Source organism: Spiroplasma endosymbiont of Villa modesta (assembly GCF_964030925.1).
Taxonomy (GTDB): Bacteria; Bacillota_I; Bacilli_A; order Mycoplasmatales; family VBWQ01; genus Spiroplasma_E.
Map to the genome: position 1 here is coordinate 1 of NZ_OZ034992.1, position 461,373 is coordinate 461,373.

At 22.8% G+C, this 461,373-nt stretch carries 582 protein-coding genes, 1 tRNA gene, 1 other RNA gene and 1 pseudogene (1 of these 585 only partly in view); 330 read left to right on the plus strand and 255 right to left on the minus strand.

What is annotated here, in order from left to right:
* Window positions 1-1,559 precede the first annotated feature (1,559 nt).
* The 35 genes from dnaN (at window position 1,560) to rlmB (ending at window position 38,564) form a co-directional block, all read left to right on the plus strand.
* The gene (dnaN, locus tag AAHM89_RS00010) at window positions 1,560-2,747 is read left to right on the plus strand and encodes a DNA polymerase III subunit beta (protein ID WP_252319050.1); all 1,188 of its coding nucleotides are present in this window, start codon (window positions 1,560-1,562) and stop codon (window positions 2,745-2,747) included.
* 57 nt (window positions 2,748-2,804) lie between these two features.
* Window positions 2,805-3,662: an SGNH/GDSL hydrolase family protein gene (locus AAHM89_RS00015; protein WP_342266550.1), complete on the plus strand. Its 858-nt coding sequence runs from the start codon at window positions 2,805-2,807 to the stop codon at window positions 3,660-3,662.
* Between the two features lies 1 nt (window position 3,663).
* Window positions 3,664-3,828: a hypothetical protein gene (locus AAHM89_RS00020; protein ID WP_342266551.1), complete on the plus strand. Its 165-nt coding sequence runs from the start codon at window positions 3,664-3,666 to the stop codon at window positions 3,826-3,828.
* Between the two features lie 240 nt (window positions 3,829-4,068).
* Window positions 4,069-5,991 (plus strand): DNA topoisomerase (ATP-hydrolyzing) subunit B, encoded by a 1,923-nt coding sequence (gyrB, locus tag AAHM89_RS00025; protein WP_422397960.1) that lies wholly within the window; start codon window positions 4,069-4,071, stop codon window positions 5,989-5,991.
* 31 nt (window positions 5,992-6,022) lie between these two features.
* Window positions 6,023-8,512, plus strand: a complete 2,490-nt coding sequence (gyrA, locus tag AAHM89_RS00030) for a DNA gyrase subunit A (protein ID WP_342266552.1) — start codon at window positions 6,023-6,025, stop codon at window positions 8,510-8,512.
* 16 nt (window positions 8,513-8,528) lie between these two features.
* Complete coding sequence (gene serS, locus AAHM89_RS00035; protein ID WP_342266553.1) at window positions 8,529-9,794, plus strand: serine--tRNA ligase; 1,266 nt, start codon at window positions 8,529-8,531, stop codon at window positions 9,792-9,794.
* A gap of 70 nt (window positions 9,795-9,864) precedes the next feature.
* An RNA gene (gene ffs / locus AAHM89_RS00040) (signal recognition particle sRNA small type) lies at window positions 9,865-9,959 on the plus strand.
* A gap of 24 nt (window positions 9,960-9,983) precedes the next feature.
* Complete coding sequence (locus AAHM89_RS00045; protein ID WP_342266554.1) at window positions 9,984-10,436, plus strand: nucleoside deaminase; 453 nt, start codon at window positions 9,984-9,986, stop codon at window positions 10,434-10,436.
* 58 nt (window positions 10,437-10,494) lie between these two features.
* Window positions 10,495-12,261 (plus strand): DNA polymerase III subunit gamma/tau, encoded by a 1,767-nt coding sequence (dnaX, locus tag AAHM89_RS00050; RefSeq protein ID WP_342266555.1) that lies wholly within the window; start codon window positions 10,495-10,497, stop codon window positions 12,259-12,261.
* Between the two features lie 18 nt (window positions 12,262-12,279).
* Entirely contained in the window at window positions 12,280-12,549 is a 270-nt protein-coding gene (locus AAHM89_RS00055) for a YbaB/EbfC family nucleoid-associated protein (RefSeq protein WP_210368440.1), read from the plus strand.
* 38 nt (window positions 12,550-12,587) lie between these two features.
* Window positions 12,588-13,262 (plus strand): dTMP kinase, encoded by a 675-nt coding sequence (gene tmk, locus AAHM89_RS00060; RefSeq protein WP_338961563.1) that lies wholly within the window; start codon window positions 12,588-12,590, stop codon window positions 13,260-13,262.
* The gene (locus AAHM89_RS00065) at window positions 13,249-14,214 is read left to right on the plus strand and encodes a hypothetical protein (protein ID WP_342266556.1); all 966 of its coding nucleotides are present in this window, start codon (window positions 13,249-13,251) and stop codon (window positions 14,212-14,214) included. The genes tmk and AAHM89_RS00065 overlap by 14 nt, the downstream gene beginning before the upstream one ends.
* A gap of 3 nt (window positions 14,215-14,217) precedes the next feature.
* Complete coding sequence (locus AAHM89_RS00070; protein ID WP_342266557.1) at window positions 14,218-14,946, plus strand: tRNA1(Val) (adenine(37)-N6)-methyltransferase; 729 nt, start codon at window positions 14,218-14,220, stop codon at window positions 14,944-14,946.
* A 33-nt stretch (window positions 14,947-14,979) separates the two neighbouring features.
* Window positions 14,980-16,269, plus strand: a complete 1,290-nt coding sequence (tilS, locus tag AAHM89_RS00075) for a tRNA lysidine(34) synthetase TilS (RefSeq protein WP_252319076.1) — start codon at window positions 14,980-14,982, stop codon at window positions 16,267-16,269.
* A 37-nt stretch (window positions 16,270-16,306) separates the two neighbouring features.
* Window positions 16,307-18,328: an ATP-dependent zinc metalloprotease FtsH gene (gene ftsH, locus AAHM89_RS00080; protein ID WP_338987941.1), complete on the plus strand. Its 2,022-nt coding sequence runs from the start codon at window positions 16,307-16,309 to the stop codon at window positions 18,326-18,328.
* 122 nt (window positions 18,329-18,450) lie between these two features.
* A complete protein-coding gene (hpt, locus tag AAHM89_RS00085) occupies window positions 18,451-19,029 on the plus strand; it encodes a hypoxanthine phosphoribosyltransferase (RefSeq protein WP_338958485.1) in 579 nt (192 codons plus the stop codon).
* A 137-nt stretch (window positions 19,030-19,166) separates the two neighbouring features.
* Complete coding sequence (locus AAHM89_RS00090; protein ID WP_342266558.1) at window positions 19,167-22,400, plus strand: ABC transporter permease; 3,234 nt, start codon at window positions 19,167-19,169, stop codon at window positions 22,398-22,400.
* A gap of 96 nt (window positions 22,401-22,496) precedes the next feature.
* Complete coding sequence (locus tag AAHM89_RS00095; RefSeq protein WP_342266559.1) at window positions 22,497-23,516, plus strand: ABC transporter ATP-binding protein; 1,020 nt, start codon at window positions 22,497-22,499, stop codon at window positions 23,514-23,516.
* A gap of 65 nt (window positions 23,517-23,581) precedes the next feature.
* Complete coding sequence (locus AAHM89_RS00100; protein WP_342266560.1) at window positions 23,582-23,920, plus strand: GNAT family N-acetyltransferase; 339 nt, start codon at window positions 23,582-23,584, stop codon at window positions 23,918-23,920.
* Window positions 23,838-24,110 carry a GNAT family N-acetyltransferase gene (locus tag AAHM89_RS12750; RefSeq protein WP_425289654.1) on the plus strand — a complete coding sequence of 91 codons (273 nt, stop codon included), beginning with the start codon at window positions 23,838-23,840 and terminating at the stop codon, window positions 24,108-24,110. Before AAHM89_RS00100 ends, AAHM89_RS12750 begins: the two co-directional genes overlap by 83 nt.
* Window positions 24,111-24,350: 240 nt before the next feature.
* Window positions 24,351-25,970, plus strand: coding sequence for a lysine--tRNA ligase (locus tag AAHM89_RS00105; protein ID WP_339039223.1), 1,620 nt, complete (start codon window positions 24,351-24,353; stop codon window positions 25,968-25,970).
* 222 nt (window positions 25,971-26,192) lie between these two features.
* Window positions 26,193-28,427 carry a hypothetical protein gene (locus AAHM89_RS00110; protein WP_342266561.1) on the plus strand — a complete coding sequence of 745 codons (2,235 nt, stop codon included), beginning with the start codon at window positions 26,193-26,195 and terminating at the stop codon, window positions 28,425-28,427.
* A gap of 235 nt (window positions 28,428-28,662) precedes the next feature.
* Window positions 28,663-28,926, plus strand: a complete 264-nt coding sequence (locus AAHM89_RS00115) for a hypothetical protein (protein ID WP_342266373.1) — start codon at window positions 28,663-28,665, stop codon at window positions 28,924-28,926.
* Complete coding sequence (locus AAHM89_RS00120; RefSeq protein WP_342266562.1) at window positions 28,887-29,099, plus strand: hypothetical protein; 213 nt, start codon at window positions 28,887-28,889, stop codon at window positions 29,097-29,099. The genes AAHM89_RS00115 and AAHM89_RS00120 overlap by 40 nt, the downstream gene beginning before the upstream one ends.
* Before the next feature lie 7 nt (window positions 29,100-29,106).
* The gene (locus AAHM89_RS00125; RefSeq protein ID WP_342266563.1) at window positions 29,107-29,514 is read left to right on the plus strand and encodes a transposase family protein; all 408 of its coding nucleotides are present in this window, start codon (window positions 29,107-29,109) and stop codon (window positions 29,512-29,514) included.
* A gap of 196 nt (window positions 29,515-29,710) precedes the next feature.
* Window positions 29,711-29,866 (plus strand): ankyrin repeat domain-containing protein, encoded by a 156-nt coding sequence (locus tag AAHM89_RS00130; RefSeq protein WP_342266564.1) that lies wholly within the window; start codon window positions 29,711-29,713, stop codon window positions 29,864-29,866.
* A gap of 450 nt (window positions 29,867-30,316) precedes the next feature.
* Complete coding sequence (locus AAHM89_RS00135; protein WP_342266565.1) at window positions 30,317-31,129, plus strand: hypothetical protein; 813 nt, start codon at window positions 30,317-30,319, stop codon at window positions 31,127-31,129.
* Window positions 31,129-31,602, plus strand: a complete 474-nt coding sequence (locus AAHM89_RS00140) for a 23S rRNA (pseudouridine(1915)-N(3))-methyltransferase RlmH (RefSeq protein WP_342266566.1) — start codon at window positions 31,129-31,131, stop codon at window positions 31,600-31,602. Before AAHM89_RS00135 ends, AAHM89_RS00140 begins: the two co-directional genes overlap by 1 nt.
* Before the next feature lie 12 nt (window positions 31,603-31,614).
* On the plus strand, window positions 31,615-32,286 hold the full coding sequence (locus AAHM89_RS00145) for a uracil-DNA glycosylase (protein WP_174481457.1): 672 nt from the start codon (window positions 31,615-31,617) through the stop codon (window positions 32,284-32,286).
* A 110-nt stretch (window positions 32,287-32,396) separates the two neighbouring features.
* Entirely contained in the window at window positions 32,397-33,344 is a 948-nt protein-coding gene (locus AAHM89_RS00150) for a hypothetical protein (protein ID WP_338958573.1), read from the plus strand.
* A gap of 18 nt (window positions 33,345-33,362) precedes the next feature.
* A complete protein-coding gene (locus tag AAHM89_RS00155; RefSeq protein ID WP_342266567.1) occupies window positions 33,363-34,487 on the plus strand; it encodes a bifunctional folylpolyglutamate synthase/dihydrofolate synthase in 1,125 nt (374 codons plus the stop codon).
* A gap of 15 nt (window positions 34,488-34,502) precedes the next feature.
* Window positions 34,503-35,198 carry a hypothetical protein gene (locus AAHM89_RS00160; protein WP_342266568.1) on the plus strand — a complete coding sequence of 232 codons (696 nt, stop codon included), beginning with the start codon at window positions 34,503-34,505 and terminating at the stop codon, window positions 35,196-35,198.
* Window positions 35,199-35,416: 218 nt separating this feature from the next.
* Complete coding sequence (locus AAHM89_RS00165; RefSeq protein ID WP_342266569.1) at window positions 35,417-36,295, plus strand: hypothetical protein; 879 nt, start codon at window positions 35,417-35,419, stop codon at window positions 36,293-36,295.
* Window positions 36,296-36,479: 184 nt separating this feature from the next.
* Window positions 36,480-37,811 carry a cysteine--tRNA ligase gene (gene cysS / locus AAHM89_RS00170; protein WP_338958584.1) on the plus strand — a complete coding sequence of 444 codons (1,332 nt, stop codon included), beginning with the start codon at window positions 36,480-36,482 and terminating at the stop codon, window positions 37,809-37,811.
* A gap of 12 nt (window positions 37,812-37,823) precedes the next feature.
* Window positions 37,824-38,564, plus strand: a complete 741-nt coding sequence (rlmB, locus tag AAHM89_RS00175) for a 23S rRNA (guanosine(2251)-2'-O)-methyltransferase RlmB (RefSeq protein ID WP_342266570.1) — start codon at window positions 37,824-37,826, stop codon at window positions 38,562-38,564.
* Window positions 38,565-38,885: 321 nt separating this feature from the next.
* Here rlmB and AAHM89_RS00180 read toward each other — a convergent pair whose 3' ends face one another.
* Window positions 38,886-39,191 (minus strand): hypothetical protein, encoded by a 306-nt coding sequence (locus AAHM89_RS00180; protein ID WP_342266571.1) that lies wholly within the window; start codon window positions 39,189-39,191, stop codon window positions 38,886-38,888.
* A 248-nt stretch (window positions 39,192-39,439) separates the two neighbouring features.
* Between AAHM89_RS00180 and AAHM89_RS00185 the strand changes: the two genes are divergently transcribed.
* The 7 genes from AAHM89_RS00185 (at window position 39,440) to AAHM89_RS00215 (ending at window position 45,633) form a co-directional block, all read left to right on the plus strand.
* Window positions 39,440-40,540 carry an ankyrin repeat domain-containing protein gene (locus AAHM89_RS00185; protein ID WP_342266572.1) on the plus strand — a complete coding sequence of 367 codons (1,101 nt, stop codon included), beginning with the start codon at window positions 39,440-39,442 and terminating at the stop codon, window positions 40,538-40,540.
* An 87-nt stretch (window positions 40,541-40,627) separates the two neighbouring features.
* Entirely contained in the window at window positions 40,628-41,050 is a 423-nt protein-coding gene (locus AAHM89_RS00190; protein ID WP_339045912.1) for a transposase family protein, read from the plus strand.
* Between the two features lie 19 nt (window positions 41,051-41,069).
* The gene (locus AAHM89_RS00195; RefSeq protein ID WP_342266573.1) at window positions 41,070-41,480 is read left to right on the plus strand and encodes a transposase family protein; all 411 of its coding nucleotides are present in this window, start codon (window positions 41,070-41,072) and stop codon (window positions 41,478-41,480) included.
* 392 nt (window positions 41,481-41,872) lie between these two features.
* Window positions 41,873-42,661 carry an exonuclease domain-containing protein gene (locus AAHM89_RS00200; protein ID WP_342266574.1) on the plus strand — a complete coding sequence of 263 codons (789 nt, stop codon included), beginning with the start codon at window positions 41,873-41,875 and terminating at the stop codon, window positions 42,659-42,661.
* Window positions 42,662-43,235: 574 nt separating this feature from the next.
* A complete protein-coding gene (gene mnmG / locus AAHM89_RS00205) occupies window positions 43,236-45,119 on the plus strand; it encodes a tRNA uridine-5-carboxymethylaminomethyl(34) synthesis enzyme MnmG (protein WP_342266575.1) in 1,884 nt (627 codons plus the stop codon).
* A 165-nt stretch (window positions 45,120-45,284) separates the two neighbouring features.
* Window positions 45,285-45,467 carry a hypothetical protein gene (locus AAHM89_RS00210; RefSeq protein WP_342266576.1) on the plus strand — a complete coding sequence of 61 codons (183 nt, stop codon included), beginning with the start codon at window positions 45,285-45,287 and terminating at the stop codon, window positions 45,465-45,467.
* Entirely contained in the window at window positions 45,403-45,633 is a 231-nt protein-coding gene (locus tag AAHM89_RS00215; RefSeq protein ID WP_342266577.1) for a hypothetical protein, read from the plus strand. The genes AAHM89_RS00210 and AAHM89_RS00215 overlap by 65 nt, the downstream gene beginning before the upstream one ends.
* 12 nt (window positions 45,634-45,645) lie before the next feature.
* On the opposite strand, the gene AAHM89_RS00220 is transcribed toward AAHM89_RS00215, so the two are convergent.
* The gene (locus AAHM89_RS00220) at window positions 45,646-46,560 is read right to left on the minus strand and encodes an ABC transporter ATP-binding protein (RefSeq protein WP_252319855.1); all 915 of its coding nucleotides are present in this window, start codon (window positions 46,558-46,560) and stop codon (window positions 45,646-45,648) included.
* Between the two features lie 19 nt (window positions 46,561-46,579).
* Window positions 46,580-47,695: a hypothetical protein gene (locus AAHM89_RS00225; protein WP_342266578.1), complete on the minus strand. Its 1,116-nt coding sequence runs from the start codon at window positions 47,693-47,695 to the stop codon at window positions 46,580-46,582.
* A 1,105-nt stretch (window positions 47,696-48,800) separates the two neighbouring features.
* Between AAHM89_RS00225 and AAHM89_RS00230 the strand changes: the two genes are divergently transcribed.
* Window positions 48,801-50,405, plus strand: a complete 1,605-nt coding sequence (locus tag AAHM89_RS00230; protein WP_342266579.1) for a lipoprotein — start codon at window positions 48,801-48,803, stop codon at window positions 50,403-50,405.
* Between the two features lie 397 nt (window positions 50,406-50,802).
* Window positions 50,803-51,474: a hypothetical protein gene (locus tag AAHM89_RS00235; protein ID WP_342266580.1), complete on the plus strand. Its 672-nt coding sequence runs from the start codon at window positions 50,803-50,805 to the stop codon at window positions 51,472-51,474.
* A 44-nt stretch (window positions 51,475-51,518) separates the two neighbouring features.
* On the opposite strand, the gene AAHM89_RS00240 is transcribed toward AAHM89_RS00235, so the two are convergent.
* From AAHM89_RS00240 to AAHM89_RS00250, 3 genes are all read right to left on the minus strand, one after another.
* Window positions 51,519-52,787 (minus strand): hypothetical protein, encoded by a 1,269-nt coding sequence (locus AAHM89_RS00240; RefSeq protein WP_342266581.1) that lies wholly within the window; start codon window positions 52,785-52,787, stop codon window positions 51,519-51,521.
* A gap of 204 nt (window positions 52,788-52,991) precedes the next feature.
* Window positions 52,992-53,204 carry a hypothetical protein gene (locus tag AAHM89_RS00245; protein ID WP_342266582.1) on the minus strand — a complete coding sequence of 71 codons (213 nt, stop codon included), beginning with the start codon at window positions 53,202-53,204 and terminating at the stop codon, window positions 52,992-52,994.
* A gap of 415 nt (window positions 53,205-53,619) precedes the next feature.
* Entirely contained in the window at window positions 53,620-54,597 is a 978-nt protein-coding gene (locus AAHM89_RS00250; RefSeq protein WP_342265776.1) for an IS3 family transposase, read from the minus strand.
* 111 nt (window positions 54,598-54,708) lie between these two features.
* On the opposite strand from AAHM89_RS00250, the gene AAHM89_RS00255 reads away from it, so the two are divergent.
* From AAHM89_RS00255 to AAHM89_RS00380, 26 genes are all read left to right on the plus strand, one after another.
* Window positions 54,709-55,569, plus strand: coding sequence for an ABC transporter permease subunit (locus AAHM89_RS00255; RefSeq protein ID WP_342266583.1), 861 nt, complete (start codon window positions 54,709-54,711; stop codon window positions 55,567-55,569).
* A gap of 199 nt (window positions 55,570-55,768) precedes the next feature.
* The gene (locus AAHM89_RS00260; RefSeq protein ID WP_339045912.1) at window positions 55,769-56,191 is read left to right on the plus strand and encodes a transposase family protein; all 423 of its coding nucleotides are present in this window, start codon (window positions 55,769-55,771) and stop codon (window positions 56,189-56,191) included.
* A 23-nt stretch (window positions 56,192-56,214) separates the two neighbouring features.
* Entirely contained in the window at window positions 56,215-56,622 is a 408-nt protein-coding gene (locus AAHM89_RS00265) for a transposase family protein (RefSeq protein WP_339045908.1), read from the plus strand.
* 1,726 nt (window positions 56,623-58,348) lie between these two features.
* Complete coding sequence (locus AAHM89_RS00270; RefSeq protein ID WP_342266584.1) at window positions 58,349-58,699, plus strand: hypothetical protein; 351 nt, start codon at window positions 58,349-58,351, stop codon at window positions 58,697-58,699.
* A gap of 2 nt (window positions 58,700-58,701) precedes the next feature.
* Window positions 58,702-59,166, plus strand: a complete 465-nt coding sequence (locus tag AAHM89_RS00275; RefSeq protein ID WP_342266585.1) for a hypothetical protein — start codon at window positions 58,702-58,704, stop codon at window positions 59,164-59,166.
* A 2-nt stretch (window positions 59,167-59,168) separates the two neighbouring features.
* On the plus strand, window positions 59,169-59,462 hold the full coding sequence (locus tag AAHM89_RS00280; RefSeq protein WP_342266586.1) for a hypothetical protein: 294 nt from the start codon (window positions 59,169-59,171) through the stop codon (window positions 59,460-59,462).
* A 3-nt stretch (window positions 59,463-59,465) separates the two neighbouring features.
* Complete coding sequence (locus AAHM89_RS00285; RefSeq protein WP_342266587.1) at window positions 59,466-59,627, plus strand: hypothetical protein; 162 nt, start codon at window positions 59,466-59,468, stop codon at window positions 59,625-59,627.
* On the plus strand, window positions 59,627-59,848 hold the full coding sequence (locus AAHM89_RS00290) for a hypothetical protein (protein WP_342266588.1): 222 nt from the start codon (window positions 59,627-59,629) through the stop codon (window positions 59,846-59,848). The genes AAHM89_RS00285 and AAHM89_RS00290 overlap by 1 nt, the downstream gene beginning before the upstream one ends.
* Window positions 59,848-59,973, plus strand: a complete 126-nt coding sequence (locus AAHM89_RS00295; RefSeq protein WP_338973528.1) for a hypothetical protein — start codon at window positions 59,848-59,850, stop codon at window positions 59,971-59,973. Before AAHM89_RS00290 ends, AAHM89_RS00295 begins: the two co-directional genes overlap by 1 nt.
* Window positions 59,966-60,106 (plus strand): hypothetical protein, encoded by a 141-nt coding sequence (locus AAHM89_RS00300; protein ID WP_342266087.1) that lies wholly within the window; start codon window positions 59,966-59,968, stop codon window positions 60,104-60,106. Before AAHM89_RS00295 ends, AAHM89_RS00300 begins: the two co-directional genes overlap by 8 nt.
* On the plus strand, window positions 60,106-60,342 hold the full coding sequence (locus AAHM89_RS00305; RefSeq protein WP_281748585.1) for a hypothetical protein: 237 nt from the start codon (window positions 60,106-60,108) through the stop codon (window positions 60,340-60,342). The genes AAHM89_RS00300 and AAHM89_RS00305 overlap by 1 nt, the downstream gene beginning before the upstream one ends.
* A gap of 11 nt (window positions 60,343-60,353) precedes the next feature.
* Complete coding sequence (locus tag AAHM89_RS00310; RefSeq protein WP_342266589.1) at window positions 60,354-60,536, plus strand: hypothetical protein; 183 nt, start codon at window positions 60,354-60,356, stop codon at window positions 60,534-60,536.
* 2 nt (window positions 60,537-60,538) lie between these two features.
* Complete coding sequence (locus AAHM89_RS00315) at window positions 60,539-60,736, plus strand: hypothetical protein (protein WP_338979823.1); 198 nt, start codon at window positions 60,539-60,541, stop codon at window positions 60,734-60,736.
* A gap of 3 nt (window positions 60,737-60,739) precedes the next feature.
* A complete protein-coding gene (locus AAHM89_RS00320) occupies window positions 60,740-60,925 on the plus strand; it encodes a hypothetical protein (RefSeq protein ID WP_338987820.1) in 186 nt (61 codons plus the stop codon).
* The gene (locus AAHM89_RS00325; protein WP_342266590.1) at window positions 60,925-61,749 is read left to right on the plus strand and encodes a hypothetical protein; all 825 of its coding nucleotides are present in this window, start codon (window positions 60,925-60,927) and stop codon (window positions 61,747-61,749) included. The genes AAHM89_RS00320 and AAHM89_RS00325 overlap by 1 nt, the downstream gene beginning before the upstream one ends.
* Before the next feature lie 16 nt (window positions 61,750-61,765).
* Window positions 61,766-61,924, plus strand: a complete 159-nt coding sequence (locus AAHM89_RS00330; protein ID WP_342266591.1) for a hypothetical protein — start codon at window positions 61,766-61,768, stop codon at window positions 61,922-61,924.
* Window positions 61,917-62,138 (plus strand): hypothetical protein, encoded by a 222-nt coding sequence (locus AAHM89_RS00335; RefSeq protein ID WP_342266592.1) that lies wholly within the window; start codon window positions 61,917-61,919, stop codon window positions 62,136-62,138. The genes AAHM89_RS00330 and AAHM89_RS00335 overlap by 8 nt, the downstream gene beginning before the upstream one ends.
* A 23-nt stretch (window positions 62,139-62,161) precedes the next feature.
* The gene (locus AAHM89_RS00340) at window positions 62,162-62,350 is read left to right on the plus strand and encodes a hypothetical protein (RefSeq protein WP_174481134.1); all 189 of its coding nucleotides are present in this window, start codon (window positions 62,162-62,164) and stop codon (window positions 62,348-62,350) included.
* A gap of 1 nt (window position 62,351) precedes the next feature.
* Window positions 62,352-62,537: a hypothetical protein gene (locus AAHM89_RS00345; protein ID WP_281748210.1), complete on the plus strand. Its 186-nt coding sequence runs from the start codon at window positions 62,352-62,354 to the stop codon at window positions 62,535-62,537.
* 17 nt (window positions 62,538-62,554) lie between these two features.
* Window positions 62,555-62,929, plus strand: coding sequence for a hypothetical protein (locus tag AAHM89_RS00350; protein ID WP_342266593.1), 375 nt, complete (start codon window positions 62,555-62,557; stop codon window positions 62,927-62,929).
* 18 nt (window positions 62,930-62,947) lie between these two features.
* The gene (locus AAHM89_RS00355) at window positions 62,948-64,132 is read left to right on the plus strand and encodes a hypothetical protein (protein WP_342266594.1); all 1,185 of its coding nucleotides are present in this window, start codon (window positions 62,948-62,950) and stop codon (window positions 64,130-64,132) included.
* A gap of 14 nt (window positions 64,133-64,146) precedes the next feature.
* The gene (locus tag AAHM89_RS00360; RefSeq protein ID WP_342266595.1) at window positions 64,147-65,865 is read left to right on the plus strand and encodes a hypothetical protein; all 1,719 of its coding nucleotides are present in this window, start codon (window positions 64,147-64,149) and stop codon (window positions 65,863-65,865) included.
* Between the two features lie 3 nt (window positions 65,866-65,868).
* Window positions 65,869-68,382, plus strand: coding sequence for a hypothetical protein (locus AAHM89_RS00365; RefSeq protein ID WP_342266596.1), 2,514 nt, complete (start codon window positions 65,869-65,871; stop codon window positions 68,380-68,382).
* A 4-nt stretch (window positions 68,383-68,386) separates the two neighbouring features.
* A complete protein-coding gene (locus AAHM89_RS00370; RefSeq protein WP_255495889.1) occupies window positions 68,387-68,509 on the plus strand; it encodes a hypothetical protein in 123 nt (40 codons plus the stop codon).
* A gap of 17 nt (window positions 68,510-68,526) precedes the next feature.
* Complete coding sequence (locus AAHM89_RS00375; protein WP_342266597.1) at window positions 68,527-69,768, plus strand: hypothetical protein; 1,242 nt, start codon at window positions 68,527-68,529, stop codon at window positions 69,766-69,768.
* Window positions 69,719-71,743 (plus strand): hypothetical protein, encoded by a 2,025-nt coding sequence (locus AAHM89_RS00380; protein WP_342266598.1) that lies wholly within the window; start codon window positions 69,719-69,721, stop codon window positions 71,741-71,743. Before AAHM89_RS00375 ends, AAHM89_RS00380 begins: the two co-directional genes overlap by 50 nt.
* Here AAHM89_RS00380 and AAHM89_RS00385 read toward each other — a convergent pair.
* A complete protein-coding gene (locus tag AAHM89_RS00385; RefSeq protein ID WP_342266599.1) occupies window positions 71,740-72,090 on the minus strand; it encodes a hypothetical protein in 351 nt (116 codons plus the stop codon). The two genes, AAHM89_RS00380 and AAHM89_RS00385, sit on opposite strands and share 4 nt — an antisense overlap.
* 296 nt (window positions 72,091-72,386) lie before the next feature.
* Here AAHM89_RS00385 and AAHM89_RS00390 point away from each other — a divergent pair, with 296 nt between their 5' ends.
* A complete protein-coding gene (locus AAHM89_RS00390; protein WP_342266600.1) occupies window positions 72,387-73,505 on the plus strand; it encodes an Mbov_0401 family ICE element transposase-like protein in 1,119 nt (372 codons plus the stop codon).
* A 233-nt stretch (window positions 73,506-73,738) separates the two neighbouring features.
* Here AAHM89_RS00390 and AAHM89_RS00395 read toward each other — a convergent pair whose 3' ends face one another.
* Window positions 73,739-74,230, minus strand: coding sequence for a hypothetical protein (locus AAHM89_RS00395; RefSeq protein ID WP_342266601.1), 492 nt, complete (start codon window positions 74,228-74,230; stop codon window positions 73,739-73,741).
* A gap of 256 nt (window positions 74,231-74,486) precedes the next feature.
* Complete coding sequence (locus AAHM89_RS00400; protein ID WP_342266602.1) at window positions 74,487-75,215, minus strand: hypothetical protein; 729 nt, start codon at window positions 75,213-75,215, stop codon at window positions 74,487-74,489.
* Between the two features lie 357 nt (window positions 75,216-75,572).
* Between AAHM89_RS00400 and rsmG the strand changes: the two genes are divergently transcribed.
* The 3 genes from rsmG to AAHM89_RS00415 all read left to right on the plus strand — a co-directional run bounded on the left by rsmG (window position 75,573) and on the right by AAHM89_RS00415 (window position 77,991).
* Complete coding sequence (gene rsmG, locus AAHM89_RS00405) at window positions 75,573-76,268, plus strand: 16S rRNA (guanine(527)-N(7))-methyltransferase RsmG (protein WP_342266603.1); 696 nt, start codon at window positions 75,573-75,575, stop codon at window positions 76,266-76,268.
* A gap of 78 nt (window positions 76,269-76,346) precedes the next feature.
* Window positions 76,347-77,111, plus strand: a complete 765-nt coding sequence (locus AAHM89_RS00410) for a ParA family protein (protein ID WP_174480209.1) — start codon at window positions 76,347-76,349, stop codon at window positions 77,109-77,111.
* On the plus strand, window positions 77,104-77,991 hold the full coding sequence (locus AAHM89_RS00415) for a ParB/RepB/Spo0J family partition protein (protein ID WP_174480208.1): 888 nt from the start codon (window positions 77,104-77,106) through the stop codon (window positions 77,989-77,991). The genes AAHM89_RS00410 and AAHM89_RS00415 overlap by 8 nt, the downstream gene beginning before the upstream one ends.
* Window positions 77,992-77,998: 7 nt before the next feature.
* Here AAHM89_RS00415 and AAHM89_RS00420 read toward each other — a convergent pair whose 3' ends face one another.
* Window positions 77,999-78,166 carry a hypothetical protein gene (locus AAHM89_RS00420; protein ID WP_252319837.1) on the minus strand — a complete coding sequence of 56 codons (168 nt, stop codon included), beginning with the start codon at window positions 78,164-78,166 and terminating at the stop codon, window positions 77,999-78,001.
* A 299-nt stretch (window positions 78,167-78,465) separates the two neighbouring features.
* Between AAHM89_RS00420 and AAHM89_RS00425 the strand changes: the two genes are divergently transcribed.
* Genes AAHM89_RS00425 through AAHM89_RS00435 form a run of 3 tightly spaced genes read left to right on the plus strand, consistent with a single transcriptional unit; the run spans window position 78,466 to window position 79,318 of the window.
* Entirely contained in the window at window positions 78,466-78,615 is a 150-nt protein-coding gene (locus AAHM89_RS00425) for a hypothetical protein (RefSeq protein ID WP_339047194.1), read from the plus strand.
* 11 nt (window positions 78,616-78,626) lie between these two features.
* On the plus strand, window positions 78,627-78,887 hold the full coding sequence (locus AAHM89_RS00430) for a hypothetical protein (RefSeq protein ID WP_339047158.1): 261 nt from the start codon (window positions 78,627-78,629) through the stop codon (window positions 78,885-78,887).
* A gap of 23 nt (window positions 78,888-78,910) precedes the next feature.
* Window positions 78,911-79,318, plus strand: coding sequence for a transposase family protein (locus AAHM89_RS00435; RefSeq protein WP_339045908.1), 408 nt, complete (start codon window positions 78,911-78,913; stop codon window positions 79,316-79,318).
* A 173-nt stretch (window positions 79,319-79,491) separates the two neighbouring features.
* Here AAHM89_RS00435 and AAHM89_RS00440 read toward each other — a convergent pair whose 3' ends face one another.
* The 14 genes and pseudogenes from AAHM89_RS00440 to AAHM89_RS00500 form a co-directional block, all read right to left on the minus strand.
* Window positions 79,492-79,716, minus strand: a complete 225-nt coding sequence (locus AAHM89_RS00440) for a hypothetical protein (protein ID WP_342266604.1) — start codon at window positions 79,714-79,716, stop codon at window positions 79,492-79,494.
* A 350-nt stretch (window positions 79,717-80,066) separates the two neighbouring features.
* Complete coding sequence (locus tag AAHM89_RS00445) at window positions 80,067-80,702, minus strand: hypothetical protein (protein WP_342266605.1); 636 nt, start codon at window positions 80,700-80,702, stop codon at window positions 80,067-80,069.
* Window positions 80,703-80,719: 17 nt separating this feature from the next.
* Window positions 80,720-80,929, minus strand: a complete 210-nt coding sequence (locus AAHM89_RS00450; protein WP_342266606.1) for a hypothetical protein — start codon at window positions 80,927-80,929, stop codon at window positions 80,720-80,722.
* Window positions 80,929-81,180 carry a hypothetical protein gene (locus AAHM89_RS00455; protein WP_342266607.1) on the minus strand — a complete coding sequence of 84 codons (252 nt, stop codon included), beginning with the start codon at window positions 81,178-81,180 and terminating at the stop codon, window positions 80,929-80,931. Before AAHM89_RS00455 ends, AAHM89_RS00450 begins: the two co-directional genes overlap by 1 nt.
* A 223-nt stretch (window positions 81,181-81,403) precedes the next feature.
* Window positions 81,404-82,027: a DDE-type integrase/transposase/recombinase gene (locus tag AAHM89_RS00460; protein ID WP_342265927.1), complete on the minus strand. Its 624-nt coding sequence runs from the start codon at window positions 82,025-82,027 to the stop codon at window positions 81,404-81,406.
* A 166-nt stretch (window positions 82,028-82,193) separates the two neighbouring features.
* The gene (locus AAHM89_RS00465; protein WP_342265776.1) at window positions 82,194-83,171 is read right to left on the minus strand and encodes an IS3 family transposase; all 978 of its coding nucleotides are present in this window, start codon (window positions 83,169-83,171) and stop codon (window positions 82,194-82,196) included.
* Window positions 83,172-83,245: 74 nt separating this feature from the next.
* On the minus strand, window positions 83,246-83,683 hold the full coding sequence (locus AAHM89_RS00470; protein ID WP_342266608.1) for a hypothetical protein: 438 nt from the start codon (window positions 83,681-83,683) through the stop codon (window positions 83,246-83,248).
* A gap of 604 nt (window positions 83,684-84,287) precedes the next feature.
* On the minus strand, window positions 84,288-84,809 hold the full coding sequence (locus AAHM89_RS00475; RefSeq protein ID WP_338958691.1) for a hypothetical protein: 522 nt from the start codon (window positions 84,807-84,809) through the stop codon (window positions 84,288-84,290).
* 20 nt (window positions 84,810-84,829) lie between these two features.
* A complete protein-coding gene (locus tag AAHM89_RS00480; protein WP_342266609.1) occupies window positions 84,830-87,493 on the minus strand; it encodes a cation-translocating P-type ATPase in 2,664 nt (887 codons plus the stop codon).
* Window positions 87,494-87,517: 24 nt separating this feature from the next.
* Window positions 87,518-87,793: an aldo/keto reductase gene (locus AAHM89_RS00485; protein WP_338980144.1), complete on the minus strand. Its 276-nt coding sequence runs from the start codon at window positions 87,791-87,793 to the stop codon at window positions 87,518-87,520.
* Window positions 87,794-87,910: 117 nt separating this feature from the next.
* Entirely contained in the window at window positions 87,911-88,393 is a 483-nt protein-coding gene (locus tag AAHM89_RS00490) for an aldo/keto reductase (protein ID WP_342266610.1), read from the minus strand.
* 27 nt (window positions 88,394-88,420) lie between these two features.
* Window positions 88,421-88,789 (minus strand): hypothetical protein, encoded by a 369-nt coding sequence (locus AAHM89_RS00495; RefSeq protein ID WP_342266611.1) that lies wholly within the window; start codon window positions 88,787-88,789, stop codon window positions 88,421-88,423.
* Window positions 88,790-88,897: pseudogene (locus AAHM89_RS12755) on the minus strand (hypothetical protein); the annotation flags it as partial. It lies immediately after the preceding gene.
* Entirely contained in the window at window positions 88,864-89,070 is a 207-nt protein-coding gene (locus AAHM89_RS00500) for a hypothetical protein (protein WP_342266612.1), read from the minus strand. The pseudogene AAHM89_RS12755 and the gene AAHM89_RS00500, both read right to left, overlap by 34 nt.
* 454 nt (window positions 89,071-89,524) lie before the next feature.
* On the opposite strand from AAHM89_RS00500, the gene AAHM89_RS00505 reads away from it, so the two are divergent.
* The 3 genes from AAHM89_RS00505 (at window position 89,525) to AAHM89_RS00515 (ending at window position 91,273) form a co-directional block, all read left to right on the plus strand.
* Window positions 89,525-90,502 (plus strand): IS3 family transposase, encoded by a 978-nt coding sequence (locus AAHM89_RS00505; RefSeq protein ID WP_342265776.1) that lies wholly within the window; start codon window positions 89,525-89,527, stop codon window positions 90,500-90,502.
* 130 nt (window positions 90,503-90,632) lie between these two features.
* Window positions 90,633-90,869 carry a hypothetical protein gene (locus AAHM89_RS00510; protein WP_342266613.1) on the plus strand — a complete coding sequence of 79 codons (237 nt, stop codon included), beginning with the start codon at window positions 90,633-90,635 and terminating at the stop codon, window positions 90,867-90,869.
* Window positions 90,870-91,054: 185 nt separating this feature from the next.
* Window positions 91,055-91,273 carry a hypothetical protein gene (locus AAHM89_RS00515; RefSeq protein ID WP_342266614.1) on the plus strand — a complete coding sequence of 73 codons (219 nt, stop codon included), beginning with the start codon at window positions 91,055-91,057 and terminating at the stop codon, window positions 91,271-91,273.
* A gap of 55 nt (window positions 91,274-91,328) precedes the next feature.
* Here AAHM89_RS00515 and AAHM89_RS00520 read toward each other — a convergent pair whose 3' ends face one another.
* The 7 genes from AAHM89_RS00520 to AAHM89_RS00550 form a co-directional block, all read right to left on the minus strand.
* Window positions 91,329-92,216: a hypothetical protein gene (locus AAHM89_RS00520; protein WP_342266615.1), complete on the minus strand. Its 888-nt coding sequence runs from the start codon at window positions 92,214-92,216 to the stop codon at window positions 91,329-91,331.
* The gene (locus AAHM89_RS00525; protein WP_252320126.1) at window positions 92,149-92,796 is read right to left on the minus strand and encodes a nitroreductase family protein; all 648 of its coding nucleotides are present in this window, start codon (window positions 92,794-92,796) and stop codon (window positions 92,149-92,151) included. Before AAHM89_RS00525 ends, AAHM89_RS00520 begins: the two co-directional genes overlap by 68 nt.
* Window positions 92,797-92,898: 102 nt before the next feature.
* Window positions 92,899-94,155 (minus strand): elongation factor Tu, encoded by a 1,257-nt coding sequence (tuf, locus tag AAHM89_RS00530; protein WP_342266616.1) that lies wholly within the window; start codon window positions 94,153-94,155, stop codon window positions 92,899-92,901.
* Window positions 94,156-94,258: 103 nt separating this feature from the next.
* A complete protein-coding gene (gene fusA, locus AAHM89_RS00535) occupies window positions 94,259-96,361 on the minus strand; it encodes an elongation factor G (RefSeq protein ID WP_342266617.1) in 2,103 nt (700 codons plus the stop codon).
* A gap of 15 nt (window positions 96,362-96,376) precedes the next feature.
* Window positions 96,377-96,844 carry a 30S ribosomal protein S7 gene (rpsG, locus tag AAHM89_RS00540; RefSeq protein ID WP_174481359.1) on the minus strand — a complete coding sequence of 156 codons (468 nt, stop codon included), beginning with the start codon at window positions 96,842-96,844 and terminating at the stop codon, window positions 96,377-96,379.
* A 14-nt stretch (window positions 96,845-96,858) separates the two neighbouring features.
* On the minus strand, window positions 96,859-97,278 hold the full coding sequence (gene rpsL, locus AAHM89_RS00545; protein ID WP_342266618.1) for a 30S ribosomal protein S12: 420 nt from the start codon (window positions 97,276-97,278) through the stop codon (window positions 96,859-96,861).
* Window positions 97,279-97,464: 186 nt separating this feature from the next.
* Entirely contained in the window at window positions 97,465-99,246 is a 1,782-nt protein-coding gene (locus tag AAHM89_RS00550) for a spiralin repeat-containing protein (protein ID WP_342266619.1), read from the minus strand.
* A gap of 249 nt (window positions 99,247-99,495) precedes the next feature.
* Here AAHM89_RS00550 and AAHM89_RS00555 point away from each other — a divergent pair, with 249 nt between their 5' ends.
* Window positions 99,496-99,777: an HU family DNA-binding protein gene (locus tag AAHM89_RS00555; protein WP_174481356.1), complete on the plus strand. Its 282-nt coding sequence runs from the start codon at window positions 99,496-99,498 to the stop codon at window positions 99,775-99,777.
* A gap of 181 nt (window positions 99,778-99,958) precedes the next feature.
* Here the strand turns inward: AAHM89_RS00555 and AAHM89_RS00560 are convergent, their stop codons facing one another.
* The 13 genes from AAHM89_RS00560 to AAHM89_RS00620 form a co-directional block, all read right to left on the minus strand.
* Complete coding sequence (locus tag AAHM89_RS00560) at window positions 99,959-101,572, minus strand: MATE family efflux transporter (protein ID WP_342266620.1); 1,614 nt, start codon at window positions 101,570-101,572, stop codon at window positions 99,959-99,961.
* Window positions 101,573-101,791: 219 nt separating this feature from the next.
* Window positions 101,792-102,124: a hypothetical protein gene (locus AAHM89_RS00565; RefSeq protein ID WP_342266621.1), complete on the minus strand. Its 333-nt coding sequence runs from the start codon at window positions 102,122-102,124 to the stop codon at window positions 101,792-101,794.
* 140 nt (window positions 102,125-102,264) lie between these two features.
* Entirely contained in the window at window positions 102,265-102,810 is a 546-nt protein-coding gene (locus AAHM89_RS00570) for a hypothetical protein (RefSeq protein ID WP_342266622.1), read from the minus strand.
* 150 nt (window positions 102,811-102,960) lie between these two features.
* Window positions 102,961-104,100 carry a hypothetical protein gene (locus AAHM89_RS00575; RefSeq protein ID WP_342266623.1) on the minus strand — a complete coding sequence of 380 codons (1,140 nt, stop codon included), beginning with the start codon at window positions 104,098-104,100 and terminating at the stop codon, window positions 102,961-102,963.
* On the minus strand, window positions 104,100-105,095 hold the full coding sequence (locus AAHM89_RS00580) for an alkaline phosphatase (protein WP_342266624.1): 996 nt from the start codon (window positions 105,093-105,095) through the stop codon (window positions 104,100-104,102). The genes AAHM89_RS00575 and AAHM89_RS00580 overlap by 1 nt, the downstream gene beginning before the upstream one ends.
* A 139-nt stretch (window positions 105,096-105,234) precedes the next feature.
* Window positions 105,235-105,600: a hypothetical protein gene (locus tag AAHM89_RS00585; protein WP_342266625.1), complete on the minus strand. Its 366-nt coding sequence runs from the start codon at window positions 105,598-105,600 to the stop codon at window positions 105,235-105,237.
* A gap of 19 nt (window positions 105,601-105,619) precedes the next feature.
* On the minus strand, window positions 105,620-106,000 hold the full coding sequence (locus AAHM89_RS00590; protein WP_174481436.1) for a hypothetical protein: 381 nt from the start codon (window positions 105,998-106,000) through the stop codon (window positions 105,620-105,622).
* A 178-nt stretch (window positions 106,001-106,178) separates the two neighbouring features.
* Window positions 106,179-106,859, minus strand: a complete 681-nt coding sequence (gene rplA / locus AAHM89_RS00595; protein ID WP_338958648.1) for a 50S ribosomal protein L1 — start codon at window positions 106,857-106,859, stop codon at window positions 106,179-106,181.
* 1 nt (window position 106,860) lies between these two features.
* Window positions 106,861-107,307 carry a 50S ribosomal protein L11 gene (gene rplK, locus AAHM89_RS00600; RefSeq protein WP_174481438.1) on the minus strand — a complete coding sequence of 149 codons (447 nt, stop codon included), beginning with the start codon at window positions 107,305-107,307 and terminating at the stop codon, window positions 106,861-106,863.
* A gap of 178 nt (window positions 107,308-107,485) precedes the next feature.
* On the minus strand, window positions 107,486-108,118 hold the full coding sequence (gene nusG / locus AAHM89_RS00605) for a transcription termination/antitermination protein NusG (protein WP_342266626.1): 633 nt from the start codon (window positions 108,116-108,118) through the stop codon (window positions 107,486-107,488).
* Window positions 108,119-108,137: 19 nt separating this feature from the next.
* Window positions 108,138-108,569: a preprotein translocase subunit SecE gene (secE, locus tag AAHM89_RS00610; protein ID WP_342266627.1), complete on the minus strand. Its 432-nt coding sequence runs from the start codon at window positions 108,567-108,569 to the stop codon at window positions 108,138-108,140.
* A gap of 11 nt (window positions 108,570-108,580) precedes the next feature.
* The gene (rpmG, locus tag AAHM89_RS00615; RefSeq protein ID WP_174481441.1) at window positions 108,581-108,730 is read right to left on the minus strand and encodes a 50S ribosomal protein L33; all 150 of its coding nucleotides are present in this window, start codon (window positions 108,728-108,730) and stop codon (window positions 108,581-108,583) included.
* 177 nt (window positions 108,731-108,907) lie between these two features.
* Window positions 108,908-109,282 carry a hypothetical protein gene (locus tag AAHM89_RS00620; RefSeq protein WP_342266628.1) on the minus strand — a complete coding sequence of 125 codons (375 nt, stop codon included), beginning with the start codon at window positions 109,280-109,282 and terminating at the stop codon, window positions 108,908-108,910.
* A 23-nt stretch (window positions 109,283-109,305) separates the two neighbouring features.
* Between AAHM89_RS00620 and AAHM89_RS00625 the strand changes: the two genes are divergently transcribed.
* From AAHM89_RS00625 to AAHM89_RS00650, 6 genes are all read left to right on the plus strand, one after another.
* Window positions 109,306-109,677, plus strand: coding sequence for a hypothetical protein (locus AAHM89_RS00625; RefSeq protein ID WP_342266629.1), 372 nt, complete (start codon window positions 109,306-109,308; stop codon window positions 109,675-109,677).
* Window positions 109,678-110,196: a hypothetical protein gene (locus tag AAHM89_RS00630; protein ID WP_342266630.1), complete on the plus strand. Its 519-nt coding sequence runs from the start codon at window positions 109,678-109,680 to the stop codon at window positions 110,194-110,196.
* A 3-nt stretch (window positions 110,197-110,199) separates the two neighbouring features.
* Complete coding sequence (locus tag AAHM89_RS00635; RefSeq protein ID WP_342266631.1) at window positions 110,200-110,349, plus strand: hypothetical protein; 150 nt, start codon at window positions 110,200-110,202, stop codon at window positions 110,347-110,349.
* 209 nt (window positions 110,350-110,558) lie between these two features.
* Entirely contained in the window at window positions 110,559-111,611 is a 1,053-nt protein-coding gene (locus tag AAHM89_RS00640; RefSeq protein WP_342266632.1) for a hypothetical protein, read from the plus strand.
* Between the two features lie 765 nt (window positions 111,612-112,376).
* Complete coding sequence (locus tag AAHM89_RS00645; protein WP_342266633.1) at window positions 112,377-112,811, plus strand: hypothetical protein; 435 nt, start codon at window positions 112,377-112,379, stop codon at window positions 112,809-112,811.
* A 123-nt stretch (window positions 112,812-112,934) separates the two neighbouring features.
* Complete coding sequence (locus tag AAHM89_RS00650; protein WP_342266634.1) at window positions 112,935-113,585, plus strand: hypothetical protein; 651 nt, start codon at window positions 112,935-112,937, stop codon at window positions 113,583-113,585.
* A 275-nt stretch (window positions 113,586-113,860) separates the two neighbouring features.
* Here AAHM89_RS00650 and AAHM89_RS00655 read toward each other — a convergent pair whose 3' ends face one another.
* From AAHM89_RS00655 to AAHM89_RS00665, 3 genes are all read right to left on the minus strand, one after another.
* Window positions 113,861-114,175 carry a transposase family protein gene (locus tag AAHM89_RS00655; RefSeq protein WP_342266635.1) on the minus strand — a complete coding sequence of 105 codons (315 nt, stop codon included), beginning with the start codon at window positions 114,173-114,175 and terminating at the stop codon, window positions 113,861-113,863.
* 23 nt (window positions 114,176-114,198) lie between these two features.
* Complete coding sequence (locus AAHM89_RS00660; RefSeq protein ID WP_342266636.1) at window positions 114,199-114,621, minus strand: transposase family protein; 423 nt, start codon at window positions 114,619-114,621, stop codon at window positions 114,199-114,201.
* A 298-nt stretch (window positions 114,622-114,919) separates the two neighbouring features.
* A complete protein-coding gene (locus AAHM89_RS00665) occupies window positions 114,920-116,095 on the minus strand; it encodes an Mbov_0401 family ICE element transposase-like protein (RefSeq protein ID WP_342266637.1) in 1,176 nt (391 codons plus the stop codon).
* 294 nt (window positions 116,096-116,389) lie between these two features.
* On the opposite strand from AAHM89_RS00665, the gene AAHM89_RS00670 reads away from it, so the two are divergent.
* Complete coding sequence (locus AAHM89_RS00670) at window positions 116,390-117,367, plus strand: IS3 family transposase (protein ID WP_342266638.1); 978 nt, start codon at window positions 116,390-116,392, stop codon at window positions 117,365-117,367.
* Window positions 117,368-117,792: 425 nt separating this feature from the next.
* Here AAHM89_RS00670 and AAHM89_RS00675 read toward each other — a convergent pair whose 3' ends face one another.
* The 12 genes from AAHM89_RS00675 to AAHM89_RS00730 all read right to left on the minus strand — a co-directional run bounded on the left by AAHM89_RS00675 (window position 117,793) and on the right by AAHM89_RS00730 (window position 124,197).
* Window positions 117,793-118,716 carry a hypothetical protein gene (locus tag AAHM89_RS00675; protein WP_342266639.1) on the minus strand — a complete coding sequence of 308 codons (924 nt, stop codon included), beginning with the start codon at window positions 118,714-118,716 and terminating at the stop codon, window positions 117,793-117,795.
* An 11-nt stretch (window positions 118,717-118,727) separates the two neighbouring features.
* Window positions 118,728-119,786, minus strand: coding sequence for a hypothetical protein (locus AAHM89_RS00680; protein ID WP_342266640.1), 1,059 nt, complete (start codon window positions 119,784-119,786; stop codon window positions 118,728-118,730).
* Between the two features lie 2 nt (window positions 119,787-119,788).
* Window positions 119,789-119,980, minus strand: coding sequence for a hypothetical protein (locus AAHM89_RS00685; RefSeq protein ID WP_174479934.1), 192 nt, complete (start codon window positions 119,978-119,980; stop codon window positions 119,789-119,791).
* 209 nt (window positions 119,981-120,189) lie between these two features.
* Window positions 120,190-120,477 carry a hypothetical protein gene (locus tag AAHM89_RS00690; RefSeq protein WP_338974704.1) on the minus strand — a complete coding sequence of 96 codons (288 nt, stop codon included), beginning with the start codon at window positions 120,475-120,477 and terminating at the stop codon, window positions 120,190-120,192.
* An 11-nt stretch (window positions 120,478-120,488) separates the two neighbouring features.
* Window positions 120,489-120,743 (minus strand): hypothetical protein, encoded by a 255-nt coding sequence (locus AAHM89_RS00695; RefSeq protein ID WP_174480864.1) that lies wholly within the window; start codon window positions 120,741-120,743, stop codon window positions 120,489-120,491.
* 21 nt (window positions 120,744-120,764) lie between these two features.
* Window positions 120,765-120,971 carry a hypothetical protein gene (locus tag AAHM89_RS00700; protein ID WP_174480363.1) on the minus strand — a complete coding sequence of 69 codons (207 nt, stop codon included), beginning with the start codon at window positions 120,969-120,971 and terminating at the stop codon, window positions 120,765-120,767.
* Between the two features lies 1 nt (window position 120,972).
* Complete coding sequence (locus tag AAHM89_RS00705; protein ID WP_342266641.1) at window positions 120,973-121,206, minus strand: hypothetical protein; 234 nt, start codon at window positions 121,204-121,206, stop codon at window positions 120,973-120,975.
* A 248-nt stretch (window positions 121,207-121,454) separates the two neighbouring features.
* Window positions 121,455-122,318, minus strand: coding sequence for a hypothetical protein (locus AAHM89_RS00710; protein WP_342266642.1), 864 nt, complete (start codon window positions 122,316-122,318; stop codon window positions 121,455-121,457).
* Between the two features lie 107 nt (window positions 122,319-122,425).
* Window positions 122,426-122,620 carry a hypothetical protein gene (locus AAHM89_RS00715; RefSeq protein ID WP_342266643.1) on the minus strand — a complete coding sequence of 65 codons (195 nt, stop codon included), beginning with the start codon at window positions 122,618-122,620 and terminating at the stop codon, window positions 122,426-122,428.
* Window positions 122,607-122,762: a hypothetical protein gene (locus AAHM89_RS00720; RefSeq protein WP_342266644.1), complete on the minus strand. Its 156-nt coding sequence runs from the start codon at window positions 122,760-122,762 to the stop codon at window positions 122,607-122,609. The genes AAHM89_RS00715 and AAHM89_RS00720 overlap by 14 nt, the downstream gene beginning before the upstream one ends.
* Window positions 122,762-123,055, minus strand: a complete 294-nt coding sequence (locus tag AAHM89_RS00725) for a hypothetical protein (RefSeq protein ID WP_342266645.1) — start codon at window positions 123,053-123,055, stop codon at window positions 122,762-122,764. Before AAHM89_RS00725 ends, AAHM89_RS00720 begins: the two co-directional genes overlap by 1 nt.
* A gap of 206 nt (window positions 123,056-123,261) precedes the next feature.
* Window positions 123,262-124,197 (minus strand): rolling circle replication-associated protein, encoded by a 936-nt coding sequence (locus AAHM89_RS00730; RefSeq protein WP_342266646.1) that lies wholly within the window; start codon window positions 124,195-124,197, stop codon window positions 123,262-123,264.
* A gap of 214 nt (window positions 124,198-124,411) precedes the next feature.
* On the opposite strand from AAHM89_RS00730, the gene AAHM89_RS00735 reads away from it, so the two are divergent.
* Window positions 124,412-124,681: a terminase small subunit gene (locus tag AAHM89_RS00735; protein ID WP_342266647.1), complete on the plus strand. Its 270-nt coding sequence runs from the start codon at window positions 124,412-124,414 to the stop codon at window positions 124,679-124,681.
* A 173-nt stretch (window positions 124,682-124,854) separates the two neighbouring features.
* Here the strand turns inward: AAHM89_RS00735 and AAHM89_RS00740 are convergent, their stop codons facing one another.
* From AAHM89_RS00740 to AAHM89_RS00750, 3 genes are read right to left on the minus strand one after another with little or no spacing between them, the layout of a single operon-like run.
* Entirely contained in the window at window positions 124,855-125,265 is a 411-nt protein-coding gene (locus AAHM89_RS00740) for a transposase family protein (RefSeq protein ID WP_342266573.1), read from the minus strand.
* Window positions 125,266-125,284: 19 nt separating this feature from the next.
* On the minus strand, window positions 125,285-125,500 hold the full coding sequence (locus tag AAHM89_RS00745) for a hypothetical protein (RefSeq protein ID WP_339047170.1): 216 nt from the start codon (window positions 125,498-125,500) through the stop codon (window positions 125,285-125,287).
* Window positions 125,443-125,706: a hypothetical protein gene (locus AAHM89_RS00750; RefSeq protein WP_342265907.1), complete on the minus strand. Its 264-nt coding sequence runs from the start codon at window positions 125,704-125,706 to the stop codon at window positions 125,443-125,445. Before AAHM89_RS00750 ends, AAHM89_RS00745 begins: the two co-directional genes overlap by 58 nt.
* A 252-nt stretch (window positions 125,707-125,958) precedes the next feature.
* Here AAHM89_RS00750 and AAHM89_RS00755 point away from each other — a divergent pair, with 252 nt between their 5' ends.
* The 3 genes from AAHM89_RS00755 to AAHM89_RS00765 are packed head-to-tail and all read left to right on the plus strand — an operon-like array spanning window position 125,959 to window position 131,209.
* Complete coding sequence (locus tag AAHM89_RS00755; RefSeq protein WP_342266648.1) at window positions 125,959-127,311, plus strand: phage terminase large subunit; 1,353 nt, start codon at window positions 125,959-125,961, stop codon at window positions 127,309-127,311.
* A 3-nt stretch (window positions 127,312-127,314) separates the two neighbouring features.
* Complete coding sequence (locus AAHM89_RS00760) at window positions 127,315-128,622, plus strand: hypothetical protein (RefSeq protein ID WP_342266649.1); 1,308 nt, start codon at window positions 127,315-127,317, stop codon at window positions 128,620-128,622.
* Entirely contained in the window at window positions 128,591-131,209 is a 2,619-nt protein-coding gene (locus tag AAHM89_RS00765; protein WP_342266650.1) for a hypothetical protein, read from the plus strand. Before AAHM89_RS00760 ends, AAHM89_RS00765 begins: the two co-directional genes overlap by 32 nt.
* 200 nt (window positions 131,210-131,409) lie before the next feature.
* On the opposite strand, the gene AAHM89_RS00770 is transcribed toward AAHM89_RS00765, so the two are convergent.
* On the minus strand, window positions 131,410-131,817 hold the full coding sequence (locus AAHM89_RS00770) for a transposase family protein (protein ID WP_342266651.1): 408 nt from the start codon (window positions 131,815-131,817) through the stop codon (window positions 131,410-131,412).
* A 23-nt stretch (window positions 131,818-131,840) separates the two neighbouring features.
* Window positions 131,841-132,263, minus strand: coding sequence for a transposase family protein (locus tag AAHM89_RS00775; RefSeq protein ID WP_339045912.1), 423 nt, complete (start codon window positions 132,261-132,263; stop codon window positions 131,841-131,843).
* A 227-nt stretch (window positions 132,264-132,490) separates the two neighbouring features.
* Here AAHM89_RS00775 and AAHM89_RS00780 point away from each other — a divergent pair, with 227 nt between their 5' ends.
* The 4 genes from AAHM89_RS00780 to AAHM89_RS00795 all read left to right on the plus strand — a co-directional run bounded on the left by AAHM89_RS00780 (window position 132,491) and on the right by AAHM89_RS00795 (window position 134,567).
* The gene (locus tag AAHM89_RS00780; protein WP_342266652.1) at window positions 132,491-133,429 is read left to right on the plus strand and encodes a hypothetical protein; all 939 of its coding nucleotides are present in this window, start codon (window positions 132,491-132,493) and stop codon (window positions 133,427-133,429) included.
* Between the two features lie 286 nt (window positions 133,430-133,715).
* Complete coding sequence (locus AAHM89_RS00785) at window positions 133,716-133,865, plus strand: hypothetical protein (protein ID WP_339047194.1); 150 nt, start codon at window positions 133,716-133,718, stop codon at window positions 133,863-133,865.
* Between the two features lie 11 nt (window positions 133,866-133,876).
* Complete coding sequence (locus AAHM89_RS00790; protein ID WP_342266653.1) at window positions 133,877-134,152, plus strand: hypothetical protein; 276 nt, start codon at window positions 133,877-133,879, stop codon at window positions 134,150-134,152.
* Between the two features lie 7 nt (window positions 134,153-134,159).
* Window positions 134,160-134,567 (plus strand): transposase family protein, encoded by a 408-nt coding sequence (locus tag AAHM89_RS00795; RefSeq protein ID WP_339045908.1) that lies wholly within the window; start codon window positions 134,160-134,162, stop codon window positions 134,565-134,567.
* Window positions 134,568-134,781: 214 nt separating this feature from the next.
* Here the strand turns inward: AAHM89_RS00795 and AAHM89_RS00800 are convergent, their stop codons facing one another.
* From AAHM89_RS00800 to AAHM89_RS00810, 3 genes are all read right to left on the minus strand, one after another.
* Window positions 134,782-135,759 carry an IS3 family transposase gene (locus AAHM89_RS00800; protein WP_342266654.1) on the minus strand — a complete coding sequence of 326 codons (978 nt, stop codon included), beginning with the start codon at window positions 135,757-135,759 and terminating at the stop codon, window positions 134,782-134,784.
* A gap of 281 nt (window positions 135,760-136,040) precedes the next feature.
* Window positions 136,041-136,610 (minus strand): GNAT family protein, encoded by a 570-nt coding sequence (locus tag AAHM89_RS00805; RefSeq protein ID WP_342266655.1) that lies wholly within the window; start codon window positions 136,608-136,610, stop codon window positions 136,041-136,043.
* A gap of 21 nt (window positions 136,611-136,631) precedes the next feature.
* A complete protein-coding gene (locus AAHM89_RS00810) occupies window positions 136,632-137,255 on the minus strand; it encodes a fructose-bisphosphatase class II (protein WP_342266656.1) in 624 nt (207 codons plus the stop codon).
* A 96-nt stretch (window positions 137,256-137,351) separates the two neighbouring features.
* On the opposite strand from AAHM89_RS00810, the gene AAHM89_RS00815 reads away from it, so the two are divergent.
* Complete coding sequence (locus AAHM89_RS00815) at window positions 137,352-137,771, plus strand: transposase family protein (protein WP_342266657.1); 420 nt, start codon at window positions 137,352-137,354, stop codon at window positions 137,769-137,771.
* A gap of 87 nt (window positions 137,772-137,858) precedes the next feature.
* Window positions 137,859-138,836: an IS3 family transposase gene (locus AAHM89_RS00820; protein WP_342265776.1), complete on the plus strand. Its 978-nt coding sequence runs from the start codon at window positions 137,859-137,861 to the stop codon at window positions 138,834-138,836.
* Window positions 138,837-139,158: 322 nt separating this feature from the next.
* Here the strand turns inward: AAHM89_RS00820 and AAHM89_RS00825 are convergent, their stop codons facing one another.
* The 3 genes from AAHM89_RS00825 to AAHM89_RS00835 all read right to left on the minus strand — a co-directional run bounded on the left by AAHM89_RS00825 (window position 139,159) and on the right by AAHM89_RS00835 (window position 142,447).
* Window positions 139,159-141,282 carry a hypothetical protein gene (locus AAHM89_RS00825; RefSeq protein ID WP_342266658.1) on the minus strand — a complete coding sequence of 708 codons (2,124 nt, stop codon included), beginning with the start codon at window positions 141,280-141,282 and terminating at the stop codon, window positions 139,159-139,161.
* 311 nt (window positions 141,283-141,593) lie between these two features.
* Complete coding sequence (locus tag AAHM89_RS00830; protein ID WP_339045908.1) at window positions 141,594-142,001, minus strand: transposase family protein; 408 nt, start codon at window positions 141,999-142,001, stop codon at window positions 141,594-141,596.
* A gap of 23 nt (window positions 142,002-142,024) precedes the next feature.
* Window positions 142,025-142,447, minus strand: a complete 423-nt coding sequence (locus tag AAHM89_RS00835; protein WP_339045912.1) for a transposase family protein — start codon at window positions 142,445-142,447, stop codon at window positions 142,025-142,027.
* A gap of 312 nt (window positions 142,448-142,759) precedes the next feature.
* On the opposite strand from AAHM89_RS00835, the gene AAHM89_RS00840 reads away from it, so the two are divergent.
* The 4 genes from AAHM89_RS00840 (at window position 142,760) to AAHM89_RS00855 (ending at window position 147,353) form a co-directional block, all read left to right on the plus strand.
* Window positions 142,760-143,071 carry an HU family DNA-binding protein gene (locus AAHM89_RS00840; RefSeq protein ID WP_174480240.1) on the plus strand — a complete coding sequence of 104 codons (312 nt, stop codon included), beginning with the start codon at window positions 142,760-142,762 and terminating at the stop codon, window positions 143,069-143,071.
* A 30-nt stretch (window positions 143,072-143,101) separates the two neighbouring features.
* Window positions 143,102-144,115 (plus strand): alpha/beta hydrolase, encoded by a 1,014-nt coding sequence (locus AAHM89_RS00845; RefSeq protein WP_342266659.1) that lies wholly within the window; start codon window positions 143,102-143,104, stop codon window positions 144,113-144,115.
* A gap of 70 nt (window positions 144,116-144,185) precedes the next feature.
* Window positions 144,186-145,634, plus strand: a complete 1,449-nt coding sequence (locus AAHM89_RS00850; RefSeq protein ID WP_342266660.1) for an FAD-dependent oxidoreductase — start codon at window positions 144,186-144,188, stop codon at window positions 145,632-145,634.
* 33 nt (window positions 145,635-145,667) lie between these two features.
* Window positions 145,668-147,353: a dicarboxylate/amino acid:cation symporter gene (locus AAHM89_RS00855; protein WP_342266661.1), complete on the plus strand. Its 1,686-nt coding sequence runs from the start codon at window positions 145,668-145,670 to the stop codon at window positions 147,351-147,353.
* Window positions 147,354-147,586: 233 nt separating this feature from the next.
* On the opposite strand, the gene AAHM89_RS00860 is transcribed toward AAHM89_RS00855, so the two are convergent.
* Entirely contained in the window at window positions 147,587-147,721 is a 135-nt protein-coding gene (locus AAHM89_RS00860) for a hypothetical protein (RefSeq protein ID WP_338958697.1), read from the minus strand.
* A gap of 311 nt (window positions 147,722-148,032) precedes the next feature.
* On the opposite strand from AAHM89_RS00860, the gene AAHM89_RS00865 reads away from it, so the two are divergent.
* From AAHM89_RS00865 to AAHM89_RS00905, 9 genes are all read left to right on the plus strand, one after another.
* Window positions 148,033-148,968 (plus strand): rolling circle replication-associated protein, encoded by a 936-nt coding sequence (locus tag AAHM89_RS00865; RefSeq protein ID WP_342266662.1) that lies wholly within the window; start codon window positions 148,033-148,035, stop codon window positions 148,966-148,968.
* Window positions 148,969-149,168: 200 nt separating this feature from the next.
* Window positions 149,169-149,462 carry a hypothetical protein gene (locus AAHM89_RS00870; protein WP_342266645.1) on the plus strand — a complete coding sequence of 98 codons (294 nt, stop codon included), beginning with the start codon at window positions 149,169-149,171 and terminating at the stop codon, window positions 149,460-149,462.
* A gap of 139 nt (window positions 149,463-149,601) precedes the next feature.
* On the plus strand, window positions 149,602-149,796 hold the full coding sequence (locus tag AAHM89_RS00875) for a hypothetical protein (RefSeq protein WP_342266643.1): 195 nt from the start codon (window positions 149,602-149,604) through the stop codon (window positions 149,794-149,796).
* Between the two features lie 107 nt (window positions 149,797-149,903).
* Window positions 149,904-150,767, plus strand: a complete 864-nt coding sequence (locus tag AAHM89_RS00880) for a hypothetical protein (RefSeq protein WP_342266663.1) — start codon at window positions 149,904-149,906, stop codon at window positions 150,765-150,767.
* 1 nt (window position 150,768) lies between these two features.
* Window positions 150,769-151,017: a hypothetical protein gene (locus tag AAHM89_RS00885; RefSeq protein WP_342266664.1), complete on the plus strand. Its 249-nt coding sequence runs from the start codon at window positions 150,769-150,771 to the stop codon at window positions 151,015-151,017.
* Window positions 151,017-151,250 carry a hypothetical protein gene (locus tag AAHM89_RS00890; RefSeq protein ID WP_342266641.1) on the plus strand — a complete coding sequence of 78 codons (234 nt, stop codon included), beginning with the start codon at window positions 151,017-151,019 and terminating at the stop codon, window positions 151,248-151,250. Before AAHM89_RS00885 ends, AAHM89_RS00890 begins: the two co-directional genes overlap by 1 nt.
* A 1-nt stretch (window position 151,251) precedes the next feature.
* Complete coding sequence (locus AAHM89_RS00895) at window positions 151,252-151,458, plus strand: hypothetical protein (RefSeq protein WP_174480862.1); 207 nt, start codon at window positions 151,252-151,254, stop codon at window positions 151,456-151,458.
* A gap of 22 nt (window positions 151,459-151,480) precedes the next feature.
* Window positions 151,481-151,735 carry a hypothetical protein gene (locus tag AAHM89_RS00900; RefSeq protein WP_174480864.1) on the plus strand — a complete coding sequence of 85 codons (255 nt, stop codon included), beginning with the start codon at window positions 151,481-151,483 and terminating at the stop codon, window positions 151,733-151,735.
* Between the two features lie 11 nt (window positions 151,736-151,746).
* Window positions 151,747-152,082 (plus strand): hypothetical protein, encoded by a 336-nt coding sequence (locus tag AAHM89_RS00905; protein WP_342266665.1) that lies wholly within the window; start codon window positions 151,747-151,749, stop codon window positions 152,080-152,082.
* Here AAHM89_RS00905 and AAHM89_RS00910 read toward each other — a convergent pair.
* A complete protein-coding gene (locus AAHM89_RS00910) occupies window positions 152,079-153,056 on the minus strand; it encodes an IS3 family transposase (RefSeq protein WP_342265776.1) in 978 nt (325 codons plus the stop codon). The genes AAHM89_RS00905 and AAHM89_RS00910 overlap by 4 nt on opposite strands.
* A 377-nt stretch (window positions 153,057-153,433) precedes the next feature.
* On the opposite strand from AAHM89_RS00910, the gene AAHM89_RS00915 reads away from it, so the two are divergent.
* The 3 genes from AAHM89_RS00915 to AAHM89_RS00925 are packed head-to-tail and all read left to right on the plus strand — an operon-like array spanning window position 153,434 to window position 155,627.
* The gene (locus AAHM89_RS00915; RefSeq protein WP_342217917.1) at window positions 153,434-153,625 is read left to right on the plus strand and encodes a hypothetical protein; all 192 of its coding nucleotides are present in this window, start codon (window positions 153,434-153,436) and stop codon (window positions 153,623-153,625) included.
* 2 nt (window positions 153,626-153,627) lie between these two features.
* Window positions 153,628-154,686 (plus strand): hypothetical protein, encoded by a 1,059-nt coding sequence (locus tag AAHM89_RS00920; RefSeq protein WP_281748366.1) that lies wholly within the window; start codon window positions 153,628-153,630, stop codon window positions 154,684-154,686.
* A gap of 11 nt (window positions 154,687-154,697) precedes the next feature.
* Complete coding sequence (locus tag AAHM89_RS00925) at window positions 154,698-155,627, plus strand: hypothetical protein (protein WP_342266666.1); 930 nt, start codon at window positions 154,698-154,700, stop codon at window positions 155,625-155,627.
* Between the two features lie 112 nt (window positions 155,628-155,739).
* On the opposite strand, the gene AAHM89_RS00930 is transcribed toward AAHM89_RS00925, so the two are convergent.
* Both AAHM89_RS00930 and AAHM89_RS00935 read right to left on the minus strand, forming a co-directional pair.
* A complete protein-coding gene (locus AAHM89_RS00930; protein WP_342266667.1) occupies window positions 155,740-156,150 on the minus strand; it encodes a hypothetical protein in 411 nt (136 codons plus the stop codon).
* Between the two features lies 1 nt (window position 156,151).
* Entirely contained in the window at window positions 156,152-156,490 is a 339-nt protein-coding gene (locus AAHM89_RS00935) for a hypothetical protein (RefSeq protein ID WP_342266668.1), read from the minus strand.
* Between the two features lie 97 nt (window positions 156,491-156,587).
* Between AAHM89_RS00935 and AAHM89_RS00940 the strand changes: the two genes are divergently transcribed.
* Window positions 156,588-156,737, plus strand: coding sequence for a hypothetical protein (locus tag AAHM89_RS00940; protein WP_342266669.1), 150 nt, complete (start codon window positions 156,588-156,590; stop codon window positions 156,735-156,737).
* A 238-nt stretch (window positions 156,738-156,975) separates the two neighbouring features.
* Here the strand turns inward: AAHM89_RS00940 and AAHM89_RS00945 are convergent, their stop codons facing one another.
* The 19 genes from AAHM89_RS00945 to AAHM89_RS01035 all read right to left on the minus strand — a co-directional run bounded on the left by AAHM89_RS00945 (window position 156,976) and on the right by AAHM89_RS01035 (window position 167,743).
* The gene (locus AAHM89_RS00945) at window positions 156,976-157,719 is read right to left on the minus strand and encodes a DDE-type integrase/transposase/recombinase (protein ID WP_342266670.1); all 744 of its coding nucleotides are present in this window, start codon (window positions 157,717-157,719) and stop codon (window positions 156,976-156,978) included.
* 74 nt (window positions 157,720-157,793) lie between these two features.
* On the minus strand, window positions 157,794-158,381 hold the full coding sequence (locus AAHM89_RS00950) for a hypothetical protein (RefSeq protein WP_342266671.1): 588 nt from the start codon (window positions 158,379-158,381) through the stop codon (window positions 157,794-157,796).
* A 276-nt stretch (window positions 158,382-158,657) separates the two neighbouring features.
* A complete protein-coding gene (locus AAHM89_RS00955) occupies window positions 158,658-158,891 on the minus strand; it encodes a hypothetical protein (RefSeq protein WP_342266672.1) in 234 nt (77 codons plus the stop codon).
* Window positions 158,892-158,944: 53 nt separating this feature from the next.
* Entirely contained in the window at window positions 158,945-159,799 is an 855-nt protein-coding gene (locus tag AAHM89_RS00960; protein WP_342266673.1) for a rolling circle replication-associated protein, read from the minus strand.
* Window positions 159,800-159,981: 182 nt separating this feature from the next.
* Window positions 159,982-160,884 (minus strand): hypothetical protein, encoded by a 903-nt coding sequence (locus AAHM89_RS00965; protein ID WP_342266674.1) that lies wholly within the window; start codon window positions 160,882-160,884, stop codon window positions 159,982-159,984.
* An 11-nt stretch (window positions 160,885-160,895) separates the two neighbouring features.
* Window positions 160,896-161,954 (minus strand): hypothetical protein, encoded by a 1,059-nt coding sequence (locus tag AAHM89_RS00970; RefSeq protein ID WP_342266675.1) that lies wholly within the window; start codon window positions 161,952-161,954, stop codon window positions 160,896-160,898.
* Window positions 161,955-161,956: 2 nt separating this feature from the next.
* Window positions 161,957-162,148, minus strand: coding sequence for a hypothetical protein (locus AAHM89_RS00975; RefSeq protein ID WP_342217917.1), 192 nt, complete (start codon window positions 162,146-162,148; stop codon window positions 161,957-161,959).
* Window positions 162,149-162,357: 209 nt separating this feature from the next.
* Window positions 162,358-162,696: a hypothetical protein gene (locus AAHM89_RS00980; RefSeq protein WP_342266676.1), complete on the minus strand. Its 339-nt coding sequence runs from the start codon at window positions 162,694-162,696 to the stop codon at window positions 162,358-162,360.
* Window positions 162,697-162,707: 11 nt separating this feature from the next.
* Complete coding sequence (locus AAHM89_RS00985; RefSeq protein WP_174480864.1) at window positions 162,708-162,962, minus strand: hypothetical protein; 255 nt, start codon at window positions 162,960-162,962, stop codon at window positions 162,708-162,710.
* Between the two features lie 21 nt (window positions 162,963-162,983).
* Window positions 162,984-163,190 (minus strand): hypothetical protein, encoded by a 207-nt coding sequence (locus AAHM89_RS00990; protein WP_174480862.1) that lies wholly within the window; start codon window positions 163,188-163,190, stop codon window positions 162,984-162,986.
* Between the two features lies 1 nt (window position 163,191).
* Window positions 163,192-163,425 (minus strand): hypothetical protein, encoded by a 234-nt coding sequence (locus AAHM89_RS00995; protein WP_174479931.1) that lies wholly within the window; start codon window positions 163,423-163,425, stop codon window positions 163,192-163,194.
* A complete protein-coding gene (locus AAHM89_RS01000; protein ID WP_338962672.1) occupies window positions 163,425-163,673 on the minus strand; it encodes a hypothetical protein in 249 nt (82 codons plus the stop codon). Before AAHM89_RS01000 ends, AAHM89_RS00995 begins: the two co-directional genes overlap by 1 nt.
* Window positions 163,674-163,675: 2 nt before the next feature.
* On the minus strand, window positions 163,676-164,542 hold the full coding sequence (locus AAHM89_RS01005; protein ID WP_342266677.1) for a hypothetical protein: 867 nt from the start codon (window positions 164,540-164,542) through the stop codon (window positions 163,676-163,678).
* Window positions 164,543-164,643: 101 nt separating this feature from the next.
* On the minus strand, window positions 164,644-164,838 hold the full coding sequence (locus tag AAHM89_RS01010; protein WP_281749008.1) for a hypothetical protein: 195 nt from the start codon (window positions 164,836-164,838) through the stop codon (window positions 164,644-164,646).
* A gap of 49 nt (window positions 164,839-164,887) precedes the next feature.
* Complete coding sequence (locus tag AAHM89_RS01015) at window positions 164,888-165,175, minus strand: hypothetical protein (protein WP_339048937.1); 288 nt, start codon at window positions 165,173-165,175, stop codon at window positions 164,888-164,890.
* A gap of 242 nt (window positions 165,176-165,417) precedes the next feature.
* Window positions 165,418-165,885, minus strand: coding sequence for a hypothetical protein (locus AAHM89_RS01020; protein WP_342266678.1), 468 nt, complete (start codon window positions 165,883-165,885; stop codon window positions 165,418-165,420).
* Window positions 165,886-165,949: 64 nt separating this feature from the next.
* Window positions 165,950-166,798 (minus strand): rolling circle replication-associated protein, encoded by an 849-nt coding sequence (locus tag AAHM89_RS01025; RefSeq protein WP_342266679.1) that lies wholly within the window; start codon window positions 166,796-166,798, stop codon window positions 165,950-165,952.
* A 425-nt stretch (window positions 166,799-167,223) separates the two neighbouring features.
* Window positions 167,224-167,508: an HNH endonuclease signature motif containing protein gene (locus AAHM89_RS01030; RefSeq protein ID WP_252319983.1), complete on the minus strand. Its 285-nt coding sequence runs from the start codon at window positions 167,506-167,508 to the stop codon at window positions 167,224-167,226.
* A gap of 88 nt (window positions 167,509-167,596) precedes the next feature.
* On the minus strand, window positions 167,597-167,743 hold the full coding sequence (locus tag AAHM89_RS01035; protein WP_342266680.1) for a hypothetical protein: 147 nt from the start codon (window positions 167,741-167,743) through the stop codon (window positions 167,597-167,599).
* Between the two features lie 240 nt (window positions 167,744-167,983).
* On the opposite strand from AAHM89_RS01035, the gene AAHM89_RS01040 reads away from it, so the two are divergent.
* From AAHM89_RS01040 to AAHM89_RS01085, 10 genes are all read left to right on the plus strand, one after another.
* Entirely contained in the window at window positions 167,984-168,406 is a 423-nt protein-coding gene (locus tag AAHM89_RS01040) for a transposase family protein (RefSeq protein ID WP_339045912.1), read from the plus strand.
* A 19-nt stretch (window positions 168,407-168,425) separates the two neighbouring features.
* Entirely contained in the window at window positions 168,426-168,836 is a 411-nt protein-coding gene (locus AAHM89_RS01045; protein ID WP_342266681.1) for a transposase family protein, read from the plus strand.
* Window positions 168,837-169,032: 196 nt separating this feature from the next.
* Complete coding sequence (locus tag AAHM89_RS01050) at window positions 169,033-169,182, plus strand: hypothetical protein (protein WP_342266682.1); 150 nt, start codon at window positions 169,033-169,035, stop codon at window positions 169,180-169,182.
* Between the two features lie 34 nt (window positions 169,183-169,216).
* Window positions 169,217-169,477, plus strand: a complete 261-nt coding sequence (locus AAHM89_RS01055; RefSeq protein WP_338956747.1) for a hypothetical protein — start codon at window positions 169,217-169,219, stop codon at window positions 169,475-169,477.
* Window positions 169,478-169,489: 12 nt separating this feature from the next.
* Window positions 169,490-169,858: a hypothetical protein gene (locus tag AAHM89_RS01060; RefSeq protein ID WP_342266683.1), complete on the plus strand. Its 369-nt coding sequence runs from the start codon at window positions 169,490-169,492 to the stop codon at window positions 169,856-169,858.
* Window positions 169,859-170,067: 209 nt separating this feature from the next.
* Window positions 170,068-170,238 carry a hypothetical protein gene (locus AAHM89_RS01065; RefSeq protein ID WP_342266684.1) on the plus strand — a complete coding sequence of 57 codons (171 nt, stop codon included), beginning with the start codon at window positions 170,068-170,070 and terminating at the stop codon, window positions 170,236-170,238.
* Between the two features lie 22 nt (window positions 170,239-170,260).
* A complete protein-coding gene (locus AAHM89_RS01070) occupies window positions 170,261-171,025 on the plus strand; it encodes a hypothetical protein (RefSeq protein ID WP_342266685.1) in 765 nt (254 codons plus the stop codon).
* A gap of 5 nt (window positions 171,026-171,030) precedes the next feature.
* Window positions 171,031-171,312: a hypothetical protein gene (locus AAHM89_RS01075; protein ID WP_342266686.1), complete on the plus strand. Its 282-nt coding sequence runs from the start codon at window positions 171,031-171,033 to the stop codon at window positions 171,310-171,312.
* Window positions 171,313-171,552: 240 nt separating this feature from the next.
* Entirely contained in the window at window positions 171,553-172,413 is an 861-nt protein-coding gene (locus AAHM89_RS01080) for a hypothetical protein (protein WP_342266687.1), read from the plus strand.
* Window positions 172,414-172,771: 358 nt separating this feature from the next.
* Window positions 172,772-174,016: a hypothetical protein gene (locus AAHM89_RS01085; RefSeq protein WP_342266688.1), complete on the plus strand. Its 1,245-nt coding sequence runs from the start codon at window positions 172,772-172,774 to the stop codon at window positions 174,014-174,016.
* Window positions 174,017-174,203: 187 nt separating this feature from the next.
* Here AAHM89_RS01085 and AAHM89_RS01090 read toward each other — a convergent pair whose 3' ends face one another.
* The 3 genes from AAHM89_RS01090 to AAHM89_RS01100 all read right to left on the minus strand — a co-directional run bounded on the left by AAHM89_RS01090 (window position 174,204) and on the right by AAHM89_RS01100 (window position 175,057).
* Window positions 174,204-174,611, minus strand: coding sequence for a transposase family protein (locus AAHM89_RS01090; protein WP_339045908.1), 408 nt, complete (start codon window positions 174,609-174,611; stop codon window positions 174,204-174,206).
* Window positions 174,612-174,702: 91 nt separating this feature from the next.
* Window positions 174,703-174,894, minus strand: a complete 192-nt coding sequence (locus AAHM89_RS01095; protein ID WP_342266689.1) for a hypothetical protein — start codon at window positions 174,892-174,894, stop codon at window positions 174,703-174,705.
* Between the two features lie 22 nt (window positions 174,895-174,916).
* Window positions 174,917-175,057: a hypothetical protein gene (locus AAHM89_RS01100; protein ID WP_342266386.1), complete on the minus strand. Its 141-nt coding sequence runs from the start codon at window positions 175,055-175,057 to the stop codon at window positions 174,917-174,919.
* A gap of 95 nt (window positions 175,058-175,152) precedes the next feature.
* On the opposite strand from AAHM89_RS01100, the gene AAHM89_RS01105 reads away from it, so the two are divergent.
* The 13 genes from AAHM89_RS01105 to fba all read left to right on the plus strand — a co-directional run bounded on the left by AAHM89_RS01105 (window position 175,153) and on the right by fba (window position 189,890).
* Window positions 175,153-177,276, plus strand: a complete 2,124-nt coding sequence (locus AAHM89_RS01105) for a hypothetical protein (RefSeq protein WP_342266690.1) — start codon at window positions 175,153-175,155, stop codon at window positions 177,274-177,276.
* Between the two features lie 153 nt (window positions 177,277-177,429).
* A complete protein-coding gene (locus tag AAHM89_RS01110) occupies window positions 177,430-177,825 on the plus strand; it encodes a hypothetical protein (protein ID WP_338958809.1) in 396 nt (131 codons plus the stop codon).
* 82 nt (window positions 177,826-177,907) lie between these two features.
* Window positions 177,908-179,005: a redox-regulated ATPase YchF gene (ychF, locus tag AAHM89_RS01115; RefSeq protein WP_342266691.1), complete on the plus strand. Its 1,098-nt coding sequence runs from the start codon at window positions 177,908-177,910 to the stop codon at window positions 179,003-179,005.
* Between the two features lie 85 nt (window positions 179,006-179,090).
* Window positions 179,091-179,594, plus strand: a complete 504-nt coding sequence (locus tag AAHM89_RS01120; protein WP_342266692.1) for a hypothetical protein — start codon at window positions 179,091-179,093, stop codon at window positions 179,592-179,594.
* Window positions 179,595-179,608: 14 nt separating this feature from the next.
* Window positions 179,609-180,268, plus strand: coding sequence for a hypothetical protein (locus AAHM89_RS01125; RefSeq protein ID WP_342266693.1), 660 nt, complete (start codon window positions 179,609-179,611; stop codon window positions 180,266-180,268).
* 14 nt (window positions 180,269-180,282) lie between these two features.
* Window positions 180,283-181,086 carry a hypothetical protein gene (locus tag AAHM89_RS01130; protein ID WP_342266694.1) on the plus strand — a complete coding sequence of 268 codons (804 nt, stop codon included), beginning with the start codon at window positions 180,283-180,285 and terminating at the stop codon, window positions 181,084-181,086.
* A 22-nt stretch (window positions 181,087-181,108) separates the two neighbouring features.
* Window positions 181,109-182,554, plus strand: a complete 1,446-nt coding sequence (gene gltX / locus AAHM89_RS01135; RefSeq protein WP_342266695.1) for a glutamate--tRNA ligase — start codon at window positions 181,109-181,111, stop codon at window positions 182,552-182,554.
* Window positions 182,555-182,745: 191 nt separating this feature from the next.
* On the plus strand, window positions 182,746-183,939 hold the full coding sequence (locus tag AAHM89_RS01140; RefSeq protein WP_342266696.1) for an HD domain-containing protein: 1,194 nt from the start codon (window positions 182,746-182,748) through the stop codon (window positions 183,937-183,939).
* Between the two features lie 31 nt (window positions 183,940-183,970).
* The gene (locus tag AAHM89_RS01145) at window positions 183,971-184,858 is read left to right on the plus strand and encodes a hypothetical protein (RefSeq protein ID WP_342266697.1); all 888 of its coding nucleotides are present in this window, start codon (window positions 183,971-183,973) and stop codon (window positions 184,856-184,858) included.
* Window positions 184,859-185,144: 286 nt separating this feature from the next.
* On the plus strand, window positions 185,145-186,785 hold the full coding sequence (gene argS, locus AAHM89_RS01150) for an arginine--tRNA ligase (RefSeq protein ID WP_338988087.1): 1,641 nt from the start codon (window positions 185,145-185,147) through the stop codon (window positions 186,783-186,785).
* 51 nt (window positions 186,786-186,836) lie between these two features.
* Window positions 186,837-187,244 (plus strand): DNA-directed RNA polymerase subunit delta, encoded by a 408-nt coding sequence (gene rpoE / locus AAHM89_RS01155; protein WP_342266698.1) that lies wholly within the window; start codon window positions 186,837-186,839, stop codon window positions 187,242-187,244.
* Window positions 187,245-187,278: 34 nt separating this feature from the next.
* Window positions 187,279-188,883, plus strand: a complete 1,605-nt coding sequence (locus AAHM89_RS01160; protein WP_342266699.1) for a CTP synthase — start codon at window positions 187,279-187,281, stop codon at window positions 188,881-188,883.
* Window positions 188,884-189,020: 137 nt separating this feature from the next.
* A complete protein-coding gene (fba, locus tag AAHM89_RS01165) occupies window positions 189,021-189,890 on the plus strand; it encodes a class II fructose-1,6-bisphosphate aldolase (RefSeq protein ID WP_342266700.1) in 870 nt (289 codons plus the stop codon).
* A 53-nt stretch (window positions 189,891-189,943) separates the two neighbouring features.
* Here the strand turns inward: fba and AAHM89_RS01170 are convergent, their stop codons facing one another.
* The 4 genes from AAHM89_RS01170 to AAHM89_RS01185 all read right to left on the minus strand — a co-directional run bounded on the left by AAHM89_RS01170 (window position 189,944) and on the right by AAHM89_RS01185 (window position 192,914).
* Complete coding sequence (locus AAHM89_RS01170) at window positions 189,944-190,381, minus strand: PPC domain-containing DNA-binding protein (RefSeq protein ID WP_338977998.1); 438 nt, start codon at window positions 190,379-190,381, stop codon at window positions 189,944-189,946.
* A 425-nt stretch (window positions 190,382-190,806) separates the two neighbouring features.
* Complete coding sequence (locus AAHM89_RS01175) at window positions 190,807-190,995, minus strand: transposase (protein ID WP_342266701.1); 189 nt, start codon at window positions 190,993-190,995, stop codon at window positions 190,807-190,809.
* Window positions 190,996-191,018: 23 nt separating this feature from the next.
* Window positions 191,019-191,441 carry a transposase family protein gene (locus tag AAHM89_RS01180; RefSeq protein WP_342266702.1) on the minus strand — a complete coding sequence of 141 codons (423 nt, stop codon included), beginning with the start codon at window positions 191,439-191,441 and terminating at the stop codon, window positions 191,019-191,021.
* Window positions 191,442-191,738: 297 nt separating this feature from the next.
* Window positions 191,739-192,914: an Mbov_0401 family ICE element transposase-like protein gene (locus AAHM89_RS01185; RefSeq protein ID WP_342266703.1), complete on the minus strand. Its 1,176-nt coding sequence runs from the start codon at window positions 192,912-192,914 to the stop codon at window positions 191,739-191,741.
* Window positions 192,915-193,133: 219 nt separating this feature from the next.
* On the opposite strand from AAHM89_RS01185, the gene AAHM89_RS01190 reads away from it, so the two are divergent.
* The 12 genes from AAHM89_RS01190 to AAHM89_RS01245 all read left to right on the plus strand — a co-directional run bounded on the left by AAHM89_RS01190 (window position 193,134) and on the right by AAHM89_RS01245 (window position 204,162).
* On the plus strand, window positions 193,134-193,403 hold the full coding sequence (locus AAHM89_RS01190; RefSeq protein ID WP_342266704.1) for a hypothetical protein: 270 nt from the start codon (window positions 193,134-193,136) through the stop codon (window positions 193,401-193,403).
* 166 nt (window positions 193,404-193,569) lie between these two features.
* Window positions 193,570-193,965, plus strand: coding sequence for a terminase small subunit (locus AAHM89_RS01195; protein WP_342266705.1), 396 nt, complete (start codon window positions 193,570-193,572; stop codon window positions 193,963-193,965).
* The gene (locus AAHM89_RS01200) at window positions 193,959-195,311 is read left to right on the plus strand and encodes a phage terminase large subunit (RefSeq protein WP_342266094.1); all 1,353 of its coding nucleotides are present in this window, start codon (window positions 193,959-193,961) and stop codon (window positions 195,309-195,311) included. Before AAHM89_RS01195 ends, AAHM89_RS01200 begins: the two co-directional genes overlap by 7 nt.
* A gap of 3 nt (window positions 195,312-195,314) precedes the next feature.
* Complete coding sequence (locus AAHM89_RS01205; RefSeq protein ID WP_342266706.1) at window positions 195,315-196,622, plus strand: hypothetical protein; 1,308 nt, start codon at window positions 195,315-195,317, stop codon at window positions 196,620-196,622.
* On the plus strand, window positions 196,591-199,380 hold the full coding sequence (locus AAHM89_RS01210; RefSeq protein WP_342266707.1) for a hypothetical protein: 2,790 nt from the start codon (window positions 196,591-196,593) through the stop codon (window positions 199,378-199,380). Before AAHM89_RS01205 ends, AAHM89_RS01210 begins: the two co-directional genes overlap by 32 nt.
* A gap of 23 nt (window positions 199,381-199,403) precedes the next feature.
* A complete protein-coding gene (locus tag AAHM89_RS01215) occupies window positions 199,404-199,898 on the plus strand; it encodes a hypothetical protein (RefSeq protein ID WP_342266708.1) in 495 nt (164 codons plus the stop codon).
* 2 nt (window positions 199,899-199,900) lie between these two features.
* Window positions 199,901-200,107: a hypothetical protein gene (locus AAHM89_RS01220; RefSeq protein ID WP_342265899.1), complete on the plus strand. Its 207-nt coding sequence runs from the start codon at window positions 199,901-199,903 to the stop codon at window positions 200,105-200,107.
* Between the two features lie 2 nt (window positions 200,108-200,109).
* Window positions 200,110-201,300 (plus strand): hypothetical protein, encoded by a 1,191-nt coding sequence (locus tag AAHM89_RS01225; RefSeq protein WP_342265898.1) that lies wholly within the window; start codon window positions 200,110-200,112, stop codon window positions 201,298-201,300.
* 5 nt (window positions 201,301-201,305) lie between these two features.
* Window positions 201,306-202,085: a hypothetical protein gene (locus AAHM89_RS01230; protein ID WP_342266469.1), complete on the plus strand. Its 780-nt coding sequence runs from the start codon at window positions 201,306-201,308 to the stop codon at window positions 202,083-202,085.
* Window positions 202,069-203,811 (plus strand): hypothetical protein, encoded by a 1,743-nt coding sequence (locus AAHM89_RS01235; RefSeq protein ID WP_342266470.1) that lies wholly within the window; start codon window positions 202,069-202,071, stop codon window positions 203,809-203,811. Before AAHM89_RS01230 ends, AAHM89_RS01235 begins: the two co-directional genes overlap by 17 nt.
* Window positions 203,812-203,815: 4 nt before the next feature.
* A complete protein-coding gene (locus AAHM89_RS01240; protein WP_255495924.1) occupies window positions 203,816-203,938 on the plus strand; it encodes a hypothetical protein in 123 nt (40 codons plus the stop codon).
* Window positions 203,939-203,955: 17 nt separating this feature from the next.
* Window positions 203,956-204,162: a hypothetical protein gene (locus AAHM89_RS01245; RefSeq protein WP_342265895.1), complete on the plus strand. Its 207-nt coding sequence runs from the start codon at window positions 203,956-203,958 to the stop codon at window positions 204,160-204,162.
* A 37-nt stretch (window positions 204,163-204,199) separates the two neighbouring features.
* Here AAHM89_RS01245 and AAHM89_RS01250 read toward each other — a convergent pair whose 3' ends face one another.
* From AAHM89_RS01250 to AAHM89_RS01310, 13 genes are all read right to left on the minus strand, one after another.
* Window positions 204,200-205,027 carry a hypothetical protein gene (locus AAHM89_RS01250; RefSeq protein WP_342266090.1) on the minus strand — a complete coding sequence of 276 codons (828 nt, stop codon included), beginning with the start codon at window positions 205,025-205,027 and terminating at the stop codon, window positions 204,200-204,202.
* A gap of 4 nt (window positions 205,028-205,031) precedes the next feature.
* On the minus strand, window positions 205,032-205,289 hold the full coding sequence (locus AAHM89_RS01255) for a hypothetical protein (RefSeq protein WP_342266089.1): 258 nt from the start codon (window positions 205,287-205,289) through the stop codon (window positions 205,032-205,034).
* 14 nt (window positions 205,290-205,303) lie between these two features.
* Window positions 205,304-205,459, minus strand: coding sequence for a hypothetical protein (locus AAHM89_RS01260; RefSeq protein WP_342266088.1), 156 nt, complete (start codon window positions 205,457-205,459; stop codon window positions 205,304-205,306).
* A 70-nt stretch (window positions 205,460-205,529) separates the two neighbouring features.
* Window positions 205,530-205,670 carry a hypothetical protein gene (locus AAHM89_RS01265; RefSeq protein WP_342266087.1) on the minus strand — a complete coding sequence of 47 codons (141 nt, stop codon included), beginning with the start codon at window positions 205,668-205,670 and terminating at the stop codon, window positions 205,530-205,532.
* Window positions 205,671-205,891: 221 nt separating this feature from the next.
* Window positions 205,892-206,869 carry an IS3 family transposase gene (locus AAHM89_RS01270; protein WP_342265776.1) on the minus strand — a complete coding sequence of 326 codons (978 nt, stop codon included), beginning with the start codon at window positions 206,867-206,869 and terminating at the stop codon, window positions 205,892-205,894.
* Between the two features lie 202 nt (window positions 206,870-207,071).
* Window positions 207,072-207,896, minus strand: a complete 825-nt coding sequence (locus tag AAHM89_RS01275; protein WP_342265891.1) for a RecT family recombinase — start codon at window positions 207,894-207,896, stop codon at window positions 207,072-207,074.
* Window positions 207,889-208,032 carry a hypothetical protein gene (locus AAHM89_RS01280; protein WP_342265890.1) on the minus strand — a complete coding sequence of 48 codons (144 nt, stop codon included), beginning with the start codon at window positions 208,030-208,032 and terminating at the stop codon, window positions 207,889-207,891. Before AAHM89_RS01280 ends, AAHM89_RS01275 begins: the two co-directional genes overlap by 8 nt.
* A 9-nt stretch (window positions 208,033-208,041) precedes the next feature.
* Window positions 208,042-208,233 (minus strand): hypothetical protein, encoded by a 192-nt coding sequence (locus AAHM89_RS01285; RefSeq protein ID WP_338977522.1) that lies wholly within the window; start codon window positions 208,231-208,233, stop codon window positions 208,042-208,044.
* Window positions 208,226-208,450: a hypothetical protein gene (locus AAHM89_RS01290; RefSeq protein ID WP_174480767.1), complete on the minus strand. Its 225-nt coding sequence runs from the start codon at window positions 208,448-208,450 to the stop codon at window positions 208,226-208,228. The genes AAHM89_RS01285 and AAHM89_RS01290 overlap by 8 nt, the downstream gene beginning before the upstream one ends.
* Window positions 208,440-209,093 (minus strand): PD-(D/E)XK nuclease family protein, encoded by a 654-nt coding sequence (locus tag AAHM89_RS01295; RefSeq protein WP_342265889.1) that lies wholly within the window; start codon window positions 209,091-209,093, stop codon window positions 208,440-208,442. The genes AAHM89_RS01290 and AAHM89_RS01295 overlap by 11 nt, the downstream gene beginning before the upstream one ends.
* A complete protein-coding gene (locus AAHM89_RS01300) occupies window positions 209,086-209,313 on the minus strand; it encodes a hypothetical protein (RefSeq protein WP_342265888.1) in 228 nt (75 codons plus the stop codon). The genes AAHM89_RS01295 and AAHM89_RS01300 overlap by 8 nt, the downstream gene beginning before the upstream one ends.
* Window positions 209,303-209,437: a hypothetical protein gene (locus AAHM89_RS01305; protein WP_342265887.1), complete on the minus strand. Its 135-nt coding sequence runs from the start codon at window positions 209,435-209,437 to the stop codon at window positions 209,303-209,305. The genes AAHM89_RS01300 and AAHM89_RS01305 overlap by 11 nt, the downstream gene beginning before the upstream one ends.
* Window positions 209,438-209,455: 18 nt before the next feature.
* Window positions 209,456-209,668, minus strand: a complete 213-nt coding sequence (locus AAHM89_RS01310) for a hypothetical protein (RefSeq protein ID WP_174480025.1) — start codon at window positions 209,666-209,668, stop codon at window positions 209,456-209,458.
* 573 nt (window positions 209,669-210,241) lie between these two features.
* On the opposite strand from AAHM89_RS01310, the gene rpiB reads away from it, so the two are divergent.
* Both rpiB and glyA read left to right on the plus strand, forming a co-directional pair.
* Window positions 210,242-210,670 (plus strand): ribose 5-phosphate isomerase B, encoded by a 429-nt coding sequence (gene rpiB / locus AAHM89_RS01315; protein ID WP_425289694.1) that lies wholly within the window; start codon window positions 210,242-210,244, stop codon window positions 210,668-210,670.
* Between the two features lie 37 nt (window positions 210,671-210,707).
* Window positions 210,708-212,009, plus strand: coding sequence for a serine hydroxymethyltransferase (gene glyA, locus AAHM89_RS01320; protein WP_342266710.1), 1,302 nt, complete (start codon window positions 210,708-210,710; stop codon window positions 212,007-212,009).
* Window positions 212,010-212,022: 13 nt separating this feature from the next.
* Here the strand turns inward: glyA and AAHM89_RS01325 are convergent, their stop codons facing one another.
* Entirely contained in the window at window positions 212,023-212,733 is a 711-nt protein-coding gene (locus AAHM89_RS01325) for an FtsK/SpoIIIE domain-containing protein (protein WP_342266711.1), read from the minus strand.
* Window positions 212,734-212,851: 118 nt separating this feature from the next.
* On the opposite strand from AAHM89_RS01325, the gene AAHM89_RS01330 reads away from it, so the two are divergent.
* A complete protein-coding gene (locus tag AAHM89_RS01330; RefSeq protein ID WP_342265776.1) occupies window positions 212,852-213,829 on the plus strand; it encodes an IS3 family transposase in 978 nt (325 codons plus the stop codon).
* A 147-nt stretch (window positions 213,830-213,976) separates the two neighbouring features.
* Here the strand turns inward: AAHM89_RS01330 and AAHM89_RS01335 are convergent, their stop codons facing one another.
* Both AAHM89_RS01335 and AAHM89_RS01340 read right to left on the minus strand, forming a co-directional pair.
* On the minus strand, window positions 213,977-214,948 hold the full coding sequence (locus AAHM89_RS01335; protein WP_342266712.1) for a TMF family protein: 972 nt from the start codon (window positions 214,946-214,948) through the stop codon (window positions 213,977-213,979).
* Window positions 214,903-215,118 carry a hypothetical protein gene (locus AAHM89_RS01340; RefSeq protein ID WP_342266713.1) on the minus strand — a complete coding sequence of 72 codons (216 nt, stop codon included), beginning with the start codon at window positions 215,116-215,118 and terminating at the stop codon, window positions 214,903-214,905. The genes AAHM89_RS01335 and AAHM89_RS01340 overlap by 46 nt, the downstream gene beginning before the upstream one ends.
* A 269-nt stretch (window positions 215,119-215,387) precedes the next feature.
* Between AAHM89_RS01340 and AAHM89_RS01345 the strand changes: the two genes are divergently transcribed.
* The 3 genes from AAHM89_RS01345 (at window position 215,388) to AAHM89_RS01355 (ending at window position 217,387) form a co-directional block, all read left to right on the plus strand.
* Entirely contained in the window at window positions 215,388-215,810 is a 423-nt protein-coding gene (locus AAHM89_RS01345; RefSeq protein ID WP_339045912.1) for a transposase family protein, read from the plus strand.
* Between the two features lie 23 nt (window positions 215,811-215,833).
* Window positions 215,834-216,241: a transposase family protein gene (locus AAHM89_RS01350; protein WP_342266358.1), complete on the plus strand. Its 408-nt coding sequence runs from the start codon at window positions 215,834-215,836 to the stop codon at window positions 216,239-216,241.
* A 408-nt stretch (window positions 216,242-216,649) separates the two neighbouring features.
* A complete protein-coding gene (locus AAHM89_RS01355; RefSeq protein WP_342266714.1) occupies window positions 216,650-217,387 on the plus strand; it encodes a hypothetical protein in 738 nt (245 codons plus the stop codon).
* A 685-nt stretch (window positions 217,388-218,072) separates the two neighbouring features.
* On the opposite strand, the gene AAHM89_RS01360 is transcribed toward AAHM89_RS01355, so the two are convergent.
* Window positions 218,073-219,602 carry a sodium-dependent transporter gene (locus tag AAHM89_RS01360; protein WP_342266715.1) on the minus strand — a complete coding sequence of 510 codons (1,530 nt, stop codon included), beginning with the start codon at window positions 219,600-219,602 and terminating at the stop codon, window positions 218,073-218,075.
* 245 nt (window positions 219,603-219,847) lie between these two features.
* Between AAHM89_RS01360 and AAHM89_RS01365 the strand changes: the two genes are divergently transcribed.
* A complete protein-coding gene (locus AAHM89_RS01365) occupies window positions 219,848-220,165 on the plus strand; it encodes a PTS sugar transporter subunit IIB (RefSeq protein WP_342266716.1) in 318 nt (105 codons plus the stop codon).
* A gap of 4 nt (window positions 220,166-220,169) precedes the next feature.
* Complete coding sequence (locus AAHM89_RS01370) at window positions 220,170-220,517, plus strand: PTS lactose/cellobiose transporter subunit IIA (RefSeq protein WP_342266717.1); 348 nt, start codon at window positions 220,170-220,172, stop codon at window positions 220,515-220,517.
* A 37-nt stretch (window positions 220,518-220,554) separates the two neighbouring features.
* Here AAHM89_RS01370 and AAHM89_RS01375 read toward each other — a convergent pair whose 3' ends face one another.
* Window positions 220,555-220,764, minus strand: a complete 210-nt coding sequence (locus AAHM89_RS01375; RefSeq protein WP_342266718.1) for a hypothetical protein — start codon at window positions 220,762-220,764, stop codon at window positions 220,555-220,557.
* Window positions 220,740-221,519, minus strand: a complete 780-nt coding sequence (locus AAHM89_RS01380) for a hypothetical protein (protein WP_342266719.1) — start codon at window positions 221,517-221,519, stop codon at window positions 220,740-220,742. Before AAHM89_RS01380 ends, AAHM89_RS01375 begins: the two co-directional genes overlap by 25 nt.
* 312 nt (window positions 221,520-221,831) lie before the next feature.
* On the opposite strand from AAHM89_RS01380, the gene uvrB reads away from it, so the two are divergent.
* From uvrB to AAHM89_RS01395, 3 genes are all read left to right on the plus strand, one after another.
* Window positions 221,832-223,817: an excinuclease ABC subunit UvrB gene (uvrB, locus tag AAHM89_RS01385; protein WP_342266720.1), complete on the plus strand. Its 1,986-nt coding sequence runs from the start codon at window positions 221,832-221,834 to the stop codon at window positions 223,815-223,817.
* Between the two features lie 214 nt (window positions 223,818-224,031).
* Entirely contained in the window at window positions 224,032-224,544 is a 513-nt protein-coding gene (locus tag AAHM89_RS01390; RefSeq protein ID WP_342266721.1) for a CatB-related O-acetyltransferase, read from the plus strand.
* Window positions 224,545-224,552: 8 nt separating this feature from the next.
* Window positions 224,553-225,008, plus strand: coding sequence for a methylated-DNA--[protein]-cysteine S-methyltransferase (locus AAHM89_RS01395; RefSeq protein ID WP_174481403.1), 456 nt, complete (start codon window positions 224,553-224,555; stop codon window positions 225,006-225,008).
* Between the two features lie 17 nt (window positions 225,009-225,025).
* Here the strand turns inward: AAHM89_RS01395 and AAHM89_RS01400 are convergent, their stop codons facing one another.
* Together AAHM89_RS01400 and AAHM89_RS01405 are read right to left on the minus strand one after the other, a co-directional pair.
* Entirely contained in the window at window positions 225,026-226,438 is a 1,413-nt protein-coding gene (locus tag AAHM89_RS01400) for an APC family permease (RefSeq protein ID WP_342266722.1), read from the minus strand.
* 15 nt (window positions 226,439-226,453) lie between these two features.
* Complete coding sequence (locus tag AAHM89_RS01405; protein WP_342266723.1) at window positions 226,454-227,515, minus strand: alpha/beta hydrolase; 1,062 nt, start codon at window positions 227,513-227,515, stop codon at window positions 226,454-226,456.
* 331 nt (window positions 227,516-227,846) lie between these two features.
* On the opposite strand from AAHM89_RS01405, the gene AAHM89_RS01410 reads away from it, so the two are divergent.
* Complete coding sequence (locus tag AAHM89_RS01410) at window positions 227,847-228,368, plus strand: hypothetical protein (RefSeq protein ID WP_342266724.1); 522 nt, start codon at window positions 227,847-227,849, stop codon at window positions 228,366-228,368.
* A gap of 27 nt (window positions 228,369-228,395) precedes the next feature.
* Here AAHM89_RS01410 and AAHM89_RS01415 read toward each other — a convergent pair whose 3' ends face one another.
* Entirely contained in the window at window positions 228,396-229,373 is a 978-nt protein-coding gene (locus AAHM89_RS01415) for an IS3 family transposase (protein ID WP_342265776.1), read from the minus strand.
* A gap of 104 nt (window positions 229,374-229,477) precedes the next feature.
* On the opposite strand from AAHM89_RS01415, the gene AAHM89_RS01420 reads away from it, so the two are divergent.
* From AAHM89_RS01420 to AAHM89_RS01460, 9 genes are all read left to right on the plus strand, one after another.
* Complete coding sequence (locus tag AAHM89_RS01420) at window positions 229,478-229,801, plus strand: hypothetical protein (RefSeq protein ID WP_342266725.1); 324 nt, start codon at window positions 229,478-229,480, stop codon at window positions 229,799-229,801.
* Window positions 229,802-230,198: 397 nt separating this feature from the next.
* Window positions 230,199-233,069 carry an excinuclease ABC subunit UvrA gene (gene uvrA, locus AAHM89_RS01425; protein ID WP_342266726.1) on the plus strand — a complete coding sequence of 957 codons (2,871 nt, stop codon included), beginning with the start codon at window positions 230,199-230,201 and terminating at the stop codon, window positions 233,067-233,069.
* Between the two features lie 55 nt (window positions 233,070-233,124).
* A complete protein-coding gene (locus AAHM89_RS01430; protein ID WP_342266727.1) occupies window positions 233,125-233,952 on the plus strand; it encodes a hypothetical protein in 828 nt (275 codons plus the stop codon).
* 87 nt (window positions 233,953-234,039) lie between these two features.
* The gene (locus AAHM89_RS01435; RefSeq protein ID WP_339045912.1) at window positions 234,040-234,462 is read left to right on the plus strand and encodes a transposase family protein; all 423 of its coding nucleotides are present in this window, start codon (window positions 234,040-234,042) and stop codon (window positions 234,460-234,462) included.
* Between the two features lie 23 nt (window positions 234,463-234,485).
* Complete coding sequence (locus AAHM89_RS01440) at window positions 234,486-234,893, plus strand: transposase family protein (protein ID WP_339045908.1); 408 nt, start codon at window positions 234,486-234,488, stop codon at window positions 234,891-234,893.
* Between the two features lie 351 nt (window positions 234,894-235,244).
* Window positions 235,245-235,769, plus strand: a complete 525-nt coding sequence (locus AAHM89_RS01445) for a hypothetical protein (RefSeq protein ID WP_342266728.1) — start codon at window positions 235,245-235,247, stop codon at window positions 235,767-235,769.
* 106 nt (window positions 235,770-235,875) lie between these two features.
* Window positions 235,876-236,832: an SGNH/GDSL hydrolase family protein gene (locus AAHM89_RS01450; RefSeq protein ID WP_342266729.1), complete on the plus strand. Its 957-nt coding sequence runs from the start codon at window positions 235,876-235,878 to the stop codon at window positions 236,830-236,832.
* 55 nt (window positions 236,833-236,887) lie between these two features.
* Window positions 236,888-237,151 carry a hypothetical protein gene (locus tag AAHM89_RS01455; RefSeq protein ID WP_342266730.1) on the plus strand — a complete coding sequence of 88 codons (264 nt, stop codon included), beginning with the start codon at window positions 236,888-236,890 and terminating at the stop codon, window positions 237,149-237,151.
* Between the two features lie 93 nt (window positions 237,152-237,244).
* A complete protein-coding gene (locus AAHM89_RS01460; protein ID WP_342266731.1) occupies window positions 237,245-238,057 on the plus strand; it encodes a hypothetical protein in 813 nt (270 codons plus the stop codon).
* A gap of 10 nt (window positions 238,058-238,067) precedes the next feature.
* On the opposite strand, the gene AAHM89_RS01465 is transcribed toward AAHM89_RS01460, so the two are convergent.
* Window positions 238,068-238,298, minus strand: a complete 231-nt coding sequence (locus AAHM89_RS01465; protein WP_252321044.1) for a hypothetical protein — start codon at window positions 238,296-238,298, stop codon at window positions 238,068-238,070.
* A 248-nt stretch (window positions 238,299-238,546) separates the two neighbouring features.
* On the opposite strand from AAHM89_RS01465, the gene hprK reads away from it, so the two are divergent.
* The 8 genes from hprK to AAHM89_RS01505 all read left to right on the plus strand — a co-directional run bounded on the left by hprK (window position 238,547) and on the right by AAHM89_RS01505 (window position 245,853).
* On the plus strand, window positions 238,547-239,494 hold the full coding sequence (hprK, locus tag AAHM89_RS01470) for an HPr(Ser) kinase/phosphatase (protein ID WP_342266732.1): 948 nt from the start codon (window positions 238,547-238,549) through the stop codon (window positions 239,492-239,494).
* 32 nt (window positions 239,495-239,526) lie between these two features.
* A complete protein-coding gene (locus tag AAHM89_RS01475) occupies window positions 239,527-240,729 on the plus strand; it encodes a prolipoprotein diacylglyceryl transferase (protein WP_342266733.1) in 1,203 nt (400 codons plus the stop codon).
* Window positions 240,713-241,678, plus strand: a complete 966-nt coding sequence (gene trxB / locus AAHM89_RS01480) for a thioredoxin-disulfide reductase (RefSeq protein WP_342266734.1) — start codon at window positions 240,713-240,715, stop codon at window positions 241,676-241,678. The genes AAHM89_RS01475 and trxB overlap by 17 nt, the downstream gene beginning before the upstream one ends.
* A gap of 23 nt (window positions 241,679-241,701) precedes the next feature.
* Entirely contained in the window at window positions 241,702-242,649 is a 948-nt protein-coding gene (gene whiA / locus AAHM89_RS01485; RefSeq protein WP_342266735.1) for a DNA-binding protein WhiA, read from the plus strand.
* 34 nt (window positions 242,650-242,683) lie between these two features.
* Window positions 242,684-242,980, plus strand: coding sequence for a helix-turn-helix transcriptional regulator (locus tag AAHM89_RS01490; RefSeq protein ID WP_342266736.1), 297 nt, complete (start codon window positions 242,684-242,686; stop codon window positions 242,978-242,980).
* A 236-nt stretch (window positions 242,981-243,216) separates the two neighbouring features.
* On the plus strand, window positions 243,217-243,675 hold the full coding sequence (locus tag AAHM89_RS01495; RefSeq protein ID WP_338958961.1) for a hypothetical protein: 459 nt from the start codon (window positions 243,217-243,219) through the stop codon (window positions 243,673-243,675).
* Between the two features lie 8 nt (window positions 243,676-243,683).
* Window positions 243,684-245,300 carry a tyrosine--tRNA ligase gene (gene tyrS, locus AAHM89_RS01500; RefSeq protein ID WP_342266737.1) on the plus strand — a complete coding sequence of 539 codons (1,617 nt, stop codon included), beginning with the start codon at window positions 243,684-243,686 and terminating at the stop codon, window positions 245,298-245,300.
* Window positions 245,301-245,316: 16 nt separating this feature from the next.
* The gene (locus AAHM89_RS01505; RefSeq protein ID WP_342266738.1) at window positions 245,317-245,853 is read left to right on the plus strand and encodes a hypothetical protein; all 537 of its coding nucleotides are present in this window, start codon (window positions 245,317-245,319) and stop codon (window positions 245,851-245,853) included.
* A 173-nt stretch (window positions 245,854-246,026) separates the two neighbouring features.
* Here the strand turns inward: AAHM89_RS01505 and AAHM89_RS01510 are convergent, their stop codons facing one another.
* Together AAHM89_RS01510 and AAHM89_RS01515 are read right to left on the minus strand one after the other, a co-directional pair.
* Window positions 246,027-246,437, minus strand: coding sequence for a transposase family protein (locus tag AAHM89_RS01510; protein ID WP_342266739.1), 411 nt, complete (start codon window positions 246,435-246,437; stop codon window positions 246,027-246,029).
* Window positions 246,438-246,456: 19 nt separating this feature from the next.
* Window positions 246,457-246,879: a transposase family protein gene (locus AAHM89_RS01515; protein WP_339045912.1), complete on the minus strand. Its 423-nt coding sequence runs from the start codon at window positions 246,877-246,879 to the stop codon at window positions 246,457-246,459.
* A gap of 275 nt (window positions 246,880-247,154) precedes the next feature.
* On the opposite strand from AAHM89_RS01515, the gene AAHM89_RS01520 reads away from it, so the two are divergent.
* The 13 genes from AAHM89_RS01520 (at window position 247,155) to AAHM89_RS01580 (ending at window position 254,550) form a co-directional block, all read left to right on the plus strand.
* Entirely contained in the window at window positions 247,155-247,538 is a 384-nt protein-coding gene (locus AAHM89_RS01520; RefSeq protein ID WP_342266740.1) for a hypothetical protein, read from the plus strand.
* A 270-nt stretch (window positions 247,539-247,808) separates the two neighbouring features.
* On the plus strand, window positions 247,809-248,654 hold the full coding sequence (locus AAHM89_RS01525; protein ID WP_342266741.1) for a rolling circle replication-associated protein: 846 nt from the start codon (window positions 247,809-247,811) through the stop codon (window positions 248,652-248,654).
* A 50-nt stretch (window positions 248,655-248,704) separates the two neighbouring features.
* Entirely contained in the window at window positions 248,705-249,316 is a 612-nt protein-coding gene (locus AAHM89_RS01530) for a hypothetical protein (protein ID WP_342266742.1), read from the plus strand.
* A 207-nt stretch (window positions 249,317-249,523) separates the two neighbouring features.
* Window positions 249,524-249,811: a hypothetical protein gene (locus AAHM89_RS01535; RefSeq protein ID WP_339048937.1), complete on the plus strand. Its 288-nt coding sequence runs from the start codon at window positions 249,524-249,526 to the stop codon at window positions 249,809-249,811.
* A 97-nt stretch (window positions 249,812-249,908) separates the two neighbouring features.
* A complete protein-coding gene (locus AAHM89_RS01540; protein WP_342266743.1) occupies window positions 249,909-250,055 on the plus strand; it encodes a hypothetical protein in 147 nt (48 codons plus the stop codon).
* 100 nt (window positions 250,056-250,155) lie between these two features.
* Window positions 250,156-251,019 (plus strand): hypothetical protein, encoded by an 864-nt coding sequence (locus AAHM89_RS01545; RefSeq protein ID WP_342266744.1) that lies wholly within the window; start codon window positions 250,156-250,158, stop codon window positions 251,017-251,019.
* 1 nt (window position 251,020) lies between these two features.
* Window positions 251,021-251,254: a hypothetical protein gene (locus AAHM89_RS01550; protein WP_174479931.1), complete on the plus strand. Its 234-nt coding sequence runs from the start codon at window positions 251,021-251,023 to the stop codon at window positions 251,252-251,254.
* Window position 251,255: 1 nt separating this feature from the next.
* Window positions 251,256-251,462, plus strand: a complete 207-nt coding sequence (locus AAHM89_RS01555; RefSeq protein WP_174480862.1) for a hypothetical protein — start codon at window positions 251,256-251,258, stop codon at window positions 251,460-251,462.
* 287 nt (window positions 251,463-251,749) lie between these two features.
* Window positions 251,750-252,037 carry a hypothetical protein gene (locus AAHM89_RS01560; RefSeq protein WP_342266745.1) on the plus strand — a complete coding sequence of 96 codons (288 nt, stop codon included), beginning with the start codon at window positions 251,750-251,752 and terminating at the stop codon, window positions 252,035-252,037.
* A gap of 209 nt (window positions 252,038-252,246) precedes the next feature.
* Window positions 252,247-252,438, plus strand: a complete 192-nt coding sequence (locus tag AAHM89_RS01565) for a hypothetical protein (protein ID WP_338958204.1) — start codon at window positions 252,247-252,249, stop codon at window positions 252,436-252,438.
* 2 nt (window positions 252,439-252,440) lie between these two features.
* Window positions 252,441-253,499, plus strand: coding sequence for a hypothetical protein (locus AAHM89_RS01570; RefSeq protein WP_342266746.1), 1,059 nt, complete (start codon window positions 252,441-252,443; stop codon window positions 253,497-253,499).
* Between the two features lie 11 nt (window positions 253,500-253,510).
* Window positions 253,511-253,813, plus strand: coding sequence for a hypothetical protein (locus AAHM89_RS01575; protein ID WP_342266747.1), 303 nt, complete (start codon window positions 253,511-253,513; stop codon window positions 253,811-253,813).
* A gap of 326 nt (window positions 253,814-254,139) precedes the next feature.
* Window positions 254,140-254,550 (plus strand): hypothetical protein, encoded by a 411-nt coding sequence (locus AAHM89_RS01580; protein WP_342266748.1) that lies wholly within the window; start codon window positions 254,140-254,142, stop codon window positions 254,548-254,550.
* Window positions 254,551-254,911: 361 nt separating this feature from the next.
* Here the strand turns inward: AAHM89_RS01580 and AAHM89_RS01585 are convergent, their stop codons facing one another.
* The 4 genes from AAHM89_RS01585 to AAHM89_RS01600 form a co-directional block, all read right to left on the minus strand.
* Window positions 254,912-255,058, minus strand: a complete 147-nt coding sequence (locus tag AAHM89_RS01585) for a hypothetical protein (protein ID WP_342266749.1) — start codon at window positions 255,056-255,058, stop codon at window positions 254,912-254,914.
* A gap of 234 nt (window positions 255,059-255,292) precedes the next feature.
* On the minus strand, window positions 255,293-255,904 hold the full coding sequence (gene rpsD / locus AAHM89_RS01590; protein WP_342266750.1) for a 30S ribosomal protein S4: 612 nt from the start codon (window positions 255,902-255,904) through the stop codon (window positions 255,293-255,295).
* Between the two features lie 442 nt (window positions 255,905-256,346).
* Entirely contained in the window at window positions 256,347-256,886 is a 540-nt protein-coding gene (locus tag AAHM89_RS01595) for a BspA family leucine-rich repeat surface protein (RefSeq protein ID WP_342266751.1), read from the minus strand.
* Between the two features lie 254 nt (window positions 256,887-257,140).
* Complete coding sequence (locus tag AAHM89_RS01600) at window positions 257,141-258,301, minus strand: Mbov_0401 family ICE element transposase-like protein (protein WP_342266752.1); 1,161 nt, start codon at window positions 258,299-258,301, stop codon at window positions 257,141-257,143.
* A gap of 122 nt (window positions 258,302-258,423) precedes the next feature.
* Between AAHM89_RS01600 and AAHM89_RS01605 the strand changes: the two genes are divergently transcribed.
* The 38 genes from AAHM89_RS01605 (at window position 258,424) to AAHM89_RS01790 (ending at window position 279,019) form a co-directional block, all read left to right on the plus strand.
* Window positions 258,424-258,804 carry a hypothetical protein gene (locus AAHM89_RS01605; RefSeq protein ID WP_342266046.1) on the plus strand — a complete coding sequence of 127 codons (381 nt, stop codon included), beginning with the start codon at window positions 258,424-258,426 and terminating at the stop codon, window positions 258,802-258,804.
* Between the two features lie 147 nt (window positions 258,805-258,951).
* On the plus strand, window positions 258,952-259,485 hold the full coding sequence (locus AAHM89_RS01610) for a hypothetical protein (protein WP_342266753.1): 534 nt from the start codon (window positions 258,952-258,954) through the stop codon (window positions 259,483-259,485).
* A 14-nt stretch (window positions 259,486-259,499) separates the two neighbouring features.
* Window positions 259,500-260,534, plus strand: coding sequence for a hypothetical protein (locus AAHM89_RS01615; RefSeq protein ID WP_342266754.1), 1,035 nt, complete (start codon window positions 259,500-259,502; stop codon window positions 260,532-260,534).
* Window positions 260,535-260,641: 107 nt separating this feature from the next.
* Window positions 260,642-260,815 (plus strand): hypothetical protein, encoded by a 174-nt coding sequence (locus AAHM89_RS01620; RefSeq protein WP_342266755.1) that lies wholly within the window; start codon window positions 260,642-260,644, stop codon window positions 260,813-260,815.
* A 2-nt stretch (window positions 260,816-260,817) separates the two neighbouring features.
* Complete coding sequence (locus tag AAHM89_RS01625; RefSeq protein ID WP_342266756.1) at window positions 260,818-261,111, plus strand: hypothetical protein; 294 nt, start codon at window positions 260,818-260,820, stop codon at window positions 261,109-261,111.
* Complete coding sequence (locus tag AAHM89_RS01630) at window positions 261,074-261,910, plus strand: hypothetical protein (protein WP_342266757.1); 837 nt, start codon at window positions 261,074-261,076, stop codon at window positions 261,908-261,910. Before AAHM89_RS01625 ends, AAHM89_RS01630 begins: the two co-directional genes overlap by 38 nt.
* Entirely contained in the window at window positions 261,910-262,821 is a 912-nt protein-coding gene (locus AAHM89_RS01635; RefSeq protein WP_342266758.1) for a hypothetical protein, read from the plus strand. The genes AAHM89_RS01630 and AAHM89_RS01635 overlap by 1 nt, the downstream gene beginning before the upstream one ends.
* 8 nt (window positions 262,822-262,829) lie before the next feature.
* Window positions 262,830-263,309, plus strand: a complete 480-nt coding sequence (locus AAHM89_RS01640) for a hypothetical protein (protein WP_342266759.1) — start codon at window positions 262,830-262,832, stop codon at window positions 263,307-263,309.
* A 3-nt stretch (window positions 263,310-263,312) separates the two neighbouring features.
* Window positions 263,313-263,645, plus strand: a complete 333-nt coding sequence (locus AAHM89_RS01645) for a hypothetical protein (RefSeq protein WP_342266760.1) — start codon at window positions 263,313-263,315, stop codon at window positions 263,643-263,645.
* Between the two features lie 60 nt (window positions 263,646-263,705).
* Window positions 263,706-264,155 (plus strand): hypothetical protein, encoded by a 450-nt coding sequence (locus tag AAHM89_RS01650; RefSeq protein ID WP_342266761.1) that lies wholly within the window; start codon window positions 263,706-263,708, stop codon window positions 264,153-264,155.
* Window positions 264,133-265,383, plus strand: coding sequence for a hypothetical protein (locus AAHM89_RS01655; RefSeq protein WP_342266762.1), 1,251 nt, complete (start codon window positions 264,133-264,135; stop codon window positions 265,381-265,383). The genes AAHM89_RS01650 and AAHM89_RS01655 overlap by 23 nt, the downstream gene beginning before the upstream one ends.
* Window positions 265,384-265,387: 4 nt before the next feature.
* On the plus strand, window positions 265,388-265,792 hold the full coding sequence (locus AAHM89_RS01660) for a hypothetical protein (protein ID WP_342266763.1): 405 nt from the start codon (window positions 265,388-265,390) through the stop codon (window positions 265,790-265,792).
* Window positions 265,729-266,145, plus strand: a complete 417-nt coding sequence (locus AAHM89_RS01665) for a hypothetical protein (protein WP_342266764.1) — start codon at window positions 265,729-265,731, stop codon at window positions 266,143-266,145. The genes AAHM89_RS01660 and AAHM89_RS01665 overlap by 64 nt, the downstream gene beginning before the upstream one ends.
* Before the next feature lie 87 nt (window positions 266,146-266,232).
* Window positions 266,233-266,697, plus strand: coding sequence for a hypothetical protein (locus AAHM89_RS01670; RefSeq protein ID WP_342266765.1), 465 nt, complete (start codon window positions 266,233-266,235; stop codon window positions 266,695-266,697).
* Entirely contained in the window at window positions 266,685-267,209 is a 525-nt protein-coding gene (locus tag AAHM89_RS01675) for a DDE-type integrase/transposase/recombinase (protein WP_342266766.1), read from the plus strand. Before AAHM89_RS01670 ends, AAHM89_RS01675 begins: the two co-directional genes overlap by 13 nt.
* 475 nt (window positions 267,210-267,684) lie before the next feature.
* On the plus strand, window positions 267,685-267,927 hold the full coding sequence (locus tag AAHM89_RS01680; protein ID WP_342266767.1) for a hypothetical protein: 243 nt from the start codon (window positions 267,685-267,687) through the stop codon (window positions 267,925-267,927).
* Window positions 267,928-267,966: 39 nt separating this feature from the next.
* Entirely contained in the window at window positions 267,967-268,197 is a 231-nt protein-coding gene (locus tag AAHM89_RS01685) for a hypothetical protein (RefSeq protein ID WP_342266768.1), read from the plus strand.
* Window positions 268,198-269,121: 924 nt separating this feature from the next.
* Window positions 269,122-269,373: a hypothetical protein gene (locus AAHM89_RS01690; RefSeq protein WP_342266495.1), complete on the plus strand. Its 252-nt coding sequence runs from the start codon at window positions 269,122-269,124 to the stop codon at window positions 269,371-269,373.
* A 168-nt stretch (window positions 269,374-269,541) separates the two neighbouring features.
* Window positions 269,542-269,670: a hypothetical protein gene (locus AAHM89_RS01695; protein ID WP_342265855.1), complete on the plus strand. Its 129-nt coding sequence runs from the start codon at window positions 269,542-269,544 to the stop codon at window positions 269,668-269,670.
* Window positions 269,670-270,134, plus strand: a complete 465-nt coding sequence (locus AAHM89_RS01700) for a hypothetical protein (RefSeq protein WP_338978835.1) — start codon at window positions 269,670-269,672, stop codon at window positions 270,132-270,134. Before AAHM89_RS01695 ends, AAHM89_RS01700 begins: the two co-directional genes overlap by 1 nt.
* Window positions 270,135-270,136: 2 nt before the next feature.
* Window positions 270,137-270,430 (plus strand): hypothetical protein, encoded by a 294-nt coding sequence (locus AAHM89_RS01705; protein ID WP_342265856.1) that lies wholly within the window; start codon window positions 270,137-270,139, stop codon window positions 270,428-270,430.
* A 3-nt stretch (window positions 270,431-270,433) separates the two neighbouring features.
* A complete protein-coding gene (locus AAHM89_RS01710) occupies window positions 270,434-270,595 on the plus strand; it encodes a hypothetical protein (protein ID WP_338978831.1) in 162 nt (53 codons plus the stop codon).
* The gene (locus AAHM89_RS01715; RefSeq protein WP_339041654.1) at window positions 270,595-270,831 is read left to right on the plus strand and encodes a hypothetical protein; all 237 of its coding nucleotides are present in this window, start codon (window positions 270,595-270,597) and stop codon (window positions 270,829-270,831) included. Before AAHM89_RS01710 ends, AAHM89_RS01715 begins: the two co-directional genes overlap by 1 nt.
* Before the next feature lie 11 nt (window positions 270,832-270,842).
* Window positions 270,843-271,667 (plus strand): hypothetical protein, encoded by an 825-nt coding sequence (locus tag AAHM89_RS01720; RefSeq protein WP_342266769.1) that lies wholly within the window; start codon window positions 270,843-270,845, stop codon window positions 271,665-271,667.
* Between the two features lie 16 nt (window positions 271,668-271,683).
* Window positions 271,684-271,842: a hypothetical protein gene (locus tag AAHM89_RS01725; RefSeq protein WP_342266539.1), complete on the plus strand. Its 159-nt coding sequence runs from the start codon at window positions 271,684-271,686 to the stop codon at window positions 271,840-271,842.
* 34 nt (window positions 271,843-271,876) lie between these two features.
* Window positions 271,877-272,065 (plus strand): hypothetical protein, encoded by a 189-nt coding sequence (locus tag AAHM89_RS01730; RefSeq protein ID WP_174481134.1) that lies wholly within the window; start codon window positions 271,877-271,879, stop codon window positions 272,063-272,065.
* 1 nt (window position 272,066) lies between these two features.
* The gene (locus AAHM89_RS01735) at window positions 272,067-272,252 is read left to right on the plus strand and encodes a hypothetical protein (RefSeq protein ID WP_281748210.1); all 186 of its coding nucleotides are present in this window, start codon (window positions 272,067-272,069) and stop codon (window positions 272,250-272,252) included.
* Between the two features lie 17 nt (window positions 272,253-272,269).
* Entirely contained in the window at window positions 272,270-272,644 is a 375-nt protein-coding gene (locus tag AAHM89_RS01740; RefSeq protein WP_342266492.1) for a hypothetical protein, read from the plus strand.
* An 18-nt stretch (window positions 272,645-272,662) separates the two neighbouring features.
* Entirely contained in the window at window positions 272,663-273,847 is a 1,185-nt protein-coding gene (locus AAHM89_RS01745; RefSeq protein WP_342266770.1) for a hypothetical protein, read from the plus strand.
* A gap of 15 nt (window positions 273,848-273,862) precedes the next feature.
* Window positions 273,863-275,581, plus strand: coding sequence for a hypothetical protein (locus AAHM89_RS01750; RefSeq protein ID WP_342266771.1), 1,719 nt, complete (start codon window positions 273,863-273,865; stop codon window positions 275,579-275,581).
* Window positions 275,582-275,584: 3 nt separating this feature from the next.
* Complete coding sequence (locus AAHM89_RS01755; protein WP_342266772.1) at window positions 275,585-276,331, plus strand: hypothetical protein; 747 nt, start codon at window positions 275,585-275,587, stop codon at window positions 276,329-276,331.
* Between the two features lie 632 nt (window positions 276,332-276,963).
* Window positions 276,964-277,215 carry a hypothetical protein gene (locus tag AAHM89_RS01760; protein ID WP_342266495.1) on the plus strand — a complete coding sequence of 84 codons (252 nt, stop codon included), beginning with the start codon at window positions 276,964-276,966 and terminating at the stop codon, window positions 277,213-277,215.
* Between the two features lie 168 nt (window positions 277,216-277,383).
* Window positions 277,384-277,662 carry a hypothetical protein gene (locus AAHM89_RS01765; RefSeq protein WP_342265862.1) on the plus strand — a complete coding sequence of 93 codons (279 nt, stop codon included), beginning with the start codon at window positions 277,384-277,386 and terminating at the stop codon, window positions 277,660-277,662.
* Window positions 277,655-277,855 carry a hypothetical protein gene (locus tag AAHM89_RS01770; protein ID WP_342266773.1) on the plus strand — a complete coding sequence of 67 codons (201 nt, stop codon included), beginning with the start codon at window positions 277,655-277,657 and terminating at the stop codon, window positions 277,853-277,855. Before AAHM89_RS01765 ends, AAHM89_RS01770 begins: the two co-directional genes overlap by 8 nt.
* Window positions 277,856-277,857: 2 nt before the next feature.
* A complete protein-coding gene (locus tag AAHM89_RS01775; protein ID WP_342266774.1) occupies window positions 277,858-278,322 on the plus strand; it encodes a hypothetical protein in 465 nt (154 codons plus the stop codon).
* A gap of 2 nt (window positions 278,323-278,324) precedes the next feature.
* Window positions 278,325-278,618, plus strand: a complete 294-nt coding sequence (locus AAHM89_RS01780) for a hypothetical protein (protein WP_342265856.1) — start codon at window positions 278,325-278,327, stop codon at window positions 278,616-278,618.
* A gap of 3 nt (window positions 278,619-278,621) precedes the next feature.
* Window positions 278,622-278,783, plus strand: coding sequence for a hypothetical protein (locus AAHM89_RS01785; protein WP_338978831.1), 162 nt, complete (start codon window positions 278,622-278,624; stop codon window positions 278,781-278,783).
* Window positions 278,783-279,019 carry a hypothetical protein gene (locus tag AAHM89_RS01790; RefSeq protein WP_174480108.1) on the plus strand — a complete coding sequence of 79 codons (237 nt, stop codon included), beginning with the start codon at window positions 278,783-278,785 and terminating at the stop codon, window positions 279,017-279,019. Before AAHM89_RS01785 ends, AAHM89_RS01790 begins: the two co-directional genes overlap by 1 nt.
* Window positions 279,020-279,174: 155 nt before the next feature.
* On the opposite strand, the gene AAHM89_RS01795 is transcribed toward AAHM89_RS01790, so the two are convergent.
* A complete protein-coding gene (locus AAHM89_RS01795; RefSeq protein ID WP_342265776.1) occupies window positions 279,175-280,152 on the minus strand; it encodes an IS3 family transposase in 978 nt (325 codons plus the stop codon).
* Between the two features lie 104 nt (window positions 280,153-280,256).
* On the opposite strand from AAHM89_RS01795, the gene AAHM89_RS01800 reads away from it, so the two are divergent.
* Genes AAHM89_RS01800 through AAHM89_RS01850 form a run of 11 tightly spaced genes read left to right on the plus strand, consistent with a single transcriptional unit; the run spans window position 280,257 to window position 290,685 of the window.
* The gene (locus AAHM89_RS01800) at window positions 280,257-280,988 is read left to right on the plus strand and encodes a hypothetical protein (RefSeq protein ID WP_342266775.1); all 732 of its coding nucleotides are present in this window, start codon (window positions 280,257-280,259) and stop codon (window positions 280,986-280,988) included.
* A gap of 16 nt (window positions 280,989-281,004) precedes the next feature.
* Window positions 281,005-281,163: a hypothetical protein gene (locus tag AAHM89_RS01805; RefSeq protein ID WP_174480221.1), complete on the plus strand. Its 159-nt coding sequence runs from the start codon at window positions 281,005-281,007 to the stop codon at window positions 281,161-281,163.
* A gap of 35 nt (window positions 281,164-281,198) precedes the next feature.
* Window positions 281,199-281,387, plus strand: coding sequence for a hypothetical protein (locus AAHM89_RS01810; protein WP_174481134.1), 189 nt, complete (start codon window positions 281,199-281,201; stop codon window positions 281,385-281,387).
* A gap of 1 nt (window position 281,388) precedes the next feature.
* Window positions 281,389-281,574, plus strand: coding sequence for a hypothetical protein (locus AAHM89_RS01815; RefSeq protein ID WP_281748210.1), 186 nt, complete (start codon window positions 281,389-281,391; stop codon window positions 281,572-281,574).
* A gap of 17 nt (window positions 281,575-281,591) precedes the next feature.
* Entirely contained in the window at window positions 281,592-281,966 is a 375-nt protein-coding gene (locus AAHM89_RS01820) for a hypothetical protein (protein WP_342266776.1), read from the plus strand.
* Between the two features lie 18 nt (window positions 281,967-281,984).
* Window positions 281,985-283,169, plus strand: a complete 1,185-nt coding sequence (locus tag AAHM89_RS01825) for a hypothetical protein (protein ID WP_342266770.1) — start codon at window positions 281,985-281,987, stop codon at window positions 283,167-283,169.
* 15 nt (window positions 283,170-283,184) lie between these two features.
* On the plus strand, window positions 283,185-284,903 hold the full coding sequence (locus tag AAHM89_RS01830) for a hypothetical protein (protein ID WP_342266777.1): 1,719 nt from the start codon (window positions 283,185-283,187) through the stop codon (window positions 284,901-284,903).
* A gap of 3 nt (window positions 284,904-284,906) precedes the next feature.
* Complete coding sequence (locus tag AAHM89_RS01835) at window positions 284,907-287,312, plus strand: hypothetical protein (protein WP_342266778.1); 2,406 nt, start codon at window positions 284,907-284,909, stop codon at window positions 287,310-287,312.
* Window positions 287,313-287,316: 4 nt separating this feature from the next.
* The gene (locus AAHM89_RS01840) at window positions 287,317-287,439 is read left to right on the plus strand and encodes a hypothetical protein (protein ID WP_255495889.1); all 123 of its coding nucleotides are present in this window, start codon (window positions 287,317-287,319) and stop codon (window positions 287,437-287,439) included.
* 17 nt (window positions 287,440-287,456) lie between these two features.
* Window positions 287,457-288,698 (plus strand): hypothetical protein, encoded by a 1,242-nt coding sequence (locus tag AAHM89_RS01845; RefSeq protein WP_342266488.1) that lies wholly within the window; start codon window positions 287,457-287,459, stop codon window positions 288,696-288,698.
* The gene (locus AAHM89_RS01850) at window positions 288,649-290,685 is read left to right on the plus strand and encodes a hypothetical protein (protein ID WP_342266779.1); all 2,037 of its coding nucleotides are present in this window, start codon (window positions 288,649-288,651) and stop codon (window positions 290,683-290,685) included. Before AAHM89_RS01845 ends, AAHM89_RS01850 begins: the two co-directional genes overlap by 50 nt.
* Here AAHM89_RS01850 and AAHM89_RS01855 read toward each other — a convergent pair whose 3' ends face one another.
* From AAHM89_RS01855 to AAHM89_RS01865, 3 genes are read right to left on the minus strand one after another with little or no spacing between them, the layout of a single operon-like run.
* On the minus strand, window positions 290,686-290,868 hold the full coding sequence (locus tag AAHM89_RS01855) for a hypothetical protein (protein ID WP_342266262.1): 183 nt from the start codon (window positions 290,866-290,868) through the stop codon (window positions 290,686-290,688).
* A 20-nt stretch (window positions 290,869-290,888) separates the two neighbouring features.
* A complete protein-coding gene (locus AAHM89_RS01860; RefSeq protein ID WP_342266780.1) occupies window positions 290,889-291,023 on the minus strand; it encodes a hypothetical protein in 135 nt (44 codons plus the stop codon).
* A gap of 17 nt (window positions 291,024-291,040) precedes the next feature.
* Window positions 291,041-291,940 carry an NUDIX hydrolase gene (locus AAHM89_RS01865; protein WP_342266781.1) on the minus strand — a complete coding sequence of 300 codons (900 nt, stop codon included), beginning with the start codon at window positions 291,938-291,940 and terminating at the stop codon, window positions 291,041-291,043.
* Window positions 291,941-292,237: 297 nt separating this feature from the next.
* Here AAHM89_RS01865 and AAHM89_RS01870 point away from each other — a divergent pair, with 297 nt between their 5' ends.
* The 5 genes from AAHM89_RS01870 (at window position 292,238) to AAHM89_RS01890 (ending at window position 298,904) form a co-directional block, all read left to right on the plus strand.
* The gene (locus AAHM89_RS01870) at window positions 292,238-293,356 is read left to right on the plus strand and encodes an Mbov_0401 family ICE element transposase-like protein (RefSeq protein WP_342266782.1); all 1,119 of its coding nucleotides are present in this window, start codon (window positions 292,238-292,240) and stop codon (window positions 293,354-293,356) included.
* A 180-nt stretch (window positions 293,357-293,536) separates the two neighbouring features.
* Window positions 293,537-295,531 carry a hypothetical protein gene (locus tag AAHM89_RS01875; RefSeq protein WP_342266783.1) on the plus strand — a complete coding sequence of 665 codons (1,995 nt, stop codon included), beginning with the start codon at window positions 293,537-293,539 and terminating at the stop codon, window positions 295,529-295,531.
* Window positions 295,532-295,535: 4 nt separating this feature from the next.
* On the plus strand, window positions 295,536-295,658 hold the full coding sequence (locus AAHM89_RS01880; RefSeq protein WP_255495889.1) for a hypothetical protein: 123 nt from the start codon (window positions 295,536-295,538) through the stop codon (window positions 295,656-295,658).
* A gap of 17 nt (window positions 295,659-295,675) precedes the next feature.
* Complete coding sequence (locus AAHM89_RS01885) at window positions 295,676-296,917, plus strand: hypothetical protein (protein WP_342266488.1); 1,242 nt, start codon at window positions 295,676-295,678, stop codon at window positions 296,915-296,917.
* Window positions 296,868-298,904, plus strand: a complete 2,037-nt coding sequence (locus AAHM89_RS01890) for a hypothetical protein (protein ID WP_342266779.1) — start codon at window positions 296,868-296,870, stop codon at window positions 298,902-298,904. Before AAHM89_RS01885 ends, AAHM89_RS01890 begins: the two co-directional genes overlap by 50 nt.
* Here the strand turns inward: AAHM89_RS01890 and AAHM89_RS01895 are convergent, their stop codons facing one another.
* Both AAHM89_RS01895 and AAHM89_RS01900 read right to left on the minus strand, forming a co-directional pair.
* Window positions 298,905-299,243, minus strand: coding sequence for a hypothetical protein (locus AAHM89_RS01895; protein WP_342266784.1), 339 nt, complete (start codon window positions 299,241-299,243; stop codon window positions 298,905-298,907). It lies immediately after the preceding gene.
* A gap of 17 nt (window positions 299,244-299,260) precedes the next feature.
* On the minus strand, window positions 299,261-300,160 hold the full coding sequence (locus tag AAHM89_RS01900; RefSeq protein WP_342266781.1) for an NUDIX hydrolase: 900 nt from the start codon (window positions 300,158-300,160) through the stop codon (window positions 299,261-299,263).
* 297 nt (window positions 300,161-300,457) lie between these two features.
* Between AAHM89_RS01900 and AAHM89_RS01905 the strand changes: the two genes are divergently transcribed.
* The 7 genes from AAHM89_RS01905 to AAHM89_RS01935 all read left to right on the plus strand — a co-directional run bounded on the left by AAHM89_RS01905 (window position 300,458) and on the right by AAHM89_RS01935 (window position 307,116).
* On the plus strand, window positions 300,458-301,576 hold the full coding sequence (locus tag AAHM89_RS01905; protein WP_342266782.1) for an Mbov_0401 family ICE element transposase-like protein: 1,119 nt from the start codon (window positions 300,458-300,460) through the stop codon (window positions 301,574-301,576).
* Window positions 301,577-301,756: 180 nt separating this feature from the next.
* Complete coding sequence (locus AAHM89_RS01910; protein ID WP_342266783.1) at window positions 301,757-303,751, plus strand: hypothetical protein; 1,995 nt, start codon at window positions 301,757-301,759, stop codon at window positions 303,749-303,751.
* A gap of 4 nt (window positions 303,752-303,755) precedes the next feature.
* Window positions 303,756-303,878 (plus strand): hypothetical protein, encoded by a 123-nt coding sequence (locus tag AAHM89_RS01915; protein WP_255495889.1) that lies wholly within the window; start codon window positions 303,756-303,758, stop codon window positions 303,876-303,878.
* 17 nt (window positions 303,879-303,895) lie between these two features.
* Window positions 303,896-304,813: a hypothetical protein gene (locus AAHM89_RS01920; protein WP_342266785.1), complete on the plus strand. Its 918-nt coding sequence runs from the start codon at window positions 303,896-303,898 to the stop codon at window positions 304,811-304,813.
* On the plus strand, window positions 304,800-305,138 hold the full coding sequence (locus tag AAHM89_RS01925; RefSeq protein ID WP_342266786.1) for a hypothetical protein: 339 nt from the start codon (window positions 304,800-304,802) through the stop codon (window positions 305,136-305,138). Before AAHM89_RS01920 ends, AAHM89_RS01925 begins: the two co-directional genes overlap by 14 nt.
* Window positions 305,089-306,489, plus strand: a complete 1,401-nt coding sequence (locus AAHM89_RS01930; protein ID WP_342266787.1) for a hypothetical protein — start codon at window positions 305,089-305,091, stop codon at window positions 306,487-306,489. The genes AAHM89_RS01925 and AAHM89_RS01930 overlap by 50 nt, the downstream gene beginning before the upstream one ends.
* A 36-nt stretch (window positions 306,490-306,525) precedes the next feature.
* Entirely contained in the window at window positions 306,526-307,116 is a 591-nt protein-coding gene (locus tag AAHM89_RS01935; RefSeq protein WP_342266788.1) for a hypothetical protein, read from the plus strand.
* Here the strand turns inward: AAHM89_RS01935 and AAHM89_RS01940 are convergent.
* Both AAHM89_RS01940 and AAHM89_RS01945 read right to left on the minus strand, forming a co-directional pair.
* On the minus strand, window positions 307,113-307,406 hold the full coding sequence (locus AAHM89_RS01940) for a hypothetical protein (RefSeq protein ID WP_342266789.1): 294 nt from the start codon (window positions 307,404-307,406) through the stop codon (window positions 307,113-307,115). The two genes, AAHM89_RS01935 and AAHM89_RS01940, sit on opposite strands and share 4 nt — an antisense overlap.
* A gap of 18 nt (window positions 307,407-307,424) precedes the next feature.
* Window positions 307,425-307,724 carry a hypothetical protein gene (locus tag AAHM89_RS01945; protein ID WP_342218296.1) on the minus strand — a complete coding sequence of 100 codons (300 nt, stop codon included), beginning with the start codon at window positions 307,722-307,724 and terminating at the stop codon, window positions 307,425-307,427.
* A gap of 349 nt (window positions 307,725-308,073) precedes the next feature.
* Here AAHM89_RS01945 and AAHM89_RS01950 point away from each other — a divergent pair, with 349 nt between their 5' ends.
* The 3 genes from AAHM89_RS01950 to AAHM89_RS01960 all read left to right on the plus strand — a co-directional run bounded on the left by AAHM89_RS01950 (window position 308,074) and on the right by AAHM89_RS01960 (window position 310,297).
* Complete coding sequence (locus AAHM89_RS01950) at window positions 308,074-308,496, plus strand: transposase family protein (protein WP_339045912.1); 423 nt, start codon at window positions 308,074-308,076, stop codon at window positions 308,494-308,496.
* A gap of 23 nt (window positions 308,497-308,519) precedes the next feature.
* Window positions 308,520-308,927 (plus strand): transposase family protein, encoded by a 408-nt coding sequence (locus tag AAHM89_RS01955; protein WP_339045908.1) that lies wholly within the window; start codon window positions 308,520-308,522, stop codon window positions 308,925-308,927.
* Window positions 308,928-309,178: 251 nt separating this feature from the next.
* Window positions 309,179-310,297: an Mbov_0401 family ICE element transposase-like protein gene (locus tag AAHM89_RS01960; RefSeq protein ID WP_342266790.1), complete on the plus strand. Its 1,119-nt coding sequence runs from the start codon at window positions 309,179-309,181 to the stop codon at window positions 310,295-310,297.
* A gap of 403 nt (window positions 310,298-310,700) precedes the next feature.
* On the opposite strand, the gene AAHM89_RS01965 is transcribed toward AAHM89_RS01960, so the two are convergent.
* From AAHM89_RS01965 to AAHM89_RS02065, 21 genes are all read right to left on the minus strand, one after another.
* On the minus strand, window positions 310,701-310,967 hold the full coding sequence (locus AAHM89_RS01965; RefSeq protein WP_342266791.1) for a hypothetical protein: 267 nt from the start codon (window positions 310,965-310,967) through the stop codon (window positions 310,701-310,703).
* Window positions 310,968-310,970: 3 nt separating this feature from the next.
* On the minus strand, window positions 310,971-311,255 hold the full coding sequence (locus tag AAHM89_RS01970) for a hypothetical protein (protein ID WP_342266792.1): 285 nt from the start codon (window positions 311,253-311,255) through the stop codon (window positions 310,971-310,973).
* 125 nt (window positions 311,256-311,380) lie between these two features.
* Window positions 311,381-311,506: a hypothetical protein gene (locus AAHM89_RS01975; RefSeq protein WP_342266793.1), complete on the minus strand. Its 126-nt coding sequence runs from the start codon at window positions 311,504-311,506 to the stop codon at window positions 311,381-311,383.
* The gene (locus AAHM89_RS01980) at window positions 311,484-311,678 is read right to left on the minus strand and encodes a hypothetical protein (RefSeq protein ID WP_342266794.1); all 195 of its coding nucleotides are present in this window, start codon (window positions 311,676-311,678) and stop codon (window positions 311,484-311,486) included. Before AAHM89_RS01980 ends, AAHM89_RS01975 begins: the two co-directional genes overlap by 23 nt.
* Window positions 311,678-311,848, minus strand: coding sequence for a hypothetical protein (locus AAHM89_RS01985; RefSeq protein WP_342266795.1), 171 nt, complete (start codon window positions 311,846-311,848; stop codon window positions 311,678-311,680). The genes AAHM89_RS01980 and AAHM89_RS01985 overlap by 1 nt, the downstream gene beginning before the upstream one ends.
* A complete protein-coding gene (locus tag AAHM89_RS01990) occupies window positions 311,848-312,075 on the minus strand; it encodes a hypothetical protein (protein ID WP_342266796.1) in 228 nt (75 codons plus the stop codon). Before AAHM89_RS01990 ends, AAHM89_RS01985 begins: the two co-directional genes overlap by 1 nt.
* Window positions 312,076-312,086: 11 nt before the next feature.
* Window positions 312,087-312,425 (minus strand): hypothetical protein, encoded by a 339-nt coding sequence (locus tag AAHM89_RS01995; protein WP_342266797.1) that lies wholly within the window; start codon window positions 312,423-312,425, stop codon window positions 312,087-312,089.
* Window positions 312,418-312,609, minus strand: a complete 192-nt coding sequence (locus tag AAHM89_RS02000) for a hypothetical protein (protein WP_342266798.1) — start codon at window positions 312,607-312,609, stop codon at window positions 312,418-312,420. Before AAHM89_RS02000 ends, AAHM89_RS01995 begins: the two co-directional genes overlap by 8 nt.
* Window positions 312,602-312,757 carry a hypothetical protein gene (locus AAHM89_RS02005; RefSeq protein WP_342266799.1) on the minus strand — a complete coding sequence of 52 codons (156 nt, stop codon included), beginning with the start codon at window positions 312,755-312,757 and terminating at the stop codon, window positions 312,602-312,604. The genes AAHM89_RS02000 and AAHM89_RS02005 overlap by 8 nt, the downstream gene beginning before the upstream one ends.
* A 102-nt stretch (window positions 312,758-312,859) precedes the next feature.
* Window positions 312,860-313,063 carry a hypothetical protein gene (locus AAHM89_RS02010; protein WP_342266800.1) on the minus strand — a complete coding sequence of 68 codons (204 nt, stop codon included), beginning with the start codon at window positions 313,061-313,063 and terminating at the stop codon, window positions 312,860-312,862.
* Between the two features lie 36 nt (window positions 313,064-313,099).
* Window positions 313,100-313,828, minus strand: coding sequence for an ERF family protein (locus AAHM89_RS02015; RefSeq protein ID WP_342266801.1), 729 nt, complete (start codon window positions 313,826-313,828; stop codon window positions 313,100-313,102).
* The gene (locus AAHM89_RS02020; RefSeq protein WP_342266802.1) at window positions 313,828-314,007 is read right to left on the minus strand and encodes a hypothetical protein; all 180 of its coding nucleotides are present in this window, start codon (window positions 314,005-314,007) and stop codon (window positions 313,828-313,830) included. The genes AAHM89_RS02015 and AAHM89_RS02020 overlap by 1 nt, the downstream gene beginning before the upstream one ends.
* A gap of 2 nt (window positions 314,008-314,009) precedes the next feature.
* Complete coding sequence (locus AAHM89_RS02025; protein WP_342266462.1) at window positions 314,010-314,132, minus strand: hypothetical protein; 123 nt, start codon at window positions 314,130-314,132, stop codon at window positions 314,010-314,012.
* A gap of 4 nt (window positions 314,133-314,136) precedes the next feature.
* On the minus strand, window positions 314,137-314,319 hold the full coding sequence (locus AAHM89_RS02030; RefSeq protein ID WP_342254238.1) for a hypothetical protein: 183 nt from the start codon (window positions 314,317-314,319) through the stop codon (window positions 314,137-314,139).
* On the minus strand, window positions 314,309-314,467 hold the full coding sequence (locus AAHM89_RS02035) for a hypothetical protein (RefSeq protein WP_342266803.1): 159 nt from the start codon (window positions 314,465-314,467) through the stop codon (window positions 314,309-314,311). Before AAHM89_RS02035 ends, AAHM89_RS02030 begins: the two co-directional genes overlap by 11 nt.
* Before the next feature lie 134 nt (window positions 314,468-314,601).
* Window positions 314,602-315,093 carry a hypothetical protein gene (locus AAHM89_RS02040; RefSeq protein WP_342265952.1) on the minus strand — a complete coding sequence of 164 codons (492 nt, stop codon included), beginning with the start codon at window positions 315,091-315,093 and terminating at the stop codon, window positions 314,602-314,604.
* Between the two features lie 435 nt (window positions 315,094-315,528).
* Entirely contained in the window at window positions 315,529-315,687 is a 159-nt protein-coding gene (locus AAHM89_RS02045) for a hypothetical protein (protein ID WP_342266804.1), read from the minus strand.
* Window positions 315,688-316,012: 325 nt separating this feature from the next.
* Window positions 316,013-316,708, minus strand: a complete 696-nt coding sequence (locus AAHM89_RS02050; RefSeq protein ID WP_342266805.1) for a hypothetical protein — start codon at window positions 316,706-316,708, stop codon at window positions 316,013-316,015.
* A 218-nt stretch (window positions 316,709-316,926) separates the two neighbouring features.
* Window positions 316,927-317,334, minus strand: coding sequence for a transposase family protein (locus AAHM89_RS02055; protein WP_339045908.1), 408 nt, complete (start codon window positions 317,332-317,334; stop codon window positions 316,927-316,929).
* 91 nt (window positions 317,335-317,425) lie between these two features.
* Window positions 317,426-317,617 (minus strand): hypothetical protein, encoded by a 192-nt coding sequence (locus tag AAHM89_RS02060; RefSeq protein WP_342266689.1) that lies wholly within the window; start codon window positions 317,615-317,617, stop codon window positions 317,426-317,428.
* Window positions 317,618-317,639: 22 nt separating this feature from the next.
* A complete protein-coding gene (locus AAHM89_RS02065) occupies window positions 317,640-317,780 on the minus strand; it encodes a hypothetical protein (protein WP_342266386.1) in 141 nt (46 codons plus the stop codon).
* 339 nt (window positions 317,781-318,119) lie between these two features.
* On the opposite strand from AAHM89_RS02065, the gene rplM reads away from it, so the two are divergent.
* From rplM to AAHM89_RS02080, 3 genes are all read left to right on the plus strand, one after another.
* Window positions 318,120-318,560: a 50S ribosomal protein L13 gene (gene rplM, locus AAHM89_RS02070; protein WP_252319876.1), complete on the plus strand. Its 441-nt coding sequence runs from the start codon at window positions 318,120-318,122 to the stop codon at window positions 318,558-318,560.
* Window positions 318,561-318,566: 6 nt separating this feature from the next.
* Entirely contained in the window at window positions 318,567-318,974 is a 408-nt protein-coding gene (gene rpsI / locus AAHM89_RS02075; RefSeq protein WP_252319874.1) for a 30S ribosomal protein S9, read from the plus strand.
* Window positions 318,975-319,165: 191 nt separating this feature from the next.
* Window positions 319,166-319,924, plus strand: coding sequence for a hypothetical protein (locus AAHM89_RS02080; RefSeq protein WP_342266806.1), 759 nt, complete (start codon window positions 319,166-319,168; stop codon window positions 319,922-319,924).
* 4 nt (window positions 319,925-319,928) lie between these two features.
* Here AAHM89_RS02080 and AAHM89_RS02085 read toward each other — a convergent pair whose 3' ends face one another.
* Window positions 319,929-320,906 (minus strand): IS3 family transposase, encoded by a 978-nt coding sequence (locus AAHM89_RS02085; protein ID WP_342265776.1) that lies wholly within the window; start codon window positions 320,904-320,906, stop codon window positions 319,929-319,931.
* Between the two features lie 310 nt (window positions 320,907-321,216).
* On the minus strand, window positions 321,217-322,383 hold the full coding sequence (locus AAHM89_RS02090) for an Mbov_0401 family ICE element transposase-like protein (protein WP_425289696.1): 1,167 nt from the start codon (window positions 322,381-322,383) through the stop codon (window positions 321,217-321,219).
* Between the two features lie 57 nt (window positions 322,384-322,440).
* Here AAHM89_RS02090 and AAHM89_RS02095 point away from each other — a divergent pair, with 57 nt between their 5' ends.
* Both AAHM89_RS02095 and AAHM89_RS02100 read left to right on the plus strand, forming a co-directional pair.
* Window positions 322,441-324,147, plus strand: coding sequence for a hypothetical protein (locus tag AAHM89_RS02095; protein WP_342266808.1), 1,707 nt, complete (start codon window positions 322,441-322,443; stop codon window positions 324,145-324,147).
* 236 nt (window positions 324,148-324,383) lie between these two features.
* Window positions 324,384-324,590, plus strand: a complete 207-nt coding sequence (locus tag AAHM89_RS02100; RefSeq protein ID WP_342266809.1) for a hypothetical protein — start codon at window positions 324,384-324,386, stop codon at window positions 324,588-324,590.
* Here AAHM89_RS02100 and AAHM89_RS02105 read toward each other — a convergent pair.
* The 4 genes from AAHM89_RS02105 to AAHM89_RS02120 form a co-directional block, all read right to left on the minus strand.
* Window positions 324,587-326,614 (minus strand): hypothetical protein, encoded by a 2,028-nt coding sequence (locus tag AAHM89_RS02105; RefSeq protein WP_342266810.1) that lies wholly within the window; start codon window positions 326,612-326,614, stop codon window positions 324,587-324,589. The two genes, AAHM89_RS02100 and AAHM89_RS02105, sit on opposite strands and share 4 nt — an antisense overlap.
* Window positions 326,565-327,806, minus strand: a complete 1,242-nt coding sequence (locus AAHM89_RS02110) for a hypothetical protein (RefSeq protein WP_342266811.1) — start codon at window positions 327,804-327,806, stop codon at window positions 326,565-326,567. Before AAHM89_RS02110 ends, AAHM89_RS02105 begins: the two co-directional genes overlap by 50 nt.
* 17 nt (window positions 327,807-327,823) lie before the next feature.
* Window positions 327,824-327,946 carry a hypothetical protein gene (locus AAHM89_RS02115; RefSeq protein ID WP_255495924.1) on the minus strand — a complete coding sequence of 41 codons (123 nt, stop codon included), beginning with the start codon at window positions 327,944-327,946 and terminating at the stop codon, window positions 327,824-327,826.
* A 531-nt stretch (window positions 327,947-328,477) separates the two neighbouring features.
* Window positions 328,478-329,596 (minus strand): Mbov_0401 family ICE element transposase-like protein, encoded by a 1,119-nt coding sequence (locus AAHM89_RS02120; RefSeq protein ID WP_342266812.1) that lies wholly within the window; start codon window positions 329,594-329,596, stop codon window positions 328,478-328,480.
* A 297-nt stretch (window positions 329,597-329,893) separates the two neighbouring features.
* On the opposite strand from AAHM89_RS02120, the gene AAHM89_RS02125 reads away from it, so the two are divergent.
* Window positions 329,894-330,229 carry a hypothetical protein gene (locus AAHM89_RS02125; protein WP_342266813.1) on the plus strand — a complete coding sequence of 112 codons (336 nt, stop codon included), beginning with the start codon at window positions 329,894-329,896 and terminating at the stop codon, window positions 330,227-330,229.
* On the opposite strand, the gene AAHM89_RS02130 is transcribed toward AAHM89_RS02125, so the two are convergent.
* The 4 genes from AAHM89_RS02130 to AAHM89_RS02145 are packed head-to-tail and all read right to left on the minus strand — an operon-like array spanning window position 330,230 to window position 334,973.
* A complete protein-coding gene (locus tag AAHM89_RS02130) occupies window positions 330,230-332,257 on the minus strand; it encodes a hypothetical protein (protein ID WP_342266814.1) in 2,028 nt (675 codons plus the stop codon).
* Window positions 332,208-333,449, minus strand: a complete 1,242-nt coding sequence (locus AAHM89_RS02135; RefSeq protein ID WP_342266815.1) for a hypothetical protein — start codon at window positions 333,447-333,449, stop codon at window positions 332,208-332,210. The genes AAHM89_RS02130 and AAHM89_RS02135 overlap by 50 nt, the downstream gene beginning before the upstream one ends.
* Before the next feature lie 20 nt (window positions 333,450-333,469).
* The gene (locus AAHM89_RS02140; RefSeq protein ID WP_255495924.1) at window positions 333,470-333,592 is read right to left on the minus strand and encodes a hypothetical protein; all 123 of its coding nucleotides are present in this window, start codon (window positions 333,590-333,592) and stop codon (window positions 333,470-333,472) included.
* A 4-nt stretch (window positions 333,593-333,596) separates the two neighbouring features.
* Window positions 333,597-334,973, minus strand: coding sequence for a hypothetical protein (locus tag AAHM89_RS02145; protein ID WP_342266816.1), 1,377 nt, complete (start codon window positions 334,971-334,973; stop codon window positions 333,597-333,599).
* Between the two features lie 28 nt (window positions 334,974-335,001).
* Here AAHM89_RS02145 and AAHM89_RS02150 point away from each other — a divergent pair, with 28 nt between their 5' ends.
* Together AAHM89_RS02150 and AAHM89_RS02155 are read left to right on the plus strand one after the other, a co-directional pair.
* On the plus strand, window positions 335,002-335,220 hold the full coding sequence (locus AAHM89_RS02150) for a hypothetical protein (protein WP_342266817.1): 219 nt from the start codon (window positions 335,002-335,004) through the stop codon (window positions 335,218-335,220).
* Window positions 335,221-335,379: 159 nt separating this feature from the next.
* Window positions 335,380-336,357, plus strand: coding sequence for an IS3 family transposase (locus tag AAHM89_RS02155; protein ID WP_342265776.1), 978 nt, complete (start codon window positions 335,380-335,382; stop codon window positions 336,355-336,357).
* Here AAHM89_RS02155 and AAHM89_RS02160 read toward each other — a convergent pair.
* The 29 genes from AAHM89_RS02160 to AAHM89_RS02300 form a co-directional block, all read right to left on the minus strand.
* On the minus strand, window positions 336,354-337,091 hold the full coding sequence (locus AAHM89_RS02160) for a hypothetical protein (protein WP_342266818.1): 738 nt from the start codon (window positions 337,089-337,091) through the stop codon (window positions 336,354-336,356). The two genes, AAHM89_RS02155 and AAHM89_RS02160, sit on opposite strands and share 4 nt — an antisense overlap.
* A 3-nt stretch (window positions 337,092-337,094) precedes the next feature.
* Window positions 337,095-338,813 (minus strand): hypothetical protein, encoded by a 1,719-nt coding sequence (locus AAHM89_RS02165; protein ID WP_342266777.1) that lies wholly within the window; start codon window positions 338,811-338,813, stop codon window positions 337,095-337,097.
* 15 nt (window positions 338,814-338,828) lie between these two features.
* Entirely contained in the window at window positions 338,829-340,013 is a 1,185-nt protein-coding gene (locus AAHM89_RS02170) for a hypothetical protein (protein WP_342266770.1), read from the minus strand.
* Between the two features lie 18 nt (window positions 340,014-340,031).
* The gene (locus AAHM89_RS02175) at window positions 340,032-340,406 is read right to left on the minus strand and encodes a hypothetical protein (protein ID WP_342266776.1); all 375 of its coding nucleotides are present in this window, start codon (window positions 340,404-340,406) and stop codon (window positions 340,032-340,034) included.
* Between the two features lie 17 nt (window positions 340,407-340,423).
* Window positions 340,424-340,609 carry a hypothetical protein gene (locus AAHM89_RS02180; RefSeq protein ID WP_281748210.1) on the minus strand — a complete coding sequence of 62 codons (186 nt, stop codon included), beginning with the start codon at window positions 340,607-340,609 and terminating at the stop codon, window positions 340,424-340,426.
* A gap of 1 nt (window position 340,610) precedes the next feature.
* On the minus strand, window positions 340,611-340,799 hold the full coding sequence (locus tag AAHM89_RS02185; protein WP_174481134.1) for a hypothetical protein: 189 nt from the start codon (window positions 340,797-340,799) through the stop codon (window positions 340,611-340,613).
* A 35-nt stretch (window positions 340,800-340,834) separates the two neighbouring features.
* On the minus strand, window positions 340,835-340,993 hold the full coding sequence (locus AAHM89_RS02190) for a hypothetical protein (protein WP_174480221.1): 159 nt from the start codon (window positions 340,991-340,993) through the stop codon (window positions 340,835-340,837).
* A gap of 16 nt (window positions 340,994-341,009) precedes the next feature.
* Window positions 341,010-341,834, minus strand: a complete 825-nt coding sequence (locus AAHM89_RS02195; protein ID WP_342266819.1) for a hypothetical protein — start codon at window positions 341,832-341,834, stop codon at window positions 341,010-341,012.
* Window positions 341,835-341,845: 11 nt separating this feature from the next.
* Window positions 341,846-342,082: a hypothetical protein gene (locus tag AAHM89_RS02200; RefSeq protein WP_174480108.1), complete on the minus strand. Its 237-nt coding sequence runs from the start codon at window positions 342,080-342,082 to the stop codon at window positions 341,846-341,848.
* Window positions 342,082-342,243, minus strand: coding sequence for a hypothetical protein (locus AAHM89_RS02205; protein ID WP_338978831.1), 162 nt, complete (start codon window positions 342,241-342,243; stop codon window positions 342,082-342,084). Before AAHM89_RS02205 ends, AAHM89_RS02200 begins: the two co-directional genes overlap by 1 nt.
* Window positions 342,244-342,246: 3 nt before the next feature.
* A complete protein-coding gene (locus tag AAHM89_RS02210) occupies window positions 342,247-342,540 on the minus strand; it encodes a hypothetical protein (protein WP_342265856.1) in 294 nt (97 codons plus the stop codon).
* 2 nt (window positions 342,541-342,542) lie between these two features.
* On the minus strand, window positions 342,543-343,007 hold the full coding sequence (locus AAHM89_RS02215) for a hypothetical protein (RefSeq protein WP_342266774.1): 465 nt from the start codon (window positions 343,005-343,007) through the stop codon (window positions 342,543-342,545).
* A 2-nt stretch (window positions 343,008-343,009) separates the two neighbouring features.
* Window positions 343,010-343,210 (minus strand): hypothetical protein, encoded by a 201-nt coding sequence (locus AAHM89_RS02220; protein ID WP_342266773.1) that lies wholly within the window; start codon window positions 343,208-343,210, stop codon window positions 343,010-343,012.
* On the minus strand, window positions 343,203-343,481 hold the full coding sequence (locus tag AAHM89_RS02225) for a hypothetical protein (protein WP_342265862.1): 279 nt from the start codon (window positions 343,479-343,481) through the stop codon (window positions 343,203-343,205). Before AAHM89_RS02225 ends, AAHM89_RS02220 begins: the two co-directional genes overlap by 8 nt.
* Before the next feature lie 168 nt (window positions 343,482-343,649).
* The gene (locus AAHM89_RS02230; protein WP_342266495.1) at window positions 343,650-343,901 is read right to left on the minus strand and encodes a hypothetical protein; all 252 of its coding nucleotides are present in this window, start codon (window positions 343,899-343,901) and stop codon (window positions 343,650-343,652) included.
* Between the two features lie 753 nt (window positions 343,902-344,654).
* The gene (locus AAHM89_RS02235; RefSeq protein ID WP_342266820.1) at window positions 344,655-346,775 is read right to left on the minus strand and encodes a hypothetical protein; all 2,121 of its coding nucleotides are present in this window, start codon (window positions 346,773-346,775) and stop codon (window positions 344,655-344,657) included.
* Between the two features lie 3 nt (window positions 346,776-346,778).
* Window positions 346,779-348,497 carry a hypothetical protein gene (locus AAHM89_RS02240; protein ID WP_342266821.1) on the minus strand — a complete coding sequence of 573 codons (1,719 nt, stop codon included), beginning with the start codon at window positions 348,495-348,497 and terminating at the stop codon, window positions 346,779-346,781.
* A 15-nt stretch (window positions 348,498-348,512) separates the two neighbouring features.
* Window positions 348,513-349,697 (minus strand): hypothetical protein, encoded by a 1,185-nt coding sequence (locus AAHM89_RS02245; RefSeq protein WP_342266822.1) that lies wholly within the window; start codon window positions 349,695-349,697, stop codon window positions 348,513-348,515.
* Window positions 349,698-349,715: 18 nt separating this feature from the next.
* Window positions 349,716-350,090: a hypothetical protein gene (locus AAHM89_RS02250; RefSeq protein WP_342266492.1), complete on the minus strand. Its 375-nt coding sequence runs from the start codon at window positions 350,088-350,090 to the stop codon at window positions 349,716-349,718.
* 17 nt (window positions 350,091-350,107) lie between these two features.
* On the minus strand, window positions 350,108-350,293 hold the full coding sequence (locus tag AAHM89_RS02255) for a hypothetical protein (protein ID WP_281748210.1): 186 nt from the start codon (window positions 350,291-350,293) through the stop codon (window positions 350,108-350,110).
* 1 nt (window position 350,294) lies between these two features.
* On the minus strand, window positions 350,295-350,483 hold the full coding sequence (locus tag AAHM89_RS02260) for a hypothetical protein (RefSeq protein WP_174481134.1): 189 nt from the start codon (window positions 350,481-350,483) through the stop codon (window positions 350,295-350,297).
* A gap of 35 nt (window positions 350,484-350,518) precedes the next feature.
* Window positions 350,519-350,677, minus strand: a complete 159-nt coding sequence (locus AAHM89_RS02265) for a hypothetical protein (RefSeq protein ID WP_174480221.1) — start codon at window positions 350,675-350,677, stop codon at window positions 350,519-350,521.
* Between the two features lie 16 nt (window positions 350,678-350,693).
* Entirely contained in the window at window positions 350,694-351,518 is an 825-nt protein-coding gene (locus tag AAHM89_RS02270) for a hypothetical protein (RefSeq protein WP_342266823.1), read from the minus strand.
* Window positions 351,519-351,529: 11 nt separating this feature from the next.
* On the minus strand, window positions 351,530-351,766 hold the full coding sequence (locus AAHM89_RS02275; RefSeq protein ID WP_174480108.1) for a hypothetical protein: 237 nt from the start codon (window positions 351,764-351,766) through the stop codon (window positions 351,530-351,532).
* On the minus strand, window positions 351,766-351,927 hold the full coding sequence (locus AAHM89_RS02280) for a hypothetical protein (protein WP_342266824.1): 162 nt from the start codon (window positions 351,925-351,927) through the stop codon (window positions 351,766-351,768). Before AAHM89_RS02280 ends, AAHM89_RS02275 begins: the two co-directional genes overlap by 1 nt.
* Window positions 351,928-351,930: 3 nt before the next feature.
* A complete protein-coding gene (locus AAHM89_RS02285; protein ID WP_342265856.1) occupies window positions 351,931-352,224 on the minus strand; it encodes a hypothetical protein in 294 nt (97 codons plus the stop codon).
* A 2-nt stretch (window positions 352,225-352,226) separates the two neighbouring features.
* Window positions 352,227-352,691: a hypothetical protein gene (locus AAHM89_RS02290; RefSeq protein WP_338978835.1), complete on the minus strand. Its 465-nt coding sequence runs from the start codon at window positions 352,689-352,691 to the stop codon at window positions 352,227-352,229.
* Window positions 352,691-352,816 (minus strand): hypothetical protein, encoded by a 126-nt coding sequence (locus AAHM89_RS02295; RefSeq protein ID WP_342266825.1) that lies wholly within the window; start codon window positions 352,814-352,816, stop codon window positions 352,691-352,693. The genes AAHM89_RS02290 and AAHM89_RS02295 overlap by 1 nt, the downstream gene beginning before the upstream one ends.
* 168 nt (window positions 352,817-352,984) lie before the next feature.
* Complete coding sequence (locus AAHM89_RS02300) at window positions 352,985-353,236, minus strand: hypothetical protein (protein ID WP_342266826.1); 252 nt, start codon at window positions 353,234-353,236, stop codon at window positions 352,985-352,987.
* Window positions 353,237-353,904: 668 nt separating this feature from the next.
* Here AAHM89_RS02300 and AAHM89_RS02305 point away from each other — a divergent pair.
* Entirely contained in the window at window positions 353,905-354,372 is a 468-nt protein-coding gene (locus tag AAHM89_RS02305) for a hypothetical protein (protein ID WP_342266827.1), read from the plus strand.
* A gap of 711 nt (window positions 354,373-355,083) precedes the next feature.
* Here the strand turns inward: AAHM89_RS02305 and AAHM89_RS02310 are convergent.
* Window positions 355,084-355,341 carry a hypothetical protein gene (locus AAHM89_RS02310; RefSeq protein WP_281748997.1) on the minus strand — a complete coding sequence of 86 codons (258 nt, stop codon included), beginning with the start codon at window positions 355,339-355,341 and terminating at the stop codon, window positions 355,084-355,086.
* Between the two features lie 123 nt (window positions 355,342-355,464).
* Window positions 355,465-355,626: a hypothetical protein gene (locus AAHM89_RS02315; protein ID WP_252319474.1), complete on the minus strand. Its 162-nt coding sequence runs from the start codon at window positions 355,624-355,626 to the stop codon at window positions 355,465-355,467.
* Between the two features lie 176 nt (window positions 355,627-355,802).
* On the opposite strand from AAHM89_RS02315, the gene AAHM89_RS02320 reads away from it, so the two are divergent.
* From AAHM89_RS02320 to AAHM89_RS02335, 4 genes are all read left to right on the plus strand, one after another.
* Window positions 355,803-355,879, plus strand: a tRNA-Ile gene (locus AAHM89_RS02320).
* Between the two features lie 338 nt (window positions 355,880-356,217).
* Window positions 356,218-356,655 carry a transposase family protein gene (locus AAHM89_RS02325; protein ID WP_339046404.1) on the plus strand — a complete coding sequence of 146 codons (438 nt, stop codon included), beginning with the start codon at window positions 356,218-356,220 and terminating at the stop codon, window positions 356,653-356,655.
* Between the two features lie 7 nt (window positions 356,656-356,662).
* Window positions 356,663-357,070, plus strand: a complete 408-nt coding sequence (locus tag AAHM89_RS02330; RefSeq protein ID WP_342266828.1) for a transposase family protein — start codon at window positions 356,663-356,665, stop codon at window positions 357,068-357,070.
* A 203-nt stretch (window positions 357,071-357,273) separates the two neighbouring features.
* Window positions 357,274-357,510 (plus strand): hypothetical protein, encoded by a 237-nt coding sequence (locus AAHM89_RS02335; protein WP_342266829.1) that lies wholly within the window; start codon window positions 357,274-357,276, stop codon window positions 357,508-357,510.
* Window positions 357,511-357,537: 27 nt separating this feature from the next.
* Here the strand turns inward: AAHM89_RS02335 and AAHM89_RS02340 are convergent, their stop codons facing one another.
* Window positions 357,538-358,515 carry an IS3 family transposase gene (locus AAHM89_RS02340; protein ID WP_342265776.1) on the minus strand — a complete coding sequence of 326 codons (978 nt, stop codon included), beginning with the start codon at window positions 358,513-358,515 and terminating at the stop codon, window positions 357,538-357,540.
* Between the two features lie 133 nt (window positions 358,516-358,648).
* Between AAHM89_RS02340 and AAHM89_RS02345 the strand changes: the two genes are divergently transcribed.
* The 4 genes from AAHM89_RS02345 (at window position 358,649) to AAHM89_RS02360 (ending at window position 362,754) form a co-directional block, all read left to right on the plus strand.
* A complete protein-coding gene (locus AAHM89_RS02345; protein WP_342266830.1) occupies window positions 358,649-359,413 on the plus strand; it encodes an ABC transporter ATP-binding protein in 765 nt (254 codons plus the stop codon).
* Window positions 359,413-360,825 (plus strand): ABC transporter permease, encoded by a 1,413-nt coding sequence (locus tag AAHM89_RS02350; RefSeq protein WP_342266831.1) that lies wholly within the window; start codon window positions 359,413-359,415, stop codon window positions 360,823-360,825. Before AAHM89_RS02345 ends, AAHM89_RS02350 begins: the two co-directional genes overlap by 1 nt.
* A gap of 457 nt (window positions 360,826-361,282) precedes the next feature.
* On the plus strand, window positions 361,283-362,419 hold the full coding sequence (locus tag AAHM89_RS02355; RefSeq protein WP_342266832.1) for an MATE family efflux transporter: 1,137 nt from the start codon (window positions 361,283-361,285) through the stop codon (window positions 362,417-362,419).
* Window positions 362,398-362,754 (plus strand): hypothetical protein, encoded by a 357-nt coding sequence (locus AAHM89_RS02360; RefSeq protein ID WP_342266833.1) that lies wholly within the window; start codon window positions 362,398-362,400, stop codon window positions 362,752-362,754. Before AAHM89_RS02355 ends, AAHM89_RS02360 begins: the two co-directional genes overlap by 22 nt.
* A 32-nt stretch (window positions 362,755-362,786) precedes the next feature.
* On the opposite strand, the gene AAHM89_RS02365 is transcribed toward AAHM89_RS02360, so the two are convergent.
* Entirely contained in the window at window positions 362,787-363,695 is a 909-nt protein-coding gene (locus AAHM89_RS02365; protein WP_342266834.1) for a hypothetical protein, read from the minus strand.
* 457 nt (window positions 363,696-364,152) lie between these two features.
* Between AAHM89_RS02365 and AAHM89_RS02370 the strand changes: the two genes are divergently transcribed.
* The 9 genes from AAHM89_RS02370 (at window position 364,153) to AAHM89_RS02435 (ending at window position 375,049) form a co-directional block, all read left to right on the plus strand.
* Window positions 364,153-364,575 carry a transposase family protein gene (locus AAHM89_RS02370; protein ID WP_339045912.1) on the plus strand — a complete coding sequence of 141 codons (423 nt, stop codon included), beginning with the start codon at window positions 364,153-364,155 and terminating at the stop codon, window positions 364,573-364,575.
* 44 nt (window positions 364,576-364,619) lie between these two features.
* On the plus strand, window positions 364,620-365,006 hold the full coding sequence (locus tag AAHM89_RS02375) for a transposase family protein (protein ID WP_342267295.1): 387 nt from the start codon (window positions 364,620-364,622) through the stop codon (window positions 365,004-365,006).
* Window positions 365,007-365,423: 417 nt separating this feature from the next.
* On the plus strand, window positions 365,424-365,768 hold the full coding sequence (locus AAHM89_RS02380) for a hypothetical protein (RefSeq protein WP_342266835.1): 345 nt from the start codon (window positions 365,424-365,426) through the stop codon (window positions 365,766-365,768).
* Between the two features lie 174 nt (window positions 365,769-365,942).
* On the plus strand, window positions 365,943-366,137 hold the full coding sequence (locus tag AAHM89_RS02385) for a hypothetical protein (RefSeq protein WP_342266836.1): 195 nt from the start codon (window positions 365,943-365,945) through the stop codon (window positions 366,135-366,137).
* A gap of 3,733 nt (window positions 366,138-369,870) precedes the next feature.
* Complete coding sequence (locus AAHM89_RS02415; protein ID WP_174481144.1) at window positions 369,871-370,164, plus strand: hypothetical protein; 294 nt, start codon at window positions 369,871-369,873, stop codon at window positions 370,162-370,164.
* Between the two features lie 23 nt (window positions 370,165-370,187).
* Entirely contained in the window at window positions 370,188-371,846 is a 1,659-nt protein-coding gene (locus tag AAHM89_RS02420; RefSeq protein ID WP_342266837.1) for a DAK2 domain-containing protein, read from the plus strand.
* A gap of 53 nt (window positions 371,847-371,899) precedes the next feature.
* Window positions 371,900-372,715, plus strand: a complete 816-nt coding sequence (locus tag AAHM89_RS02425; RefSeq protein ID WP_342266838.1) for a hypothetical protein — start codon at window positions 371,900-371,902, stop codon at window positions 372,713-372,715.
* Window positions 372,716-373,515: 800 nt separating this feature from the next.
* Window positions 373,516-374,520, plus strand: coding sequence for an ornithine carbamoyltransferase (gene argF / locus AAHM89_RS02430; protein WP_339039716.1), 1,005 nt, complete (start codon window positions 373,516-373,518; stop codon window positions 374,518-374,520).
* Window positions 374,521-374,725: 205 nt separating this feature from the next.
* Window positions 374,726-375,049, plus strand: coding sequence for a hypothetical protein (locus tag AAHM89_RS02435; protein WP_342266839.1), 324 nt, complete (start codon window positions 374,726-374,728; stop codon window positions 375,047-375,049).
* Window positions 375,050-375,053: 4 nt separating this feature from the next.
* Here AAHM89_RS02435 and AAHM89_RS02440 read toward each other — a convergent pair whose 3' ends face one another.
* Both AAHM89_RS02440 and AAHM89_RS02445 read right to left on the minus strand, forming a co-directional pair.
* A complete protein-coding gene (locus AAHM89_RS02440; RefSeq protein WP_342265927.1) occupies window positions 375,054-375,677 on the minus strand; it encodes a DDE-type integrase/transposase/recombinase in 624 nt (207 codons plus the stop codon).
* Window positions 375,678-375,849: 172 nt separating this feature from the next.
* Window positions 375,850-376,827: an IS3 family transposase gene (locus AAHM89_RS02445; protein WP_342265776.1), complete on the minus strand. Its 978-nt coding sequence runs from the start codon at window positions 376,825-376,827 to the stop codon at window positions 375,850-375,852.
* A 111-nt stretch (window positions 376,828-376,938) separates the two neighbouring features.
* Here AAHM89_RS02445 and AAHM89_RS02450 point away from each other — a divergent pair, with 111 nt between their 5' ends.
* Window positions 376,939-377,307: a hypothetical protein gene (locus tag AAHM89_RS02450; protein ID WP_342266840.1), complete on the plus strand. Its 369-nt coding sequence runs from the start codon at window positions 376,939-376,941 to the stop codon at window positions 377,305-377,307.
* 342 nt (window positions 377,308-377,649) lie between these two features.
* Here the strand turns inward: AAHM89_RS02450 and AAHM89_RS02455 are convergent, their stop codons facing one another.
* Complete coding sequence (locus tag AAHM89_RS02455; RefSeq protein WP_342266841.1) at window positions 377,650-377,874, minus strand: hypothetical protein; 225 nt, start codon at window positions 377,872-377,874, stop codon at window positions 377,650-377,652.
* A gap of 356 nt (window positions 377,875-378,230) precedes the next feature.
* Here AAHM89_RS02455 and AAHM89_RS02460 point away from each other — a divergent pair, with 356 nt between their 5' ends.
* Window positions 378,231-378,683 carry a hypothetical protein gene (locus AAHM89_RS02460; protein WP_342266842.1) on the plus strand — a complete coding sequence of 151 codons (453 nt, stop codon included), beginning with the start codon at window positions 378,231-378,233 and terminating at the stop codon, window positions 378,681-378,683.
* Window positions 378,684-378,685: 2 nt separating this feature from the next.
* On the opposite strand, the gene AAHM89_RS02465 is transcribed toward AAHM89_RS02460, so the two are convergent.
* Window positions 378,686-379,807, minus strand: coding sequence for an Mbov_0401 family ICE element transposase-like protein (locus AAHM89_RS02465; protein ID WP_342266843.1), 1,122 nt, complete (start codon window positions 379,805-379,807; stop codon window positions 378,686-378,688).
* Between the two features lie 474 nt (window positions 379,808-380,281).
* Here AAHM89_RS02465 and AAHM89_RS02470 point away from each other — a divergent pair, with 474 nt between their 5' ends.
* Window positions 380,282-380,635: a hypothetical protein gene (locus tag AAHM89_RS02470; protein WP_342266844.1), complete on the plus strand. Its 354-nt coding sequence runs from the start codon at window positions 380,282-380,284 to the stop codon at window positions 380,633-380,635.
* Here AAHM89_RS02470 and AAHM89_RS02475 read toward each other — a convergent pair.
* Complete coding sequence (locus AAHM89_RS02475) at window positions 380,632-382,656, minus strand: hypothetical protein (RefSeq protein ID WP_342266845.1); 2,025 nt, start codon at window positions 382,654-382,656, stop codon at window positions 380,632-380,634. The genes AAHM89_RS02470 and AAHM89_RS02475 overlap by 4 nt on opposite strands.
* Complete coding sequence (locus AAHM89_RS02480) at window positions 382,607-383,203, minus strand: hypothetical protein (protein ID WP_342266846.1); 597 nt, start codon at window positions 383,201-383,203, stop codon at window positions 382,607-382,609. The genes AAHM89_RS02475 and AAHM89_RS02480 overlap by 50 nt, the downstream gene beginning before the upstream one ends.
* A gap of 104 nt (window positions 383,204-383,307) precedes the next feature.
* On the opposite strand from AAHM89_RS02480, the gene AAHM89_RS02485 reads away from it, so the two are divergent.
* The gene (locus AAHM89_RS02485) at window positions 383,308-384,285 is read left to right on the plus strand and encodes an IS3 family transposase (protein WP_342265776.1); all 978 of its coding nucleotides are present in this window, start codon (window positions 383,308-383,310) and stop codon (window positions 384,283-384,285) included.
* 27 nt (window positions 384,286-384,312) lie between these two features.
* Here the strand turns inward: AAHM89_RS02485 and AAHM89_RS02490 are convergent, their stop codons facing one another.
* From AAHM89_RS02490 to AAHM89_RS02500, 3 genes are read right to left on the minus strand one after another with little or no spacing between them, the layout of a single operon-like run.
* Complete coding sequence (locus tag AAHM89_RS02490) at window positions 384,313-384,981, minus strand: hypothetical protein (protein WP_342266847.1); 669 nt, start codon at window positions 384,979-384,981, stop codon at window positions 384,313-384,315.
* Window positions 384,982-384,997: 16 nt separating this feature from the next.
* On the minus strand, window positions 384,998-385,120 hold the full coding sequence (locus AAHM89_RS02495) for a hypothetical protein (protein WP_342266153.1): 123 nt from the start codon (window positions 385,118-385,120) through the stop codon (window positions 384,998-385,000).
* 4 nt (window positions 385,121-385,124) lie between these two features.
* Entirely contained in the window at window positions 385,125-386,066 is a 942-nt protein-coding gene (locus tag AAHM89_RS02500; RefSeq protein WP_342266848.1) for a hypothetical protein, read from the minus strand.
* 58 nt (window positions 386,067-386,124) lie between these two features.
* Between AAHM89_RS02500 and AAHM89_RS02505 the strand changes: the two genes are divergently transcribed.
* On the plus strand, window positions 386,125-386,367 hold the full coding sequence (locus AAHM89_RS02505; RefSeq protein WP_342266849.1) for a hypothetical protein: 243 nt from the start codon (window positions 386,125-386,127) through the stop codon (window positions 386,365-386,367).
* A 76-nt stretch (window positions 386,368-386,443) separates the two neighbouring features.
* Here the strand turns inward: AAHM89_RS02505 and AAHM89_RS02510 are convergent, their stop codons facing one another.
* The 14 genes from AAHM89_RS02510 to AAHM89_RS02575 all read right to left on the minus strand — a co-directional run bounded on the left by AAHM89_RS02510 (window position 386,444) and on the right by AAHM89_RS02575 (window position 394,717).
* Entirely contained in the window at window positions 386,444-387,649 is a 1,206-nt protein-coding gene (locus AAHM89_RS02510; RefSeq protein ID WP_342266850.1) for a hypothetical protein, read from the minus strand.
* 3 nt (window positions 387,650-387,652) lie between these two features.
* Window positions 387,653-389,371 (minus strand): hypothetical protein, encoded by a 1,719-nt coding sequence (locus tag AAHM89_RS02515; protein ID WP_342266851.1) that lies wholly within the window; start codon window positions 389,369-389,371, stop codon window positions 387,653-387,655.
* Between the two features lie 14 nt (window positions 389,372-389,385).
* Complete coding sequence (locus AAHM89_RS02520; RefSeq protein ID WP_342266852.1) at window positions 389,386-390,570, minus strand: hypothetical protein; 1,185 nt, start codon at window positions 390,568-390,570, stop codon at window positions 389,386-389,388.
* 18 nt (window positions 390,571-390,588) lie between these two features.
* A complete protein-coding gene (locus AAHM89_RS02525) occupies window positions 390,589-391,083 on the minus strand; it encodes a hypothetical protein (protein ID WP_342266853.1) in 495 nt (164 codons plus the stop codon).
* A 17-nt stretch (window positions 391,084-391,100) separates the two neighbouring features.
* Entirely contained in the window at window positions 391,101-391,286 is a 186-nt protein-coding gene (locus tag AAHM89_RS02530) for a hypothetical protein (protein ID WP_281748210.1), read from the minus strand.
* Between the two features lie 39 nt (window positions 391,287-391,325).
* On the minus strand, window positions 391,326-391,475 hold the full coding sequence (locus tag AAHM89_RS02535; RefSeq protein WP_342266854.1) for a hypothetical protein: 150 nt from the start codon (window positions 391,473-391,475) through the stop codon (window positions 391,326-391,328).
* Between the two features lie 35 nt (window positions 391,476-391,510).
* Window positions 391,511-391,669: a hypothetical protein gene (locus AAHM89_RS02540; protein WP_174480221.1), complete on the minus strand. Its 159-nt coding sequence runs from the start codon at window positions 391,667-391,669 to the stop codon at window positions 391,511-391,513.
* A gap of 16 nt (window positions 391,670-391,685) precedes the next feature.
* Window positions 391,686-392,510, minus strand: a complete 825-nt coding sequence (locus AAHM89_RS02545) for a hypothetical protein (protein WP_342266855.1) — start codon at window positions 392,508-392,510, stop codon at window positions 391,686-391,688.
* An 11-nt stretch (window positions 392,511-392,521) separates the two neighbouring features.
* Window positions 392,522-392,758 carry a hypothetical protein gene (locus AAHM89_RS02550; protein WP_174480108.1) on the minus strand — a complete coding sequence of 79 codons (237 nt, stop codon included), beginning with the start codon at window positions 392,756-392,758 and terminating at the stop codon, window positions 392,522-392,524.
* Window positions 392,759-392,894: 136 nt separating this feature from the next.
* Window positions 392,895-393,215: a hypothetical protein gene (locus AAHM89_RS02555; RefSeq protein ID WP_342266856.1), complete on the minus strand. Its 321-nt coding sequence runs from the start codon at window positions 393,213-393,215 to the stop codon at window positions 392,895-392,897.
* A 2-nt stretch (window positions 393,216-393,217) separates the two neighbouring features.
* Entirely contained in the window at window positions 393,218-393,682 is a 465-nt protein-coding gene (locus AAHM89_RS02560; RefSeq protein WP_338978835.1) for a hypothetical protein, read from the minus strand.
* Entirely contained in the window at window positions 393,682-393,807 is a 126-nt protein-coding gene (locus AAHM89_RS02565) for a hypothetical protein (protein ID WP_342266857.1), read from the minus strand. The genes AAHM89_RS02560 and AAHM89_RS02565 overlap by 1 nt, the downstream gene beginning before the upstream one ends.
* 134 nt (window positions 393,808-393,941) lie before the next feature.
* A complete protein-coding gene (locus AAHM89_RS02570) occupies window positions 393,942-394,460 on the minus strand; it encodes a hypothetical protein (protein ID WP_342266858.1) in 519 nt (172 codons plus the stop codon).
* A 2-nt stretch (window positions 394,461-394,462) separates the two neighbouring features.
* A complete protein-coding gene (locus tag AAHM89_RS02575; protein ID WP_342266859.1) occupies window positions 394,463-394,717 on the minus strand; it encodes a hypothetical protein in 255 nt (84 codons plus the stop codon).
* A 431-nt stretch (window positions 394,718-395,148) separates the two neighbouring features.
* Here AAHM89_RS02575 and AAHM89_RS02580 point away from each other — a divergent pair, with 431 nt between their 5' ends.
* Together AAHM89_RS02580 and AAHM89_RS02585 are read left to right on the plus strand one after the other, a co-directional pair.
* Window positions 395,149-395,571 carry a transposase family protein gene (locus AAHM89_RS02580; protein ID WP_339045912.1) on the plus strand — a complete coding sequence of 141 codons (423 nt, stop codon included), beginning with the start codon at window positions 395,149-395,151 and terminating at the stop codon, window positions 395,569-395,571.
* Between the two features lie 44 nt (window positions 395,572-395,615).
* The gene (locus tag AAHM89_RS02585) at window positions 395,616-396,002 is read left to right on the plus strand and encodes a transposase family protein (protein WP_342267295.1); all 387 of its coding nucleotides are present in this window, start codon (window positions 395,616-395,618) and stop codon (window positions 396,000-396,002) included.
* Between the two features lie 713 nt (window positions 396,003-396,715).
* Here the strand turns inward: AAHM89_RS02585 and AAHM89_RS02590 are convergent.
* The 5 genes from AAHM89_RS02590 to gap all read right to left on the minus strand — a co-directional run bounded on the left by AAHM89_RS02590 (window position 396,716) and on the right by gap (window position 401,239).
* Entirely contained in the window at window positions 396,716-396,841 is a 126-nt protein-coding gene (locus tag AAHM89_RS02590) for a hypothetical protein (protein WP_342266860.1), read from the minus strand.
* 160 nt (window positions 396,842-397,001) lie between these two features.
* Window positions 397,002-397,886 (minus strand): hypothetical protein, encoded by an 885-nt coding sequence (locus AAHM89_RS02595; RefSeq protein WP_342266861.1) that lies wholly within the window; start codon window positions 397,884-397,886, stop codon window positions 397,002-397,004.
* 362 nt (window positions 397,887-398,248) lie between these two features.
* Window positions 398,249-398,905, minus strand: coding sequence for a hypothetical protein (locus AAHM89_RS02600; RefSeq protein ID WP_342266862.1), 657 nt, complete (start codon window positions 398,903-398,905; stop codon window positions 398,249-398,251).
* A gap of 9 nt (window positions 398,906-398,914) precedes the next feature.
* The gene (locus tag AAHM89_RS02605) at window positions 398,915-400,105 is read right to left on the minus strand and encodes a phosphoglycerate kinase (RefSeq protein ID WP_342266863.1); all 1,191 of its coding nucleotides are present in this window, start codon (window positions 400,103-400,105) and stop codon (window positions 398,915-398,917) included.
* Between the two features lie 126 nt (window positions 400,106-400,231).
* The gene (gap, locus tag AAHM89_RS02610) at window positions 400,232-401,239 is read right to left on the minus strand and encodes a type I glyceraldehyde-3-phosphate dehydrogenase (RefSeq protein ID WP_342266864.1); all 1,008 of its coding nucleotides are present in this window, start codon (window positions 401,237-401,239) and stop codon (window positions 400,232-400,234) included.
* A 978-nt stretch (window positions 401,240-402,217) separates the two neighbouring features.
* Here gap and AAHM89_RS02615 point away from each other — a divergent pair.
* The 20 genes from AAHM89_RS02615 to AAHM89_RS02710 all read left to right on the plus strand — a co-directional run bounded on the left by AAHM89_RS02615 (window position 402,218) and on the right by AAHM89_RS02710 (window position 415,957).
* The gene (locus AAHM89_RS02615; protein ID WP_342266865.1) at window positions 402,218-402,469 is read left to right on the plus strand and encodes a hypothetical protein; all 252 of its coding nucleotides are present in this window, start codon (window positions 402,218-402,220) and stop codon (window positions 402,467-402,469) included.
* Window positions 402,470-402,471: 2 nt separating this feature from the next.
* On the plus strand, window positions 402,472-402,990 hold the full coding sequence (locus AAHM89_RS02620) for a hypothetical protein (RefSeq protein ID WP_342266866.1): 519 nt from the start codon (window positions 402,472-402,474) through the stop codon (window positions 402,988-402,990).
* A 134-nt stretch (window positions 402,991-403,124) separates the two neighbouring features.
* Window positions 403,125-403,250, plus strand: coding sequence for a hypothetical protein (locus tag AAHM89_RS02625; RefSeq protein WP_342266857.1), 126 nt, complete (start codon window positions 403,125-403,127; stop codon window positions 403,248-403,250).
* Window positions 403,250-403,714, plus strand: a complete 465-nt coding sequence (locus AAHM89_RS02630; protein WP_338978835.1) for a hypothetical protein — start codon at window positions 403,250-403,252, stop codon at window positions 403,712-403,714. The genes AAHM89_RS02625 and AAHM89_RS02630 overlap by 1 nt, the downstream gene beginning before the upstream one ends.
* Before the next feature lie 2 nt (window positions 403,715-403,716).
* The gene (locus AAHM89_RS02635) at window positions 403,717-404,010 is read left to right on the plus strand and encodes a hypothetical protein (protein ID WP_342265856.1); all 294 of its coding nucleotides are present in this window, start codon (window positions 403,717-403,719) and stop codon (window positions 404,008-404,010) included.
* A gap of 3 nt (window positions 404,011-404,013) precedes the next feature.
* Window positions 404,014-404,175 carry a hypothetical protein gene (locus AAHM89_RS02640; RefSeq protein ID WP_342266867.1) on the plus strand — a complete coding sequence of 54 codons (162 nt, stop codon included), beginning with the start codon at window positions 404,014-404,016 and terminating at the stop codon, window positions 404,173-404,175.
* Window positions 404,175-404,411: a hypothetical protein gene (locus AAHM89_RS02645; protein ID WP_174480108.1), complete on the plus strand. Its 237-nt coding sequence runs from the start codon at window positions 404,175-404,177 to the stop codon at window positions 404,409-404,411. The genes AAHM89_RS02640 and AAHM89_RS02645 overlap by 1 nt, the downstream gene beginning before the upstream one ends.
* A gap of 11 nt (window positions 404,412-404,422) precedes the next feature.
* Window positions 404,423-405,247: a hypothetical protein gene (locus AAHM89_RS02650; protein WP_342266868.1), complete on the plus strand. Its 825-nt coding sequence runs from the start codon at window positions 404,423-404,425 to the stop codon at window positions 405,245-405,247.
* A gap of 179 nt (window positions 405,248-405,426) precedes the next feature.
* Complete coding sequence (locus tag AAHM89_RS02655; protein ID WP_174481134.1) at window positions 405,427-405,615, plus strand: hypothetical protein; 189 nt, start codon at window positions 405,427-405,429, stop codon at window positions 405,613-405,615.
* A 1-nt stretch (window position 405,616) separates the two neighbouring features.
* A complete protein-coding gene (locus AAHM89_RS02660; protein ID WP_342266869.1) occupies window positions 405,617-405,802 on the plus strand; it encodes a hypothetical protein in 186 nt (61 codons plus the stop codon).
* 17 nt (window positions 405,803-405,819) lie between these two features.
* Window positions 405,820-406,194, plus strand: coding sequence for a hypothetical protein (locus tag AAHM89_RS02665; protein ID WP_338978797.1), 375 nt, complete (start codon window positions 405,820-405,822; stop codon window positions 406,192-406,194).
* 18 nt (window positions 406,195-406,212) lie between these two features.
* Window positions 406,213-407,121, plus strand: a complete 909-nt coding sequence (locus tag AAHM89_RS02670; RefSeq protein WP_342266870.1) for a hypothetical protein — start codon at window positions 406,213-406,215, stop codon at window positions 407,119-407,121.
* A 289-nt stretch (window positions 407,122-407,410) separates the two neighbouring features.
* Window positions 407,411-409,129: a hypothetical protein gene (locus AAHM89_RS02675; RefSeq protein WP_342266871.1), complete on the plus strand. Its 1,719-nt coding sequence runs from the start codon at window positions 407,411-407,413 to the stop codon at window positions 409,127-409,129.
* A gap of 3 nt (window positions 409,130-409,132) precedes the next feature.
* Window positions 409,133-411,445 carry a hypothetical protein gene (locus tag AAHM89_RS02680; RefSeq protein ID WP_342266872.1) on the plus strand — a complete coding sequence of 771 codons (2,313 nt, stop codon included), beginning with the start codon at window positions 409,133-409,135 and terminating at the stop codon, window positions 411,443-411,445.
* 4 nt (window positions 411,446-411,449) lie between these two features.
* Entirely contained in the window at window positions 411,450-411,572 is a 123-nt protein-coding gene (locus AAHM89_RS02685) for a hypothetical protein (RefSeq protein WP_255495924.1), read from the plus strand.
* A 19-nt stretch (window positions 411,573-411,591) separates the two neighbouring features.
* A complete protein-coding gene (locus AAHM89_RS02690) occupies window positions 411,592-412,824 on the plus strand; it encodes a hypothetical protein (protein WP_342266873.1) in 1,233 nt (410 codons plus the stop codon).
* Entirely contained in the window at window positions 412,775-414,421 is a 1,647-nt protein-coding gene (locus AAHM89_RS02695; RefSeq protein WP_342266874.1) for a hypothetical protein, read from the plus strand. Before AAHM89_RS02690 ends, AAHM89_RS02695 begins: the two co-directional genes overlap by 50 nt.
* Window positions 414,422-414,461: 40 nt before the next feature.
* The gene (locus tag AAHM89_RS02700; protein WP_342266875.1) at window positions 414,462-414,884 is read left to right on the plus strand and encodes a transposase family protein; all 423 of its coding nucleotides are present in this window, start codon (window positions 414,462-414,464) and stop codon (window positions 414,882-414,884) included.
* Between the two features lie 23 nt (window positions 414,885-414,907).
* Window positions 414,908-415,315 (plus strand): transposase family protein, encoded by a 408-nt coding sequence (locus AAHM89_RS02705; protein ID WP_339045908.1) that lies wholly within the window; start codon window positions 414,908-414,910, stop codon window positions 415,313-415,315.
* A gap of 468 nt (window positions 415,316-415,783) precedes the next feature.
* Window positions 415,784-415,957, plus strand: coding sequence for a hypothetical protein (locus AAHM89_RS02710; RefSeq protein ID WP_342266876.1), 174 nt, complete (start codon window positions 415,784-415,786; stop codon window positions 415,955-415,957).
* Between the two features lie 3 nt (window positions 415,958-415,960).
* Here AAHM89_RS02710 and AAHM89_RS02715 read toward each other — a convergent pair whose 3' ends face one another.
* Both AAHM89_RS02715 and AAHM89_RS02720 read right to left on the minus strand, forming a co-directional pair.
* The gene (locus AAHM89_RS02715; RefSeq protein WP_342266877.1) at window positions 415,961-416,299 is read right to left on the minus strand and encodes a hypothetical protein; all 339 of its coding nucleotides are present in this window, start codon (window positions 416,297-416,299) and stop codon (window positions 415,961-415,963) included.
* A gap of 1 nt (window position 416,300) precedes the next feature.
* The gene (locus AAHM89_RS02720; protein ID WP_342266878.1) at window positions 416,301-416,453 is read right to left on the minus strand and encodes a hypothetical protein; all 153 of its coding nucleotides are present in this window, start codon (window positions 416,451-416,453) and stop codon (window positions 416,301-416,303) included.
* A gap of 347 nt (window positions 416,454-416,800) precedes the next feature.
* Between AAHM89_RS02720 and AAHM89_RS02725 the strand changes: the two genes are divergently transcribed.
* Entirely contained in the window at window positions 416,801-417,922 is a 1,122-nt protein-coding gene (locus AAHM89_RS02725; protein WP_342266879.1) for an Mbov_0401 family ICE element transposase-like protein, read from the plus strand.
* A 367-nt stretch (window positions 417,923-418,289) separates the two neighbouring features.
* Window positions 418,290-418,751: a hypothetical protein gene (locus AAHM89_RS02730; protein ID WP_342266880.1), complete on the plus strand. Its 462-nt coding sequence runs from the start codon at window positions 418,290-418,292 to the stop codon at window positions 418,749-418,751.
* Window position 418,752: 1 nt separating this feature from the next.
* Here AAHM89_RS02730 and AAHM89_RS02735 read toward each other — a convergent pair whose 3' ends face one another.
* Entirely contained in the window at window positions 418,753-419,874 is a 1,122-nt protein-coding gene (locus AAHM89_RS02735; RefSeq protein ID WP_342266881.1) for an Mbov_0401 family ICE element transposase-like protein, read from the minus strand.
* Between the two features lie 318 nt (window positions 419,875-420,192).
* On the opposite strand from AAHM89_RS02735, the gene AAHM89_RS02740 reads away from it, so the two are divergent.
* From AAHM89_RS02740 to AAHM89_RS02755, 4 genes are all read left to right on the plus strand, one after another.
* A complete protein-coding gene (locus tag AAHM89_RS02740; protein WP_342266882.1) occupies window positions 420,193-420,492 on the plus strand; it encodes a hypothetical protein in 300 nt (99 codons plus the stop codon).
* 21 nt (window positions 420,493-420,513) lie between these two features.
* Complete coding sequence (locus AAHM89_RS02745; protein ID WP_342266883.1) at window positions 420,514-420,705, plus strand: hypothetical protein; 192 nt, start codon at window positions 420,514-420,516, stop codon at window positions 420,703-420,705.
* A gap of 23 nt (window positions 420,706-420,728) precedes the next feature.
* On the plus strand, window positions 420,729-420,983 hold the full coding sequence (locus AAHM89_RS02750) for a hypothetical protein (protein WP_342266884.1): 255 nt from the start codon (window positions 420,729-420,731) through the stop codon (window positions 420,981-420,983).
* Between the two features lie 117 nt (window positions 420,984-421,100).
* Entirely contained in the window at window positions 421,101-421,301 is a 201-nt protein-coding gene (locus AAHM89_RS02755) for a hypothetical protein (RefSeq protein WP_286642668.1), read from the plus strand.
* Here the strand turns inward: AAHM89_RS02755 and AAHM89_RS02760 are convergent.
* From AAHM89_RS02760 to AAHM89_RS02785, 6 genes are read right to left on the minus strand one after another with little or no spacing between them, the layout of a single operon-like run.
* Window positions 421,298-423,163 (minus strand): hypothetical protein, encoded by a 1,866-nt coding sequence (locus tag AAHM89_RS02760; protein WP_342266885.1) that lies wholly within the window; start codon window positions 423,161-423,163, stop codon window positions 421,298-421,300. The two genes, AAHM89_RS02755 and AAHM89_RS02760, sit on opposite strands and share 4 nt — an antisense overlap.
* The gene (locus tag AAHM89_RS02765; RefSeq protein WP_342266886.1) at window positions 423,108-423,317 is read right to left on the minus strand and encodes a hypothetical protein; all 210 of its coding nucleotides are present in this window, start codon (window positions 423,315-423,317) and stop codon (window positions 423,108-423,110) included. Before AAHM89_RS02765 ends, AAHM89_RS02760 begins: the two co-directional genes overlap by 56 nt.
* Window positions 423,268-424,509 (minus strand): hypothetical protein, encoded by a 1,242-nt coding sequence (locus AAHM89_RS02770; RefSeq protein WP_342266887.1) that lies wholly within the window; start codon window positions 424,507-424,509, stop codon window positions 423,268-423,270. Before AAHM89_RS02770 ends, AAHM89_RS02765 begins: the two co-directional genes overlap by 50 nt.
* Before the next feature lie 16 nt (window positions 424,510-424,525).
* Window positions 424,526-424,648, minus strand: coding sequence for a hypothetical protein (locus tag AAHM89_RS02775; protein WP_255495889.1), 123 nt, complete (start codon window positions 424,646-424,648; stop codon window positions 424,526-424,528).
* A gap of 4 nt (window positions 424,649-424,652) precedes the next feature.
* Window positions 424,653-427,133 carry a hypothetical protein gene (locus AAHM89_RS02780; RefSeq protein ID WP_342266888.1) on the minus strand — a complete coding sequence of 827 codons (2,481 nt, stop codon included), beginning with the start codon at window positions 427,131-427,133 and terminating at the stop codon, window positions 424,653-424,655.
* Between the two features lie 3 nt (window positions 427,134-427,136).
* Complete coding sequence (locus tag AAHM89_RS02785) at window positions 427,137-427,331, minus strand: hypothetical protein (RefSeq protein WP_342266889.1); 195 nt, start codon at window positions 427,329-427,331, stop codon at window positions 427,137-427,139.
* A 118-nt stretch (window positions 427,332-427,449) separates the two neighbouring features.
* Between AAHM89_RS02785 and AAHM89_RS02790 the strand changes: the two genes are divergently transcribed.
* Window positions 427,450-428,427 carry an IS3 family transposase gene (locus tag AAHM89_RS02790; protein WP_342265776.1) on the plus strand — a complete coding sequence of 326 codons (978 nt, stop codon included), beginning with the start codon at window positions 427,450-427,452 and terminating at the stop codon, window positions 428,425-428,427.
* Between the two features lie 149 nt (window positions 428,428-428,576).
* Here AAHM89_RS02790 and AAHM89_RS02795 read toward each other — a convergent pair whose 3' ends face one another.
* The 10 genes from AAHM89_RS02795 to AAHM89_RS02840 all read right to left on the minus strand — a co-directional run bounded on the left by AAHM89_RS02795 (window position 428,577) and on the right by AAHM89_RS02840 (window position 439,756).
* Window positions 428,577-429,041, minus strand: coding sequence for a hypothetical protein (locus AAHM89_RS02795; RefSeq protein WP_342266890.1), 465 nt, complete (start codon window positions 429,039-429,041; stop codon window positions 428,577-428,579).
* A gap of 8 nt (window positions 429,042-429,049) precedes the next feature.
* A complete protein-coding gene (locus AAHM89_RS02800; RefSeq protein ID WP_342266891.1) occupies window positions 429,050-429,253 on the minus strand; it encodes a hypothetical protein in 204 nt (67 codons plus the stop codon).
* Window positions 429,254-429,421: 168 nt separating this feature from the next.
* Window positions 429,422-429,673: a hypothetical protein gene (locus AAHM89_RS02805; protein ID WP_342266892.1), complete on the minus strand. Its 252-nt coding sequence runs from the start codon at window positions 429,671-429,673 to the stop codon at window positions 429,422-429,424.
* A gap of 759 nt (window positions 429,674-430,432) precedes the next feature.
* A complete protein-coding gene (locus AAHM89_RS02810) occupies window positions 430,433-430,744 on the minus strand; it encodes a hypothetical protein (protein WP_342266893.1) in 312 nt (103 codons plus the stop codon).
* 210 nt (window positions 430,745-430,954) lie between these two features.
* A complete protein-coding gene (locus AAHM89_RS02815) occupies window positions 430,955-431,887 on the minus strand; it encodes an ATP-binding protein (RefSeq protein ID WP_342266894.1) in 933 nt (310 codons plus the stop codon).
* 45 nt (window positions 431,888-431,932) lie between these two features.
* Window positions 431,933-433,057, minus strand: coding sequence for a DnaD domain protein (locus tag AAHM89_RS02820; RefSeq protein WP_342266895.1), 1,125 nt, complete (start codon window positions 433,055-433,057; stop codon window positions 431,933-431,935).
* A 166-nt stretch (window positions 433,058-433,223) separates the two neighbouring features.
* Complete coding sequence (gene mutM / locus AAHM89_RS02825) at window positions 433,224-434,054, minus strand: DNA-formamidopyrimidine glycosylase (protein WP_342266896.1); 831 nt, start codon at window positions 434,052-434,054, stop codon at window positions 433,224-433,226.
* A gap of 67 nt (window positions 434,055-434,121) precedes the next feature.
* Entirely contained in the window at window positions 434,122-436,746 is a 2,625-nt protein-coding gene (gene polA / locus AAHM89_RS02830; RefSeq protein ID WP_342266897.1) for a DNA polymerase I, read from the minus strand.
* 1,055 nt (window positions 436,747-437,801) lie between these two features.
* Window positions 437,802-438,425 (minus strand): DDE-type integrase/transposase/recombinase, encoded by a 624-nt coding sequence (locus tag AAHM89_RS02835; RefSeq protein WP_342265927.1) that lies wholly within the window; start codon window positions 438,423-438,425, stop codon window positions 437,802-437,804.
* Window positions 438,426-438,778: 353 nt separating this feature from the next.
* Entirely contained in the window at window positions 438,779-439,756 is a 978-nt protein-coding gene (locus AAHM89_RS02840) for an IS3 family transposase (RefSeq protein WP_342265776.1), read from the minus strand.
* Between the two features lie 104 nt (window positions 439,757-439,860).
* On the opposite strand from AAHM89_RS02840, the gene AAHM89_RS02845 reads away from it, so the two are divergent.
* From AAHM89_RS02845 to AAHM89_RS02865, 5 genes are all read left to right on the plus strand, one after another.
* A complete protein-coding gene (locus tag AAHM89_RS02845; RefSeq protein ID WP_342266898.1) occupies window positions 439,861-440,004 on the plus strand; it encodes a hypothetical protein in 144 nt (47 codons plus the stop codon).
* Window positions 440,005-440,133: 129 nt separating this feature from the next.
* Window positions 440,134-440,412 carry a hypothetical protein gene (locus tag AAHM89_RS02850; RefSeq protein WP_342266899.1) on the plus strand — a complete coding sequence of 93 codons (279 nt, stop codon included), beginning with the start codon at window positions 440,134-440,136 and terminating at the stop codon, window positions 440,410-440,412.
* A gap of 100 nt (window positions 440,413-440,512) precedes the next feature.
* Complete coding sequence (locus AAHM89_RS02855; protein ID WP_342266900.1) at window positions 440,513-440,971, plus strand: transposase family protein; 459 nt, start codon at window positions 440,513-440,515, stop codon at window positions 440,969-440,971.
* 23 nt (window positions 440,972-440,994) lie between these two features.
* On the plus strand, window positions 440,995-441,402 hold the full coding sequence (locus AAHM89_RS02860) for a transposase family protein (protein WP_339045908.1): 408 nt from the start codon (window positions 440,995-440,997) through the stop codon (window positions 441,400-441,402).
* A gap of 401 nt (window positions 441,403-441,803) precedes the next feature.
* Window positions 441,804-443,339: an ABC-F family ATP-binding cassette domain-containing protein gene (locus tag AAHM89_RS02865; RefSeq protein ID WP_342266901.1), complete on the plus strand. Its 1,536-nt coding sequence runs from the start codon at window positions 441,804-441,806 to the stop codon at window positions 443,337-443,339.
* A 100-nt stretch (window positions 443,340-443,439) separates the two neighbouring features.
* Here AAHM89_RS02865 and AAHM89_RS02870 read toward each other — a convergent pair whose 3' ends face one another.
* Complete coding sequence (locus AAHM89_RS02870; protein ID WP_174480642.1) at window positions 443,440-443,712, minus strand: hypothetical protein; 273 nt, start codon at window positions 443,710-443,712, stop codon at window positions 443,440-443,442.
* 210 nt (window positions 443,713-443,922) lie between these two features.
* On the minus strand, window positions 443,923-446,076 hold the full coding sequence (locus AAHM89_RS02875; protein WP_342266902.1) for a hypothetical protein: 2,154 nt from the start codon (window positions 446,074-446,076) through the stop codon (window positions 443,923-443,925).
* A gap of 304 nt (window positions 446,077-446,380) precedes the next feature.
* On the opposite strand from AAHM89_RS02875, the gene AAHM89_RS02880 reads away from it, so the two are divergent.
* Together AAHM89_RS02880 and AAHM89_RS02885 are read left to right on the plus strand one after the other, a co-directional pair.
* A complete protein-coding gene (locus AAHM89_RS02880; RefSeq protein ID WP_342266903.1) occupies window positions 446,381-451,108 on the plus strand; it encodes an ABC transporter permease in 4,728 nt (1,575 codons plus the stop codon).
* 162 nt (window positions 451,109-451,270) lie between these two features.
* Entirely contained in the window at window positions 451,271-452,248 is a 978-nt protein-coding gene (locus AAHM89_RS02885) for an ankyrin repeat domain-containing protein (RefSeq protein ID WP_342266904.1), read from the plus strand.
* A 305-nt stretch (window positions 452,249-452,553) separates the two neighbouring features.
* Here the strand turns inward: AAHM89_RS02885 and AAHM89_RS02890 are convergent, their stop codons facing one another.
* From AAHM89_RS02890 to AAHM89_RS02900, 3 genes are read right to left on the minus strand one after another with little or no spacing between them, the layout of a single operon-like run.
* On the minus strand, window positions 452,554-452,961 hold the full coding sequence (locus AAHM89_RS02890) for a transposase family protein (protein ID WP_342266905.1): 408 nt from the start codon (window positions 452,959-452,961) through the stop codon (window positions 452,554-452,556).
* Between the two features lie 23 nt (window positions 452,962-452,984).
* Entirely contained in the window at window positions 452,985-453,200 is a 216-nt protein-coding gene (locus AAHM89_RS02895) for a hypothetical protein (RefSeq protein ID WP_339047170.1), read from the minus strand.
* Window positions 453,143-453,406, minus strand: coding sequence for a hypothetical protein (locus AAHM89_RS02900; RefSeq protein WP_342265907.1), 264 nt, complete (start codon window positions 453,404-453,406; stop codon window positions 453,143-453,145). Before AAHM89_RS02900 ends, AAHM89_RS02895 begins: the two co-directional genes overlap by 58 nt.
* 222 nt (window positions 453,407-453,628) lie before the next feature.
* Between AAHM89_RS02900 and ftsY the strand changes: the two genes are divergently transcribed.
* The 6 genes from ftsY (at window position 453,629) to AAHM89_RS02930 (ending at window position 458,656) form a co-directional block, all read left to right on the plus strand.
* Entirely contained in the window at window positions 453,629-454,612 is a 984-nt protein-coding gene (ftsY, locus tag AAHM89_RS02905) for a signal recognition particle-docking protein FtsY (protein ID WP_252319004.1), read from the plus strand.
* Complete coding sequence (ylxM, locus tag AAHM89_RS02910) at window positions 454,599-454,919, plus strand: YlxM family DNA-binding protein (protein ID WP_233214991.1); 321 nt, start codon at window positions 454,599-454,601, stop codon at window positions 454,917-454,919. The genes ftsY and ylxM overlap by 14 nt, the downstream gene beginning before the upstream one ends.
* A gap of 15 nt (window positions 454,920-454,934) precedes the next feature.
* A complete protein-coding gene (locus tag AAHM89_RS02915; protein WP_174480992.1) occupies window positions 454,935-455,762 on the plus strand; it encodes a TIGR00282 family metallophosphoesterase in 828 nt (275 codons plus the stop codon).
* A 135-nt stretch (window positions 455,763-455,897) separates the two neighbouring features.
* Window positions 455,898-456,779, plus strand: coding sequence for an alpha/beta fold hydrolase (locus AAHM89_RS02920; RefSeq protein WP_342266906.1), 882 nt, complete (start codon window positions 455,898-455,900; stop codon window positions 456,777-456,779).
* A gap of 11 nt (window positions 456,780-456,790) precedes the next feature.
* The gene (gene metK, locus AAHM89_RS02925; RefSeq protein ID WP_425289697.1) at window positions 456,791-457,966 is read left to right on the plus strand and encodes a methionine adenosyltransferase; all 1,176 of its coding nucleotides are present in this window, start codon (window positions 456,791-456,793) and stop codon (window positions 457,964-457,966) included.
* An 18-nt stretch (window positions 457,967-457,984) separates the two neighbouring features.
* Window positions 457,985-458,656, plus strand: coding sequence for a copper homeostasis protein CutC (locus tag AAHM89_RS02930; RefSeq protein ID WP_342266908.1), 672 nt, complete (start codon window positions 457,985-457,987; stop codon window positions 458,654-458,656).
* A gap of 56 nt (window positions 458,657-458,712) precedes the next feature.
* Here AAHM89_RS02930 and AAHM89_RS02935 read toward each other — a convergent pair whose 3' ends face one another.
* Window positions 458,713-459,462: an ankyrin repeat domain-containing protein gene (locus tag AAHM89_RS02935; protein ID WP_342266909.1), complete on the minus strand. Its 750-nt coding sequence runs from the start codon at window positions 459,460-459,462 to the stop codon at window positions 458,713-458,715.
* A 316-nt stretch (window positions 459,463-459,778) separates the two neighbouring features.
* Here AAHM89_RS02935 and AAHM89_RS02940 point away from each other — a divergent pair, with 316 nt between their 5' ends.
* A complete protein-coding gene (locus AAHM89_RS02940; RefSeq protein WP_342266910.1) occupies window positions 459,779-460,819 on the plus strand; it encodes a hypothetical protein in 1,041 nt (346 codons plus the stop codon).
* A 60-nt stretch (window positions 460,820-460,879) separates the two neighbouring features.
* On the opposite strand, the gene AAHM89_RS02945 is transcribed toward AAHM89_RS02940, so the two are convergent.
* Window positions 460,880-461,373, minus strand: partial view of a 3'-5' exoribonuclease YhaM family protein gene (locus AAHM89_RS02945; RefSeq protein ID WP_338957759.1) — the 3' portion only. It continues 478 nt past the right edge of the window; the window shows 494 of its 972 coding nt (coding positions 479-972); the start codon falls outside the window, past its right edge; its stop codon occupies window positions 460,880-460,882.

Below are 461,373 nucleotides of genomic sequence, written 5' to 3' on the forward strand. Positions count from 1 at the left end.
TGAATGACACTGATAATAAACGAGAAAACTTTCAAAATATTTGAAATAAAGTTAGAAATTTTCTTCAATATGATGAAATGATTGATCCAAGTGTTTTTAATAACTATATTAAAAACACTTATATTTATGATATTTTTGAAAATAAATGTTTAATTATTGTTGATTCACTATTTGCAAAAGAAATTTTAACTAAAAATATAACATTTAAAGTTAAAGAAATTTTGGAAAGAATTATTCAACAAAATCTTCAAATTGAATTTTTAGAACTTAATGAAGCAAAGAAGCAAAAAATATATGTAGAAAAAGATTTTGTTGAATTTAATAAATTGCAACAAATTAAAAAACAATTTCAATTTAATAACTTTGTTAAAGGTGAATCAAATAACGATGCTTATCAAGCAGCATTTTCAATTACCATAGAACTTGGTAGGTATTGAAATCCCTTATTTATCTATGGTAATTCTGGATTAGGAAAAACACATTTACTTCATGCTATTGAAAATGAAATACTAACAAAATATAATAATCAAAAAAAAGTACTTTACTTATCTTCTGAAGAATTTGGTCGTATGGTACCAGAAATTATTAAACAAAATGTTAATGATATTGAAAAATTTAAAGATTCATTTAATCAATACGATGTTCTTCTCGTTGATGATATTCAATTTTTAGCTAATCGTAGTAAAACAAATGAAATATTTTTTCATATATTTAATAGTTTTGTTAACAAACAAAAACAAATTGTTATTACATCAGATAAACATCCTGATGATTTATATGGTTTTGAAGAAAGAAATGTTTCAAGATTTCAAAGTGGTTTAAGTGTTGGTATTGATTCACCAGATTTTGAAACTTCATTAATTATTTTAAAAGAAAAAATTAAGTCTTTAAATTATGATCCAAGCATTTTTACTGAAGAATCTTTAAGTTTTATTGCTTTAAATTTTAATAGTGATGTTAGAAAATTAGAAGGAGCATTAAATAGATTAATTTTTTACAGCATTTTATATATAAAGCCTAATCATTTAATAGTGCTTGAAGACGTTATGAAAGCTTTTAAAACATCAAATACTTCATTAAAAGAAAAACTAACTATTAAAAAAATTAAAACAATTGTATCTGAATATTATAATATTCCAATCAAATTATTGATTAGTACTTCTAGAGTTAAAACGATAACAATAGCACGCCATGTAGCAATGTATTTAATAAAAACACTTTTAAATGAATCATATACAAAAATTGGTTCTGAATTTGGAGGTAAAGATCATACAACAGTAATGAATGCTTATAACAAAATTAAAAAAAATATTGAAACTAATTATGAATTTAAAAAAAATATTGAAAGATTATCACGTGAATGTTTAAAACACAATTAATCCACTATTTTAATCATAAATTATTAACTTATAAAATCCTGATTTTTTACTGATTTTATAAGTTAAAACTAGTTATTCACATTAATCCACATTGTAATATTATTAATAATTAAATAAATAATAGTAATTAATATATATAATATATAATTAATTATTAATGTTTAAAAATGGGAGATATTTATGAAAATCGAAATCAAAAGTTCTATATTATTCAAAATAATAAAAAAAATAATAAAAATAACAATTTCTAATAACAATTATGAAGAATTATCTTGTTTTTTATTAGAAGTTGAAAAAGAAAAAATAATTTTAACCGCATCTAATGGTAATTTATCATTAAAATATGAACTAAATAATAATGAAAAATATTTAAAAATATTAAATATTGGTTCAGTATTAATTAATACTAAAATTATTTATGATATTTTTAGTAAATTAGAAGATGAATGAATTTTATTTGAACTTAAAATTAATAACTTAATCATTAGTAATTTTAAAAATGATAATAATGATTTTATCTTCAAACTAAGTACGTTGACAATTGAAAAATTTCCAAAAATTAACTTTAATAAAAATATTAAAAATAAAGTATCTTTTAATAAAAGTTTGTTACAAAATATAAATGAACAAATTGCTTTTGCAACAAATACAAACAATAATAAACCAGCATTAAGTGGAATTAATTTTAAATTTAATGATCAAAAGTTATTTGTTACAGCAACTGATGGATATTGTTTAGCAAAAAAGTGATTTTCTTTTGAAGAAAAATTAGAATTTAGTAATAAAGAGTTTAATATTCCAGTTCATTTATTAAATGAAATTGATAAAATTACTAGTGATTTAAATTCAAATATAAATTTTTATTTTGAAAATGATTATAATTTAATTATTGAAATTGAAAATTTTTTATTTCAAACACGAATGATTGAAGGTACTTATCCAAATACGGATGATATTATTAAAAATATTATTGAAAAAGAAAAAAATATTATTGAAATTAATAACGTTAGAGAATTTTTAAAAATTATTGAATTATCAATAATTTTAGCAAAAAAAGATACTTCACCTATGATTCAATTTTGAATCAATGTGGAAAAAAATGATTTTAAAATTAATTGTTTATCTAATAATGATAGTATAGGTGAAGTAATTGAACAATTTAAAAAATTTCATATTGTGAAATCGAAAAGTTTAAAAGAAGAAATAAAAGTAGTTTTTAATTCAAAATTAATTATTAATGCTTTAAAATCTTTTAATAAATGTAAAAAAGTAAATTTGAAAATTTCTTGACCAAAAAATTATACAATTATTGATAGTGAAGAAGAAACTGGGTTATTACAACTAGTTTTACCAATTGGAGAAAAATAATATGATATAACTAAAATAGTTATTTTTAATTAATAAGCTAAGAAAAGGTAAAAAATAATGAAGAAGAAATTACAATTGTTAAGTATGTTTACTATTTTAATTTTTACTAATTTAAATATAATTGCTTGTAAAAATAAACAAGATAGTATTAGTGAATTTTATGTTTTAGGGGATAGTTTATCAGATACTGGTGCAGGAACATTTGCACAAAATCAATATTTAGAAAATAGTAATAGTAAATTTAAACATTTTCAATTAGATAAATCTTATTATAATAATTGTTGAAGTAATAATAAAGTAGCTTCACAATTAATTGCTGAAAAATTAAATATTAATTTTAAACCTGGGTGATTATTTAACATCAATGGTAAAACATTTCAAAGTTTGGGTAATAATTATGCTTATGGAGGAGAAGTTGCTGATAGCAGTGATAATAATTTAGATATTATTAAAACTTTTGATTTGTCTCATCAAACACAAATGTTGTTATTACAACATTCTTTACAAAAAAAAAAAAAAAAAGATGTTATTTGAATAGAAATGGGAGCTAATGATATTGGTAATTTAATGAATAAAACAGATCCTATTATTATTAACAGTAAGATTAATAATGTAATAAATGAAGAAAAAAAAGCAATAAAATTATTAATTAAAAATGGTGCAAATAAAATTATTATTAGTGATGTTCCTGACTTAACATTAACACCAAAAATTAAAAAGATATTACATAATAATCAACAAAAAATACAAATAGCACGTAAAACATGTATTGAATATCAAAAACAATGAAAAAAAATGATATTAGAAATAAAAATAATTTATAAAAATATTATTACACCTTTTTTTCTTTCAAGAGAATTAGCAACTGATATGAATAATTTTAAAAATAAAATTCCAGAGTGCTACAATTTGTAAAATGATGTCTAAAGAAACAAAATATTCTTATAAACCAGTTTTTAATTCTGGAGTTAATGAAAGTAATTTAAATAAATATTTTTATTTTGATGAGTTTCATCCAGGTATGTGATTTCATCAACAAATGGCAAATAGTATTATTAATTTAATAGAAAATTTTAAATAGTTTTTTTGTTAAATATTTTTAAAAAAGTAATTTATTATTTTTGAATAAAGATTTTTAAATTTTTCTTTTAAAAAAATTATGTTGTTTTAAATCAAAAAAAATGTATAATTTATACATAAAATGTAAAATAATATGCTTATTTTAAAGAATAAAAAGTCTTTTTTTTGAATTTATTTTTGAAATTTTAAATATTTTCATTATTAAATTAATGAAAATATTTAATGATGAAAGAGAGTGAAAATAGTGAGCACAAGGACTCCAAATGATTATAATGCTAACTCAATTCAAGTTTTAGAAGGACTAGAAGCAGTTAGAAAACGACCTGGAATGTATATTGGTTCCACTGCAGAAAGAGGATTACATCACTTAGTTTGAGAAATAGTTGATAATGCTGTTGATGAAGTTATTGCCGGTTTTTGTACAAAAATTTCTGTAACTATTACTAAAAATAATGAAATATTAGTAAAAGATAATGGTCGAGGTATTCCTACTGATATACATCCAAAGACTAATATTTCAACAGTAGAAACGGTTTTTACTACATTACATGCTGGTGGAAAATTTGATAATGGTTCTTATAAAGTATCAGGTGGTTTGCATGGTGTTGGTGCTTCAGTAGTAAATGCTTTAAGTAAGTATTTGGAAGTTACTATTTACCGTGATGGTAATATTTTTTTTCAAAAATATATTGAAGGTGGTAAACCAGAATTACCATTGGCAGTTATTGGACAAAGTGATAAAAAAGGAACAACTGTTTTATTTAAACCTGATGAAAGTATTTTTACTGAAACTGTAAATTTTAGTTTTATAATAATTAAAACAAGGTTAAGACAACTTGCTTTTTTAAATAAAGGTTTAACTATTCAAGTTATTGATGAACGTGAAAATAAAGAAGAAACTTTTTGTTATGAAGGGGGCATTAAAGAATATGTTGCCTTTTTAAATAATAAATTTGAACCTTTAAAACATGAAATTATTTATGGAGAGTTTGAAATAAATGGTATAAACACAGAAATAGCTTTTCAATATAATGAAAGTGAAGAATCTCAAATATTTTCATTTTGTAATAATATTAATACACCTGAAGGTGGAACACATGAAGATGGTTTTCGTTTAGCATTAACAAGAGAATTGAATTCTTATGCGAAAAAAAATAATCTTTTAAAAAATAATGATGAAACATTTACTGGTGATGATGTTAAAGAAGGAATTTTAGCAATTATTTCAGTTCAACATCCTAATCCACAATATGAAGGGCAAACTAAAACAAAACTTGGTAATTCTGAAGTTAGAAAAATTGTTTCTAATGTAACTGGAAAAATAATTAATAAATTTTTATTGGAAAACCCTGCTGAAGCAAAAATTATTATTAACAAAGTTATTTTATCAGTAAGTGCACGTTTAGCATCTAAAAAAGCACGTGAGAATATTATGACTTCGAGAAAAAATCCTTTACAATTTTCTAATTTACCTGGTAAATTAGCAGATTGTTCTTCTAAAGATCCAACTAAAACAGAAGTTTTTCTTGTCGAAGGTGAGTCAGCTGGTGGAACTGCAAAGTTGGGAAGAAGTAGAGAAATTCAAGCAATTTTACCATTAAGAGGGAAAATAATTAATGTTGAAAAAGCACGACTTTTAAAAGTTTTTTCTGATGAAGAAATAAATAATCTTATTATTTCCTTTGGCTGTGGTGTTGGTAAAGAATTTAATATTACTAAATTACGTTATCATAAAATTATTATTATGACTGATGCTGATGTTGACGGTTCACATATTAAAACATTATTATTAACATTTTTTTATCGTTACATGCGTCCCTTAATTGATGCTGGTTATATATATATAGCTCAGCCTCCTTTATATAAATTTTATAGTGGTAAATTTGTTAAATATGCATATAATGATCAAGAATTGCAAGAAATTAAAGATAATTTTAATGGAACTAATTTTAACATTCAACGTTATAAAGGTTTAGGAGAAATGAATGCCACACAATTATGAGAAACAACTATGGATCCACAACATAGAATTTTATTACAAGTAAGTATTGATGATGCTTCAGAAGCAGATGAAACTTTTTCAATATTGATGGGGAAAGATGTATTTCCACGAAAAGAATTTATTCAAGAAAATGCTAAATATGTAAAAAACATTGATGCTTAAAAGTTAATAAAATAAAATTAGGAGTTTATATATGAGCGAAATAACTAAAAAAAATGAAACATTTATTTCTAATAAATATGTTCGTAATATATCTGATGAAATGAGAACTAGTTTTTTAGAATATTCAATGTCAGTTATTGTTTCAAGAGCTTTACCAGATGCAAGAGATGGATTGAAACCAGTACATCGTCGAATTTTATATTCTTTAGCAATTTTAGGTATGACATATGATAAACCTTATAAAAAAGCAGCACGTATTGTTGGAGAATGTATTGGAAAATTTCATCCTCATGGTGATATTGCAGTTTATGAAACAATGGTAAGAATGGCACAAGAATTTAATTATCGTTATCCTTTAGCTGATGGCCAAGGTAATTTTGGTTCAATTGATGGTGATAGTGCTGCTGCTATGAGATATACTGAAGTTAGAATGAGTAAAATGGCAGGAGAGTTGGTTAAAGATTTAAATAAAAATACAGTTGCTTTTGTTGAAAATTATGATGGTGCTGAAAAAGAGCCTAGTGTTTTACCAGCTTATTTTCCTAATTTATTAGTTAATGGAACAACAGGTATTGCTGTTGGAATGGCAACAAGTATTCCACCACATAACTTAAGAGAAATAGTTGATGCAATTATTTTTGTAGCTCACAATCCTGATTGTGATATTATGGAAATATTAGATATTGTTAAAGGACCTGACTTTCCTACAGGTGCAATGATTTTAGGCGTAAATTCATTTAAAAATGCTTATTTAAACGGAAGATCAACAATAACAGTTCGTAGTAAAACTAAAGTTGAAAAATTATCAAATGGTAAACCTGCAATTATTGTTGAAGAAATACCTTATCAAACTAATAAAACTAATTTAATAAATAATATAGTTAAAGCAGTTCAAGAAAAAAAAGTAAATTATATAACTGATTTGCGAGATGAATCTAATCGTGAAGGAATAAGATTAGTATTAGAAATTAAAAATATTGATTATGCTGAACTTATTTTAAATCAACTATATAAATTTACTTCATTACAAACAACATTCACAATAAATTTATTAGCATTACATAATAAACAACCTAAAGTAATGAATTTAAAAGAAATGATTGAAATTTATATTGAACATCAAATTGAAATTATTCTTAATAAGTCTAATTTTGAATTAAAAAAATATGAACATCAATATCATATTATTTTTGGTCTTGTTAAAGCATTACAAAATATTGATGAAATTATTAAAATAATTAAGGAATCAAAGAAAACAGAAGAAGCATTAACTAATTTACAGAATAAATTTGAATTTTCTGAAAAACAAGCTAAAGCTATTTTAGAAATGAAACTGCAACGTTTAACAGATTTAGAACAAGAAAAATTAAATAATGAATTATCATTTATTAATGAAGAAATTATTCGATTAAGAACTTTAATTAATGAATCTTCTAAGCAAATAGAATTAATGATTTCTCAGTTAACAACAATTAAAGAAAATTATGGTGATGATAGAAGAACTGAAATTATTGAAAATTATGAAGGTGAAATTATTGATGAAGCTTTAATTAAAGAAGAACAGGTGGTTATAACGCTTTCAAAAAGTGGTTATATTAAACGTTTACCTTTAGATACATATAGAACTCAACATCGTGGTGGTGTTGGTGTTAAAGGTGCTGGTGGCACTGATATTAATACTGATGATATTGATAAAGTTTTAATTACTTCAACCCATTCTGATTTGTTAATATTTAGTAATAAAGGAAAAGTTTATCGAATTCGTGCTCATAAGGTACCAAATTATTCAAGAACAGCTAAAGGAACACCAATTGTTAATTTAATAGCAACAGAAAAAAATGAGACTATTAAAACAATAATTGCTATATCAGAAGATTATGATATAAATGCTAATTTATTTTTTGTTACTAAAAAAGGAATTATTAAACGTTCAACTTTAGATCAATTTAAATCTATTTACCAAAATGGTAAGATAGCTATTAAATTGCGTTCAAATGATCAATTAGTAGATGTTCTGAAAACTACAGGTAATAATGAAATAATTATTGCTGTGGCTAATGGACGAGCAGTTAGAATCAATGAAAATCAAGTTAGAGTAATGTCAAGAATAGCCAGCGGAGTAAAAGGAATAGATACAAAAGGTACTCATGTAATTGGAATGTGTTCTAATCAAGATGGTGATTTAGTTGTCTCTATTAGTGACAAAGGTTATGGAAAAATATCACGATTTGAAGAATATCGTTTAGCAAATCGTGGTGGTAAGGGTGTAATTTCAATGAAATTAGCTCAAAAAACAGGACAATTAATTGGTATAAATTCAATAAATAACACTAATAATAGTAATGATTTATTAATTATGACTTTAAAAGGTACAGTTATTAGATTTTCTTTAGAAGATATAAGAACTACAAGTAGAAATACTATAGGTGTTAAATTAATTAGATTTAAAACAGAAGATGATGCAATTTCTTCAATTGTAACAATCCCAATCACTAAAGAAAAAACTATTTTTATTGATTAATTTAAGAGGTGCTAAAATGATTGATATAGAAAAAATACGTAATAATTTGGAAAAAACTATTAATAAAATAGAAACAAGGGGCCAAAGTTATAAAAATGAAATAAATAAAATTTTTAATTTAGATTTAGAAATAAGAACTTTAAAAACAAAAAATCAAAAATTAGAAGAAACAAGAAATAAGCAATCTAAACAAATTGGTGAATTATTAAAAAATAAAAAAAATGATCAAATAAAAAAAATTAAAGATGATATGATTATTTTAAAAGAAAAAATTATAAAAAATAATTTAAAAATTGTAGATTTAGAAGATAAAATATATGAATTACAGTTAGTAATTCCTAATATACCACATTTTTCAGTTCCACAAGGAAACGATGAAACTAATAATCAAGAAGTTAGAAAATGAGGGAAAATTATTAAAAAAAATAGTAAACCACACTGAGAAATTGCTGAAAAGTTAAATATAATTGATTTTTCAAAAGCAACTAAATTAAGTGGTACTAGATTTATTATGTATAAAAATAAAGGTGCTTTATTAGTTAGAGCATTAATGAATTTTATGATTGATTCTCATTTAAAAAATGGTTATTCTGAATTTTTACCACCATTAATTATTAATAAAGAAAACTTATTTGGTACAGGGCAACTTCCTAAATTTAAAGATGATTTATTTCAATTAAATAATGAACAGTATTTAATTCCAACAGCAGAAGTTCCTTTAACAAATATTTATCGTAATGAAATTATTAATTTTTCTGAATTACCAATAAAAATGTGTGCTTATACACCATGTTTTCGTTCAGAAGTGGGTTCTGCTGGTAGAGATACAAGAGGAATAATTAGATTACATCAATTTAATAAAGTAGAATTAGTTCAAATTGTTGATCCTGAAAAATCTTATGATGCCCTTGAAAAGTTAACTAAAAATGCTGAATTAATTTTACAAAAATTAGATATTCCTTATAGAGTTATTAATTTATGTAGTGGTGATATTGGTTTTAGTGCTGCTAAAACTTATGATTTAGAATTATGATTACCTTCTCAAATGTGTTATCGTGAGGTTTCTTCATGTAGTAATTGTGAAGATTTTCAAGCAAGAAGAATGGAAACTAGAGTTAGTCAAGATAATAAGAAAGTAGTTCCACATACACTAAATGGATCGGGATTAGCTATTGATCGAGTTGTTGCAGCAATTTTAGAAAATTTTTATGTTGAAGAAGATAATGTTGTAAATATACCTATTGTTTTACAACCTTATATGAATAATTTAAAAACTATTTAATTTATAATGTTTCACGTGAAACATTATAAATTAAAAAAAATGTATTTTTTTATAAAAAAATTGTTATAATTAATAATGCCACTGCAACAATTACATTCGAACCGGGTCAGGACCGAAAGGTAGCAGCCATAAGGATTAGGATTGTGTGCGGTGGTTTTATTTTGAAAAATAAAAAAGAGGTTTCTTTAAATGAAAAAACAAAATTATATGGAAATTGCCTTAAAGCTTGCTAAAAAAGCTGCTATTAATGGTGATGTTCCAATTGGTGCAATTATTGTTGATGAAAATGATAATATTATTGGTAGAGGATTTAACAAAAAGGAAAAAGACAAAGATCCAACTCAACATGCGGAAATTATTGCAATAAAAAAAGCATGTAAAAAAAATAATAATTGACGTTTATTAAATTGTACTATTTATACAACATTAGAACCATGTTTAATGTGTGTAGGGGCTTTGTTACAAACAAGAATAAAACATATTGTTTTTGCTTTAAAAGATAGTAAATTTGGATGCGTTGAATCACTCTATAATTTAACATTAGATAAAAGATTTAATCATCGTAGTGAATATACTTATTGTTTAAACTTAGATAGTAAAGAAATGTTACAAAGTTTTTTTGGAGAAATTCGTAATTTATAATAATTGTTTTTATAACACATTTTATAAAAAATTGTTAGGATAAATATAGGTGATTTAAATGAAACATAAATCTTTTTATAGAAAGTATCGACCAAATTCTTTTTCAGAAATAATTAGTCAGGATAATATTGTAAGAATATTAAAAAATTCTATTTTAAATAATAGTTTTAATCATGCTTATTTATTTTCAGGCTCAAAAGGTACAGGAAAAACATCAACGGCTAAAATATTTGCTAAAGCAATTAACTGTCAAAATAACATTGATGGAGATGCATGTAATACTTGTGAAAATTGTATAAACATTAGTTCAAATAATTGTATTGATATTTTAGAAATTGATGGTGCTTCCAATAATGGTGTTGATGAAATAAGAAGTATTAGAGATAATATTAACTTATTACCGATGAATTTTAAATATAAAGTTTATATTATTGATGAAGTTCATATGTTAACAACTTCTGCTTTTAACGCATTATTAAAAACCTTAGAAGAACCACCACAACATATTATTTTTATTTTAGCAACAACAGAACCATATAAAGTAATTCCAACTATAATTTCTCGTTGTTTATGATTTGAATTTAAAAAAATTAATGTAAATGAAACTAAAAAACATTTTATTGATGTTTTAACAAAAGAAAAAATTAATTTTGAGGTTGAAGCAGTAGAGGAATTAGCAATATTGAGCGAAGGTTCTTTACGTGATGGTTTAAATTATTTAGAAAAAACATTTAATTATGGTAATAATATAACACTTAAAAATGTTGAAAAAATATTTTCTGTTTTATCAACAAAAAATAAAATATTATTTTTAATTAATATATTTAATTGTAATATTGAGCAAATAATAAAACAATTAACATTATTTGATGAATATACTATTCAATATAAAAAAAATATTATTGATTTTATTTACATTCTTGAAGAAATATTAATTTATGCTATTACTAAAAAAACAGAATTACTTAAAATGATAAATATTCAACAAGTAAATATTTTTTCTGAAGTAGTAAAATCTGATTTACTTTTAATTTTGAATTCATTTAATGACATTTTAATTCAAGAAGATGTTGATGATTTAAAACCAACATTAATACTAAAAATATTAAATTTAATTAAAAATTTTGAGAATAAATATTCATTAAATTATTTAGAAAAAACAAAAATATCTATTATGAATATAGAAAATAAAAGTATAAATTTAAATAGTAAAGATGAAATAACAAAAATTTTAAAAAAAAGCGAAATAGATAAAAATAATGAAGAATTAACTTCAATTTTAGTAAAAGAAGAAAATACTAGTATTAAAGAAAAAGAAATTTTTGATGTACTAACTGTGAAAAATTTAAAAAATGATGAGATAATTGATAAAGCCATTAATTTAATTTTACAAGCTGATAAAAATATTAGAAAAGAAGTTAGTGAAAAGTGAAAAAATATTTCTAAATTTATTAATGATAATAAATTTAGAAACATAACTAAAGTTTATATAAATACTATTATTGCGGCAGCATCTACTAATGGCATTATTATTATTACCAAAAATATTATTCAATCTGATTTAATAAATCAAAGTTTTTTAAGTAAAGAACATAGAGAATTTTTAAATATTTTATTAGAAAATGAATACATGATTTATGCCCTTGATAAAAATCAATGACAGGAAACAAGAAAAAAATATCAAGAGTTACTAACAAAAAAAATATTACCAAAACCAATAGATATTGTAATATCAAAACCTGTAATTGAGTCATTTACCAATGTAGATAGAGATCCGACTTTAAATTTTATAAAAAAAATATTTACTGAAATTGAAGAAATATAAAAATATGAGGTGAAAAATATGGATATGAAAAGAATGTTAGCACAAGCACAAGCAATTCAAGGAAAGTTAACAAAATTTAAAAAAGAAGAATTTACTTTTTCTGATATTGATGGTTTAGTTAAAATTATTATAACAGGTGGACGTAAACTAGTTTCAATTAATATTGAAGGATTATTAAAAGAAGCAGAAAATGATTATTCAAGTATTAATGATATGTTACAAACAGAACTAAATAAAGCATTAAAACAAATAGATGAAAAAGAAAAAAATATTGCTGGCAAGTTTTAGAAAAGTTTAGTAATTTTAGCATAGAAAGAGGTAGAAAAATGTTATTTATTACCTTTGAAGGGCCAGAAGGTGCAGGTAAAACTACAGTTTTAAAAATGATTAAAGAACAATTAAAACAAGATGGTTTTGATGTTATTATTACGAGAGAACCAGGTGGTAGCGAAATTTCTGAACAAATAAGACAAGTTATTTTAAATAAAGAAAATACATTAATGGATCCATGAACAGAAGTTTTGCTTTATATTGCAGCTAGAAGACAACATTTAATTGAAAAAATTCTGCCAAATAAAAACAGTAATAAAATCATTATTTCTGATCGTTTTTCTGACTCAACTTTAGCATATCAGGGTTATGCTAGAAATTTAGATATTGATAAAATAAATCTTATTCAAAAACTTATTTTTGAAGATTATCAACCTGATTTGACAGTTTTATTTGATATTAAACCAGAAACAGGTTTACAACGAATTTTATTAAGAAAAGGTGAAAAATTGAATAGATTAGATGAAGAAACATTAGAATTTCATCAAAAAGTATATAATGGTTATAAAAAAATTGCTATTAGTAATCCAAATCGTGTTCATACAATAAATGCTAATTTATCAGAAAAAAAAGTTTTTAATAGTGTTTATGAACTAATCATAAATTTAGTTGAAGAAAAAGGTTTTAAAGAAAAAAAAATTAAAATTAGAGGATCTAATGAAGGAAAATAATGTAATTTTATTTGAAAATGAAGAATCAGAAAATTTTTCTATTTTTGCAATGGAAAATATTCCACAGGTAATTTTATTGTATTCGAAAAATAAAATATTAAATATAAATGTTAGTAATAAGTTAATAAAAAAAATTGTTTGTAAAAATAATAATCAATTAAAAAAATGTACTGAAGAAAATATATGTCAAAATTGTTTTAAAATTAAAACTAATAGTTATTTTGATTTTAAAAAATTTGATTTTAGTAAAAATAATATTATGAATAAAAATATTGTTTTAGAAATTATTAATGATTTTTCTAAAACTAATTTAGAAAAAGATGCTAATAAAATTTATTTAATAAATCAAATTGAATTTTCTTCAACTTCAGCTTCAAATGTTATGCTTAAAACTTTAGAAGAATTATCTAAAAATATTTATGTAATTTTTACTACCACTAATATTAATCAAATACTCCCTACTATTAAATCTCGTTGTCAATTGATAAATTGTTCAAAAGAAAATGATATATTTGTTAGTAACGATTATGATGATGAACAATTATTAATTTTAAAAATATTTTCAAATACTACTTTTTTGACAGATGAAAGCAGTAAACTTAAATTAAAAAAATATATTGAAATTATTAAACAATTTATTATTAATGATAATGATAAAAAAGTTAACAATCAACTTTTGAATAAAAAAATAATTAGTTTAAAAGAAGAAATTATTTACTTTTTTAGATTTTTTAATTTAGTAGTTTTTAATAAATTAACTTTTCTTTTATTTAAAAAGTATGATTTTAATAATTTTTTTATTGAAAGTTTAGTTAATTTATGAAAAAATAGTAATTTAAAAAACATAGCCTATATTTTAGAACAAATTTCATTTACAATTACTAAATTAAAATTTAATGTTAACTTAAATTTATTAATAAATTCTTTTCTTATTAAGGTAAGTGATAATTAAACTATGGAAAGTACAAAAAAAATTTTAATTTTAAATCAAGATGATAAAAAAATTAAACTTATTCAAAGAAAAGATATGTTTTGTGTTTCTTTGGATACTATTTTATTAAGTAATTTTATTAAAATAAAACCCAGTACTAAAACAATAATTGATTTTGGAACTAATAATGCTGTTATTCCAATAATTTTAGCGGCAAAATTTCAAGGAAAAGTAATTGGTATTGAAATTCAAGAACCAGCTGTTGAACTTGCTTTAGAAAATATAAAACTTAATAATTTAGAAAAAAGAATTGTCATTGTTCATGAAGACATAAAAATTTATGCTCAAAGAGAAAAAGAAAAAGTTGATTTAATTGTATGTAATCCACCTTTTTTTCCTTTATGAGATAAAAGCAAAGTAAAAGCACAACCTTTAAAAATTCCAGCAAGACATGAAGTATATATTAATTTAGAGGAGATTATTGCTAGCGCAAGTAAATTATTAAAAGACAAAGGGCGATTGGTTATGATAAATAGTGTAGAAAGAATAAATGAAACACTGCTTTTATTAAAAAAATATCAAATTACACCTAAAAAATTACAAATAGTTTATCCTAAAATTAATCAGGCTGCCAATGTTTTTTTAATTGAAGCAGGATTTTTAGCGAAAGAAGGAATGATTGTTTTTCCACCATTGATTTGTCATAATGAAAATAATACTTATATTGATGAAATAGCAAAGTGATATAAATAATCTTAATATAAGTGGTAAGGTTAGGTGTTTAAAATGAATATTAATTGATTAAATAAACTTAATAAAAAAATAACTTACTTATTAGCTGTATCAGGTGGTCCAGATAGTATGTTTTTATTAGATAATTTAGTACGTAATGAGTTTAAAATTATTGTTTGTCATGTTAATTATCATAAACGTTGAAGTAGTAATGTTGATGAGCAAATTGTTCGAGAATATTGTACAAATAATAAAATAACTTTAGAAGTAAAAAATATTAAAGAAGAGGAATACAATAAAAAACAAAATTTTCAAAGTCAAGCACGTGTACTTAGATATGATTTTTTTAATGAAATTGCTCAAAAATATCAAGTTTATAATCTTGTTGTAGCACATCATATTTACGATTTACTTGAAACATATATTATTCAAAAACAACGCAAGGCAATAGTTTCTTATTATGGATTAAAATTTAAAACAACATATAAATCTTTATCGGTTTATCGTCCAATGTTAGAATTAAAAAAAGAAGATATTATTGACTATTTAACTTTGTATCATATTAAATATGGATTTGATGAAACAAATGAATTAATTATTTATGAAAGAAATCGAATTAGACAACAACAAATTAATAAACTTACTGATTTTGATATTAATTTAATGTTAAGTGAAATTAAAGAATTAAATAGTGAACAAGAGTTACTGAAAGATGAACTTGAAGTAATTTATAATACCATTATTAATGATGATGTGCTTGCTATTAATGAATTTAAAAAATATGAATTTAAATTACAACAAATGATTATCTATGAATTTTTAAGCCAATATGATGAAGAATTAGTTTTATCTTTAAAAAAGGCTAAAATTAAAGAAATAGTTAGAGTTTTAACTAAATCTAGTAAACCAAATATTACTATTTGTATTTCTGAAAATACTTGAGTTATTAAAGAATATAATTTTGCATATATTAGTGAAAAAAATGAACCAAAACAATTTAGTTATAAAATTTCTAAAATAAATAATTATAATTTTAAGGAAATTACTATTTCTAAAACTGAACCAACAGGTGGTGAATTTCAAGCTTTATATATTAATAAATCAGATTTTCCATTAACAATTAGAACTAATAATGGTGAAGAAGAAATTGAAACACCATTTGGTACAAAAAAAATTAATCGTTTATTTATTGATAATAAAATTCCATATCGTGAACGTCTTATATGACCAGTAATCATAAATTCAAGCGGAAAAGTAGTGGCAATTCCAAAATTATCAGTAAATAAAAACAATATTAGTGAGAAACCTAATTTGTATGTGCTAAAATATTATGGTATTATTTAAAAAAATAAATTAGAAATTAAACGTAGGTGAAAAAATAATGCAAACGCGAATTAAAATTAATTGAATGATTGTTGCACTATTCGTTGCTTTTTTAGTATTTGTTGGAATTTTATTGTGATATTTTTTAAGAGGTAATGCTTTAACTTTAGATCAATTTCAATTAGAAACATTACTTAGAGATGGTAAACTCCCTGGCAATAGTAGTGACACTGTTAGTAAAATTGATGGAGTACAAGTTCAATTTTTTGATCATACTACTTATATTACAGGTTTTTTAGGAATTAATGGTAAGGTAAAACGATTTGAAGCGACAGTTTCTGGAACTGCTACAGGTGGTTTTTATCATGATGTTATTGAAAAATTATTCAGAAAAGATAAAGAGGGTAAAGGCTTTGATATTAACCCCACAATTATTAGTGAATTAGTTCCGTTTTGAAAAACATTTTTAATTAGTATGTTTCCAATATTAGTATTAGTTGGTGGTTCATTTTGATTATTTTCTAAAATGAATAAAATGGGTGCCGGTGGTGGCATGAGTCCTTTTTCAATGGGAAAAAGTCGTGCTAAGATTAGAACATCAGATACTAGATTTACTGATGTTGCTGGTATTAAAGAAGAAAAATTGGAATTAGAAGAAGTTGTTCATTTTTTAAAGTTTCCACAAAAATATGCACAAATGGGTGCAAGAGTGCCAAAAGGAGTTCTTCTTGTAGGACCACCTGGTACTGGTAAGACTTTATTAGCAAAAGCAGTTGCTGGTGAAGCAGGTGTTCCTTTCTTTTCAATTTCTGGTTCTGAATTTGAAGAAGTTTTTGTTGGAGTTGGAGCTTCAAGAATTAGAGAAATGTTTACTACTGCTAAAAAAAGTGCTCCTTGTATTATTTTTATTGATGAAATTGATGCAGTAGGAAGAAAACGTGCCTCAGCTTCAACTGCAACTAATGAACAAACTTTAAACCAATTATTAGTTGAAATGGATGGATTTGAAACTAACTTGGGAGTTATTATTATGGCTGCCACTAACCGTGCTGATGTACTTGATGAAGCGTTATTGCGTCCAGGTAGATTTGATCGTCAAATTTCTTTAAGTTGACCTGATATTAAAGAACGTGAAGCAATTTTACGATTACATGCTCGTAATAAAAATATTTCGCCAAAAGTTAATTTTCAAAGAATAGCAGAGAGAACGCCAGGATTTAGTGGTGCACAATTAGAAAATGTATTAAATGAAGCAACGTTGTTAGCTGTTCGTCATAATAAAACAGTTATTGGTTTAGTAGAAATTGATGAAGCTATTGATAGAGTTGTTGGTGGACCTGCTAAAACTTCAAGAGTAATTACTGATATGGATAAAAAAATAGTATCATATCACGAAGCTGGACATGCTCTTATTGGTTTAAAACTAGAATATGCTTCTAAAGTTCAAAAAGTTACAATAATACCACGTGGACAAGCAGGTGGATATACTATTATGACTCCTAAAGAAGATACTATGTTTTATTCAAAAGTACATTTAAGAGCAACTATTACTGGTTATTTAGGTGGTCGCGCTTCAGAAGAAATTATGTTTGGTAATGCAAATATTACTACTGGTGCTCATGATGATTTAGAAAAAGCAACAAATATTGCCAGAAAAATGATAACTGAATATGGAATGTCATCTGAATTAGGATTAGTTCAATTTGAAAGTCCACGTAATGAGTATTCACCTTTTGCAGCAAATAAGTTTTCTGATGATATTGCATCTAAAATTGATGGAGAAATTAAAAAATTATTAGATGTTTGTTATATTGAAGCAGTAGCAACAATTAAAAAACATAAAGATACATTAGAATTAATTGCTAAATCATTAATGACTTTAGAAACAATTACTGCTGAACAAATAGAATATATTGATAAATATAATAAATTACCAATTGAAGTAATAGAAATGCAAAAAGAAATGCAAAAAAATAGTAAAAATCCTTCCAAAGAGGATAATGAATCAAATGATAAAAAGGAAGATAATAATTCAGGGACTGATGATGATACAATATCAGTTGTTCCTAAGAAGAAATAATTAAATTATTATAATAAAAAACAAAACTTACTATTTTAATATTTTCAATAATGTGTAAGTTTTGTTTTATTTTCTTTTTTTATTTGGTAAATATAATATAAAAAGTAATAAGGAGAAAAACAATGTTAGAAAAACATGAATTAGTAGAAAAAATATTATTAAGTACTGATGTAATTAATAATAAAATTATTGAACTTGCAAAATCAGTTAATAGTTATTATAAAGATAATAAAGAGCCCATTATTTTAGTAGGGATATTAAGAGGATGTTTACCTTTTTTATCACAATTTATGTTAAATCTTAAAATTGATTGTTTGGTTGATTTTATGTATGTAGAGTCATATTTAGGGCAAACAAAGGCGGTAAATAAACCAAAAATAAGAATGGATGTTATTAATAATGTTAAGGGTCGTGATTTATTAATTGTTGAAGATATTATTGATTCAGGTAATTCGTTATTTAAAATTCGTGATCATTTGCAAGAACTTGGAGCAAAATCGGTAAAAATAATTACTCTATTAGATAAGAAATCTAAAAGAATTGCTAAAATTGAAGCTGATTGATATGGTTTTGAAGTTCCTGATCATTTTTTAGTGGGATATGGTCTTGATTACGATGAAAAATTGAGAAACTTACCTTATGTTGGTATTGCTGACCTTAATAAAATTGCAATTTTAGAAAAATGTAAAAAAAGTAGTTAAGTAAATAAGTTTAGAAGTTAATAATAATATTAAAATTTTTATTTTTTAATATAGTTCAAATATAATTAGCATTATTTTATTATGATAAAATTATACTATTAGCATTTTTTAAGTTGTATAAGAATATTGGAGTTATAATGAGCAATCTTTTTGTTAATGTTTTAAGAGGAATCAAGAAAAGATTATTACAATATTTAGGTATTATAATACTATTAGTTATTGTAATTTCTACTCTTTCTGCGCTTTATAGTACAGCATCAAGAGCTGAATCAGGTTTTTATACAGTATTAAACAATAGTGGTAAATATGACTATCGTATTAATTTACAATTATTAAATAATTATAAAGATACTGCTACTGCAACATCAAGAATCCAAGCAATTATCAAAAAACAATTTAAAGATTATGATTATCAACAAAAAGCAGAAATTTATAAACAGATAGATGAAATTAAAGAAAATAATCTTAGAAATAATAGTTTTCCTACCCTTCCTGCAGGAGTAGATATTAATAAAGATTTTGAAAATTATTTGTTAAACTGAGGATTAAGTTATCAAGGAATATTATTTAATGATATTTTAGAAAACGAAGTTAAAAATGATGAAATTTATAATTTGCAACATTATGAACTTGCTAAATCATTTTTTAAAACTTTTGATTATGAAAACGTTATTTCTCTTAAAAAAATTTATTATTCATTAGAAAATGGATTTTATACTTCAGAAAAAAGTGAAACTTTTGATTTTGCTCCAAAAAGAAATAATATTAATGAAGTTTATATTTCCGAAGGTATTAAACCTATTAATCCATTAGAAGTAGTGATCAATCCTGAATTTGCACGTATTAATAATATTAAAATAAATGATTATATAACAGTTATTGATAAAGTTGAAAAGTTAAAAGTTGTTGGTTTTGGCTATGCTTATTGGGGAATTACTGGTAGTCGTACTGCAACAAATCCTAATCCGACATCTGAAAATACAAGTCCTGTTTATATGTCAAATCAATGGTTTAATAATTTAATAAAAGATTCTATATTTAGAACTAATTTAAATAATATATTTTTATTAAAAGTTAACAATAACGATAGTTATTTTGTTAGTAAGTTAGAAGAACTTTTAATTAAAACTTTTAGTTTTAGTTTTGGTTCAAATATTAGCAGTGATAGTGAAGATATTCGTTCAGGGCAAATTTTAGAGAGTTTTAAAATGGAAAATATAATGTTTACAGCAATTACTCTTGTAGTATTATTAGTTATTATTTTTATCATTATGTCATATGTTAGAAAAGAAATTGATTTACAAAAACCACAGATAGGATTATTAAAAGCCCTTGGTTATAGTAATTTTCAAATTGCTATTAGTTTTGTAATTTTAATATTTTTGATAACATTCATTTCTAGTATTATTGGTTTAGGTATTGGTCTAGGATTACAAATATGATTTAATTCGTTAAATAACATTGGGTTTTTTATGCCATTACCAATACTATTTTTTAGTTGGATAGTATTTATTGTAAGTTTAATAATTATTCCTATTATTTTTATAGTAATTAGTTATATGCAATCGGAAACAAAATTACGCGTTAGTCCATTATTATTAATTTATGATAGACCAAGTAATTCAAGTTCTAAACTAATTTCAGTTTTAAAATACCCCTTTCGTTATTGACCATTTAAACAACGTTTAGCAATTGCTTTCACTCTAAAATCGGTTGGAAAACTATTTTTAGTATTTTTTACTTTTATTTTTGTTAGTTTTTTATTACTATTTCAAAGTTCAGCTACTGATTTATTTGATAATAAAATAAACAATTTATATGGATATTACAATAAAGATGTTAAATGAAATACATCAACTTCATCAATGTATACATATACTAATGATTCTAATTTAAGTATTGATAAGCAGGTTTTTGATTGAGTTTCAGAAAAAGATATTGGGAAAGATAAAGAAACCGGTACTAATAAATATCATCAATGAGTAGCTGATGATTTTCATATTGATAATGATAGTAAAGCTAAAAAAATTGAAAGTGTTATTATTAATAATAATTTTAAAGATTATTTTATGAATAGCGAAGAAATTAATATCCTTTATCAAAAAACTAAGACTAAATCTGATTGTGAAGATTTTATTAATCCAAAAAAGATACTACCTGAACCATTAATGGAAATTATTTGTCAAAATATTCATCAAATATTTAATTATATTTCAACAAATACAGGTATTAATCCAGAAATAAACCCGTTGCCTGGTATTAGTTTAGGTTTAAATATTTATAATAATAAGTATTATCCAACTATTGAAATAAATTTAAGACCTCCTAATGAATGAAAAGGACATAATCAAGGCCGCATGCTCGCAAAAAAAATTAAAGCAACAGGACTTTATAGTGATCCATATCAAGATTTAGTTTGAAAAAATTGATTTAACTTTAAAGAAGCAAAAAATCGTAATATTGATCCTATTTTTAATAATTCTCATAATTTACAAGCACAAAAAGTTACTTATACTGATAATCAAGGACAAAATATAACAACTACAGCTTATATTTTACCAGCAGTTATTTCAAAAACATTATCAATTTTAAATGATTATAAAATTGATGATCACTTTTTAATGTTAGCAAGTTGATATAATTATACAATTCCAGTAATTTATCAAGTTAAAGGAATTATTGAAAATAATTTAGACAATTCGAATGTTTATATTAATCTTGATGATTTACGAACATCTATTGGATTAATAAAACCTTCCCCGTCAGAAGATCCAAAACCAATATCAGATTCTTTTAATCATTGATTATCTAAAGAGAGCAATATTTTTCCATTAAATTATATAAATATTTTGCAACCATCTGCAGAATATACTAAAGAACAAATATTAGCAAAAAATTTAGAACCTATTAATAAAATACCTTTTATTAATGATTTAGTTAAAAGATTATTAGTTGAAATATTTGATGGAATTAGAACAATTATAAATATTACAAAAATTTTAACATTATTTGCTGTAGCTTTTGTATTGGTAATTATTGTTAATATAATTTTAGAAAATAATTTATTAATTATTGCAATGATGAAATCTTTGGGTTATCGTGTAAATGAAATTAACAGATTGATTATTGGCTCCTATATTATTGCTTTATTGGTTGCTCTTATTTTAGGTACTATTATTTCTTATGTTGTGTGAAATATTATTACTTTAATTATTGCAACTAAAGCAGGCGTTGTTTTTAATGTGGCTGCTAATCTAGTTACAATTTTATCTTGTTTTGGAATGGTATTTTTAATAATGGTTATTGGCTATGTTGTTGGGTTATATTTAATTAAATACAAACCAGTAACAGCTTTATTACAAGGAAGTTAAAATATTTTTTAAGCATTTCTATATAAATAAGATAAAGTAATTGATAAAATGAGTGTGTTATTTATAAAAGCATGGAATTAAAAAGGAGAAATGATTATGAAAAAAGATAATAAGGAAATTAAAAAAGATGATAAAGACATTGGAAGTAAACAAGTAACTAAAAATAAGTTAGAATCTAGTTTTACAAAGAAGTCAGTATCTAAAACCGAAGGTACAATACCACCAGTAACTCATAAATCTCATGATAAACCAGAATCAAAGGAAGAAATAGAAGCTAATAAAGCTAAATTGCAAGCTTTTAAAGATAATCAAAAAGCAATTAAAAAATTAACAAAAACTCATTCAAAAGAAATTTTAGCAGGTAAAATTATATCAATGACTAATAATACTCCTGATACTCAAACTAATGTTATTGAATTGTTTGATGTTAAAAAATCTTACTTAACTGGAGACTTAGAATATGAAGTATTAAAAGGAGTTAATTTAAAAATTAAATTAGGTGATTTTGTTGTTATCTTAGGACCATCGGGAAGTGGTAAGACAACATTATTAAATATTATTTCGGGATTGGATAAACCTAATACTGGTGATGTTTTTGTGGCCGGATACAATTTATCTTTATTAAAAGATAGTCATTTAACTAAATTTAGACGAGATAATGTTGGTTTTATTTTTCAACAATACAATTTATTAACTAACTTAACTGCTCGTGAAAATGCTGAAGTTGGTGAAAATCTTGCTAAAAATAAAAATAAAAATATGAGTATTGATGATATTTTTCAAGTTATTGAAATGGATGAACATATGAATAAGTTTCCAAGTCAATTATCAGGTGGACAACAACAAAGAGTATCGATTGGTAGAGCACTAGCAAAAAATCCGACAATTTTATTTTGTGATGAGCCAACAGGAGCACTTGATGAGGAAATGGGGCGTAAGGTGTTAGAGATTTTATTGGATGTTAATCGAAAATATAAAACATCAATTATTATGGTTACTCATAATCCTAACTTCCAATATGTTGCAAATACTGTTATTAACGTTAAAAATGGTAAAATTATTAGTGTAAAGAATAATGAAAAACCAATGAAACCAAGTGAAATAAATTGAAGTTAATATTATTAATTAAATAAACTAACAAATTGTTAATAGAAAAAATATCATAACAAAGGAGTAAAAATATGATATTTTTTGAAATCCCTAGATTAAAAATTAGACAGTGAAAAGATAGTGATTTAGATGAACTTGTTTTATTAAATTCTGATAAAGATGTCATGAAATATTTTCCTAGTACATTATCAAAAGATGATACAGAAAAATATTTTTCGAAAATTAAAAATAATTTAAATAATAATGGATTTGGTTTTTATGCTGTTGAATTTAAAAAAGACAATAAATTTATTGGTTTTATTGGCTTTAGCGAAGTTGATTTTATTGATGATTTTAGACCATGTATTGAAATTGGTTGGCGTTTTAAAAAAAAGTGTTTGAGGTCAAGGAATAGCAACAGAAACAGCTAAAGAATGTTTAAAATATGCAAAAAACAATTTAAAATTAACTGAAATTTATAGTTTTACTAGTATATTAAATATTAAATCAGAAAATGTAATGAAACGAATAGGTATGAAAAAAATAAAAGAATTTTATCATCCAAAAATAAATAAAAGTGATATTTTATCAAAACATGTTTTATACAAAATTAATATTTAGAAAGTAAAAAATGTTTAATAAATTATCTCTAATTTTTATAGATATCTATTAGTAGAAATATTTAAATTAAACTTTAATCCTTATTATAAATATAAGGGTTTTATTATAAAATTTAAAATTAATTGTTGACAGTAGAATTTGGTATTGAAAATTGATATCATTATGTATAAACCTAAACAATCTTATTTAATTTAATTTTTTTATTTTAAATACTTATTTTAAATACAAAGGATGAAAACAATGAAAGAAACTAAACTTGAAATTAATGGACGTATTTTGACAGAGCAAGAAGCATTAAGATATCAAAAAATACAAGATTTATATAAGCAAAATTATGATATTTATGGGCGTAATTGAGAAAGAAATTATAATTGTGAAACTTTAAATAGCGAATTTAGAAATAAAAATAAAGAAGAGTTAGCAAAATTTGTTGCTAATTTACCTAATGATCAAATTAAAATGGCAGGTAGATTAATGACAAAAAGAGAAATGGGAAAGGGTTCAATCTTTGCTCATTTGCAAGATCAAACAGGTAAATTTCAAATTTATTTAAAACCAGAATATGTTAATCAAAAAAAATTTGAATGATTTGCAGAATATGCAGATTTAGGCGATTTTTTTGGTATTAAAGGTAAGGTTATGAAAACCAATAAAGGAGAACTAACAGTTCAAGTCTATGATATTGTAATGTTATCAAAAGCACTTAGACCTTTACCAGATAAATTTCATGGTTTAACAGATATTGAAGAACGTTATCGACGAAGATATGTAGATTTAATTATGAATCAAGAAACTAAAAAAACATTTTTACAACGTACACAAATTATTAATGAATTAAGAAGTTTTTTAAATAATAAAGGTTATTTAGAAGTTGAAACACCTATTTTACAAGAAGTATATGGTGGTGCTGCCGCTAAACCTTTTATTACTCATCATAATACATTAAAAACCGATTTATATTTACGAATTGCTACTGAATTACATTTAAAAAGATTAATAGTTGGTGGTTTTGAAAAAGTTTATGAAATTGGTAGATTATTTCGTAATGAAGGTATGAGTAAAAAACATAATCCAGAATTTACAACTATTGAAATTTATGTTGCCTATCAAGATATGAAATATATGATGGATTTAACAGAGTCTTGTATAAAACATTTAATTAATATAGTGCATAATAAATTAACATTAGAATATGATGAAAATATATTAAATTTTGAAAAGTCATGAAAAAAAATTAGTATGATTGATTCAATTAAAAAAGCTATGATCAAAGATGAAGAGTTTACTAAAATTTTCCAAGAAATTAGTGATATGATTTTAAAATATCATAATATTGAAGATGATAATATTAGAAATATTGAAAAAAATAAAACATTTAAACTTATATTAAAACTTGCAAAAAATTATAAACTTCATATTCCAGATCATTATAATAGTACTGGTCATATTATTAATTTATTTTTTGAATCTTTTGTTGAAGAAACTTTAATTCAACCTACTTTTATTTTTGATTATCCAATTGAAATTTCACCACTTGCTAAATTAAATAAAAATAGTAAAGAGTTTACTGATCGTTTTGAATTATTTATTGCTGGTAGAGAATATGCAAATGCTTATTCGGAACTAAATGATTCTTTGCAACAATATAATCGTTTTGAAGAGCAAGTGAAAGAAAAAAATAGTGGTAATGATGAAGCAGCAACTATGGATTTAGACTTTGTTGAAGCATTAGAGTATGGTATGCCACCAACAGGTGGATTGGGCATTGGTATTGATCGTTTGGTTATGTTAATAACTGGTCAAAATAGTATTAAAGATGTATTATTATTTCCACATATGAAACCCAGAACTGAAAAATAATTTTTGTGATAAATTTTTATTATATAAACATATAATAGTAATTTATCTTTTTTTAAAAAAAGATAAATTAATTAGTTATAATCAAGATAGTTCTTTAGAATAAGGAGCGTTTTATTGTTATTAACACAAAAGATTGAAAAATATAAGTTTTCAAACCCATTGTTTTATTTAAAAACAATTGGTTTTTTTATTTTATAAATAAAATTTAGGAGAATAAGATTTATGCCTTGATTTAATGAATTAATAAAAAAATTTAGAAATTATCCTTTAACTGATGAAAATTTAGACGAAGTTGTTGAAACTTTTAAGAATTTTTTTAAAGAATACAATGAAAAAGATAATTTTTTTTCTAATTCAGAAGATACTGATTTTGAAAACCCAAGTACATCAGCACCATTAACTCAATTAAAAGAAAATAAAAAAACTGATTTAGATAAATTAATTAAAGAATTAAGAAATGATTTAAAATATAATTTCTTTTCTTATTTTTGAGAAAAAAAAGAAAATTTAAAATTAATTAGACAATTAGATTATTTTTTAATAGAACTTGATAGTAAAATTAAAGAACAAAATGAAAAATTATTATCCTTGGAGAAAAATAAAACATTAATTGAACAAAATAAAATTAATAAAGTTAGCCAAAATAGTACTGAGTTTACTGAAATCACAGATTATTTTAATCTTTTTAATTTTTTAAGTGAAACAATAAGTAATGATATTATTTTTTTAAAAACAATAAATTTAAACATTTTTGAAAATAAAAAAGAGTTTTTAAAAAAAACACGAGAATTAAAAATAAAAATTGATAAAGAAATTCGTAGGCTATATCAAAAAAATGAAGAATTAGAAAATAAAAAAGAGAAAATTTTTGAAAACCTTTTTAAAGAAGAAGTTATGACTCAATTAATTTTATCTTTTTGAGCATTTAGAATGAAAAGTGGAGATGAATATAAATTAATTTTAAATGAAGGTAAAGATTTAAAAAGTAAATTTGATAAAAATTTTGTATTTTTCTTTGAATTAATAGATGACATATTTAACCGATATATTAAAAAAATTATTAAAAATGAAGAAAGAATATACAATGATATATTTGAAAAATATAATGATCGAGAAAAAGAATTAATAAGTGAACAAGAAGAAATTATTAAAACTAAAGATAAAGTGAAAGAAAGTATAGAATTATTTAAAAATGAATTAGAAGAAAAAAAAGAACAAATTAGAATACATGAGAAAGATATAGCAGAAAAAAGAAAACAAATTGAAAATTTAGAAAAACGAAAGAAAAATATAAAAATTAAAAAAATTACTTACTTGCAAGATTTAGAAGAAAATAAAAATAATATTGAAAATCAAATATTTATTCCAAATATTTCAGATGATAAAAAAGGAAAAAAACAATATTTAAAAGAAATAGATGTAGTGATTAAAAAAAAGAATAGTGATATTAAGAAAAAGAATGATTATATTGCGGAGTTACAATATAATATTACAAGACATGATACTGAGTTAAGTATTAACGATAAAAAAATTAATAAAATTGAGGATAAAATTAATAAAATTGAGGATTTTTTTAAGCAAAATAAACATACGATGATGTTTGAACTTAAAAAAATAAAAGAAAAATGAATTAAAAATATTAGTAAAGATCAAAAAATATTTATTAATTTCTTAAAAGAAGTTAATAAATTAGAAAATATGGAATTTATTAAGATTATTGAAAATTATTGAGAACAAAATGCTGATAGTATTAAAAAAATTAATGAAAATTTTAACATTCAAAATAATTTAGAAAACATAAGAGAAGAAAATAAAAAAATAGAAAATGAATTTAAAAATGATTTCACAACTTTAGAAATTAATTTTAAATTAAAAGAAAAAGAAATAATAGAAAATGCAATTAGAGAAAAAAAGGAAAAAATTCAGGAGTATTTAAGAACAATTAATCAATCAAAATTAGTAAGTATTGAAATCCAAACCGAAATAAATGAAGAAAATGAGAAGCCTAGTTGACAAGATCAAAAAATTGAGGAACAAAATAAAACCATTGAAAAACTAGAATTTCAAATAAATGATTTAGAAAAAAAAATAATTTCAATAAAGGAATTACATGAAGATGAAGTAAAAGATTTATCTACAACATCGGAAAATATTAGAGATTTTTTTGCAGTGGAAATTAAAAAAACTACTGAAAATTGTGATAATTTAAAAAATAGTTTAAATAAAAAAAATTCAAAAAAAGAAGAACAAAAAATTAAAAATAAATTAAATGAAGAAGAAATAAAATTAACATCTTTAAATGAAGTATGAAAATTAATAAGTACTGAAATTCTAGAGTTACAGCAACCTTTATCAGAAGAATCAAAAAATGCAAACAAACAAAAATGAGAGAATATGGACTTAATAGAATCTCAATTACCTTTGGAAACAAAAGCAGAAATATTAAATACAATTTAAACTAATAAGATTAAATTTATTATTGTATCAAGTTTAATTTATAGAAAGAGAAAAAAAGTACATTAGAAAAAAAAGAATATTTATTAATAAGAAAAATGAAAAAATAATACAAGTCATTATGAATAATAACTTAAGACATATTCCATAATTAAATTTTTTAAAAGTCAATTAATAATTTTAAAATTTATTTTATAATTTTGTTATTAACAATAAATTTAGAAAAGTGTTGATAAAAATGATTTTTGAAAATTTAAAAAAATTAAAAAATGAAGAATTTTATAGATATTTTGGTATAAAACGTTTTCATTTTAATGAAATGTTAGAAAAATTAATTGAAATAGAAAAATTAGAAAAAAATAAAGGTCGAAAAAATAAACTTTCAGTAGAAGAAAGATTAATGATGACTTTATTATACTGAAAAGAATATTATACTTTTTTCAAATGAGTATTAAATCTAAAATGAGTCCATCAAGTTGTTTTCGAAATATTACTTGAGTAGAAAATAAACTTAGTAACCACAAAGATTACCAATTTTTAAAAGAAAGATATAAATTAAAAATTGATAAAAAACAAGAAAATTTAAATGAATTTCAATTTTATTTAATTGATTCAACTGAGATTGAAATTGAAAGACCAACTAAAAAAACTACAGTTAGAATATTTTTCTGGTAAAAGTTGAATGTATTCTATAAAATTTCAAATTGTATATGATTTTTTTAATAAAAAAATTGTTGATATTTTTGCTGATAATGGTAAAGTGCATGATTTTCAAATATTAAAAAATTCAAATCTTGAATTTTCAAAAAAAACAATAATTATTGATGATTTAGGATATCAAGGTATACAAAATATTTATAAAAATACAATAATACCAATTAAAAGAACTAAAAATAAAAAATTAACTAAACAAGAAAGAAAATACAATAAGATTGTATCTAAAATTAGAATTAAAGTTGAACATGTCTTTGCTTGATTGAAAAGATTCAAAATTTTAGTAAATAAATGTAGAAAATCTAAATTTAGACTTATGTACTTAAGATTTAACTTACTTTGTGAAATTTTTAATAAAATAAAACCATTAAAATAAAAAAAATATTAAAAATATTTTTTTAAAATTTAAATTGTTATCGAGTTAATATAAAAATATTATTAACAATTTTTTGTTTAAAATGTAAACTCATTTTTTAAACTATTTTTTCAAAAAATATTTATTTCTATATTCAATAACACTAAATAGTTTTAAAACAATTTTATTGACAATTAATTAAATTTAATTACGGAATATGTCCTTAGAAAAAGTTAAATTATTAGTTAGGAATGGTGTTAGTATAAATTATGTAATTAAAGATGGTTTCACTATTTTAATGTTAGCTATCAAAGATAATGATTTAGAGATGGTTAAGTATTTAATAGATAATAATGAAATCTTTATCAAGTAAATGAATATGGACATAATGCTTTAATGTTAGTCGTTTGAAATAATCATTTGGAAGTCTTTAATTTTTTTTAATGCAAAAACTAACGATATTTTAGATGAAGAAATTTTAGAACAAAATGAAGATAAATTATCAACATATGAAAGTATATTAAAAGAAAATAAAGACAAATTACCAACATATGAAGAAGCAATGAAATTTCAACAAAAAATTAATAAGTCTGATTATTTTAAAGATGAAATAGATTGGCAAAAGCAATTATCAACGATAAAAATTTAATTCCTTTTATGATAATAATAATTTTTATTAAAATATTAAAATAAACATTAATATTTTAATTTTAAAAAATGTATTTTTACCTATATGAATTTCCTTTTGCTTTTTATAAAAAAATAAGTTACAATTCTTAGTGAATATTTAATTATTATTTAGTTTAAGGAGAATAACAATCAAATGCGTAAATTAATCACTTTATTTTCAACACTTAGTTTACTTTCTTCTTCTGTGAGTACTATTGTGGCTTGTGGTACTGGAGATGGTTTAAAAATTCAAGCAAATTTTGAAAACGAGCCATCAAACAAAGAAGGTGATCCGTTAGTTGATTATGTTTATAATAAATACTATCAATATGATACTAAACTTTTATACAAACCACTTACTGCATTTATGCAACTAGCAGCAGACAAAATTAAAATTGATCGTAATGCATTAGAAGTTACAGATGCTGCTAGGGATTTTTATAATAGTGACCAATATAAATCAGGTAATTATGAGAGTATTAATTATAATATTAATAATGATCCAGATAAAGTAATGAATGAACCATTTAGTTGTAAAGATGCAAATGGAAGTCTTTTAGTTTTTGGTTTAACTGATAATGATATATCTAAACAGCAATATTATGGTTATTGATATGTTACATATGAAACAGCAACAGAAGCAGAAAACCCTTCAAAAGTTGCTAAAACTAGTATTGTTTCACCAAAAATTACTGACTTTAAAGATGATAAAAATAAAACCATTATTAAAAAAGGTTGAATTCATTTATTCTTTATAATGAAAGATTCAAAAATGAACAAGACTTTTAAAATTGATTTTAATATTCAAATTGATGTAATTTTTAGTTTATGAGTTGATAAAAATAAAAAAGAAATAGTTGTTATTAATCCAAATACTATTGATAAAGCTTTGGGTGATGTTGATTTTCGTAACCCAGATAAAGTGGTTCATGAAAGAATAAATAACATGGCTTTTTCAGAATTATAATGATAAATATTAAAATTGTTTGTATTGGCCAGTTGTCACAGACATATTGAAAATCAGCCGCCAAAGATTATTTAGAACGAATTAAAAAGTGAACTAATATTGAAACAAAAAATATTATCGAATCTAAATTAAATTCAATTCCTAATAATATTAAAATTGAAATCAATAAAATCACCGAATACATATCAAAGAATAATGATTATCAATGATTTTTATTAGATTTATCAGGACAATTAATAAGTAGTGAACAATTATCACAGATGATTAATAAAAATCAAATTTATCAACAAGGTAAAATTGGTTTTATTATTGGCGGTAGTAATGGTGTAGCACAAATATTAAAAGACAATATTAATTTAATTAAAATTTCCTTTGGTAAAATAACATTACCTCATCAATTATGTTATGTTGTTTTATTAGAACAAATATATCGTTCATTACAAATACTTAATAATCAAAGTTATCATAAGTAGTAGGTGAAAAAAATGTATAATAAAACTTTATTTGTTGATTCCTCATGATTAGAATTTTTTCAACAAGAATATAAAGAAGCATATTTTACTAAATTATTAGAAGATATTAAAAAGGAATATCAAACTTATCTTTGCTATCCTCAATGAGAAGAAATATTTCAAGCTTTTAAAATAACTCCTTTATCAAAGGTTAAAGTAATAATATTAGGTCAAGATCCTTATCATCAGCCAAATCAAGCTCATGGCTTAGCATTTAGTGTTCAAACAAATACTCCATTACCACCAAGTTTAAAAAACATTTTTCAAGAACTAAAAAATGATTTAAATATTGAAAAAGATAATGATGGTAATTTAACAACTTGAGCTAAACAGGGGGTTTTGCTTTTAAATACAACTTTAACTGTCAGACAAAGTCAACCTAATAGTCATTTACAATATCAATGAGTAACTTTTACTGATCATGTTTTATCATTTTTAAATTTAAACTGTACTAATCTTGTTTTTATTTTATGAGGTAAAAATGCAAGAAATAAAAAAATGCTAATTGATACAGAAAAACATTTTATTATTGAGAGTGCACATCCTTCACCTTTAAGTGCTTATAATGGTTTTTTTAATTCAAGACCATTTAGCAAAACTAATAATTGATTAATTTCAAAAAATAAAACTCCCATTAAGTGATAAAAATAAAAAAATACTAATTTTATTATATGTATTTAAGCAAACAATGTTATGATATATTTGTTAAAATTAATATAGTTTTAAAGAATATTTCGGGAATGGTGGTTATTTAAATGCCCAATAATTTAATATTTAATCACATATTTTCTCAACGATATGATTTAAATACCTTAAATTTATTTAGTAGATCTACAGCTATTTATTTAATTATTACTTTAAGTAGCATAATGTTAGCATATATTTTAATGAATAGTTTTTGAAAATGATTTCGTAAAGATAAATATAAAGGTGTTCGTTTTACTACTAAAAATATTGCTTATATAACAATGTTATCTTCAGTATCAGTTGTGGCAACTATTATTGTTTCTATTACGATACCCATTACAGTATTACCACCAATTAGAATTGCTTTTGAGGGTTTAATGATTAAAATAACCGGTTATATGTTTGGTCCAATTATAGGTATTATTTGTGCTGCAGTAACAGATATTTTAGTAATGTTATTTGTTCCTTCATATATTAGTGTTTATTATATGTTTTGTATTATTTTTACTGGTTTTTTGGCAGGAATTGCTGGAATATTTAAAGTAAAACTAAAAGATTATCCATGAGTTATTTTTGCTTTAATTAATTTTTTTATTATTTTCTTTGCTGGTGGCGGCATGTATATTGTTATTTCAGGTAAGCAATCATCATATTCTATGTCAGGAATTATTGTTAATAAATATGTTCTGGCTAGTATTATGGGTGGTGGTGGCATTATTGGCCTATTAAGTATTTATAGTGTTTTATTTTATTATTTATTGAAAAAAGAAATTTATAGAATTAAAGAAATTTTACCAATTATTTTATTAGCGGTAGTAGCTGAGTATGTAACAACAGTGCTTATAGCCTCCTATGCTGATATGACTTTATTTGATCCTAATGCCAAGGATTATGGAGTAACAGCAATTATGAGAATTGTGCAAGCACCTCTTAAAATTATAATTAATTCAATTATAATTTATGTGACTTGAAGAACCGTTAATCCTTTAATTAATATTGATAATAATAATTATTAAATAAAGGATTTTAAAAATATGAATGAAGAATTTTTTAAAAAAATATCTAAATATTCAAATAAAGATTGTTTAAAAAAATTAAAAATTATTAGTCCAAAATATTTAAACAATAATATTAAGTATATTCATGTAACTGGAACAAATGGTAAAGGTTCAGTATCACGTTTATTTTTTGCTATATTATCACAAACCTTAAAACAAAAAATTGGTTTGTTTACTTCTCCCCATATTGAGTTTGTTAATGAACGAATTATTGTTAATGATAGAATGATTAGTAATCAAGATTTAGTTCGTATTAGGGACTTGATTTTTGATGATATTGAATATTATCAATTAGGTTTTTTTGGTATTTTAACTTTAATTGCATTAATTTATTTTCAAGAACAAAATGTGCAATGAGCAATAATTGAAGTTGGGATTGGTGGAAAAATTGATCCTACAAATATCATTGATGCAACATATGCTATTATCACTTCAATTGGTAAAGATCATCAAGATAGACTTGGTAAAACTATATCTGAAATATTACATCAAAAATTAGGAATAGTAAAACCAACGACAAAAAATATTTTTATTTCAGGTAATTTAAATAATAAATTAAAAAAGCAAATTGATATGGAAGGTTATAAACCTATATATTCTCCAAGATTAATCAACCAACCATACTATCAAGAAAATAAAAAATTAGTTTTAACAGTAATTTCAAAAACATTTTTAGAAATTAATATTAAACAAGCTTTAAAAATCATTAATGATACTAATATTAGATTACGATTTGAGAAATATCAAATTAATGATAAAACTATTTATTTTGATGCTGCTCATAATATTGATGGTATTAAAGCATTAATTAAAACGCTAAAAATTAATAAAATTATTCCTCAACAAATTATATTTTCTTGTTTAAAAAATAAATATCCACAAAAATTAATTAGTTGTTTAAAAAAAGTCTCAGATAATATTATTATTTGTAGTAATAGTAATTTAAATAGTATTACTGGTGAATTTTTTGATTATCAAAAAATGATTGAATGTAGCCCTCATAAAATAATTTTAATTACGGGTTCTTGTTATTTTTTGGCAGATGTTTATAATTATTTAAGAACAAAGAAAATAATTATGATAAAAAAGGGTGGTAATTAAATGAATGTGTTGTTATTGAATATAATTAGTGGAGTGTTAATTTTAATTACTTTTTTATTGATCACAGTTTTTGATTATAAAGATAATAAAAAAAAGATAAAGCAAATAAAATTTATTTGCTTAAGTGGAATAATGTTAGCATTAGCTGTTTCTTTAAATACAACAGGTGCTTTAATGTTAAAAAGTTTACCATTTTCTAAATATTTTGAAATTAAATTGGGTAATTTTATATTAGTTTTAATAGGTTTCTTTTGTGGTGGAATATTAGGGTTTCTTAGTGGTATTGCCAGTGATTTTTTAGGTTTATTATTTAGTACTAGTGGTGCATCACCATGTTTATTTTTTACTTTTACTAGTATTTTATGATGTATATTACCTTACTATTTAGTATTAAATTTTAGTAAAATTTATTATAGTAAAAAGACATTTTATTGATATTTGCCAATTGCTTATGCTATTACTTCATTAATTATTACTGGTACTGATCCTATTGCATTAAAAATATTATTTCCTGGATTACCACCTTTATGATTAATGTATTTTCCATTAAGAGTTATAAAATATCCTATTGATTTAACGGTTAATGTTTTTTTAATTATTACTTGTTATTCTGCATTAAAGAAAACTTTAAATTTAGAAAATCAATTTAAAAAATATTATTTCGCTACAGATCCGCAATCTTTACAATATAATAGAGTACCTGAAGAATAAACCAAAAAATAATTATTTAATTAAAATTTCTGATTTTTTTGTAACATTTTTAAATTTATCTTTTTATTGAGAATATATTAAATTAAAAGTAATTTTTTAATATTACTATTTTAATTTTAATAGCAAGTGGCAAGTGGCGCATGTTTATTTTTATTGATATAGAAGAAATCATGTAAAATGATTGTATTAAAATATTAAAGATTAGGTGGTAAAGATATATGAAGAAATTACTAAGTAGTCTAGCAGTAGTAACTTTAATTGGAGTAACAAGTATAAGTGTCGTCACTTGTGGCGGAGAAAGACCTTCACCAGTAGAAAAAACTGATTTAAATACAGTTATTATTAAAAAGGAATTAGGTATTATTTACATTGGTCAATTGGACAAACCAAATAAATCTGAAATTTTAAAAGCTATTAAAGATAAAAATAAAGAAGCAATTGATCTAACTGAAGATGATTTTGATATTAAAAGTTTTATTGACACTACAAAAATTATTATTAATGGTAAAGGTACTTATAAAAACGAAGTTTCTTTAACTTGTACTATTACTAATTTTAAAAAAAATTCTAATTGAGAAGATAATAATGGTGCAGTTCATGCTCTAGTAAATATTAATGGTGTGCTTTATGTGGGAACATCAATTTTTGGTAAAGGAAATTTATATAAAAGTAATAGTGATGGCAAATTTGAATTAATGAATAATTGAAAACAAGACAATGGTGCAGTTTGGGGTTTAACAAATATTAATGGTGTGCTTTATGTGGGAACATCAATTGCTAATAAAAAGGGAAATTTATATAAAATAAATACTAATGATATTAATGCTAAGATTGAGCCAGTTTCTACTTGAAATAATACTAATGGTGAAGTTTCAAGTTTAACAAATGTTGATAGTACACTTTATGTAGGAATAACAAATAATAATGGTGAAGGAAAAATATATAAAAGTAAAGCTGATAAAAGTTTTGGATTGATGCTTGGTTGAGAGAGTACTAATTGCGCAGTTTGAAGTTTAACAAATATTAATGATACTATTTATATAGGAACAATAACTTCTGCTAATAAAGGAAATTTATATATAACTGAAAAAAAATAAAAACATAAAAATGATATCTATCAAAAATTATGAAATTTCAAATAATTAATACTTTTTTAATTATTAATTATTTTCTTTGTTAAAGAGAGTTTTAAATTTAAAAAATTATTTTGTTACAGATTGATATTCTTTACAGTATAATAGAGTATATGAAAACTAAACTTTATTAAGAAGGGTTAATTAAATGATTAAAATTTATGATAGTTTTTCACAAAGATTGCAGCTGCTTGCCCCTAATAAAAAGCAAGTTAATATGTATTTATGTGGTCCTACTGTTTATAACTATATTCATGTTGGCAATATTCGTGGTGTGCTTGTTTTTGATGTTTTACATCGTTTGTTAATTCATCAAAATTATAAAATAAATTATGTTCATAATATTACTGATATTGATGATAAAATTATTAAGAAAGCTGCGGATTTAAAAATAACAGAACAACAAGTTACTGAAAAATATACGTTAGCATATTATGAAGACTTAGAAAAATTAAATATTATTTTTCCTACAAAATTACCAAAAGTAAGTGAATATATTTCAAAGATTATTGAATTTATTAATAAATTAATTATTAAAGATTATGCATATGTTACGGCTGGTGATGTTTATTTTAAAGTTAATAAGTTAAAAGATTATGGAAGTTTGGCACATAAAAATATTGAAGATTTAATTCCAAATTTTAGAATTAAAAATTTAGTTACTAAAGAAAATAATCTAGATTTTGCTTTGTGAAAATCAACAACAATAGGTATTAGTTGAAATAGTCCGTGAGGAAAAGGAAGACCTGGTTGACATACTGAGTGTGCTTGTTTTGTTGAGGATTTATTTAATGGTCAAACTATTGATTTACATGGTGGTGGTGTTGATTTAAAATTTCCTCATCATGAAAATGAACGAGCTCAATTTGTTGCAGCTAATAATAAAAAAATGTCAAATATTTGATGACATAATGGTCATGTTAATATTGCTAATGAAAAAATGTCAAAATCTTTAAATAATTTTATTTTGGTTAAAGAATTCTGTCAGCAACATCACCCGAATGTATTGCGATATTTAATATTAAATCGTGATCATCAACAACCAATTGATTTCAATAAGGAAACAATTGAAAATGGATTAGTGTCAACAAAAAAATATGAAAATGTTTTAAAACAATGAACATATCAAATATTTATTAACAATATAATATGTAATAATAATCATCATTCAATTTATTATCAACAAATTATTAAAAATTTATCAAATAATATTGATACAACTAATACTATTACTTTAATTGAAAATATGATTAAAAAATTAAATGAAGCACTTATTAAAAAAAATTTTAATGAAGAATTTCAAGAAATTTTTTATACTTTTACCTTTGCTTTAAAAATATTAGGATTTGATTTTAAAGTTGGTAATTATTCTGAAAAGATTAAAAATAAAATTAAAATATGAGAACAACTAAAAAAGGAAAAACAATACCAAGAAGCTGATAAAATTCGTCAAGAATTAAAAGATTTGAATATTATTTAAAGGAGCAAAATTATGGCATTACAATATATTTATGGTTATCACCCTATTATTGCTGCATTATCAACATCATCATTAATAAAAATTAAAAAAGTTTTTTTAGTTCAAGATAAGTACCAAGAATTGAAAAAAGATTTAAAAAGTGTAAATATTCCTTATGAAATTATTAGTTTACAAGCGATGAATAATCTATTAGGTACTACTAAACATCAAAATATTGCTGCTAATGTTAAAGACTATCAATATTTTTCTTTTGATGAATTAATTAATATTGGTTCAACATCTAAATTTTTAAGAATTTTAATTTTAGATCGTATTTCTGATCCACATAATTTTGGTTCAATGTTAAGAATTGCAGCGGGTAATGACTTTGATGGTGTAATTGTTTTAAATCGTAATCAATCTGAAATAAACGGTGCAGTTGCAAAGGCTGCAGCCGGTGCTCTAAGTATTATTCCAATTTGTCAAGTTAATAACTTAACTTCCACAATTAATAATTTACAAGAAAAATATAAATTTTGAATTTTGGCTGCTGCTAAAACAGCAAAAGCAATTGATTATTTTACTATTGATTGTAGTAGCAACTTAGCATTAATTATTGGTAATGAAGGTGAAGGGATAAGTCCAAAGTTATTAAAACATACAGATTATATTGTTCAAATACCAATAAGTCCAAAAATAGAATCATTTAATGCTAGCGTTGCTTGTGGTATTATTGCAAACTATATTTACGTTGAAACGTTAAAATTATCGTAAATTTTAAGAACCTATATTTTTTGATAATATTTAAATTTATGAAAAAATAAAATATTTTTTTAAAAAAGATACTTTTATATTTTAGGTGTAAATGTTTTTTCTTTATTTATTGGATTTGGTTCTGAAAATTTTCATTTTTTTTCTTTTAAATTTTTGCATATATTTATTTGATCAATTAAATGGTTTTCTAATTCTTTACAATTGTTTTTAATATTTGTATAGTCAGAATTTATCTTATTTATTTTATTATTAATACATTTGTTTTTATCTTTAATTCAAAAAGTAAAAAATTTAATAAAAAAATTTTTATATTTATTTATTTTATTTTTTTTCTAATTGTTCTATTTTTATTGTTATTTTCTTTTCTAACATTTCTTCCAAAGTTCAAATTTTTGATCTTAGTTCTAAAATATTTGAAGAAAGTAATATTATTTTAGGAGTGTTATTATTTTCATTAGTTAATTTCTCTAATTCTTTATCTTTTTCTTCACTTATTTTTTTTAATTTTGATAACATTTTTTCTTCATTATAGAAGAAAAAAACGCTATTTTCAATATCTGTACTGTTATTACTTGGATAATGATTTTTTCTACGTTTAAATAAGTTTTTTAAAATATTTAAATACATCTGTCTCACGTTTTCCTCTCAAAAATAAAGAAACTCATTTACTTTTTATGAAAGTAATGAGTTAAAAACCTATTATTAAGTTTTATAAATATTATATATTATTATAAAATCTATTTGTTAAAGTAACTATTAACATAAAGTTGAAAATAACATAAGTAGTTTATTGTTCTTTAAATTAATCAAATATGTAATGTCAAAAAAATACAAAAGTAATTATTTTTTATTTTTGAAAGGAAAATGTGAATAGTATGCAACTAGTAAATGAACTGTTAATTGAAACAGTTGAAGTTGGTGATTTGGAAGCACTTAAAGTTTTATTGGAAAATGGTGCTGATGTTAATTATGAAGATCAAGATGGCAATACCTCTTTAATGTTAGCTGCTAGAAGAGGTTTTTTGGAGGTAGTTAAGGTTTTATTGGCAAGTGGTGCTGATGTTAATTATGAAAATAGATATTGTTATACATTTTTAATGTGAGTTGCTGAAATTGGTGATTGGGATATAGTTAAGATTTTATTGGAAAATGGTGCTGATGTTAATTATGAAAATAGATATGGTAATACGCCTTTAATGTTAGCTATTATAGGTGCTGATTTGGAGGTAGTTAAAGTTTTATTGGCAAGTGGTGCTGATGTTAATTATGAAGAAAATCAAAATGGCATTAGACCTTTAATATTAGCTACTAGAAGGGGTAATTTTCAGATAGTTAAGAATTTAATAGATAACGGTGCTGATGTTAATTATAAAAATCAAAATGGCATTAGACCTTTAATATTAGCTACTAGAAGGGGTAATTTTCAGATAGTTAAGAATTTAATAGATAACGGTGCTGATGTTAATTATAAAGATTGAGATGGTAATACGTCTTTAATGTTAGCTGTTCAATATGGTCATTTGGATATAGTTAAGATTTTATTGGAAAATGGTGCTGATGTTAATTATAAAGATTGAGATGGTAATACCTCTTTAATTTTAGCTGCTGAAAATGGAAGAATTGAAATTTTTAATATTTTATTATTATACAAAGCTCATGTTTATGATAAAAATCAAGGTGGTTTTACTGCTTTAACTTGCTCTATTAAAAATAAAGATTTAATAATAAAAACATTTAAAGAATTTCTAAAATTTAAAAATGAAATAATGATTTCTAAAGGAAATTGTTATGAAAAAATAATCTATATTATAAAGGGAGATGATGATAATTGATTAGAAAAAGAAGAATCAGTAATAGATTCATTAAAATATTTGCAAAATGAAATTAAAAAATTAAATGAAAAAAATAATTCAAATATTGAAATTTTTTGACAAAAAGAAGTTATTAATAGTTTAGTATTTAGACATATTCCGTAATTATTTTTTTGAAAAATCAAGTAATAATTTTAAAATTTATTTTATAATTTTGTTATTAACAATAAATTTAGAAAAGTGTTGATAAAAATGATTTTTGAAAATTTAAAAAAATTAAAAAATGAAGAATTTTACAGATATTTTGGTATAAAACGTTTTCATTTTAATGAAATGTTAGAAAAATTAATTGAAATAGAAAAATTAGAAAAAAATAAAGGTCGAAAAAATAAACTTTCAGTAGAAGAAAGATTAATGATGACTTTATTATACTGAAAAGAATATTATACTTTTTTTCAAATGAGTATTAAATCTAAAATGAGTCCATCAAGTTGTTTTCGAAATATTACTTGAGTAGAAAATAAACTTAGTAACCACAAAGATTACCAATTTTTAAAAGAAAGATATAAATTAAAAATTGATAAAAAACAAGAAAATTCAAATGAATTTCAATTTTATTTAATTGATTCAACTGAGATTGAAATTGAAAGACCAACTAAAAAAAACTACAGTTAGAATATTTTTCTGGTAAAAGTTGAATGTATTCTATAAAATTTCAAATTGTATATGTTTTTTTAATAAAAAAATTGTTGATATTTTTGCTGATAATGGTAAAGTGCATGATTTTCAAATATTAAAAAATTCAAATCTTGAATTTTCAGAAAAAACAATAATTATTGGTGATTTAGGATATCAAGGTATACAAAATATTTATAAAAATACAATAATACCAATTAAAAGAACTAAAAATAAAAAATTAACTAAACAAGAAAGAAAATACAATAAGATTGTATCTAAAATTAGAATTAAAGTTGAACATGTCTTTGCTTGATTGAAAAGATTCAAAATTTTAGTAAATAAATGTAGAAAATCTAAATTTAGACTTATGTACTTAAGATTTAACTTACTTTGTGAAATTTTTAATAAAATAAAACCATTAAAATAAAAAAAATATTAAAAATATTTTTTAAAAATTTAAATTTTTATCGAGTTAATATAAAAATATTATTAACAATTTTTTGTTTAAAATGTAAACTCATTTTTTAAACTATTTTTTCAAAAAATATTTATTTCTATATTCAATAACACTAAATAGTTTTAAAACAATTTTATTGACAATTAATTAAATTTAATTACGGAATATGTCCATAATATTATTTTTATAAATTATATTAAGTTAGTTGTTAAAGAATGATAATTAATAAATGAATTTTGTAAAAAATGAAGTTTTATAAGTAAAAATATAGTTACTCTAACTTATCAATGTTATAATTTATCAAAGGAATAACTAATATTAATTTATGAAAATTTAGATAGAAAGGTGCTATTGCCATTAATATGTTTTTTAAAAGTGTAAAATTCAAGAAGACAAATGATGATTTTGAAACAGATGATAATTCTGAATCAAAAGTTAATATAGAAGGAAAACAAGAAATAATTACACCTTTTAAACAGTATAAAAGTAAAGATAGTAAAAATCTTTTTGCTAAAAAAATGTTATTAAAAAGAAAGCAATTAAAATTAAATAGTAAGAAAAAATTTAGTGTTCATGATTGAGGGATTGATAATACTAATTATGTTTTTATTGATTTTGAAATTGCAAATTCGAATAAAACAAGTGCTTGTCAATTAATTATGATAAAAGTAACACAAGGTAAAATTGTCAAAACTTATAGTTCGTTAATTAAACCACATCCCGAAGAATTTACTTTTTCTCATGTTCATGGAATTACAAATGAAAGTGTATCTTTAATGTCAAATTTTAAAGAATTATGAGTAGACATTGTTACTTTTTTTACTGAAAATACTGTTGTTATTGCTCATCATGCTAACTTTAATATTAATATCTTAAGATCATTAATTAATCATTATGATTTAGAGTGCCCTAATTTTTTTTACATTTGTTCAGTTAAGTTATTTAGAAGAACATATGATTATCCTAATAACCGTTTAAGTGCTCTTGCTCATAGTAATCAAATTAAATTTGATCATCATGATCCATTGGCAGATGTTACCACTTTACATAAATTAATTAATATACATTTTAGTGAACATTACCATTTAAAAACTTTATGTAATAATCTTAATATTAAAATGGGGAGATTATTTGGTGATTCTTTATCTTAATTAATATAAAAAGTATTTTTATATATAAAAATACTTTTTAAGTTTAAAGGTATAGTAAATAAAAATTTGCAAATTTAAAAATTAACATTATAATTATACTTATGTAGGGATATTAAGATAAATTATTTAAGTCAAATTGTATACAAAAGAGGTTACAGTTATGGAAAAAGAAATAGATGTTGCATATGTTTTATCGCCATTGGATACAGTCACTAATGTTAATGACAAAAGTGTCTTTTCAATAAAAACACATCTTGTGCTAATAAATAAAATACTTAAAAGTAAGTAATTACTGGTTTTAAGTTAGTATTAATGATTACTAATTAAAACAGTTGCTATTTTTAAGTGCAGCACTAATTCTTTTAATAATATTTATATCTTGTATAAAATATAATGAATTATAATCGAGAAGATTATTAACTAAAATTCAATTTTTATTTAATAAAAGTCTAAAAAGTACATGAATATTTTGCTTGTTTATGATAACATTACTAAAGAAATTAAAAATAAAATTTCTTATTTTTGATGTTATTAATTTTGATATGTAATATTTTATGAAATGGAGGTGAAATCAATGAAATATGACTATGAAATTATTGTAATTGGTGCGGGTCATGCTGGTGTTGAAGCGGCATTATCTTCTGCACGAGCAGGTCATAAAACTGCTATTATTACTCTTGATAAAACTAAAATTGCATTAATGCCATGTAATCCTTCTATTGGTGGACCCGCCAAAGGAGTTGTGGTTCGTGAAATTGATGCACTTGGTGGTGAAATGGCTAAAGCAGCAGATGCTACTGCTTTGCAAATGAAACTATTAAATCATTCACGTGGTCCAGCAGTTTGAGCTATTCGTGCTCAATCTGATAAAATTGCTTATTCACAATATATGCAAAATGCAATAAATAAACAAGAAAATTTAACAATTTTAGAAGTTATGGTACAATCATTAATAATTGAAGAAAACACTGCTAAGGGTGTTATTTTAGAGAATGGCGAAAAAATTACAAGTGAAATTGTGATTTTAACTACTGGTACTTATATGACAGCTTTAACTTTACAAGGTCATAATAAGAAATCAGAAGGACCAGATGGTCAAAGAACAAGTAATGGTATTTCTGAACAATTAAAAATTGTAGGCTTTAATATGATACGTTTAAAAACAGGAACACCACCTCGTATTAAAAAAAATAGTATTGATTTTGACAAAACTAATATTGAACTAGGTAGTGATTTACCTTTAGCATTTTCACATGAAACTAAAAATTTTTTACCATTAGCAAAACAATTACCTTGTTATTTACTTTATACAAATGATAAAACTCATACCATTATTAATAAAAATTTAGATAAATCACCAATGTATAATGGTGAAGCACAAGGTACTGGACCACGTTATTGTCCAAGTATTGAGGATAAGGTAGTACGTTTTGCTGATAAGCCTCGTCATCAAATTTTCTTAGAGCCAGAATCACTTGCTTTGGATTCAATTTATGTCCAAGGTTTTTCAACATCATTGCCAATTGATGTGCAAGATAAAATGTTGAGAACGTTACCTGGTTTAGAAAATTGTGAAGTATTAAAATGAGCATATGCTATTGAATATGATGCTTTTGAACCAACACAATTATGACCAACATTGGAAACTAAATTAATTAAAAACTTATTTAGTGCTGGTCAAATTAATGGTACTAGTGGTTATGAAGAAGCAGCGTGTCAAGGTTTAATAGCCGGAATTAATGCCCATTTAAAAATAAAAAAAGAAAAACCATTAATTTTAAAGCGTGATGAAGCATATATCGGAGTTTTAATTGATGATTTAGTAACAAAAGGAACAGTTGAACCTTATCGTTTACTAACTTCTTTAGCTGAACATCGTTTATTATTACGAAATGATAATGCTCAAACAAGATTAATTAAGTATGGTTATCAAGTTGGCTTAGTTAGTGAACAACGTTGATCACAATTTAATATTCAACAAACATTAATGTCCAATATTGTTGAAAAATTAAAAACTATTAAAGTTAGTCCCAATTCAGAAGTTGCTAAGTATATTATTAATAATAATTTAGGTCCAATTCCCGATAATCATATTATTGCTTATGAATTATTAAAACGCCCAGGTGTCAAATTATCAATGTTTACTTCACAGTTACCTTTAATAAATGATTTACAATATCATGAATTAATGGAATTAGAAATTACAATTAAATATTCGGGGTATATTAATCAGCAACTAAAAATGGCGCAACAAACTAATAGTTTAGAAAAAAAACAAATTCCTAGTGATATTGATTATGATTTAGTAGAAAGTATTACTGGTGAAGCTAGAGAAAAATTAAAGCGCGTTAGACCATTAACAATTGGTCATGCTACAAGAATTTCTGGTGTTAGTCCTGCTGATATTCAAGTTTTATTATTTTTTTTAAAACGCAAATATCCAAATTTAAATATTTAATAAATTAGCGATCTTTTAATTAAGATCGCTAATTTTATATATTAAATATTTTACTTGCATTTTAAAGTTCAAAGAAGATTTTGATTTATGATGATCAAAAGAAATTAAACAGTAATAAAAATTGTAAATATGACACAAATTTAAGAGGTGATAAATTTATGAATAATGAAAAACAAAAAGAGTATAAGAAAAAGTGATATCAAAAAAATAAAAAAAATACAAGAATATCAACAAAGACCTGAAGTGAAAGCAAAAATGAAAGAATATGCTCAAAAGGCCAGAAGTGAAGGCAAGAAAGCAAAAATATGAGCAAAAATCCGAGGTAAAAGCAAAAAGGAAAATATATAATCAAAAATGATATCAAAAAACTAAAAAAACAAAACAAGAATTACAATTTAATAATAATTATCAAAAAGAAGTAATGGTAAATGCAATCAACAAATTAGCTGATGAATATCCTCCTGCTGCACATGTTTTAAGTGAAAATCAAAAAATTTGAAAATCTTATTTATAAAATAAAAATAAATTAAAAAAATGAATTGATAAAAAATAAATCTAATTCTTTTTCATGTAAATCATATATAACAATTTTCTTTTCACTTAAAATAAAATTAAGTTGTGATATATAATTTTTATCAATTAATTTAATTAAAATACTATCAGTATCTTTATTATATTTAAATTGAAAATTATATAAACTTAAAAGTGATGATGCTACAAGATTATTGCTTGTTTTTAAAACAAAAATTTTACCAACCCCAAATTTATCAATTGGTCCAGTATAAATTAATTTACCATATTCAATAATAGTACAATTATCAATAATATCTTTTGTTTCATCAATCATATGAGTTGTTAATAAAATAGTTTTTCCTTCTTTTTTTAAATCTTGTAAAACAGAAGTAAAAAATTTTCTTGATTCTGAATCTAAATTAGCTCCTGGTTCATCTAAAATAACTAGGTTTGGATCATGTGCTAGGGCAACAATTAACATAATTCTATTTTTCATTCCTGAAGAAAATGAATTTAAAGATTTATTACGTGATTCTCATAAACCAAAATTTTTTAATAATCTTTCTAAATTTATTAGTAATTTACTTTCTGAAATTATTGTTGTTTTACCTAAAAATTTCAAAAAATTATAAGCACTTAATCCTTGAGGAAAATTTTCTATATTCAAAGAATAACCTAAACTATTTTTTGAAAAAGTTGTTCCCGCTTTATAGCCATTAATGGTAATTAATCCTTCGTAATTACTTTTTGGAATAGCACCAATAATTGATTTTAACAGTACTGATTTACCACTTCCTGAACGGCCAACTAAAGCATGAATAGTTCCTTCAAATACAGTAAAGCTAATATTATTCATGTGAAATTTCTTAAATTTTTTACTATAGTTTTGAACATTAATTAAAATTTTATTTTTATCATTTGTTGACATAAATACTCTCCTAAATAACTTATCCAATATTCTTTTTTAAGAAAAAACAAAATGATAAGAAAAATAAAACAATACACAACACACCGTAAAATAAACTAACAATCAAATTATTTTGTATGCTTGTAGTATTATTAACATCAATTTTATATTCGCTATTTAAATGAAAAGTAAAATCAGGATAACTAAATAAAGTATTTTTTTGAACATTAAAATCAATACTTGATAAAGCTAATGGTTTAAATCAAAAATTACCATAACATCCCATATAATTTGTTCACATTTGGTTTCAGTGCTCAATAAAATTAAAATAGTTAATCAAAGTATATAAATTCATATTATTTTTAAATGCAATAAAATTTTCATCATTTAAAACTTTTTCTGATTTAACTTGATAATAAATTCATATTTGATTATAAATGTAATCTTCCACAGTTCTTAATAAAATATAAATTGGATTAAAAAAAAGATTATCATATTGGTTACGTAATGGACTGCTAAATTTAACATAATATCCACCATCTTTAAAAGCTCTTGTTCAATCATCACTAGTTAATGTTTTTTTATTACTGCCTTCCTCAACATAAGATTTAGCAAGATCATATTCTAACAAATCAGGTATTTTTGATTTTTGTAAATAACAAAAATTATTAATTTCAAATTCATTATTATAATCTTCATATAATTGTAATAAATCTTTTTGAGTATCATTATTAGATTCTTGAATCTTTTGTTTTAATTCTTTTAAATTAATAAAGTATTTATTAAAAACTAAAACTATTTTAACTGTTTTGCCATTAAAATCATTATGTCCATTTCAAACATCAATTTTACCTTCCATTTCACCACTATTAAATGAACTATTTAAAAGAAATCCTTCTTTTTTATAAAAATCTTGTCTTTTACTAATAACTTCTTTTTTATTAATATCTTGTAATTCATCAATTGTTAAACTATTATAAAAATCAGCAATATCTTTAGTTAAATTAGGATAACGAATTAATCCCATTTTATAATATTTATTAAATAACATTGCTTCTTTAATTTGTTTAACCAAATAAGGTCCAACACCTTCTTTAAAAGAAATTGGTAAATTTTCTGTTTTATTTAATATCAAAGAAGAAGGTAAACCACCCAAAAGGAATAAACTACAAAAAATAACAAATATTAAAAAAACCTTTTCTGATGAAAAAAACGCTAACATAGCTACCGATCCATTAGTTACTAAAATTGAGAAAAAAAGTAAAAAAAGAAATAATTTTAAAATAATTAAAATATAAAATTTAATATATATTATTTTTAGAATTACCCCTATGATGCCTCCAAAAACTAATAAAGTAATAATATTAGATACTATAAAAAATAATGAAGATAAAAATAACACGAAATATTGTGAAAGGATAATTACTTTTCTTGAATATGGCCTTGTTAGTATTAGAAGAAAAGAATTATCTTCAAATTGTGTACCAAATAACTTAATAGAATTCATTAAAGCAAAAATAAAAAGAAAAATGCTATACAAAATCATAATATAATATTGAAAAATAATGAAAAAAGTATTTGAACTTAATTTCAAAGTAAAAAAAACAATCGCTATTGTTAAAGATATAAATATTGATAAAATAAATAAAAAAACTGTAATAAAAGAATAATAAACCTTAATAAAAATAAACTCTAATAATTTACCTAAATTTGCTTTTTCAACCATACCTCTCTTAAATAACCTCTCAATGTATTAGTTTATAATATTTTTATTTAAAAAAACAATTTTATTAATTTAGAAACAACAATATATACTAGCAATTATATAATCAATATTAAGCATAATATGAAAAATTTCTTAGTAGAATTTTACTATGTTTTATATAATAAATCTTGTTTTAATAGTATTAAATACAGTAAATGTTAAATTTTAAAACTAGTTATTATTTTAAAAATAAAATAAGTAAAAACATAAAAAAACTTATAAAAAATCACTAAATATTATACTATTGGTGTTTATTATAAAACTTTAAAACATAATATAAAAAACAATTTTAGAATAATATAAAATGAAGTAAATATATTCAACAATTTAAATATGTCTTTAATTTATTAAATTAAAAACATATTTTATCCAAGTTTGATTTTAATAATATTATGTTTTAAAACAAAAAATAATCATTTTTTATTACTAATTTCAATAATAGTTGTATTGAATATATTTAAATATATAAAAAGATTTATTTAAGGGGGTATAAATTATGAAAAAATTATTAAGTATTTTGGGGGCAATAATTTTAAGTACTACTGCTACTACAAATATTATTGCTTGTGGTGGAAATAATGATGAACCAATACCAGAAGAGCATGGTAAAGAACAAAGTGATACTGATTTATTAAAAATAGCAGAAGAAAAAATTAATAGTTTATTTGGTGAACTAATAAAAGACAAAAAAAATATTTTAAGACCAGATAACTTTGGTAGTTCTGGACAAGAACTATTAACTGAAATTAATAAAATTCTTGATAACCAAGAAATTACTAATCAAGATTTATCTAAACATTTTTATGACATAATTAAAGAAAACATTAGTAATTTTGGTGCTGAACTACGTAAGGATTCTAACTTAAAGTCATTATTTTCTGGTATTAATATTAATGAAATTTTAAAGTTAAATACTGATAAATCAAAAATTACTAAAGCTGAATTTAATGAATGAAAAAATAATAATGCTTTTGGGATGGATGATTATAATAAAGAAAAGTATCACATTGAATCTTGAAATCTTTTAAAATCAAGTTTAAAATTTGATTTAAAATGAAAGGATTTTGATGGTAATACATTAGATCGTGAATTAAGTATAGATTTTTTTGATATAAACTTTATTAATCAAAATGCTAATACTGAAGGTGTAATTGAAAAAGTAGCAAGCAAAATTGAAGATAATTTAAAAGATTATACTGTCGAAACTACTTTAGATTTAAAATGAAATATTTCAAAATGATGAAATAGTAATGAGTTAAAAGAAAACATTTTAGAAAAGATAAAAACAAAATTGGGAGCTAAATTTATTGCTCGTGATCAAACGAAATTTCATAATTATCAATTGCCAAATAATAATAATAATTGAAGTGTTACTAAAGAAAAACAAAATGATTTTCAAAGTATGGCACAAAAAGTATTTTTAAATCAATCAGGTTCTGATGTTAAATCAATTTTTACTAATAAAGCTAATTCATATGCACAAACCTTTGAAAACAAATTTGAAAATTGAAAATATAGAAGCAAAATTACTTCAGATCTAGATAAAGTAAGTTTGTTCGGAGAATTTGAAATTAATAGTTGAACATATCATAATTTAACATTAAACCCTATTAAAATTCCTGTTGTCATCCGCGATACTATGTCAACACAAAATCGAATTAATAGTACTGCTGATAAATTATCCAAATTTTGTTCTAAAGATGGTATTTGAAACAATCGCCTTACTATCAGTAAGTTTGAAGGTAACTTTACAATGAAAATGAATAAAAATGATTTTAAAGCTTACGAAAATAATAATTTTAGTGATACTTTAAGATATTTACAAGATAAAACTACTGATTTAGCAAAAAAGAATGGTTTTTTTCAAAATAATGATTCACTAGAATTAATTAATTGTCATGAATTAGGGCAAAAAGGTCTTAGATGACAAAACACGCTATTAAAATCTAAATTAAAAAATAATAAATATATTATAGATAATTTGTCTTTAGGTACCGTTGATATTTGAATGTATTTTAATGGTTATGTTTTATCTTTAGCGTATTCTTTTGCTCCAACTTATGCGGTAATAGAAGGTGATGATAATAATGTTTGAAATTAATATATAATTTAAAAAAAATTATTAAACCTTAACGATAGATAATACAAAAATTAGTAGTTTTTTAATTGAAAAATTACTAATTTTATATATTAAATATTTTTTTAAAATGAAATCTTTTTTGATTTTAATTTTTAAAATTTAGAATAGATTGCATTTATGATGAACAAAAATAAAAATCGTAAATATGTTCAAATTTAAGGGATGATAAATTATCAATAATGAAAATCAAAAAAATTGAAAATCTTATTTATAAAATAAAAATTATATAAAAAGTATTAACTATATTAACTATAATTAATATGTTGGTAACACAACACATTTATTATTTTTTTAAATTTAAAAACAATTAATTATCAAATAAAATTGACTAAGTAAAATAAAAGGAGTAGTAAGATTTATGAATAATTCAACAGAACAATCAAGAAATGAACCAACACATTTATTAGAAGAAAATATGACAAGCACAAGTACAAGTTGTTGACAAAAAGAATTTGGTTGTTGTTGTATTACAATGTTATCATCATCATTACTTTCAACAATGGGCTTCGGTGTTGGTGCAATATATGGTTTATTAAAAAACAATGATGCTAGTAATGTCAATAGTGTCGGCATAGGACTTTTCTTATTAGGAGCTATAACAGGACTTAGATGTGGAGTTGCAATTAATGACTGGTTAATAAAAAGAAATAATAATGAGCATCAAAATAATTTCAACAGTGGTTATGATAATGAGGGATTTTTACAGGAAGTTACTATAATAGATAAAGATGCTAGGCCATTAATAATTTCTTCAAATACAACAAAGACTAGTAAACTAGATAATGGTTTAATAAAGATTGAACAAACACTTCAAGTAGAAATTGAAAAGGATAATGAACAACAATTTCAAGATGGAATCAATGAATATTGTACAAATGAAATGGCAAGAAAAATAAACGATAAAGATTGCTCTTTAAAAAATAATGTAGGTCAAAATCCTAATTTTACACAAATTAAAGCAGAAATTCATAGTATTCCAACTAATTTAAATGATCAGCCATCAACAAGTACGGGTATATATCATTTATAAGTATTAACTATTTTAAAAATAAAGAAATATATGAAATCTTAACCCTAAGCCATGCTATTGAAAAAACTACATTTGTTTATTTTAGTGTTAAAATATGAATCTCTACCAGCAGAATTATTTACAGAAACTTGTATATTTCAATAAATATTATGATCATCATGTCATATGTTAAAACTAAAATCAATATGTGTTCCTCAACCAGAACCATTTTTGGTATCAATAACTCCTGAAAAGAAACTATGGATGTTATTAGTAATATCAGTTGTGGCACCATTTAGTTTAGCAGTTGCTGATTGGCCAGTAGATATTGAAATTTTACAGTATGAATCTTTATCAAAAGCAAATGTTGGATAGATTTTAGTAAAGTTATCTCAATTATGAGCATAATTAGCTCAGTCTGTTAAAATATATGTGCTAGAAATATAATTATTAAGTGATAAAAATCCAGAATATGAATCAGAATATGAATAATTTATATTATTTTTATCAATATTAGTATTAGTTCATGTATTATAATAAATTTCAATTAAATTATTTTTATTATCAAAAATATAATTAATTGAATTATTTTTATCTGTTATTTTTATTGGAAGATTATATATGAAATTATAAATATTATTATTACTACTAATTAAATTAATAATTTTATTAGTTAAATCTTTATTAAAATTATCTTGGATACTTGTTTGACTCATAAAGTATGTTCCTAACTTGTCAGCTATTGTTTCATCAATTTGATTATTTTTTGTTGCTTTAGCAATATAGTATAGTCCTAATGTTTCACTTAAACTGTTATTATATTCTACTTTATTACCACCAGTTTGATTAGAAATACTAATATGATTAGGTAAACTACCTAATTGCACATATTGTCAATCGTTATTATCACCATCAAAATAAGTTTTATTATATTCACTTTTACTATATTCATTATCTGTATTTTTAATAGTAGTTATTTTTTTATGACTATTCATTTCTTGTTTTGTATTTTCAATATTTAATTTTTGATCACTAGGAATAGTAACATCAGGATTATAAACTAAATTACCTGCATTATCGACTAAAAATACATCTCTTGCATTAGCAAAAGTATAATCTTTTAATGCAGATGTATCATAGCTATAAAATTTATGATCAGTTGTTGATTGATTAGTTATTATGTCATTATCATTTAAGTAACCATATTTATTATTGAATAATGAAGTTGTATTATTTACGTTGTTTTTTAATGAGTTATTAATATCATTAATATTGTTATTTCCTGTTAAAACTAAGATTGTTAAACTGCTTAGGGCTATTAAAAATTGTTTCATAGATATCACCTATTTATATTAAAATGAATACTATTAGTAGTATTATAGTATAATAATAGCACTTATTAATATAAAACAAAATTAAATAAATATTAAGAAACAAAGTTGATTTTTATCTTATAATTTTTAAAAATAACATCCCTTTGGATATTATTTTTAAATTATTATTTATCTACGATCATTTAATCTTACTATATTTAATATTTACATTTTTGCTGATTTGCTACTAGAACTTTGATTTCCATTTGTTGTTGATTGATTTATTTTTGACTTATCTTTTTCAAGTTCAAGAGCATTAGCAACTTTTTCTCGTCTTTCACTTTCGTTTTTTTCTCCTCAAACTTTATTTGTTTCTTTTGCTTCTTTGTTATAGTTATCTTTATCAGCTTGACTTCATTCATTACATGATCTTCACATATTTATAATCTCCTTTATTTGTTCTTGAATATTTTTTATCATAAAAATATTCAATGGACATATTCCGTAATTAAATTTAATTAATTGTTAATAAAATTGTTTTAAAACTATTTAGTGTTATTGAATATAGAAATAAATATTTTTTGAAAAAATAGTTTAAAAAATGAGTTTACATTTTAAACAAAAAATTGTTAATAATATTTTTATATTAACTCGATAAAAATTTAAATTTTAAAAAAATATTTTTAATATTTTTTTTATTTTAATGGTTTTATTTTATTAAAAATTTCACAAAGTAAGTTAAATCTTAAGTACATAAGTCTAAATTTAGATTTTCTACATTTATTTACTAAAATTTTGAATCTTTTCAATGGTGGTTGGCCCTTAATTACTGGACCATTTTTGATATAAAATTCTAAATTTTAATTTGTAAAATTGGTGGTTTTAGAAATTTAGAATGTATTCTTTCATAATTATAAAACATAACATATTGATTTACATCATTTATAGCTTCATTGATGGATAAATATTGATTTGATCCTTTAGGTAGTCATTCTTGAGATAAATGAGAAAATCAGTTTTCAGATAATACATTACCACCAATATCATAAGGTTGTTTTTTGCTTAAAATTATTTGTTTATCCTCTGCTCATTTTGTGATATCCTGACAATAAAATTCGTTGGCGTTATCTGAATGTAAAATAACATTTTTTACTTGATTTCAAGAAAATTGTTTGTTGATTTTTTCAAGAGCAGGAAGAATTAAATCCTGATATGATTTATTAGGAGCAATATTATAACTAACAACATTATTTGAATAAAAATCAATAATTACAAAAAGATATAATCATCCTTCTTTAGTATTTATTTGTTTAGTGTCCATTGATCAAATTTGATTTGAAGAGGTTGTACTTTTATAATCTTTGTTTACTTTATCCATTGTAGGTATTCACTTATTTGGATTTTTTTTGTTTTTAGGATAGTTATTTTTAGTTTGTTTTAATCCTTGAATATTGTGTTCTTTCATAATTTTTCGCATTTGTTTTATTGATAATTCTATATTTAAAATGATATTTTTTTCTTGTTTTAATCACTCTTTAAAAGCTGAAAAAATTCTTAAATATCCATAAATTCTGCCTTTTCTTGTAGAATGAAATTCGATTAAAAGTTGGCATATTTTTTGATATTTATGATTGCATTTAATAATATGATTTTCTTCTTTTTTAATAGGTTTTTGTTTATTTTTTAAAAAGTAATATGTTGATCTGTTTAATTGAAGATATTGACATAGGTTTCTAATTGAATATTGATTTTTACAATCATCAATAATTTTAATTTTTTCTTTGATATTTAATTTGTTAATTACTAATGCTATTTGTTTAATTTTATCCATTAATAAAAATCCTTTCAGGTTAAAATTAGTGTTAATTATATAACACAATTGTTTTTAGAATACATTCAGGTTTTTTAAATTAATGGTCTAGTAAAAAGGGCTAAGTGGCAAGTGGCAAGTGGCTGTACAGGTGGAATTTTAAATACTAGAGCAGGAATTGTTAATTTTGGTTTTGATGGTATTATGTGTACTGGTGCTGCTACATATTGTATAATTGTTTCACAATTAAAAAATAATTTTGGTGGTGGTGTTGCAATTTTGGCATTTTTTATCACTATTATCATCGGAATTGTATTTGGTTTAATTCATAGTTTAGCAACCTTATTGTTTAGAACAAATCAATTTTTAGTATCAATGGTTATTAATTACTTTGGTTATGGATTAGCAGTAATTTTACCATTAACATTTACTGGAGAAATAAATTATTCATTAGCAAGTATTTATATTTATCAATTTTCTTGAATTGCAATTTTGGTAACCTTTTTAGCAATTTATATTTTTGCAGCTATTTTGTTTTTAACTAAGCTTGGATTATACATTAGAGGAATTGGTGAGAATCCAACTGCAGTGGCTTTAAATTATATTCATGTTCGTCGTTCTCGATTTTATATTTCGCTATTTTCTAGTTCTTTAGCTTGTTTTTCAGGTGCTTTATTTGTTTATGTACTTCCAAGTACTTTTATTTATAGTAATAATTTTGCTGGTATTGGATTTTTAGCAATTGCTTTATGAATGATGGCACATAGTAGATTTTTTTTAACTTCTATTATTTGTTTTATTTTTTCTTTTTTATATCAGTATATTAATGCTTCACAAACATTTATAGTTATTAGTAATAATATTCCAAGTTGATTATGAGGAATGTTTCCATATTTAATAGCATTAGTATCATTAATGATTTTTCGTCCTAATACAGAATTGGTAAAAAGTTGAGCGCAACCTTATGTTAAAGCAGGTAGAAAATGACAATAAAATTATATGCTAGCAATATTTTAAAACCTTTATCAAGTTTAATAAATATAATGTTTTAAATGTTTTTTAATAAATTCAGTTTTTATTTTTATTCTGTAGACATATTCCGTAATTAAATTTTTTAAAAGTCAATTAATAATTTTAAAATTTATTTTATAATTTTGTTATTAACAATAAATTTAGAAAAGTGTTGATAAAAATGATTTTTGAAAATTTAAAAAAATTAAAAAATGAAGAATTTTACAGATATTTTGGTATAAAACGTTTTCATTTTAATGAAATGTTAGAAAAATTAATTGAAATAGAAAAATTAGAAAAAAATAAAGGTCGAAAAAATAAACTTTCAGTAGAAGAAAGATTAATGATGACTTTATTATACTGAAAAGAATATTATACTTTTTTTCAAATGAGTATTAAATCTAAAATGAGCCCATCAAGTTGTTTTCGAAATATTACTTGAGTAGAAAATAAACTTAGTAACCACAAAGATTACCAATTTTTAAAAGAAAGATATAAATTAAAAATTGATAAAAAACAAGAAAATTCAAATGAATTTCAATTTTATTTAATTGATTCAACTGAGATTGAAATTGAAAGACCAACTAAAAAAAACTACAGTTAGAATATTTTTCTGGTAAAAGTTGAATGTATTCTATAAAATTTCAAATTGTATATGATTTTTTTAATAAAAAAATTGTTGATATTTTTGCTGATAATGGTAAAGTGCATGATTTTCAAATATTAAAAAATTCAAATCTTGAATTTTCAGAAAAAACAATAATTATTGGTGATTTAGGATATCAAGGTATACAAAATATTTATAAAAATACAATAATACCAATTAAAAGAACTAAAAATAAAAAATTAACTAAACAAGAAAGAAAATACAATAAGATTGTATCTAAAATTAGAATTAAAGTTGAACATGTCTTTGCTTGATTGAAAAGATTCAAAATTTTAGTAAATAAATGTAGAAAATCTAAATTTAGACTTATGTACTTAAGATTTAACTTACTTTGTGAAATTTTTAATAAAATAAAACCATTAAAATAAAAAAAATATTAAAAATATTTTTTTAAAATTTAAATTTTTATCGAGTTAATATAAAAATATTATTAACAATTTTTTGTTTAAAATGTAAACTCATTTTTTAAACTATTTTTTCAAAAAATATTTATTTCTATATTCAATAACACTAAATAGTTTTAAAACAATTTTATTGACAATTAATTAAATTTAATTACGGAATATGTCTTGTATAATAAATTTATTAAGCAATGAAAAAGGGGAATTTTAAATTATGGTAAAAAAATTAAATGACAGTTTTGAGAAATTGATTGAACAGAACAATGACAGTTTAGAAAAAATATTAAAAAAAAGAAAAACATTTAAAAATAATGAGAAAAAATAATTAATAAAATTTCTAATATTAACTATCAAAAAATTAATGATGATGAAGTAATAAGTTTTAAATCTAAAAAAATAAATGTATAGTAATGTAAATTAGATTAAAGCATTTATTTTTTAAGAAAATATTTTTTATAATTTGTATAATAATTTTTTAAAAAAGATTGTTAATTACTAGTATTTATTAATAAAATTATTAGTTGTTATATTAGGAACTTGGGTTTCATATTTTGTTATTTCTTCATGCAAAGATTTTGATCATTTAAGGTGTGAATTTAATGGTTTCACATTTTGTAATAATATAGATTCTTTATATTCTTGATTTCCACCACTAAGACTTTGTTTTTTTTGTGCTTCTTGTTGGTAAATTTTTTTGGGAGGTTCCCAAAAAAGTAGGAAGATGAATTACTAGATAAATAAATTCTTTTGAATATTACCATTTAAAAATGATGATAGACAAATTAAATTCTCTTTTACCCTTAAATTTAATATTCGACGTATTTTAAAAAATATACATTTAAAAAATTATTATCAAAGGAAAAAGACAAGAAATAATCTTGTCTTTTTTTGTAATTGTAAAATTTTAAAATTTTTATTATTAATACTCTTTAAATATCTACTACACGCAGTGACCAAGTAGGAGAAAGTTAATAATTAATAATCTTCTTTAACGCTATTATCAACAAGTGTTAGGGAACTAAAAAAGTGAACTACAACACAGTTGTTAAAAATAGTAGCTAGAACATGTGGACTTGCATGGATAAATAAAAAGTGGAGTGATACCTAATAAAATATACTAACCATTAATGGTAATTCTTGGGGTGGGAGCGAATTGGAAACTAGTATATATAGACCTGTTGTAGGGACCTATTGTATTAATTCTATTCTTTATTTAACCAACCTTGCCACTCCCCAGTGAGCAAGTGTTGGTTTTATTTTTTATTTTTTTGAAAAAATTTTTTGGGCGAAAAAATAAATTTCAAACTTGTAAAAAAAATTGAGCGGTGCCGGTTCAATTAAAATATTAATTTATTAAACATAAATTAAATAAATATTGAATCGAATGCCTCGATTTCTTTTTAAAATTTCACAATTTATTTTTGAGCCCAGAATTACTGGAATGAATAAAACGAATAGTATTAATAATCTAAAAATCAAAATATATGTTCTTTATGCTAGAAGCAACAGAATATATTAGAAAGAACTATTATGAAAAAGTATTTTTGTTGAACATGTAAACAACATAAATTAGATTATTTATTCTTTAATACTGATGATATAAAAACAAGAAAATATTTTTTAAGAGATAAAAATAGTAAAGCAATTTGTTATGACTGTATTTTAAATGTTAGGTTAAGTAGGAGGTATAAATATGAATAAACAAAAACTATTTTCTTATAAAGACCAAGAAATTATTAATGAATATAATAAAAAACGTAATCAAGAAATAACAAAAGAACATTTAAATAATATAGAAAAATTAAGAGAAGATTTTAAAAAAGAAATAATTAATGAATATAAAGAAAAATTAAGAAAAGATTTTAAAAAAGAAGTTATTAATGAATATAAGAAAAATTTAATTTGTTCATTAAATATATTTTTAGGTCATCATATAGAACAATACAAAAAAGAAAAAGAAACATTTTATCGAAATCAATTAAAAGGTTCAGTTAATACTATTGAATTATTAATTAATAAAATAAAATCCAAAGAATTTGATTAATAATGCAATATGACTTAATTATTAGTATTGACCCAGCAGGAATAGGTAGTAATGGAATGGTTATATATTCAAGTGAAACTAATAATATTGTTTTTAATGAAACATTTAATACATTAACTGTTTTATGAACTAAAAATATGTATAAAGAAAAAATGCAATTAATTAAAGAAAAATTTATTGATAAAAAAATATTAGTTATTGTAGAAAATTTCTTTTTAAGTTCAAAACAATTATTAACTAATCCATTAGCAACACCTAAAATTATTGGTGTATTAATGGTATTAGTACAAGATGTTTTCAACTGAGATTATCTAGAAAACCACCCAAAAAATAAAAATAAAATAACAAATTATAAAGGAAATATAAAATTAACAAAACATGAACAAGATGCTTATAAGCATATTCAATATTATTTAAAAAATCATAAAAAAATATTAATTTTTGATAATTATTTAAGGAAATTATAAAAATGAAAGATAAATCAAATTATGTCAAATTAACAGTAAAACTAAGTAACACTATTGAAGCAAAATATTACGAAAAAGGTAATAAAGAATTATATTATAGTGTTCGTGGTCAATGAAATGGATTAAATTATGTTACTTTAATTTTTAATAAACCAAAACTTTATAACCGATGTATTTTATTAAACAAAAACGATGAAATTATTGTAACTGGTCAAATTTTTAATACTTTAAATATTCCTAAAAATCGCGCATTTTGTTCAATCAATGTTAAATGATTTAAAAAATGAAAAGAGTAAAAAATGATATTATGAAAAATTTTATTAATAGTACCAATATTAATAACAAGCATAACACTAATAATATTTTTAATATTTATTATTAAAGAATTAAAAAATGAATATAAAGTATTAAAAATATTAAATGAAATTGCTAATCAAATTGAAAATAAGGAGAAAAAATAATGAATAAAGAAGAATTGGAACAATGAGTACATAATGAAATAGGTAAAATTTCCAGTATTAAAGAAGATAAACAAACACATAAAAATTGTATTAATAAAGAAAAATTAATTAATTCCATTAAAGAACAGATACAAGATGAATTAGATAAAGGTGATAATGGAATACCATATATTGAAGCTTTGGATTTAATTAAAGATTTAGAAAATGATGAATTTGACTAATGATTATAAAAATTAAAAAGAATAATAAATGTGGTTATGGTAGAGTTTTTGCTCATAAATGTAATAACTTATGTAAACAAAAACAAAATAAAAGAGTTAGAAAAGAAAGGTTAAATTATGAATAAAGAAAAATTACTTAAATATTTAAAAAATTTATTTATGGAAACTGATAATTGGGAAAAACAAATAATTATTTCAATGAATTTAATAATACGTCAAGAACTTATTAAAAAAATAGAAAATGGAGACTTTGATTAATGATAATATTACCTACTTTGTTTGAAAATAAAGATGAAATTGAAATATTATCACCATTTCCAAAAGCAATTCATACAAGTAATGATATTAGAGCAATTATTTTAAGACAATACCCAAATGTTAAATCCAAACACATAATTGTTTCTGACCCTGAAAGTAATGTTGCATTAATAGTTGGTGATAATGATGTTTATCAAGGTTGAATTAAAGTAACAGTTAAAAAATTAGAAAATTAAAGGAAAATAAAATGATTAATGATTATGAATGACTATGATATTGTGATAGTTATGGTTGTAAAAATAATAATAGTAATCAAGAAATATATATTTGCTCAATTAAAAAAGATACAAAATTAGGATTATGTAAAACTCATTTTAATAATTACAAAAATATAACAATTGATTATGTTATTGAAATTAAAGGAGAATAATTATGACTAAACGCGAATTTTTAATTAAATGAAATGTAGATGAAAAATTATTTTTTATTGATAATGTTGAATTTTTACATTCAGATACACATATAATTTTTAATTGAAATGATGATTATTGAAGCATTGATTATCATTCAAAAGAGATGAAAAAATTTATAGAACTATTAAATGATTTAAAACAAATTAAAGGAGAATAAATTATGTTAGATGAAATTTTAAAAGTAATTTTTGATAGAGCAGATAAAAAAGAATTAATTTATATAATAGAAAGATTAATTCTTGTTACTAACAATCACATAGAAACAAAAAAATGACTTATTAAAGAATTTGATAAAAATCATTATGTTTTAGAAAAATTATTGAATACGAACGGAGAAGTTAAATAATGCCAAATGAAAATACACAATCAAATTATACTTTAACTAAATTAATTAGAACTGGTATAAGTCCAATTTGTGCAATGATTGGTACAAGTGCTTATTATGGTCAAGTAATTGCAAATCCAGTATTAGGTTCAATTAATAGTTTATTATTTGGTAAAAAATTAGGTTTAGATATTTGAAATTTAAATCAAAGACCAAATACTAAAACTAAATTAATTAATAGTTCTAAAAAAATAGCATTAGGATTAGGAACAATTGGTTTAGCAAATTATAGTAAATGAACAGAAAATAATATTAATCCTATTATTCCAATAACACCAATTCCAATAACTACTACAACCACAACAGAAGGTCCGCCATGATTACTATTAAATAAACAAGAACATCAGTCATTAATGGATTGAGATACTTATATTTCATTAAATACTTATGGTATTTCAAATCTTATTAGTGGATTAACTGAGTTAATACCTAATAAATTTGAAGCAATAAGAAAAATTTGTAATATGGCAACTGGTGGATGTTTAATATCAAGTGGGGTTGCTATGGGTATTAATAATGATTTTATGAATGCTTATGCAGTACCTACCATAGTTGCTGGTGCAAGTGAAATAATCCATAATTTATTACCTATTGAAACTACAAATCATATTCAAGAAATGCAAGAAACACCATTTAATAATGAAACAAGAAGATTAATAAATGACAATAGATTTACTATTAATAGTGAAACAACTAGTCAATATGGTAGTGATAATATGAGTGAAGTACCATTAAATCATGATAATACTTCATTAAATTGAGATCATAATCACATGAGTTTATAAAGGAGGTGAATAATTTATGAATAAAGAAAAATTAATTGAATATTACAATGATAAATTAAAACAACATGAAAAAGATTTAGAAGACATACGATTGAATGAACGTTTAATTGCAAATCTTTTAATGGATGCAAAATGTATGATTGAAAGAATTAATAAAGGTGAATTTGATGAATAAAGATATGGAAAAAGATTTAAAAATTATAAAAGAAAAAGAAAAAACGCTTAAATTTGGTTATGAAAGATTAAATGAAGCATTAGATTTAAGAAATAAATTAGTTAATAGATATGAGGGTATTGCAACTCCAAAACAACATGAATTAAGTAATAAATTAAATAAAAAAATTGATAATATTATTGAATTTATTTTAAAAAATGAAATAGGAAAATAAATAGTTGAAAGGAAAATATTCAAATGAAAGAATTTTTACATGAATTAATAATTATTGGAACAAGTGTTGGAACATTAATTTGCAGAGAAATTATTGTTTTATTAAAAAGATTTATCACAACTCCAAAACATGTTAGAGCAAATAACAAAATTATAAAACATCAAAAAAAATTAGCAAAATTAAACGAAAAAATTAATAAAGGAGAAAAATAATATGACAAAAATTGAATTTAATGAAAAATATAGAAAACAAGATATCAGTATTGATAGAGATTTTGATTTACATATTGATAATTGTTTTAAATTTTCTGATATTGATACATTAGAAAACGCAGTTAATGATTATAAAAAATTAATAAGTGAAATGCCACAATTAGTTAAAGATTGATTATTGGGATAAGATTAGGAGAATGTTAAATGTTAGAAAATGAAAATAATGTTCAACAAACAACTGAACCTTTAAATGAAAATAATGCTCAACAAGAAATAGAAAATAAAGTTAATGAAGCAGAAAATAAGTTAAATAAACTTAATCAAGAAATTAAAGAAAAAGAAATGATTAATATATTTAAAAAATATCAAGTTAAAACTGAATTTTATGATTATTTAAAATTTAAAACAAATAATATAGAAAATTCAAAAATTGAAGAAACTATTAAAAAAATGATTAAAGAACAACCGGTATTTAAACAAACAATTAATACAGGTGGCAATAAACAAATAATTATTAATAATAAAACAAATGATAAAGAAAATTTTTTAATTAATTATAAAAAGAAAAATTATTTATAAACGAAAGGAAGAAATAAAATGTCAGTACCATTTAATCAAAATTTAGACAATACAGAGAGATTAGTAGAAGCACCAGAATTTATAGAGTTTTTTAAAATTTCAAATAGTCCATGGGCAAACTTTTTTCCTACTGAAATTGTTGACTCAGTAAATATTGAATTTATTGTTAAAAAACCAAAAAAACCGGAAGTAAAAATTATTGCTTGGGATGATAAAAGTAAAAGATATGAATTACCATATGTTGATACAGATAAAATTAGTAAAAAAATAAATAAAAAATATCTTGCAGGAGAAATTATTGCAGATGTAGATTTAAAAGCAAATAATGGACAAAATTTATTAGATAGTATGCAATATGAAGTTGCAAATGATTTAGCAGATAAATTAGCAATTGATGATACACAAGCAATTGCAAAATTTGCTACTAAAATCGATATTGAAGATACAACACCAGTAGGATATTTAAAATCAATGTTATCTGCTTGAAATACTTTGTTTCAATTTAGAAACATTGCAAATAGTAAATTTTTTATTACTAATGGTCTTTATGATAGTTTAGTTTATTTAGCAGATAATAAAGGTTTAATTACCGATAATCAGTTGGCACAACAATTACGTTTAAATGGAAATAATTTATATGTAAAAGGTGTATTATGTGAAATCGTTCTTGATGACTATATGATTTTTACTAATGATAAAAATGAACAACAATTAATGACCTTTATTTTAGCAACACCAAGAGCGATGAAAAGATACATGATAGAAAATACAGTTATTTATGTAGATTTTATTAAAGATGATAAAGCAGGAAGAGCATATAAAGTTGCTGGTGAAGTTGTTGGAGAAGCAATACCATATATTTCTAATAATGAAACAACATCAAGATGAATGTTATGTGGAGTTATTAAAACAGAAAAAATTGACTTAAAAACTAAAATTACAGTTTTAACAACAAATATTACTGCAAATGTTAATAACAATAACAATGAATTAAATACAGAAATAAAAAGTACTAATGAACTTAAATCATTAAATCCAAATTTAACAAATCCAACTATTAAATATTTTAGTGATGCACAAGGAAAAATTAATGTAAGTAATCAAAAACAAAAAGCAGGTGACTTATATATAACTATTACTGCAAATGTTAATGATTTAAATTATAAAGGTTTAACAAATCCAATTAAAATAACTCTTAAATAAAGGAAATTAATATCATGCCAATTGGTACAACTAGTACAGCAATACTTTTAAACATAAATAAACCAAAACATACTAGAACAAGTAACCAACAAGAAAATAAAAGTTTTTGATGAGAAATTTTAGAAATGATTGGTGTACAAGTTATAGCAGTAGCACTTGCTCCTTTTACTGGTGGATTAAGTGAAAGTATAGCACTTGGATTAGGTGCAAGTGATTTTATTGCAAGTACTATTAATTTTGGTATTTATGCTACAACTGATTTTACTATTAATCAAGTTTATGATTATTTAAAAGGAAATGTAACAAAATTAAATACTTTCTTAAATTTATTACCTGCATTTGCTGGACTTAATAAAATTAGTCGTGGTTATCGTACTACTAAATTTATTAAACTAGCACAAGAAACTAAAACATTAGAACAAGTTGGTATTAAAGAAGTCAAAAATTTACAAGAAGTTATTAGTCAAGTAAGTGGAAAAGAAATTTTAACAGATAAAATTATTGGTAATAAACGTTATTTAATGAATTATAGTTTTACTCCTAATCGTGAAACAGTATTACGAGATTTAGGTTATGTTGCTGAAAGACAATATAAAAATAATTTTCAAAAATTAGAAACACAAAAGTTAAAAGAACACTTATTATTACAAAATACATTAATAAAATTAAGTCCACAATTAACTCCTAAATTTAAAATTAAAGATATTGAAAAAGCAAATAACTTTTTAAAAAAATTTAATACTGATTTAAAAAAAGTACTATCTATGAACCAACATGATTGATTAAATTTAGTTCATACAATACATTCAGAAAATAGATATGGAAAAACTTTAATTTTAGATTTACAAAAAATTCGTGCTAATTCTATTAAATTTAATTTTAAAAATAATGTTATTCATCAACTTGTTTTAAAAGCAAATCAAAGTTTTAAATATTTTGATATTAGATTTTATTTAAAAAAAGGTTTAAATAAATTTTGAAAAGATACACCATATTTTGAAAAAATAAGAGAAAGTATATATAAATTACAAGAAAAATTTGAAAAGTTAGAAAAACAAGCATTTGAAAAAATTAATAAATTAAAAGAAAAAGTAACTGATTTATTTACTAGTGCAGAAAAAAGAGCAATTAAACATGCACAATTAATTCCATTAAATTCACCAGTATTTATGGGTTGTAAAATTCAACCTTTGTCATTAGATAAATGTGCAATTACCATTTATCATCGCAATCCTAAATATAAACCAATTACAGTTGTTGATAGTATTCTTAAAGCAAAAACTTTTGTTACTCAAATACATCCATTTCATTGATATCGTTGATATAGTGGTTGATACATTGGTTATGGAGTAAATCATAATAAATGATTAAAAGCAATAGCATTTGCTCCGCCAGTTGTTCAAGAAGTAATTAAAGATAGTTTTAAAGTATATAGAGAAATATTTAGAATAATAAGAACTTATCATAAAGTAGTAAATGTTATTAATAATCCTATTGAAAATATTAACAAATCATTTAAAAATGTTGGTTTAAAATTTTCAGTAAATACTTTATTTGGTACTGGATTATTACATCATTTAGAAAAGTTTGCATATAGTCAAGTTGTAGCAAAAAGTAAGAAAAAATTAAAAAAAGGCAAAAATAAAATACAAAAAGAAATTGAACATATAACACATAAAAAAACAAAAAAACATACTCATCATTATAAACAAGCATTTTTTAAGGAATGATAAATTATGATTAATAAACTTTGAACTGATGTCAGTCTTGAAAATTATAATAACTGATATCCATTAACTGGAAAAATTACAGAAACACCACAGCAATATATAAAAACATGACCAAATGTTAATGATTGATTTAAAACTTTTGCTATTCGCGCGCAAAATGATATTAATGCTTATCTTGATTTTATTTTATCTAAATTTCCTTTTGATAGTTTTAAAGATGAATTAATTAAAGAAACATTAAGAGATATGGTTTATGTTATGGTTGAACATTGAGTATTTAATCGTACACCAATTGAATTTAATGTTGATGCTACTATTCAATTTAATAATGGTACTCAATTTAGTGCAAATAGTACTCCTACGATTAATGTTTGAGATTTAGCACCTAGTAGAATGAAAATATGAGCAAGATTAACAGAATTAAAACAAATATTTTCAAGTTATAATGATGATGAAATAGATGTTGAAAAAATTGACTTAAAAGCATTTTATACTAGAAATCAAGTTGATGAATTAATTGAACAACAAAAAGAATTTACATTATTAAAACAAATTAAATTATATGATGATTTAGTTGATGATAATGAAAATGAAATATATAGAGGTCCTGTTAGTAAATTTGTTAATAAAGGTTATGTAGCAACTGATTATGATAAAGAAACTGAAACAATGATTTTAGATTGACCTGATGAAATTGGAACATTACCACCCGAAGCATTACAAAATAATCCACAAATTGGTGATTATACACATGCACCAACTTGTGATTTTTCTGCTAAACAACAAAAACGAATTACTACAAATGAAAATGAAATTACCAAATTAAATAATGAATTAATTAAAGCAAATGAAAATATTAATGATGTTAAAAATAATTGATTTAATATTGAAACTAGTCCTTTATGAAAGAAAGTTAAAAATGAAAATATTAAAACAGATACATGATATATCATTGATTGAACATATTATTTTATCGATAGTAAACAACTTATTATAAGTAATAATAAATTAACTAAATCTAATATCAGAATTACTAATGATCAAATAGAACAAAAGCAAATAATAATTGAAAATATTGATGTTAATATTGATAAAGTAACATTATTATATGATGTTGATTTAATAAAGTTTATTGCTACTAATAGCACAAAAAAATATACACCAATAATTCATAATATATATCAATATCAAGGAACTGGTACACCAATTGAATTTATAGCAGAAGATAGTATTGATAATGATTATTATACAAAGCAAGAAACTAATGACTTATTAAATAAAAAACAAGATAAATTAATTGCTGGTGAAAATATTAAAATTGAAAATAATGTTATTAGTACTACTAGTAGTGGTGGTGAATCATTATGAGAAGTTAATAAAGATAATCCTAATTTTATTAATTCAAAAGATGATAAAGGTATTAGTGCTAATAATAAAAGAATTATTGATGTTGGAACACCTACTTTTGAAACTGATGCAACTAACAAAGAATATGTTGATAATAAAATACCAGATTTAACTAATTATTATAAAAAATCTGTTTTTATGAAAGGATATTTTACATATAAAGATGATAGAGACCAATTATGAATAAATGATAGTTCAAATAGTTCTCTTGCTATCTCATTATTGCTTAATAATACTTATGGAAGATTAGAAACTAATAATAAAAATATTGTTAGTGCTATTAATGAAATAAATAAAAAACAAGTTAAAGAAAATTGAAAAGTAATAGGTAAAAGTATAAATAATCGTAAATATGGTGATTTTAATCTTGCTTTTAATACTCTTTATAGAGTAATTATTACATGGGAATCTCCACCATTTCATCAAGTAAATACAAGAATAACAGTAGAATTTAAAACAGGTAATTATTTAGGTGGAAATCATGGAATTAAAATATTTCTTACAAAAGGTTTAATTAATAATGAAGAATGTATTTTATATTTACAATTATTAGATATTAATAAATGACAATTAATTTTAGAAGGTGGAAATGAAAAATATGCAAATATTTTTTCATTAGAAGAATTACAAAATACAGTTAAAGTAGATATTATTCAACCTATAAAAATTACAAGTCATACTTTAAAAATAAATGAATTAAAAAATAATGAGATTAATATTGAATTACCAAATACTCCAACACCAAGTCCAAGTGGTTCAAATTGAAAGGAAGTAGGAATATTAACAAGTGATAAAAAACAAATTGGTTATGAACTAATTCCTAATAAATTATATAAGTTAACTTATAATAACACCGGCAATAAAGAACCTTATTATAGTTATGCACCAAAATTAGAAATTTTATTTAGACCGCAACCATTACCTTATCAATTACCTTTTTCACCCACAATATGTTATCTTTTTGGAACTATTAAATTTAATTATGGTATAACTGGGGTAATTACTTATCAACACGTTCCTAATGATACCAAATCAAGAAAAATTGTTGGTATTACTGCAAGTGATATATATAACACATCTGCTTTATATAAATTAGAAGAATTACAGGAATAATATTATGTTTTTTAAAATTATAAAAATTATTTTAGGTTTAATTGGAGTTTTATTATCTTCTGCAGTTGCTGGTTTAATTATATTTATTATAGTAAAAATTGTATTAAAAATTAATCAAATATTTTAAGAAAGGTGGTGAATATTATGTTAGGTAGATTTTTTAGAAAAGATAAAAGTAATATTAGTGATAATCAAAATGAAAAAGTAAAATTTTTAACTAATAAAAATAAAAGTACTCATGCTTCTATTTTAAATTATTTTGGTTTTAATGACTTTAACCATGAAACTTATTTCACTGATTTTGTAGCAGAAAATAATGCTAATTTATATAATGCTCCATTAGAAATTAATAATGAAACTATTAAAAAATATTTAATTCAAGAAGAATTTTATAGAAAAAATTGAAATTCAATTTTTAAGTTAAGTAAATTAGGAATTAGCGGTTATTTAATTTATATTGCTAATGATGATTTATATTTTCAAGTAGTTGATATACAACAAAGAGTTTATGATATTACTGGTAAATTAATTCAATGTACTATTTTTTATGATAATTATGAACAAAATGCACAAATGGTAAGATTATTTGAAATTTATACATTAAATAATGAACAAGTAACTATTAATCGTGCAATTTATAGTATTAGTGATAATAAAAAACAATTTCCATTAGATTTTAAATCATATATTAATAACGCTAATTTAGAACAAGAACAAACACTAAATATTAACTATATACCAATAGCAATTATGAGAAATAAAGCAAATGAACTAGCAGATTGTAATAAAGTAATGGATAAAATTAAAGCATTAGATGTTATTTATGAACAAATTGTTTTAGATACCATTTTAAATTCACCTAAATTTATATTTAGTCAAACTTATGGTAATGTTCAATCAACATTAGAAGAAGCAGTAAGAACATTAGTTACTAAAAATTACATATTTAAAAGTGGTGGAGATAATAATGAACAAAATGAAAATATCAATATGACAAATAGCAACTTTAAAGGTAAAAACTTAACTGATATATACGATTGAAATGTTAATGAAATATTTAAACGTTGTGGTATTCATATACCAAGTCAAAAGAAATCTGCACAACAATCAGTTCCCGAAAGTACAGCTGTAAATATTTCAACCATTAATTATATTGAACAAAAATTATGGCAATTTAATATTGATATTCTTAAATTTATTCAAATATTAGTACGTTTAGATAAAGATTTATTAAATAGTAAAACATTTAATATTAATGATGAACAAGAAATTAATAACTTAACAGTTAAATTAAAATTATTTAATCCCGAAAATAACCAATTAATAGGAGAGAACAATGGAAAACAACAACAAACCACAAACGAAGTTTCCACAGAAACAAACTAAACTTAATCAAGCAGAAGTAGAAAATGATTATTTAATTGATAATATTCCTTATGATTTTACAAATATGATGAGTGCTACTAGTGACCCAGATATTAATAGAGCATACGATGAATTTAAAAAAAGAACAATTTATATTTATGAAATTGAACGTTTATTTAAAAATAATGAAAATAATAGTTTAAGATTTTCAGCAAATACTATTAAAATTGGTTTTATTGATATTGATAAAGTATTAAAAACTACTGCTGTTGAAACATCTGATTTTACTATGCAATTAAATCAAAGAGCAAGTACTAATATTAATGATAATACAATTGAATATAGTATGACTGATATTAAAAATTTAATATTTCAAGAAATAAATTTACTAAATCAATTTAAATTATATGCAGTATCTATTAATGAACCATTAATTGAAAATAATATTGATAATTTATATATCATTAATAACTATTCACAACCTTATCAAAATCCAAAAACAAGAAGTACTAAAAGCATTACTATTATTAAAATTAAAGATTTTAAAACAAGAGATGGTTATCCCATTATTATTAAATTACAAAAACCATTAGACAAAGATACCAAAGTAACTGGTTTAAAAATTAAAGCCCCTAGAAGCATGATTTTTGGCAATATAAAGGTACTTGGTGAAGTTGACAATATGGAAGTATACCCAAAGTTATTTGTCAAGGATAAGATAGCATTTCCGCTGTTATCAATGCCTATTGAAACTCAACCAAAAGTTAGAATATTACAACAGTGATTTAGTGAACAAATATTACCTTGAAATTTAGCAAAACAATTTATTGGACAAGAAAAATCAGTTTTAGATTTAATTAAAATTAGTACTGGTACTGTAACAAGAAAAGAAGTTATTAATAATGCAAGAGTAACTGATACTTGACTAGGTTGAGAAATGGGTGCTGTTTGAGATGGTAATTGACCATTAAAACACGAAATACATTTAGAAGATAAAAAAGTTTTATCTTATAGTAATGAAGGATGATATGTTTATCTTGCAACTAATAATAGATTTAAAAGTATAGCAATTGAAATACAAGACGCACCAACTATTGATAGTTTACAACAACTTTTATTAGATATGCTAAGTTATACATATAACTATAATAGAAATTTTAATGGTGCTTTATACAATGACAAAGGAAAAGCAATAAATAAGATGGCAGAATTACGTGATACATTTTCAGGACAAAAACCCGATGAAATAATTACTAACTTATTTAAACAATGGGAGTTTGAATATCCAAATTATATAAAATTATTGCAAATTAAAGTATTTAAACAAGTATTTATTATGTTATCAAAATATATTTATTCATCATTATCAATTAATAAAGGATTAAACGATGATAATAAAATATTATTACCTTATTATTTCGAATTAAAATCAAGCCCAATAAAACCTACTAAAGATGATATTTGAAGATTTACAGATATAAAAGTAATATTAAAATCTGAATATTTTGATTTTACAGATATTAATAACATTAAATTAAAAAATAATGATATTAGCCAAAATCAATTATTAAAATTAGATGATAATCAATTTAATTGATTATCTATAACTAATGAACTTGAAAGTAATAATATTCCGTCATTAATTCCTGCTGATTGAACATTAGGTAATGGTGAGTATGGAAAGTATTTTACAAGAGCAATTATTAGTAACAATAAAATTGAAAATGCTTTAAATTTATACGGTTCAAATAAATCTCAATTATTTTCTAAATTAGAATTTTATAAAGAAATTTCACAAATTGATAATAATAATGAATTTGAATTACAAATTGAAAATCCAATTAATAACTTAAATCGAATTGAAATTAGTGGTATATTTGGTGCTGGTAAGTATGAATTAATTTTAATAACTGATAAACAAGAGATTAATTTAAAAAATATTAATTTATTTGATAAATATAACGAAAATATTTCTTATATAAATATAGAAATTTAATTATCAAAATATCCATCTGGATAAATGCCATCTCATTTTATGTCATAATCAAGAATTTGTTTAACACTAAAATATAAATGTATTTTATGTTCATCATTTGTTTCATGTGACCATATTGTTGTTCCAGCCCCCCCCCAGTAGACTGTATAGTCATGTCCTAAATATGATTTATAATTATAAGTTTTATAATATGACATTATACTTAATAAAAGTGCAGTTATAACAGCAGTTCATAATATTATTTTTTTATAATTTGTTTTAATTCATTTTTTAAAATTATTTATTTCTTTTCCTTTTTCTTCTTTTTTATTTTCTACATCTTTTATTAGTTCTTTGTTATCTTGCATTTTAATTCTCCTTATTTCTTAATTTTACTTTTAAATTGTACTATTTTTGATTATTTTTACAAGTATGCTTTTAAATGCAAAATAACGCCTAAATTAAAGGCATTTATTTTATGATACCTATACTATTAATTATATTGAAATTGTTTATTATATTTTAAATATGAAAGTGGTTTTTTAAATATTTTTTATTTTATTTAAAATTACACTTATATATTTATATAATAATTAAGTAAATTAATTTTTTAAATATATTTACAAAAAATTTAGATTTTTTTAAAATAGTTAGGAGAAAAAATATGAGTTTTAATTATTTATGAACTTTAAAAGAAGCAACAAAAAGAATGTATCAATCATTTAGAGATGATATAAAAAATCAATGAGAAAAAACAGATTGAAGAATATTAAAAGAAAGAGATAGAAAATATATTCCAGTTAAAATTAAAGAAAGAACTAGAAATACTATCAATGGTCTTGTTACTTATAAATGTCGTGATTATAAATATTATGATGAACAATTAAAAAAATGAGTAAGAGTTTGTTTATTAGATGAAGAATTAGAATTACCTAAATATAAAAGAACTTGTCAGGATATCAAAAATAATGTTATTGAACATTTTGCTGATGGAAAAAGATATGTTGATATTTTACATACTATGAAGCAAACAAAATTTAGTACAACAAGTATTAGTAGATTATTTCAAGAATATCAAGTTAATAAATTAGATGTTCCTAAAATAAAATTAGAACCAAATCAATTTATTTATATTAGTATTGATGATGGACATCGAAAATTTTGAAAATTTAAACGCAATTCTGGTAAATATTCAATGCGTTTAGTATTATTTTGTACAGATAATGTTAATCATAAATTAGTTAATAAAAGAGCAGATGTAATAATAAGACCAACAAAAACGGCAATTGGTGTTAAAAAAACTGCTGAATTTATCAAAGAACAAGGAAATAGATTTTTTGAAAATTTTGACCAAGCAAAAATTATTATTTGTGGAGATAGTGCAGGATGAATTAAAGAAGTTGCTGATTATTTAGGTGCAAGTTTTGTTTTAGATAAATTCCATTTAGTTAAAAAATTATATGTTGGAATAATCGCTGGAAATAAAGGAAAATATTGAGATGAATATAAGATTTGTAGAAATTTTATTGAAAATGGTCAATATGATGAGTTAATAAAATATATGAATGAAATATTAAAAAACCATAAAAAATTAAAAAAACAATATTTTAAAAATAATAAAGAAGGTATTAAAAATCAAGGTGCAAAGTGAAATATTGGTTGTTTTACAGAAGGTAATATTTGACATATTTTAAAAGAAATGCTTGGCAATAGAACTTATAACATAAATATTTATATTAAAATGGTTATTTTTAAATGTAATCAAATAAATTTAAAAACATAACTTAATTAATTTTTTTTATTAAAATTTTAAAAACTTATTAAATTAAAAGTTAATAAGAATTTTTGTTTTATATAAATATTAAATTTTATTAATGATTTTTTTAATATTTGTATTTTAATTGTAATTCATTTAATTTAGTAGTAAGATGTATTTACAATTGCATATAATTACAATTATTTCTTGTCTATAATTTAAAAGAAATGTTTAAAAAGTAATTATATCCTCCGTTTTTGTTACCGTCCCATTTTTTTTGTTAAATCTTTTTTAGATTTGGTTTTTTGTTCTTGATTTTGATATTTATTAATTAATAATTTTAATATTTTTCTTTTTTCTGGACTTAATGCTTCCATTTTTCTTGGACTTAATGCGGGTATTTGTTCTTTTGTGAGTGCTTCTATTTGTTGATTTGTAAGTCAACTAATTTGTTCTCTTGTCAATCCTTCTATTTGTTCTGGTGTGAGTGCTTGTATTTGTTCAATTGTAAATAAACTAATTTGTAAAATAGTCAATGAGGGTATTTGCTTTGGTGTTAGTGCTTGTATTTGTTGATTTGTAAATATTTGTATTTGTTCTTTGGTAAATGCTGGTATTTGTTCATAATCAATTCATTGAATTTGTTGTGTTGTGAAAGCTTGGATTTGTGAAACTTTGAATTTCTTAGTTCATTGTGATGTAAACATTCTAATTTTATTGTAGTTAAGTGAACTTATTTGTTTGGTTGTCAAAGCTTGTACTTGTGAGATTTTTAAATAATAAATTTGTGAATTTGTAAATCATTGGATTTATTGTGTTGTGAAAGCTTGGATTTGTCTTGATGTTAAGATAATAGTTTGTGAAGTTTTAAATGACGCTATTTGATTTTCTGTAAAAGATTGTATTTGCGAGACTGTAAATGCGGGTATTTGTTTTTCTGTTAATGCTTTAATTTGTTGTGGTATAAATGCTGGTATTTGTTCGATTGTGAGTGCTTGTATTTGTTCTTTAGTAAATATTTCAATTTGTTTGATTGTGAATGCGGGTATTTGTTTTAGTAAATCAAGTGATTTGTCAAACAGTAAGTGCTGCTGCTTGTTCGCTTGTGAGTGCTGGTATTTGTTTTTTGGTTAATGCTTTTATTTGTATTTCTGTAAATGATGCTATTTGTTTTTTTCTAAGTCAAGTAATTTGTAAGTTTGTGAATCATGATATTTGTTTTTTGGTGAATCAAGAAATTTGTAAAGTAGTAAATGATTCTATTTGTTTTTTTGTCAATGATTGAATTTGTAATTTTGTCAATATTTGGATTTGTTCAATGGTGAATCAAGTAATTTGTCATTCTGTAAATGCTTGTATTTGTCTTGGTGTTAAAATTACTATTTCTTCAGTTGTCAATCTTTGTACTTCTTTTTTTGTGAGTATTTCAATTTCATGTGTAGTTAATTTATTTATATTTTGTAGATTTATATCTTTTTTTTCTTCATTTATTTTAATAAATAGTACTTCTCTTTTCATTTTATTTATGAAATGTGGTTTATATGTATTTATTGATTTATTAAATAAAACCTTTGATAATTCTTGTGATTTTAGAAAATTTTGATATATTTCTTCAAGTTTGTTTTTATGTTCTTGGATAGGATTTGTTCAATTATTAATTTGTATACTGATTAGGTTTAATGAATTATTATTAATAGATTTTGTTAGTTCGTTTGAAAAATTAAGTAAAATTTTCATTTTTTTTATTTTTCCTTTCAATGATATAAATTAAAACATAAAAACTCATTTACTTTAAATTAAGCAATGAGTTAAAAAACTTTTATAATTTTTTAATACTTCTTATTATATGTGTTAATTATATTTGAGTTTAAAGAAAATACAACGAAAATGATATTTTAAAGGTTTTAAATTATTTTTAGTAATATTTAATTTTGAAGGATAGTAGTTATGTGATAAAATTTCAAACATATACTAAAAAAACATTATAATTAAATATAAAAATATAATTAAATATAATTTAATTATTTAAAGCATTATATTTATAGTCTATTTTAAATAAAGTATTTTATTAAATGATTGATTTAGGAGTAAGCAATGAATAAAAATTGAGCTATAGGTTTAACTAATTTAACTTTAACCCCAATAATGGAACAACAATTAAGTCAGTATTATAAAATTTTAATTGCTGAAAATAAAAAATATAACTTAACAACGATCATTGAAGAAATGGAAGTTTATTATAAACATTTCTATGATTCTCTTTTAATTAGTAATAATATCATTTTGGAGGATCAAAATATTTGTGATGTTGGTAGTGGTGCTGGTATACCAGGAATAATTTTAAAAATTTGTTTTCCCAATTTACAATTAACTATTATTGAATCAAATACAAAGAAATGTCAATTTCTAAAAACAGTAATTACTGAACTAAACTTAGAAAATGTTTATATAATTAATCAAAGAGCAGAAACATTTGCTCATCAATATCGTGAAACATTTGATATTGTAACAGCAAGAGCATTAGCACCGCTAAATATTTTAAGTGAATTATGTTTAGGATTAGTTAAAGTTGAAGGATTATTTATTGCTTATAAGGGTCTTAAAGTTGAAGAAGAACTTGCGTTGGCACAAAATAGTATTAACACAATGGGTGCAAAGTTAATTAATCAATTTACTGTTCAATTACCAAACAACTATGGTCAAAGAACAATCCTTCATTTTCAAAAATATAAATTATGTGCTTTAAAATATCCAAGACCTTATCAACAAATTAAAAGTAAACCTTTGTAAATAATATTAATTAAAATTAGTGTTAAACTTAATTAGTAGGATAAAATATTAGTCTATTAATTTAGAAAGGTAATTATTATGGGCAAAATTATTGCAATTGCTAATCAAAAAGGTGGAGTTGGAAAAACAACTACTGCTACTAATCTTGCTGCAGGTTTAGGTATAAAAAATAAAAAAGTGTTACTTATTGATTTGGATCCACAAGGTAGTGCTACTATTTCAATGGGTTTTGCTGCTGATAAAGTTGAACAAGATATATATGATGTTTTAGTACATGATGTTCCATTGGAAAAAGTAATTAAAACTGAAGTTTGTCAAGGAGTAGATTTATTACCATCAACCATTTCTTTGGCGGGAGCCGAAATATTTTTATTAGAGCAATCTCGTAATAAAAGAAATATTTTATTAGAAAAATTAGAACCCGTAAAGGAAGTATATGATTTTATTATTATTGACTGTCCACCTAGTTTAGGATTAGTTAATCGTAATGCTTTAGCTTCAGCTAATTCAGTTATTATTCCATTGCAAGCTGAGTTTTATGCATTAGGTGGTTTGGTACAATTATTATCTACTATTCGTTTAGTACAACAATTATTTAATCCCAATTTAGAAATTGAAGGGATTTTATTAACTATGGTTAATATTAGAACAACTTCTTCTGTTGAAGTTATCAAAGAAATTCAAAAAAATTTTAGAGAAAAAGTTTATAAAAATTATATTCCAAGAAATGTAACTCTAAGTGAAGCACCAAGTCATGGTAAAAATATTTTTAGTTATCGGCCACGTTGCAGTGGTGCTATTGCTTATCAAAGTTTAGTGAATGAGGTGTTAAATAATGTCTAATGATAAAAAAAATCGTATTTCTGCTAAAGGCTTAGCATCAATTTTTGGTGAAGGTTTAAATGATTTGATAACTAACATTGAAAGTTCACCAGAAATTGCTAAAACTTTTTCACAAACTATTTCTCTTGCTAAAATTATTCCTAATCCATATCAACCGCGTGTAGTATTTAATGAACAAGAAATTAAAGAACTAAGTGATTCAATTAAAATTCACGGTTTAATTCAACCAATTATTGTTAAAAAAACGATAACAGATGGTGTTTTTCAATTAGTTGCTGGTGAACGTAGAACTAAAGCTGCAAAATTAGCAGGTCTAACAGAGATCTCTGCAGTAACTATTGAAGTAACAGATCAACAATTAATGGAATTTGCTTTGATTGAAAATATTCAACGTGTTGATTTGAATGCTTTTGAAGAAGCACAGGCATATCAAACTTTAATTAGTAAAATGAAATGAACTCAAGAACAACTCTCACAAAAAGTTAATAAATCACGTAGTCACATTGCTAATACTTTACGAATTTTGCAATTGCCAGTAGAGATTTTACAAATGCTTCAACGCAATGAATTAACAATGGGTCATGTTAAACCATTATTAAGTTTAGGCACTAATCTTAATTTAATGGTAACTATTGCTAAAAGGGCATATAGTGAGCAATGGAGTGTTCGTAAGGTTGAAGATGTTATTAAGATGCAACAATTAAGTTTAAATCAAAAACAAAATGTTAATAAAAAGTCAGATCTTCATTTAGTAGCATTAGAAAATACTTTATCAAGAACTTTAGATACTAAAGTAAAAATCAATAAAAAACAACTAATCATCAATTATAGTAATCACAAAGAATTAAATCGAATTTTAGAATTTTTAAAATTAATATAAATTTATTTTATGATATTTCTCTAAAAGGAAATATTAATCCTGAATTAGTATAGATAATTAAGTTTGTAATAAAAACAAATAAGATAGACAAACCAATTGCAATTTTACTTATACCTAGTATGATTAATAACTTTTTTGATATATCATGAGGATAAGTTAAAAGTTTCTTTTCCATATTTTCCTCCTAAAAGTTATATTTATTTTTAAGCCTTACTTATTTATAATTATATACTATTGTAAAAGATTTTATCATTATATTTGATGTTATAATGTTATTTAAAATAATTTATTTTAACATTGAAAGGAAAATTAAATATGCCAGAAAAAGATAAGAATACGTTATTTAAACGTATTATTTTTAGAAAATATAAAAGACATATTCCGTAATTAAATTTTTTAAAAGTCAATTAATAATTTTAAAATTTATTTTATAATTTTGTTATTAACAATAAATTTAGAAAAGTGTTGATAAAAATGATTTTTGAAAATTTAAAAAAATTAAAAAATGAAGAATTTTACAGATATTTTGGTATAAAACGTTTTCATTTTAATGAAATGTTAGAAAAATTAATTGAAATAGAAAAATTAGAAAAAATAAAGGTCGAAAAAATAAACTTTCAGTAGAAGAAAGATTAATGATGACTTTATTATACTGAAAAGAATATTATACTTTTTTTCAAATGAGTATTAAATCTAAAATGAGCCCATCAAGTTGTTTTCGAAATATTACTTGAGTAGAAAATAAACTTAGTAACCACAAAGATTACCAATTTTTAAAAGAAAGATATAAATTAAAAATTGATAAAAAACAAGAAAATTCAAATGAATTTCAATTTTATTTAATTGATTCAACTGAGATTGAAATTGAAAGACCAACTAAAAAAAACTACAGTTAGAATATTTTTTTGGTAAAAGTTGAATGTATTCTATAAAATTTCAAATTGTATATGATTTTTTTAATAAAAAAATTGTTGATATTTTTGCTGATAATGGTAAAGTGCATGATTTTCAAATATTAAAAAATTCAAATCTTGAATTTTCAGAAAAAACAATAATTATTGGTGATTTAGGATATCAAGGTATACAAAATATTTATAAAAATACAATAATACCAATTAAAAGAACTAAAAATAAAAAATTAACTAAACAAGAAAGAAAATACAATAAGATTGTATCTAAAATTAGAATTAAAGTTGAACATGTCTTTGCTTGATTGAAAAGATTCAAAATTTTAGTAAATAAATGTAGAAAATCTAAATTTAGACTTATGTACTTAAGATTTAACTTACTTTGTGAAATTTTTAATAAAATAAAACCATTAAAATAAAAAAAATATTAAAAATATTTTTTTAAAATTTAAATTTTTATCGAGTTAATATAAAAATATTATTAACAATTTTTTGTTTAAAATGTAAACTCATTTTTTAAACTATTTTTTCAAAAAATATTTATTTCTATATTCAATAACACTAAATAGTTTTAAAACAATTTTATTGACAATTAATTAAATTTAATTACGGAATATGTCCTATGTAAGAGTAATATCGTAGTAACTGTTGTAGAACCAAATGCTAATAAATACAACGAAAATAATAAGATTCTTTTCTTCTTATTTTTTTTAACATTAATTGTATATATTGAATTAGATCCTGTTTTTATTTTTTTATGTTTATCCTGATTAATCATATCTTTACTCGGGCTATTACTATTTATTTTATATTTCATTTTAACAATCCTTTCCTAGCATTATTTTTAAAATAATCTAAAGTGAAAAATATAGCTTAACGCTTTAACTTGCTATTTTTAACTAAAATATTAAAATAGGAAAAAATATTAAAATAGTTTAAACCTTAGTTTTAATAAAATAAAACTAAGGTTTAAAGTAAACCAATTAAATTTAGTTTTTATATTTTAATATTAATAATTTTAATAATCATATAAACTTTGCTATACACCTATTAAAATTATAAGGAAAGAAATACTCTGTCCTCAAGTATATAGGGACTTCGTCCCTCGCCACTACGTGGCTCACCCAAATTATAGTCCCAGTAGGTTCACTGGGACTATAATCATTTTTATTTATCTTTATTTTTAAGTTTATCTTTTTTCTTTAAAATATTATCCAATTTATCCAAACCAGCAGACTTAATATCACTATAAGTCATATCAATACTACTTGCTTCTTTAAGGTATTTCTTAGGTGACAATTCACTTTTAAGTTCATGCACATAATGTAAAGCACGTGAATTATACCTTTTTAACCAATGTCTAGGAAAAAATAAAGTCATAGCCATTGCTTCACCACTATAACTTGGAGGCATAATACCTCTTTTAAACATTTTCTTTGTTCTACGACGTGAAAACACTACTTTATTATAATCCTCAATATTAGTATATAAATTAAGATTAAATATAACAATAAAACCCAAAAAACGCATACGTTTAACTTGAACAACATATTCTACTTTTTCTCTTGCTTGTACTGGTATTCTATTAGGGTGTTGTTCAATCAAATACATAGTACCATTAAACATGTGACCTATTAACTTACAAAATTGTCCTAAACTTTCTTGTTGATTTTTAAACTGTACTCCTAAATCATTAGAATTTATTTTTAATGCTAATTCATCTAAAATTATTAAATCTTGTTCCTCAAAAGCATAATTACTTGCTAACTGATTAAAAGTAAAAACATCGTTATAATTAACCAAATAAGAATAACCAGTCTTTAACTTAATAGGGAAAGGACTCTAACTACTCGTTTCTTATGAGTTTGTGCTAAACAACAAGCAAGGGCAGATTTGCCAGTTCTTGGAGGTGCTGAAATAATATAACTACCAACTCGTTTTAAAATTTTAACATTACGAATAGTTATACAAATTGGATAAATAATCATAATTAAACCTACAACTAATAATACATAACCATATCAAGGCATTATTTAACCACCTTATTTTTATTTTTAAACTTATTTTTAATTCAAAAACAAAATTTTATAAAATATGAACTTAAAATAAAAGGAAAAATAAAATCAAAAAAGAAAATTAAAAATTTTGAACCAAAACTAGCATTTTCAAAAAATAACTTTAATTTATCTACATCAAAATCAAAAAATAGAGCAGTAAATGATGATATTAAAAAACAAAAAATAACCCCACTACAAATTTCAAATAAATCTTTCTTTTTCATAATAAACTCCTAACCTATAATTAAACTAATTGCTCTAACAAATAATCATAAAGGTATAATATTTTCTATTCCACTAACAATATCAACATTTAAAGCAGTACTAATAGTATCTGAAAAAATATGTCGTAATAAACTATCTGTTGTAAAAAGAAATTGTCTTAATGGTTCAACTGGTAAAACGGTGGTTGGCCCTTAATTACTGGACCATTTTTGATATAAAATTCTAAATTTTAATTTGTAAAATTGGTGGTTTTAGAAATTTAGAATGTATTCTTTCATAATTATAAAACATAACATATTGATTTACATCATTTATAGCTTCATTGATGGATAAATATTGATTTGATCCTTTAGGTAGTCATTCTTGAGATAAATGAGAAAATCAGTTTTCAGATAATACATTACCACCAATATCATAAGGTTGTTTTTTGCTTAAAATTATTTGTTTATCCTCTGCTCATTTTGTGATATCCTGACAATAAAATTCGTTGGCGTTATCTGAATGTAAAATAACATTTTTTACTTGATTTCAAGAAAATTGTTTGTTGATTTTTTCAAGAGCAGGAAGAATTAAATCCTGATATGATTTATTAGGAGCAATATTATAACTAACAACATTATTTGAATAAAAATCAATAATTACAAAAAGATATAATCATCCTTCTTTAGTATTTATTTGTTTAGTGTCCATTGATCAAATTTGATTTGAAGAGGTTGTACTTTTATAATCTTTGTTTACTTTATCCATTGTAGGTATTCACTTATTTGGATTTTTTTTGTTTTTAGGATAGTTATTTTTAGTTTGTTTTAATCCTTGAATATTGTGTTCTTTCATAATTTTTCGCATTTGTTTTATTGATAATTCTATATTTAAAATGATATTTTTTTCTTGTTTTAATCACTCTTTAAAAGTTGAAAAAATTCTTAAATATCCATAAATTCTGCCTTTTCTTGTAGAATGAAATTCGATGGTGGTTGGCCCTTAATTACTGGACCATTTTTGATATAAAATTCTAAATTTTAATTTGTAAAATTGGTGGTTTTAGAAATTTAGAATGTATTCTTTCATAATTATAAAACATAACATATTGATTTACATCATTTATAGCTTCATTGATGGATAAATATTGATTTGATCCTTTAGGTAGTCATTCTTGAGATAAATGAGAAAATCAGTTTTCAGATAATACATTACCACCAATATCATAAGGTTGTTTTTTGCTTAAAATTATTTGTTTATCCTCTGCTCATTTTGTGATATCCTGACAATAAAATTCGTTGGCGTTATCTGAATGTAAAATAACATTTTTTACTTGATTTCAAGAAAATTGTTTGTTGATTTTTTCAAGAGCAGGAAGAATTAAATCCTGATATGATTTATTAGGAGCAATATTATAACTAACAACATTATTTGAATAAAAATCAATAATTACAAAAAGATATAATCATCCTTCTTTAGTATTTATTTGTTTAGTGTCCATTGATCAAATTTGATTTGAAGAGGTTGTACTTTTATAATCTTTGTTTACTTTATCCATTGTAGGTATTCACTTATTTGGATTTTTTTTGTTTTTAGGATAGTTATTTTTAGTTTGTTTTAATCCTTGAATATTGTGTTCTTTCATAATTTTTCGCATTTGTTTTATTGATAATTCTATATTTAAAATGATATTTTTTTCTTGTTTTAATCACTCTTTAAAAGCTGAAAAAATTCTTAAATATCCATAAATTCTGCCTTTTCTTGTAGAATGAAATTCGATTAAAAGTTGGCATATTTTTTGATATTTATGATTGCATTTAATAATATGATTTTCTTCTTTTTTAATAGGTTTTTGTTTATTTTTTAAAAAGTAATATGTTGATCTGTTTAATTGAAGATATTGACATAGGTTTCTAATTGAATATTGATTTTTACAATCATCAATAATTTTAATTTTTTCTTTGATATTTAATTTGTTAATTACTAATGCTATTTGTTTAATTTTATCCATTAATAAAAATCCTTTCAGGTTAAAATTAGTGTTAATTATATAACACAATTGTTTTTAGAATACATTCAGGTTTTTTAAATTAATGGTCTAGTAAAAAGGGCTAAGTGGCTAAGTGGCTGAACATCAAAAAATACTGTTAAATGTCTTAAATTTGGAACACGAATAGGCATAGTAACAAAATTATATAAATCTTGTTGATAAATATCATTATCCACTTTACCTTTAAAAACATATTTTGTATCACCAACATAATCTAAAAAACTAAAAGTAAAATTAGCAGTAAAAGTTTTAAAATATTCATATTCAAAATAAAACATAAAACCTTGAATATAAAAACTTAAAGGTTTATCAATTTCAAAATTTAACTGTGTTTGAAAATTTATAATACTTTTACCAGTATTAACAAAATTTAAATTATTAGTATTATTCTTTGCAACATAATTATGATTAAACATAATACGTGAAAATTCATCTAATTGTTTTCTATTAAAAGTATAAACGCCAGTTCCCATATCTATTTGCTATCCAATATATAATTTTAACCCACTACTTTTATGCTAAAGTAAGTGGGTTAATTGTTTAAAAAGGGTAATTAAAATAGAAGTAATTGAACAACATATTTAGTTTAATTTCAAAAATAAGAAACGGAATAAAAAGAAAAAATAAAAAATCAAATGATAAAACAACTAATTTAATAAGTAATATTTTTGAAATAATGAGATTTTAAATGAAAAAAAGAAAACAAAAAAACTTAAAGTAACCAAAAAGAAATCAGTAAATTAAGAAGCAATATTAAGCAAAAATCAGGAGAAGATTAAAGACTTAATTATTTTAAATGAGGAATATAAAAAAATAAAGATGAAAATAATGAAAAAGTTGTTAGTAAATTTAAAATTTTAGAAAACCAAAGGCAAAGAAAAAGAAATTTTTTTATTAATTCAATTTTTACTAATAAAATCAAATCTATTTCATATTTCTCTATTTTCAAAGAGAAATTTTTCAACATATTTATATACTTTATCTTTAATTTTATTTTTTCAAAAATAAAATCTCCGTTCTATTAAAGTAATTTATAATTAAATTATAAAATAAAATCAAAATTTTTTTCAAAAACTATTATGCTGTTAGTAAAAAATTATTTATTTTTTCAAAAACAACATTCATATTTAATTTCTTAGGTTTAAAAGAACCATTGTTATTAATTTTCATAAACATTTCTTTATATCACAAAGAAAGTTGTTCATAAAAATATTTATTTATTTTATCTTTGTTTTTAATTGTCATCATCATAATTTCATATCAATTTAAATTACATTTATATGGCTGAAAACCTTTTAAATCTCATTGTATGCAACATTCAATAATTAAAAAATCAGGAGTTGCAACAAATTCAAAATCATTGTATTTAGTATAACATTTAAATAATGAATTAACATAATGATTTCGTTTTTGCATTTCTAATTCTCATTTACATAAAAGTAAATTAAAGTAGTTGCGTTCCAAATCTAAAAATGGTTGCATTGCCATATTTGTAATTTTTTTATTTAAACAATGATCATACATTAGTAATTCCTTACGCAATGCAGTTAAACTCATATCTGGTGTATAACTAAATAATTCATACGGAATAATTCTCATTATTAATTTTCCATTCTATATTATTTAACTTTTACTTTATTTTGTTCTTTTTTAATTAATTTATTAACTAAAAGTCTAATTCCTTTATACACTTCTAATAATCACATTGGTATTGTTGATAAAGCAATACAAAGTAATCAATCAACTGCACGAAAACCAGCACCAATACCAAAAGCATTGCTAACAACAGGTGTAAAAATAATAAAAGTATTAATAGCAAAAGCACTAATCGCCGCAACTCAAATATATTTATTTTTTCAAGTAATCTTATTAAAAATACTTGTATTAGCACCTGAAACAAAAGAAAATGCATAAAAAACAGGAGCATTAGTCATTATAACAAAAACAAAAACAAAACCTTCACTATTATTTTCATGTAAAATTTGAGGTAAAAAATGAAAAGCTAATAGTAACAAGGTACTTAATATTATACTAACAATACCAATAAATCCTCAACTACCAGTAAGAATTCTATCATTCCGTTTCGTTGGTTTTCTAAGCATTAAATCAGGGTTATTAGGTCCCATTGACATTGGAATTGCAATAACAGATTCAACAATTAAATTAATTCATAAAATTTGAATTGGTTGCAATAATTCATTTCATCCAAAAATAGCACCAATAACAATTGAAAATACTTGGGCCATATTAGTAATTAAAATAAAAATAACAATTCTTTTAATTTTACTGTAAATATTACGCCCTTCTTCAATAGCATCAACAATAGTAGCAAAATTATCATCAGTTAATACTATTTGTGAAGATTCTTTAGCAACATCGGTTCCCGTAATACCCATCGCTACTCCAATATCTGCCGCTTTTAAACTAGGAGCATCATTAACACCATCACCAGTCATCGAAACAACCTTATTATGACTCTGTAATGCTTTAACAATCTTAACTTTATGTTCAGGAGAAACACGAGCAAAAACTCGATATTGATTAATATTAGCATTAAATGATTCTTCTGGAATATCATCAATTGTATTACCACTAAGTGCTTGTGTTTTATTTTCAATCAAACCTAATTCTTGACCAATAGCAACAGCAGTATTTAAATGATCACCAGTAATCATAATTGTATCAATACCTGCTTTTTTAGTTTTAACTAAAGAATCTTTAACTTCGTTTCTTGGCGGATCAATCATTCCAACTAATCCTAAAAAAGTTAAATTACTTTCAATTTCATTAATATTACTATAATCTTTCGTATTATTAACAGTTTTATAACTTGCTCCTAAAACACGTAATGCTGAATTTGACATTTCTTCCATACTTGCAATTATTTCTTTTTTAATTTGTGCAGTTAATACTACTCTTTCGTTATTAATAAGCGTATGAGTACAAATATTAATCATATTATCAACCGCGCCTTTAACAAAAACATAAGTTTCTTTATCGTATTCATTAATTGTTGACATTAATTTACGATTGGAATCAAAAGGTATTTCATGAACTCGAGTATGTTTATCACTAAGTGCCTTTGTTGGAAACTTTAATGTTTCTGATCAATTAATAAGTGCTGCTTCTGTTGGATCACCAATAGTTTTATTTTTACTAACTTCACTATTATTACATAATACTAAACAATCTAAAAATAATTGTTCTTGTTTAGTTTTCTTTTTAAAGTCATTACTATCATTAACTGATTTTGTTAAATAATATTTTTTAACAGTCATTTTATTTTGTGTTAAAGTTCCGGTTTTATCAGAACAAATAATATCAACTTGACCTAATGTTTCAACAGCAAGTAAATGTTTAACAATAGCATGTTTTTTTGCCATTCTTGAACTTCCCAGTGATAATGAAACGGTGACAATAACTTGCAAACCTTCAGGTATTACTGCTATTGTTAAAGCAATTCCAAAAATTAAAGCATTAATAGCAGGTACTTTAATTAAGAAAAATTGTAGTAAAAACATAGCTAAACCTAATAATAAAGCAAAAACTGAAATTATTCTAATTAAAAAAGACATTTGTCGCGTTAATGGTGATTTAGGTTCTTTTTCTTCTTGTAATAACTTAGTTATTTTTCCAATTTCAGAAGTTTTTGCTGTTGCATAAACTAAACCAAGACCACTACCTGTCGCAATAGAAGTAGACATAAAAGCAAGATTAGTTCTTTCACCAATTGATAATTTTTCTTCAGTTAATGCTTCAGTAGTTTTACTAATTAAGGTTGATTCACCAGTTAAAAGTGATTCATTAGTACGTAAATTATAAGACTGAATAATACGCAGATCAGCAGGTACAAACATTCCCGCATCTAAATAAACCAAATCACCTACCACTAAATCTTTAGCATCAATATCGTATTTATTACCATTACGAATTACTACTGCTTGTGAAGAAACTAATTTCTTTAAAGAGTCCAAAGAAGCTGCAGCTTTTACTTCTTGATAAGTAGCCAAAGTAGCATCAACAATTACAATTAAAAAAACAACTAATGCTTCTTGTCATTGACCAATAACAGTAGCAATAATTGCTAATGCAATTAATACTAAAACAAATGGTTCAATAAAATGTGCTAAAACTATTTTTCAAATTGGCTTTTTTTTCGTAACTGGTAATTGATTAGGTCCTGTTTCTATTAACAATTGAGCTGCTGCTTCTTCAGTTAAACCTGTAACAAAATTAGTATTTAGTTTTTTTGCTAATTCCTTAGTTGTATCATTTCAAATCACAATTATTTAACCCCCTTTTTAAATTTAATCCATCATAATTCCTTTTCAAAATTTTTTATCATTAGATTGTGGGCCTAAAGCAGTTTGTGGTAATTTTTGAATTTTTAACATTTCTTCTTCTGTTAGTTCAAAACCCCCAATATCGGGATTACTAATAATTCGCTCTGGATTAGTTGATTTAGGAATAACTACTTGACCCAATTGTCAAGCTCATCTTAAAGCAATGTGACTAGTAGTAACCTTGTATTTATTTGCTAATTCTTGTAATAATGGTATTTCATCTGCTCTACCACCTAGCATTGTTCTTCATGAAGTAACAGCAATATTATTCTCGTAACAAAAATCTATTGTGTTTTTTTGATTAAAACTAGGATGTGTTTCAATTTGATTAATTGCTGGTTTTATTTTTATTTTTTTTTAAAAATCTTTTAATTGTGAACTATTAAAATTTGAAACACCAATTGCCCTAACTTTACCATATTCATAAAATTCTTCTAAGGCTCTTCAACATTCAAAACTTTGTTTAGTTGGTCAATGAATTAAACATAAATCTAAATAATCTAGTTTTAAACGAGTCAGGATACCACGCAAAGCATCTTTAGTAAGTTCATATTCATGATTGTCATTTCAAATTTTAGAAGTAATAAATAAATCTTCCCTTTTAACTTCTGGATTTTCTGCTAAAAAATCTTTAATTGCATTACCAATTATCTCCTCGTTTTTATAATATTCTGCAGTATCAATATGACGATAACCATTTTGCAAAGCACAAATTACTGAATTATAAATAGATTTACTATCAACCATTAAATATGTACCTAATCCAAATTGAGGAATTTTGACACCATTATTTAGAGTTATCGTTTTTTGTAAAATTTGTTCTTTTGTAAGTTTTACCATTTGTCTAATATCCTTTCAAACAAAATATTAATTATAACCCGCTGTAAAACGTTTTTTAATAAATTTTTGTTCTTTAATCTCATTAATAATAGCAATTGCAGCATCACCATAACTAATCTCGCTTTTTCCTTCTTTATTAACAATTAAATGATTGTTACCAATTTTAAATTTACCTAAAGTTGGTAATTCTGGGTCATAGTATAAAGAAGCGCTAAAATATGTTCAATTAATGTCACTGCTACGATAAGTAGCTAATGCTTGAACTTGTTGTTGTGCATGTTCTTTTCATACTTCAGGAAATGCACTTGTTTCTACTAATATTTCATTCTTATCATCTAACAAACTACCAGCACCACCAACAATTAATAACCTTTTAATATTTTGACATTCATGCATGATAGTAATTAAGTTTTTAGCAACTTGCTGATGAATATTTTGGGGATTATCAATAGTAGGGCCGTAAGCACTAATTAAAATATCAACATCATTAACAACCGCTTTAATACTACTTTTATTAGTAAGATCAGCTTTTTAATGGTCAATCGATTATCATTATTAAGAATTGGCATTTTAATAGGATTTCTAGTAATGGCAACAACTTGATATCCCTGTTTTAAAGCTTCTTTAGTTAAAGCAAGTCCTGATTTTCCTGATGCTCTAATAATTCCAATTTTCATAGTTAATACTCCTTTTCAAACTTAATTTTAACGAAGAGTCAACAATATACTATAGTAATTATAACATAAGTACACCTTATATTAGGTATTAGTTTGGGCGTTAGTAAATCATAAAATTATGATTTTAATTTATAATATTGCTACTTTTACTCATAAATTTACAATTATATATAATAATTTAATTACAAAAATATTTTTAAAAAAGATAAAAAAATGATATTATTAATAATAATTTATTAAATGTTCATTACTAATATAGATATTTTTATCTATATTAGTTTTTTTAATTTTATTAAATTATTTTAAAAAAAATAAAGATAAATATTGAAATGCCACTTGCCACTTGCCACTTAGCCCTTTTTACTAGACCATTAATTTAAAAAACCTGAATGTATTCTAAAAACAATTGTGTTATATAATTAACACTAATTTTAACCTGAAAGGATTTTTATTAATGGATAAAATTAAACAAATAGCATTAGTAATTAACAAATTAAATATCAAAGAAAAAATTAAAATTATTGATGATTGTAAAAATCAATATTCAATTAGAAACCTATGTCAATATCTTCAATTAAACAGATCAACATATTACTTTTTAAAAAATAAACAAAAACCTATTAAAAAAGAAGAAAATCATATTATTAAATGCAATCATAAATATCAAAAAATATGCCAACTTTTAATCGAATTTCATTCTACAAGAAAAGGCAGAATTTATGGATATTTAAGAATTTTTTCAGCTTTTAAAGAGTGATTAAAACAAGAAAAAAATATCATTTTAAATATAGAATTATCAATAAAACAAATGCGAAAAATTATGAAAGAACACAATATTCAAGGATTAAAACAAACTAAAAATAACTATCCTAAAAACAAAAAAAATCCAAATAAGTGAATACCTACAATGGATAAAGTAAACAAAGATTATAAAAGTACAACCTCTTCAAATCAAATTTGATCAATGGACACTAAACAAATAAATACTAAAGAAGGATGATTATATCTTTTTGTAATTATTGATTTTTATTCAAATAATGTTGTTAGTTATAATATTGCTCCTAATAAATCATATCAGGATTTAATTCTTCCTGCTCTTGAAAAAATCAACAAACAATTTTCTTGAAATCAAGTAAAAAATGTTATTTTACATTCAGATAACGCCAACGAATTTTATTGTCAGGATATCACAAAATGAGCAGAGGATAAACAAATAATTTTAAGCAAAAAACAACCTTATGATATTGGTGGTAATGTATTATCTGAAAACTGATTTTCTCATTTATCTCAAGAATGACTACCTAAAGGATCAAATCAATATTTATCCATCAATGAAGCTATAAATGATGTAAATCAATATGTTATGTTTTATAATTATGAAAGAATACATTCTAAATTTCTAAAACCACCAATTTTACAAATTAAAATTTAGAATTTTATATCAAAAATGGTCCAGTAATTAAGGGCCAACCACCGGGCCAACCACCAATTTAAAATTTACCATATGTTTATTTTTAAAATAAAGTCTTTATTCAAAAAAACAAAAAGATGAAGGAGAAAATATGTTATTTAAAGAAAATACAGAAAATTCAAATGTTACATTTTGTATTAAAAACCCTACTGTAAAATATGAATTTCAATTACATCAAGATAATAATCCATTAGAAATTGAAACACTAGAAAAAGTAACAGTAACTTGTCATCGCGGTGATTATATTATTACAGGAGTTATTGGTGAACATTGAGTTGTTAACCAAAAAAATTTAAAACTACTTATATTCCAGTTATTAATAATATAAGTAAGGGGGAAGCTTGAGCAAATCCCGATTCTAAAATAAAAATAGTTAATCTTAATAAAGATAATAAAAGTGGAAAATTATCATTACCTTGGGGTCCAAATGGTACTAAAAAAGAAGTACAATATACTAAAGAAGATGTTTTAATTTGAGATGAAGATGGATATTGATATCCTTGCAAAAAATCAGTGTTTGAAAATACTTATTTAATTAGTCAATCTAAAACAGAACTTGAAGAACAATTTCAAAATTTACTTAAATTAACAAATAATGATGATAATTTAGAAACTCAAGATGTAAGCTCAAATAGTGAAACAAGATTGAATGTTAATGAAATTAATAATTTAATGCCTTTATCAACAAATACAACAATATATAATTCACAAACACCAAAAAATTTGAACTAAAAAAATAAAATGTAATAAAAAATATTAATTTAAATAATTAATATTTTTTATTTTCTTAATATTTATCACAAAAAGTATAAAGTAATGATAAGATTGCAGCGCCAATTAGAACATCATTTTGATTATGATTTGCTACTTGCATAGTAAAACTAGGTAATAAACAAATATTATTAAAAAAATATTGATCAATAATTCTTCCAATATTATTATTTGTTAATGAAAATTGTTCTTTTAATATTTTACAATAATCATTATTATTTTTAATTAGTATTGAAGTTTTTTTAGTAGCACCAACATCAAGATGTAAACCTTTTTTATATAAAGGTAAATTTAAAACTTGATCATTATTTCAAATGTCATATAAATCAAAAATTTTATGTTTTTGAAAAAAATAACTAACTTTATTTTTGAATTTACTTTCATCATTATGATAACTCAAATAGTTTTTTAGCATTAATATCTCAGTTCTAGCACCAAGTAAAATCAAAGATTTAATGTTATGTTTTAATAACTTATTAGTTAAAAATTTAAAAAACTGTTGCTGATGTTTAACAAGTTTTAAATCTTCACTTAAAATATTTGGTTGTGGAATAACAGTTTTAACGAACAAATGTAACTTTTTATTTTGTAAATTACTAACGCTTAAATCTTCTTTTTTATTAATAATTAATAATGCAATTGAAAAAATTTTTTCAAAATCATGAGCATACGAATTGTTCTTTTTTTTATGTAATAAATTACGAAAAGTCTCAAAATCAAAAATAAGAATTGGATATTCAATCTTATCTAAAAATTTACCAATAACATTAATATTTAATTCAATATCTAAGTTATTTATTTTTAATTTTTCCATTGCAATACCTTTTCTAATACATTTATTTGATAAGCGTACTGATTTCACTAACTTCGTTTTTAATAATTTTAGTTTTTGATGGATAACCATAACCAGCAGACACTAAAATTGTAACATGATACTTATTAGGTTCAATAATCTTATTTGATTCTAAGTAAGTTAATAATTGTTGTTCATTAAAACCACCTAATACAACATTATCAATTTCATGAGCAGTTAATAATAATAAAAGATTTTGTAATAAAATAAAAGTTTGACATTGTGCCCAATGATTTATTTGTGTTTTTTTGTCATGATCAAAGAAATTATTAAATGTTGATTTATAAATTTCGTATTGTGGTTTTGTTAAATTACGTCTTTTCATAACAGTATCAACAAATCATTGATTACTAGTATTGAAATTTTCACCACTATAACTTAATAAAATAAATAAATGTGAACAAGTACTAACTTGTTGTTGATTATTTATGATTGGTTGCAATTGTGCTTTAATTTTAGAATTACTAATAACTAAAATTTTTCATGGTTCTAAACCATATGAAGATGGGGTATGACGCACATAGTTAAGAATATCGTTAATTTTACTATCACTAATAATTTTACTAGGATCATAATTACGAATTGATTTACGATTTAAAATTAGACTTTCCAGCTCTTTAACATAAGGCATTGATTTGTCATCTCTTTTCTATAAATTAATTTTACTACTAAATTATTTTTAATTAAAAATCTTTATTCTCAAAAGAGAATAAAGATTTTTAATTAAATGTGATTATTTAATAACTTCAGTAACTTGTCCAGCACCAACAGTTCTTCCACCTTCACGGATTGAGAATTGAGTACCTTTCTCAAGGGCAACTGGGTGAATTAATTCAACAGTAATAGTAACGTTATCACCTGGCATAATTAATTCCGATTTTTCACCTTTATTAATAAAGTCTCCCATACTTCCTGTAACATCAGTTGTACGGAAATAAAATTGTGGTCGATATCCTGGATTAAATGAAGTATGACGTCCACCTTCTTCTTTAGTTAGAATATAAACTTCACCTTTAAATTTAGTATGTGGAGTAACTGATCCTGGTTTAGCAATAACTTGTCCACGTTGAATATCTTCACGTTTAACTCCGCGTAATAATACTCCAACGTTATCACCAGCTTGTGCTTCATCTAATAATTTTCTGAACATTTCAATACCAGTAACAACAACTTTTTTAAGACCTTTGTTAATACCAATAATATCAATTTCATCATTAACTTTTAAAGTTCCACGTTCAATTCTTCCAGTAGCTACTGTTCCACGTCCAGTAATAGTGAAAACATCTTCAACAGCTAATAATACTGGTTTATCAACTTCTCTTTTTGGTGTTGGAATTCATTCATCCATTGCTGTTAATAATTCTTTAATTTTTTCTTCTCATTCTTTTTTACCATCTAATGCTCCTCTTGCAGAACCACGAATAATTGGTGTATCATCACCTTCAAATTCATACTTAGTTAGTAATTCACGAATTTCCATTTCAACAAGTTCTAATACGTCATCGTCTACACTTTCCATATCACACTTATTTAAGAATACAACAATTTTTTTAACTCCAACTTGACGTGCCAATAGAATGTGTTCACGTGTTTGTGGCATTGGGCCATCAGTTGCAGAAACAACTAACACTGAACCATCCATTTGAGCTGCACCTGTAATCATATTTTTAATGTAGTCAGCGTGACCTGGACAGTCAACGTGTGCATAGTGACGAGTTGGTGTTTCATATTCAACGTGAGCTGTATTAATAGTAATACCACGTGCTTTTTCTTCTGGAGCAGCATCGATAGAGGCATAGTCCTTAAACATACCTTTATATCCATCTGCTTCATGTTTTGAACAATAACTAGTAATTGCAGCAGTTAATGTTGTTTTTCCATGGTCAACGTGACCAATTGTTCCAACATTAACGTGCGGTTTTGTACGTTCAAATTTTTGTTTTGGGCCTGTTGATACAGGCTTTGATTTTTTTACTTCTTTTTCTACCATTTTTGTTTCCTCCTTGGAAATAATTAATACTTATTTTTATTTAATTAAATTAAACACTAAGATAATTTTAAAGTAAAGTTATTATACTTTCAATTAAATTATTTTATTTTTTAGTAATTCTTCCTTTTTGATATTTACCAGCAACTGCTTCAGCAACTGATTTTGGTGCTTCTTCATAGTGTGAAAAAGACATTGTATATGTTCCACGTCCTTGGGTCATTGAACGTAATTCAGTAGCATAACCAAACATTTCAGATAAAGGCACTTTAGCTTTAACAACTTTACTGTTACCACGCATTTCATCTGCTTCAATAGTACCTCTTTTACCAGAAATTTTACCAACAATAGAACCATAATATTCATCTGGAATAATAACTTCAACATTCATAATTGGTTCTAATAATACTGGTTTTAATAAATCTTTATTATCTTGTAAAGATTTAGAAGCTGCAATATTAAAGGCACGTTCTGAAGAGTCAACAGGGTGGAATGAACCATCATATAATGTTGCTTTAACGTCAATAACTGGATATCCAGCAATTAAACCATTAGCTAATGATTCAATTAATCCTTCTTGTACTGGTTTAATGTATTCACGTGGCACTTTACCACCAACAATTTTATCAACAAACTCAAATCCTTTATCTGGATTTGGTTCAAATTTAATAATAACATGTCCATATTGGCCGCGACCACCTGATTGATGAATATATTTACCCTCAGCGCGCTCACAAACTGCTTTAATTGTTTCACGATAAGCAACTTGTGGATTTCCAATGTTAGTTGCTACTTTAAATTCACGTTTTAAACGATCAGTTAAGATGTCTAAATGCAGTTCTCCCATTCCTGAAATAATTGTCTGTCCTGTTTCTTTGTCTGATGAAACACGGAATGTTGGATCTTCTTCTGCAAGTTTTTGTAAACCTAAACTCATTTTTTCTTGATCAGCTTTTGTTTTTGGTTCAAGCGCTAATGAAATAACCGGTTCTGGAAACACCATTTTTTCTAAAATAACTTCATGTTTTTCATCACATAATGTATCACCAGTAGTTGTATCTTTTAAACCAACAATAGCAGCAATGTCACCAGCATAAACCTTTTTAATTTCGGCACGACTATTGGCATGCATTTGTAAAATTCGACCAACACGCTCTTTTTTTTCTTTAGTTGAGTTTAATACATAACTACCAGATTCTAATGTTCCCGAATATACTCTAAAAAAAGTTAATCTTCCAACAAAAGGGTCGGTCATAATTTTAAATGCCAACGCTGAGAAAGGTTCTTCATCACTAGAATGACGTTCTACTTCTTTTGATGAAACAGGTAATATTCCTTTAATTGCAGGTACATCTAATGGTGAAGGCAAGTAATCAATAACTGCATCTAACATTAATTTAACACCTTTATTTTTAAAGGCACTACCACATAATACTGGGAAAAACTCAGCAGCAATTGTTGCTTTACGAATTACTGTCTTAATTTCAACAACCGTTACTTCTCCTTCAGCATATTTCATAAAGAAATCATCATCAAAGTGAGAAAGTGCTTCTAATAATTCCTCACGTCTACTTGCAATAACATCTTTAAGTTCTTCAGGAATTGCAATTTCTTTATAATCCTCATTTGGTTTACCATCAAAATGGTATGCTTTCATCTCAATTATATCAATAATTCCATCAAAAGCATCTTCTGCACCAATTGGTCATTGAATTGCATGAGCATTAGCACCAAGACGATCTTTTAATGTTTGAATTGAATGAGCAAAGTCAGCCCCAATTTTATCCATTTTATTTGCAAAAACAATTCTTGGTACATTATACCTAGTTGCTTGATTTCAAACAGTTTCAGTTTGTGGTTCAACTCCAGTTTGCGCGTCTAATACAGCAACTGCTCCGTCTAAAACTCTTAATGAGCGTTCAACTTCAACAGTAAAATCAACGTGACCCGGAGTATCAATAATATTTATTCGATTATTTCTTCAAACAGCAGTTGTTGCAGCTGAAGTAATAGTAATACCACGTTCTTGTTCTTGTTCCATTCAGTCCATAGTTGCGGCACCTTCATGTACCTCACCAATTTTATGAATTTTACCAGTATGATATAAAACTCTTTCTGTTGTTGTAGTTTTACCAGCATCAATATGAGCCATAATTCCAATATTTCTAGTATTTGCTAGTGAATATTCTCGACCTGATTTTTCTGCCATTTTCTCTCTCCTTTATTATCATTTATAGTGAGCAAAGGCTTTATTAGCTTCAGCCATACGATGAATTTCATCACGTTTTTTAATTGATGAACCATTACCAGTAGCAGCATCCATAATCTCAGCTGCAAGTTTATCTTGCATACTATTACCATATCTTGCTTGTGAATAAGAAACTAATCAACGAATTGCTAAAGTTATCTTACGAGTAGCACTAACTTCAATAGGAACTTGATAGTTTGCGCCACCAATTCTTCGAGTTTTAATTTCTAATTGTGGTGTAATATTAGCAATTGCCTTTTCAAATACTTCTAATGGTACTTGTTGGGTTTTTTCTCCAACAATTTTAAAAGAATTATAAACAATTTTTTGAGCTACACTTTTTTTACCATCAATCATAATGGCGTTAATTAATTGAGTAACAATTTTTGAATCATAAATTGGATCAGCAACTAATTCTCTTTTAATAGCTTGATTTTTACGCATTTAGTTTTACCTCCTTATTTCTTATCTTTTGGTTTTTTAGTTCCGTATTTAGAACGACCTTGATTACGATTTACTACTCCGGCAGTATCAGAATACCCACGAATAACATGGTATCTAACTCCAGGTAAGTCTTTAACTCTCCCACCACGGATTCCAACAATAGCATGTTCTTGCAAATTATGACCTTCTCCAGAAATATAAGCAGTAACTTCCATACCGTTAGTTAAACGAGCACGAACAATTTTTCTTAAAGCTGAGTTAGGTTTTTTTGGTGTTCTTGTAGTAACTACAAGCGCTACACCTTTTTTTTGCGGACTGCTAATTGAAGAAGTTGTTTTTGTTAATGAATTATATGAAGCATTTAACGCTGGTGATTTAGATTTGTATTTTTTATCTGTACGTCCTTTACGTAATAGTTGGTTCATTGTTGGCATTAATCGTTAGCCTCCTTTATGATTTTAAAGAATTAATTATATACACAATTCCTAGTGTATCAAAATTTAGTCCAATAAGTATAATACCAGTTTTTAATAGTAATAGTCAAATAAATTTTGAAAAATAATTAGAAAAAAATGACACAATTTAAATTATGTCATTTTAAATTAATATATATTAATTATTTATTCAATAGTATCTGTAAATGTAAATGTTCCTGAAATTTTATCACCTTGTGCTGTAACTGTAAATTTAACTTCACCAGCAACTTGTTTATCTTCTTTTTTCTTATCATTAGTTAAAGTAAAATCAGTACCTACACTAACATCTAATTTAGTTGTTTTTTTAATCGCTGCTGCAACTGCATCAGTAATTTCTTTATTAGTATTTAAATCACCAAAAGTTTTTTCACTATCTACTGCTGTTTTAAGATCATCAACTTTAACATCTTTAATATCTTGCTTAGCAACAGTTAAAGTATCTGTAAATGTAAATGTTCCTGAAATTTTATCACCTTGTGCTGTAACTGTAAATTTAACTTCACCAGCAACTTGTTTATCTTCTTTTTTCTTATCATTAGTTAAAGTAAAATCAGTACCTACACTAACATCTAATTTAGTTGTTTTTTTAATCGCTGCTGCAACTGCATCAGTAATTTCTTTATTAGTATTTAAATCACCAAAAGTTTTTTCACTATCTACTGCTGTTTTAAGATCATCAACTTTAACATCTTTAATATCTTGCTTAGCAACAGTTAAAGTATCTGTAAATGTAAATGTTCCTGAAATTTTATCACCTTGTGCTGTAACTGTAAATTTAACTTCACCAGCAACTTGTTTATCTTCTTTTTTCTTATCATTAGTTAAAGTAAAATCAGTACCTACACTAACATCTAATTTAGTTGTTTTTTTAATCGCTGCTGCAACTGCATCAGTAATTTCTTTATTAGTATTTAAATCACCAAAAGTTTTTTCACTATCTACTGCTGTTTTAAGATCATCAACTTTAACATCTTTAATATCTTGCTTAGCAACAGTTAAAGTATCTGTAAATGTAAATGTTCCTGAAATTTTATCACCTTGTGCTGTAACTGTAAATTTAACTTCACCAGCAACTTGTTTATCTTCTTTTTTCTTATCATTAGTTAAAGTAAAATCAGTACCTACACTAACATCTAATTTAGTTGTTTTTTTAATCGCTGCTGCAACTGCATCAGTAATTTCTTTATTAGTATTTAAATCACCAAAAGTTTTTTCACTATCTACTGCTGTTTTAAGATCATCAACTTTAACATCTTTAATATCTTGCTTAGCAACAGTTAAAGTATCTGTAAATGTAAATGTTCCTGAAATTTTATCACCTTGTGCTGTAACTGTAAATTTAACTTCACCAGCAACTTGTTTATCTTCTTTTTTCTTATCATTAGTTAAAGTAAAATCAGTACCTACACTAACATCTAATTTAGTTGTTTTTTTAATCGCTGCTGCAACTGCATCAGTAATTTCTTTATTAGTATTTAAATCACCAAAAGTTTTTTCACTATCTACTGCTGTTTTAAGATCATCAACTTTAACATCTTTAATATCTTGCTTAGCAACAGTTAAAGTATCTGTAAATGTAAATGTTCCTGAAATTTTATCACCTTGTGCTGTAACTGTAAATTTAACTTCACAAGCAACTTGTTTATCTTCTTTTTTCTTATCATTAGTTAAAGTAAAATCAGTACCTACACTAACATCTAATTTAGTTGTTTTTTTAATCGCTGCTGCAACTGCATCAGTAATTTCTTTATTAGTATTTAAATCACCAAAAGTTTTTTCACTATCTACTGCTGTTTTAAGATCATCAACTTTAACATCTTTAATATCTTGCTTAGCAGTTTGATCACCACAAGCTACAACTGAAGTAGTAGCTACTGTTGTTAGGGCTAATGCACCCATAAGTCTTAATAAATTTTTCATTTGCATATCTTAGTACCTCCGAAATAGTTATTTACTTATTTTTTGAATTTTAACATACAAGAAAATTAATGTAAAGATTTTTTGCTTTGCACATGTTAATTAACATATAAATTTATATATTCAAATCTTATTTTTTTACTAGTCTTTGATTTTCATTAAATAAGGTTTTTTTAAAAAATGTTATATAATAATAAGTATCATTTAAGGCATGTTTTTATAGCATACTTATGGTAATAAGAAAGGGTTGAAAATTTTATGCAAAAAAGTCAGATAGCACGAGCTGTACAAAAAAAATTAGAATTATCAGAAAAAGAATACAAAGAAGTGTTAGAATTTATCTTAGATAAAATTGCTACTGCTTTAATTAAAGGAGAAAAAGTAACACTACGTAACTTTGGAACTTTTACTATTAAATACCGCAAAGCTCGACCGGGAGTAAATCCACAAAATTCAGAACCGATGGCTATTCCTAGAAAGCGAGTAGTTAAATTTAATTCTTGTAAAGCATTAAAAAAGAGAGTTAATGAAGGTAAATAAATATTTTATTTTAGGAATGACTTCAATCAAATATAGATTGTATATTCATTCCTTTTAATTTGTAAAATTAGCAACCTTTTTTAATCTTAAATAATTAAAAAAATACTCTGTTTTAAATGAGTATTTTTTATTTTCTTCATATATTAATATTAAGATATATTTTTATAAATTACTTAATCTATTATATTTTTATTAAGTACTTTTTTTCTGATAAATTAGATATTTGCATTTTTTTATCTTTAGTTGTATGAATAAATGGTTTAGATTTTAAAAATGTATAAATTAATAATGGTAATAATATAAAAGCAGCAAATAAATCAATAAAGCCAAGAAATAAATAAAAATAAAAACCATTATGAGAAACATGTGCAACATAATATCCTAAACTTAAACAAACAATTGGCATTATAATTGTTCGTTGTAAACTAGCAAATAATGACAATTTACCACGATTAATTGATTGATAGAAAATAACAGCAACATAATGTAGTGTAGCTAATGGATAAAAAGCAAACTGCATAATAATATAAACTTTAAAGAATCTTGCCATTTCTAAATCTACGCCAAAGAAATGCATCATATATTGCCCTACTATTACTACTAATAATACTGAACCAATTAGCAACAATAAAAGTAATAAAGTTAAACGTCACATCAATTGTCAAACACGACTAAAGTCCTTTGAACCATAAACATAACCAATTAATGCTCTTGCTCCCTGCGTAATTCCAATAATAGGTGCATTAATTAAAATTAACCAAGGCATAATACCACCATATAATTGAACAAAAACCGGAATACCAGTACTTCCTCCACCATGATAGTCTGGAGGTGGCAATGTATTTAAAATTTTAGTAGTAACCATTGCCAAAATACTTTGGGCAATATTTTGTAATAAAGAAGTTGCACCAATTAATAAAATGCCCGTTACTATTACTCATTTAAGTTTTAAGTGTGCTACTTTAAATCTTAAATTATCGGCACTATATCAAATAATACCTATTGAAAATAAATTAATGCTTGCTCAAGCAATAATAGTTGCATATGCAGTACCTTCCATTCCTAATTTACCAGGAATAACAAAAATAAAATCTAAAGATATATTTACTAAACAAGCTGCAACATTAATTAAAATTGTTCATAACATCATTCCTTCACTACGTAACAATGAAACTAAAAAATAAGCAAAAAAAAGTAATGGTGTAGCAAGAATTAAAATTTGTGAAAATCTAACTGCTTCTTTAATTATTATTTCCCTAATTACTGGATTACTTCCAGCATCACTTCCAGCTTGAAATTCAATAATACTCTGACAACTAAAATACATAATGATCATAAGAACAATAGAAACTAAAAAAGATAATAGAAACGCATTTCCTAAATATTCTGACATTTGTTCTCGTTTATTTTGACCATATGCAATTGAAAACTTAATACCTGTTCCAGTTGCAACCATTAAAGCAAAGGAAACCATCATTGAAGAAGGAACAGCAGCATAAGTAGTAGCAATATTAATAATTTTTAATGCTTGTTCAGCAGTTATCATTATTCCTGAATTTTGATAATTATTATAACGATCAATAATACTTTGTCCACCTCATTGTGTAGCAATTCATTTATCAAAAATTTGATAAGTAGAAAAAATAATTACAGCAATTAAAGGTGGTGTGACCATAATAAAGATTGCTTTTCATGGATTTGCCGTGCTAAAAATAGCTTGTCTTTTCAACTTGTTTATTGAATTTCTTTCTGTTCTTTTATTGAAAGTAACTTTAGCAATATTTTCTTTTTCCATAATATTATCCTTTCTAACAAAATTAATCTAATTAATATTATATTTTATAAAAACTCATAACTAAAATATCTATTGCTGTCACAAATAAAAAACATGTTTAGTATTTTAAAAAATGTTAGAAGAAAAAAATTAAAATATAAATTTTTATAAAAAATATAATTACATTATAACCTAATAATAAATAAATATTTAAAAATAATCTCTTTAATTTATTTTTATTTAAAAACTATCATTACTTTCAATTGAAAAAACAATTGGTATTTTATTAGTTTTTCACTTAGTTCCTGTATGAAAATCAGGAGTAATAATAACATAAACCATACCAACTTGTTGATAATAGTTATTAATTACATGTTTAGCAAATTTATCACTAAAATATTGAATTGTGAAATTACCAGTTAAAGGATCACTCTTTAATTGATTAGAAGTATTAATAACATTCTTATTAATTTGTTGATATGTTAAATTAGGATTAACAATAATTGGATCCATTCTTGATAAATCCTTAATTGTATTTAAATCAGAACGCTTATCTGTTAAAGTTACTTTCAAAATGGCTGTTGTTCCTGTTCAATAAGGATCATTAACATCTGCTGTAATTTTAACTCAAATATCACCAGCAACCTATTCTTCATCATCTGCTGCCACTTTTCCTTCTTCATCACTAAAATAATTAACAGTAAAACCAGCCGCTAACTTATTATTCTCAAATTGCTTAGCACTATTAAAACAGTTGAATCAATTTCTTGATATTTTTTAGTAGTATCAACTTTAATATTAGATAAATCAGTAAGATTAGTAATCTTATCTAAATTGGCCTTTTGAATTGTTATTCTCAAATATTTAGTTTGACCTTTTCAATAAGGATCATGGTGATCGGCAGTAATTATAACATAAACATCCCCTGGTTCTTGTCCAACGTTATTAATAGTATCTTTATCACCATCATTTTTATAATAATTAACTTGATAACCAGCAGCTAGTTGATGTTGTTTAAATACATCTGCTGTATTATAAATATCTTTATTAATTTCACCATAAGTTGCTCCTAGTGTAAGCGTAAGTTTGATATTGCTTTCTTTAGTTGTTCTAAATAATGATTTTAATATTATTTGTAAATTTTTATGATGATAATTAATCTTATTATCTAATTCACTAGTAACTGATAAATTAGTTGTTGTGATAATTGGTGTAATAACAGTTGTTAAACTTACTAATGTTGTTAATAATGCTTTCATAAATTAATCCTCCCTCTTTTTAACACTAATTTTAGTAAAATTTTATCATTTTTCAAATAAAGATGGTTGATTATAAAATGAGGGAAATGGTTAATAATTAAAAGATGATAATTATTTTTATTATAAGAGCAAAAGATTAATTATAATAATTTAATGAATAATTGCTTTCTTTTTTTCTATAGCAAATACTTTAAATTTAAATAGTTTTACATATTGTCTTGATAAAAAAGCACAAAAGAAAATTAAAATTAACATCTTAACAAATGAGTAAATTATAGTAACAAAAAAATTATTATTTACAAATTCTACTGCCCTTCTGGCAACATTTAATCCAAATATTAAACGCAATAATAAACCTGTCATAAATTCAACACTAATTATTTTATTAAAAACAATATGGAAAAATAAAATAAAAGTAGTACCATGAAATAAAAAGGCTAAAGTTTTATTATAATTAATATTTAACATAATAAAAGGAATAAATAAAAATAAAGCTTGCAAAATTTCCATAATATCTCAATAAATTAAAGGAAAATAAAATATCATTCGACAACTAATAATAACAATAAATAAAGAAAAACTAAGTAATGAATAAACCACATTATCTTTTATCTTTTCTCAATTTACTCATCACTGAAAATTAAGACCAACTAAAAAAGCTAATAACCCAGGTATCAGTTGTAAAAATCCACCCTCACGAAATGATACATAAAATAAATCTCAATTAAAGTTATCATATCAATATAACTTACTAGTAAGTTGCAAGTTAATACTAAATATTAAAACTATTATTAATAAAATACTAGTAATAACTAAAGTTATTATTTTAACAATATTTCAACTTTTATTACTTAAGGAAAAGTGGTTAGTAACAACTTTTACTAATGCGCTACCACCAATAATAATTCATATCATTCATTTACCATAATCAAAAAATAATAATTTAAATCATAATCCTATCATATAACCTGTTGTTACATATCCTTCTTTAAAAGCAAAAAAATCTAAATACATAAAACTTGTAACTAAAGATAAAATCATAATAGCTAGTATTAATTTACTATACTCTTTTCAACTAAAATTATTATTGGCACTTAAAAAACCAAATGATATCAATATAACAAATAACATTGGTGAACAAAAATAAGCATTAAAAGCATGTAAACTACCACCAATATTTAAAGTAACATTTTGTACATTATTTCAAACAATAAAAATAGTAGCAAGCACAATAAGTAATCTAATGCCATTATTTCGAAAATTAATTTGTTTAAAATTGATAATATCCATTACTTAAACTCCTCACTATGATCATACATATTTGTCATATCAAAAAAAGGTGTTAAAATTGGCTGACCATCTCAAATTATTGGTGGTGAATTAATATCTAATAATCAAGCAATAGTAGCTGGAATATCATAAATTTTAATTTTATCTGGAATAATTCCGTGTTTTGGAATACAATTTCCTGCAAAAAGCAAAGGAATTTTTTGTTCAGCATCAGAAGAATGACCATGATATTGTGAAACACCTCCATGATCAGAACTAATAATTAATAAGGTATCTTCTCACATTTCTAAATCTTTTAAATTTTCAATAATACCTCCAATATATTTATCAATCTGACTAATTGCTTGATAATATTCTTCACTATTTCATTCACGTGAATGACCTGCTAAATCAGGATTAACATAATAAAAAAATGAAAATAAAGGTTTATTACTTAATACGTTTTTGGTATTTTCAAAAGTTTGTTTATCATTTTCTGTTGCACAATAATTACCATTACTACTAATTAAAGTTTTTATATTTTCTTGGCCTTTGGGTTGAAAATTAGCAATCATTTCACCTTCACTAGCATAACCAAATAATTTTTTTGAAGGACCATACTTATCAATAATAGAACTAAAAATACTTACTTGATCAGCTTTTACTTCAGCATGAACAGTATGATGAACATTCCACAAATCTTGATCAACAACACCATGCTTAATAGGATCTGTAGCAAACATAACACTTGCTCAATTTGCAGCAGAAGAAGTTGGTAAAACATCACGTGCTTCCAGTGTATACGCACCATGATGCATTAAATAGTTCATATTTGGACTATAACCACTTTTTAATGCATAACTGGCCATACCATCAACACCCACCATAACTACATGTTTAGGTTTTTTTGCTTTGGGAACCAATTGATTAGTTGGTTCATTTGTTAAATAATCGTTACTATGTGGTACATAATTTAAAATTGGATCACGATAACTATCGTAACTAATAGTTATCATAATCCAAACTACTACTCACACAATATTTATTAGTAAAAAAACAATTATTTTTTTAGAATTAAACATCATAATACACCCTTTTTAATGAAATAATGATTATTAAATTTTACTATAAATAAATTTATGAAGTAACTATATATTAAATTCTTGACTTTCATCATCCTCTAACTAATAAACTAACTCCAAGAACAAAACATATTGGTACAATAATAATTAAAAAAATAATTGCAAAATAAACTTGTTCAAAAGAATGAGAAACATAAGTATTTTTAGCCGCTTCTATATCTAGTTGATCTCAATTATAAAACAAATTAATAATACCATAGTGTTTTAAACTTCAAAAACCGTTACCAAGAAAATTATTATAATGATCATTAAAAATAGCTGTTCCAAATAATATTAAACTAATTATTAGAAAAAACAAAGTTAAAATGCATAAGAATAATCCTAGTTTTTGCTTTCAATCCCAAGATGTAACTTTTTTATATTCTACATTTTTATCCATATTTAACACTTACTAAACACTAAGAATATAATCAACGTTTAAAATAACCAAATATTAAAGATAAAACACTAACACCAAGAAAGATAGCAGTTAAAATTACTGTAAATACAATTCCGACAACTACTTGCGCAAGAGGATAAGTTAAAAGCTTATCACTAGTAGCATCTGTTCACATTTGATCATAGCCAGCTTTGCTTAAAAAACTATCAAGTCCTCATATAGAAATAGCATGAAAGCCATTTCCAGCATATTGTGAACTTCCTCCACTTGGGGCTTTAAAATTGGCTGTTGCAATTAAAATTAGTCCTAATGCTAAACAAAGCAAACTAATTACCAGTGAGGCAAAGCCAATTTTTATTCCTCAATTTTGTTTCTTAAAAAGATTTATAAGATTTTTCATTAAGGTTTCTCCTTTACTACCTAATTATTTTATTGTTTTACCAAAATAATGGATTAATTGGTATTATCACAATAAATAAATTATAGCGTAAAATTTTTTTAAATAATAAAAAAATTATGAATAAAAACATAAAAAAATCATTAGTACTTTTACTAATGATTTTTTCTATATTATTATATTATTCTTCAATTAATACTTTAATACCAGGGCCCATTGCCGTAGTAATACTTATATTTTTAATATAAGCACCCTTAACTGCTGCAGGTTTAACTTTTCTTAAAGTGTTAAGAATTGCTAAATAATTATCTTTTAACCCTTCTTGTGCAAATGACACTTTACCAAGAATAACATGAATATTACCTTGTTTATCAACACGATATTCAACTTTACCTTTACGAATATCAGCTATTGCTTTTTGAACATCCATTGTTACTGTTCCTAGTTTTGCTGTAGGCATTAATCCTTTTGGTCCTAATACTCTACCAATTTTTCCTAATTCACCCATCATTTCGGGTGTTGCAATAATAACATCAAAATCAAATCAACCTTTTTGAATTTTTTCAATCATTTCCTTACCACCAACAAAATCAGCTTGACTTTCCATTGCCTCTTTTTGTTTAGTAGTAGTTATCACTAAAACACGTTGTGTTTTTCCAGTCCCTGCTGGTAAAACAATAGAACCACGTAACATTTGATCAGCATGTCTTGGATCAACATTTAAACGAAATGCTGCTTCAACTGTTGCATCAAATTTTAATGATGAAGTTTGTTTAGCTAATTCTAAAGCACGATCAATTGGATAAACTTTAGTGTTATCAACTAATTTTGCAACTGCAAGATATCTTTTACTTCTATTCATATTAAACACCTTGCTTTCCATCTTCAACAGTAATGCCCATATTCTTGGCTGTTCCTGCAACAATTTTAATTGCATCTTCTAAAGAATAAGCATTTAAATCAGGTAATTTAATTTGAGCAATTTCTGTAATTTGAGCAATAGTAAGTGTTCCTACTTTTGTTAATTTAGCATTTGATGAACCTTTTGCAAGTTTCAATGCTCTTTTTAAAAGAAATGTTGTTGGTGCAGTTTTTATTTTAAAGTCGAAAGTTTTATCTTTATATGCTGTAATAAAAACTGGAATTGGAACCGGATTAACATCATCTTTTTGATCTTTGGTTTTATCGTTAAATTCTCTACAAAAACGTGGCATATCAATACCGAATGATGCTAAACTAGCACCTGGTTTGGCACTACCAGCTGGTAATTGAATAATACCTTCACGATTAATATTTTTTTTATCTGCCATGAGCAACTCCTCCTAAATGGATTCTCACTGTGGTCCAAACGATTAAATCTTCCACAAGTTTAAACATAATTAAAGTCTATTTATATATATAAATAGTACTTTACAAATAATAACATCATTATAATTAGTAGTCAAATATATTTTAATTTTATTTTACATAAAAATTAAATAGTTTAAACTAAACTTTAATTTTTTTACAACTATCATATTCTACTTTAATTTCAGTTTGACGACCAAACATATCAACAGAAACTGTTGCAACACCCTTATCTTCATCTAATTTAATAACTTCTCCTTCTCGACCTTGTAAAGCACCAGAAGTAATATGAACAAAATCATTCAACTCAAAATCACGAATAATTTTTTTTATCTCTTTAACTTTAGGTTGTGATGAATTTTTAGAATTACGATATAACATTTCATTAACTTCTTTAGTAGAAAGTGGAGTTGGTGGTACACCCTTACCACTAGAACCAATAAATCCATTAATACCTGTTGTATTACGAATATCATATCAAGTATCTTCGGTTAAAATCATATGAACAAAAATATAACCCGGAAAAATATTTTTTTCAGTTATTTTTTTATCTTTATCTGGTATTGCTTCTTTAACAACTCTAACTTGAAAAATATTATCTTTTAAATTTAATTTTTTTTCAATTTTATTTTTCAAATCAGCAGCAACTTTATCTTCATGACCTTTGTTACAATTAACAATATATCATTGTGCTTGCTCAATTCGATGTTTATGTGTTTCTTCTAATGATGTAGTTTTCACTAAAGGGGTTTCTTTTTTTATTCTTTCGCTCATTTTTTGGCATCTCCATTTTTTACATTATTTTTAATAAAGGTAATACAAATAGTAATAACTGCTCAATTCCATAAAAGAATAGTGCTAAGACAGCAATAAATAATACTGTTGTAATAAATTTATTATTTAATTGTTTTCTTGGTGTTCAACGAGTTCTTCTAATTTCTCTTGATAAGTATAAGAAAAAATATTTATGATAAGTTCTCGCTTCTTTTTTATAATAAAAACGTTCTTCAGGCGTACGATTTTTACGTTCTTTTTCTCAAATTTCGCTAATATTAACCTTTTTATTTTTATCGGCTGTTCGTGGATCAAAACTTGGTTTTCCTTCAGAAGTTCTTTTTGTTCTTAAAGGTTTAATTTTACGTAAAATATTAAATTTACTTTTTAAAAGAGCCAATTTTTCAGAATTAATTTTTGGTTTTTCTTTTGATTTGTCTTCTGCACTCATGAAAATTTCTCCTAACGTGATTCCTTATGTAAAGTATGTTTTTGACAATGTTCACAATATTTTTTTAGTTCCATACGCTCTTTATATTTAATCTTATTTTTGTATGTATGATAATTACGATTTAAACATACAGTACAAATTAAAATTATTTTTTCGTTCATTAAATTCACCTAGAAAATTTAACCATTTTTAATTATATTATTATTTAAAATAAGTGTCAATTTTAAAATATTTTTATTTTAAAAACAAAGTTAAATTTTTAATCTTTCTTTAAAATTCATCATTTCTAAAATAATTGTACAAGAAAAAATAAAATAATAAATAAAAAATAATTTTAATTAACCATTAATACTTCCTAAAAGTGGTTGTCTTTCATTGGGTTCTATGATAACTTCTGGCATATCATTATTTGCATTTGTAACAAATTCCGGTTCAAACTCATAATCAGGAATTTTTAACTTTATTCTTTCTCGTTGACTACTATCTTCAATCTCCGTTACTAACTCCACCTTTTTATTTTCGGGAGTATAATTATCTATTCATTCTTTAAACTTTGTCAATGTTGGTCTTCAATCTTTTATTTTTCCGAGTTTAACAAAACTAGGAATTGTTTTATCTGAATGTCTCATTTCAAACTTATCTCAATTATTTTTTTCTAAATACTCATATATTTCCTTTAGATCTTTATTACTTAAAATACACTTATCCAACATTTCCACAAGAAATATGAATATTAATGACACAAGCAAAAGGTAAAAATGGTTCTGGTGCTGGAACTATATTTTGAAAATTTTGAAATAGAAAATGATTACCAAGTCAATTAAGAAAATATGTTAAAAGTGAATTAGCTAAAAAAGGTAAATATTATGGTTCACAAGATACTAGTGTAATTTATCCAAATAATATTAATGTTCAAAAAACTATGCATTTTATTAATAGATTAGAAAAAGGTTTTTTTAAATTAAAAGAATATAAAATTTTATCTAAAAATGAAATTGGAAGTACACAATGAAGATATGAAAGAAAACAATTATTAAAAAATTCTTTACATACAAGAAAATATATAAAAATTAAACAAAATTCTAATTTTTATAAAACATGAAAGTAGGTGGTAATTATAATTGAATTAGATAAACCAATTAAACCGATTGGTATATGAAATACTATTAATCCATTAAGTAAAGATAATAAAGAATATAAAAGATTAAATAAGATTTGATTTAATAAAAATAGTACTCATATTGATAAAATAAAAATTTTAATATCAAATATTTTAAAAATAACAAGTCATATTATAGGTATGTTTATAACATTATTTTTTACAATAACACCTTGATTAATACCTAAAATACCAATATCAATGGGAATAGGTAATTATACTAATCAATATAATTTTACTTGACCTGACCATTTAATATTAACGTTATTTCCTATGTTTGGTCATATTGGATTAAATATTATAACTAAATTAGGTAATTATGGAAAATTAATTAAATATGCATTGATAACAATACCAATTATTATTACAAGTCCATATTTAATATATCAATATAAAGAAATTAGAAAACATAAAAAAGAATGTCATTTATGTAAACAACATTCAAATAAAATACAATTGGAGGAATAAAAAATGAATTTATCTACAACAGTAATATCAGCAGTATTAAGTGGAGCAGTTGCTAGTGGAGTAATTGTTACTATTGTTTTATTATTTTTATCAAAATTTATTAAAAAATCAAAACAATCAAATTTAGCAAAAGAATTAAAAAGCAAATATTAAACAAATAAATTCTCAATTACAATTAGAAACTACTTCTACTGCAAAATTACTTGATAGTTTTAATGTAGAACAAGAACAAATAGATAATTTTGTAATAGCACAAAAATCTAAAAAGAAAGAATTATCTGAAAAAGATAAGAAAAAAGTAACTAAATTTAAAATTTAAAGGGTTTAAATACCCTTTATTTTACATTAAGGAGTAAATTATTATGGCTATTAAAGAACCATTAATGTTTATAACAATTGAAGAATTTAAAAATTGAAAAGGTTTTAATAAATTAGAATTTGATGATACTACAACACCAGATAATGAAATTTGATTTGCTATTTCAGTTGCAAGTAATAATATTGATTATTTAAGTGGACATTCTATTTCAAAAAAATGACCAGAAACTACATTAACAGAATTTACTGATGAAATACAAACTGCAACTGCATATTATGTTAGATTTTTATTAACAAAAGATAGTAATTATATTCGTGGTCAATCAAGTATTAGTCAAGGTGGTATGACTTATAGTGAAAATAATCCTAATGAACCTTATTATATTGTTCCAGAAGTATTTAATTGTTTAAGAAAAATTAAAGAATATCCAAATATTACTGGTTTTAATTTAGATGTTTTACCTAAAAGAAATGATTTTTTTAGTAATTTTTATAGTAATTATGGTGAAGATAGTCCTTTTACAAGATATTTAGAATTAATAAATTTAAAAACAAATGATACAAGAGTAAAAATATATCCTAAAAATCCTAAACATTTAATTGGAACTCAATTATGAATTGATACTACTGGTATTAAATCATTTGATAATTTAACAACAATTGAATTATTTACTAAATATTTTAGTAATGATACTATGAAATTAGTTGATGGTAAAGAAGGTCAAGAAAAGAAAGTTATTAGTGGAAATAGTGGTAATTCATTATGAGAAGTTGATAAAGATAATATTAATTTTGTTAAATTAAAAGATGATAAAGGTATTATTGCTAATAATAAAAGAATTATTGATGTTGGAACACCTACTTTTGAAACTGATGCAACTAACAAAGAATATGTTGATAATAAAATACCAGATTTAACTAATTATTATAAAAAATCTGTTTTTATGAAAGGATATTTTACATATAAAGATGATAGAGACCAATTATGAATAAATGATAGTTCAAATAGTTCTCTTGCTATCTCATTATTGCTTAATAATACTTATGGAAGATTAGAAACTAATAATAAAATATTGTTGGTGCTATTAATGAAATAAATAAAAAACAAGTTAAAGAAAATTGAAAAGTAATAGGTAAAAGTATAAATAATCGTAAATATGGTGATTTTAATCTTGCTTTTAATACTCTTTATAGAGTAATTATTACATGGGAATCTCCACCATTTCATCAAGTAAATACAAGAATAACAGTAGAATTTAAAACAGGTAATTATTTAGGTGGAATACATGGAAGTAAAATATTTCTTACAAAAGGTTTAATTAATAATGAAGAAGGTATTTTATATTTACAATTATTAGATATTAATAAATGACAATTAATTTTAGAAGGTGGAAATGAAAAATATGCAAATATTTTTTCATTAGAAGAATTACAAAATACAGTTAAAGTAGATATTATTCAACCTATAAAAATTACAAGTCATACTTTAAAAATAAATGAATTAAAAAATAATGAGATTAATATTGAATTACCAAATACTCCAACACCAACTCCAAATATTCCACAATGAAAAGAAGTAGGTACTAAACAAGATAATAAAACTATTAATTATAATTTTGTTAAAAATAAAAGATATCGTATTTATTATAATTATTCTCCTACAGATGAGGAAATAGAAGAATCTTGAATATGTAATGAATTTATATATGTTAATAAAACACAATATTTAAATAGTTTGATAACACAAGATAGTAATTATGTATGATTACAATTAAATCAAAATAGTATATTTCTGACAACAGCCCCATATCCTTTTAGTTTTGGCAAATTATTAAAATTAGAAGAATTACAGGAATAATATTATGAATAAAGAATTTACTTATTTACATGAAATTAGTTATTGATTATTAAATAAAAGTGATTTTACTCATAGTGAATATAATTTAAATGGAAGTCGTTATTCAAGTAAAACATATAGTATTGCAGAAGAATTAGCAATATTAATTGCTATTTCAATTAAAGTTAATAAATCAATTGCTATATATTGTTTTAGAAAATTAAATAAAGATATTAATGAATTAACAAAAGAAATTGATGAAGCATTAATTAATATTGGTTTTGATTATAAAGATTTTACTTTAAAATATCCAAATAAACAAGCAGATTTTCGTTTTAAAGGTAGTAAATCATTTATTAGAGTTATGGGTGTATATAGTAATAGTAATGATAGAATACCACTTAAAGGGCTTTCTAGAAGTGAAATAAAAGGTTTTGATTTAGCAATTGAATGATGTTAAGAAGCAAATGAATTTAGTCAAGCAGAATTTCAAGCAATTACTTTTGCATTAGGTAATGCTAAAAAAACTATTAAAATAAGAAGTTGTAATCCAGATAATATTTATCAATATTTTATTGAATATATGAATAAACGTGTACCTTTTAATTTAGATTTAATGAAAGAAAATAATGAACAAATTAAATCAATAGAAGAAAATCAAATGTTTAAATTATTTCATTATTCAAATTGAAAATTAAATGAACATAATTTAAAACAAGATAAAATTAATGATTTAGAAGAATTAAAAGAATTAGACCCTATTAAAGCACAAAGTTGATATTATGGTGTACCTAGTGTTTTAACTGGTTCTATATTTGCAAGATATTTAGATAAACTTAAAACTGAATTAGATTTTAATGTTAATGAAATAGTTGGTGGTTTAGATTTAGGTTTTGCTACAAGTTCACAAGCACATCCTACTGTTGCTGTTTTATGTTTTATTGGTGAAAATGAAAAAACTAGAAGAATACATCAAGAAAGTGAATTTTATCATAGTAATGTAATAATGCAATTTAAAAATACATATGAATTAGCAAATAATATTATTGATTATTATTTAGATGAAAGTATTAAATTTCAAGCAATGAAATTTGGATTTACTTGTTATGTTGATTATGGTAGTGGTGGATTAGCAGTTATTGATATTTTAAAAAAAGAAGTAGAAAAAAGAAAAATAAATTGATTACATTTTACTCCAGTAGATAAAACTACAATGGACATATTCCGTAATTAAATTTAATTAATTGTCAATAAAATTGTTTTAAAACTATTTAGTGTTATTGAATATAGAAATAAATATTTTTTGAAAAAATAGTTTAAAAAATGAGTTTACATTTTAAACAAAAAATTGTTAATAATATTTTTATATTAACTCGATAAAAATTTAAATTTTAAAAAAATATTTTTAATATTTTTTTTATTTTAATGGTTTTATTTTATTAAAAATTTCACAAAGTAAGTTAAATCTTAAGTACATAAGTCTAAATTTAGATTTTCTACATTTATTTACTAAAATTTTGAATCTTTTCAATCAAGCAAGACATGTTCAACTTTAATTCTAATTTTAGATACAATCTTATTGTATTTTCTTTCTTGTTTAGTTAATTTTTTATTTTTAGTTCTTTTAATTGGTATTATTGTATTTTTATAAATATTTTGTATACCTTGATATCCTAAATCACCAATAATTATTGTTTTTTCTGAAAATTCAAGATTTGAATTTTTTAATATTTGAAAATCATGCACTTTACCATTATCAGCAAAAATATCAACAATTTTTTTATTAAAAAAATCATATACAATTTGAAATTTTATAGAATACATTCAACTTTTACCAGAAAAATATTCTAACTGTAGTTTTTTTTAGTTGGTCTTTCAATTTCAATCTCAGTTGAATCAATTAAATAAAATTGAAATTCATTTGAATTTTCTTGTTTTTTATCAATTTTTAATTTATATCTTTCTTTTAAAAATTGGTAATCTTTGTGGTTACTAAGTTTATTTTCTACTCAAGTAATATTTCGAAAACAACTTGATGGGCTCATTTTAGATTTAATACTCATTTGAAAAAAAGTATAATATTCTTTTCAGTATAATAAAGTCATCATTAATCTTTCTTCTACTGAAAGTTTATTTTTTCGACCTTTATTTTTTTCTAATTTTTCTATTTCAATTATTTTTTCTAACATTTCATTAAAATGAAAACGTTTTATACCAAAATATCTGTAAAATTCTTCATTTTTTAATTTTTTTAAATTTTCAAAAATCATTTTTATCAACACTTTTCTAAATTTATTGTTAATAACAAAATTATAAAATAAATTTTAAAATTATTAATTGACTTTTAAAAAATTTAATTACGGAATATGTCTAATGTATTGGACGTATGAGATTAACCCTTAGAATTATGAGTAACATTAACAATATAACTGCAAATTCTATGATTTGTTAATTAAATTATACCATAAATTTTAAAAATATTAAAAAATATAATTACAAAATTACATTTAAATAAAACAAAAATCCTAATCTTAAAATTAGGTTTTAAAAATATAAAATTTTAACTTATTAAGTACTATTAAGATAACTTCTAGTGTTTAAATAATTTGCTTTTGCTATTAACATATTATTTAATGTTTGATAATTATATATTTTTGCTCCATTAGTTAAAGATTTTAAAAAATGATATACATCACTTTCAGCACTACAACCAATATTTCAAGAAGCATTTTGATTTACAATACCATGAGCATTATTTTTAAAATAATTATAAGTTTTAGTATTAACATTAAGTTTTAAAAAATCAAGTAATTTATTACAATTACCATTTGAAAAAGTAGTTGAAGAATCTAAAAATTTTTTTCAGTCATGAGATTCTTTTTTCTTACCACGAACTCCAACAAAAGACTTTCATAAATAACTAAATGCATGAAACTTATCTAAAATATAATAACATCCCAATCAACTTGCCATTGCTTTAATTCACAATGCACCATCACCAGCAACAACTAAATTATAATTATTATAATCTCATTGAACACCTAATATATTTAAATTAATATCATAATGATTAAGAATAGTTTGTGTTGTAAATTGATATAATTCATGTTGATTTAAACCATTACCAGTTTTAAATAACATAAATGAAGTTATTTTTTTATCTAATTTATTTCTATATGAATAAATTTCTTTTTTACCTAAATTAAAAGTTAAAAGTCTACAACAATATTGCTGTTTTATACCATTTTCATCTCAACAAGTAACAAAAGCATCATCTGCACATATATTTAATTTTTCATTATCTAATACTTTAAATTTTTCTTCTGGTATTCATTTTTCAATTTTTGCTTCTTTAAAAATCCTTGAAATAAGATTTTTAGAAAAAGAAGTATATTTAAATTCTGATTGAATATTAAAATAACCTTTTTTACTTATTAAATTTTCAATTAAATTATCTAATATATCAAAATATAAATCATTAGTAATTCTTGCTCTTTTTTTAATACCAAATTCTTCATAAATTGGATAATAAGTTTTTTTATTAATTTTATCTCAATAAACTCTTTGTCTAAAAGTATCCATTCCAATTGGAGTATTTACTGTTCTATTACATGTTCAAGCAACTTTATATTGATTTTTATCTCTATTTAGAAAAAAATATTCATCAAAATTATGGATTTTTTGAAAATATTTTGCTAAAATATTACTGATTTCAGATTTTAGAAATCCTTTAAAACTAAACATTTTTTAACACCTTTCTATTTATTTTTTAACTCAAAAATTGTATCAAATTTATTAAAATATTGTTGAAAAATGTTTGGTTTTAGAGTATAATATTAAAGAACGATAAAATAAACTGCAAATTCTATTTACGTTTAAAAGATAACTTTTATTAGTTATCTTTTCTTTTTTAATAAAATAATGTACAAGCCACTTAGCCCTTTTTACTAGACCATTAATTTAAAAAACCTGAATGTATTCTAAAAACAATTGTGTTATATAATTAACACTAATTTTAACCTGAAAGGATTTTTATTAATGGATAAAATTAAACAAATAGCATTAGTAATTAACAAATTAAATATCAAAGAAAAAATTAAAATTATTGATGATTGTAAAAATCAATATTCAATTAGAAACCTATGTCAATATCTTCAATTAAACAGATCAACATATTACTTTTTAAAAAATAAACAAAAACCTATTAAAAAAGAAGAAAATCATATTATTAAATGCAATCATAAATATCAAAAAATATGCCAACTTTTAATCGAATTTCATTCTACAAGAAAAGGCAGAATTTATGGATATTTAAGAATTTTTTCAGCTTTTAAAGAGTGATTAAAACAAGAAAAAAATATCATTTTAAATATAGAATTATCAATAAAACAAATGCGAAAAATTATGAAAGAACACAATATTCAAGGATTAAAACAAACTAAAAATAACTATCCTAAAAACAAAAAAAATCCAAATAAGTGAATACCTACAATGGATAAAGTAAACAAAGATTATAAAAGTACAACCTCTTCAAATCAAATTTGATCAATGGACACTAAACAAATAAATACTAAAGAAGGATGATTATATCTTTTTGTAATTATTGATTTTTATTCAAATAATGTTGTTAGTTATAATATTGCTCCTAATAAATCATATCAGGATTTAATTCTTCCTGCTCTTGAAAAAATCAACAAACAATTTTCTTGAAATCAAGTAAAAAATGTTATTTTACATTCAGATAACGCCAACGAATTTTATTGTCAGGATATCACAAAATGAGCAGAGGATAAACAAATAATTTTAAGCAAAAAACAACCTTATGATATTGGTGGTAATGTATTATCTGAAAACTGATTTTCTCATTTATCTCAAGAATGACTACCTAAAGGATCAAATCAATATTTATCCATCAATGAAGCTATGAATGATGTAAATCAATATGTTATGTTTTATAATTATGAAAGAATACATTCTAAATTTCTAAAACCACCAATTTTACAAATTAAAATTTAGAATTTTATATCAAAAATGGTCCAGTAATTAAGGGCCAACCACCTTTTTTTGATAACAATTCCATTGCCTATAGTAGGTACTTTTATTGGTTGTATGATTATATATAAATCACAACATCCCGAATATAAATTTTGAAAAAGTTTAGGAAATAAAATTAAGAAAATGTTTAAATTTAATTTTAAATTTAAAAAAAGAAATAAAAAAATAGCACTATAAATGCTATTTTTTGTTATAATTATATTATAAAAATTAAATAAAAATATATATGAAGTAATTAATAAAGTTAATAAGTTATTTACAAGGAAGTTCTAACTTAACAAGTATATAGGGGCGTTGCCCCTAGTTGCTTCGCAACTCACCCCAGTGGCGTAAACGCCACGGCCAACCAACCAAGGTTCTGGTTGGCTACGACCAATAATATAGGTTTACTCTATTTTAACATCTTTCTTATTTTTCTTAGAATATTTATTTCTATAATAACAAGTACGACATACAGTATTTTCAGTTTCTTTCTTTTCAGTTTGTAATATATTATCCAACTTATCTAATCCTACTGCTCTAATATCATCAACAGTAAAATCTAATGCTTGTGACTGTTCATAGTCTTTAACAGTACTTAATTCACTCTTTAAAGAATGAATATAATTTAAAGCACGACTATTGTACCTTTGTAAATAAGACCTAGGAAATCATAAACTAAAAGTCATAGTTTCACCACTATAACTAGGTGGTAATCCACCACGTTTAATTATTCGCTTTGTTTGTCTTTTAGATAATACAACTTTATTATAGTCATCAACATTAGTATAAATATTTAATTTAAACTTAACTAAAAATAACAAAATACGCATTCTTTTAACTTGCACAATATACTCTACTTTTTCACGTGCTTGTTTTGGTATTCTATCGGGGTGTTGTTCAATCATATACATAATTCCATTAAAATTATGACCTATTAATTTACAAAACATTCCTAAACTTTCTTGTATTTCTTTAAATTCGGGTGACAAATCATTACTATTAATTTTTAAACCTAATTCATCAAAAACAAGCATATCATTCTCTTTAAAAGCATAATTACTATTTAATTGATTAAATTTAAAAACATCATCATAAGAACAACGATAACTATATTCATTACGTACTTTAATAGGAATAGGACTTACTACCCTACCCTTATGTTTTTGGGTTAAACAACAAGCAAGCGCAGATTTACCAGTACGTGGTGGTGCTGAAATAATATAACTGCCTACACGTTGTAATATCTTTATATTTTTTCTAGTTATTAAAAACGGATACAGTATTATTAATAATAAAACTCCTAAAAGGACATAACCATATCAAGGCATTATTTCAACTCCTAACCAACTAAAAATCCAACTGCTTTTAAAAATACTCACAATGTTAAAACTTGTTCTAAACCACTAGTAAAATCAACATTTAAAACAGAACTAATAGTATCATCAAAAATACGCCTTAATAATCCATCAAGTTTAGTAAAAAATTCTCTTAATGGTTCCACGGGTAGAACCTTACCAACAACGCCATAAAGTACTCATCTAAAAGCATTACGCAAATGACCAAAAACATCATATCAACTAACTCGTTCATACTCAGGATTAAAGGGACTATTTGGCGGTACTGGTGTAACTTTCTCACTTGAAAAAATATTAATTTGACCAAAATTTAACTGTGGTGAAAAAGTTGGTTTAGTTGATTCACCATGAACATCAAAAAATACTGTTAAATGTCTTAAATTTGGAACACGAATAGGCATAGTAACAAAATTATATAAATCTTGCTGATAAATATCATTATCAACTTTACCTTTAAAAACATATTTTGTATCACCAACATTATCTAAAAAACTAAAAACAAAATTAGCAGTAAAAGTTTTAAAATATTCATATTCAAAATAAAACATAAAACCTTGAATATAAAAACTTAAAGGTTTATCAATTTCAAAATTTAACTGTGTTTGAAAATTTATAATCCTTTTACCAGTATTAACAAAATTTAAATTATTAGTATTATTCTTTGCAACATAATTATGATTAAACATGATACGTGAAAATTCATCTAATTGTTTTCTATTAAAAGTATAAACACCAGTTCCCATATCTATCATTTGTGACGGAACACCAACTGTATCACTATAATAATAGCATGTATAAATACCCTCACCATTTCCAATAAATTCACCACTAACTAATTTTAAATCCGGTTGGTCAACATCAAAATAAGCAGAATTTCAAGGAATAGTTGCTCAATCATCAAAATCATGATATTTAACATGTTTAACCATTTCTTTTGTAATATCATAATTAACAACATTAGGGTCATTTGAAGCAATTAAACTAGTCGGTGCTTGAACAGAAGTATTTACAACAAAAAATAATTTAGCAAACTTAAATCACATAATTATTTACCAAATAAACATTTTAAAATTCACCATGAACCATAAAATAAAACAAATCCAATAAAAAACTGTGTTCCATAAACTACTAAATTTCATAAAATAGTAGTAAAATCGTCAACTGGATTACCTATAAACATAGTTCAATAATCAACTATACATTGATGTATTTTATTGTAAATTTCTAAAACACTCATAACTAACACCTACCCAAATAATGACCTAAAAATAAATTTAATACTACGATAAATAAAATTAAAAAATACACCTAATACTAACCAAAAAGTCAAATTAAACAAAATATAAACTTCATCAGTAATATTAGTTTGATTTAAAAATATACTAATATCATTACTAGAAAATATAAAAATAAAATGCAATATACTAAGAACAAAATTAGACATAATTAATTACCTACATTTATTCCACTAACATCTTGTGTTTGCTTATGACCCTTAGCAATTGCTTTACCAACTGAAACAGAAGCCTTACCAATTTTCTTAACACCATAACCTAAACCTAATGTTGGTAACATTAGTTCGGGTAAAATAACCCTAAATGCAAATCTAAGCAAAATTAAAAATATCATTAACGTACCCAAATTAAAACCTAAATCACCAAGTGGAAAACTAAAAAACTTCATAAAAATTGAAGCAAATAATTGCATAACTGTTGTAATAAAAGGTATAAACATAATTTCACATCCTAATGTCTTGTAAATCTAAATAATCCTAAAATTAAATAAAATACAAAACTAACATTTATTAAAGCAAGAATAGGCAAAGGTAAAGTGTATAAACTATCATAAAAAAACGACTTAATAAAAAGTGTCACAGTATGTAATCCAGCAAAAGAACTTAAATACTGCATATAAATAGTTTGTACCAAAGTATTAACAACCGGTAAAAGTCTACCCAATAAAGGTAAAACAAAAACCAAACTAAAAAATAACTTTACCATTTACTTACTCCTTTCTAATTACTAATGTGTTCCATGAATAATATGTCCCACAAATTGTTTAATAAACACTAATACCATAAATACAATTGAAATTAACACCGGTCAATTTGTAAGTGTACCACCATCGCCAGTAGTAAATACTCAACCAAAAATATAAGTAAAAGCATTTAATAATTGTTGGCCAACACCACCAATCATATTTAATAATGCTGATAATCCAGCAGGCATATTAATCACCTCCTTTCTCTAAATCTTTTTGTTGTTTTTCCATTTCTAATTTACGTTTCTTTTTTTCAAAATCTTTACGACAAAAAATACAATCAGGCTCACTATCATTCTCCTTTACATGTTTTCTATGTTTATATTTTTCTATACCTTCACGTATTCAATTTCTACAAAATCAAAGAATTAAACAAAAACCACCAATATATAAGGCATATTTTATAATTTCTTTAAAATCCATTATTTATCACTTCCTTTTTTTCTTTTTTTTAAAAAATCAATTAAACTAAATAACTCATAAAAAATTACTAAAACAAAAAGTAAAATATTAATGCCTAAATCTAAACCAATAAAAAAATCAAAATTGCCATTTACAATATTATGTATTTCAAAAACAGTTCAAACCATAGAAAAAAAACCAAAAATAAAACAAAAAACATGAAACTTAGAAGTGTCATACCACTTTTTTTAATTTCTTTATTTTCCATTTTAAACACCACCTAATGTATAAGCATAAGAATAATCCCAATTTAAACTTGCCCTATCTAAATTAATCTCAGACATACTATCATCATTTAAATCAACATCAACCATACTATCATTTGTACTTTGATAATCACTAACACTAGCATTAATTAATCTTGCTCTTTCATCTGTAAAAACTTCTTGTAATTCTGTATTATTATATGTACTTCCCAAAGGTAACAATAAAGTATTAATAATCTCACTTGCACCGGCAATAATCGTAGGAATAGCAAAATAATTATTAAAATTATTATTAATACCCATAGCAACACCACTACTAATCAAACAACCACCAGTACCCATATTTGCTATTTTACGTATAGTTTCAAATCTATTAGGTATTAACTCAGTTAAACCACTAATAACATTCGCTATACCAAAACTATTTAAAGATATATAAGTATCTCAATCTACAAAAGGATTATCAACTATCGGTTTAACAGTTGTAAATGGTGGATACGTTGATTTAGGTGGTTCAGTTGGACAAGGTGGTCAAAAACAAGGTTCATCTCTTAATAAAGACACAGACTTATTTACATACTGAACAAACTTAGCATAATTAATTAAACCAATTGTTCCTAAACCTAAAAATATCTTTTTATAACTATTAATAACTTTATTTCTAGTAGTTGGTCTTTGATTAATATTCCATATATCAATTCCTAACTTTTTACTAAATAACAAAGAATTAATACTTCCCAAAATTGGGTTTTTTAAATATTGACCATAATAAGCACTAACTCCTACCATAGCACTTAATGGACTTAATCCAGTTCTTAATATTTTAGTTAAAGTATAATTACTAGTTTGTTCTAACTCATTATGCATAAATAAAACTCCTTACTTTTATATTAATAAGGAGCATATTTATACTAATTTGTATAACATGGGAGCAAAGTACACAAAAAAGTATAAATATGCTCCCTATTTAGTTTTTAATTTTCTTTTTGTTGTAATTGTTCTTTTTGTTTAACCAAAGCAATATCTAATATGCAATTTGGACAATAATATTTTCCAGTATATAAATTTTGTAAAACTCTTTTTGGACAAATAATTTGGTCACAAAGTTTGCATACATACATTGCTAAATGAAAATGTTGTTTACAAACACAATTATTAATTTTTGACATAATTATTTTTTCTTACTATAATTTTAAAATTGTTATTTAATTCTTCTTGTTTCTTTAAAAATTCATCAACTCTATTCATCATACATCTATCACACATATATTGAGTTAATCATAATCTCTTACTACAATACTTACATCTCATTACTTTTTCTTTTCTACAATAGAATTAATATCAACAATTTTACCTTCTCATGAAATTTCAACATCATAATAAAGACCAATTTCAATTGTCATTTTAGACAATTTTATTGATAAATCACTATTAGCAAGAACTCATTTATCTTTTGATTTCTCACCAGTTGCAACTTTTATACCTTTATCCGTTTCATAAAACGGCGAAAATGTAAGAACAGTATAATTATTATCCTTACCTTTATTGTCTTTAATAATTTTGTCAGTTTGTCAATCTGATAGTTGACATAAAAAATTCTGCATAAATGCTTAACCTCCCAAGATTTAAGTTACTAATATGTAACTAGATTAAGATAGCAAAAACTACCTTGATTATAAATATACATAAAATAAAAAAAATTGTCAATAAATATGACAAAATAGATATTAGTAAAAATCTTGGGTAATTACTAATATCCACTAACCATTATATATATATATATATATATATACAAGTGTTTTCTATAAAATTAATGTAAAATTCTTTTTTGTAAAAATACTTTTTCAATTTTACTTTTATCAAAAACTTTATCTAAAAAATTCAACAATTTTTCTTTTTTAAATGTCCATGGGTCAAACTGCTTAACCGCATTTCTACAACGTACACTATCAATTGAAATATAATTATTATAATCAGTAAAACTATCATTTTTAATAGTAGTATCAAAACTACCACCAAAAAGCATAGTACGACCAAAAGTATCAATCTTTTTCTTAAAAAACATTGAATTTATTGCTTTAATTGAAGCGTCAATTAAACGTTGATACAACATTACTTTTTGACCTTTAATAACCTTAGGTCAAGTACAATTACGAGAAAAAGCATATGCACGAACACCTAAATCAAACATATTTTGAGATTTCATATTATTTTGAACTTTAACAACATATTTTGCTAAATACTTAACTACATTTTCATTAGTACCTTTTTGAACAACTCTTACATCATTAATACCAAATGGTCATCATTGTGGCAACATACTTTTATGTATTTTTCTATTAAAAAGTATATGAAAATGAACTGCTCCACGTTTTTGATACTCATAAACATAAAGGTATTTTAATTCACCTAAATATTTTGCACGTTTAGGATTATTTCATCACTTTTTCAAACGCTTAAAAAATAAAGAAATATGATATTTTGCCAATTTAACATCTTTCATATTATCAGCATAAGTTAAAGTAACAAAACTTAAAACTTTACTATCATAAAAATTATGATAAGCACGATGAATAAGACTAGTTTTAGTACGAATAGTACTATTTCTCAATTTCTTATCATTAATTCCTAAATTTTTAATACCTTGACCATTACGTTTATTACTTAAAATTGCTTCCATAGGTAAAACTACATTTTTAACATAACAACCATAAAATGTTTTTTTAATATAAAAATTTTCTTCCATATATAAAACTCCCAAGATTTATTATTAATTTTACATATTATTATCAATTAATATATTATCACAAAAAAATAAAAATTATTTAAAAATAAAAACTCGGGGTGAATTGTGTTACTTAATTGAATTGTGTTACTTAATTGAATTGTGTTACTTAATAGATTATATTAATTATATCATAATTTTTTGTTTTTTAAAGCATATGAAAGGAGATTTTTATGTGCAAGAAGAAAAAATAAAAATAAGAACAATTTTTAATGATGCAAAAGCATTAAGAGAAAAATTAGAAGAATATTTTAAGGAATGTAAAAAAACTGAAGAAGTGCCGACTAAAGTTGGTATGTTAGTTTATTTAGATATTACAGAAAATACTCTTTATAGTTGAAAACAAAAAAAGAGAAATACTTTTTTACAACAAATTAATTGAGCATATTTACAAATACGCCATATTAATACACAAAGGACATATTCCGTAATTAAATTTAATTAATTGTCAATAAAATTGTTTTAAAACTATTTAGTGTTATTGAATATAGAAATAAATATTTTTTGAAAAAATAGTTTAAAAAATGAGTTTACATTTTAAACAAAAAATTGTTAATAATATTTTTATATTAACTCGATAAAAATTTAAATTTTTAAAAAATATTTTTAATATTTTTTTTATTTTAATGGTTTTATTTTATTAAAAATTTCACAAAGTAAGTTAAATCTTAAGTACATAAGTCTAAATTTAGATTTTCTACATTTATTTACTAAAATTTTGAATCTTTTCAATCAAGCAAAGACATGTTCAACTTTAATTCTAATTTTAGATACAATCTTATTGTATTTTCTTTCTTGTTTAGTTAATTTTTTATTTTTAGTTCTTTTAATTGGTATTATTGTATTTTTATAAATATTTTGTATACCTTGATATCCTAAATCACCAATAATTATTGTTTTTTCTGAAAATTCAAGATTTGAATTTTTTAATATTTGAAAATCATGCACTTTACCATTATCAGCAAAAATATCAACAATTTTTTTATTAAAAAAACATATACAATTTGAAATTTTATAGAATACATTCAACTTTTACCAGAAAAATATTCTAACTGTAGTTTTTTTTAGTTGGTCTTTCAATTTCAATCTCAGTTGAATCAATTAAATAAAATTGAAATTCATTTGAATTTTCTTGTTTTTTATCAATTTTTAATTTATATCTTTCTTTTAAAAATTGGTAATCTTTGTGGTTACTAAGTTTATTTTCTACTCAAGTAATATTTCGAAAACAACTTGATGGGCTCATTTTAGATTTAATACTCATTTGAAAAAAGTATAATATTCTTTTCAGTATAATAAAGTCATCATTAATCTTTCTTCTACTGAAAGTTTATTTTTTCGACCTTTATTTTTTTCTAATTTTTCTATTTCAATTAATTTTTCTAACATTTCATTAAAATGAAAACGTTTTATACCAAAATATCTGTAAAATTCTTCATTTTTTAATTTTTTTAAATTTTCAAAAATCATTTTTATCAACACTTTTCTAAATTTATTGTTAATAACAAAATTATAAAATAAATTTTAAAATTATAATTGACTTTTAAAAAATTTAATTACGGAATATGTCTAAAGATATTTAAAAGCAAATGCAAATAATACTGCATGATATTTAGAAAGAGCGTTTGTGAAAGAATATCATTTATCTACAAAAATTGATATAAAAAGTAGTGATAATACAGCCCCTATAGCAATTAGTTTAGAAAATAAAGGTAAGAATAAATGTTAAGTAATTTTGGTTATTTATTAGATATTGCTAAAAGAATGTATTTAAAACAATCTTTAAATATTAATAAAATTAAACAATTAGGTAGTCGTAAATCTGGTAAAACATTTAGTGATATTGAATTCTTAGGTATTTTATTAATGTTAGATAATATTAATATTCATGCTTATTTAATTCGTAATATGTCAAAACAATTAAATGATAGTTGACAAGAATTAAAACAAATTATTAGAGCAACTTATCCTAGTATTAATTTTATTATTAGTGAAACTAAAAAAACTATTGAATTTAATGGTAGTAAAATAACTTGTAAATATTTACATTCACAAGATAATAGTAATGTTAAATTAACTGGATTAGCAAGTAATTATTTATATGATTATGTAATTATATGAAGTGATGAAAGATATGAAATTACTGAAAATGATTATCAAGATTTAAAAGATGCTATTCGTGGTGCAAATCAATTATTAGAAATTGAAAGTTGTAATCCTTGAAGTATTTTAAATGAATTTATTAAAAAAACTATAAATGCTTGTCCACAAAATGAAAAACAAATTATTAATGAATATGAACAATTTACTATTATTGATAATACTATTTATCATTATCAAAATTGAAAATTAAATACTCATTTAAAAGATAGTGATAAACAACAATTATTAGAAATAGAAACTCTTGACCCAATATCTGCGAGAGTAAGAAGTCATGGTTTAGTAGGTTATGAATCTGGTGGGATATATTCACATCTTATTCATAAAATTAGTAGATTATTACAACCAAGTTATAGATTTAGTGCTGGATTAGATTATGGGTTTAAAGATGATGCTTTAGCATGTATATTAATAGGTTTTGATTATAATTTTAAATTTGTTAATGTTATTGATTGTTTAAAAATAGAAAATAAGTTAGTACGTTATGATAATAAACAATTAGCAAGATTAGTAGTTGAGTTTTATATTAAATTAGCAAAAGAAAATAATTTGTTATATGAATATGGTTTAACTGTATATTGTGATTTTAGTAATTATACATTTATTGAAATGTTAAATGATACAGCAATTAAATATCAAGTTAATTCATGATTATATTTTAAAGATTGTGTGAAATTAAGACTTGAATTTAGAATAGGTAAGAATGTGGCTTTAATGGCATCAGAACGCTTAAATATTAGTATGAATGCACAAGCATTATTAGATGAATTTAGATTGGCTGTATGAGACCCTAAAAGTATTAAACAAATACCATTAGCGGGTAATGACCATTTACGTGATGCATTTGATTATGCAATTGAGCCATATATTAGAAATTTAAGTGCAGATATAAATCCTTATTTTGAAAGGAAGTAACATATGAATAATCATAATACTGAAATATTAACTCCTAGTTGATGTATGATAAATCTTCAAGAAATTATAGCAAATCATGCAAGTAAATTATTATGGGGTAATGGTTATACTTTAACAAGTGAACATGAAGAATATAAAAGAGCAATTGAAAAATTAAAAGAATGAAATAATTTTGATAGTTTATTTTATCAAGATTGTCATATTAAGTCTGGTTATGGTTATAGTATTGTTCAAATTGATAAAAGTAAAACTGGTAGAATAGCATTAAATTTTGCTCAACCATATGCTCAATCAAGAGTTGCAAGAGTATTAGAAACTGAATATAGTGCATCAACATGGTCAAGATTACAATATGATGACCAAAGTATTTATGTTAAAACCACATATACTCCAAATCAAATAATTAGATATTTTACTAGTGATTATGTTACTTTAGATGGTTTACAAGAAAAGATAAGTAAAGATTTACAACTACCATTAATAGAAAATCATAATTTAGGTATTATTCCAGTTAAATTTATGCAAAATTTACCTAAAAAGAATTTCTTTGGTGGAGTTATTGGTGATTATTATCCAGATATGACTCCAATTAAAAAATTACAAAAATTATTAAATAAAACATTTGAATCAATTGAACATGAACTTGAATATAATGTTACTCGTGTATTTTTAGATATTACTGAACAAGAAATAAATCAATCTAAAACTGCTTTTGATTTAAAAAAATTAATAGGTAAATTTATTTTACAAGCAAATTTAAGAAGTTTAGGAAGTACTAGTGGAACACCACCAATTGCTATTTTACAAGGTAGTCCAATATTAGATAAATATGCAGAATTTATACAATTTATTATTGATAAAGCATTTGAGGGTAGTGGATATAGTCCAGTAAATGATACTACAAGTCAAAAAACTGAAGCAGAAGTATTAATTACTAATTCAAGAGATATGGAAACAACAAGAATTAAAAGAACTTTAAATCAAAGCGATTGAAATGAAATATTTCAAAGATGTTTTATATTAATGGGTCTTGATGGTGATAAATCTAAATGAACATTTGAAATTAAAGAAAATACTATTACAGATAGATTAAAATCACTTGAAATTGATGAAGCAGAATTAGCATTAGATTTAACTAACAGAAAACGTATTATTGTTAAAAGATATGGTGTTAGTGAAGAAGAAGCAATGAACATTCTTAAAGAAAATAGAAGAATGAGAAAAGAAGAAATTGATTTTGATAATAAGTTAGTAAAAGATATTGATGGAGAAATTAAAAATGATACCGAAAATAAATCATCAATTAATTAAAACAGTTTGAAAATCAACTGGTGAAATTGAAAAAGATTTTACACAAAATAAAGATTTACAATTTCGTGTATGTCCTTTTACTATTATTTTAGGCGCTATAAATTCCACAGAAACTGGTTATAAACCACCAACTTCAATACCTAATGATTATACTAGTTTTAGTAAAATCTTTACTGGTAGAGAAGCAATACAAGCAGTTTGAGACCATTCTTATTATCCTATTCAAAATAAAGATAATCCAGATGAAGCATATAAACAATTACAAATTGGTGATGTATTTTATGGAAATATTTTAAGTGACCAATTAGGTATTACTTATTCAGCAACTCCAGCAAATAATGCTTTTATTCAAGAACAAGCAATTAAAAATGTAGTTATTAATATTCCAAATGAAAAAAAGAATTTTAATTTTATTAATAATATTGTTTCAAATTTATATAAGTTATATATGATTCCAGAAATTAATAAAGTTATAAATATTGATAAATCAATTAAAGTTGATAGACAATGATATATTCTTGAAGTTGCTAGTAAAACTTATAATAATGAAAATAAAGAATTAGCATATATTCAATGTACTTTTAGTAGTTTAAATGATAAATTAGCCCATAGTGGGTTAGCCATTAATCAATATGTACAATTGGGTGCGCCCGGCGACCCAGTAGCATTACCAGCATTAGATGAAAATAATAATATTGTTTTAGATAGTAATTATTTAACACCATTACCAGTTACTCATTGTCAAATATCTTTTTATGGTTCAGTAAAACCTATTTCAATAGCATTATGGGGTAGAGATATTGATAATAATCCTATTAATACTAAAAAACATAAATATCGACAATATCCAAGTAAATTATTATTTCCATGACAATATCAATGTTCAACTTATGACCCAGTAAGTTTTCAAGCATTACCAGAAACAAATTATGTATTAACTGTTCAAGGACAGAGTGTTATGGATAGTTATCAAGATTGACAAAAAGTAATTTCTCCAAATTATGATGATGGAGCAACTAAACATTATGAAGGACATTTAAGAACTAATGTTGAAAAAACTAAAAATACTAATAAAGTTGATGCATCAAATAGATTAGTAAATTATTGAGATAATAATTTTTTAAATGGTGCTGAAATAGAAGATTATAATTATGCAACTGCTGGTAATCCATATTTTCAATATTATAATAAAAATAATAAAAAATTTATTGGTAATACTCATTATAATATGAATAATAATAAATTTAAGCAATTAAATACTATTAATGCATTACATTATTTTATTTATAATCCTATTAGTGAAATACCGTTAACAGTTAGAGAAACTATTAAAATTAATCTTAATACTATACCTATATTTGGTTCATTTATGAATGCTTTTGTTGGTGGATTAGATATTGGAGCAAAGTTAAGTAGTAACTTGTTAATTCCACAATTTAATTACATAAATGGTTTAATATCTGCTGAATTATATACTTTTTATACAACATTATTATATAGTTCACAAAGTACTAATCCAGCATTAATTCCATTAGATGTATTTAGAAATGAAACACCAGATACTATTCAATCTGTATTAGGTACAGCAAGTCATATGACATCATTTACATTTAATTTAACAGATAGGATTAATTTACAAAATTTTAACATTAATGATGGAAGTATTTCTTCACAAGGAATTTATGATAGTGTAAATTTAGGTCAATTAAATGGTGCTGGTGGCAAAGATACAATTTCGTTATTACCAAAAGAAAATAGTTTAATTCCATTATTAAATGAACCTAAATTTACTAATACTAATATATTAAAATGAGCAATTGATATGATTGATATTAAAGTTGTAGGAAAAAGTAATTTTAAAATAACATTTTATTCAATGCCAGATAATAGAAATGGTGCTGTTAATGATAATTTTAGTATTTGAAGTGGTACTTATCAAACAGTTGGTAAAGCAAGTAATAATAGTAGATTAATTCAAAATACATTTATTTTAGCAAATAATACTTTTAAATTTGACCAACCATTTAATTATCCTCAAGCAATACAACCACCACCATTAATAGAAAGAGCGCATTCTATATTTATTGATTTAAGTAATCAAAATCAATATGGGATTAAAAATAATATTAGTAGAACATTAAAAGCATCACTTAGTGATGTTTATCAAATGAGACCAAATTGAAGAGAAAATCAAGAAAGCGGTAAATTTTTAAACTATATACATATTAATGTTAAAGATTATGGATATGAGAATATTGATAAATTTAAAGATGATTATGAAAGTATGACATTTAATTTTACTATTAATATGAATGCTAATTGAAATTTTTCTCCAGATAATCCAAGTTATACTAATTCAAAAAGTTGATTTACACCTATTAAAATAAATTTAAGTGATATTGGTAATTTTACTGATGGTCAAGGTTTAAATGCAAGTTTTCAAGATAATGATACTATTTATAATAATAATTCTGGTAATCACATAGATATGAATAATAATTGAATATTTAATATCAAGAATAATACTAGTTTACCAATTAGTCAAACTGCTACTTTAATGAACACAGAAAGATTAAATAAAATATAGACATATTCCGTAATTAAATTTAATTAATTGTCAATAAAATTGTTTTAAAACTATTTAGTGTTATTGAATATAGAAATAAATATTTTTTGAAAAAATAGTTTAAAAAATGAGTTTACATTTTAAACAAAAAATTGTTAATAATATTTTTATATTAACTCGATAAAAATTTAAATTTTAAAAAAATATTTTTAATATTTTTTTTATTTTAATGGTTTTATTTTATTAAAAATTTCACAAAGTAAGTTAAATCTTAAGTACATAAGTCTAAATTTAGATTTTCTACATTTATTTACTAAAATTTTGAATCTTTTCAATCAAGCAAAGACATGTTCAACTTTAATTCTAATTTTAGATACAATCTTATTGTATTTTCTTTCTTGTTTAGTTAATTTTTTATTTTTAGTTCTTTTAATTGGTATTATTGTATTTTTATAAATATTTTGTATACCTTGATATCCTAAATCACCAATAATTATTGTTTTTTCTGAAAATTCAAGATTTGAATTTTTTAATATTTGAAAATCATGCACTTTACCATTATCAGCAAAAATATCAATAATTTTTTTATTAAAAAAATCATATACAATTTGAAATTTTATAGAATACATTCAACTTTTACCAGAAAAATATTCTAACTGTAGTTTTTTTTAGTTGGTCTTTCAATTTCAATCTCAGTTGAATCAATTAAATAAAATTGAAATTCATTTGAATTTTCTTGTTTTTTATCAATTTTTAATTTATATCTTTCTTTTAAAAATTGGTAATCTTTGTGGTTACTAAGTTTATTTTCTACTCAAGTAATATTTCGAAAACAACTTGATGGGCTCATTTTAGATTTAATACTCATTTGAAAAAAAGTATAATATTCTTTTCAGTATAATAAAGTCATCATTAATCTTTCTTCTACTGAAAGTTTATTTTTTCGACCTTTATTTTTTTCTAATTTTTCTATTTCAATTAATTTTTCTAACATTTCATTAAAATGAAAACGTTTTATACCAAAATATCTGTAAAATTCTTCATTTTTTAATTTTTTTAAATTTTCAAAAATCATTTTTATCAACACTTTTCTAAATTTATTGTTAATAACAAAATTATAAAATAAATTTTAAAATTATTAATTGACTTTTAAAAAATTTAATTACGGAATATGTCTATTGAAAAAAAATATAAAATTTGATAACCTTTAATCATAAACATATAAGTTTTAAAAAACCTATTACTTTATTTAAAAGTAAATAGGTTTTTTTATTTAGAAATATATTAAAGGAGAAAATAAAGATGTTAGATTTTGCTAAATATTTTGATTTACAAAGTGATGGTGAATATTTTGATTCAATCATGAAAAATATAATTAAAGAAAATAGAAAAAATGAAAATGTAACTAATATTTCAGAAGAGGAATTAATATTAAAAGAAACTAATGATTTCAAAGAATTTAAATCACTAATTGAAAAAGAAATTAAAATGTTTATTTTTAATGATGTAAAAAAAACTCTACAAGAATGAAAATTAAAAAATTTTAAAAAAATTTATGCTCTTGAAGAAAGAGGTATAAAATATAGTCGTCAAAATTATCCAGATGAAGTATTTCAAACTCACTATGCTATTTATCAAAGAATTAATCAATATTTTAACAATGATTATAATACTTTGGTAATTTCTGAAATTTTAAAAAATTTAAAAGAATTAGAAAAAATCTATAAAGAACTTAATAAATTTGATGATGTTTTTACTGATAATTGTTTTTTATTAGAAGAACTATTACCAGAATTTCAAGAAAGTATAAGCAAAAATAGTATGAATGAAATGCAAAACAGAAAAAGAAATATTAAACAATTGGTAAAAGAAAATGAGCAAGAAAATGAAGAATGAGATATAACAGAAGAAGATGAAATTAAAGAATTAAAAAGTAACAATACTAATAGAAAAATTGCTCTTTATGAATTATTAAATAAAAAACTTGATGAAAAAAAGAAATTTAAATTTAAACCTTGAAATAATACTAAATGTAAACAAATTGATCAAGAAATTACAAAAATTAAAAAAGAATTACAAACTATTGAAGAACATGAAGAAAATGAAAACAATAAAGTTATTGAACAAATAATTACCGAAGTTAACCAACTACAAGTTCAACCTTCAATTAATACAGATGATGATATGAATAATTATTATGATGAACAAACAACTGTTCAAAAACAATCTTTAACTTTATAAAAAGTATTATATTAAATGTAAATAAAAAATTATAATCTAGTAATAGATTATAATTTTTTATTTTTTATATTTTTTGATAATTGAAAAACATTAAAATTTTTGATTTTAATATGAAAAATATATACTAATTAATTTCTAACATTGAAAAATCAAAATCTTCAGATGAAAAAACTCTGTTATTTCTAGACATATTCCGTAATTAAATTTTTTAAAAGTCAATTAATAATTTTAAAATTTATTTTATAATTTTGTTATTAACAATAAATTTAGAAAAGTGTTGATAAAAATGATTTTTGAAAATTTAAAAAAATTAAAAAATGAAGAATTTTACAGATATTTTGGTATAAAACGTTTTCATTTTAATGAAATGTTAGAAAAATTAATTGAAATAGAAAAATTAGAAAAAATAAAGGTCGAAAAAATAAACTTTCAGTAGAAGAAAGATTAATGATGACTTTATTATACTGAAAAGAATATTATACTTTTTTTCAAATGAGTATTAAATCTAAAATGAGCCCATCAAGTTGTTTTCGAAATATTACTTGAGTAGAAAATAAACTTAGTAACCACAAAGATTACCAATTTTTAAAAGAAAGATATAAATTAAAAATTGATAAAAAACAAGAAAATTCAAATGAATTTCAATTTTATTTAATTGATTCAACTGAGATTGAAATTGAAAGACCAACTAAAAAAACTACAGTTAGAATATTTTTCTGGTAAAAGTTGAATGTATTCTATAAAATTTCAAATTGTATATGATTTTTTTAATAAAAAAATTGTTGATATTTTTGCTGATAATGGTAAAGTGCATGATTTTCAAATATTAAAAAATTCAAATCTTGAATTTTCAGAAAAAACAATAATTATTGGTGATTTAGGATATCAAGGTATACAAAATATTTATAAAAATACAATAATACCAATTAAAAGAACTAAAAATAAAAAATTAACTAAACAAGAAAGAAAATACAATAAGATTGTATCTAAAATTAGAATTAAAGTTGAACATGTCTTTGCTTGATTGAAAAGATTCAAAATTTTAGTAAATAAATGTAGAAAATCTAAATTTAGACTTATGTACTTAAGATTTAACTTACTTTGTGAAATTTTTAATAAAATAAAACCATTAAAATAAAAAAAATATTAAAAATATTTTTTTAAAATTTAAATTTTTATCGAGTTAATATAAAAATATTATTAACAATTTTTTGTTTAAAATGTAAACTCATTTTTTAAACTATTTTTTCAAAAAATATTTATTTCTATATTCAATAACACTAAATAGTTTTAAAACAATTTTATTGACGGTCGTTGGTCCTTAATTACTGGACCATTTTTGATATAAAATTCTAAATTTTAATTTGTAAAATTGGTGGTTTTAGAAATTTAGAATGTATTCTATCATAATTATAAAACATAACATATTGATTTACATCATTTATAGCTTCATTGATGGATAAATATTGATTTGATCCTTTAGGTAGTCATTCTTGAGATAAATGAGAAAATCAGTTTTCAGATAATACATTACCACCAATATCATAAGGTTGTTTTTTGCTTAAAATTATTTGTTTATCCTCTGCTCATTTTGTGATATCCTGACAATAAAATTCGTTGGCGTTATCTGAATGTAAAATAACATTTTTTACTTGATTTCAAGAAAATTGTTTGTTGATTTTTTCAAGAGCAGGAAGAATTAAATCCTGATATGATTTATTAGGAGCAATATTATAACTAACAACATTATTTGAATAAAAATCAATAATTACAAAAAGATATAATCATCCTTCTTTAGTATTTATTTGTTTAGTGTCCATTGATCAAATTTGATTTGAAGAGGTTGTACTTTTATAATCTTTGTTTACTTTATCCATTGTAGGTATTCACTTATTTGGATTTTTTTTGTTTTTAGGATAGTTATTTTTAGTTTGTTTTAATCCTTGAATATTGTGTTCTTTCATAATTTTTCGCATTTGTTTTATTGATAATTCTATATTTAAAATGATATTTTTTTCTTGTTTTAATCACTCTTTAAAAGCTGAAAAAATTCTTAAATATCCATAAATTCTGCCTTTTCTTGTAGAATGAAATTCGATTAAAAGTTGGCATATTTTTTGATATTTATGATTGCATTTAATAATATGATTTTCTTCTTTTTTAATAGGTTTTTGTTTATTTTTTAAAAAGTAATATGTTGATCTGTTTAATTGAAGATATTGACATAGGTTTCTAATTGAATATTGATTTTTACAATCATCAATAATTTTAATTTTTTCTTTGATATTTAATTTGTTAATTACTAATGCTATTTGTTTAATTTTATCCATTAATAAAAATCCTTTCAGGTTAAAATTAGTGTTAATTATATAACACAATTGTTTTTAGAATACATTCAGGTTTTTTAAATTAATGGTCTAGTAAAAAGGGCTAAGTGGCAAGTGGCAAGTGGCGTGTTAAGATTAAGATACAATTGCATATTGAAGTCAAAATTATTCTCGTCTAACTTTATAATTTTAAGACAAATTTGAATATTATTGACAACATCGGTATGCTCCCAAATAATTTTTAAAAAACTCTATAAAGCTACTCTTTAAATAATATTAAAATATTATTTAAAATACTCACTACGAATAATACTAAATATTTTACAATCACTAACTTTACCATCTTTAATAAAATTACTACGAGAAATTCCTTCAAACTTCATGCCAACACTTTCCATCGTTTTCGCTGAAGCAATATTCTCTTTAACACAACTACCTTCAATTCTAATACTATTAGTATTTTCAAATCCATACTTAATAGCAGTCAACAATGCCTCTTTGGCATAACCTTTACCCCACTCTTTTGGATTAAAAGCATAACCTATTTCCAAACATTTAGTATGAGCAAAATATCTAATAAAACCACAAGTACCAATCATCGTATTACTTTTATCATCTTTTAATTGCACTGCTCACATTAAAGAACTTAATTGTTTATATTCTTGTAATAAAGAATTAATAAAACCAATACTATCATTAATACTTTTATGAGCTTTTCACGGTACATATTTTGTCATATTTTCATTCTTCGCATAATTAAATGATGCTTGTGCATCATTTAAAGTAATAGGTCGTAGTTTTAAACGTTGACTTTCTAAAACTGGGATAGCAGGTAAACGATCAATATCATTCATAATTTTCTCCTTTAAATATTTTTAAACATACTTATTATATATTTTCATAATTTTTTCAACACTTGGCAATAGTTTATTAACCTGACTAACACTATAAGTAACTTCCATATTTCTAACAACACCATGTGAAACAAAAAAAGTATTTAAATAATATGTACCATAATAATATTTAATTGCTTTTAAACTTCCACCAGCTGTTAAACCTGTTGCAACAAAACGGACATTTTCATCTTTTACTAAATCTTTAGCAAAATAATATTTATTATATGATAATTTATATTTTTTAATAGCAATATCTTCAATATTAATACGAATTTTAGTATCTTCATCAGTGGGTCATATTGTTTGATAGGAAATTAGCTTAGTTTTAATATTGCCACCAGCACTTAATGCTAATGCTGCCATTAATGCTCCTTCAAGAGCACCACCAATACCATAAACAAAATCTGCTTCCTTATTAATAACATCAATAGCAGCAAGCACATCACCATCACCGATTAAACGAACAATAATACCTAAATCATGCAACTTTTCAATTATTTTTTGATGTCTTGGTTTATCTAAAATAATACCAATTAAATCATTATGTTTTTTCATCTTTTGCATAGTTTTAATATTAGTAATAAAATCATCTTCATTAGACATATTCCGTAATTAAATTTTTTAAAAGTCAATTAATAATTTTAAAATTTATTTTATAATTTTGTTATTAACAATAAATTTAGAAAAGTGTTGATAAAAATGATTTTTGAAAATTTAAAAAAATTAAAAAATGAAGAATTTTACAGATATTTTGGTATAAAACGTTTTCATTTTAATGAAATGTTAGAAAAATTAATTGAAATAGAAAAATTAGAAAAAAATAAAGGTCGAAAAAATAAACTTTCAGTAGAAGAAAGATTAATGATGACTTTATTATACTGAAAAGAATATTATACTTTTTTTCAAATGAGTATTAAATCTAAAATGAGCCCATCAAGTTGTTTTCGAAATATTACTTGAGTAGAAAATAAACTTAGTAACCACAAAGATTACCAATTTTTAAAAGAAAGATATAAATTAAAAATTGATAAAAAACAAGAAAATTCAAATGAATTTCAATTTTATTTAATTGATTCAACTGAGGCCACTTGCCACTTGCCACTTAGCCCTTTTTACTAGACCATTAATTTAAAAAACCTGAATGTATTCTAAAAACAATTGTGTTATATAATTAACACTAATTTTAACCTGAAAGGATTTTTATTAATGGATAAAATTAAACAAATAGCATTAGTAATTAACAAATTAAATATCAAAGAAAAAATTAAAATTATTGATGATTGTAAAAATCAATATTCAATTAGAAACCTATGTCAATATCTTCAATTAAACAGATCAACATATTACTTTTTAAAAAATAAACAAAAACCTATTAAAAAAGAAGAAAATCATATTATTAAATGCAATCATAAATATCAAAAAATATGCCAACTTTTAATCGAATTTCATTCTACAAGAAAAGGCAGAATTTATGGATATTTAAGAATTTTTTCAGCTTTTAAAGAGTGATTAAAACAAGAAAAAAATATCATTTTAAATATAGAATTATCAATAAAACAAATGCGAAAAATTATGAAAGAACACAATATTCAAGGATTAAAACAAACTAAAAATAACTATCCTAAAAACAAAAAAAATCCAAATAAGTGAATACCTACAATGGATAAAGTAAACAAAGATTATAAAAGTACAACCTCTTCAAATCAAATTTGATCAATGGACACTAAACAAATAAATACTAAAGAAGGATGATTATATCTTTTTGTAATTATTGATTTTTATTCAAATAATGTTGTTAGTTATAATATTGCTCCTAATAAATCATATCAGGATTTAATTCTTCCTGCTCTTGAAAAAATCAACAAACAATTTTCTTGAAATCAAGTAAAAAATGTTATTTTACATTCAGATAACGCCAACGAATTTTATTGTCAGGATATCACAAAATGAGCAGAGGATAAACAAATAATTTTAAGCAAAAAACAACCTTATGATATTGGTGGTAATGTATTATCTGAAAACTGATTTTCTCATTTATCTCAAGAATGACTACCTAAAGGATCAAATCAATATTTATCCATCAATGAAGCTATAAATGATGTAAATCAATATGTTATGTTTTATAATTATGAAAGAATACATTCTAAATTTCTAAAACCACCAATTTTACAAATTAAAATTTAGAATTTTATATCAAAAATGGTCCAGTAATTAAGGGCCAACCACCATTTAGTAGTGTAATTTTTTTCAAAATAGTTTATTTTTTTATAACTTTTTTTGGGAAATTTTTACTCGATATTGACACAATGTTAAAAATAGAAGTATTTCAAAATTTATATAAAAAACTTAATTATTAAACATCTTTCTTCATTAATTTTACAAAATTTGTAAATTATAAATTCAAATCATAAAATAAAAAATTACAAAATAAGTAAATAATATTTTAAATTCCAGATAATTTAATTATCTGGAAAATATGCATTATTTATAAGTTTAAAACTTTTGATTATATATTATTTGTAAATACTATCTTTTGTTCAGAAAGTACTAGACCAACTGATACTTCTTGATTTATTGATTCAACATCTGCTATTTGTAATACATTATTAGAATTTCCTATCAAACAATCTGAATTTATCGAATTTAATGTTATATCTAAAATATTAGATATTTCTTTTACCATTTTATATACAAAATCATTTTCTTTAAGAAATTCGCTAGTTTGTTGAGTTTCATAATCACTTATTTTTATACTTTGCTGTTTTTTATTTAAATCAAGAAATTCATTAAATTCAAAAAATAAATGTTGTAATTGTTGTAATTGATCTTTTTGTTGATAAATTTTTTCATATAATAAATCTAAATTTTTAATATAATTTTTAATATTATTGTTTTGTACTCTAAATTTTATAAACATAAATTTATAATCTTTTTTATTTTTTTGTTCAAAATTATTAACTATTTTTTTACATATTTTTTGATTTAAATTATATTTTTTTTGATAATCATACATTAATGGAATAAACTTTTTAGGAATTTTAATTAATGTTGTAAAATCAATTAAAAACAAAAGATTTTGAGAACTATCATTTTCACTAATACATAATAAAGCAAATTTTTTGTTTTCATTAAAAAGAAAATTCTTTTTATTATTTTTTGCTATTTTATTTTGTAATTTTTTAAAAATCATTTGTTCTTCTTCATTACAATCTTCAAATAATAGTAATGGATTAAAATAAAGGTTTTTTGCTATTTTTTGATTCTTCCCTTTATTTAAACTATCATCTTTAATAAAAATTAAATAAGAATATGGACCTTTATATTCTTGTAAAAAATTATAATAATTAAGAGTCATTTTTACTATTGATCCTGATTCTAATTTTAATTCTTCAAAATCAAATAATTTGCATTTACCATTATTTTCATTATTGATATCAATAGTGATATCACTAGAAGTTGATGGTTGTAATTCTTGTTGAGCATTACTTTCTTTATAGTTATTAAACTGTTTTATACTTTTTAAAAGTTCACCATATTTATTTTTTCCAAAAAAAGTAGTGAAATTCTTGATAATAATTTTAAGTGCAGCATCATAATCAGCAACTATTGATATAGAATTTTCAATTTTAGAGTTTTTAATAAAAAAATATTCACCTAAAAATTTATCTATTTGTTCTTTTATTGTAATGAAAAACTTAAAATCTTCTTTTATTTTTTCATTAAAATTTTTAAATTCATTAAATAAATTAATAATATCATTACTCTTTTTGGTTATATTCAATTTATTTTCAGTAAAACAACTATTCATTTTATTATTAATTTCACTTAATTTATCCCTTATTTCTTTTATATTTTTTTCAATTTTATCTTTAATTTTTTTTATATCAATTTCTAACTTTAATTGTTCTTTCGTTAGTAATATTATTTCTTTTTTTTGGTTTTTAATACTACTTTCATTTTCCAAAATTTGTTTTTTATAACTTGAAATTTTTGTTTCTAAAATTTGAATTCTTTCTTTTGCATTTTTAACTTTATTATTATAATCGATTCATAATGCATCTCAATGCTTTTGTATGTTTGCATCACTTGAATTAACTTCAATTAAGGTTGATACTACTTCAACATATTTTATTTTTGTTCTCATAGTAGCTTGGAAATCTTCAATATTTTTTTGAGTTTCTTGAAAAGTATCTTTATCTATCTTTGTGATTTTTTCTTTAAACTCTTCTTTATCTTTTTGCAAAGCTTTAATTTCTTTTCTTATTATTTTTAATTCTTTTTGATCTTTTGCTATTTTTTCATCCAATGTTTGATTTCTAAGTTGATTATTAGTGCTACTTTTTGTTAAATCTTCAATATGACTTTTTAAGTTTTTTAAATCATCTTCTTTATAAGCTAAATCCTTTTCATATTTACTATTTTCTAATTCTTCTTCTGATAAAATATCTTGATATCTTTGTTTATAATTACGTTGTTCCTCAACACTTTCATTTATGAAAAATGTGAATTCTTTTTTAAAAATTTCTAAATTTTCTTTAAATTTTCTAATCTTATTTTCAATATCACTTATTGAAACATTTGTTGTCGCTATCTCTAGAATAATTTTAAACCTCTCTTTCTTTTCTTTCAAAAATAAAAAACCACTTGCTTTAAAACTAAAGCAATGGCCAAACACTTTTATTTTTGTAATTACATTTTATAGAAATTATAATTATAGTTAAGGAATATACTTATTTATAGGACATATTCCGTAATTAAATTTAATTAATTGTCAATAAAATTGTTTTAAAACTATTTAGTGTTATTGAATATAGAAATAAATATTTTTTGAAAAAATAGTTTAAAAAATGAGTTTACATTTTAAACAAAAAATTGTTAATAATATTTTTATATTAACTCGATAAAAATTTAAATTTTAAAAAAATATTTTTAATATTTTTTTTATTTTAATGGTTTTATTTTATTAAAAATTTCACAAAGTAAGTTAAATCTTAAGTACATAAGTCTAAATTTAGATTTTCTACATTTATTTACTAAAATTTTGAATCTTTTCAATCAAGCAAAGACATGTTCAACTTTAATTCTAATTTTAGATACAATCTTATTGTATTTTCTTTCTTGTTTAGTTAATTTTTTATTTTTAGTTCTTTTAATTGGTATTATTGTATTTTTATAAATATTTTGTATACCTTGATATCCTAAATCACCAATAATTATTGTTTTTTCTGAAAATTCAAGATTTGAATTTTTTAATATTTGAAAATCATGCACTTTACCATTATCAGCAAAAATATCAACAATTTTTTTATTAAAAAAATCATATACAATTTGAAATTTTATAGAATACATTCAACTTTTACCAGAAAAATATTCTAACTGTAGTTTTTTTTAGTTGGTCTTTCAATTTCAATCTCAGTTGAATCAATTAAATAAAATTGAAATTCATTTGAATTTTCTTGTTTTTTATCAATTTTTAATTTATATCTTTCTTTTAAAAATTGGTAATCTTTGTGGTTACTAAGTTTATTTTCTACTCAAGTAATATTTCGAAAACAACTTGATGGGCTCATTTTAGATTTAATACTCATTTGAAAAAAAGTATAATATTCTTTTCAGTATAATAAAGTCATCATTAATCTTTCTTCTACTGAAAGTTTATTTTTTCGACCTTTATTTTTTTCTAATTTTTCTATTTCAATTAATTTTTCTAACATTTCATTAAAATGAAAACGTTTTATACCAAAATATCTGTAAAATTCTTCATTTTTTAATTTTTTTAAATTTTCAAAAATCATTTTTATCAACACTTTTCTAAATTTATTGTTAATAACAAAATTATAAAATAAATTTTAAAATTATTAATTAATTGACTTTTAAAAAATTTAATTATGGAATATGTCTATACTATTGAATATAATAAAGAAATTTTTATCTTTGATTCTTATTATTTTTAATGTTAAAATTATTCAAATTAAATATGTAAAATGCCTTTTATATATAAAATTATTAACAAGCAAAGTACGAAAAATTTATAGATTACATTTTATAAATAAAATAATATAAAATAATATTAGAAGGATATGGGCAAACAGATAGGGTTGATTTTTATGAACGCAAAAGAATTAATTGCAAGAGTATCAGATAAAACTAAATTTAACATTCAAGATATTGAAATAGTTTTTAATTGTGTAATTGAAGAAATTAAAAATATTAACCAACTAGGTAAAGTAATTACTATTCCTAATTTTGGTACTTTTAAAATCAAAAAAGTAAAACCCTGTTTACGACGAAATAGTAAAAATAATGGACAACACGTAGTTAGCAAATACAAATATATTAAATTTATACCTTATAAAAAATATAAAAAATATATTCGTTGTAAACCAAAACCAACAATACTAAATAATGTCGACTATTAAAATGTATGACCTAAAATGTGAGGAAAAACAATGAAACAAAGTAGTATTAATAGAATAAAATTAAGACAAAAAGTTAATATAAATTCAATTGAAATGTTTAAAGCATGCTTGCAATATAATTCACAATTTCAACCGAAAGTTAAAATTGAATTAGCAAAATGGCCAATGTATTTTGAATATTGAGAATACCTAGAAAAACATGAAAATATAATTCCTTTTTCAATTAAAACATCAATTGACAATTTAACATTATACGGTAATTTTTTAAAAAGTCCCCTTAAAAATGAAAATAATAATAAAACAATAATTCTATTACACGGAATAACTAATACAAGATTTTGAATATTTAAACAAGCTTTCATTTTTTTACGTGCTGGCTACAATGTTATTTGATATGATGCTCGTAACCATGGTGAAAGTGATGCATCACCAACAACTTTTGGTTTAAAAGAATCACAAGATTTACAAGACATTATTGAATACTGTTGTAAAACATATAAACAAAAAACTACTGCTTTAGGATTATATGGTTTTTCATTAGGTGGCGCAACAGTAGTAATGTGAAGCAATTTATATGCAAAACATAAAATTAATCAAAAAGTAAAATTCATTATTTCTGATTGTACATTTAGTCGCTTAGATCGTACCTATAGTGAAAAACTATACAACTATGCTTTCTTACCTACTAATTTAATGCTGAAATTAAGTCGTAAAAAAGCACAAAAAGCATTTGGTGTTGATGGTTTACAAGAAATACAACCAATTAAATATTTAAAACTAATACCTGATATGCCAATGTTATTTCTTCATGGTCAAAATGATCACTTTATTAACTACACTAATGCTAACGAATTATTTCAAGAAAAAATTCGCTATGAAATACCAAAAAAAAGTTCATTATACACTATCCTTGATGCTAACCACGGTCAAAGTTTTTTAATTGGTGATTTAGACCACACAGTTGTTAATGAATATAATTTAGTAACTGATAAGGGTATTAGTGACACTACTTTAGAATTTGTTCAAAAATGAATCAATACTTAAGATAAACACTATTAATTGATTTTTTTATTAAATATATATTATAATTAATGAGAGTGGAGCGATGATAAAAATGAAAATTAAAGTTATTATTATTGGTGCTGGTGCGACTGGGATGGGAGTTGCGAGTAAATTATTACGTAGTGAAAAAAATAGTGATAAAAACTTTGATATCCATGTTTATCAAGAAAAAAACTATATTTCACTTGGTGCTTGTGGTATTCCTTATTATATTGCTAATGAATTTAAAGATAAAAAACTTTTAAATGACCGTACAAAAAAAGATTTTTCAGAAAAAACTAATAATAAAAATAAAATTAAAATTCATTTAAATCAAAATGTTATTAAAGTCGATACAGCAAAACAAGAAATTCATGTCAAAAAAACAATAGACGATAAAACTAAAGCAAAAGTTGTATCTTATCATGCCTTAGTTATTGCAACAGGAGCCAAACCAAAAATTCCGCCACCTTTTAGTCATGGTATTTTACCACATAATGTTTATAATGTTTTTACTAAAGAAGATGCCATAAATCTAAAAAAAGCAATGAAAAATGCTAAAAAAATAGTTATTATTGGTGGTGGATTTATTGGCATGGAAATGGCAGAAGCGTGCTTAAAACAAAAAAAAGATGTCACAATCGTTGAAATGAAAGATCGATTAATGGCAGACGTTGTTGATAAAGAATTTAGTCAATTAATTTATGATGAACTAACCAAAAAAAATATTAATCATAAAACTAAATCAAAAAACAATGCCACTATTTTACTAAACTATCAAGTTGAAGAACTAATGATGACTCATAATAATGTTAATGATTTGCGTTTAAGAAGTGTAAATGATAAAAAAAACGGAAAAACAATACCTTGTGATTTAGTAATACTAGCAGTTGGTTTTGAACCAAATACGAATTTTTTACAAAATAGCAATATTGAATTAAACAAAAATAAAGCAATTATTATTAATGAATTCTGTCAAATTCCTTCTAAAGAAAATGTTACAAAAAAGTTTTCAAATATGTATAGTGGTGGTGATTGTGCACAAATATATAGTCAATTTGATAAATCATCAATATATGTTCCCTTGGCAACTAATGCTAATAAAATGGCACGTATTATTGCTGATAATATTAAAAACCCAGAACATAAATATCCAGGAACTTTAGGGTCAAGTATTTTACGTGTTGGTAATTTAGAAATAACAAAAACTGGTAGTTTTGATACGATTGATAAAAATAAAATTGGTAGTGTTTATATTAAAGATTATGATCTACCAAGATACTTAAAACAATCTCGTCCTTTATACTTAAAACTATTTTATGATAAAACAAATTTCCAATTACTGGCAGCACAAATGGCAGGTTATAATCATGCCACATTAAGAATTAATGCTCTTGCTACTGCCATTTGAAATAAAATGGACATCCGTGATTTACAAAATTTAGATTTAGTTTATTCACCTCCTTTTGCTCGTACTAGTGATATTATTCATATAGCAAGCAGAAAAGTAACATCGTCATAACCTATAAAAAATAAAAAGAATGAGGTAGCAACTATGACAACTCTTAGTAATGACAATATTAACTTATTAAGAGACTTTGTTGGTATTTCACACTGACAAAGTCTAATCGGGATAATTGTCTTTTTTAGTATTATCCTAGCACTTTCTATTTTTATTAAAAAAACTAAACCTAAATTTCCAATTCGTATTTTTACTGGAATGGGATTAGGACTAATTTTTGGTATTACTATACAAGCTATTACTGGTTTTAATAGTCATAACATTACTTATCCTAACTTACCTGGAACACCAATAAAACCTAATCCTGACTATATACCCTGAGTTGCAGAAATTGTACACTGAATTGAATTATTAAAAACTATTTTTATTATTGGTATTACTATGTTAACTATTCCATTAGTATTTTTAGCTATCGCTAGAATTACTAGTAAAAAAAATAGTAACTCAAAAACAATAACTAAAGTTTCAGGAGTTGGTATTACTATTTTATTAATAAATGTGGCTATCGCTTTTACTATTGCCTTTGGACTAGGAATTGCTTTTAAAATTGGGCAAGGTTTTAATTTAACTGATGGTGGTAATTACGATAAAACTACTGCCAAAACAATTCCCGAAATTATCATTAGTTACGTTCCTAGCAGCTTAATTGGTGTTTTTACTCAAACATTAATTATTCCAATTATTGTACTTGGCGCTTTAATTGGATTTGCAATTAAAAAACTAACTAAGCATAATGAAGAACGAATGGATAAAGCAAGAAACACTTTAGAAACAATGTGAAAAATTATTATTTCAATATTAATGATGTTTATTAAAATTATGCCATTTGCTGTTATGAGTATGCTAGCAACAGCAATTATTAATCAACCAATTGGTGCACTTGCTAATATTGGCATTATTATTGGGGTTGCTTATTTAGCACTACTTATTACTTTCTTATGACATTTATTATCATTATATTTATTTGGTATTAATCCTTATCGTTGATTAGTAAAAGCACAGAAACCAATTATTGCTGGTTTTACAACTCAGTCTTCTAATGCCGCTTTACCAATTGCTATGAATACTTTAAAAGAAGATTTAAAAGTGAAAGAAGAGGGTAGTGATACAGTAATGCCACTTTCAACAACAATAGGTTTAAGTGGCTGTGCTGGAGTACAAGCTGGAATTATTTTATCTTTCTTATGATTTAGTGTTATCCTTCCTGGTAATTTTCCCAACTGAATAATCGCTATTTTATTTATTAATGGTTTAATTGTAACACTAGTTGCTTCATTAGGAATTGCGGGAGTACCAGGAACTGCTGCTGTTGTAACAGCTGGTGTTTTAGGTGGTCTTGGTTTTGGTAGCTATTATGCTGCTGTTTATGGTATTATTGGTGCCTTAGATGGTTTATTTGATATGGGCAGAACTGCAGTTAATATTTCTGGTGGTTTACAAGCTACTGTTATTGCTTCTCGCAATCAAGAATTAATTGAAGATGAAAAACTTTTATTAAAAAAATACCCTTTTAGGGGTTTACACATTTTAACAAAGAAAGTTGGAGCCAAATTGTTAATTAGATCTGAAAAAAATGATAAGATTCAAGCATTAAAAAAAGATACTAAAGTTAAAATTGAAGCATTAAAAAAAGTAAAAAATAGTGAGAATGATATTAAATTTTTAAAAGAGCAGTTAAAAAAAGATATTAAAGCAATTAAGAATGGCAAAGATGTATAATTTCCAACTATTATTACATTAAATATTTTTAGTAATCTATTTCATAAAGATATCACAAAACTAAATATATAATAGAAATTAAATGAGGAAAATAACTAATTTTTTGAGATGGACTAATAAAGATTAATTGATGTGCTAATATATTTCTACCTTCAATAATACCTTTTATTAAAGGACTTTTATCAAATCCTAATGTATAATCATTATCCTTTGATTAAAATCATTTTTTTTCTTTATACATATCTTCTAATTGACTTAGTAAGATATTCATTTTTTTGAATTTTCTTTAAACTATCTGTAACATTTGCAATTGCCTGCTGTTTATTTGATGTTACTGGTTTAGTTTTCTCTGCAAAATAATTTTGCATATAAATATCTGAAATATTTGTTTGTTTAGTTATATCAATAATTATTGAACCTTGATAACTTTTATCATTAAAACTACTAATTATTTTTACATTTTATTTTAGAAATTTTTTGTCATTCTTATTTATTGCCGTGAATAATATTATATAATGGTATTTAAATTAAGTAACACAATTCAATTAAGTAACACAATTCAATTAAGTAACACAATTCACCCCGAGTTTTTATTTTTAAATAATTTTTATTTTTTTGTGATAATATATTAATTGATAATAATATGTAAAATTAATAATAAATCTTGGGAGTTTTATATATGGAAGAAAATTTTTATATTAAAAAAACATTTTATGGTTGTTATGTTAAAAATGTAGTTTTACCTATGGAAGCAATTTTAAGTAATAAACGTAATGGTCAAGGTATTAAAAATTTAGGAATTAATGATAAGAAATTGAGAAATAGTACTATTCGTACTAAAACTAGTCTTATTCATCGTGCTTATCATAATTTTTATGATAGTAAAGTTTTAAGTTTTGTTACTTTAACTTATGCTGATAATATGAAAGATGTTAAATTGGCAAAATATCATATTTCTTTATTTTTTAAGCGTTTGAAAAAGTGATGAAATAATCCTAAACGTGCAAAATATTTAGGTGAATTAAAATACCTTTATGTTTATGAGTATCAAAAACGTGGAGCAGTTCATTTTCATATACTTTTTAATAGAAAAATACATAAAAATATGTTGCCACAATGATGACCATTTGGTATTAATGATGTAAGAGTTGTTCAAAAAGGTACTAATGAAAATGTAGTTAAGTATTTAGCAAAATATGTTGTTAAAGTTCAAAATAATATGAAATCTCAAAATATGTTTGATTTAGGTGTTCGTGCATATGCTTTTTCTCGTAATTGTACTTGACCTAAGGTTATTAAAGGTCAAAAAGTAATGTTGTATCAACGTTTAATTGACGCTTCAATTAAAGCAATAAATTCAATGTTTTTTAAGAAAAAGATTGATACTTTTGGTCGTACTATGCTTTTTGGTGGTAGTTTTGATACTACTATTAAAAATGATAGTTTTACTGATTATAATAATTATATTTCAATTGATAGTGTACGTTGTAGAAATGCGGTTAAGCAGTTTGACCCATGGACATTTAAAAAAGAAAAATTGTTGAATTTTTTAGATAAAGTTTTTGATAAAAGTAAAATTGAAAAAGTATTTTTACAAAAAAGAATTTTACATTAATTTTATAGAAGACACTTGTATATATATATATATATAATGGTTAGTGGATATTAGTAATTACCCAAGATTTTTACTAATATCTATTTTGTCATATTTATTGACAATTTTTTTTATTTTATGTATATTTATAATCAAGGTAGTTTTTGCTATCTTAATCTAGTTACATATTAGTAACTTAAATCTTGGGAGGTTAAGCATTTATGCAGAATTTTTTATGTCAACTATCAGATTGACAAACTGACAAAATTATTAAAGACAATAAAGGTAAGGATAATAATTATACTGTTCTTACATTTTCGCCGTTTTATGAAACGGATAAAGGTATAAAAGTTGCAACTGGTGAGAAATCAAAAGATAAATGAGTTCTTGCTAATAGTGATTTATCAATAAAATTGTCTAAAATGACAATTGAAATTGGTCTTTATTATGATGTTGAAATTTCATGAGAAGGTAAAATTGTTGATATTAATTCTATTGTAGAAAAGAAAAAGTAATGAGATGTAAGTATTGTAGTAAGAGATTATGATTAACTCAATATATGTGATAGATGTATGATGAATAGAGTTGATGAATTTTTAAAGAAACAAGAAGAATTAAATAACAATTTTAAAATTATAGTAAGAAAAAATAATTATGTCAAAAATTAATAATTGTGTTTGTAAACAACATTTTCATTTAGCAATGTATGTATGCAAACTTTGTGACCAAATTATTTGTCCAAAAAGAGTTTTACAAAATTTATATACTGGAAAATATTATTGTCCAAATTGCATATTAGATATTGCTTTGGTTAAACAAAAAGAACAATTACAACAAAAAGAAAATTAAAAACTAAATAGGGAGCATATTTATACTTTTTTGTGTACTTTGCTCCCATGTTATACAAATTAGTATAAATATGCTCCTTATTAATATAAAAGTAAGGAGTTTTATTTATGCCTAATGAGTTAGAACAAACTAGTAATTATACTTTAACTAAAATATTAAGAACTGGATTAAGTCCATTAAGTGCTATGGTAGGAGTTAGTGCTTATTATGGTCAATATTTAAAAAACCCAATTTTGGGAAGTATTAATTCTTTGTTATTTAGTAAAAAGTTAGGAATTGATATATGGAATATTAATCAAAGACCAACTACTAGAAATAAAGTTATTAATAGTTATAAAAAGATATTTTTAGGTTTAGGAACAATTGGTTTAATTAATTATGCTAAGTTTGTTCAGTATGTAAATAAGTCTGTGTCTTTATTAAGAGATGAACCTTGTTTTTGACCACCTTGTCCAACTGAACCACCTAAATCAACGTATCCACCATTTACAACTGTTAAACCGATAGTTGATAATCCTTTTGTAGATTGAGATACTTATATATCTTTAAATAGTTTTGGTATAGCGAATGTTATTAGTGGTTTAACTGAGTTAATACCTAATAGATTTGAAACTATACGTAAAATAGCAAATATGGGTACTGGTGGTTGTTTGATTAGTAGTGGTGTTGCTATGGGTATTAATAATAATTTTAATAATTATTTTGCTATTCCTACGATTATTGCCGGTGCAAGTGAGATTATTAATACTTTATTGTTACCTTTGGGAAGTACATATAATAATACAGAATTACAAGAAGTTTTTACAGATGAAAGAGCAAGATTAATTAATGCTAGTGTTAGTGATTATCAAAGTACAAATGATAGTATGGTTGATGTTGATTTAAATGATGATAGTATGTCTGAGATTAATTTAGATAGGGCAAGTTTAAATTGGGATTATTCTTATGCTTATACATTAGGTGGTGTTTAAAATGGAAAATAAAGAAATTAAAAAAAAGTGGTATGACACTTCTAAGTTTCATGTTTTTTGTTTTATTTTTGGTTTTTTTTCTATGGTTTGAACTGTTTTTGAAATACATAATATTGTAAATGGCAATTTTGATTTTTTTATTGGTTTAGATTTAGGCATTAATATTTTACTTTTTGTTTTAGTAATTTTTTATGAGTTATTTAGTTTAATTGATTTTTTAAAAAAAAGAAAAAAAGGAAGTGATAAATAATGGATTTTAAAGAAATTATAAAATATGCCTTATATATTGGTGGTTTTTGTTTAATTCTTTGATTTTGTAGAAATTGAATACGTGAAGGTATAGAAAAATATAAACATAGAAAACATGTAAAGGAGAATGATAGTGAGCCTGATTGTATTTTTTGTCGTAAAGATTTTGAAAAAAAGAAACGTAAATTAGAAATGGAAAAACAACAAAAAGATTTAGAGAAAGGGGGTGATTAATATGCCCGCTGGACTATCAGCATTATTAACCATGATAGGTGGTGTTGGACAACAATTATTAAATGCTTTTACTTATATTTTTGGTTGAGTATTTACAACTGGCGATGGTGGAACACTTACAAATTGACCAGTGTTAATTTCAATTGTATTTATGGTTCTTGTATTTATTAAGCAGTTTGTTGGTCATATTATCCATGGAACTCATTAGTAATTAGAAAGGAAGTAAGCAAATGGTAAAGTTATTTTTTAGTTTGGTTTTTGTTTTACCTTTATTGGGTAGACTTTTACCAGTTGTTAATACTTTGGTACAAACTATTTATATGCAGTATTTAAGTTCTTTTGCTGGGTTACATACTGTGACACTTTTTATTAAGTCGTTCTTTTATGATAGTTTATACACTTTACCTTTGCCTATTCTTGCTTTAATAAATGTTAGTTTTGTATTTTATTTAATTTTAGGATTATTTAGATTTACAAGACATTAGGATGTGAAATTATGTTTATACCTTTTATTACAACTGTTATGCAATTATTTGCTTCAATTTTTATGAAGTTTTTTAGTTTTCCACTTGGTGATTTAGGTTTTAATTTGGGTACGTTAATGATATTTTTAATTTTGCTTAGATTTGCATTTAGGGTTATTTTACCTGAGTTGATGTTACCAACATTAGCATTAGGACGTAATGTTAAAACTATTGGTCGTTTTGCTAGTAATGTAAATAATGTTGTTGGTACAAGTATTGCCAAACATCATTTAAGAAAATTGGAACAAAAAGAAGTTAAAGGGTGGTTGGCCCTTAATTACTGGACCATTTTTGATATAAAATTCTAAATTTTAATTTGTAAAATTGGTGGTTTTAGAAATTTAGAATGTATTCTTTCATAATTATAAAACATAACATATTGATTTACATCATTTATAGCTTCATTGATGGATAAATATTGATTTGATCCTTTAGGTAGTCATTCTTGAGATAAATGAGAAAATCAGTTTTCAGATAATACATTACCACCAATATCATAAGGTTGTTTTTTGCTTAAAATTATTTGTTTATCCTCTGCTCATTTTGTGATATCCTGACAATAAAATTCGTTGGCGTTATCTGAATGTAAAATAACATTTTTTACTTGATTTCAAGAAAATTGTTTGTTGATTTTTTCAAGAGCAGGAAGAATTAAATCCTGATATGATTTATTAGGAGCAATATTATAACTAACAACATTATTTGAATAAAAATCAATAATTACAAAAAGATATAATCATCCTTCTTTAGTATTTATTTGTTTAGTGTCCATTGATCAAATTTGATTTGAAGAGGTTGTACTTTTATAATCTTTGTTTACTTTATCCATTGTAGGTATTCACTTATTTGGATTTTTTTTGTTTTTAGGATAGTTATTTTTAGTTTGTTTTAATCCTTGAATATTGTGTTCTTTCATAATTTTTCGCATTTGTTTTATTGATAATTCTATATTTAAAATGATATTTTTTTCTTGTTTTAATCACTCTTTAAAAGCTGAAAAAATTCTTAAATATCCATAAATTCTGCCTTTTCTTGTAGAATGAAATTCGATTAAAAGTTGGCATATTTTTTGATATTTATGATTGCATTTAATAATATGATTTTCTTCTTTTTTAATAGGTTTTTGTTTATTTTTTAAAAAGTAATATGTTGATCTGTTTAATTGAAGATATTGACATAGGTTTCTAATTGAATATTGATTTTTACAATCATCAATAATTTTAATTTTTTCTTTGATATTTAATTTGTTAATTACTAATGCTATTTGTTTAATTTTATCCATTAATAAAAATCCTTTCAGGTTAAAATTAGTGTTAATTATATAACACAATTGTTTTTAGAATACATTCAGGTTTTTTAAATTAATGGTCTAGTAAAAAGGGCTAAGTGGCAGTGGCAAGAAAGAATGGAACGACGTGCTAATTACGTAAGACTTAAATATGGTGAATAGTTATGTCTAGTTTTGTTGTTAGTATATTGCATTTTATTTTTATATTTTCTAGTAATGATATTGGTATATTTTTAAATCAAACTAATATTACTGATGAAGTTTATATTTTGTTTAATTTGACTTTTTGATTGGTATTAGGTGTATTTTTTAATTTTATTTATCGTAGTATTAAATTTGTTTTTAGGTCATTGTTTGGGTAGGTGTTAAGTATGAGTGTTTGAGATATTTACAATAAAATACATCAATGTATAGTTGATTATTGAACTATGTTTATAGGTAATCCAGTTGATGATTTTACTACTATTTTATGAAATTTAGTAGTTTATGGAACTCAGTTTTTTATTGGATTTGTTTTGTTTTATGGTTCATGGTGAATTTTAAAATGTTTATTTGGTAAATAATTATGTGATTTAAGTTTGCTAAATTATTTTTTGTTGTAAATACTTCTGTTCAAGCACCGACTAGTTTAATTGCTTCAAATGACCCTAATGTTGTTAATTATGATATTACAAAAGAAATGGTTAAACATGTTAAATATCATGATTTTGATGATTGAGCAACAATTCCATGAAATTCTGCTTATTTTGATGTTGACCAACCGGATTTAAAATTAGTAAGTGGTGAATTTATAGGAAATAATGAAGGTTTATATACATGTTATTATTATAGTGATACAGTTGGTGTCCCATCACAAATGATAGATATGGGAACTGGTGTTTATACTTTTAATAGAAAACAATTAGATGAATTTTCACGTATTATGTTTAATCATAATTATGTTGCAAAGAATAATACTAATAATTTAAATTTTGTTAATACTGGTAAAAGAATTATAAATTTTCAAACACAGTTAAATTTTGAAATTGATAAACCTTTAAGTTTTTATATTCAAGGTTTTATGTTTTATTTTGAATATGAATATTTTAAAACTTTTACTGCTAATTTTGTTTTTAGTTTTTTAGATAATGTTGGTGATACAAAATATGTTTTTAAAGGTAAAGTTGATAATGATATTTATCAGCAAGATTTATATAATTTTGTTACTATGCCTATTCGTGTTCCAAATTTAAGACATTTAACAGTATTTTTTGATGTTCATGGTGAATCAACTAGACCAACTTTTTCACCACAATTAAATTTTGGTCAAATTAATATTTTTTCAAGCGAGAAAGTTACGCCAGTACCACCAAATAGTCCTTTTAACCCTGAGTATGAGCGAGTTAGTTGATATGATGTTTTTGGTCATTTACGTAATGCTTTTAGATGAGTACTTTATGGAGTTGTTGGTAAAGTTTTACCGGTGGAACCATTAAGAGAATTTTTTACTAAACTTGATGGATTATTGAGACGTATTTTTGATGATACTATTAGTTCTGTTTTAAATGTTGATTTTACTAGTGGTTTAGAACAAGTTTTAACTTTATGAGTATTTTTAAAAGCAGTAGGATTTTTAGTTGGTTAGGAGTTGAAATAATGCCTTGATATGGTTATTTACTTTTAGGAGTTATATTATTAATAATATTTTATCCATTTTTAATAACTAGAAAAAATATAAAGATATTACAACGTGTAGGTAGTTATATTATTTCAGCACCACCACGTACTGGTAAATCTGCTCTTGCTTGTTGTTTAGCACAAAAACATAAGGGTAGGGTAGTAGTAGTAAGTCCTATTCCTATTAAAGTTCGTAATGAGTATAGTTATCGTTGTTCTTATGATGATGTTTTTAAATTTAATCAATTAAATAGTAATTATGCTTTTAAAGAGTGTGATATGGTTATTTTAGATGAGTTAGGTTTGAAAATTAATAGTAATGATTTGTCGTCCGAATTTAAAGAAACACAAGAAAGTTTAGGAATGTTTTGTAAATTAATAGGTCATAATTTTAATGGAATTATGTATATGATTGAACAACACCCCGATAGAATACCAAAACAAGCACGTGAAAAAGTGGAATATATTGTGCAAGTTAAAAGAATGCGTATTTTGTTATTTTTAGTTAAGTTTAAACTAAATATTTATACTAATGTTGATGATTATAATAAAGTTGTATTGTCTAAAAGACAAACAAAGCGAATAATTAAACGTGGTGGATTACCACCTAGTTATAGTGGTGAAACTATGACTTTTAGTTTATGATTTCCTAGGTCTTATTTACAAAGATATAATAGTCGTGCTTTAAATTATATTCATTCTTTAAAGAGTGAATTAAGTACTGTTAAAGACTATGAACAATCACAAGCATTAGATTTTACTGTTGATGATATTAGAGCAGTAGGATTAGATAAGTTGGATAATATATTACAGACTGAAAAGAAAGAAACTGAAAATACTGTATGCCGTACTTGTTATTATAGAAATAAATATTCTAAGAAAAATAAGAAAGATGTTAAAATAGAGTAAACCTATATTATTGGTCGAAGCCAACCAGAACCTTGGTTGGTTGGCCGTGGCGTTTACGCCACTGGGGTGAGTTGCGAAGCAACTAGGGGCAAAGCCCCTATATACTTGAGTTCTATTTTATATAATTTATATGAAAGTAAATGAATTTAAAGGAGAAAAATAAAATGAAAAATTTATTAAAATTATTATCAATTTTAGCAATATCAACACCAATACCATTAACTTGATTATTTAAATTTTCAAATTTTCTTTCTAATTTTTGTTTTTGATATCTTTTTCTTTCAACTTTTAAATCATTTTTCTTAATTAATTTATTTTCTTTTCTCTTAAAAACTCAGTTTGTTATTTTATTTTTTAAATTATTTCATGGAATACTAACATAACCTATAACAATACCAATTAAAATAGATAATGGTTTAATTGCAACAATTCCTAAAACTATAATACTGGGAACTAATCCTAAAAGTATACTAAATGTAATACATCCAGTTAATGCCATAAATTTTAAAATTCATATTTTCACTTTAAACACCACCTAGTGTATAAGCATAAGAATAATCCCAATTTAAACTTGCTCTATCTAAATTAATCTCTGACATACTATCATCATTTAAATCAATATCAACCATACCGTCATCTGTACTTTGATAATCATTAACACTAGCATTAATTAATCTTGCTCTTTCATCAGTAAATACTTCTTGTAATTCAGTATTATTATGTGTACTTCCCAAAGGTAATAATAGAGTATTTATAATCTCACTTGCTCCGGCAATAATCGTAGGAATAGCAAAATAATTATTAAAATCATTATTAATACCCATAGCAACACCACTACTAATCAAGCAACCACCAGTACCCATATTTGCTATCTTTCTTATATTTTGAAATCTATTAGGTATTAATTCAGTTAATCCACTAATAACATTCGCTATACCAAAACTATTTAAAGATATATAAGTGTCTCAATCTACAAAAGGCTTATCAATTACGGGCTTAGGTGTGGGTATTGGAGTAGGAATTGGTAGTTCAGTTGGACATGGTGGTCAAAAACAAGGTTCATCGGTGGTTGGTGGTTGGCCCTTAATTACTGGACCATTTTTGATATAAAATTCTAAATTTTAATTTGTAAAATTGGTGGTTTTAGAAATTTAGAATGTATTCTTTCATAATTATAAAACATAACATATTGATTTACATCATTTATAGCTTCATTGATGGATAAATATTGATTTGATCCTTTAGGTAGTCATTCTTGAGATAAATGAGAAAATCAGTTTTCAGATAATACATTACCACCAATATCATAAGGTTGTTTTTTGCTTAAAATTATTTGTTTATCCTCTGCTTATTTTGTGATATCCTGACAATAAAATTCGTTGGCGTTATCTGAATGTAAAATAACATTTTTTACTTGATTTCAATAAAATTGTTTGTTGATTTTTTCAAGAGCAGGAAGAATTAAATCCTGATATGATTTATTAGGAGCAATATTATAACTAACAACATTATTTGAATAAAAATCAATAATTACAAAAAGATATAATCATCCTTCTTTAGTATTTATTTGTTTAGTGTCCATTGATCAAATTTGATTTGAAGAGGTTGTACTTTTATAATCTTTGTTTACTTTATCCATTGTAGGTATTCACTTATTTGGATTTTTTTTGTTTTTAGGATAGTTATTTTTAGTTTGTTTTAATCCTTGAATATTGTGTTCTTTCATAATTTTTCGCATTTGTTTTATTGATAATTCTATATTTAAAATGATATTTTTTTCTTGTTTTAATCACTCTTTAAAAGCTGAAAAAATTCTTAAATATCCATAAATTCTGCCTTTTCTTGTAGAATGAAATTCGATTAAAAGTTGGCATATTTTTTGATATTTATGATTGCATTTAATAATATGATTTTCTTCTTTTTTAATAGGTTTTTGTTTATTTTTTAAAAAGTAATATGTTGATCTGTTTAATTGAAGATATTGACATAGGTTTCTAATTGAATATTGATTTTTACAATCATCAATAATTTTAATTTTTTCTTTGATATTTAATTTGTTAATTACTAATGCTATTTGTTTAATTTTATCCATTAATAAAAATCCTTTCAGGTTAAAATTAGTGTTAATTATATAACACAATTGTTTTTAGAATACATTCAGGTTTTTTAAATTAATGGTCTAGTAAAAAGGGCTAAGTGGCTAAGTGGCAAGTGGCAAGTGGCATCTCTTAATAAAGAAACTGACTTATCTACATACTGAACAAATTTAGAATAATTTATTAAACCAATTGTTCCTAAACCTAAAAATATCTTTTTATAACTATTAATAACTTTATTTTTAGTAGTTGGTCTTTGATTAATATTCCATATATCAATTCCTAACTTTTTACTAAATAACAAAGAATTAATAGAACCTAATATTGGGTCTTTTAAATATTGACCATAATAAGCACTAACTCCTACCATAGCACTTAATGGACTTAATCCAGTTCTTAATATTTTAGTTAAAGTATAATTACTAGTTTGTTCTAAAATATCTCTTACTGTTTTAACTTTAAAAAGAATAGGATTTACTTTCTTAAAACTACTAGAACTTGTTGTTTTTATAAAATCAATTATTTCAAAATCAAATTTATCAATAAAATTTAATGAATTACCTAAATCTCAAATTCTTAAATTTATTTTTTCTATTTCTTTATTTAAGATAATAGATAAAGAACTAATCAAATTTGAAACTAAATAAAAATTTTTCATATTTAATTCAAATTTTTTATTAATATTAAGACGAAATTGATTAACATTGGCCTTTAACATTAAAATTTTTTTATTTTTTTCTTGTTGTTCAATATCTAATTTATTTATTCATTCAATTATTTTAATAACATCAATCCCTGTAATTATTTTAATATAATCTTTTTTTCAAAATTTATTATAAAATTCATAACCTAAATCATAATCACTAAAATAAATTATTCATATTTTATTATTTTTATTAGTTTTTTCATTTAATATAACTTTTCTATTTAATATTTATTTTCCAGGGTATAAATTTGTATCATAACCATAATTTTTATTATAATTAAATGTCTTTGAGTTAATAAATGGAAATTTTTTAATTCATCAATAACCATTAATTTTATCTTCATATGCAATATCAATAAAATTTCTTATTTTTTCTAACCAATTTATATTTACATTTCTTTTATTAAGTTTAGTTCCATTACTAAATCTTAAAATTGTTTTATCAATATTTATTTTTTTCATAAAATTACCTCTTTAAAATCAATATTCCAACACAATTATAAAATAAAAATTCATTAATGTAAAATTCTTTTACCAAAATTAATTTTTAAATAATTTCTTAATCGTAAACTTTCTAAACTTACATATGGTTCATAATCTTTAAAATTATCACCAAAAACAGTAGTATCAAAACTACCACCAAAAAGTATAGTAAGACCCAAATTATCAATTTTCTTTTTAAAAAATTGTGTATGTAAAGCATTAACAGAAGCATCAATTAAACGTTGATATAACATTATTTTTTGACCTTTAATCACTTTTGGATTAGAACAATTACGAGAAAAAGCATAAGCACGCACACCTAAATCATATTGATTTTGAGATTTTATATCATTTTGTACTTTTACAACATATTTGCTTAAATATTTAACTATATTTTCATTAGTACCTTTTTGAACAACTCTTACATCATTAAAACCAAATGGTCATCATTGTGGTAACATACTTTTATGTATTTTTCTATTAAATAATATATGAAAATGAATAGCTCCACGTTTTTGATATTCATAAACATACATATATTTTAATTCACCTAAATATTTAGAACGCTTAGGGTCATCTCATCAACGCTTTAAACGTTTAAAGAATATAGCAATATCATGTTTTGCTTTATTAATATCTTGCATATTATTAGCATAAGTTAAAGTAACAAAACTTAAAACTTTTGAATTATAAAAATTATGATACGCTTTATGTATTAATTTTGTTTTAGTACGAATTGTACTGTTACGTAACTTTTTATCATTAATACCTAGATTTTTAATACCAACTTCATTACGTTTATTATTTAATATAGCACTCATAGGTAAAATTATATTTTTTACATAAGCACCATAATAAACTTTTTTAATATAAAAATTTTCTTGCATATATAAAACTCCAACCATTTTTAATAATTTTATATACATTAATTAACAAGTTATAGGGGCGTTGCCCCTTGGGTGCTACGCACCCACACCCCACTCACTTTAAAAAAGTGAGACAAAGGGCGTAAACGCCCCAACCAACCAAACCAAAGGTTCTTGGTTGGTTCCGGTAATACATATACGTTTTACTTCTTAACAAACTTTTTATTCTTATCATAACTACGTTTACCACGAACCTTAACAACATCCTTTTTGTTATCTTGTAAAATATTATCTAATTTATCTAATCCTACTGCTCTAATATCATCAACAGTAAAATCTAATGCTTGTGATTGTTCATAGTCTTTAACAGTACTTAATTCACTCTTTAAAGAATGAATATAATTTAAAGCACGACTATTATATCTTTGTAAATAAGACCTAGGAAATCATAAATTAAAAGTCATAGTTTCACCACTATAACTAGGTGGTAATCCACCACGTTTAATTATTCGCTTTGTTTGTCTTTTAGACAATACAACTTTATTATAATCATCAACATTAGTATAAATATTTAGTTTAAACTTAACTAAAAATAACAAAATACGCATTCTTTTAACTTGCACAATATATTCCACTTTTTCACGTGCTTGTTTTGGTATTCTATCGGGGTGTTGTTCAATCATATACATAATTCCATTAAAATTATGACCTATCAATTTACAAAACATTCCTAAACTTTCTTGTGTTTCTTTAAATTCGGGTGATAAATCATTACTATTAATTTTTAAACCTAATTCATCAAAAACAAGCATATCATTCTCTTTAAAAGCATAATTACTATTTAATTGATTAAATTTAAAAACATCATCATAAGAACAACGATAACTATACTCATTACGCACCTTAATAGGAATAGGACTTACTACCCTACCTTTATGTTTTTGTGCTAAACAACAAGCAAGGGCAGACTTACCAGTACGTGGTGGTGCTGAAATAATATAACTACCTACACGTTGTAATATCTTTATATTTTTTCTAGTTATTAAAAATGGATATAGTATTATTAATAATAAAATTCCTAAAAGTAAATAACCATATCAAGGCATTATTTCAACTCCTAACCAACTAAAAATCCAACTGCTTTTAAAAATACTCATAATGTTAAAACTTGTTCTAAACCACTAGTAAAATCAACATTTAAAACAGAACTAATAGTATCATCAAAAATACGTCTCAATAATCCATCAAGTTTAGTAAAAAATTCTCTTAATGGTTCCACCGGTAAAACTTTACCAACAACTCCATAAAGTACTCATCTAAAAGCATTACGTAAATGACCAAAAACATCATATCAACTAACTCGCTCATACTCAGGGTTAAAAGGACTATTTGGTGGAACTGGTGTTACTTTCTCACTTGAAAAAATATTAATTTGACCAAAATTTAATTGTGGTGAAAAAGTTGGTCTAGTTGATTCACCATGAACATCAAAAAATACTGTTAAATGTCTTAAATTTGGAACACGAATAGGCATAGTAACAAAATTATATAAATCTTGCTGATAAATATCATTATCAACTTTACCTTTAAAAACATATTTTGTATCACCAACATTATCTAAAAAACTAAAAACAAAATTAGCAGTAAAAGTTTTAAAATATTCATATTCAAAATAAAACATAAAACCTTGAATATAAAAACTTAAAGGTTTATCAATTTCAAAATTTAACTGTGTTTGAAAATTTATAATTCTTTTACCAGTATTAACAAAATTTAAATTATTAGTATTATTCTTTGCAACATAATTATGATTAAACATAATACGTGAAAATTCATCTAATTGTTTTCTATTAAAAGTATAAACACCAGTTCCCATATCTATCATTTGTGACGGAACACCAATTGTATCACTATAATAATAACACGTATATAAACCTTCATTATTTCCTATAAATTCACCACTTACTAATTTTAAATCCGGTTGGTCAACATCAAAATAAGCAGAATTTCATGGAATTGTTGCTCAATCATCAAAATCATGATATTTAACATGTTTAACCATTTCTTTTGTAATATCATAATTAACAACATTAGGGTCATTTGAAACAATTAAACTAGTCGGTGCTTGAACAGAAGTATTTACAACAAAAAATATTTTTACAAACTTAAATCACATAATTATTTACCAAATAAACATTTTAAAATTCACCATGAACCATAAAACAAAACAAATCCAATAAAAAACTGTGTTCCATAAACTACTAAATTTCATAAAATAGTAGTAAAATCATCAACTGGATTACCTATAAACATAGTTCAATAATCAACTATACATTGATGTATTTTATTATAAATATCTCAAACACTCATACTTAACACCTACCCAAACAATGACCTAAAAACAAATTTAATAACACGATAAATAAAATTAAAAAATACACCTAATACCAATCAAAAAGTCAAATTAAACAAAATATAAACTTCATCAGTAATATTAGTTTGATTTAAAAATATACCAATATCATTACTAGAAAATATAAAAATAAAATGCAATATACTAACAACAAAACTAGACATAACTATTCACCATATTTAAGTCTTACGTAATTAGCACGTCGTTCCATTCTTTCTTTAACTTCTTTTTGTTCCAATTTTCTTAAATGATGTTTGGCAATACTTGTACCAACAACATTATTTACATTACTAGCAAAACGACCAATAGTTTTAACATTACGTCCTAATGCTAATGTTGGTAACATCAACTCAGGTAAAATAACCCTAAATGCAAATCTAAGCAAAATCAAAAATATCATTAACGTACCTAAATTAAAACCTAAATCACCAAGTGGAAAACTAAAAAACTTCATAAAAATTGAAGCAAATAATTGCATAACAGTTGTAATAAAAGGTATAAACATAATTTCACATCCTAATGTCTTGTAAATCTAAATAATCCTAAAATTAAATAAAATACAAAACTAACATTTATTAAAGCAAGAATAGGCAAAGGTAAAGTGTATAAACTATCATAAAAAAACGACTTAATAAAAAGTGTCACAGTATGTAATCCAGCAAAAGAACTTAAATACTGCATATAAATAGTTTGTACCAAAGTATTAACAACTGGTAAAAGTCTACCTAATAATGGTAAAACAAAAACCAAACTAAAAAATAACTTTACCATTTGCTTACTCCTTTCTAATTACTAATGAGTTCCATGGATAATATGACCAACAAACTGCTTAATAAATACAAGAACCATAAATACGATTGAAATTAAAACTGGTCAATTTGTAAGTGTTCCACCATCGCCAGTAGTAAATACTCAACCAAAAATATAAGTAAAAGCATTTAATAATTGTTGTCCAACACCACCTATCATGGTTAATAATGCTGATAGTCCAGCGGGCATATTAATCACCCCCTTTCTCTAATTCTTTTTGTTGTTTTTCCATTTCTAATTTACGTTTCTTCTTTTCAAAATCTTTACGACAAAAAGTACAATCAGGGTCATTTTCTTTTTCCTTTACATGTTTTTTATGTTTGAATTTCTGTATACCCTCATGTATTCAATTACGACAAAATCAAAGTATAAGACAAAACCCACCAATATATAAGGCATATTTTATAATTTCTTTAAAATCCATTATTTATCACTTCCTTTTTTTCTTTTTTTTAAAAAATCAATTAAACTAAATAACTCATAAAAAATTACTAAAACAAAAAGTAAAATATTAATGCCTAAATCTAAACCAATAAAAAAATCAAAATTACCATTTATAATATTATGTATTTCAGCAACAGTTCAAACCATAGAAAAAAAACCAACAATAAAACAAAAAACATGAAATTTAGGAGTGTCATACCACTTTTTTTTAATTTCTTTATTTTCCATTATTAAACACCACCTAATGTATAAGCATAAGAATAATCCCAATTTAAACTTGCTCTATCTAAATTAATCTCTGACATACTATCATCATTTAAATCAACATCAACCATACTATCATCTGTACTTTGATAATTACTAACACTAGCATTAATTAATCTTGCTCTTTCATCAGTAAACACTTCTTGTAATTCTGTATTATTATGTGTATTTCCTAATGGCAACAGTAAAGTATTAATAATCTCACTTGCACCAGCAATAATCGTAGGAATAGCAAAATAATTATTAAAATCGTTATTAATACCCATTGCTACACCACTTGAAATCAAACATCCACCAGTAGCCATATTCGCTATTTTTCTTATATTTTGAAATCTATTAGGTATTAACTCAGTTAAACCACTAATAACATTTGCTATACCAAAACTATTTAAAGATATATAAGTATCTCAATCTACAAAAGGAACATCAATTATCGGTTTAACAGTTGTAAATGGTGGATACGTTGGTTTTGGTGGTGGTTCAGTAGGGCATGGTGGTCAAAAACAAGGTTCATCTCTTAATAAAGAAACTGACTTATCTACATACTGAACAAACTTAACATAATTTATTAAACCAATTGTTCCTAGACCTAAAAATATCTTTTTATAACTATTAATAACTTTATTTCTAATAGTTGGTCTCTGATTAATATTTCATATATCAATTGCCAACTTTTTACTAAACAACAAAGAATTAATAGAACCTAAAATTGGGTCTTTTAAATATTGACCATAATAAGCACTAACTCCAACCATAGCACTTAATGGACTTAATCCAGTTCTTAAAATTTTAGTTAAAGTATAATTATTAGTTTGTTCTAAATCATTAGGCATAAATAAAACTCCTTACTTTATTAATAAGGAGCATATTTATACTAATTAGAGTAAGGGGCAAAAATACACTAAAAAGTATATATATGCCCCTTATTTAATTTTTAATTTTCTTTTTGTTGTAATTGTTCTTTTTGTTTAACCAAAGCAATATTTAATATACAATTTGGACAATAATATTTCCCAGTATATAAATTTTGTAAAACTCTTTTAGGACAAATTACTTGGTCACAAAGTTTGCATACATACATTGCTAAATGAAAATGTTGTTGACAAGCACAATTATTAATTTTTGACATAACTTAAATCCTTTAAATAATTATTTAACAATTACCCTATAATAAATAACTATTTAGTTTTTAAATTATGTATATCAATAATTTTTGCTTCTCATGTTATTTCAACATCATAATAAGAACCAAGACTTAAATTCATTTTAGAAAGTTTAGTAAATAATTCACTATCATGTAAAACTCATTTATCCTTAGATTTTTCACCGGTTGATATTTTAATACCTTTATCAGTAACATAAAATGGCGAAAAAGTAAGTACATCATAATTTTTGGACTTACCACTTTTTTCATCTTTAATTACTTCATTACTTCTAATTTTTGTCAATTGACACAAAAAATACATGTTAACCTCCGTCGCTGAAACCATAAATATGGTTATGATTAGCAAAGTATAGGGTTATCCCTTGCTATAATAAATATAACATAAAAAAAATAAAAAACAATAAAAAATATCATAACAAGAAAATAATACCAGCGACGGAATTATTATTTCTTATTATGACAATAATCATTATATATATATATATATATATATACAAGTATTTTCTTAATAAGTTGTTCTAAGTTTATAACAAAAAATAAAAATTAATTAACTAATAATAATTTAAAAACTATTGTCATTATTGATAATAATAATGATACAACAGATAATATAACAGAAATATAATTTTTAAAAAATGTTTTATATTTATGTATATAGTCATAACCTTTATCAGTTAAACCTATTGCATTAATTCTTAATATAATATAATTTTTGTTTAAAATATCAGACTGATAAGGAGAATTAATATATACATAATTATCTTTAATATTACTCTCATGATTCCAATTATTATTAGCATTTATTTTTATAGGAACAATAACTTTTAAATAATTACTTGCAAATATATAATTAATAATTTTAAGTTGTTCTCTTGAAACATTAAGTTTATTATTTTCTCCTATTCACTCACTATTTGAATAATAGTTAGTATGCTGTAATAATTTTTCAATTCATTCTAATATATTTTTTCTAGAATATTTTTTTATTTTTTTATCTTTTTTTCTTAACATTTTTTATTTTAATCACTTTCTAAAAAATTTTTTAATTACTAAAAAATCATATCAAAATATTTCACTAATGTAAAATTCTTGGCACACGCTTAATTGCATTCCTAAACCTAATACTATCAATTGAAACATATTCATCATAATCTTTAAAATTATCACCAAAAACAGTAGTATCAAAACTACCACCAAAAAGCATAGTATGACCTAAATTATCAATTTTCTTCTTAAAAAATTGCGTATGTAAAGCATTAACAGAAGCATCAATTAAACGTTGATATAACATTATTTTTTGACCTTTAATTACTTTTGGATTAGAGCAATTACGAGAAAAAGCATAAGCACGCACACCTAAATCATATTGATTTTGAGATTTTATATCATTTTGCACTTTTACAACATATTTACTTAAATACTTAACTATATTTTCATTAGTACCTTTTTGAACAAATTTTACATCATTAAAACCAAATGGTCATCATTGAGGTAACATACTTTTATGTATTTTTCTATTAAATAGAATATGAAAATGAATAGCACCACGTTTTTGATATTCATAAACATACATATATTTTAATTCACCTAAATATTTAGCACGTTTAGGGTCATTTCATCAACGTTTCAAACGTTTAAAAAATATAGCAATATCATGTTTTGCTTTATTAATATCTTGCATATTATCTTTATAAGTTAAAGTAACAAAACTTAAAACATTTGAATTATAAAAATTATGATATGCTTTATGTATTAACTTTGTTTTAGTACGAATAGTACTATTACGTAACTTTTTATTATTAATACCTAAATTTTTAATACCAACTTCATTACGTTTATTATTTAATATAGCACTCATAGGTAAAATTATATTTTTTACATAAGAACCATAATATACTTTTTTTATATAAAAATTTTCTTCCATATATAAAACTCCGTCGCTGTATTTTAATTTTATATATTTTTATAACAAAATAATCATAACATAAAAAACAAAATAATTAATAAATTATCTTGCGGTGAATTGTGTTACTTAATTGAATTGTGTTACTTAATTAAACTAATCATAACACAAAAAATAAAATAATTAATAAATTATCTTGCGGTGAATTGTGTTACTTAATTTAATTGAATTGTGTTACTTAATTGAATTGTGTTACTTAATTAAAAATAATATTACACTTATTATAAAAAAAGACAATATTCTTTTTAAAAAAAGATTGAATATTTTTAATTAAAAAGAACACTAATAGTAAAATAATTTTCAAAATAATTTTTCTTAATTAAGATAAAAATTAAATTAAAAATTCAATGATTAAATTAAATATTCATTGAATTTTTAAATTATGATTAATTTTTTTTAATATTACATTCAACATGCATTGGTTGTAAATTTTCTAAACTATTATTATTTGGATCACCATCAATGTGATCAATATTTCAAGCAAATGCTGAAGTTGGTTGTTCACCTTGATAAGCACCTTTTATCATTGGCAAGCAACACCACGGACAAGGAGCTTGCACATTCAATGTTCAAAATTCAGATAATCCTTTAAAATATTTCTCCATTTTTTGAATAGAATAGTTTCATATTTTTTCTTTGTCTTCTTTTTCTCACTTTTTACGACGTGCCACAATGAATTAACCCCTTTCGTATTAAATTATACTATAAGTTACAATATTTTTTTATATTTTTTTAAACTTAATATTACAATTTATTTTATTAACGTGCTAATAATCTATTATAAGCAGTTTGCATTTGTGGGTCAAAACTACGAGTATATAAACCGTTAAAATATCCTTCATGATGCTTACTTGGATCTAATGGATCGGGTAATTGCCATTTTTTGGAATATATACATGCTTTCAAATTTCTGCTGAAAAATTAGTACTAACTTCATCCATGGCTGCTTGTAAAGGTGAGGTATAACCAAATTCACTACTTAAATCAACTTGTGTTTGTTTTTGCATTATATAATTAATAAATTTAAAAGCTAAATCTTTATGAAGACATATTCCGTAATTAAATTTTTTAAAAGTCAATTAATAATTTTAAAATTTATTTTATAATTTTGTTATTAACAATAAATTTAGAAAAGTGTTGATAAAAATGATTTTTGAAAATTTAAAAAAATTAAAAAATGAAGAATTTTACAGATATTTTGGTATAAAACGTTTTCATTTTAATGAAATGTTAGAAAAATTAATTGAAATAGAAAAATTAGAAAAAAATAAAGGTCGAAAAAATAAACTTTCAGTAGAAGAAAGATTAATGATGACTTTATTATACTGAAAAGAATATTATACTTTTTTTCAAATGAGTATTAAATCTAAAATGAGCCCATCAAGTTGTTTTCGAAATATTACTTGAGTAGAAAATAAACTTAGTAACCACAAAGATTACCAATTTTTAAAAGAAAGATATAAATTAAAAATTGATAAAAAACAAGAAAATTCAAATGAATTTCAATTTTATTTAATTGATTCAACTGAGATTGAAATTGAAAGACCAACTAAAAAAAACTACAGTTAGAATATTTTTCTGGTAAAAGTTGAATGTATTCTATAAAATTTTAAATTGTATATGATTTTTTAATAAAAAAATTGTTGATATTTTTGCTGATAATGGTAAAGTGCATGATTTTCAAATATTAAAAAATTCAAATCTTGAATTTTCAGAAAAAACAATAATTATTGGTGATTTAGGATATCAAGGTATACAAAATATTTATAAAAATACAATAATACCAATTAAAAGAACTAAAAATAAAAAATTAACTAAACAAGAAAGAAAATACAATAAGATTGTATCTAAAATTAGAATTAAAGTTGAACATGTCTTTGCTTGATTGAAAAGATTCAAAATTTTAGTAAATAAATGTAGAAAATCTAAATTTAGACTTATGTACTTAAGATTTAACTTACTTTGTGAAATTTTTAATAAAATAAAACCATTAAAATAAAAAAAATATTAAAAATATTTTTTTAAAATTTAAATTTTTATCGAGTTAATATAAAAATATTATTAACAATTTTTTGTTTAAAATGTAAACTCATTTTTTAAACTATTTTTTCAAAAAATATTTATTTCTATATTCAATAACACTAAATAGTTTTAAAACAATTTTATTGACAATTAATTAAATTTAATTACGGAATATGTCCTTAGAATCTTTTCGTTATGTATTTAATTGAGTATTTGCTGGTGACTCAATTATGACAAATTGACCGGTATTAATTCCAATATTTATGATGGTCTTAGTATTTATTAAAGAATTCATAGGACATATTATTCGTGGATTTAGATAGAAAAAATTAAATTTATTTTTAGGAGGTAATGGTTATGATTAAATTATTTTTTGCAATAATTTTTGTTTTTCCTTTATTAGGTAAACTTTTACCTTCTTTAAATAATATTGTTCAAAATATTTTGCAAAGTTATATTACTGATTTTTCTGGTTTACATAATTTATCTTTGGTTATTAAAAGTTTTATTTTTGGTGATAGTTCACAACAAATAGTTTCAATGCCAGCACCATTGTTAGCAATTATTTTAGTGCTTTTTACTTTTTCATTAATTTTAAAATTATTAAAAATAATATAGGATTAGTTTATTATGGGTGTTGCTTTTATTTCAAAAGTTTTAGAACTATTTGGACAAATTTTTATGAAATTTTGAAATTTGCCAATGGCAGATTTAGGTTTTAATTTGGGAACTTTTGTTGTTTTTATTCTTTTAATAAAGTTTGCTATGTCAGTTTTTTTAAATATTGATATTCAGCCAGTTTCTACATCGGGGACTGTAAAGCAAAGTTATAAAAATATTAAAGGTGGTTCAAAATTTGTTGGTAAAAAAATTGCTAAGGTTCATAGTAAACGTATTGATAAATTAAAAGAAAAAAATAAAAAACAAGGTAAGTTTAAAGGTGGTGCTGGTGGTAATAAATTTACTGGAACATCTAGTGGTTGAGGAGTTGGTAATTAATTATGAGTGATTTTGTGAATAGTATATTGCATTTAATTTTTATATTTTCTAGTAATGATATTGGTATATTTTTAAATCAAACTAATATTACTGATGAAGTTTATATTTTGTTTAATTTGACTTTTTGGTTGGTATTAGGTGTATTTTTTAATTTTATTTATCGTAGTATTAAATTTATTTTTAGGTCATTGTTTGGGTAGGTGTTAAGTATGAGTGTTTGAGATATTTACAATAAAATACATCAATGTATAGTTGATTATTGAACTATGTTTATAGGAAGTCCAGTTGACCAATTTACTACTATTTTATGAAATTTGGTAGTTTATGGAACGCAGTTTTTATTGGATTTATTATATTTTATGGTTTATGATGATTTTTAAGATGTTTGTTTGGTAAATAATTATGTGATTTAAATTTGCTAAATTGTTTTTTGTTGTAAATACTTCTGTTCAAGCACCAACTAGTTTAATTGCTTCAAATGACCATAATGTTGTTAATTATGATATTACAAAAGAAATGGTTAAACATGTTAAGTATCATAATTTTGATGATTGAGCAACAATACCATGAAATTCTGCTTATTTTGACATTGACCAACCGGATTTAAAATTAGTTAGTGGTGAATATATTGGTAATCAGGGTACTTATATATGTTCTTATTATAGTGATACAGTTGGTGTTCCAAAACAACAGATAAATATGGGGTCTGGCGTTTATACTTTTAATAGAAAACAATTGGATGAATTTTCACGTATTATGTTTAATCATAATTATGTTTCAGAAAAGAATACTAATCATTTGAATTTTGTTAATAACGATAGGAGAGTTATAAATTTTCAAACACAGTTAAATTTTGAAATTGATAAACCTTTGAGTTTTTATATTCAAGGATTTATGTTTTATTTTGAATATGAACGTTTTAAAACTTTTACTGCTAATTTTACTTTTAGTTTTTTAGATTATGTTGGTAATACAAAGTATGTTTTTAAAGGTAAAGTGGATAATGATATTTATCAACAAGATTTATATAATTTTGTTACTTTGCCTATTCGTGTACCAAGTTTAAAACATTTAACAGTATTTTTTGACGTTCACGGTGATTCATATTCTTATATGTCACCACAGTTAAATCTTGGTCAAGTTAATATTTTTCAAGTGAAAATATAACGCCAGTGCCACCAAATAGTCCTTTTAATCCCGAATATGAAAGACCAAGTTGATATGATGTCTTTGGACATTTATGTAATGCTTTTAGATGAGTACTTTATGGTGTTGTTGGTAAAGTTTTACCAGTTGAACCATTAAGACAGTTTCTTTTTATAACAGATAGTTTATTACGACATATTTTTTTAGATACTATTAGTACTGCTTTAAATGTTGATATTGTTAGCGGTATTGAAAATATTATACCTTTATGATTATTTGTTAGAGCAATTAGTTTAATTATAGGTTAGGAGTTTATTATGAAAAAGAAAGATTTATTTGAAATTTGTAGTGGAGTTGTTTTTTGTTTTTTAATATCATCGTTTACTGCTTTATTTATTAAAGTTATTTTTTGAAAATGCTAGTTTTGGTTCAAAATTTTTAATTTTCTTTTTTGATTTTATTTTTCCTTTTATTTTAAGTTCATATTTTATAAAATTTTGTTTTTGAATTTAAAATAAGTTTAAAAATAAAAATAAGGTGGTTAAATAATGCCTTGATATGGTTATGTGTTATTAGTTATAGGTTTGATTATAATTATTTATCCAATTCTTATAACTATTCGTAATGTTAAAATTTTAAAACGAGTTGGTAGTTATATTATTTCAGCACCTCCAAGAACTGGCAAATCTGCCCTTGCTTGTTGTTTAGCACAAACTCATAAGAAACGAGTAGTTAGTCCTTTCCCTATTAAGTTAAAGACTGGTTATTCTTATTTGGTTAATTATAACGATGTTTTTACTTTTAATCAGTTAGCAAGTAATTATGCTTTTGAGGAACAAGATTTAATAATTTTAGATGAATTAGCATTAAAAATAAATTCTAATGATTTAGGAGTACAGTTTAAAAATCAACAAGAAAGTTTAGGGCAATTTTGTAAGTTAATAGGTCACATGTTTAATGGTACAATGTATTTGATTGAACAACACCCTAATAGAATACCAGTACAAGCAAGAGAAAAAGTAAAATATATAGTTCAAGTTAAAAGAATGCGTGTTTTATTATTTTTTGTTGTATTTAATATTAATTTATATACTAATATTGAGGATTATAATAAAGTAGTATTTTCACGTCGTAGAACAAAGAAAATGATTAAAAGAGGTATTATGCCTCCAAGTTATAGTGGTGAAGCAATGGCTATGACTTTATTTTTTCCTAGACACTGGTTAAAAAGGTATAATTCACGTGCTTTACATTATGTGCATGAACTTAAAAGTGAATTGTCACCTAAGAAATACCTTAAAGAAGCAAGTAGTATTGATATGACTTATAGTGATATTAAATCTGCTGGTTTGGATAAATTAGATAATATATTAAAAAAGAAAGATAAACCTAAAAATAAAGATAAATAAAAATAATTATAGTCCCAGTGAACCTACTGGGACTATAATTTGGGTGAGCCACGTAGTGGCGAGGGACGTAGTCCCTATATACTTGATTTTAAAAGGTTATAACATACCACCTTGATTTTCAGATCAAGTTGGTATTTTTTGTTTTAAATATTTGAAATAACAATAATGAAATTATTATATTAATATTAAATTTAATAAAAAACAAAAAATAGGGAGGAAAATAATACCAAACACATTTAATTTTAACAACATAACAAAAGGTCAACAATTAATAATTTTTTTTAATAATAATAAAACATTAATTTTTAAGACAGAGAATGCTTCGCAAGGTACAAGATTTGTCGTATTTGGTGAAACATTGGAAGGAGAAAAAGTATTAATTCCTGCTTTTACTGGAGCAGAATTAGATACTAAGTATCGCAATGTTAATGATAGCAGATCACGTCTTAACAATTGTACTAAATGGATAAGTGAACGTTGATTTGGAGTAACATCTCGCTTCCTTGATTTAGAAGAAATTTATTTATTAAATTCAGAAGGTAATTTAAGAAAATATGATGCTGCTTTTGATGGTAAAGTTTGTTTTGAAAAAAGTAAATTTTATGTTTCTGAAGAAGCCACTTATAACTTTAATGATATAAAATTATTTTTCTTAAAAGCAAGAGTTAGAGATATTTTATTAAAAAATAATAGAGGAAAATTACCAATAGATGAAAATGTTTCACTTATTCAACAAGCATTAGCAAGAATTGGAGAAGATTCACAATTAGACACTGCTAGATTATTAACAATGAAAGAAAGAGTAACTTTATTTATTGAAGCAATCAGTCAAATACCTGAGGCTATAGATCTTTTTGTTTATTATCAAGAATCAGAAGATAAGAAAATTTTAGACATTAATGATGTAATTTTACAAAGTGAATTATTACATAAGTTAAATATTAAAACTGGTTTAAATTTTACTAAAGAAGAGTTAACAAAATTTAAAATTAAGTTAGAAGTTATTGAAAATAATGAAGATGAAGATAATAATATTTTGAAAGTACAATTAAATCTTGCATATAAAGTTGATAATAATACCTGAAGCGCAAACTTTTCTTCTTCTGAATTCCAAATTAAAGCTAAAAGAAAAAATAAAGTAAGTTTATTATTTAATTTACATTGTGGTAAACTTTCAATGATTTCGGTTAAATCAATGTCTATACAAGAAAAGGAAGCATCTTTTTTTTCTAAATTAGATTTTGAAATTAAAAAAATAGATAATGTAATAGAAGAATTTATTAAATTAAGTAATGAAGATAAAAAAACAGTTCATGCTTTATTACAAACACAGCAACAATGAGAAAAAAATATTGCTGATTGAAAAAATAAAAAAGAATTATCTGATACAGAACGTTTAGCAGGTATTAAAAAAGATAAAAAAGAATTAGAAAATGTAACTAAAAAAATCGAAGAAATTTTAGTTAAAAATGAAGAACATAAACAAAAAACACTTAATAGTTTACTTATAGATATGAAATTAGTTAATAATTTACAAATGTTAAGTTATTTAAAAAAGAGTTTATTTTTAAAAAGTAAAGAATATTTAGGACATATTCCGTAATTAAATTTAATTAATTGTCAATAAAATTGTTTTAAAACTATTTAGTGTTATTGAATATAGAAATAAATATTTTTTGAAAAAATAGTTTAAAAAATGAGTTTACATTTTAAACAAAAAATTGTTAATAATATTTTTATATTAACTCGATAAAAATTTAAATTTTAAAAAAATATTTTTAATATTTTTTTTATTTTAATGGTTTTATTTTATTAAAAATTTCACAAAGTAAGTTAAATCTTAAGTACATAAGTCTAAATTTAGATTTTCTACATTTATTTACTAAAATTTTGAATCTTTTCAATCAAGCAAAGACATGTTCAACTTTAATTCTAATTTTAGATACAATCTTATTGTATTTTCTTTCTTGTTTAGTTAATTTTTTATTTTTAGTTCTTTTAATTGGTATTATTGTATTTTTATAAATATTTTGTATACCTTGATATCCTAAATCACCAATAATTATTGTTTTTTCTGAAAATTCAAGATTTGAATTTTTTAATATTTGAAAATCATGCACTTTACCATTATCAGCAAAAATATCAACAATTTTTTTATTAAAAAAATCATATACAATTTGAAATTTTATAGAATACATTCAACTTTTACCAGAAAAATATTCTAACTGTAGTTTTTTTAGTTGGTCTTTCAATTTCAATCTCAGTTGAATCAATTAAATAAAATTGAAATTAATTTGAATTTTCTTGTTTTTTATCAATTTTTAATTTATATCTTTCTTTTAAAAATTGGTAATCTTTGTGGTTACTAAGTTTATTTTCTACTCAAGTAATATTTCGAAAACAACTTGATGGGCTCATTTTAGATTTAATACTCATTTGAAAAAAAGTATAATATTCTTTTCAGTATAATAAAGTCATCATTAATCTTTCTTCTACTGAAAGTTTATTTTTTCGACCTTTTATTTTTTTCTAATTTTTCTATTTCAATTAATTTTTCTAACATTTCATTAAAATGAAAACGTTTTATACCAAAATATCTGTAAAATTCTTCATTTTTTAATTTTTTTAAATTTTCAAAAATCATTTTTATCAACACTTTTCTAAATTTATTGTTAATAACAAAATTATAAAATAAATTTTAAAATTATAATTGACTTTTAAAAAATTTAATTACGGAATATGTCTTTAATAGCAAGTGATGTTTTTTATCAGGTACATAATTCATTTTCACTTCTTTCAATGCAAAATATTGAGAGATATGTAAAAAGTAAAAATCCAGATAACATTTCTCCTCCTATTGGTTCAATTGCTGAAATTGATAATTTACTAAATGATAATTTTTCTGAGTTTGTTGAAATATATAAGTTATTACCAATTGAATTTCAGAGTAGACCAGTCTATATTGTTTCTAAATTATTAAATCTTTTAGATAACTTTAAAAAAATAGAAATGAATAAACTTTTAGGACAAGAAATTATTATTGATGAAGAACATATGGCAAAAGTTTATCTTTCTCTATTAAACTTTTCAGATTATGAAGGATCTTTTTCACAATTTGTATGATTAACCAATGATTTAGAAATAAAATTATCAAAGTCTGTAAAAAATAGTAAAGAATTTAAAATATATAAACAAGAATTAGAAGATTTAAGGGTTAAATTTTGAAAATCGTATGATTTTACTACATTAATTAATGAATTAGTAAATGTTTATTTTCCTAGTGAAAAACAAGAAATTTTACCTAAATTTAGTTTAGAAGAACACTTTTTATTAGAAGAACAAATATTACAAACTAATATTCTTAAAGACAATGATAGTCATAATATAGCAAAATTAAAACTTATGAAAACTAATAATATATTAAAAACAAATCAGAAACTATCAGAAGGTTTTCAAAAAGAATTATCTGATGCATTTCAAATTTCAGAAGAAAGAGCAAAAATAAATTTAGGTAAATGAGAAGTTAATGATATTATTGCAGTTAATAGTTTGGTTAATATTGATGGTATTAAAGAAAATGAATTAGTCTATTTTAAGGTTTTACAAAAAAATAGAGATAATTTTACTGTTATTATTCAATATTTAAATTCAAAAAAAACATGAGACTATAAAATAAGAGATATTACAATTAATAATTGTAAATCATTTAATTTTACTTTTTCTAAAGAAAATCTAAACTTCCCAAGTCAAGAAGAAATCATTGATTCACAAACATTAATAAATGATTATATAACTTGAAAAGATAAAACAATACCAGAATATGTATTATTATTACTGGAAAAACTTAAAAAAATTAATGATCCAATTTTAGGTTTTGTAAAAGTTAATAACCAAAATTCTTTTAATTATTGAGAATGAGAAATTAATTTGCAAAAAATTAAAGAAAAATTATTAGAGATTATTGATAAAGAAATAATGAATGATAAGCAGTTAATAGAAGAAGGTCAATTGATACATTTAGAACGTTTAAGAAATAATGAAGATTTAAGATATGTTATTAGTAATAATATTTTAACGTTTGATTTTACTGAAAATAGTAAAGAAAAAATTAAAAGTTTAAAAGAAAATGTAAATAAAACAAGTGTTATATTTGATATTAGTTATCATTCAAATTTTTTAGGTAATTATAAGAAACAAACATCTGCAATTAATTTTAAAATTAATAGAGATAGTTCAATTGCAAAAAAAAGATTAGCAGCCATAAAAGAAGAGGTTAGCAAGATAAGAAATTCAGTAGTAGTAGTTAATAGTAAGATCAGAACCGTAACTAATGATTTACGTGACTTACACAATAGTATTCTTAATCTTTTACAAACTAAAAAACAAGAATGGGAAACATTAAGTAATCATACAAATTTAAATGTTCAATTTCAAAATCAACGAGTAATAGCAAAATTAAAATTAGATATTGAACAACTTAATGAACAATTAGTTAATATTAAAGATAAAATTTTTAAATTAAGTGACCAAAAAGTAGAAAATTCATTGTTTTATAATGATTATATAACTTTTATTAGATATTATGATCGAGTTACCGAAGATACACCTTCAGATATGAAAAAATATTTGTATTGAGATAAAAACTATCAAATTATTAAAAATAAGTTAAAAATATATAGTGGTTATAATAATTTTGATGATTATAAAACAGTGTCTTTAAATAAAATTAATAATATTAAAGATATTGACATTGAAAATTGTAAAAAATCTTTAGTAGAATTATCAAAAACAAAATTTAAAAAACTTAGTTGATGACAGAAAATAATAAATAAAATATCTTGAACATGAAAAAAACAAAAATAGCTATTAAGACAGTTAAAGAAAATAATACAAAAAATTTTGGAACTTTAATTGTAAATTTAAATGATAATAAAACATCAATAGATGAAATAAGCGTACCTTATCAAAGACAAAGTATACCACAGAACTATTACCAACATCTGAGCCTTGAGATGAATGAATAATTGAAAAAAACCTAAATTATCACGTTCAAATAGTACTGATAGTGCGATAAGTTCACTTTCTTCTGAATTTGAAGAAAATGATTATTCTATTATTGATATCGATAAAATATTAAGAGAACTTAATAGTTATAGTTTTCCACAGTATAGTGATTTAGAAAGCAGTACTGAATCATCTCGTCAAGAATTTAATCATTGTCTTACTAGAACAGCATCTAGTGATAGTGGCATTTGTTCTGGTCAGATTACTCCTAAACCAGTTAGTACAAATCCTTTTGATGATGAAAGCGATGATGAAGAACTTGCTGGTAATACTATTAATGAATCTAATAATTTAGTAAATACTGTACCATTACCATCCAAATCAACTTCAAAATTAAATTTTTCTTAATTGATAATTAATTTTATATTTTTCTTTATAATTTATATGATACGATGTAATCATATAAGTAAAAGAAACAGGTGTATATTATATGTTAACTGCTGGTATCGTTGGTTTACCTAATGTAGGTAAATCAACATTATTTAAAGCCATTACCAATTCACAAGTATTAATTGAAAATTATCCTTTCGCTACTATAAAACCAAATATTGGTAGCGTTCCAGTCAATGATTCAAGAATTTTAAATTTAATAAAAATCTTTAATCCACAAAAAATTGTACCAACAATTTTAGAATTACATGATATTGCCGGACTTGTCAAAGGTGCTAGTAAAGGTGAAGGATTAGGTAATCAATTTCTTGCTAATATTAGAACAGTTGATGCAATATGCGAAGTTATTCGTTGTTTTGATGATATTAATGTTAGTCATGTTGAAAATAAAATTGATCCAATTAATGATTTTGAAATTATTGAATTGGAATTAATGTTAGCTGATCAAGAAGTAATAAGTAAACGAAAAGAAAAAGTTCGTAAAAAATCGCAAATAACTAGAGATAAACAAGGTATTGCTGAGGTAGCTTTATTAGAAAAAATTAATAATGAATTAAACAATGGTGTTGCTATTCGTAATCAAAAGTTAAGTTCAGAAGAATTACTAATGATTAAACCTTATAATTTTTTAACTGCTAAACCAATAATTGTTATTGCTAATATTAATGAAAAAGATTTAATAACTAAAACCAATAAATATGTTGAACAATTACAACAATATATGAGCAAAAAAAATATTACTGTAATTGTTGTTTGTGCTAAGACAGAATGTGAACTTTCTGAATTTGAAGCAGAAGAAAAAAAAGAAATGTTTAAAGAGTTAAATATTTTTGAATCAGGAATTGATCAAATTGTATTAGCAACTTATAAACTATTAAATTTAGGTACTTATTTTACTGTTGGACCCAAAGAAGTTCATGCTTGAACTTTTATTAAAGGAATGAAAGCACCAGAGTGTGCTGGTATCATTCATACAGATTTCATGAAAGGTTTTATTAGACTTAAAGTTTATAATTATCAAGATATAGAATTATTGGGTAGTGAAAAAAATGTTCAGGAAAAGGGAAAAATGAGAGTTGAAGGTAAAAATTATATAGTTGAAGATGGTGATATTTGTCATTTCCTTTTTAATGTTTAGTTTTAAGATAATATTAATTATAAAAAGGTTATAGTTTTGTTATAATTAATTTGAAAATATACTAGCAAGAAAGGAAAAAATTATTATGTTAAAAAGTAATTTACAAAATCCTGATTCTGACATTCAAGAAAACAATTATGTTCCAAATAAAAAAACTAAAAAGTTTGATGTTTTTAATAAAATAAAAGTTTCAAGGGCTTTACTTTTTTGATCACCAATTGTGCAAATTATTGGTAGTATTGCTTTTTTAATACTATTAATAGTTAATGCATTTGTTGGGCAAAAAATGGGGTTTGAATTTAGTAAACTGCAATTAGCTTTATCATTATCATATGTTGGAATTGCAATTTTAGTCAGTATTATTTGTTTTATGATACCAGCAAAGAAACTTAAAAAGAAATCTTCATTTAGAATTACTGCTATTTCAACATTAATATTATCAACATTAATGTTAAGCGGTAGTCTAGTTTTTTGATCAATACCAGTATTACTATTTTTTTCATTAATATCATTAATTGTATGAATATGTGAAGTAATAGCAGCGATTATTTTAATTTTAGTAGTTGAAGAATTGCCTAATGAAAAATAAAGTAGGTGAAAATAATGAAAATTAAAGATTTAGATAATATTAAAAACAAAGAAACATATTTTATTCCATATGAACAAAAGACTAAAAATGCATATTTTGTTTATTTGGCAATATCAATAGTTCTTTTTTTATCAGTTTTTATTTTTTCTTTATTTGCTGCTATTAATGTATCAAAATATAAATTATATAATGTAAAACTTACTGATTTTAATTATCCTATTTTGATTTTATTTTATGCTCCAATTGTTTGTTTAATTGCAATTACTGTAAGTATGATTTTATTAATATTTGCTCCCAGAGTAAGTATTGTCTCTTCAAAGTATAGCAGTAGAATGTTTTATACTGCTTTTTGATTATTAATTCTTAGTGTAATGTTAAGTTCAGAAGTACAATTAACTTATATTTCACAATCTGGAATATTATATAATGAAAATTATCATTGAATTAATCCAATTATTGCAAGAATATTTATTATTTTTAGTCTTTTTTTAATTTTGATTACACAACTATTTTTTTGAATTATGCGTAGAAAGTTTACATTTATGAACTCAGATTATGAAATTTATACTACTAGAAGTATGGAAAAAAAACAAAGACGAATTAGAAAACAAGAATTAAAAAAAAATAAAAAACAAGAAAAGGAATTTAGTAAAAAAACTTTGAATATTAAATAAGGGGGGGCAGATTTATGAGAATTCGTAATTGGTGGTTTATTAGTTTTTATTTATTATTAAGCACATTTATTATTTATGAATTATTTTTTTTAATTGCTTTGTCAAAAAATACAGTTTTAAAAGATTTATATTATTATGGTTTTGAAATTGCAGAACCTTCACCAAGTTTTAATCCTTCAAGTTATACTGCAATTTATTATTTACCAGTAATAGGTTTAGTTGTAAGCAGTTTCGGTTTGATTAGTTGTATTTTTACGGCAAGAGTTTTTCTTGAAAAATCTCCTCGTTTTAAATTTGTATTTTTAGTTGTAAACTTTATAATTTTTGTTGTTGGATTTTTGATAAGTTTTTCTGGTCAATTGCTTTATTGTGAATGAAGTAATGATAGTGCACAAATAATACCTAATAGAGGAGGAACGATTGAAGTACCAAGCTTTTATTATAGAAATTGAGTTTCTTCAACTATTGTTTGATCAATTTTTGGTTTTTATTTTGCATTACTTGTTGCAGCAGTTATTTTATTACTTAAATTAAATTTAATTAATGTTCAAACATATCACTTTTATCGTCAACGTATTGAAGCAGCAATTGATTTTGAACCAGAATTAAAACAACCATTACCAAGTTCTAATGAATTTGATCCAAATGATACACAGACTATTACAATTTTTCTTGATGAAGAAGTAAATGAAAAATTACAATCTAAAACTAATCGTAAAAAAATAATGAAATCCTCTAAAAATAATAATAAAAAATTAAATTCTAAAAAAAAGACTAATAAAGTAGAAAAAAAAGTTAATAAGATTAAAAAATCTTAAATTAAATAAAGATGGTGAAAATATGAAAATTCGTGTACGATATGCACCTAGTCCTACTGGGTATTTACATATTGGTGGTGCTAGAACAGCATTATTTAATTATTTATTTGCAAAAAATAACAAAGGAGATTTTATAGTTAGAATTGAAGATACTGATTTAGAACGTAATATTGAAGATGGAATTAGTTCACAATTAGATAATTTACGTTGAATGGGAATAATTCCTGATGAAACTATTGATTTACCAGGTAAATATGGTCCTTATAAACAAACTGAACGTTTAAATATATATATTCAACATGCACTAATACTAATAAAAGAAAAAAAAGCATATTATTGTTTTTGTACACCTCAATATCTAGAAGAAATGCGTAAGAAACAAGCAGATAAAAATATTTTAGCTTTCCAGTATGATGGAACATGTTCAAAATTAGAGCAGTCTGTAATTGAAGAAAATTTACAAAATAAAATTTCATATGCTATTAGAGTTAAAATTCCCACTAATAAAAGTTATAAAATTAAAGATTTAGTTCGTGGTAATGTTGAATTTAATTCAGTAGACTTAGGAGATTATATTATTATTAAATCAAATGGAGTCGCTACTTATAATTTTGCTGTTGTTATTGATGATCATTTAATGGAAATAAGTCATGTTTTTCGTGGTGAAGAACATTTGTCAAATACACCAAAACAATTAGTTATTTATGAATATTTTAATTGGAAAATGCCAATTTTTGCCCACTTAACATTAATTGTTAATAATAAACGTAAAAAATTATCAAAACGTGATGGTAACATTATCCAATTTATTCATCAATATCGTAAAGAAGGATATTTGCCAGAAGCAATTTTTAATTTTATTGCTTTATTAGGATGAAGTTCGCATGAAGAAAAAGAAATTTATACTAAAGAACAATTAATTAAATTATTTACCCCAAAATATTTAAGTAAAGCACCAAGTATGTTTGATCCAGAAAAATTAGTGTGAATGAATAATTATTATATTAAAAGATTAAATGTTGAACAATACTTAGCTTTAGTTACACCTTTTATTAAAGAAAAATATAATTGAAATAGCAAAACTATTGAATGATGAAAAGAAGTATTATTAATTTATCAATCACAGTTAGAATATGGTAGTCAAATTAATGAATTGGTAAGTTTATTTTTTAAAAATAATTTTAAGGTAGATATAGAAGCAAAGACTTTTTTGAATGATAATGAATGTAACTTAGTTTGTACAGCATTTATTAAAAAGATTATTGATTGTAAAAATTGAACTAGTGATAATATTAAAAACATTATTAATGAAGTTAAAAAAGAAACTAATGTTAACGGTAAATTATTATTTATGCCAATTAGAATTATTACAACAGGACAAATGCATGGACCTGATTTAGTTAGCACCATTAAACTATTAGGTTATGATACCATTATTAATAATGTTAAATTAAATTTTAAATATTAAAGAAAAATAAATATTATTACTTATACTAGAAAATATAATATTTGCTTTTGTTATAAATAAAAATTATAAAATTGTTCTTTTTACTCAAAATAATTACTAAAATAGAAGAAAAATTTTATATTATGTTACTATTAAAATAAAAAAATAATAATACCTAAAATTTATAAGATATTAATGAGAGGTTAAAATTTATGTCAAGCAATAATTATAAAGTAACTTTTATTCGTGACGCTATACACAAAAATATTAATATCAGCGAACCCGTTATTCAGGCGTTAATATCTTGTAAAGAATTTCAAAGATTAAGATGAATTAATCAACTTGGTGGTGTGCAAATTGCTTTTCCTAATGCAACTCATACTAGATATGTTCATAGTATCGGTGTTTACCATATATTAAATCGTGTTCTTAGTGAAGTTGAAGGCTCTTCTTTATTAACTAAAGAGGAAAAAACAAACATTAAAATTGCTGGTTTATTACATGATTTAGGACACGGTCCTTTTTCACACACTTTTGAAAAAATCATAAACCTTAATGTTAATAAAAAAGAAAATTTTACTCATGAAGATTATACTTGTGCTATTATTAATGATAATAGTACTGAAATTAACATGATTTTAAAACAATTTAATATTAATATTAATGCTATTATTGGTATCCTTAAGAAGGATTATAAAAATTATCCTAAATATCAAATTCAATTGGTATCATCGCAATTAGATTGTGATCGTATTGATTATTTAATGCGTGATGGATATTTTACAGGAGTTGGTTATGGAAGTATTGATATTGATTGAATTATTACGAATATGATAATTGATATTAAAGAGGGTTTAGTTTTTTCATACAAGGCAATTTCTGCTATTGAAAATTATTTAATCACAAGGTTCCATATGTATTCTCAAGTTTATTATCATAAAAGTGGAATTCTTTTTGATCTTAATTTACAAAAATTATTTTCAAGAATAACTGAATTATATTTTGATAAAACTTATTCATTTAAAGTCAATATTCATGATTTTATTGCTATTTTTGAGGGAAAAAGCGTTGAAATACAAACATATTTAAATTGAACAGATGCTACTTTAATTAAGTTAATGCAAGATATTATTAATTTTGAAAAAGATAATGAGTTAGTAAAAATATCAAAAGTAATTTTATTTTGTTTTAACTGAGAAAATGAATTGTTGTTATTAACAAGTGAAAATAACACTAATGTTATTGGTGTTAAACAAGATTTAAAAAATTTACTTTATTATTTTAAAAAAGATCCAATTATTATTAAAACAAAAAACGAAGAATATATTACTTTAGAAAAAATCTCACAAATTTTGCAAGATCCAATTAAAGCACCAAATACAATTTATTTTTTAAAAAAGAAATAGAAATTTAAAAGTATTATAAAATGAGGTAATTATGAAAATTTTAAAATCAATTAATAAAATTTTTGAGTATCCAAATATTTTAGATTTAACGTCAGGAGATTTTTACTTAAATTCACATGAGTATCATTTAGCAACGCAAGAAGTAATAGTGATATTGGGTGTATTAATTAATAAAGAAAAAATTGAAAATGCTATTAAAACTTTAAATTTTACTTGAATAAATTTTAAAGAAAAAGTAATTGTTTATTTTTCTATTTTTGCCTACCTTATAATAGGTAATGAATATAATGATTTAAAATCAGTTAAAATAAATCAAATTAAATTTAAAGATAATACGTTAAAAATTAAATTTAAAGAAAAATTACTTACAATGATTAATAAGTTTCCAAGAACTTTGCATTTAACTAATGTTTTGGGTAATGATAATGATCGCGCTAATATGTATGCAGTTAACGCTATTTTAAATATTAAAAAAGGGATTGGATATGATAATTTTCATATTACTCTTTTTTCAGTATATCAATCGTTAGAATTAAAATTAAAGCATTGTTTAAGAAAATATATTCAAGTTGAACCTTCAGCTAGTAAGAAAAAATTTAATTTTCATAATTTAATACGATTGATTAAATTAATTAGTACTACAAGAGTTGAAAGTGAGGAAATGAGTAAAATATTATTAAACTTAAGAGAACGTTTGCGTTATTTTGAACAAATTAATCCTGGCGGTCAAGCAGCAAGATATGAAGCTGAGATAAATCATAATTATTTTCATAATTTAAATTCGTATATAATTAATGAACAAGAATTACTAAGTAATTTTGTCAAGGCTTTAAGTTTATTACAAGAATTATATTTAAAATTAATAGAATTATATAAAGATGATAATACTAAAGTTAAAATGCAAAAAAAATTGATTTAGAATTAGTTAAAGTTTCAGGAATTAAAATCGAAGATGATCCAAAAAAAAATAATGATAAATTAAGAAATGTGCTTGATAATCAAATTTTTGGTAACTATCAAGAATTAATTGATTTAAATTACAATGATGTTGCTATTTTGGAATTTTTAATCAGAATTGGATTTATACAGTATGTTAATGATACAATTGAACAACTTTTATAAAAAAGTATTTATTTTTACTTTTTTATATGATATAAATTAAATTTATGAGTATAATATTTTAGATATTGAAAGGGGTCTGAACTGTGGACAGTTATGTTATTAATGAACTCACTACTATTATTCTTGATGCAGTAGCATTTGCAAATTATGAAATAGAATTGAATCAGGTTGTTATTGAAATTAATAAAAATAATGACTTAGGTGATTATTCTACATCAATAGCAATGATATTAGCAAAAAAATATAAACAAAAACCATTAGACATTGCTGAAATTATAGTTAAAAATATTCATCAGAAACACCCATTAATTAAAAAAATTGATTATATTACTCCTGGTTTTATTAATATTAATATTAATGTTGAAGTATTTAGTTTGTTATTAATGAAAATTATTAATGAGAAATCATTATATGGTCAATCTAATAAAAAAAATATTACTTATAATATTGAATTTATTAGTGCTAATCCAACCGGACTTTTACATTTAGGACATGCAAGAAATGCGGCTATTGGTGATAGTTTAGCTAATATATTAGAACATAGAGGATATAATATAGTTAGAGAATACTATATTAATGATGCTGGTAATCAAATTAATGTTTTGGCCAATTCAATTTTCATAAATTATCAAAATCTTTGTGGCAATGCTGTTGAATTACCAAAAGAAAGTTATCGTGGTTCTGAAATTTTAGCTGCTGCACAATCATTTTTGAAATTAAATGGTAATAAATTTGCAAATAAACCTTTTGATGAAACTTCTTCTTTAATTTTTAAAGAATTTGGTATTAATTATATGCTTTCAGAAATTAAAAAAGATTTAAAAAAATTTAAAGTTAAAATTAATATTTGATTTTCTGAATCATTTTTATATAAAGAAAATATTATTTCTAATTTAATCAAACAATTTGAAATGCAAGGCAATACTTATCAACTTGATGGTGCTATTTTTTTAAAAACTACTTTATTTGAAGATGATAAAGATCGTGTAATTGTTAAGAAAGACAAAACTTATACATATATGCTTCCTGACTTAGCTTATCATCATATTAAATTTCAACGTAGTGATGTGTTAATTAATATTTGAGGAGCAGATCATTATGGCTATATTCCACGAATTAAAGCGGGATTATATATGCTTAATAATGATGCCACTAAACTTGATATTTTATGTATGCAAATGGTAAAGGTTATTGATAATGGTAAAGAACAAAAAATGTCAAAAAGAGCAGGAACATCAATAACTTTAAGACATATGATAGATTTAATTGGAAAGGATGCTTTACGTTATTTTTTAGTATCAAGATCAGTTGAATCACATCTTGATATTGATTTAGCACTTGCTAAACAACAATCTAACGAAAATCCTGTTTATTATGCTCAATATGTTCATGCGCGTATAAATCAAATTATAGAGAATTATCCAAAATTTGAAATTGCAAATAGTATTAATTTATTAACAGAACAAAAGGAAAAAGAATTATTGATTACATTAGATGAATATATAATTATTTTGCAAAAAATTGAAAAACAGCATCAACCACATTTGCTTACAAATTATATTCAAAAATTAGCTAAGTTATTTCATTCTTATTATAATAAACATAAAGTTATTAGTGAAGATCAACAATTAACAATTCAACGATTAACATTAGTTTTAGCAATAAAACAAATAATGGCAAATGCTTTAAATTTAATTGGTGTGGATGCGCCTAAAAAGATGTAAAAAATATATTTTTTATTATTTATAATATACAATTTAGAAGGTGATTAAGAAATGCAAAACAAACAAACATTAGTAGAAGTAGCATATAGTTTTTTATGCAAAAAGAAAAAAAGCAGTTTTAATGAAATTTGAACACATGTTAAAAAACAATGTAATATTTCTAAAGAAGATGAAGAAAAAATTGCTGGTGAACTTTATACTGGAATTATTTTAAATACCAATTTTTTCTTAAAAAATGATAAACTTTGATATCCACGTAATGAAGTCTCATTAGAGGAAATTAAAAAACATATGACAAGAGTAGAAATTCCAAGTAATACAAAAGAAGAAATTGATAGTACTGAAACAGTTACAGATAATGATGAAACTATAGATTTAAGTGAAGACGTAGAAGATGAAGATGATGATTTAAATACCATTAGTATTCAACCATTAGAAGATAGTTATGATGATGAATAATAATGATATTATTTTAATATTTAGGAGAAAACTAATGAATTCAAAGTATATATTTATTACTGGTGGTGTTGTATCATCTTTAGGTAAAGGAATTACAGCAGCATCGCTTGGGCGTATATTAAAGCAAAAAAATATTAAGATTTTTATGCAAAAATTTGACCCTTATATTAATGTTGACCCAGGTACTATGAGTCCTTATCAACATGGTGAAGTATATGTAACTAGTGATGGTGCTGAAACTGATTTAGATTTAGGTCATTATGAACGTTTTATTGATGAAAATCTGACTAGAGACTCCAATATTACTGCCGGAAAAGTATACCAAACTGTTTTAAAAAAGGAACGCGATGGTTTTTATGAAGGGAAAACTGTACAAGTTGTACCACATGTTACTGATGAAATTAAAAAACATATTTTTAATTCCGCAATTAATAGTAAGGCTGATGTTATTATTACCGAAATTGGTGGAACAGTTGGTGATATTGAATCATTAGCTTTTATTGAAGCCATTAGACAAGTTAAAAACGAAAAAGGTCATGAAAATGTTATTGTTATTCATACTACATTAATTCCTTATTTACATTCGGTTGGTGAATTTAAAACGAAACCCAGTCAACATTCAGTAAAAGAAATATTATCATTAGGTATTCAACCTGATATTTTGGTTTGTCGTAGTGAAACTATGCCACCTGATCATATTTTTGATAAATTATCTTTATTTTGTAATATTAAACGCAGGCATGTTTTAGCAATTCCTGATTGTGATAATATTTATAAAGTGCCATTATCTTTAGAACAACAAAAAATTGATGAAGTAGTTTCAGAATTATTAAAATTAAATAAAACTAAACCAGATATGGCAGAATGACATACAATTGTTAAAAAGTTAGATAATATTAATCAAGAAGTTACTGTTGGTATTGTGGCAAAATATTCGAATTTAAGTGATGCTTACTTATCAGTAATTGAATCATTGAAAATTGCAGGTTATAGTCTTAATACTAAAGTTAATTATAAAATTATTAACGCTGAAAGTTTAGATAGTAAAAACATTAATTCTATGCTTTCTCCTTTCCAAGCAATAATTGTTCCTGGTGGTTTTGGTAATCGTGGTGTTGAAGGCAAAATCAATGCAATTAATTATACTCGAGTTAATAAAGTTCCTTTCTTGGGATTATGTTTAGGTATGCAGTTAGCTTGTATTGAATATGCTCGTAATGTATGTAATTTACAAGATGCTAATTCTACTGAATTTAATGAAAAAACTAAAAATCCTATTTTTGATTTATTACGTGGCAAAAATAAAAATGATCAAATCGGGGGAACTTTAAGATTGGGTAATTATCCAACCACTTTAATTGATGATTCATTAGCAAAATCTCTTTATAAACAAACTATTATTATTGAACGTCATCGTCATCGTTATGAATTTAATAATAGTTATAAAACATTACTTGCAAAAAATGGATTAATTTTTAGTGGTATATATAATAAAGAAGATTTGGTAGAAGTGATTGAGTTGCCAAAAGAAGTACATCCATTCTTTATTGCAAGTCAGTTTCATCCTGAGTTCACATCAAGAATTAATAAACCAAATCCTTTATTTTTAGGATTAATTAAAAGTATTATTAAAAAATAATGATAAAGTAAGAAAATTTAATTTTAAAATTGTTATAATTTTTATGAATTGTATATTCTCAAAATATATATGCAACTAGATTTTTTATGAAAATATATAATATAAGGTTATAATATTTTAAGAAAGAAGGAAAAGAAATGAATAAATTTGTTAGTGCAAAAAATATGATTGATAAAGCAAAAGCAGGTAAATATGCCGTTGCTCACTTTAATATTAATAATTTAGAATGAACAAGATCTATTCTTGAAGTTGCACAAGAAACTAAATCATCTGTTATTTTAGGTGTTTCAGAAGGTGCTATTAAATACATGGGTGGATTTAACACAGTTGCTAGTATGACTTTAGCGTTATTGAATGATTTAAATATTACTATTCCAGTGGCATTACATTTAGATCATGGTCAATCAGTAGATTCTTGTAAGAAAGCATTAGATGCTGGTTTTAGTTCTGTTATGTTTGATGGTTCTCATTTAGATTTTAATGAAAATATAAAAGGTACCAAAGAAGTAGTTGCTTATGCTAAGAAAAAAAATGCATCTGTTGAAGCAGAAGCAGGTACTATTGGTGGTGAAGAAGATGGAGTTATTGGTAGTGGTGAGATTGCTAGTGAAGAAGATTGTAAATCATTAGCAGCTTTAGGAATTGACTTTTTAGCAGCCGGAATAAATAATATTCATGGAAAGTATCCTAAAAATTGAGATGGTTTAAATTTTGATGTGTTAAAAAATTTATCAGTAGCTTCAAATAAGCTAATGGTATTACATGGTGGTTCTGGAATTCCAAAAGATCAGGTTAAAAAAGCTATTAATTTAGGAATTAGTAAAATTAATGTTAATACTGAATTACAAGAAGTGTTCGCCGCAGCTATTGAAAAATATGTTACGGAAGGAAAACTTAATGAAGATAAAGGGTTTGATCCTAGAAAAATTTTTAAGCCAGGAATGGAAGCAATTAAACTTAAAGCTAAAGAGTTATTAACAGAATTTGGTTCATTAGGAAAATCTTAAAAAAATGGTCATATTAATAATAATATGACCATTTTTAAATAATTTTCCTTAAATTAAGATAAATTTCAAATATGAAAATTACTTTTATTATCAATAACTTGTGATATTTTTTCATTACTTAAAATATCAATTATTACTTCAGCCTTAATAGCAACTTTCGCGTCTAACATATGACCACCAATTACGTTAAAATTATCATCACCAAAAGTAGTATGGCAATGAATAATTGGTTTATTTCTATCTTTTTCATCTCAAATGATTGTTCCAATTGTTGATAACAATTCATATTGTTCAAGAAAAGTTTTTTTTACATAATCAGTACTTTTTTTAGGAATATAGCCTAAAGTGACATTAGTAATAGCACCAATCATTTGGAATTGTGCCATTCCTATATTTTCTTTAATAGCAAATTGCTCTAAAGTTTTAATAATCATTTCATCTTTTTCAATAATTAATGCATACTTATTTCCGATCATTTTTTTAATTTTCATAATAAGGACATATTCCGTAATTAAATTTAATTAATTGTCAATAAAATTGTTTTAAAACTATTTAGTGTTATTGAATATAGAAATAAATATTTTTTGAAAAAATAGTTTAAAAAATGAGTTTACATTTTAAACAAAAAATTGTTAATAATATTTTTATATTAACTCGATAAAAATTTAAATTTTAAAAAAATATTTTTAATATTTTTTTTATTTTAATGGTTTTATTTTATTAAAAATTTCACAAAGTAAGTTAAATCTTAAGTACATAAGTCTAAATTTAGATTTTCTACATTTATTTACTAAAATTTTGAATCTTTTCAATCAAGCAAAGACATGTTCAACTTTAATTCTAATTTTAGATACAATCTTATTGTATTTTCTTTCTTGTTTAGTTAATTTTTTATTTTTAGTTCTTTTAATTGGTATTATTGTATTTTATAAATATTTTGTATACCTTGATATCCTAAATCACCAATAATTATTGTTTTTTCTGAAAATTCAAGATTTGAATTTTTTAATATTTGAAAATCATGCACTTTACCATTATCAGCAAAAATATCAACAATTTTTTTATTAAAAAAATCATATACAATTTGAAATTTTATAGAATACATTCAACTTTTACCAGAAAAATATTCTAACTGTAGTTTTTTTTAGTTGGTCTTTCAATTTCAATCTCAGTTGAAACAATTAAATAAAATTGAAATTCATTTGAATTTTCTTGTTTTTTATCAATTTTTAATTTATATCTTTCTTTTAAAAATTGGTAATCTTTGTGGTTACTAAGTTTATTTTCTACTCAAGTAATATTTCGAAAACAACTTGATGGGCTCATTTTAGATTTAATACTCATTTGAAAAAAAGTATAATATTCTTTTCAGTATAATAAAGTCATCATTAATCTTTCTTCTACTGAAAGTTTATTTTTTCGACCTTTATTTTTTTCTAATTTTTCTATTTCAATTAATTTTTCTAACATTTCATTAAAATGAAAACGTTTTATACCAAAATATCTGTAAAATTCTTCATTTTTTAATTTTTTTAAATTTTCAAAAATCATTTTTATCAACACTTTTCTAAATTTATTGTTAATAACAAAATTATAAAATAAATTTTAAAATTATTAATTGACTTTTAAAAAATTTAATTACGGAATATGTCTTAAGAATCGGACGTATAAGTTTAACCCATAGAATTCAATAACATTTACAATATAACTTGAAAATTCTATGATTTGTTAATTAAATTATACCATAAAATTTAAAAATACTAAAAAATATAATTTAAAAAATACATTTAAATAACACAAAAATACTAATCTTAAAATTAGAATTAAAAAATATGAAGTTTTAACTTATTAAGTACTATTAATATAACTTCTAGTGTTTAAATAATTTGCTTTTGCTATTAACATATTATTTAATGTTTGATAATTATATATTTTTGCTCCATTAGTTAAAGATTTTAAAAAATGATATACATCACTTTCAGCACTACAACCAATATTTCAAGAAGCATTCTGATTTACAATACCATGAGCATTATTTTTAAAATAATTATAAGTTTTTTCATTAACATTAGGTTTTAAAAAAGAAAGTAATTCATTACAATCACCACTTGAAAAATTAGTAGCACCCTCAATATATTTAGTTCAATCATGAGTTTCTTTTTTCTTACCTCGAGTTCCAACAAAAGACTTTCATAAATAACTAAATGCATGAAACTTATCTAAAATATAATAACATCCCAATCAACTTGCCATTGCTTTAATTCATAATGCACCATCACCAGCAACAACTAAATTATAATTATGATATTCTCATTGAACACCTAATATATTTAAATTAATATCATAATGATTAAGAATAGTTTGTGTTGTAAATTGATATAATTCATGTTGATTTAAACCATTACCAATTTTAAATAACATAAATGAAGTTATTTTCTTATCTAATTTATTTCTATATGAATAAATTTCTTTTCTTCCTAAATTAAAAGTTAAAAGTCTACAACAATATTGTTGCTTTAAACCATTCTCATCTCAACAAGTTACAAAAGCATCATCTGCACATATATTTAATTTTTGATTATCTAATACTTTAAATTTTTGTTCTGGTATTCATTTTTCAATTTTTGCTTCTTTAAAAATCCTTGAAATAAGATTTTTAGAAAAAGAAGTATATTTAAATTCTGATTGAATATTAAAATAACCTTTTTTACTTATTAAATTTTCAATTAAATTATCTAATATATCAAAATATAAATCATTAGTAATTCTTGCTCTTTTTTTAATACCAAATTCTTCATAAATTGGATAATAATATTTTTTATTAATTGTATCTCAATAAACTCTTTGTCTAAAAGTTCCTATTCCAATTGGAGTATTTACTGTTCTATTCACTCTTGAATCAATTTTATATTGATTTTTATCTCTATTTAGAAAAAAATATTCATCATAATCATGGATTTTTTGAAAATATTTTGCTAAAATATTAGTGATTTCAGATTTTAGAAATTCTTTAAAAATAAACATTTTTTCAACACCTTTCTATTGATTTTTTGTCCTAACTATTCTAACAAATTTACTAAATTATTGTTGAAAAATGTTTCGTTTTAAAGTATAATATTAACAAACGTTTAATAACTTGAAAATTCTATTTACGTTTAAAAGATAACTTTTATTAGTTATCTTTTCTTTTTTAATAAAATAATGTACAATAAAGAAAAATAGAAATAGAAAAGGAAAATAAAAATGTTAAAATTGGGTGAATGACCACTATTAGCAATAGCGCTTTCAATATATTTAATAATATTTGCACTAGTATTAATCGGTGTAAAAGGAACTAATTTATGTCATAGACAAAAAAAAATGGGTATATTTTTTATGTTTATTTCATTAAATATTATTGGTTTATTTTGAGCAAATAAAATATTTAAAAAAGAAAATCCAAATTTTAAATTTTGAAAAACTATAAGAGATATTTTTAAAATTAAGAGAAAAAATAAAAAAATAGCAGTATAATGCTATTTTTTGTTATAATTATATTATAAAAATTAAAATTAAATAAAAAAATATATGAAGTAATTAATAAAGTTAATAAGTTATTACGCGGAAGTTCTAACTTAAAGATTATATTAATTATAGCATAAATTTTTGCGTTTTAAAAGCATATGAAAGGAGATTTTATGTGCAAGAAGAAAAAATAAAAATAAGAACAATTTTTAATGATGCAAAAGCATTAAGAGAAAAATTAGAAGAATATTTTAATCATTGTGAACAAACTGAAGAAGTACCAACTAAAATTGGTATGTTAGTTTATTTAGATATTACAGAAAATACTCTTTATAGTTGAAAACAAAAAAAGAGAAATACTTTTTTACAACAAATTAATTGAGCATATTTACAAATACGTCATATTAATACACAAAGATATTTAAAAGCAAATGCAAATAATACTGCATGATATTTAGAAAGAGCATTTGTGAAAGAATATCATTTATCTACAAAAATTGATATAAAAAGTAGTGATAATACAGCCCCTATAGCAATTAGTTTAGAAAATAAAGGTAAGAATAAATGTTAAGTAATTTTGGTTATTTATTAGATATTGCTAAAAGAATGTATTTAAAACAACCTTTAAATATTACTAAAATTAAACAATTAGGTAGTCGTAAATCTGGTAAAACATTTAGTGATATTGAATTTCTTGGTATTTTATTAATGTTAGAAAATATTAATATTCATGCTTATTTAATTCGTAATATGTCAAAACAATTAAATGATAGTTGACAAGAATTAAAGCAAATTATTAGAGCAACCTATCCTAGTATTAATTTTATTATTAGTGAAACTAAAAAAACTATTGAATTTAATGGTAGTAAAATAACTTGTAAATATTTACATTCACAAGATAATAGTAATGTTAAATTAACTGGATTAGCAAGTAATTATTTATATGATTATGTAATTATATGAAGTGATGAAAGATATGAAATTACTGAAAATGATTATCAAGATTTAAAAGATGCAATAAGAGGTGCAAATCAATTATTAGAAATTGAAAGTTGTAATCCTTGGTCAATTCTTAATGAATTTATTAAAAAAACTATAAATGCTTGTCCACAAAATGAAAAACAAATTATTAATGAATATGAACAATTTACTATTATTGATAATACTATTTATCATTATCAAAATTGAAAATTAAATACTCATTTAAAAGATAGTGATAAGCATCAATTATTAGAAATAGAAAAATTAGACCCAATATCTGCAAGAGTAAGAAGTCATGGATTAGTAGGTTATGAATCTGGTGGAATATATTCACATCTTATTCATAAGATATCACGTTTATTACAACCAAGTTATAGATTTAGTGCTGGATTAGATTATGGGTTTAAAGATGATGCTTTAGCATGTGTATTAATAGGTTTTGATTATAATTTTAAATTTGTTAATGTTATTGATTGTTTAAAAATAGAAAATAAATTAATACGTTATGATAATAAGCAATTAGCAAGATTAGTAGTAGAGTTTTATATTAAATTAGCAAAAGAAAATAATTTGTTATATGAATATGGTTTAACTGTATATTGTGATTTTAGTAATTATACATTTATTGAAATGTTAAATGATACAGCAATTAAATATCAAGTTAATTCATGGCTATATTTTAAAGATTGTGTGAAATTAAGACTTGAGTTTAGAATAGGTAAGAATGTTGCTTTAATGGCATCAGAACGCTTAAATATTAGTATGAATGCACAATCATTATTAGATGAATTTAGATTGGCTGTATGAGACCCTAAAAGTATTAAACAAATACCATTAGCGGGTAATGACCATTTACGTGATGCATTTGATTATGCTATAGAACCATATATTAGAAATTTAAGTGCAAATATAAATCCTTATTTTGAAAGGAAGTAACATATGAATAATCATAATACTGAAATATTAACTCCTAATTGATGTATGATAAATCTTCAAGAAATTATAGCAAATCATGCTTCTAAATTACTTTGGGGTAATGGTTATACTTTAACAAGTGAAGATGATGATTATAAAAGAGCAATTGAAAAATTAAAAGAATGAAATAATTTTGATTCATTATTTTATCAAGATTGTCATATTAAATCTGGTTATGGTTATAGTATTGTTCAAATTGATAGAAGTAAAACTGGTAGAATTTCATTAAATTTTGCTCAACCATATGCTCAATCAAGAGTAGCAAGAGTATTAGAAACTGAATATAGTGCATCAACATGGTCAAGGTTACAATATGATGACCAAAGTATTTATGTTAAAACAACATATACTCAAAATCAAATAATTAGATATTTTACTAGTGATTTTATTACATTAGATGGTTTACAAGAAAAAATAAGTGATGATTTAAAATTACCATTAATAGAAAATCATAATTTAGGTATTATTCCAGTTAAATTTATGCAAAATTTGCCTAAAAAGAATTTCTTTGGTGGAGTTATTGGTGATTATTATCCAGATATGACACCAATTAAAAAATTACAAGAATTATTAAATAAAACATTTGAATCAATTAACCATGAACTTGAATGTAATGTTACTCGTGTATTTTTAGATATTACTGAACAAGAAATAAATCAATCTAAAACTGCTTTTGATTTAAAAAAATTAATAGGTAAATTTATTTTACAAGCAAATTTAAGAAGTTTAGGAAGTACTAGTGGAACACCACCAATTGCAATATTACAAGGTAATCCAATATTAGATAAATATGCAGATTTTATACAATTTATTATTGATAAAGCATTTGAGGGTAGTGGATATAGTCCAGTAAATGATACTACAAGTCAAAAAACAGAAGCAGAAGTATTAATTACTAATTCAAGAGATATGGAAACTACAAGAATTAAAAGAACTTTAAATCAAAGTGATTGAAATGAAATATTTCAAAGATGTTTTATATTAATGGGATTAGATGGTGATAAATCTAAATGAACATTTGAAATTAAAGAAAATACTATTATAGATAGATTAAAATCATTAGAAATTAATGAGAGAAAATTAGCATTAGATTTAACTAACAGAAAACGTATTCTTGTGCAAGAAGAAGGTGTTAGTGAAGAAGAAGCAATGAACATTCTTGAAGAAAATAGAAGAATGAGAAAAGAAGAAATTGATTTTGATAATAAGTTAGTAAAAGATATTGATGGAGAAACTAAAAATGATACCGAAAATAAATCATCAATTAATTAAAACAGTTTGAAAATCAACTGGTGAAATTGAAAAAGATTTTACACAAAATAAAGATTTACAATTTCGTGTATGTCCTTTTACTATTATTTTAGGTGCTATAAATTCAACAGAAACGGGATATAAACCACCAACTTCAATACCTAATGATTATACTAGTTTTAGTAAAATCTTTACTGGTAGAGAAGCAATATTATCTGTATGAGATAATAGTTTTGATTTAATAGAACCAGATTTAAAAACAATAGATTCTACTGGTAAAAAGGTTTTAAAAGTTGGTGATGTATTTTATGGAAATATTTTAAGTGACCAATTAGGTATTACTTATTCAGCAACTCCCAATGATAATAGTTTCATTCAAGAACAAGCAATTAAAAATGTAGTTATTAATATTCCAAATGAACCAAAGAATTTTAATTTTATTAATAATATTGTTTCAAATTTATATAAGTTATATATGATTCCAGAAATTAATAAAGTTATAAATAATGATAAATCAATTAAAGTTGATAGACAATGATATATTCTTGAAGTTGCAAGTAAAACTTATAATAATGAAAATAAAGAATTAGCATATATTCAATGTACTTTTAGTAGTTTAAATGATAAATTATCAACAAGTGGTTTAGCAATTAATCAATATGTGCAATTAGGTGCAGTTGGTGAGCCAGTTGCAATACCTACATTGGATTTAAACAACAATATTATATTAGACCAAGATTACTTGCCACCAAGACCAGTTACACATGCACAAATTACTTTTTATGGAACAGTTGGAAAAATAGGAATTGGATTATGGGGTAGAAATATTAATAAAAATGATAATAAAGAAATTACTATGAATCCTACACATTTAATTTTTCCTTTAAATTATCAAGCATCTACATATGACCCAGTTAGTTTTAGTGCTTTGCCAGAAACTAATTATGTTTTAACAGTAGGAGCAAAATCAACAGTTGATACTTATCAACAATGGCAAGAAGTAATAGCACCAATGTATGATGATGGTGCGAAAAAAACTTTTGAAGGTCATATATTAACTGATGTTGAAAAAACAACATCTACAAACAAAATTGACACTGAAACTGGTAAATATATTCCTTATTGAGATAGCAATTTTTTAAATGGAGTAAACTTAGATACTGATAAATTTTATACTATTGGTAATCCTTATTTTGTATATTTTAATAAAAATAATAAAAAAATAAGAGGTCAAATTAATGGTTATATTATTAATAATTTAAAATTTAAAAATTTAAGAAATTTAAATGCTTTAATGTATTTTATTTATAATTCTATGAATGAAATCCCTTTATCAATAAGAGAAACGGTTAAAATTCAATTAAATACTATACCAGTATTTGGCAGTTTTTTTAGTGGGTTTACTGGTGGGATGAATATAGGATTTAAAAAAGTTTCAAATTTATTAATACCAAGATTTGATATTGTTAATTTTTTTATGAGTGCAGAATTATATAAATTTTATACAAACGTTATTTATTCAAGTGCAAAAGAAAAAAATATTATGCCGTATGATGTTTTTAGAAATGGCACACCCGATTCATTACCAGCAATTTTAGGAACATCAAGTCATATGACAAGTTTTACGTTTAATTTAACGGATAACATTAAACTTTCAACTTATGATATTGATAATAATAATATTGTTGATAGTAAATATATGAATCTAGTTAATATATCACAAATTAATCCAAATAATAATCAACAAATCTATTTATTACCACCAGTAGAAGATTTTGACTTACAATCACCAATTTTTGGTAATGATAATTATAGTGGTTTTTATATAGATATGATTGATATTTTAGTTCAAGGAAAATGTAATTTCAAATTAACATTTTATAGTATGCCAAATGATTACGAAGGGGCTGTAAGTGATGATTTTAGTATTTGAGCAGGAACGTATCAAACAGTTGGTAAAGCAAGTGGTAATATAAGATTAATTAAGAATAATTTTTTATTAGCAAATAATACTTATAGTTTTAAAAATAAATATAATTATCCAAAAGCAGTTAATCCACCACCACCAACAGAAATACCACATTCAATATTCATAGATTTATCTGGTAAAGCATTAAATAATCATTTTACTTCTCCGTTTGTATCAGATATTTCTAAACGTTATCAATATTTTATTTATCCAAATAATACTAATTATCAGTCATGAATAAAAGATATTTCAATTGATATAACAGAATATGGTTATCAAAATATACAAGATTTTCTCAACGATTATAAAAATTTGGAATTAAATTGAAATATTAGTATATCGGCAATTGAAGGAAATAAAAATAATACCTTTAATAGTAGTAATTCATTTATCATTCCTGATTTAAAAGATATACCTCAATTCATAGGAGAATATATACCTTATTTTCATGAAAATAATCCAGAAACTTACTATCACTATAATGATAATCAAGAACACGAAGGAAATAATTGTAAGTTTAAAGTAGAAATTCTTTTATATCCTAGTTTAAAAGATTATTATATAAAAAATGAACTTGATAGTAATAAATATTATTCAGTATTAATTGGAGATACAAATAATAATGCTAGTGCAGATGATAAAAGAGTCACTTTTATACAGGTATGATTAGTTATGTCTTTTGTAGGTACTAAACTAAACATAACTATAAATTTAATTAGTAGTTTACATATTAATACAGATTATTTAACTAGTGAAATAATTAGCAATATTAACTTTAATAATATACAAATTTCACCAAGAGTGACATAACAATTAAAAAGGTGGTGGTAATTATGTTAAATGAAAATGAAATGAAAGAAGGTAATAATATGGAAGAAAAAGAAAAAGATGAAGAACAAGAAACTGAATCAAATTCAACAGAAACTGAATCAAAACCCGAAGAAAATGAATCAAAACAAGTAGAAACTGAATCAAAAGAACCAGAAACTGAAGAATCTAAAGAACCAACTTTAGAAGATAAATATAAAGAATTAGAAGAAAAATATAATGCTTTATATAAAGAAAAAACTGATAAAGATAGAGAAATTAGACATTCAGAAAGTTATAAAAAATATGATTTATCACAAGAAAATATTAATTTATTAAAAAGATATCTTGGAGATAAAGATGATATTGAAGAAGAATTATCATTATTAAATAAAGATTTTCCACATTTATTTAATAAAAATAAAGATACAAATATTAGTAATTCTTTAGATGTAAAAGATAAATTTAAAGAAAATAAAAAAGAAGATGTAGATAGTAGTACATTCGGAATGGTAGGTTAAATATGACTATTAAAGAATTTAATAAAAAATATGAAAATATTCAAAGTGATTATCCTGATATTTTTAATATTACTAGAAGTACTCGTATAGAAATAATAAATACTTTAGAAAGTATTAAAGGATATGAAAAAAGTATCAATTGTTTAGAAAAAATACTTAATTTTGAAAAACAAGTATTAAATGATTTAAAACAAATTAAAGGAGAATAAATATGGCAATTATTACAACACAATCAACAACAATTAATGACCCTAGTACACCTAGTGGTAAAGCAGATTTATCAGTTAAATATCTTAAAAATTTAAAAGTTTTATTATCAAAAAGAGTAGCATTAATTAATGCAACAGTAGAGAATAGAGAACAATTAGATGCTGGTACTGCTATTTATGATGTTACAAAACGTAATATTACACAAGATTATAAACGTGGTGCTGGTGAAAATGATGTAACAGCAATTAGAACAGAACAAATTCTTTTAAATAAATCAAAAGAAATTAATTATGAAATTGAAACATTAGATTTAAAAAGATTAGGTGCTAAATTTGAAGATGGTGGAATTACTATGGGTGATAGTTATGTTTCTGGTTGAATTGATGCAAAAGCAAAATCAGTAGAAGTATATTTAGTTGCTAAATTACTTCAATTAGCAGTTAAAACAGCAAACGAAAATGGCATTATTAATATTACATTACCAACTAATCCTAAAACAGATGATTATAGAGCATTATTATGATTAAAAATCTCAACTACATTAGCAACTTTAAAAGCAAGAATTACTGATGAATATATTGGTACAAATGAAGAAGATTATACATTATGAGTATCTAGTTTTTTTAAACCGTTAGTTTTATTAGCAAATGCTAATTTAGGTAGTGAAAGTTCTAGTGAAGCATTAGCTAGTGGTAAAGTATTAGAAATTGGTGGTATTAAAATTATAGAATGTCCATGATTAGGAAGAAATTATCCAGCTGGAGTTATTGATAAACAAGAAGGATTTGACTTTAGGGGTTGTGATGCTGTATTAGTGCATAAAGAAGCATTGGCATTTCCGTTTAATCGTGGTCTTGATAATACATTTATTTTACAAACTAATGGTAATATTAAAAACTTTCATAAGTTTTTAGTAAGTGATGGTAAAGCATTAAGACCAGATTTAGTTAAAGGATTTACAGTTACTTCAAGTATAGATATTGCAACAGCAATTGAATTTACTAATTTAGGTGCTATTACTATGGCTGGTGCAACACCAACTGCAGATGAAGTAGAAAAAGCAGTTATTGCTAAAAATCCTAATTATCGAAAAGGTAATGCTAATTTTTCAGATTTAACAGCAACAAGTGCTAATGTTGAAGGTAAAAATTTATATGATGGTTCTTTACAAGTAACTTTTACAAAGAAGTAATTTAAATGCCTATTATTTTACTTTTAAGAATAATATTAGAAACTGCTGTTAGTGATATTCAAACTGCTGAATTAATAGAAAAATTTAAAAAAAATAATTCATTATTTAATAGTTTTTTAAAAAATCCAGCAGGAATATTAAAAAATCAATTAATGTCAAAAATTTTAGGACAAGGTAAATCACAAAAAGAATTATCAGAATTTCAACAAGTTTTACAAAAATTAACAAATTTACCAGTAATTCATAAAAAAATAATGACACATATTACTAATAATAATATTGCTAAATTACAACATATTCAAAAACAATATTTAAATGGTAAGTCATTAATGGATAAAGGTAAAGAAATAATAATGAATTCTTTAACACAAGAAGATTATGATTCTATGATTGGAGTTTATGTAAATCTTTCAAGTTCTGCTCTTGCTGGTGGTATATGAACTCCAGTAGTACAAGCACAATCTGGTACTTATGGTATTGCTACATTAACTTATAGAACTAATTTATCTAAAAGTTATGATTATTTTAATGTTTCAAGAGAAACTTGAATTGATATGTGTAAATCTATGGGTGCTTATGGAACTGGTGCTAATAGTGTTTTTATAAGAGAATATTTAGGTGGAGTAAATAAAACTAAAAAAGAAATGAATGCTACTGTTAGAAGAAATGTTAGTCAATTAAATAGAGCAGTAACTAAACCTAATAAATCAGTTATTAGTACAGTTAATAAATCACAAGCAGTACAAGGATATGGAAGGTTTAAAAATTATGGAAAACAAAAATAATATTGATTGAAATGTAAATTTAAATTATATTACAAAAGATGATTTAAAAACTATATATGGTTTTATACCAGATGCTGACCAAACTACTACTGATAATACTAAAACTGATTTTACTATTATGGCAATTGCTATATCAAGTGAACGTATTAATACTATTACTGGTAATTTAATTGAACAAACTGGATTTAATAATTTAAATGAAACTCAAAAACAATTAACTAAAAGAGCAACAGCAAGAATGACTATTTATTATTTAACAGTTGGAATGGCATTTATAAGAAGTTCAGTATCTATTAGTGGTAATGGTTTATCAAGTAGTATTAGTCCCCCAAGTGAACCAGATTATGTATTAATGGAAGTATATAATTTATTACAACAAGCAAATTTACATACTCCAAGAAAAGCAATTAATAATCCTATTTCATGTAATACAGATAATTTTAATACTCCTAGTATTTTTGATGAAAGTGATACTAAACTAATTACTTGAGATTCTGGTAATAAAACATTTTTACAAAAAATGAGTTTAATTGAAGGTACTGGTATAAAAATAGATAATGTTAGTGATACTATACCTAAATTAAAAATTCATGTTGATAGTAATATTGATTCATTATGAGAAGTTGATAAAGATAATATTAATTTTGTTAAATTAAAAGATGATAAAGGTATTATTGCTAATAATAAAAGAATTATTGATGTTGGAACACCTACTTTTGAAACTGATGCAACTAACAAAGAATATGTTGATAATAAAATACCAGATTTAACTAATTATTATAAAAAATCTGTTTTTATGAAAGGATATTTTACATATAAAGATGATAGAGACCAATTATGAATAAATGATAGTTCAAATAGTTCTCTTGCTATCTCATTATTGCTTAATAATACTTATGGAAGATTAGAAACTACTAATAAAACTATTGTTGGTGCTATTAATGAAAATAAAACTAATATTGATAAAAAACAAGATAAAGAAAATTGAAAAATAATAGGTAAAAGTATAAATAATCGTAAATATGGTGATTTTAATCTTGCTTTTAATACTCTTTATAGAGTAATTATTACATGGGAATCTCCACCATTTCATCAAGTAAATACAAGAATAACAGTAGAATTTAAAACAGGTAATTATTTAGGTGGAATACATGGAAGTAAAATATTTCTTACAAAAGGTTTAATTAATAATGAAGAAGGTATTTTATATTTACAATTATTAGATATTAATAAATGACAATTAATTTTAGAAGGTGGAAATGAAAAATATGCAAATATTTTTTCATTAGAAGAATTACAAAATACAGTTAAAGTAGATATTATTCAACCTATAAAAATTACAAGTCATACTTTAAAAATAAATGAATTAAAAAATAATGAGATTAATATTGAATTACCAAATACTCCAACACCAAGTCCAAGTATTCCACAATGAAAAGAAGTAGGAACAAAAGTTAATATAAATCATATTAAATATACTTTTAAATCAAATACTAAATATAAAATTTATTATAATTTTGAAAGTCAATCAAGTAATAAGAAATTTGCTTTTATGTCTAAAGAATTTTTATACGGTGAATTGAATACTGATGTTCAAACATTATATTGAGATAAAGTTAATGATAGAATAATAATTTCTTTACAAATGCAAAATGATACCATTGCTATTGTTAGTGACCCTACAAGATATGGTCAACTTTTAAAATTAGAAGAATTACAGGAATAGTATTATGTTTTTTAAAATTATAAAGATTATTTTAGGTTTAATTGGAGTAATTCTATCATCAGCAACTGCTGGTTTAATTATATTTATTATTGTAAAAATTATATTAAAAATTAATCAAATATTTTAGAAAGGTGGTGATTTAATATGGATACTACAACAATTATTATAGTTGCTAATTTATGTATTAATGGGGGTTATGTTTTAATTAAATTAGGAAAAGCATTTATTGCTTTTGGTAAATCTTTAACAGACCCTAATAAAAAAGCACTTAAAAAACAAAATAAAATTAATAAATTACAAACTAAATTAAATTCTATTAATAAACAACCAGAAGTAAAAAGTATTTATTAATAATAAAAAAATGCCTTTAATAGGCATTTTTACTTATTTATAAACTCATGTGATTATAATCTCAATTTAATGAAGCATTATCTAAAATTACATCACTCATATTAGTTCCATATTGACTACTTGTTTCACTATTAATAGTAAATCTATTATCATTAATTAATCTTGCAGTTTCATTTGTAAATGAAGTTTCTTGCATTTCTCTACTATGATTTGTTTCTATTGGAAGTAAATTATGGATTATTTCACTTGCACCAGCAATTATGGTAGGTACTGCATAAGCATTATTAAAATCATTATTTATCCCCATAGCAACACCACTACTAATCAAACAACCACCAGTTGCCATATTACATATTTTTCTTATTGCTTCAAATTTATTAGGTATTAATTCTAGAATTCCATTAATAAGATTTGATATACCATAAGCATTTAATGAAATATAAGTATCTCAATCCATTTGTCCCATAAATTCACTATTTTGTCCCATAAAAATTATGTTTTGTCTCAAATCTGGTGGAAATGGGTCAATAGTAGTAGTAGTTATTGGACTTTCAGTTGGATTAGGGTTAATTGAAGAATTAGTAAATTTAGCATAATTTGCTAAGCCAATTGTTCCTAATCCTAATGCTATTTTTTTAGAACTATTTAATAATTTAGTTTTTGAACTTGGCATTTGATTTAAATTTCATATATCAATTCCTAATTTTTTTGAAAATAATAAAGCATTTATACTACCTAGAATAGGATTTCCTATTAATTGCCCATAATAAGCACTGGTACCTATCATTGCTGATAATGGTGATATTCCAGTTCTTATTAATTTTAATAAAGTATAATTTGAGTTTTGGTTTTCTGTATTTGGCATTTTTTTATTCTCCTTTTATAAATTTAAATTGCATATTTCCTACTGTATCTCTATTATTACCAACTATAATTAAATATCCAGTTTGATTATTTTCTAATATTCATGAATAAAAAATATCTTGTGGATATAATTTTGGATATAAATTTAATGCTAATAAATAACATAAAGCATCTTCTTTATTTTTTAATAATCCAACTGTTGGACATTTTATTTCTTTTGGACTTTTTTCATTATAAAATCATTCAGTTCTAATATTTCTCATTATTTCACATCCTTTTATTCTCAATCAAATTCATTAAAACTATCTTGTATTATTCGCATATATTCTTTATCATTATTTTTTCTGGCTTCTAATCATTGTTCCATTAATCATTTTGCTAAATCTCATTTAGTCATTATTTCACATCCTTTTCTTCATCACACATATCACATTCTCCAAAATAATAATATTCTACGTTATAATATATATAATGTTTGCATGGTTTTAAATTATCTTTATTCATTAATCAAAGTCTCCATTTTCTATTTTTTTAATAAGTTCTTGACGTATTATTAAATTCATTGAAATAATTATTTGTTTTTCCCAATTATCAGTTTCCATAAATAAATTTTTTAAATATTTAAGTAATTTTTCTTTATTCATTATTCAAAATCAACTAATTTTAATCTAAATATTAATTCAATACTTACATCTTCATGTTCACATTTATTCATTATCAAATTCTCCATTTTCTATAAATTCAAGTACTTTATAATAAGCAGTAAGTTTACCTGCTTCTTTTAAAGAATCACATAAACAAATACTAATTTGTTTATTTAATGGTGGTTGGCCCTTAATTACTGGACCATTTTTGATATAAAATTCTAAATTTTAATTTGTAAAATTGGTGGTTTTAGAAATTTAGAATGTATTCTTTCATAATTATAAAACATAACATATTGATTTACATCATTTATAGCTTCATTGATGGATAAATATTGATTTGATCCTTTAGGTAGTCATTCTTGAGATAAATGAGAAAATCAGTTTTCAGATAATACATTACCACCAATATCATAAGGTTGTTTTTTGCTTAAAATTATTTGTTTATCCTCTGCTCATTTTGTGATATCCTGACAATAAAATTCGTTGGCGTTATCTGAATGTAAAATAACATTTTTTACTTGATTTCAAGAAAATTGTTTGTTGATTTTTTCAAGAGCAGGAAGAATTAAATCCTGATATGATTTATTAGGAGCAATATTATAACTAACAACATTATTTGAATAAAAATCAATAATTACAAAAAGATATAATCATCCTTCTTTAGTATTTATTTGTTTAGTGTCCATTGATCAAATTTGATTTGAAGAGGTTGTACTTTTATAATCTTTGTTTACTTTATCCATTGTAGGTATTCACTTATTTGGATTTTTTTTGTTTTTAGGATAGTTATTTTTAGTTTGTTTTAATCCTTGAATATTGTGTTCTTTCATAATTTTTCGCATTTGTTTTATTGATAATTCTATATTTAAAATGATATTTTTTTCTTGTTTTAATCACTCTTTAAAAGCTGAAAAAATTCTTAAATATCCATAAATTCTGCCTTTTCTTGTAGAATGAAATTCGATTAAAAGTTGGCATATTTTTTGATATTTATGATTGCATTTAATAATATGATTTTCTTCTTTTTTAATAGGTTTTTGTTTATTTTTTAAAAAGTAATATGTTGATCTGTTTAATTGAAGATATTGACATAGGTTTCTAATTGAATATTGATTTTTACAATCATCAATAATTTTAATTTTTTCTTTGATATTTAATTTGTTAATTACTAATGCTATTTGTTTAATTTTATCCATTAATAAAAATCCTTTCAGGTTAAAATTAGTGTTAATTATATAACACAATTGTTTTTAGAATACATTCAGGTTTTTTAAATTAATGGTCTAGTAAAAAGGGCTAAGTGGCAAGTGGCAATCAAATAATTAATTTTTGTTTATATTCGTTTTTATATTCATCAATAATATCTTCAGTAGTAATTTCCATTATTTATTCTCCTTATTAAACTTCAAAATTTTCTATTATTTCTTCTTCTTTTTCTAATTCTTTTAATTTAGATAAAGTAGAATTTATATCAGTATTATCAATATTATTATTTGAATTAATAATTTTAACTTCATCACCAGTATTATCTTTATAAGCAATTGTTTCTTCATCAATTACTACACTTTGGTCTAATTGAAGTGCTAAATTAATATCATCTTGATTATTTAATACTATAATTGGTGTTTTATTAATTTCACGAATTAATGCTTTTACAACTGTTTTTAATGCCATTTGGTCAAAACTAGTATTTCAAGGACTATCTTCACGCTTAGTTTTACTAAATTTTTTTCTTCATTCTTGACATTCTTCAACAGTCATTCCTTTATAAAAATTATTAATTTTTCCATTTTTATCTAAAAGTGAAATATAACAATAATAACCAATTGTATTAATAGTTTTTCTTTCAAAAATTAATGCTGGATTTATTTCTCATTTATTATTTTCTTGATTAAATTTATGTGCAGTTGTTATTTTTTCTCTTTGAAAATCAACTACTAATCCAGTTCTTTGTAATAATGTTAATCAACCATCTTCTTGAATTTGAACTTGTAATTCATCACCATAAGGAATTAATGCTAATTCTTTTTTAATAGGATTAATTGAAAGATTTAATTTGTATAAATTAAATAAAGCATTAAATAAACTTTGTTGATTCATATTTCTTAAATCTTTACTAGAATTTCTAATCATTTCATAATAATTTCTAAATTTTAATAATTCTTCTTTATTACTTTTAATAAAATTAGGAATTTTTAATTCATTTTTACTATTATTACTCATTATTTTCTTCTCCTTTTTTATTTAATAATTCTAAAATTTCATCTAATTTTTTATTAATTTTTCCTATATGTTTTAATAAAATTAAAATTGATTTATCCATACCAGAACTTTTCTTACCAGAACTTTTCTTATCCATAATTTTCTCCTATCATTTTTTAATTGTTTTAAATCTATTATCTAAATGTATTTCAATATTTTTACTAGGATTAACTATTAAATGACTATTAATCTCAATTCAATTATTTAGATTACTATCTAATTTTTTAGGTAACTTATCAAATTCAATTGAATTACAAGAATAAATAGTTTTTTCTTTAATTGTTTTTTCATTAATCATTTTTATTTCTTCTTAATCATTCTTTAATATTATTTTTCAAAATATTTAATTCTTTAATTTGACCTCTTAAAACATCTAATTCTCATAAATTTAATTGATTTAAATTAATTTCTTCAATTTGATATTCTAAAAATTCAATTCTAGCATTAAGATTTTTAACTAATAATTCATTAAAATTACATTTTTTATTTTTACAATATTCCAATTTATATTCCATTTTTATCTTCTCCTTTAAAATATTTTATTTTTGCTTTAAATCATTCATTTATTAATTCATTTGATATTTCAATTTCTAATTCTTGTTGAGTATTTTTATTAGTTAAATAAACATAAGTTTTATAAGATGGAGTTATGCCATTTTCAAGTAACATACAATAATAAGCAGTTAATTGTAATTTAATTCTTTTGAATTTATCTTCATCAATACAAGCATATGTTTTATAATCAACTAAATAATATTTATTTTCTTTTTTATCTAAATAAACTAAATCTGGTGTTCCTGCAACTAAAGTATCAGTAATAGGTTTTTCAATAATAAATTCATAATTATTTTTATCTTTAAATTTTTCTTTTAAAAAAATAAGTGATTTTTTACAATAAGAATAATTTATATTATTAGTTACTGGTTTTAATTTTTTTAATAAATTATTAATAATATTTTCTTGATTAATATTTTGTAAATATAATTCATTAAGTTTATGAACTCATTTACCACGAACTGAAGCATTTTTTAATACTTCTGGTGCTATATGACTATATCCAAAACCTAAATAATTATCAATAATTCTAGAAACTGAAATTAATTCTTTATCTTCTAAAAAATATTGATGTGTTTCTTTTTTAAAAATTAATTTAGGCATATCCATCACGTTTGGCTTCTAAAAAAGCATATCAACCTTCAATAATTTTTAATGCATAATCAATATCTTTTTCTTCTTTAATAAGTTTTTCTAATATTTTTAACATTCCATAATTTATTAAATCATCTGAGATATTTTTTTCTTTACATTCTTTATATCTATCTCTATAAAAACTATTAACAAATTTAAAACCATCATATTCTTTACCATTAATTTTCATATTTATAACTTTCCTTTCTACCTATTAATATTCAAAAACATTTATTACATAATCTATTACCAAAAGAAGATTTTTTTCTACAATTATCACAAGAACCAACCATTCTATATTCTCTATATTCCATAAATATTTTTTCCTTTCATTAATTAAGTTTTTTATTTATCATGTCTGATTCTTCTTTTGAAATATAAACTTCCAATACTAATATTTCATAATGTGTAATAAAAGCATTTTCTAATAAATGATGTTTATAATTTCTATGAAAATTATTAGCATCTATAAAAGTACAAAAAACTTTATATTTTGTTTCATCTGTATAATTAACTTTGTATTTTACTAAATAAATGTATGACATATTTATTTTTCTCCTTTATTTTTGTTATTGTGTTATGATATTGTTAATGAGGTATGTATTTATATATAAAACCCCCTATTTTCTTACATAATACAAATGTAATTATTAATTAGATTAATGGGTTCTTTACTGAGCCATCATAAGGCTATTCAAATTAATCTATAATTACATTAAGCGATACAGTGTAACATTTTAACTTGCTTAACATTAAATGCTCTTTTATTCTGATATAGAAGTATTTACATAAAGTACTCACTATTAGACTTCTACGACAGTTTTATTAAGTTTTAATCTTTTAACAAAAAAAGAACGATAGTTATATCGTTCTTTGTTATCCAATTATGAATCTAAGGGTTAAAGTGATGCGCCCTAAGAAATCTCACCTTTCTTTTATCAGTATTTTAACATATTTATTAATAGCAATAATGATTAAATTTGATTATTATAGGAAAAAATATTTTTCTTTTTGTAATAAAAATTATTTTAAAAAGAAAATATATTAATTTTAAAATTAATAGGTATAATAAAACTAATATTTAAACTAAGGAAGTGATAAAGTTGAAAACTAATGGTTTAGTAATTGCTATTGGTAATGATCATACCGCTTATGAATTTAAACAACCAATTATTAAATTTTTACATACAGAAGGCTATCAAATTTTAGATTTAGGAACAAATAGCAGTGAGCCTGTTGATTATCCTAATTTTGGTTTTAATGTTGCTAATGCTATTGTTAGTAAAAAAGCAGATTTTGGTATTGTAATTTGTGGTACTGGTATTGGTATTAGCATTGCTACCAATCGTATTAATGGTGTTCGTTGTGCCCTTTGCTATGAAGAAGAAACAGTAAGATTGGCAAGGTTTCATAATGATGCTAATGTTTTAGCACTAGGTGCTAGAATTATTTCTGATTATAAAGCAGTAGAACTTGTGAAATTATTTTTAAATACTAAAACAAGTGATGAAAAAAGACATCAATTAAGAGTTGCAAAACTAAAATAATTTTACTATTAAATTATTAAAGAGAGGATGTTTAAAAATGGATAAATCTTTTAATAAGGGTCTTGACCCAGAATTAAAAAAAATTGTGAAAGATGAATGACAACGTCAACAAAATCATATTGAATTAATAGCTTCAGAAAACTATGTATCACCAGCTGTACTTACACTTGCTGGAACAATATTAACTAATAAGTATGCAGAAGGTTATCCGGGCAGAAGATATTATAATGGTTGCGAAAATGTTGATAAAATTGAAAATTTGGCAATAGAGCGTTTTAAACAATTATTTAATTGTAATCATAAACCAGGTCAATGTAAAAAAGGTAATTTTCATGCTAATGTACAACCTCATTCTGGTAGTCAAGCTAATGCTGAAGCATATGCTGCTATATTACGTCCAGGTGATACTATTCTTGGTATGGAACTTGATGCCGGTGGTCATTTAACTCATGGTTATAAAATTAATTTTTCTGGTAAAATTTATCACGGTGTTAATTATGGTGTAAGTAAAAAGGATGAATATTTAGATTATGATGAAATTTTAAAAATTGCTAAAGAATGTAAACCAAAAATTATTGTAGCAGGAGCTAGTGCTTATTCAAGACTTATTGATTGATCAAAGTTTCGTAAAATTGCCGATACTGTTGGAGCATATTTAATGGTTGATATGGCGCATATTGCTGGATTAATTGCTGCTGGATTACATCAAAATCCTATTTGTTATGCTGATATTACAACAACAACAACTCATAAAACATTAAGAGGACCACGCGGTGGTGCTATTCTTTGCACCGAAGAATTAAAAAAGAAAATTGATAGTGCGGTATTTCCTGGTAATCAAGGTGGGCCATTGGAGCATATTATTGCAGCAAAAGCACAAGCTTTTTATGAAGCATTAACGCCAGAATTTAAAACTTATCAAATGCAAGTAATTAAAAATGCTCAAGCATTAGCGAAAACTTTTCTTGATGCAAAATTTCATGTAGTGGCTGGTGGAACTGATAATCATTTATTAACTGTTAATGTTACTAATATTAACGGTTTAAATGGTAAAGAAGCTGTTGATATTTTAGAAAAGATTAATATTGTTGCTAATAAGAATGGTGTTCCCTTTGATCCTTTACCAGCTGTTATTACTAGTGGTGTTCGTTTTGGTAGTCCAGCAATGACAACGAGAGGTTTTAAAGAAGAGCAGTTTATTGAATTAGGGAAGATTATTATTAGTGCTTGAAAATTACATAAGGGTATTAATGATGATGGTTTAAATGAATTAAGAAAAAAAGTTGATATGCTTTTAAATAAATTTCCCATTTATGAAGATATAAAATTACCTCAATAATAAAATAATTATTTTATTTTTTTGAATCTTTAATTTCTTTCATTTTTTCAATAAAATTATTATCATATTTAACCGAAGATTGTTCTTTAATAAACTTTATTAATTTTGAAACATCTTCATCACTAATTCATGGTGCTTGTAAACGATTGATATTATTTTGTCCTGGAGCTAAAAATAACATATCGCCTTTACCTAATAATTTTTCTGCTCCAGCAGTATCAAGGATTGTTTTTGAATCAATTCAAGATGCAACTTTAAAAGCAATTCTTGCTGGAATATTATTTTTAATTACGCCAGTAATTACATCTACTGATGGTCTTTGTGTTGCTATTACTAAATGAATTCCTGCTGCTCGACCCATTTGTGTAATTCGCATGATCCCTTCTTCAATTTGTTTGCTTGCTTGTACCATTAAATCTGCTAATTCATCAATAACAATAATATAATAAGGTAATTTATCAATTTCTTGACTTATTTTTTTATTATAACTTTCAATATCACGATTTCCATTTTTTGCAAATAGTTGGTATCGACGCATCATTTCTAAAATTACTACTTGTAATGCTGCTGGTGTTTTGTTTGCTTCATTAATTACTGGAATAATTAAATGTGGGATATCATTATAAATTGCTAATTCTACTCATTTAGGATCGATTAATATTAGTTTTATTTCATGAGGTTTGTATTGTAAGAGCAAAGAAATTAGTAAATCGCCACTTGCCACTTGCCACTTGCCACTTAGCCCTTTTTACTAGACCATTAATTTAAAAAACCTGAATGTATTCTAAAAACAATTGTGTTATATAATTAACACTAATTTTAACCTGAAAGGATTTTTATTAATGGATAAAATTAAACAAATAGCATTAGTAATTAACAAATTAAATATCAAAGAAAAAATTAAAATTATTGATGATTGTAAAAATCAATATTCAATTAGAAACCTATGTCAATATCTTCAATTAAACAGATCAACATATTACTTTTTAAAAAATAAACAAAAACCTATTAAAAAAGAAGAAAATCATATTATTAAATGCAATCATAAATATCAAAAAATATGCCAACTTTTAATCGAATTTCATTCTACAAGAAAAGGCAGAATTTATGGATATTTAAGAATTTTTTCAGCTTTTAAAGAGTGATTAAAACAAGAAAAAAATATCATTTTAAATATAGAATTATCAATAAAACAAATGCGAAAAATTATGAAAGAACACAATATTCAAGGATTAAAACAAACTAAAAATAACTATCCTAAAAACAAAAAAAATCCAAATAAGTGAATACCTACAATGGATAAAGTAAACAAAGATTATAAAAGTACAACCTCTTCAAATCAAATTTGATCAATGGACACTAAACAAATAAATACTAAAGAAGGATGATTATATCTTTTTGTAATTATTGATTTTTATTCAAATAATGTTGTTAGTTATAATATTGCTCCTAATAAATCATATCAGGATTTAATTCTTCCTGCTCTTGAAAAAATCAACAAACAATTTTCTTGAAATCAAGTAAAAAATGTTATTTTACATTCAGATAACGCCAACGAATTTTATTGTCAGGATATCACAAAATGAGCAGAGGATAAACAAATAATTTTAAGCAAAAAACAACCTTATGATATTGGTGGTAATGTATTATCTGAAAACTGATTTTCTCATTTATCTCAAGAATGACTACCTAAAGGATCAAATCAATATTTATCCATCAATGAAGCTATAAATGATGTAAATCAATATGTTATGTTTTATAATTATGAAAGAATACATTCTAAATTTCTAAAACCACCAATTTTACAAATTAAAATTTAGAATTTTATATCAAAAATGGTCCAGTAATTAAGGGCCAACCACCTCCATCAATGAAGCTATGAATGATGTAAATCAATATGTTATGTTTTATAATTATGAAAGAATACATTCTAAATTTCTAAAACCACCAATTTTACAAATTAAAATTTAGAATTTTATATCAAAAATGGTCCAGTAATTAAGGGCCAACCACCAAATATATTTTTGATTAATTATAGTTTGTTCAGGAAGAAAAGCTTTTGTTTTTTCTTGATTGTTATTTTGTTTTTCAATTTGATTAATAATTTTGTTTTGTTCTTTAACTTTTGTTTCATTATTTTCTAATTTTTGATTATTAATTTTGTTAATATTGTTATTTTCTTGTAATAATTCTTTATTGGTTTCTATATCAAAGTTTATTTTTTCGTTTTTTACTTTATTGTTTGATAAATTTTCTTTTGTAAATTGTTTAGTTTCTAATTTAGATTGCTTATTATTGTTTTTTGCTTGTTGTTTGTTTATTTTTAGTTCTTTTTTTAGATTATTGATTTTGATAGTATTATTTTGTGCTAAAGTAAGTTTTTTTTGTTTTTCTTTTGCTTTTTCTAATTTATTAATTTTTTGATCTTTTCGCTTAACTTTAAAATCTAAAATTGTTTCTTTGATATGATTTGAAATAGTGATAAATAAAATTAAGGGACGGTTAAAAAATAATCAACTAAAACAAATAATAATCATTAATATATTTAATATAAAATTAACAAAAAAAGTTGTGTAACCTAAAAATTCTAATATAGTATTACCAATTAATCCGCCAACAAGATAAGAGGGAAAGAAACTATCAATAGTTCAATTATTAAAGGAAATAGGTGATTTGAAAAATCCATGATAATTATTAAAAATAGTTGAATTTCATCAAGATTGATAATAATCATTAATTAAATTAATATGAAATTTATTATTAAATCAAATATTATCATAATGACTAATAATAGTAATAGTTTCAATTGTTCAAGCGCAGCATATAATAGTAGTAATTATTGCTCAAACAAAGGAAGCTTTAAATTTAAAATAATAATTAAAACAAAGTGGAATTAAAGATATATATATAATAATATATAAATTAAATATTTGCTTCATCCAAATAAAAAAGAAAATATAAAGTCGTCTAAAAATTTACCAATTGGTAGTAGTCTTAATAAACTAAAAGTTATTAATAACAATAAAATTAGAGTACCTAATAAGATACCAATTTTATTATTATTACTATTTTTAATTTGTTTAATTTTAATATTTTTAAAATCTTTCATAATTTTAAACTCCTAACTTTTCTATTTTAAATTTATTGGTTGAGTGATTGTATAAAAATAATATCATATATAGGGGTGTTTGTTACTACTTACTAACCATTTTAATAAATATTATTATGATGTGAACTATTAGTAATTTTTATTTATTTTTTTAAAAAATATACAATAGACATATTCCGTAATTAAATTTTTTAAAAGTCAATTAATAATTTTAAAATTTATTTTATAATTTTGTTATTAACAATAAATTTAGAAAAGTGTTGATAAAAATGATTTTTGAAAATTTAAAAAAATTAAAAAATGAAGAATTTTACAGATATTTTGGTATAAAACGTTTTCATTTTAATGAAATGTTAGAAAAATTAATTGAAATAGAAAAATTAGAAAAAAATAAAGGTCGAAAAAATAAACTTTCAGTAGAAGAAAGATTAATGATGACTTTATTATACTGAAAAGAATATTATACTTTTTTTCAAATGAGTATTAAATCTAAAATGAGCCCATCAAGTTGTTTTCGAAATATTACTTGAGTAGAAAATAAACTTAGTAACCACAAAGATTACCAATTTTTAAAAGAAAGATATAAATTAAAAATTGATAAAAAACAAGAAAATTCAAATGAATTTCAATTTTATTTAATTGATTCAACTGAGATTGAAATTGAAAGACCAACTAAAAAAAACTACAGTTAGAATATTTTTTTGGTAAAAGTTGAATGTATTCTATAAAATTTCAAATTGTATATGTTTTTTTTAATAAAAAAATTATTGATATTTTTGCTGATAATGGTAAAGTGCATGATTTTCAAATATTAAAAAATTCAAATCTTGAATTTTCAGAAAAAACAATAATTATTGGTGATTTAGGATATCAAGGTATACAAAATATTTATAAAAATACAATAATACCAATTAAAAGAACTAAAAATAAAAAATTAACTAAACAAGAAAGAAAATACAATAAGATTGTATCTAAAATTAGAATTAAAGTTGAACATGTCTTTGCTTGATTGAAAAGATTCAAAATTTTAGTAAATAAATGTAGAAAATCTAAATTTAGACTTATGTACTTAAGATTTAACTTACTTTGTGAAATTTTTAATAAAATAAAACCATTAAAATAAAAAAAATATTAAAAATATTTTTTTAAAATTTAAATTTTTATCGAGTTAATATAAAAATATTATTAACAATTTTTTGTTTAAAATGTAAACTCATTTTTTAAACTATTTTTTCAAAAAATATTTATTTCTATATTCAATAACACTAAATAGTTTTAAAACAATTTTATTGACAATTAATTAAATTTAATTACGGAATATGTCTAATATATATAAATTAAAAATTTTGTGTTTTTTATTTAACATCACTAATTATTTAGTAATCAGTTTAATAAAATATAAAATAATAATTTTAAAAAATAATATTTAATGCTGAATAAGTTATTTGTTATACTTATTAGGAACGGTAGATTATTTAGGTGGATAAATATAGAATTAATCAAATAAAAATTAAAAAGGATAATGATAATAATGATAATTAAAAAAAGAGAATTTTTAAAACAATTTGATATTTTTAAAGATTTATTTAAAATAAAATATTTTTTTAATTCTTCAATTTGTACTTTGAAAGAAATAAATACAAATACTATGGAAAATACAAGTAATCTTATGATATTCTTTAAAATTATTAATCAATTTTTAAATGCAAATAATATTAAAAATATAGATTATCAAAATACAATACTATATATAATTTTTGATAAAAAAATTATTAATCAGAGAGTTGAACTTATTTTATATGAAATAAAATCTTGGTTAAATAAAGTAAATAATGAAAATCAACATTATTCAGGAGATCAATTTAAGGATGATATGGAATTATTATTATTAATGTTAAATACATTTATAGATAAAGCAGAAATTGAAGTTAATATAATAAAAAATGAAGAAATTGAATTAAGTTTTAAAGAAGATATTGCAATTAAAATTCAAAATGAATTTAAACAAATAGATTTAGCAATTAATGAAAAGGATTATATAACTGCATCCAATAAAATTGAAAATTTATATACAAATCATTTTGGGAAACATTTTTTTAATGAAAAAGAAGTAAATAAAAAAGAAATAATTAATATTTTAAAAAGTAAAAATAAAATATTAGAACAAATAAATTCAATAGAAGAATTTAATAGCATATTTAGTTTAATATCAAAAGTAAGAAATGCAATAAAAGGGAAAAAAAATCTACTAATGAAGCAACAAAATTAATAAAAAGTAGTTTTTGAAATAATAATATTAACGATGATGAAAGAAAAAGTTTTTTAAAATTATATGTTGATTTTTCTAAAACTCTATTTAATTTTTTAATAAATAATTCAAATTAATTAAAAATTTTTTCTTTTTTATATTAAACTTGCAAGTTTCATAAAAACTATCATCAATAAATAAGTTATTGAGTACTAGATTAATTTACATACATAAAATAATTGATTAAAAAAATTAACTGTATTTTTAAAAATCTAACTAATACCTTTTGCTATAACTCATTTGCTTGTTTTAGGCTTGATAAGTCATATAATAAACACAACTTTTATTTACCATTGATCATTTTAGAATAGACAGTTCTTAATAATTTTTTGCTAGTTTAAATACTAAAATTAAAATTAACATAACAATGCATATTATTGTCTGGTTATATTGATAAGGTAATACTATGATTATTTAAACTATTATTATATTTGAAAGGTCATTTTACATGGTCATCAAAAATATATGAATTCATTACTTAATCTATTTTTGTCTTATAACTGAGTAAATAAAAATATTTTATTATTGAATTCATTTTTATTTATTATTATGTTTGGATTTTATATAGCATATTTTATTATATAAGATATTTTAATATGACTGTTTAATGAATAATTATCTATTTAAATTAGCAGTTATATTAATTTTATTCAGTGTCGACTTTAATAATTTCAGTTTTTGTTTTTTGTTTAAATAGTTTATTATTAATTTTTATAAAATAGATTTTAATATTATTTCAAAAAGTAAAAATTAAAGTAAATAATAAAACAGTAATAGCTCCTAGCGTCAAGCCAATAGTTAGAAATATAAAAGGATTACTAATTATATTATTAATTAATTGATATAAAGCAAAGACCAAGTTAATTAAAATAATTGTTGGAATAAGGATTAAACATAAATATTTGAAACCTTTATTTCATTTAACTCATGAATATTGATTATTAAATTCTTTTAAACTATCATAACATTTTCAAATAAGGATAACACCAATTAATTCACAAATACCAATAATCATTTGTCAAATACCAGTAACTCATATTGCAAGTCCATCAATTAAAGGACTACTATTATTAAAACAGAATATTAAACCAAGCATAAAACTACTAATAATCATTATTAATAATGCTTGATAACGTTTAATGCCATAACAACTAATTAGAGGATTAACAACGGCTTCAGCTATTGCTATTAATGAAGATATACCAGCAAAAAATACTGATAAAAAGAAAAGGAAAGCTAGGGTGTGACTTAAAAATGGAAGATGTGTTTGCTCAGTAATGATTGCAAAAACTTGTGGAAAAACTTGAAAAATTAAAGTTGGACCCGAAATAAATACTTCATCAATAGTTTTATGCTGATTATATGCAATTGCACCGATTCCTCCAAAAACAGTACATGTTGTTAATAAAGCAACAATAACAGTACCAACCATAATAATTAAACCTTTATTAGTATTACTAGTACCAATTGGCGCATGACTTGAAAAAATAATAATGACACCTGTACAAGTTGAAAGCATAAAGAAGGCTTGTCCAAAAGCATCAGTTCAAATGCTACTAGTTAATATTTTTTTACTATTAAAACTAAACATTGTTTTTAAACCATCTAGAGCACCAGGTAAAGTTAAAACATAAATCATCATCATTAAAATCATGATAAATAGACTAGGAATAAAAATTTTATTTGCTAAATCAATCCCTTTAACAACGCCACCCAACAAAATAACACCAGTAATAATTCAAACCATAATTAAACTAATTAAAACTCAAATACTAATATTACCCAATTGACTAAAATTTTGTGGTACATCGTTGGAAGTTTGACCAATTAATTTATTTAAGAAAAATCCTTGTTGATTTAAACTAGGAAGAAAAGACATAACTATTGCCAATAATGATCAAGCGACAAGAACACTATAAAATACACCCATTATTCAAACAACTGCAGTTTGTAAAAATCCAAAGAAAGTCCCAGGAGTTTTTGCTAAATCTTTAAAAATTTCAACATGATTTTTACGATATTTATTACCTAAATTGATTTCAATTAATAAAATTGGTAAAGCACAGACAATTAGTGCAATAAAGAATGGAATTAAAAAGATACCACCATGTTTATTCATTTGATTTGGAAATCCCCAAATACTTCCTAATCCTACAGCAGCACCCAGTACTGACATAATAAATCCTCATGTAGTTATGTTTTTTTCTTTTTGCCTTTCATATAATCAGTCCCTTTATTTTTAGATAGTATTATGAATTTTACACAATAGTGATCAAAGTTACAATATATATTAGTAATATATTTTTAATCTTTAGTTAAAAGTTATATTTTTTAAAACCATTAAAATTCAAATTTAAAAATATCAATGTATAATATTCTTAGTTATGTATATTTGATTTTTGTTTATTAGGAGGAAGATAGATGATAAAGATATTACTTACGTGTTCAGCTGGTATGAGCACTTTAAGACTAGAAGCAAATATGAAAGAGTATATTAAAGAGTTAAATTTAGATTATGAAGTGAAAGCATTAGGTGCTACTGAAGCAAAAGCATCTTTTGCTAAAGGTGAAACATGGGATGTTGTTTTATTAGGACCACAAGTAAGTTATATGAAAAATGATTTTACTAATATTATTGGAAATGCTGCTCTTAATATTATTCCAGCAGCAGTTTATGCGATGGTTCAAGGTAAAGAAACGTTAGAATTAGCAATGAGTTTGTTAGAAATTAAAAAATAATACTATGAGCATTAAAGAAAAAGAGAAAAGTAATAATATTGATTTTGAAAAAATTTCACTTGAAATAATTTCTTTTGCTGGAAAAGCAAAATCTTTAGCAATAGAAGCAATTACTTTCGCTAAGGAAGGACAATTTGAAACAGCATTAAAAATGATTGATGAAGCAAATGATAATATTACTAAAGCTTTGCAATCACATATGAGCGTCATTGTTGAAGAAGGTAAAGGTTATCAATTACCTTTTTCAGTATTGTTTATGCATTCTGAAGATCATTTGTTAACAACACAAATGATGATTGAAATTAGTAAAGAATTTATTAATTTATATCAATTTATAAAAAGAAAAAAATAAAAATAGGCATTTGCCTATTTTTATTTAAAGTATAAAATTAATCTTTTGGTTTTTTTTCAAAATCTTCTCCATCTTTTTCTAATCCTTTGATTGGACAAAGTAGAGGATAATTTTCTTTACAATAGTCACAATGTCATTTTTTCTTTTTGAAAATTTCTTTAAATTTTTTAAACATTATATTTTTTCTCTCTTTCTTTTCATTATTTTTTTTGTAAGTATATTTTATTCTTGTTCAAGTTCTGTTCATGAGCCAGTAGTGTTAGTTACTACTTTTCATCCTGTATTACTATTTTCGAATTTAGTTTTTAATTGATTAAAATTCTCAATAATTTTTTCAGATAAAGTATATAAATCTTCGTTTGAGATATAACCTTTTCAACCACTTGCATCTCATTCGGGAAATCTAGAAATAATATTAAAAATTTCAGTTTTATTTTTATTAGTATTTAAAATTTTTTGTCATTCATATCGACTTAATGCAATTTTTAAAGTATCATGTCATAAAAATTTATAATATTTTTCTATTATATTTTTATCGTGAGTATTTGGTGAAAATTGTGGTGCTAGAAAAAATAATTCCTTAGGTGCTTCATGATAAGTTACTATAATTCCATAGGTATTATATCCACGTACATTAATTAAAGATGAAAAATTATTTATTAATTTTTCAGTTAATTCATATATGCTAATCTTTTCTCATCCATTACCTTGATAAGGAAAAGATGAAGTGTCATAGTATATTTTTTCTCTTAATTTTTCAAGGTTATTTAAAGAAAAAAGTTTAAATCAAGTATCTAAAGTACTGCTATTAATGTATATATACGATATAGCAAGTTCATATTGATTTTCATAGTTAGTAATAATTTTATCTTCACCATCATATTTTATTGGTTCATTATTTAAAATATTTGTAGTTTTAATTTCGGTGTTTAAAATAGAATTTAAGTTTCCAATTGATGATGAAACCGTTAAAAGACTTACTGCTGTTAATAGTGTTTTCATAATCATTCCCCCTTTTTAGTTTTTTTACTTTATATAAAAATTATTTTAATTATCTGTTTAAAATTTTACTATATTCTAAGTAAAATAAAATATAAACGATAATAAGTCAATTTTAAACATTGGATTTATTTGATAACTAAACTTTAAATTTTTTAAGAAATTTATTATAATTTTTTATACTTATAAAAATCAAAAAATAAGTATAGTATTTATATTGTTTTATAATAATTTTAATTATATAAAAGTTTTATTATTATTTTATTTAAAATAATATGGTATTGTATATAGAATGTTTTAAAGGAATATAAAGTTATGTTTAAATTAAAAGCGCCTTATAAACCAACAGGTGATCAACCTGAAGCAATTAGAAAATTAGTAGTAGCTATTAAAAATAATATTAAATACCAAGTATTATTAGGAGCCACTGGTACGGGTAAAACTTTTACAATGGCCAATGTTATTGTGCAAGTGCAAAAACCAACTTTAATTTTAGTACATAATAAAACATTAGCTATGCAATTATATGGAGAATTGAAAACTTTTTTTCCTGAAAATCGCGTTGAATATTTTGTTTCATATTTTGATTTTTATCAACCCGAGGCATATTTACCAAAAACCGATACTTATATTGATAAAAATTCTAAACAAAATCAAGAAATTGAAATGTTAAGATTAAGTGCTTTAAATGGTTTATCTATTAGTAAAGATGTTATTGTTGTAGCATCAGTAGCAGCAATTTATGGTGAACAAGAACCAACAGCATATAGAGATAACTTTTTTGAATTGAGAAAAGGACAAAAAATTAATAGAAAAGATTTATTATTAAGACTAATTAAAAATGGATATGTACGTAATGATATTACATTAGAACTGGGTAGTTTTAGTGCAAAAGGTGATTTAATAAAGTTAGCTCCATCTTGAAATGATCAATTTTATTTAAGAATTAGTTTATTTGGTGATGAAATTGAAGAAATAGCACGTATTGATACATTAGGCGCTAATGTTTTAGAACGTTTTTCCTTTATTACAATTTTTCCTGCGCAAAATTATATTACTAGTAAAAGTCGTGTTGATCAGGCAGTTATTAAAATTACTGAAGAGTTAAAAATAACATTAGCACAACTAAGAAAAAATAATATGTTAGTAGAAGCGCAAAGATTAGAACAAAGAACAGAACACGATCTAGAGTCCTTAAAAGAATTTGGTATTTGTAGTGGTATTGAAAACTATTCTCGTCATTTAGAAAATAGAGAAGTGGGTTCAGCACCATATACTTTAATTGATTTTTTTCCAGATGATTTTTTAACAATTATTGATGAATCTCATATGACATTACCACAAATTAGAGGAATGTATAATACTGATCGTAGCAGAAAAGAAACATTAGTAAAATATGGCTTTCGTTTACCTAGTGCTTTGGATAATCGTCCTTTAAATTTTAATGAATTTTCTAATAAGTTAAAGCAAGTTATTTATACTTCAGCAACTCCTGCTGATTATGAATTATCTTTAATTAAAAATGAAGTTGAAACCTTTAATGTACCAGTTCAACAAATTATTCGTCCCACAGGTTTATTAGATCCAACAATTGAAATTAAACCAGCTAAAAATCAAATGGAAGATATTATTAATCAAATAAAATTACGAACAAAAAATAATGAAAGAGTATTTATTACTACTTTAACAATTAGAATGGCAGAAGAATTATCAAATTTTTTACAAGAACAAAAAATTAAAGTTGCTTATATTCATAATGAATTAAAAACATTAGAACGTACTAAAGTTTTGTTAGATTTAAGAAAAGGTGTTTTTGATGTTATTGTTGGTATTAATTTATTACGTGAAGGATTAGACGTACCAGAAGTGTCATTAATCTGTATTTTGGATGCTGATAAATCTGGTTTTTTACGTAATACTAAATCATTAATCCAAACTATTGGTCGCGCAGCACGAAATGTTAATGGTCATGTTATACTATATGGAGATATTAAGACAGAGGCAATGACACAAGCAATTGAAGAAACGCAAAGAAGAAGAGAAATTCAACTTGCTTATAATAAAAAACATAATATAGTACCAGTTACTGTTAAAAAACCGTTGAGTGAAATCGTAAGTACTAGAGAATTAGATGTTGATTTAAAAATTTTAAATTCAAGTAAAGGTAAAACAAAAATAGCTGCTAAAACAAAGATAATTGCTGATTTAAGAGTTGAAATGTTACAAGCAGCTAAAGATTTAAATTTTGAAAAGGCAGCTTCACTTCGTGATTTAATTTTGAGTATTGAAAGTGAAAAATAAAGGAGTAAAATAAGTTGATCGATAAAGCACAAAAAGGTATTTTGATAAGTCCAAATACTAAAATTAATCCTCATATACCAACAATATTTTTAATAAAAATTATATTACTAAACCTAAAATTTTTATTGGTGATTATACTTATTATCATGATTTTAATGGTGAGCAAGCAGCTATTGATTTTGAAAATAAAAATATAATTTATCATTTTCAAAATATGATAGATGATGAATTAATTATTGGTAAATTTTGTTCAATTGCACAAGGTGTTTTATTTATAATGAATGGTGGCAATCATAATTATTCTGTAGTTTCAACATTTCCTTTACCATTATTTTATAAATCATTAAATTTATCAGAAGTTACAGAAAAAGATAAATTAGATAAATTTCCGATTAAATCACCAACAGTGATAGAAAATGATGTTTGAATTGGTCATGATGTGACAATCTTAAGAGGAGTAACTATTGGTAATGGGGCAGTAATTGCAGCTAAAAGTGTAGTTACAAAAAATGTGCCTCCTTATGCTATTGTTGGTGGTAATCCCACTAAAATTATAAAATATCGTTTTTCTAAAAAAATAGTTCAAAAATTACAAAATATAAAATGGTGAGATTGATCTATTGAAAAGATTGTTGAAAATTCAGATTTGTTAAAACAAAATTTTGATAATAAAATATTACAAGAACTTGTAAAAGAAAGTAATAGTTTAAATAAAATAAAGGGGTAATAAAAAATATGAAAAAATATGGTTATTTAACTACTAAAATAGGTTTAATTGAAATCATAGTAGTTGCAGAACAAGTAGTAAAAGTTAGTTTTGTTAATACTCGTCAAGTTGCTAAGGATAGTAGTAATATAGTGGTAGTTAATTGTTTAAAACAACTAGCAATGTATTTTGATAAAAAATTAAGTGATTTTAACTTACCAATAGCTTTAAAAGGAACTCCTTTTCAAGAATTAGTATGGAGTAAAACTTGTACTATTCAATTTGGGACAACTTTAACTTATCAAGAATTAGCGCAAAAAATAGGTTATCCAAAAGCAAGTAGGGCAGTAGGCTCAGCTTTAAGTAAAAATCCATTAGCAATTATTGTTCCTTGTCATCGCGTTGTTAATAAAAATAAGAATATTGTTAATTATCTTTATGGTGCTCATATTAAAAATTTTTTATTAGCACAAGAAAGTAAATAATGTATAAGATTATTTTCTTATGATTGATTATCTTTTTTTTGATTTTTAAAATTGTTAACAATTTTAACTACATAATTTTTAATATAGTAAACAGGATATCCTGCTAACATAACAGCAATTAAAATTAGTGAATTTCATAATGCTCACATATTATTATTTTGTGTACCATAATAATACATTGCCAAAAATGATCCAACAATAGCAATTATTGCTCCTAAATAACCAATAATAATGAAAAAGTAAAATCAAAAATTATTAAAAATCTTTTGGTAGTCTGGATGTTTGCGCCTTAAAAAGATAATGACTGAATTAACAATTAATTTTAAAAAACTAATAGCAATAATAAAGTAATTAGTTACTTCATACAATTGATTTCATAAAATATAAATTAAAGCAGCAAATATTAATAGTAGCATAGCAGCTCATGGCATATTAGTTCTTTTAGTTGTTTTTTGAAAAAATTTAAAAAAATCTTTTTCTTCACTCATTTTAAAAATTAAACGTGATTGATAAAGTAGAAATGCATTTAGTGAACCAACAAATAATAAAATTGCTAGTCCTGAAAAAATATAAGCTAAAACATGAGGAATATTAGGATTATTGATAATAGCATAATATCAAACGTTACTAAATCCATCATTTTTATCTAATCATGAAAGTGGTTCATTAATAGTTAACAAAGCAATTAATAGTATTAAATATAAAAAGATAATTAGTCCTGTTGCAACAATTAAAGCTCAAAGTACATTTTTTCTTGGATTTTCTACTTCTTCAGTAACATAAGTTATTGCCTCAATTCCTGAATAGGCAAATAGTGTCATTGTTGTTGCTGGTAATAAAACATAAGTTGCAAGAAAAATTTTTGATAAATCTTTTTGAACTATTTCACTATTAAAGCTATCTGTATTGCCATAAATCATAGCAATAAATAAAACAAAAGTAATTGGTAATCCTTTTAAAATTGTAAAAATAATTTGTGTTTTTCCAGAACTATTTTTAATAAATATTTGGACTATAGCTAATGCAAATAAAATTAAAATTCCAAATAATTTTATCAACCATTGGTTAGTAATATGAGCTAAAGTACCAATAATATTACCTAATGCTAAAGTAGCAGAAGCAACGGCAGTAGCACTAACCATTAAAACTAAAATCCATCCCAATCAAAACGAACAAGCCATTCAATTTGCTTTTTTTAATCAATAATAAGCACTTCCATTTCCTGGAAAAGAAATAGCAGTTTCTGCTAGTAATAACATTTCTGGCAAAATTAAAATACCGCCTAAAATTCAGGCACATATCATTAAAATCGGATTAAATCCACTTTGAAACGCTACTTGTCCAAATGAAATTAGTACTGATGATCCAACTGTAGCAGAAATTGCCATCATTAATATTACTCAAAACGAATACTTCTTTTTTAATTTCATGTCTTTTTCCTATCTCTATTTTTTTATTTCGTATGTATTGATAAAACTTTTTATTTTATTAATGTAAGTTTGATAAGCATTTGGTAAGGTTTCAATATGATCAATATTTTTCAAAAATAAATAATCATAATTTTTATAATGGAGTTTAACTTGATAATTATGAATGACATTAGCCATGAAAAATGGGACAAAATTATCTTTTTTACCGTGAATTAATAAAGTAGGAACTTGAAAACCTGTTTTGCTTTTTTTTAATAAATCATAATCTAAAATATTTGTATTTGTAAATTTTTGATATCTTTTGGCTAAACCATTACTAATTAATCATCAAGGTTTTTTATAACGGTATTGCATGACGTAACGAAATTGAACAAGTAGATTAGAGAATCCACAATCAGTAATTGCCCAGTTAATTAAATTGGTTACTTTATATTTAAATAAGTAATAATTAATTGTTGATGCACCCATACTATTACCAATTAAACCAATACTGCTAACTTGATAATTATCTTTTATTCAATTAATTAAACAATTAATATTTTCAGCACAAGTAAGACCAATGTCACTATATTGGCCATAAGTTTTACCGTGAGCAACACTATCAAAAGTTAAAATATTGTATCCTTCTTCATAAAATCATGACACTAATCTTAGTGCTAAATATTTATTTTCTGTTCAACCATGAAAGCCAATAACTCATTTATCACTTTTCTTTTTTTGAATGACAGTTAGACAACTAATGTTTTGATTATTATCATTTTTAATGGTAAATTCTTGATAATTTTCTTTTTTTCAATCAATTGGATAGCCATATTTATTAAGATCTTTAATTTGACAATCATATTGATGATAATTAAAACTATTAATATCAACTGTTTGTTCGTTATTTATTTTAAATTTACCTTCTTTTTGATAAGAAAAGCAAAATTCTAAAAATTGTTTTTGATATTTTTTTGAATAAAAATAAACAAAAGGAAATAATAGAATAACTAATAAAATTTTGCTAAAAGAATAACAAAATTTTTTATAACCAGTTAATAAAATTTTTTGATTCACAGACGTGTTGATTACTGTCATTTTTTAAGCCTTTTCTAAACTACTAAATTACTAATTATTTTACACTATCTTATCAAATGTTTAAAATATTAATGTATGTTAATTTAATTATTTTAAAATAATTAAATTAATAATTTTTATAACTTAATTGTTTTTCAATTTTAATAATAATTTTTAATATTTAATTTTATTAATAATTGCTTTGTAGGAAAGTTTATTGTATAGTAATGTTTTCAGTTGTAAACTTTAAGTGAGATTTATTTAAAATTGAAACAAAATAATATTTTCAATAATTTTCATTATTAATAAAAATAGTATACGAGAATTTTAATAAAAAGGAGGATACTTAAAAATGATAAATGAAAAAAATAAAACAGTAGAAGAAGATAGTGTTACTACTGTTAATGTTGATGATAGCGACTGTCAAGCAAAAATGGAAAAATTAAATAAAAAATTGCAAGAAACAGCTAATGAATTAGAAGAAATAAGTAGTCTTTATGCAAAATCAGTAAAAGAATCATTAGATAAATCAAAAAAAATTAAAGAACTAGAAGATAAAATTGATGAATTGGAAGAACAATTAAAAGCATGTAGAGAAAAAAATAAAAAATTAGAAGGTCTTGAAGATAAAGTTAAAAAATTAGAAGAAGATTTAAAAGAATGTAAAGAAAAAAGAGAAGACTTGGAAAATCAATTAAAAGAATGTAAAGCAAAAAGAGAAGAACTAGAAGCACAGTTAAAAGATTGCCAAGAAAAAAATAAAAAATCAGATGAAAGTAAAGGACAATGAATTCCTGGTGAATATAAATGAATGCCTGTTGGATCAAAAATGCCAGAAGGTTGAGTAAAAGTAGATCTGGTGGTTGGCCCTTAATTACTGGACCATTTTTGATATAAAATTCTAAATTTTAATTTGTAAAATTGGTGGTTTTAGAAATTTAGAATGTATTCTTTCATAATTATAAAACATAACATATTGATTTACATCATTTATAGCTTCATTGATGGATAAATATTGATTTGATCCTTTAGGTAGTCATTCTTGAGATAAATGAGAAAATCAGTTTTCAGATAATACATTACCACCAATATCATAAGGTTGTTTTTTGCTTAAAATTATTTGTTTATCCTCTGCTCATTTTGTGATATCCTGACAATAAAATTCGTTGGCGTTATCTGAATGTAAAATAACATTTTTTACTTGATTTCAAGAAAATTGTTTGTTGATTTTTTCAAGAGCAGGAAGAATTAAATCCTGATATGATTTATTAGGAGCAATATTATAACTAACAACATTATTTGAATAAAAATCAATAATTACAAAAAGATATAATCATCCTTCTTTAGTATTTATTTGTTTAGTGTCCATTGATCAAATTTGATTTGAAGAGGTTGTACTTTTATAATCTTTGTTTACTTTATCCATTGTAGGTATTCACTTATTTGGATTTTTTTTGTTTTTAGGATAGTTATTTTTAGTTTGTTTTAATCCTTGAATATTGTGTTCTTTCATAATTTTTCGCATTTGTTTTATTGATAATTCTATATTTAAAATGATATTTTTTTCTTGTTTTAATCACTCTTTAAAAGCTGAAAAAATTCTTAAATATCCATAAATTCTGCCTTTTCTTGTAGAATGAAATTCGATTAAAAGTTGGCATATTTTTTGATATTTATGATTGCATTTAATAATATGATTTTCTTCTTTTTTAATAGGTTTTTGTTTATTTTTTAAAAAGTAATATGTTGATCTGTTTAATTGAAGATATTGACATAGGTTTCTAATTGAATATTGATTTTTACAATCATCAATAATTTTAATTTTTTCTTTGATATTTAATTTGTTAATTACTAATGCTATTTGTTTAATTTTATCCATTAATAAAAATCCTTTCAGGTTAAAATTAGTGTTAATTATATAACACAATTGTTTTTAGAATACATTCAGGTTTTTTAAATTAATGGTCTAGTAAAAAGGGCTAAGTGGCTCTTGCTAAAGGTTTAACAATAGTTCAGAGTGATAAAGAAGGAAAAACATTAGGAAGTGTTGGAAAACATAATCATACATTTTTAAATAATGCTCAGGTATGAACCACTCCTGCTTCAGCAAGAATAGCTTTTATTAATGAAAGAACTTCAGGATCATTAGGTTCTAAATATGTACCATTCTTAGGTAGTTATACTCATCTTTGAGGAAGTAAAACAACTGCTGATACTGGAAAAGGTATCTCTAATACCGAGAATAATTTAGCTGCTGGAATATTTGCTGAACTTTGACAATATCAAGGAGAAAATAGTAGTAGTTAAAGTTAATAAAAAAGAAAGAAAAAAAATAAGATAAATAAAGTTAATGGATAAATTTATATAATTTAAGTAAATAAAATTATTCCAATTATTTTTTATTAGAAAAAAATATTGGAATATAACATTTTTTAGTAATAATTAATTCTATTTTTTAAATTTTATTATAAAATGAGCAATTGCTGTATTTCATTTTTGAATATATATTGTTCATTTTTTTGTAATTTAAGTTTTTATATACTTTTTTTGCACTAAATAATTTTAAAATTTTAAATATTGATTTAGATAATATTTTAAACTAATTATAATTGATATTCTTTAGTATTAATTAGCAATAATGCTATTAAAGTTAACTATATATAGTATATAATTAATTAGAAAGAGCATATAAGTGGAGGAATAAATGACAGATAATCAAAAATATATTACTGTTAAAGGTGCACGTGAACATAATTTAAAAAATGTTAATATTAAAATTCCAAAGTATAAGTTAGTAGTTATTACTGGTGTCTCAGGAAGTGGTAAATCATCATTAGCTTTTAATACAATTTATGCAGAAGGAAGGCGAAGATATGTTGAATCACTTTCAGCCTATGCTCGTCAATTTTTAGGAAACAGTGAAAAACCTGATGTTGATGCTATTGATGGTTTAGCACCAGCAATTTCTATTGATCAAAAAACTACAAGTAATAATCCTCGCAGTACTGTTGGTACTGTTACTGAAATTTATGATTATTTGCGTTTACTTTATGCACGGATTGGAACTCCTTATTGTAATAAGGGTCATGGTCCAATTAGCACGCAAACTTTAAAAGAAATGGTTAATAAAATTAAAACGTTAGAAGATAATACTAATATTGAAATTTTAGCACCAGTTATTAATGCTAAAAAAGGTAGTCATCAAGATTTATTAGCAAAATTAAAACAAGAAAATTTTTTGCGAGTTAAAATTAATAATAAAATATATAGTTTAGATGAACCAATTGAATTGAATAAATCATTACGTCATGATATTGATATTGTTATTGATCGTATTAAATTTACCAATGATGATAATACTATTTCACGAATTCATGATGCTTTAGAAGTTGCTTTAAATCATAGTAATGGTTTAGCAAAGGTTATTTTATTGCAAACAAATGAAACGTGATTATTTTCTCAAAAATATGCTTGTAAAATTTGTGGATTTTCAATTCCCAGTTTAGAACCGCGTTTATTTTCTTTTAATGCACCAAGTGGAGCGTGTTTTGATTGTAAAGGCTTGGGAGTAAAATTAGAAGTTGACGAAGAATTATTAATGCCAGATTTAAAATTATCAATTAATGATGGTGGCATTGAGTATTATAAAAACTTAGTTGGTACTAGTAATTTAGAATGGCAAAAATTAAAAGTTCTTTGTTATCATTATTTAATTGATTTGAATCAACCATTAAAAAATTTAACAAAAACACAACTTAATTATATTATGCGCGGTAGTGATGAAGCCATTACTTTTAGTATTACTTCGGCAAATGGTCGTAAATATCCTAATCATGATTATATTGAAGGCATTGCCACTTTAATTGAAAGACGTTTTTTAGAAACAACTAGTGATTTTGCCCGTGATTATTATCGTAAATTTATGAGTGAACGTACTTGTTTAACTTGTCAAGGAACAAGATTAAATGAATTTGCACTAGCAGTTAAAATTAAAGATGAAAATAATAAAGAAATGAATATTAGTCAATATACTAATTTAGACATCGAAGAAAGTTTAACATTTATGTTAAATATTAAATTATTACCTTATCAACAAGAAATTGCTAAATTAATATTAGTAGAAATCATTAATCGTTTAAGTTTTTTAACTAATGTTGGTTTAGGTTATTTAAACTTATCACGAATGGCACAAACTTTATCTGGTGGTGAATCACAACGAATTCGATTAGCAACTCAAATTGGTTCACAATTAACGGGAGTATTGTATGTTCTTGATGAACCTTCAATTGGTTTACATCAACGTGATAATGTTAAGTTAATTGAAACTTTAAAACAAATGCGAGATCTTGATAATACATTATTAGTAGTAGAACACGATGAAGATACAATGTGAGCAGCAGATTGATTAATTGATATTGGTCCAAAAGCCGGAATTTATGGTGGTGAAGTAATTGCTGAAGGTACACCACAGCAAGTTGCTAATAATCCTAATTCAATTACTGGACAATATTTAAATGGTGAAAAATTTATTGCATTACCTAAATCAAGAAGAAGTGGTAATGGCAAAGTTATTGAAATTCAAGAAGCACAAGCTAATAATTTACGTAAAATAAATGTTAAATTACCTTTAGGTAAATTTATTTGTGTTACTGGTGTTTCAGGAAGTGGTAAATCAACGCTTGTTAATGATATTTTATATACTAGTATTCAAAAGTATTTAGGTTTAAAGGGACAACGACCAGGAAAACATAAAGCAATAAAAGGGATTGAATTTATTGATAAAATTGTTGCTATTTCGCAAGAACCAATTGGCAGAACACCAAGGAGTAATCCTGCTACTTATACTTCAGTTTTTGATGATATTCGTGATTTATTTACACAAACACCAGAAGCAAAAATTAGAGGATATGCTAAAGGTAGATTTTCATTTAATGTACCGGGAGGAAGATGTGAACGTTGTTCTGGTGATGGTGTTATTAAAATTGCGATGCATTTTTTACCTGATGTTTATGTAACTTGCGAAATTTGTGAAGGAAAACGTTATAATAGTGAAACATTACAAGTTAAATATAAAGGTAAAAATATTTATGATGTACTAGAACTGCCTGTTGATTTAGCATTAACTTTTTTTGCTAATCATCCAAAAATCCATAAAAAGTTAGCAATGATACAAGAAGTGGGATTAGGATATGTAAAATTAGGACAACCCGCTACTGAATTATCTGGTGGTGAAGCACAAAGAGTGAAACTAGCTAAAGAATTACAAAAACGTGCTACTGGCAAAACTATGTATATTTTAGATGAACCAACTACTGGTTTACACGTTGATGATATTAAAAGGTTAATTGAAGTTTTAAATAAAATTGTTAATCATGGTGATACTGTTGTTGTAATTGAACATAACTTAGAAGTTATTAAAGTTGCTGATTACATTATTGATCTAGGACCTGAGGGTGGAAAATTTGGTGGTGAAATCATTGCTACAGGAACACCAGAACAAGTAATAACAAATCCTAAGTCTTATACTGGACAATATTTAAAAGCAGTTATTAATCGCGATTTGAATAGAAAATAATTAAAATATTTTCTGTAGTATTCTTGAATTTTAACAAAAGAAGTGGAGAAATAAAATGTCTTTAGAAGTAGTACCAAATTTAAAAGAAATACTTATAAATTCAACTATACAAAATGTTAAAAGTAATATAATAAAGTTAAAAGAAGTTTTTAGTACTTCTTCTAATATACAATACTTAGAATATTGATTTATTTTTTTTGAAAAAGATTTTTTTAAAAAAAATTTAAAAATAATGGAAAAACAGTATCAATGAATGCAAAACTTTTTAGTGAAAGTAAAAGATGAAGTATTTAATGATGAAAGAAAAGAACTTGAATTTCTTTCTTTTAAGTTTGAAAAAGAAAATTTTTTTCCATGAGATAAAGAACTAGAGTTTGAATTACTTGAATTTACTTTAATGTGAGAGGAACAAAAACAGAAGGAAAAGGGTAAACTTATTGATAAAATTACAGCATTAAAAATAGAATTAAATTGTAAATTAAGTAGTAAAAAATGAGAATTAAAAGAAAAATTATATAAAATTAATAATCAACAAGAAATTATTTTAAATTTTCATAATAATAGTTTTAAAAAATTAGAAGTTTTTCAAAAACAGAAAACAAGTAAGATTTTTAAATTTAAAAGTAAATTAGTTAAGTTTTTCACTTTTGGTTATTATAATTTTGAAATAAGATTAGGTAATAGAATAGAATGTGAAAAAGTTGTTTTAAATAATCAAAAAGAGCAACTTTATAAAATTGGATTAAAAATTTGTAATATCAAAAAAAGTTTGAATAAAGTTGAAATAAAAATTAGAAAAAAAAGACAAAGACTTAATTTATTTAAAGAAAATATTGTCTCTCTTGTTAAGGAAATAAATTCAATTAATAGACATATTCCGTAATTAAATTTTTTAAAAGTCAATTAATAATTTTAAAATTTATTTTATAATTTTGTTATTAACAATAAATTTAGAAAAGTGTTGATAAAAATGATTTTTGAAAATTTAAAAAAATTAAAAAATGAAGAATTTTACAGATATTTTGGTATAAAACGTTTTCATTTTAATGAAATGTTAGAAAAATTAATTGAAATAGAAAAATTAGAAAAAAATAAAGGTCGAAAAAATAAACTTTCAGTAGAAGAAAGATTAATGATGACTTTATTATACTGAAAAGAATATTATACTTTTTTTCAAATGAGTATTAAATCTAAAATGAGCCCATCAAGTTGTTTTCGAAATATTACTTGAGTAGAAAATAAACTTAGTAACCACAAAGATTACCAATTTTTAAAAGAAAGATATAAATTAAAAATTGATAAAAAACAAGAAAATTCAAATGAATTTCAATTTTATTTAATTGATTCAACTGAGATTGAAATTGAAAGACCAACTAAAAAAAACTACAGTTAGAATATTTTTCTGGTAAAAGTTGAATGTATTCTATAAAATTTCAAATTGTATATGATTTTTTTAATAAAAAAATTGTTGATATTTTTGCTGATAATGGTAAAGTGCATGATTTTCAAATATTAAAAAATTCAAATCTTGAATTTTCAGAAAAAACAATAATTATTGGTGATTTAGGATATCAAGGTATACAAAATATTTATAAAAATACAATAATACCAATTAAAAGAACTAAAAATAAAAAATTAACTAAACAAGAAAGAAAATACAATAAGATTGTATCTAAAATTAGAATTAAAGTTGAACATGTCTTTGCTTGATTGAAAAGATTCAAAATTTTAGTAAATAAATGTAGAAAATCTAAATTTAGACTTATGTACTTAAGATTTAACTTACTTTGTGAAATTTTTAATAAAATAAAACCATTAAAATAAAAAAAATATTAAAAATATTTTTTTAAAATTTAAATTTTTATCGAGTTAATATAAAAATATTATTAACAATTTTTTGTTTAAAATGTAAACTCATTTTTTAAACTATTTTTTCAAAAAATATTTATTTCTATATTCAATAACACTAAATAGTTTTAAAACAATTTTATTGACAATTAATTAAATTTAATTACGGAATATGTCTAATGTACAAAATACTGAAATTTCAACAAACAATAGATTAATAACACAACTATAGTTATTCTTTTTATTTGTAATCTAAAATTGGAGAAAATTATTTCCATTTATATGATAAAATCTTACTTATATATAGACATGAAAGGATTTGTCACTTTGGAAAAAAGAGTATATTTTTTAAAGTTTAATAAAAAAATTCTTAAAATGGATTTAATAAGTTTTGGAACTGGTTTAATAGGTATTTTTTTGGGAATTCTAAGTATTTTAGCATTACAACCTTTTTGAGATAATGATAAAGCATCACTTTGAATAACTGTTGTTGCAATTTTTTTTGATATTACTAGTTTTACTTTAGCTTTTCTATCTTTTTTCTTAATGTTCCGTTTAATTAGATTAAAGAAAACTTTGATAAAACAAAATATGAAATTATATCGAAAAGATCAATTTAGTATTTCGCTTGATTTTATTAGTTTTTGTTTAGGTATTATTGGAACAAGTTGTGAAATTATTAGTGTTATTGTGCTTTTACCTCAATTTAATGATAATAAAGTTTTTTCATATCAAATTACTATTGTTGCTGTTGTTTTAAATATTATTAGTTGTATTACTTGTTTAATGGCAACATTAATTACTGTTAATATTATTAAAGATTATAAACAAAGAGGAAATTCTATTATTTAAATATGATAATGTCCACTTTTAGCATAATTATTTTTTGTACTATGACAAGCTAAATCAATTATGTTAAGATATTTTCAGTTTAAGTTTATTGTTAGAAGGAGAAGTCATGAATGATAATCAAAAAATAAAAGGTAATTTTTATGTTCTAGGAGATAGTTTATCAGACACAGGAGCATTAGTAAGTGGTTTTACAGCTCTTTTTAAGCATTTAAAAATACCTAAAATAGTTAAAATGTTACCACCATTTTATAAAAACTCTTTTTCTAATGGTCCTGTGGCAGCACAAATTATTGCCGATTACTTGCATATAAATTTAACTTCTGCTTGAAGATTTGACCTTTTTTTATTTGCTGATGAGCAAATTGGTAATAATTATGCAGTTAGTGGAGCTTTAGCTAGTAGAAAAAAAGAATTAACAGTAGAAAGTTTTGTTATTAATCATTTTGATATTACTCATCAAGTAGATGCTTTAATTAGTCAGCATCATATTAATAGTAATGATATAATTTTAGTAGAGTTTGGTGGTAATGATATTTTATATGCTTTTAAACAATCATTATTAAACGACCAAGAAGAAATTATTAATAAAGCAGTTGAGTTAATAAAAAATGCTTTAACTAAATTGATAAATAAGGGTGCTCAACGTATTTTATTATGTAATGTTCCTAATATGAGTATTATCCCTTTATTTAAAAATAAAGAAAAAGATAAGGAACGTATTTTAAATTTAACTACTAATTTTAATAAAATATTAGATAGTGTTATTGAAGAATTAAATAAAAATAAAAAAAATATTATTAAATATGATATGTTTGCAGCGATAACAAATGCTATTAATAAGTTTAAAAGCTTGAATATTAATAACAATATTATTGATGCAGCAGTTACTACTGATTTTAGTGAAATAATTAATAATGGTATTATTGTTCCTCATTTCAATGAAGGTGTTAATGAAGAAAATATTAATAATTATTTCTTTTTTGATAGCATTCACCCTAATAAATGAGCACATAATATTATGGCTCAAGAATTAATTAAATTAATAAATGATAATAAGAATTAATTAGAAATATTTATTTATAAGAGTTATAATTTTGTTATAAAGGAAAAAAATAAATATGAAAAAAGAATGAGTTAAATTAATTAAAGTAGGCTTTATGCATGGTGTTGAAGAACCTTGATGTAATAACAAAGGTGTTGCAATATTACCATTTATAATTAAAGATGATGGTAGTCGTTATTTTATGCAAACATGTGAGAGTAATCCTTTATTTAATAAAAATAAGTTGGGTAAATATAGTTCAATTACTGGTGGAGTGGAAAATAATAATCCTTTGGAAACAGTTTATAATGAAATGAGAGAAGAAACTGGTATTTTTTAACAAAAGATACACCTATTTACTTTTTGGCATTATGCTTCAAAAATAAGCACTAAAGTATGATATTATTATGCAATTGATTTAACTGCACTTAATTTGGATATTAATGATAAATATTATGGTGTTAGTGATGGAACAATAGGAGAAAATAGTTTATATAGTAAATTTATTCCTGAAACAGAATTACGGTTTTCAAACGATTCTTTTTCTCTGACAATTTATGGTAAGTTATTCAATTCTATAAGTCACAATTGTTTTAAAAACATTAATTTTAAAACATTATTATTAAACAACTATTGCGATTCAAAAGCAGAAATATTTAATTCTGCAACTAATAATAATTTGAAGAGAAATATTTTTATTTCGGGTATAGCTAATAATTATGAAGAATTTGGTACTATAAAGAAAAGTAAAAAAATTGTATTTGATTTATCAAATTTCTTATGTAAAGAAAATAAGAAAATAATAAATGCATTTGGAATCGGCGTTGGTGATGAAATAGTAAGTGGTGCTGTTAAGTATGCTAAAGAAAATAGTATTGTTTTGGATAAAATTCTTGATGTATGACCATTTCCGCAACAACTTAAAAAAAGTTGACCAGAATATCGTAATCAGTTAATAGATAAAGCAGACATTGTACTATTTATTTTTGGTAATAAAATGGATGAAAATAATAATATTGTTTTATCAAAAGGTGTATTAAATGAATTTGAAATTGCTAGAAATAAAAATAAAATAATAATTCCTATAGCTTCAACTGGTTATGCTGCTAAAGAAATATTTATAAAAATAGAAAATGATATAGAAAATTTTAAATATTTAAAAGATTATTTACATGTTCTTAAGAATGAAAAAAATGCCGCAAAGATAGTTAAAACTATTATTCAAATTTTAGATAATATTAACTAGTAATATTTATTTATATTTTATTTCTTGGTGGTAATTGTGGAGGCGTACCACTTCCAATTGAACTTAGTTGTCCTAAATAATTAATAAAATGATAATCTCATTTTTCAGAAACTAAATCACCAGTATTTTTTTCATTTTTATTTTTATCAATAGTTTCATAAATATGATTTAAATTTTGATTGATAGATGATGAGATAATATTTTTTAATACTAATTCAAAAGGAATATAGTTGCTATTCATAAAAAGTTAACACCAATTTTTAATATTTTAATTTTTAACAATTTTTAAAAAATTATATCATAATAATTTTATTTGATAATGAAATGTTTAATAACTTTTTATTATATTATTCAATAGTTTTTTTAATGTTTTTAGAAACTTATGTATATTTTTTGTTAATAATAAACTTTCTGTTGATATATTATATATAATTATATTATGTTTAAAATTAATCAAAAATTTTAATTATAAAAGGCAGGAAATTAAGTATGGAAAACCTTAGTGTTGGTGAAATAATAACAAAATTTAATTTAACAATTTTATATATTAATCCCAAAATTCCAATTGAAAAAAGAATTATTACTAATATTGGTACTAATCGTGGTGGTTTAGAGTTAACAGGATTTAAAACTAAACAAATCTCACGTAGTCGTCGTATAATTTTATTAAGTAGTAAAGAAAGCGAATATATTTCTTCTTTACCAAAAACAGAATTTAAGAACCATTTTAGTAATATTTTAGAAGATCATATTCCTGCTATTTTTGTAACACCTAATTTTAAATTTAAAAAAGAATTATGTGACTGTGCTAAAGCGATTAATTCAACAGTTCCAATTATTGAAGTATTATTTTTTACTTCTGAATTTGCAGCAACAGTTTCTACGTATATTGTTGAACGTTTATCTGAATCTAAACGTTTACATGGTACTCTAGTAAATATTTTTGGTTATGGTGTCCTAATTATAGGTGAAAGTGGTATTGGTAAATCAGAAACAACATTAGATTTATTACGTAATGGACACTTATTTGTTGGTGATGATAGTATTGATATTTTAAAAGTCAACAATAAAATTGTAGGAAAAGTTAATCCGATTATTAAAAATTTAATTGAAATTAGAGGAATAGGTATCCTAGATATTACCAAAATGTATGGATATCATGTTATAATGCATGAGAGTCAAGTAAATTTAATTATTAATTTAATTAGAATTGAAAATGATGGTTGAACTAAAGTTGATCGACTTGGTGATCATAATAACTTTGATGTTTTTTTTGAAATTAAAGTGCCTAAAATAATTATTCCTGTTAGTCCAGGAAGAAATTTAGCTGATTTAATTGAAGCAGCAGTTATTAGTTTAAAGTTAAAAGATGAAGGTCAAGACGCTACTGCTAGTTTTCAAAAACAAATAATTAGAAATTTAACAAAAAAGAAATAATTTAATTATTAAATTATCAAAAAGGAAAAAATATGATTAATGATGATGGATACAATAGTTTAATTACCGATATTCCGGGAACGGGAATTCATATTTATTCAGTATTAATGGCAATAGGTTTTTTAACTGCTGTCATTGCTTCATGAATAAAATTATATCGTCGTAATATTCCAACTAAAACTTTAGAATGAGGAACATTAGTTATTACATTAGCAGGATTAATAGGAGCAAGAGCATGATATGTTCTTAATAATACTAGCACAATTGAAAATGCACTTGATGTAGTTGCCGTTTGAAGAGGTGGTATGGCAATTGAAGGAGGCGTTACAGTTGGAATGATAGTAGGGTTCTTTATTTTTTATCGTACTTCAAAACAGTTACAAATTTCAATGTGAGTTTTTATTGATTGTATTGTTCCAAATATTTTATTAGGTCAAGCGATTGGTAGATGAGGTAATTTTTTTAATCAAGAATTACTAGGAACTGATGTTGGTCATCCTTTCAGTTGATTACCAACATGAATAAATAATCATTTACATTATGGTTTTAATAGCGATAATCGAGATCCTGTTGCTGTTTATCGTCAACCTTTATTTTTATATGAGTCATTATCTTCATTATTTGGTTGATTCTTTTTAACGTTTTTTGTACCAAAAACAGGACAAATATTTAGTAAAAAACCATGAAAATTAGATTCTTCGCAATTTATTTCGCCTTTAAAGACTAATCCAATTGTTGGAAAAGATTTTTTAAAACCTTGAACGGTTATTAAAAAAATTCATGGATATCGTAAATTTAAATATGAAAGTTGAAAACAAGCATATTTTGATTTTACACCCAATAAGAATAGTGTTAAAAGTGTTGAAAAAATACCTTGAAAAGATGTTAAAACACATTCAAAAGTTAAATCAAAGATAAAAAAATGATATTTAAAGATTAAATATAATATGCAACCACATTCTAAATCTTTAAATACTATGTATAATCCTAATAATTATCGAGTAACGTATGCAGGAGTATCAGGTAGTTTATACTTTGTCTTTTATGGTATTATTAGAATGATTTTAGAACCACTTCGTGATAATAGAGACATTATGAAAATAGCCAATGTTTCAACTTCAATGATAGTTTCTGGAATGTGAATTATTTTAGGTGTTATTTTAGTAATATTTGCACAAATTATTGCACCATCAAGATTTCGTAAAGGAGAATGATTATATGAAAAATCATACTAGTAAAGAAAATAAATATGATTATGATTTAGTAGTTATTGGTGGTGGTCCAGCAGGAATGACAGCTGCTATTTATGCACAAAGAGCAAATCTTAAAACTGTGATTATTGAAAAATATATTGTTGGTGGAAAAATGATTAAAACTTCTGAAATTGAAAATTATCCAGGTTATGATTATATTTTAGGCCCTGAATTATCAGAAAAAATGCAAAAGCAAGTTGAGAAACTACAAGTTGAATTTGTTACTGATGAAGTTATTAAAATTACAGATAGTGAAAATCATAAAATTAAAACAGTCCTTTTAAGTAGTGGTGATGTTCTTATTGCTAAAGGAGTAATTATAGCTACTGGTTCATTAGAACGTAAAATTGGTGTTCCTGGTGAAGAAGAATATGCTAATCGTGGTGTTTCTTATTGTGCTGTTTGTGATGGTGCTTTATTTAAGAATAAAATTATTAGTGTAGTTGGCGGTGGTTATGCTGCTTGTGAAGAATCTTTATATTTAACAAGATTTACTAATAAAGTTAATCTTATTCATCGTCGTGATCAATTTCGTGCTGATGATAAAACCGTTAATAAAGTTAAAAATAATGAAAATATTAATTTAATAACTGATCATGTTGTATTAAAAGTATTAGGTACTGAGGATAAGAAAAAAGTAGGTAAATTAGAAATTCAAAATATTAAAACTAAGGAAATTAGTGAAATTACTACTGATGCCTTATTTCCTTATATTGGTTCTGATCCTGTTACAAAATTTGTTAAAGATTTAGATATTTGTGATAGCAATGGTTATATTATAGTTAATGATAAGTGTCAAACTAAAATCCCAGGATTATATGCAGCTGGTGATGTAATTGCTAAAAATTTAAGACAAATAGTAACTGCTGTTAACGATGGAGCGATTGCAGCACAATATTTAATAAATTTTATTGATAATTTTAATGAATAAAGTGTACAATTGAGGTGATAGTAATGATATCATTTACAACAAGTGTAAAAGATGAAATCTGTCAAAAAAATTTTAAAAATTGTTGTCAGAAATCTTTGCTATCAGCATATTCGCTTATTAATGGTAAGATTACAAATTCAGATAAAATAAATAATGAGATTATTATTCATAGTTTTCATAACAAAACCACTAGGTTAATATATAAATTTTTAAAAAATCAATATAAAGACGTAAAATTGATAGTTATGGTGGATGTTTTAAATAAATTTGAGCGTCCAAAGGTGTATAATATTCGTATTAATAATAAAATTGATTTTATTATTAATGATTTAATGCTTCAAGATAAATATCTTTTTATTGAGAAAGAAGCTATGCACCAGCATATAATAAAAGAGCATTGTATAAGGGCGTATATCGCAGGAATCTTCCTTGTAGTTGGCAGTATCAATTCTCCTTCAACACCTAACTACCATTTGGAATTACAATTTCATAATGATATGTTGGCTAAAAAAATTAAAAATATTTTATTACAAATTTTTAAATTAAACTTTAAAACAATAAAACGTCGTAATAAAACGGTGCTTTATCTAAAAAAATCTAATGTAATTTCTGACTTTTTAAAAATAATTGATTGTCCACAAGCAGTTTTCGTTTTTGAAGATAAACGCATTTCACGAGAATTATTTAATAATATTAATCGTTTTAATAATATTGATATTTCTAATCAACAAAAAATTTTAAATGCTGGAGACCAGCAAGTTATAATGATTTCTGTTTTAAAGGATAAAAAACTTTTCAAAGCGTTGTCATTAAAAGCTCAAATTATTTCAAATTTAAGATTAAAAAATCCTGAAGCATCACTTTCAGAATTGGGTGAACTTTACTATCAAGAAACTGGTTTTGTCATTACTAAGTCTGGGGTTAATCATTTAATTCGCGAAATTAAGAAAAAGTATCAAGAAACATTGTAAGTTAATAATAAAAAGTATAAGAGGAGGCCATACAATGAAAAAGAAAGAAATTTTAAGCAAAGGTCGTCAAGATTTATTGAATGCTTTTGGAAAACGAATGAAAACTTTACGTAATCAAAAAGGTAGAAAATTTTCACAAGAGAAACTTGGAGAAGCAAGCGGCCTACATCGTAATTATATTTCTGATGCTGAAAGAGGAACAAGAAACGTATCTTTAGTTGCAATCTTAAAAATAATTAATGGGTTGGATTCATCTATTAGTGAGTTTTTTGCTGTAGGGTTTGATAATATTGAAACTTCAAATTTATATGACACATTTAGTGTTGAATAAAATCAATTTAATACACTTTTAGTAGTACTTTATAAATAAGTACTACTTTTTTATTATTTTATTTTTTATTAAAAATAAATTTGAGAAAAGTATTAGTACTTTTTATAAAATTAATTGATATTCACTAGTAATTTTTTTATCTTAATGAAGATTATGAAAATTATTCACCTTATATTAGGAATAATTAATCATTAAAATGTTATAATTTAATTATTGATTATCATTAAGGAGTTATTATGACAATAGAAAATACAGAAGTTGAAATTGAAAATGTTACTACTAATGTTGATAATGCTAAAAAAGAACCTTATCAATTAAGTAGTATTATTTCACCTATATTTGGTCTTAATCATCAAAAAATAACTACGATTCCAATTAATATTAAAAAAGCCGATAGTAGTTCTAGCACTATTGAGCAATATGTTGATAAAAAAACTAAAGAAAATATTTTTCGTGAAAAAGAAGTAGCGTATAATAATTCTAGTAATCTTGATAATACTAGAATTGCACAAATTAAAAAAAATAGAGAACAACAACAAATATATGATAGTTTACCATCGCGCTACCTAGAATTTCGCGATAAAATATTTAAAGAAACTACATCTATTAATTACAATAATGCAAGTAATAATAACGATACAGTTATTACAACTATTGATTTGTTAGTTGATGATATTTTAGATGAAAATAAATAGGAGATGCTATGAATAATATAATAAAATCCAATATTATTGACGAATTAAAATGACGTAATATCTTAAAAGATATTAGTAGCATAGATAAAGTAATTAATGCAGGAAAATTAGGAAAAGGAATATATTGTGGTTTTGATCCAAGTAATGATTCATTACATTTAGGTAATTTACTACAAATTATTTTATTGCATCGTTTTGCTATATTTGGTTTTCAACCAATTGCTGTTATTGGTGGTACAACAGCAATGATTGGTGATCCAAGTGGTAAAAATAAAGAACGTAATTTATTAGATGAAAATGTGTTACAAACTAATGTTAGAAAAATAAAAGAGCAGTTAGTGACATTATTAAGTTATGAAAATATTGATAATTTAACATCATTAGAATTAATTAAAACATGTAATTTATTAAATGATAAAGAATATGAAACATTAGAGATGATTATTAAAAGTATTAATCCAAATAATCAATATCAACAAACTTTAAGTAGTATTTTAAAAACATTGCCCTTACCTTGAGAAGAATTAGGATTATCAGCATCATTACTAAAAACTTTATATGAAATTTGTAATTTTGATCAAAAGTGAATTACTATGAAAAGTGATTTAAATAATCTTTCCTTTAAACAATTGTTAAATTATTGTGATAGTTATGTAGAAACTTGAATTACATTTTTAAAATTACCATTGGGAACATTAAACAATAAAATTAAACCAATTAAAATTATTAATAATCAAACATGATTAGGCCCACTAACAATTACAACTTTTTTGCGTGATATTGGTAAGCATTTTAATGTTAATCAAATGTTAGGCAAAGAAATGATTGCTAATCGTTTAAATTCTGGAATTTCTTATACTGAATTTTCTTATATGGTATTACAAGCGTATGATTTTTATCATTTATATGAAAAAGAGCAATGTTATATTCAATCTGGTGGTAGTGATCAATGAGGAAATATTACTTCCGGTTTAGATTTAATTAGAAAACAAAAAGGTGATGAACATTATGCTGCTGGTATTACTATTAATTTATTAACTAAATCTAATGGTGAAAAATTTGGTAAAAGCGAAAAAGGTGCTATATTTTTAAATAGTGAAAAAACTTCACCTTATGAGTTATATCAATTTTTATTTAATCAAGAAGATAAAGATTTGCCTACTTTTTTTAATTCTTTAACTTTATTTAGTGAAGAACAAATAGCAAAAATTTTAGTAATTCATAACAGTGATGTTAAGCAACATTATGGACAAAAGATTTTAGCAGCTTTATTAACAGTATTTATTCATAAATTAAATGGATATTTTAGTGCTATTAATATTACTAATGCTTTTTTCCACGACCGGATTCATCAAATGAAATCATCTGAGATTTTACAGGTTTTAAAAGATGTACCACATTTTAATCTTAATCATAATGAACAAATAATTGATTTTTTAGTTAATAATCAAATTTGTAATTCAAAAAGAATAGCAAGAGAACTAATTATTCAAGGCTCAATTGTTGTTAATGGTGAAAAAATTACCAATATAAATTTTCTTATTAGTAAAAAAAACGCAATTAATAATCAAGTAACAGTTATTAAAAAAGGTAGGCGTCATTATTTTATAGTTGTTCATAAATAAGGAAGGGTATTTAAATATGATATTTATTTATGTTTCTCCATTATTATGGGATATTATTATTTTTGGTATTGTTACTGGTTTTTTTATTGGGGGAAGAGCATTAACATTTATTAGCGCTGGTAATTTACTTAGTATTGGTTTAATGTTGGCATTTAAACCAATGTTAATAGATTCTTTTAAAAATATGGTATCACCATGGTTTAGTGACCTTAGCGGTAGTTTTGCTTCATTTAAGAATTTATTAACTGATAATATTGGATTTTTGATATATGCTATTGTTTGAATTATTGGTATTAATATTTTATTTTGAATAATCTATATTATTTTATATTTTGTACTTTTTAATAAAAATAAAATTGAACACAAAGCAATAAATGCTACAGCGGGAATTTTAATTAATTTTATTAGAATGAGTATTTTAGGTAGTATCATAATAATTATGATGGGTACTAGTGTTTTCGGTAATAAATTATTAAGTTATGGTGTTATTAAAAATGAAATACCAACAACTTCTGTTACTCATAGGACATATTCCGTAATTAAATTTAATTAATTGTCAATAAAATTGTTTTAAAACTATTTAGTGTTATTGAATATAGAAATAAATATTTTTTGAAAAAATAGTTTAAAAAATGAGTTTACATTTTAAACAAAAAATTGTTAATAATATTTTTATATTAACTCGATAAAAATTTAAATTTTAAAAAAATATTTTTAAAATTTTTTTTATTTTAATGGTTTTATTTTATTAAAAATTTCACAAAGTAAGTTAAATCTTAAGTACATAAGTCTAAATTTAGATTTTCTACATTTATTTACTAAAATTTTGAATCTTTTCAATCAAGCAAAGACATGTTCAACTTTAATTCTAATTTTAGATACAATCTTATTGTATTTTTTTTCTTGTTTAGTTAATTTTTTATTTTTAGTTCTTTTAATTGGTATTATTGTATTTTTATAAATATTTTGTATACCTTGATATCCTAAATCACCAATAATTATTGTTTTTTCTGAAAATTCAAGATTTGAATTTTTTAATATTTGAAAATCATGCACTTTACCATTATCAGCAAAAATATCAACAATTTTTTTATTAAAAAATCATATACAATTTGAAATTTTATAGAATACATTCAACTTTTACCAGAAAAATATTCTAACTGTAGTTTTTTTTAGTTGGTCTTTCAATTTCAATCTCAGTTGAATCAATTAAATAAAATTGAAATTCATTTGAATTTTCTTGTTTTTTATCAATTTTTAATTTATATCTTTCTTTTAAAAATTGGTAATCTTTGTGGTTACTAAGTTTATTTTCTACTCAAGTAATATTTCGAAAACAACTTGATGGGCTCATTTTAGATTTAATACTCATTTGAAAAAAAGTATAATATTCTTTTCAGTATAATAAAGTCATCATTAATCTTTCTTCTACTGAAAGTTTATTTTTTCGACCTTTATTTTTTTCTAATTTTTCTATTTCAATTAATTTTTCTAACATTTCATTAAAATGAAAACGTTTTATACCAAAATATCTGTAAAATTCTTCATTTTTTAATTTTTTTAAATTTTCAAAAATCATTTTTATCAACACTTTTCTAAATTTATTGTTAATAACAAAATTATAAAATAAATTTTAAAATTATTACTTGATTTTTCAAAAAAATAATTACGGAATATGTCTATAAAATATTTAGTAGTATTGATAATAATCTTCCTTTTTTAAATGTTAATGTAACAGACATTAACACTGTTATTGATTTATATCAAAATAGTGAAACATTAAAACAGAGTATAAATGAATTAAAAAATAATACAACTTATGAGGAATGTTACAGTACTGTTGAAAAGTTAAAAATGATAGGTATATTAAGAGTAGATGAAACCTATAAAATTGCTAATGCTCTAAAAGAAATGGAATCAACAGGTGATATCAATGCTAATAAAAAAATAATTATAGAACTCTTGCAACAACACGGAGTTGATAATTTTTTAGATGTTAATTATATGGTATCAGTTTTTAATGCTTATGCTAATATACTTAATTTATATTCGGAAGTAGTACAAGTATTTGATGATAATTTAAAAGATATGCCAATAATAGATACTACACTTCCAAAAAATATGGGTCGTTATAATCTTTTAAACCCTAAAATTTCTGCTTTTACTAATTCAATTAAAGATGTAATAGTGAGAGAACATATTATTCAAAATTTAAAAAATATTTATAATCCGTTTTAATAAAAATAAAAAATAGTTGAGGCATTTAATTTTTATTTATAACTGGAGTAGTAATTTTTCTTTGTGTTTTAAAAAAATATGATATTATTACCTAGTAATTTAATTAAGTAACACAATTCAATTAAGTAACACAATTCAATTAAGTAACACAATTCAATTAAGTAACACAATTCACCGCAAGATAATTTATTAATTATTTTGATTTTTGTGTTATGATTATTTTGTTATTAAAATATATAAAATTATTAAAAAATCTGTGGAGTTTTATATATGCAAGAGAATTTTTATATTAAAAAAGTATATTATGGTGCTTATGTAAAAAATATAATTTTACCTATGAGTGCTATATTAAATAATAAACGTAATGAAATTGGTATTAAAAATTTAGGTATTAATGATAAAAAAATGCGTAATTCTACTATTCGGACTAAAACAAAATTAATACATAAAGCCTATCATAATTTTTATAATTCAAAGGTTTTAAGTTTTGTTACTTTAACTTATGCTGATAATATGCAAATTAACAAAGCAAAACATGATATTGCTATATTCTTTAAACGTTTAAAACGTTGATGAAATGACCCTAAACGTGCTAAATATTTAGGTGAATTAAAATATATGTATGTTTATGAATATCAAAAACGTGGTGCTATTCATTTTCATATATTATTTAATAGAAAAATACATAAAAGTATGTTGCCACAATGATGACCATTTGGTTTTAATGATGTAAGAGTTGTTCAAAAGGGTACTAATGAAAATATAGTTAAGTATTTAAGTAAATATGTTGTAAAAGTACAAAATGATATAAAATCTCAAAATCAATATGATTTAGGTGTTCGTGCTTATGCTTTTAGTCGTAATTGTTCTAATCCAAAAGTGATTAAAGGCCAAAAAATAATGTTATATCAGCGTTTAATTGATGCTTCTGTTAATGCTTTACATACACAATTTTTTAAAAAGAAAATTGATAATTTAGGTCGTACTATACTTTTTGGTGGTAGTTTTGATACTACTGTTTTTGGTGATAATTTTAAAGATTATGATGAATATGTTTCAATTGATAGTATTAGGTTTAGAAATGCAATTAAACGTGTACCAAGAATTTTACATTAGTGAAATATTTTGATATAATTTATGAAAAATGTAAAGAGTTGATTATTTTTATGTCTAATGAAAATTTTATATATTTTTTAGATAATGCCTATAAACCAAAATGTGATTATAAAGAAGTAAATTTAGTTGAACCTAAAAGTTATGATTTAGAATTATGAAAGTTATTTTTATTTTTATGTTTTCTTAATGATAATATTTATACTACATATTCTAGTTTAGACCTTAAATTTAGAAAACCATTAATGAAAATTAATATACTTCTTGAAAAAGAATATAATTTAATGTTAAATAATAATGAGAAATTTAACCAAAATATATTTGAAATTGAAAATATAAAAAATGCTTTTAATGAAATAGATAAATTACATAGTGAAGTTGCAAATAAATTTCAAAAATGTAAGAAAAATAAATTATTGAAGTTAGAATCGCTTGAAATAAATTATTCAAATTTTATAAATTTTATTTATTCTGATCATAAGTATAATTTAGGAAAATTTTTAAATAATTATTGTATAACTATTATTGAAATACCAAAATTAATTTTAAAAACAAAATATTTACAAAAGAAAAAAACGAAAATAATATTTTCTTTTGTAAAAGATTTATTATTTTTAGTTTTATCTATTTTGTCGATAATATTGGCAATAGTTGCTTTAAAATAAAATATTATTTTACTAAATTACTTGTATATATATATATATATATATATAATGGTTAATGGCAAAGATGTAGAGTTTTACCACAGATTTAACTTTATGTTTTTGCTTTTTTTGTTGTTTTTTTATTTTTTTCTGTTATATTATAATTAATAATGTTTATTACCCGCATTATTAATCTGACTATTATTAGTCTAATCTGTGGAGGTTAAGATGTATTTTCTTTGTCAATTGACAAAAATTAGAAGTAATGAAGTAATTAAAGATGAAAAAAGTGGTAAGTCCAAAAATTATGATGTACTTACTTTTTCGCCGTTTTATGTTACTGATAAAGGTATTAAAATATCAACTGGTGAAAAATCTAAGGATAAATGAGTTTTACATGATAGTGAATTATTTACTAAACTTTCTAAAATGAATTTAAGTCTTGGTTCTTATTATGATGTTGAAATAACATGAGAAGCAAAAATTATTGACATACATAATTTAAAAACTAAATAGTTATTTATTATAGGGTAATTGTTAAATAATTATTTAAAGGATTTAAGTTATGTCAAAAATTAATAATTGTGCTTGTGAGTAACATTTTCATTTAGCAATGTATATATGTAAACTTTGTGACCAAGTTATTTGTCCTAAAAGAGTTTTACAAAATTTATATACTGGAAAATATTACTGTCCAAATTGCATATTAGATATTGCTTTGGTTAAACAAAAAGAACAATTACAACAAAAAGAGAATTAAAAACTAAATAGGGAGCATATATATACTTTTTTGTGTACTTTGCTCCCATGTTATACAAATTAGTATAAATATGCTCCTTATTAAATAAGGAGTTTTATTTATGCCTAATGAGTTAGAACAAACTAGTAATTATACTTTAACTAAAATATTAAGAACTAGATTAAGTCCATTAAGTGCTATGGTAGGAGTTAGTGCTTATTATGGTCAATATTTAAAAGACCCAATTTTGGGAAGTATTAATTCGTTGTTATTTAGTAAGAAGTTAGGAATTGATATATGGAATATTAATCAAAGACCAACTACTAGAAATAAAGTTATTAATAGTTATAAAAAGATATTTTTAGGATTAGGAACAATTGGATTAGTTAATTATGCTAAATTTGTTCAGTATGTAGATAAGTCAGTTTCTTTATTAAGAGATGAACCATGTTTTTGACCACCATGCCCTACTGAACCACCAAGACCAACATATCCACCGTTTACAACTGTTAAGCCCATAATTGATGTACCTTTTGTAGATTGAGATACTTATATATCTTTAAATAGTTTTGGTATAGCAAATGTTATTAGTGGTTTAACTGAGTTAATACCTAATAGGTTTGAAACTATACGTAAAATAGCAAATATGGGTACTGGTGGTTGTTTGATTAGTAGTGGTGTTGCAATGGGTATTAATAATGATTTTAGTAATTATTTTGCTATTCCTACAATAGTTGCTGGTGCAAGTGAGATTATAAATACTTTATTGTTACCATTAGGAAATACACATAATCATACAGAGCTACAAGAAGTATTTACTGATGAAAGAGCAAGATTAATTAATGCTAGTGTTAGTGATTATCAAAGTACAGATGATGGTATGGTTGATGTTGATTTAAATGATGATAGTATGTCAGAGATTAATTTAGATAGAGCAAGTTTAAATTGGGATTATTCTTATGCTTATACGTTAGGTGGTGTTTAAAATGGATTTTAAGGAGATTATAAAATATGCTTTATATATTGGTGGGTTTTGCCTTATACTTTGATTTTGTCGTAATTGAATACATGAGGGTATACAGAAATTCAAACATAAAAAACATGTAAAGGAAAAAGAAAATGACCCTGATTGTACTTTTTGTCGTAAAGATTTTGAAAAGAAGAAACGTAAATTAGAAATGGAAAAACAACAAAAAGAATTAGAGAAAGGGGGTGATTAATATGCCAGCTGGATTATCAGCGTTATTAACCATGATAGGTGGTGTAGGACAACAATTATTAAATGCTTTTACTTATATTTTTGGTTGAGTATTTACTACTGGCGATGGTGGAACACTTACAAATTGACCGGTGTTAATTTCAATTGTATTTATGGTTCTTGTATTTATTAAGCAGTTTGTTGGTCATATTATCCATGGAACCCATTAGTAATTAGAAAGGAGTAAGCAAATGGTAAAGTTATTTTTTAGTTTGGTTTTTGTTTTACCTTTATTAGGTAGACTTTTACCAGTTGTTAATACTTTGGTACAAACTATTTATATGCAGTATTTAAGTTCTTTTGCTGGGTTGCATACTGTGACACTTTTTATTAAGTCGTTTTTTTATGATAGTTTATACACTTTACCTTTGCCTATTCTTGCTTTAATAAATGTTAGTTTTGTATTTTATTTAATTTTAGGATTATTTAGATTTACAAGACATTAGGATGTGAAATTATGTTTATACCTTTTATTACAACTGTTATGCAATTATTTGCTTCAATTTTTATGAAGTTTTTTAGTTTTCCACTTGGTGATTTAGGTTTTAATTTAGGTACGTTAATGATATTTTTGATTTTGCTTAGATTTGCATTTAGGGTTATTTTACCTGAATTAATGTTACCAACATTAGGTTTAGGTTATGGTGTTAAGAAAATTGGTAAGGCTTCTGTTTCAGTTGGTAAAGCAATTGCTAAGGGTCATAAGCAAACCCAAGATGTTAGTGGAATAGATGTTGGTAATTAATTATGAGTGATTTTGTGAATAGTATATTGCATTTAATTTTTATATTTTCTAGTAATGATATTGGTATATTTTTAAATCAAACTAATATTACTGATGAAGTTTATATTTTGTTTAATTTGACTTTTTGGTTGGTATTAGGTGTATTTTTTAATTTTATTTATCGTGTTATTAAATTTGTTTTTAGGTCATTGTTTGGGTAGGTGTTAAGTATGAGTGTTTTAGAAATTTACAATAAAATACATCAATGTATAGTTGATTATTGAACTATGTTTATAGGTAAGCCAGTTGATGATTTTACTACTATTTTATGAAATTTAGTAGTTTATGGAACTCAGTTTTTTATTGGATTTGTTTTGTTTTATGGTTCTTGGTGAATTTTAAAATGTTTATTTGGTAAATAATTATGTGATTTAAGTTTGCTAAATTATTTTTTGTTGTAAATACTTCTGTTCAAGCACCCACTAGTTTAATTGCTTCAAATGACCCTAATGTTGTTAATTATGATATTACAAAAGAAATGGTTAAACATGTTAAATATCATGATTTTGATGATTGAGCAACCATTCCTTGAAATTCTGCTTATTTTGATGTTGACCAACCGGATTTAAAATTAGTTAGTGGTGAATTTATAGGAAATAATGAAGGTTTATATACATGTTATTATTATAGTGATACAGTTGGTGTTCCATCACAAATGATAGATATGGGAACTGGTGTTTATACTTTTAATAGAAAACAATTAGATGAATTTTCACGTATTATGTTTAATCATAATTATGTTGCAAAGAATAATACTAATAATTTAAATTTTGTTAATACTGGTAAAAGTATTATAAATTTTCAAACACAATTAAATTTTGAAATTGATAAACCTTTAAGTTTTTATATTCAAGGTTTTATGTTTTATTTTGAATATGAATATTTTAAAACTTTTACTGCTAATTTTGTTTTTAGTTTTTTAGATAATGTTGGTGATACAAAGTATGTTTTTAAAGGTAAAGTTGATAATGATATTTATCAGCAAGATTTATATAATTTTGTTACTATGCCTATTCGTGTTCCAAATTTAAGACATTTAACAGTATTTTTTGATGTTCATGGTGAATCAACTAGACCAACTTTTTCACCACAATTAAATTTTGGTCAAATTAATATTTTTTCAAGTGAGAAAGTAACACCAGTTCCGCCAAATAGTCCTTTTAATCCTGAGTATGAGCGTGTTAGTTGATATGATGTTTTTGGTCATTTGCGTAATGCTTTTAGATGAGTACTTTATGGAGTTGTTGGTAAAGTTTTACCCGTGGAACCATTAAGAGAATTTTTTACTAAACTTGACGGATTATTGAGACGTATTTTTGATGATACTATTAGTTCTGTTTTAAATGTTGATTTTACTAGTGGTTTAGAACAAGTTTTAACTTTATGAGTATTTTTAAAAGCAGTAGGATTTTTAATTGGTTAGGAGTTGAAATAATGCCTTGATATGGTTATTTACTTTTAGGAGTTATATTATTAATAATATTTTATCCATTTTTAATAACTAGAAAAAATATAAAGATATTACAACGTGTAGGTAGTTATATTATTTCAGCACCACCACGTACTGGTAAATCTGCTCTTGCTTGTTGTTTAGCACAAAAACATAAGGGTAGGGTAGTAAGTCCTATTCCTATTAAAGTTCGTAATGAGTATAGTTATCGTTGTTCTTATGATGATGTTTTTAAATTTAATCAATTAAATAGTAATAGCATTAGATTTTACTGTTGATGATATTAGAGCAGTAGGATTAGATAAGTTGGATAATATATTACAAACTGAAAAGAAAGAAACTGAAAATACTGTATGCCGTACTTGTTATTATAGAAATAAATATTCTAAGCAAGATATTAAAGATGTTAAAATAGAGTAAACCTATATTATTGGTCGAAGCCAACCAGAACCTTGGTTGGTTGGCCGTGGCGTTTACGCCACTGGGGTGAGTTGCGAAGCAACTAGGGGCAAAGCCCCTATATACTTGATAAATGTTTTTTTCCTAGTATAGATATTTTCTATATTAGGATTTTTATTAAGTTAATTTCAATAAGCAAAGGAAGATAAAGAATATGTTAGATGATTTATTAAGAAAAACATTAGAAAACACACCTAAAGAATATAAGAAAAATATGATTGACAGTTTCAGAATAAATATAGGTAAATTAATTAATAATATTAATGACTATATAGACGTTGAAGAGAAAATTTATAATGCAGAAAGTAAAGCAGGATATTCTGTTTCTTATAATCCTTTTTATATGTCACTTCAACATCGAATTAATATCCAACTATTAAAAGAAATAGTAAATGCTCTTAATAATGTTGATGAATTAGAAAAGTTTAAAAAATTAGAAGAAATATATAAAGAATTAGTTACTAGAAAAGAAGAAATTAAGCACCAAATTCAAGATGAAAGAATGCTAATAAATATAAAGAACCTAATAATCCTGACTTACAAACAAGAATTAATCAAATTTTAGAAAATGGTCCATTAACAAGACAACAAAATTTTATTGATGCAGCAAATCAAGAACATATTCCTAATAATGGTAATGGTTCAAATAGTTTTCATAATGTTATATAATATGAACTTATATTAAGTTCATTATTTATAGAGAACATATAAAAGTTACCCTTTGGGGTAACTTTTACAATATTTTATTTTTTATTAAATCAATAGTATTTTCTACTTGTTTATTATTACTTTCTTTTTTGTCTTTTGTCTTAATAAATCGATAAGTACTAATGATTAAAAAACCTATATAAATTAAATAAGATATCGTTAATACTGATATTAGTAAAATATTATCATAATAATTTTTAGTAAAAAATGAAAATATGTTACTTAATTAAAGGAATTATAGCTATTCATAAAATTAAATATTTCTTTTTGTTTTTACTAATTCCTAATCAGCCAATAGCTGTTATCATAACAGCTATCACAAAAGTAATACTAACTATTTTTTCAGAAATTTCATTTTTAATCATTTTTATTCTTCCTTTACTCATCTATAATTAACATTATATCATTTAATTTAATTGACATAGTAGTTGTAGAAAATTAATTGTTACTTTTGTTTTAAGAAAATTGATTAATAGATAATTAATTTATATTTTATTTTTGAAAAAATAAAAAAAATAATAAATGCTTTTATTGATATATACCATCTAAAAAATAAATCTGTTATCAATTGATAACAGATTTTAAATTAATTATTAATTTTAAGCACGTCCATATGATTCAACAACTAATGCTTCATTAATATCAGTATTTAGTTCGTCACGTAGTGGATGACGTACATATGTACCAATAAATGTTTTTTTATTGAATTCAATAAATGGTAATGTTGAAGCATTAGCGCTTAATGCTTCAAAAATTTTTGCATTTTTTTGTGCCTTTTCAGTAATAGTAATTTTATCTCCTATTTTAACACGATATGAAGGAATATTAACTTTTTTACCATTAACTAAAACATGACCATGATTTACTAATTGACGAGCACCTTTTCTTGTCAAAGATAAACCTAAACGAAAAACAATATTGTCTAATCTTGATTCTAAGAATACCAACAAGTTAGTACCAGTAACACCATGAGTTTTTTTTGATTCATCAAATAAATTTTTCATTTGACGAGCATTTAAACCATAAGTGAAACGAATTTTTTGTTTTTCTTGTAATTGTAATCCATAGTTAGAAAGTTTAATTCTTTTTTGACCGTGTTGTCCAGGAGCGAATGTTCGCTTTTTTCCTTTTGCAAATTCTTTACCAGATTCAAGAATTGAGAAGTTTAATCTTCTTGATTTTCTAAAAACCGGACCAGTATATCTTGACATAATAAAAACCTCCTTGGAATGTATACAAACACAAAGAGACTTTAATAAGTTCTCATTAAGATAGTTTACAATTCGCCAGAACAGCACTGGTTACTATTAAGATTAATAGAAAAATTCTACTAATAAAAAGAATAATCTTTGAGGGTAAACTATTTGCAACTTAATAATACTTATTTGCTGCTTTTGTGAATGCTTGTTAATTATAGGATAAGTAATGTTATTTGTCAAATATTATTTTTCATTTTTGCAATTAAATATCATTAAATTTTAGTTATTATTATTTTTAAAAAATAATTTAAATTTATATAATAAAATTTAGTATTTAATTTAAAAAAGTTAGTTATTGAATTTTGGTATTTTTTTGTCATCAGTTATTCCTGAATTCCAGAAAAAGTCAATATATTCTATGACTTTTTCTACATTTCATTTTGAAATATCTTGATTAAATTTTTTTTGCATCATAGAACATAAAATTCATATCTTTTACATTAGAAGTATCACAATTTGAAAGATCTTGATTAAATTTTTTTGCACTAGCAAACATACTACGCATGTCTGTTACTTTTTCAACTTTTCATTTTGAAAGCTCTTTATCAAATTCAAGAGCATTACAAAACATGTAACTCATATCTGTTACTTTAGAAGTATTTCAGTTTGAAATATTTCCATTAAAGTATTCTGCATAGTAAAACATGTAACTCATATTTGTTACATTAGAAGTATCTCAATCTGAAAGATCTTGATTGAATTGTGATGTACCACCAAACATATTATGCATAGTTGTTACATTTGAAACATTTCATTTTGAAATATTTTGATTGAATGATTGTGTAAGAGAAAACATTGATGTCATGTTTGTCACTTTTGAAGTGTTTCACTTTGAAATGTCTTGGTTGAATTTTGAGCTACCAGAAAACATTTCTCTCAAAGATGTTATTTCTGATGGTAGTTTGTCAGGTACTTTTTCAATTATTCTTGGCATTTTAACCACTTGAATTTCACCTTGTTGATTTTTATAAAAACCAATTTGAACAACCTCTTTACTTTCTATCGAACGTATTTCAAATGTGGATATAATTTAATTTTCTTTAAATAAAAGATAAAATAAATTATTAATTGTTATAAATATTATAACCCTAAAAAGGGTTAATGTCAAGTCTTAATATAGATTTTATTAACTTTTATAAAATAAAAATTCCTAACTATTTAGGTTTAGAATTATTAAATTTTATAAATTTAAACAAATACTTTTAATTTATTAATTCTTGCTTGTTTTAATTTTAATAAATTAAAAAATGCTTCTTTTGAATAAATTTTTGCATTATTATTAGATATAGATTTTATTAAATGATAAACATCACTTTCAGCACTACAACCAATATTTCAAATAGCATTTTGATTTTCAATACCTTTTTTATTATTTTTAAAATATTCATATATTTTTTCATCAGCATTATTTTCTTTTAAATAATCTAATAATTTATAATAATTACCATTTAAAAATAATTTATAATATGCATAATTTAATTTTTTATTATTTTCTTTTGTTTTTTTACCTTTTCCTACAATAAATAATTGTTTTAATTTTTGTAATGGATGTCATTTATCTACAGCATAATCAATATTTAAATAATTAGCAGTAGATTTAAGATAAGTTGCACCATCACCAGTTAATTTTAAATTTTCATTAGTATAACCAATAAAAATATTATCTAAATTAGTTATTATAGATTTACCAAATTCTTTTTTAGTAATTCTTTGACCTTTTTTAGTTGATAAAACAAAAATATATTTATTTTCTAAAACATGTCTATTATCAGTAGATTTATTTAAATCAAAACCTGTACTTATACTTACTGTTCTATGTCTAAATTTTCTTTTCTTTTTATTATCAATTAAATTATTATATGATTCATCTGATTGAATATAAATATAATCAGTTGGTAATATTTTTATTTTTTCTTGTGGTAATTCTTGAACAAATATAGTAGTTTTTTTTAATCTTCTACAAATAGTTGATAAAGATATACTTATTTTTAAATTATGTTTAATTATAGGATATGTAATATTATTTAAATCTGCATTCAATATTATTAATTTATTAACTCAATTTGTATAATTTTTATATTTATCAATATCAATATATGTTCTTGTTGGAGTTATAATTTCATTTGTTAATTTATTTTTATATGTTCTTAATGGTAAATATGATAATCCAAATTCACTTTTTATTAAATGTTTTCTACGTTTTATTAATTTATATTTACTTCTATCATATTCATTTAAAAATCAATAATTATCATATTTTAATATTTTATTATCATAATCTAATAACATTTGTTTTTCATGATTAATTTTATGTTGATAATTATCAAGTTTTTCGGATATTAAAATCATAATATTATTCCTTTCTAAATACATAATTTTTAGTATAACAATTATTAATTGTTCAGTGTTGTAATATACTTTGCTTAAAATGTTATAATTAGTATATAAATATTGAATATAGGTGATATAATATGCCAGAAAAAGAAAAAAAATATGGTGAAAAATTAAGTGTTAATTATAAAACTCAAATTGATAATTATTTAAGAACTAAAAAGGTTATATTAACTCCACAAGGATTAAATAATGCACTTGGAATTGATAGAAAATTTGTTTATGATTGCCGACGTAGAAGCAATCCATGACGTAAAAAATTTATTAAAGATTATGATAATGCAAGAGCGATAATTTCAACTCATATGTTAGAAAAATCATTAGTAAAACCAGAAATAATTTATAAACATTGACAAGTTAGTTATCCGAATGAATATGATATTAATGAAGAAGATAATAACTCAAAAAGTAATATAATTATTAATATTTGTGAACCTAGAAAAATAGAAAATAATGATTAAAAACCTATAATAAATATAGGTTTTTTTCTTTATTTTAAAGGATAAAAATGATATACTTTAATAAAGTGAATATGTTAAATTAACATATATAAAAGTGACCTATTAACCAAGTGAATTATTAAAAATTAATAAAGGGAGATTAAAAGTATGAGTGATTTTACTTTTGATGAAAAAGAGAATTATAGTTTAGATGATCTTAAAAATTTACTAAAACAACATAGAAATGTAGTATATGCTGAAAGTAAAAAAGATATTGAACCTAAATTAAGTGAATATGAAACTAAAATAAAAGAATATGAAAATAAAATTAATAGTTTTGAAGAGCAACAATTATTTTCAAATATTAAAGATACTAAAAAAGTAAATTTAATTAAAAATTTAATGAATACTGATAATTATAAATCTTTATCTAAACAAGAAGCATTTAATAAAATAAATGAAGATTATAAAGATTTTTTAATTGATAAATCAGAACCTATTAAACAAGAAAATAAACAACAAGATAATTCAATTAATCCTACTGATTTAATTTTAAAATTACATAATAATTCATTAGACCATTTTAAAATTGCTCAAGATTTAAAAAATAAAGCAAAAACAGAAGGAATGACTAATCAAAAAGAATTAGAAGATTTAGTTGAAATTACTAGAAATGAAGTTTTTCAATCTATTAGTAAATAGAAAGAAGTTTTATTATGGGAGCTATAAAAATACCTGAAGCATTTTTTATTAAAGGTAATAATCCTACTGAAAATGCTATTTTAAGTGTACTTGAAGCACAAGTACGTGGTGAATTAACAAGTGAAAAATCAACAATGTATATGCGTGGAACTTGTAGTGCTACTCAAATTGGTGAAATGGCTGGAGTTGCTATAGCATTTTATAGAGCTACAGTTCGTGTATTATGAGGATCAACATGAGATTGAAAAAATGGTACTAAAAGACAAAAAGGTGATGTTTATACAACTAAATTAGAAATTAATAAATATTTAACAATTGATTTTGAAATTCCAGAATTTGATATTGAAAGATTTATGAAATCACCAAAAGATATTGCAGTACAAATTGTTTCAAATTGAACAGCTTCATTTATGAGAAATTTAGGTGAAAATTTAGAATTAATATTTTTAAATGGTATTCAAGATTATGCTATTGCTAAATCATTAGTCTTACCTTTAGATTTAATTAATATGAATGCAGAACAAGCAAAAGAAGCTTATTATAAAATTTGAGCAAGAAATAATAAATTAATTAAATTAGTTAATTATATTACTGTAGGAACTAATAGAGAAGATTTAATGGGAGCAACTGGAATTGATAGTAATTTAGGTTTATCAAAAGCATTTACTGTTTTAAATTATAGTCAAATTTCAGCAGATACATTAGCATATGGTAGAAGATATACAAGTTTAATTGCTGGTATGGAATTTTGAGAAAGTTTTTATTTAGAACAAGAATTTATTCATGATACTGAAAAAGCAATGCATTTAGAAAAAGATTATAGTTTAAAAAATACACATGGTTTTGTAGTTAATAGATATATGTGAGGTATGCCAATTTCATTTACTAAAATAAGACAAAAATTAGATAATGATACAGATAATATTAAAATTATTGGTAAATGTTTATTTGCATTACCTAGTGCTATTAGACCAAATTTAATGTATTTAATTAGACCAACTATGCCTACAATTGAAGAAATAAAAGAAGCAAGAGCAAAAGATTTTTAACTAATCCTAAAAATGAAAATGCAACTTATCAATCAACTTTATATGATGATATTAATAAATTAAATTTAGAAGATGTTATTTATTATAGAAATTTAGGAAAAATTACTATGGCTGGTGATAAACCTACTAATGATGAATTAGAAAATGCAATAATAAATGCTGGTAATAATGGTTATGAAAAAGGTAAAGCAAAATTTGATATTAAATCAACAAGTGCAACTATGACTGGTAATAATAGTGATTATTATGGAGTAGTAAATTTAGAATTTACTAAAAAATAATTATGGAATATATTTATAAATATTTTAATGAAAAAGCACATATTATTATTTATTCACCAAAACCAGAAGATTTAACTACTAGTAATGATATTAGAGCAATTTTATTAGATGAATATCCTAAATTAAGAAATGATTATTTTATAGTAAGTGATGTACATGATAATTTTGCAATATGTGTTGGTAATAATATAAATTGTCAAGGAACAGTTAGAATTCAAATTAAAAAAACTAATCAATTATTAAAAGGAGAAAATAAATATGCCACAACAACATGCTGAGACTACACAATTGAGTAACTATACTTTAACTAAATTAATAAGAACTGGTATAAGTCCTATTTGTGCAATGATTGGTACAAGTGCTTATTATGGTCAAGTAATTGCAAATCCATTATTAGGTTCAATTAATAGTTTATTATTTGGTAAAAAATTAGGTTTAGATATTTGAAATTTAAATCAAAGACCAAATACTAAAACTAAATTAATTAATAGTTCTAAAAAAATCTTATTAGGATTAGGAACAATTGGATTAGCAAATTATAGTAAGTTTACTAATTCTTCCATTAATCCTAATCCAACTGAAAGTCCAATAACAACTACTACTATTGACCCATTTCCACCAGATTTATTATTTAGTAATCCAAATACTACTGATAATCATTTAATGGATTGAGATACATATATTAGTTTAAATGCTTATGGTATATCAAATCTTATTAATGGAATTCTAGAATTAATACCTAATAAATTTGAAACAATAAGAAAGATTTGTAATATGGCTACTGGTGGATGTTTAATTTCAAGTGGTGTTGCAATGGGTATTAATAATGATTTTAATAATGCTTATGCAGTACCTACTATTATTGCTGGTGCAAGTGAAATAATCCATAATTTACTACCTATGGAAACTACAAATCATATTCAAGAAATGCAAGAAACATCATTTAATGATGAAACTGCAAGATTAATAAATGATAATAGATTTACTATTAATAGTGAAACAACTAGTCAATATGGTAGTGATAATATGAGTGAAGTACCATTAAATCATGATAATGTTTCATTAAATTGAGATTATAATCACATGAGTTTATAATGTTACCTTTAATTATTGAATGAATATATTATGCATTAGCAAGTAATGATATTAAATTAGCATTAATAAATGCTTTAAAAACTTATTATAAAAATCAATCATTAAAAGCAGTATTTGATAGTGAAAATATTAGTGAAAAAGAAATACATCAACCATATAGTGTTTTTAATCCAAATATACTTAAAAAATTAACAAGTATATTAAAACCAAGTGAATTATCTATATTACAAAATGAAATTAATAAATTTAAAAATCCAATAAATAGTTTTAAAAATTATATTATGCCAACAGAAATTAGAACAGTTAAAAATTATGTTAATAAATTTAATAATTTATTTAAAGAAAATGAAGAAGAAATACCAAATAATGCATGAGAAGTATTATCAAGTTCATGATTTAAAAAAGGAAGATTTATTGTTGATAATAAAAATTTAAAAATTGGAACTTTAACAACATTATTTCAAAGTGATAATGATAAAAGACAAATATGATATGGTCCATATACTTATCCAACATTTCCACAAGAAATATGAATATTAATGACACAAGCAAAAGGTAAAAATGGTTCTGGTGCTGGAACAATATTTTGAAAATTTTGAAATAGAAAATGATTACCAAGTCAATTAAGAAAATATGTTAAAAGTGAATTATCAAAAAAAGGTAAATATTATGGTTCACAAGATACTAGTGTAATTTATCCAAATAATATTAATGTTCAAAAAACTATGCATTTTATTAATAAATTAGAAAAAGGTTTTTTTAAATTAAAAGAATATAAAAATTTATCTAAAAATGAAATAGGAAGTAATCAATGAAGATATGAAAGAAAACAATTATTAAAAAATTCTTTACATACAAGAAAATATATAAAAATTAAAAGAAATTCTAATTTTTATAAAACATGAAAGTAGGTGGTTAAATGGAAATTCAAAAACCAGAGTGAAAAACAAGTTATTTAATTCCTTTTACTCGTGGTAGAAGAGATTATATTAAAGATAGAAAAATATATGATTTTAGTTTATTAAATGATATTCAAAAATTAAGAAAAAAACAATTAGATTCAATTAATTTATTATCATTTATATTAATATCTTTAATTATTACTTTATGAAGTACATTACCACAAATAATAATATTACCTAAATGATTATCATTTACAAAATTAGGTATGGAACATGTAGATTGAAAACATAATTGAGGTAATGCAATATGATTAACAATTGTACCTAGTATTGGTGGATTTGGTTTACATCATTTACCAAATAAAGCACCATCAAGAATTAAATTTATATTAAATTTAATAATTAAAATAATACTAATTTTAATATTAATTATTATTTGATATTTACCAAAAATAGAAAAAGAAATAAGAAAAATAAAAAAAGAAAAGGTGGAATAAAAAATGAATTTATCTACAACAGTAATATCAGCAGTATTAAGTGGAGCAGTTGCTAGTGGAGTAATTGTAACTATTGTTTTATTATTTTTATCAAAATTTATTAAAAAATCAAAACAATCAAATTTAGCAAAAGAATTAAAAAATAATAAAGAATTAGAATTTATTAAAGCAAATATTAAACAAATAAATTCTCAATTACAATTAGAAACTACATCAATTGCTAAATCTTTAGATAGTTTTAATAATGATGAAGAAAAGCAAGAAGTATTTAAAAATACTATTATTAGTCAAAGAGCTTCTAAAAAAGAATTATCAGAAAAAGATAAAAAAAAGTAACTAAATTTAAAATTTAAAGGGTTTAAATACCCTTTATTTTACATTAAGGAGTAAATTATTATGGCTATTAAAGAACCATTAATGTTTATAACAATTGAAGAATTTAAAAATTGAAAAGGTTTTAATAAATTAGAATTTGATGATACTACAACACCAGATAATGAAATTTGATTTGCTATTTCAGTTGCAAGTAATAATATTGATTATTTAAGTGGACATTCTATTTCAAAAAAATGACCAGAAACTACATTAACAGAATTTACTGATGAAATACAAACTGCAACTGCATATTATGTTAGATTTTTATTAACAAAAGATAGTAATTATATTCGTGGTCAATCAAGTATTAGTCAAGGTGGTATGACTTATAGTGAAACTAATCCTACTGACCCTTATTTTATTGTTCCAGAAGTATTTAATTGTTTAAGAAAAATTAAAGAATATCCAAATATTACTGGTTTTAATTTAGATGTTTTACCTAAAAGAAATGAAAAGAAATGATTTTTTTAGTAATTTTTATAGTAATTATGGTGAAGATAGTCCTTTTACAAGATATTTAGAATTAATAAATTTAAAAACAAATGATACAAGAGTAAAAATATATCCTAAAAATCCTAAATATTTAATTGGAACTCAATTATGAATTGATACTACTGGTATTAAATCATTTGATAATTTAACAACAATTGAATTATTTACTAAATATTTTAGTAATGATACTATGAAATTAGTTGATGGTAAAGAAGGTCAAGAAAAGAAAGTTATTAGTGCTACTGGTGGTAAAATAGATTTATCTGATTATTATAAAAAATCTGTTTTTATGAAAGGATATTTTACATATAAAGATGATAGAGACCAATTATGAATAAATGATGTTTCAAATAGTTCTCTTGCTATTTCATTATTACTTAATAATAGATATGATAGATTAGAAACTACTAATAAAACTATTGTTGGTGCTATTAATGAAATAAATAAAAAACAAGTTAAAGAAAATTGAAAAGTAATAGGTAAAAGTATAAATAATCGTAAATATGGTGATTTTAATCTTGCTTTTAATACTCTTTATAGAGTAATTATTACATGGGAATCTCCACCATTTCATCAAGTAAATACAAGAATAACAGTAGAATTTAAAACAGGTAATTATTTAGGTGGAATACATGGAAGTAAAATATTTCTTACAAAAGGTTTAATTAATAATGAAAAAGGTATTTTATATTTACAATTATTAGATATTAATAAATGACAATTAATTTTAGAAGGTGGAAATGAAAAATATGCAAATATTTTTTCACTAGAAGAATTACAAAATACAGTTAAAGTAGATATTATTCAACCTATAAAAATTACAAGTCATACTTTAAAAATAAATGAATTAAAAAATAATGAGATTAATATTGAATTACCAAATACTCCAACACCAACTCCAAATATTCCACAATGAAAAGAAGTAGGAACAAAAGTTAATATAAATCATATTAAATATACTTTTAAATCAAATACTAAATATAAAATTTATTATAATTTTGAAAGTCAATCAAGTAATAAGAAATTTGCTTTTATGTCTAAAGAATTTTTATACGGTGAATTGAATACTGATGTTCAAACATTATATTGAGATAAAGTTAATGATAGAATAATAATTTCTTTACAAATGCAAAATGATACCATTGCTATTGTTAGTGACCCTACAAGATATGGTCAACTTTTAAAATTAGAAGAATTACAGGAATAATATTATGAATAAAGAATTTACTTATTTACATGAAATTAGTTATTGATTATTAAATAAAAGTGATTTTACTCATAGTGAATATAATTTAAGTGGAAGTCGTTATTCAAGTAAAACATATAGTATTGCAGAAGAATTAGCAATATTAATTGCTATTTCAATTAAAGTTAATAAATCAATTGCTATATATTGTTTTAGAAAATTAAATAAAGATATTAATGAATTAACAAAAGAAATTGATGAAGCATTAATTAATATTGGTTTTGATTATAAAGATTTTACTTTAAAATATCCAAATAAACAAGCAGATTTTCGTTTTAAAGGTAGTAAATCATTTATTAGAGTTATGTGGGTGTATATAGTAATAGTAATGATAGAATACCACTTAAAGGGCTTTCTAGAAGTGAAATAAAAGGTTTTGATTTAGCAATTGAATGATGTGAAGAAGCAAATGAATTTAGTCAAGCAGAATTTCAAGCAATTACTTTTGCATTAGGTAATGCTAAAAAAACTATTAAAATAAGAAGTTGTAATCCAGATAATATTTATCAATATTTTATTGAATATATGAATAAACGTGTACCTTTTAATTTAGAAATTATGAAATGTAATAATGAACAAATTAAATCAATAGAAGAAAATCAAATGTTTAAATTATTTCATTATTCAAATTGAAAATTAAATGAACATAATTTAAAACAAGATAAAATTAATGATTTAGAAGAATTAGTTGATAGCCACTTGCCACTTAGCCCTTTTTACTAGACCATTAATTTAAAAAACCTGAATGTATTCTAAAAACAATTGTGTTATATAATTAACACTAATTTTAACCTGAAAGGATTTTTATTAATGGATAAAATTAAACAAATAGCATTAGTAATTAACAAATTAAATATCAAAGAAAAAATTAAAATTATTGATGATTGTAAAAATCAATATTCAATTAGAAACCTATGTCAATATCTTCAATTAAACAGATCAACATATTACTTTTTAAAAAATAAACAAAAACCTATTAAAAAAGAAGAAAATCATATTATTAAATGCAATCATAAATATCAAAAAATATGCCAACTTTTAATCGAATTTCATTCTACAAGAAAAGGCAGAATTTATGGATATTTAAGAATTTTTTCAGCTTTTAAAGAGTGATTAAAACAAGAAAAAAATATCATTTTAAATATAGAATTATCAATAAAACAAATGCGAAAAATTATGAAAGAACACAATATTCAAGGATTAAAACAAACTAAAAATAACTATCCTAAAAACAAAAAAATCCAAATAAGTGAATACCTACAATGGATAAAGTAAACAAAGATTATAAAAGTACAACCTCTTCAAATCAAATTTGATCAATGGACACTAAACAAATAAATACTAAAGAAGGATGATTATATCTTTTTGTAATTATTGATTTTTATTCAAATAATGTTGTTAGTTATAATATTGCTCCTAATAAATCATATCAGGATTTAATTCTTCCTGCTCTTGAAAAAATCAACAAACAATTTTCTTGAAATCAAGTAAAAAATGTTATTTTACATTCAGATAACGCCAACGAATTTTATTGTCAGGATATCACAAAATGAGCAGAGGATAAACAAATAATTTTAAGCAAAAAACAACCTTATGATATTGGTGGTAATGTATTATCTGAAAACTGATTTTCTCATTTATCTCAAGAATGACTACCTAAAGGATCAAATCAATATTTATCCATCAATGAAGCTATAAATGATGTAAATCAATATGTTATGTTTTATAATTATGAAAGAATACATTCTAAATTTCTAAAACCACCAATTTTACAAATTAAAATTTAGAATTTTATATCAAAAATGGTCCAGTAATTAAGGGCCAACCACCGATAAATTAATATGAGATTATAATAAATGAGTAGAAAATGTAGTTCCAAAAATTAAACCATTAGAAGTAAATATTAATTTTAAAGATTATTTAGACCCTACATTATTAATTAAAACTTTTAATGATTTAAAAAGATATTATAAAAGTGTAGATGTATATTTACATTATGAATATGAAACAGATGAATTTATTAATCATCAGTCAGATGGTTGTTCTACAACAGAAATTTTTAAACCGTCTAAAATTCAAAATTTTATTTTTTCAAGAGATTTAAAAGAATTATCAATATACAATAAACCACTAAATTTAAAATATTATGAAGACAATAATATAACATATCATGGATTATATGCTGGATATTATGGGAATGGTAAAATAGGCATAGAGATTGATAGAAATGAATATAATTTATATAATATTCAAAGTACCTACATGCAAACTAAAATTGAAGATAATATTGCTACACAAAGTATTGAAAATCAAAAAGATACACTATTAGGTTTTTGTGATTTATCTGATAAAGAATTTAAGTGAAAAATACAATTATTACCTAATATTATGCAATTAGAACTTGGAATTTTTAGTGAAAAATCAGTTTCAGGTTTAATACAATACATAAGATATTATAAATACTATAAATTAAATATATCAAAAATTGTTTTTAACCCAAGATAATTATGTTAGAATTAAAATAAAAAAGTAAGGAATAATTTTATGATATTTTTAGTAAGTATAACTCCAATTTTAGGACTTAAATTAGCAATATTAGGCGCTCTTTTTTTAGTGTTTACTTTAATACCTGGTGTATTATTATTTTGTCATTCTGTAAATGAAAATAAAAAAATAAATTTTAAAGAAAAAAAAACCATTATTGGTACTATATTTTTAATACTATCACTCTTATCTTTTATAGAAATAATTGTTTTTACAACCATTACTTATTAAATTCCCCCACAATCTAATTAAAAAGTTACCAATAAGGTAACTTTTATTTTTTTTCTAATCTTTTTACTATTTTAATTAATTTTGGGAGGTTCCCAAAAAAGTAGGAAGATGAATTACTAGATAAATAAATTCTTTTGAATATTACCATTTCAAAATGATGATAGACAAATTAAATTCTCTTTTACCCTTAAATTTATATTCGACGTATTTTAAAAAATATACATTTAAAAAATTATTATCAAAGGAAAAAGACAAGAAATAATCTTGTCTTTTTTTGTAATTGTAAAATTTTAAAATTTTTATTATTAATACTCTTTAAATATCTACTACACGCAGTGACCAAGTAGGAGAAAGTTAATAATTAATAATCTTCTTTAACACTATTATCAACAAGTGTTAGGGAACTAAAAAAGTGAACTACAACACAGTTGTTAAAAATAGTAGCTAGAACATGTGGACTTGCATGGATAAATAAAAAGTGGAGTGATACCTAATAAAATATACTAACCATTTAATGGTAATTCTTGGGGTGGGAGCGAATTGGAAACTAGTATATATAGACCTGTTGTAGGGACCTATTGTATTAATTCTATTCTTTATTTAACCAACCTTGCCACTCCCCAGTGAGCAAGTGTTGGTTTTATTTTTTATTTTTTTTGAAAAATTTTTTGGGCGAGAAAATAAATTTCAAACTTGTAAAAAAAATTGAGCGGTGCCGGTTCAATTAAAATATTAATTTATTAAACATAAATTAAATAAATATTGAATCGAATGCCTCGATTTCTTTTTAAAATTTCACAATTTATTTTTGAGCCCAGTTTTCATGGAATGAATAAAACGAATAGTAGTATTATTAATAACCTAAAAATCAAAATATATGTTCTTTATGCTAGAAGCAACAGAACATATTAGGAAAGGATTATTATGGTAATAGAAATTCTTGATTATGAAGCACTAAGAAAGATTGATAAAAAAATTAAAAAAAGAAGAAAAAGATGTGTTGAATGTAATGAATTATATGAAGATGACAAAATCCAAATGCTTTATCGCTTTAAAACAGAATTAGAAGCAGAACAACATGATATTAGAAAATTTGAAGATGATTATGATATTGATGAACATTTGGATTATACAAAACCATTTGGATATGTTTGTGATTGATGTAGAAGTGATTAATTATGCAAAAAAAGTATTTTTGTTGAACTTGTAAACAACATAAATTAGATTATTTATTCTTTAATACTAATGATATAAAAACAAGAAAATATTTTTTAAGAGATAAAAATAGTAAAGCAATTTGTTATGACTGTATTTTAAATATTAGGTTAAGTAGGAGGTATAAATATGAATAAAGCAAAATTCATTACATATTTAGAAAATAAAATTGAAAATGATGGATATAGAAGTGCAAATGTTGATGCCATATATTATTCATTAATTAAAAAAATCAATAATGGTGAATTTGATTGATAATGCAATATGAATTAATTATTGGTATTGACCCAGCAGGAATAGGTAGTAATGGAATGGTTATATATTCAAGTGAAACTAATAATATTGTTTTTAATGAAACATTTAATACATTAACTGTTTTATGAACTAAAAATATGTATAAAGAAAAAATGCAATTAATTAAAGAAAAATTTATTGATAAAAAAATATTAGTTATTGTAGAAAATTTCTTTTTAAGTTCAAAACAATTATTAACTAATCCATTAGCAACACCTAAAATTATTGGTGCATTAATGGTATTAGTACAAGATGTTTTCAACTGAGATTATCTAGAAAACCACCCAAAAAATAAAAATAAAATAACAAATTATAAAGGAAATATAAAATTAACAAAACATGAACAAGATGCTTATAAGCATATTCAATATTATTTAAAAAATCATAAAAAAATATTAATTTTTGATAATTATTTAAGGAAATTATAAAAATGAAAGATAAAGAAAATTATGTCAAATTAACAGTAAAACTGAGTAACACTATTGAAGCAAAATATTACGAAAAAGGTAATAAGGAATTATATTATAGTGTTCGTGGTCAATGAAATGGATTAAATTATGTTACTTTAATTTTTAATAAACCAAAACTTTATAACCGATGTATTTTATTAAACAAAAACGATGAAATTATTGTAACTGGTCAAATCTTTAACACTTTAAACATTCCTAAAAATCGTGCATTTTGTTCAATCAATGTTAAATGATTTAAAAAATGAAAAGAGTAAAAAATGATATTATGAAAAATTTTATTAATAGCACCAATATTAATAACAAGTATAACACTAATAATATTTTTAATTTATATAATTAAAGATTTAAAAAATGAATATAAAATATTGAAAATATTAAGTGAAATTTCTAATCAAATTAAAAATAAGGAGAATAATTAATGATAATATTACCTACTTTGTTTGAAAATAAAGATGAAATTGAAATATTATCACCATTTCCAAAAGCAATTCATACAAGTAATGATATTAGAGCAATTATTTTAAGACAATACCCAAATGTTAAATCAAAACACATAATTGTTTCTGAACCCGAAAGTAATGTTGCATTAATAGTTGGTGATAATGATGTTTATCAAGGTTGAATTAAAGTAACAATTAAAAAATTAGAAAATTAAAGGAGATTAAAATGCCAAATATAGAAAATCAATCAAATTATACTTTAACTAAATTAATTAGAACTGGTATAAGTCCTATTTGTGCAATGATTGGTACAAGTGCTTATTATGGTCAAGTAATTGCTAAACCAATATTAGGTTCAATTAATAGTTTATTATTTGGTAAAAAATTAGGTTTAGATATTTGAAATTTAAATCAAAGACCAAATACTAAAACTAAATTAATTAATAGTTCTAAAAAAATAGCATTAGGATTAGGAACAATTGGTTTAGCAAATTATAGTAAATGAACAGAAAATAATATTAATCCTATTATTCCAATAACACCAATTCCAATAACTACTACAACCACAACAGAAGGTCCGCCATGATTACTATTAAATAAACAAGAACATCAGTCATTAATGGATTGAGATACTTATATTTCATTAAATACTTATGGTATTTCAAATCTTATTAGTGGATTAACTGAGTTAATACCTAATAAATTTGAAGCAATAAGAAAGATTTGTAATATGGCAACTGGTGGTTGTTTAATATCAAGTGGGGTTGCTATGGGTATTAATAATGATTTTATGAATGCTTATGCAGTACCTACTATTATTGCTGGTGCAAGTGAAATAATCCATAATTTACTACCTATGGAAACTACAAATCATATTCAAGAAATGCAAGAAACATCATTTAATGATGAAACTGTAAGATTAGTAAATGATAATAGATTCACAATTAATAGTGAAACAACTAGTCAATACGGTAGTGATAATATGAGCAAAGTAGCATTAAATCACGATAATGCTTCATTAAATTGAGATTATAATCACATGAATTTATAAAGGAGGTGAGTAATTTATGAATAAAGAAAAATTAATTGAATATTATAATCACGAAATAAAAACACATAAAGAAAGGATGGAACAATTAAATAAAGAAATTTCTTTATTAGTAACTATTATAAGTAATTCAAAATCGATGATTGAAAGAATTAATGGTGGTCAATTTGATGAATAATTAAAAAATAAATAATTGAAAGGAAAATATTGAAATGAAAGAATTTTTACATGAATTAATAATTATTGGAACAAGTGTTGGAACATTAATTTGCAGAGAAATTATTGTTTTATTAAAAAGATTTATCACAACTCCAAAACATGTTAGAGCAAATAACAAAATTATAAAACATCAAAAAAAATTAGCAAAATTAAACGAAAAAATTAATAAAGGAGAAAAATAATATGACAAAAATTGAATTTAATGAAAAATATAGAAAACAAGATATCAGTATTGATAGAGATTTTGATTTACATATTGATAATTGTTTTAAATTTTCTGATATTGATACATTAGAAAACGCAGTTAATGATTATAAAAAATTAATAAGTGAAATGCCACAATTAGTTAAAGATTGATTATTGGGATAAGATTAGGAGAATGTTAAATGTTAGAAAATGAAAATAATGTTCAACAAACAACTGAACCTTTAAATGAAAATAATGCTCAACAAGAAATAGAAAATAAAGTTAATGAAGCAGAAAATAAGTTAAATAAACTTAATCAAGAAATTAAAGAAAAAGAAATGATTAATATATTTAAAAAATATCAAGTTAAAACTGAATTTTATGATTTTTTAAAATTTAAAACAAGTAATATAGAAAATTCAAAAATTGAAGAAACTATTAAAAAAATGATTAAAGAACAACCAGTATTTAAACAAACAATTAATACAGGTGGCAATAAACAAATAATTATTAATAATAAAACAAATGATAAAGAAAATTTTTTAATTAATTATAAAAAGAAAAATTATTTATAAACGAAAGGAAGAAATAAAATGTCAGTACCATTTAATCAAAATTTAGACAATACAGAGAGATTAGTAGAAGCACCAGAATTTATAGAGTTTTTTAAAATTTCAAATAGTCCATGGGCAAACTTTTTTCCTACTGAAATTGTTGACTCAGTAAATATTGAATTTATTGTTAAAAAACCAAAAAAACCGGAAGTAAAAATTATTGCTTGGGATGATAAAAGTAAAAGATATGAATTACCATATGTTGATACAGATAAAATTAGTAAAAAAATAACTAAAAAATATCTTGCAGGAGAAATTATTGCAGATGTAGATTTAAAAGCAAATAATGGACAAAATTTATTAGATAGTATGCAATATGAAGTTGCAAATGATTTAGCAGATAAATTAGCAATTGATGATACACAAGCAATTGCAAAATTTGCTACTAAAATTGATATTGAAGATACAACACCAGTAGGCTATTTAAAATCGATGTTATCTGCTTGAAATACTTTGTTTCAATTTAGAAACATTGCAAATAGTAAATTTTTTATTACTAATGGTCTTTATGATAGTTTAGTTTATTTAGCTGATAATAAAGGTTTAATTACCGATAATCAGTTAGCACAACAATTACGTTTAAATGGAAATAATTTATATGTAAAAGGTGTATTATGCGAAATCGTTCTTGATGACTATATGATTTTTACTAATGATAAAAATGAACAACAATTAATGACCTTTATTTTAGCAACACCAAGAGCGATGAAAAGATACATGATAGAAAATACAGTTATTTATGTAGATTTTATTAAAGATGATAAAGCAGGAAGAGCATATAAAGTTGCTGGTGAAGTTGTTGGAGAAGCAATACCATATATTTCTAATAATGAAACAACATCAAGATGAATGTTATGTGGAGTTATTAAAACAGAAAAAAATGATTTAAAAACTAAAATTACAGTTTTAACAACAAATATTACTGCAAATGTTAATAACAATAACAATGAATTAAATACACAAATAAAAAGTATTAATGAACTTAAATCATTAAATCCAAATTTAACAAATCCAACTATTAAATATTTTAGTGATGCACAAGGAAAAACTAATGTAAGTAATCAAAAACAAAAAGCGGGTGACTTATACATAGTTATTTCTTCAAATGTTAATGATTTAAATTATAAAGGTTCAACAAATCCAATTAAAATAACTCTTAAATAAAGGAAATTAAATGCCATGCCAATTGGTACAACTAGTACAGCAATACTTTTAAACATAAATAAACCAAAACATACTAGAACAAGTAACCAACAAGAAAATAAAAGTTTTTGATGAGAAATTTTAGAAATGATTGGTGTACAAGTAATTGCAGTAGCACTTGCTCCTTTTACTGGCGGATTAAGTGAAAGTGTAGCCCTTGGATTAGGTGCAAGTGATTTTATTGCAAGTACTATTAATTTTGGTATTTATGCTACAACTGATTTTACTATTAATCAAGTTTATGATTATTTAAAAGGAAATGTAACAAAATTAAATACTTTCTTAAATTTATTACCTGCATTTGCTGGACTTAATAAAATTAGTCGTGGTTATCGTACTACTAAATTTATTAAACTAGCACAAGAAACTAAAACATTAGAACAAGTTGGTATTAAAGAAGCCAAAAATTTACAAGAAATTATTAATCAAGTAAGTGGAAAAGAAATTTTAACAGATAAAATTATTGGTAATAAACGTTATTTAATGAATTATAGTTTTACTCCTAATCGTGAAACAGTATTACGAGATTTAGGTTATGTTGCTGAAAGACAATATAAAAATAATTTTCAAAAATTAGAAACACAAAAGTTAAAAGAACACTTATTATTACAAAATACATTAATAAAATTAAGTCCACAATTAACTCCTAAATTTAAAATTAAAGATATTGAAAAAGCAAATAACTTTTTAAAAAAATTTAATACTGATTTAAAAAAAGTACTATCTATGAATCAGCATGATTGATTAAATTTAGTTCATACAATACATACAGAAAATAGATATGGAAAAACTTTAATTTTAGATTTACAAAAAATTCGTGCTAATGCTATTAAATTTAATTTTAAAAATAATGTTATTCATCAACTTGTTTTAAAAGCAAATCAAAGTTTTAAATATTTTGATATTAGATTTTATTTAAAAAAAGGTTTAAATAAATTTTGAAAAGATACACCATATTTTGAAAAAATAAGAGAAAGTATATATAAATTACAAGAAAAATTTGAAAAGTTAGAAAAACAAGCATTTGAAAAAATTAATAAATTAAAAGAAAAAGTAACTGATTTATTTACTAGTGCAGAAAAAAGAGCAATTAAACATGCACAATTAATTCCATTAAATTCACCAGTATTTATGGGTTGTAAAATTCAACCTTTGTCATTAGATAAATGTGCAATTACCATTTATCATCGCAATCCTAAATATAAACCAATTACAGTTGTTGATAGTATTCTTAAAGCAAAAACTTTTGTTACTCAAATACATCCATTTCATTGATATCGTTGATATAGTGGTTGATACATTGGTTATGGAGTAAATCATAATAAATGATTAAAAGCAATAGCATTTGCTCCGCCAGTTGTTCAAGAAGTAATTAAAGATAGTTTTAAAGTATATAGAGAAATATTTAGAATAATAAGAACTTATCATAAAGTAGTAAATGTTATTAATAATCCTATTGAAAATATTAACAAATCATTTAAAAATGTTGGTTTAAAATTTTCAGTAAATACTTTATTTGGTACTGGATTATTACATCATTTAGAAAAGTTTGCATATAGTCAAGTTGTAGCAAAAAGTAAGAAAAAATTAAAAAAAGGCAAAAATAAAATACAAAAAGAAATTGAACATATAACACATAAAAAAACAAAAAAACATACTCATCATTATAAACAAGCATTTTTTAAGGAATGATAAATTATGATTAATAAACTTTGAACTGATGTCAGTCTTGAAAATTATAATAACTGATATCCATTAACTGGAAAAATTACAGAAACACCACAGCAATATATAAAAACATGACCAAATGTTAATGATTGATTTAAAACTTTTGCTATTCGCGCGCAAAATGATATTAATGCTTATCTTGATTTTATTTTATCTAAATTTCCTTTTGATAGTTTTAAAGATGAATTAATTAAAGAAACATTAAGAGATATGGTTTATGTTATGGTTGAACATTGAGTATTTAATCGTACACCAATTGAATTTAATGTTGATGCTACTATTCAATTTAATAATGGTACTCAATTTAGTGCAAATAGTACTCCTACGATTAATGTTTGAGATTTAGCACCTAGTAGAATGAAAATATGAGCAAGATTAACAGAATTAAAACAAATATTTTCAAGTTATAATGATGATGAAATAGATGTTGAAAAAATTGACTTAAAAGCATTTTATACTAGAAATCAAGTTGATGAATTAATTGAACAACAAAAAGAATTTACATTATTAAAACAAATTAAATTATATGATGATTTAGTTGATGATAATGAAAATGAAAGGGAGGTTCCCAAAAAAGTAGGAAGATGAATTACTATAAAAATAAATTCTTTTCAAAATTACCATTTTAAAATGATGATAGACAAATTAAATTCTCTTTTACCCTTAAATTTATATTCGACGTATTTTAAAAAATATAGATTTTATAAGATAAAATAAAAATTATTATCAAAGGAAAAAGACAAGAAATAATCTTGTCTTTTTTTGTAATTGTAAAATTTTAAAATTTTTAATAACCCTCTTTAATACTATTATCAACACGTGTTAAGGAACTAAAAAAGTGAACTACAACACAGTTGTTAAAAATAGTAGCTAGCATGTGGACTTGCATGGATAAATAAAAAGTGGAGTGATACCTAATAAAATATACTAACCATTAATGGTAATTCTTGGGGTGGGAGCGAATTGGAAACTAGTATATATAGACCTGTTGTAGGGACCTATTGTATTAATTCTATTCTTTATTTAACCAACCTTGCCACTCCCCAGTGAGCAAGTGTTGGTTTTATTTTTTATTTTTTTTTAAAAAATTTTTTTGGGCGAGAAAATAAATTTCAAACTTGTAAAAAAAATTGAGCGGTGCCGGTTCAATTAAAATATTAATTTGTTTAACACAAATTAAATAAATATTGAATCGAATGCCTCGATTTCTTTTTAAAATTTCACAATTTATTTTTGAGCCCAGAATTACTGGAATGAATAAAACGAATAGTAGTATTATTAATAACCTAAAAATCAAAATATATGTTCTTTATGCTAGAAGCAACAGAACATATTAGGAAAGGATTATTATGGTAATAGAAATTCTTGATTATGAAGCACTAAGAAAGATTGATAAAAAAATTAAAAAAAGAAGAAAAAGATGTGTTGAATGTAATGAATTATATGAAGATGACAAAATCCAAATGCTTTATCGCTTTAAAACAGAATTAGAAGCAGAACAACATGATATTAGAAAATTTGAAGATGATTATGATATTGATGAACATTTGGATTATACAAAACCATTTGGATATGTTTGTGATTGATGTAGAAGTGATTAATTATGCAAAAAAAGTATTTTTGTTGAACTTGTAAACAACATAAATTAGATTATTTATTCTTTAATACTAATGATATAAAAACAAGACAAAACTTTTTAAGAGACAAAAATAATAAAGCAATTTGTTATGACTGTATTTTAAATGTTAGATTAAGTAGGAGATATAAATATGAATAAACAAAAAATATTTTCTTATAAAGACCAAGAAATTATTAATAAATATAATAAAAAACGTAATCAAGAAATAACAGAAGAACATTTAAATAATATAGAAAAATTAAAAGAAGATTTTAAAAAAGAAATAATTAATGAATATAAAGAAAAATTAATTAAAGAATTAGAAAAAATAATGTTAGATAAAAATTTGTATCGTGCTGATTCATCATTATTTAATGAATTAAATATTTTATTAGTAAAAATAAAAAATGGTGAATTTGATAATGACTAGATGTATTACATGTAAAAGTTTAACTGAAAATACTACTGGAATTTGTGATTCTCCATACCATAATTCTTTTAATAAAGCAAAATTCATTACATATTTAGAAAATAAAATTGAAAATGATGGATATAGAAGTGCAAATGTTGATGCCATATATTATTCATTAATTAAAAAAATCGATAATGGTGAATTTGAATAATAATGCAATATGACTTAATTATTGGTATTGACCCAGCAGGAATAGGTAGTAATGGAATGGTTATATATTCAAGTGAAACTAATAATATTGTTTTTAATGAAACATTTAATACATTAACTGTTTTATGAACTAAAAATATGTATAAAGAAAAAATGCAATTAATTAAAGAAAAATTTATTGATAAAAAAATATTAGTTATTGTAGAAAATTTCTTTTTAAGTTCAAAACAATTATTAACTAATCCATTAGCAACACCTAAAATTATTGGTGCATTAATGGTATTAGTACAAGATGTTTTCAACTGAGATTATCTAGAAAACCACCCAAAAAATAAAAATAAAATAACAAATTATAAAGGAAATATAAAATTAACAAAACATGAACAAGATGCTTATAAGCATATTCAATATTATTTAAAAAATCATAAAAAAATATTAATTTTTGATAATTATTTAAGGAAATTATAAAAATGAAAGATAAAGAAAATTATGTCAAATTAACAGTAAAACTGAGTAACACTATTGAAGCAAAATATTACGAAAAAGGTAATAAGGAATTATATTATAGTGTTCGTGGTCAATGAAATGGATTAAATTATGTTACTTTAATTTTTAATAAACCAAAACTTTATAACCGATGTATTTTATTAAACAAAAACGATGAAATTATTGTAACTGGTCAAATCTTTAACACTTTAAACATTCCTAAAAATCGTGCATTTTGTTCAATCAATGTTAAATGATTTAAAAAATGAAAAGAGTAAAAAATGATATTATGAAAAATTTTATTAATAGCACCAATATTAATAACAAGTATAACACTAATAATATTTTTAATTTATATAATTAAAGATTTAAAAAATGAATATAAAATATTGAAAATATTAAGTGAAATTTCTAATCAAATTAAAAATAAGGAGAATAATTAATGATAATATTACCTACTTTGTTTGAAAATAAAGATGAAATTGAAATATTATCACCATTTCCAAAAGCAATTCATACAAGTAATGATATTAGAGCAATTATTTTAAGACAATACCCAAATGTTAAATCAAAACACATAATTGTTTCTGACCCCGAAAGTAATGTTGCATTAATAGTTGGTGATAATGATGTTTATCAAGGTTGAATTAAAGTAACAATTAAAAAATTAGAAAATTAAAGGAGATTAAAATGCCAAATATAGAAAATCAATCAAATTATACTTTAACTAAATTAATTAGAACTGGTATAAGTCCTATTTGTGCAATGATTGGTACAAGTGCTTATTATGGGGTGGTTGGCCCTTAATTACTGGACCATTTTTGATATAAAATTCTAAATTTTAATTTGTAAAATTGGTGGTTTTAGAAATTTAGAATGTATTCTTTCATAATTATAAAACATAACATATTGATTTACATCATTTATAGCTTCATTGATGGATAAATATTGATTTGATCCTTTAGGTAGTCATTCTTGAGATAAATGAGAAAATCAGTTTTCAGATAATACATTACCACCAATATCATAAGGTTGTTTTTTGCTTAAAATTATTTGTTTATCCTCTGCTCATTTTGTGATATCCTGACAATAAAATTCGTTGGCGTTATCTGAATGTAAAATAACATTTTTTACTTGATTTCAAGAAAATTGTTTGTTGATTTTTTCAAGAGCAGGAAGAATTAAATCCTGATATGATTTATTAGGAGCAATATTATAACTAACAACATTATTTGAATAAAAATCAATAATTACAAAAAGATATAATCATCCTTCTTTAGTATTTATTTGTTTAGTGTCCATTGATCAAATTTGATTTGAAGAGGTTGTACTTTTATAATCTTTGTTTACTTTATCCATTGTAGGTATTCACTTATTTGGATTTTTTTTGTTTTTAGGATAGTTATTTTTAGTTTGTTTTAATCCTTGAATATTGTGTTCTTTCATAATTTTTCGCATTTGTTTTATTGATAATTCTATATTTAAAATGATATTTTTTTCTTGTTTTAATCACTCTTTAAAAGCTGAAAAAATTCTTAAATATCCATAAATTCTGCCTTTTCTTGTAGAATGAAATTCGATTAAAAGTTGGCATATTTTTTGATATTTATGATTGCATTTAATAATATGATTTTCTTCTTTTTTAATAGGTTTTTGTTTATTTTTTAAAAAGTAATATGTTGATCTGTTTAATTGAAGATATTGACATAGGTTTCTAATTGAATATTGATTTTTACAATCATCAATAATTTTAATTTTTTCTTTGATATTTAATTTGTTAATTACTAATGCTATTTGTTTAATTTTATCCATTAATAAAAATCCTTTCAGGTTAAAATTAGTGTTAATTATATAACACAATTGTTTTTAGAATACATTCAGGTTTTTTAAATTAATGGTCTAGTAAAAAGGGCTAAGTGGCTGGTCAAGTAATTGCTAATCCAATATTAGGTTCAATTAATAGTTTATTATTTGGTAAAAAATTAGGTTTAGATATTTGAAATTTAAATCAAAGACCAAATACTAAAACTAAATTAATTAATAGTTCTAAAAAAATAGCATTAGGATTAGGAACAATTGGTTTAGCAAATTATAGTAAATGAACAGAAAATAATATTAATCCTATTATTCAAATAACACCAATTCCAATAACTACTACAACCACAACAGAAGGTCCGCCATGATTACTATTAAATAAACAAGAACATCAGTCATTAATGGATTGAGATACTTATATTTCATTAAATACTTATGGTATTTCAAATCTTATTAGTGGATTAACTGAGTTAATACCTAATAAATTTGAAGCAATAAGAAAAATTTGTAATATGGCAACTGGTGGTTGTTTAATATCAAGTGGGGTTGCTATGGGTATTAATAATGATTTTATGAATGCTTATGCAGTACCTACCATAGTTGCTGGTGCAAGTGAAATAATCCATAATTTATTACCTATTGAAACTACAAATCATATTCAAGAAATGCAAGAAACATCATTTAATGATGAAACTGCAAGATTAGTAAATGATAATAGATTCACAATTAATAGTGAAACAACTAGTCAATACGGTAGTGATAATATGAGCAAAGTAGCATTAAATCACGATAATGCTTCATTAAATTGAGATTATAATCACATGAGTTTATAAAGGAGGTGAGTAATTTATGAATAAAGAAAAATTAATTGAATATTATAATCACGAAATAAAAACACATAAAGAAAGGATGGAACAATTAAATAAAGAAATTTCTTTATTAGTAACTATTATAAGTAATTCACAATCAATGATTGAAAGAATTAATGGTGGGCAATTTGATGAATAATTAAAAAAATTAAAAATTGAAAGGAAAATATTCAAATGAAAGAATTTTTACATGAATTAATAATTATTGGAACAAGTGTTGGAACATTAATATGCAGAGAAATTATTGTTTTATTAAAAAGATTTATCACAACTCCAAAACATGTTAGAGCAAATAACAAAATTATAAAACATCAAAAAAAATTAGCAAAATTAAACGAAAAAATTAATAAAGGAGAAAAATAATATGACAAAAATTGAATTTAATGAAAAATATAGAAAACAAGATATCAGTATTGATAGAGATTTTGATTTACATATTGATAATTGTTTTAAATTTTCTGATATTGATACATTAGAAAACGCAGTTAATGATTATAAAAAATTAATAAGTGAAATGCCACAATTAGTTAAAGATTGATTATTGGGATAAGATTAGGAGAATGTTAAATGTTAGAAAATGAAAATAATGTTCAACAAACAACTGAACCTTTAAATGAAAATAATACTCAACAAGAAATAGAAAATAAAGTTAATGAAGCAGAAAATAAGTTAAATAAACTTAATCAAGAAATTAAAGAAAAAGAAATGATTAATATATTTAAAAAATATCAAGTTAAAACTGAATTTTATGATTTTTTAAAATTTAAAACAAGTAATATAGAAAATTCAAAAATTGAAGAAACTATTAAAAAAATGATTAAAGAACAACCAGTATTTAAACAAACAATTAATACAGGTGGTAATAAACAAATAATTATTAATAATAAACCAAATGATAAAGAAAATTTTTTAATTAATTATAAAAAGAAAAATTATTTATAAACGAAAGGAAGAAATAAAATGTCAGTACCATTTAATCAAAATTTAGACAATACAGAGAGATTAGTAGAAGCACCAGAATTTATAGAGTTTTTTAAAATTTCAAATAGTCCATGGGCAAACTTTTTTCCTACTGAAATTGTTGACTCAGTAAATATTGAATTTATTGTTAAAAAACCAAAAAAACCGGAAGTAAAAATTATTGCTTGGGATGATAAAAGTAAAAGATATGAATTACCATATGTTGATACAGATAAAATTAGTAAAAAAATAACTAAAAAATATCTTGCAGGAGAAATTATTGCAGATGTAGATTTAAAAGCAAATAATGGACAAAATTTATTAGATAGTATGCAATATGAAGTTGCAAATGATTTAGCAGATAAATTAGCAATTGATGATACACAAGCAATTGCAAAATTTGCTACTAAAATCGATATTGAAGATACAACACCAGTAGGCTATTTAAAATCAATGTTATCTGCTTGAAATACTTTGTTTCAATTTAGAAACATTGCAAATAGTAAATTTTTTATTACTAATGGTCTTTATGATAGTTTAGTTTATTTAGCTGATAATAAAGGTTTAATTACCGATAATCAGTTAGCACAACAATTACGTTTAAATGGAAATAATTTATATGTAAAAGGTGTATTATGCGAAATCGTTCTTGATGACTATATGATTTTTACTAATGATAAAAATGAACAACAATTAATGACCTTTATTTTAGCAACACCAAGAGCGATGAAAAGATACATGATAGAAAATACAGTTATTTATGTAGATTTTATTAAAGATGATAAAGCAGGAAGAGCATATAAAGTTGCTGGTGAAGTTGTTGGAGAAGCAATACCATATATTTCTAATAATGAAACAACATCAAGATGAATGTTATGTGGAGTTATTAAAACAGAAAAAAATGATTTAAAAACTAAAATTACAGTTTTAACAACAAATATTACTGCAAATGTTAATAACAATAACAATGAATTAAATACACAAATAAAAAGTATTAATGAACTTAAATCATTAAATCCAAATTTAACAAATCCAACTATTAAATATTTTAGTGATGCACAAGGAAAAACTAATGTAAGTAATCAAAAACAAAAAGCGGGTGACTTATACATAGTTATTTCTTCAAATGTTAATGATTTAAATTATAAAGGTTCAACAAATCCAATTAAAATAACTCTTAAATAAAGGAAATTAAATGCCATGCCAATTGGTACAACTAGTACAGCAATACTTTTAAACATAAATAAACCAAAACATACTAGAACAAGTAACCAACAAGAAAATAAAAGTTTTTGATGAGAAATTTTAGAAATGATTGGTGTACAAGTAATTGCAGTAGCACTTGCTCCTTTTACTGGTGGATTAAGTGAAAGTATAGCACTTGGATTAGGTGCAAGTGATTTAGTTGCTAGTATTAGTGCTGTTGGTGTAGAATTTTTAACTGATTTTACTATTAATCAAGTTTATGATTATTTAAAAGGAAATGTAACAAAATTAAATACTTTCTTAAATTTATTACCTGCATTTGCTGGACTTAATAAAATTAGTCGTGGTTATCGCACTACTAAATTTATTAAGTTAGCACAAAAAACTAAAACATTAGAACAAGTTGGTATTAAAGAAGCAAAAAACTTACAAGAAATTATTAGTCAAGTAAGTGGAAAAGAAATTTTAACAGATAAAATTATTGGTAATAAACGTTATTTAATGAATTATAGTTTTACTCCTAATCGTGAAACAGTATTACGAGATTTAGGTTATGTTGCTGAAAGACAATATAAGAATAATTTTCAAAAATTAGAAACAGAAAAATTAATGGAACACTTATTATTACAAAATACATTAATAAAATTAAGTCCACAATTAACTCCTAAATTTAAAATTAAAGATATCGAAAAAGCAAATAACTTTTTAAAAAAATTTAATACTGATTTAAAAAAAGTACTATCTATGAATCAGCATGATTGATTAAATTTAGTTCATACAATACATACAGAAAATAGATATGGAAAAACTTTAATTTTAGATTTACAAAAAATTCGTGCTAATGCTATTAAATTTGATTTTAAAAATAATGTTATTCATCAACTTGTTTTAAAAGCAAATCAAACTTTTAAATATTTTGATATTAGATTTTACTTAAAAAAAGGTTTTAATAAATTTTGAAAAGAAACACCATATTTTGAAAAAATAAGAGAAAGTATATATAAATTACAAGAAAAATTTGAAAAGTTAGAAAAACAAGCATTTGAAAAAATTAATAAATTAAAAGAAAAAGTAACTGATTTATTTACTAGTGCAGAAAAAAGAGCAATTAAACATGCACAATTAATTCCATTAAATTCACCAGTATTTATGGGTTGTAAAATTCAACCTTTATCATTAGATAAATGCGCAATTACCATTTATCATCGCAATCCTAAATATAAACCAATTACAGTTGTTGATAGTATTCTTAAAGCAAAAACTTTTGTTACTCAAATACATCCATTTCATTGATATCGTTGATATAGTGGTTGATACATTGGTTATGGTGTTAATCATAATAAATGATTAAAAGCAATAGCATTTGCTCCACCAGTGGTTCAACAAGTAATTAGAGATAGTTTTAAAGTATATAGAGAAATATTTAGAACTATTAGAACTTATCATAAAGTAGTAAATGTTATTAATAATCCTATTGAAAATATTAACAAATCATTTAAAAATGTTGGTTTAAAGTTTTCAGTTAATACTTTATTTGGTACTGGATTATTACATCATTTAGAAAAGTTTGCATATAGTCAAGTTATAGCAAAAGGTAAGAAAAAATTAAAAAAAGGTAAAAATAAAATACAAAAAGAAATTGAACATATAACACATAAAAAAACAAAAAAACATACTCATCATTATAAACAAGCATTTTTTAAGGAATGATAAATTATGATTAATAAACTTTGAACTGATGTCAGTCTTGAAAATTATAATAACTGATATCCATTAACTGGAAAAATTACAGAAACACCACAGCAATATATAAAAACATGAACAAATGTTAATGATTGATTTAAAACTTTTGCTATTCGCGCGCAAAATGATATTAATGCTTATCTTGATTTTATTTTATCTAAATTTCCTTTTGATAGTTTTAAAGATGAATTAATTAAAGAAACATTAAGAGATATGGTTTATGTTATGGTTGAACATTGAGTATTTAATCGTACACCAATTGAATTTAATGTTGATGCTACTATTCAATTTAATAATGGTACTCAATTTAGTGCAAATAGTACTCCTACGATTAATGTTTGAGATTTAGCACCTAGTAGAATGAAAATATGAGCAAGATTAACAGAATTAAAACAAATATTTTCAAGTTATAATGATGATGAAATAGATGTTGAAAAAATTGACTTAAAAGCATTTTATACTAGAAATCAAGTTGATGAATTAATTGAACAACAAAAAGAATTTACATTATCAAAACAAATTAAATTATATGATGATTTAGTTGATGATAATGAAAATGAAATATATAGAGGTCCTGTTAGTAAATTTATTAATAAAGGTTATGTTGCAACAGATTATGATAAAGAAACTGAAACAATGATTTTAGATTGACCTGATGAAATTGGAACATTACCACCCGAAGCATTACAAAATAATCCACAAATTGGTGATTATACACATGCACCAACTTGTGATTTTTCTGCTAAACAACAAAAACGAATTACTACAAATGAAAATGAAATTACCAAATTAAATAATGAATTAATTAAAGCAAATGAAAATATTAATGATGTTAAAAATAATTGATTTAATATTGAAACTAGTCCCTTATGAAAAAAAGTTGAAAATAATAATATAGAAACATTTAAATGATATTTTATTAAAATCATTTATCAATATTCAACAGAAAATAATTTTATGAAATTTTATAAAGTAATTAAATTTTATTTAAATAATGTTTTTAATGAATTTGAATTGTTAAATGTTGATTCCATGACGTATAGTGAACAAATCCAAAATAAAAAAATTTTAAATACCGGAACTATTTACTATAACAATAGAAATAAAAAATTTAGTGGTGGAGGTAATTCTTACCCTGAACGTGGAAAAATTAACTTAATTGGTGATATAGAAGAAATATATCAATATATAGGAAAAGGTGCACCAACTGAATTTATAGCAGAAGAAAGTACTGAACGTGATTATTATACAAAACTAGAAACTAATAATTTATTAGATAAAAAACAAGATAAATTAATTGCTGGTACTAATATAACTATTGATGAAAATAATAAAATTAGCGCTACTGGTGGTAAAGTAGATTTATCTGATTATTATAAAAAATCTGTTTTTATGAAAGGATATTTTACATATAAAGATGATAGAGACCAATTATGAATAAATGATAGTTCAAATAGTTCTCTTGCTATCTCATTATTGCTTAATAATACTTATGGAAGATTAGAAACTAATAATAAAACTATTGTTGGTGCTATTAATGAAAATAAAACTAATATTGATAAAAAACAAGATAAAGAAAATTGAAAAATAATAGGTAAAAGTATAAATAATCGTAAATATGGTGATTTTAATCTTGCTTTTAATACTCTTTATAGAGTAATTATTACATGGGAATCTCCACCATTTCATCAAGTAAATACAAGAATAACAGTAGAATTTAAAACAGGTAATTATTTAGGTGGAAATCATGGAATTAAAATATTTCTTACAAAAGGTTTAATTAATAATGAAGAATGTATTTTATATTTACAATTATTAGATATTAATAAATGACAATTAATTTTAGAAGGTGGAAATGAAAAATATGCAAATATTTTTTCATTAGAAGAATTACAAAATACAGTTAAAGTAGATATTATTCAACCTATAAAAATTACAAGTCATACTTTAAAAATAAATGAATTAAAAAATAATGAGATTAATATTGAATTACCAAATACTCCAACACCAAGTCCAAGTGGTTCAAATTGAAAGGAAGTAGGAATATTAACAAGTGATAAAAAACAAATTGGTTATGAACTAATTCCTAATAAATTATATAAGTTAACTTATAATAACACCGGCAATAAAGAACCTTATTATAGTTATGCACCAAAATTAGAAATTTTATTTAGACCGCAACCATTACCTTATCAATTACCTTTTTCACCCACAATATGTTATCTTTTTGGAACTATTAAATTTAATTATGGTATAACTGGGGTAATTACTTATCAACACGTTCCTAATGATACCAAATCAAGAAAAATTGTTGGTATTACTGCAAGTGATATATATAACACATCTGCTTTATATAAATTAGAAGAATTACAGGAATAATATTATGTTTTTTAAAATTATAAAAATTATTTTAGGTTTAATTGGAGTTTTATTATCTTCTGCAGTTGCTGGTTTAATTATATTTATTATAGTAAAAATTGTATTAAAAATTAATCAAATATTTTAAGAAAGGTGGTGAATATTATGTTAGGTAGATTTTTTAGAAAAGATAAAAGTAATATTAGTGATAATCAAAATGAAAAAGTAAAATTTTTAACTAATAAAAATAAAAGTACTCATGCTTCTATTTTAAATTATTTTGGTTTTAATGACTTTAACCATGAAACTTATTTCACTGATTTTGTAGCAGAAAATAATGCTAATTTATATAATGCTCCATTAGAAATTAATAATGAAACTATTAAAAAATATTTAATTCAAGAAGAATTTTATAGAAAAAATTGAAATTCAATTTTTAAGTTAAGTAAATTAGGAATTAGCGGTTATTTAATTTATATTGCTAATGATGATTTATATTTTCAAGTAGTTGATATACAACAAAGAGTTTATGATATTACTGGTAAATTAATTCAATGTACTATTTTTTATGATAATTATGAACAAAATGCACAAATGGTAAGATTATTTGAAATTTATACATTAAATAATGAACAAGTAACTATTAATCGTGCAATTTATAGTATTAGTGATAATAAAAAACAATTTCCATTAGATTTTAAATCATATATTAATAACGCTAATTTAGAACAAGAACAAACACTAAATATTAACTATATACCAATAGCAATTATGAGAAATAAAGCAAATGAACTAGCAGATTGTAATAAAGTAATGGATAAAATTAAAGCATTAGATGTTATTTATGAACAAATTGTTTTAGATACCATTTTAAATTCACCTAAATTTATATTTAGTCAAACTTATGGTAATGTTCAATCAACATTAGAAGAAGCAGTAAGAACATTAGTTACTAAAAATTACATATTTAAAAGTGGTGGAGATAATAATGAACAAAATGAAAATATCAATATGACAAATAGTAATTTTAAAGGTAAAAATTTAACTGATATATACGATTGAAATGTTAATGAAATATTTAAACGTTGTGGTATTCATATACCAAGTCAAAAGAAATCTGCACAACAATCAGTACCTGAAAGTACAGCTGTAAATATTTCAACTATTAATTATATTGAACAAAAGTTATGACAATTTAATATTGATATTCTTAAATTTATTCAAATCTTAGTAAGCATAGATAAAGATTTATTAAATAGTAAAACATTTAATATTAATGATGAACAAGAAATTAATAATTTAACTGTTAAATTAAAATTATTTAATCCCGAAAATAACCAATTAATAGGAGAGAACAATGGAAAACAACAACAAACCACAAACGAAGTTTCCACAGAAACAAACTAAACTTAATCAAGCAGAATTAGAAAATGATTATTTAATTGATAATATTCCTTATGATTTTACTAATATGATGAGTGCTACTAGTGATCCAGATATTAATAGAGCATACGATGAATTTAAAAAAAGAACTATATATATTTATGAAATTGAACGTTTATTTAAAAATAATGAAAATAATAGTTTAAGATTTTCAGCAAATACTATTAAAATAGGTTTTATTGATATTGATAAGATATTAAAAACTATTGCTGTTGAAACATCTGACTTTACTATGCAATTAAATCAAAGAGCAAGTACAAATATTAATGATAATACAATTGAATATAGTATGACTGATATTAAGAATTTAATTTTTCAAGAAATAAATTTATTAAATCAATTTAAGTTATATGCTGTATCTATTAATGAACCATTAACTGAAAATAATATTGATAATTTATATATTATTAATAATTATTCACAACCTTATCAAAATCCAAAAATAAGAAGTACTAAAAGTATTACTATAATTAAAATTAAAGATTTTAAAACAAGAGATGGTTATCCCATTATTATTAAATTACAAAAACCATTAGACAAAGATACAAAAGTAATTGGTTTAAAAATTAAAGCTCCTAGAAGCATGATTTTTGGCAATATAAAGGTACTTGGTGAAGTTGATAATATGGAAGTATACCCAAAGTTATTTGTTAAAGATAAGATAGCATTTCCACTATTATCAATGCCTATTGAAACTCAACCAAAAGTTAGAATATTACAACAATGATTTAGTGAACAAATATTACCTTGAAATTTAGCAAAACAATTTATAGGACAAGAAAAATCAGTTTTAGATTTAATTGCTATTGGTGGGGGTAAAGAAACAAGAAAAGAAATAATTAAAAACGCAAGAGTTACACATGCTTGATTAGGATATTTTTTAAGTTCCTATTCTTTTGGAGAATGACCATTAAAAGAAAAGAAAGAACTTAAAGATAAAGAAGTATGAAAAATTCAGAGTGGTCCAATTGGAAAAGAATATACAAGTATTGCTACAAATGATAAATTTTTAGATGTTGAATTAGAAATAAAAGATGCACCAACTAATGATAGTTTACAACAACTATTATTAAATATGTTAAGTTATACATATAACTATAATAGAAATTTTGAAGGAGCAACTTATGATGAACATACGGGTAAACCAACAAATAAAATAGCAGAATTACGTGATACATTTTCGGGACAAAAACCTGATGAAGTTATTACTAATTTATTTAAGCAATGAGAATTAGATTATCCAAATTATATTGATTTATTACAAGTTAAAATATTTAAACAATTATTTATTATGTTGTCAAAATATATTTATTCATCTTTATCAATAAATAAAGGATTAAATGATGATAATAAGATTTTATTACCTTACTATTTTGAATTAAAATCAAGTCCAATAAAACCTAATAAAAATGATATTTGGCAATTTAAAGATGTAAAGGTAATATTAAAATCTCCATATTTTGATTTTACTGATATTAATAACATTAAATTAAAAAATAATGATATTAGTCAAAATGAATTATTCAAGTTAGATGACAATCAATTTAATTGATTATCAATTACCAATGAATTAGAAAGTAATAATATTCCGTCATTAATTCCTGCTGATTGAACATTAGCTAACGGTGAATATGGAAAATATTTTACAAGAGTAATTATTGAAAAAAACAAAATTGAAAATGCTTTAAATTTATATGGTTCAAATAAATCTCAATTATTTTCAAAATTAGAATTTTATAAAGAAATTTCACAAATTGATAATGATATTGAATTCGAATTACAAATTGAAAATCCGATTAATAACTTAAATCGGATTGAAATTAGTGGTATTTTTGGTTCTGGTAATTATGATTTAATTTTAATAACCGATAAACAAGAAATAAATTTAACTAATATTAATTTATTTGATAAATATAATGAGAATATTTCTTATATAAATATAGAAATTTAATTATCAAAAATATCCATCAGGATAATAATCTTTAACTCATGGTATATCTATTCTTTCAACAGAATCTCCATCATTATAAAATTTGGTTTTTTTAGGAGTATCAGCAAAATAAATTTTAAATTCACTTTTAATATCAACTGATATATTATGAATATCAGACATTCATATTTTTTGAACTCCCATTATAGGTTCCTTATTTGATGCTAAAAAATATTTAAGTCCACTAAGATTATGGGTAAGCACCCCCCCATGATTAAACCTATTGTTCCGGTTGTAGCACCAGTTAGTGCTAATGCTAATGTTATTTTACTTAAATTTGTTTTTATTCATGTTTTCATAATAAATTACTCCTTTTTTATAAATGAGGTGCAGTTGAATTTATTTCATAAATTTCTGGAACTGAATAATATTCATCACCTAATTTATTTATTTCTTCAGATTCTTGAAAAATATTTTTATTTTTATGGTAAAATTTATGAGCTTGTAATTTCAAATCTTCATGTAAATTTGATGAATGTGAAATTAACATTTCATCACTTAATCTTTGCAGTTTATCAAATATACTATTGTCTAAATCTTCTTCAAGTTTCAAAAATTCTTGTCGATTTTCTATAGGTAAAAAATCCTTTATTAATTCTGGGTTTTCTTCGTCAATTTCATTAATATGAATTCCAGTTAAAAATTTATGAGATAATATGTCATTTTTAAAATTAAATAGTTGTTTTGCTTTTTCTTTTATTGTTTTTTTTCTAGAAGTTCATTTACCTAAAATTGCTAAACATAAAGAATCATTAGATTTGCAAATTTTTTCATAACTTATAAATTTTGCAATGATGTCTTTTTCTGCTTCTGTTCCATCACCATTACCTTTGTATGTTTTTGTTAAATCCAAATTCAACATTGTTAAATCTATAGAAAAAAAATAGAATATTTTTGTACTTGATTTATTTGCATAATGTTTACCTAAATAATAAATTTTTGATTTATCATTTTTAACATCAATTCCAGTTTCTTCTAACATTTCATTAATTACTGTTTGATAAGGGTCAAGATTTTCAAGACCTCCAGTGATAGTACCATATTCACTAATTTCTTTATCTTTAAATAATGGATTATTTTCTTTAACTAGTAAATAATAATATTCATTGTTTTTAATAACATAAGGTAAAATAGCAACTCCTTGGTTATTGCATCAAGGTTCTTCTACACCATGCATAAACTCAACTTTAATAATTTTTAAATATTCTGTATTCATTAAATTACTCCTTTTTTCCTTGATTTTACGTTTTAATTGTACTATTTTTGATTATTTTTACAAGTATGCTTTTAAATGCAAAATAACGCCTAAATTAAAGGAGTTTATTTTATGATACCTATACTATTAATTATATTGAAATTGTTTATTATATTTTAAATATGAAAGTGGTTTTTTAAATATTTTTTATTTTATTTAAAATTACACTTATATATTTATATAATAATTAAGTAAATTAATTTTTTAAATATATTTACAATAAATTTAGATTTTTTTAAAATAGTTAGGAGAAAAAATATGAGTTTTAATTATTTATGAACTTTAAAAGAAGCAACAAAAAGAATGTATCAATCATTTAGAGATGATATAAAAAATCAATGAGAAAAAACAGATTGAAGAATATTAAAAGAAAGAGATAGAAAATATATTCCAGTTAAAATTAAAGAAAGAACTAGAAATACTATCAATGGTCTTGTTACTTATAAATGTCGTGATTATAAATATTATGATGAACAATTAAAAAAATGAGTAAGAGTTTGTTTATTAGATGAAGAATTAGAATTACCTAAATATAAAAGAACTTGTCAGGATATCAAAAATAATGTTATTGAACATTTTGCTGATGGAAAAAGATATGTTGATATTTTACATACTATGAAGCAAACAAAATTTAGTACAACAAGTATTAGTAGATTATTTCAAGAATATCAAGTTAATAAATTAGATGTTCCTAAAATAAAATTAGAACCAAATCAATTTATTTATATTAGTATTGATGATGGACATCGAAAATTTTGAAAATTTAAACGCAATTCTGGTAAATATTCAATGCGTTTAGTATTATTTTGTACAGATAATGTTAATCATAAATTAGTTAATAAAAGAGCAGATGTAATAATAAGACCAACAAAAACGGCAATTGGTGTTAAAAAAACTGCTGAATTTATCAAAGAACAAGGAAATAGATTTTTTGAAAATTTTGACCAAGCAAAAATTATTATTTGTGGAGATAGTGCAGGATGAATTAAAGAAGTTGCTGATTATTTAGGTGCAAGTTTTGTTTTAGATAAATTCCATTTAGTTAAAAAATTATATGTTGGAATAATCGCTGGAAATAAAGGAAAATATTGAGATGAATATAAGATTTGTAGAAATTTTATTGAAAATGGTCAATATGATGAGTTAATAAAATATATGAATGAAATATTAAAAAACCATAAAAAATTAAAAAAACAATATTTTAAAAATAATAAACAAGGTATTAAAAATCAAGGTGCAAAGTGAAATATTGGTTGTTTTACAGAAGGTAATATTTGACATATTTTAAAAGAAATGCTTGGCAATAGAACTTATAACATAAATATTTATATTAAAATGGTTATTTTTAAATGTAATCAAATAAATTTAAAAACATAACTTAATTAATTTTTTTTATTAAAATTTTAAAAACTTATTAAATTAAAAGTTAATAAGAATTTTTGTTTTATATAAATATTAAATTTTATTAATGATTTTTTTAATATTTGTATTTTAATTGTAATTCATTTAATTTAGTAGTAAGATGTATTTACAATTGCATATAATTACAATTATTTCTTGTCTATAATTTTAAAGAAATGTTTAAAAAGTAATTATATCCTCCGTTTTTGTTACCGTCCCAATGAAATATATAGAGGTCCTGTTAGTAAATTTGTTAATAAAGGTTATGTAGCAACTGATTATGATAAAGAAACTGAAACAATGATTTTAGATTGACCTGATGAAATTGGAACATTACCACCCGAAGCATTACAAAATAATCCACAAATTGGTGATTATACACATGCACCAACTTGTGATTTTTCTGCTAAACAACAAAAACGAATTACTACAAATGAAAATGAAATTACCAAATTAAATAATGAATTAATTAAAGCAAATGAAAATATTAATGATGTTAAAAATAATTGATTTAATATTGAAACTAGTCCTTTATGAAAGAAAGTTAAAAATGAAAATATTAAAACAGATACATGATATATCATTGATTGAACATATTATTTTATCGATAGTAAACAACTTATTATAAGTAATAATAAATTAACTAAATCTAATATCAGAATTACTAATGATCAAATAGAACAAAAGCAAATAATAATTGAAAATATTGATGTTAATATTGATAAAGTAACATTATTATATGATGTTGATTTAATAAAGTTTATTGCTACTAATAGCACAAAAAAATATACACCAATAATTCATAATATATATCAATATCAAGGAACTGGTACACCAATTGAATTTATAGCAGAAGATAGTATTGATAATGATTATTATACAAAGCAAGAAACTAATGACTTATTAAATAAAAAACAAGATAAATTAATTGCTGGTGAAAATATTAAAATTGAAAATAATGTTATTAGTACTACTAGTAGTGGTGGTGAATCATTATGAGAAGTTAATAAAGATAATCCTAATTTTATTAATTCAAAAGATGATAAAGGTATTAGTGCTAATAATAAAAGAATTATTGATGTTGGAACACCTACTTTTGAAACTGATGCAACTAACAAAGAATATGTTGATAATAAAATACCAGATTTAACTAATTATTATAAAAAATCTGTTTTTATGAAAGGATATTTTACATATAAAGATGATAGAGACCAATTATGAATAAATGATAGTTCAAATAGTTCTCTTGCTATCTCATTATTGCTTAATAATACTTATGGAAGATTAGAAACTAATAATAAAAATATTGTTGGTGCTATTAATGAAATAAATAAAAAACAAGTTAAAGAAAATTGAAAAGTAATAGGTAAAAGTATAAATAATCGTAAATATGGTGATTTTAATCTTGCTTTTAATACTCTTTATAGAGTAATTATTACATGGGAATCTCCACCATTTCATCAAGTAAATACAAGAATAACAGTAGAATTTAAAACAGGTAATTATTTAGGTGGAATACATGGAAGTAAAATATTTCTTACAAAAGGTTTAATTAATAATGAAGAAGGTATTTTATATTTACAATTATTAGATATTAATAAATGACAATTAATTTTAGAAGGTGGAAATGAAAAATATGCAAATATTTTTTCATTAGAAGAATTACAAAATACAGTTAAAGTAGATATTATTCAACCTATAAAAATTACAAGTCATACTTTAAAAATAAATGAATTAAAAAATAATGAGATTAATATTGAATTACCAAATACTCCAACACCAAGTCCAAGTGGTTCAAATTGAAAGGAAGTAGGAATATTAACAAGTGATAAAAAACAAATTGGTTATGAACTAATTCCTAATAAATTATATAAGTTAACTTATAATAACACCGGCAATAAAGAACCTTATTATAGTTATGCACCAAAATTAGAAATTTTATTTAGACCGCAACCATTACCTTATCAATTACCTTTTTCACCCACAATATGTTATCTTTTTGGAACTATTAAATTTAATTATGGTATAACTGGGGTAATTACTTATCAACACGTTCCTAATGATACCAAATCAAGAAAAATTGTTGGTATTACTGCAAGTGATATATATAACACATCTGCTTTATATAAATTAGAAGAATTACAGGAATAATATTATGTTTTTTAAAATTATAAAAATTATTTTAGGTTTAATTGGAGTTTTATTATCTTCTGCAGTTGCTGGTTTAATTATATTTATTATAGTAAAAATTGTATTAAAAATTAATCAAATATTTTAAGAAAGGTGGTGAATATTATGTTAGGTAGATTTTTTAGAAAAGATAAAAGTAATATTAGTGATAATCAAAATGAAAAAGTAAAATTTTTAACTAATAAAAATAAAAGTACTCATGCTTCTATTTTAAATTATTTTGGTTTTAATGACTTTAACCATGAAACTTATTTCACTGATTTTGTAGCAGAAAATAATGCTAATTTATATAATGCTCCATTAGAAATTAATAATGAAACTATTAAAAAATATTTAATTCAAGAAGAATTTTATAGAAAAAATTGAAATTCAATTTTTAAGTTAAGTAAATTAGGAATTAGCGGTTATTTAATTTATATTGCTAATGATGATTTATATTTTCAAGTAGTTGATATACAACAAAGAGTTTATGATATTACTGGTAAATTAATTCAATGTACTATTTTTTATGATAATTATGAACAAAATGCACAAATGGTAAGATTATTTGAAATTTATACATTAAATAATGAACAAGTAACTATTAATCGTGCAATTTATAGTATTAGTGATAATAAAAAACAATTTCCATTAGATTTTAAATCATATATTAATAACGCTAATTTAGAACAAGAACAAACACTAAATATTAACTATATACCAATAGCAATTATGAGAAATAAAGCAAATGAACTAGCAGATTGTAATAAAGTAATGGATAAAATTAAAGCATTAGATGTTATTTATGAACAAATTGTTTTAGATACCATTTTAAATTCACCTAAATTTATATTTAGTCAAACTTATGGTAATGTTCAATCAACATTAGAAGAAGCAGTAAGAACATTAGTTACTAAAAATTACATATTTAAAAGTGGTGGAGATAATAATGAACAAAATGAAAATATCAATATGACAAATAGTAATTTTAAAGGTAAAAATTTAACTGATATATACGATTGAAATGTTAATGAAATATTTAAACGTTGTGGTATTCATATACCAAGTCAAAAGAAATCTGCACAACAATCAGTACCTGAAAGTACAGCTGTAAATATTTCAACTATTAATTATATTGAACAAAAGTTATGACAATTTAATATTGATATTCTTAAATTTATTCAAATCTTAGTAAGCATAGATAAAGATTTATTAAATAGTAAAACATTTAATATTAATGATGAACAAGAAATTAATAATTTAACTGTTAAATTAAAATTATTTAATCCCGAAAATAACCAATTAATAGGAGAGAACAATGGAAAACAACAACAAACCACAAACGAAGTTTCCACAGAAACAAACTAAACTTAATCAAGCAGAATTAGAAAATGATTATTTAATTGATAATATTCCTTATGATTTTACTAATATGATGAGTGCTACTAGTGATCCAGATATTAATAGAGCATACGATGAATTTAAAAAAAGAACTATATATATTTATGAAATTGAACGTTTATTTAAAAATAATGAAAATAATAGTTTAAGATTTTCAGCAAATACTATTAAAATAGGTTTTATTGATATTGATAAGATATTAAAAACTATTGCTGTTGAAACATCTGACTTTACTATGCAATTAAATCAAAGAGCAAGTACAAATATTAATGATAATACAATTGAATATAGTATGACTGATATTAAGAATTTAATTTTTCAAGAAATAAATTTATTAAATCAATTTAAGTTATATGCTGTATCTATTAATGAACCATTAACTGAAAATAATATTGATAATTTATATATTATTAATAATTATTCACAACCTTATCAAAATCCAAAAATAAGAAGTACTAAAAGTATTACTATAATTAAAATTAAAGATTTTAAAACAAGAGATGGTTATCCCATTATTATTAAATTACAAAAACCATTAGACAAAGATACAAAAGTAATTGGTTTAAAAATTAAAGCTCCTAGAAGCATGATTTTTGGCAATATAAAGGTACTTGGTGAAGTTGATAATATGGAAGTATACCCAAAGTTATTTGTTAAAGATAAGATAGCATTTCCACTATTATCAATGCCTATTGAAACTCAACCAAAAGTTAGAATATTACAACAATGATTTAGTGAACAAATATTACCTTGAAATTTAGCAAAACAATTTATAGGACAAGAAAAATCAGTTTTAGATTTAATTGCTATTGGTGGGGGTAAAGAAACAAGAAAAGAAATAATTAAAAACGCAAGAGTTACACATGCTTGATTAGGATATTTTTTAAGTTCCTATTCTTTTGGAGAATGACCATTAAAAGAAAAGAAAGAACTTAAAGATAAAGAAGTATGAAAAATTCAGAGTGGTCCAATTGGAAAAGAATATACAAGTATTGCTACAAATGATAAATTTTTAGATGTTGAATTAGAAATAAAAGATGCACCAACTAATGATAGTTTACAACAACTATTATTAAATATGTTAAGTTATACATATAACTATAATAGAAATTTTGAAGGAGCAACTTATGATGAACATACGGGTAAACCAACAAATAAAATAGCAGAATTACGTGATACATTTTCGGGACAAAAACCTGATGAAGTTATTACTAATTTATTTAAGCAATGAGAATTAGATTATCCAAATTATATTGATTTATTACAAGTTAAAATATTTAAACAATTATTTATTATGTTGTCAAAATATATTTATTCATCTTTATCAATAAATAAAGGATTAAATGATGATAATAAGATTTTATTACCTTACTATTTTGAATTAAAATCAAGTCCAATAAAACCTAATAAAAATGATATTTGGCAATTTAAAGATGTAAAGGTAATATTAAAATCTCCATATTTTGATTTTACTGATATTAATAACATTAAATTAAAAAATAATGATATTAGTCAAAATGAATTATTCAAGTTAGATGACAATCAATTTAATTGATTATCAATTACCAATGAATTAGAAAGTAATAATATTCCGTCATTAATTCCTGCTGATTGAACATTAGCTAACGGTGAATATGGAAAATATTTTACAAGAGTAATTATTGAAAAAAACAAAATTGAAAATGCTTTAAATTTATATGGTTCAAATAAATCTCAATTATTTTCAAAATTAGAATTTTATAAAGAAATTTCACAAATTGATAATGATATTGAATTCGAATTACAAATTGAAAATCCGATTAATAACTTAAATCGGATTGAAATTAGTGGTATTTTTGGTTCTGGTAATTATGATTTAATTTTAATAACCGATAAACAAGAAATAAATTTAACTAATATTAATTTATTTGATAAATATAATGAGAATATTTCTTATATAAATATAGAAATTTAATTATCAAAAATATCCATCAGGATAATAATCTTTAACTCATGGTATATCTATTCTTTCAACAGAATCTCCATCATTATAAAATTTGGTTTTTTTAGGAGTATCAGCAAAATAAATTTTAAATTCACTTTTAATATCAACTGATATATTATGAATATCAGACATTCATATTTTTTGAACTCCCATTATAGGTTCCTTATTTGATGCTAAAAAATATTTAAGTCCACTAAGATTATGGGTAAGCACCCCCCCCATGATTAAACCTATTGTTCCGGTTGTAGCACCAGTTAGTGCTAATGCTAATGTTATTTTACTTAAATTTGTTTTTATTCATGTTTTCATAATAAATTACTCCTTTTTTATAAATGAGGTGCAGTTGAATTTATTTCATAAATTTCTGGAACTGAATAATATTCATCACCTAATTTATTTATTTCTTCAGATTCTTGAAAAATATTTTTATTTTTATGGTAAAATTTATGAGCTTGTAATTTCAAATCTTCATGTAAATTTGATGAATGTGAAATTAACATTTCATCACTTAATCTTTGCAGTTTATCAAATATACTATTGTCTAAATCTTCTTCAAGTTTCAAAAATTCTTGTCGATTTTCTATAGGTAAAAAATCCTTTATTAATTCTGGGTTTTCTTCGTCAATTTCATTAATATGAATTCCAGTTAAAAATTTATGAGATAATATGTCATTTTTAAAATTAAATAGTTGTTTTGCTTTTTCTTTTATTGTTTTTTTTCTAGAAGTTCATTTACCTAAAATTGCTAAACATAAAGAATCATTAGATTTGCAAATTTTTTCATAACTTATAAATTTTGCAATGATGTCTTTTTCTGCTTCTGTTCCATCACCATTACCTTTGTATGTTTTTGTTAAATCCAAATTCAACATTGTTAAATCTATAGAAAAAAAATAGAATATTTTTGTACTTGATTTATTTGCATAATGTTTACCTAAATAATAAATTTTTGATTTATCATTTTTAACATCAATTCCAGTTTCTTCTAACATTTCATTAATTACTGTTTGATAAGGGTCAAGATTTTCAAGACCTCCAGTGATAGTACCATATTCACTAATTTCTTTATCTTTAAATAATGGATTATTTTCTTTAACTAGTAAATAATAATATTCATTGTTTTTAATAACATAAGGTAAAATAGCAACTCCTTGGTTATTGCATCAAGGTTCTTCTACACCATGCATAAACTCAACTTTAATAATTTTTAAATATTCTGTATTCATTAAATTACTCCTTTTTTCCTTGATTTTACGTTTTAATTGTACTATTTTTGATTATTTTTACAAGTATGCTTTTAAATGCAAAATAACGCCTAAATTAAAGGAGTTTATTTTATGATACCTATACTATTAATTATATTGAAATTGTTTATTATATTTTAAATATGAAAGTGGTTTTTTAAATATTTTTTATTTTATTTAAAATTACACTTATATATTTATATAATAATTAAGTAAATTAATTTTTTAAATATATTTACAATAAATTTAGATTTTTTTAAAATAGTTAGGAGAAAAAATATGAGTTTTAATTATTTATGAACTTTAAAAGAAGCAACAAAAAGAATGTATCAATCATTTAGAGATGATATAAAAAATCAATGAGAAAAAACAGATTGAAGAATATTAAAAGAAAGAGATAGAAAATATATTCCAGTTAAAATTAAAGAAAGAACTAGAAATACTATCAATGGTCTTGTTACTTATAAATGTCGTGATTATAAATATTATGATGAACAATTAAAAAAATGAGTAAGAGTTTGTTTATTAGATGAAGAATTAGAATTACCTAAATATAAAAGAACTTGTCAGGATATCAAAAATAATGTTATTGAACATTTTGCTGATGGAAAAAGATATGTTGATATTTTACATACTATGAAGCAAACAAAATTTAGTACAACAAGTATTAGTAGATTATTTCAAGAATATCAAGTTAATAAATTAGATGTTCCTAAAATAAAATTAGAACCAAATCAATTTATTTATATTAGTATTGATGATGGACATCGAAAATTTTGAAAATTTAAACGCAATTCTGGTAAATATTCAATGCGTTTAGTATTATTTTGTACAGATAATGTTAATCATAAATTAGTTAATAAAAGAGCAGATGTAATAATAAGACCAACAAAAACGGCAATTGGTGTTAAAAAAACTGCTGAATTTATCAAAGAACAAGGAAATAGATTTTTTGAAAATTTTGACCAAGCAAAAATTATTATTTGTGGAGATAGTGCAGGATGAATTAAAGAAGTTGCTGATTATTTAGGTGCAAGTTTTGTTTTAGATAAATTCCATTTAGTTAAAAAATTATATGTTGGAATAATCGCTGGAAATAAAGGAAAATATTGAGATGAATATAAGATTTGTAGAAATTTTATTGAAAATGGTCAATATGATGAGTTAATAAAATATATGAATGAAATATTAAAAAACCATAAAAAATTAAAAAAACAATATTTTAAAAATAATAAACAAGGTATTAAAAATCAAGGTGCAAAGTGAAATATTGGTTGTTTTACAGAAGGTAATATTTGACATATTTTAAAAGAAATGCTTGGCAATAGAACTTATAACATAAATATTTATATTAAAATGGTTATTTTTAAATGTAATCAAATAAATTTAAAAACATAACTTAATTAATTTTTTTTATTAAAATTTTAAAAACTTATTAAATTAAAAGTTAATAAGAATTTTTGTTTTATATAAATATTAAATTTTATTAATGATTTTTTTAATATTTGTATTTTAATTGTAATTCATTTAATTTAGTAGTAAGATGTATTTACAATTGCATATAATTACAATTATTTCTTGTCTATAATTTTAAAGAAATGTTTAAAAAGTAATTATATCCTCCGTTTTTGTTACCGTCCCAATGAAATATATAGAGGTCCTGTTAGTAAATTTGTTAATAAAGGTTATGTAGCAACTGATTATGATAAAGAAACTGAAACAATGATTTTAGATTGACCTGATGAAATTGGAACATTACCACCCGAAGCATTACAAAATAATCCACAAATTGGTGATTATACACATGCACCAACTTGTGATTTTTCTGCTAAACAACAAAAACGAATTACTACAAATGAAAATGAAATTACCAAATTAAATAATGAATTAATTAAAGCAAATGAAAATATTAATGATGTTAAAAATAATTGATTTAATATTGAAACTAGTCCTTTATGAAAGAAAGTTAAAAATGAAAATATTAAAACAGATACATGATATATCATTGATTGAACATATTATTTTATCGATAGTAAACAACTTATTATAAGTAATAATAAATTAACTAAATCTAATATCAGAATTACTAATGATCAAATAGAACAAAAGCAAATAATAATTGAAAATATTGATGTTAATATTGATAAAGTAACATTATTATATGATGTTGATTTAATAAAGTTTATTGCTACTAATAGCACAAAAAAATATACACCAATAATTCATAATATATATCAATATCAAGGAACTGGTACACCAATTGAATTTATAGCAGAAGATAGTATTGATAATGATTATTATACAAAGCAAGAAACTAATGACTTATTAAATAAAAAACAAGATAAATTAATTGCTGGTGAAAATATTAAAATTGAAAATAATGTTATTAGTACTACTAGTAGTGGTGGTGAATCATTATGAGAAGTTAATAAAGATAATCCTAATTTTATTAATTCAAAAGATGATAAAGGTATTAGTGCTAATAATAAAAGAATTATTGATGTTGGAACACCTACTTTTGAAACTGATGCAACTAACAAAGAATATGTTGATAATAAAATACCAGATTTAACTAATTATTATAAAAAATCTGTTTTTATGAAAGGATATTTTACATATAAAGATGATAGAGACCAATTATGAATAAATGATAGTTCAAATAGTTCTCTTGCTATCTCATTATTGCTTAATAATACTTATGGAAGATTAGAAACTAATAATAAAAATATTGTTGGTGCTATTAATGAAATAAATAAAAAACAAGTTAAAGAAAATTGAAAAGTAATAGGTAAAAGTATAAATAATCGTAAATATGGTGATTTTAATCTTGCTTTTAATACTCTTTATAGAGTAATTATTACATGGGAATCTCCACCATTTCATCAAGTAAATACAAGAATAACAGTAGAATTTAAAACAGGTAATTATTTAGGTGGAATACATGGAAGTAAAATATTTCTTACAAAAGGTTTAATTAATAATGAAGAAGGTATTTTATATTTACAATTATTAGATATTAATAAATGACAATTAATTTTAGAAGGTGGAAATGAAAAATATGCAAATATTTTTTCATTAGAAGAATTACAAAATACAGTTAAAGTAGATATTATTCAACCTATAAAAATTACAAGTCATACTTTAAAAATAAATGAATTAAAAAATAATGAGATTAATATTGAATTACCAAATACTCCAACACCAAGTCCAAGTGGTTCAAATTGAAAGGAAGTAGGAATATTAACAAGTGATAAAAAACAAATTGGTTATGAACTAATTCCTAATAAATTATATAAGTTAACTTATAATAACACCGGCAATAAAGAACCTTATTATAGTTATGCACCAAAATTAGAAATTTTATTTAGACCGCAACCATTACCTTATCAATTACCTTTTTCACCCACAATATGTTATCTTTTTGGAACTATTAAATTTAATTATGGTATAACTGGGGTAATTACTTATCAACACGTTCCTAATGATACCAAATCAAGAAAAATTGTTGGTATTACTGCAAGTGATATATATAACACATCTGCTTTATATAAATTAGAAGAATTACAGGAATAATATTATGTTTTTTAAAATTATAAAAATTATTTTAGGTTTAATTGGAGTTTTATTATCTTCTGCAGTTGCTGGTTTAATTATATTTATTATAGTAAAAATTGTATTAAAAATTAATCAAATATTTTAAGAAAGGTGGTGAATATTATGTTAGGTAGATTTTTTAGAAAAGATAAAAGTAATATTAGTGATAATCAAAATGAAAAAGTAAAATTTTTAACTAATAAAAATAAAAGTACTCATGCTTCTATTTTAAATTATTTTGGTTTTAATGACTTTAACCATGAAACTTATTTCACTGATTTTGTAGCAGAAAATAATGCTAATTTATATAATGCTCCATTAGAAATTAATAATGAAACTATTAAAAAATATTTAATTCAAGAAGAATTTTATAGAAAAAATTGAAATTCAATTTTTAAGTTAAGTAAATTAGGAATTAGCGGTTATTTAATTTATATTGCTAATGATGATTTATATTTTCAAGTAGTTGATATACAACAAAGAGTTTATGATATTACTGGTAAATTAATTCAATGTACTATTTTTTATGATAATTATGAACAAAATGCACAAATGGTAAGATTATTTGAAATTTATACATTAAATAATGAACAAGTAACTATTAATCGTGCAATTTATAGTATTAGTGATAATAAAAAACAATTTCCATTAGATTTTAAATCATATATTAATAACGCTAATTTAGAACAAGAACAAACACTAAATATTAACTATATACCAATAGCAATTATGAGAAATAAAGCAAATGAACTAGCAGATTGTAATAAAGTAATGGATAAAATTAAAGCATTAGATGTTATTTATGAACAAATTGTTTTAGATACCATTTTAAATTCACCTAAATTTATATTTAGTCAAACTTATGGTAATGTTCAATCAACATTAGAAGAAGCAGTAAGAACATTAGTTACTAAAAATTACATATTTAAAAGTGGTGGAGATAATAATGAACAAAATGAAAATATCAATATGACAAATAGTAATTTTAAAGGTAAAAATTTAACTGATATATACGATTGAAATGTTAATGAAATATTTTAAACGTTGTGGTATTCATATACCAAGTCAAAAGAAATCTGCACAACAATCAGTACCTGAAAGTACAGCTGTAAATATTTCAACTATTAATTATATTGAACAAAAGTTATGACAATTTAATATTGATATTCTTAAATTTATTCAAATCTTAGTAAGCATAGATAAAGATTTATTAAATAGTAAAACATTTAATATTAATGATGAACAAGAAATTAATAATTTAACTGTTAAATTAAAATTATTTAATCCCGAAAATAACCAATTAATAGGAGAGAACAATGGAAAACAACAACAAACCACAAACGAAGTTTCCACAGAAACAAACTAAACTTAATCAAGCAGAAGTAGAAAATGATTATTTAATTGATAATATTCCTTATGATTTTACTAATATGATGAGTGCTACTAGTGATCCAGATATTAATAGAGCATACGATGAATTTAAAAAAAGAACTATATATATTTATGAAATTGAACGTTTATTTAAAAATAATGAAAATAATAGTTTAAGATTTTCAGCAAATACTATTAAAATAGGTTTTATTGATATTGATAAGATATTAAAAACTATTGCTGTTGAAACATCTGACTTTACTATGCAATTAAATCAAAGAGCAAGTACAAATATTAATGATAATACAATTGAATATAGTATGACTGATATTAAGAATTTAATTTTTCAAGAAATAAATTTATTAAATCAATTTAAGTTATATGCTGTATCTATTAATGAACCATTAACTGAAAATAATATTGATAATTTATATATTATTAATAATTATTCACAACCTTATCAAAATCCAAAAATAAGAAGTACTAAAAGTATTACTATAATTAAAATTAAAGATTTTAAAACAAGAGATGGTTATCCAATCATTATTAAATTACAAAAACCATTAGATAAAAATACAAAAGTTATTGGTTTAAAAATTAAAGCTCCTAGAAGCATGATTTTTGGCAATATAAAGGTACTTGGTGAAGTTGATAATATGGAAGTATACCCAAAGTTATTTATCAAGGATAAGATAGCATTTCCGCTATTATCAATGCCTATTGAAACTCAACCAAAAGTTAGAATATTACAACAATGATTTAGTGAACAAATATTACCTTGAAATTTAGCAAAACAATTTATTGGACAAGAAAAATCAGTTTTAGATTTAATTAAAATTAGTAGTGGTAATATAACAAGAAGAGAAGTTATTAAAAATGCAAGAGTTACACATGCTTGATTAGGATATGAATTTAGTAATGTTTTAGGTGGCAAATGACCACTAAAAAGTCAAAAAGAATTAAAAGATAAAGAAGTTTGAGATTTTGTAGGTGAAAGTCAATTTTATCAATATGTTGCAACTAATAATAAATTTGATGATATTGAAATAGAAATTAAAGACGCACCAACTAATGATAGTTTACAACAATTATTATTAGATATGCTAAGTTATACATATAACTATAATAGAAATTTTAAAGGTGCAGAATATGATGATAAAGGTAAGCCAACAAATAAAATGGCAGAATTACGTGATACATTTTCAGGGCAAAAACCCGATGAAATAATTACTAACTTATTTAAACAATGAGAGTTTGAATATCCAAATTATATAAACTTACCACAAATACAAATATTTAAACAAGTATTTATTATGTTATCAAAATATATTTATTCATCATTATAAATTAATAAAGGATTAAATGATGATAATAAAATATTATTGCCTTATTATTTTGAATTAAAATCAAGTCCAATTAAACCTAGTAAAATAGATATTTGACAATTTAAAGATGTAAAGGTAATATTAAAATCTCCATATTTTGATTTTACTGATATTAATAACATTAAATTGAAAAACAATGATATTAGTCAAAATGAATTATTTAAACTTGATGATAACCAGTTTAATTGATTATCTATTACAAATGAATTAGAAAGTAATAATATTCCGTCATTAATTCCTGCTGATTGAACATTAGGTAATGGTGAGTATGGAAAGTATTTTACAAAAGCAATTATTAGTAACAATAAAATTGAAAATGCTTTAAATTTATACGGTTCAAATAAAGCTCAATTATTTTCTAAATTAGAATTTTATAAAGAAATTTCACAAATTGATAATAATGATGAATTTGAATTACAAATTGAAAATCCGATTAATAACTTAAATCGGATTGAAATTAGTGGTATATTTGGTGCTGGTAATTATGAATTAATTTTAATAACTGATAAACAAGAAATAAACTTACAAAATATTAATTTATTTGATAAATATAATGAGAATATTTCTTATATAAATGTAGAAATTTAATTATCAAAATATCAATCAGGATAGTTACCATCTCATTTTATATCATCTTCATGTTTCGGTTTTTTAGAAAAATATAATTGAAAAATATTTTCACTTGTATATGTATTAACTCAAATAGTAGTTGTTCCATATACCATTTCTCCATTTCGTGTTAAATAATGCTTAACATTAGTACCTACATTATGGGTAAGCATCCCCCCCATGATTAATCCTATTGTTCCAGTTGTAGCACCAGTTAGTGCTAATGCTAATGTTATTTTACTTAAATTTGTTTTTATTCATGTTTTCATATTTTTTTTACTCCTTTATTATAAATAATTTACTAACAATTCTACATTATCAATTTCATCATCATTTTTTAATTCTTTTCTAATTTCTTCTAACCATTCAGGTGCTAACTCATATTCAAGTTCATCTGCATGTTCTTTACATAAAAAAACATTGGTTACTTTTTTTTCGTCAACTCTTAATTGAACAATATTATCTGATACAATATTGCATCCTTTTCTTTGACAAATTACATCTTCATCAAAATTATCATTCATCATTTTAAATTGTTTTTGCTTATTTTTTACTTTTTTTCGAACTTTGCTTCTTTTTTTACTCATAAATTCTCCTTATTTCTTAATTTTACTTTTAAATTGTACTATTTTTGATTATTTTTACAAGTATGCTTTTAAATGCAAAATAACGCCTAAATTAAAGGCGTTTATTTTATGATACCTATACTATTAATTATATTGAAATTGTTTATTATATTTTAAATATGAAAGTGGTTTTTTAAATATTTTTTATTTTATTTAAAATTACACTTATATATTTATATAATAATTAAGTAAATTAATTTTTTAAATATAGACATATTCCGTAATTAAATTTTTTAAAAGTCAATTATAATTTTAAAATTTATTTTATAATTTTGTTATTAACAATAAATTTAGAAAAGTGTTGATAAAAATGATTTTTGAAAATTTAAAAAAATTAAAAAATGAAGAATTTTACAGATATTTTGGTATAAAACGTTTTCATTTTAATGAAATGTTAGAAAAATTAATTGAAATAGAAAAATTAGAAAAAAATAAAGGTCGAAAAAATAAACTTTCAGTAGAAGAAAGATTAATGATGACTTTATTATACTGAAAAGAATATTATACTTTTTTTCAAATGAGTATTAAATCTAAAATGAGCCCATCAAGTTGTTTTCGAAATATTACTTGAGTAGAAAATAAACTTAGTAACCACAAAGATTACCAATTTTTAAAAGAAAGATATAAATTAAAAATTGATAAAAAACAAGAAAATTCAAATGAATTTCAATTTTATTTAATTGATTCAACTGAGATTGAAATTGAAAGACCAACTAAAAAAAACTACAGTTAGAATATTTTTCTGGTAAAAGTTGAATGTATTCTATAAAATTTCAAATTGTATATGATTTTTTTAATAAAAAAATTGTTGATATTTTTGCTGATAATGGTAAAGTGCATGATTTTCAAATATTAAAAAATTCAAATCTTGAATTTTCAGAAAAAACAATAATTATTGGTGATTTAGGATATCAAGGTATACAAAATATTTATAAAAATACAATAATACCAATTAAAAGAACTAAAAATAAAAAATTAACTAAACAAGAAAGAAAATACAATAAGATTGTATCTAAAATTAGAATTAAAGTTGAACATGTCTTTGCTTGATTGAAAAGATTCAAAATTTTAGTAAATAAATGTAGAAAATCTAAATTTAGACTTATGTACTTAAGATTTAACTTACTTTGTGAAATTTTTAATAAAATAAAACCATTAAAATAAAAAAAATATTAAAAATATTTTTTTAAAATTTAAATTTTTATCGAGTTAATATAAAAATATTATTAACAATTTTTTGTTTAAAATGTAAACTCATTTTTTAAACTATTTTTTCAAAAAATATTTATTTCTATATTCAATAACACTAAATAGTTTTAAAACAATTTTATTGACAATTAATTAAATTTAATTACGGAATATGTCCTATATTTACAATAAATTTAGATTTTTTTAAAATAGTTAGGAGAAAAAATATGAGTTTTAATTATTTATGAACTTTAAAAGAAGCAACAAAAAGAATGTATCAATCATTTAGAGATGATATAAAAAATCAATGAGAAAAAACAGATTGAAGAATATTAAAAGAAAGAGATAGAAAATATATTCCAGTTAAAATTAAAGAAAGAACTAGAAATACTATCAATGGTCTTGTTACTTATAAATGTCGTGATTATAAATATTATGATGAACAATTAAAAAAATGAGTAAGAGTTTGTTTATTAGATGAAGAATTAGAATTACCTAAATATAAAAGAACTTGTCAGGATATCAAAAATAATGTTATTGAACATTTTGCTGATGGAAAAAGATATGTTGATATTTTACATACTATGAAGCAAACAAAATTTAGTACAACAAGTATTATTAGATTATTTCAAGAATATCAAGTTAATAAATTAGATGTTCCTAAAATAAAATTAGAACCAAATCAATTTATTTATATTAGTATTGATGATGGACATCGAAAATTTTGAAAATTTAAACGCAATTCTGGTAAATATTCAATGCGTTTAGTATTATTTTGTACAGATAATGTTAATCATAAATTAGTTAATAAAAGAGCAGATGTAATAATAAGACCAACAAAAACGGCAATTGGTGTTAAAAAAACTGCTGAATTTATCAAAGAACAAGGAAATAGATTTTTTGAAAATTTTGACCAAGCAAAAATTATTATTTGTGGAGATAGTGCAGGATGAATTAAAGAAGTTGCTGATTATTTAGGTACAAGTTTTGTTTTAGATAAATTCCATTTAGTTAAAAAATTATATGTTGGAATAATCGCTGGAAATAAAGGAAAATATTGAGATGAATATAAGATTTGTAGAAATTTTATTGAAAATGGTCAATATGATGAGTTAATAAAATATATGAATGAAATATTAAAAAACCATAAAAAATTAAAAAAACAATATTTTAAAAATAATAAAGAAGGTATTAAAAATCAAGGTGCAAAGTGAAATATTGGTTGTTTTACAGAAGGTAATATTTGACATATTTTAAAAGAAATGCTTGGCAATAGAACTTATAACATAAATATTTATATTAAAATGGTTATTTTTAAATGTAATCAAATAAATTTAAAAACATAACTTAATTAATTTTTTTTATTAAAATTTTAAAAACTTATTAAATTAAAAGTTAATAAGAATTTTTGTTTTATATAAATATTAAATTTTATTAATGATTTTTTTAATATTTGTATTTTAATTGTAATTCATTTAATTTAGTAGTAAGATGTATTTACAATTGCATATAATTACAATTATTTCTTGTCTATAATTTTAAAGAAATGTTTAAAAAGTAATTATATCCTCCGTTTTTGTTACCGTCCCATTAATTTTTCATCTTCATAAGCATTTTTAACTGCATTTTGTATTATTTTTTCATTATATTTAAATTGTTTTCTTTTTGTCATTAAAACCACCTATTTACTTTTATATGTGTATATATTATATCATATTTTCTATATTAAATATAGATTATTTAATTATTTTATTCATCATCATCATTAATTTCTATTTGAGAATTATGATGATGACATTGTTTACATTTTTCTATTTTTTCTCAAATTTTTCTATTAATATTATAATCGTTTAATAATTCTTCTAATTCTTCAATATTATTTTTGTCAATATGCAAATCTTTAAAATTTAAAGTAAAATCTCCTTCACCTGAAAAATGACCAACACTTACATCATAATGTTTTTCTTTTTTTCATTTATTTAAAAATTCATCTATTGTACAATTTATCATTATCATTATTTACTCCTTATTATAAGTTAATCTTTCTTTTTCTGTTTCTGGAAAATGATTATAACATTTCATTTCTTGATTATCTGGTGCAATAAATACTTCAATTTCTAAACTATCTGCGTCTAACTTATATGATAATACTTTTCAATCTGCTAACTCTAAATCAAATAATCTATTATCATCTTCAATAGCACCATAATTACCATTATGTGAAAATGTTATTTCTTTATTTTTTGTATAAATTCTAAAATTATTATATTTATCACTATATTTTAAAAAGTCTCATAAATTCATATTTACTCCTTATTTTTTCTTTTTTTATATCATCATCTAATAGTTAATTCACCTAAAATATTACCTATAATGCAACTATTTATAGTATTTACTATAAATAAAATTCATTCTCATCAAACCATTATTTACTCCTTTTCTTTTAATTTTTGTTTTTTATTTTTATATACTTTTAATCTTAATTTTCAATCACAATATCAACAACCATATTCACTTTTAGGAATATAATTTTTATTTTTTCTTTTCATATTCATTTTTTATTTCTTTTACTTTATTTTTAAATTGTTTTTTATGAAAATAACACATATTAAAAAATTGAACAGCACTATCTTCTATATTTATAGAATTTAAAGTAACTAATACTTTACTATTACAATCTTTAACAATACATTTAAGTAATACTTTTTCTTGCTTTTGTTTTTGCATTATTTTACTTCCTTATTTAATTTATTTAAGTAATTATTTAAATAAATAATAGTTATATCTTTTTTAATTTGTTCATTACTATAAAGTAAATACATATGTAAAAAAGAAGCTCTTTCATCTAATAATTTATTAATTTTTGTTATTTTTTTTAATTTAAAATTCATAAACATTATTTATTCTCCTTATTTAAATAATATCAACCAATTAATAAACTATCTGCTTGGTCATGGTCTTTAATTTCTATATTTCATTTATATTTTTCTTGTAATGATTTAGCAAACATTAAACTAAAATATTTATCTCATTTATTAATTTTTGAATAACTTGAATATATTGGTAATAGTAATTCTTGTTGTTCTTTATATCATTTTTTTCATTCACTTGGACTTATTAACATATCTTTTGTTATTAATTTATTAAATTGTCCAGCAATAAAACCACGTAAATGTTCTTGTGTTTCATAACCAATACCATTTTACTATGAAAAGTACCACGTTCAATAATTAAATTTAATTTACTAAGTACATTATCAATATCATTTTGTTGTAAAAAAGCATCTTTTTTAGCAGTTATCATTGAAAAAATAAAATCATTAATTAAATCATTAAAATTATTTGTAATAATAGAATTAACTTCAATTTTCTTATTAAAACTATAACTTTCTATTAATATTGGTTTTTTATTTTCTCATAAAGTAAATCCAGTATTTTTAATACTTGGGTCAATTGAAAGTAAATAATTATTCATAATTTAATCTACCACAACTTTCACATTTTATTTCTTCTCTTCATGGACTTGCATTACCTTCATTTTCTAAATCTAAATCACTTGCATATATACTACATATTGCTTTACATTTTAAACATTCAAAATATAATATTTCATCAATTACATCTTCTAATTTAAATTCTTCATGTTTACAATTATTCATTATCAAATTCTCCGTTTTTAATTCTTTTAATTAATTCATCAATACCTTTTATATTTGGGTCTCTATTTGAAGATAATAAAAATTGTTTTCCATTATAAGCATTTGCTCTATTATTAATTAAATATTTAATTAATTTTTCTTTATTCATTATTTATTCTCCTTATTTTTATTTAAATTTATAACTAATATTTCTAAACATTTAAGACATCAATTTTTACTTAAAAATATTCTTTTATTACAATATTTACATTTATTCATTATTTTCTTCTTTTTTCTCTAAAATTTCTCTTATTATTTTTAATTCAGTTAATCTTATTTCATTTGATTTAATAAAACTATTAAAATGATTAATATCATCTTGTAATCTTAATATTCTTTGCTTATGTTCATTAATATTTTCTAAATGTTTATTAATTCTGTCATTAATATATTCTAATGGTGTATTTTTAATCATTTTTATTTTCTCCTTTAAAATATTTTGTTTTTACATTTATTCATAATTTCTATACTCATTTTTATTATTAGTTTTTATATTTTTAAATCTTTCACGAATTTCTTTAAATTTATCAAATAAAGTTTTTAAATAATTTTCACCCATTAATATTAAAAAATCTTTATTATTATTTGGATTTAATCTTTCCATATCTTCTCTTATACATTCATCAAATAAAACTGTATTTGTAATCATATATTTTTCAAAATAATCTAATTGTTTTTCACTTGGTTCTCATTTTTCATTTTGTATTTTTACATTATTATTAATATAATTATTTTGTTGTTTATTATTTTGAATTAAATTAACATTATCATTATCTGGGTCAAGTTCATCTTCACTTAATAAAAGTAAATTCATTAAAAAATATCTATAAGCATAAGTTTCTGCACTACCTTTTGCTTTTGCTATATCTGTATTTTTAGCACAAGCAAGTATATCAAAATATTTTATTTCTTTATCATTATCTAAATCAATAATTGTATATCTTTTAAAATAAGTTATTTCTACTTCTTTATTATTATCTAAATAATTTATTTTTCTATCAGTTGTTAATATATCTTCATGTGTAATAACAATATTTAATTCTTTACATAATAATTTAAATTTATTAAAAATATCACTTAATAATCAATATTTATAATTACCAAATTTATTAAAACCATTTTTAGGTGTACTACCAATTTCTAATTGTAATTTAAGTATTTTTTTATATAAATTATTCATTATTTATCACTCTTTCTATTTATTTCATTTTTAATTAAATCCCTTACAAAATCATTCATAGTTATATTTCTTTCATAACAATATGTTTTTAATTCATAATGGTCATTTTTAGTAAGACGAATTTTTAAATTTTTAATTAATAATTTATCTTCATGTTTTTTAAGTGCTGCTGCTACCATTTTTATTCACTACTTTCTTCATTCATAAATAATTCTTTAATTCTTTCACCATATTTACCATTTTTAATATCTTGAAAAAAAATTTCTCAATCATTTTTTATTTCTTGAAAACTTTTATTTTGCATATTATTACACTCCTTTAAAATTTTCTAATTGTAATTCATTAATATAATATTCATATAAGTAATCTCAATTATTTGATGTTAAATACATATCTTCTTCAATCATTTCATCAATACATTTATTACAATAATAACTATTATCTATTTCACTAATTCATATATATTTTTCATTATGTATATTACATTTCATAATCATCACTCATTAATTTATAAAAACATTTATTACAAGTTCTATTTGCAAATGATGAATTTTTATTACATATATCACATGAACCAAATATTTTTTCAATTTCTTCATATTTTAAATATATTCTTTTATCTTCTTTTAAATTCAACATAATTAATTACTCTCTTTCTATAATTTTTAATATTTCTTGTATTTCAATATATTTTTTATTTTTAAGTAATTTTTCATTACATAATTTTTTTATTAATTCTATTTTTTCAACATTTAATAACATATTAATTTCCTTTAATACTTTAAATAAAATATTTTTTCATTATGAGTATTTATATCTTTCATTGGTGTAACAATATAATTTATTGCTAAATCATTATCATTATATGGATTATTTATTTTAAAACTTTTCATATCTTGTTCTCATGTAATGTTATATTTAAAACATTCTTGATTTTTATCATTTGTAAAAATATAATAACCATTATATTGTTCATAAAATTCACAAGATATTAATTCATTTTCATTTGTAGTAATATCTGGAATATTTTTTATATATTTTAAAACTTCACTACCTTTAATACTTTTCATATTTTCTGTAATTGAATTTTTACCTAATTTATAATCAAAATTTTCAAATATTTTTAATGCTATTTTTTTATTATTTTCGTCAATACTAGTATATTGTTTAGGAAATCATGTTTCATATTCACCAATTTCTAATAATATTCCACCATTAGTTGATTCTTGTATTTTAGTTTTTAAATCTAAACTAATATTTGGCATATAATATTCCTTTCTAATACGTATTTTTACGTATAAGCCTTATCACCTACAGTGATAAAAGGCTTATATATATATTTTTATTAATACGTATACGTAATATATTGTGCTTTCACTCTTGATGAGTGAAGCACATATACGTAAATAAAAAATTATATTTAATAATTAATTTATTTATGTTATGATATTATTGATGAGGTATGTATGTAATATATAACCCCCCTTATGTGTAATAATTTATTAATAATTAAAGAACAGGGTTTATGGTTATTGCATTTCTATACAAATTTAATTTCAATTTCATACAATAACAATTCAATAAAAATAAATAAATTACTCTTTTATACTCATGTAGTAGTATTTACATTTAGTACTCACAATTAGACTATCTACGAGAGTTTTAAAGTTTTTTTATTTAACAATTAAAAAATGAGAGTTTTATCTCTCATTTATATTTTTATTAAATCGTATCCAAGTTTGCAATGCGCCCCTTTCTATCTTTGACAAATCTTCTATATTAGTTTTTATTTCTTCTCCATTTTCATTTTTGTAAATTGTATCTTGTTGTGTTTTGTATGTTTTTAATAATATTTTCATTAATAAAACCCCCTTTTTATTTACTTTTAATATTTTTTAGATAAATATAATTGATAGACTTATTATTTTAAACTTATATTTATGAATTTATATAGCTTTTTATTATTATATTAAGATTTATTTAAAAATATTTACTTTTAATTTATAATAATATTTTTATTTAAGTTCATAATTATGATATTAAAGATAAGCAATATAGTTTTGATAAATCTTAATTAAAGTTTATATGTGAAAAAATAATATACAATAAAAAATATTTAATGTTAATTATTATGAGTAAACTTGATTAAAATTTTTAATTATTTATTTTTAATACCATTTTTATTTATTGACTAAAAACACCCATACTATCATTTTTATCTCATGAACCAATTCTATTTGTAACAAGCCTTATTCCTTGATCTTCTGGTAGTCTTTTAAAAAAATTATTTATTTCTTGAAAATGATCAATAATAACTTTTATTGTTGTATAAATATCATCTTGACTTATACTACCACCCAATCCAGTATCGTCTTCTTTTGCAAATTTATTGATAATTTTAAAAAATAATTGTTTAAAATTTTCTTGTTTTTCAGTATTATAGATATTTTGGATATGTAAAAAGTTATCATAACTAATTTTTACTTTTATTCAATCATGTGCAACAGGACGATAATCTACTTCAAATAGATTTTTATTATTAAATTTGTATAAAAATTTGTATAAATCATTAGCAATTTGTTCTTGAACTCATTTTGTTGGATGAAATTGATCTAAAAAAAAATAGTTATCAATATTTTGTGAGTTTGCACCAGAAACATATTGAGGTTGTAATATTCCATTTTTTCCAAGAGTATTTATATCAATTTTAGTAGCATTTGAATCTTGGTATTGACTTCCTTTATTTTTGAATTGTTCAAATAGTTTATTAAATTTTGAAAAAACATCATACTCTTTAATATTTGTTTTTTCAAAGTTTTTATTTGCTTTTTTAATTTCTTCAGTTAATTTTAAGTTAAATTTATTTACAAGATTTGTCATTGGTTGTTGATTAATTGGACATATTCCGTAATTAAATTTAATTAATTGTCAATAAAATTGTTTTAAAACTATTTAGTGTTATTGAATATAGAAATAAATATTTTTTGAAAAAATAGTTTAAAAAATGAGTTTACATTTTAAACAAAAAATTGTTAATAATATTTTTATATTAACTCGATAAAAATTTAAATTTTAAAAAAATATTTTTAATATTTTTTTTATTTTAATGGTTTTATTTTATTAAAAATTTCACAAAGTAAGTTAAATCTTAAGTACATAAGTCTAAATTTAGATTTTCTACATTTATTTACTAAAATTTTGAATCTTTTCAATCAAGCAAAGACATGTTCAACTTTAATTCTAATTTTAGATACAATCTTATTGTATTTTCTTTCTTGTTTAGTTAATTTTTTATTTTTAGTTCTTTTAATTGGTATTATTGTATTTTTATAAATATTTTGTATACCTTGATATCCTAAATCACCAATAATTATTGTTTTTTCTGAAAATTCAAGATTTGAATTTTTTAATATTTGAAAATCATGCACTTTACCATTATCAGCAAAAATATCAACAATTTTTTTATTAAAAAAATCATATACAATTTGAAATTTTATAGAATACATTCAACTTTTACCAGAAAAATATTCTAACTGTAGTTTTTTTAGTTGGTCTTTCAATTTCAATCTCAGTTGAATCAATTAAATAAAATTGAAATTAATTTGAATTTTCTTGTTTTTTATCAATTTTTAATTTATATCTTTCTTTTAAAAATTGGTAATCTTTGTGGTTACTAAGTTTATTTTCTACTCAAGTAATATTTCGAAAACAACTTGATGGGCTCATTTTAGATTTAATACTCATTTGAAAAAAAGTATAATATTCTTTTCAGTATAATAAAGTCATCATTAATCTTTCTTCTACTGAAAGTTTATTTTTTCGACCTTTTATTTTTTTCTAATTTTTCTATTTCAATTAATTTTTCTAACATTTCATTAAAATGAAAACGTTTTATACCAAAATATCTGTAAAATTCTTCATTTTTTAATTTTTTTAAATTTTCAAAAATCATTTTTATCAACACTTTTCTAAATTTATTGTTAATAACAAAATTATAAAATAAATTTTAAAATTATAATTGACTTTTAAAAAATTTAATTACGGAATATGTCTACAATAAAAAATATTTAATGTAATTATTTTTTAGAAAATAATACTATATTTTTAAAAAATAAATATTTTTATAAGAGTTAGTTATAACTTTTAATTATTTATTTTGTAATCGATAATTTTGTGTAAAAATAATTATTAAATCTTTGATAATACTTGTTTTTTTAAATAATTTTCTATATAATTATTAATGCTTTAAGCAATGTAGTCCCGGTAAAAATTACACTGTAAGGAGAAAAAAATGCGTCAAACAACAATGAATTTCAGTAACATTGAAAAAAAGTGATATGTTATTGATGCCAGTGGTTTAATTTTAGGACGTCTTGCAACTAAAGTTGCAATGATATTGCGTGGTAAAAATAAACCTTCATTTACACCACATTTAGATTGTGGAGATTATATCATTATTATTAATGCAAACAAAATTAAATTAACAGGTAATAAATTACAAGATAAGAAGTATTATAACCATTCACAATATCCTGGTGGATTACGTGTACGTAATGCACAAAGTATGATTGCTAAAGATGCTTCTGAATTAGTAGAGATAGCGATTAAAGGTATGCTACCAAATACTACCTTAGGTCGTAAGCAATTTACACATCTTCATGTTTATAACCATGATCAACATCAACATCAAGCCCAAAACCCCGAAGTTTTAATATTAGGCCAAGAGGAGTAGACTTTTATGACAACATCTAATAAACCCGTAACTTATTCAAGTTCAGGCGGACGTAAAACGTCAACTGCCCGTGTTCATTTAAAAAATACTGGTCAATCAAAAATATTAATTAATGGTTTTGAGCCTTTAAAATATTTAGAACAAGAAATCTTAGTTCAAGATATGTTATTACCTTTAAAAGTAACTAATACGTTAGAAAACTTTGAAATTAATATCAAAGTTGAAGGTGGCGGAAGAACTGGTCAAGCTGGTGCAGCACGTTTAGCTTTATCTAATGTTTTAGTTAAGGTGTCAGAAGATTATCGAGTATTATTAAGACAATTTGGATTATTAACTCGTGATGCACGTAAAAAAGAACGTAAAAAATATGGTTTAAAAGCAGCCAGAAAAGCACCGCAGTTTTCAAAACGTTAATAGTAATAAAAAAAGAGTCTGAGACTCTTTTTTTATTACTATTATCTAATATTTTTTTATTATTATAGTATTACTAGAATTTTATATATTATTTTTGTTTATAATTTACTTTTTTATTTATATAACTTTCTTTTTTTAAAATTTGTATTTCTTTAAATAAATTAGAGGTGTTTTTATTATAAACACTATATATGTTTAAAATAAGAATATCAATAATTTGTTTTAATAATAATGTAAAATTAATTTACAAAAAATTTAATAAAATTAAGGAGAGATTTTATGGGGCAGTTTTGGCTGGTGGATTAATCGGGGGTATTATAGCAATTTCTGAAATATTAGTTCAAAATGAGGGGGTATATCAAGAAAAATTAAATATTTTTAATTGACCTGAATCTTATGGTGCAATATCAACTTTATTAAATATAAATAATGATTTATATGTCGGAACTAGTAATGGTGTATATAAAATTAAAGATAATGCAAGTAATACAAAAGATAAAATAATAACACCAATTAATGGTATTAATGGTTATATTTCTAGTTTAGTTGTTACTAATGATGGAACTGTTTATGTAGCAACTTTTGCTAATGGACTTTTTAGATATTCTCCTGAACAAAATATTTTGACACAAATATCAGAAATAACAGGAGAAGTTTATAGTTTAGTAGCTATGGGTAATAATGTATATGTTGGAACAAGAACTTCTGATTGTTATGGTAAGTTATTTATGATTGAATCTAATAAAAAAGTATCAGAAATTAAGGATTGAATTGAAACATATGGTGAGGTTAGAAGTTTAGCGGTTATTGATAATGATTTGTATATTGGTACTAAAACTGGTACATATACTGGAAATTTATTAATATTTAAGCCTAATGGAATATTAGAATTGTTAAAAAAATGGGGAGCGGGTGGTTGGCCCTTAATTACTGGACCATTTTTGATATAAAATTCTAAATTTTAATTTGTAAAATTGGTGGTTTTAGAAATTTAGAATGTATTCTTTCATAATTATAAAACATAACATATTGATTTACATCATTTATAGCTTCATTGATGGATAAATATTGATTTGATCCTTTAGGTAGTCATTCTTGAGATAAATGAGAAAATCAGTTTTCAGATAATACATTACCACCAATATCATAAGGTTGTTTTTTGCTTAAAATTATTTGTTTATCCTCTGCTCATTTTGTGATATCCTGACAATAAAATTCGTTGGCGTTATCTGAATGTAAAATAACATTTTTTACTTGATTTCAAGAAAATTGTTTGTTGATTTTTTCAAGAGCAGGAAGAATTAAATCCTGATATGATTTATTAGGAGCAATATTATAACTAACAACATTATTTGAATAAAAATCAATAATTACAAAAAGATATAATCATCCTTCTTTAGTATTTATTTGTTTAGTGTCCATTGATCAAATTTGATTTGAAGAGGTTGTACTTTTATAATCTTTGTTTACTTTATCCATTGTAGGTATTCACTTATTTGGATTTTTTTTGTTTTTAGGATAGTTATTTTTAGTTTGTTTTAATCCTTGAATATTGTGTTCTTTCATAATTTTTCGCATTTGTTTTATTGATAATTCTATATTTAAAATGATATTTTTTTCTTGTTTTAATCACTCTTTAAAAGCTGAAAAAATTCTTAAATATCCATAAATTCTGCCTTTTCTTGTAGAATGAAATTCGATTAAAAGTTGGCATATTTTTTGATATTTATGATTGCATTTAATAATATGATTTTCTTCTTTTTTAATAGGTTTTTGTTTATTTTTTAAAAAGTAATATGTTGATCTGTTTAATTGAAGATATTGACATAGGTTTCTAATTGAATATTGATTTTTACAATCATCAATAATTTTAATTTTTTCTTTGATATTTAATTTGTTAATTACTAATGCTATTTGTTTAATTTTATCCATTAATAAAAATCCTTTCAGGTTAAAATTAGTGTTAATTATATAACACAATTGTTTTTAGAATACATTCAGGTTTTTTAAATTAATGGTCTAGTAAAAAGGGCTAAGTGGCGCGTACCGATGTTGTCAATAATATTCAAATTTGTCTTAAAATTATAAAGTTAGACGAGAATAATTTTGACTTCAATATGCAATTGTATGTTAATCTTAACACTTGAAAAATATTAGTTAATAATAATACTTACTTTTATAACTCAAAAATTCTTATTAAAGTAAATTTTAATAAGTTTTATTTTTAAATTTTAGTTTTAATTTATAATAACTGTATGGCTGTATTTATTTGATAGCATTTAAAATTAACCATTTTTGTATACATATCAATGTTATAAGTTCTATCGCCAATCATATGCTTTAAAATTTGTTTAATATTAGTTTCAGTAAAGCAACCAATATTCTCAACTAATGCTTGGTTTAATACACCATCTTTTGCATTAATAAAATAACCAACTTTTAATTTTTTATATTTTAAAGTTAATAACTGTAAAAAATCAATTAATTCATAATATTGACCTTTTGCAAATAAATTTATTGCATTTTGATAGTGTAAATTAGCAATTTTATCTTTTTTTCTTCCTGCCATTATCCCAAGAAATAAAACATGAAAAGCATGGAATTTATCTAAAATAAATTTAGCATTTAAAATTGTAGCAGTTTTTCTAATTCATTTTGCACTATCTCCACAAACTATTAAATTTGCTTTGTCAAAATTTTCAAAAAATAAATTACCATATTTTTGAATAAATTTAGCTGTTTTTTCTGCACCAATTTCTGTTTTTGATATTCTTATTTTGCATACTGCTCTTTTATTAATTAATTTTCCATTTTTCTTTTTACCAGTACAAAATACTAATAATCTCATAGAACATTTTTTACAATTCTTAGTATTGTGTTTTTCATTAAACTTAAATTTTCTATGTCCATCATCAATATTTATATATAAAGTTTGATTTGGTTGTAATACAATTTTAGGAATATTAGCTTTTGGTAATTCAAATTTTTTATATCTTCTACAAACTGTACTAGTACCTATTAAATCTTCAATAAAAGTATCACAAACATCACGGTATTTTTTACCATCAGCAAAATATTTTAAAATTTGTTTAATAACATCTGGTGCTAATTTACTATACTTTTTAACACCAAGATAGTTATCTAGCAATGAAACAAATTCCTTTTTTTGTGTTTTTGGGTTATAATATGTACAAATACGTCGTTTATAATTTAATAAACCTTTTTTTGTTTTTAATTTTCTTTTTCTAAATCTATATGATTTATATACAGATTTATCACATGTATTTCATAAATAATCATCTATTTTTTTAAATAATTCTTCTGTTTGTTGTAAATTTAATTCATCTTGATTAAAATAGTGTTTGTCTCAATCAAAATGATTAGGGAATGGTAGTGTTAAAATTTTTAATTTTCCTTTCTTTTAAATAATTTAATTTTAACTTATATATGTTAATAAGGAGTAAATATGGCTTTTATCACTAGTTATGCACAATTAAATAAAAAATATAATCTTAATTTTAGTGATAATAATTATGGTTTTAGTTGAGATATTTTTAAAAAATTTGTTGGTGATGAATGAGCCGAATATTTTACTACTAATTGTTTTTATCGTTTTATACCAACAGCACGTGGAACAAGAAAAACTTGAAATTGCTTAGCATTTGATTTATTTATATGTTGTAATTTTAGTGATAGTAGTGTTCAAGAAGTAAGAAGATATGAAAATACTCATAGTGAAACTACAATTGGTGCTTTAATGAATGTTTGTCAAGTTTTATTAGATACATATAATATTAATTTACTACCTAATAATCCACATGGAATTAAATGAAAAATTACTAAGGATGGTGGTTGTATTATTTTTCCTAATAATCAACAAATTGACTTTATTGGTTATGCTAATGGTAATAAAATTTTTGGAAAAGAAGCGGGTGGGTCAAGTTTTTTAGGTTCAAGAACAGATGAAATAATCATGGCAGAAGAAAAAGAAACGTTAACAGAAAAGCAATTAACATATCGATATGAACGTTTACAAAACTCTATGTTTAGAAGTAATCGTATTAAAGTATCCAAAGAACCTATTAAAGAATGAAGTTGAACTTTTATTGATAATAATATATATAGTCCTACTTTTGGAAAATTGATTACTCGCTATTTTTATAAAAGTTTTTTTATTACTTTTACATGTAATCCTTATGATAAATATCATCCATTTTATTTAAAATACTGTACTCCCTTTTTACCTTTAAATGATGAAATAATTGAAAATCTTAAAAAAATTGGCAAAGTTTATTATGAAAATAAAGATATATTTAGTGGTTTAGGTTTATTTATATTAAGATTTACTATTCAACCATTTTGAAATAAATTACCAGACATTCAAAAAAGAACATTATTGGAAATGAAAAAAAGTAATCCTGATGAATTTAATACTGTTTTTTATGGTTTTGAATTTTTAGATAGTGATGCTACAATTTTCCCATTTCAAAAAACAGTAAAATATTGACAAAAATATGATTTAAAACAATTTTATAATCAAGAAAAAGAAATGTATAAATTTGATTTTTATAGTGTTGGTATTGATTGAGCTACGGGACCAAAAGACCATACTGTATTTATGGTAGTTGGTTTTAAAGAATATAATAATACTGATTATTATGATGCATATATTATTTGTGAATTAGTAGTTACTCCAAATGACTTTATAAATGAAAATGAAAAAATTAATGCTTATGTTAATGAAATTTTAGGATTAATGGATAATTTTGAAAATTTTGAACAAGCAATTTATTTTTATGATGATAAAGCACGAACTGCCATGGATTGATTAAATCAAAAATTAATAGATGAACATAATACTATTTTAATAACACAAACTGCTATTAAACATGCTTCAAATTTAAATCAAGAAGCCGGATTAACTAATAGAGTAGTTTGAATGAGAAATATTATGAGTTATGGAAACTTTTATGCAAATAAAGATGATTTACCAAAGACTACTCAATGTTTAGAAGAATTACGTTATGATGAAACAAAAACTAACATTCCTGACAAAAATATGTATCAAGACCCATATGATGCATTGTTTTATGCACTGTATCCATACAAAAATGTAATTAGGGGTAAAAATAATGCTACTGTGAAAAAAAGTATCTTCACATTTGCTATATAATAAACAATTTCAATATAATTAATAGTATAGGTATCACAAAATAAACGCCTTTAATTTAGGCGTTATTTTCCATTTAAAAGCATACTTGTAAAAATAATCAAAAATAGTACAATTTAAAAGTAAAATCAAGGAAAAAAGGAGTAATTTAATATGAAAACATGAATAAAAACAAATTTAAGTAAAATAACATTAGCATTAGCACTAACTGGTGCTACAACCGAACAATAGGATTAATCATGGGGGGTGCTTACCCCCATAATGTAGGTACTAATGTTAAGCATTATTTAACACGAAATGGAGAAATGGTATATGGAACAACTACTATTTGAGTTAATACATATACAAGTGAAAATATTTTTCAATTATATTTTTCTAAAAAACCGAAACATGAAGATGATATAAAATGAGATGGTAACTATCCTGATTGATATTTTGATAATTAAATTTCTACATTTATATAAGAAATATTCTCATTATATTTATCAAATAAATTAATATTTTGTAAGTTTATTTCTTGTTTATCAGTTATTAAAATTAATTCATAATTACCAGCACCAAATATACCACTAATTTCAATCCGATTTAAGTTATTAATCGGATTTTCAATTTGTAATTCAAATTCATCATTATTATCAATTTGTGAAATTTCTTTATAAAATTCTAATTTAGAAAATAATTGAGCTTTATTTGAACCGTATAAATTTAAAGCATTTTCAATTTTATTGTTACTAATAATTGCTTTTGTAAAATACTTTCCATACTCACCATTACCTAATGTTCAATCAGCAGGAATTAATGACGGAATATTATTACTTTCTAATTCATTTGTAATAGATAATCAATTAAACTGGTTATCATCAAGTTTAAATAATTCATTTTGACTAATATCATTGTTTTTCAATTTAATGTTATTAATATCAGTAAAATCAAAATATGGAGATTTTAATATTACCTTTACATCTTTAAATTGTCAAATATCTATTTTACTAGGTTTAATTGGACTTGATTTTAATTCAAAATAATAAGGCAATAATATTTTATTATCATCATTTAATCCTTTATTAATTGATAATGATGAATAAATATATTTTGATAACATAATAAATACTTGTTTAAATATTTGTATTTGTGGTAAGTTTATATAATTTGGATATTCAAACTCTCATTGTTTAAATAAGTTAGTAATTATTTCATCGGGTTTTTGCCCTGAAAATGTATCACGTAATTCTGCCATTTTATTTGTTGGCTTACCTTTATCATCATATTCTGCACCTTTAAAATTTCTATTATAGTTATATGTATAACTTAGCATATCTAATAATAATTGTTGTAAACTATCATTAGTTGGTGCGTCTTTAATTTCTATTTCAATATCATCAAATTTATTATTAGTTGCAACATATTGATAAAATTGACTTTCACCTACAAAATCTCAAACTTCTTTATCTTTTAATTCTTTTTGACTTTTTAGTGGTCATTTGCCACCTAAAACATTACTAAATTCATATCCTAATCAAGCATGTGTAACTCTTGCATTTTTAATAACTTCTCTTCTTGTTATATTACCACTACTAATTTTAATTAAATCTAAAACTGATTTTTCTTGTCCAATAAATTGTTTTGCTAAATTTCAAGGTAATATTTGTTCACTAAATCATTGTTGTAATATTCTAACTTTTGGTTGAGTTTCAATAGGCATTGATAATAGCGGAAATGCTATCTTATCCTTGATAAATAACTTTGGGTATACTTCCATATTATCAACTTCACCAAGTACCTTTATATTGCCAAAAATCATGCTTCTAGGGGCTTTAATTTTTAAACCAATTACTTTTGTATCTTTATCTAATGGTTTTTGCAATTTAATAATGATTGGATAACCATCTCTTGTTTTAAAATCTTTAATTTTAATAATAGTTATACTTTTAGTACTTCTTGTTTTTGGATTTTGATAAGGTTGTGAATAATTATTAATGATATATAAATTATCAATATTAGTTTCTGTTAAAGGTTCATTAATAGATACAGCATATAACTTAAATTGATTTAATAAATTTATTTCTTGAAAAATTAAATTTTTAATATCAGTCATACTATATTCAATAGTATTATCATTAATATTAGTACTTGCTCTTTGATTTAATTGCATAGTAAAGTCTGATGTTTCAACAGCAGTAGTTTTTAATACTTTATCAATATCAATAAAACCTATTTTAATAGTGTTTGCTGAAAATTTTAAAGTATTATTTTCATTATTTTTAAATAAACGTTCAATTTCATAAATATAAATTGTTCTTTTTTTAAATTCATCATATGCTCTATTAATATCAGGGTCACTAGTAGCACTCATCATATTAGTAAAATCATAAGGAATATTATCAATTAAATAATCATTTTCTACTTCTGCTTGATTAAGTTTAGTTTGTTTCTGTGGAAACTTCGTTTGTGGTTTGTTGTTGTTTTCCATTGTTCTCTCCTATTAATTGGTTATTTTCGGGATTAAATAATTTTAATTTAATAGTTAAATTATTAATTTCTTGTTCATCATTAATATTAAATGTTTTACTATTTAATAAATCTTTATCTATGCTTACTAATATTTGAATAAATTTAAGAATATCAATATTAAATTGTCATAATTTTTGTTCAATATAATTAATAGTTGAAATATTTACAGCTGTACTTTCGGGTACTGATTGTTGTGCAGATTTCTTTTGACTTGGTATATGAATACCACAACGTTTAAATATTTCATTAACATTTCAATCGTATATATCAGTTAAATTTTTACCTTTAAAATTACTATTTGTCATATTGATATTTTCATTTTGTTCATTATTATCTCCACCACTTTTAAATATGTAGTTTTTAGTAACCAAAGTTCTTACTGCATCTTCTAATGCTGATTGAACATTACCATAAGTTTGACTAAATATAAATTTGGGTGAATTTAAAATTGTATCTAAAACAATTTGTTCATAAATAACATCTAACGCTTTAATTTTATCCATTACTTTATTACAATCTGCTAATTCATTTGCTTTATTTCTCATAATTGCTATTGGTATATAATTAATATTTAGTGTTTGTTCTTGTTCTAAATTAGGATTATTACTATGTGTTCTGAAATCTAATGGAAATTGTTTTTTATTATCACTAATACTATAAATTGCACGATTAATAGTTACTTGTTCATTATTTAATGTATAAATTTCAAATAATCTTACCATTTGTGCATTTTGCTCATAACTATCATAAAAAATAGTGCATTGAATTAATTTACCAGTAATATCATAAACTCTTTGTTGTATATCAACTACTTGAAAATATAAGTCATCATTAGCAATAAAAATTAAATAACCACTAATTCCTAATTTACTTAACTTAAAAATAGAATTTCATTTTTTTCTATAAAATTCTTGTTGAATTAAATATTGTTTAATAGTTTCATTATTTATTTCTAATGGAGCATTATATAAATTAGCATTATTTTCTGCTACAAAATCAGTAAAATAAGTTTCATGATTAAAATCATTAAAACCAAAATAATTTAAAATTGAAGCATGAGTACTTTTATTTTTATTAGTTAAAAATTTTACTTTTTCATTTTGATTATCATTAATATTACTTTTATCTTTTCTAAAAAATCTACCTAACATAATATTCACCACCTTTTTTAAAATATTTGATTAATTTTCAATATTATTTTTACAATGATAAATATAATTAAACCAGCAGTTGCTGATGATAGAATTACTCCAATTAAACCTAAAATAATCTTTATAATTTTAAAAAACATAATATTATTCCTGTAATTCTTCTAATTTTTTAAAAATATAATCTCTACCCATACCCCACATTATTCTATTGTTATAAATATTAATTTCAGTTTGTTGGTTATTGTTATTATTCGCTATTCATAAACTACTTTTTACAACACTTGTATCTAATTGATAATAAAAATTAATTATTTGTCAACTATAATTTTTATTATTTTCTTTACTTGTATAATCACCATAACTTATATATATTCTATAATGTGTTTTATCTTTAAATATATATTTTATAAAATTTTGATTATTATTTTTGGGACGGTAACAAAAACGGAGGATATAATTACTTTTTAAACATTTCTTTTAAATTATAGACAAGAAATAATTGTAATTATATGCAATTGTAAATGAATTTTACTACTAAATTAAATTAATTTCAATTAAAATACAAATATTAAAAAAATCACTAAGAAAATTTAATATTTATACACAACAAAAATTCTTATTAACTTTTAATTAATAAGTTTTTAATATTTTAATAAAAATAAAAATTTTGATTATGTTTTACAATTCACAAGATTACACTTAAAAATAACCATTTTAATATAAATATCTATGCTATATGTTCTATTACCAAGCATTTCTTTTAAAATATATCAAATATTACTTTCAGCAAAAGTACCAATATTTCATTTTGCACCTTGATTTTCAATTCCTTGTTTATTATTTTTAAAATATTGTTTTTTTAATTTTTTATGATTTTTTAATATTTCATTCATATACTTTATTAATTCATCAAATTGACCATTTTCAATAAACTTTCTACAAGTATTATATTCTTCAAAATATTTTCCCTTGTTTCCAGCAATTATTCCTACATACAACTTTTTAACTAAATGAAATTTATCTAAAACAAACTGTGCACCAAGATAATCAGCAACATCTTTAATTCACTCTGCACTATCTCCACAAATAATGATTTTTGCTTGGTCAAAATTTTCAAAAAATCTATTTCCTTGTTCTAAAATAAATTCAGCAGTTTTTTGAACTCCAATTTTAGTTTTTGTTGGTCTTATTATTACATCTACTCTTTTATTAACTAATTTATGATTAACATTATCTGTACAAAATAATACTAAACGCATTGAATATTTACCAGAATTTCGTTTAAATTTTCAAAACTTTCGATGTCCGTCATCAATACTAATATAAATAAATTGATTTGGTTCTAATTTTATTTTAGGAACATCTAATTTATTGACTTGATATTCTTGAAATACTCTTCCAATACTTGTTGTACTAAATTTTGTTTGTTTCATAGTATGTAAAATATCACGATATTTTTTTCCATCTGCAAAATGTTCAATAACATTATTTTTGATATCTTGACAAGTTCTTTTGTATTTAGGTAATTGCAATTTTTCATCTAATAAACAAATAGGAACTCATTTTTTTAATTGTTCATCATAATATTTATAATCACGACATTTATAAGCAACAAGACCATTGATAGTATTTCTAGTTCTTGTTTTAATTTTAACGGGGATATATTTTCTATCTCTTTCTTTTAAGATTCTTCAATCTGTTTTTTCTCATTGATTTTTTATATCCTCTTTAAATGATTGATACATTCTTTTAGTTGCTTCATTTAAAGTTCATAAGTAATTAAAACTCATATTTTTTCTCCTAACTTTTTTTAAATTTTAAATTTATTGTAAATATATTTAAAAAATTAATTTACTTAATTATTATATAAATATATAAGTGTTATTTTAAATAAAATAAAAAATATTTTAAAAACAACTTTCATATTTTAAATATAATAAACAATTTCAATATAATTAATAGTATAGGTATCACAAAATAAACGCCTTGTATTTAGGCGTTATTTTGCATTTAAAAGCATACTTGTAAAAATAATCAAAAATAGTACAATTTAAAAGTAAAATTAAGGAAAAAAGGAGTAATTTAATATGAAAACATGAATAAAAACAAATTTAAGTAAAATTACATTAGCATTAGCATTAACTGGTGCAACAACTGGAACAATAGGATTAATCATGGGGGGGATGCTTACCCATAATGTTAGTGGAGTTAAATATTTTTTAACTCCACATAAACAAGTTGAATGAGGTGTTCAAAAAATATGAATGTCCGATATTCATAAAATTTCAGTTGATATTAGAAGTGAATTTAAAATATATTTTGCTGATACTCCTAACAAAACAGAATTTTATAATGGAGGAAATACTATTGAAAGAACAGATATAGCATGAGATGGTAACTATCCTGATGGATATTTTTGATAATTAAATTTCAATATTTATATAAGAAATATTTTCATTATATTTATCAAATAAATTAATATTTTGTAGATTTATTTCTTTTTTATCCGTTACTAAAATTAAATCATAATTTCCAGCACCAAATATTCCACTGATTTCAATACGATTTAAATTATTAATTGGATTTTCAATCTGTAATTCAAATTCATTAATATTATCAATTTGTAAAATTTCTTTATAAAATTCTAATTTAGAAAATAATTGTGATTTATTTGAACCATATAAGTTTAAAGCATTTTTTATTTTATTTTTATCAATCATTACTCTTGTAAAATACTTACCATATTCACCATTACCTAATGTTCAATCAGCAGGAACTAATGATGGAATATTATTACTTTCTAATTCATTTGTAATAGATAATCAGTTAAATTGATTATCATCTAACTTAAATAATTGATTTTGACTAATATCATTATTTTTTAATTTAATATTATTTATATCTGTAATATCAAAATATTCAGATTTTAATATTACTTTTACATCTTTAAATTGTCAAATATCTTTATTACTGGGTTTTATTGGACTTGATTTTAGTTCAAAATAATAAGGTAATAATATTTTATTATCATCATTTAATCCTTTATTTATTGATAATGATGAATAAATATATTTCGATAACATAATAAATACTTGTTTAAATATTTTAACTTGTTCTAAATTAATATAATTAGGATAATCTAACTCTCACTGTTTAAATAAATTAGTAATTATTTCATCAGGTTTTTGCCCTGAAAATGTATCACGTAATTTTGCTATTTTATTTGTCGGTTTTCCTGTTTTTTCATCATATTCTGCACCTTCAAAATTTCTATTGTAATTGTATGTATAACTTAGCATATCTAATAATAACTGTTGTAAACTATCAATTTTTGGTGCATCTTGTATTTCAATTGCTATACTTTTAAATTGATTATTTGTTGCAACATAAACATATCATCCCTCATTACTAAAAGATAAAACTTTTTTATCTTCTAAATGTATTTCATCTTTTAATGGTCAATTACCATCTCAAACAGCACCCATTTCTCAACCTAGTCAAGTATCAGTTACTCTTGCATTATTAATAACTTCTTTTCTTGTTACAGTACCAGTACTAATTTTAATTAAATCTAAAACTGATTTTTCTTGTCCTATAAATTGTTTTGCTAAATTTCACGGTAATATTTGTTCACTAAATCATTGTTGTAATATTCTAACTTTTGGTTGAGTTTCAATAGGCATTGATAACAGCGGAAATGCTATCTTATCCTTGACAAATAACTTTGGGTATACTTCCATATTATCAACTTCACCAAGTACCTTTATATTGCCGAAAATCATGCTTCTAGGTGCTTTAATTTTTAAACCAATTACTTTTGTATCTTTGTCTAATGGTTTTTGTAATTTAATAATAATTGGATAACCATCTCTTGTTTTAAAATCTTTAATTTTAATAATAGTTATGCTTTTAGTACTTCTTGTTTTTGGATTTTGATAAGGTTGTGAATAATTATTAATGATATATAAATTATCAATATTAGTTTCAGTTAATGGTTCATTAATAGAAACAGCATATAACTTAAATTGATTTAATAAATTTATTTCTTGAAAGATTAAGTTTTTAATATCAGTCATACTATATTCAATTGTATTATCATTAATATTAGTACTTGCTCTTTGATTTAATTGCATAGTAAAATCAGATGTTTCAACTGCAATAGTTTTTAATACTTTATCAATATCAATAAAACCAATTTTAATAGTATTTGCTGAAAATCTTAAACTATTATTTTCATTATTTTTAAATAAACGTTCAATTTCATAAATATATATAGTTCTTTTTTTAAATTCATCGTATGCTCTATTAATATCTGGGTCACTAGTAGCACTCATCATATTAGTAAAATCATAAGGAATATTATCAATTAAATAATCATTTTCTACTTCTGCTTGATTAAGTTTAGTTTGTTTCTGTGGAAACTTCGTTTGTGGTTTGTTGTTGTTTTCCATTGTTCTCTCCTATTAATTGGTTATTTTCGGGATTAAATAATTTTAATTTAACTGTTAAGTTATTAATTTCTTGTTCATCATTAATGTTAAATGTTTTACTATTTAATAAATCTTTATCTACGCTTACTAATATTTGAATAAATTTAAGAATATCAATATTAAATTGTCATAATTTTTGTTCAATATAATTAATAGTTGAAATATTAACTGCTGTACTTTCGGGAACTGATTGTTGTGCTGATTTTTTTTGACTTGGTATATGAATACCACAACGTTTAAATATTTCATTAACATTTCAATCGTATATATCAGTTAAATTTTTACCTTTAAAATTACTATTTGTCATATTGATATTTTCGTTTTGTTCATTATTATCTCCACCACTTTTAAATATGTAGTTTTTAGTAACTAATGTTCTTACTGCTTCTTCTAATGTTGATTGAACATTACCATAAGTTTGACTAAATATAAATTTAGGTGAATTTAAAATGGTATCTAAAACAATTTGTTCATAAATAACATCTAATGCTTTAATTTTATCCATTATTTTATTACAATCTGCTAATTCATTTGCTTTATTTCGCATAATTGCTATTGGTATATAATTAATATTTAGTGTTTGCTCTTGCTCTAAATTTGGATTATTAATGTATGATTTAAAAGGTAATTGAAATTGTTTTTTATTATCACTAATACTATAAATTGCACGGTTAATTGTTACTTGTTCATTATTTAATGTATAAATTTCAAATAATCTTACCATTTGTGCATTTTGTTCATAACTATCATAAAAAATAGTACATTGAATTAATTTACCAGTAATATCATAAACTCTTTGTTGTATATCAACGACTTGAAAATATAAATCATCATTAGCAATAAAAATTAAATAACCACTAATTCCTAATTTACTTAATTTAAAAATAGAATTTCAATTTTTTCTATAAAATTCTTGTTGAATTAAATATTGTTTAATAGTTTCATTATTAATTTCTAATGGAGCATTATATAAATTAGCATTATTTTCTGCTACAAAATCAGTGAAATAAGTTTCATGGTTAAAATCATTAAAACCAAAATAATTTAAAATTGAAGCATGTGTACTTTTATTTTTATTAGTTAAAAATTTTAATTTTTCACCTTGATTATCATTAATATTATTTTTATCTTTTCTTTTAAATAGACTTATCATAATATTCACCACCTTTCTTTTTAAAATATTTGATTAATTTTTAATATAATTTTGACAATAATAAATATAATTAAACCAGCAGTTGCTGATGATAGAATTACTCCAATTAAACCTAAAATAATCTTTATAATTTTAAAAAACATAATATTATTCCTGTAATTCTTCTAATTTTTTAAAAATATAATCTCTACCCATACCCCACATTATTCTATTGTTATAAATATTAATTTCAGTTTGTTGGTTATTGTTATTATTCGCTATTCATAAACTACTTTTTACAACACTTGTATCTAATTGATAATAAAAATTAATTATTTGTCAACTATAATTTTTATTATTTTCTTTACTTGTATAATCACCATAACTTATATATATTCTATAATGTGTTTTATCTTTAAATATATATTTTATAAAATTTTGATTATTATTATTTTTATCTGTTATAACTTCTCCTACTTCTTTTCATTGTGAAATATTTGGAGTTGGTGTTGGAGTATTTGGTAATTCAATATTAATCTCATTATTTTTTAATTCATTTATTTTTAAAGTATGACTTGTAATTTTTATAGGTTGAATAATATCTACTTTAACTGTATTTTGTAATTCTTCTAATGAAAAAATATTTGCATATTTTTCATTTCCACCTTCTAAAATTAATTGTCATTTATTAATATCTAATAATTGTAAATATAAAATACATTCTTCATTATTAATTAAACCTTTTGTAAGAAATATTTTAATTCCATGATTTCCACCTAAATAATTACCTGTTTTAAATTCTACTGTTATTCTTGTATTTACTTGATGAAATGGTGGAGATTCCCATGTAATAATTACTCTATAAAGAGTATTAAAAGCAAGATTAAAATCACCATATTTACGATTATTTATACTTTTACCTATTACTTTTCAATTTTCTTTAACTTGTTTTTTATTTATTTCATTAACAGCACCAACAATATTTTTATTATTAGTTTCTAATCTTCCATAAGTATTATTAAGCAATAATGAGATAGCAAGAGAACTATTTGAACTATCATTTATTCATAATTGGTCTCTATCATCTTTATATGTAAAATATCCTTTCATAAAAACAGATTTTTTATAATAATCAGATAAATCTACTTTACCACCAGTAGCACTAATTTTATTATTTTCATCAATAGTTATATTAGTACCAGCAATTAATTTATCTTGTTTTTTATCTAATAAATTATTAGTTTCTAGTTTTGTATAATAATCACGTTCAGTACTTTCTTCTGCTATAAATTCAGTTGGTGCACCTTTTCCTATATATTGATATATTTCTTCTATATCACCAATTAAGTTAATTTTTCCACGTTCAGGGTAAGAATTACCTCCACCACTAAATTTTTTATTTCTATTGTTATAGTAAATAGTTCCGGTATTTAAAATTTTTTTATTTTGGATTTGTTCACTATACGTCATGGAATCAACATTTAACAATTCAAATTCATTAAAAACATTATTTAAATAAATTTTAATTACTTTATAAAATTTCATAAAATTATTTTCTGTTGAATATTGATAAATGATTTTAATAAAATATCATTTAAATGTTTCTATATTATTATTTTCAACTTTTTTTCATAAGGGACTAGTTTCAATATTAAATCAATTATTTTTAACATCATTAATATTTTCATTTGCTTTAATTAATTCATTATTTAATTTGGTAATTTCATTTTCATTTGTAGTAATTCGTTTTTGTTGTTTAGCAGAAAAATCACAAGTTGGTGCATGTGTATAATCACCAATTTGTGGATTATTTTGTAATGCTTCGGGTGGTAATGGCCACTTGCCACTTAGCCCTTTTTACTAGACCATTAATTTAAAAAACCTGAATGTATTCTAAAAACAATTGTGTTATATAATTAACACTAATTTTAACCTGAAAGGATTTTTATTAATGGATAAAATTAAACAAATAGCATTAGTAATTAACAAATTAAATATCAAAGAAAAAATTAAAATTATTGATGATTGTAAAAATCAATATTCAATTAGAAACCTATGTCAATATCTTCAATTAAACAGATCAACATATTACTTTTTAAAAAATAAACAAAAACCTATTAAAAAAGAAGAAAATCATATTATTAAATGCAATCATAAATATCAAAAAATATGCCAACTTTTAATCGAATTTCATTCTACAAGAAAAGGCAGAATTTATGGATATTTAAGAATTTTTTCAGCTTTTAAAGAGTGATTAAAACAAGAAAAAAATATCATTTTAAATATAGAATTATCAATAAAACAAATGCGAAAAATTATGAAAGAACACAATATTCAAGGATTAAAACAAACTAAAAATAACTATCCTAAAAACAAAAAAAATCCAAATAAGTGAATACCTACAATGGATAAAGTAAACAAAGATTATAAAAGTACAACCTCTTCAAATCAAATTTGATCAATGGACACTAAACAAATAAATACTAAAGAAGGATGATTATATCTTTTTGTAATTATTGATTTTTATTCAAATAATGTTGTTAGTTATAATATTGCTCCTAATAAATCATATCAGGATTTAATTCTTCCTGCTCTTGAAAAAATCAACAAACAATTTTCTTGAAATCAAGTAAAAAATGTTATTTTACATTCAGATAACGCCAACGAATTTTATTGTCAGGATATCACAAAATGAGCAGAGGATAAACAAATAATTTTAAGCAAAAAACAACCTTATGATATTGGTGGTAATGTATTATCTGAAAACTGATTTTCTCATTTATCTCAAGAATGACTACCTAAAGGATCAAATCAATATTTATCCATCAATGAAGCTATAAATGATGTAAATCAATATGTTATGTTTTATAATTATGAAAGAATACATTCTAAATTTCTAAAACCACCAATTTTACAAATTAAAATTTAGAATTTTATATCAAAAATGGTCCAGTAATTAAGGGCCAACCACCCAATTTCATCAGGTCAATCTAAAATCATTGTTTCAGTTTCTTTATCATAATCTGTTGCAACATAACCTTTATTAATAAATTTACTAACAGGACCTCTATATATTTCATTTTCATTATCATCAACTAAATCATCATATAATTTAATTTGTTTTGATAATGTAAATTCTTTTTGTTGTTCAATTAATTCATCAACTTGATTTCTAGTATAAAATGCTTTTAAGTCAATTTTTTCAACATCTATTTCATCATCATTATAACTTGAAAATATTTGTTTTAATTCTGTTAATCTTGCTCATATTTTCATTCTACTAGGTGCTAAATCTCAAACATTAATCGTAGGAGTACTATTTGCACTAAATTGAGTACCATTATTAAATTGAATAGTAGCATCAACATTAAATTCAATTGGTGTACGATTAAATACTCAATGTTCAACCATAACATAAACCATATCTCTTAATGTTTCTTTAATTAATTCATCTTTAAAACTATCAAAAGGAAATTTAGATAAAATAAAATCAAGATAAGCATTAATATCATTTTGCGCGCGAATAGCAAAAGTTTTAAATCAATCATTAACATTTGGTCATGTTTTTATATATTGCTGTGGTGTTTCTGTAATTTTTCCAGTTAATGGATATCAGTTATTATAATTTTCAAGACTGACATCAGTTCAAAGTTTATTAATCATAATTTATCATTCCTTAAAAAATGCTTGTTTATAATGATGAGTATGTTTTTTTGTTTTTTTATGTGTTATATGTTCAATTTCTTTTTGTATTTTATTTTTACCTTTTTTTAATTTTTTCTTACCTTTTGCTATAACTTGACTATATGCAAACTTTTCTAAATGATGTAATAATCCAGTACCAAATAAAGTATTAACTGAAAACTTTAAACCAACATTTTTAAATGATTTGTTAATATTTTCAATAGGATTATTAATAACATTTACTACTTTATGATAAGTTCTAATAGTTCTAAATATTTCTCTATATACTTTAAAACTATCTCTAATTACTTGTTGAACCACTGGTGGAGCAAATGCTATTGCTTTTAATCATTTATTATGATTAACACCATAACCAATGTATCAACCACTATATCAACGATATCAATGAAATGGATGTATTTGAGTAACAAAAGTTTTTGCTTTAAGAATACTATCAACAACTGTAATTGGTTTATATTTAGGATTGCGATGATAAATGGTAATTGCGCATTTATCTAATGATAAAGGTTGAATTTTACAACCCATAAATACTGGTGAATTTAATGGAATTAATTGTGCATGTTTAATTGCTCTTTTTTCTGCACTAGTAAATAAATCAGTTACTTTTTCTTTTAATTTATTAATTTTTTCAAATGCTTGTTTTTCTAACTTTTCAAATTTTTCTTGTAATTTATATATACTTTCTCTTATTTTTTCAAAATATGGTGTTTCTTTTCAAAATTTATTAAAACCTTTTTTTAAGTAAAATCTAATATCAAAATATTTAAAAGTTTGATTTGCTTTTAAAACAAGTTGATGAATAACATTATTTTTAAAATCAAATTTAATAGCATTAGCACGAATTTTTTGTAAATCTAAAATTAAAGTTTTTCCATATCTATTTTCTGTATGTATTGTATGAACTAAATTTAATCAATCATGCTGATTCATAGATAGTACTTTTTTTAAATCAGTATTAAATTTTTTTAAAAAGTTATTTGCTTTTTCGATATCTTTAATTTTAAATTTAGGAGTTAATTGTGGACTTAATTTTATTAATGTATTTTGTAATAATAAGTGTTCCATTAATTTTTCTGTTTCTAATTTTTGAAAATTATTCTTATATTGTCTTTCAGCAACATAACCTAAATCTCGTAATACTGTTTCACGATTAGGAGTAAAACTATAATTCATTAAATAACGTTTATTACCAATAATTTTATCTGTTAAAATTTCTTTTCCACTTACTTGACTAATAATTTCTTGTAAGTTTTTTGCTTCTTTAATACCAACTTGTTCTAATGTTTTAGTTTTTTGTGCTAACTTAATAAATTTAGTAGTGCGATAACCACGACTAATTTTATTAAGTCCAGCAAATGCAGGTAATAAATTTAAGAAAGTATTTAATTTTGTTACATTTCCTTTTAAATAATCATAAACTTGATTAATAGTAAAATCAGTTAAAAATTCTACACCAACAGCACTAATACTAGCAACTAAATCACTTGCACCTAATCCAAGTGCTATACTTTCACTTAATCCACCAGTAAAAGGAGCAAGTGCTACTGCAATTACTTGTACACCAATCATTTCTAAAATTTCTCATCAAAAACTTTTATTTTCTTGTTGGTTACTTGTTCTAGTATGTTTTGGTTTATTTATGTTTAAAAGTATTGCTGTACTAGTTGTACCAATTGGCATGGCATTTAATTTCCTTTATTTAAGAGTTATTTTAATTGGATTTGTTGAACCTTTATAATTTAAATCATTAACATTTGAAGAAATAACTATGTATAAGTCACCCGCTTTTTGTTTTTGATTACTTACATTAGTTTTTCCTTGTGCATCACTAAAATATTTAATAGTTGGATTTGTTAAATTTGGATTTAATGATTTAAGTTCATTAATACTTTTTATTTGTGTATTTAATTCATTGTTATTGTTATTAACATTTGCAGTAATATTTGTTGTTAAAACTGTAATTTTAGTTTTTAAATCATTTTTTTCTGTTTTAATAACTCCACATAACATTCATCTTGATGTTGTTTCATTATTAGAAATATATGGTATTGCTTCTCCAACAACTTCACCAGCAACTTTATATGCTCTTCCTGCTTTATCATCTTTAATAAAATCTACATAAATAACTGTATTTTCTATCATGTATCTTTTCATCGCTCTTGGTGTTGCTAAAATAAAGGTCATTAATTGTTGTTCATTTTTATCATTAGTAAAAATCATATAGTCATCAAGAACGATTTCGCATAATACACCTTTTACATATAAATTATTTCCATTTAAACGTAATTGTTGTGCTAACTGATTATCGGTAATTAAACCTTTATTATCAGCTAAATAAACTAAACTATCATAAAGACCATTAGTAATAAAAAATTTACTATTTGCAATGTTTCTAAATTGAAACAAAGTATTTCAAGCAGATAACATTGATTTTAAATAGCCTACTGGTGTTGTATCTTCAATATCGATTTTAGTAGCAAATTTTGCAATTGCTTGTGTATCATCAATTGCTAATTTATCTGCTAAATCATTTGCAACTTCATATTGCATACTATCTAATAAATTTTGTCCATTATTTGCTTTTAAATCTACATCTGCAATAATTTCTCCTGCAAGATATTTTTTAGTTATTTTTTTACTAATTTTATCTGTATCAACATATGGTAATTCATATCTTTTACTTTTATCATCCCAAGCAATAATTTTTACTTCCGGTTTTTTTGGTTTTTTAACAATAAATTCAATATTTACTGAGTCAACAATTTCAGTAGGAAAAAAGTTTGCCCATGGACTATTTGAAATTTTAAAAAACTCTATAAATTCTGGTGCTTCTACTAATCTCTCTGTATTGTCTAAATTTTGATTAAATGGTACTGACATTTTATTTCTTCCTTTCGTTTATAAATAATTTTTCTTTTTATAATTAATTAAAAAATTTTCTTTATCATTTGGTTTATTATTAATAATTATTTGTTTATTACCACCTGTATTAATTGTTTGTTTAAATACTGGTTGTTCTTTAATCATTTTTTTAATAGTTTCTTCAATTTTTGAATTTTCTATATTACTTGTTTTAAATTTTAAAAAATCATAAAATTCAGTTTTAACTTGATATTTTTTAAATATATTAATCATTTCTTTTTCTTTAATTTCTTGATTAAGTTTATTTAACTTATTTTCTGCTTCATTAACTTTATTTTCTATTTCTTGTTGAGTATTATTTTCATTTAAAGGTTCAGTTGTTTGTTGAACATTATTTTCATTTTCTAACATTTAACATTCTCCTAATCTTATCCCAATAATCAATCTTTAACTAATTGTGGCATTTCACTTATTAATTTTTTATAATCATTAACTGCGTTTTCTAATGTATCAATATCAGAAAATTTAAAACAATTATCAATATGTAAATCAAAATCTCTATCAATACTGATATCTTGTTTTCTATATTTTTCATTAAATTCAATTTTTGTCATATTATTTTTCTCCTTTATTAATTTTTTCGTTTAATTTTGCTAATTTTTTTTGATGTTTTATAATTTTGTTATTTGCTCTAACATGTTTTGGAGTTGTGATAAATCTTTTTAATAAAACAATAATTTCTCTGCATATTAATGTTCCAACACTTGTTCCAATAATTATTAATTCATGTAAAAATTCTTTCATTTGAATATTTTCCTTTCAATTTTTAATTTTTTTAATTATTCATCAAATTGCCCACCATTAATTCTTTCAATCATTGATTGTGAATTACTTATAATAGTTACTAATAAAGAAATTTCTTTATTTAATTGTTCCATCCTTTCTTTATGTGTTTTTATTTCGTGATTATAATATTCAATTAATTTTTCTTTATTCATAAATTACTCACCTCCTTTATAAACTCATGTGATTATAATCTCAATTTAATGAAGCATTATCGTGATTTAATGCTACTTTGCTCATATTATCACTACCGTATTGACTAGTTGTTTCACTATTAATTGTGAATCTATTATCATTTACTAATCTTGCAGTTTCATCATTAAATGATGTTTCTTGCATTTCTTGAATATGATTTGTAGTTTCAATAGGTAATAAATTATGGATTATTTCACTTGCACCAGCAACTATGGTAGGTACTGCATAAGCATTCATAAAATCATTATTAATACCCATAGCAACCCCACTTGATATTAAACAACCACCAGTTGCCATATTACAAATTTTTCTTATTGCTTCAAATTTATTAGGTATTAACTCAGTTAATCCACTAATAAGATTTGAAATACCATAAGTATTTAATGAAATATAAGTATCTCAATCCATTAATGACTGATGTTCTTGTTTATTTAATAGTAATCATGGCGGACCTTCTGTTGTGGTTGTAGTAGTTATTGGAATTGGTGTTATTGGAATAATAGGATTAATATTATTTTCTGTTCATTTACTATAATTTGCTAAACCAATTGTTCCTAATCCTAATGCTATTTTTTTAGAACTATTAATTAATTTAGTTTTAGTATTTGGTCTTTGATTTAAATTTCAAATATCTAAACCTAATTTTTTACCAAATAATAAACTATTAATTGAACCTAATATTGGATTAGCAATTACTTGACCATAATAAGCACTTGTACCAATCATTGCACAAATAGGACTTATACCAGTTCTAATTAATTTAGTTAAAGTATAATTTGATTGATTTTCTATATTTGGCATTTTAATCTCCTTTAATTTTCTAATTTTTTAATTGTTACTTTAATTCAACCTTGATAAACATCATTATCACCAACTATTAATGCAACATTACTTTCGGGGTCAGAAACAATTATGTGTTTTGATTTAACATTTGGGTATTGTCTTAAAATAATTGCTCTAATATCATTACTTGTATGAATTGCTTTTGGAAATGGTGATAATATTTCAATTTCATCTTTATTTTCAAACAAAGTAGGTAATATTATCATTAATTATTCTCCTTATTTTTAATTTGATTAGAAATTTCACTTAATATTTTCAATATTTTATATTCATTTTTTAAATCTTTAATTATATAAATTAAAAATATTATTAGTGTTATACTTGTTATTAATATTGGTGCTATTAATAAAATTTTTCATAATATCATTTTTTACTCTTTTCATTTTTTAAATCATTTAACATTGATTGAACAAAATGCACGATTTTTAGGAATGTTTAAAGTGTTAAAGATTTGACCAGTTACAATAATTTCATCGTTTTTGTTTAATAAAATACATCGGTTATAAAGTTTTGGTTTATTAAAAATTAAAGTAACATAATTTAATCCATTTCATTGACCACGAACACTATAATATAATTCCTTATTACCTTTTTCGTAATATTTTGCTTCAATAGTGTTACTCAGTTTTACTGTTAATTTGACATAATTTTCTTTATCTTTCATTTTTATAATTTCCTTAAATAATTATCAAAAATTAATATTTTTTTATGATTTTTTAAATAATATTGAATATGCTTATAAGCATCTTGTTCATGTTTTGTTAATTTTATATTTCCTTTATAATTTGTTATTTTATTTTTATTTTTTGGGTGGTTTTCTAGATAATCTCAGTTGAAAACATCTTGTACTAATACCATTAATGCACCAATAATTTTAGGTGTTGCTAATGGATTAGTTAATAATTGTTTTGAACTTAAAAAGAAATTTTCTACAATAACTAATATTTTTTTATCAATAAATTTTTCTTTAATTAATTGCATTTTTTCTTTATACATATTTTTAGTTCATAAAACAGTTAATGTATTAAATGTTTCATTAAAAACAATATTATTAGTTTCACTTGAATATATAACCATTCCATTACTACCTATTCCTGCTGGGTCAATACCAATAATTAAGTCATATTGCATTATTATTCAAATTCACCATTATCGATTTTTTTAATTAATGAATAATATATGGCATCAACATTTGCACTTCTATATCCATCATTTTCAATTTTATTTTCTAAATATGTAATGAATTTTGCTTTATTAAAAGAATTATGGTATGGAGAATCACAAATTCCAGTAGTATTTTCAGTTAAACTTTTACATGTAATACATCTAGTCATTATCAAATTCACCATTTTTTATTTTTACTAATAAAATATTTAATTCATTAAATAATGATGAATCAGCACGATACAAATTTTTATCTAACATTATTTTTTCTAATTCTTTAATTAATTTTTCTTTATATTCATTAATTATTTCTTTTTTAAAATCTTCTTTTAATTTTTCTATATTATTTAAATGTTCTTCTGTTATTTCTTGATTACGTTTTTTATTATATTTATTAATAATTTCTTGGTCTTTATAAGAAAATATTTTTTGTTTATTCATATTTATATCTCCTACTTAATCTAACATTTAAAATACAGTCATAACAAATTGCTTTATTATTTTTGTCTCTTAAAAAGTTTTGTCTTGTTTTTATATCATTAGTATTAAAGAATAAATAATCTAATTTATGTTGTTTACAAGTTCAACAAAAATACTTTTTTTTCATAATTAATCACTTCTACATCAATCACAAACATATCCAAATGGTTTTGTATAATCCAAATGTTCATCAATATCATAATCATCTTCAAATTTTCTAATATCATGTTGTTCTGCTTCTAATTCTGTTTTAAAGCGATAAAGCATTTGGATTTTGTCATCTTCATATAATTCATTACATTCAACACATCTTTTTCTTCTTTTTTTAATTTTTTTATCAATCTTTCTTAGTGCTTCATAATCAAGAATTTCTATTACCATAATAATCCTTTCCTAATATGTTCTGTTGCTTCTAGCATAAAGAACATATATTTTGATTTTTAGGTTATTAATAATACTACTATTCGTTTTATTCATTCCAGTAATTCTGGGCTCAAAAATAAATTGTGAAATTTTAAAAAGAAATCGAGGCATTCGATTCAATATTTATTTAATTTGTGTTAAACAAATTAATATTTTAATTGAACCGGCACCGCTCAATTTTTTTTACAAGTTTGAAATTTATTTTCTCGCCCAAAAAAATTTTTTAAAAAAAAATAAAAAATAAAACCAACACTTGCTCACTGGGGAGTGGCAAGGTTGGTTAAATAAAGAATAGAATTAATACAATAGGTCCCTACAACAGGTCTATATATACTAGTTTCCAATTCGCTCCCACCCCAAGAATTACCATTAATGGTTAGTATATTTTATTAGGTATCACTCCACTTTTTATTTATCCATGCAAGTCCACATGCTAGCTACTATTTTTAACAACTGTGTTGTAGTTCACTTTTTTAGTTCCTTAACACGTGTTGATAATAGTATTAAAGAGGGTTATTAAAAATTTTAAAATTTTACAATTACAAAAAAAGACAAGATTATTTCTTGTCTTTTTCCTTTGATAATAATTTTTATTTTATCTTATAAAATCTATATTTTTTAAAATACGTCGAATATAAATTTAAGGGTAAAAGAGAATTTAATTTGTCTATCATCATTTTGAAATGGTAATTTTGAAAAGAATTTATTTATCTAGTAATTCATCTTCCTACTTTTTTGGGAACCTCCCTTATTTTTTTTATCTGTTATAATTTCTCCTACTTCTTTTCATTGTGAAATATTTGGACTTGGTGTTGGAGTATTTGGTAATTCAATATTAATCTCATTATTTTTTAATTCATTTATTTTTAAAGTATGACTTGTAATTTTTATAGGTTGAATAATATCTACTTTAACTGTATTTTGTAATTCTTCTAATGAAAAAATATTTGCATATTTTTCATTTCCACCTTCTAAAATTAATTGTCATTTATTAATATCTAATAATTGTAAATATAAAATACCTTCTTCATTATTAATTAAACCTTTTGTAAGAAATATTTTACTTCCATGTATTCCACCTAAATAATTACCTGTTTTAAATTCTACTGTTATTCTTGTATTTACTTGATGAAATGGTGGAGATTCCCATGTAATAATTACTCTATAAAGAGTATTAAAAGCAAGATTAAAATCACCATATTTACGATTATTTATACTTTTACCTATTACTTTTCAATTTTCTTTAACTTGTTTTTTATTTATTTCATTAACAGCACCAACAATAGTTTTATTAGTAGTTTCTAATCTATCATATCTATTATTAAGTAATAATGAAATAGCAAGAGAACTATTTGAAACATCATTTATTCATAATTGGTCTCTATCATCTTTATATGTAAAATATCCTTTCATAAAAACAGATTTTTTATAATAATCAGATAAATCTACTTTACCACCAGTAGCGCTAATTTTATTATTTTCATCAATAGTTATATTAGTACCAGCAATTAATTTATCTTGTTTTTTATCTAATAAATTATTAGTTTCTAGTTTTGTATAATAATCACGTTCAGTACTTTCTTCTGCTATAAATTCAGTTGGTGCACCTTTTCCTATATATTGATATATTTCTTCTATATCACCAATTAAGTTAATTTTTCCACGTTCAGGGTAAGAATTACCTCCACCACTAAATTTTTTATTTCTATTGTTATAGTAAATAGTTCCGGTATTTAAAATTTTTTTATTTTGGATTTGTTCACTATACGTCATGGAATCAACATTTAACAATTCAAATTCATTAAAAACATTATTTAAATAAATTTTAATTACTTTATAAAATTTCATAAAATTATTTTCTGTTGAATATTGATAAATGATTTTAATAAAATATCATTTAAATGTTTCTATATTATTATTTTCAACTTTTTTTCATAAGGGACTAGTTTCAATATTAAATCAATTATTTTTAACATCATTAATATTTTCATTTGCTTTAATTAATTCATTATTTAATTTGGTAATTTCATTTTCATTTGTAGTAATTCGTTTTTGTTGTTTAGCAGAAAAATCACAAGTTGGTGCATGTGTATAATCACCAATTTGTGGATTATTTTGTAATGCTTCGGGTGGTAATGTTCCAATTTCATCAGGTCAATCTAAAATCATTGTTTCAGTTTCTTTATCATAATCTGTTGCAACATAACCTTTATTAATAAATTTACTAACAGGACCTCTATATATTTCATTTTCATTATCATCAACTAAATCATCATATAATTTAATTTGTTTTGATAATGTAAATTCTTTTTGTTGTTCAATTAATTCATCAACTTGATTTCTAGTATAAAATGCTTTTAAGTCAATTTTTTCAACATCTATTTCATCATCATTATAACTTGAAAATATTTGTTTTAATTCTGTTAATCTTGCTCATATTTTCATTCTACTAGGTGCTAAATCTCAAACATTAATCGTAGGAGTACTATTTGCACTAAATTGAGTACCATTATTAAATTGAATAGTAGCATCAACATTAAATTCAATTGGTGTACGATTAAATACTCAATGTTCAACCATAACATAAACCATATCTCTTAATGTTTCTTTAATTAATTCATCTTTAAAACTATCAAAAGGAAATTTAGATAAAATAAAATCAAGATAAGCATTAATATCATTTTGCGCGCGAATAGCAAAAGTTTTAAATCAATCATTAACATTTGGTCATGTTTTTATATATTGCTGTGGTGTTTCTGTAATTTTTCCAGTTAATGGATATCAGTTATTATAATTTTCAAGACTGACATCAGTTCAAAGTTTATTAATCATAATTTATCATTCCTTAAAAAATGCTTGTTTATAATGATGAGTATGTTTTTTTGTTTTTTTATGTGTTATATGTTCAATTTCTTTTTGTATTTTATTTTTGCCTTTTTTTAATTTTTTCTTACTTTTTGCTACAACTTGACTATATGCAAACTTTTCTAAATGATGTAATAATCCAGTACCAAATAAAGTATTTACTGAAAATTTTAAACCAACATTTTTAAATGATTTGTTAATATTTTCAATAGGATTATTAATAACATTTACTACTTTATGATAAGTTCTTATTATTCTAAATATTTCTCTATATACTTTAAAACTATCTTTAATTACTTCTTGAACAACTGGCGGAGCAAATGCTATTGCTTTTAATCATTTATTATGATTTACTCCATAACCAATGTATCAACCACTATATCAACGATATCAATGAAATGGATGTATTTGAGTAACAAAAGTTTTTGCTTTAAGAATACTATCAACAACTGTAATTGGTTTATATTTAGGATTGCGATGATAAATGGTAATTGCACATTTATCTAATGACAAAGGTTGAATTTTACAACCCATAAATACTGGTGAATTTAATGGAATTAATTGTGCATGTTTAATTGCTCTTTTTTTTGCACTAGTAAATAAATCAGTTACTTTTTCTTTTAATTTATTAATTTTTTCAAATGCTTGTTTTTCTAACTTTTCAAATTTTTCTTGTAATTTATATATACTTTCTCTTATTTTTTCAAAATATGGTGTATCTTTTCAAAATTTATTTAAACCTTTTTTTAAATAAAATCTAATATCAAAATATTTAAAACTTTGATTTGCTTTTAAAACAAGTTGATGAATAACATTATTTTTAAAATTAAATTTAATAGCATTAGCACGAATTTTTTGTAAATCTAAAATTAAAGTTTTTCCATATCTATTTTCTGTATGTATTGTATGAACTAAATTTAATCAATCATGCTGATTCATAGATAGTACTTTTTTTAAATCAGTATTAAATTTTTTTAAAAAGTTATTTGCTTTTTCAATATCTTTAATTTTAAATTTAGGAGTTAATTGTGGACTTAATTTTATTAATGTATTTTGTAATAATAAGTGTTCTTTTAACTTTTGTGTTTCTAATTTTTGAAAATTATTTTTATATTGTCTTTCAGCAACATAACCTAAATCTCGTAATACTGTTTCACGATTAGGAGTAAAACTATAATTCATTAAATAACGTTTATTACCAATAATTTTATCTGTTAAAATTTCTTTTCCACTTACTTGACTAATAACTTCTTGTAAATTTTTGGCTTCTTTAATACCAACTTGTTCTAATGTTTTAGTTTCTTGTGCTAGTTTAATAAATTTAGTAGTACGATAACCACGACTAATTTTATTAAGTCCAGCAAATGCAGGTAATAAATTTAAGAAAGTATTTAATTTTGTTACATTTCCTTTTAAATAATCATAAACTTGATTAATAGTAAAATCAGTTGTAGCATAAATACCAAAATTAATAGTACTTGCAATAAAATCACTTGCACCTAATCCAAGGGCTACACTTTCACTTAATCCGCCAGTAAAAGGAGCAAGTGCTACTGCAATTACTTGTACACCAATCATTTCTAAAATTTCTCATCAAAAACTTTTATTTTCTTGTTGGTTACTTGTTCTAGTATGTTTTGGTTTATTTATGTTTAAAAGTATTGCTGTACTAGTTGTACCAATTGGCATGGCATTTAATTTCCTTTATTTAAGAGTTATTTTAATTGGATTTGTTGAACCTTTATAATTTAAATCATTAACATTTGAAGAAATAACTATGTATAAGTCACCCGCTTTTTGTTTTTGATTACTTACATTAGTTTTTCCTTGTGCATCACTAAAATATTTAATAGTTGGATTTGTTAAATTTGGATTTAATGATTTAAGTTCATTAATACTTTTTATTTGTGTATTTAATTCATTGTTATTGTTATTAACATTTGCAGTAATATTTGTTGTTAAAACTGTAATTTTAGTTTTTAAATCATTTTTTTCTGTTTTAATAACTCCACATAACATTCATCTTGATGTTGTTTCATTATTAGAAATATATGGTATTGCTTCTCCAACAACTTCACCAGCAACTTTATATGCTCTTCCTGCTTTATCATCTTTAATAAAATCTACATAAATAACTGTATTTTCTATCATGTATCTTTTCATCGCTCTTGGTGTTGCTAAAATAAAGGTCATTAATTGTTGTTCATTTTTATCATTAGTAAAAATCATATAGTCATCAAGAACGATTTCACATAATACACCTTTTACATATAAATTATTTCCATTTAAACGTAATTGTTGTGCTAACTGATTATCGGTAATTAAACCTTTATTATCAGCTAAATAAACTAAACTATCATAAAGACCATTAGTAATAAAAAATTTACTATTTGCAATGTTTCTAAATTGAAACAAAGTATTTCAAGCAGATAACATCGATTTTAAATAGCCTACTGGTGTTGTATCTTCAATATCAATTTTAGTAGCAAATTTTGCAATTGTTTGTGTATCATCAATTGCTAATTTATCTGCTAAATCATTTGCAACTTCATATTGCATACTATCTAATAAATTTTGTCCATTATTTGCTTTTAAATCTACATCTGCAATAATTTCTCCTGCAAGATATTTTTTAGTTATTTTTTTACTAATTTTATCTGTATCAACATATGGTAATTCATATCTTTTACTTTTATCATCCCAAGCAATAATTTTTACTTCCGGTTTTTTTGGTTTTTTAACAATAAATTCAATATTTACTGAGTCAACAATTTCAGTAGGAAAAAAGTTTGCCCATGGACTATTTGAAATTTTAAAAAACTCTATAAATTCTGGTGCTTCTACTAATCTCTCTGTATTGTCTAAATTTTGATTAAATGGTACTGACATTTTATTTCTTCCTTTCGTTTATAAATAATTTTTCTTTTTATAATTAATTAAAAAATTTTCTTTATCATTTGTTTTATTATTAATAATTATTTGTTTATTGCCACCTGTATTAATTGTTTGTTTAAATACCGGTTGTTCTTTAATCATTTTTTTAATAGTTTCTTCAATTTTTGAATTTTCTATATTACTTGTTTTAAATTTTAAAAAATCATAAAATTCAGTTTTAACTTGATATTTTTTAAATATATTAATCATTTCTTTTTCTTTAATTTCTTGATTAAGTTTATTTAACTTATTTTCTGCTTCATTAACTTTATTTTCTATTTCTTGTTGAGCATTATTTTCATTTAAAGGTTCAGTTGTTTGTTGAACATTATTTTCATTTTCTAACATTTAACATTCTCCTAATCTTATCCCAATAATCAATCTTTAACTAATTGTGGCATTTCACTTATTAATTTTTTATAATCATTAACTGCGTTTTCTAATGTATCAATATCAGAAAATTTAAAACAATTATCAATATGTAAATCAAAATCTCTATCAATACTGATATCTTGTTTTCTATATTTTTCATTAAATTCAATTTTTGTCATATTATTTTTCTCCTTTATTAATTTTTTCGTTTAATTTTGCTAATTTTTTTTGATGTTTTATAATTTTGTTATTTGCTCTAACATGTTTTGGAGTTGTGATAAATCTTTTTAATAAAACAATAATTTCTCTGCAAATTAATGTTCCAACACTTGTTCCAATAATTATTAATTCATGTAAAAATTCTTTCATTTGAATATTTTCCTTTCAATTTTTAATTTTTCTAATTATTCATCAAATTGCCCACCATTAATTCTTTCAATCATTGATTGTGAATTACTTATAATAGTTACTAATAAAGAAATTTCTTTATTTAATTGTTCCATCCTTTCTTTATGTGTTTTTATTTCGTGATTATAATATTCAATTAATTTTTCTTTATTCATAAATTACTCACCTCCTTTATAAACTCATGTGATTATAATCTCAATTTAATGAAGCATTATCGTGATTTAATGCTACTTTGCTCATATTATCACTACCGTATTGACTAGTTGTTTCACTATTAATTCTGAATCTATTATCATTTACTAATCTTGCAGTTTCATCATTAAATGATGTTTCTTGCATTTCTTGAATATGATTTGTAGTTTCCATAGGTAGTAAATTATGGATTATTTCACTTGCACCAGCAATAATAGTAGGTACTGCATAAGCATTCATAAAATCATTATTAATACCCATAGCAACCCCACTTGATATTAAACAACCACCAGTTGCCATATTACAAATTTTTCTTATTGCTTCAAATTTATTAGGTATTAACTCAGTTAATCCACTAATAAGATTTGAAATACCATAAGTATTTAATGAAATATAAGTATCTCAATCCATTAATGACTGATGTTCTTGTTTATTTAATAGTAATCATGGCGGACCTTCTGTTGTGGTTGTAGTAGTTATTGGAATTGGTGTTATTGGAATAATAGGATTAATATTATTTTCTGTTCATTTACTATAATTTGCTAAACCAATTGTTCCTAAACCTAAAATAATTTTTTTAGAACTATTAATTAATTTAGTTTTTGTATTTGGTCTTTGATTTAAATTTCATATATCTAAACCTAATTTTTTACCAAATAATAAACTATTAATTGAACCTAATAATGGACTATCTATTACTTGACCATAATAAGCACTTGTACCTATCATTGCACAAATTGGACTTATACCAGTTCTAATTAATTTAGTTAAAGTATAATTTGATTGATTTTCTATATTTGGCATTTTAATCTCCTTTAATTTTCTAATTTTTTAATTGTTACTTTAATTCAACCTTGATAAACATCATTATCACCAACTATTAATGCAACATTACTTTCGGGATCAGAAACAATTATGTGTTTTGATTTAACATTTGGGTATTGTCTTAAAATAATTGCTCTAATATCATTACTTGTATGAATTGCTTTTGGAAATGGTGATAATATTTCAATTTCATCTTTATTTTCAAACAAAGTAGGTAATATTATCATTAATTATTCTCCTTATTTTTAATTTGATTAGAAATTTCACTTATTATTTTCAATATTTTATATTCATTTTTTAAATCTTTAATTATATAAATTAAAAATATTATTAGTGTTATACTTGTTATTAATATTGGTGCTATTAATAAAATTTTTCATAATATCATTTTTTACTCTTTTCATTTTTTAAATCATTTAACATTGATTGAACAAAATGCACGATTTTTAGGAATGTTTAAAGTGTTAAAGATTTGACCAGTTACAATAATTTCATCGTTTTTGTTTAATAAAATACATCGGTTATAAAGTTTTGGTTTATTAAAAATTAAAGTAACATAATTTAATCCATTTCATTGACCACGAACACTATAATATAATTCCTTATTACCTTTTTCGTAATATTTTGCTTCAATAGTGTTACTCAGTTTTACTGTTAATTTTACATAATTTTCTTTATCTTTCATTTTTATAATTTCCTTAAATAATTATCAAAAATTAATATTTTTTTATGATTTTTTAAATAATATTGAATATGCTTATAAGCATCTTGTTCATGTTTTGTTAATTTTATATTTCCTTTATAATTTGTTATTTTATTTTTATTTTTTGGGTGGTTTTCTAGATAATCTCAGTTGAAAACATCTTGTACTAATACCATTAATGCACCAATAATTTTAGGTGTTGCTAATGGATTAGTTAATAATTGTTTTGAACTTAAAAAGAAATTTTCTACAATAACTAATATTTTTTTATCAATAAATTTTTCTTTAATTAATTGCATTTTTTCTTTATACATATTTTTAGTTCATAAAACAGTTAATGTATTAAATGTTTCATTAAAAACAATATTATTAGTTTCACTTGAATATATAACCATTCCATTACTACCTATTCCTGCTGGGTCAATACCAATAATTAATTCATATTGCATTATCAATCAAATTCACCATTTTTAATTTTTATAATTATTTTATTTAGATTTCCAGAACAACATGTATCTATTTTCCCAAGATATATACTATTTCTTAATTCAGTAATTAATTTTTCTTTATTCATATTTATACCTCCTACTTAACCTAATATTTAAAATACAGTCATAACAAATTGCTTTACTATTTTTATCTCTTAAAAAATATTTTCTTGTTTTTATATCATTAGTATTAAAGAATAAATAATCTAATTTATGTTGTTTACAAGTTCAACAAAAATACTTTTTTTGCATAATTAATCACTTCTACATCAATTACAAACATATCCATATGGGTTTGTATAATCTAAATGTTCAGCAATATCATAATCATCTTCAAATTTTCTAATATTATGTTGTTCTGATTCTAATTCTGTTTTAAAGCGATAAAGCATTTGGATTTTGTCATCTTCATATAATTCATTACATTCAACACATCTTTTTCTTCTTTTTTTAATTTTTTTATCAATCTTTCTTAGTGCTTCATAATCAAGAATTTCTATTACCATAATAATCCTTTCCTAATATGTTCTGTTGCTTCTAGCATAAAGAACATATATTTTGATTTTTAGGTTATTAATAATACTACTATTCGTTTTATTCATTCCATGAAAACTGGGCTCAAAAATAAATTGTGAAATTTTAAAAAGAAATCGAGGCATTCGATTCAATATTTATTTAATTTATGTTTAATAAATTAATATTTTAATTGAACCGGCACCGCTCAATTTTTTTTACAAGTTTGAAATTTATTTTCTCGCCCAAAAAATTTTTCAAAAAAAATAAAAAATAAAACCAACACTTGCTCACTGGGGAGTGGCAAGGTTGGTTAAATAAAGAATAGAATTAATACAATAGGTCCCTACAACAGGTCTATATATACTAGTTTCCAATTCGCTCCCACCCCAAGAATTACCATTAATGGTTAGTATATTTTATTAGGTATCACTCCACTTTTTATTTATCCATGCAAGTCCACATGTTCTAGCTACTATTTTTAACAACTGTGTTGTAGTTCACTTTTTTAGTTCCCTAACACGTGTTGATAATAGTATTAAAGAGGGTTATTAAAAATTTTAAAATTTTACAATTACAAAAAAAGACAAGATTTTTATTCTCGTCTTTTGTCATTTATTTTTAATTCAAGGGTAAAAAAAGAAAGTTTTTATTTTTGAAAATGATTAGTTATCGACATCTTCGACACGCTCCCAAAAAATGAAATCAAAATAATGGTGAAGTTTGGAGTTTAATAGTTTTTGGTAATGATTTATATATTGGAAGTAGAAATCAACTATATGAAAGTAGACTATTTAAACTTTCTCTTAAAGGAGAAAAAATAACAGAAACTATTGGTTGAAGAAATAATAAAAATTATGGTGAGATTTGAAGTTTAGCTGTTGTTAATAATGATTTATATGTTGGAAGTAGAGTTCAAGTTATTGATAATAAATTTTTTAAAGGTGGATTATATAAGTCATCTGATGGTGGTATTACTTTTACTGAAGTATTTGGTTGAAATAAAGATTATGGTGCGGTAGTAAGTTTATTACTTGCAGATAATAATTTATATATTGGAAGCAAAAACTATAGTGATAAAACTAATCAAAATTATCAAGGGAAGTTATTTTTTAAAAGAATAAAATAAAATTATTAAAAAAATAAAAAACATTATAATAAAAATATTATAATATTTAGAAAATATTTAGTTTTTAAATTATTAATAAGATAAAGTATATTAATAAAAATTAATGAACATAGTAATTATTAATAATTTCACAATTTTCGATTGCATCTCAAAAAATATTATTTTTTTCTTTTATTTTAAAAATAAAAATAATTACTATGAATAGAAATACTGTATATAATAAAATTGGAACGATAATTATACAAAAGATAACTCCAATCTGTAATTGAATTCAAGGATAGTAATTATCAGGAAAATGATTTAAGTTACAGAAAGAACTTGCCGAAGTGCTAATAGTATAACTTAAACCAAAATGTTTTAATATTGTATATCCATCTTTAAAATTTGAATGACATTGTTCCTTATTATCGAATTTAAAATAAAAGTTACTAAATCAAATTAAGTATAAACCAGTAATTGTAATTAAAACCGTGATTGCAAATAATATTATAGTTGTTAACTGTAATATTTTAACTTTTTTCATTTTGATACCTCTTTAAATATAAAAAAACATTTTTAGATAATAAAAATAATAAGTTAAGAACTATATTATTTTATGTAAAAATGATAACAAATTTATATTGTTTTTACAATTATTGATTGTATAAGCAAAGTTTTAATTAATTATATAAATGAATAATATTAAGAAAATATTCAAATATTTTCTTAATATTATTTTGATTTATTAATTTGATTCAATATTCTACTTGCATCTAAATTAAATGGTATTACAATAATTTCATAGTGAATAATTTCGCGATTAGGATATCCAAATTTTGTTACTATTTCTTTAAAACTTAGATGAAATAGTGTTGCTAATTCTAATGTTTCAAATGCTTTATATTTTATGTCATCACTTTGATTTGTTTTATATTTTAATAAATAAATTTCTTTGAGTTTTATTTTCATTTCATTTTTATTGCCATTCATTTTTTTACCTCTCAAACTTATATAATTTAACAAGTAAATTATATATAAATTATATCATTTTACTTAATTCATATTTAGTATTTTTTATTAAAAAATTTTAATAAATATACAATAAAAATATGATTATGAAAACGTAGGTGATTTTGCAATAATATCATCATTAATTTTCTCTATATTCTCATTCTCATTTATATCTTTTATATCATCATCATTTAGTGTTGCTTCTTTTCCTAAATTTTGATTTCATTTTTCAATTTTTAAGATATGTATTTTAATCTTTGTCATTCTGAATCCCCTCTTAATAAAAAACCTTGTATGAATAAATTATACAAAAAATTTTTTTTACTTTTAAAAATATAAATTTTTATTATAAGAATATTAAATAAAAATTAAATAAAATATTGTTATTATATATTGCAATCGTGCTTGAACAAATATATAATATCTCTGTTGCTCTTTTTGGGACTATAGCTCAGCTGGTTAGAGCGCACGCTTGATAAGCGTGAGGTCGATGGTTCAAGTCCATTTAGTCCCACCATTATATGTGAAATTATGAAATAAACAGTTTTGTTTATTTTTTTTATTTAAATCAAATTAAAAATTATAATAAAGATGTAAATCAATTGATTTATTAAGAATATAAAAAGTTATATTAAAAACCTATGATTAATCAGATATTTTAATTAGTGATAGGTTTTTAGTAATTGTTATTTTTTTAGTATGTTTTATAATTATTAATTTTTTTTATTTTTGAATTATAAATTAATATATAATGGACATATTCCGTAATTAAATTTTTTAAAAGTCAATTAATAATTTTAAAATTTATTTTATAATTTTGTTATTAACAATAAATTTAGAAAAGTGTTGATAAAAATGATTTTTGAAAATTTAAAAAAATTAAAAAATGAAGAATTTTACAGATATTTTGGTATAAAACGTTTTCATTTTAATGAAATGTTAGAAAAATTAATTGAAATAGAAAAATTAGAAAAAAATAAAGGTCGAAAAAATAAACTTTCAGTAGAAGAAAGATTAATGATGACTTTATTATACTGAAAAGAATATTATACTTTTTTTCAAATGAGTATTAAATCTAAAATGAGCCCATCAAGTTGTTTTCGAAATATTACTTGAGTAGAAAATAAACTTAGTAACCACAAAGATTACCAATTTTTAAAAGAAAGATATAAATTAAAAATTGATAAAAAACAAGAAAATTCAAATGAATTTCAATTTTATTTAATTGATTCAACTGAGATTGAAATTGAAAGACCAACTAAAAAAACTACAGTTAGAATATTTTTCTGGTAAAAGTTGAATGTATTCTATAAAATTTCAAATTGTATATGATTTTTTTAATAAAAAAATTGTTGATATTTTTGCTGATAATGGTAAAGTGCATGATTTTCAAATATTAAAAAATTCAAATCTTGAATTTTCAGAAAAAACAATAATTATTGGTGATTTAGGATATCAAGGTATACAAAATATTTATAAAAATACAATAATACCAATTAAAAGAACTAAAAATAAAAAATTAACTAAACAAGAAAGAAAATACAATAAGATTGTATCTAAAATTAGAATTAAAGTTGAACATGTCTTTGCTTGATTGAAAAGATTCAAAATTTTAGTAAATAAATGTAGAAAATCTAAATTTAAACTTATGTACTTAAGATTTAACTTACTTTGTGAAATTTTTAATAAAATAAAACCATTAAAATAAAAAAAATATTAAAAATATTTTTTTAAAATTTAAATTTTTATCGAGTTAATATAAAAATATTATTAACAATTTTTTGTTTAAAATGTAAACTCATTTTTTAAACTATTTTTTCAAAAAATATTTATTTCTATATTCAATAACACTAAATAGTTTTAAAACAATTTTATTGACAATTAATTAAATTTAATTACGGAATATGTCCTATGAAAAAACAAGAAATATTAACACCAGTTATTAATAGTTCTTTAGTTGAAGATGATGTTAATGCTAAATCAAAAGAAAAACATAAATTTCTAAATTTTATTAAATCATATTTTAAAAATTGACGTAATCATTATAACCGTAATGTAATAGTTAATCCCGAAGATGCTCAATATGCAGTTTTAATTCGTGATTTTACTAAACAGTTTAAAAAATTTAAAGCGGTGGTTGGCCCTTAATTACTGGACCATTTTTGATATAAAATTCTAAATTTTAATTTGTAAAATTGGTGGTTTTAGAAATTTAGAATGTATTCTTTCATAATTATAAAACATAACATATTGATTTACATCATTTATAGCTTCATTGATGGATAAATATTGATTTGATCCTTTAGGTAGTCATTCTTGAGATAAATGAGAAAATCAGTTTTCAGATAATACATTACCACCAATATCATAAGGTTGTTTTTTGCTTAAAATTATTTGTTTATCCTCTGCTCATTTTGTGATATCCTGACAATAAAATTCGTTGGCGTTATCTGAATGTAAAATAACATTTTTTACTTGATTTCAAGAAAATTGTTTGTTGATTTTTTCAAGAGCAGGAAGAATTAAATCCTGATATGATTTATTAGGAGCAATATTATAACTAACAACATTATTTGAATAAAAATCAATAATTACAAAAAGATATAATCATCCTTCTTTAGTATTTATTTGTTTAGTGTCCATTGATCAAATTTGATTTGAAGAGGTTGTACTTTTATAATCTTTGTTTACTTTATCCATTGTAGGTATTCACTTATTTGGATTTTTTTTGTTTTTAGGATAGTTATTTTTAGTTTGTTTTAATCCTTGAATATTGTGTTCTTTCATAATTTTTCGCATTTGTTTTATTGATAATTCTATATTTAAAATGATATTTTTTTCTTGTTTTAATCACTCTTTAAAAGCTGAAAAAATTCTTAAATATCCATAAATTCTGCCTTTTCTTGTAGAATGAAATTCGATTAAAAGTTGGCATATTTTTTGATATTTATGATTGCATTTAATAATATGATTTTCTTCTTTTTTAATAGGTTTTTGTTTATTTTTTAAAAAGTAATATGTTGATCTGTTTAATTGAAGATATTGACATAGGTTTCTAATTGAATATTGATTTTTACAATCATCAATAATTTTAATTTTTTCTTTGATATTTAATTTGTTAATTACTAATGCTATTTGTTTAATTTTATCCATTAATAAAAATCCTTTCAGGTTAAAATTAGTGTTAATTATATAACACAATTGTTTTTAGAATACATTCAGGTTTTTTAAATTAATGGTCTAGTAAAAAGGGCTAAGTGGCACTATTAAGTGTTTAATTAGCGCTATGGTTGAAACACACGGTGATTTAATTATTCATGGTAAGCGTTCATGAACAGTTGAAGCAAAAAAACAAGTAGGTTATATTCCAGAAGCTGCAAGATTTCCTAAACGAATTACTACTTATGATTATTTAATTTCAATGGGACAAATTAGTGGTTTGAAATATAAAATTGCTAAGGAAAAGACAGAAATGATTTTAAAGGAATTAGATTTATGGAAATTTAAAAAACGCAACCCTAATGCTTATTCTTCGGGTATGAAGAAAAAGGTGTTATTAGCACAATCACTATTAAATAATCCAGATGTCTTAATTTTAGATGAACCAGCCGCTAATCTTGATCCAACAGCAAGAACAGAATTGTTTAATGATTTAAGAAAGCTTCGTGAACAAGGTAAAACTGTTTTTATTTCATCACATATTTTATCTGAATTACAAAATTTAGCCGATGAAGTTACTGTTTTAAATTATAGTAAAGTTGTTTATACAGGATTGGTTAATAAAACTGATTCATTATATGAAATAAGTTCTAATAATAACAATAATAAATTAATGAAGTTATTAATAGATAAAAAATTTTCAGTAGATGTTAATGAAAATCGTTTATTGGTAAATATTAAAACTGAAGCACAAGTTGCAGAAGTATTAGCAATTGCTTTAAGTGCTAATATCATCATTACTTATTTAAAACCATATACTGTTGATTTGCAAACAATGTATGAACGAATTGTTATGGAAGCTAATGATAAAAATAAGAAGGGAGAAAAATAATGCCAATATTTCGTTATACTTTTAAAAAGATGATTGCTACTCCTTCAACTTGAATTATTTTTATTATAACTTTAATTTTTCTTGCTTTATCTTGGTCTTTAATATCGTTATTTGTGGGTTCTGAAGCAATAAAACAATTAACTTATGATCAAGCATTAAATTTTTATGTACCACAATGAAAAGTATTATCGTTCTCGGTACTTTTATCAATTATGATTTTTGTATTTATTTCAGTTAAAGCAACACAAGTTTTTCGTGATGAAATTGATGATGGTACTTTATTGATTTTAGTATCAAAGCCAGTTAGTAGAACTAGAATTTGAACTGAAAAGTTATTATCTTTACAAGTGGTAATTATTTTATATTTATTTTTATCTATTTTTATTGCTAGTTTTGTTATTGCTATTCCTGGCATTAGTAGCTCAACTATTTATAATGCGGTATTTCCTTATTTATGAATTTTATTTGGTGTTGCTATTATTTTTGATTTAATTATTTCTTCAATTGCTATTTTATTTTCATTAATTTTAAATGCTAAGGCTTTAGTTGCAATTATGATTGGAATGGCTGCTTTATTCAATATTTTTGCGACATTAATTAATGGTTTAGTAACATTAGATCCTACATATTATGTTGTTTCACAGTCATTAGCAGTTTATAATAATGTAAAAGCTAAATTAGATAAAACTGATATTGATTGAATTAATGACGTATATAGAAAAGACCCAACAACTACTATTGAATCTATTCAAAAGGCTATGTTTAGTATTTACGATACATATATTAAAGAAGTTAAGTATCCTAATAATTATGATTATCAAAAAGAACAAACAATAGTATTAGCAATTAAGAATGGTAGTACTAGTACTCCACCAACTACTGATGCTCCTAAGGACTTAGTTACTCATATTTACAATATTAGTAATGCTTTTCGTCAATGAAAAGAACAAAGTTTTGAAGAATTAATGACAGGTAAAAAAGTTGGACTAGATAACCTTGGTCCCAAAAGATCAAATGGTGTTGGTAGCAATAATGTTGATTATTCAGTAAATCTTATGATTACGGGTTTAAATACATCTCTTTCTCAATCCCAATATGATGCTCTTAATACTAAGACATCACAAGTTAAAGCAATGCGTTATTTAAATATTTTTTATCAATTAAAATATATTTGAGATGGAATATCGACTGAACAAAGTTCAATCTTTGCTTATCCAAGTGAGTATGCTATGACAGCAGATCCTTATTTAGTTAGTTTTAATAAAGTTAACACAAATTATCAAGTTGATACCAATAAAGCAACTAATAGTAAAATTCTTAATTTTCCAGTTTTATTGACTGTGTATGTTTTGCTTGGTATTGGTTTATTGAGTGCTTCATGATTAGTATTTAATCGTAGAGATTTTACTTAGCAGTTTAGTATCTTTTATAAAAAATCAACATCAAAGATGTTGATTTTTTATATATTAAATTTCAAACCTCATTATAAATTATGTATGTCAATTATTTTTGCTTAAATGATGTAAAATTATTATTATAATATAGAGCAAATTAATGATAAGGGTGAAATTATGAAAATTAGTGGATTTAAAATTAATAATAGAGCACAAATCCACATAAAATTAGTAATTTTTTTGCTACTAAAAAATGGTATTTATTAGCATTAATGATTATTATTCCGGCAGTATTGCAACAAATATTATCAGCATCAATGAATTTACTAGATAATATTATGGTTGGAGAATTAAAGGATAGTTTTATTAGTGATTTAAAGCCAATGAATGAACATATTAGGGATATTTTACTTCATTAGGACTTTGAGATAATTGAAGTTGATGAAAAGATAATGGTTTAGAACATTTTTATCATTTGCAATATTCAGCAGGACAAATTGCTGTTTCGGGAGTTACTGCTTCTAATCAAATTTTTGTTATTATTTATGCCGTTATGGGAGGTTTTATCAACGGTGTTAGTATTTTTGGTGCTCAATTTTATGGCGCTGGAAGATATGGTTCTTTAAGACAAACAGTAAGAATGAGAATTATTTTTGGATTTTTAATTGGAGTGATAGTTATTATTTTATCTTATACAGTGGGTGAATATTTAATTTCTTATACTACTAGTCCTAGTAGTGCATTGGATAAATTTAATCAATTATGTGCTGCTAAAGAATTAACTCTTAATGATATTAATGAGTTAAAGGACATTTTAAATTATAATCATGCTTTTGATGAAAATTCACTTATTGATTTTATGAATGTTCATAATATTGATAAAAACGATCCCCAATTTGTACAAATTATTTTACGTTATTATGAATTTCATTCAGCATCTTTAGCAACAGCACAAGGTATTGATTATAATCAATGAATTGTTTTTTCTTATCCATTGTTAGGAATAAACTTTGCTTTTGTTTCAGTATTTATTAACTTTTTATTAAATTTATTATTAATTAATGGTATTGGTGCAGTTGCAGGAATTGGAGCACGAGGTTCAGCAGTTGCTACTTTAACAGCGAGAATTGCTCAGTTGGCATTAATTAGTAGTTTTATTATATGAAAGAAATATGAATTTCAACCAAAAGTTTTGAAAATGTTTAAGATTAGGGGTGATTTATTTAAAAAAATTATAATTAAAACATGGTCATTAATGTTAAATGATTTATTATTTGCAGTTGCTACGACAATGATTATTAGATTAATTTCGCAATGAAGCTTTGAAGCATTAAGTGGTTCGGCAATTGCTTCCACGATTAATACCATGTTCTATACTTTATATATTGGATTTGGTATTGCTTCTTCGGTGTTAATTGCCAATCGTTTAGGTGCCGATGATTTGATTGGTGCTAAATATAATGCTAAACATTTAATTAGGTTAGGCTTTTTTGTATCATTATTTTTTGCTGGCTTATTAGTTTTATCTTCATTTTTTTACCACAATTATTATTTAATGCAACAACAGAAGCCTTACGAATTTCTAGTTGAATGATGCGTGTTGATGCCATAGTTTTTAGTGCTTATACTATTTTGTATACTTGTATTTATGCATTTCGTGCTGGTGGCTTAGCAATTACTGTTTTACTTGTTGATAGTTGTTTTACTTGATGTTTTTCAATATTAATTTTATTTATTGAGGTACATTATAGTCCTTTAGATATTGTTTATATTTATGCTATTATGCGTTCTTGTGATGTTATTAAAATGATTATTTCTTTATTTATTTATCATCGTGGTAAATGAGTAAGAAATTTAGCAAGTAGTATGAATAAAGTATATCCAGAATCTCCACCAGTAATTGATATACCAAAAGCAAAAGATAAAGTTGATATTGCTAATTTCTAAAGATTGAAAATTTATTTAAATATATTTAATTTTTAAAATTTTACTATTCTTGAATTAGTTGGCTTTATTCTTTGCTTATAATTTTTTGTTGGAATATCATTTTCATATTTACGTAGTGTTTGTTCTCAAGGGATGTCTTTTTCTTTTTGTTTATTAATAGGGTTAGATATTTGTGGTTTTGGTTGTATTTTTAGAGGTACTGAAATATCTGAATTTAAAGAATCTGTTGATGTAGATTTTGAATTAAAGCCTTCATCACTACTGTTAGATAATAATTGATTTTCCAAATCACAAATTTTTTCACTAAGTTGAAATATTTTTGATTCAAATTGTTCAACTATTTGCTCATTGACTTCGACAATTGTTTCTTTTTCTTGCTGTTCTTTTTGATTTATTAAATCAATTAATAAATTATTATTATTATTTAACAAATTATTTTTATCTTCTAATAATTTGTTTTCATATTCAGTTATTTGATTAATATTAGTTATTAAATTTGCGTATTTTGTTTGTTTTTCAATATAATTTGAATTTAAAATATTAATTTTTTGTTGATTATTTAATTTTGTTTTTTTAAATAATTCACAATTTATTTCTTCTGTTTCAATTAAATTATTAATACTTTTATTTTTATTTATTTTTCCAAATGAAAAAAGATTAATAAAAAAATTTTTAATTTTGTTAATTTTTTGTTCCTTTAATTTATAGATTTGAATATTAAATTGAAATACTTTATCTTCTATTTCTTTATTTTGTTTAATTCAAAATTGAATGGTTTTTTGATAATTATTAATTTCTTTTTCAATTTTCTCACTTTTTTCAATAAGTTTTATTTTTTCTCCTTTTAAATTTAGTAATTGTTTTTTAATTTTTTCTACAGTTTCATAATTTATTAAATATGCTTTGTTAGTAAATATTTGTTCTTTTTTAATTGTTTTCATTTTGTCCCCCTTTTAAAATAAAAACCTATTTGTTAAAAAATAAAACAATAGGTCAAAACTATATCTTTAGTTTACAAGTATTATATCTAATATTTTTTTGTAAACGAGAAATTACTTTATTTGTAATATTTATTATAAGAAATTATTTTAGTAATAAAATGAAATATTAAATTTTATTAAAATCAATATTTGTGATAGTATTATTAATAATTTAATATATGTTCATTACTAATATAAGTATTTTTTATTTATATTAGTTTTTTATTAAATTATATTAATCAGAAGGATATTTTTCATAGATTAGAAAGAGAGAAATAAAAATGGATATTAGTAAATCTTCATTTGCTTCTTCAATAGACATATTCCGTAATTAAATTTTTTAAAAGTCAATTAATAATTTTAAAATTTATTTTATAATTTTGTTATTAACAATAAATTTAGAAAAGTGTTGATAAAAATGATTTTTGAAAATTTAAAAAAATTAAAAAATGAAGAATTTTACAGATATTTTGGTATAAAACGTTTTCATTTTAATGAAATGTTAGAAAAATTAATTGAAATAGAAAAATTAGAAAAAAATAAAGGTCGAAAAAATAAACTTTCAGTAGAAGAAAGATTAATGATGACTTTATTATACTGAAAAGAATATTATACTTTTTTTCAAATGAGTATTAAATCTAAAATGAGCCCATCAAGTTGTTTTCGAAATATTACTTGAGTAGAAAATAAACTTAGTAACCACAAAGATTACCAATTTTTAAAAGAAAGATATAAATTAAAAATTGATAAAAAACAAGAAAATTCAAATGAATTTCAATTTTATTTAATTGATTCAACTGAGATTGAAATTGAAAGACCAACTAAAAAAAACTACAGTTAGAATATTTTTCTGGTAAAAGTTGAATGTATTCTATAAAATTTTAAATTGTATATGATTTTTTTAATAAAAAAATTGTTGATATTTTTGCTGATAATGGTAAAGTGCATGATTTTCAAATATTAAAAAATTCAAATCTTGAATTTTCAGAAAAAACAATAATTATTGGTGATTTAGGATATCAAGGTATACAAAATATTTATAAAAATACAATAATACCAATTAAAAGAACTAAAAATAAAAAATTAACTAAACAAGAAAGAAAATACAATAAGATTGTATCTAAAATTAGAATTAAAGTTGAACATGTCTTTGCTTGATTGAAAAGATTCAAAATTTTAGTAAATAAATGTAGAAAATCTAAATTTAGACTTATGTACTTAAGATTTAACTTACTTTGTGAAATTTTTAATAAAATAAAACCATTAAAATAAAAAAAATATTAAAAATATTTTTTTAAAATTTAAATTTTTATCGAGTTAATATAAAAATATTATTAACAATTTTTTGTTTAAAATGTAAACTCATTTTTTTTAAACTATTTTTTCAAAAAATATTTATTTCTATATTCAATAACACTAAATAGTTTTAAAACAATTTTATTGACAATTAATTAAATTTAATTACGGAATATGTCCAATGCAAGATGAAAATAATTATGTAGTGGAAGTTGTTAAACCTTCACTATCAAGAAAAAAAGTTTTCGAAAGAAATTTAAAAAAAATTTTGTAAAAAATTTACCTATAATAACTGCCGGTACTGCTACAGTAGTAACATTAGCGGTTGGTGGAATTGATGGCTTTCAATGTTCTGATTTAGGAATAGCAGCTAGTGCAGGTACATCTGCTGCTATGATGGGTGCAGTTATTAAAGCTACGATTAAACAAAATAAACAAGAGAAAGTAGAATTAGAAGATGAGAATAATGAAAAATCAAGTATTCTTCAGAGAAAATTAGAAGAATTACAATTAGAAACAGTAGGAGCAAGAATTCTTAAAAAACAATTAAAAAGAACTAAAGTTGAACTTGAATTAGTTAAAGCAAGAGAAGAATTAGCAAAACTTAATAACATAACTAGTTTAAATATTACTTCATCACCGATCCCTCAAGAATTTAATTTAGCAAAAGTAGTAAATGGAGAAACAAGTAATAGTTGTTCATTATCAATTCATAAAAAAATACATACATATATATAAAAATGTAAATAAACAATTGAAAAGGATAAAAGATATGAAAACAGAATTGCAAAATTTAAATGATTGTAATAATGAAACTGTTGTTATTGCAAAAAAAATTTAGATAAAGAAAATAAAAAATTTTATTGAAAAACTGGTATTCAAGCTGTTATAAGTACTGCTGCTATTACTGGCTTGTTTGTAAGTGGTGTTGGGTTAGTACCAATATCTATTTTTTCTGGAAGTGTAATAATTGGTAATACACTTTCAATTTGAGCAGAAAGAAAAAGAAGAAAAAATGTCAAAAAATTTTTTCAAGAATGAAATAAAAAATTAAATAAGGAATTAGAAATTAGTAAAATAAGATCAGAAATACAAAAAGAAAGATAGAAGCAGAAAATTTGATTAGGGAAAAAGAACTTGAACAATTAAGTCTAGAAAGAAGTAGGGTACAACAAGATATTTTAACTAAGCAGTTAGACCTTGCAAAATTAGAAATGACTACCACGTTAGAAACAGATAAAACATTAGTACAACCTCAATTAAATGGTACATTAAAAGTAGAAAGTTTATTTGATATTTTAGAAAAAAATAGATTAGCAAAAAAAGAGAGTAGAAGGAAATTTTTTGAAGATGAATCATTAGATGAAAGATTAAATATTGAAAAAATTAATAAATCAGAATCACAAAATCAACAATCTTTAACAAAAAATTATTCGCAAGAAAGTTGCAAATTTAAAGTTTATTAAAAATATTATGATACATTTTTATTAAGTTAAATCTAAATTTTAATTTTCAAGAAGTATTTTTATAAAGGTTATATTTTCATTTATATTTCATAATTGTCGTTAAACATGTTAATCATCATTTATGATAGAATTTAATATATGAGATTTTAGAGTTGTGAGGTTTTAGTATGGAAGTGTCAGCAGAGAATTATAGAAACATTAATTCTCATAATCGTTGAGGAATTATTGTTAGTTCGGGATTAATGGCAATAACTTTGATTATAAGTTGAGTATTATGACTTATACTTTATCATACTAATGTTAATGAGATTTTAGTAATTTTAACTGAAGTAATTAATAGTAAAGGCATTACATTTACTCTTACTTTTCAGATTTTAACAATTTTTACTTTAATTTTTTCGGTTATTACTCTAGTGTTTATTACAATTCCATTTATTTTTTTAAATAAATATGGAGTAATAACTTTAGTATGAGCATTAATAGTAGTAGTAATTTCGCTTGTCTTACTTATTGGTTCAGGATTATTAATAAGTTATGGTTATAAAAAAATTTATAGTTATGTTATGGACAAAAAAATTATTAATGTTTTATTTTTTATTTTACCTTGAGGCTTTGCATTAATTTGTAGTTTCTTTTTAGTACTTTTTTCTTTATGATTAATAATGGCTAATTTAAGAAATAAATCAAAAAAAGCGTTATCATTGACAAATAATAATGCTTTATCAGCAACAGAAATACCCGCAAGTGTTGAACAAAATTCTCTTTTTGGTGAACAAACTATTGGACCATCATTTACAGATCGATTTTTTAATGAACATGATAAATCAACACAAGGTATAAATATAGTTATTAATAATACTGGTGGAGGTGCACTTCCACAATCAAAATTACTTGATAATCAAGTAACTAGTAATCCAAATCCTGTTCAAACTAATAACAGTAGTAATAACAGTAGTAATGTTGTTAATAGTGAAGTAACTTGAACACCACAACAAATTGAAGAAGTATGAAATAAAGGAGAAATTATTGATGATTATAATCCACAGTTATATCGAAAAGACTATGCGGGTGCGCTAATGTTTAAAAATAACTTTATTAGTAATGTTAAACTTAATGATGATCCTAAAAGTTATAATTGAACTATTATACATCAACGACCTTTATTTCATGGAGGTACTTCTGATATTAGTAATTTACAACCAATGAATAATACTAATGCTATTACTAAAGGTAATAATTATCCACGTTGAAAAACAGCTATTACTTTTAATGGAAAACAAAATTTTTTAAAACAAAAATCATGAAAAGATAAAAAATAGAGTATTAATCATTAATTTAACTGAAGATGATATTAAGCATATTATAAATATAATTGGTATTTTGCTTAGTTGTTAATAATTTAAATTTAATTACACTATTATCTTTTAAAATTTATTTGTTTATGGGAAAATGTATATAATAATTAAAAGATAGGAGCAATTAATCATGCAAGTTATTGTCCATGGAAAAAATATTAATATTACTTATGAAATTAAAAATGCTGTTGATAAAAATTTTAATTATTTACAAGAAAAGTATTCTAAATATATTAAAAAAGATATGATTGCTAAAGTTGGTATTGAAAGAAATAGTAATCATACATATAATATTTCCGTTCATATTCAGTTATTAAATAATAATTTTTTACAGTGTTTAGTAGAAAATCACGATCTTTATGTTGGCATTAATAAAACATTAGTTCCGTTGGAAAAACAATTAAGTCGTTTAAAAACGGTTGCTGATAAAACTGGTGCTGAAAGCGTTGGTCAATTTATAACTAAAGAAATTCTTGATGATAATAGTGAAGTTATTATTGACGTAACAGAAAATAAAGATTAAAGAAAACGTTTATGAAAGTATACAATTATTAGCATTAGTTTTTTTATGTAAATATGATGCATCATATTTTTCACTTTCTGCATCTTGTGCTTTTTTTTGTAAATTTTCTTCTGGTGTTATTTTTAAATTTCGCTTATAAATATTTGTATCCATTTTGTTTATTATTAAAATGGCATATTCAAGACTTTTTTTTATTTCTTTAATTAATTGTATATTTAAATTATCTTGATAGTTTTTTGTTGAAATATGTTTCTTTTTTTTGTTATCTCTAATTCTAAAATGTTTGATATAGTTATAGTAATAAAAAATATAATAGATATTTTTAAAAGTATTAATAATTTTTTTGTATATTTTTCAATAAAAAAATCACTAATATCACTATTAGTTGCGTTATCTTTTATACAAATTTTATAAAAAATTATAGTTAAAGTAGTTGTATTATTAAATACTTCACTTACTTCTTTTTCAATTTCTTTTGTTAATTTTTTATTTATTGTTATTAATGGAATTTTAATTTTATGATGTGTATCATAAAATTCTTTTATTAATGTTTCTAAATCCATATTTTTTGTTTTATTAAATTCATTAGCAATTTTTTCATTAGTCAAAAATGTAATAAATTTTTGATCTAGAAACCCATTGACTGTTGTATAAAAATATATAATTTTTTCTATTAAAGTTTTGAATATATATTCACAAAAAACTTTAGCATATTCAGTGGGATCTGGTAAATAATTAGTAGATATTTTTAACATATTATTGTTCCTTTCAAAATCATTAAATTTTATGTATATAAAATTTCAATACTTATTATAGTTAACACTTTTGAATGTTAACAATTAAATATTATTTTATATTATATAAAATTACAATTGTTAATAAGTGGTTGAACATTAAATTTAGTTATTAAGAAGTTAATATATTTTCGTTATCATTAAATTAATTTTTATTTTAAAAAGTGATAATCTTTTTATATAAAATAGGAGGTAATTTATTGAAATATGTAATTGTTATTGTGAAAATTGTAATTGAAATTTCTGCAAAAAATAAGATTACGATTAAAAACACAAAAATTCCTAAAATTTATATAGTAAATTTTTGAAGTATAGTTTAATTATTAATTATACTTTTGGTTAGTTAGTATTTTATATATTTTAAATTTTATTATTTTCTATTATATAATGTTTAAGTATAAAAATAAGACAGTTAAGAATAAGTAATTATTTAATTATTATTGTATTACTTTACTAAAAGTAATATTAATATTAATTTTTAAAATTATAGATAGTATTTTATATTTAATAATTAGGTAGTTTAGTTTTTCTTAATTATGTTTTTATATAGAAAAAACCATTATCAATATATAATATCTTTATCTTTAAGATTATTATTGTCTTGATATATTATATTAGGTATAATATAAAAGACTATAAAAATTATAAGAGATTTTATTTTATATAAATTTAATTTATTATTAATATAATAGGGGTGATTATGTGGAGAAAGATAAAGATATTATGAACATTATTAAAAAAGCATTATCAGAAAGTATTTTATCTGTACCAGGTGTTGCCAATATTTATGAAAAAGATAATAATTATGGAATTAAAGTTAACAAGTCTGATTTAGGTTGAATTATTGATATTAATATAGTTTGTTTTTTTAATAATAATATTTGAAATATTATGAATCAAACTCAGAAAAATTTAAAATATATTGTTGAAAAGATTATTAAACATCAAGACTATATAGTACTTAACATTTTTGTTCATGATTTAATTGAAGAATAAAAGAAAATATAAGGTGAAATTAAATGAAAAAAATTGATATTAAAACCTTAAAAGTTATGCTTATTAGCGGTGCTAATAATCTTTATAATCATCATTTTGAAGTTGATAAATTAAATGTTTTCCCAGTACCTGATGGTGATACTGGAACAAATATGAATTTAACAATGATGAATGGTATAAAAGAATTAAATGGCAAAGAATATGATAGTTTAAAAACATTTGCTACTACTTTTTCTCGTGGTTTAATGATGGGTGCGCGTGGTAACTCTGGAGTTATTTTATCTCAAATTTTTCGTGGTTTTTTTCAAACTATAAAAACAAAAGATTTAAAAAATGATTTCATTAGTAATGAGGATTTATTAAAATCTTGAAAAAGTGCGCAAGATTATGCATATCGTGCAGTTATGAAACCAGTAGAAGGTACTATTCTTACTATTATTAAAGATGGTGCTAATTATATTAATGAATTAGAAATAACAGGCAAAGATTCGCTTTATATTTTTGAAAAATTACTAGAAGGAATGAATGAATCATTAAAAAGAACACCTGATTTATTGCCAATTTTAAAAAAAGTAGGAGTTGTTGATTCGGGTGGTGCTGGTTTAGTTTATATTGTTGAAGGTATGGTGTATGGTTTAAAGTACGGTAAAGCTATTTCACCAAAGAAAAAATTAGAACAACAAGATACAGCAAAATTAGAAATGGTTTTAAATCAAGAAAACTTTGGTTATTGTTCAGAAGTTATTGTAAAACTAAATAAAGTTAGTAAGTTAGATTTTAATTTAAGCAAAACACGAACTGATTTAGAAACAATGGATGGTCAATCAATAGTTTTAGTAGATGATGAAGATTTAATCAAAGTTCATGTTCATACTTTAAAACCAGGTCAAATTTTAAATTATTTTCAGAAATTTGGTGAAATTTTAAAAGTAAAAATTGAAAATATGACCGAACAGGCAAAAGCACATACACAAACTATTAAACCAATTCGTAAATTAAATAATAAATTTGCTTTAATTGCTGCTGTTCCTGGTAGAGGAATTGAAACCTTTTTTAGAGATGAATTAAAGGTTAACAATATTATTATGTATTCAAAAAGAATTAATCCATCAACAGATGACTTTTTAAAGGCAATTGAAATTGTCGATGCAAAAAATGTCTTTATTTTGCCAAATGATAGTAATTTATTTTTAGCAGCAGAACAAGCAAGAAAATTAGAAAAAAAATCAAAAGTTTTTGTATTACCTGCTAAAAATATTGCTCAAGGTATGCGTGCAGCTTTAAATTTCAATCCTGAATTAAGTGCAAAAGAAAATAATAAAAATATGTGAAGTGAAATTAAATATGCTGCTTTTGGTTATGTAACAGTTGCTGATCGTGATGTTGAAATAGATGGTATTAAAATTGGAAAAAAACACTTTTTTTCTGCTGTTAGTTTTCGTAATAAAGATGGTAAAGAAAAAATTATTGCTTCAAATGAAAATTTATTTAATGTAATTAAAGTATTGTTTACTAAATTAATTTGAGATGGTGCAGAAATAATTACTATTTTTAAAGGTAAAGGTTATTCAAAAGATCAAATTAATTTTATGAAAAAAATTTTAGATGAAGATTATGATATTGAATATGAAATTGTTGATGGTGATCAAGAAGTTTATAACTTTCTTTTCGTGGTGGAATAATACTATGTTATAATATTGTAGACTCTATTCAAATAGTTAGAAAGGAGAAGATTATGACTAATTTATTATTATCCTCAGTTAATCCAAATGATCCAAAGACTTGATCAACTAGTTTAATTGTTTTAGCAAGCTTAGTAGCTATTGTTGGTGTAATTTTGTTTGTTGTTACTATGATTTGATTTTTCACTTGAATTAAGTATTCTTGATTCCATCGTGAAAATAGTGCTAATTTAACTGGTGGCGAGTTATCTCAAAAATATTTAAAAACATACGGTATTAATGCAAAAAGAATAAAATTTAAGGGATTTGGTAATATTAATAGTATTACTGTTGAACCTAGGTTTTTTTATTTAAGGCCATATTTATTTAATAATGGTAATTTTACTTTAAGACTATTACCATGAACTTATCACCGTCGTTCTATTTATACTTTAGCAATGGCAATGGAAAGTACTTGGGCAGTAAGTAGTTCAAATAGTAGTCGTTTTAATACTTTTTGATGAGATTTTTCTCGTAAAATAACATTATTTTTTGTTTTAATTCCTTTTGCACTTGCTATTCTATTTGCTCTTTCACCTGCTAATTCTTGAATTACCTTATCAGCAGCGAGCGCCAATATACTTTCAATTGTTTTATCAATTTTAGGTAGTATTTTATTAATTCTTTTTTCTTCAATGCAAATGATTTTTTATGTTAAATCAAGAAAAGAAATTTGTCAAAATCTTGTTGGTATTTTAAATGAAAAAGAAATACGTGCTATTAGTTGAATTTTCCAAATTAAGTTTATTTATTACTTGATTCGTATGATTTATGAAATATTACAACTTATTTTACGTATTGTGATGTATACACAGCAAAATGAGAAATAATAAAAATTTGTACCTAAATTATAGGTACAAATTTTAAATTTAAAATTATATTAAGTTTTATTGATAAAACATTATTTTCAAAACTTTTATAAAATATTCTATTTTAGTAAGTTTTAAAGTTTTGTTTTTTAATTTTACATTTAATTACTAAACTAATATTTTTCATTTTCATTTATTATTGTATATTTAAAATTTTATTTTGATAGTTTTAAATTTTAAGTATACAATAAAATACACTTATTAATTTAATATATATATATTCATTAGTAATTTTTTGTATATTTATTGCAAAAATATAAAAAAAGGTTTTAAATGTTAACTATGAGAGAGAAAAAAAGAATATTTTAAGTTAAGGAGAATACTGAATGCAAAGTAAGTCTGCTATTAATATATATATATTCAGAAATTAATAAATTAAAAATAGTTTTATTACTTGCTAAAATTTTTATCAGAAATGGTATTAGAGTATTTTATATTAAAAAGTTTGTTGTAATGAGTATTATCCAAGATAAAAAAATATGTTCTTACTTAATCAATCAAATTTTGAAAGAATGGAATTCTAAAAAAGAATATATTATTTCACTAGAAAAATATTTAAAACAACTTTCAGTTCAATAATTTATTAACAAAATAATTACTTGCTGTTAATAAATTTGAGTTAAAAATTAAATATAATAATACATATCCATGTTTATGAAATTACTAATTCTGAATTGTCATGTGGCCAGAGTGTTGCCCATATTGTATATTAATGTTAAATTAAATAAAGATATTAGGAATTGAAAGGAAGAAAACATATCATGGCTATTAATTTAAAAGGCAGAAATTTTATTTGTTTATTAGATTTTACTTCAGAAGAAATTTATTACTTATTAGAATTAGCTGCTACTTTAAAAATTGCAAAACAAAAAGGAATAGAAAAACAGCCATTAAAAGGTTATAGTGTTGCTTTATTATATCGAAAAGATTCATTAAGAACAAGAAGCGCGTTTGAAGTTGCTGCTTGTGATTTAGGAATGCATTCAACATATTTTGATCCAACTAGTAGTAAATTAGGAGTTAAAGAATCAATTATTGATACCGCTAAATTTCTTGGTAGAATTTATAATGGTATTCAATTTCGTGGATATAAACAAACTGATGTTGAAGAATTAGCTGAAAATGCCGGTGTTCCGATATGAAATGGCTTAACTGACTTATATCATCCAACACAAATGCTAGCTGATATTATGACAATTCAAGAGTGTAAAAAAAATAAAGATGTTAAAGGTATTAAATTTGTTTATTTTGGAGATGCTCGTTTTAATATGGCTAATAGTTATATGATTATTAGTGCAAAATTAGGAATGAATTTAGTAATCTGCACTAATAAAAATTTATGACCATATCCTCAACTATTAAAACAATGTCAAGAAATTGCTCAAGAAACGGGTGGTTCTATTATTTTAACAGAAGATTATAAAACAGCAAGTAAAGATGCTGATGTAGTTGCTACTGATGTTTGAACATCTGTATGTGAAGATAAAATTTTATTAAAACAACGAATTAAAGAATTAATGCCATATCAAGTTAATGATGAAAAAATGAAAATTGCAAAATCAGATGTTATATTTTTACATTCTTTACCAAGTTTTCATGATGGTAATACACAAATTACTCAAGATATTGTTAAACAATATGGTGGAACAGGTGAATTAGAAGTTACTGATGAAGTATTTCGATCTTCTGCATCAAAGGTATTTCAACAATCAGAAAATTGTTTACATACTATTAAAGCTGTAATGTTAGCAACTTTGAAAGGATAATATATGAGAGTATATTAATAATGAAAAGAAGTTTTAATTATTTTATTATTTAATAAACTTATTTCCATTAATTAGTTTTTATTATTCTTATTTTAGAATATTAAATATATTAATTAATTGTTTAATAAAATATTAATGTTAGTTTTTATGTTAAGATATTAATAATTAATTTTATTAACTCAAATTAGAAAAATAGGAGTAAATTATGATAAGACAAGAAAGAATATCAGAAGATAGTAGACAACAATTAATATATAATTATCAAGGATTAAATATATGAGAAAAAGTGGGTATTATTGGTAGTGGGTTTTTGCTTAGTACAATACCAGGAATTGGTATAACATATTTATGTAATGAAAAAATTGTTAAAGCACTTGGTAGTAATGAAAATAAATTTTCATTACCAATTCGAATGCTAATTGGTGCTGCTACTAGTTCATTATTAGTATTATTTATTTTGGGGCCATTTGTACACAAAAAATTATTTCCTGGTGGTTGGCCCTTAATTACTGGACCATTTTTGATATAAAATTCTAAATTTTAATTTGTAAAATTGGTGGTTTTAGAAATTTAGAATGTATTCTTTCATAATTATAAAACATAACATATTGATTTACATCATTTATAGCTTCATTGATGGATAAATATTGATTTGATCCTTTAGGCAGTCATTCTTGAGATAAATGAGAAAATCAGTTTTCAGATAATACATTACCACCAATATCATAAGGTTGTTTTTTGCTTAAAATTATTTGTTTATCCTCTGCTCATTTTGTGATATCCTGACAATAAAATTCGTTGGCGTTATCTGAATGTAAAATAACATTTTTTACTTGATTTCAAGAAAATTGTTTGTTGATTTTTTCAAGAGCAGGAAGAATTAAATCCTGATATGATTTATTAGGAGCAATATTATAACTAACAACATTATTTGAATAAAAATCAATAATTACAAAAAGATATAATCATCCTTCTTTAGTATTTATTTGTTTAGTGTCCATTGATCAAATTTGATTTGAAGAGGTTGTACTTTTATAATCTTTGTTTACTTTATCCATTGTAGGTATTCACTTATTTGGATTTTTTTTGTTTTTAGGATAGTTATTTTTAGTTTGTTTTAATCCTTGAATATTGTGTTCTTTCATAATTTTTCGCATTTGTTTTATTGATAATTCTATATTTAAAATGATATTTTTTTCTTGTTTTAATCACTCTTTAAAAGCTGAAAAAATTCTTAAATATCCATAAATTCTGCCTTTTCTTGTAGAATGAAATTCGATTAAAAGGGTGGTTGCCCCTTAATTACTGGACCATTTTTGATATAAAATTCTAAATTTTAATTTGTAAAATTGGTGGTTTTAGAAATTTAGAATGTATTCTTTCATAATTATAAAACATAACATATTGATTTACATCATTTATAGCTTCATTGATGGATAAATATTGATTTGATCCTTTAGGTAGTCATTCTTGAGATAAATGAGAAAATCAGTTTTCAGATAATACATTACCACCAATATCATAAGGTTGTTTTTTGCTTAAAATTATTTGTTTATCCTCTGCTCATTTTGTGATATCCTGACAATAAAATTCGTTGGCGTTATCTGAATGTAAAATAACATTTTTTACTTGATTTCAAGAAAATTGTTTGTTGATTTTTTCAAGAGCAGGAAGAATTAAATCCTGATATGATTTATTAGGAGCAATATTATAACTAACAACATTATTTGAATAAAAATCAATAATTACAAAAAGATATAATCATCCTTCTTTAGTATTTATTTGTTTAGTGTCCATTGATCAAATTTGATTTGAAGAGGTTGTACTTTTATAATCTTTGTTTACTTTATCCATTGTAGGTATTCACTTATTTGGATTTTTTTTGTTTTTAGGATAGTTATTTTTAGTTTGTTTTAATCCTTGAATATTGTGTTCTTTCATAATTTTTCGCATTTGTTTTATTGATAATTCTATATTTAAAATGATATTTTTTTCTTGTTTTAATCACTCTTTAAAAGCTGAAAAAATTCTTAAATATCCATAAATTCTGCCTTTTCTTGTAGAATGAAATTCGATTAAAAGTTGGCATATTTTTTGATATTTATGATTGCATTTAATAATATGATTTTCTTCTTTTTTAATAGGTTTTTGTTTATTTTTTAAAAAGTAATATGTTGATCTGTTTAATTGAAGATATTGACATAGGTTTCTAATTGAATATTGATTTTTACAATCATCAATAATTTTAATTTTTTCTTTGATATTTAATTTGTTAATTACTAATGCTATTTGTTTAATTTTATCCATTAATAAAAATCCTTTCAGGTTAAAATTAGTGTTAATTATATAACACAATTGTTTTTAGAATACATTCAGGTTTTTTAAATTAATGGTCTAGTAAAAAGGGCTAAGTGGCAAGTGGCAAGTGGCCCTGAATGATATGAAAAGAGAGCAGAAGCAAGGTATATAAATAAAACTATTAGTGAAATTGAAAATTTAAGAAATGATTTTGTAAATATAAATAATAACTGAAATGAAAATAGTACAGTTAGCTTAATGGAAATATTAACAAAATTGAACAATAAAAAAGAAGAATTACAAAATAAAGAAAAACCATTAATGTTTCATTGAGAATTGGAAAGAATGGTAGATAATTTAATTATTGATGTTAATAATCAATTAATTAGATTTGATCCTATTTCAATTAGAGCAATTAATGATATGTTGGATAATTGAGATAATAATTCAGAATTAAATGATAGTAGTCAATCTTTAATTTGTTATTAAAAATGTTATTCTTTTAAATTAAAAAAAGAATAACATTAGTTAATTTATTTAAAAGTTTTTATATGCTATATACTACTTTTTGTGCTAGTTTATTTTTTACTATTTGTGAGTTTTCAGAATTAAGGAACTCATATTTTTTTTCATCTTTTATTTCTTCTATTTCTTCTTCTTCAGGACTTTGTTCTTTAATGTTTGTACTAGTATCAATAATAAAAGAACTTAAATTTTGTTGTGATTGGGTTGGTGTGCTATCATAGTAAATATCAGAAAGTAGCGTTAATGTGTCTGCTTGTTGATCTTCAAATTCTAAAAGACTTGTAGTATCACTTTTTTGATTATTTGTTATGAAAAGACTTGTATATATATATATTCAATTTGTTCAGTTAATTTAATTTTTATTAAAACATTATTGTTATTTTTTAATGATATTGTGCTTATTAAGTTTGTTTCTTTTAATAGTGCTTGTTCTTGATTAAGTTGCAAACCATTTAATAATGGTATTGATTTTCCATATTTTTCTTTAGTTTTTGTTATTCGTTGCTCATAGATTTTCTTGTATTTTTTCAAAAATATTATTGCTTTATTTTTTGTTTTAAAATAATATTTATTAGAGTTATTTTCAAGATTATGTTGTGAGAGATAGTAAGAAGTTAAGTCTATATCTTGTGCATATATTGTAATTTCAATAAAATTAATTTTAAAATTTTCAATTTTTTCTATAAGTAAAATTTTGAGAGATTGTCAAAAATCCGGAATAAATTAATTCATATAGTCTTATTATTATGTTAGACAAGAAATAATTAGGATTTTTATGAAATTGTACATTCATCTTACTATTTTTTAAAAGATATTTCAACTAAAATACTTATATTAAATTTTAGTAAATGCTAAACTTATGAAATAAAGTTAAGGAGATTTTAAAGATGAAACTCAAAAAATTACAGTTATTAACTGTATTACTATTCGTTTTAACTATTTTAATTATGATTATTGGACTATTATTATTAGATTTATTTCATGGAAAAGAAGTAGTAACTATTAAAAATAACCATTTATTTAAAAATATAAAACCTTTAATATATGAATATAATGGTTTTACTTTATGAAGTAAATATAGTTGATATTACATATTAACTAATAATACTATTTCTCTCAAAAATTTTGGAAATGAATATATTATCCATAATTATTATAGTTATTCTTTATTACAGTTAAAAATTGCTGTTATCTTTTCTACAATTATAGTCCCAATTTTTGTATCTATAATTTTGTCATTAACATTTTTAATTATTGGTTTAAAAATAAAAATAAAAAATAATAATTTTTGGGATGCTATTGCAAATTGTGAAATAATAAGCAACTATTACATTCATTAAAACTATGTTTCTAAATTTATCTTATTACATTTAAAAATAACCATTTTAATATAAATTAAAATATTATATGTTTTATTACCAAGCATTTCTTTTAAAACATGTCAAATATTAGTTTCAGTATAACAACCAACATTTCATTTTGCACCTTGATTTTCAATACCATTTTTATTATTTTTAAAATATTTTTTCTTTAATTTTTTATGATTATCTAATTCTTTATATAAATAATCAATTAATTGTTCATATTTACCATTATTAATTAAATTTTTACAGTGATTATATTCTTTTAAATATTTTCCTTTATTTCCAGCCATTATTCCAAGATATAATGTTCTAATTAAATGGAATTTATCTAAAACAAATTGTGCACCTAAATAATCAGCAACTTCTTTAATTCATCCTGCACTATCACCACAAATAATAATTTTTGCTTGTTCAATGTTTTCATAAAATTTTTGACAATGTTCTTTAACAAATTCAGCAGTTTTTTTAACTCCAATTTTTGTTTTTGTTGGTCTAATAATTGCTTTTACTCTTTTATTTTGTACTTTGTGATTAATATTATCTGTATATGTTACTATTAATCGCATAGAATGTTTTGTACCTTTACGTTTTAAATTTCAAAATTTTCGGTGACCATCATCAATTGCTACAAAAATAGGCTGATTTTTTTCTAAATTTACTTTTACTGGATTTGCTTCAATTACTTCTAAATTTTTAAAAACTCTATGAATAGAACTAAGACTAATATTTGCTTTTTTTATAATATCTCAAATATCTCTGTATCTTTTTCCATCAGCAAAATATTCAATAATAGTTTGTTCAATATCTTCACCTATTCTTTTATATTTTGGCAGTTCTAGTATTTCATCAACTAAACAAACACGAACTCATTTTTGTAATTTTTCATTAAAATATTCATAAATTCTTCTTTTATAAGTTACTAATCCATACATTATTTTTCTTGTTCGATATTGATAATCAACAATTTTATATTTCTTTTTATCTCTTGTATTTTTTATTCTTCAATCTATTTTTTCTCATTTATTTGTTATATGTTTTAAAACTAATTTATCAATTTTTGCATTTTGTTCTCTAAAATTTCATTTATAATTAAAATTCAAATTTACTTCTCCTAACTATTTTAAAAAAATCAAAATTTATTGTAAATAATTTAAAATATTAATTTACTTGTTTATTATATACATATATAAGTGTAATTTAAAATTCAATAAAAAAACCACTTTCATATTTAAAATATAATAAACAATTTCAATATAATTAATAGTATAGGTATCATAAAATAAACGCCTTTAATTTAGGCGTTATTTTGCATTTAAAAGCATACTTGTAAAAATAATATAAAATAGTACAATTTAAAAGTAAAATCAAGGAAAAAAGGAGTAATTTAATATGAAAAAAATTATGACAACGATTTTATATCTTGCATCAATACCATCATTTTCTATAAGCACTTATCGATGTTCATTCACAGGATATACTATTCAATGTAATGATGGTACTTGAACTAATAGTCATGGTAAAGGTGCATGTTCATGCCATGGCGGAATAAAAAAATAAAATAAGGAGTAATTAAAATGCAAGATAGCAAAGAACTAATAAAAGATGTCCAAAGTGTGACAAAACAAAAAGGAAAAAAAATAAATAATTTTAAAAAATGAATTAAAACAAATTATAAAAAAATAATATTATGAAGTGCTGTTATAACCGCATTATTATTAAGTATAATGTCATATTATAAAACTTATAATTATAAGTCATATTTAGGACATGACTATACAGTCTACTGGGGAGGGGCTGGAACAACAATATGAGAAACTAAAAATTTATATGATGAAAATAAAATAGATTTATATTTTGGTATTAAGCCAACATTTAAAGATGATATAAAATGAAATGGTCAATATCCTGATGGATATTTTGATAATTAAATTTCAATATTTATATATGAAATATTTTCATTATATTTATCAAATAAATTTATATTTTTTAAATTTATTTCTTGTTTATCAGTTATTAAAGTTAAATCATAATTTCCAGAACCAAATATTCCACTAATTTCAATCCGATTTAAATTGTTAATCGGATTTTCAATTTGTAATTCAAATTCATTAATATTATCAATTTGTGAAATTTCTTTATAAAATTCTAGTTTTGAAAATAATTGAGATTTATTTGAACCATATAAATTTAATATATCTTTAATTTTATCTTTATTAATAATTGTTTTTGTAAAATATTTACCATATTCACCATTACTTAATGTTCAATCAGCAGGAATTAATGATGGAATATTGTTACTTTCTAATTCATTTGTAATAGATAATCAATTAAACTGGTTATCATCTAATTTAAATAATTCATTTTGGCTAATATCATTATTTTTTAATTTAATATTATTAATATCTGTAAAGTCAAAATACTCAGATTTTAAAACTACTTTTACATCTTTGAATTTTCAAATTTCTTTATCACTTGGTTTTATAGGACTTGATTTTAATTCGAAATAATAAGGTAATAATATTTTATTATCATCGTTTAATCCTTTATTAATTGATAATGATGAATAAATATATTTTGATAACATAATAAATACTTGTTTAAATATTTGTATTTGTGGTAAAGTTATATAATTTGGATATTCAAACTCTCATTGTTTAAATAAGTTAGTAATTATTTCATCCGGTTTTTGTCCAGAAAATGTATCACGTAATTCTGCCATTTTATTTTTTGCTTTACCTTTATCATCATATTCTGCACCATTAAAATTTCTATTATAATTATATGTATAACTTAGCATATCTAATAATAGTTGTTGTAAACTATCAATTGTTGGTGCATCTTGTATTTCAATTGCTATACTTTTAAATCTATTATTGGTTGCAAGATAAACATATCATCCCTCATTACTATAAGATAAAACTTTTTTATCTTCTAAATGTATTTCGTGTTTTAATGGTCAATTACCATCTCAAACAGCACCCATTTCTCAACCTAGTCAAGTATCAGTTACTCTTGCATTATTAATAACTTCTTTTCTTGTGACAGTACCAGTACTAATTTTAATTAAATCTAAAACTGATTTTTCTTGTCCAATAAATTGTTTTGCTAAATTTCAAGGTAAAATTTGTTCACTAAATCATTGTTGTAATATTCTAACTTTTGGTTGAGTTTCAATAGGCATTGATAACAGCGGAAATGCTATCTTATCTTTAACAAATAACTTTGGGTATACTTCCATATTGTCAACTTCACCAAGTACTTTTATATTGCCAAAAATCATGCTTCTAGGGGCTTTAATTTTTAAACCAATTACTTTGGTATCTTTATCTAATGGTTTTTGTAATTTAATAATGATTGGATAACCATCTCTTGTTTTAAAATCTTTAATTTTAATAATAGTAATACTTTTAGTACTTCTTGTTTTTGGATTTTGATAAGGTTGAGAATAGTTATTAATAATATATAAATTATCAATATTATTTTCAGTTAATGGTTCATTAATAGATACTGCATATAATTTAAACTGATTTAATAAATTTATTTCTTGAAAAATTAAATTTTTAATATCAGTCATACTATATTCAATAGTATTATCATTAATATTTGTGCTAGCTCTTTGATTTAATTGCATAGTAAAATCTGATGTTTCAGCAGCAGTAGTTTTTAATACTTTATCAATATTAATAAAACCAATTTTAATAGTATTTGCTGAAAATCTTAAACTATTATTTTCATTATTTTTAAATAAACGTTCAATTTCATAAATATATATTGTTCTTTTTTTAAATTCATCATATGCTCTATTAATATCTGGGTCACTAGTAGCACCTATCATATTAGTAAAGTCATAAGGAATATTATCAATTAAATAATCATTTTCTACTTCTGCTTGATTAAGTTTAGTTTGTTTCTGTGGAAACTTCGTTTGTGGTTTGTTGTTGTTTTCCATTGTTCTCTCCTATTAATTGGTTATTTTCGGGATTAAATAATTTTAATTTAACTGTTAAGTTATTAATTTCTTGTTCATCATTAATATTAAAGGTTTTACTATTTAATAAATCTTTGTCTAAACGTATTAATATTTGAATAAATTTAAGAATATCAATATTAAATTGTCATAATTTTTGTTCAATATAATTAATAGTTGAAATATTTACAGCTGTACTTTCAGGAACTGATTGTTGTGCAGATTTCTTTTGACTTGGTATATGAATACCACAACGTTTAAATATTTCATTAACATTTCAATCGTATATATCAGTTAAATTTTTACCTTTAAAATTACTATTTGTCATATTGATATTTTCGTTTTGTTCATTATTATCTCCGCCACTTTTAAATATGTAGTTTTTAGTAACTAATGTTCTTACTGCTTCTTCTAATGTTGATTGAACATTACCATAAGTTTGACTAAATATAAATTTAGGTGAATTTAAAATGGTATCTAAAACAATTTGTTCATAAATAACATCTAATGCTTTAATTTTATCCGCCACTTAGCCCTTTTTACTAGACCATTAATTTAAAAAACCTGAATGTATTCTAAAAACAATTGTGTTATATAATTAACACTAATTTTAACCTGAAAGGATTTTTATTAATGGATAAAATTAAACAAATAGCATTAGTAATTAACAAATTAAATATCAAAGAAAAAATTAAAATTATTGATGATTGTAAAAATCAATATTCAATTAGAAACCTATGTCAATATCTTCAATTAAACAGATCAACATATTACTTTTTAAAAAATAAACAAAAACCTATTAAAAAAGAAGAAAATCATATTATTAAATGCAATCATAAATATCAAAAAATATGCCAACTTTTAATCGAATTTCATTCTACAAGAAAAGGCAGAATTTATGGATATTTAAGAATTTTTTCAGCTTTTAAAGAGTGATTAAAACAAGAAAAAAATATCATTTTAAATATAGAATTATCAATAAAACAAATGCGAAAAATTATGAAAGAACACAATATTCAAGGATTAAAACAAACTAAAAATAACTATCCTAAAAACAAAAAAAATCCAAATAAGTGAATACCTACAATGGATAAAGTAAACAAAGATTATAAAAGTACAACCTCTTCAAATCAAATTTGATCAATGGACACTAAACAAATAAATACTAAAGAAGGATGATTATATCTTTTTGTAATTATTGATTTTTATTCAAATAATGTTGTTAGTTATAATATTGCTCCTAATAAATCATATCAGGATTTAATTCTTCCTGCTCTTGAAAAAATCAACAAACAATTTTCTTGAAATCAAGTAAAAAATGTTATTTTACATTCAGATAACGCCAACGAATTTTATTGTCAGGATATCACAAAATGAGCAGAGGATAAACAAATAATTTTAAGCAAAAAACAACCTTATGATATTGGTGGTAATGTATTATCTGAAAACTGATTTTCTCATTTATCTCAAGAATGACTACCTAAAGGATCAAATCAATATTTATCCATCAATGAAGCTATAAATGATGTAAATCAATATGTTATGTTTTATAATTATGAAAGAATACATTCTAAATTTCTAAAACCACCAATTTTACAAATTAAAATTTAGAATTTTATATCAAAAATGGTCCAGTAATTAAGGGCCAACCACCTCCATTACTTTATTACAATCTGCTAATTCATTTGCTTTATTTCGCATAATTGCTATTGGAATATAATTAATATTTAGTGTTTGTTCTTGCTCTAAATTTGGATTATTAATGTATGATTTAAAATCTAATGGAAATTGTTTTTTATTATCACTAATACTATAAATTGAACGATTAATTGTTATTTGTTCATTATTTAATGTATAAATTTCAAATAATCTTACAGTTTGTGCATTTTGTTCGTAACTATCATAAAAAATAGTACATTGAATTAATTTACCAGTAATATCATAAACTCTTTGTTGTATATCAACGACTTGAAAATATAAATCATCATTAGCAATAAAAATTAAATAACCACTAATTCCTAATTTACTTAATTTAAAAATAGAATTTCAATTTTTTCTATAAAATTCTTGTTGAATTAAATATTGTTTAATAGTTTCATTATTTATTTCTAATGGAGCATTATATAAATTAGCATTATTTTCTGCTACAAAATCAGTAAAATAAGTTTCATGATTAAAATCATTAAAACCAAAATAATTTAAAATTGAAGCATGAGTACTTTTATTTTTATTAGTTAAAAATTTTACTTTTTCATTTTGATTATCACTAATATTACTTTTATCTTTTCTAAAAAATCTACCTAACATAATATTCACCACCTTTCTAAAATATTTGATTAATTTTTAATATTATTTTTACAATAATAAATATAATTAAACCCGCTATTGCTGATGATAAAATTACTCCAATTAAACCTAAAATAATCTTTATAATTTTAAAAAACATAATATTATTCCTGTAATTCTTCTAATTTTTTAAAAATATAATCTCTACCCATACCCCACATTATTCTATTGTTATAAATATTAATTTCAGTTTGTTGGTTATTGTTATTATTCGCTATTCATAAACTACTTTTTACAACGCTTGTATCTAATTGATAATAAAAATTAATTATTTGTCAACTATAATTTTTATTATTTTCTTTACTTGTATAATCACCATAACTTATATATATTCTATAATGTGTTTTATCTTTAAATATATATTTTATAAAATTTTGATTATTATTATTTTTATCTGTTATAACTTCTCCTACTTCTTTTCATTGTGAAATATTTGGAGTTGGTGTTGGAGTATTTGGTAATTCAATATTAATCTCATTATTTTTTAATTCATTTATTTTTAAAGTATGACTTGTAATTTTTATAGGTTGAATAATATCTACTTTAACTGTATTTTGTAATTCTTCTAATGAAAAAATATTTGCATATTTTTCATTTCCACCTTCTAAAATTAATTGTCATTTATTAATATCTAATAATTGTAAATATAAAATACATTCTTCATTATTAATTAAACCTTTTGTAAGAAATATTTTACTTCCATGTATTCCACCTAAATAATTACCTGTTTTAAATTCTACTGTTATTCTTGTATTTACTTGATGAAATGGTGGAGATTCCCATGTAATAATTACTCTATAAAGAGTATTAAAAGCAAGATTAAAATCACCATATTTACGATTATTTATACTTTTACCTATTACTTTTCAATTTTCTTTAACTTGTTTTTTATTTATTTCATTAATAGCACCAACAATATTTTTATTATTAGTTTCTAATCTTCCATAAGTATTATTAAGCAATAATGAGATAGCAAGAGAACTATTTGAACTATCATTTATTCATAATTGGTCTCTATCATCTTTATATGTAAAATATCCTTTCATAAAAACAGATTTTTTATAATAATTAGTTAAATCTGGTATTTTATTATCAACATATTCTTTGTTAGTTGCATCAGTTTCAAAAGTAGGTGTTCCAACATCAATAATTCTTTTATTATTAGCACTAATACCTTTATCATCTTTTGAATTAATAAAATTAGGATTATCTTTATTAACTTCTCATAATGATTCACCACCACTACTAGTAGTACTAATAACATTATTTTCAATTTTAATATTTTCACCAGCAATTAATTTATCTTGTTTTTTATTTAATAAGTCATTAGTTTCTATTTTTGTATAATAATCACGTTCAGTACTATCTTCTGCTATAAATTCAGTTGGTGCACCTTTTCCTATATATTGATATATTTCTTCTACTAATCCACTAAAAAATATTTTCCTTTTTGGTTGGGGTATTCTTGACCACTAATAATAAATTTTTTAGTTTCGGTATTATAAACAAGTCCCGCTATATATAATACAGATTCATTTGTTGAAATATATTCCATGAAAGAAATTGAATCAAAAGAGGGAAAATTTATATCATTTGTTTTTAAATAAAACTTAACTTGTTTATTAAAATTTGTATATTTATCACTTGGTTGTTTTTTCAAACTAATCGAATATTTAACTTTAACACTATATCAAGTTAATAATGAAATATTTTCATTATTAATTTTTTTTCATAAAGGACTAGTTTCAATATTAAATCAATTATTTTTAATATCAAGGATATCATCTCTATTTTTAAATATATAATTTGAAATTTGATTTATAGTATTTTCATTTGTAGTAATTCGTTTTTGTTGTTTAGCAGAAAAATCACAAGTTGGTGCATGTGTATAATCACCAATTTGTGGATTATTTTGTAATGCTTCTGGTGGTAATGTTCCAATTTCATCAGGTCAATCTAAAATCATTGTTTCAGTTTCTTTATCGTAATCTGTTGCAACATAACCTTTATTAATAAATTTACTAACAGGACCTCTATATATTTCATTATCATTATCATCAACTAAATCATCATATAATTTAATTTGTTTTGATAATGTAAATTCTTTTTGTTGTTCAATTAATTCATCAACTTGATTTCTAGTATAAAATGCTTTTAAGTCAATTTTTTCAACATCTATTTCATCATCATTATAACTTGAAAATATTTGTTTTAATTCTGTTAATCTTGCTCATATTTTCATTCTACTAGGTGCTAAATCTCAAACATTAATTGTAGGAGTACTATTTGCACTAAATTGAGTACCATTATTAAATTGAATAGTAGCATCAACATTAAATTCAATTGGTGTACGATTAAATACTCAATGTTCAACCATAACATAAACCATATCTCTTAATGTTTCTTTAATTAATTCATCTTTAAAACTATCGAAAGGAAATTTAGATAAAATAAAATCAAGATAAGCATTAATATCATTTTGAGCACGAATAGCAAAAGTTTTAAATCAATCATTAACATTAGGTCATGTTTGTATATACTGCTGTGGTGTTTCTATAATTTTTCCAGTTAATGGATATCAGTTATTATAATTTTCAAGACTGACATCAGTTCAAAGTTTATTAATCATAATTTATCATTCCTTAAAAAATGCTTGTTTATAATGATGAGTATGTTTTTTTGTTTTTTTATGTGTTATATGTTCAATTTCTTTTTGTATTTTATTTTTGCCTTTTTTTAATTTTTTCTTACTTTTTGCTACAACTTGACTATATGCAAACTTTTCTAAATGATGTAATAATCCAGTACCAAATAAAGTATTTACTGAAAATTTTAAACCAACATTTTTAAATAATTTGTTAATATTTTCAATAGGATTATTAATAACATTTACTACTTTATGATAAGTTCTAATAGTTCTAAATATTTCTCTATATACTTTAAAACTATCTCTAATTACTTGTTGCACCACTGGTGGAGCAAATGCTATTGCTTTTAATCATTTATTACTATTTACCCCATAACCAATGTATCAACCACTATATCAACGATATCAATGAAATGGATGTATTTGAGTAACAAAAGTTTTTGCTTTAAGAATACTATCAACAACTGTAATTGGTTTATATTTAGGATTGCGATGATAAATAGTAATTGCACATTTATCTAATGATAAAGGTTGAATTTTACAACCCATAAATACTGGTGAATTTAATGGAATTAATTGTGCATGTTTAATTGCTCTTTTTTCTGCACTAGTAAATAAATCAGTTGCTTTTTGTTTTAATTTATTAATTTTTTCAAATGCTTGTTTTTCTAACTTTTCAAATTTTTCTTGTAATTTATATATACTTTCTCGTATTTTTTCAAAATATGATGTATCTTTTCAAAATTTATTTAAACCTTTTTTTAAATAAAATCTAATATCAAAATATTTAAAAGTTTGATTTGCTTTTAAAACAAGTTGATGAATAACATTATTTTTAAAAGCAAATTTAATAGCATTAGCACGAATTTTTTGTAAATCTAAAATTAAAGTTTTTCCATATCTATTTTCTGTATGTATTGTATGAACTAAATTTAATCAATCATGCTGATTCATAGATAGTACTTTTTTTAAATCAGTATTAAATTTTTTTAAAAAGTTATTTGCTTTTTCGATATCTTTAATTTTAAATTTAGGAGTTAATTGTGGACTTAATTTTATTAATGTATTTTGTAATAATAAGTGTTCCATTAATTTTTCTGTTTCTAATTTTTGAAAATTATTCTTATATTGTCTTTCAGCAACATAACCTAAATCTCGTAATACTGTTTCACGATTAGGAGTAAAACTATAATTCATTAAATAACGTTTATTACCAATAATTTTATCTGTTAAAATTTCTTTTCCACTTACTTGATTAATAATTTCTTGTAAGTTTTTTACTTCTTTAATTCCAACTTGTTCTAATGTTTTAGTTTTTTCTGCTAGTTTAATAAATTTAGTAGTGCGATAACCACGACTAATTTTATTAAGTCCAGCAAATGCAGGAAGTATATTAAAGAAAGTATTTAACTTTGTTACATTTCCTTTTAAATAATCATAAACTTGATTAATAGTAAAATCAGTTAAAAATTCTACACCAACAGCACTAATACTAGCAACTAAATCACTTGCACCTAATCCAAGTGCTATACTTTCACTTAACCCACCAGTAAAAGGAGCAAGTGCTACTGCTATAACTTGTACACCAATCATTTCTAAAATTTCTCATCAAAAACTTTTATTTTCTTGTTGGTTACTTGTTCTAGTATTTTTTGGTTTATTTATGTTTAAAAGTATTGCTGTACTAGTTGTACCAATTGGCATGATATTAATTTCCTTTATTTAAGAGTTATTTTAATTGGATTTGTTGTTCCTTTATAATTTAAGTCATTAACATTTGCGGTAATAGTTATATATAAGTCACCTGCTTTTTGTTTTTGATTATTTATATTAGTTTTACTTTGTGCATCACTAAAATATTTAATAGTTGGATTTGTTAAATTTGGATTTAATGATTTAAGTTCATTAGTACTTTTTATTTGTGTATTTAATTCACTATTATTGTTATTAACATTTGCAGTAATATCAGTTGTTAAACTTGTAATTTTAGTTTTTAAATCATTTTTTTCTGTTTTAATAACTCCACATAACATTCATCTTGATGTTGTTTCATTATTAGAAATATATGGTATTGCTTCTCCAACAACTTCACCAGCAACTTTATATGCTCTTCCTGCTTTATCATCTTTAATAAAATCTACATAAATAACTGTATTTTCTATCATATATCTTTTCATCGCTCTTGGTGTTGCTAAAATAAAGGTCATTAATTGTTGTTCATTTTTATCATTAGTAAAAATCATATAATCATCAAGAACGATTTCACATAATACACCTTTTACATATAAATTATTTCCATTTAAACGTAATTGTTGTGCCAACTGATTATCGGTAATTAAACCTTTATTATCTGCTAAATAAACTAAACTATCATAAAGACCATTAGTAATAAAAAATTTACTATTTGCAATGTTTCTAAATTGAAACAAAGTATTTCAAGCAGATAACATTGATTTTAAATAGCCTACTGGTGTTGTATCTTCAATATCGATTTTAGTAGCAAATTTTGCAATTGCTTGTGTATCATCAATTGCCAATTTATCTGCTAAATCATTTGCAACTTCATATTGCATACTATTTAATAAATTTTGTGCATTATTTGCTTTTAAATCTACATCTGCAATAATTTCTCCTGCAAGATATTTTTTAGTTATTTTTTTACTAATTTTATCTGTATCAACATATGGTAATTCATATCTTTTACTTTTATCATCTCAAGCAATAATTTTTACTTCTGGTTTTTTTGGTTTTTTAACAATAAACTCAATATTTACTGAGTCAACAATTTCAGTAGGAAAAAAGTTTGCCCATGGACTATTTGAAATTTTAAAAAACTCTATAAATTCTGGTGCTTCTACTAATCTCTCTGTATTGTCTAAATTTTGATTAAATGGTACTGACATTTTATTTCTTCCTTTCGTTTATAAATAATTTTTCTTTTTATAATTAATTAAAAAATTTTCTTTATCATTTGTTTTATTATTAATAATTATTTGTTTATTGCCACCTGTATTAATTGTTTGTTTAAATATTGGTTGTTCTTTAATCATTTTTTTAATAGTTTCTTCAATTTTTGAATTTTCTTTATCATTTGTTTTATTATTAATAATTATTTGTTTATTGCCACCTGTATTAATTGTTTGTTTAAATATTGGTTGTTCTTTAATCATTTTTTTAATAGTTTCTTCAATTTTTGAATTTTCTATATTATTTGTTTTAAATTTTAAATAATCATAAAATTCAGTTTTAACTTGATATTTTTTAAATATATTAATCATTTCTTTTTCTTTAATTTCTTGATTAAGTTTATTTAACTTATTTTCTGCTTCATTAACTTTATTTTCTATTTCTTGTTGAGCATTATTTTCATTTAAAGGTTCAGTTGTTTGTTGAGCATTATTTTCATTTTCTAACATTTAACATTCTCCTAATCTTATCCCAATAATCAATCTTTAACTAATTGTGGCATTTCACTTATTAATTTTTTATAATCATTAACTGCGTTTTCTAATGTATCAATATCAGAAAATTTAAAACAATTATCAATATGTAAATCAAAATCTCTATCAATACTGATATCTTGTTTTCTATATTTTTCATTAAATTCAATTTTTGTCATATTATTTTTCTCCTTTATTAATTTTTTCGTTTAATTTTGCTAATTTTTTTGATGTTTTATAATTTTGTTATTTGCTCTAACATTTTTTGGAGTTGTGATAAATCTTTTTAATAAAACAATAATTTCTCTGCAAATTAATGTTCCAACACTTGTTCCAATAATTATTAATTCATGTAAAAATTCTTTCATTTGAATATTTTCCTTTCAATTTTTAATTTTTTTAATTATTCATCAAATTGCCCACCATTAATTCTTTCAATCATTGATTGTGAATTACTTATAATAGTTACTAATAAAGAAATTTCTTTATTTAATTGTTCCATCCTTTCTTTATGTGTTTTTATTTCGTGATTATAATATTCAATTAATTTTTCTTTATTCATAAATTACTCACCTCCTTTATAAACTCATGTGATTATAATCTCAATTTAATGAAGCATTATCGTGATTTAATGCTACTTTGCTCATATTATCACTACCGTATTGACTAGTTGTTTCACTATTAATTGTGAATCTATTATCATTTACTAATCTTGCAGTTTCATCATTAAATGATGTTTCTTGCATTTCTTGAATATGATTTGTAGTTTCCATAGGTAGTAAATTATGGATTATTTCACTTGCACCAGCAATAATAGTAGGTACTGCATAAGCATTATTAAAATCATTATTAATACCCATTGCAACACCACTTGAAATTAAACATCCACCAGTTGCCATATTACAAATTTTTCTTATTGCTTCAAATTTATTAGGTATTAACTCAGTTAATCCACTAATAAGATTTGAAATACCATAAGTATTTAATGAAATATAAGTATCTCAATCCATTAATGACTGATGTTCTTGCTTATTTAATAGTAATCATGGCGGACCTTCTGTTGTGGTTGTAGTAGTTATTGGAATTGGTGTTATTGGAATAATAGGATTAATATTATTTTCTGTTCATTTACTATAATTTGCTAAACCAATTGTTCCTAATCCTAATGCTATTTTTTTAGAACTATTAATTAATTTAGTTTTAGTATTTGGTCTTTGATTTAAATTTCAAATATCTAAACCTAATTTTTTACCAAATAATAAACTATTAATTGAACCTAATATTGGATTAGCAATTACTTGACCATAATAAGCACTTGTACCAATCATTGCACAAATAGGACTTATACCAGTTCTAATTAATTTAGTTAAAGTATAATTTGATTGATTTTCTATATTTGGCATTTTAATCTCCTTTAATTTTCTAATTTTTTAATTGTTACTTTAATTCAACCTTGATAAACATCATTATCACCAACTATTAATGCAACATTACTTTCGGGGTCAGAAACAATTATGTGTTTTGATTTAACATTTGGGTATTGTCTTAAAATAATTGCTCTAATATCATTACTTGTATGAATTGCTTTTGGAAATGGTGATAATATTTCAATTTCATCTTTATTTTCAAACAAAGTAGGTAATATTATCATTAATTATTCTCCTTATTTTTAATTTGATTAGAAATTTCACTTAATATTTTCAATATTTTATATTCATTTTTTAAATCTTTAATTATATAAATTAAAAATATTATTAGTGTTATACTTGTTATTAATATTGGTGCTATTAATAAAATTTTTCATAATATCATTTTTTACTCTTTTCATTTTTTAAATCATTTAACATTGATTGAACAAAATGCACGATTTTAGGAATGTTTAAAGTGTTAAAGATTTGACCAGTTACAATAATTTCATCGTTTTTGTTTAATAAAATACATCGGTTATAAAGTTTTGGTTTATTAAAAATTAAAGTAACATAATTTAATCCATTTCATTGACCACGAACACTATAATATAATTCCTTATTACCTTTTTCGTAATATTTTGCTTCAATAGTGTTACTCAGTTTTACTGTTAATTTGACATAATTTTCTTTATCTTTCATTTTTATAATTTCCTTAAATAATTATCAAAAATTAATATTTTTTTATGATTTTTTAAATAATATTGAATATGCTTATAAGCATCTTGTTCATGTTTTGTTAATTTTATATTTCCTTTATAATTTGTTATTTTATTTTTATTTTTTGGGTGGTTTTCTAGATAATCTCAGTTGAAAACATCTTGTACTAATACCATTAATGCACCAATAATTTTAGGTGTTGCTAATGGATTAGTTAATAATTGTTTTGAACTTAAAAAGAAATTTTCTACAATAACTAATATTTTTTTATCAATAAATTTTTCTTTAATTAATTGCATTTTTTCTTTATACATATTTTTAGTTCATAAAACAGTTAATGTATTAAATGTTTCATTAAAAACAATATTATTAGTTTCACTTGAATATATAACCATTCCATTACTACCTATTCCTGCTGGGTCAATACCAATAATTAATTCATATTGCATTATCAATAAAATTCACCATTTTTAATTTTTATAATTATTTTATTTAGATTTCCAGAACAACATGTATCTATTTTCCCAAGATATATACTATTTCTTAATTCAGTAATTAATTTTTCTTTATTCATATTTATACCTCCTACTTAACCTAATATTTAAAATACAGTCATAACAAATTGCTTTACTATTTTTATCTCTTAAAAAATATTTTCTTGTTTTTATATCATTAGTATTAAAGAATAAATAATCTAATTTATGTTGTTTACATGTTCAACAAAAATACTTTTTCATTATGAGTTGAAATTTCTTTATAGGAAGTAACTATATAATTAGTTGGTAAATCATCATGTTTATATTGATTATTTATTTTAAAACCTTTTCTGTTCTCTTCTCACATAATGTTATATTTAAAACAAGGATTAGTAATTTTAGTTTTGTTATCAGTTATTTCACCCATAAATCAACTATTATGCTGTTCATAAAATGTTAATGGTTCAAGTTTTATATCATTAAGATAATATTCTTTTGGAGCAGTTGGTTTATTAACAGTTATTTTTTGGTCTTTAATATATGGCTCTAATAATTTTATTAATTCATTACCACTTAATTCTCTTTTAATATTTTCTAAATTAAAAACTCAATATGTATATTTATCATCAGCAATAAAACTATTATTTTTAACCATTCATTTTGGACATTGTAATTTATATTCACCATAATCAATAAGAATAGATTGTGGTCTATCTTTTACAATTTGTTCTTTTTTAAATTCTATTTGCATAATTAATCACTTCTACATCAATCACAAACATATCCAAATGGTTTTGTATAATCCAAATGTTCATCAATATCATAATCATCTTCAAATTTTCTAATATCATGTTGTTCTGCTTCTAATTCTTCTGTTTTAAAGCGATAAAGCATTTGGATTTTGTCATCTTCATATAATTCATTACATTCAACACATCTTTTTCTTCTTTTTTTAATTTTTTTATCAATCTTTCTTAGTGCTTCATAATCAAGAATTTCTATTACCATAATAATCCTTTCCTAATATGTTCTGTTGCTTCTAGCATAAAGAACATATATTTTGATTTTTAGGTTATTAATAATACTACTATTCGTTTTATTAATTCCATAAAAACTGGGCTCAAAAATAAATTGTGAAATTTTAAAAAACATTAAGGCATTCGATTCAATATTTATTTAATTTATGTTTAATAAATTAATATTTTAATTGAACCGGCACCGCTTAATTTTTTTTACAAGTTTGAAATTTATTTTCTCGCCCAAAAAAATTTTCAAAAAAAAATAAAAAATAAAACCAACACTTGCTCACTGGAGAGTGGCAAGGTTGGTTAAATAAAAGACATATTCCGTAATTAAATTTTTTAAAAGTCAATTAATAATTTTAAAATTTATTTTATAATTTTGTTATTAACAATAAATTTAGAAAAGTGTTGATAAAAATGATTTTTGAAAATTTAAAAAAATTAAAAAATGAAGAATTTTACAGATATTTTGGTATAAAACGTTTTCATTTTAATGAAATGTTAGAAAAATTAATTGAAATAGAAAAATTAGAAAAAAATAAAGGTCGAAAAAATAAACTTTCAGTAGAAGAAAGATTAATGATGACTTTATTATACTGAAAAGAATATTATACTTTTTTTCAAATGAGTATTAAATCTAAAATGAGCCCATCAAGTTGTTTTCGAAATATTACTTGAGTAGAAAATAAACTTAGTAACCACAAAGATTACCAATTTTTAAAAGAAAGATATAAATTAAAAATTGATAAAAAACAAGAAAATTCAAATGAATTTCAATTTTATTTAATTGATTCAACTGAGATTGAAATTGAAAGACCAACTAAAAAAAACTACAGTTAGAATATTTTTCTGGTAAAAGTTGAATGTATTCTATAAAATTTTAAATTGTATATGATTTTTTTAATAAAAAAATTGTTGATATTTTTGCTGATAATGGTAAAGTGCATGATTTTCAAATATTAAAAAATTCAAATCTTGAATTTTCAGAAAAAACAATAATTATTGGTGATTTAGGATATCAAGGTATACAAAATATTTATAAAAATACAATAATACCAATTAAAAGAACTAAAAATAAAAAATTAACTAAACAAGAAAGAAAATACAATAAGATTGTATCTAAAATTAGAATTAAAGTTGAACATGTCTTTGCTTGATTGAAAAGATTCAAAATTTTAGTAAATAAATGTAGAAAATCTAAATTTAGACTTATGTACTTAAGATTTAACTTACTTTGTGAAATTTTTAATAAAATAAAACCATTAAAATAAAAAAAATATTAAAAATATTTTTTTAAAATTTAAATTTTTATCGAGTTAATATAAAAATATTATTAACAATTTTTTGTTTAAAATGTAAACTCATTTTTTAAACTATTTTTTCAAAAAATATTTATTTCTATATTCAATAACACTAAATAGTTTTAAAACAATTTTATTGACAATTAATTAAATTTAATTACGGAATATGTCTAAAGAATAGAATTAATACAATAGGTCCCTACAACAGGTCTATATATACTAGTTTCCAATTCGCTCCCACCCCAAGAATTACCATTTAATGGTTAGTATATTTTATTAGGTATCACTCCACTTTTTATTTATCCATGCAAGTCCACATGCTAGCTACTATTTTTAACAACTGTGTTGTAGTTCACTGTTTTAATTCCCTAACACGTGTTGATAATAGCGTTAAAGATGGTTATTAATTATTAACTTTCTCCTACTTGGTCACTGCGTGTAGTAGATATTTAAAGGTTGCTAATAATAAAAATTTTAAAATTTTACAATTACAAAAAAAGACAAGATTATTTCTTGTCTTTTTCCTTGATAATAATTTTAATTTAACTTACAAAATGTATCTTTTATTTTTTTTAAAATACGTCGAATATTAAATTTAAGGGTTAAAGAGAGTAATTTTGTCTAATTTTCATTATTTTTCAAATAATTCATTTTTGGAAATAAGTTACTAATATGATAATTAATTATTTCGTAACTTTGACAACCACCCGTAAATTTATTCTTTCAATAAAAACTAAATTTTCTTTTATTTTATTTATTTTTTTCTTAGTTTTTCTTTGTTTAATTTCCATAAATAATTTTTTTAACATTATCTTTTTTCCCTTTCAATTTATTTTATTAAAAATATGCTTCGTATCATAACTACTAATAGATAATAGAAACTTTGTTTCTTATTGCAGTTAAGTTTTGGTTCATAGTCAACAAATGAGTTTTTAGTTGATATCTATCAATAATATAAATAACTTATTTTTATAATGAAGAGTTGTTATTTATACTTGTTAAAGATTGATTTGAAAAATGTCCTAATTCCATTGAATTAATTTTATCAATATTTAAATTTGATTCGATTTTTTTATCTAAATTTAATTTTCCATAAATAGCTAAACTTAAAACATCATTGCACATGCCTAAAATAGTTTTATTTACAAATTTGGCAGTAATTGTTTTTTCAGCAATAGAACCATCTCCACCACCTTTGTAGGGCTTATTTAAATCTAAATTCATATTTGTTAAATCAATTCCATACAAATGTCATTCTTTGGTACTTATTTTGTTTGAATAATGTTTACCCAAATAATAAATTTTTGCTTTTGTATTATTAATATCAATATTAGCTTCTTCTTTCATTTCATTTATTACTGTGGTGTTAAGATCTTTTTTTTCTACTCCCCCAGTAATAGTGCTATATTCACTAATTTGTTTATTTTTAAATAACGGATTATTTTCTTTAACTAGTAAATAATAATATTCATTATCTTTTAAAACATAAGGTAATATTGCAACACCTTTATTATTAGTTCAAGGCTCTTCAACACCACAGTAAAAGTCTTCTTTAATTAATTTTACGAAAGTAGTTCCTTCATTTGTACATGTACCATTAAAAAATGTTGAATTTTTTAAGTTACTATTAATATTTCTTTTTTTATGTTTTTTATGACGATGTTTATGATTAAAAATTTCGGCTTGTTTTAAATTAATTGGTAGTTCTTGTAAATTGGTTAATGATTCTTGTAAAGTTGTTGGGTTAGTTAATGATTTTATTGGCATAGATTGTACTTTTTGTTTTTCATTATGAAATAATGGAATAATTAATATTCATAATTTAAATAAAAAACTTGGATTAAAATATTTCATTTTAACACCCCTTTCAAAATAATAATTATTAATAAAAATATATCTAAAATTATGTATTTATTTTAACATTTTTTTATTTTTCTTAGGATATTTGCTTTTATAATGCTTTGATAATAATAAACATGGTATATAATTTAAAGCAAGATTACTATACTTTTGTAAATGAAATTTAAATGTATATTATAGTTTTATCGCTATAATTACTAGGTTTATTTTTGGTTTGTATTTTAGATAATAGAAATTTATTTAATAATCATTTATTAATAAAAATTAAGTTTAAATTTAATTAAAAATAATAAAAAAAGTATCAATTTTTACCACAAGTGTAAATTTGATACTTAATTAAAATAAAATTATTTTAATTAAAACATTAAATCAGAAAATGGAAAACAAGATTTAAATAGGGCAATATATTTAATAGTTTTTTGTTCATTATAATTTAATTCTGTATTTAATGTCATTAATTGCTTACGAAATTTTTCATAAAACATTGTTCAAAATAATCAACTCATAGTAATAATAAGTAAGCTAAGGAAACTAAAAATTGCTAAGATTTCCTTGTTAATATTATTATTTTGAATTGGAATGTAATATAATAAAGCACAAATAATAGTAATAATAACACCATTTATAAAAAATAAATTAATAATTGGTAGAGCTAAATTACTTCATTTTTGAGAATTATTTTTTCACTTAATAACAAGTACACTACTTAAAGTTTGATATTTATTTCAAGTAGTAGTTTCATTAAAATCACGACTTTTTAATTTTAAAATATTTTTTTTAAAATTATAGTTAAGATATTTAAAAGTAAATTTACTTTTAAATATTTGACAATTAATATTTTCATTGGATAATGCTTGTTGATAGCTAGGTTTTAATTCAGTATCATTTTTTTTAGTTTTTAAAATAATAATTAATCAAAAAATAAATTGGAATAATTGAAATATTAAAACCATCGTAATTAAAAATAAACTAATAAGAATAAAAACACTTGTTGTTTGATCTTGAGTAATCATATATTTTCACTATTTATTTTCTATAGCATTAATACCAGGTAAATCCTTACCTTCTAGATATTCTAATGAAGCACCTCCACCAGTTGAAATATGGCTAAATTTATTTTCATATCCAAATTTAACTGCTGCTGCTGCACTATCACCACCACCAATTAGTGTAAATGCACCTTTTAATTGTGAAATAGTTTTACAAATATTTTTTGTTCCATTAACAAAGTTACTCATTTCAAAAACTCCTAATGGTCCATTTCAAAAAACAGTTTTAGCATTAATTAAAGTATTTTCAAATAATTTAATTGTTTTTGGACCAATATCCATTCCTTCATATCCATCATCAATGTTTTCATTATTAGTAATTTTACCTTTGATATCCTTAAATTCCGGAGCAATTACAAAGTCAATAGGTAGTATTAATTTTTCTTTTCCTAATTCAATAATTTCTTTAGCAATATCAATTTTATCTTTTTCTAATAATGAATCACCAATTTTATAATTCAATGCTTTCATAAAAGTATAAGCCATACCGCCACCAACAAGAACTTTATCAGCTTTTGTTAATAATTGTTTGATAACATCAATTTTATCTGATACTTTAGCACCACCAAGTACTGCTATAAAAGGATGTTCTGGATTAAGGGTGATTTTATTAAGCATTGTTAATTCTTTTTCAATTAATAAACCAACACAACTATTTTTGATATTAGTAGCAATACCAACGTTAGATGCATGAGCACGGTGTGCAGTACCAAAAGCATCATTAACAAATACATCACCTAAATGTGCTCAATATTTACCTAATTCGGGATTATTAGTAGATTCTTTATTACCATTTAAATCTTCAAAACGAGTATTTTCTATTAAAAGTAATTCTTTGTTTTTAAGATTATTAATAGCTGTTTCAAGATTTGTACCACGAGTTTCATTAATGAATATTACATTTTCTTTTAAGATTTCACTTAGTCTTTTTGCAACGGGCGCTAAAGTATTCTTCGCTTTATCAGCTTCAGATTTAATTCTTCCAAGATGTGATGACATGATTATTTTTGCATCTTGATTTTGTAAATACTTAATAGTTTCGATGCTTGCTTTTATTCTTGTATCATCGGTAATTTTACCATTTTCTAATGGTACATTGAAGTCAAAACGAACAATAACTTTTTTATTTTTAAAATCAAGATCCTTTAATGTTTTTTTATTCATATAATTTTCATCTCCTTTTTTCATATTATAATTTTAATATATTTTTAAAGCTATTAATAAAAATGCATCTTGTAATTGGTAAGATGCATTTTTGTAGTTTAATATTTTAATTAAACTATTTAAAAATTATTTTAGCTTTGCTAAGTGTATTACTGTTCTTACTAATTGCGATACATATGACATTTCATTATCATATCAAGCAAAAACTTTAACAATTTGTTTGCCTTCAACTTCAATAACTTTTGTTAATGTTGCATCAAAAATTGAACCAAAACTTGAACCAATAATATCAGTTGAAACAATTGGATCTTCATTATAAGCAAATGATTCGCTACTATGTTTTTTCATTGCTGCATTAACTTGTTCAACAGTAACATTTTTCTTTAATTCAATTGTTAAATCAACAATTGAACCAGTAATAATTGGAACACGCATTGCTGAACCATCTAGTTTTCCTTTAACAGAAGGGATAACTAAACCAATAGCTGCAGCAGCACCTGTAGCTGCAGGAACAATATTAGACATAGCACTACGTCCTCTTCTAAAATCTGAATGTTCTAAGTCTAGTAAACGTTGGTCATTAGTTGCAGCATGAACTGTTGTCATTCATCCCTTAATAATTCCAAATTCTGATTCTAGAGCATGAACAACAGGAGCAAGACAATTAGTAGTACATGAAGCACCAGAAATAATATTATCAGTACTTTTTAGAATATCATGGTTAACATTATAAACAATAGTTTTTAAGTCTCCTTTAGCGGGTGCTGAAATCACAACTTTTTTAGCTCCAGCATCAATATGTGCTTGTGCTAATTCTTTTGTTGTAAAACGTCCAGTTGCTTCAATTACGATATCAACATCATTGGCTTTTCATGGTAATGCTTTTGGGTCTTTTTCTTGACAAACTTTAATTATTTTACCATCAACATTAATAGTATTTTTTGATTTGTCTGCTTTGATTTTTCCATGTTTTCAAGTTCTATGTGCTGAATCATATTGTAATAGATATGCTAGAGCTTCTACATTTCCTAAATCATTGATAGCAACAATATCAATTTCTTTTTTGTCAAATAATTGACGAAAGGCAAGGCGGCCAATGCGCCCAAATCCATTAATTGCAATTTTAATTGCCATTATTAAGTCACTCCTTTTATGTGTTTGTTTTTTATATTGATTAATGACTAAGTATATTATAAACAAATATTGTTAATATTTGTCATAAAATATGGATTTATTTATAAAACATTTATTTTATTAGTAAATTATTTCCTTTATTTTAATTATAGTTTTCATTATTTTATTTTGGGCGGTTGTCAAATTTACGAAATAATTAATTATTATATTAGTAACTTATTTCCAAAAATGAATCATTTTAAAAATAATGAAAATTAGACAAAATTATTCTCTTTAACCCTTAAATTTAAATTTATATTCGACGTATTTTAAAAAATATACATTTAAAAAATAAAATAAAAATTATTCTCAAACTTATTAAGGAAAAAGACAAGAAATAATCTTGTCTTTTTTTGTAATTGTAAAATTTTAAAATTTTTAAGAACCCTCTTTAACACTATTATCAACAAGTGTTAGGGAACTAAAAAAGTGAACTACAACACAGTTGTTAAAAATAGTAGCTAGCATGTGGACTTGCATGGATAAATAAAAAGTGGAGTGATACCTAATAAAATATACTAACCATTAAATGGTAATTCTTGGGGTGGGAGCGAATTGGAAACTAGTATATATAGACCTGCTTAGGGAACCTACTATATTAATTCTATTCTTTATTTAACCAACCTTGCCACTCCCCAGTGAGCAAGTGTTGGTTTTATTTTTTATTTTTTTTGAAAAATTTTTTGGGCGAAAAAATAAATTTCAAACTTGTAAAAAAAATTGAGCGGTGCCGGTTCAATTAAAATATTAATTTATTAAACATAAATTAAATAAATATTGAATCGAATGCCTCGATTTCTTTTTAAAATTTCACAATTTATTTTTGAGCCCAGAATTACTAGAATGAATAAAACGAATAGTAGTATTATTAATAACCTAAAAATCAAAATATATGTTCTTTATGCTAGAAGCAACAGAACATATTAGGAAAGGATTATTATGGTAATAAAAATTCTTGATTATGAAGCACTAAGAAAGATTGATAAAAAAATTAAAAAAAGAAGAAAAAGATGTGTTGAATGTAATGAATTATATGAAGATGACAAAATCCAAATGCTTTATCGCTTTAAAACAGAATTAGAAGCAGAACAACATGATATTAGAAAATTTGAAGATGATTATGATATTGATGAACATTTGGATTATACAAAACCATTTGGATATGTTTGTGATTGATGTAGAAGTGATTAATTATGCAAATAGAATTTAAAAAAGAACAAATTGTAAAAGATAGACCACAATCTATTCTTATTGATTATGGTGAATATAAATTACAATGTCCAAAATGAATGGTTAAAAATAATAGTTTTATTGCTGATGATAAATATACATATTGAGTTTTTAATTTAGAAAATATTAAAAGAGAATTAAGTGGTAATGAATTAATAAAATTATTAGAGCCATATATTAAAGACCAAAAAATAACTGTTAATAAACCAACTGCTCCAAAAGAATATTATCTTAATGATATAAAACTTGAACCATTAACATTTTATGAACAGCATAATAGTTGATTTATGGGTGAAATAACTGATAACAAAACTAAAATTACTAATCCTTGTTTTAAATATAACATTACGTGAGAAGAGAACAGAAAAGGTTTTAAAATAAATAATCAATATAAACATGATGATTTACCAACTAATTATATAGTTACTTCCTATAAAGAAATTTCAACTCATAATGAAAAAGTATTTTTGTTGAACATGTAAACAACATAAATTAGATTATTTATTCTTTAATACTAATAATATAAAAACAAGAAAATATTTTTTAAGAGATAAAAATAGTAAAGCAATTTGTTATGACTGTATTTTAAATATTAGGTTAAGTAGGAGGTATAAATATGAATAAAGAAAAATTAATTACTGAATTAAGAAATAGTATATATCTTGGGAAAATAGATACATGTTGTTCTGGAAATCTAAATAAAATAATTATAAAAATTAAAAATGGTGAATTTTATTGATAATGCAATATGAATTAATTATTGGTATTGACCCAGCAGGAATAGGTAGTAATGGAATGGTTATATATTCAAGTGAAACTAATAATATTGTTTTTAATGAAACATTTAATACATTAACTGTTTTATGAACTAAAAATATGTATAAAGAAAAAATGCAATTAATTAAAGAAAAATTTATTGATAAAAAAATATTAGTTATTGTAGAAAATTTCTTTTTAAGTTCAAAACAATTATTAACTAATCCATTAGCAACACCTAAAATTATTGGTGCATTAATGGTATTAGTACAAGATGTTTTCAACTGAGATTATCTAGAAAACCACCCAAAAAATAAAAATAAAATAACAAATTATAAAGGAAATATAAAATTAACAAAACATGAACAAGATGCTTATAAGCATATTCAATATTATTTAAAAAATCATAAAAAAATATTAATTTTTGATAATTATTTAAGGAAATTATAAAAATGAAAGATAAAGAAAATTATGTCAAATTAACAGTAAAACTGAGTAACACTATTGAAGCAAAATATTACGAAAAAGGTAATAAGGAATTATATTATAGTGTTCGTGGTCAATGAAATGGATTAAATTATGTTACTTTAATTTTTAATAAACCAAAACTTTATAACCGATGTATTTTATTAAACAAAAACGATGAAATTATTGTAACTGGTCAAATCTTTAACACTTTAAACATTCCTAAAAATCGTGCATTTTGTTCAATCAATGTTAAATGATTTAAAAAATGAAAAGAGTAAAAAATGATATTATGAAAAATTTTATTAATAGCACCAATATTAATAACAAGTATAACACTAATAATATTTTTAATTTATATAATTAAAGATTTAAAAAATGAATATAAAATATTGAAAATATTAAATGAAATTTCTAATCAAATTAAAAATAAGGAGAATAATTAATGATAATATTACCTACTTTGTTTGAAAATAAAGATGAAATTGAAATATTATCACCATTTCCAAAAGCAATTCATACAAGTAATGATATTAGAGCAATTATTTTAAGACAATACCCAAATGTTAAATCAAAACACATAATTGTTTCTGACCCCGAAAGTAATGTTGCATTAATAGTTGGTGATAATGATGTTTATCAAGGTTGAATTAAAGTAACAATTAAAAAATTAGAAAATTAAAGGAGATTAAAATGCCAAATATAGAAAATCAATCAAATTATACTTTAACTAAATTAATTAGAACTGGTATAAGTCCTATTTGTGCAATGATTGGTACAAGTGCTTATTATGGTCAAGTAATTGCTAATCCAATATTAGGTTCAATTAATAGTTTATTATTTGGTAAAAAATTAGGTTTAGATATTTGAAATTTAAATCAAAGACCAAATACTAAAACTAAATTAATTAATAGTTCTAAAAAAATAGCATTAGGATTAGGAACAATTGGTTTAGCAAATTATAGTAAATGAACAGAAAATAATATTAATCCTATTATTCCAATAACACCAATTCCAATAACTACTACAACCACAACAGAAGGTCCGCCATGATTACTATTAAATAAACAAGAACATCAGTCATTAATGGATTGAGATACTTATATTTCATTAAATACTTATGGTATTTCAAATCTTATTAGTGGATTAACTGAGTTAATACCTAATAAATTTGAAGCAATAAGAAAAATTTGTAATATGGCAACTGGTGGATGTTTAATTTCAAGTGGTGTTGCAATGGGTATTAATAATGATTTTAATAATGCTTATGCAGTACCTACCATAGTTGCTGGTGCAAGTGAAATAATCCATAATTTACTACCTATGGAAACTACAAATCATATTCAAGAAATGCAAGAAACATCATTTAATGATGAAACTGCAAGATTAGTAAATGATAATAGATTCACAATTAATAGTGAAACAACTAGTCAATACGGTAGTGATAATATGAGCAAAGTAGCATTAAATCACGATAATGCTTCATTAAATTGAGATTATAATCACATGAGTTTATAAAGGAGGTGAGTAATTTATGAATAAAGAAAAATTAATTGAATATTATAATCACGAAATAAAAACACATAAAGAAAGGATGGAACAATTATAAGTAATTCACAATCAATGATTGAAAGAATTAATGGTGGGCAATTTGATGAATAATTAAAAAAATTAAAAATTGAAAGGAAAATATTCAAATGAAAGAATTTTTACATGAATTAATAATTATTGGAACAAGTGTTGGAACATTAATTTGCAGAGAAATTATTGTTTTATTAAAAAGATTTATCACAACTCCAAAACATGTTAGAGCAAATAACAAAATTATAAAACATCAAAAAAAATTAGCAAAATTAAACGAAAAAATTAATAAAGGAGAAAAATAATATGATAAAAATTGAATTTAATGAAAAATATAGAAAACAAGATATCAGTATTGATAGAGATTTTGATTTACATATTGATAATTGTTTTAAATTTTCTGATATTGATACATTAGAAAATGCAGTTAATGATTATAAAAAATTAATAAGTGAAATGCCACAATTAGTTAAAGATTGATTATTGGGATAAGATTAGGAGAATGTTAAATGTTAGAAAATGAAAATAATGTTCAACAAACAACTGAACCTTTAAATGAAAATAATGCTCAACAAGAAATAGAAAATAAAGTTAATGAAGCAGAAAATAAGTTAAATAAACTTAATCAAGAAATTAAAGAAAAAGAAATGATTAATATATTTAAAAAATATCAAGTTAAAACTGAATTTTATGATTATTTAAAATTTAAAACAAATAATATAGAAAATTCAAAAATTGAAGAAACTATTAAAAAAATGATTAAAGAACAACCAATATTTAAACAAACAATTAATACAGGTGGCAATAAACAAATAATTATTAATAATAAAACAAATGATAAAGAAAATTTTTTAATTAATTATAAAAAGAAAAATTATTTATAAACGAAAGGAAGAAATAAAATGTCAGTACCATTTAATCAAAATTTAGACAATACAGAGAGATTAGTAGAAGCAACAGAATTTATAGAGTTTTTTAAAATTTCAAATAGTCCATGGGCAAACTTTTTTCCTACTGAAATTGTTGACTCAGTAAATATTGAATTTATTGTTAAAAAACCAAAAAAACCGGAAGTAAAAATTATTGCTTGGGATGATAAAAGTAAAAGATATGAATTACCATATGTTGATACAGATAAAATTAGTAAAAAAATAACTAAAAAATATCTTGCAGGAGAAATTATTGCAGATGTAGATTTAAAAGCAAATAATGGACAAAATTTATTAGATAGTATGCAATATGAAGTTGCAAATGATTTAGCAGATAAATTAGCAATTGATGATACACAAGCAATTGCAAAATTTGCTACTAAAATCGATATTGAAGATACAACACCAGTAGGCTATTTAAAATCAATGTTATCTGCTTGAAATACTTTGTTTCAATTTAGAAACATTGCAAATAGTAAATTTTTTATTACTAATGGTCTTTATGATAGTTTAGTTTATTTAGCAGATAATAAAGGTTTAATTACCGATAATCAGTTGGCACAACAATTACGTTTAAATGGAAATAATTTATATGTAAAAGGCGTATTATGTGAAATCGTTCTTGATGACTATATGATTTTTACTAATGATAAAAATGAACAACAATTAATGACCTTTGTTTTAGCAACACCAAGAGCGATGAAAAGATATATGATAGAAAATACAGTTATTTATGTAGATTTTATTAAAGATGATAAAGCAGGAAGAGCATATAAAGTTGCTGGTGAAGTTGTTGGAGAAGCAATCCCATATATTTCTAATAATGAAACAACTTCACGTTGAATGTTATGTGGAGTTATTAAAACAGAAAAAATGATTTAAAAACTAAAATTACAAGTTTAACAACTGATATTACTGCAAATGTTAATAACAATAATAGTGAATTAAATACACAAATAAAAAGTACTAATGAACTTAAATCATTAAATCCAAATTTAACAAATCCAACTATTAAATATTTTAGTGATGCACAAAGTAAAACTAATATAAATAATCAAAAACAAAAAGCAGGTGACTTATATATAACTATTACTGCAAATGTTAATGATTTAAATTATAAAGGTTCAACAAATCCAATTAAAATAACTCTTAAATAAAGGAAATTAATACCATGCCAATCGGTACAACTAGTACAGCAATACTATTAAATATAAATAAACCAAAACATACTAGAATAAGTAAACAACAAGAAAATAAAAGTTTTTGATGAGAAATTTTAGAAATGATTGGTGTACAAGTAATAGCAGTAGCACTTGCTCCTTTTACTGGTGGGTTAAGTGAAAGTATAGCACTTGGATTAGGTGCAAGTGATTTAGTTGCTAGTATTAGTGCTGTTGGTGTAGAATTTTTAACTGATTTTACTATTAATCAAGTTTATGATTATTTAAAAGGAAATGTAACAAAGTTAAATACTTTCTTTAATATACTTCCTGCATTTGCTGGACTTAATAAAATTAGTCGTGGTTATCGTACAACTAAATTTATTAAACTAGCAGAAAAAACTAAAACATTAGAACAAGTTGGAATTAAAGAAGTAAAAAATTTACAAGAAATTATTAATCAAGTAAGTAGAAAAGAAATTTTAACAGATAAAATTATTGGTAATAAACGTTATTTAATGAATTATAGTTTTACTCCTAATCGTGAAACAGTATTACGAGATTTAGGTTATGTTGCTGAAAGACAATATAAGAATAATTTTCAAAAACTAGAAACAGAAAAATTAATGGAACACTTATTATTACAAAATACATTAATAAAATTAAGTCCACAATTAACTCCAAAATTTAAAATTAAAGATATTGAAAAAGCAAATAACTTTTTAAAAAAATTTAATACTGATTTAAAAAAAGTATTATCTATGAATCAGCATGATTGATTAAATTTAGTTCATACAATACATACAGAAAATAGATATGGAAAAACTTTAATTTTAGATTTACAAAAAATTCGTGCTAATGCTATTAAATTTAATTTTAAAAATAATGTTATTCATCAAATTGTTTTAAAAGGAAATCAAACTTTTAAATATTTTGATATTAGATTTTATTTAAAAAAAGGTTTAAATAAATTTTGAAAAGATACATCATATTTTGAAAAAATACGAGAAAGTATATATAAATTACAAGAAAAATTTGAAAAGTTAGAAAAACAAGCATTTGAAAAAATTAATAAATTAAAACAAAAAGCAACTGATTTATTTACTAGTGCAGAAAAAAGAGCAATTAAACATGCACAATTAATTCCATTAAATTCACCAGTATTTATGGGTTGTAAAATTCAACCTTTATCATTAGATAAATGTGCAATTACTATTTATCATCGCAATCCTAAATATAAACCAATTACAGTTGTTGATAGTATTCTTAAAGCAAAAACTTTTGTTACTCAAATACATCCATTTCATTGATATCGTTGATATAGTGGTTGATACATTGGTTATGGAGTAAATCATAATAAATGATTAAAAGCAATAGCATTTGCTCCGCCAGTTGTTCAAGAAGTAATTAAAGATAGTTTTAAAGTATATAGAGAAATATTTAGAATAATAAGAACTTATCATAAAGTAGTAAATGTTATTAATAATCCTATTGAAAATATTAACAAATCATTTAAAAATGTTGGTTTAAAATTTTCAGTAAATACTTTATTTGGTACTGGATTATTACATCATTTAGAAAAGTTTGCATATAGTCAAGTTGTAGCAAAAAGTAAGAAAAAATTAAAAAAAGGCAAAAATAAAATACAAAAAGAAATTGAACATATAACACATAAAAAAACAAAAAAACATACTCATCATTATAAACAAGCATTTTTTAAGGAATGATAAATTATGATTAATAAACTTTGAACTGATGTCAGTCTTGAAAATTATAATAACTGATATCCATTAACTGGAAAAATTACAGAAACACCACAGCAATATATAAAAACATGACCAAATGTTAATGATTGATTTAAAACTTTTGCTATTCGCGCGCAAAATGATATTAATGCTTATCTTGATTTTATTTTATCTAAATTTCCTTTTGATAGTTTTAAAGATGAATTAATTAAAGAAACATTAAGAGATATGGTTTATGTTATGGTTGAACATTGAGTATTTAATCGTACACCAATTGAATTTAATTGTTTCATCAAACTATTTGTAAATAATTTAGCACCTAGTAGAATGAAAATATGAGCAAGATTAACAGAATTAAAACAAATATTTTCAAGTTATAATGATGATGAAATAGATGTTGAAAAAATTGACTTAAAAGCATTTTATACTAGAAATCAAGTTGATGAATTAATTGAACAACAAAAAGAATTTACATTATCAAAACAAATTAAATTATATGATGATTTAGTTGATGATAATGAAAATGAAATATATAGAGGTCCTGTTAGTAAATTTATTAATAAAGGTTATGTTGCAACAGATTATGATAAAGAAACTGAAACAATGATTTTAGATTGACCTGATGAAATTGGAACATTACCACCCGAAGCATTACAAAATAATCCACAAATTGGTGATTATACACATGCACCAACTTGTGATTTTTCTGCTAAACAACAAAAACGAATTACTACAAATGAAAATGAAATTACCAAATTAAATAATGAATTAATTAAAGCAAATGAAAATATTAATGATGTTAAAAATAATTGATTTAATATTGAAACTAGTCCCTTATGAAAAAAAGTTGAAAATAATAATATAGAAACATTTAAATGATATTTTATTAAAATCATTTATCAATATTCAACAGAAAATAATTTTATGAAATTTTATAAAGTAATTAAAATTTATTTAAATAATGTTTTTAATGAATTTGAATTGTTAAATGTTGATTCCATGACGTATAGTGAACAAATCCAAAATAAAAAAATTTTAAATACCGGAACTATTTACTATAACAATAGAAATAAAAAATTTAGTGGTGGAGGTAATTCTTACCCTGAACGTGGAAAAATTAACTTAATTGGTGATATAGAAGAAATATATCAATATATAGGAAAAGGTGCACCAACTGAATTTATAGCAGAAGAAAGTACTGAACGTGATTATTATACAAAACTAGAAACTAATAATTTATTAGATAAAAAACAAGATAAATTAATTGCTGGTACTAATATAACTATTGATGAAAATAATAAAATTAGTGCTACTGGTGGTAAAGTAGATTTATCTGATTATTATAAAAAATCTGTTTTTATGAAAGGATATTTTACATATAAAGATGATAGAGACCAATTATGAATAAATGATGTTTCAAATAGTTCTCTTGCTATTTCATTATTACTTAATAATAGATATGATAGATTAGAAACTACTAATAAAACTATTGTTGGTGCTGTTAATGAAATAAATAAAAAACAAGTTAAAGAAAATTGAAAAGTAATAGGTAAAAGTATAAATAATCGTAAATATGGTGATTTTAATCTTGCTTTTAATACTCTTTATAGAGTAATTATTACATGGGAATCTCCACCATTTCATCAAGTAAATACAAGAATAACAGTAGAATTTAAAACAGGTAATTATTTAGGTGGAATACATGGAAGTAAAATATTTCTTACAAAAGGTTTAATTAATAATGAAGAAGGTATTTTATATTTACAATTATTAGATATTAATAAATGACAATTAATTTTAGAAGGTGGAAATGAAAAATATGCAAATATTTTTTCATTAGAAGAATTACAAAATACAGTTAAAGTAGATATTATTCAACCTATAAAAATTACAAGTCATACTTTAAAAATAAATGAATTAAAAAATAATGAGATTAATATTGAATTACCAAATACTCCAACACCAACTCCAAATATTTCACAATGAAAAGAAGTAGGAGAAGTTATAACAGATAAAAAAAATAATAATCAAAATTTTATAAAATATATATTTAAAGATAAAACACATTATAGAATATATATAAGTTATGGTGATTATACAAGTAAAGAAAATAATAAAAATTATAGTTGACAAATAATTAATTTTTATTATCAATTAGATACAAGCGTTGTAAAAAGTAGTTTATGAATAGCGAATAATAACAATAACCAACAAACTGAAATTAATATTTATAACAATAGAATAATGTGGGGTATGGGTAGAGATTATATTTTTAAAAAATTAGAAGAATTACAGGAATAATATTATGTTTTTTAAAATTATAAAGATTATTTTAGGTTTAATTGGAGTAATTCTATCATCAGCAACTGCTGGTTTAATTATATTTATTATTGTCAAAATTATATTAAAAATTAATCAAATATTTTAAAAAAAAGGTGGTGAATATTATGTTAGGTAGATTTTTAAGAAAAGATAAAAGCACTAATAATGAAGAAAAAACTAAATTAACTTTTTTAAAAGGTAAAAGTACACATGCTTCTATTTTAAGTTATTTTGGTTTTAATGATTTTAATCATGAAACTTATTTCACTGATTTTGTAGCAGAAAATAACGCTAATTTATATAATGCTCCATTAGATATTAATAATAAAGTTATTACGAAATATTTAATTCAACAAGAATTTTATAGAAAAAATTGAAATTCTATTTTTAAATTAAGTAAATTAGGAATTAGTGGTTATTTAATTTTTATTGCTAATGATGATTTATATTTTCAAGTCGTTGATATACAACAAAGAGTTTATGATATTACTAGTAAATTAATTCAATGCACTATTTTTTATGATAGTTATGAGCAAAATGCACAAATGGTAAGATTATTTGAAATTTATACATTAAATAATGAACAAGTAACTATTAATCGTGCAATTTATAGTATTAGTGATAATAAAAAACAATTTCCATTAGATTTTAAATCATTCATTAATAATCCCAATTTAGAACAAGAACAAATATTAAATATTAATTATATTCCAATAGCAATTATGCGAAATAAAGCAAATGAATTAGCAGATTGTAATAAAGTAATGGATAAAATTAAAGCATTAGATGTTATTTATGAACAAATTGTTTTAGATACAATTTTAAATTCACCTAAATTTATATTTAGTCAAACTTATGGTAATGTTCAATCAACATTAGAAGAAGCAGTAAGAACACTAGTTACTAAAAACTACATATTTAAAAGTGGTGGAGATAATAATGAACAAAACGAAAATATCAATATGACAAATAGTAATTTTAAAGGTAAAAATTTAACTGATATATATGATTGAAATGTTAATGAAATATTTAAACGTTGTGGTATTCATATTCCAAGTCAAAAGAAATCAGCACAACAATCTGTTCCGGAAAGTACAGCTGTAAATATTTCAACTATTAATTATATTGAACAAAAATTATGACAATTTAACATTGATATTCTTAAATTTATTCAAATATTAGTGAAAATTGATAAAGATTTATTAAATAGTAAAACATTTAATATTAATGATGAAGAAGAGATTAATAATTTAACTGTTAAATTAAAAATATTTAATCCCGAAAATAACCAATTAATAGGAGAGAACAATGGAAGACAACAACAAACCACAAACGAAGTTTCCACAGAAACAAACTAAACTTAATCAAGCAGAAGTAGAAAATGATTATTTAATTGATAATATCCCTTATGACTTTACTAATATGATGCGAACTAGTAGCGATCCTGATATTAATAGAGCATATGATGAATTTAAAAAAAGAACAATTTATATTTATGAAATTGAACGTTTATTTAAAAATAATGAAAATAATAGTTTAAGATTTTCAGCAAATACTATTAAAATTGGTTTTATTGATATTGATAAAGTATTAAAAACTATTGCTGCTGAAACATCTGACTTTACTATGCAATTAAATCAAAGAGCAAGTACAAATATTAATGATAATACTATTGAATATAATTACTGTAAAAATTTAATTTTTCAAGAAATAAATTTACTAAATCAATTTAAGTTATATGCTGTGTCTATAAATGAACCATTAACTGAAAATAATATTGATAATTTATATATCATTAACAATTATTCACAACCTTATCAAAATCCAAAAACAAGAAGTACTAAAAGTATAACTATTATTAAAATTAAAGATTTTAAAACAAGAGATGGTTATCCAATCATTATTAAATTGCAAAAACCATTAGATAAAGATACCAAAGTAACAGGTTTAAAAATTAAAGCCCCTAGAAGCATGATTTTTGGCAATATAAAGGTACTTGGTGAAGTTGACAATATGGAAGTATACCCAAAGTTATTTGTTAAAGATAAGATAGCATTTCCACTGTTATCAATGCCTATTGAAACTCAACCAAAAGTTAGAATATTAGAACAATGATTTAGTGAACAAATACTACCTTGAAATTTAGCAAAACAATTTATTGGACAAGAAAAATCAGTTTTAGATTTAATTAAAATTAGTAGTGGTTCTGTAACAAGAAGAGAAGTTATTAATAATGCAAGAATAACTCATGCTTGATTAGGATATGAGTTTAGTAATGTTTTAGGTGGTAAATGACCATTAAAAAGTCAAAAAGAATTAAAGGATAAAGAAGTTTGAGATTTTGTAGGTGAAAGTCAATTTTATAGTTATATTGCAACTAATAATAAATTTAATGATATTGAAATTGAAATTAAAGATGCACCAACTATTGATAGCTTACAACAATTATTATTAGATATGCTAAGTTATACCTATAATTATAATCGTAATTTTGATGGCGCAGATTATGATGATAAAGGTAAACCAACAAATGAAATAGCAAAATTACGTGATAAATTCTCAGGTCAAAAACCTGATGAAGTTATTACTAATTTATTTAGAAAATGAGAACTTGATTATCCAAATTACATAAATTTGCAACAAGTTAAAATATTTAAACAAGTATTTATTATGTTATCAAAGTATATTTATTCAACATTATCAATAAATAAAGGTCTAAATGATGATAATAAAATTTTATTACCTTATTATTTTGAATTAAAATCAAATCCTATACATTCTAATAAGGATGATAGTTGAAAATATAAAGATGTAAAAGTAATACTAAAATCTGAATATTTTGATTTTACAGATATGAATAATATTAAATTAAAAAATAATGATATTAGTCAAAAGACATATTCCGTAATTAAATTTTTTAAAAGTCAATTAATAATTTTAAAATTTATTTTATAATTTTGTTATTAACAATAAATTTAGAAAAGTGTTGATAAAAATGATTTTTGAAAATTTAAAAAAATTAAAAAAAGAAGAATTTTACAGATATTTTGGTATAAAACGTTTTCATTTTAATGAAATGTTAGAAAAATTAATTGAAATAGAAAAATTAGAAAAAAATAAAGGTCGAAAAAATAAACTTTCAGTAGAAGAAAGATTAATGATGACTTTATTATACTGAAAAGAATATTATACTTTTTTTCAAATGAGTATTAAATCTAAAATGAGCCCATCAAGTTGTTTTCGAAATATTACTTGAGTAGAAAATAAACTTAGTAACCACAAAGATTACCAATTTTTAAAAGAAAGATATAAATTAAAAATTGATAAAAAACAAGAAAATTCAAATGAATTTCAATTTTATTTAATTGATTCAACTGAGATTGAAATTGAAAGACCAACTAAAAAAAACTACAGTTAGAATATTTTTCTGGTAAAAGTTGAATGTATTCTATAAAATTTCAAATTGTATATGATTTTTTTAATAAAAAAATTGTTGATATTTTTGCTGATAATGGTAAAGTGCATGATTTTCAAATATTAAAAAATTCAAATCTTGAATTTTCAGAAAAAACAATAATTATTGGTGATTTAGGATATCAAGGTATACAAAATATTTATAAAAATACAATAATACCAATTAAAAGAACTAAAAATAAAAAATTAACTAAACAAGAAAGAAAATACAATAAGATTGTATCTAAAATTAGAATTAAAGTTGAACATGTCTTTGCTTGATTGAAAAGATTCAAAATTTTAGTAAATAAATGTAGAAAATCTAAATTTAGACTTATGTACTTAAGATTTAACTTACTTTGTGAAATTTTTAATAAAATAAAACCATTAAAATAAAAAAAATATTAAAAATATTTTTTTAAAATTTAAATTTTTATCGAGTTAATATAAAAATATTATTAACAATTTTTTGTTTAAAATGTAAACTCATTTTTTAAACTATTTTTTCAAAAAATATTTATTTCTATATTCAATAACACTAAATAGTTTTAAAACAATTTTATTGACAATTAATTAAATTTAATTACGGAATATGTCCAAAATGAATTATTTAAACTTGATGATAATCAATTTAATTGATTATCTATTACAAATGAATTAGAAAGCAATAATATTCCGTCATTAATTCCAGCAGATTGAACATTAGGAAATGGCGAATATGGAAAATACTTTACAAGAGTAATTATTAGTAACAATAAAATTGAGAATGCTTTAAATTTATATGGTTCAAATAAATCTCAATTATTTTCTAAATTAGAATTTTATGAAGAGATATTACAAATTGATAATAAAAATGAATTTGAATTGCAAATTAAAAATCCAATTAATAATTTAAATCGGATTGAAATTAGTGGAATATTTGGTGCTGGTAATTATTATTTAATTTTAATAACTGACAAACAAGAAATAAACTTAACTAATATTAATTTATTTGACAAATATAATGAAAATATTTCTTATATTAATTTAGAAATTTAAATGTTATTTATTAAAATAACCATATGGATAATTGCCATCTCATGGTATATCTATTCTTTCAATAGTATCTCCACCATTATAAAATTTTGTTTTTTTAGGATTGTCAGCAAAGTATATTTTAAATTCACTTTTTATAGAAACTGAAATACCATGAATGTCTGACATTCATATTTTCTGAACACCCATTATAGGTTCTTTATATGAATTTAAATAATATTTAAGTCCACTAAGATTATGGGTAAGCATCCCCCCCATGATTAATCCTATTGTCCCAGTTGTAGCACCAGTTAGTGCTAATGCTAATGTTATTTTATTTAAATTTGTTTTTATTCATGTTTTCATTTTAATTTTTCTCCATTTCAAATTCTTCTAGTGATTTTACACAATCTTCACAACATCAATTTTCATCATTTAATTCTCAATCACATCAATGTTGAGAACAAACTCCACAAAATTTATCTCAATATCAACAACATTTTTCCTTTTTCTTTTTCATTATTCAATTACTCCCTTATTTTTAAACTTTAATGATTAAATTGTACTTATTTTTGATTATTTTTACAAGTATGCTTTTAAATGCAAAATAACGCCTAAATTAAAGGCTTTTATTTTATGATACCTATACTATTAATTATATGTAACTTATTTATTATATGGCAAATGTGAAGATACTTTTTTTGAAGAAGCATTATTTTAATAAAAATTACGTTCTTATGTGGATTAATGTGGATAAAATAAAACAAAATAGATTATTAATTTTAATTTACCATATTTTAACACTTTAAATTTATGAAATTTAAAATTAATAATAATTAGTATAAAAAAAGATTAGGAGAGTTAAATATGAGTTTTAATTATAAATGAAATTTTAGAGAACAAAATGAAAAAATTGATAAATTAGTTTTAGAATATATAACAAAGAAATGAGAAAAACTAGATTGAAGAATAAAAAATACAAGAGATAAAAAGAAATATAAAATTGTTGATTTTCAATATCGAACAAGAAAAATTATATATGGAATGGTAACTTATAAAAGAAGAATTTATGAATATTTTGATGAAAAATTACAAAAATGAGTTCGTATTTGTTTAGTTGATGAAATACTAGAACTACCAAAATATAAAAGAATCGGTGAAGATATTGAGCAAACTATCATTGAATATTTTGCTGATGGAAAAAGATACAGAGATATTTGAGATATTATAAAAAAAGCAAATATTAGTCTTAGTTCTATTCATAGAGTTTTTAAAAATTTTGAAATAATTGAAGCAAATCCAGTAAAAGTAAAATTAGAAAAAAATCAGCCTATTTTTGTAGCAATTGATGATGGTCACCGAAAATTTTGAAATTTTAAACGTAAAGGTATAAAACATTCTATGCGATTAATAGTAACATATACAGATAATATTAATCACAAAGTACAAAATAAAAGAGTAAAAGCAATTATAAGGCCAACAAATTCAGCAATTGGAATTAAAAAAACTGCTGAATTTGTTAAAGAACATTGTCAAAAATTTTATGAAAACATTGAACAAGCAAAAATTATTATTTGTGGTGATAGTGTAGGATGAATTAAATATTTGGCAGATTATTTAGGTGCACAGTTTGTTTTAGATAAATTCCATTTAATTAGAACATTATATCTTGGAATAATGGCTGGAAATAAAGGAAAATATTTAAAAGAATATAATCATTGCAAAAATTTAATCAATAATGGTCAATATGAACAATTAATTGATTATTTATATAAGCAATTAGATAATCATAAAAAATTAAAGAAAAAATACTTTAAAAATAATAAACAAGGTATTGAAAATCAAGGAGCAGTTTGAAATAAAGGTTGCTTTACAGAAACAAATATTTGACATGTTTTAAAAGAAATGCTTGGTAATAGAACATATAATATTTTGATTTATGTAAAAATGGTTATTTTTAAATGTAATAAGATAAATTTAGAAACATAGTTTTAATGTATGTAATAGTTACTTATTATTTCACAATTTTGAATAGCATCTCAAAAATTATTATTTTTTATTTTTACTTTTAAACCAATAATGAAAAAAGTTAATGATAAAATTATAATTATTAAAATTGGTACTAAAATTAGACAAAAAATCACTCCAATTTGTAATTGAATTCAGGGAGGTTGTCAAAAATCCGGAATAAATTAATTCATATAGTCTTTATTATCATTTAGACAAGAAATAATTTGGATTTTTATGAAATTGTGATTTTATATTACTTTTTTTTAAAAGATATTTCAACTAAAATACTTATAATTAAGTTTAGTAAGTGTTAAAATTATGAAGTAAAATTAAGGAGAATTTAAAAATGAAAATTAAAGCACTTAAAAAATTACAGTTAATAACTGTATTATTATTTGTTTTAACTATTTTAATTGTGATTACTTTACTATTATTACTAGGTTTATTTCATGGAAAAGAAGTAGTAACTGTTAAAAACAATAATTTATTTAAAAATACAAAACCTTTAATATATGAATATAACGGTTTTACTTTATGAAGTAAGTATAGTTGATATTACATATTAACCAATAATAATATTTGCCTTAAAAATTTTGGAAGTTGTTATATTATTCATAATTCTTATAGTTATTCTTTATTATGGTTAAAAATTGCAGTTATCTTTTCTACAATTGTAGTTCCAATTTTTGTGTCTATAATTTTGTCATTAACATTCTTTATTATTGGTTTAAAAAGAAAAATAAAAAATAATAATTTTTGAGATGCTATTGCAAATTGTGAAATAATAAGTAATTATTACATTCATTAAATTATGTTTCTAAATTTATCTTATTACATTTAAAAATAACCATTTTAATGTAAATACTAATATTATATGTTCTATTACCAAGCATTTCTTTTAAAACGTGTCAAATATTAGTTTCAGTAAAGCAACCAATATTTCACTTTGCACCTTGATTTTCAATACCTTGTTTATTATTTTTAAAATACTGTTTCTTTAATTTTTTATGATTATCTAATTCTTTATATAAATAGTTAATTAATTCATCATATTGACCATTATTAATTAAATTTTTACAGTGATTATATTCTTCTAAATATTTTTCTTTATTTCCAGCCATTATTCCAAGATATAGTGTTCTAATTAAATGAAATTTATCTAAAACAAACTGTGCACCTAAATAATCAGCAACTTCTTTAATTCATCCTGCACTATCACCACAAATAATAACTTTTGCTTGTTCAACGTTTTCATAAAATTTTTGACAATGTTCTTTAACAAATTCAGCAGTTTTTTTAACTCCAATTTTTGTTTTTGTTGGTCTAATAATCGCTTTTACTCTTTTATTTTGTACTTTGTGATTAATATTATCTGTATATGTTACTATTAATCTCATAGAATGTTTTGTGCCTTTACGTTTAAAATTTCAAAATTTTCTATGACCATCATCAATTGCTACAAAAATAGGTTGATTTTTTTCTAATTTTACTTTTACTGGATTTGCTTCAACTATTTCGAAATTTTTAAAAACTCTATGAACAGTACTAACACTAATACCTGCTTTTTTACAAATAGCACAAATATCACGATATCTTTTTCCATCTGCAAAATTTTCAATAATAGTATCTTCAATATCTTCGCCAATTCTTTTATATTTAGGTAATTCTAATTCTTCATCTAGTAAAAAAATACGAACTCATTCTTGTAATTTTTCATCAAAATATTCATAAATTCTTCTTTTATAAGTTACCATTCCATATAATGTTTTTCTTGTTCGATATTGATAATCAACAATTTTATATTTATTTTTATCTCTTGTATTTTTTATTCTTCAATCTCGTTTTTCTCATTTATTTTTAAAATGCTCTAAAATTAATTTATTAATTTTAGAATATTGTTCTCTATAATTTCATTTGTAATTAAATTCCATGTTTAATTTCTCCTATCTATTTTTTAAAAATTTTTAATAATTCCCTAATTTATCTATCTTAAATATTTCTAATAATACTTTATTTATGCACTATATCAACTTAAAAACGTAATTATGACCAAAATAATGATACTGTGAAAAAAAGCATCTTCACATTTGCAATATAATAAACAAGTGATATAAAATTAATAGTATAGGTATCACCAAATAAACGCCTTTAATTTAAGCGTTATTTTGCATTTAAAAGTATACTTGTAAAAATAATCAAAAATAGTACAATTTAAAAGTAAAATCAAGGAAAAAAGGAGTAATTTTTATATGAATGCACAAATTAAAAATATTCAAGATAAAATAAACGCATTGAAAGAAAATAAAAAAAAATTAAAAAAAAGTATGAATCCATTTAATGAAAATTTCAATATTAATAGAGAAGACACATTAATGAAAATTAATTTTATTGATAATGAAATTTTAAAATTTAAACAGGAATTACAAAAAGTAAATAAAGACTGTGATGTACAAATATTTACTACTGATGATATATATAGTATAAATTCAGACCAATTTATTGAAATGAAATATGGTAATAAATGTTGTCCGCCATGTACAATTTTATAAAAAACAAGGAGTAATTTTAATATGAAGATAAATAAAAATAATACAACAATATGATATGTAGATAATATCAATGGAGTTAGACAGCCAGTAACCTATCATGAAGAAGTATGAGAATGTATAAATTTAAATGAAACTGAAAATAAACAAATAAATTCTATAAATAATAATAAAACTAAAATCAATAAAAAAACTAAATGTTGTACAATTTCATAAGTATTAATAAAGGAGACAAAATTATGGATAATGAAATTTTAACTAAAAGTGATTATTTACAAAATAAATATAAAAAACAAACAACAGATGCTAATAAAATTGAAATGTCAAACTTTTCGAAAGAAAAAATTAATGATTTAGAAATAAGTGATGATGATGAAGTATTGTTTAAAAATTCACGCTTAGTTTTAAATAATTATTCTATTAGTTTAGAAGAAATAAATGAAACACAATCCAACAATAATAAATATTGTCCAATTAGTTGTACAATTTTATAAAATATAATAAGGAGAAATTTATTATGAAAACATGAATAAAAGCAAATTTAAGTAAAATAACATTAGCATTAGCACTAACTGGTGCTACAACTGGAACAATAGGATTAATCATGGGGGGTGCTTACCCATGAAAGTAATAAACTTAATAAATTTTTAAAACCAAATCATGAATGAGTTTTTGGAGATACTACAATTTGAGAACATAAAAATGATAGTGACCCATCAAATATAATATATTTATATTTTGCAAATAAACCAACTGAAAGTGATGATTTTAAATGAGATGGTAAATATCCTGAAGGATATTTTGTTAATTAAATTTCTAAATTTATATAAGAAATATTATCATTATATTTATCAAATAAATTAATATTTTGTAAGTTTATTTCTTGTTTATCAGTTATTAAAATTAATTCATAATTACCAGCACCAAATATTCCACTAATTTCAATCCGATTTAAGTTATTAATCGGATTTTCAATTTGTAATTCAAATTCATCATTATTATCAATTTGTGAAATTTCTTTATAAAATTCTAATTTAGAAAATAATTGAGCTTTATTTGAACCGTATAAATTTAAAGCATTTTCAATTTTATTGTTACTAATAATTGCTCTTGTAAAATACTTTCCATACTCACCATTACCTAATGTTCAATCAGCAGGAATTAATGACGGAATATTATTACTTTCTAATTCATTTGTAATAGATAATCAATTAAACTGGTTATCATCAAGTTTAAATAATTCATTTTGACTAATGTCATTATTTTTTAATTTAATATTATTAATATCTGTAAAATCAAAATATTCAGATTTTAATATAACTTTTGCATCTTTAAAATTTCAAATTTTACCTGTATCTGTATGTATAGGATTAGATTTTAATTCAAAATAATAAGGTAATAATAATTTATAATCATCATTTAAACCTTTATTAATTGACATATTAGAATAGATATATTTTGATAACATAATTATTATTTGTTTAAAAATTTGTATTTGTGGTAATTTTATGTAATTTGGATAATCAAGTTCTCATTGTTTAAATAAATTACTAATTACTTCATCAGGTTTTTGTCCTTCAAATTTAGCACGTAATTTATCTAACTCATTTGGTTGATTTGGATTTAAAGATGCACCATCAAAATTTCTATTATATGTATAAGTGTAAGTTAACATATCTAATAATACTTTTTGTAAACTATCAATTGGTGGTCTATCTTTTATTTCTAATTCAACATCATGAAATTTATTAGTTGTAGAAATAAATAAATTATAGTTACCTACTAAAAATCATGATTCTAATTTTTTATCTTTTAATTCTATTTCATCGGATAATGGTCATACTTTTAAATTTTTAGTAACATCATAACCAATTTTAGCATTAGTTACTCTTGCATTATTAATAATTTCTTTTCTTGTTTCTTTACCCCCACCAATAGCAATTAAATCTAAAACTGATTTTTCTTGTCCTATAAATTGTTTTGCAAGATTTCAAGGTAATATTTGTTCACTAAATCATTGTTGTAATATTCTAACTTTTGGTTGAGTTTCAATAGGCATTGATAATAGCGGAAATGCTATCTTATCTTTAACAAATAATTTTGGGTATATTTCCATATTGTCAACTTCACCAAGTACCTTTATATTCCCAAAAATCATGCTTCTAGGCGCTTTAATTTTTAAACCAATTACTTTGGTATCTTTGTCTAATGGTTTTTGTAATTTAATAATAATTGGATAACCATCTCTTGTTTTAAAATCTTTAATTTTAATAATAGTAATACTTTTAGTACTTCTTGTTTTTGGATTTTGATAAGGTTGTGAATAATTATTAATGATATATAAATTATCAATATTATTTTCAGTTAATGGTTCATTAATAGATACAGCATATAACTTAAATTGATTTAATAAATTTATTTCTTGAAATATTAAATTTTTAATATCAGTCATACTATATTCAATAGTATTATCATTAATATTTGTGCTAGCTCTTTGATTTAATTGCATAGTAAAGTCTGATGTTTCAACAGCAATAGTTTTTAATACTTTATCAATATCAATAAAACCTATTTTAATAGTGTTTGCTGAAAATCTTAAACTATTATTTTCATTATTTTTAAATAAACGTTCAATTTCATAAATATAAATTGTTCTTTTTTTTAAATTCATCATATGCTCTATTAATATCAGGGTCACTAGTAGCACTCATCATATTAGTAAAGTCATAAGGAATATTATCTATTAAATAATCATTTTCTACTTCTGCTTGATTAAGTTTAGTTTGTTTCTGTGGAAACTTCGTTTGTGGTTTGTTGTTGTTTTCCATTGTTCTCTCCTATTAATTGGTTATTTTCGGGGTTAAATAATTTTAATTTAACTGTTAAATTATTAATTTCTTGTTCATCATTAATATTAAATGTTTTACTATTTAATAAATCTTTATCTATGCTTACTAAGATTTGAATAAATTTAAGAATATCAATATTAAATTGTCATAATTTTTGTTCAATATAATTAATAGTTGAAATATTTACAGCTGTACTTTCAGGAACTGATTGTTGTGCAGATTTCTTTTGACTTGGTATATGAATACCACAACGTTTAAATATTTCATTAACATTTCAATCGTATATATCAGTTAAATTTTTACCTTTAAAATTACTATTTGTCATATTGATATTTTCGTTTTGTTCATTATTATCTCCGCCACTTTTAAATATGTAGTTTTTAGTAACTAATGTTCTTACTGCTTCTTCTAATGTTGATTGAACATTACCATAAGTTTGATTAAAAATAAATTTAGGTGAGTTTAAAATAGTATCTAAAACAATTTGTTCATAAATAACATCTAATGCTTTAATTTTATCCATTACTTTATTACAATCTGCTAATTCATTTGCTTTATTTCGCATAATTGCTATTGGTATATAATTAATATTTAGTGTTTGTTTTTGTTCTAAATTTGGATTATTAATGTATGATTTAAAATCTAATGGAAATTGTTTTTTATTATCACTAATACTATAAATTGCACGATTAATAGTTACTTGTTCATTATTTAATGTATAAATTTCAAATAATCTTACAATTTTTGCATTTTGTTCATAACTATCATAAAAAATAGTACATTGAATTAATTTACCAGTAATATCATAAACTCTTTGTTGTATATCAACTACTTGAAAATATAAGTCATCATTAGCAATAAAAATTAAACAACCACTAATTCCTAATTTACTTAATTTAAAAATAGAATTTCAATTTTTTCTATAAAATTCTTGTTGAATTAAATATTGTTTAATAGTTTCATTATTTATTTCTAATGGAACATTATATAAATTAGCATTATTTTCTGCTACAAAATCAGTGAAATAAGTTTCATGATTAAAATCATTAAAACCAAAATAATTTAAAATTGAAGCATGAGTACTTTTATTTTTATTAGTTAAAAATTTTAATTTTTCACCTTGATTATCATTAATATTATTTTTATCTTTTCTAAAAAATCTACCTAACATAATATTCACCACCTTTTTAAAAAATTTGATTAATTTTTAATACAATTTTTACAATAATAAATATAATTAAACCAGCAACAGCAGAAGATAATAAAACTCCAATTAAACCTAAAATAATTTTTATAATTTTAAAAAACATAATCTTATTCCTGTAATTCTTCTAATTTTTTAAAAATATAATCTCTACCCATACCCCACATTATTCTATTGTTATAAATATTAATTTCAGTTTGTTGGTTATTGTTATTATTCGCTATTCATAAACTACTTTTTACAACACTTGTATCTAATTGATAATAAAAATTAATTATTTGTCAACTATAATTTTTATTATTTTCTTTACTTGTATAATCACCATAACTTATATATATTCTATAATGTGTTTTATCTTTAAATATATATTTTATAAAATTTTGATTATTATTATTTTTATCTGTTATAACTTCTCCTACTTCTTTTCATTGTGAAATATTTGGAGTTGATGTTGGAGTATTTGGTAATTCAATATTAATCTCATTATTTTTTAATTCATTTATTTTTAAAGTATGACTTGTAATTTTTATAGGTTGAATAATATCTACTTTAACTGTATTTTGTAATTCTTCTAATGAAAAAATATTTGCATATTTTTCATTTCCACCTTCTAAAATTAATTGTCATTTATTAATATCTAATAATTGTAAATATAAAATACCTTCTTCATTATTAATTAAACCTTTTGTAAGAAATATTTTACTTCCATGTATTCCACCTAAATAATTACCTGTTTTAAATTCTACTGTTATTCTTGTATTTACTTGATGAAATGGTGGAGATTCCCATGTAATAATTACTCTATAAAGAGTATTAAAAGCAAGATTAAAATCACCATATTTACGATTTTTTATACTTTTACCTATTACTTTTCAATTTTCTTTAACTTGTTTTTTATTTATTTCATTAATAGCACCAACAATATTTTTATTATTAGTTTCTAATCTTCCATAAGTATTATTAAGCAATAATGAGATAGCAAGAGAACTATTTGAACTATCATTTATTCATAATTGGTCTCTATCATCTTTATATGTAAAATATCCTTTCATAAAAACAGATTTTTTATAATAATTAGTTAAATCTGGTATTTTATTATCAACATATTCTTTGTTAGTTGCATCAGTTTCAAAAGTAGGTGTTCCAACATCAATAATTCTTTTATTATTAGCACTAATACCTTTATCATCTTTTGAATTAATAAAATTAGGATTATCTTTATTAACTTCTCATAATGATTCACCACCACTACTAGTAGTACTAATAACATTATTTTCAATTTTAATATTTTCACCAGCAATTAATTTATCTTGTTTTTTATTTAATAAGTCATTAGTTTCTTGCTTTGTATAATAATCATTATCAATACTATCTTCTGCTATAAATTCAATTGGTGTACCAGTTCCTTGATATTGATATATATTATGAATTATTGGTGTATATTTTTTTGTGCTATTAGTAGCAATAAACTTTATTAAATCAACATCATATAATAATGTTACTTTGTCAATATTAATATCAATATTTTCAATTATTATTTGTTTTTGTTCTATTTGACCATTAGTAATTCTTATATTAGATTTAGTTAATTTATTATTACTTATAATAAGTTGTTTACTATCAATAAAATAATATGTTCAATCAATAATATATCATGTATCTGTTTTAATATTTTCATTTTTAACTTTCTTTCATAAAGGACTAGTTTCAATATTAAATCAATTATTTTTAACATCATTAATATTTTCATTTGCTTTAATTAATTCAGTATTTAATTTGGTAATTTCATTTTCATTAGTAGTAATTCGTTTTTGTTGTTTAGCAGAAAAATCACAAGTTGGTGCATGCGTATAATCACCAATTTGTGGATTATTTTGTAATGCTTCGGGGGGTAATGTACCAATTTCATCAGGTCAATCTAAAATCATTGTTTCAGTTTCTTTATCATAATCAGTTGCAACATAACCTTTATTAATAAATTTACTAACAGGACCTCTATATATTTCATTTTCATTATCATCAACTAAATCATCATATAATTTAATTTGTTTTGATAATGTAAATTCTTTTTGTTGTTCAATTAATTCATCAACTTGATTTCTAGTATAAAATACTTTTAAGTCAATTTTTTCAACATCTATTTCATCATCATTATAACTTGAAAATATTTGTTTTAATTCTGTTAATCTTGCTCATATTTTCATTCTACTAGGTGCTAAATCTCAAACATTAATTGTAGGAGTACTATTTGCACTAAATTGAGTACCATTATTAAATTGAATAGTAGCATCAACATTAAATTCAATTGGTGTACGATTAAATACTCAATGTTCAACCATTACATAAACCATATCTCTTAATGTTTCTTTAATTAATTCATCTTTAAAACTATCAAAAGGAAATTTAGATAAAATAAAATCAAGATAAGCATTAATATCATTTTGCGCGAGAATAGCAAAAGTTTTAAATCAATCATTAACATTTGGTCATGTATTGATATATTGTGGTGGGGTTTCTGTAATTTTTCCAGTTAATGGATATCAGTTATTATAATTTTCTAGACTGACACCAGTTCAAAGTTTATTAATCATAATTTATCATTCCTTAAAAAATGCTTGTTTATAATGATGAGTATGTTTTTTTGTTTTTTTATGTGTTATATGTTCAATTTCTTTTTGTATTTTATTTTTGCCTTTTTTTAATTTTTTCTTACTTTTTGCTACAACTTGACTATATGCAAACTTTTCTAAATGATGTAATAATCCAGTACCAAATAAAGTATTTGCCACTTGCCACTTGCCACTTAGCCCTTTTTACTAGACCATTAATTTAAAAAACCTGAATGTATTCTAAAAACAATTGTGTTATATAATTAACACTAATTTTAACCTGAAAGGATTTTTATTAATGGATAAAATTAAACAAATAGCATTAGTAATTAACAAATTAAATATCAAAGAAAAAATTAAAATTATTGATGATTGTAAAAATCAATATTCAATTAGAAACCTATGTCAATATCTTCAATTAAACAGATCAACATATTACTTTTTAAAAAATAAACAAAAACCTATTAAAAAAGAAGAAAATCATATTATTAAATGCAATCATAAATATCAAAAAATATGCCAACTTTTAATCGAATTTCATTCTACAAGAAAAGGCAGAATTTATGGATATTTAAGAATTTTTTCAGCTTTTAAAGAGTGATTAAAACAAGAAAAAAATATCATTTTAAATATAGAATTATCAATAAAACAAATGCGAAAAATTATGAAAGAACACAATATTCAAGGATTAAAACAAACTAAAAATAACTATCCTAAAAACAAAAAAAATCCAAATAAGTGAATACCTACAATGGATAAAGTAAACAAAGATTATAAAAGTACAACCTCTTCAAATCAAATTTGATCAATGGACACTAAACAAATAAATACTAAAGAAGGATGATTATATCTTTTTGTAATTATTGATTTTTATTCAAATAATGTTGTTAGTTATAATATTGCTCCTAATAAATCATATCAGGATTTAATTCTTCCTGCTCTTGAAAAAATCAACAAACAATTTTCTTGAAATCAAGTAAAAAATGTTATTTTACATTCAGATAACGCCAACGAATTTTATTGTCAGGATATCACAAAATGAGCAGAGGATAAACAAATAATTTTAAGCAAAAAACAACCTTATGATATTGGTGGTAATGTATTATCTGAAAACTGATTTTCTCATTTATCTCAAGAATGACTACCTAAAGGATCAAATCAATATTTATCCATCAATGAAGCTATAAATGATGTAAATCAATATGTTATGTTTTATAATTATGAAAGAATACATTCTAAATTTCTAAAACCACCAATTTTACAAATTAAAATTTAGAATTTTATATCAAAAATGGTCCAGTAATTAAGGGCCAACCACCCCAACCACCTAATATAATTCCTTATTACCTTTTTCGTAATATTTTGCTTCAATAGTGTTACTTAGTTTTACTGTTAATTTGACATAATTTGCTTTATCTTTCATTTTTATAATTTCCTTAAATAATTATCAAAAATTAATATTTTTTTATGATTTTTTAAATAATATTGAATATGCTTATAAGTATCTTGTTCATGTTTTGTTAATTTTATATTTCCTTTATAATTTTCTATTTTATTTTTATTTTTTGGGTGACTTGCGAAATAATCTCAGTTAAAAACATCTTGAACTAATACCATTAATGCACCGATAATTTTAGGAGTTGATAATGGATTAGTTAATAATTGTTTTGAACTTAAAAAGAAATTTTCTACAATAACTAATATTTTTTTATCAATAAATTTTTCTTTAATTAATTGCAATTTTTCTTTATACATATTTTTAGTCCATAAAACAGTTAATGTATTGAATGTTTCATTAAAAATAATATTATTAGTTTCATTTGAATATATAACAATTCCATTATTACCAATTCCTGCTGGGTCAATTCCAATAATTAAATCATATTGCATTAATTAAGTTAACCTCTAATAACTGTTTTAATAATTTCTAAATCACAATTACATCAACAATATTTACATTCTTCAATAAATTCTTTATGACCACAAACTAAATTATCTTTTTTTAAATCATCAATCAGTTTAATTAGTCCTATTTTAAATTCAATATCATCACTGTCCGTTATGTAAATCGTTCCTCTTTTAGTTAAATATTCTTTATCCATATTTATACCTCCTACTTAACCTAATATTTAAAATACAGTCATAACAAATTGCTTTATTATTGTTATCTCTTAAAAAATATTTTCTTGTTTTTATATCATCAGTATTAAAGAATAAATAATCTAATTTATGTTGTTTACATGTTCAACAAAAATACTTTTTTTGCATAATTAATCACTTCTACATCAATCACAAACATATCCAAATGGTTTTGTATAATCCAAATGTTCATCAATATCATAATCATCTTCAAATTTTCTAATATCATGTTGTTCTGCTTCTAATTCTGTTTTAAAGTGATAAAGCATATTGATTTTGTCATCTTCATATAATTCATTACATTCAACACATCTTTTTCTTCTTTTTTTAATTTTTTTATCAATCTTTCTTAGTGCTTCATAATCAAGAATTTCTATTGCCATAATAATCCTTTCCTAATATGTTCTGTTGCTTCTAGCATAAAGAACATATATTTTGATTTTTATATTATTAATACTATTCGTTTTATTCATTCCAGTAATTATGGGCTCAAAAATAAATTGTGAAATTTTAAAAAAACATTGAGGCATTCGATTCAATATTTATTTAATTTGCGTTTAACAAATTAATACTTTAATTGAACCGGTCCCGCTCAATTTTTTTTACAAGTTTGAAATTTATTTTCTCGCCCAAAAAATTTTTCAAAAAAAATAAAAAATAAAACCAACACTTGCTCACTGGGGGGTGGCAAGGTTGGTTAAATAAAGAATAGAATTAATACAATAGGTCCCTACAACAGGTCTATATATACTAGTTTCCAATTCGCTCCCACCCCAAGAATTACCATTAAATGGTTAGTATATTTTATTAGGTATCACTCCACTTTTTATTTATCCATGCAAGTCCACATGTTCTAGCTACTATTTTTAACAACTGTGTTGTAGTTCACTTTTTTAGTTCCCTAACACGTGTTGATAATAGCGTTAAAGACGGTTATTAAAAATTTTAAAATTTTACAATTACAAAAAAAAGACAAGATTATTTCTTGTCTTTTTCCTTAATAACTTTGAGAATAATTTTTATTTTTTTAAATGTATATTTTTTAAAATACGTCGAATATAAATTTAAATTTAAGGGTTAAAGAGAGTAATTTTATCTAATTTTCATTATTTTTCAAATAATTCATTTTTGGAAATAAGTTACTAATATGATAATAAATTATTTCGTAACTTTGACAACCACCCTTGAATTCAATTATAATAATTTCCATTACAATTAGTTATTGAACATACAAATTTCGGAGAACAACCTAAAATATGGATTATACTGGTTGTACTTAATATTCCAAATCCATTTTTTTCTAGATTTATATGTTTTTTTGTTAATAAATTATAAATATGAGAATGATAATCACAAGAACCTATAAGAGTTAAACCTATAGTCATAATTAAAATACTAAAAATAAATAGTAATACAGTTATTAACTGTAATTTTTTAAGTGCTTTAATTGTCATCTTTAAATTCTCCTTAATTTTATTTCATAAGTTTAACATTTAACAAACTTAATTATAAGTATTTTAGTTGCAATAAATTTAAAAAAATTATATTATTTAAGTACAATTTCATAAAAATCCAAATTATTTCTTGTCTAACATAATAATAAGACTATATGAATTAATTTATTCCGGATTTTTGACAATCTCCCTTTTATTTTTTTATGAAATTTATATTGGTATATATTCTATTTCATTATTAATATTGTCAATATTAATATTATTTTCAATGGTAGTTTGTGATTCTTCAATAGTTAATTCAATTGGTATAGTTAAAGTTTGAATACGTTCTAATAAACGTTTAACTTTAATTTCTTCTGATTTACTATTTTTTAAATAATAATGTTGATATAGTTCACTAATACTATAGTTAGAATTAATAAATGTAGTTTTTAATGGTAAAATTCGTGCATTAAGAATACTAAATAATAATTCATCACGCTCTCAAGCGCTAACAGTTTCACCGCCTAAATCATCAATAAATAATAAGTCACATGATTTTAATTGTTCAATTTGCTGATTAGTATCAGTATCATTTTTAAAACTTTTTTTAATGTCCATAACAAATTCAGGTCATACAATAAAACAAACAGTTTGATTTTTTTGAATTAATTTATTTGCAAATAAGATAAAAATAAAAGTTTTGCCACTACCTGTGTCACCATATAAGTATAAACCTTGATAACTTTTGTGTTTTAAAGATTGATGTAAATACTGGATGATTTCTTTTCTTGCATTAGTTGAGGCATTAAAATTTTTACTTCATGAAAGTGATAAAAGTTTATCATCATAGTATTTAATTAAAAAATTATTATGTACTTGTTGTTGGACAGATCTATTAATAGAATGAAGACAATCCGTTAGTACTAAACTTATTTTTTGATTAGGTAACATTACTAGTTTATAACGATATCCTTTAACATTTTGTAGACATTTGCTAAGATTCTCTCGTTTTTTACATAAATTGTAGCTATCAATATAAGTTTTTAATAAATCAACATATGGTTCTAGTTTGCTGTTAGTTAAGTTGTTTTTTTTAATAAAGTCATGAAGTTCAGCATTGTTAATGTTTTCTTTTAAGATAGTTGTCGCTTTAAGTTTCATGATAATCATTTCCTTACTTAATAATAGTGTCTTTTAATAATTAAATTAATGGGCATCAAATTCCTTTAAAATATTCTTTATTTCTTCTTGAGTTAATTTTATATCTTTTTTAATATTATCAACCTTATATTTTTTAATTAATTTTTTATTGAAATTATTTGTTGTTGATTGTTCTGTAGTAGATCATAATGATTCTTGTTGAAATTGTTGCTGTGGATTTTTTTTGCTACGAGCATAAGCAAGTTTTAAATGAGATAAAGCATCATCAATACTATTAATTTGATTTTCTTGAAAGGTTTCAGCAATTTTAATAATATAGTTTGGTTCTAAACGTTTATTATTTTTAAATCAAACATATTCAATTAAGCAGTTAATTACAGCATTATTTAATTGAAAGTTATTAGTTAATATTTCTAATGTTGTTTTTAATTTATCAGTTGGTATTTTACCAGTTAAATTTTTTAAATATTCTTCAGGTAATTTTTGTTGCATTAAATTTAATGTGGTATTAATAACATCAGAATTATCTTTAGATATAATTGTATTACCATTAGAATTTAAATTAACTTTCATAGTATTAATTTGATTTTTATTTTGAAATGAATAAATTGGTCTAGAAATTGATGTTTGCTCTTGTTTAACATAAATATTATTAAGTGCTGTTTTTAATTTTAAAGATTGAGGGATAGTATTTTCCTGTTGAGTAATATTAACATAATTTTCTGTAATTTCAATATCATTTTTCAAAAAATAAAATTTTTGTCTTTCATAATTTAAAGTTCCTAATTGTTTAAGTAGTTCTGAGTTTAAATGGGTATTAGCAAAAAAATCATCAGCAGATAAGGGAGAACACAATTGATAAATGTAAGTAGATTTTAAAGAATAGTAGTAAGTATTGATAAGGTTAACAGATTCAAGTTGTTGGAAAGCAACAAGTAATTGAGTGGAAGTTATTTTTAATAAAGATTTAATTCGTCCATGATTGAAATCAAGATTAATACGTTTTGTTAATAACTTTTCTTGAACTAAAGTTAAATATAAATTTATTGCTTCAATACCAATTATTGGTTGATATAACATAAATAAAATTTGGTAATCTTCGTTACTAATATATTCTGATTGGTTCAACTTAAAAATATCAATATCATTTATTGTTCTGTTCATATTCATTCCCTAACTTTCTTTTTACTATCCATTTCTTTCATGGTATGATAATTATATGCACATAAAGAATATAAATAAAGTGAAATGATTAAAACACATACTTATCCACATTTATTCCACTTTTTTTATTAAAAATATTCTTTATTAATATATACTTTTGAGTTTTCCACAGTTAATATTTAATTTGACAGTGATTACAAAAGTAAGTTCCACGAAGGTTTATTTTTATTTTTTTAATAATAGTATGGCATTTAAAACAAGGCATTTTTGCTCTAGTATGAACTTGTAATTCTTGTTGATAGTAACCTGTTACACCAAGGCTTGAAGTATAACTACTAATTGTTGATCCACCAAGTTTTATTGATTTATCAAGCACAAATCTTGCTTTATTAATGATTTCTCATAATTGTTTAAGTGTTAAACTTTTAGTAATACTTTGCGGATGAATACTAGCATAAAATAATACTTCATCTGCATAAATATTTCCTAAACCACTCATAACATTTTGTTCTAATAATGTTGCTTTAATACTTTGACTTTTATTTTTTCATTTATTTTTTAAATATTCAGCAGTAACATTTTTATTAAAAGGTTCTGGACCAATATTAATATAAGGTTTTATGTTTTGATATTCATTTTTAGTTTGCAAATGAAAGGTTCCAAACTGTCTTGTGTCATGATATCTTAATTCGTATTTATTGTCTAATTCTAATATTAATAAGACATGTTTTCAATTTATTGATTGATTATTTTGTTGAAAATAATATTTTCCTTCCATTCGTAAATGACTTAATAATACATAATCATCTAATATAAATATTAATAACTTACCAACTCTTTGAACATCATTAATTGTTTGTCCAATAATTTGTTTTGTGAATTGTTCAATACTTGGTGTTTTGATAATTTTATTTAAAAGAATTCTAACACCAATAATTTTATGATTAGTTAAAAGTGGTTGTAAAGTTTTGCGAACAGTTTCAACTTCGGGTAATTCTGGCATTTTTATTTTCCTTCCAATAAAATATAATAAACTAATTTGTTTTAAATATTAATAAATTTTTAAAAATTTATTTTAATTCAAATCAGTTATTACCAATACTAGTATTAATTAATAAGGGAACTTTTAATTTAGTAACATTAGACATAATTTTAGTAATTTTAGTAATAACATCATTAACTTTATTATCTTCAACTTCAAAAATTAATTCATCATGAATTTGTGCAATTAATATTGCATCAATATTTTGTTTTTTTATTTCTTCATAAATTTTATTCATTGCTAATTTTAAAATATCAGCAGCACTACCTTGAATTGGCATGTTCATTGCTATTCGTTTACCAAAATTTTGAATCACCTTATTTTTATTTGTAATTTCCATTACTTCTCTTCTACGATTAAAAATTGTTTGAACATATCCATTTTTTTCACAAAAATCAATTATATTATTAATATAACTTTTAATTTTTGGAAAAACCGAAAAATATTTATTAATAAATATTTTAGCGTCTTCAACTTTAATTCCTATTTGTTGTGATAAACCAAAACTAGAAATGCCATAAACAATGCCAAAATTAATAGCTTTTGCATTTTGTCTTTGTTCGTTAGTAACTTCTGCTAAAGGTATATTTAATATTTTACTTGCAGTTTCGCGATGAATATCATGCTTTTGTTGAAAAGCTTTAATTAAATTTTCATCTTCACTAATATGAGCTAATATTCTTAATTCAATTTGCGAATAATCACAGGATAGTATTTTAGTATGTGGTTTGCTTGGAATAAAGATTTTGCGAACTTCTCTTTGTTCTTTATCGCGAATACTAATATTTTGCATATTAGGATCTAATGAAGATAACCTGCCAGTACTGGTTTGTACTTGATTATAAATGCTATGAATTTTACCATCATCAAAAATATATTTTTGTAAACCAAGTAAGTAAGTGGAATATAATTTTTGTAATTTACGATATTCTAAAAGAATATCGATGATTGGATGTTGATTTTTTAAACTAATTAAAACTTCAAAAGCAGTACTACCTTTTTTATAATTAGGTAATTTTAATTCTTTAAATAAGTATTCACTAATTTGTTTTGGTGAATTTGGATTTAAATTACTATTACTTTCTTTTTTAATTTGTAATTCTAAATCTTGGATTTTTAGTAAAGTTTTATCAGTTAGTAGTTTTAATTTTTTTTGATCAATGTTAACACCATTACACTCCATATTTACTAATACAAAAGCAGCAGGTAGTTCAATCTCTTGATATAAATTTCAGTTATTAGTATCTTTTAATTTTTTTATAAGAATGAGATGAGAATCTGTTAAAAAATTTAATTTTTTTTCTAAAAAAATAGCTATTTCTTTCTCATCATTGGGAATATTTTTTTTAATACCTTTGCCATAGAAATCATCAGCACTTAAATTTTCTTTAACATTGACATTGAGCATAACAGCAATGTTTTCTGGTAATATTTTTTCATTAGCATAAAGAAGGTAAGCAGCTAACATATGGTCAAAAATAATATTATTTATTATCAATTTTAAACGTAGTCCTGCGATAATAACCTTTTTTAAATCTCAAGTTATTTTTTGTAGTTTTTTATTTTGTAAGAAATGTTGAAAATTAGGACAATTAATTGCATTAATTTTATTAATATAAAATGTTCCTTTTTCATTTTTAATACCAAAACCAATAATATTATCACGATTATAATTATCACCAAAAATTTCTAATCATAAGTAATTTGAATCACAATTTCATTCTTGATTTCATTTATTTATAATTTGAACGTGAGATGTACTATTTTTATTAGTTTTAGGATTAGTGTCTTGTGTTAATAAAGAGTTCATATTATATTGTTTGTAAAAGTCTTGTAACTTTTCATTATTTAAATTTTCAACATTATAATTAAACGTTTCTAAATTACCAGTAATTGGTGTATTTAAATTAAGTTGTGCTAGTTGTTTACAAATAATACCATTATTAAAGTTAAGTTTAATTAGTTTACTAACATTTGGTTTTAATTGTTCTACATTTTCAATAATGTTTTCTAATGTGTCATATTCTTTTAATAAACTAATAGCAGTTTTTTGACCAATTCCTTTAATGCCAGGTAAATTATCAGAACTATCACCCATTAATCCCTTTAAATCGGTAACTTGATAAGGTAATAATTCATATTCTGATTGAAATGTAGAAATAGTAATAACCTTTAAATCACTCATCCCTTTTTGTGGATTAAGAATTTTAATATTGTTATCTAATAGTTGTAATAAATCTTTATCACTACTCATAATATCAATTTGATAATTACTAGCAACTTTATTTTTAACAATGCTGCCAATAATATCATCAGCTTCATAATTATTTATTTGTCCCCAAGGAATTTGTGCTAAGTCTAAAAATACTTTAACTAAATTAAATTGTTCAATTAACTCAACCGGAGTTTCACTTCTTTTTCCTTTATATGTTGCTAAAGTTTCATGACGAAATGTTTTACGACCAGCATCAAATGCAACAAAAACACTAGCATAGTTGTTAGATTTTAAGTACTTAGTCAACATTCTAATAAAAGCATAGACGGCATTAGTTGGAATACCCTGTAGCGAATGTAGATTAACTCCTTGGTATGCAGTAGCATAATATGCTTTAAATAATAAATTGTTACCATCAATAATTAATGCTTTTTTCATTTATTCACCTAATTTCATAAAACTATTATAACAATAAGTAAGTATAACTTCATATAAAATTAAAAAATTAGCATATAAAAAAACAAGATTTTTTTCTTGCTATCGAACAATAATTAAGTTACAGATTTAATTGTGTAGAAAACATTATAAATATAAGGTTTTAGGGTTAATTTTAAGAGAATTATTATATTTATAGTGATTAGAGTTCTGTAACTTAATTATTTAAATATTAAGGATATTTATAAATAGATCCTTAACTTTTATTATAACATTCAATTTTTAATTTTTAAATTCATTTTTTCTTTTTTATATATAAAAAACAAGAGCTTTTCAGCTCTTGTCTACACAAGAATTATTGCTAAGGTAATATGTCATTTATAAAAAAAGGGGGGATTATTTATAAATAAAACTTAAGGTTATTGGGGTTATAGAGTTTAAATTAGGGGTTTTAGATTAATTTTAAATTTTTTATATTTAAAAATATTATAATTGAATAATGTTTTGACATATTACCTTAATTTTAAAGGACCTAGGCTATCTAAATCCTTATAAGAATAATAACAAATAATATTTAAATTGCAAGGAAATTTGTTATTATTTTTAGAAATAATTTATATTTTCAGTTTTTTTTGAAAAATATATTCATACTCTATATATCTTTTTTATTTTTTTGATAAATATTTTTGGAAAAATTGCAATAATTTTACCCTACTTATCTTAGTTTTATAAAAAATATTAGTGCATTAATGGAGTGTTTATTGTTAGTAAAAATTTTTACATATTATGAAATTTTTAAGCACTAATAAAAGTAATAAAACAAAAATATGTGGTTAAACTTATAGTCTTATAGTTTTAATTTTAGTTATAAAAATTTTGTAAAAAATTATTTAAAAAAAATAAAAAAGATATATAATGATGTCGAATATTTAATATTTAAAATTGAGAAAAAATATTCAAATTGAAGTAAGGAGAAAATTAAAAAATGCCAAACCCATGAAAAACAGAAACTAATGGTGGTTGGCCCTTAATTACTGGACCATTTTTGATATAAAATTCTAAATTTTAATTTGTAAAATTGGTGGTTTTAGAAATTTAGAATGTATTCTTTCATAATTATAAAACATAACATATTGATTTACATCATTTATAGCTTCATTGATGGATAAATATTGATTTGATCCTTTAGGTAGTCATTCTTGAGATAAATGAGAAAATCAGTTTTCAGATAATACATTACCACCAATATCATAAGGTTGTTTTTTGCTTAAAATTATTTGTTTATCCTCTGCTCATTTTGTGATATCCTGACAATAAAATTCGTTGGCGTTATCTGAATGTAAAATAACATTTTTTACTTGATTTCAAGAAAATTGTTTGTTGATTTTTTCAAGAGCAGGAAGAATTAAATCCTGATATGATTTATTAGGAGCAATATTATAACTAACAACATTATTTGAATAAAAATCAATAATTACAAAAAGATATAATCATCCTTCTTTAGTATTTATTTGTTTAGTGTCCATTGATCAAATTTGATTTGAAGAGGTTGTACTTTTATAATCTTTGTTTACTTTATCCATTGTAGGTATTCACTTATTTGGATTTTTTTTGTTTTTAGGATAGTTATTTTTAGTTTGTTTTAATCCTTGAATATTGTGTTCTTTCATAATTTTTCGCATTTGTTTTATTGATAATTCTATATTTAAAATGATATTTTTTTCTTGTTTTAATCACTCTTTAAAAGCTGAAAAAATTCTTAAATATCCATAAATTCTGCCTTTTCTTGTAGAATGAAATTCGATTAAAAGTTGGCATATTTTTTGATATTTATGATTGCATTTAATAATATGATTTTCTTCTTTTTTAATAGGTTTTTGTTTATTTTTTAAAAAGTAATATGTTGATCTGTTTAATTGAAGATATTGACATAGGTTTCTAATTGAATATTGATTTTTACAATCATCAATAATTTTAATTTTTTCTTTGATAGGTGGTTGGCCCTTAATTACTGGACCATTTTTGATATAAAATTCTAAATTTTAATTTGTAAAATTGGTGGTTTTAGAAATTTAGAATGTATTCTTTCATAATTATAAAACATAACATATTGATTTACATCATTTATAGCTTCATTGATGGATAAATATTGATTTGATCCTTTAGGTAGTCATTCTTGAGATAAATGAGAAAATCAGTTTTCAGATAATACATTACCACCAATATCATAAGGTTGTTTTTTGCTTAAAATTATTTGTTTATCCTCTGCTCATTTTGTGATATCCTGACAATAAAATTCGTTGGCGTTATCTGAATGTAAAATAACATTTTTTACTTGATTTCAAGAAAATTGTTTGTTGATTTTTTCAAGAGCAGGAAGAATTAAATCCTGATATGATTTATTAGGAGCAATATTATAACTAACAACATTATTTGAATAAAAATCAATAATTACAAAAAGATATAATCATCCTTCTTTAGTATTTATTTGTTTAGTGTCCATTGATCAAATTTGATTTGAAGAGGTTGTACTTTTATAATCTTTGTTTACTTTATCCATTGTAGGTATTCACTTATTTGGATTTTTTTTGTTTTTAGGATAGTTATTTTTAGTTTGTTTTAATCCTTGAATATTGTGTTCTTTCATAATTTTTCGCATTTGTTTTATTGATAATTCTATATTTAAAATGATATTTTTTTCTTGTTTTAATCACTCTTTAAAAGCTGAAAAAATTCTTAAATATCCATAAATTCTGCCTTTTCTTGTAGAATGAAATTCGATTAAAAGTTGGCATATTTTTTGATATTTATGATTGCATTTAATAATATGATTTTCTTCTTTTTTAATAGGTTTTTGTTTATTTTTTAAAAAGTAATATGTTGATCTGTTTAATTGAAGATATTGACATAGGTTTCTAATTGAATATTGATTTTTACAATCATCAATAATTTTAATTTTTTCTTTGATATTTAATTTGTTAATTACTAATGCTATTTGTTTAATTTTATCCATTAATAAAAATCCTTTCAGGTTAAAATTAGTGTTAATTATATAACACAATTGTTTTTAGAATACATTCAGGTTTTTTAAATTAATGGTCTAGTAAAAAGGGCTAAGTGGCAAGTGGCAAGTGGCAAGTGGCCAAAGTTGCTAAATGGGAAATTAATGATGTGAATGAAACTAGAGAAAGATGAAAAAGAGAAAAAGAAGAAAAAAAACAACAAAAACAAAACAAAGCGGGATCTAGTTTGAAAAAATAAATTTGTTTTAAAAATTATATAAAATATAACAAGATATTTGGTCTGTATATGAGTTTTTATTTAAACCTATTACTTTATTATTTTAAAGTAAATGGGTTTTTTATTTTTTAATCAAATAAGGAGAAAAAAATGAAACCGATATTATCAAAAGCCCTAAGTAATATTGTAAAACAAGGTGCATGAATTACTAGAGATGAACCTTTACATCAAAATAAAGAGAAAATACAGAGAGAATTAATAACATATAAACTAAAATCAGAAAATGATTTTGTATATAAAACAGAAATTAATAAGGATATTATAATTTATGAATATTTTTTTGAGAAAATAAAAGATAAAGATAATGGTTCTTGCATTGTGACTAGAATTTATTTTAGTAATGATGAGATATGAGAAAAGATAGTATAGACATATTCCGTAATTAAATTTTTTAAAAGTCAATTAATAATTTTAAAATTTATTTTATAATTTTGTTATTAACAATAAATTTAGAAAAGTGTTGATAAAAATGATTTTTGAAAATTTAAAAAAATTAAAAAATGAAGAATTTTACAGATATTTTGGTATAAAACGTTTTCATTTTAATGAAATGTTAGAAAAATTAATTGAAATAGAAAAATTAATTGAAATAGAAAAATTAATTGAAATAGAAAAATTAGAAAAAAATAAAGGTCGAAAAAATAAACTTTCAGTAGAAGAAAGATTAATGATGACTTTATTATACTGAAAAGAATATTATACTTTTTTTCAAATGAGTATTAAATCTAAAATGAGCCCATCAAGTTGTTTTCGAAATATTACTTGAGTAGAAAATAAACTTAGTAACCACAAAGATTACCAATTTTTAAAAGAAAGATATAAATTAAAAATTGATAAAAAACAAGAAAATTCAAATGAATTTCAATTTTATTTAATTGATTCAACTGAGATTGAAATTGGAAGACCAACTAAAAAAAACTACAGTTAGAATATTTTTCTGGTAAAAGTTGAATGTATTCTATAAAATTTCAAATTGTATATGATTTTTTTAATAAAAAAATTGTTGATATTTTTGCTGATAATGGTAAAGTGCATGATTTTCAAATATTAAAAAATTCAAATCTTGAATTTTCAGAAAAAACAATAATTATTGGTGATTTAGGATATCAAGGTATACAAAATATTTATAAAAATACAATAATACCAATTAAAAGAACTAAAAATAAAAAATTAACTAAACAAGAAAGAAAATACAATAAGATTGTATCTAAAATTAGAATTAAAGTTGAACATGTCTTTGCTTGATTGAAAAGATTCAAAATTTTAGTAAATAAATGTAGAAAATCTAAATTTAGACTTATGTACTTAAGATTTAACTTACTTTGTGAAATTTTTAATAAAATAAAACCATTAAAATAAAAAAAATATTAAAAATATTTTTTTAAAATTTAAATTTTTATCGAGTTAATATAAAAATATTATTAACAATTTTTTGTTTAAAATGTAAACTCATTTTTTAAACTATTTTTTCAAAAAATATTTATTTCTATATTCAATAACACTAAATAGTTTTAAAACAATTTTATTGACAATTAATTAAATTTAATTACGGAATATGTCTTAATAATATTCCAATTTCAGCTAATACTTGAAATAAAGTAAAATGTTTATTTCAACATAATTAATAAGTTAACAATTTTGTTGATAATAATAAAATTTTAATCTATAAAATTAATACTATTTTCTATTTTCTCTTATTTTATGGCTAATATTCATGTTATTATTACTAAGTAATTAAAAAAATATTAATGAGGTATAAGATGAGTATTGTCACAATTGAGAATTTAACACATGCTAATGGTGGAAAAGTTTTATATAAAAACGCCACTTTACAAATTAATAAAGGTGAACATGTGGCATTAATTGGTATGAATGGTGTTGGTAAAACAACATTATTAAATATTATTAATGGAACAGTATCTGCAGATCATATTAATTTAAATATTCATCCTAAAATTAAAATTGGGTATTTGGATCAACATCAAGAGGTTAATTTAGAATTAACAGTTTTACAATATTTGCGTGAAAGTTATCAAAAACTTTTTGAACGTGAACAACAAATGGAAAACTTATATGCAGAAATGGTTAATAATTATAGTGAAGAGTTATTATCGAAAGCAATGAAAATTCAAGATGAATTGACACACCAAGGATTTGATACTATTAGTAAAAAAATTGGTCGTTTAGTTGATGGATTGGGTATTAATTTACAGCTTTTAGAACAAACTTTAGGTAGTTTAAGTGGTGGTCAAAGAGCAAAAGTGTTATTAGCAAAATTATTATTAAATGAAGATGATTTTTTATTACTTGATGAACCAACTAATTTTTTAGATATTGAACAAATTAATTGATTAGCTAAGTTTTTACAAAATTACCCTAGTGCATTTTTATTGGTGTCACATGATCGTAATTTTATTAATACAACATGTAATATTATTTTCGATATTGATAATTATATGATTACTCGTTATGTTGGTAATTTTGAAAGTTTTTTAGAACAAAAAAGTTTACATCATCGTCAATATGAATCAGCATATTCAAATCAAAAGAAATTAATTGAAAAATTAGAAACTTATATTAGTAAAAATGCAGCACGTGCTTCAACTGCTAAAAGTGCTGAATCAAGAAGAAAACAATTATCTAAAATTAATGTTTTAGAAAAACAGCAAATCCAGTCTCCTCCAAAGTTTTATTTTAAGTATTATAAAACAACGAGTTCAATTGCTGTGCAAGCTAAAAACCTTGAAATAGGTTATCATAAACCATTAATTAAGCCACTTACTTTTGTTATTAAGACTGGTAGTAAGTGAGTTGTTAAAGGGTATAATGGAATTGGTAAAACTACTTTCTTGCAAACATTAGCCGGTAATATTCCAGCACTTGCTGGAAATATTAATTTAGATGATCGAATGCAAGTAGCATATTTTCATCAGACTGAAGTAATGACTAGTACTACTCCATTTAATTATTTAAAAGAGTTAGATATTAAATTAAATGATGTTGAGATTAGAAGAATTTTAGCAAGTTTTGGCTTGCGTAGTAATTTAGTAATGAAACCAATGAACTTACTTTCTGGTGGTGAACAAACTAAGGTTAGATTAGCAGCATTGGCATTAAAACCTTACAACTTATTAATTTTAGATGAACCAACTAATCATATTGATGTTTTAGCTAAAGAGTCTTTATTAAAAGCATTGCAAGAATTTGAAGGCACTGTATTATTGACAACTCATGATACTAATTTTAATAATAGTTGAGTTGATGGTGTTTTAGATTTTGAAAAATTAACAAATTAGTGAAATTAAAATAGTTATTTTTAATATTTAATTTATACATTTAAACAAATAAAAAAACTTATAACTAAGATTTAGTTATAAGTTTTTTTATTTGTTTAAATTATCCTTTACGATTACGGTCGTCACGGTCTCGTCTGCTAAATCCACCACTGTTTCCTCAACTAGAATCACCACGGTCAGAACGTGGTCTAAAGTTTCCACGATCAGAAGAATTTCTATCCCCTTGTGTTCTTGCTCCACGTTCAGCAAAACGTTTTTCACGTTCTTCTGTGATTTTTACAAGTGTTGTTAAACTTGCATTAATAGTAATTACTGTTTCTTTTAAAACTTTAATTTCTTCTAATAATGCTTCGATTGTTTGATTGTTTTCCATTAACAATGCCTCTTCTTTCTGGCGCCTAATTGATAAATCTGATAATAATATCTGATATAATGAGATTAATAAGCACTTAATTAAGTATAGCATTAAAATTAAAATTGTATAGTATATAGTCATATATTTTATAGTTAAAAATAATTATTATTATGATAACTATTATTTTTTATTAAATATCTAGTAAATAATATTATTAAAATTAGTTTTTTATTTTACTAGAGTAATACTTTTAAATTTAAAAGTACGTATACCTTGAAAATCAATTAAATTTTCAATATCAATAGCAGTGATAATAAAATGATATGTAGTGTTTTTAATTTTATATGTAAAATCATATTTTAAATTAATTGTTTCAATATTATTGATGGTAGTTTTAGTCATAGTAATATTAGAAGTATTACCTATTTTTTTATTAATGCCGGTTGTGTTATCAGCATCAAAATAAACTTCATAGTTATCTTTAATTCATTGATTATTATTAGTAGTAATAATATTTTTAATTCCTAATTTATGACTTTCATCAGTAGTACCAAGTAATAAATTTAAAATATTATTTAGTTGACTGTGTGGTTCAAACATAGTTTTTTGTAAAATATCCAGTATTGAACCTTGAGTAAAAGTTGGATATTCTGGATCATCTTTATTAATGTGCCCACCTAATGATTTATATAATTCTTCGACATCGGTTGCTGTTACATCACTCTTATTAATTATGTTTTTTAGAGTAACAATAGTATCATTTTTAAAAATTATTAAGAGACCAGTAGTATTATTAAATAAAAAATTCTCTAAATCTTGTAAATCAATATTAATACCTTCATTACCTGGATATTGTTCTGAAATTTTGGTAATTAGATCAGTAATACTAGTAATAATGTTTTTAACACTATCTGTATTAATTGCTTTAATAATGGTATCAATTAATTTATCAACATCTGGATATCCATTATCACCAATAAGTCCACCTAAGGTTAAAATTGCTGATATAGAGTTTGGTTTTGGTATTGTTAAATTAAGTTTAATATCATAAAGAAATGTATCAAAACCACGAGTTTCTGCTGTAGTTTTACCAAATACGGTTAGAAGTATTTGTTTTAATTTTTCTGGTTGGCTAATTAAAGATTTTATAGTATTAATAATATCAAGTAAATTATAACTACCAGCACTTGGCTTTGATGGATAACCATTACCAATTGTTAAGTTTTTAACACCTTCAGTAATATCTGGCATATCTAATATTCATTTTTTAATAACAGGAATAATTGCTTCAATAATTGTTAAGATATAAAGTGGGTTAGTTAAAAGATAGGGAAGGTATCTTTTAATATCATCAAAAAAACCTATATTATCAAAATTAACTTTTATTTCACTTGGTTTTGTTCAACTCCCATCAAGTGTTATATGTTCTGAAAGAATATTACCTAAATATCGTGGACTTTTACCATCTTTACCAAAAATTTTATTGTCTTTACTCATTTTTCAAAACAAGTAATTAATTAAAGTGCCACCATGATATAAATCATAATCTTGTTTTGACTTTCAATTACTTACTTTGTGACCAAGATAAAGTGGTATATCTATTATCATTTTAGCGTGTGGATCTATTTTTCATCTTTCTCCATTATTTCAAGTGCTATAAGGTTGACCACTATCATCTTTTCAATTATTCATAAACTTAGTTAATGTTTCTTCATCAGTGGGTGTAGAAGTTTGTTGATCAGATCAACTGCCATTGACTAAATTACCAAATATTCTAGTTAGCGGATTTAAAAAATTAGGACCATAGTTATTAATTAAATTAGCAACTAATTGTAATCCAGCTGGTAAAGTGCTTAAGTCACCTTGTAATGATTTTAAAAAACTAGAAATGGGGTCCATACCAGCACCTACAACTATATTTTCTAATTGTGGGTTAGCCATAATTGATATAGTTCTAATATAATCAAGTGATGAAAAAACATCATTAACTTGTTTTTTACTATTGATGGTTTTAGTTAATTCACCTGTTCCAGAAGCTTTAAAAAAATTATCAGGATCAAAATTATTTACATCAATTTTTCCATTTTCCCCTCAACGTGTTTGTAAATCACCTCAATTATCTAAACTAGTATTTTTAGTTAAATTATTAATACTATTATTTTTAATTTTTCCCATAATATCATCATTAGTACTACTAGTATCAGCGCCTAACTCTTTTGACATAACCATACTTTTAATTAAAGCAGAAGTTTGGTCAGCAAAACTTTTAGCGATACTATTAGTTACACGGTTAACATAAAAATTAAAGGTACAAGCTGATAGAGGTAAAATAGTGGCACTTGCTATTAAGATAATTCCTAACTTGGTAAATACTTTTTTCATAGCAGTTCTCCTTAAATAAAGTGTTATTTTTGTCAATTTTATTTTATTAAAATTTAATACATTTAACTCTGAAAATAATTAAATTCATTTCTTACAAATTGTATCATTAGTTATTTTAATTTTAAAATTTATTTAAATAAACAATTTAAATATGGTAATATATCAAACAGAGAAAAATTAAACATTATTTTAAAATTATCCTATATATTAATTTTGTATAAGTGTGATATTATTAATCCATATGTGAACTTAATAATTAAAATTAAATGCAAAATTTTAATTTCAGGAATTAGGGAGAACTGTAATGGCAAGGTTAAATAAACGCGAAAAAGCGAATAATAAAAAAATGGTGTCTACTAATAAAAAAACAAAAAAAAGTTTATTTAAGAATGCGTTACTATTAAAGCAGACTTTAGTTGCTACATGAAAAAGTAAATTACAATTAGTTATTTTATTATTACTTACTGCTTTTGCAACTTCGTTGGTTACTGGAAGTTGAATTTCGTACGTTAGAATGATTGAAGGAAGCAATCAATTAGGATTAAATGATCTTAAGTTTGATGCTGTTTTACCTTATTCACCAGTGTCGCAAGGTATTAAACAAATTGCTAATCAAGCTTTTAGTTTAAAGTTAGGTCGATTTTATGTTCAAAATGGAACTGATAGTAAAAGTACTAAAGCGCTTTATTTTGATGATACAAAAATAGGCACAGATCAAGAAATCCTACCAATCACTAAAGATAACTTAACTATTGATTATACTCGTGATAATACAGGTAATATTACTGGGTTTAATGATATAAGATGAACAAACCCAGATAATCCTTTATTTTTTAATTTGAATAATAATAATGTTAAAGCAAGCATCTATGGTCAATTATTATTAAAGTCAAAAAATGCTGCTAATGAGAATTTAAAAAACCATTTTAAAACAGCAGCAGATGATTTATATCGTGATGTTTTTTTAAAAAAAACAGCACCCAATATTCTTCAATCTATTAATACTTTTATTAAGGAATGGATTACAAAACATTCAACAGATCCGATATTAAAGGAGACTGATAATGATAAAGTTACCACTTGAATTTTAGAAAATAAAATAAATTTTAGATCTTCTTCTAATGATGCTACTATTCCTGATAGTGTTAATTTACAAGATCAAACAGAAAGAAATGAACTTTTTATTAAAGTAGTTAAGGAAACTGAACCTGATCCAAGATTAGATAATGATTATGGTATGAATGGTCAATGAATGAGAATTTATCGTAATTTTTCTGCAACAGAATCTGATAGTAACATTTATACTAATTTTACTAATACTTCTATTGGTTATCATTCACCTTTTAACTATAATATGATTAGTGATGGCACTGAAAGAGACGCTTTTTCTTCATATTTAATTCGTGCGGTTGCAGCATTACAAATGCGTGATTTATATGTTCGTAATCAATTTACTGCCAGTGTTGGAGTAATTAATAATACTCAAATTAATACTAAAATTATTGATATTGGTTTACCTAATGCTTTAAATCATACTAATCTAAAAGTATTTGAAGGTGTTGCACCAACAAGTAAAAATGAAATAGTTATTACGCCACAATATGCAAGAAAAAATAAAAGTAATAAAGCGTATAAACCAGGCGATCATATTAATATTAATGGTACTGACTTTATTGTTAGTGGTATTGGTGGTGATGCTTATGATATTTATCCAACGATTAGTGACTTAGATCCAATTCCCAATACAAGAACTGAATTTATTGCTTATGTTACACCTTCAGCATGAAATGATGGAAATTGATATAAGACAGCAGATAAAACTGATAATACTTTAATGTATTTTACAAAATGAAATAATGTTCCTAAAAATAGTATTCATGAATTTGATGTTGATTTATTTAATGATTTTTTTCAAAAAACAATATTTAGTGATAATGGTGTTAGTGATTTAAATCAATATGATTATAATAAGTATTTAGTTGAGAAATATGGTAATACAGTTTCAACACCACAATCGTCTTCTACATACCTTATTAATCCAAATCCTGTAGTTACAAGTAGTAATAGTCAGTTTTCGCTTTATAATAGTAAAGAAAAGATATTTAATTCAGCAATAATTGGATTTTTATTTGCAGCAATAGCAGGAGTATTATTTTTACTAACGGTTGTTATTTTTATTACTACTTTAATTGTTAAAAAAGCAATCCAACATGGACAAGTTTCAATGGGTATTTTAAAATCAATAGGTTATAAAACATGAAAAATTACGATTTCTTATTTGGCATATCCATTATTAACACTATTAATTGCAATTCCAATTGGCTGAATTGTTGGTCTTGTAATTCAGGTATATTTAACTGAGATTTTTAATACTTTATTTGTTTTACCATATAATGTTTTTAACTTTGATGTTGTTCCATTATTTATTTCAATTGTTTTAATTATTGGTTTTATTTCAATTGTTACTTTATTAACTGCCTTTCGTCTTTTAAAACGTGATCCTTTATTTTTAATTAAAAAAGATAGTGATTTAGCTTTAGGTGTTCCTAAAAGTAGAACTAGCAAGTTTTTACAAAATAATTTTCGTCTTCGTTTTTTATTATCGTTATCAAAAACTAGTTGAAAAAAAATTTTAGTTACTTCAGGAGTTATTACTTTAGCTTCACTTTCAATTGTAGCAACAACACTAGTTCCTGCCACTATTAATAGTTTAAAAGTTAATTATTTCAAAACTCAAAAATATAAAAATTATTATGAGTATCAAACACCAATGCCGAATATGCCAATGAGTAAATATGGATTATATTCATGAGATTTTTTTAATCGACCAAGCGGTGAGAAATATTATCCAACTTATGGTGCTATGCCTTGACCTGAAGATAAAATTGTTTATGATGAGAAAAAGGCACGTGTTGGATGATATAATCCATTATTGTTTAAAAAAGAAAAATTAACTAATAATTTTGCTGATATTTTTACTTTTGATTCATCTTTTCCTGAATCTGAAAGAGCAGAGTTTATAAAAAAAATGTTCTCTTATTATCAAGAACAATCAACAGGGACATTAGATCTTAATGATTTAGTTTGATCATATAGTTGATTAGGTGGCAAAGCTTTTAGTAATCAGTTAATAACTGATTTAAGTAAAGAAGATAATACACCATCAAAAATATTTTCATATAATATTGTTAATTTTGCAAGTGGCCAATTACCTAATATTTTGCAAGTTCCCAATCCTGGAGTGCCACCTGGTCCAGAGGCAATTAAAGAAATTTTAAAGCAAGTATTACCAGGCTTTGTTCGTCAGAGTATTGATAGTTTGCCAAGACCTAATATTAAAGAAGATCCTTATGATTATTTTAGTATTGGTCATAATACTATTGCTTTTAATCCAAAAACTATTAATAATGGTGATATTAATGGACCAGATGAAGAATTAGTAACACAGTTTAAAGTTGGTGTTGATGAAAGTACAAAAATTGCTAAAAAAGAACTAATGGATGTTATTGGTATTAATCCCAATACTGCGATGTTGGTATTAAAAAATGATGAAGTTAAAGCTTTAAAATATAATGCTAATGCTAATGCTATTCCAATGGTTATCAATCGTGCTTTTCAATCTAAATTTGGATTAGATGTTGGTTCACAATTTAGTGGTGTACCACAAGTTAATACTCTATGTTATAAAAATATTGATGGTAAAAGTATTCCTTTACCAAAAGAAAATTGATATTACGGTGAAACACCACCAACAGATTGTTATACTACAAATGGTGGCATTTGATCAAAAAGTGGAACAAAATGAAATTATCGTGGTGATCAAAAAATAAAATTATCTGATAATAGTAAAGAATATAGTGATATCCACGGCACTAGGTATAATGGTATGTATGATGAAAAAGGACAACCAATTATAAATAATGAACCTATTACTTGAAATAATGTTAATGATATTTGATTAAAATTGCCTTCTGATATTAGTGATAGTGCTAGAAGTGGTAAAATTCCAACAGCTGATAATGCTAAAACAATTGATTTTGATTTATCACGTATTTCCGATTCAACAGGTGAATGAATTAGACCTTTTTCATATGATTTGGTAAAGCCATATAATGGATTTGATCCTAAAGATCCATTAAGTATTTTATTAAACCGCCCAGCAGAATGATTTATGGGAATGGTTAATAATAATATTTTAACTAAAGAAAATAATATTAATGCTGATAGTTTACAAGCAGATATTAAAAATAACATGCCAACATGATGAAAAAATATTACGGGTGATGATAATCCACTTCATACATATCAAGTTGTGGGAATTCAAGATTCTTATGATACTCCTAAAGCCTATGTTGATCAAAAATGAGCTAATGAAATTATGGGTTATAGTTATATTGATGATAATCCTTATTATTCAGGAACGGATGTATTTCAATGATTTAATGGTAAGTTAAGTGCTAATGCTAATGTTTTTGATTTAATTGGAAGAATGAGTTTTAAATCAAATTTAGATGATTATACTATTTATGCAACTACTAGTTTAAGTGGTAATCAAAATATACCAATGGTCAAAAAAAATTATTTATTATCAAGACAACAAGCAATGCTTACTAAAATGTCAGATATTGCTTTCAGTGCTAGTGCTTTATTTATTGTGACAACGATTATTTGTTCAATATTAATTGTTATTATGATTACTGATTTATTTACCGATCAATTTCGTCGTTTTATGGCTCATATGAAAGCAGAAGGATATACTAATTGAGAAATTAATTCTTTTACTTTAGGTATTTTTACACCTTGAGCATTACTTGGTTATATTGTAGGATTTGCCCTAGGTTTCCTTGCTATTTATGGTTTAATTTTTATTCTTACTAGTTTTGTTGGTGTGGCTTTACCATTTACAATAACATGATGAATATTACCAGTAAGTTTTACCATAATTGGTGGTATATATATATCAACATTTATTATCAATAATCATGAATTAAATAAAATGAATTTAATTGAATTATTAAAATCTGATGAATAAAATAAAGTTCACTAAAGAATATTTGGTAAATTTAAATATTTAAATTTACCAAATTAATAGTCAAATATGTATACTTTATTTGAAAACTAAATATAGTTTTTAACTCATTACTTTATTTTAAAGTAAATGGGTTTTTTATTTTGAAAGGAGAAAAAAAGAATTTTGAAAGATGAATCATTAATTTCTAATTATTATGATATATTAAATGTATTACCAACAGCATCAGTAGCAGAAATTAAAAAAAAATTCAAACAGACTGCTCTAAAAACTCATCCAGATAAAAATAATAATCCTCAATCAAAACTTAAAATGCAAGAATTGAATGAAGCAAAAAGAATATTAACGGATGAAAACTTAAGAAAAGTTTTTGATCAAAAACTTTTTATTTACTTTTTACAAAATGGTAATAATAAGGAAGTTATTTATTTTCTTACTAATAAAATAAATAATTTAAATATAAATGAAAAAGATAATTCTGGTAATACTCCTTTACATTATGCATGTTTTCATAATTTTTTAGAAGCTGCAGATCTATTAATTAAATATGGCGTTAATATAAATGCCAAAAATAATAGAGATAATACTCCTTTACATTATGCTATAATGGGTAATGCTGATTTAAAATTTATTAATTTATTAATTGATAAAGGTGCTAATTTTATTGAGAAAGATAAAATGGGTAATGATAGTTTATCTTTTGTCAAAGATTTTTCAAAAGATAAGAAAGTTTCTAAATTTTTTTTTAAAAAAATGAAAAAAATAAGAATAAAACAAAATCAACAAATCTTATTAAATATAACTAAAAGAATTACTAATATTGAAAGAGAAATTACCAATATTGAAAGAGATATTGCACATTTTGAACAGAAAAAAATAAATTCAGTATTAAATTATATTATTATTATTTTTACTTTTGGTTGTGTTAATAAGAACAAAGATATAAATAAGGATATTTTAATTAAGACTGATCAACTTAAAAATTTATTATTAGAAAAAGAAATTGCTAATAATGAGAAACATGTATTTAAAGAAAAAATAAACCGGTTAAATTTTAATAAAACTAAAAAAATAAATGCAATGGATTTACAAAATCAACCTTCAACAAGTGGATATAACACATCAAATTCATCATGTATTTAATAAAACAAGTTAAAAAGATTGCTTTTGCAATCTTTTATTTTTAGCTAAAATCAAGAAAAAATGATTGATATTTTTTAGATTTATTATTAAATTAAAATATAATGGACATATTCCGTAATTAAATTTAATTAATTGTCAATAAAATTGTTTTAAAACTATTTAGTGTTATTGAATATAGAAATAAATATTTTTTGAAAAAATAGTTTAAAAAATGAGTTTACATTTTAAACAAAAAATTGTTAATAATATTTTTATATTAACTCGATAAAAATTTAAATTTTAAAAAAATATTTTTAATATTTTTTTTATTTTAATGGTTTTATTTTATTAAAAATTTCACAAAGTAAGTTAAATCTTAAGTACATAAGTCTAAATTTAGATTTTCTACATTTATTTACTAAAATTTTGAATCTTTTCAATCAAGCAAAGACATGTTCAACTTTAATTCTAATTTTAGATACAATCTTATTGTATTTTCTTTCTTGTTTAGTTAATTTTTTATTTTTAGTTCTTTTAATTGGTATTATTGTATTTTTATAAATATTTTGTATACCTTGATATCCTAAATCACCAATAATTATTGTTTTTTCTGAAAATTCAAGATTTGAATTTTTTAATATTTGAAAATCATGCACTTTACCATTACCAGCAAAAATATCAACAATTTTTTTATTAAAAAAATCATATACAATTTGAAATTTTATAGAATACATTCAACTTTTACCAGAAAAATATTCTAACTGTAGTTTTTTTTAGTTGGTCTTTCAATTTCAATCTCAGTTGAATCAATTAAATAAAATTGAAATTCATTTGAATTTTCTTGTTTTTTATCAATTTTTAATTTATATCTTTCTTTTAAAAATTGGTAATCTTTGTGGTTACTAAGTTTATTTTCTACTCAAGTAATATTTCGAAAACAACTTGATGGGCTCATTTTAGATTTAATACTCATTTGAAAAAAGTATAATATTCTTTTCAGTATAATAAAGTCATCATTAATCTTTCTTCTACTGAAAGTTTATTTTTTCGACCTTTATTTTTTTCTAATTTTTCTATTTCAATTAATTTTTCTAACATTTCATTAAAATGAAAACGTTTTATACCAAAATATCTGTAAAATTCTTCATTTTTTAATTTTTTTAAATTTTCAAAAATCATTTTTATCAACACTTTTCTAAATTTATTGTTAATAACAAAATTATAAAATAAATTTTAAAATTATTAATTGACTTTTAAAAAATTTAATTACGGAATATGTCTAATAAATTACTTATTAAATAAAACTTTTAAATCGTACTATTAATATTTTAATAAAATTAAAGTATTAATGTCATAAATAACTAGTTATTTATTGGTATAATAAACAATGTAGGTGAAAATATGGCATTTTTTAAAAATTTAAAGACAAAATTATTTGGTCAAAAGACAACTAAATATGATCAGGGCCTTAAAAAGTCAAGAACATTATTTGCATCTAAAATTAAAGCATTAGCAGCGCGTTATCATCAACTTGATGAACAATATTTTGAAGAATTAACTGAAGTATTAATTTTAGCAGATGTTGGATACAAAATGGCAGAAACTATTACTGATGAAATTCGTCATGAAGCTAAAATCCAAAAATTAACAAAACCAAAAGATATTAATGATATTATTATTGATAAAATGTTTGTTATTTATACTGATGGTCAGTTGGTTTCTACAAGATTAAATTTTAGTAGTAATAATATTTCGTTATTTTTAGTTGTTGGTGTTAATGGTAATGGTAAGACAACATCAGCAGCTAAATTAGCAGCTAAATTAAAAACACAAGGTAAAAAACCAATTCTAGTTGCTGCAGATACTTTTCGTGCTGGTGCAGTTGAACAATTGCAAATTTGAGCAGAAAGAATTGGTATTCCTTGTTATTTAGGAACACCAAAGCAAGATCCAGCTAGTGTTGTTTATGCTGGAATTGAAGCAGCTAAATCTGAAGGTTGTGATGTTATTATTGTTGATACAGCAGGGAGATTAGAAAATAAAGTTAATTTGATGCAGGAGTTAAAAAAGATTAATAAAATTATTACTCAGAAATTAGGACATGAAGCTAATGAAACATTGTTAGTAATTGATGGTACAACTGGACAAAATGGTATTAATCAAGCGCAAGAATTTATGAAAATTGTTTCTTTGACTGGCATTATTTTAACAAAAATGGATGGCACTGCTAAAGGTGGCATTATTCTTGCTATTAAGGAAGAATTAGATATTCCTGTTAAATTAATGGGTTTTGGTGAAGGTATTAATGACTTGGAAGAGTTTGATTTAGATAAGTATATTTTTAGTTTAACAAGTGATTTGTTTGTGGAGTATGAAAATGAATAGTTTAGAAAAACAAGTTTTATATTATAGTTTATTTGCTTTTTATAATACATTATTAACAGCAAAACAAAAACAATATTTTACAAATTACTTTATTGAGAATTTATCTTTACAAGAAATCGCTGATTTACAAAAAGTATCACGAACGGCTGTTCATGATAGTCTACAAAAAGTTATTATTTTATTAAATAAATATGAAAGTAAGTTGCATCTTTATGAAAAATATAAACAACGACAAGTAATATATGAAAAATATACGGAAAAGTATAATTTTATTAAAGTTTTACAAGAAATTGATAAAATAGAATAAAGCAGGTGGAAATTAATGAAAATTTTAATAATTGGTGATATTTACAGTATTGTTGGTAGACAAATGGTTAAATATTGAATTCCTAAAATAAAAAAGGAATATGAAAATCAATTTAAGATTGATTTAGTAGTTGCGAATGGTGAAAATACTACTCATGGTAAATCATTATGTAAAAAACACTATGATGAATTAAAAAATGCTGGTATTGATATTATTACTACCGGTAATCATATTTTTGGTCATCCTGATGTTGCTAAGTATATTAATACAACTCCCGATTTATTGCGTCCTTTAAATTATAATCCTTATCATCCAGGTAATGGTACAATTTTAGTTAAAGTTGGTAATAAAAAAGTACGTGTAACAAACTTAATTGGTCGTACTTTCATGGATAAATCTGATAATCCTTATTTTGCTCTTGAACAACTTATTACGATTGATAAACAAAATAGTGAAGAAAAAAGTGACATTCATATTATTGATTTTCATGCTGAAGCAACAGCGGAAAAGTTATCTTTTGCTTGAAATTTTGATGGTCAAGTTACTTGTGTGGTAGGAACTCATACTCATGTTCAAACAGCAGATAATCGTTTATTACCAAAAGGTACTGCTTTTATTAGTGATGTTGGAATGACAGGTCCGTTTTATTCTATTATTGGTGCTAAAGCTGAAGAAGTTATTATTCGTGATAAAAAAAGTATGCCGGCAAAATTTAGTCCAGCTGATGGTGAAGGTCAATTTTCAGCTGTTTTATTAACTATTAATGATGAGACAAATAAAGCACAAAAAATTGAACGTATTTTTATTCATCCACAAGCACCTAATTTTAAAATTTACGAATAATTATAAATATAGGAAGGGACTAACTTTAACATGATATGAAACAATGCTAATTTTTTTACTGATAAAAATGGTTTATATTCGATTTTAATTGGGATTAGTATATTAATTATTTTAATAATTTTAAGAATTTTATTAATGGCAAAAATTAAAGATAATGTTCATGTACAACAAGCTGCTGAAATACGAGAAAAGGTAATTATTTTACGTGATGGTTATGAAGTAAAATTATTTAAGCAAATGGTTGATAAAAGTACAGTCATTATTATTGGTGCTCATGGTTTGCAAGGTCAAAAAGATGATTTTAAATTATTAAGTTCTTTTTGTAAAAAATCACAACTATCTTTAATTACTTATGATCGAAGAGGTAATGGTAAAAATGGACAAGATTGAAAATTTAAATCATTAGGTACTGATATTAATGATTTAAAAGATATAATAAGTGCAGTAAAATCTAAATATCCTAATCAAAAAATTATTGTTTTTGGTGAATCATTAGGCGCAGCTATTGCTAGTCATGCTGTTAAAAATAATTCACAAGTATCAGCATTAATTACTAGTAATTTAGTAACTAAAAAAAATCTTTATCAATTTTCATTAAGTTTTATTATTTGTTTTTGTTTTGCTTTTATTTTTAATTCTAATATTCAAATGCCAATCTATGTTGAAAATCAAGATATTTCTAGTAATAATGCTCATATTACTAATATAAATCAAAGATATAGTAATCGTCAAAATTGATCATTACGTTTTTTACTACAATTTAAAAAAATTAATAAAAAAAGTATAATGGAAATTAGTAATTCAAAACTTCCAACGTTAATCTTGCAAAGTGCTGATGATGTATTTAGTGATTTTCATCAACTTAAAATTAATAAAAAATATTGGAAGAAACATCATAGTTATGTTTTTATTTTTGATGGTAAACATGCTTTAATTAATGAACCTAATATTAAAGATATATTTGATAATGAAATTATGCCATGAATTACAAAAAAAATTTTACTTGAGAAAGGTTAAAAAATATGAAATTAATACCTAATATTACCCATCCTCTTTTTACTAGTGAGTCTGTTGCTCCTGGTCATCCTGATAAGATTTGCGATCAAATTGCTGATGCAATTTTAGATGCTTTTTTAAAACAAGATCCACATGCCAAAGTAGCATGTGAGGTTTTTATTACTACAAATTTTGTTTTAATTGGTGGTGAAGTTCATAGTCATGCTCAAGTTGATTATCAAGCAATTGCGCGAAAAGTTATTACTGAAATTGGTTATATAAATGATGAAATTGGATTTAATGGTTTTACTTGTGAAATTAAAGTGTTAATTCATGAACAATCACCTGATATTTTACAAGGTGTTGAATTAAAAAATCATCAAATTGGTGCTGGTGATCAAGGAATAATGTTTGGTTATGCATGTCAACAAACATCAGAATATATGCCATTAGCAATTGTTTTAGCACATGAATTAATTAAACGAGCTACAAAATTACGAAAGGAAAAAAAATTTAAGTATGCACTTCTTGATATGAAAGCGCAAGTTACTATTGATCAAGAAGACCCTAAAAATTTAAAAATACATACTATTTTAATGAGCATTCAACATCAAGCAAATTATGATGAAAAACAATTTAAAATATTTATTCATAAAGAAATTATGCAATATATTGCTAATAAATATCATTTAAATATTGATTTTAAATATTTAATTAATCCAACTGGTAAATTTGTAATTGGTGGACCTGCTGGTGATACTGGTTTAACAGGAAGAAAATTAATGGTTGATACTTATGGTGGAGCTGCTTGTCATGGTGGGGGAGCTTTTTCAGGAAAAGATCCCACTAAAGTTGATAGAACGGGTGCTTATTATGCTAGGTATATTGCTAAAAATATTGTTGCTGCTAACTTAGCAAAGATTTGTGAAGTACAATTAGCTTATGCAATTGGAACTCCTGAACCAATTGCAATATTTGTTAATACTCATCAAACTATTATTTCCGGTTTAACAGAGGCAAAATTAACAGAAATAATTTATCAAGTCTTTGATTGTTCTGCTAGTGCTATGATTGATAAATTAGAGTTATTTAAACAAAATTATCAACAATTATCAACTTATGGTCATTTTGGTAGAAATGATTTACAATTACCTTGAGAGAAATTAGATAAAGTTAGTTTATTGAAAACTTATTTATCAAAAAAATAAGATGGGGAGAGATATTTTATGTTTTTAGAAGTAATAGCTACATCTTTAAAAGATATAGAAAAAATTAATAATTCTTTAGCTAATCAAGTTGAGCTTTGTACTGCTATGGAATTTGGTGGTTATACTCCAAATTATGAATTGATTGCTGAAGCATGTAAAATTTCATTGAAACCAGTAATGGTTATGGTTAGAAATAATAATAATAATGGTTTTAATATTACTGATAATGATTTTAAAATCTTTAAAAGAGATATTGAATTTATTAAAACAACTCATGCATCAGGTATTGTTTGTGGTATTTTAACTAAAGATAATAATATTGATGTTGAAAGAATGAGTGAAATTATTAAATTAGCAAAGCCTTTAAAAATAACTTTTCATCGTGCTTTTGATGAAATTTTTAATAAAAAACAAGCTTTAGAACAGTTAGTAAAATTAGGTGTTACTACAGTTTTAACTTCTGGTGGTCAAGATAATATTGTAAATAATATTAATAAATTTAAAGAATTAAAGAAATTAAATTTACCAATAAAAATTCTTGCTGGTGGTGGAGTTAATTTAGAAAATGTTAATGTTTTATTAAAAAATGGTATTAATGATATTCACGTTGGAAAATGTGTGCACGAAGATAATAATTTTAATAATCCTATTAATTATCAATTAATTAATAATATTAAAAATATGGCATAAATAATAAAAAGTTTTATAATAGATAAGATTAAACATTTAACAAGGTTACTGTTCTTTTAATACAAAAGAACAGTAACCTTTATTGATGGTTTATTATTATAATTAGTTGCATTGATTTCATTTTTATTAAATTCTAAAGAACATTGCTTTGTTAAAATTTTTTCTATTTTTGTATGTTTTTGTTTTTGTGCTCTTATTAAAGCAGTTTCACCACGTAAATTTATTTGATTAATATCAGCACCATTGGCTATTAATAAATCAACTACATTTAAATGGCCATTTTTAGCGGCCTTTGTTAAAGCAGTATTGCCAAATTTTGTTTTATGATTAACATTAGCACCGTTTGTTATTAAAAGATTAACTATTTTTGTGTGACCTTGTTCAGCAGCTAGTGTTAAAGCAGTATGATCACCATTGATTTCATTTTTATGATTAACATTAGCACCGTTTGTTATTAAAAGATTAACTATTTCTGTGTGACCTTGTTCAGCAGCTAATAATAAAGCTGTATCATCATTTTTGTTTATATAATTAATGTTAGTACCATTTGTTATTAAAAGATTAACTATTTCTGTGTGACCTTGTTCGGCAGCTAACATTAAAGCAGTATCTTTTGTACTATTTATATGATTGATATCAGTATTATTTTCTATTAAAAATTGAACTATTTCAATGTGACCATAATCAGCGGCTGTTATTAAGGCACCCTCCATATCGAACTTATTGTTATCAGGATTAAGTAGTAAAGTTTTAACTGTTTGTAAGTCACCTTCTTCAATAGCTGTTAAAAATTTATTTTTAGGCATTTCTTTATCTTCCTTTTCTAAATTAAAACAAAAAACCTATTTATTTTGAAATAAAGTAAATAGGTCAAAAACTTATATTAAATTTTAATAATATAATATCATATTTTCTTTACTAGTAATAGATAATTATAATTTTTAATTAAAAAATAATTTTAAAATATATAAAAAAGAAAAGAAATTTTTTAAAAAATAACTTAATTTACAAGTATTTTTGCATATTAAAGTTATATTGTAAAATATTTGGTTTTCATATATTATTAATTCAAAATCTTTATTGGTTTTTAAATTAACTTATTATTTTTAAGCGAGGTAAAAAATGAAAAACTTAGTAAAATTATTATCGATCTTAACAATATCAACACCAATACCATTATCAGTTGTTGCTTGTGATAATAACACAACACAAAAAACAAAATTAAAAGATAAAATTACTAAACTAACAACAAATATTACTGTAGATGTTAATAAAAGTAATAAAAAATTAGATACATTAATAAATAATACAATAGAAGTTAAAAACTTAAATCCAAAGTTAGGTAACCCTGTAATTAAATATTTTAGTGATAAAGAAGCTAAAAATGATATAACTGCTAAATTACAAAAAGTTGGTGATTTATATATAGTTATTACTAGCAATAGTAATGATTTGAATTATCAAGGTTCAACAGCACCAATTAAAATAAATATAAAAGAACAATCTGATAAAACTGATTTAAGTACTATTACTCAATTAACTGGTTTAGACATTATTGCTAATCCAAGTAAAAGTTATAAAGAATTAATTAGTAATATAAATAGTTTTGATGAATTTAAGTCAACACCATTAGCTGCTGGTTATCAACTTCAATTTTATAACGAAAATAATGAAGAAATAACAAACAATAAACAAGAACTTGAAAAAGTATCTAAAATAGTTGTCAAAATAAGTAGTAATTCAAATGATCCAAATTATCAAGGTTCAACAATGATTGATATAACTAAACAAACAATTATTTCAGATATTGATATGCAAAATAATTTTGCAAAGACAACTTTGCCATTCGCTTCATGAGCACCAGCAACTTCAACTAACGCAACAATGAATAAACAAGAAGCAGTAACAGATGTTATAAATAAATTAAAAAAATTACAAAAAAATTCAGAATTAGCTGTTAAAGTTTTATTAAAAGGTATGTATAAAGAAAAAATTGATTTTAATAAGCTTAGAAATGAAAATGAAATTTATGATAAAAATGAAAAGCCAGTACCTAATGATTGATTTAAAGATAAAGAATCAGATAAAGAAACAAATGTATTGATTTTTTATGGTAATACAGAAACTGGTTATTTTTATCCTATAAAAATAAATATAAATTAATTTATTAAAATTTATGATAAAAAATAAACTCTCTTTTAATTAAAAGAGAGTTTTTATTATTTAAACTTTTTTATTTTTTTCTTTTAAATTTTGATGTTTATAGAACATTCTATTTTCAATACTTGCAATACGAGCAGTTGATTCACCAACATTAATATTAACCAATGCTTCATCAATTGCATAGATCTTTGCATCTAAGTTATCTAAATGATGTAAAATTTCAGCTTCTATTGTTTTTGGTAAGACAGGTGAACCGTATTCATATTTACCATGACTAGCTAATATTAGATGCTGTAATAAAACTACGATTTCTTCGTCTAAGTTAATATTTAATTCCTTACAAGCAAGTGTAACTTGCATTGCACCTAATGAAATATGACCAATCATTTTACCTGATAGTGTATATGAACTAATAGGATTATTATTTAATTCAACCATTTTTCCATAATCATGCATAATGATTCCTGCATATAATAGTTCACTATTAATATTACGATCATTATAAAGTGCTACTACTTGTTTTGCCATTCTTAACATTGTTACTGAGTGTCATA